The 461373-nt window shown below is 47.5% G+C and carries 402 protein-coding genes, 4 tRNA genes and 10 pseudogenes (2 of these 416 running past the window's edge); 302 read left to right on the forward strand and 114 right to left on the reverse strand.

Annotation, left to right across the window (positions count from 1 at the left end; translation table 11 throughout):
• Window positions 1-1359 carry the 5' portion of an IS1182 family transposase gene (locus tag NYE29_RS17955; RefSeq protein ID WP_076109080.1) on the reverse strand. The gene continues 201 nt to the left of window position 1, outside the view, so the window shows 1359 of its 1560 coding nt (coding positions 1-1359); its start codon is at window positions 1357-1359; its stop codon lies beyond the left edge, outside the window.
• A gap of 741 nt (window positions 1360-2100) precedes the next feature.
• A complete protein-coding gene (locus NYE29_RS17960) occupies window positions 2101-3333 on the reverse strand; it encodes an aminotransferase-like domain-containing protein (protein ID WP_340896947.1) in 1233 nt (410 codons plus the stop codon).
• A 92-nt stretch (window positions 3334-3425) separates the two neighbouring features.
• Between NYE29_RS17960 and pdxR the strand changes: the two genes are divergently transcribed.
• Window positions 3426-4865 (forward strand): MocR-like pyridoxine biosynthesis transcription factor PdxR, encoded by a 1440-nt coding sequence (gene pdxR, locus NYE29_RS17965; protein ID WP_076109017.1) that lies wholly within the window; start codon window positions 3426-3428, stop codon window positions 4863-4865.
• Here the strand turns inward: pdxR and NYE29_RS17970 are convergent.
• Window positions 4862-6751: a S8 family peptidase gene (locus NYE29_RS17970; RefSeq protein WP_076109018.1), complete on the reverse strand. Its 1890-nt coding sequence runs from the start codon at window positions 6749-6751 to the stop codon at window positions 4862-4864. The genes pdxR and NYE29_RS17970 overlap by 4 nt on opposite strands.
• 221 nt (window positions 6752-6972) lie before the next feature.
• Between NYE29_RS17970 and NYE29_RS17975 the strand changes: the two genes are divergently transcribed.
• From NYE29_RS17975 to thiI, 6 genes are all read left to right on the forward strand, one after another.
• Window positions 6973-7470, forward strand: coding sequence for a YpuI family protein (locus tag NYE29_RS17975; RefSeq protein ID WP_076109019.1), 498 nt, complete (start codon window positions 6973-6975; stop codon window positions 7468-7470).
• A 298-nt stretch (window positions 7471-7768) separates the two neighbouring features.
• On the forward strand, window positions 7769-7990 hold the full coding sequence (locus tag NYE29_RS17980; protein WP_076109020.1) for a DUF1540 domain-containing protein: 222 nt from the start codon (window positions 7769-7771) through the stop codon (window positions 7988-7990).
• An 11-nt stretch (window positions 7991-8001) separates the two neighbouring features.
• Window positions 8002-8403, forward strand: coding sequence for a hypothetical protein (locus NYE29_RS17985; protein ID WP_340896948.1), 402 nt, complete (start codon window positions 8002-8004; stop codon window positions 8401-8403).
• 202 nt (window positions 8404-8605) lie between these two features.
• Window positions 8606-9316, forward strand: coding sequence for a lytic transglycosylase domain-containing protein (locus NYE29_RS17990; protein ID WP_076109022.1), 711 nt, complete (start codon window positions 8606-8608; stop codon window positions 9314-9316).
• 177 nt (window positions 9317-9493) lie between these two features.
• On the forward strand, window positions 9494-10645 hold the full coding sequence (locus NYE29_RS17995; protein ID WP_076109023.1) for a cysteine desulfurase family protein: 1152 nt from the start codon (window positions 9494-9496) through the stop codon (window positions 10643-10645).
• A gap of 3 nt (window positions 10646-10648) precedes the next feature.
• Window positions 10649-11935 carry a tRNA uracil 4-sulfurtransferase ThiI gene (gene thiI, locus NYE29_RS18000; RefSeq protein WP_076109024.1) on the forward strand — a complete coding sequence of 429 codons (1287 nt, stop codon included), beginning with the start codon at window positions 10649-10651 and terminating at the stop codon, window positions 11933-11935.
• Between the two features lie 71 nt (window positions 11936-12006).
• Here the strand turns inward: thiI and NYE29_RS18005 are convergent, their stop codons facing one another.
• The gene (locus NYE29_RS18005) at window positions 12007-12702 is read right to left on the reverse strand and encodes a TerC family protein (protein ID WP_340896949.1); all 696 of its coding nucleotides are present in this window, start codon (window positions 12700-12702) and stop codon (window positions 12007-12009) included.
• Between the two features lie 169 nt (window positions 12703-12871).
• Between NYE29_RS18005 and NYE29_RS18010 the strand changes: the two genes are divergently transcribed.
• From NYE29_RS18010 to NYE29_RS18035, 6 genes are all read left to right on the forward strand, one after another.
• Window positions 12872-13531, forward strand: coding sequence for a TerC family protein (locus NYE29_RS18010; protein ID WP_340896950.1), 660 nt, complete (start codon window positions 12872-12874; stop codon window positions 13529-13531).
• 314 nt (window positions 13532-13845) lie between these two features.
• Entirely contained in the window at window positions 13846-14358 is a 513-nt protein-coding gene (locus NYE29_RS18015) for a hypothetical protein (RefSeq protein WP_340896951.1), read from the forward strand.
• A gap of 251 nt (window positions 14359-14609) precedes the next feature.
• On the forward strand, window positions 14610-16454 hold the full coding sequence (typA, locus tag NYE29_RS18020) for a translational GTPase TypA (protein ID WP_038595399.1): 1845 nt from the start codon (window positions 14610-14612) through the stop codon (window positions 16452-16454).
• 248 nt (window positions 16455-16702) lie between these two features.
• Complete coding sequence (locus tag NYE29_RS18025; protein WP_038595398.1) at window positions 16703-16999, forward strand: YlaH-like family protein; 297 nt, start codon at window positions 16703-16705, stop codon at window positions 16997-16999.
• An 83-nt stretch (window positions 17000-17082) separates the two neighbouring features.
• Window positions 17083-18174, forward strand: coding sequence for an LCP family protein (locus NYE29_RS18030; protein ID WP_438492342.1), 1092 nt, complete (start codon window positions 17083-17085; stop codon window positions 18172-18174).
• 98 nt (window positions 18175-18272) lie between these two features.
• The gene (locus NYE29_RS18035) at window positions 18273-18728 is read left to right on the forward strand and encodes a pyridoxamine 5'-phosphate oxidase family protein (protein WP_340896953.1); all 456 of its coding nucleotides are present in this window, start codon (window positions 18273-18275) and stop codon (window positions 18726-18728) included.
• Between the two features lie 36 nt (window positions 18729-18764).
• Here NYE29_RS18035 and NYE29_RS18040 read toward each other — a convergent pair whose 3' ends face one another.
• The gene (locus NYE29_RS18040) at window positions 18765-19334 is read right to left on the reverse strand and encodes a YhcN/YlaJ family sporulation lipoprotein (RefSeq protein WP_076109032.1); all 570 of its coding nucleotides are present in this window, start codon (window positions 19332-19334) and stop codon (window positions 18765-18767) included.
• A 105-nt stretch (window positions 19335-19439) separates the two neighbouring features.
• Between NYE29_RS18040 and NYE29_RS18045 the strand changes: the two genes are divergently transcribed.
• From NYE29_RS18045 to NYE29_RS18055, 3 genes are all read left to right on the forward strand, one after another.
• Window positions 19440-20771, forward strand: coding sequence for a PhoH family protein (locus tag NYE29_RS18045; protein WP_076109033.1), 1332 nt, complete (start codon window positions 19440-19442; stop codon window positions 20769-20771).
• Window positions 20772-20948: 177 nt separating this feature from the next.
• Entirely contained in the window at window positions 20949-21137 is a 189-nt protein-coding gene (locus NYE29_RS18050; protein WP_340896954.1) for a hypothetical protein, read from the forward strand.
• Between the two features lie 292 nt (window positions 21138-21429).
• Complete coding sequence (locus NYE29_RS18055) at window positions 21430-22662, forward strand: sugar ABC transporter substrate-binding protein (protein WP_340896955.1); 1233 nt, start codon at window positions 21430-21432, stop codon at window positions 22660-22662.
• On the opposite strand, the gene NYE29_RS18060 is transcribed toward NYE29_RS18055, so the two are convergent.
• Both NYE29_RS18060 and NYE29_RS18065 read right to left on the reverse strand, forming a co-directional pair.
• Window positions 22654-23787: a coiled-coil domain-containing protein gene (locus NYE29_RS18060; protein ID WP_340896956.1), complete on the reverse strand. Its 1134-nt coding sequence runs from the start codon at window positions 23785-23787 to the stop codon at window positions 22654-22656. The genes NYE29_RS18055 and NYE29_RS18060 overlap by 9 nt on opposite strands.
• Window positions 23788-23956: 169 nt before the next feature.
• Entirely contained in the window at window positions 23957-24193 is a 237-nt protein-coding gene (locus NYE29_RS18065) for a DUF2626 family protein (protein ID WP_340896957.1), read from the reverse strand.
• A gap of 346 nt (window positions 24194-24539) precedes the next feature.
• Between NYE29_RS18065 and NYE29_RS18070 the strand changes: the two genes are divergently transcribed.
• The 38 genes from NYE29_RS18070 (at window position 24540) to NYE29_RS18255 (ending at window position 68448) form a co-directional block, all read left to right on the forward strand.
• The gene (locus NYE29_RS18070) at window positions 24540-25190 is read left to right on the forward strand and encodes an RsfA family transcriptional regulator (protein WP_038595388.1); all 651 of its coding nucleotides are present in this window, start codon (window positions 24540-24542) and stop codon (window positions 25188-25190) included.
• A 131-nt stretch (window positions 25191-25321) separates the two neighbouring features.
• A complete protein-coding gene (locus NYE29_RS18075; protein ID WP_340896958.1) occupies window positions 25322-26281 on the forward strand; it encodes a ketopantoate reductase family protein in 960 nt (319 codons plus the stop codon).
• A 6-nt stretch (window positions 26282-26287) separates the two neighbouring features.
• Window positions 26288-26674, forward strand: a complete 387-nt coding sequence (locus NYE29_RS18080; protein WP_076109036.1) for a DUF3397 domain-containing protein — start codon at window positions 26288-26290, stop codon at window positions 26672-26674.
• Between the two features lie 151 nt (window positions 26675-26825).
• Window positions 26826-28547, forward strand: coding sequence for a peptide ABC transporter substrate-binding protein (locus NYE29_RS18085; protein ID WP_340896959.1), 1722 nt, complete (start codon window positions 26826-26828; stop codon window positions 28545-28547).
• Window positions 28548-28763: 216 nt separating this feature from the next.
• Window positions 28764-29696, forward strand: coding sequence for an ABC transporter permease (locus tag NYE29_RS18090; RefSeq protein ID WP_038595383.1), 933 nt, complete (start codon window positions 28764-28766; stop codon window positions 29694-29696).
• 2 nt (window positions 29697-29698) lie between these two features.
• On the forward strand, window positions 29699-30646 hold the full coding sequence (locus tag NYE29_RS18095) for an ABC transporter permease (RefSeq protein WP_076109038.1): 948 nt from the start codon (window positions 29699-29701) through the stop codon (window positions 30644-30646).
• A gap of 13 nt (window positions 30647-30659) precedes the next feature.
• A complete protein-coding gene (locus NYE29_RS18100; protein ID WP_038595381.1) occupies window positions 30660-31655 on the forward strand; it encodes an ABC transporter ATP-binding protein in 996 nt (331 codons plus the stop codon).
• Complete coding sequence (locus NYE29_RS18105) at window positions 31652-32572, forward strand: ABC transporter ATP-binding protein (protein ID WP_340896960.1); 921 nt, start codon at window positions 31652-31654, stop codon at window positions 32570-32572. Before NYE29_RS18100 ends, NYE29_RS18105 begins: the two co-directional genes overlap by 4 nt.
• A 218-nt stretch (window positions 32573-32790) precedes the next feature.
• Window positions 32791-34422 (forward strand): bacillithiol biosynthesis cysteine-adding enzyme BshC, encoded by a 1632-nt coding sequence (bshC, locus tag NYE29_RS18110; protein ID WP_340896961.1) that lies wholly within the window; start codon window positions 32791-32793, stop codon window positions 34420-34422.
• Window positions 34423-34510: 88 nt separating this feature from the next.
• Complete coding sequence (locus NYE29_RS18115) at window positions 34511-35782, forward strand: adenosylhomocysteinase (RefSeq protein ID WP_076109040.1); 1272 nt, start codon at window positions 34511-34513, stop codon at window positions 35780-35782.
• A gap of 238 nt (window positions 35783-36020) precedes the next feature.
• On the forward strand, window positions 36021-36458 hold the full coding sequence (mraZ, locus tag NYE29_RS18120) for a division/cell wall cluster transcriptional repressor MraZ (RefSeq protein WP_038595376.1): 438 nt from the start codon (window positions 36021-36023) through the stop codon (window positions 36456-36458).
• Between the two features lie 43 nt (window positions 36459-36501).
• Window positions 36502-37455, forward strand: coding sequence for a 16S rRNA (cytosine(1402)-N(4))-methyltransferase RsmH (gene rsmH / locus NYE29_RS18125; protein ID WP_340896962.1), 954 nt, complete (start codon window positions 36502-36504; stop codon window positions 37453-37455).
• A gap of 24 nt (window positions 37456-37479) precedes the next feature.
• Entirely contained in the window at window positions 37480-37875 is a 396-nt protein-coding gene (locus tag NYE29_RS18130) for a hypothetical protein (RefSeq protein ID WP_038595373.1), read from the forward strand.
• A gap of 43 nt (window positions 37876-37918) precedes the next feature.
• Entirely contained in the window at window positions 37919-40144 is a 2226-nt protein-coding gene (locus NYE29_RS18135; RefSeq protein ID WP_340896963.1) for a penicillin-binding transpeptidase domain-containing protein, read from the forward strand.
• 176 nt (window positions 40145-40320) lie between these two features.
• Window positions 40321-42246, forward strand: a complete 1926-nt coding sequence (locus NYE29_RS18140; RefSeq protein WP_340896964.1) for a stage V sporulation protein D — start codon at window positions 40321-40323, stop codon at window positions 42244-42246.
• Window positions 42247-42277: 31 nt separating this feature from the next.
• Window positions 42278-43765: a UDP-N-acetylmuramoyl-L-alanyl-D-glutamate--2,6-diaminopimelate ligase gene (locus NYE29_RS18145; protein WP_340896965.1), complete on the forward strand. Its 1488-nt coding sequence runs from the start codon at window positions 42278-42280 to the stop codon at window positions 43763-43765.
• Window positions 43762-45168, forward strand: a complete 1407-nt coding sequence (locus NYE29_RS18150; protein ID WP_340896966.1) for a UDP-N-acetylmuramoyl-tripeptide--D-alanyl-D-alanine ligase — start codon at window positions 43762-43764, stop codon at window positions 45166-45168. The genes NYE29_RS18145 and NYE29_RS18150 overlap by 4 nt, the downstream gene beginning before the upstream one ends.
• Before the next feature lie 21 nt (window positions 45169-45189).
• On the forward strand, window positions 45190-46155 hold the full coding sequence (mraY, locus tag NYE29_RS18155; RefSeq protein ID WP_340896967.1) for a phospho-N-acetylmuramoyl-pentapeptide-transferase: 966 nt from the start codon (window positions 45190-45192) through the stop codon (window positions 46153-46155).
• A gap of 3 nt (window positions 46156-46158) precedes the next feature.
• On the forward strand, window positions 46159-47580 hold the full coding sequence (gene murD, locus NYE29_RS18160; RefSeq protein WP_340896968.1) for a UDP-N-acetylmuramoyl-L-alanine--D-glutamate ligase: 1422 nt from the start codon (window positions 46159-46161) through the stop codon (window positions 47578-47580).
• A gap of 49 nt (window positions 47581-47629) precedes the next feature.
• Window positions 47630-48727: a stage V sporulation protein E gene (gene spoVE / locus NYE29_RS18165; RefSeq protein ID WP_340896969.1), complete on the forward strand. Its 1098-nt coding sequence runs from the start codon at window positions 47630-47632 to the stop codon at window positions 48725-48727.
• Between the two features lie 5 nt (window positions 48728-48732).
• Complete coding sequence (murG, locus tag NYE29_RS18170; protein WP_340896970.1) at window positions 48733-49848, forward strand: undecaprenyldiphospho-muramoylpentapeptide beta-N-acetylglucosaminyltransferase; 1116 nt, start codon at window positions 48733-48735, stop codon at window positions 49846-49848.
• A 359-nt stretch (window positions 49849-50207) separates the two neighbouring features.
• A complete protein-coding gene (murA, locus tag NYE29_RS18175) occupies window positions 50208-51491 on the forward strand; it encodes a UDP-N-acetylglucosamine 1-carboxyvinyltransferase (RefSeq protein ID WP_038595361.1) in 1284 nt (427 codons plus the stop codon).
• 64 nt (window positions 51492-51555) lie between these two features.
• Window positions 51556-52317, forward strand: coding sequence for a cell division protein FtsQ/DivIB (locus NYE29_RS18180; protein WP_340896971.1), 762 nt, complete (start codon window positions 51556-51558; stop codon window positions 52315-52317).
• Between the two features lie 344 nt (window positions 52318-52661).
• Window positions 52662-53924, forward strand: a complete 1263-nt coding sequence (gene ftsA / locus NYE29_RS18185) for a cell division protein FtsA (RefSeq protein WP_038595357.1) — start codon at window positions 52662-52664, stop codon at window positions 53922-53924.
• A gap of 61 nt (window positions 53925-53985) precedes the next feature.
• Window positions 53986-55098 carry a cell division protein FtsZ gene (ftsZ, locus tag NYE29_RS18190; RefSeq protein ID WP_340896972.1) on the forward strand — a complete coding sequence of 371 codons (1113 nt, stop codon included), beginning with the start codon at window positions 53986-53988 and terminating at the stop codon, window positions 55096-55098.
• Window positions 55099-55219: 121 nt separating this feature from the next.
• Window positions 55220-56188 (forward strand): Rpn family recombination-promoting nuclease/putative transposase, encoded by a 969-nt coding sequence (locus NYE29_RS18195; protein WP_340896973.1) that lies wholly within the window; start codon window positions 55220-55222, stop codon window positions 56186-56188.
• Window positions 56189-56418: 230 nt separating this feature from the next.
• Window positions 56419-57366, forward strand: a complete 948-nt coding sequence (gene spoIIGA / locus NYE29_RS18200; protein ID WP_340896974.1) for a sigma-E processing peptidase SpoIIGA — start codon at window positions 56419-56421, stop codon at window positions 57364-57366.
• A 127-nt stretch (window positions 57367-57493) separates the two neighbouring features.
• Complete coding sequence (gene sigE / locus NYE29_RS18205; protein ID WP_038595351.1) at window positions 57494-58213, forward strand: RNA polymerase sporulation sigma factor SigE; 720 nt, start codon at window positions 57494-57496, stop codon at window positions 58211-58213.
• Window positions 58214-58291: 78 nt separating this feature from the next.
• Complete coding sequence (sigG, locus tag NYE29_RS18210) at window positions 58292-59074, forward strand: RNA polymerase sporulation sigma factor SigG (RefSeq protein ID WP_038595349.1); 783 nt, start codon at window positions 58292-58294, stop codon at window positions 59072-59074.
• 194 nt (window positions 59075-59268) lie between these two features.
• Window positions 59269-59580 (forward strand): YlmC/YmxH family sporulation protein, encoded by a 312-nt coding sequence (locus NYE29_RS18215; RefSeq protein WP_038600462.1) that lies wholly within the window; start codon window positions 59269-59271, stop codon window positions 59578-59580.
• Window positions 59581-59746: 166 nt separating this feature from the next.
• Window positions 59747-60604, forward strand: coding sequence for a peptidoglycan editing factor PgeF (gene pgeF, locus NYE29_RS18220; RefSeq protein WP_340896975.1), 858 nt, complete (start codon window positions 59747-59749; stop codon window positions 60602-60604).
• 9 nt (window positions 60605-60613) lie between these two features.
• Window positions 60614-61306, forward strand: a complete 693-nt coding sequence (locus NYE29_RS18225) for a YggS family pyridoxal phosphate-dependent enzyme (protein WP_340899754.1) — start codon at window positions 60614-60616, stop codon at window positions 61304-61306.
• Window positions 61306-61749: a cell division protein SepF gene (locus tag NYE29_RS18230; protein WP_038595346.1), complete on the forward strand. Its 444-nt coding sequence runs from the start codon at window positions 61306-61308 to the stop codon at window positions 61747-61749. The genes NYE29_RS18225 and NYE29_RS18230 overlap by 1 nt, the downstream gene beginning before the upstream one ends.
• A 7-nt stretch (window positions 61750-61756) precedes the next feature.
• On the forward strand, window positions 61757-62026 hold the full coding sequence (locus NYE29_RS18235; RefSeq protein WP_340896976.1) for a YggT family protein: 270 nt from the start codon (window positions 61757-61759) through the stop codon (window positions 62024-62026).
• Between the two features lie 4 nt (window positions 62027-62030).
• A complete protein-coding gene (locus NYE29_RS18240) occupies window positions 62031-62813 on the forward strand; it encodes a YlmH family RNA-binding protein (protein ID WP_340896977.1) in 783 nt (260 codons plus the stop codon).
• Window positions 62814-63087: 274 nt separating this feature from the next.
• Complete coding sequence (locus NYE29_RS18245; RefSeq protein ID WP_038595344.1) at window positions 63088-63573, forward strand: DivIVA domain-containing protein; 486 nt, start codon at window positions 63088-63090, stop codon at window positions 63571-63573.
• A 1071-nt stretch (window positions 63574-64644) separates the two neighbouring features.
• Window positions 64645-67737, forward strand: coding sequence for an isoleucine--tRNA ligase (ileS, locus tag NYE29_RS18250; RefSeq protein WP_076109054.1), 3093 nt, complete (start codon window positions 64645-64647; stop codon window positions 67735-67737).
• A gap of 279 nt (window positions 67738-68016) precedes the next feature.
• The gene (locus tag NYE29_RS18255) at window positions 68017-68448 is read left to right on the forward strand and encodes a DUF5665 domain-containing protein (protein ID WP_076109055.1); all 432 of its coding nucleotides are present in this window, start codon (window positions 68017-68019) and stop codon (window positions 68446-68448) included.
• 54 nt (window positions 68449-68502) lie between these two features.
• Here NYE29_RS18255 and NYE29_RS18260 read toward each other — a convergent pair whose 3' ends face one another.
• Window positions 68503-69234 (reverse strand): TraR/DksA C4-type zinc finger protein, encoded by a 732-nt coding sequence (locus tag NYE29_RS18260; RefSeq protein ID WP_038595339.1) that lies wholly within the window; start codon window positions 69232-69234, stop codon window positions 68503-68505.
• A 245-nt stretch (window positions 69235-69479) separates the two neighbouring features.
• Here NYE29_RS18260 and lspA point away from each other — a divergent pair, with 245 nt between their 5' ends.
• The 3 genes from lspA (at window position 69480) to NYE29_RS18275 (ending at window position 72301) form a co-directional block, all read left to right on the forward strand.
• On the forward strand, window positions 69480-69983 hold the full coding sequence (gene lspA, locus NYE29_RS18265) for a signal peptidase II (RefSeq protein ID WP_076109056.1): 504 nt from the start codon (window positions 69480-69482) through the stop codon (window positions 69981-69983).
• Window positions 69976-70950 carry an RluA family pseudouridine synthase gene (locus tag NYE29_RS18270; RefSeq protein ID WP_076109057.1) on the forward strand — a complete coding sequence of 325 codons (975 nt, stop codon included), beginning with the start codon at window positions 69976-69978 and terminating at the stop codon, window positions 70948-70950. The genes lspA and NYE29_RS18270 overlap by 8 nt, the downstream gene beginning before the upstream one ends.
• Before the next feature lie 97 nt (window positions 70951-71047).
• Window positions 71048-72301, forward strand: a complete 1254-nt coding sequence (locus NYE29_RS18275) for an LL-diaminopimelate aminotransferase (RefSeq protein ID WP_076109058.1) — start codon at window positions 71048-71050, stop codon at window positions 72299-72301.
• A 62-nt stretch (window positions 72302-72363) separates the two neighbouring features.
• Here the strand turns inward: NYE29_RS18275 and NYE29_RS18280 are convergent, their stop codons facing one another.
• Window positions 72364-72924, reverse strand: coding sequence for a GNAT family N-acetyltransferase (locus tag NYE29_RS18280; RefSeq protein ID WP_083675449.1), 561 nt, complete (start codon window positions 72922-72924; stop codon window positions 72364-72366).
• 590 nt (window positions 72925-73514) lie between these two features.
• Between NYE29_RS18280 and pyrR the strand changes: the two genes are divergently transcribed.
• The 10 genes from pyrR (at window position 73515) to NYE29_RS18330 (ending at window position 83095) form a co-directional block, all read left to right on the forward strand.
• Complete coding sequence (gene pyrR / locus NYE29_RS18285; RefSeq protein WP_076109059.1) at window positions 73515-74093, forward strand: bifunctional pyr operon transcriptional regulator/uracil phosphoribosyltransferase PyrR; 579 nt, start codon at window positions 73515-73517, stop codon at window positions 74091-74093.
• Between the two features lie 2 nt (window positions 74094-74095).
• Window positions 74096-75004 (forward strand): aspartate carbamoyltransferase catalytic subunit, encoded by a 909-nt coding sequence (locus NYE29_RS18290; protein ID WP_076109060.1) that lies wholly within the window; start codon window positions 74096-74098, stop codon window positions 75002-75004.
• A gap of 125 nt (window positions 75005-75129) precedes the next feature.
• Window positions 75130-76407, forward strand: coding sequence for a dihydroorotase (locus NYE29_RS18295; protein ID WP_445322176.1), 1278 nt, complete (start codon window positions 75130-75132; stop codon window positions 76405-76407).
• Window positions 76408-76537: 130 nt separating this feature from the next.
• A complete protein-coding gene (carA, locus tag NYE29_RS18300; protein WP_340896978.1) occupies window positions 76538-77716 on the forward strand; it encodes a glutamine-hydrolyzing carbamoyl-phosphate synthase small subunit in 1179 nt (392 codons plus the stop codon).
• A gap of 1 nt (window position 77717) precedes the next feature.
• The gene (gene carB, locus NYE29_RS18305) at window positions 77718-80939 is read left to right on the forward strand and encodes a carbamoyl-phosphate synthase large subunit (RefSeq protein WP_076109062.1); all 3222 of its coding nucleotides are present in this window, start codon (window positions 77718-77720) and stop codon (window positions 80937-80939) included.
• A gap of 133 nt (window positions 80940-81072) precedes the next feature.
• On the forward strand, window positions 81073-81846 hold the full coding sequence (pyrF, locus tag NYE29_RS18310; RefSeq protein ID WP_340899756.1) for an orotidine-5'-phosphate decarboxylase: 774 nt from the start codon (window positions 81073-81075) through the stop codon (window positions 81844-81846).
• Window positions 81843-82484 carry an orotate phosphoribosyltransferase gene (gene pyrE / locus NYE29_RS18315; RefSeq protein WP_340896979.1) on the forward strand — a complete coding sequence of 214 codons (642 nt, stop codon included), beginning with the start codon at window positions 81843-81845 and terminating at the stop codon, window positions 82482-82484. The genes pyrF and pyrE overlap by 4 nt, the downstream gene beginning before the upstream one ends.
• A gap of 166 nt (window positions 82485-82650) precedes the next feature.
• Complete coding sequence (locus NYE29_RS18320) at window positions 82651-82815, forward strand: hypothetical protein (protein WP_019909365.1); 165 nt, start codon at window positions 82651-82653, stop codon at window positions 82813-82815.
• An 82-nt stretch (window positions 82816-82897) separates the two neighbouring features.
• Window positions 82898-82974 (forward strand) — tRNA-Met (locus NYE29_RS18325).
• Window positions 82975-83021: 47 nt separating this feature from the next.
• Window positions 83022-83095 (forward strand) — tRNA-Ile (locus NYE29_RS18330).
• 122 nt (window positions 83096-83217) lie between these two features.
• On the opposite strand, the gene NYE29_RS18335 is transcribed toward NYE29_RS18330, so the two are convergent.
• The 8 genes from NYE29_RS18335 to NYE29_RS18370 form a co-directional block, all read right to left on the reverse strand.
• Complete coding sequence (locus NYE29_RS18335) at window positions 83218-83466, reverse strand: hypothetical protein (protein WP_340896980.1); 249 nt, start codon at window positions 83464-83466, stop codon at window positions 83218-83220.
• Window positions 83467-83488: 22 nt separating this feature from the next.
• A complete protein-coding gene (locus NYE29_RS18340; protein ID WP_340896981.1) occupies window positions 83489-84232 on the reverse strand; it encodes a tyrosine-type recombinase/integrase in 744 nt (247 codons plus the stop codon).
• A gap of 465 nt (window positions 84233-84697) precedes the next feature.
• Window positions 84698-85234, reverse strand: a complete 537-nt coding sequence (locus NYE29_RS18345) for an ImmA/IrrE family metallo-endopeptidase (protein ID WP_340899757.1) — start codon at window positions 85232-85234, stop codon at window positions 84698-84700.
• Between the two features lie 170 nt (window positions 85235-85404).
• Window positions 85405-86037, reverse strand: coding sequence for a hypothetical protein (locus NYE29_RS18350; RefSeq protein WP_340896982.1), 633 nt, complete (start codon window positions 86035-86037; stop codon window positions 85405-85407).
• A gap of 42 nt (window positions 86038-86079) precedes the next feature.
• Window positions 86080-86205: a hypothetical protein gene (locus NYE29_RS18355; RefSeq protein ID WP_340896983.1), complete on the reverse strand. Its 126-nt coding sequence runs from the start codon at window positions 86203-86205 to the stop codon at window positions 86080-86082.
• 114 nt (window positions 86206-86319) lie between these two features.
• Window positions 86320-86463 (reverse strand): helix-turn-helix domain-containing protein, encoded by a 144-nt coding sequence (locus NYE29_RS18360; protein WP_340896984.1) that lies wholly within the window; start codon window positions 86461-86463, stop codon window positions 86320-86322.
• A 220-nt stretch (window positions 86464-86683) separates the two neighbouring features.
• Complete coding sequence (locus NYE29_RS18365; RefSeq protein WP_340896985.1) at window positions 86684-87070, reverse strand: type II toxin-antitoxin system HicB family antitoxin; 387 nt, start codon at window positions 87068-87070, stop codon at window positions 86684-86686.
• 66 nt (window positions 87071-87136) lie between these two features.
• Window positions 87137-87331 (reverse strand): type II toxin-antitoxin system HicA family toxin, encoded by a 195-nt coding sequence (locus NYE29_RS18370; protein WP_340896986.1) that lies wholly within the window; start codon window positions 87329-87331, stop codon window positions 87137-87139.
• A gap of 184 nt (window positions 87332-87515) precedes the next feature.
• Between NYE29_RS18370 and NYE29_RS18375 the strand changes: the two genes are divergently transcribed.
• Window positions 87516-87581 (forward strand) — tRNA-Met (locus tag NYE29_RS18375).
• 322 nt (window positions 87582-87903) lie between these two features.
• The gene (locus NYE29_RS18380) at window positions 87904-89463 is read left to right on the forward strand and encodes an IS1182 family transposase (protein WP_340899758.1); all 1560 of its coding nucleotides are present in this window, start codon (window positions 87904-87906) and stop codon (window positions 89461-89463) included.
• A 181-nt stretch (window positions 89464-89644) separates the two neighbouring features.
• Here the strand turns inward: NYE29_RS18380 and NYE29_RS18385 are convergent, their stop codons facing one another.
• Window positions 89645-89779: a hypothetical protein gene (locus NYE29_RS18385; RefSeq protein WP_340896987.1), complete on the reverse strand. Its 135-nt coding sequence runs from the start codon at window positions 89777-89779 to the stop codon at window positions 89645-89647.
• Between the two features lie 43 nt (window positions 89780-89822).
• Window positions 89823-90014, reverse strand: a pseudogene (locus tag NYE29_RS34610) (hypothetical protein); the annotation flags it as partial.
• 257 nt (window positions 90015-90271) lie between these two features.
• Here NYE29_RS34610 and NYE29_RS18390 point away from each other — a divergent pair.
• From NYE29_RS18390 to NYE29_RS18415, 6 genes are all read left to right on the forward strand, one after another.
• Entirely contained in the window at window positions 90272-90628 is a 357-nt protein-coding gene (locus NYE29_RS18390) for a helix-turn-helix domain-containing protein (protein ID WP_340896988.1), read from the forward strand.
• A gap of 46 nt (window positions 90629-90674) precedes the next feature.
• Window positions 90675-91751: a type I restriction endonuclease gene (locus NYE29_RS18395; RefSeq protein ID WP_340896989.1), complete on the forward strand. Its 1077-nt coding sequence runs from the start codon at window positions 90675-90677 to the stop codon at window positions 91749-91751.
• Between the two features lie 201 nt (window positions 91752-91952).
• Window positions 91953-92171, forward strand: a complete 219-nt coding sequence (locus tag NYE29_RS18400) for an ImmA/IrrE family metallo-endopeptidase (protein WP_340896990.1) — start codon at window positions 91953-91955, stop codon at window positions 92169-92171.
• Window positions 92172-92967: 796 nt separating this feature from the next.
• Entirely contained in the window at window positions 92968-93330 is a 363-nt protein-coding gene (locus NYE29_RS18405; RefSeq protein ID WP_076109065.1) for a YmaF family protein, read from the forward strand.
• 167 nt (window positions 93331-93497) lie between these two features.
• Window positions 93498-93746: a hypothetical protein gene (locus tag NYE29_RS18410; protein WP_038595321.1), complete on the forward strand. Its 249-nt coding sequence runs from the start codon at window positions 93498-93500 to the stop codon at window positions 93744-93746.
• 104 nt (window positions 93747-93850) lie between these two features.
• Window positions 93851-93970 carry a sporulation protein YjcZ gene (locus NYE29_RS18415; protein WP_144024222.1) on the forward strand — a complete coding sequence of 40 codons (120 nt, stop codon included), beginning with the start codon at window positions 93851-93853 and terminating at the stop codon, window positions 93968-93970.
• Between the two features lie 100 nt (window positions 93971-94070).
• On the opposite strand, the gene NYE29_RS18420 is transcribed toward NYE29_RS18415, so the two are convergent.
• The 3 genes from NYE29_RS18420 to NYE29_RS18430 are packed head-to-tail and all read right to left on the reverse strand — an operon-like array spanning window position 94071 to window position 94790.
• Window positions 94071-94217 carry a hypothetical protein gene (locus tag NYE29_RS18420; protein WP_340896991.1) on the reverse strand — a complete coding sequence of 49 codons (147 nt, stop codon included), beginning with the start codon at window positions 94215-94217 and terminating at the stop codon, window positions 94071-94073.
• Window positions 94189-94416: a hypothetical protein gene (locus NYE29_RS18425; RefSeq protein WP_340896992.1), complete on the reverse strand. Its 228-nt coding sequence runs from the start codon at window positions 94414-94416 to the stop codon at window positions 94189-94191. Before NYE29_RS18425 ends, NYE29_RS18420 begins: the two co-directional genes overlap by 29 nt.
• Window positions 94413-94790 carry a DUF6597 domain-containing transcriptional factor gene (locus NYE29_RS18430; RefSeq protein WP_340896993.1) on the reverse strand — a complete coding sequence of 126 codons (378 nt, stop codon included), beginning with the start codon at window positions 94788-94790 and terminating at the stop codon, window positions 94413-94415. Before NYE29_RS18430 ends, NYE29_RS18425 begins: the two co-directional genes overlap by 4 nt.
• A gap of 301 nt (window positions 94791-95091) precedes the next feature.
• Between NYE29_RS18430 and NYE29_RS18435 the strand changes: the two genes are divergently transcribed.
• Window positions 95092-95862, forward strand: coding sequence for a 2-phosphosulfolactate phosphatase (locus NYE29_RS18435; protein ID WP_076109068.1), 771 nt, complete (start codon window positions 95092-95094; stop codon window positions 95860-95862).
• On the opposite strand, the gene NYE29_RS18440 is transcribed toward NYE29_RS18435, so the two are convergent.
• A complete protein-coding gene (locus NYE29_RS18440) occupies window positions 95852-96547 on the reverse strand; it encodes a WD40/YVTN/BNR-like repeat-containing protein (RefSeq protein ID WP_340896994.1) in 696 nt (231 codons plus the stop codon). The genes NYE29_RS18435 and NYE29_RS18440 overlap by 11 nt on opposite strands.
• 145 nt (window positions 96548-96692) lie before the next feature.
• Between NYE29_RS18440 and NYE29_RS18445 the strand changes: the two genes are divergently transcribed.
• Window positions 96693-96872: a hypothetical protein gene (locus NYE29_RS18445; RefSeq protein WP_144024223.1), complete on the forward strand. Its 180-nt coding sequence runs from the start codon at window positions 96693-96695 to the stop codon at window positions 96870-96872.
• Between the two features lie 738 nt (window positions 96873-97610).
• Here the strand turns inward: NYE29_RS18445 and NYE29_RS18450 are convergent.
• The 3 genes from NYE29_RS18450 to NYE29_RS18460 form a co-directional block, all read right to left on the reverse strand.
• Window positions 97611-97775: a hypothetical protein gene (locus tag NYE29_RS18450; protein WP_340896995.1), complete on the reverse strand. Its 165-nt coding sequence runs from the start codon at window positions 97773-97775 to the stop codon at window positions 97611-97613.
• 83 nt (window positions 97776-97858) lie between these two features.
• Window positions 97859-98401, reverse strand: coding sequence for an ImmA/IrrE family metallo-endopeptidase (locus NYE29_RS18455; RefSeq protein WP_340896996.1), 543 nt, complete (start codon window positions 98399-98401; stop codon window positions 97859-97861).
• A gap of 111 nt (window positions 98402-98512) precedes the next feature.
• The gene (locus NYE29_RS18460) at window positions 98513-98689 is read right to left on the reverse strand and encodes a YjfB family protein (protein WP_076109072.1); all 177 of its coding nucleotides are present in this window, start codon (window positions 98687-98689) and stop codon (window positions 98513-98515) included.
• A 371-nt stretch (window positions 98690-99060) separates the two neighbouring features.
• On the opposite strand from NYE29_RS18460, the gene NYE29_RS34615 reads away from it, so the two are divergent.
• A complete protein-coding gene (locus NYE29_RS34615; protein WP_144024224.1) occupies window positions 99061-99219 on the forward strand; it encodes a sporulation protein YjcZ in 159 nt (52 codons plus the stop codon).
• 47 nt (window positions 99220-99266) lie between these two features.
• On the opposite strand, the gene NYE29_RS18465 is transcribed toward NYE29_RS34615, so the two are convergent.
• On the reverse strand, window positions 99267-99404 hold the full coding sequence (locus tag NYE29_RS18465; RefSeq protein WP_156130945.1) for a hypothetical protein: 138 nt from the start codon (window positions 99402-99404) through the stop codon (window positions 99267-99269).
• Window positions 99405-99576: 172 nt separating this feature from the next.
• On the opposite strand from NYE29_RS18465, the gene NYE29_RS18470 reads away from it, so the two are divergent.
• Both NYE29_RS18470 and NYE29_RS18475 read left to right on the forward strand, forming a co-directional pair.
• Window positions 99577-99789 (forward strand): hypothetical protein, encoded by a 213-nt coding sequence (locus NYE29_RS18470; protein ID WP_340896997.1) that lies wholly within the window; start codon window positions 99577-99579, stop codon window positions 99787-99789.
• Entirely contained in the window at window positions 99779-100042 is a 264-nt protein-coding gene (locus tag NYE29_RS18475; RefSeq protein ID WP_340896998.1) for a hypothetical protein, read from the forward strand. The genes NYE29_RS18470 and NYE29_RS18475 overlap by 11 nt, the downstream gene beginning before the upstream one ends.
• Window positions 100043-100111: 69 nt before the next feature.
• Here NYE29_RS18475 and NYE29_RS18480 read toward each other — a convergent pair whose 3' ends face one another.
• Complete coding sequence (locus NYE29_RS18480) at window positions 100112-100549, reverse strand: NucA/NucB deoxyribonuclease domain-containing protein (RefSeq protein WP_340896999.1); 438 nt, start codon at window positions 100547-100549, stop codon at window positions 100112-100114.
• A gap of 212 nt (window positions 100550-100761) precedes the next feature.
• On the opposite strand from NYE29_RS18480, the gene NYE29_RS18485 reads away from it, so the two are divergent.
• Window positions 100762-101178 (forward strand): cytidine deaminase, encoded by a 417-nt coding sequence (locus tag NYE29_RS18485; protein ID WP_038595311.1) that lies wholly within the window; start codon window positions 100762-100764, stop codon window positions 101176-101178.
• Between the two features lie 241 nt (window positions 101179-101419).
• Window positions 101420-102895, forward strand: coding sequence for a glycosyl hydrolase (locus NYE29_RS18490; protein WP_340897000.1), 1476 nt, complete (start codon window positions 101420-101422; stop codon window positions 102893-102895).
• Between the two features lie 17 nt (window positions 102896-102912).
• Here the strand turns inward: NYE29_RS18490 and NYE29_RS18495 are convergent, their stop codons facing one another.
• Window positions 102913-103413 (reverse strand): PH domain-containing protein, encoded by a 501-nt coding sequence (locus tag NYE29_RS18495; RefSeq protein ID WP_340897001.1) that lies wholly within the window; start codon window positions 103411-103413, stop codon window positions 102913-102915.
• A 192-nt stretch (window positions 103414-103605) separates the two neighbouring features.
• Between NYE29_RS18495 and NYE29_RS18500 the strand changes: the two genes are divergently transcribed.
• Both NYE29_RS18500 and NYE29_RS18505 read left to right on the forward strand, forming a co-directional pair.
• Window positions 103606-104250: a hypothetical protein gene (locus tag NYE29_RS18500; RefSeq protein WP_340897002.1), complete on the forward strand. Its 645-nt coding sequence runs from the start codon at window positions 103606-103608 to the stop codon at window positions 104248-104250.
• Between the two features lie 280 nt (window positions 104251-104530).
• Complete coding sequence (locus tag NYE29_RS18505; RefSeq protein WP_038595306.1) at window positions 104531-104872, forward strand: YolD-like family protein; 342 nt, start codon at window positions 104531-104533, stop codon at window positions 104870-104872.
• Window positions 104873-104898: 26 nt separating this feature from the next.
• Here NYE29_RS18505 and NYE29_RS18510 read toward each other — a convergent pair whose 3' ends face one another.
• The 3 genes from NYE29_RS18510 to NYE29_RS18520 form a co-directional block, all read right to left on the reverse strand.
• A complete protein-coding gene (locus NYE29_RS18510) occupies window positions 104899-106479 on the reverse strand; it encodes a hypothetical protein (protein WP_340897003.1) in 1581 nt (526 codons plus the stop codon).
• A complete protein-coding gene (locus NYE29_RS18515) occupies window positions 106476-107366 on the reverse strand; it encodes an ATP-binding cassette domain-containing protein (RefSeq protein ID WP_340897004.1) in 891 nt (296 codons plus the stop codon). Before NYE29_RS18515 ends, NYE29_RS18510 begins: the two co-directional genes overlap by 4 nt.
• Window positions 107367-107539: 173 nt before the next feature.
• Complete coding sequence (locus tag NYE29_RS18520) at window positions 107540-107701, reverse strand: hypothetical protein (protein WP_179091674.1); 162 nt, start codon at window positions 107699-107701, stop codon at window positions 107540-107542.
• 128 nt (window positions 107702-107829) lie between these two features.
• Here NYE29_RS18520 and NYE29_RS18525 point away from each other — a divergent pair, with 128 nt between their 5' ends.
• From NYE29_RS18525 to NYE29_RS18535, 3 genes are all read left to right on the forward strand, one after another.
• Entirely contained in the window at window positions 107830-108510 is a 681-nt protein-coding gene (locus tag NYE29_RS18525; protein ID WP_340897005.1) for a M15 family metallopeptidase, read from the forward strand.
• A 69-nt stretch (window positions 108511-108579) separates the two neighbouring features.
• A complete protein-coding gene (locus NYE29_RS18530) occupies window positions 108580-109050 on the forward strand; it encodes a WGxxGxxG family protein (protein WP_340897006.1) in 471 nt (156 codons plus the stop codon).
• A 137-nt stretch (window positions 109051-109187) separates the two neighbouring features.
• Window positions 109188-109273, forward strand: a tRNA-Leu gene (locus NYE29_RS18535).
• Window positions 109274-109441: 168 nt separating this feature from the next.
• On the opposite strand, the pseudogene NYE29_RS18540 reads toward NYE29_RS18535, so the two are convergent.
• Window positions 109442-109633 (reverse strand): annotated as a pseudogene (locus NYE29_RS18540) (tyrosine-type recombinase/integrase); the annotation flags it as partial.
• 14 nt (window positions 109634-109647) lie between these two features.
• A complete protein-coding gene (locus tag NYE29_RS18545; protein ID WP_340897007.1) occupies window positions 109648-110538 on the reverse strand; it encodes a LysR family transcriptional regulator in 891 nt (296 codons plus the stop codon).
• A gap of 115 nt (window positions 110539-110653) precedes the next feature.
• Between NYE29_RS18545 and NYE29_RS18550 the strand changes: the two genes are divergently transcribed.
• The 12 genes from NYE29_RS18550 to NYE29_RS18605 all read left to right on the forward strand — a co-directional run bounded on the left by NYE29_RS18550 (window position 110654) and on the right by NYE29_RS18605 (window position 122615).
• The gene (locus NYE29_RS18550) at window positions 110654-111109 is read left to right on the forward strand and encodes a DMT family transporter (RefSeq protein ID WP_076109966.1); all 456 of its coding nucleotides are present in this window, start codon (window positions 110654-110656) and stop codon (window positions 111107-111109) included.
• Window positions 111110-111142: 33 nt separating this feature from the next.
• A complete protein-coding gene (locus NYE29_RS18555) occupies window positions 111143-111457 on the forward strand; it encodes a MazG-like family protein (RefSeq protein ID WP_340897008.1) in 315 nt (104 codons plus the stop codon).
• 628 nt (window positions 111458-112085) lie between these two features.
• Window positions 112086-112481, forward strand: coding sequence for a hypothetical protein (locus NYE29_RS18560; RefSeq protein ID WP_076109964.1), 396 nt, complete (start codon window positions 112086-112088; stop codon window positions 112479-112481).
• Window positions 112482-112687: 206 nt separating this feature from the next.
• The gene (locus NYE29_RS18565; protein ID WP_076109963.1) at window positions 112688-113062 is read left to right on the forward strand and encodes a BlaI/MecI/CopY family transcriptional regulator; all 375 of its coding nucleotides are present in this window, start codon (window positions 112688-112690) and stop codon (window positions 113060-113062) included.
• Between the two features lie 2 nt (window positions 113063-113064).
• A complete protein-coding gene (locus NYE29_RS18570) occupies window positions 113065-114306 on the forward strand; it encodes a M56 family metallopeptidase (RefSeq protein ID WP_340897009.1) in 1242 nt (413 codons plus the stop codon).
• Entirely contained in the window at window positions 114245-115426 is a 1182-nt protein-coding gene (locus NYE29_RS18575) for a beta-glucanase/beta-glucan synthetase (protein ID WP_340897010.1), read from the forward strand. Before NYE29_RS18570 ends, NYE29_RS18575 begins: the two co-directional genes overlap by 62 nt.
• A gap of 5 nt (window positions 115427-115431) precedes the next feature.
• The gene (locus tag NYE29_RS18580; RefSeq protein ID WP_340897011.1) at window positions 115432-116676 is read left to right on the forward strand and encodes a transcriptional regulator; all 1245 of its coding nucleotides are present in this window, start codon (window positions 115432-115434) and stop codon (window positions 116674-116676) included.
• Between the two features lie 16 nt (window positions 116677-116692).
• On the forward strand, window positions 116693-117565 hold the full coding sequence (locus tag NYE29_RS18585; RefSeq protein WP_076109960.1) for an ABC transporter ATP-binding protein: 873 nt from the start codon (window positions 116693-116695) through the stop codon (window positions 117563-117565).
• Complete coding sequence (locus NYE29_RS18590; RefSeq protein ID WP_340897012.1) at window positions 117559-118782, forward strand: ABC transporter permease; 1224 nt, start codon at window positions 117559-117561, stop codon at window positions 118780-118782. Before NYE29_RS18585 ends, NYE29_RS18590 begins: the two co-directional genes overlap by 7 nt.
• Entirely contained in the window at window positions 118763-120793 is a 2031-nt protein-coding gene (locus tag NYE29_RS18595) for a DUF5050 domain-containing protein (protein ID WP_340897013.1), read from the forward strand. Before NYE29_RS18590 ends, NYE29_RS18595 begins: the two co-directional genes overlap by 20 nt.
• Window positions 120794-120847: 54 nt before the next feature.
• The gene (locus tag NYE29_RS18600; protein WP_340897014.1) at window positions 120848-122050 is read left to right on the forward strand and encodes an N-acetylmuramoyl-L-alanine amidase; all 1203 of its coding nucleotides are present in this window, start codon (window positions 120848-120850) and stop codon (window positions 122048-122050) included.
• Window positions 122051-122096: 46 nt separating this feature from the next.
• Window positions 122097-122615, forward strand: a complete 519-nt coding sequence (locus NYE29_RS18605) for a GerMN domain-containing protein (protein WP_340897015.1) — start codon at window positions 122097-122099, stop codon at window positions 122613-122615.
• A gap of 106 nt (window positions 122616-122721) precedes the next feature.
• Here NYE29_RS18605 and NYE29_RS18610 read toward each other — a convergent pair whose 3' ends face one another.
• Window positions 122722-123108: an SH3 domain-containing protein gene (locus NYE29_RS18610; protein ID WP_340897016.1), complete on the reverse strand. Its 387-nt coding sequence runs from the start codon at window positions 123106-123108 to the stop codon at window positions 122722-122724.
• A 338-nt stretch (window positions 123109-123446) separates the two neighbouring features.
• Here NYE29_RS18610 and NYE29_RS18615 point away from each other — a divergent pair, with 338 nt between their 5' ends.
• From NYE29_RS18615 to NYE29_RS18625, 3 genes are all read left to right on the forward strand, one after another.
• A complete protein-coding gene (locus NYE29_RS18615) occupies window positions 123447-123998 on the forward strand; it encodes an RNA polymerase sigma factor (RefSeq protein ID WP_340897017.1) in 552 nt (183 codons plus the stop codon).
• Window positions 123999-124129: 131 nt separating this feature from the next.
• Entirely contained in the window at window positions 124130-124996 is an 867-nt protein-coding gene (locus tag NYE29_RS18620) for a DUF4367 domain-containing protein (protein ID WP_340897018.1), read from the forward strand.
• Complete coding sequence (locus NYE29_RS18625) at window positions 124996-125427, forward strand: hypothetical protein (protein WP_076109954.1); 432 nt, start codon at window positions 124996-124998, stop codon at window positions 125425-125427. Before NYE29_RS18620 ends, NYE29_RS18625 begins: the two co-directional genes overlap by 1 nt.
• A 209-nt stretch (window positions 125428-125636) precedes the next feature.
• On the opposite strand, the gene NYE29_RS18630 is transcribed toward NYE29_RS18625, so the two are convergent.
• On the reverse strand, window positions 125637-126716 hold the full coding sequence (locus NYE29_RS18630) for a GntR family transcriptional regulator (RefSeq protein ID WP_340897019.1): 1080 nt from the start codon (window positions 126714-126716) through the stop codon (window positions 125637-125639).
• A gap of 307 nt (window positions 126717-127023) precedes the next feature.
• Window positions 127024-127965: an MTP-1 family protein gene (locus NYE29_RS18635; RefSeq protein WP_340897020.1), complete on the reverse strand. Its 942-nt coding sequence runs from the start codon at window positions 127963-127965 to the stop codon at window positions 127024-127026.
• A gap of 155 nt (window positions 127966-128120) precedes the next feature.
• Between NYE29_RS18635 and NYE29_RS18640 the strand changes: the two genes are divergently transcribed.
• The 7 genes from NYE29_RS18640 to NYE29_RS18670 all read left to right on the forward strand — a co-directional run bounded on the left by NYE29_RS18640 (window position 128121) and on the right by NYE29_RS18670 (window position 138841).
• A complete protein-coding gene (locus NYE29_RS18640) occupies window positions 128121-128969 on the forward strand; it encodes an AraC family transcriptional regulator (protein WP_340897021.1) in 849 nt (282 codons plus the stop codon).
• A gap of 276 nt (window positions 128970-129245) precedes the next feature.
• A complete protein-coding gene (locus tag NYE29_RS18645; RefSeq protein ID WP_076109950.1) occupies window positions 129246-130160 on the forward strand; it encodes an ABC transporter permease in 915 nt (304 codons plus the stop codon).
• Window positions 130161-130171: 11 nt separating this feature from the next.
• On the forward strand, window positions 130172-131068 hold the full coding sequence (locus NYE29_RS18650) for a carbohydrate ABC transporter permease (protein ID WP_076109949.1): 897 nt from the start codon (window positions 130172-130174) through the stop codon (window positions 131066-131068).
• A gap of 101 nt (window positions 131069-131169) precedes the next feature.
• Window positions 131170-132792, forward strand: a complete 1623-nt coding sequence (locus tag NYE29_RS18655; protein ID WP_076109948.1) for an extracellular solute-binding protein — start codon at window positions 131170-131172, stop codon at window positions 132790-132792.
• 97 nt (window positions 132793-132889) lie between these two features.
• Window positions 132890-135937 carry an alpha-mannosidase gene (locus tag NYE29_RS18660; protein WP_340897022.1) on the forward strand — a complete coding sequence of 1016 codons (3048 nt, stop codon included), beginning with the start codon at window positions 132890-132892 and terminating at the stop codon, window positions 135935-135937.
• A 110-nt stretch (window positions 135938-136047) separates the two neighbouring features.
• Window positions 136048-137673, forward strand: coding sequence for a hypothetical protein (locus tag NYE29_RS18665; protein ID WP_340897023.1), 1626 nt, complete (start codon window positions 136048-136050; stop codon window positions 137671-137673).
• Window positions 137674-137818: 145 nt separating this feature from the next.
• Entirely contained in the window at window positions 137819-138841 is a 1023-nt protein-coding gene (locus tag NYE29_RS18670) for an SGNH/GDSL hydrolase family protein (protein ID WP_256718067.1), read from the forward strand.
• 745 nt (window positions 138842-139586) lie between these two features.
• Here the strand turns inward: NYE29_RS18670 and NYE29_RS18675 are convergent.
• The 6 genes from NYE29_RS18675 to NYE29_RS18700 form a co-directional block, all read right to left on the reverse strand.
• Complete coding sequence (locus NYE29_RS18675) at window positions 139587-143822, reverse strand: sulfite reductase subunit alpha (RefSeq protein ID WP_340897024.1); 4236 nt, start codon at window positions 143820-143822, stop codon at window positions 139587-139589.
• A gap of 37 nt (window positions 143823-143859) precedes the next feature.
• On the reverse strand, window positions 143860-145092 hold the full coding sequence (locus NYE29_RS18680; protein ID WP_340897025.1) for a nitrate/nitrite transporter: 1233 nt from the start codon (window positions 145090-145092) through the stop codon (window positions 143860-143862).
• A 390-nt stretch (window positions 145093-145482) separates the two neighbouring features.
• Entirely contained in the window at window positions 145483-146982 is a 1500-nt protein-coding gene (gene glpK / locus NYE29_RS18685; RefSeq protein WP_076109943.1) for a glycerol kinase GlpK, read from the reverse strand.
• Between the two features lie 12 nt (window positions 146983-146994).
• Window positions 146995-147930, reverse strand: a complete 936-nt coding sequence (locus tag NYE29_RS18690) for a transketolase family protein (RefSeq protein WP_340897026.1) — start codon at window positions 147928-147930, stop codon at window positions 146995-146997.
• 5 nt (window positions 147931-147935) lie between these two features.
• Window positions 147936-148778: a transketolase gene (locus tag NYE29_RS18695; RefSeq protein ID WP_340897027.1), complete on the reverse strand. Its 843-nt coding sequence runs from the start codon at window positions 148776-148778 to the stop codon at window positions 147936-147938.
• Window positions 148779-148820: 42 nt separating this feature from the next.
• Entirely contained in the window at window positions 148821-150284 is a 1464-nt protein-coding gene (locus tag NYE29_RS18700; RefSeq protein ID WP_340897028.1) for an L-fucose/L-arabinose isomerase family protein, read from the reverse strand.
• A gap of 304 nt (window positions 150285-150588) precedes the next feature.
• Here NYE29_RS18700 and NYE29_RS18705 point away from each other — a divergent pair, with 304 nt between their 5' ends.
• The 7 genes from NYE29_RS18705 to NYE29_RS18735 all read left to right on the forward strand — a co-directional run bounded on the left by NYE29_RS18705 (window position 150589) and on the right by NYE29_RS18735 (window position 158772).
• The gene (locus tag NYE29_RS18705; RefSeq protein ID WP_340897029.1) at window positions 150589-151668 is read left to right on the forward strand and encodes a LacI family DNA-binding transcriptional regulator; all 1080 of its coding nucleotides are present in this window, start codon (window positions 150589-150591) and stop codon (window positions 151666-151668) included.
• 36 nt (window positions 151669-151704) lie between these two features.
• A complete protein-coding gene (locus tag NYE29_RS18710) occupies window positions 151705-153654 on the forward strand; it encodes a BglG family transcription antiterminator (RefSeq protein ID WP_076109939.1) in 1950 nt (649 codons plus the stop codon).
• Window positions 153655-153877: 223 nt separating this feature from the next.
• On the forward strand, window positions 153878-154231 hold the full coding sequence (locus NYE29_RS18715) for a PTS lactose/cellobiose transporter subunit IIA (RefSeq protein WP_076109938.1): 354 nt from the start codon (window positions 153878-153880) through the stop codon (window positions 154229-154231).
• Window positions 154232-154233: 2 nt separating this feature from the next.
• Window positions 154234-154533 (forward strand): PTS sugar transporter subunit IIB, encoded by a 300-nt coding sequence (locus NYE29_RS18720; protein ID WP_076109937.1) that lies wholly within the window; start codon window positions 154234-154236, stop codon window positions 154531-154533.
• 137 nt (window positions 154534-154670) lie between these two features.
• Window positions 154671-155975: a PTS sugar transporter subunit IIC gene (locus tag NYE29_RS18725; RefSeq protein ID WP_076109936.1), complete on the forward strand. Its 1305-nt coding sequence runs from the start codon at window positions 154671-154673 to the stop codon at window positions 155973-155975.
• A gap of 72 nt (window positions 155976-156047) precedes the next feature.
• Window positions 156048-157343 carry an apiosidase-like domain-containing protein gene (locus NYE29_RS18730; protein WP_340897030.1) on the forward strand — a complete coding sequence of 432 codons (1296 nt, stop codon included), beginning with the start codon at window positions 156048-156050 and terminating at the stop codon, window positions 157341-157343.
• A 1-nt stretch (window position 157344) separates the two neighbouring features.
• Entirely contained in the window at window positions 157345-158772 is a 1428-nt protein-coding gene (locus NYE29_RS18735; protein WP_340897031.1) for a 6-phospho-beta-glucosidase, read from the forward strand.
• 285 nt (window positions 158773-159057) lie between these two features.
• On the opposite strand, the gene NYE29_RS18740 is transcribed toward NYE29_RS18735, so the two are convergent.
• A complete protein-coding gene (locus NYE29_RS18740) occupies window positions 159058-159648 on the reverse strand; it encodes a TetR/AcrR family transcriptional regulator (protein WP_340897032.1) in 591 nt (196 codons plus the stop codon).
• Window positions 159649-159837: 189 nt separating this feature from the next.
• Between NYE29_RS18740 and NYE29_RS18745 the strand changes: the two genes are divergently transcribed.
• Window positions 159838-160500 (forward strand): nitroreductase family protein, encoded by a 663-nt coding sequence (locus NYE29_RS18745; RefSeq protein ID WP_340897033.1) that lies wholly within the window; start codon window positions 159838-159840, stop codon window positions 160498-160500.
• Window positions 160501-160881: 381 nt separating this feature from the next.
• Here NYE29_RS18745 and NYE29_RS18750 read toward each other — a convergent pair whose 3' ends face one another.
• Entirely contained in the window at window positions 160882-163374 is a 2493-nt protein-coding gene (locus NYE29_RS18750) for a GH39 family glycosyl hydrolase (protein WP_340897034.1), read from the reverse strand.
• 225 nt (window positions 163375-163599) lie between these two features.
• Between NYE29_RS18750 and NYE29_RS18755 the strand changes: the two genes are divergently transcribed.
• The 7 genes from NYE29_RS18755 (at window position 163600) to pgmB (ending at window position 171667) form a co-directional block, all read left to right on the forward strand.
• On the forward strand, window positions 163600-165123 hold the full coding sequence (locus NYE29_RS18755) for a sugar ABC transporter ATP-binding protein (RefSeq protein ID WP_340897035.1): 1524 nt from the start codon (window positions 163600-163602) through the stop codon (window positions 165121-165123).
• Between the two features lie 18 nt (window positions 165124-165141).
• Window positions 165142-166152, forward strand: coding sequence for an ABC transporter permease (locus tag NYE29_RS18760; RefSeq protein WP_038587535.1), 1011 nt, complete (start codon window positions 165142-165144; stop codon window positions 166150-166152).
• Between the two features lie 33 nt (window positions 166153-166185).
• Window positions 166186-167316, forward strand: coding sequence for a sugar ABC transporter substrate-binding protein (locus NYE29_RS18765; protein ID WP_076109931.1), 1131 nt, complete (start codon window positions 166186-166188; stop codon window positions 167314-167316).
• Window positions 167317-167453: 137 nt separating this feature from the next.
• Window positions 167454-168371, forward strand: a complete 918-nt coding sequence (locus tag NYE29_RS18770; RefSeq protein WP_340897036.1) for an ABC transporter permease subunit — start codon at window positions 167454-167456, stop codon at window positions 168369-168371.
• Window positions 168372-168388: 17 nt separating this feature from the next.
• Window positions 168389-170092, forward strand: coding sequence for a glycoside hydrolase family 3 protein (locus NYE29_RS18775; protein WP_306080816.1), 1704 nt, complete (start codon window positions 168389-168391; stop codon window positions 170090-170092).
• Window positions 170093-170106: 14 nt separating this feature from the next.
• Entirely contained in the window at window positions 170107-170991 is an 885-nt protein-coding gene (locus NYE29_RS18780; RefSeq protein ID WP_076109928.1) for an alpha/beta hydrolase, read from the forward strand.
• Window positions 170984-171667 carry a beta-phosphoglucomutase gene (gene pgmB / locus NYE29_RS18785; protein ID WP_076109927.1) on the forward strand — a complete coding sequence of 228 codons (684 nt, stop codon included), beginning with the start codon at window positions 170984-170986 and terminating at the stop codon, window positions 171665-171667. Before NYE29_RS18780 ends, pgmB begins: the two co-directional genes overlap by 8 nt.
• 149 nt (window positions 171668-171816) lie before the next feature.
• Here pgmB and NYE29_RS18790 read toward each other — a convergent pair whose 3' ends face one another.
• The gene (locus NYE29_RS18790; RefSeq protein ID WP_340897037.1) at window positions 171817-172269 is read right to left on the reverse strand and encodes a helix-turn-helix domain-containing protein; all 453 of its coding nucleotides are present in this window, start codon (window positions 172267-172269) and stop codon (window positions 171817-171819) included.
• A gap of 492 nt (window positions 172270-172761) precedes the next feature.
• Here NYE29_RS18790 and NYE29_RS18795 point away from each other — a divergent pair, with 492 nt between their 5' ends.
• The 5 genes from NYE29_RS18795 (at window position 172762) to NYE29_RS18815 (ending at window position 180493) form a co-directional block, all read left to right on the forward strand.
• Window positions 172762-174345, forward strand: coding sequence for an acyl CoA:acetate/3-ketoacid CoA transferase (locus tag NYE29_RS18795; protein ID WP_076109925.1), 1584 nt, complete (start codon window positions 172762-172764; stop codon window positions 174343-174345).
• A gap of 43 nt (window positions 174346-174388) precedes the next feature.
• On the forward strand, window positions 174389-175624 hold the full coding sequence (locus tag NYE29_RS18800; protein ID WP_076109924.1) for an L-lactate MFS transporter: 1236 nt from the start codon (window positions 174389-174391) through the stop codon (window positions 175622-175624).
• A gap of 54 nt (window positions 175625-175678) precedes the next feature.
• Complete coding sequence (locus NYE29_RS18805) at window positions 175679-176623, forward strand: DUF561 domain-containing protein (protein WP_340897038.1); 945 nt, start codon at window positions 175679-175681, stop codon at window positions 176621-176623.
• A 110-nt stretch (window positions 176624-176733) separates the two neighbouring features.
• Window positions 176734-178125, forward strand: a complete 1392-nt coding sequence (locus NYE29_RS18810) for a sigma-54 interaction domain-containing protein (protein ID WP_076109922.1) — start codon at window positions 176734-176736, stop codon at window positions 178123-178125.
• A 250-nt stretch (window positions 178126-178375) separates the two neighbouring features.
• Complete coding sequence (locus tag NYE29_RS18815) at window positions 178376-180493, forward strand: serine hydrolase (protein WP_340897039.1); 2118 nt, start codon at window positions 178376-178378, stop codon at window positions 180491-180493.
• 217 nt (window positions 180494-180710) lie between these two features.
• Here the strand turns inward: NYE29_RS18815 and NYE29_RS18820 are convergent, their stop codons facing one another.
• From NYE29_RS18820 to NYE29_RS18850, 7 genes and pseudogenes are all read right to left on the reverse strand, one after another.
• Window positions 180711-183167, reverse strand: coding sequence for an MMPL family transporter (locus NYE29_RS18820; RefSeq protein WP_340897040.1), 2457 nt, complete (start codon window positions 183165-183167; stop codon window positions 180711-180713).
• 28 nt (window positions 183168-183195) lie between these two features.
• Window positions 183196-183813 (reverse strand): TetR/AcrR family transcriptional regulator, encoded by a 618-nt coding sequence (locus NYE29_RS18825; protein WP_340897041.1) that lies wholly within the window; start codon window positions 183811-183813, stop codon window positions 183196-183198.
• Window positions 183814-184101: 288 nt separating this feature from the next.
• On the reverse strand, window positions 184102-185214 hold the full coding sequence (locus NYE29_RS18830) for a GerAB/ArcD/ProY family transporter (protein ID WP_340897042.1): 1113 nt from the start codon (window positions 185212-185214) through the stop codon (window positions 184102-184104).
• A gap of 30 nt (window positions 185215-185244) precedes the next feature.
• On the reverse strand, window positions 185245-186414 hold the full coding sequence (locus NYE29_RS18835; RefSeq protein ID WP_340897043.1) for a Ger(x)C family spore germination protein: 1170 nt from the start codon (window positions 186412-186414) through the stop codon (window positions 185245-185247).
• A 17-nt stretch (window positions 186415-186431) separates the two neighbouring features.
• Window positions 186432-187940: a spore germination protein gene (locus NYE29_RS18840; protein ID WP_340897044.1), complete on the reverse strand. Its 1509-nt coding sequence runs from the start codon at window positions 187938-187940 to the stop codon at window positions 186432-186434.
• 276 nt (window positions 187941-188216) lie between these two features.
• Window positions 188217-189923, reverse strand: a pseudogene (locus NYE29_RS18845) (GMC family oxidoreductase N-terminal domain-containing protein).
• A gap of 4 nt (window positions 189924-189927) precedes the next feature.
• A complete protein-coding gene (locus NYE29_RS18850) occupies window positions 189928-190593 on the reverse strand; it encodes a hypothetical protein (RefSeq protein ID WP_340897045.1) in 666 nt (221 codons plus the stop codon).
• A 259-nt stretch (window positions 190594-190852) separates the two neighbouring features.
• Between NYE29_RS18850 and NYE29_RS18855 the strand changes: the two genes are divergently transcribed.
• Window positions 190853-192841 (forward strand): Na+/H+ antiporter, encoded by a 1989-nt coding sequence (locus NYE29_RS18855; RefSeq protein ID WP_076109900.1) that lies wholly within the window; start codon window positions 190853-190855, stop codon window positions 192839-192841.
• Between the two features lie 148 nt (window positions 192842-192989).
• Window positions 192990-193595, forward strand: a complete 606-nt coding sequence (locus tag NYE29_RS18860; RefSeq protein ID WP_076109899.1) for a DUF1349 domain-containing protein — start codon at window positions 192990-192992, stop codon at window positions 193593-193595.
• Window positions 193596-193683: 88 nt separating this feature from the next.
• Here NYE29_RS18860 and NYE29_RS18865 read toward each other — a convergent pair whose 3' ends face one another.
• From NYE29_RS18865 to NYE29_RS18875, 3 genes are read right to left on the reverse strand one after another with little or no spacing between them, the layout of a single operon-like run.
• Window positions 193684-194355: a LutC/YkgG family protein gene (locus tag NYE29_RS18865; RefSeq protein ID WP_076109898.1), complete on the reverse strand. Its 672-nt coding sequence runs from the start codon at window positions 194353-194355 to the stop codon at window positions 193684-193686.
• Entirely contained in the window at window positions 194352-195779 is a 1428-nt protein-coding gene (locus tag NYE29_RS18870) for a LutB/LldF family L-lactate oxidation iron-sulfur protein (protein WP_076109897.1), read from the reverse strand. The genes NYE29_RS18865 and NYE29_RS18870 overlap by 4 nt, the downstream gene beginning before the upstream one ends.
• Window positions 195760-196524, reverse strand: coding sequence for a (Fe-S)-binding protein (locus NYE29_RS18875; RefSeq protein WP_340897046.1), 765 nt, complete (start codon window positions 196522-196524; stop codon window positions 195760-195762). The genes NYE29_RS18870 and NYE29_RS18875 overlap by 20 nt, the downstream gene beginning before the upstream one ends.
• A gap of 167 nt (window positions 196525-196691) precedes the next feature.
• Here NYE29_RS18875 and aldA point away from each other — a divergent pair, with 167 nt between their 5' ends.
• Window positions 196692-198137: an aldehyde dehydrogenase gene (gene aldA / locus NYE29_RS18880; RefSeq protein WP_256718064.1), complete on the forward strand. Its 1446-nt coding sequence runs from the start codon at window positions 196692-196694 to the stop codon at window positions 198135-198137.
• Between the two features lie 149 nt (window positions 198138-198286).
• Complete coding sequence (locus NYE29_RS18885; RefSeq protein WP_076109895.1) at window positions 198287-198709, forward strand: HIT family protein; 423 nt, start codon at window positions 198287-198289, stop codon at window positions 198707-198709.
• 63 nt (window positions 198710-198772) lie between these two features.
• Here the strand turns inward: NYE29_RS18885 and NYE29_RS18890 are convergent, their stop codons facing one another.
• A complete protein-coding gene (locus NYE29_RS18890) occupies window positions 198773-199597 on the reverse strand; it encodes an Rpn family recombination-promoting nuclease/putative transposase (protein ID WP_076109894.1) in 825 nt (274 codons plus the stop codon).
• A gap of 325 nt (window positions 199598-199922) precedes the next feature.
• Here NYE29_RS18890 and NYE29_RS18895 point away from each other — a divergent pair, with 325 nt between their 5' ends.
• From NYE29_RS18895 to NYE29_RS18905, 3 genes are all read left to right on the forward strand, one after another.
• Window positions 199923-200396, forward strand: a complete 474-nt coding sequence (locus NYE29_RS18895; RefSeq protein WP_076109893.1) for a MerR family transcriptional regulator — start codon at window positions 199923-199925, stop codon at window positions 200394-200396.
• Window positions 200380-200826 carry a hypothetical protein gene (locus tag NYE29_RS18900; RefSeq protein ID WP_179091706.1) on the forward strand — a complete coding sequence of 149 codons (447 nt, stop codon included), beginning with the start codon at window positions 200380-200382 and terminating at the stop codon, window positions 200824-200826. Before NYE29_RS18895 ends, NYE29_RS18900 begins: the two co-directional genes overlap by 17 nt.
• 686 nt (window positions 200827-201512) lie before the next feature.
• The gene (locus NYE29_RS18905; RefSeq protein WP_076109892.1) at window positions 201513-201887 is read left to right on the forward strand and encodes a winged helix-turn-helix transcriptional regulator; all 375 of its coding nucleotides are present in this window, start codon (window positions 201513-201515) and stop codon (window positions 201885-201887) included.
• 100 nt (window positions 201888-201987) lie between these two features.
• Here the strand turns inward: NYE29_RS18905 and NYE29_RS18910 are convergent, their stop codons facing one another.
• Entirely contained in the window at window positions 201988-202476 is a 489-nt protein-coding gene (locus NYE29_RS18910) for an NAD(P)H-dependent oxidoreductase (protein ID WP_076109891.1), read from the reverse strand.
• A 513-nt stretch (window positions 202477-202989) separates the two neighbouring features.
• On the opposite strand from NYE29_RS18910, the gene NYE29_RS18915 reads away from it, so the two are divergent.
• From NYE29_RS18915 to NYE29_RS18955, 10 genes and pseudogenes are all read left to right on the forward strand, one after another.
• Window positions 202990-203208, forward strand: coding sequence for a hypothetical protein (locus NYE29_RS18915; protein WP_340897047.1), 219 nt, complete (start codon window positions 202990-202992; stop codon window positions 203206-203208).
• Window positions 203209-203947: 739 nt separating this feature from the next.
• Window positions 203948-205780, forward strand: coding sequence for a group II intron reverse transcriptase/maturase (gene ltrA, locus NYE29_RS18920; protein WP_340893965.1), 1833 nt, complete (start codon window positions 203948-203950; stop codon window positions 205778-205780).
• A gap of 400 nt (window positions 205781-206180) precedes the next feature.
• On the forward strand, window positions 206181-206495 hold the full coding sequence (locus NYE29_RS18925; protein WP_076114578.1) for a PadR family transcriptional regulator: 315 nt from the start codon (window positions 206181-206183) through the stop codon (window positions 206493-206495).
• A 13-nt stretch (window positions 206496-206508) separates the two neighbouring features.
• Window positions 206509-207141, forward strand: a complete 633-nt coding sequence (locus tag NYE29_RS18930) for a DUF2812 domain-containing protein (protein ID WP_076114579.1) — start codon at window positions 206509-206511, stop codon at window positions 207139-207141.
• Between the two features lie 881 nt (window positions 207142-208022).
• Complete coding sequence (locus NYE29_RS18935; protein ID WP_076114580.1) at window positions 208023-208970, forward strand: hypothetical protein; 948 nt, start codon at window positions 208023-208025, stop codon at window positions 208968-208970.
• A gap of 16 nt (window positions 208971-208986) precedes the next feature.
• Window positions 208987-209337, forward strand: coding sequence for an HNH endonuclease signature motif containing protein (locus NYE29_RS34620; protein ID WP_083675971.1), 351 nt, complete (start codon window positions 208987-208989; stop codon window positions 209335-209337).
• A 90-nt stretch (window positions 209338-209427) separates the two neighbouring features.
• Window positions 209428-209550, forward strand: a complete 123-nt coding sequence (locus NYE29_RS18940) for a hypothetical protein (RefSeq protein ID WP_256718303.1) — start codon at window positions 209428-209430, stop codon at window positions 209548-209550.
• A 96-nt stretch (window positions 209551-209646) separates the two neighbouring features.
• Window positions 209647-210411: a hypothetical protein gene (locus tag NYE29_RS18945; RefSeq protein ID WP_076114582.1), complete on the forward strand. Its 765-nt coding sequence runs from the start codon at window positions 209647-209649 to the stop codon at window positions 210409-210411.
• A 133-nt stretch (window positions 210412-210544) separates the two neighbouring features.
• The gene (locus NYE29_RS18950; protein WP_340899899.1) at window positions 210545-210778 is read left to right on the forward strand and encodes a hypothetical protein; all 234 of its coding nucleotides are present in this window, start codon (window positions 210545-210547) and stop codon (window positions 210776-210778) included.
• Between the two features lie 221 nt (window positions 210779-210999).
• A pseudogene (locus NYE29_RS18955) lies at window positions 211000-211230 on the forward strand (GNAT family N-acetyltransferase); the annotation flags it as partial.
• 217 nt (window positions 211231-211447) lie between these two features.
• Here the strand turns inward: NYE29_RS18955 and NYE29_RS18960 are convergent.
• The 3 genes from NYE29_RS18960 to NYE29_RS18970 form a co-directional block, all read right to left on the reverse strand.
• Complete coding sequence (locus tag NYE29_RS18960; protein ID WP_076114584.1) at window positions 211448-211714, reverse strand: hypothetical protein; 267 nt, start codon at window positions 211712-211714, stop codon at window positions 211448-211450.
• Between the two features lie 36 nt (window positions 211715-211750).
• Window positions 211751-211951 (reverse strand): hypothetical protein, encoded by a 201-nt coding sequence (locus NYE29_RS18965; RefSeq protein WP_076114585.1) that lies wholly within the window; start codon window positions 211949-211951, stop codon window positions 211751-211753.
• Window positions 211952-212283: 332 nt separating this feature from the next.
• Window positions 212284-212568 (reverse strand): DUF6809 family protein, encoded by a 285-nt coding sequence (locus NYE29_RS18970; RefSeq protein ID WP_076114586.1) that lies wholly within the window; start codon window positions 212566-212568, stop codon window positions 212284-212286.
• A gap of 329 nt (window positions 212569-212897) precedes the next feature.
• Here NYE29_RS18970 and NYE29_RS18975 point away from each other — a divergent pair, with 329 nt between their 5' ends.
• From NYE29_RS18975 to NYE29_RS18995, 5 genes are all read left to right on the forward strand, one after another.
• Window positions 212898-213560, forward strand: a complete 663-nt coding sequence (locus tag NYE29_RS18975; protein WP_076114587.1) for an HAD family hydrolase — start codon at window positions 212898-212900, stop codon at window positions 213558-213560.
• Window positions 213561-213588: 28 nt separating this feature from the next.
• Window positions 213589-214398, forward strand: a complete 810-nt coding sequence (locus tag NYE29_RS18980) for a hypothetical protein (RefSeq protein WP_340897048.1) — start codon at window positions 213589-213591, stop codon at window positions 214396-214398.
• Between the two features lie 178 nt (window positions 214399-214576).
• Window positions 214577-215380 (forward strand): protease inhibitor I42 family protein, encoded by an 804-nt coding sequence (locus NYE29_RS18985; protein WP_340897049.1) that lies wholly within the window; start codon window positions 214577-214579, stop codon window positions 215378-215380.
• 68 nt (window positions 215381-215448) lie between these two features.
• Window positions 215449-216087 (forward strand): RNA polymerase sigma factor, encoded by a 639-nt coding sequence (locus NYE29_RS18990; protein WP_340897050.1) that lies wholly within the window; start codon window positions 215449-215451, stop codon window positions 216085-216087.
• Entirely contained in the window at window positions 216077-216724 is a 648-nt protein-coding gene (locus tag NYE29_RS18995) for a hypothetical protein (RefSeq protein ID WP_340897051.1), read from the forward strand. Before NYE29_RS18990 ends, NYE29_RS18995 begins: the two co-directional genes overlap by 11 nt.
• Before the next feature lie 112 nt (window positions 216725-216836).
• Here the strand turns inward: NYE29_RS18995 and NYE29_RS19000 are convergent, their stop codons facing one another.
• Window positions 216837-217745 (reverse strand): MBL fold metallo-hydrolase, encoded by a 909-nt coding sequence (locus tag NYE29_RS19000; protein ID WP_340897052.1) that lies wholly within the window; start codon window positions 217743-217745, stop codon window positions 216837-216839.
• Window positions 217746-218000: 255 nt separating this feature from the next.
• Between NYE29_RS19000 and NYE29_RS19005 the strand changes: the two genes are divergently transcribed.
• The 12 genes from NYE29_RS19005 to NYE29_RS19060 all read left to right on the forward strand — a co-directional run bounded on the left by NYE29_RS19005 (window position 218001) and on the right by NYE29_RS19060 (window position 231420).
• A complete protein-coding gene (locus tag NYE29_RS19005; protein ID WP_340897053.1) occupies window positions 218001-218408 on the forward strand; it encodes a PaaI family thioesterase in 408 nt (135 codons plus the stop codon).
• Between the two features lie 40 nt (window positions 218409-218448).
• Entirely contained in the window at window positions 218449-219987 is a 1539-nt protein-coding gene (locus tag NYE29_RS19010; RefSeq protein ID WP_340897054.1) for a class I adenylate-forming enzyme family protein, read from the forward strand.
• Window positions 219988-220003: 16 nt separating this feature from the next.
• The gene (locus tag NYE29_RS19015; RefSeq protein ID WP_076114374.1) at window positions 220004-220984 is read left to right on the forward strand and encodes a zinc-binding dehydrogenase; all 981 of its coding nucleotides are present in this window, start codon (window positions 220004-220006) and stop codon (window positions 220982-220984) included.
• A 33-nt stretch (window positions 220985-221017) separates the two neighbouring features.
• Window positions 221018-221839 (forward strand): VOC family protein, encoded by an 822-nt coding sequence (locus NYE29_RS19020; protein WP_340897055.1) that lies wholly within the window; start codon window positions 221018-221020, stop codon window positions 221837-221839.
• A 54-nt stretch (window positions 221840-221893) separates the two neighbouring features.
• Window positions 221894-222697 (forward strand): ABC transporter permease, encoded by an 804-nt coding sequence (locus NYE29_RS19025; RefSeq protein ID WP_340897056.1) that lies wholly within the window; start codon window positions 221894-221896, stop codon window positions 222695-222697.
• A 205-nt stretch (window positions 222698-222902) separates the two neighbouring features.
• Window positions 222903-223859, forward strand: coding sequence for an ABC transporter substrate-binding protein (locus tag NYE29_RS19030; protein ID WP_076114371.1), 957 nt, complete (start codon window positions 222903-222905; stop codon window positions 223857-223859).
• Window positions 223860-223879: 20 nt separating this feature from the next.
• A complete protein-coding gene (locus tag NYE29_RS19035; RefSeq protein WP_076114370.1) occupies window positions 223880-224656 on the forward strand; it encodes an ABC transporter ATP-binding protein in 777 nt (258 codons plus the stop codon).
• 38 nt (window positions 224657-224694) lie between these two features.
• Complete coding sequence (locus NYE29_RS19040; RefSeq protein ID WP_076114369.1) at window positions 224695-225387, forward strand: SDR family oxidoreductase; 693 nt, start codon at window positions 224695-224697, stop codon at window positions 225385-225387.
• 136 nt (window positions 225388-225523) lie between these two features.
• A complete protein-coding gene (locus NYE29_RS19045) occupies window positions 225524-225976 on the forward strand; it encodes a MarR family transcriptional regulator (RefSeq protein WP_076114368.1) in 453 nt (150 codons plus the stop codon).
• A gap of 31 nt (window positions 225977-226007) precedes the next feature.
• Window positions 226008-227144 (forward strand): amidohydrolase, encoded by a 1137-nt coding sequence (locus NYE29_RS19050; RefSeq protein ID WP_340897057.1) that lies wholly within the window; start codon window positions 226008-226010, stop codon window positions 227142-227144.
• 405 nt (window positions 227145-227549) lie between these two features.
• Window positions 227550-229625, forward strand: a complete 2076-nt coding sequence (locus tag NYE29_RS19055) for a cellulase family glycosylhydrolase (RefSeq protein ID WP_445322212.1) — start codon at window positions 227550-227552, stop codon at window positions 229623-229625.
• A gap of 283 nt (window positions 229626-229908) precedes the next feature.
• Window positions 229909-231420: a glycoside hydrolase family 43 protein gene (locus NYE29_RS19060; RefSeq protein WP_340897059.1), complete on the forward strand. Its 1512-nt coding sequence runs from the start codon at window positions 229909-229911 to the stop codon at window positions 231418-231420.
• A gap of 93 nt (window positions 231421-231513) precedes the next feature.
• Here NYE29_RS19060 and NYE29_RS19065 read toward each other — a convergent pair whose 3' ends face one another.
• Complete coding sequence (locus NYE29_RS19065) at window positions 231514-232377, reverse strand: helix-turn-helix domain-containing protein (protein WP_340897060.1); 864 nt, start codon at window positions 232375-232377, stop codon at window positions 231514-231516.
• A 158-nt stretch (window positions 232378-232535) separates the two neighbouring features.
• Between NYE29_RS19065 and NYE29_RS19070 the strand changes: the two genes are divergently transcribed.
• Window positions 232536-234239 (forward strand): ABC transporter substrate-binding protein, encoded by a 1704-nt coding sequence (locus tag NYE29_RS19070; RefSeq protein ID WP_340897061.1) that lies wholly within the window; start codon window positions 232536-232538, stop codon window positions 234237-234239.
• Window positions 234240-234365: 126 nt separating this feature from the next.
• Here the strand turns inward: NYE29_RS19070 and NYE29_RS19075 are convergent, their stop codons facing one another.
• The 4 genes from NYE29_RS19075 to NYE29_RS19090 all read right to left on the reverse strand — a co-directional run bounded on the left by NYE29_RS19075 (window position 234366) and on the right by NYE29_RS19090 (window position 240449).
• Complete coding sequence (locus NYE29_RS19075) at window positions 234366-235898, reverse strand: DUF3502 domain-containing protein (RefSeq protein WP_076114483.1); 1533 nt, start codon at window positions 235896-235898, stop codon at window positions 234366-234368.
• Between the two features lie 142 nt (window positions 235899-236040).
• Complete coding sequence (locus NYE29_RS19080) at window positions 236041-236925, reverse strand: carbohydrate ABC transporter permease (protein ID WP_076114482.1); 885 nt, start codon at window positions 236923-236925, stop codon at window positions 236041-236043.
• 11 nt (window positions 236926-236936) lie between these two features.
• A complete protein-coding gene (locus NYE29_RS19085) occupies window positions 236937-237917 on the reverse strand; it encodes an ABC transporter permease (RefSeq protein WP_076114481.1) in 981 nt (326 codons plus the stop codon).
• A 306-nt stretch (window positions 237918-238223) separates the two neighbouring features.
• Complete coding sequence (locus NYE29_RS19090) at window positions 238224-240449, reverse strand: helix-turn-helix domain-containing protein (RefSeq protein WP_340897062.1); 2226 nt, start codon at window positions 240447-240449, stop codon at window positions 238224-238226.
• A 201-nt stretch (window positions 240450-240650) separates the two neighbouring features.
• Here NYE29_RS19090 and NYE29_RS19095 point away from each other — a divergent pair, with 201 nt between their 5' ends.
• Entirely contained in the window at window positions 240651-242216 is a 1566-nt protein-coding gene (locus NYE29_RS19095) for a glycoside hydrolase family 43 protein (RefSeq protein WP_340899759.1), read from the forward strand.
• An 18-nt stretch (window positions 242217-242234) separates the two neighbouring features.
• On the forward strand, window positions 242235-243686 hold the full coding sequence (locus tag NYE29_RS19100) for a glycoside hydrolase family 28 protein (protein ID WP_340897063.1): 1452 nt from the start codon (window positions 242235-242237) through the stop codon (window positions 243684-243686).
• Window positions 243687-243689: 3 nt separating this feature from the next.
• Here the strand turns inward: NYE29_RS19100 and NYE29_RS19105 are convergent, their stop codons facing one another.
• On the reverse strand, window positions 243690-244559 hold the full coding sequence (locus tag NYE29_RS19105; RefSeq protein ID WP_340897064.1) for a helix-turn-helix transcriptional regulator: 870 nt from the start codon (window positions 244557-244559) through the stop codon (window positions 243690-243692).
• 73 nt (window positions 244560-244632) lie between these two features.
• On the opposite strand from NYE29_RS19105, the gene NYE29_RS19110 reads away from it, so the two are divergent.
• The 23 genes from NYE29_RS19110 to NYE29_RS19220 all read left to right on the forward strand — a co-directional run bounded on the left by NYE29_RS19110 (window position 244633) and on the right by NYE29_RS19220 (window position 279296).
• Window positions 244633-245523, forward strand: coding sequence for a pectinesterase family protein (locus tag NYE29_RS19110; RefSeq protein WP_340897065.1), 891 nt, complete (start codon window positions 244633-244635; stop codon window positions 245521-245523).
• Window positions 245524-245565: 42 nt separating this feature from the next.
• Window positions 245566-246606 (forward strand): alpha/beta hydrolase family protein, encoded by a 1041-nt coding sequence (locus NYE29_RS19115; RefSeq protein WP_340897066.1) that lies wholly within the window; start codon window positions 245566-245568, stop codon window positions 246604-246606.
• A gap of 30 nt (window positions 246607-246636) precedes the next feature.
• The gene (locus NYE29_RS19120) at window positions 246637-247764 is read left to right on the forward strand and encodes a glycoside hydrolase family 88/105 protein (protein ID WP_340897067.1); all 1128 of its coding nucleotides are present in this window, start codon (window positions 246637-246639) and stop codon (window positions 247762-247764) included.
• Between the two features lie 404 nt (window positions 247765-248168).
• Window positions 248169-250961: an endo-beta-N-acetylglucosaminidase gene (locus NYE29_RS19125; RefSeq protein WP_340897068.1), complete on the forward strand. Its 2793-nt coding sequence runs from the start codon at window positions 248169-248171 to the stop codon at window positions 250959-250961.
• A 340-nt stretch (window positions 250962-251301) separates the two neighbouring features.
• Window positions 251302-252981: a sensor histidine kinase gene (locus tag NYE29_RS19130; RefSeq protein WP_340897069.1), complete on the forward strand. Its 1680-nt coding sequence runs from the start codon at window positions 251302-251304 to the stop codon at window positions 252979-252981.
• Window positions 252974-254491 carry a response regulator transcription factor gene (locus NYE29_RS19135; protein WP_076114343.1) on the forward strand — a complete coding sequence of 506 codons (1518 nt, stop codon included), beginning with the start codon at window positions 252974-252976 and terminating at the stop codon, window positions 254489-254491. Before NYE29_RS19130 ends, NYE29_RS19135 begins: the two co-directional genes overlap by 8 nt.
• 166 nt (window positions 254492-254657) lie before the next feature.
• Window positions 254658-256178 (forward strand): ABC transporter substrate-binding protein, encoded by a 1521-nt coding sequence (locus NYE29_RS19140; protein ID WP_076114342.1) that lies wholly within the window; start codon window positions 254658-254660, stop codon window positions 256176-256178.
• Between the two features lie 92 nt (window positions 256179-256270).
• On the forward strand, window positions 256271-257197 hold the full coding sequence (locus NYE29_RS19145) for an ABC transporter permease (protein WP_076114341.1): 927 nt from the start codon (window positions 256271-256273) through the stop codon (window positions 257195-257197).
• Between the two features lie 38 nt (window positions 257198-257235).
• Window positions 257236-258153, forward strand: a complete 918-nt coding sequence (locus NYE29_RS19150) for a carbohydrate ABC transporter permease (RefSeq protein WP_340897070.1) — start codon at window positions 257236-257238, stop codon at window positions 258151-258153.
• 30 nt (window positions 258154-258183) lie between these two features.
• Window positions 258184-260478: a glycoside hydrolase family 3 N-terminal domain-containing protein gene (locus tag NYE29_RS19155; protein WP_340897071.1), complete on the forward strand. Its 2295-nt coding sequence runs from the start codon at window positions 258184-258186 to the stop codon at window positions 260476-260478.
• 2 nt (window positions 260479-260480) lie between these two features.
• Window positions 260481-263591, forward strand: coding sequence for an alpha-mannosidase (locus tag NYE29_RS19160; protein ID WP_340897072.1), 3111 nt, complete (start codon window positions 260481-260483; stop codon window positions 263589-263591).
• A gap of 24 nt (window positions 263592-263615) precedes the next feature.
• Entirely contained in the window at window positions 263616-264935 is a 1320-nt protein-coding gene (locus NYE29_RS19165) for a glycoside hydrolase family 125 protein (RefSeq protein ID WP_340897073.1), read from the forward strand.
• A 19-nt stretch (window positions 264936-264954) separates the two neighbouring features.
• On the forward strand, window positions 264955-265953 hold the full coding sequence (locus NYE29_RS19170; protein WP_076114336.1) for a glycoside hydrolase family 130 protein: 999 nt from the start codon (window positions 264955-264957) through the stop codon (window positions 265951-265953).
• A 5-nt stretch (window positions 265954-265958) separates the two neighbouring features.
• Entirely contained in the window at window positions 265959-268703 is a 2745-nt protein-coding gene (locus NYE29_RS19175) for an alpha-mannosidase (RefSeq protein ID WP_340897074.1), read from the forward strand.
• A 1148-nt stretch (window positions 268704-269851) separates the two neighbouring features.
• Window positions 269852-270532 (forward strand): response regulator transcription factor, encoded by a 681-nt coding sequence (locus tag NYE29_RS19180; RefSeq protein WP_076114419.1) that lies wholly within the window; start codon window positions 269852-269854, stop codon window positions 270530-270532.
• Complete coding sequence (locus tag NYE29_RS19185) at window positions 270529-272286, forward strand: sensor histidine kinase (protein WP_340897075.1); 1758 nt, start codon at window positions 270529-270531, stop codon at window positions 272284-272286. The genes NYE29_RS19180 and NYE29_RS19185 overlap by 4 nt, the downstream gene beginning before the upstream one ends.
• A gap of 41 nt (window positions 272287-272327) precedes the next feature.
• A complete protein-coding gene (gene pssA, locus NYE29_RS19190; protein ID WP_076114417.1) occupies window positions 272328-272852 on the forward strand; it encodes a CDP-diacylglycerol--serine O-phosphatidyltransferase in 525 nt (174 codons plus the stop codon).
• 7 nt (window positions 272853-272859) lie between these two features.
• On the forward strand, window positions 272860-273354 hold the full coding sequence (locus NYE29_RS19195) for a DedA family protein (RefSeq protein ID WP_076114416.1): 495 nt from the start codon (window positions 272860-272862) through the stop codon (window positions 273352-273354).
• A gap of 193 nt (window positions 273355-273547) precedes the next feature.
• Window positions 273548-274516 carry an SIS domain-containing protein gene (locus NYE29_RS19200; protein ID WP_340897076.1) on the forward strand — a complete coding sequence of 323 codons (969 nt, stop codon included), beginning with the start codon at window positions 273548-273550 and terminating at the stop codon, window positions 274514-274516.
• A gap of 15 nt (window positions 274517-274531) precedes the next feature.
• Entirely contained in the window at window positions 274532-275344 is an 813-nt protein-coding gene (locus NYE29_RS19205) for a fructoselysine 6-kinase (protein WP_076114414.1), read from the forward strand.
• A gap of 92 nt (window positions 275345-275436) precedes the next feature.
• The gene (locus NYE29_RS19210; RefSeq protein WP_076114413.1) at window positions 275437-276150 is read left to right on the forward strand and encodes a GntR family transcriptional regulator; all 714 of its coding nucleotides are present in this window, start codon (window positions 275437-275439) and stop codon (window positions 276148-276150) included.
• A gap of 130 nt (window positions 276151-276280) precedes the next feature.
• The gene (locus NYE29_RS19215) at window positions 276281-277864 is read left to right on the forward strand and encodes an amidohydrolase (protein ID WP_340897077.1); all 1584 of its coding nucleotides are present in this window, start codon (window positions 276281-276283) and stop codon (window positions 277862-277864) included.
• A 1-nt stretch (window position 277865) separates the two neighbouring features.
• A complete protein-coding gene (locus NYE29_RS19220) occupies window positions 277866-279296 on the forward strand; it encodes a YfcC family protein (RefSeq protein ID WP_076114411.1) in 1431 nt (476 codons plus the stop codon).
• An 802-nt stretch (window positions 279297-280098) separates the two neighbouring features.
• Here NYE29_RS19220 and NYE29_RS19225 read toward each other — a convergent pair.
• A complete protein-coding gene (locus NYE29_RS19225; protein ID WP_445322177.1) occupies window positions 280099-281142 on the reverse strand; it encodes a PocR ligand-binding domain-containing protein in 1044 nt (347 codons plus the stop codon).
• Between the two features lie 204 nt (window positions 281143-281346).
• On the opposite strand from NYE29_RS19225, the gene NYE29_RS19230 reads away from it, so the two are divergent.
• The 3 genes from NYE29_RS19230 (at window position 281347) to NYE29_RS19240 (ending at window position 286534) form a co-directional block, all read left to right on the forward strand.
• Entirely contained in the window at window positions 281347-282483 is a 1137-nt protein-coding gene (locus NYE29_RS19230) for a glycerol dehydrogenase (RefSeq protein ID WP_340897079.1), read from the forward strand.
• A gap of 3 nt (window positions 282484-282486) precedes the next feature.
• Entirely contained in the window at window positions 282487-284250 is a 1764-nt protein-coding gene (gene dhaK / locus NYE29_RS19235) for a dihydroxyacetone kinase subunit DhaK (protein ID WP_076114407.1), read from the forward strand.
• Between the two features lie 136 nt (window positions 284251-284386).
• Window positions 284387-286534, forward strand: a complete 2148-nt coding sequence (locus tag NYE29_RS19240; RefSeq protein WP_076114406.1) for an alpha/beta hydrolase family protein — start codon at window positions 284387-284389, stop codon at window positions 286532-286534.
• Window positions 286535-286619: 85 nt separating this feature from the next.
• On the opposite strand, the gene NYE29_RS19245 is transcribed toward NYE29_RS19240, so the two are convergent.
• A protein-coding gene (locus tag NYE29_RS19245; protein WP_144024538.1) for an IS3 family transposase occupies window positions 286620-287971 on the reverse strand; the annotation gives its coding sequence in 2 pieces (ribosomal slippage) (window positions 286620-287584 and window positions 287584-287971; 1353 coding nt in all).
• Between the two features lie 393 nt (window positions 287972-288364).
• Here NYE29_RS19245 and NYE29_RS19250 point away from each other — a divergent pair.
• From NYE29_RS19250 to NYE29_RS19345, 20 genes are all read left to right on the forward strand, one after another.
• A complete protein-coding gene (locus NYE29_RS19250) occupies window positions 288365-293488 on the forward strand; it encodes a putative Ig domain-containing protein (protein ID WP_340897080.1) in 5124 nt (1707 codons plus the stop codon).
• A gap of 32 nt (window positions 293489-293520) precedes the next feature.
• Window positions 293521-293877, forward strand: a complete 357-nt coding sequence (locus NYE29_RS19255; protein WP_340897081.1) for a hypothetical protein — start codon at window positions 293521-293523, stop codon at window positions 293875-293877.
• Window positions 293878-294004: 127 nt separating this feature from the next.
• Window positions 294005-296218 carry an AraC family transcriptional regulator gene (locus NYE29_RS19260; RefSeq protein ID WP_340897082.1) on the forward strand — a complete coding sequence of 738 codons (2214 nt, stop codon included), beginning with the start codon at window positions 294005-294007 and terminating at the stop codon, window positions 296216-296218.
• A gap of 216 nt (window positions 296219-296434) precedes the next feature.
• The gene (locus NYE29_RS19265; protein WP_340897083.1) at window positions 296435-297409 is read left to right on the forward strand and encodes an ABC transporter permease; all 975 of its coding nucleotides are present in this window, start codon (window positions 296435-296437) and stop codon (window positions 297407-297409) included.
• Between the two features lie 29 nt (window positions 297410-297438).
• Window positions 297439-298311 (forward strand): carbohydrate ABC transporter permease, encoded by an 873-nt coding sequence (locus NYE29_RS19270; RefSeq protein ID WP_256718262.1) that lies wholly within the window; start codon window positions 297439-297441, stop codon window positions 298309-298311.
• Window positions 298312-298392: 81 nt separating this feature from the next.
• Window positions 298393-299979 (forward strand): extracellular solute-binding protein, encoded by a 1587-nt coding sequence (locus NYE29_RS19275; RefSeq protein WP_340897084.1) that lies wholly within the window; start codon window positions 298393-298395, stop codon window positions 299977-299979.
• A 103-nt stretch (window positions 299980-300082) separates the two neighbouring features.
• Complete coding sequence (locus NYE29_RS19280) at window positions 300083-301546, forward strand: glycosyl hydrolase family 28 protein (protein WP_340897085.1); 1464 nt, start codon at window positions 300083-300085, stop codon at window positions 301544-301546.
• 417 nt (window positions 301547-301963) lie between these two features.
• Window positions 301964-303571 (forward strand): DcuS/MalK family sensor histidine kinase, encoded by a 1608-nt coding sequence (gene dcuS, locus NYE29_RS19285; protein ID WP_340897086.1) that lies wholly within the window; start codon window positions 301964-301966, stop codon window positions 303569-303571.
• Window positions 303572-303573: 2 nt separating this feature from the next.
• Entirely contained in the window at window positions 303574-304281 is a 708-nt protein-coding gene (locus NYE29_RS19290) for a response regulator (protein ID WP_340897087.1), read from the forward strand.
• Window positions 304282-304469: 188 nt separating this feature from the next.
• The gene (locus NYE29_RS19295; RefSeq protein WP_083675915.1) at window positions 304470-305825 is read left to right on the forward strand and encodes a 2-hydroxycarboxylate transporter family protein; all 1356 of its coding nucleotides are present in this window, start codon (window positions 304470-304472) and stop codon (window positions 305823-305825) included.
• Between the two features lie 304 nt (window positions 305826-306129).
• Entirely contained in the window at window positions 306130-307293 is a 1164-nt protein-coding gene (locus NYE29_RS19300) for an NAD(P)-dependent malic enzyme (protein ID WP_379141422.1), read from the forward strand.
• Between the two features lie 61 nt (window positions 307294-307354).
• Window positions 307355-310060, forward strand: coding sequence for a pyruvate, phosphate dikinase (ppdK, locus tag NYE29_RS19305; RefSeq protein ID WP_340897089.1), 2706 nt, complete (start codon window positions 307355-307357; stop codon window positions 310058-310060).
• A gap of 23 nt (window positions 310061-310083) precedes the next feature.
• On the forward strand, window positions 310084-310899 hold the full coding sequence (locus NYE29_RS19310; RefSeq protein ID WP_340897090.1) for a pyruvate, water dikinase regulatory protein: 816 nt from the start codon (window positions 310084-310086) through the stop codon (window positions 310897-310899).
• Between the two features lie 221 nt (window positions 310900-311120).
• Window positions 311121-312854 (forward strand): sensor histidine kinase, encoded by a 1734-nt coding sequence (locus NYE29_RS19315; protein WP_076113964.1) that lies wholly within the window; start codon window positions 311121-311123, stop codon window positions 312852-312854.
• Between the two features lies 1 nt (window position 312855).
• On the forward strand, window positions 312856-314520 hold the full coding sequence (locus NYE29_RS19320; RefSeq protein WP_340897091.1) for a response regulator: 1665 nt from the start codon (window positions 312856-312858) through the stop codon (window positions 314518-314520).
• A gap of 107 nt (window positions 314521-314627) precedes the next feature.
• The gene (locus NYE29_RS19325; protein ID WP_340897092.1) at window positions 314628-316289 is read left to right on the forward strand and encodes an extracellular solute-binding protein; all 1662 of its coding nucleotides are present in this window, start codon (window positions 314628-314630) and stop codon (window positions 316287-316289) included.
• 86 nt (window positions 316290-316375) lie between these two features.
• Window positions 316376-317275: an ABC transporter permease gene (locus NYE29_RS19330; protein WP_340897093.1), complete on the forward strand. Its 900-nt coding sequence runs from the start codon at window positions 316376-316378 to the stop codon at window positions 317273-317275.
• A gap of 12 nt (window positions 317276-317287) precedes the next feature.
• Window positions 317288-318169, forward strand: a complete 882-nt coding sequence (locus NYE29_RS19335; RefSeq protein WP_340897094.1) for a carbohydrate ABC transporter permease — start codon at window positions 317288-317290, stop codon at window positions 318167-318169.
• A 27-nt stretch (window positions 318170-318196) separates the two neighbouring features.
• Entirely contained in the window at window positions 318197-319684 is a 1488-nt protein-coding gene (locus NYE29_RS19340; protein ID WP_340897095.1) for a glycoside hydrolase family 43 protein, read from the forward strand.
• 2 nt (window positions 319685-319686) lie between these two features.
• A complete protein-coding gene (locus NYE29_RS19345) occupies window positions 319687-321351 on the forward strand; it encodes an MGH1-like glycoside hydrolase domain-containing protein (protein WP_340897096.1) in 1665 nt (554 codons plus the stop codon).
• A gap of 95 nt (window positions 321352-321446) precedes the next feature.
• Here the strand turns inward: NYE29_RS19345 and NYE29_RS19350 are convergent, their stop codons facing one another.
• The gene (locus NYE29_RS19350) at window positions 321447-323186 is read right to left on the reverse strand and encodes a cache domain-containing sensor histidine kinase (protein WP_340897097.1); all 1740 of its coding nucleotides are present in this window, start codon (window positions 323184-323186) and stop codon (window positions 321447-321449) included.
• A 50-nt stretch (window positions 323187-323236) separates the two neighbouring features.
• The gene (locus tag NYE29_RS19355; RefSeq protein WP_340897098.1) at window positions 323237-324805 is read right to left on the reverse strand and encodes a response regulator; all 1569 of its coding nucleotides are present in this window, start codon (window positions 324803-324805) and stop codon (window positions 323237-323239) included.
• A 249-nt stretch (window positions 324806-325054) separates the two neighbouring features.
• Between NYE29_RS19355 and NYE29_RS19360 the strand changes: the two genes are divergently transcribed.
• The 4 genes from NYE29_RS19360 to NYE29_RS19375 are packed head-to-tail and all read left to right on the forward strand — an operon-like array spanning window position 325055 to window position 330788.
• Window positions 325055-326011: an ABC transporter permease gene (locus tag NYE29_RS19360; RefSeq protein ID WP_340897099.1), complete on the forward strand. Its 957-nt coding sequence runs from the start codon at window positions 325055-325057 to the stop codon at window positions 326009-326011.
• 24 nt (window positions 326012-326035) lie between these two features.
• Entirely contained in the window at window positions 326036-326917 is an 882-nt protein-coding gene (locus NYE29_RS19365; protein ID WP_340897100.1) for a carbohydrate ABC transporter permease, read from the forward strand.
• 34 nt (window positions 326918-326951) lie between these two features.
• Window positions 326952-328571 carry an extracellular solute-binding protein gene (locus NYE29_RS19370; RefSeq protein ID WP_340897101.1) on the forward strand — a complete coding sequence of 540 codons (1620 nt, stop codon included), beginning with the start codon at window positions 326952-326954 and terminating at the stop codon, window positions 328569-328571.
• A gap of 24 nt (window positions 328572-328595) precedes the next feature.
• The gene (locus tag NYE29_RS19375) at window positions 328596-330788 is read left to right on the forward strand and encodes an alpha-galactosidase (RefSeq protein ID WP_340897102.1); all 2193 of its coding nucleotides are present in this window, start codon (window positions 328596-328598) and stop codon (window positions 330786-330788) included.
• A gap of 36 nt (window positions 330789-330824) precedes the next feature.
• Here NYE29_RS19375 and NYE29_RS19380 read toward each other — a convergent pair whose 3' ends face one another.
• Genes NYE29_RS19380 through NYE29_RS19390 form a run of 3 tightly spaced genes read right to left on the reverse strand, consistent with a single transcriptional unit; the run spans window position 330825 to window position 332299 of the window.
• A complete protein-coding gene (locus NYE29_RS19380; protein WP_340897103.1) occupies window positions 330825-331580 on the reverse strand; it encodes a class I SAM-dependent methyltransferase in 756 nt (251 codons plus the stop codon).
• Entirely contained in the window at window positions 331577-331942 is a 366-nt protein-coding gene (locus tag NYE29_RS19385; protein WP_340897104.1) for a cupin domain-containing protein, read from the reverse strand. The genes NYE29_RS19380 and NYE29_RS19385 overlap by 4 nt, the downstream gene beginning before the upstream one ends.
• An 18-nt stretch (window positions 331943-331960) precedes the next feature.
• On the reverse strand, window positions 331961-332299 hold the full coding sequence (locus tag NYE29_RS19390) for a cupin domain-containing protein (protein WP_340897105.1): 339 nt from the start codon (window positions 332297-332299) through the stop codon (window positions 331961-331963).
• Between the two features lie 130 nt (window positions 332300-332429).
• Between NYE29_RS19390 and NYE29_RS19395 the strand changes: the two genes are divergently transcribed.
• The 4 genes and pseudogenes from NYE29_RS19395 (at window position 332430) to NYE29_RS19410 (ending at window position 334584) form a co-directional block, all read left to right on the forward strand.
• Window positions 332430-333140: a Crp/Fnr family transcriptional regulator gene (locus NYE29_RS19395; RefSeq protein ID WP_340897106.1), complete on the forward strand. Its 711-nt coding sequence runs from the start codon at window positions 332430-332432 to the stop codon at window positions 333138-333140.
• Between the two features lie 60 nt (window positions 333141-333200).
• Window positions 333201-333794, forward strand: a complete 594-nt coding sequence (locus NYE29_RS19400; RefSeq protein ID WP_340897107.1) for a DUF2441 domain-containing protein — start codon at window positions 333201-333203, stop codon at window positions 333792-333794.
• Between the two features lie 80 nt (window positions 333795-333874).
• Window positions 333875-334176 (forward strand): annotated as a pseudogene (locus tag NYE29_RS34625) (SDR family oxidoreductase); the annotation flags it as partial.
• 228 nt (window positions 334177-334404) lie between these two features.
• The gene (locus NYE29_RS19410) at window positions 334405-334584 is read left to right on the forward strand and encodes a hypothetical protein (protein ID WP_076113977.1); all 180 of its coding nucleotides are present in this window, start codon (window positions 334405-334407) and stop codon (window positions 334582-334584) included.
• Between the two features lie 183 nt (window positions 334585-334767).
• Here the strand turns inward: NYE29_RS19410 and NYE29_RS19415 are convergent, their stop codons facing one another.
• Entirely contained in the window at window positions 334768-334947 is a 180-nt protein-coding gene (locus NYE29_RS19415) for a hypothetical protein (protein ID WP_340897110.1), read from the reverse strand.
• A 105-nt stretch (window positions 334948-335052) separates the two neighbouring features.
• Here NYE29_RS19415 and NYE29_RS19420 point away from each other — a divergent pair, with 105 nt between their 5' ends.
• From NYE29_RS19420 to NYE29_RS19440, 5 genes and pseudogenes are all read left to right on the forward strand, one after another.
• The gene (locus NYE29_RS19420) at window positions 335053-335418 is read left to right on the forward strand and encodes a collagen-like protein (protein ID WP_340897111.1); all 366 of its coding nucleotides are present in this window, start codon (window positions 335053-335055) and stop codon (window positions 335416-335418) included.
• A gap of 178 nt (window positions 335419-335596) precedes the next feature.
• Window positions 335597-336532 (forward strand): LytTR family transcriptional regulator DNA-binding domain-containing protein, encoded by a 936-nt coding sequence (locus NYE29_RS19425; protein WP_340897112.1) that lies wholly within the window; start codon window positions 335597-335599, stop codon window positions 336530-336532.
• 138 nt (window positions 336533-336670) lie between these two features.
• Window positions 336671-337000: pseudogene (locus NYE29_RS19430) on the forward strand (ATP-binding cassette domain-containing protein); the annotation flags it as partial.
• Between the two features lie 306 nt (window positions 337001-337306).
• Window positions 337307-337612: a hypothetical protein gene (locus tag NYE29_RS19435; protein ID WP_340897114.1), complete on the forward strand. Its 306-nt coding sequence runs from the start codon at window positions 337307-337309 to the stop codon at window positions 337610-337612.
• Window positions 337613-337917: 305 nt separating this feature from the next.
• Window positions 337918-338085 (forward strand): hypothetical protein, encoded by a 168-nt coding sequence (locus tag NYE29_RS19440; protein ID WP_340897115.1) that lies wholly within the window; start codon window positions 337918-337920, stop codon window positions 338083-338085.
• Window positions 338086-339176: 1091 nt separating this feature from the next.
• Here NYE29_RS19440 and NYE29_RS19445 read toward each other — a convergent pair.
• From NYE29_RS19445 to NYE29_RS19465, 5 genes are all read right to left on the reverse strand, one after another.
• Complete coding sequence (locus tag NYE29_RS19445) at window positions 339177-339446, reverse strand: PqqD family protein (protein WP_076114615.1); 270 nt, start codon at window positions 339444-339446, stop codon at window positions 339177-339179.
• Window positions 339447-339725: 279 nt separating this feature from the next.
• Window positions 339726-340517, reverse strand: coding sequence for an ABC transporter permease (locus NYE29_RS19450; RefSeq protein WP_076114616.1), 792 nt, complete (start codon window positions 340515-340517; stop codon window positions 339726-339728).
• Window positions 340517-341311: an ABC transporter permease gene (locus NYE29_RS19455; protein ID WP_340897116.1), complete on the reverse strand. Its 795-nt coding sequence runs from the start codon at window positions 341309-341311 to the stop codon at window positions 340517-340519. The genes NYE29_RS19450 and NYE29_RS19455 overlap by 1 nt, the downstream gene beginning before the upstream one ends.
• On the reverse strand, window positions 341301-342269 hold the full coding sequence (locus NYE29_RS19460) for an ABC transporter ATP-binding protein (protein ID WP_076114655.1): 969 nt from the start codon (window positions 342267-342269) through the stop codon (window positions 341301-341303). The genes NYE29_RS19455 and NYE29_RS19460 overlap by 11 nt, the downstream gene beginning before the upstream one ends.
• On the reverse strand, window positions 342270-343055 hold the full coding sequence (locus tag NYE29_RS19465) for a CPBP family intramembrane glutamic endopeptidase (RefSeq protein WP_340897117.1): 786 nt from the start codon (window positions 343053-343055) through the stop codon (window positions 342270-342272). It lies immediately after the preceding gene.
• A gap of 502 nt (window positions 343056-343557) precedes the next feature.
• On the opposite strand from NYE29_RS19465, the gene NYE29_RS19470 reads away from it, so the two are divergent.
• From NYE29_RS19470 to NYE29_RS34635, 10 genes and pseudogenes are all read left to right on the forward strand, one after another.
• The gene (locus NYE29_RS19470; protein WP_340897118.1) at window positions 343558-344391 is read left to right on the forward strand and encodes a hypothetical protein; all 834 of its coding nucleotides are present in this window, start codon (window positions 343558-343560) and stop codon (window positions 344389-344391) included.
• A gap of 190 nt (window positions 344392-344581) precedes the next feature.
• Window positions 344582-345699 (forward strand): annotated as a pseudogene (locus NYE29_RS34630) (transposase); the annotation flags it as partial.
• Window positions 345700-346108: 409 nt separating this feature from the next.
• Entirely contained in the window at window positions 346109-347398 is a 1290-nt protein-coding gene (locus tag NYE29_RS19485) for a hypothetical protein (protein WP_340897119.1), read from the forward strand.
• A gap of 16 nt (window positions 347399-347414) precedes the next feature.
• Window positions 347415-348350 carry a hypothetical protein gene (locus NYE29_RS19490; RefSeq protein ID WP_076114445.1) on the forward strand — a complete coding sequence of 312 codons (936 nt, stop codon included), beginning with the start codon at window positions 347415-347417 and terminating at the stop codon, window positions 348348-348350.
• Between the two features lie 25 nt (window positions 348351-348375).
• Window positions 348376-349467 carry a phosphotransferase gene (locus NYE29_RS19495; RefSeq protein WP_076114444.1) on the forward strand — a complete coding sequence of 364 codons (1092 nt, stop codon included), beginning with the start codon at window positions 348376-348378 and terminating at the stop codon, window positions 349465-349467.
• Between the two features lie 55 nt (window positions 349468-349522).
• Window positions 349523-350284 carry an SDR family NAD(P)-dependent oxidoreductase gene (locus NYE29_RS19500; RefSeq protein ID WP_076114443.1) on the forward strand — a complete coding sequence of 254 codons (762 nt, stop codon included), beginning with the start codon at window positions 349523-349525 and terminating at the stop codon, window positions 350282-350284.
• A gap of 394 nt (window positions 350285-350678) precedes the next feature.
• Window positions 350679-351893 (forward strand): hypothetical protein, encoded by a 1215-nt coding sequence (locus NYE29_RS19505; RefSeq protein ID WP_076114442.1) that lies wholly within the window; start codon window positions 350679-350681, stop codon window positions 351891-351893.
• Between the two features lie 99 nt (window positions 351894-351992).
• Window positions 351993-353138, forward strand: a complete 1146-nt coding sequence (aroB, locus tag NYE29_RS19510; RefSeq protein WP_076114441.1) for a 3-dehydroquinate synthase — start codon at window positions 351993-351995, stop codon at window positions 353136-353138.
• Window positions 353131-353955, forward strand: coding sequence for a hypothetical protein (locus NYE29_RS19515; RefSeq protein ID WP_340897120.1), 825 nt, complete (start codon window positions 353131-353133; stop codon window positions 353953-353955). Before aroB ends, NYE29_RS19515 begins: the two co-directional genes overlap by 8 nt.
• Before the next feature lie 877 nt (window positions 353956-354832).
• A pseudogene (locus NYE29_RS34635) lies at window positions 354833-355518 on the forward strand (ISL3 family transposase).
• Between the two features lie 119 nt (window positions 355519-355637).
• Here NYE29_RS34635 and NYE29_RS19520 read toward each other — a convergent pair.
• Both NYE29_RS19520 and NYE29_RS19525 read right to left on the reverse strand, forming a co-directional pair.
• Window positions 355638-355880, reverse strand: a complete 243-nt coding sequence (locus NYE29_RS19520; RefSeq protein WP_340897121.1) for a hypothetical protein — start codon at window positions 355878-355880, stop codon at window positions 355638-355640.
• A 63-nt stretch (window positions 355881-355943) separates the two neighbouring features.
• Window positions 355944-356237 carry a hypothetical protein gene (locus tag NYE29_RS19525; RefSeq protein ID WP_076114437.1) on the reverse strand — a complete coding sequence of 98 codons (294 nt, stop codon included), beginning with the start codon at window positions 356235-356237 and terminating at the stop codon, window positions 355944-355946.
• 724 nt (window positions 356238-356961) lie between these two features.
• On the opposite strand from NYE29_RS19525, the gene NYE29_RS19530 reads away from it, so the two are divergent.
• Both NYE29_RS19530 and NYE29_RS19535 read left to right on the forward strand, forming a co-directional pair.
• Window positions 356962-358335, forward strand: a complete 1374-nt coding sequence (locus NYE29_RS19530; protein WP_076114436.1) for a UDP-glucose dehydrogenase family protein — start codon at window positions 356962-356964, stop codon at window positions 358333-358335.
• A 17-nt stretch (window positions 358336-358352) separates the two neighbouring features.
• Window positions 358353-359378: a GDP-mannose 4,6-dehydratase gene (locus NYE29_RS19535; RefSeq protein ID WP_340897122.1), complete on the forward strand. Its 1026-nt coding sequence runs from the start codon at window positions 358353-358355 to the stop codon at window positions 359376-359378.
• Window positions 359379-359489: 111 nt separating this feature from the next.
• Here NYE29_RS19535 and NYE29_RS19540 read toward each other — a convergent pair whose 3' ends face one another.
• The 3 genes from NYE29_RS19540 to NYE29_RS19550 form a co-directional block, all read right to left on the reverse strand.
• Window positions 359490-360212, reverse strand: coding sequence for an IS630 family transposase (locus NYE29_RS19540; protein ID WP_218642555.1), 723 nt, complete (start codon window positions 360210-360212; stop codon window positions 359490-359492).
• A complete protein-coding gene (locus NYE29_RS19545) occupies window positions 360101-360559 on the reverse strand; it encodes a helix-turn-helix domain-containing protein (RefSeq protein WP_340897123.1) in 459 nt (152 codons plus the stop codon). Before NYE29_RS19545 ends, NYE29_RS19540 begins: the two co-directional genes overlap by 112 nt.
• Before the next feature lie 85 nt (window positions 360560-360644).
• Window positions 360645-361037: an IS5 family transposase gene (locus tag NYE29_RS19550; protein ID WP_076114433.1), complete on the reverse strand. Its 393-nt coding sequence runs from the start codon at window positions 361035-361037 to the stop codon at window positions 360645-360647.
• A 582-nt stretch (window positions 361038-361619) separates the two neighbouring features.
• Between NYE29_RS19550 and NYE29_RS19555 the strand changes: the two genes are divergently transcribed.
• From NYE29_RS19555 to NYE29_RS19585, 7 genes are all read left to right on the forward strand, one after another.
• A complete protein-coding gene (locus NYE29_RS19555) occupies window positions 361620-361832 on the forward strand; it encodes an NAD(P)H-binding protein (RefSeq protein WP_076114432.1) in 213 nt (70 codons plus the stop codon).
• 102 nt (window positions 361833-361934) lie between these two features.
• A complete protein-coding gene (locus tag NYE29_RS19560; protein WP_340899760.1) occupies window positions 361935-363032 on the forward strand; it encodes an MBL fold metallo-hydrolase in 1098 nt (365 codons plus the stop codon).
• 190 nt (window positions 363033-363222) lie between these two features.
• Window positions 363223-363570 carry a DUF6713 family protein gene (locus NYE29_RS19565; RefSeq protein WP_340899761.1) on the forward strand — a complete coding sequence of 116 codons (348 nt, stop codon included), beginning with the start codon at window positions 363223-363225 and terminating at the stop codon, window positions 363568-363570.
• 16 nt (window positions 363571-363586) lie between these two features.
• Window positions 363587-364342, forward strand: a complete 756-nt coding sequence (locus tag NYE29_RS19570) for a class I SAM-dependent methyltransferase (RefSeq protein WP_076114471.1) — start codon at window positions 363587-363589, stop codon at window positions 364340-364342.
• A gap of 135 nt (window positions 364343-364477) precedes the next feature.
• Window positions 364478-364963 (forward strand): LURP-one-related/scramblase family protein, encoded by a 486-nt coding sequence (locus tag NYE29_RS19575; protein WP_076114470.1) that lies wholly within the window; start codon window positions 364478-364480, stop codon window positions 364961-364963.
• A gap of 104 nt (window positions 364964-365067) precedes the next feature.
• On the forward strand, window positions 365068-365316 hold the full coding sequence (locus tag NYE29_RS19580; protein WP_340897124.1) for a hypothetical protein: 249 nt from the start codon (window positions 365068-365070) through the stop codon (window positions 365314-365316).
• A gap of 152 nt (window positions 365317-365468) precedes the next feature.
• The gene (locus tag NYE29_RS19585; protein WP_076114469.1) at window positions 365469-365723 is read left to right on the forward strand and encodes a cold shock domain-containing protein; all 255 of its coding nucleotides are present in this window, start codon (window positions 365469-365471) and stop codon (window positions 365721-365723) included.
• 168 nt (window positions 365724-365891) lie between these two features.
• Here NYE29_RS19585 and NYE29_RS19590 read toward each other — a convergent pair.
• Window positions 365892-367393: pseudogene (locus tag NYE29_RS19590) on the reverse strand (alpha/beta hydrolase family protein).
• Between the two features lie 248 nt (window positions 367394-367641).
• Between NYE29_RS19590 and NYE29_RS19595 the strand changes: the two are divergent.
• A complete protein-coding gene (locus NYE29_RS19595) occupies window positions 367642-368031 on the forward strand; it encodes a hypothetical protein (RefSeq protein ID WP_340897125.1) in 390 nt (129 codons plus the stop codon).
• A gap of 486 nt (window positions 368032-368517) precedes the next feature.
• On the opposite strand, the gene NYE29_RS19600 is transcribed toward NYE29_RS19595, so the two are convergent.
• Window positions 368518-369390, reverse strand: a complete 873-nt coding sequence (locus NYE29_RS19600) for an SDR family NAD(P)-dependent oxidoreductase (RefSeq protein ID WP_340897126.1) — start codon at window positions 369388-369390, stop codon at window positions 368518-368520.
• 152 nt (window positions 369391-369542) lie between these two features.
• Between NYE29_RS19600 and NYE29_RS19605 the strand changes: the two genes are divergently transcribed.
• Window positions 369543-369992, forward strand: coding sequence for a MarR family winged helix-turn-helix transcriptional regulator (locus tag NYE29_RS19605; RefSeq protein WP_340897127.1), 450 nt, complete (start codon window positions 369543-369545; stop codon window positions 369990-369992).
• A gap of 175 nt (window positions 369993-370167) precedes the next feature.
• Here the strand turns inward: NYE29_RS19605 and NYE29_RS19610 are convergent, their stop codons facing one another.
• The gene (locus NYE29_RS19610) at window positions 370168-371319 is read right to left on the reverse strand and encodes a glycosyl hydrolase family 8 (protein WP_340897128.1); all 1152 of its coding nucleotides are present in this window, start codon (window positions 371317-371319) and stop codon (window positions 370168-370170) included.
• 206 nt (window positions 371320-371525) lie between these two features.
• Between NYE29_RS19610 and uvrA the strand changes: the two genes are divergently transcribed.
• Both uvrA and NYE29_RS19620 read left to right on the forward strand, forming a co-directional pair.
• Entirely contained in the window at window positions 371526-374372 is a 2847-nt protein-coding gene (gene uvrA, locus NYE29_RS19615; RefSeq protein WP_340897129.1) for an excinuclease ABC subunit UvrA, read from the forward strand.
• A gap of 16 nt (window positions 374373-374388) precedes the next feature.
• Window positions 374389-374724, forward strand: a complete 336-nt coding sequence (locus tag NYE29_RS19620) for a hypothetical protein (RefSeq protein ID WP_076114459.1) — start codon at window positions 374389-374391, stop codon at window positions 374722-374724.
• A 364-nt stretch (window positions 374725-375088) separates the two neighbouring features.
• Here NYE29_RS19620 and NYE29_RS19625 read toward each other — a convergent pair whose 3' ends face one another.
• On the reverse strand, window positions 375089-375997 hold the full coding sequence (locus tag NYE29_RS19625) for an AraC family transcriptional regulator (protein WP_076113819.1): 909 nt from the start codon (window positions 375995-375997) through the stop codon (window positions 375089-375091).
• Between the two features lie 178 nt (window positions 375998-376175).
• On the opposite strand from NYE29_RS19625, the gene NYE29_RS19630 reads away from it, so the two are divergent.
• The 11 genes from NYE29_RS19630 to NYE29_RS19680 all read left to right on the forward strand — a co-directional run bounded on the left by NYE29_RS19630 (window position 376176) and on the right by NYE29_RS19680 (window position 396075).
• Complete coding sequence (locus NYE29_RS19630; RefSeq protein WP_340897130.1) at window positions 376176-378401, forward strand: glycoside hydrolase family 52 protein; 2226 nt, start codon at window positions 376176-376178, stop codon at window positions 378399-378401.
• A 40-nt stretch (window positions 378402-378441) separates the two neighbouring features.
• Window positions 378442-380517: an alpha-glucuronidase family glycosyl hydrolase gene (locus NYE29_RS19635; protein WP_340897131.1), complete on the forward strand. Its 2076-nt coding sequence runs from the start codon at window positions 378442-378444 to the stop codon at window positions 380515-380517.
• A gap of 12 nt (window positions 380518-380529) precedes the next feature.
• A complete protein-coding gene (locus NYE29_RS19640; protein ID WP_340897132.1) occupies window positions 380530-381615 on the forward strand; it encodes an NAD(P)-dependent alcohol dehydrogenase in 1086 nt (361 codons plus the stop codon).
• Window positions 381616-381663: 48 nt separating this feature from the next.
• Window positions 381664-382458: a Nif3-like dinuclear metal center hexameric protein gene (locus NYE29_RS19645; protein WP_340897133.1), complete on the forward strand. Its 795-nt coding sequence runs from the start codon at window positions 381664-381666 to the stop codon at window positions 382456-382458.
• A 229-nt stretch (window positions 382459-382687) separates the two neighbouring features.
• Window positions 382688-385732, forward strand: a complete 3045-nt coding sequence (locus NYE29_RS19650) for an extracellular solute-binding protein (RefSeq protein ID WP_340897134.1) — start codon at window positions 382688-382690, stop codon at window positions 385730-385732.
• A 79-nt stretch (window positions 385733-385811) separates the two neighbouring features.
• On the forward strand, window positions 385812-386720 hold the full coding sequence (locus tag NYE29_RS19655; protein WP_038595221.1) for an ABC transporter permease: 909 nt from the start codon (window positions 385812-385814) through the stop codon (window positions 386718-386720).
• 13 nt (window positions 386721-386733) lie between these two features.
• A complete protein-coding gene (locus NYE29_RS19660) occupies window positions 386734-387612 on the forward strand; it encodes a carbohydrate ABC transporter permease (protein ID WP_340897135.1) in 879 nt (292 codons plus the stop codon).
• 44 nt (window positions 387613-387656) lie between these two features.
• Window positions 387657-391142, forward strand: a complete 3486-nt coding sequence (locus NYE29_RS19665) for a glycoside hydrolase family 2 TIM barrel-domain containing protein (RefSeq protein WP_340897136.1) — start codon at window positions 387657-387659, stop codon at window positions 391140-391142.
• Between the two features lie 54 nt (window positions 391143-391196).
• Complete coding sequence (locus tag NYE29_RS19670) at window positions 391197-391325, forward strand: hypothetical protein (RefSeq protein ID WP_340897137.1); 129 nt, start codon at window positions 391197-391199, stop codon at window positions 391323-391325.
• A gap of 484 nt (window positions 391326-391809) precedes the next feature.
• Entirely contained in the window at window positions 391810-395361 is a 3552-nt protein-coding gene (locus NYE29_RS19675) for an alpha-amylase family glycosyl hydrolase (RefSeq protein WP_340897138.1), read from the forward strand.
• Window positions 395362-395550: 189 nt separating this feature from the next.
• Complete coding sequence (locus NYE29_RS19680) at window positions 395551-396075, forward strand: hypothetical protein (protein ID WP_340897139.1); 525 nt, start codon at window positions 395551-395553, stop codon at window positions 396073-396075.
• Between the two features lie 90 nt (window positions 396076-396165).
• On the opposite strand, the gene NYE29_RS19685 is transcribed toward NYE29_RS19680, so the two are convergent.
• Complete coding sequence (locus tag NYE29_RS19685) at window positions 396166-396381, reverse strand: hypothetical protein (protein ID WP_340897140.1); 216 nt, start codon at window positions 396379-396381, stop codon at window positions 396166-396168.
• 308 nt (window positions 396382-396689) lie between these two features.
• On the opposite strand from NYE29_RS19685, the gene NYE29_RS19690 reads away from it, so the two are divergent.
• Together NYE29_RS19690 and NYE29_RS19695 are read left to right on the forward strand one after the other, a co-directional pair.
• Window positions 396690-398651, forward strand: a complete 1962-nt coding sequence (locus NYE29_RS19690) for a serine hydrolase (protein WP_340897141.1) — start codon at window positions 396690-396692, stop codon at window positions 398649-398651.
• Between the two features lie 177 nt (window positions 398652-398828).
• On the forward strand, window positions 398829-400286 hold the full coding sequence (locus tag NYE29_RS19695) for a hypothetical protein (protein ID WP_340897142.1): 1458 nt from the start codon (window positions 398829-398831) through the stop codon (window positions 400284-400286).
• Between the two features lie 110 nt (window positions 400287-400396).
• On the opposite strand, the gene NYE29_RS19700 is transcribed toward NYE29_RS19695, so the two are convergent.
• From NYE29_RS19700 to NYE29_RS19710, 3 genes are all read right to left on the reverse strand, one after another.
• The gene (locus tag NYE29_RS19700; protein ID WP_340897143.1) at window positions 400397-401113 is read right to left on the reverse strand and encodes an ABC transporter permease; all 717 of its coding nucleotides are present in this window, start codon (window positions 401111-401113) and stop codon (window positions 400397-400399) included.
• Between the two features lie 17 nt (window positions 401114-401130).
• Window positions 401131-401829 carry an ABC transporter ATP-binding protein gene (locus NYE29_RS19705; RefSeq protein WP_076113805.1) on the reverse strand — a complete coding sequence of 233 codons (699 nt, stop codon included), beginning with the start codon at window positions 401827-401829 and terminating at the stop codon, window positions 401131-401133.
• A gap of 86 nt (window positions 401830-401915) precedes the next feature.
• Complete coding sequence (locus tag NYE29_RS19710) at window positions 401916-402455, reverse strand: PadR family transcriptional regulator (protein ID WP_340897144.1); 540 nt, start codon at window positions 402453-402455, stop codon at window positions 401916-401918.
• 84 nt (window positions 402456-402539) lie between these two features.
• Between NYE29_RS19710 and NYE29_RS19715 the strand changes: the two are divergent.
• Window positions 402540-402655: pseudogene (locus tag NYE29_RS19715) on the forward strand (DNA alkylation repair protein); the annotation flags it as partial.
• A 54-nt stretch (window positions 402656-402709) separates the two neighbouring features.
• Here the strand turns inward: NYE29_RS19715 and NYE29_RS19720 are convergent.
• Both NYE29_RS19720 and NYE29_RS19725 read right to left on the reverse strand, forming a co-directional pair.
• Window positions 402710-404038 (reverse strand): sugar phosphate nucleotidyltransferase, encoded by a 1329-nt coding sequence (locus tag NYE29_RS19720; RefSeq protein WP_340897145.1) that lies wholly within the window; start codon window positions 404036-404038, stop codon window positions 402710-402712.
• A 14-nt stretch (window positions 404039-404052) separates the two neighbouring features.
• A complete protein-coding gene (locus tag NYE29_RS19725; protein WP_340897146.1) occupies window positions 404053-404868 on the reverse strand; it encodes a DUF6492 family protein in 816 nt (271 codons plus the stop codon).
• Between the two features lie 207 nt (window positions 404869-405075).
• Between NYE29_RS19725 and NYE29_RS19730 the strand changes: the two genes are divergently transcribed.
• Window positions 405076-405831, forward strand: a complete 756-nt coding sequence (locus tag NYE29_RS19730) for a YheC/YheD family protein (protein WP_340897147.1) — start codon at window positions 405076-405078, stop codon at window positions 405829-405831.
• A 138-nt stretch (window positions 405832-405969) separates the two neighbouring features.
• Here NYE29_RS19730 and NYE29_RS19735 read toward each other — a convergent pair whose 3' ends face one another.
• Window positions 405970-406755 carry a helix-turn-helix transcriptional regulator gene (locus NYE29_RS19735; protein WP_340897148.1) on the reverse strand — a complete coding sequence of 262 codons (786 nt, stop codon included), beginning with the start codon at window positions 406753-406755 and terminating at the stop codon, window positions 405970-405972.
• A gap of 139 nt (window positions 406756-406894) precedes the next feature.
• Between NYE29_RS19735 and NYE29_RS19740 the strand changes: the two genes are divergently transcribed.
• The 3 genes from NYE29_RS19740 (at window position 406895) to NYE29_RS19750 (ending at window position 410016) form a co-directional block, all read left to right on the forward strand.
• Window positions 406895-407668, forward strand: a complete 774-nt coding sequence (locus NYE29_RS19740) for a sugar phosphate isomerase/epimerase family protein (RefSeq protein WP_340897149.1) — start codon at window positions 406895-406897, stop codon at window positions 407666-407668.
• A 29-nt stretch (window positions 407669-407697) separates the two neighbouring features.
• Window positions 407698-408717, forward strand: coding sequence for a Gfo/Idh/MocA family protein (locus tag NYE29_RS19745; RefSeq protein WP_340897150.1), 1020 nt, complete (start codon window positions 407698-407700; stop codon window positions 408715-408717).
• Between the two features lie 225 nt (window positions 408718-408942).
• Window positions 408943-410016 (forward strand): LCP family protein, encoded by a 1074-nt coding sequence (locus NYE29_RS19750; protein ID WP_340897151.1) that lies wholly within the window; start codon window positions 408943-408945, stop codon window positions 410014-410016.
• A gap of 104 nt (window positions 410017-410120) precedes the next feature.
• Here NYE29_RS19750 and NYE29_RS19755 read toward each other — a convergent pair whose 3' ends face one another.
• Window positions 410121-410774 (reverse strand): GntR family transcriptional regulator, encoded by a 654-nt coding sequence (locus NYE29_RS19755; RefSeq protein WP_340897152.1) that lies wholly within the window; start codon window positions 410772-410774, stop codon window positions 410121-410123.
• A 173-nt stretch (window positions 410775-410947) separates the two neighbouring features.
• On the opposite strand from NYE29_RS19755, the gene uxuA reads away from it, so the two are divergent.
• The 3 genes from uxuA to uxaC are packed head-to-tail and all read left to right on the forward strand — an operon-like array spanning window position 410948 to window position 415054.
• Window positions 410948-412024 carry a mannonate dehydratase gene (gene uxuA, locus NYE29_RS19760; RefSeq protein WP_340897153.1) on the forward strand — a complete coding sequence of 359 codons (1077 nt, stop codon included), beginning with the start codon at window positions 410948-410950 and terminating at the stop codon, window positions 412022-412024.
• Window positions 412025-413632, forward strand: a complete 1608-nt coding sequence (locus tag NYE29_RS19765; RefSeq protein WP_340897154.1) for a mannitol dehydrogenase family protein — start codon at window positions 412025-412027, stop codon at window positions 413630-413632.
• 18 nt (window positions 413633-413650) lie between these two features.
• Window positions 413651-415054 carry a glucuronate isomerase gene (gene uxaC, locus NYE29_RS19770; RefSeq protein WP_076113795.1) on the forward strand — a complete coding sequence of 468 codons (1404 nt, stop codon included), beginning with the start codon at window positions 413651-413653 and terminating at the stop codon, window positions 415052-415054.
• A 37-nt stretch (window positions 415055-415091) separates the two neighbouring features.
• On the opposite strand, the gene NYE29_RS19775 is transcribed toward uxaC, so the two are convergent.
• On the reverse strand, window positions 415092-415685 hold the full coding sequence (locus NYE29_RS19775) for a hypothetical protein (protein ID WP_038595168.1): 594 nt from the start codon (window positions 415683-415685) through the stop codon (window positions 415092-415094).
• Window positions 415686-415933: 248 nt separating this feature from the next.
• Here NYE29_RS19775 and NYE29_RS19780 point away from each other — a divergent pair, with 248 nt between their 5' ends.
• Complete coding sequence (locus tag NYE29_RS19780) at window positions 415934-416758, forward strand: MerR family transcriptional regulator (protein ID WP_076113794.1); 825 nt, start codon at window positions 415934-415936, stop codon at window positions 416756-416758.
• 26 nt (window positions 416759-416784) lie between these two features.
• Window positions 416785-417795: a serine hydrolase domain-containing protein gene (locus NYE29_RS19785; protein WP_076113793.1), complete on the forward strand. Its 1011-nt coding sequence runs from the start codon at window positions 416785-416787 to the stop codon at window positions 417793-417795.
• Here NYE29_RS19785 and NYE29_RS19790 read toward each other — a convergent pair.
• The 3 genes from NYE29_RS19790 to NYE29_RS19800 form a co-directional block, all read right to left on the reverse strand.
• Window positions 417777-418652 (reverse strand): effector binding domain-containing protein, encoded by an 876-nt coding sequence (locus NYE29_RS19790; RefSeq protein ID WP_076113792.1) that lies wholly within the window; start codon window positions 418650-418652, stop codon window positions 417777-417779. The genes NYE29_RS19785 and NYE29_RS19790 overlap by 19 nt on opposite strands.
• A gap of 20 nt (window positions 418653-418672) precedes the next feature.
• Window positions 418673-419788 (reverse strand): C45 family autoproteolytic acyltransferase/hydolase, encoded by a 1116-nt coding sequence (locus NYE29_RS19795; protein ID WP_256718250.1) that lies wholly within the window; start codon window positions 419786-419788, stop codon window positions 418673-418675.
• Between the two features lie 104 nt (window positions 419789-419892).
• Window positions 419893-420093: a hypothetical protein gene (locus NYE29_RS19800; protein WP_076113791.1), complete on the reverse strand. Its 201-nt coding sequence runs from the start codon at window positions 420091-420093 to the stop codon at window positions 419893-419895.
• A gap of 203 nt (window positions 420094-420296) precedes the next feature.
• Here NYE29_RS19800 and NYE29_RS19805 point away from each other — a divergent pair, with 203 nt between their 5' ends.
• The 5 genes from NYE29_RS19805 to NYE29_RS19825 all read left to right on the forward strand — a co-directional run bounded on the left by NYE29_RS19805 (window position 420297) and on the right by NYE29_RS19825 (window position 424350).
• Window positions 420297-420587, forward strand: coding sequence for a MazG-like family protein (locus NYE29_RS19805; protein ID WP_076113790.1), 291 nt, complete (start codon window positions 420297-420299; stop codon window positions 420585-420587).
• Window positions 420588-420690: 103 nt separating this feature from the next.
• The gene (locus tag NYE29_RS19810; protein WP_076113789.1) at window positions 420691-421911 is read left to right on the forward strand and encodes a GAF domain-containing sensor histidine kinase; all 1221 of its coding nucleotides are present in this window, start codon (window positions 420691-420693) and stop codon (window positions 421909-421911) included.
• Window positions 421912-422088: 177 nt separating this feature from the next.
• On the forward strand, window positions 422089-422415 hold the full coding sequence (locus NYE29_RS19815; protein WP_076113788.1) for an ArsR/SmtB family transcription factor: 327 nt from the start codon (window positions 422089-422091) through the stop codon (window positions 422413-422415).
• Between the two features lie 32 nt (window positions 422416-422447).
• Entirely contained in the window at window positions 422448-423737 is a 1290-nt protein-coding gene (locus NYE29_RS19820; RefSeq protein WP_076113787.1) for an arsenic transporter, read from the forward strand.
• A 103-nt stretch (window positions 423738-423840) separates the two neighbouring features.
• Window positions 423841-424350, forward strand: a complete 510-nt coding sequence (locus NYE29_RS19825; RefSeq protein WP_340897155.1) for a hypothetical protein — start codon at window positions 423841-423843, stop codon at window positions 424348-424350.
• A gap of 13 nt (window positions 424351-424363) precedes the next feature.
• Here NYE29_RS19825 and NYE29_RS19830 read toward each other — a convergent pair whose 3' ends face one another.
• Window positions 424364-424804, reverse strand: coding sequence for a hypothetical protein (locus tag NYE29_RS19830; RefSeq protein WP_340897156.1), 441 nt, complete (start codon window positions 424802-424804; stop codon window positions 424364-424366).
• Between the two features lie 137 nt (window positions 424805-424941).
• Between NYE29_RS19830 and NYE29_RS19835 the strand changes: the two genes are divergently transcribed.
• Window positions 424942-425433, forward strand: coding sequence for a hypothetical protein (locus tag NYE29_RS19835; protein ID WP_340897157.1), 492 nt, complete (start codon window positions 424942-424944; stop codon window positions 425431-425433).
• Window positions 425434-425461: 28 nt separating this feature from the next.
• Complete coding sequence (locus tag NYE29_RS19840; RefSeq protein ID WP_340897158.1) at window positions 425462-426091, forward strand: suppressor of fused domain protein; 630 nt, start codon at window positions 425462-425464, stop codon at window positions 426089-426091.
• 80 nt (window positions 426092-426171) lie between these two features.
• Here the strand turns inward: NYE29_RS19840 and NYE29_RS19845 are convergent, their stop codons facing one another.
• The 6 genes from NYE29_RS19845 to NYE29_RS19870 form a co-directional block, all read right to left on the reverse strand.
• The gene (locus NYE29_RS19845) at window positions 426172-426558 is read right to left on the reverse strand and encodes an immunity 22 family protein (RefSeq protein WP_340897159.1); all 387 of its coding nucleotides are present in this window, start codon (window positions 426556-426558) and stop codon (window positions 426172-426174) included.
• Between the two features lie 91 nt (window positions 426559-426649).
• The gene (locus NYE29_RS19850; RefSeq protein ID WP_340897160.1) at window positions 426650-427252 is read right to left on the reverse strand and encodes a pentapeptide repeat-containing protein; all 603 of its coding nucleotides are present in this window, start codon (window positions 427250-427252) and stop codon (window positions 426650-426652) included.
• 214 nt (window positions 427253-427466) lie between these two features.
• Complete coding sequence (locus NYE29_RS19855; RefSeq protein WP_340897161.1) at window positions 427467-427904, reverse strand: SMI1/KNR4 family protein; 438 nt, start codon at window positions 427902-427904, stop codon at window positions 427467-427469.
• 76 nt (window positions 427905-427980) lie between these two features.
• Window positions 427981-428439, reverse strand: coding sequence for a DUF4274 domain-containing protein (locus tag NYE29_RS19860; RefSeq protein WP_340897162.1), 459 nt, complete (start codon window positions 428437-428439; stop codon window positions 427981-427983).
• A gap of 227 nt (window positions 428440-428666) precedes the next feature.
• A complete protein-coding gene (locus tag NYE29_RS19865) occupies window positions 428667-429098 on the reverse strand; it encodes an SMI1/KNR4 family protein (RefSeq protein WP_340899762.1) in 432 nt (143 codons plus the stop codon).
• Between the two features lie 671 nt (window positions 429099-429769).
• Complete coding sequence (locus NYE29_RS19870) at window positions 429770-430183, reverse strand: hypothetical protein (protein WP_340897163.1); 414 nt, start codon at window positions 430181-430183, stop codon at window positions 429770-429772.
• A gap of 314 nt (window positions 430184-430497) precedes the next feature.
• On the opposite strand from NYE29_RS19870, the gene NYE29_RS19875 reads away from it, so the two are divergent.
• Window positions 430498-430809 (forward strand): hypothetical protein, encoded by a 312-nt coding sequence (locus NYE29_RS19875; protein ID WP_340897164.1) that lies wholly within the window; start codon window positions 430498-430500, stop codon window positions 430807-430809.
• A 217-nt stretch (window positions 430810-431026) separates the two neighbouring features.
• Window positions 431027-431458 (forward strand): hypothetical protein, encoded by a 432-nt coding sequence (locus NYE29_RS19880; RefSeq protein WP_038595122.1) that lies wholly within the window; start codon window positions 431027-431029, stop codon window positions 431456-431458.
• 134 nt (window positions 431459-431592) lie between these two features.
• Here the strand turns inward: NYE29_RS19880 and NYE29_RS19885 are convergent, their stop codons facing one another.
• From NYE29_RS19885 to NYE29_RS19895, 3 genes are all read right to left on the reverse strand, one after another.
• Window positions 431593-433233: a cellulase family glycosylhydrolase gene (locus tag NYE29_RS19885; protein WP_340897165.1), complete on the reverse strand. Its 1641-nt coding sequence runs from the start codon at window positions 433231-433233 to the stop codon at window positions 431593-431595.
• 183 nt (window positions 433234-433416) lie between these two features.
• The gene (locus NYE29_RS19890) at window positions 433417-433854 is read right to left on the reverse strand and encodes a flavodoxin domain-containing protein (RefSeq protein ID WP_340897166.1); all 438 of its coding nucleotides are present in this window, start codon (window positions 433852-433854) and stop codon (window positions 433417-433419) included.
• A gap of 182 nt (window positions 433855-434036) precedes the next feature.
• On the reverse strand, window positions 434037-434873 hold the full coding sequence (locus NYE29_RS19895) for an AraC family transcriptional regulator (protein WP_179091842.1): 837 nt from the start codon (window positions 434871-434873) through the stop codon (window positions 434037-434039).
• A 164-nt stretch (window positions 434874-435037) separates the two neighbouring features.
• Here NYE29_RS19895 and NYE29_RS19900 point away from each other — a divergent pair, with 164 nt between their 5' ends.
• The 3 genes from NYE29_RS19900 (at window position 435038) to fabZ (ending at window position 438630) form a co-directional block, all read left to right on the forward strand.
• Complete coding sequence (locus NYE29_RS19900; protein ID WP_340897167.1) at window positions 435038-436879, forward strand: heparinase II/III family protein; 1842 nt, start codon at window positions 435038-435040, stop codon at window positions 436877-436879.
• 59 nt (window positions 436880-436938) lie between these two features.
• On the forward strand, window positions 436939-438081 hold the full coding sequence (locus NYE29_RS19905; RefSeq protein WP_076113399.1) for a glycoside hydrolase family 88 protein: 1143 nt from the start codon (window positions 436939-436941) through the stop codon (window positions 438079-438081).
• Between the two features lie 120 nt (window positions 438082-438201).
• Window positions 438202-438630 (forward strand): 3-hydroxyacyl-ACP dehydratase FabZ, encoded by a 429-nt coding sequence (fabZ, locus tag NYE29_RS19910; RefSeq protein ID WP_076113398.1) that lies wholly within the window; start codon window positions 438202-438204, stop codon window positions 438628-438630.
• A 149-nt stretch (window positions 438631-438779) separates the two neighbouring features.
• Here the strand turns inward: fabZ and NYE29_RS19915 are convergent, their stop codons facing one another.
• Complete coding sequence (locus tag NYE29_RS19915; protein WP_340897169.1) at window positions 438780-440408, reverse strand: response regulator transcription factor; 1629 nt, start codon at window positions 440406-440408, stop codon at window positions 438780-438782.
• Window positions 440405-442156 (reverse strand): sensor histidine kinase, encoded by a 1752-nt coding sequence (locus tag NYE29_RS19920; RefSeq protein WP_340897170.1) that lies wholly within the window; start codon window positions 442154-442156, stop codon window positions 440405-440407. Before NYE29_RS19920 ends, NYE29_RS19915 begins: the two co-directional genes overlap by 4 nt.
• Window positions 442157-442473: 317 nt before the next feature.
• Here NYE29_RS19920 and NYE29_RS19925 point away from each other — a divergent pair, with 317 nt between their 5' ends.
• The 19 genes from NYE29_RS19925 to NYE29_RS20015 all read left to right on the forward strand — a co-directional run.
• Window positions 442474-444081 (forward strand): extracellular solute-binding protein, encoded by a 1608-nt coding sequence (locus NYE29_RS19925; protein WP_340899763.1) that lies wholly within the window; start codon window positions 442474-442476, stop codon window positions 444079-444081.
• Window positions 444082-444192: 111 nt separating this feature from the next.
• Window positions 444193-444654, forward strand: a complete 462-nt coding sequence (locus NYE29_RS19930) for a LacI family DNA-binding transcriptional regulator (protein ID WP_340897171.1) — start codon at window positions 444193-444195, stop codon at window positions 444652-444654.
• A gap of 439 nt (window positions 444655-445093) precedes the next feature.
• On the forward strand, window positions 445094-446017 hold the full coding sequence (locus NYE29_RS19935) for an ABC transporter permease (protein WP_340897173.1): 924 nt from the start codon (window positions 445094-445096) through the stop codon (window positions 446015-446017).
• A 17-nt stretch (window positions 446018-446034) separates the two neighbouring features.
• Window positions 446035-446958, forward strand: coding sequence for a carbohydrate ABC transporter permease (locus NYE29_RS19940; RefSeq protein ID WP_340897175.1), 924 nt, complete (start codon window positions 446035-446037; stop codon window positions 446956-446958).
• Between the two features lie 546 nt (window positions 446959-447504).
• Window positions 447505-447906: an Rrf2 family transcriptional regulator gene (locus NYE29_RS19945; RefSeq protein ID WP_076113395.1), complete on the forward strand. Its 402-nt coding sequence runs from the start codon at window positions 447505-447507 to the stop codon at window positions 447904-447906.
• Window positions 447907-448001: 95 nt separating this feature from the next.
• Window positions 448002-448898 (forward strand): methyltransferase domain-containing protein, encoded by an 897-nt coding sequence (locus tag NYE29_RS19950; protein ID WP_340897177.1) that lies wholly within the window; start codon window positions 448002-448004, stop codon window positions 448896-448898.
• Window positions 448899-449059: 161 nt separating this feature from the next.
• A complete protein-coding gene (locus tag NYE29_RS19955; RefSeq protein ID WP_076113393.1) occupies window positions 449060-449581 on the forward strand; it encodes a hypothetical protein in 522 nt (173 codons plus the stop codon).
• A gap of 517 nt (window positions 449582-450098) precedes the next feature.
• Window positions 450099-450962, forward strand: coding sequence for an aminodeoxychorismate lyase (pabC, locus tag NYE29_RS19960; RefSeq protein ID WP_340897178.1), 864 nt, complete (start codon window positions 450099-450101; stop codon window positions 450960-450962).
• Window positions 450963-451021: 59 nt separating this feature from the next.
• The gene (locus NYE29_RS19965; protein ID WP_076113391.1) at window positions 451022-452305 is read left to right on the forward strand and encodes a coproporphyrinogen-III oxidase family protein; all 1284 of its coding nucleotides are present in this window, start codon (window positions 451022-451024) and stop codon (window positions 452303-452305) included.
• 23 nt (window positions 452306-452328) lie between these two features.
• Window positions 452329-452574: an acyl carrier protein gene (locus tag NYE29_RS19970; protein WP_179091841.1), complete on the forward strand. Its 246-nt coding sequence runs from the start codon at window positions 452329-452331 to the stop codon at window positions 452572-452574.
• Between the two features lie 6 nt (window positions 452575-452580).
• The gene (locus NYE29_RS19975) at window positions 452581-452910 is read left to right on the forward strand and encodes a PEP-utilizing enzyme (protein ID WP_076113389.1); all 330 of its coding nucleotides are present in this window, start codon (window positions 452581-452583) and stop codon (window positions 452908-452910) included.
• Complete coding sequence (locus tag NYE29_RS19980) at window positions 452903-453910, forward strand: hypothetical protein (protein WP_076113388.1); 1008 nt, start codon at window positions 452903-452905, stop codon at window positions 453908-453910. The genes NYE29_RS19975 and NYE29_RS19980 overlap by 8 nt, the downstream gene beginning before the upstream one ends.
• A gap of 27 nt (window positions 453911-453937) precedes the next feature.
• Window positions 453938-454780 carry a PEP/pyruvate-binding domain-containing protein gene (locus tag NYE29_RS19985; protein ID WP_076113387.1) on the forward strand — a complete coding sequence of 281 codons (843 nt, stop codon included), beginning with the start codon at window positions 453938-453940 and terminating at the stop codon, window positions 454778-454780.
• A 59-nt stretch (window positions 454781-454839) separates the two neighbouring features.
• Window positions 454840-456489 carry a carbamoyltransferase family protein gene (locus NYE29_RS19990; RefSeq protein WP_340897179.1) on the forward strand — a complete coding sequence of 550 codons (1650 nt, stop codon included), beginning with the start codon at window positions 454840-454842 and terminating at the stop codon, window positions 456487-456489.
• Window positions 456474-457481: an aldo/keto reductase family protein gene (locus NYE29_RS19995; RefSeq protein ID WP_083675860.1), complete on the forward strand. Its 1008-nt coding sequence runs from the start codon at window positions 456474-456476 to the stop codon at window positions 457479-457481. Before NYE29_RS19990 ends, NYE29_RS19995 begins: the two co-directional genes overlap by 16 nt.
• Window positions 457482-457493: 12 nt before the next feature.
• Window positions 457494-458882: a class I adenylate-forming enzyme family protein gene (locus tag NYE29_RS20000; RefSeq protein WP_340897180.1), complete on the forward strand. Its 1389-nt coding sequence runs from the start codon at window positions 457494-457496 to the stop codon at window positions 458880-458882.
• Window positions 458883-458906: 24 nt separating this feature from the next.
• Window positions 458907-460076: an aminoacyl--tRNA ligase-related protein gene (locus NYE29_RS20005; RefSeq protein WP_340897181.1), complete on the forward strand. Its 1170-nt coding sequence runs from the start codon at window positions 458907-458909 to the stop codon at window positions 460074-460076.
• Window positions 460077-460111: 35 nt separating this feature from the next.
• Entirely contained in the window at window positions 460112-460828 is a 717-nt protein-coding gene (locus NYE29_RS20010) for a DUF2461 domain-containing protein (protein WP_340897183.1), read from the forward strand.
• A gap of 20 nt (window positions 460829-460848) precedes the next feature.
• A protein-coding gene (locus NYE29_RS20015) for a phosphatase PAP2 family protein (protein ID WP_340897185.1) crosses the window boundary here: on the forward strand, window positions 460849-461373 show its 5' portion. The gene runs 348 nt beyond the window's last position; the window shows 525 of its 873 coding nt (coding positions 1-525); the start codon lies at window positions 460849-460851; its stop codon lies beyond the right edge, outside the window.

Raw genomic sequence — 461373 nt, forward strand, 5'->3', positions numbered from 1 at the left:
TTCACTCCGCAACCATTCCCGCGCTTGGTTCTGGTATCGCAGCCGTTCCAGACTGACGACCACCTCCCGATTTCCTGCCGCTTTCGTGCAACGCTCCTTTAGGGGGCAGCCGTCACAGGAGCTGCTTCGGTAATGACGTCTACGAATTTCATAGCCGTTCTCTAAGGTCTCCTTGCTTTCCCTGTGGAAATGCAGCATTTTCCCGGCTGGGCACGTCCAGTTATCCTCGGCTGCATCGTATGTCCAGTTCTCGATTTTACCAACATTCGTTTTCCAGGCCTTGCTCTTTTCCTTGTGGTAGCTGCCGTACTTCACCACCGCCTGAATCTCTTTCTTTTCCAGATAGGCGTAGTTTTCTTCGCTGCCGTAGCCTGCATCCGCAATGACTGTCTTTGGCAGTTTTCCGAGGATCTGCTGCGCTTTTTCCATATGCGGCTCTAAACAGCGGGTGTCGGTCGGTCTTTGGTGTAAACTGTAGGCTAAAATAAATTGGTTTTCGGTCCCGATTTGCACATTGTATCCCGGTTTCAGCTGGCCATTTCGCATGTGGTCTTCTTTCATCCGCATAAACGTTGCATCTGGATCTGTCTTGCTGAAACTGTTCCGGTCACCAAGCAGCTTTTGGTATTGTTCGTACTTCAGCAGTCGGGGAAGCCAATCCTTGCGCAGCTTCCGAACAGCCTTTTTCAAGGGCTTGTCTTTCGGTTTTTTGGCCAGCTGAGCTTCGAGCTTTTGCACCACCTGTTCAAGTTTCACGCTGCTCACTTCGGAATCTGTGCCGAGTTCAGCCAGATCTTTACCTGGATTCCCTTGTTCTTCCTGCTCTTCTGCCGTTTCAATGTCAGCGAACAGGGCATGTACCTTATCCTGCAGTGTGGCTTTGTGTTTACTGACGGCTTTCCCCCAAACAAACGTGTAGCGATTGGCGTTCGCCTCGATTTTGGTTCCGTCCACAAAGTAATGCTCGAGGGAAACGTATTTTTCGTCAGCCAGAAACTGAAGCACGGCGGTAAATACGGTTTCGAGAACGTTCTTCATCCGCTGGGAACGAAATCGATTCAACGTCCGAAAGTCTGGCCGCTGCCGACCGGCGAGCCACATGAAGGGGATGTTCTCCCGAATGGATTTGGCGATTTGGCGAGAGGAATAGATGCGCTGCGTGTAGGCGTAAATAATGACTTTGGTCAGCATTTTAGGATGGTAGCTGTCACGGCCACCACCCGGGTAGGCCACGTCAAAAATGCCGTCGTCCAGCCGGTTAACGGCGGCGTTGACGATACGAACGAGGTGATGTTCTGGAATATCTTCCTCCAGATCCATTGGCAAGCAAAGTTGGTCCATGGTATATTGAATGTACAAAAGAAACCTCTCCTTTGAAATGGTTGTGTGGTAACTCCATTTTACCAAAGGATGGTTTCTTTTTTTTGCGTTTTTTAAAGATTGTAGATCCAATTCCCGCTTAAACAGCGGAGAGGACGGAACGATTGTGGAGAAGCGGCAGCGGTCGCCTTTGTCCCCGGATTTTCACCGCTAAGGAGAATAAATAAAATCTGGGGACAACAGCGATTGGAACAACGGTCCGTTCGCGGAGCGTCCACCCAAAAAGCTTACGTATCTCCTACGTTAAAAAAGGGCTGACACAAGCAGCCATTTCATGGCTTTTGGGTCAGCCCCTTTTTTAACGCCTTAGTTCAAAGATGAAAAAGACCGCATCGCTCCCTGTTTGCACGAGGACGGTACGATCTTTTTGTTGTTTTAGATGATCACTCTGGCGGACCTCAGTGACGTTATTTACGCGATAATACTCTTTTTGTCGTAGAAGCGGACTCAGGCGGCGTTATTTACTAAAATAGTGAGGTTAATAGCGGTTCTATTGCTAAATAACTGCACTGGAGTCCGCACCAGGCATTATTGAGCTGATTTTTGACAAATTAGGTCTCTGGAGTCCGTGCCAATAGCAGATCATATAGAGTCTTCGGGCAAGAATAGTGTTTTCCCAAAATTTCACCTTCAGACTAAGCACGAACGTGCCGGAGTATTCCTGGATGGCTGTTCTAGCAGAAGCAACAATTCCTGACAGCCAACGCAGCAGGGGCTCTATTATTCCAGCGTCGGCGTGAGCGTTGTCTCCAGGCTCTGGGAGTACTGGCTGATGGCCTGTTCCAGCCGCCCTAGAGCGAGCGGAACCAGCTCCGGCGGAGTATGGGTGAAGTTAAGCCGCATTGCATTTTTCACCGGCTTGGCGGAATAGAACACTTCACCGGGTACAAAGGCTACACCTTGCTCCACGGCGAATGGAAGCAGCCCGGTAGTGTTAATAGCGGTGGATAGCTTCAGCCACAGGAACATACCGCCCCGGGGTTCTTCGAACTTTGCGTCTTCCCAGCCGCGCGACGCCAGCTCGGCTGAGAGCTGCTTCATCCGTGAATGGTATTCCCGGGAGATAAGACGGATATGTCCCTCAAGGTCAAAGACCCGAAGCAGTTCATAGAGGGCACGCTGGTCTATGGTGCTGGAATGCAGGTCGGCTGCCTGCTTCGCTTTGGCAACTACCCGGATCAGCTCAGCCGGGCCGATAATCCAGCCGGTACGCAGGGCAGGTGCGACTATCTTGGAGAATGTTCCCGTGTAGACGACACAGGAATCCTCTCCGCAGCTTCTGTCGATCGCTGCCAGTGATGGAGGATAAGCATCAGCGGAGTCGTCGAACTTAATTTCACCGTAAGGGTTGTCTTCAAGAATCAGCACGCCATATCGTCGGCACAGGGAGACCACTTGTTCACGGCGTTCCTTGCTCCAGGTTGCCCCGGAGGGGTTGTTGAAGGTAGGAACGGCATAGAGCAGCTTGGGGCGGTGTGTGCGAAGCTGCTCCTCCAGATGGTCCGGCAGCATGCCGGATTCATCGCTCTGAACAATGTGAATGTCCGCCCGGTAGGAGTTCATCACCTGCAAGGCTGCCATATAAGTTGGAGCTTCCACGAGGACAGCATCTCCGGGATCAAGCAATATTTTGCACAGCAGGTCGATGGCTTGCTGGGAGCCTGTGGTGAGGAGCATTTCCGAGATATCGGTGGGGATACCCTGACGGGTCAGCCTGGCCGCAACCTGCTCACGCAGCGGAATATAGCCTTCGGTCAGACCATATTGCAGTGCCGATGTCTCGCCGGCAAGAGCGCGGCTGTAAGCCTCACGAACAGCCTCCACCGGGAAGAAGTCTTCGGCGGGCAGCCCGCCTGCCAGCGAAATGATGTCTTTGCCTTGGGTAATCTTCAGAATCTCGCGCACTGCCGAGGATCCCAGATGTTCCGTCATCGTAGAGTAATTGATCTTCATAAAAATGCTCCCCGCTTTACAATTTTGTTGTATCATAACGGCATAGCGGTATAACAGTAAAGCGTTGAATATAACAGTGGGGGGAAGCGCAGATGCATATTGATTTACTCCGCAGCGGCAGTAAATCTCTGCCGCAGCAAATCAGCGAAACGATGGCCCAGCGGATCACTTCGGGATTGCTGCAGCCGGGAGCCCGCCTGCCTTCCGTGAGAAATCTGGCATCTTCCCTGAAGGTAAGCCAGGTAACGGTAAGCAAAGCTTATGCTGAACTGGAAAGTCACGGGCATATCAGCTGCAGCCAGGGAAAGGGCTGCTTTGTAGCCGAGAGAGCGCGAATGTCCCTGGATGCTGGAACGGGGTGGCAGGACGGGTATGACGACTTTTTGCCGCGGGCCCAGCTATGGCGTAATTTTGATTATTCGAAGGTGGAATATCCTTTCCATATGGCGGCGATTCATGGCGATCTGCTTCCGCTGGATTCTATCGGCGCGACTATGTCAACGCTTGTGACCGAACAGCCGGAGCTAATGGCTTCGTACGGCAATTTCCAGGGGGATCTGGAGCTGCGGGAAGTGATGTGCAGACATCTGCAAGGTCATGGAATCCATCTGCGCTCATCTGATTTAATGATCACGAGCGGAACCCAGCAGGGTATTGATCTGGTGGCCCGGACGTTTGTCGGACCCGGGGATACCGTGTATCTGGAAGCGCCCAGCTATACGGGGGCTATAGATGTTTTTGCCGGCCGGGGGGCGGAGATGATCTTTGTGCCCATGGACAACGAAGGGATGAAAGTGGATGTGCTCACTAAACTATGCGACCGGAGACCGCCGAAGCTAATCTATACCAATCCTACGTTCCAGAATCCGAGCGGCGTCACGATGAGCATCTCAAGAAGACAGCGGCTGCTGGAACTCGCCAGAAGCTACCGCTGTCTCATTGTGGAGGATGATCCCTTCAGTGATCTGTATTTCCGCAAGCCGCCTCCGCCTTCGATCAAATCGATGGATGCAGAAGGGCATGTTGTGTACATGAAAAGCTTCAGCAAAGTCATTGCCCCAGGCTGCAGAATTGCCTGCGTTGCCGCCGGAGGCAACATTCTCTCCCGGCTGATTGCCGCCAAATCGGCGAGTGACCTCGGCAGTCCGCTGCTGAACCAGAAGGCGGTGCTTCCGTTCATCGCGCGTAAATATGAGGCTTATGCTGAGCAGCTACGGACCGCGCTGCGGGGACGCATGGAGAAAGCGGCAAAACTGCTGAAACAGCATGCCCCTCAGGGAGTGTCCTGGAATCTGCCTGAGGGCGGGCTGAATTTGTGGCTGCAGCTGCCCACGGCCAGCGGCATCAGCAGGCTGCATGAGCTGGCAGAGCAGGAGGGCATCTCTTTCCTTCCTGGAGATGTCTGCTACTCCGGAGAGGTCCCGTCCCGGCATATCCGGCTATGTTACTCGCAGATGAAGGAAGCGGATATGGAACGCGGGCTGCGGCTGTTCCTGAGGCTCTTGGACAAGCATCTCAGCTCTGTCCGTTAATTGCTGCTCTCCAGACTGTGCTGCATGGATTTCAATTGACGATCGACATGCTGCGGGAATAGCTGCAGCGGAACTACACTTCCTCCGGCTGCCCGGAGTGTTCTATAGATATCGACCTGCCCCCAGCCATAATATTTATCATGGCCGGTATCGCCGAGGTCGACGGCATTCGAAATCATCAGCTCCATGACCTCCTTATTGGTCAGCGCCGGGTTCAGCGAACGTACAAGTCCCGCGAGCGCAGCAACATGGGGGCTGGCCATGGAGGTGCCGGACAAAGCTGCATACTGGTTGTCGGGATAGGTGCTGGCGATGCTTTCCCCGGGTGCGGTGACATCGATGTAATCCCCGTAGTTGGAGAAAGAAGCTTTTTCTCCATTAGCGTTAGTCGCGGCAACCGCCAGAACTTCCTCATAAGCAGCGGGAAATCCCGGACGTTCAGTGTTATCGTTGCCCGCTGCGGAAACGATAACGACATCGCGGTCATAGGCATACTTAATCGCATCATGCAGAAACTGCGAATCGGCATAGTTGCCGAGGCTGAGATTGATCACCTTGGCTCCGTTGTCGGCTGCCCAAATAATACCCTCAGCGACGGAATACGTGGTGCCCGCACCGGAGTTGTCCAGCGCTTTGACTGGAAGGATTTTATTGTACCAGCTGATGCCGGCCACTCCCTCCTCGTTGTTGATCACCGCGCCGATAATGCCGGCTACATGGGTTCCATGCCCCACATCGTCATCCGGTGTCGAACCTTTTGCGATCGCGTTATATCCAGCCAGGAGCTGGCCCTGGAGGTCTGGATGGCTTGCCTGTACGCCGGTATCGACCACAGCCACAACCACTTCCTTGCTGCCTTTGGACAAATTCCAGCCTTGCTCTGTTTCAATAGCCGGCAAATTCCATTGGTAGGTAGAGAACAACAGATCATTGGGTGTAATTACACTTGCTCCTGTATTTTCGACTGCGGTCTCATTGGTTAAATACATATAGTGAGGCTCTGTATATTCAGGCTGCCATTTAGAGGTGAAGTAGGTTTTAAGCTCGGCATAGTTCATTTTATCCGAACGGAAAATATAGGCATATCCCAATTTGCGCGGCTCCTTGCAGCGGATGTCCGCAGTTATAGTCTGGATCTGTCCTGCAGTGAGATGACCGTTCTTAAAGCGTACGACGATTTCATTCTCGTAGAAATGGCTGGCGTTCTCGTTATCATGGCCGGTCTTGACGGTGATATCCTTCAAAGTATCAGCATGAACCGATTCCACCCGGTATTTACCTTCCTTCGGATAAGGAATCAGGCGCAGATTTTTGAGCTGATGATCGGCGACACGGTCAAGGATCTTCTGATTAATCAGGGCAATGACACCAATTTTTCTATCCTGATCACGCTGAGCCATGAAATAATATTTCTTCTGACCGATGATGAAGGAAGGGGATTCATAAGATTGATGGCCTCTGATCGCTGATTTTGCCGTGTTCAGGTACTTTAGCAGCTGTTTATTCTCCTGATCGCTGCCCTCCGGCAGTGAGGATTTGAAGGTATGTGTTTGCTGGGTAACGAAATCGATCCAGATGAGCATGGTGATATGCCCGTGTCCTTGCTGCAGACGTTTGGCATATGCTGAAATATCTCGGGGCGCTGCGCCATGCGTATCAGCAAGCATTGTTCTTAGGTGTTTGCCGACGTCGGTCCGGTTCAGCTGGTCTGTTGCCTTAACATCCTGAACCAGGGAAGTTTTCTTGACTGTTTTTTCCTGTGAGGGATTAGGCACGGCTGCTTGTTTCAGCTTTCCGTCTCCTTCAGGCCGCAACGCAAACGTCAGTAGAACTACCGTGAACGCAGCGGTGACTAAACCGGCGACGGTTAAATTTTTACGGGACATATTTTCCGCTCCTTCATGGCATCGTAATAGCTATAGGTTTAGAAGAGAGCGCCCGTTTTATGCATCACAGAAAAGGATACCGCGTCCCAAGGTTTTATGTTAATATCAAAAAGTAATAGGACAATTAAGTTGCAAGGAAATAAGCAATACCTATTGAGAATGACTACAAGAAGTTGAAAATGACTACAAGAAGCAAGGACTAATAAGGGGGAGCACTCGCCATGTCAGCAGCCAATGTGCAGAAATTGTGTGAAACGACGAGAGAAAAACTTAAATCCGTGATCGGTAAAATGGAATTATTCCTCAACAACCATGCCCTGCCTCAGCTAGTAACCGAAGAAGATGAAGAAACGGTAACTTTCTATCAAGGTTTCCTGTCCGATCTCCGCCACCTGCTGGTATTCTCGGAAATGTCTTATGAGAAGCTGGGAGTTGCCCTGCGCCGCGCCACATTTGACGAAGCTTTCGCGCAAAAAGCGCTATATAATGTATATCATTATGGAGTCAACAATTTCTTTTATCCAAAGAATGAGAGTTACTCCGAGGACGGCCGTTACGCTTATACAGGCCAGGATGCCATCCGTTTCCGCAAAAAGCCTGTTCGTCCGGCCCGTGATATTATTATGGAGATTACCAAAGTCTATGAAGAGCTGCGTGATGACCTCAATTATTATGAGAATGATTATTTAACTGAAAAGCGTATGCAAAACCAGGTTTAACATCTTATGTCATATTTCACGAAATTCAAAGGATCGTTTCAGTCATGTACACATGGCGGAACGGTCTTTTTTTGTAAATATAAGCATTTATATGTTTGACACGATAACTTATCCTTCTATTTCTCGCTGAAACGGTACCGTCCTTTTGAGGACGGCAAAGCCGTTTCCACTTGATTGATTAAGTTTTCTGCAAAGCGTTGGGATACAGTGTTTTTTGTGGGTTTTGTGGAGGGGACTGGCACCTTATCAACCGCATAGAGAGGAAATTCCACGGACATAATGAACCTGAGGTGATCACATGACAACCGCAAAACCGCTTGTAAGATGCAGTGTGAGCAACTGTCATTATTGGGGTGAACAGAACTTATGCCGGGCCGAGGAGATCGTTATTGAAATCGACAAGCATGCAGGCAGCGGGTTCAAGGAAGAATATGCCGAAGAGCTGATGGCTAACAATCATCATGATCTTGCCGGAACTTCGTCCGCGACCTGCTGTCTGACCTTCAAGCCTAACAACTAGGAGGCCTGAAAATGGACAAACACAGTGATAAATCCAAACTTGACCCGTCCGAAAGGAAAAAAATCATCCTGCGTCCGCGTAGAGTGGATTATCCCCGGCGGGACCGGACCCACAATGAAGAATATGCCTCGGAGGTAAGCCCGCTTCCGGCACACATTCACAGCACAGGCGGCAAAACAGCCGAGACTAAGGAGCACAGTGAGACAGAGACCGGCAGTAAAAGTATGGGGAGGGTCGGGCTGGGGTTCGGGATTGCCTCCTTGTTCATCTGGTCGGTCATTCTTGGTCCCGTAGCTGCCATACTTGGGTACTATGCTTACGCCAAAGGGCAAAAAACTACCGGCGCATGGGCAATGGGACTGGGGATTGTATCCACACTCAGCTATTTTGTCATGATACCATTTGCCCGCTAACGTAAGAAGAAACCAGAAGCAATGAATTCAAAACAGGCTTTTAGACCTAACTATGAGGGTCTGAAGTCTGTTTTTTCATGTCAGCATATAGCAATTATTATGATTCGACTGTAAAATAAAGTCGTATTTTAAATTTAAATTGAGTTTCTTTAAGGCTAGGAATTTTATATAGAGGATCAGCAGAAGGAAAGGAAAGTGCAATATGGCGATCAATCCGGCTTCAGGGAGCGGAGTTGGGCAACTAAGATGGGTGAACTTAAGAAGTTCAAGCCTCAAAAGTGAAACAGGAAAAAATTCCAGTGAAGTATCGGGTTCAACGTCAGCGGAGTTTTCCGCTTTGCTGCAGGAGCGGACGTTGCAGTCGGGGGATAAGGACAGCGCCACTGCACTGAATCCCCTTGGAGACAGCTCCTCCCTAAGCGTTCTGCTGTGGCAGCAGCTTGGAGGGACAAGCGATTCCTATAACGCAATTTCCGGGGAAATAACGGAAACCAAGCCCACCGATTATGAAGAGCTGATTCAGACGGCCAGTACGAAGTATGGTGTTCCGGTTGACTTGATCAAGGCAGTAATCGATACGGAATCCTCGTTCAACCCCAATGTCGTTTCTTCGGCAGGAGCGAAGGGATTGATGCAGCTGATGGATGGCACGGCGAATGGCCTCGGCGTTTCCGACCCCTTTGATCCGGCTCAGAGCATTGACGGCGGGGTACGTTATTTATCGTATCAGCTGAAGCGTTTTGACGGGCAGGAGAAGATGGCACTGGCCGCTTATAATGCCGGTCCCGGACGGGTAAACAAGCTCGGAGTCAACAGTGACCAGGAGCTGATGGAGAAGCTTTCCCAGCTTCCGGAGGAAACCCAGGCCTATATTCTCAAAATAGAACGCGCCCGAGCTGAGTACGGGGTATAATAAAAAGGATCAAATGGTGTCGTCTGGACCACTCTGGTGGCGGGACCCGTTTGATCCTTTTTTCCGGATATAAGAAAGTACAGGCACCAAGACTTTATAAGTTCAGCCGGATCAGTTATTCTATATTCTCGCGCATGAGCTTATCAGCACAGAAGCAAGCAAAGGAGAGACCGATATATGCTGTACTGGGATTATGCCGCTGCCGCACCCCCATATGAAGAAGTAGTGCAGACGATGGAGCAGATTATGAAGCAGCATTATGCCAATCCCTCGTCGCTGCACCGTGCAGGTACGGAAGCCGACCGGCTTATCAAACGTTCACGCGAAGTCTGCGCAGCCGCGCTCGGAGTGAATCCGCAGGAGATTCTGTTCACCTCTGGCGCTACCGAAAGCAACAACCTTGCGGTAAAAGGCGCAGCTCTGCAGTATCAGAGCAGAGGACGCCATATCGTGACTACGGAAATAGAGCATCCTTCGGTCTATGAGAGCTGCCTGCAGCTGCAAAACATGGGCTGGGAGGTCACCTTTGTAGCACCGGATAGCTCAGGAATGGTTGAGCCCTCCCGTATTGCCGCTGCGGTGCGCCGGGATACTGTACTTGTCAGCGTGATGCATGTCAATAATGAGGTTGGAACAGTGCAGCCGCTGCTGGAGATTGGACGGCTGGTGAAGGCTGCCAACCACCGGACACTGTTTCATGTGGACGGAGTGCAGGGCTATAGCGGGTTTGAGCCAAGACTGGGTGAGTGGCAGGCTGACCTGTACAGCTTGTCCCCCCACAAAATCCGCGGGCCGCGCGGGGTAGGGCTGCTGTATGTAAGAGAAGGGGTTACACTATTCCCGTTGCTGACTGGCGGCTCCCAGGAGAACGGACTCCGCGCCGGTACGGAAAATGTGCCGGCGGTTGTGGCTTCTGCCAAAGCCGTCCGCATGAGCGGCGAGCGGAGGGAACAGTTTAACAACGTGATGATTCCGCTGCGCAACCGGCTGTTGAAGTTTGTGGCCGGCATCCCGGAATTGAAGGTCAACAGCAGGGAGGACGGAGCTCCGCATATTGTCCATTTCTCTTATCCCGGCATGAAGGGGGAGGTGCTGGCCCGTAAGCTGGAGGAACTGGGGATGGTCGTATCTACCCGTTCGGCCTGCTCCTCGCGGCTGGCCGAGCCGAGCCGGATTCTGCTGTCCATGGGCAGGGATGTTTCCACGGCACTCGGCGGAATCCGCATTAGCCTTGGCGACAGCCATACGGAAGCTGATATTGCCCTGCTGGAGCAGGCGCTGCTTAAGGCTGTACAGGCTTTGAAGATTGTTGAAGGAGGCATGAGATAACCGATGAAAGAGCAGGAAACTGGAACTGCCATAAGCGGCGGAAGCAGTATTGAATATGCAGATATGCTTATACTGAGGTTTGGGGAATTTACACTGAAGGGCAAGAACCGGGCCCGGTTCGAGAAGACGGTGCTGCGCCATGTGAAGGAGATGGTCAAGCCTTATCCCAATGTGGTGCTGAGCAAGGAATTCGGACGGATTTATGTGCAGTTGAACGGTGCGCCGGCCGGCGAGCTGGCGGCGTCGCTGAAGAATGTCTTCGGCATCGCCTCTATTAGTCCGGTCAAGGTCGCTTTATCGGAGTTTGACGATATCCTGTCCGCCAGCCGGACATTCCTGGAGATTATCGCCCCAGCTCCGGGTACTACCTTTAAGGTCAACGCGCGCCGGGTATGGAAGGAGTTCCCGCATGGCTCCATCGAGATGAATAAGCTGATCTCGACTCCTCTGCTGCAAGGCTATCCCGGCCTGATCGTGGATGTGAAATCACCACAGATGGAGCTCAAGATCGAAATCCGCGAGGGGCACACTTATATTTTCTGTGAGAATATCCCCGGGGTCGGAGGGTTTCCGCTGGGAACCAACGGAAAGGCTATGCTCCTCCTGTCCGGCGGTATTGATAGTCCTGTGGCAGGCTGGTCTTCGATGCGCCGCGGTTTGGAAGTGGAGTGTGTCCACTTCTACAGTTATCCTTATACGAGTGAGCTTGCCCGCCAGAAGGTTGTGGATCTTGCGCGGGTGCTGTCGCGTTATGCCGGGGTGATTAAGCTGCATCTCGTTCCGTTTACGGAGGTGCAGACCGCTTTTACGGGGATTGGCCAGGATAACCTGATTATTACGCTGATGAGGCGGGCGATGCTGAAGATTACCACCCGGCTGGCTGAACGGGAAGGGGCGCTTGCGCTTGTTACCGGGGAGAGTCTAGGGCAGGTGGCCAGCCAGACGTTATCCAGCATGAATGTCATCGGACGCGCTACAACGCTGCCACTGCTGCGGCCGCTGGTCATGATGGACAAAAGCGAGATTGTCGAGCTTTCCCAAATGATCGGCACGTATGATCTATCTATCCTGCCTTACGAGGATTGCTGCACGCTATTTGTGCCTAAATCGCCTACGACCAACCCGAATCTGCGGATTGTGGACAAGATTGAAGCGACATTGCCCGGATATGCCGCACGGCTGGATGCAGCTGTCGCGGGGACAGAGACGATTTCCATTACGCCTTACGGGGATGAGAAACCAAGCGATGTAGTTCCGGTGCAAGCCGGGCTGCAGGAAGAGTGGTTCTAACACAATAACAGGGGGCCCGAAACCGTTGACGGATTTTGGGACCCCCGTTTTTGTTGATGAAACGGTATGTCTTAGCCCGAGGTTCCGCTATGCGGGATCTTTTTGTGCTCCAGCCGCCGTTTCCAGTGCCCTGCAGCAAGTATGCCTGCAATCACAAGGATGATGAAGAGTACATGCAGCAGAGGGTGCTGCTCAAAAAAAGGCTGGAGCTTCTGTTCACCGGTAATCATGGTGGAGGCGGTGTACCCCAGCACTGCGGAACCAATGTAAATAATCCAGGGATACCGGTTAATCAGCTTAATAAAAAGCGTACTGCCCCAGACTACAATGGGTACACTGATAAGCAGTCCTACCACAACCAGCGTGATATTGTGATTGGCTGCTCCGGCAATGGCGATGACATTGTCCAGACCCATGGCCGCGTCGGCAACAATAATTGTCCGCACAGCCGCCCACAGTGTGCCTCCGGCCTTGATATCCGCATCGTTATTTTCCCCGCTGAGCAGCTTGTATGCAATCAGGATCAGCAGCAGCCCGCCGAACAGCAGCAGCCAAGGGACTTTCAGCAGCCAGACAACCAGTATGGTAGCGATGATCCGCAGCACAACGGCTCCGCCCGTTCCAAGCAAAATGGCTTTTTTCTGGGTGTCTGCTGGTAAATTCCGTGCAGCTAGCCCGATGACAATAGCGTTGTCCCCCGCCAGAATCAAATCAAGAAAGACGATATTCAGCAATGGCAATATAAAATCGGTAACGGTTGTATTCAAGCCAGGTCACTCCCATAGTTTGTTGGTCAGAGCATTAGATAGGTATAGTTTTGTATACGCAAAAAAGGGGCCGGACATGCATCAGCCGGTAAAAAAGCTGGACAGGAAGCATAGCTTGTCGCCAATCCACATACATGTAATTACATGTAGTCCGGGGAGGTAAAAGCTAATGGATTCCTTGTTGCTGCTTGGGGAAATATTGATGATCAATCTTGTGCTGAGCGGAGATAACGCGATGGTCATAGCGATGGCCAGCAAAAATCTCCCGGAGAAGAACCGCAAAACTGCTGTCTGGTGGGGGGCTGCGGGCGCTGTCATTCTTCGGTGTGTGCTGACGTTTGCGGCAGTGCTGCTGCTGAAAATCCCTTATATTGAAGCGGGCGGAGGCATTCTGCTGCTATGGATTGCCTTCAAGCTGCTGCTGGAGGAGGAAGAGGAGGTTAGGGTGGAGGAAAGCTCTACCGTGTGGAGGTCCATCCGCACCATTCTGTTGGCTGACTTTATCATGAGTCTCGACAATGTGCTGGCGATTGCGGGAGTAGCCAAGGGTGATTTGGCCCTGATCGTCATCGGGATCGCGTTAAGCATTCCGATCGTCGTCTGGGGAAGCGGTATTATCGTCGGCTGGCTGCACCGGTTTCCTGTGCTTGTCTTCATCGGCGCCTACATACTCGCCCATACTGCTGGAGAAATGCTGCTGCAGGATGCCAAGTTTGGTGCGGTGCTCTCCTTTATGCTGCCGTCTTTACACTCGGTTTTGCCGCTTGCACTTGGTGTTCTCGTTGTCCTGTCCGGTTTGATTAAGCGGAGGACCGTATCCGCAGGTTAAGAAGCGGCAATACTAGAGGCTGTGCCAAAAGCTGGATAAGCTGGGGCGCAGCCTCTTTAGACTGAGCAGCTTTTTCAAAATATAAAAATTTATATGCTTCACGTTATAAATTATCCTTTTATTTCTCGCTGAAACGGATACCGTCCTTTTGAGGACCGTGAAGCCGTTTCCACTTGTCATCTCCTAAAATATGAAGAATGATGGTGTTTTATTTATTTTTCAGATAAAATATAAAGGGAATCCTGTCGCAGGAAATTGAACTTTCGAAGTGACGAGGCAAGGAATAGACGTGAATTTGAAGGGATGGGTGATTGATGTCTTCCAAAAACGACATGAAACTGGGTATTTTTATTGCCGCCGCCGGCATTGTGATTCTATTCGGAAAGCTGGGGGTGTTCGGGTTTCTCGGGCGGGCCTTATGGCCACTCGTGATACTGGTTCCAGGCCTGTTCCTGCATGTGCTCTTCTTCAGCAGCCGCGCTTCGGCAACCGTGTTGATTCCGGCCGGAATATTGACTGTGTATGGATTGCTGCTCGGGTTATGCAATACCTGGGGCTGGGGGCTTATGACTCATCTGTGGCCGTTGCTGCTGTTCGGCATCGCTGTCGGGCTGTATGAATATTCGCTGTATTCTTCGGCGCGGACCGGTGGTCTGATGACTACGTCTGTCATACTTGGAGCACTGAGTCTGGTGCTGTTTATCTTCAGTCTGCTGGGCACAGGAGCGTTGTATTTGTTAGGTGCGGTACTGATTGCTGCCGGGATTTGGCTGATGGCCGGGCGCGGAAAACCGGGAAGCCGCAAGAAGTGGAACGGGGGCTGGTGAGTGAACCGGCTGCTGTGAAATTTGCGGATCTTCTCAAGGAAAAAATGGCCTGACGCGGAATTAGAAAAATTAAACGAAGTTGGAAATCGTTTTTTCAGAAAAAGACTTGCTTTTCATAGTGCTTTCACTATAATATTAAGGAATGTTGGAGCGTCGGCTTTCTGCCAGGCGCTTCTTTTGTGAGACTGCCGTGACATGCTATAAATTTAAACATTTTTAATTTGATAAATGAGAGGATTTGGATACAAATCATGCATTCAAGAAAAGATATTCGCAACATTGCGATCATTGCCCACGTTGACCATGGTAAAACAACACTTGTCGATCAGCTTTTGCAGCAATCAGGAATTTTTAGCGCGCATGAGCACCTGCAAGAACGTGCTATGGACTCGAACGACCTGGAGCGGGAACGCGGAATCACCATCCTAGCCAAAAATACAGCAATTACCTATAAAGAGTTCTTGATCAACATTGTAGATACCCCGGGCCATGCTGACTTCGGCGGCGAAGTGGAACGGATCATGAAGATGGTTGATGGTGTACTGCTTGTTGTTGACGCCTATGAAGGCTGCATGCCGCAAACGAAGTTCGTTCTGCGCAAAGCGCTGGAACAGCACCTGACACCAATCGTTGTAGTGAACAAGATTGACCGTCCGGCTGCACGTCCGAAGGAAGTTATTGATGAAGTGCTGGATCTGTTCATTGAGCTTGAAGCCAGTGACGATCAGCTGGAATTCCCAGTAGTTTATGCATCCGCACTAAACGGCACATCGAGCATGGATACTGAGAAACAGGATGACAACATGCTTGCTCTGTATGAAACCATTGTTGAGCATATCCCGGCTCCGACTGAAAAAGTTGAAGAACCTCTGCAGTTCCTTGTTACGCTGATGGATTACAATGAATACCTTGGCCGTATTGCCATCGGACGTGTAAACCGCGGTGTTATCAAGCAAGGCCAATCCGTAACTGTTATTATGCGTGACGGTAAGAGCAAGACGGCACGGATCGAGAAGCTGTTCGGCTTCCAGGGCCTCAAGCGCGTAGAAACCGAAGAAGCGGGCGCAGGTGACATCGTTGCTATCGCCGGCATCAAGGATATCAACATCGGTGAGACGATTGCCGATCCGCAGCATCCTGAAGCTCTTCCGGTTCTGAAGATCGATGAGCCTACGATGCAAATGACGTTCCTCGTGAACAACAGTCCGTTTGCCGGTAAAGAAGGCAAATGGGTAACTTCTCGTAAGCTGCGCGAGCGTCTGTTCAAAGAGCTCGAAACAGATGTCAGCTTGCGTGTGGATGAAACGGATTCTCCTGACGCCTTTATCGTATCCGGACGCGGTGAGCTTCACCTCGGTATCCTGATCGAGAATATGCGCCGTGAAGGTTATGAAATGCAGGTTTCTAAGCCTGAGGTTATCGTCAAAGAAATCGACGGAGCCAAGATGGAGCCGCTTGAACGTCTGATGATTGACGTTCCGGAAGAAAGCATGGGCGCCGTAATGGAGAGCCTGGGCAGCCGCAAAGCCGAAATGGTCAACATGATCAACCACGGTACTGGTCAAGTTCGTCTGGAATTCCTGATTCCTGCACGCGGCCTGATTGGCTACAATACACACTTCCTGACGCTGACACGCGGCTATGGTGTAATGAACCATGCCTTTGACAGCTATGCTCCACTGATCGGCGGCCAGGTTGGCGGACGTCATCAGGGCGTGCTGGTGTCCAGTGAGACCGGAAGTACAACGTTCTACGGTATGATGGGCGTAGAAGACCGCGGTATTCTGTTCCTGGAGCCAGGAACAGAAATCTACGAAGGTATGATCGTCGGTGAGCATACCCGTGATAACGATATTATCGTTAACATTTGTAAGGAAAAAGCACTGACCAACGTGCGTTCTGCTACGAAGGATGAAACGGTAAAAATGAAGACCCCACGGATGTTCTCTCTGGAAGGTGCGCTTGAGTATCTGAACGATGACGAATATTGTGAAATCACCCCGAAATCTGTTCGTCTTCGTAAGAAGATCCTGAACAAGGGCGAGCGTGAACGTGTAGAAAAGCAGCGTAAGTCAGCACAAGCCAGCCAGGCCTAAGCTGATATAGAACAAGCCGCCGGATGTTGAATCCGGCGGCTTGTATTTGTTTAAATATAAAAATTTATATGCTTCACACTATAAATTATCTTTCTATTTCTCGCTGAAACGGATACCGCCCTTTTGAGGACGGCGAAGCCGTTTCCACTTGTGAGGCGATCTTTTAAATTGCAGGGATTATTTGCGGATTAAAGCTCCCGGGGATGATATAATGTAAGCGATACATACCTTGGGAGGAGTGGTGAGCTGTGCAGAGATGGTTTGCGGAGCATCCTATTGTGGCCTATATTGTCATTTTTATATTGCTGACTTATGTGTATAACCGTGTATTCCGCGTGAATCAGAAGCTCCCCATTGGTAAAGAAATCGTGCTCTATCTGATGATGGCACTCGGCTCAGGCATGCTGCTGATTTTTCAGCATGACAAACTGCCGATCATTCAGTGCCTGCTGGTGGCTGTAGGACTTATGCTGCTCGTGCGGGTCCGTTATTTTGTGGAGGCCCGGCAGAAGCGCAAGGCTGCTGCAGCAGCCAAAAGACAATAACCGCAACTTTTACCGTTTGAAATCGTCTATAGTAAGTATAAATCAACCTAATCTATGCGAAATGAAAAGGACCTTATTCTATTATGAGTACAAGCAAGGGAAGTTTACCTCCAAGGAGACCCGCTGGACCCCAACAAACGGGCAGAGGGCAGCAGGTTAAGGCTGCTCCTGGAAAACAGGGCAAGAAAAAAGCAAAGAAACGGGGATTTGCAGCCCGTTTGGGAAAAATGCTATTAATTATCCTTCTGGTTGCGATCCTGGCTGTGCTGGGTTACGTAGGGTTTCTGTACTATAAGTTCGAGCAGGGAGGATTTGGAGTGGACCAGCCCGTCCAGGACAGCCAGCTTGCTTCGTCTAAGCCGCTGACTATGCTGCTGCTGGGAACCGACAACCGCCCGAAGCATCCGTCCAATCTCACGGATGTTATTATGGTTGCTGCACTGAATCCTAAGACGCATTCGGCGACGATTGTCTCGCTTCCGCGGGATACTTACGTCGAGCTGAGCGGTTATAAGAAGACCAAGATCAATGCGTTTTACCCCCGCTTCAAGAGCAAGGAGAAAACCTCAGGCATTCTAGCTGAGGATGAGATGAAGACGATGATGAGCAAATATCTGGACATTGATGTCGATTATGTCACCGTGCTCGATTTTCAAGGCTTCCGTGATATTGTGGACGAATTTGATGGAGTAGATGTCAACATCAGCGCCGACATGTGCTATACGGACAGTGTGGACGGAACAGATATTAATCTGAAGAAGGGTCCGGCCAAGCTGGATGGGGATGAGGCGCTCGATTATGTGCGTTACCGCAAGTCCAACTGTAGTCCAAGGACCCAGGCTTCCGATGACTTTGACCGCAATAAACGCCAGAACGAGGTATTGAACGGACTGGTTGGACAAATGCAGTCCCTTGGAGGAGTGCTCAAAATAGGCAAGGTTTTTGACGCTGTGGGCGACAACATGCAAAGCGATATTGAGAATGCACAAATCAAAAGCTTGATTTCTACTTATTGGAAAATATCTAAAGAGAATATTGAATTTGTGCCGGTGACCGGAACCTGGCGCAGCCCGTATGTATATATTAACGATAAAGAACTTGAAGCGGCAAAGAAAAGCCTGCAGGACCGGATTGCCGGGGTTTCCTCCGCTGCCTCAGAGTCTACTGCTCCTTAACGAAGGTCTGGAAGCAACTCTAAATTGAATGCAAGTTTGGGCGTGTGCTATAATATAATAAAGTGAACGCACATTTGCCGCATAGGGGGCCTGTACTTATGTCCGAAGCCGTTGCTCAGCTCAATGAAACCTTGCTATCGATGCTGCAGTCGGAAACGTTTGTCCTGCTTAACACTGTTGATGCGGAATCCGGGGGCCCTACGTCTACGGCAATTTCCTGGATTTATGCAGTGAGCCCTTCTATCGTGCGTCTGGCGGTAGACCACCGCTCCAGACTTGTGAACAACATGAAGGTGAATCCAATGGTAACCGTAACAGTTTTTGGCGAGGGCACCGTTCATGCTATTAATGGGCGTGCTGTTGTGAGGCAGGATCCGCTGCCGGATGTTCCCTTCAAGATGTGCTGTTTTGATGTTGAAATTGAAGCGGTACGCAACGCGCTGTTCTATGGCGCGCAGCTGGATTCCGCTCCAAAATATGCTAAGGTATACGATGCGCGTGCGGCTGAGAAGCTGGACGGCCAAGTATTTGCCGCCATGCAAAAAGCCCAGTGAGGATCTCACTAGGCTTTTTTTGTCCAAAGAATCAGGTTATTGATTGTTGCCTTTCGGCTTGGTATCCTCTGGCAGCTGCGGTATGATGCGGCCGATGATATCCGCCATTTCTGCAGCGAAGCCGGACACCGGATTTCCCTTAGAGATATGACGGCCCATTTCGTTCAGTCTGTTGGAGATATCCATATCGGCAGTGACGAAGGCATTGACGCCACGCGGATCTTTACGGATGGCTTCAGCCACCGAATATTTGATGCTTCCGACACGCGAACGTTCCAGCTTCCCGTCAACATCAATGCCAACCACGGCGACATTGTTCATTACGACACAGTGGGCACCGTTGACGCCTGGAACTCTTTGGGCCAGCTGTTCAAAATGATCCTTGAGTGCAACATCGCTTTCCCCCTTGCCGTCAGAAGCTTGTCCGGCTTCAGCGTAAGGGGCCATATTACCATCATTAGACAATGACCGTACCTCGCGGTTTCCCTGGCTGCTTAAAGCCTTGGCCGATTGTTTATCCTGAGGAGAGGGTGATGTCTCTTTATTAGCGATACCGCAGCTTGTCAGCAGCAGCAGTACCAGCAACAGACACATTGATTTTCTCATATGTGCTTACTCCTTTCAGTCAGAAATCAGTTCTTTACTTTATCTTGCCCTTGCTGAAAAGAGTTATGTATGATCAATCAAACCAGGCGCTGTGGAGGGGATAGCATGAAAAAGATATTTGTACTAGACACCAACGTGCTTTTGCACGACCCCAATTCGATCTTTGCTTTCAAGGAGCATGAAGTAGTCATTCCGGCCGTGGTTCTGGAAGAGATCGACTCCAAGAAGCGTAATGCCGATGAAATCGGCCGCAACGCCCGCACCGTGTCACGATTGTTAGACGGACTCCGGGAACTGGGCCACCTGCATAGCGGTGTGGTTCTGGAACATGGAGGCATGCTGAAGGTGGAGCTTAACCACCGCAGCTTCGTAAAGGTACAGGAAATGTTCGGTGAGGTATCCAACGACAACCGGATATTGGCTGTAGCGCTCAATTATCTTCATGAGGAGAACGAGAAAGCTGAACCACGCCCTGTGGTACTCGTAAGTAAAGATGTACTTGTCCGCATCAAAGCGGATGTGCTTGGCATTACACCGGAGGATTATTTATCTGACCGTACAGGTGATCTGAACGAGCTGTATACCGGCTACCAGTCACTGATGGTCCATCCTTCGCTGATTGATGAATATTACAGCCACCGTTTCCTGTCCGTCAAACAACTGCCCCTGTCCTATGCGCTCTACCCGCATGAATTTGTAATTCTGAAGGATGAGATCGGCAGCGGCAAATCTGCTCTGCTCAAAGTGAACAGCGACGCCACACGCCTTGAACCGCTCTATTTGGGCAATGATGCGGTGTGGGGTATCAGTGCCCGTAATGCCCAGCAGCGGATGGCGCTGGAGCTGCTGTTGAACGATGACATCCCGCTGGTAACTATTACCGGCAAGGCAGGAACGGGCAAAACGCTGCTGGCGCTTGCTGCCGGATTGTTCAAGGTGGAGGATGAGCACCGCTACAAGAAGCTGCTCATCGCCCGGCCGGTTGTGCCGATGGGTAAAGATATCGGATATTTGCCCGGGGAGAAGGATGAGAAGCTGCGTCCGTGGATGCAGCCGATTTATGATAATTTGGAATTTCTGTTTGATACGAAGAAGTCCGGGGATATTGATAAAATACTTATGGGCCTCGGCAGCATCCAGGTGGAGGCACTCACCTATATCCGCGGACGTTCCATTCCTTCGCAGTTCATCATTATTGATGAAGCCCAGAACCTTTCCCGCCACGAGGTGAAGACCATCGTCTCCAGAGCCGGGGAAGGCAGCAAGGTTATTCTTATGGGCGACCCGGAGCAGATCGACCATCCTTATCTCGACGCAGCGAGCAACGGGCTCAGCTATATTGTCGAGAAGTTTAAGCAGGAAGGGATCAGCGGTCATATCACACTGGAAAAAGGTGAGCGTTCCCGCCTGGCCCAGCTGGCCGCCGATTTACTGTAATCGCCGGCATTTGTCAGCCGGCTGCTGTAGTGACAAAATAAAGTAGCTGCGAGACATACCGGCACCGCGCAGCCAAATCATGATAAGCAACGCCGCAAAGCCGGGAGATCAATGTCTCCCGGCTTTTTGCCTGCCCCCTGAACGGCGGAGGTTTCAGAGCTTATACGCGATAATGGAATGGAGAGAAAGTTTGGAACTGGAGAAGCGCTAGCGTTCGCCTTTATCCTCGGATTTCTTCCGCTGCAGGCGGAATTATATAAGTTAAAGAACTACCTAGAGGCAAAAGCAGCGGAGGGGAAGTTTGGAACTGTAGGAGCGATAGCGACCGCCTTTGTCTACGGATTTCAACCGCTAAGAGCGGTATAAATCAAGAAATCTGTAGACAACAGCGGCCGGAAGTCCAAACATTCACCGCAGTTGCGTTCTATGCCGGATCGGTAAATTTAATGTTCAACTTATATAGAATCAGGAAATCTGAGGATAACAGCGATCGGAAGTCCAAATCTTTCTTGTAATGCAACATTATATCGCAAGTGTCTTGAGGCCTCCACCGTTCACACCTATATAATAGAAAGAGAACGTTTTCAGCTAACACAGACAATCAAAGAATCATCTGGTAAAATAGGGGGACAAGTGTTTAGACCGGAGGGGAAAAGAAATGCTGAGACGCAAAAACTATTGGCTGCTGTTTGCGATACTGCTGCTTGCGCTGACAAGCTTGTCACCCAGCATGGAGCTGGACACCAGTGAACGCACCCGTCCGCAGAAGTTGCCGCTCGATCAATCAGAGCGCCCGGATTCGGGAGAGACAGGAAATGTGCAAAGCCTGCGGATTCGCGTTTCGCTGAGCAGCGAAGAGCTGCGTGAGCTGGAACGGATCAGCAGGAACTATACGTTGTCGAGCGGGATTGAAGTCGTACTGAGCAATGTGGACAGCGAGGAATCGGCTGAAGTGCTGAAGCAGGACCTGACTACAGGCGACAGTCCGGATATTGTGATGACCGATGGCCGCAATATTTCCGATCTGGCTACCCGGGGATATTTACTACCGGTGGATGTCTACCAGAGCGTTCCCGGCAGCGCCCCGCTGACCCTGCTGATTCCGCAAATGCAGTGGAATGGATATGATTGGGGAGTTCCGCTCGATATTGATCCTTACGTACTGGTGTATTCTCCGGCGCGCCTTGCCGAATTGGGCCTTTCGGAAGCGCCGAAAAGTCTGGAGCAGTGGAGCGGGCTGCTGAAGCATCTCCGAGAAAAACAGGATCAGGAACAATATATCCTGGCTATGGATACCCGTAATCCCTATGGTTACTCTGCGGTCCTGGAAAGTATGGGGGCCAGCCTGACTTCAGAGAATGCGGCAATGTTGGAGTGGACCCAGAACGCCCGCAGCTCCTTCTACCTGACTAGCCGGTATAATAAAGAGATCTGGAATATGCTACAGGAGGGAAAGGTCGCCGTTGCTGCGCTTCCGCTCTCTGAATTCCAGAAGCACGGGAACTCATCGCTGGCTGTGGAAGTGCTGCTGCCTGGCGGGAGCAGTAAAGGCTATGAGGCAATGTACAGCCGTTTCTTCGCTCTTCCTGCAGAGTCGAGCAACCCGGAGGCGGCGGTGAAATGGCTCGCCTATATTACCTCAAGCTCCGCGCAGCTGGAATGGCTGGAGAACACGGGGCGTCTGCCTGCGCTGGATGAGCTTTACCGTTCGGGACTTCCGGAGATGGATAGGCTTCCTTTTGACTCCGGGGTGCTGCTGACAGACGAAGCCATCACCGAGGAAAGACCGGTTGGCAGCTGGAGTGAGCTCTCCACGGCGGTGGCAATGCTGCTCACCGGTAAGCTGGATGCCGCAGGATACCAGGAAGCGCTGGCAGCAACCTCAAAATGAGATGGAGAGCTTTACATAAAGCACGCCTTCTTTGCTCTCTACTTCAGTCGCATGCAAAAGTGAGACGATTTTCTCCGGATAAAACCCTAGATCGAATTCTTCCTCCAGTGACTGGCGGGTGGAATCAGGCAGCTCCAGGCCATTAAATACTACATTGTCGACATGGAACATGAGCCCGTTAACCGGCTCGTTTTCAATCGTGTAATGACCGGTCAGGGTAAGCGTCAAGCCGCCGCTGGTTCCCGAAGCAGTCACCTGCCCCTTGTTGAAATGAAAAGCGAAATCCTTAAACAGCTCATTTTGTGAGATCAGAAAGGTATTAAGATCCTCTTCCTTCAGCGCAAGGGTATAGGTCATTCCTTTACGGGTCAGCATCCCGCTTTTGCTCTGGACAAATTGCGGCAGATGATTCATAGCCGATGACAAAGCCTTGAAATAGGTTTTCACTTCATGGATACCAATGTTCTCCCAATACCTCGTAAATTCGTTCAGCAGCGCGCTCATGCTCTCCGGATCGCTGCTGGCACTGATTCCTCCTTCAATCTCCTCATTTAACGCGGCAACCCGCGTTTTTTGTTCGGTAAGAGCCGTTTTAAGCTCCTCAAGCTCCTTGCTGCTGCGCAGCGAAGCTGTTATCGTGGATTTCATATCTTTGTACTGCTCTTCATACTGATCAAGGATATCGCGGTCCTGCCCAATAATAATCTCGTAATAATCGTACAGGGCAAGCATCCGGCTGATACTTTTAGCGGAGAGCAGAGCAGCCAGCAGACTATCTCTGTCCCCCATATAATAAGAACGAATGACAGCTCCGGCACGTTCTTGTTGATCCGCGATAGCTGCTTCTTTTTCTGCTGCTTGTTTACTGAGGAGCGAAACCTTCTTCTCGAGAACCTTTTGCTCCGCGGTAATTCTAAGGATCTCACGTTCGATTTCAGCAGAGGACAACGTCTGCTCCAGCAGCCTGCGGGTCTCTTCGTTATCGGGAAAATCAGGAGGAGAGGAGACGGCGGCAGCACTAGAGCCCATGGAAAGCGAGGCCGCGGAGGTCAGCGGCAGCATCGTGCAGAGAAGCAGAATGAGCAGGAAGGCGAACCTTCGGCTTAAAATATTGCGGGAAAGCACTACACCACCACCTTTGGCAAAATAGAATAGGTATGTACTATTAATATGTTTTGTCCTGCTAAAATATCATACCCTGTTTTCCACCTCCCGGCCTACAAAAAGACAAACAAAAAACGGAAGTCGTCCTTATTTCTAAGGATTTGACTTCCGTTTGATTGGCCAATAGCCATTATAGCGGCAACCCCATCTGAAAGATCGTCCAGTAGCTGAAGCCGGTAAATGTAACAATCATGTATCCCCAGAACAACATGATGTAGGTCTTTTCTGTAAACTTCAGATAGCCAAGTATTACAAAAAAGGCGGTTTGCAAGAAGAAGAGTAAGGCCATCTCGGTGAAATCCCCGGCAAAAGCCATCAGCCCGATTACGAGCGTGAAAAACCCCAATACGCGAAACATGCGGTCCAAGAGAGTGTCCCCCTTCTTAGAATGATTCCCGAATATGACTTCTTTGGATTAATTATACCTCCTGGACAAAAGACTGTAAACGAATTCATTGAAAAAAACCTTTGTTTTTTAAATTAATATAATTTTTGACATTGACATATGTGTTTAGCAAGAGAAATTAGAAATTATAGCAATGTGCGTATGATGTTTAAGCAAAATGGAAATACAATTTAGTATCAAATAGATTCTATGAACTCTATCAGAGGCATAGAAATGGAGTAAGCAGCTTTTATCCTATTCACTACCCGGCGGAGCTGCCGGTTATGAAGATGGTTATTTCATGATGTTGTTAGGAGGGTTAGGCTTTATGACAGCCGTTAGACAAGATGCTTGGAGTGCTGAAGATGATTTGATTTTGGCAGAAATAACGCTGCGTCATATCCGGGAAGGCAGTACGCAACTCGCTGCTTTTGAAGAGGTGGGAGAAAAAATCGGCAGGACCTCGGCGGCATGCGGATTTCGCTGGAACAGTTGTGTCCGCAAAAGCTATGAGGATGCAATTGGCATCGCCAAAGGCCAGCGCCAGAAGCGGAGCTATTTGAAAAAACAGCCGATGAACAGGGGAGCACAGGTAGCAGGATTGATTCTCGGGGACATTGAAGAAGAATATGGACGAAGCGAAGGCTTGAACGAAAATTCGTTATCCATTGATGCGGTTATCCGTTTCCTCAGACAGTGGAAAGGAACCTTTCAGGAGGCGGGACGCCAGCTGAAGATGCTGGAAAGAGATCTGCGGGAGAAGGAAGATGAATTATCCGAGCTCAGGGTGGAAAATGAGCGGTTATCAAAGGAAGTTAACCTCGCCCAAAGTGATTACCGTGTGGTAAACGATGATTACAAGGCACTGATTCAGATTATGGACCGTGCCCGCAGACTTGCCTTCCTTAATGAAGAAGAAGAGGAAATGAAGACTCGGTTCAAAATGGATGCCAATGGCAATCTCGAACGTATGGAATAAAGGTTAAGCAACGGTATGACCCGCAAACAAAGCTGCCTTCGGGCACAGTGTTTGCGGTTTTTTGTTTTTTGCATTTGCGGGAGCCTGCGGATATAATGAGGGAAATTATTGGAAGGGTGCGGAGGCGCGGCGTGAAAATTGATATTATTGGCGCGGGATCACTTGGTTTGCTGCTGGCAGGAAAACTTATCGGCGCCGGAGCCGAGGTCAGACTCTGGTGCCGAAGTGAAGAACAGAGCAGGGCGCTGGAGGAGAGCGGTATTACAATAAGCTATGAGGATGGCCAACCCCCGGTTTTTCTTCCGCCCGACAAGTTTAAGTCAGCATCTGTGAACACATTTGCCGAAGTTTATCTGCACGATCCGGGGGATTGGATGGCAATCATGGTCAAACAGAACGCACTCCATAATGAATTCCCGCAGATACTGCTTCCACTTAAGCAGAGCAAGATTCAGGCGGTGTGTTTTCAGAATGGTTATGGCCATTTGGAGCTGCTGCAGGAGCTGCTGCCACAAGCAGCAGTTTGGGCAGCGGTAACCACTGAGGCAGCCAAAAGAAAAACATTAACCGAGGTTGTTCATGCAGGGAGAGGAGAAATATGTATAGGGAAGGTTGGCGACAGCAATACTACTCATGGTCCATCCTCGCTAATTAGTTTCATTGAAACGCTCACAGCAGCAGGATTCTCCGCCTCTATGTCGAAAGAAGTGGATACCATGATTTACCGGAAGCTTCTAATCAATGCTGTGATCAATCCTCTTACAGCGATCTGGCGCGTACCGAACGGTGAATTGCTCGCTGCCGAGCAGCGCATACATTTGATGAAGGAGCTGTATGAGGAAGCGATTGCCGTATATGAAGCCTGCGGTATTGCTCTTGAGAGTAACGCCTGGGAAGGCATAATGGAGGTTTGCCGGGCAACAGCCGGCAATATTTCATCGATGCTTGCCGATGTGTTGTCCTCAAGAGCAACGGAAATACGCTGGATTAATGGGAGCATTGTGGATATGGCGGAGCGGAGTGGCATCGATGCTCCACAACACCGCTGGATTTGCCGGATGGTAGAAGGCATGCTTGTGAGGGAGAGGTGAGGCTGTTTGGAATTTCTGCGGAATTCGTTCATTACTATAAGCGTTATTCCGATTGTTCCTTTTTTAATCGTCTATTTTGCGGGAATAGGCCTCAAAAAAGAAAAGAAAAGCACTTTTTTGCTGGCAATGGACGTGACTACATTATTTTTATTACTTTCCGTATCGGCCTTATTTAATATTATATTTGATTCGGGTTGGGGCTTCTATCTTATACTACTTATTGTATTAATATCCACCGGATTGATTGGAGGGGCTCAAAATCGCTTAAAAGGAAAAGTGGATGGAAAACGGTTACTTCGGGCAGTATGGCGGCTTACTTTCTTTTTTATGACCGTTAGTTACATTCTGTTTTTGGTCGTAGGCCTCATTCAATACATATCACAAGCGATGTAACGTTCCACTGCTTCGGTGAAGCGTCAATGTCACAAATCTTTTAAGTTTTAAAAAAAAACGGTTTTTCAGAAAACATTGCTCTAGATTTTTTTGACCACTGGTTGTATAATCATAAACCATATACCACATTCTATTTAGGGGGAACTGCTAGATGAAGAAGAGTAAAAGTCTATTGCTCATGATTGCATTAGTTTTAGTCATCGGCACAGTGCTTGCTGGCTGCGGCGGAAACAATGCAAACAATGGCAAAAATGCCAGCCCGACCAATGCGCCGGCTGACAACGCAGGTAACAAGAACACAGGAAACGCAACTGGCGATGAGAAGTTAGCTGCTGACCAAACGCTTAAGATCAACCTGAGCTCCGAGCCTCCTACATTTGACCCGCAACAAGCTCAAGACAGCACATCCAATGCTATCCTGAAATTGTTGTATGAAGGACTTACCCGTCAAAATGCAGAAACTGGGCAAGCTGAAGAAGGTATTGCTGAGTCCTGGGAAATCTCCCCTGACGGCCTGGTGTATACTTTCAAACTTCGTGATGCAAAATGGAGCAACGGCGACCCTGTAACAGCTAAAGACTTCGCCTTTGCTTGGCAGCGCGTCCTGGATCCAAATGCTACAGACGCTGCTCCATATGCATACCAATTGTTCTACATCAAAGGTGCTGAAGATTATTTCGGTGGCAAAATCACTGACTTCAGTCAAGTTGGCATTAAAGTAGTTGACGATAAAACACTTGAAGTGACATTGAACAACCCTACACCATATTTCTTGGGTCTGTTGTCTTTCTATACGTACTACCCAGTGCATAGTTCCGTTGCAAATGATCCAAAATGGGCAACTAAGGTTGAAAGCCAAATTACTAACGGACCTTTCACTTTGACTGAGTGGACAACTGGCCAATCTTTGGCTGTAACTAAGAACCCATCGTACTATGCTGCAGATCAAATTAAAGCAGCAGGCATCAACTTCTCCATCGTAAACAGTGGTGCAACTGAACTCTTGAGTTACAAAAACGGCGAACTTGACCGTGCTGGCGGTCCAATTGGTGAAATTCCAACCGAGCAACTGCCAATCGTTGAAAAAGAATTCCCTAAAGAATTTGCAAGAAAAGGTATTTCCAGCGTTTACTACTACCAGTTCAATGTAACTGAAAAACCTTTCACAAATGCTAAAATCCGTAAAGCCTTGGCTATGAGTATCAACCGTCAGCCAATCATCGATAACATCACACTGGGTGGACAACTGCCAGCATTTGGTTTCGTACCTCCTGGTATCCAAAGCAATGAGCAAGAATTCCGTACACAAGTAGCTGATTCCCAGTATTTCGGCGAAGATATTGAAGGCGCAAAAGCATTGCTTGCTGAAGGTCTGAAAGAAGAAGGCTTGGATAAACTGAGCTTCACTCTTACTTACAACACAAGTGAAGGCCACCAAAAGATCGCTGTAGCCGTAGCTGATATGTGGAAAAAGAACCTCGGCGTTGATGTTAAGCTTGCAAACAAAGAGTGGGGCGTCTTCATCGAAGACAAACACAACCTGAACTATCAAGTAGCACGTGCCGGCTGGTCCGCGGACTTCAATGATCCAATGACTTACCTTGATATGTGGGTAACTGGCGGCGGTAACAATGATACTGGTTACTCCAACCCAGCGTATGACAAACTGATCAACGAAGCTAAAAAATCTTCAGACAATGCTGTTCGTCAAGAGAAGTTTGCTGCTGCAGAAAAAATGATTATGGATGATATGATTCTGATTCCGATCTATTACTACACAAACAACTCGTTGACTAAAGAGTACCTTAAAGGTGTAACTCTTGACTTCAGCGGTGCAGTCGACCTGAGCCGCGCTTACTTGCTCGAACACTAAGAGTAATGCTTGCAACAAAATATAGTAATATAATATCTGAAGGTTTTTATATTACTTCGGGATATATATGTGGAACTCCATATATATCCCTTTTTTTTGTATGGGATAGTAAATGAGATTATTTGGAAAAAATAACAATTTGATTAAATGGACAAATGAGTATTTTTTCCTTAGAATAGGTAAGTAAAAATATTGTCGAAGGAGGTGATGGCGGGCATGGTTCGTTATATTTTCAACAGATTTCTCCACATGATTATTTCCCTGTTTGTATTGATATCTGCGACCTTTTTCCTAATGAAGGCGATTCCCGGAGATCCATTCACAGCAGAAAAGAAAATTCCTGAACAAATTTTGCAGCGTCTATACGCGCAGTATAATTTGGACAAGCCCGTCTTTGAGCAGTACGTAATTTATTTGAAGAATATTATTAAAGGTGACCTGGGCATTTCAATGAAAATGCTTAACCAGGAAGTAACAGATATTATTTCACAAACCTTCTCTTCATCACTGAAGCTTGGGGTTGTGGCTATTATTGTAGCGATTATTATAGGTGTAGGGCTAGGGATGCTTGCGGCTCTGCATCACCGGAAATTGATCGATAATGTCGCAATGATATTGGCTGTTCTCGGTATTGCGGTACCGAGCTTTGTTGTGGCTTCATTGCTGCAATATTTGCTGGCCTATCACTGGAAAATTTTCCCTGTCATGGGCTTTAAAGGACCGATGAATTATTTCCTCCCGGTTATGGCACTGACGGCGTCGCCGATTGCAGTCATTGCACGTCTTACCCGTTCCAGCATGCTTGAAGTGCTTCATGCCGATTACATCAAGACAGCAAAGGCGAAGGGTCTCAGCTGGATGTCGATTTTATCCCGCCACGTGTTGCGCAACGGTATTATGCCGGTAATTACTTATGTGGGACCGATGACCGCGAACATTATCACCGGTTCTGTTGTCATTGAACAAATCTTCGGTATCGGCGGTATCGGTAAACAGTTCGTTCAAGCGATTAACACACGTGACTATCCGATTATTATGGGTATCACCATATTCTATGGTGTAATCTTGATGGTCGCACGTTTCCTTACGGATGTCGCTTATGTTGCTGTTGACCCACGTATTAAACTTGCTGGAGGAAAGGAGGATTAACGTTGGCTGCAAATAATAATACTGTTGCTCCACATGTGGACCTGAAGCCCGAAGATTTCCGTAAAATCGGCATTGATGAGAAGGAAGCGGAAGTGATTCAGCGCGAAAGCCTTTCCGCTTGGCAGGATGCATGGCAGCGTCTGCGCCAGAACAAAATAGCTATGGTTGCGCTGGTTATTATGATCTTGATTGTCATTATGGCCATTGTTGCTCCGCATTTGGTTCCTTATACTTATGATTCGAATGATTTGATGAGTACAAACAAGAAACCATCCTTGGATCACTTGTTTGGAACGGATGATTTTGGACGCGATGTATTTGTCCGCACCTGGATGGGTGCCCGGATCTCGCTGATTGTCGGCCTTGCCGCTGCGATGATCGACTTAATCTTTGGTGTAATTTACGGTGGGATCATGGGATTCTTCGGTGGACGCATCGATACAGTAATGAATAAGTTCTCCGAAATTTTATATTCGATTCCTTATCTGCTCGTAGTAATCATGCTGCTTGTGGTATTTGAACCGAGTCTGTGGACGATTATACTTGCCTTGACCATTACCGGGTGGATCAATATGTCCTGGATTGTGCGCGGCGAAATTATGCAGCTCAAAAACCGCGAATTCATCTTGGCCTCCCGCTCTATGGGTGCTGACTGGAAACGCCTGCTGTTCAAGCATTTGCTTCCAAATGCAATGGGACCTATTATTGTTACCGTAACGTTGTCCGTACCGAGCGCGATCTTCTCCGAAGCGTTCCTCAGCTTCCTCGGACTTGGCGTACAGGCACCGGTAGCTTCACTCGGTTCCATGATCAATGACTCCCTTACAGGCTGGATGTACTATCCTTGGCGGATGATCTTCCCTGCGCTTGTTATCAGCTTGACCATGCTGTCCTTTAATATTTTTGGTGACGGACTCCGTGATGCACTGGATCCTAAGCTGAAGAAATAGGAGGTGAACATTGATGGAACCCATTCTGCAAGTCAAAGATCTGCATGTTTCCTTTTTTGTAAAAGGTGGAGAAGTACAAGCTGTCCGCGGTATGAATTTTGAAGTAGGCAAAGGTGAAACGGTAGCCATTGTCGGTGAGTCCGGCAGTGGTAAGAGCGTTACGGCGCAGTCGATTATGCGGCTCATCCCTACACCGCCCTCCAAAGTGAAACAGGGCGAGATTATTTTTCAAGGACAGAATCTGCTGAACAAAAGCATGAAACAAATGGAAAGTATTCGCGGCAAAGATATTGGCATGATATTTCAAGACCCGATGACTTCTTTGAACCCAACTATCAAAGTGGGCAAACAGATAACCGAAGTTTTGATCAAACATCAGAATATGTCAGCGGCCGAAGCGAAAAAGCAAGGTATTGAGATGCTGAAATTAGTTGGCATCAAAAATGCGGAGGCTCGCTTTAACCAATATCCCCACGAATTCTCCGGCGGGATGCGCCAACGTGTAATGATCGCCATTGCACTGGCCTGCCGCCCGGCTCTGCTGATTGCAGATGAGCCGACAACGGCGCTTGACGTTACGATTCAAGCGCAAATCATGGATGTTATGAAAGAGATGCAGCAAAAACTGGGGACCTCCATCATCCTGATCACTCATGATCTCGGCGTAGTTGCAGGCATGTGTGACCGGGTCATCGTTATGTATGCTGGTGAAGTGGTGGAAACAGGTACCAGATGGGAAATCTTTAAGAATCCACAGCATCCGTATACCCGAGGGTTGCTGCGGTCGATGCCGCGTCTGGACCAAAAGAAGGGTGAGCCTTTGATTCCGATCATCGGGACTCCCCCGGATCTGATTAAGCCGCCGATCGGCTGTCCGTTCACAGCGCGTTGCAGTGAAGCAATGCATGTCTGCGAACAAATCGATCCCGGTGCAACAGAGTTCAGCGAAACGCATATGGCGCGTTGCTGGAATCTGCATTCGATGGCCAAGGAGGTGCAGTTCGTTTGAGTAAGAACCTGATTGAAGTTGAAGGTCTTAAGAAATATTTTAATGTAGGCAAAGGTAAAGTTCTTAAGGCTGTTGATAATATTAATTTCTCGATCCGCGAGGGTGAAACCCTGGGTATGGTTGGGGAATCCGGATGCGGAAAGACTACTGCCGGCCGTACGGTTCTTCGTTTGTATGAACCGACTGCAGGAAGCGTAAAGTATAATGGCACTGATATTTATAAATTATCCGCGGGCAAAATGAAGGCGCTGCGCCGTGACATGCAGATGATTTTTCAGGATCCGTATGCTTCACTTAACCCGCGTCTAACGGTGTCCGATATTATCGGGGAAGCACTGGACATCCATGGGATGGCCGGAAGCCGTGCAGAACGCAAGAAACGGATTGAAGAGCTGCTGGATATGGTTGGACTTAACCATGACCATGCTACCCGCTATCCGCATGAATTCTCCGGCGGCCAACGCCAGCGTATCGGGATTGCCCGCTCACTTGCGGTAAACCCTAAGTTTATCGTCTGCGACGAGCCGATTTCCGCACTTGACGTGTCCATTCAGGCACAGGTTGTCAACCTGCTCAAAGAACTGCAGGACCGTCTTGGACTTACTTATCTCTTTATCGCGCATGATTTGTCCATGGTTAAGCACATCAGTGACCGTGTGGCGGTAATGTACCTGGGTAAAATGGTTGAGCTTGCAGAAAGCGAAGAGCTTTATGCGAACCCGCTTCACCCGTACACGAAATCGCTGTTGTCGGCGATTCCAGTTCCCGATCCGGAAATTGAAGTCAACAAGAAACGTATTCATCTGCATGATGAGCTTGGCAGCCCGATTTACTCGGCTAACGAGAAGAGCAATGACGCCGATTTTGAGCTTGTAGAAGTATCCAAGGGGCATTTTGTTGCTAAAGCATTCGCTTAAGGCAAGCAAAGCTCTCTTTTATAACTGAAACAGAGGGGGTTGTGGCACAAGTCATACAATGGCTTATGGCACGGCCCCCTTTTGTATAGGGAACTTTATTTGTAATAAGAATCTTAAGTTATTTTTTGACGCCAACACTTACATTGGATACAATCATAAAGAGTTTACGAACTTGTGATTACATATAGCAGGCATAGCTGAACAGGAGGCATTAGTACATGGAAGTAGTACCGGAACCGATCCCGGGCGGATCTGCGCTCGCACGCGACTATATAGACCGTTATGAAACGGTAGAGCATTTGTACGGCGGGGATTTCAGAAATGAAGACAGCCGAGAGAAACGGGCGGCGTGGCTGGATGCAAATGAACATCAGCGTGCCGACCGTACTAAGATTGCTTCAGCCTTACGGCTCTATAACGAACAGCATAATCCCCATTCTGCGGTAACGAATGCTCTGGCGCTGCTGGAACAGCCAGGGACGCTGGTGGTGACCGGGGGGCAGCAAAGCGGCCTGTTTACAGGTCCCCTGTTTGTCGTATATAAGGCGATCACTACCATCCAGGCGGCAAAAGAAGCTGCAGCCCAGCTTGGACGGCCGGTTGTGCCGCTCTTTTGGATTGCCGGTGAAGATCATGACTGGGACGAGGTTAATCATACATTTGTCTTAAACCGCACCGGGGAGATCACCAGAATCAAGCTGGACAAAGCTGATGGCCCCCGTTCGTCTGTCAGTGATATTAAGGTAGAAGAATCGGGATGGGAGCAGGTCATTGCCGAGCTGGCTGGCTTGCTTCAAGAAAGTGAATTCAAACCGCAAATCATGGAGTTTATCCGTGAATCGTCACGAATGGCGGGCAGCATGAGCGATGCTTTTGCCAAACTGATCGGTTCGCTATTCGGCAAATTCGGCCTGATTCTGCTGGATTCTGCCGATCCGGAACTGCGCAAGCTGGAGAAGCCGTTTTTTGCCAAACTGATTGAACGCAATGGTGAGCTGGAAGCAGCCTACAAACAATCGGCAATGCGTATAGTTGACGGAGGATATGAGCTGCAGGCAGATGTGACCTCCGGCAATGCGAATCTTTTCTATATACATGAAGGTGCGCGGCTGCTGCTGCATAAGGCGGATGGGCGATATACTGACCGCAAGGGTGCCGTCTCCTTCTCACCGGAGGAATTGCTGGCAGTGCTTGAAGACCATCCTGAACGGTTCAGCAACAATGTGCTGACACGCCCGCTTATGCAGGATTATGTCCTGCCGGTTCTGGCCACGGTATTGGGACAAGGGGAACTGGCCTATTGGGCCATTCCACGCAATGCCTTTGAAGTTGTCGGCGGACAGATGCCGCTGATCCTTCCGCGCATGTCTTTTACTGTCATAGAAGGAACACTGCATAAGCATATGAATAAATACAGCCTCTCCTTCGAGGATGTGAGACAAGGGCTTGAACAGAAACGGAAAGAATGGATCACCGCCCAGGATGAACTCGAGCTTGGCCGCCGGTTCGAGGAAACGAAGGAAGCCTTCTCCGCCATGTATGAGCCGTTGATCGAACAGCTCGGAACGATTCAGGCCGGTCTGCTTAAATTAGGCAATAACAATAAAGAGAAGATCCTGGATCAGATTGCATTTTTACAGGGAAAAGCCCAGGATGCCATGGAGAAACAAAATGAAGCTGCGCTCCGCCAATGGGAACGGATTGAGCTGTCACTCATGCCGCTGGGAAAGCCGCAGGAAAGAGTATACAATATGATGTATTACTTGAATCGCTACGGCCCGGCTTGGCTGGATGAACTGCTGACCATACCCGCCGACTTCAGCGGAACGCACCGTATTATTTATATGTAGGAAAAGAGAAGTAAGCTTACGAAGGAAGTTTTGTTCGAAGTTAGTCTAAGGAAGTCTATGTTTACAAAACTTTTAGGAGGTTTCATAAATGAGTTCAATGTCGAAAGAAAATAGTATTGTCGCGGACATGTCGCTCGCGCATGAAGGGCATCTGAAAATCGACTGGGTCCGCCAGCATATGCCGGTGCTGAACCGCATCCGCGAGCAGTTCGAAGCTGAACAGCCTTTCAAAGGGCTGAAGGTGTCGATTACGCTGCATCTGGAAGCAAAGACGGCTTATCTTGCGAAGGTAGTCAAGGCGGGCGGTGCTGAAGTTACAATAACCGGATCAAATCCGCTGTCGACCCAGGACGATGTCTGCGCGGCGCTTGTCGAAGACGGCATTACAGTGTTCGCCAAATATAATCCCTCACCGGAGGAGTTTAAGGCACTGAATATCAAGGCTCTGGAGAGTAAGCCGGATCTGATCATCGATGACGGAGGAGATTTTGCGACCCTGCTGCATTCGGAACGTCCCGACCTGATGGAGAATATCCGCGGCGGTGCTGAGGAAACCACTACAGGGATCATTCGGCTGAAGGCACTGCAGAAGCAGGGCATCCTGAAGTTCCCGATGGTTGCCGTCAATGATGCGTATTGCAAATATTTGTTTGATAACCGTTATGGTACGGGCCAGTCGGCATGGGACGGGATCGTCCGTACAACCAACCTGATTGTAGCAGGCAAAACCGTGGTTGTAGTCGGTTACGGCTGGTGCGGCAAAGGGGTAGCCATGAGGGCTAAAGGCTTGGGCGCTAACGTAATCGTCACTGAAGTGGATGCAATCAAGGCAGTGGAAGCGCATATGGACGGATTTCATGTGATGCCGATGCTGGAAGCGGCCAAACGCGGTGATTTCTTCGTTACGGTTACCGGCAACCGGTATGTCATCCGCGGCGAGCATTATGATGTTATGAAGGACGGCGCAATTATGTGCAATGCCGGACATTTTGATGTGGAAGTGAATAAACCGGAACTTGCGGAACGATCGGTATCCCAGCGCACTGTGCGTAAAAATATCGAGGAATACCAGTTGAAGGACGGACGCAAGCTGTATCTGCTGGCTGAAGGCCGGCTGGTCAATCTGGGTGCGGCCGATGGGCATCCGGCGGAAATAATGGATACAACTTTCGCTTTGCAGGCGTTGTCGCTTAAATATGTGAATGATAATTACAAGAGCATCGGTGTCAAAGTGGAGAATGTTCCTTATGACCTGGATGAGCAGGTGGCACGCTACAAGCTCGAAAGTCTGGGAATTGCTATCGACAGCCTGACTCCAGCGCAGGTGGAATATCTGGACAGCTGGAATTTGAACGACTAAGCGGTATTTTATCCTTTATCGATAGGCCCGTTGCCATGTATATGGTGCGGGCTTCTTTTTTTGATCCGGATGGATGAATGCATGGAGTCAGGTGCCTGTGGAGGGGATGACTTGACAAACAAGAAAAAATTACCTTGCTGCGGAAAAAGGTTTTTGATTTTTAATGGCGAATCTATTATGCTTAGGTGGTGTAAAGTGGGGTAAAGTGGGGAATCGGTAGCAAGGGGTGGGTAAAACTATGTTTATGGGGGAATTCCAGCATAGCATTGACGACAAGGGCCGTATCATTATTCCGGCCAAGTTCCGTGAATTGCTCGGAACCTCTTTCGTAGCGACCCGCGGCCTCGACTCCTGCCTGTTTGTTTATCCCATGGAAGAATGGGGAATCATGGAGCAAAAGCTCAAAAGCCTTTCACTGATGAAATCGGATGCCCGTGCCTTCAGCCGCTTTTTTTTCTCAGGAGCGACAGAATGTGTATGGGACAAGCAAGGCAGGGTGAATCTGCCGGGGAATCTGCGGCAATATGCCAAGCTGGACAAGGACTGTGTTATTCTGGGCGTTTCGAACCGGGTGGAGATCTGGAACAAGGAGCTATGGGAGCAGTACTTCGAACAGTCAGAGGAATCGTTCAACGAGATTGCCGAAAAATTGGTGGATTTCAATTTTGATCTATAACATACACAAACACAATTCGAATACTGCCCTGGAGGGATGCAGCTTGTTTCACCACATCACGGTGCTTAAGGAAGAAGCGACAGAAGGGCTGCACATCAAGAAGGATGGGATTTACGTTGACTGTACGCTCGGAGGAGCCGGACACAGTTCTCTTATCGCATCCAAGCTTAGCGGCGAAGGCCGGCTGATCTGTCTGGATCAGGATGAGTGGGCTTTGAACAATGCGAGGGAGAAGATGGCTGAATACGGGGAGAAGGTTGTTCTGGTTAAGACCAACTTCCGCGATCTTGAGCAGGTGCTGAAGGAGCTTCCTTTTGTGCCGCAAAAAGATGGCGTTCCCCAGGTCGACGGAATCCTGTTTGATCTTGGCGTATCCTCACCCCAGTTCGATGAAGGGGAACGGGGGTTCAGCTATAATCACGATGCTCCGCTTGATATGCGGATGGACCAGTCCGCAGAGCTGACTGCAGCCGAAATCGTCAATACATGGAGCGAGCAGGAAATCGCCCGCGTGCTTTTCCAATACGGAGAAGAGAAGTTCTCGCGGCGGATCGCCCGCAAAATTGTGGAGCGAAGAGAGGAACGGCCGGTAGAAAGTACAGGCGAATTGGCTGAGCTGATTAAGGAAGGCATCCCTGCAGCTGCGCGCAGGACGGGTGGACATCCCGCCAAACGCAGTTTTCAGGGTCTGAGAATCGCCGTGAACGACGAGCTTGGCGCTTTCGAGGAAGGACTTCATGGAGCAGTGCGCTGCCTGGCACCCGGAGGAAGGGTATCAGTAATTACCTTCCATTCTCTGGAGGACCGGATTTGCAAGCAAATCTTCAGCAGCTATTTAAGCAGATGCACTTGCCCGCCTGACTTTCCTTTTTGCGTATGCGGCGCTGAAGGCACTCTCAAGTTAATTAACCGCAAGCCGCTCGTTCCTTCCGAGGAAGAGCTGGAGCTTAACCCGCGCGCCCGTTCAGCGAAACTGCGTATTGCAGAGAAATTGTAAAAAGACGATAAAGGAGAGTCAGAGATGGCCTATACCCGCGGCAATTTAGCAGTTCAACCCAAGAGAAAAGAAGAGGTAAACCCGCTTTACCGCGAGAAGACAAAAGTTGTCACTAGGCGGATGGTGATTCCACTGCAGGAGAAGCTGATGTATATGCTGACACTGGGAGCATTCGTGCTGGTGGCTGTCGCCCTGATTTGGCGTTACGTCCACATTTATGATTTGAATTTGCAGGCTCAGAAGCTGGACAGCGAAATTGCAAACAACAAAAAGCAGATTGCCACCTATCAGATGGAGAAGCAGAATTTAGAGCAGCTGGTAATCGAGAAGGCAAAAAAGCTGGGATACGTGCAGCCGCCTGAGGATACCACTATTTATGTGCCGGTGGGCAGTACTTCAACTGACGGAGATAACCAATAGCGATTGGCAGAAGTCGCAATAATAGAGTTTGTGAGGTTTCCTTATGTTAAAAAGAATAAAACTTCGCACGCTGTTTATAGGAGGGTGTATTACCCTCTTTTTTCTTGTTTTAGTCGCCAGGGTGTTCTGGATACAGGTTCTGCAAAGCGAGTCCTGGCAGGAAAAGGCGGCCAAGCAGTGGGCCCATGAATCGGTTATTAAAGCGGTGCGGGGAACGATTGAGGACCGCAACGGCATTGTTCTGGCAAGTGATGTCCCGGCGTATACCGTTGTGGTGGACCCTGCAGTCATTGCTGAGCTGAAGATCGGGGAAGAAGTTATTCAGGGTCTGCATGACCTGCTGAACAAGCCGGTGGATCAGTTGAAGATACTGGTTGAGGCCAAGGATGATAAAGGCAATCTTCTCAAGAATCGCGAGGTCCGCACCGAAGGCTGGAAAATCGATCAGGAAATGAAGGACAAAGTGGACGCTTTTATCAAAAAGCTCCGCAAGGAGCATGATATTCTTGAAACCGGCGTCGGCACGGTCAGGGAGCAGAGGCGTTATTATCCCAAGAAAACACTTGCCGCGCATATTTTGGGTTATACCGACAGAGACGGCATTGCCATAGCGGGGCTGGAGAAATATTTCGACAAGCAGCTTAAAGGCGTCGACGGCAAGCTCAATTACCAGAGTGACGGCAAAGGATTTAAGCTGCCTGACTCACAGGATACTTTTCAGCCTGTCGTGAACGGCAGTGATTTCAAGCTGACCATCGACAGCACAATTCAGTATTACATCGAAGAAGCGATGAAAAAGGCTTATGAGCTGTACAAACCAAAGTCCATAAGTGTGATTGCCGCCGACCCGAACACGATGGAGATTCTGGGCCTGGCCAATTTGCCTACCTTCAATCCCAATGAATTCTGGAATTCGGAAACGAAACCGGGGGACTTCTATAACCACGCCATCATGTCGAGATTTGAGCCGGGCTCGACGTTCAAGGTTGTAACGCTGGCCGGTGCGGTGGAGGAAAACCTCTTTGATCCGAATGCCTATTTCATGTCCGGCCAAATCAAACTCAAGGGTTTGCGCAAGCCTATTCCTGATATCAACAGAGTAGGATGGGGTGAAATCACTTACCTTGAAGGGGTTAAACGTTCCAGCAACGTAGCTTTTGTTAAGCTAGGCTATGAAATGCTTGGAAAGGAAAGGCTGCTGCAATATATCACTGATTTTGGTTTCAAAGATAAAACAGGTATCGACCTTCCGGGAGAAATCATCGGGCGTGTTAACCCCGACCCGAATAATGTGTCGGAAAATGCTACACTTTCTTACGGTCACGGGAAATTGGAAGTTACTCCGATCCAACAGCTTACGGCGGTGGCAGCGATTGCGAACGGCGGCAAGCTGATGGTACCGCATGTCGTCAAGGAAATTACCGATCCGAATACCGGGAAGACAACGGTCACCCAGCCTGAGGTTGTGCGTCAGGTCATCTCGAAGGAAAGCGCACGCGAGACCGGAAGCTATCTGGAGCAGGTTGTTGCGGATTTGCAGCATGGGACCGGGAGATATGCCTACATTGAGGGCTACCGTGTGGCGGGCAAGACCGGGACGGCGATCAAGCCAGACGGCAAGGGTGGTTATGACCGGGACAAGGTGCGCTCTTCCTTTCTCGGATACGCACCGGTCAATGATCCGAAGATCGCGGTCTATGTCATCATTGACGAGCCTGCTGACGCTGCCGGCGGCGGTGTCGCGGCGGGCCCGGTGTTCAAGGAGATCGTATCCCAGGCTCTGCCCTATATGGGCGTGCCCAAAACGGGTGACGCGAGCGATACGGACAGCGGCAAGAAAACGGTCAAGGCGCAAGCCTCTGTACAGCGCAAGGCACCTGATCTGACCAGCAAAACCGTGAAGGCAGCCAGAGAGCTGCTTATCAATGGGGGATATGATTTTGAAACGGTGGGTCAAGGAGCTACTGTGGTCAGCCAGTACCCAGAGAAAGGAACTGTGCTTGCAACAGGACAGCGCATTTACCTGTTAACTCAGCAGGGGGAGAAACAGACCATTCCGGATTTGCGCGGGCAATCCCTGCGGGATGCATTGGAAATTCTCAATCTTCTGAAGATTGGCATTGCAGTGGATGGCGAAGGGTATGTCTCCGAGCAAACGGAAGGCATCAAAAATGGCAAGCCGCTGGTTACTCTGAAGCTCAATCCGATCAATGAATACGGTGAGGATATCCCGGTTACGGTACCTGCGGAGGATGCAGCGGAAGAGTAGCCGGGAATCTCAGGCTATTTAAAGAAGTGAACCGAAGCCGTTCCGGCAGCGGTAAAACCGTGTTAGCCCGATTAGCTTACGAGCGGCAATCGTACAGGCTGTTCTAAGCCCTGTTTGTCCCGAATAGTCATGTGATAAGAGATCATGTCTATACGAGCGAAAGCGGGGAGAACGGAATGAAGGTTTCGAAAGTCGTAACTCGGCAGAGAATGCTGTGGACGCTGCTGGGATTGGCCGTATTGTTCGGCTCTCTGGCCGTGCGTCTTGCCTATGTGCAGTTGTCCAAAGGCGAAGAACTCAGCGCCAAGGCGGAAAATTTGCTGCGCCGTGACATACCTTTTACTGCAAAACGCGGTGAAATATTGGACCGTGAAGGGACGTCACTGGCCTATAATGTCAGCTCGCCTACGATTTATGCGGTTCCTGTGCAGGTGAAGGATAAGCAAGGAACAGCACAACAGCTGGCTCCACTACTCGGCATGACTGAGGTGAAGCTAGTGACGCTGCTGTCTAAAGGGAAGTCTTCGGTGAAGTTACAGCCCGGCGGCCGCAAAATTACGATGGAGCTTGCCGCAAGCATCCGTGATTTGCAGCTGCCGGGCATCGTTGTCGCTGAGGACAACAAACGTTATTATCCTTACGGGGATTTGGCGGCCCATATTCTTGGGTTTACGGGAATTGATAATCAAGGCATCACCGGCGTTGAGAATATTTACGATAAACTGCTGCGGGGAATTGACGGGAAAATATCCTATTTGTCTGATGCAGGCGGCCGGTTAATGCCTGGCTCCTCTGAGAAGTATTTCGAACCCCAGGAGGGACTGAGTCTGCAGTTGACCATTGACAAGCAGATCCAGTCCATTATGGAACGTGAGCTGGATCAGGCAATGGTGAAATATCAAGCTCAGGGCAGCTGGGCTATTGCCATGAATCCGAAGAATGGCGAGATTCTGGCAATGGCGAGCCGGCCGGGTTATGAGCCGGGCGCTTACAAGGAATACGATGCGGCAGTGTATAACCGTAATCTGCCGATATGGATGACGTATGAACCGGGTTCGACATTCAAGATTATTACCCTGGCTGCGGCGCTGCAGGAGGGGAAGGTGGATTTGCAGCATGAGCATTTTTTTGACCCCGGTTTTATTGAGGTCGGCGGGGCGAAGCTGCGCTGCTGGAAAAAAGGCGGCCATGGCAGCCAAACCTTTCTGGAAGTGGTGGAGAATTCCTGCAACCCGGGTTTTGTCGTGATGGGCCAGCGTCTTGGCAAAGATACCTTGTTCAAATATATCCGTGATTTCGGCTTTGGCACGAAGACGGGGATCGATTTGAACGGGGAGGCAAGCGGCATCCTGTTCAAGCCTTCGCAGGTGGGGCCGGTGGAACTCGCTACAACAGCCTTTGGCCAAGGGGTGTCGGTTACACCGATTCAGCAGATTGCGGCAGTGTCTGCGGCAATAAACGGCGGTAAGCTGTACACGCCTCATGTTGCCAAGGCATGGATTAATCCGGATACAGGTGAGACGGTATCGGAAGTGAAGCCGCAAGAAGTGCGGCAGGTTATTTCCGAGGAAACCTCGAAGAAGGTGCGGGCTGCCCTTGAGAGCGTAGTTGCCAAAGGCACCGGGAGGCCGGCATTTATTGACGGCTACCGTGTGGGGGGCAAGACAGGGACGGCACAGAAAGTAATCAATGGCCGATATTCTCCTACGGAGCATATCGTATCTTTTGTAGGCTTTGCGCCTGCGGATGACCCGCAGATTGTTGTGTACACTGCGGTGGATAATCCACAGGGCATACAGTTTGGGGGCGTGGTGGCGGCTCCGATCGTACAGAACATTCTTGAGGACTCTCTGCGTTATTTGAAGGTGCCGGAGCGTAAAGACCAGCTTCCCAAAACCTATAAGTACGGGGAGACTCCGATTGTGACGGTTCCCGATCTGACAGGCGCCACAGTTCAAGATATTTATGAAGATCTCAATATGAATTTTACGCTCGTGCGTTCAGGCTCAGGCAATACCGTAGTCAATCAGGCCCCCAAAGCGGGAGCTAGAGTCGAACAAGGCTCGACAATCAGGATTTATATGGGGTCTTCCGGTGAATGATAAGAATGACAAAGCAGAGTGAGGGATTGCTATGAACATTAATGAACTATCTTCTTGTCTTGCAGCTTCGCGCCTATACGGCGATGGTGACACAGAGATTTCCGATCTTCAGACGGATTCCCGCCAGGTGAAACCGGGTGATTTATTTATTTGTTTGCCGGGACATACTGTGGATGGGCATAAATTTGCCCCGCAGGCTGCCGCGAGTGGAGCCGCTGCCATCGTCTGCGAGCGGCGGCTGGATATTGATCTGCCCCAGCTCGTAGTGGATGACAGCAGGTTTGCTATGTCCGTGCTGGCAAATGTCTTCTTCGGATCGCCTAGCAGCCGCATGAGAATGATAGGGATCACTGGCACCAACGGCAAAACTACCACCACTTATCTGATTGAACGGATCATGCAGGACCATGGTGTAAAAACGGGACTGATCGGAACCATTCAAATGCGGTATGACGGACAAAGTTATCCGATGTCAGGCACCACGCAGGAGTCGCTTGAACTGCAGCGTACGCTTCAAGATATGGTGCTTAAAGGTGTACATTGCTGCGTGATGGAGGTATCCTCCCATGCGCTGCAGCAAGGACGCGTGAAGGGGACGGATTACCGCACAGCAATATTTACGAATTTAACCCAGGATCATCTCGATTATCATCATACAATGGAAGAGTATCGCGCCGTTAAAGGCCTGTTCTTCTCCCGTCTCGGCAACGCTATTTCTCCCTGGAAAGAAGAGCGCAAATATGCCGTACTTAACGCGGACGATGAGGCGAGCGCTTATTTTTCTGCCCAGACTGCAGCGGAAGTGATTACATATGGCATCGACAGCAAGGCAAATGTCCGAGCCTCACAAATTTCGATCACATCCAAAGGAACATTTTTCCATGTGGATACGTTTAAGGGTGAGGCAGACATTTCTCTGCGCATGGTCGGCAAGTTTAACGTATATAATGCACTTGCCGCTATCACTGCCGCTCTTCTAGAAGATGTGCCGCTTCAAGAGATCAAAGCCAGCTTAGAGTCTGTGCCAGGTGTGGACGGACGGGTGGAGTCGGTGGATGAGGGGCAGGACTTTGCGGTTATCGTTGACTATGCCCATACACCGGATGGCCTTGAAAATGTGTTGAAGGCAGTCAGCGAATTTGCAACCGGCAAAGTGCTTACCGTCTTTGGCTGCGGCGGCGATAGAGATACCACTAAACGGCCGTTGATGGGGAAGATCGCAGCCAAATACAGCGACAACGTATTTGTGACCTCTGACAACCCACGGACTGAAGATCCGCTGCTGATTCTGCGGGATATTGAAGCGGGACTGAAAGAGGATGGGGTAGCGCAGGAACGTTATGAAATGGTTCCCGACCGGCGGGAAGCGATCAGAAAAGCTATTGAAATGGCAAGCCCCGGCGATGTAGTATTGATTGCGGGGAAAGGTCATGAGACCTACCAGTTGATCGGCGGAGTGGTTCATGATTTCGATGACCGCATTGTCGCCAAAGAAGTGATAAGGGGCCGAAGCTATTGATTACAAGAACGCTGCGAAATATCGCTGACATGTGCGGGGGAGAAGTGTTTTCCGCTGAAGATATGAATGTGAAGATTGCCGGAGTAGTTACCGATTCCCGCAAAATTACGTCTGACTGTCTGTTCGTTCCGCTTGCCGGAGACAACTTTGACGGACATCATTATGGTGCCGCAGCTTTGGCTGCGGGAGCGGCCGCAACGCTATGGCAGAAGGATAAGGGGACTGCGCCTGAAGGCGGCGGGGTTATTCTGGTAGAAGACACGCTGTCTGCACTGCAGAAGCTGGCTGCTGCTTATTTGAGCGAAATTGCTCCGCAGGTTGTTGCGGTTACAGGCAGCAACGGCAAAACGACTACCAAGGATATGATTACAGCCTTGCTTGAAGGACAATTTAAGGTTCATAAAACTCAAGGCAATTTCAATAACCATATCGGACTGCCGCTTACGGTCCTTTCTATGCGCGAGGATGTGGAGATCGCCGTGTTGGAGATGGGGATGAGCTCAAGGGGCGAAATCGCCCTGCTCGCTTCGCTCGCTGCGCCTGATGTGGCCGTCATCACGAATGTAGGTGAATCCCATTTGCTGCAGCTCGGTTCCCGCAAGGAGATTGCCCGGGCCAAGCTGGAGATTGCCGAAGGACTGAAGCCGGGAGGTCTGCTGATCTATAACGGGGATGAGCCGCTGCTAGCTGAGGTTATGGCTGAAGCCTCCTTCCATGCGCCCGAGGGAATGCAAACCTTGCGTTTCGGCATCTCTACGGATAACGATGATTATCCGACCGGGATGATGACGCACAGCGGAGGTATGACCTTTACGAGTTACCTCCACAAGGAGCGTGCCTATACGCTCCCGCTGCCGGGCAGGCATAATGTAGTCAACGCATTGGCCGCGCTTGCGGTTGCACGTCATTTCGGCGTAACTGATGACCGCATAGAGGATGGACTGAAGAGGCTTAAGCTGACCGGCATGCGGATTGAAGTGATGCTGACCTCTTCGGGGCTTACCTTGCTGAATGATGCTTATAACGCCAGTCCTACCTCGATGAAAGCAGCGATTGATGTGCTGCAGTCTATGAAATGCACTGGCAGCCGAATCGCTGTGCTGGGGGACATGCTGGAACTTGGGCCGGATGAAGTTCGGTTCCACCAGGAGATCGGGACTTATCTCGATCCTGAGGAAACGGATCTGGTCTTTGCGTATGGACCACTCTCCGCCCACATTGCTGAGACGGCAAGGGACAAATTCGGAGCAGAACGCGTCTTTTCTTTTACCGACAAAGCGGAGCTGACTTCCGTCTTGATCGGGAAATGCAGTCCTGACGATGTTGTGCTGTTCAAGGCTTCCAGAGGGATGCGCTTGGAAGAAGTACTGCAGAGCCTAAACAAACATTTTGAGCAAACTTAACATATTGGAGGGGGTGTACCCATGGATTATCAACTGCTGCTGCTGACGATTGCTGTGTCCTTTATCCTTGCGGTCATTGCCGCTCCGCTGATCATTCCGCTGCTGAGACGGATGAAATTCGGACAGCAGGTTCGTGATGACGGACCGCAAACTCATTTGAAAAAAGCTGGAACGCCTACCATGGGCGGTATCATTATTATGGTGGCCTTCACTTTATCTTTTCTGAAATTTTCCGTGGTGAATTCGGACTTTTATGTCCTTTTGGTAGCAACGCTCGGTTACGGGCTGATTGGTTTCCTTGATGATTATATTAAAATTGCTTTCAAGCGTTCGCTGGGACTTACAGCCCGACAAAAGCTGGCAGGTCAACTGCTGATCGGGGTGGTGTTATGCGTTCTGTTGATTAACTCCGGCCATAACACAGGCATCAGCATACCGGGAACCTCCATCAGCTTCGATTGGGGCGCATGGTTCTACTATCCATTTATTATCCTCATGATGATGGCGGTCACGAATGCAGTAAACTTTACTGACGGAGTAGACGGATTGTTGTCGGGTGTCAGCGCGATCGCGCTTGCCGCCTTTGCCGTAGTGGCCATGCAGGCTACCTCGATTGCTGCCGGTGTCTGCGCAGCAGCGATGATCGGGGCGGTATTAGGTTTTCTGGTATTTAATGCCCATCCGGCAAAAGTATTTATGGGAGATTTCGGTTCCTTCGGAATTGGCGGTGCGATCGGGGCGATTGCGATTGTGACCAAAACCGAGCTGCTGTTTGTTGTGATTGGCGGAGTTTTTGTGGTTGAGATGCTGTCTGTTATTTTGCAGGTAGCCTCCTTTAAAACGCGCGGCAAGCGCATTTTCAGAATGAGCCCGATCCACCATCACTTTGAGCTCGGCGGCTGGTCGGAATGGCGGGTTGTTGTCTCCTTCTGGGCGGTTAGCCTTGTGCTGGCGGCAGTAGGACTATATATCAGCAAGGGGTTGTAAAGAATGAAACATCCGGATATGTACCGAGGGGAAGAGGTGGTCGTCCTGGGGCTGGCTAAAAGCGGGGTCCAGGTGGCCAAAGTGCTGCATGAGCGCGGTGCGGTAGTTACGGTCAACGATAAAAAGGAAAGAGATCAAAGTCCCGAAGCTTCCGAACTGGAATCTTTGGGAATTTCTGTTATATGCGGCGGACATCCGGAAGGACTGATTCATCCAGGTGTCAGCCTGGTGGTCAAAAATCCGGGCATCCCCTACACTGTTCCTCCAGTGCAGCAGGCGCTGCAGCTAGGCATCGAGGTTGTGACCGAGGTGGAGGTGGCTTACCGGCTCTGTGCCGCCCCCATGATCGGTATAACCGGCTCCAACGGAAAGACAACGACTACGACCTGGGTAGGCCGCATGCTGGAGGCCGCAGGGATGAAGCCGATTGTTGCCGGCAACATCGGTACGCCGCTCTCTCAGGCCGCTCTGGAGGCGGATGAGGACAACTGGATGGTTGTCGAACTAAGCAGCTTCCAGCTTAAGGGGACGGAGACCTTCCGTCCCAAGGTGGGTGCTCTGCTGAATGTAGCCGAAACCCATCTGGATTATCATGGCGACATGGACGATTATGTGGCTTCCAAAGCGAAGCTGTTTGCTAACCAGGGACCTTCTGACACGGCTGTGCTGAACTGGGATGATCCGGTTTGCCGGGGCCTGGTTCCTTACATCAAAGGCAGCCTATTGCCTTTCTCCATGACGGAGGAGCTGGTTCAGGGCATCTTTGTCCGTCCCTCTTTTGTGCCGGATACCGAAGATGACCACAATCGGGTAATCATTTATCGTGATTATTCGGAGAGCGAGACGGAGATTGCCACGGTGGATTCCATTGGCCTGCCGGGGCGGTTCAACGTTGAGAATGCCTTGGCTGCCTGCGGAATCGCCATCGCTGCCGGAGCAGCTCCGGAGGGTCTTGGTGCTGTGCTGGCTTCTTTCCGCGGGGTGGAGCACCGTCTGGAATATGTGGCGGATAAGGCTGGAGCCTCTTACTACAACAACTCCAAAGCAACAAACTCCAAAGCCACCTCCATGGCATTGGCTTCGTTCCGCGAGCCGATTGTATTGATCGCCGGGGGACTCGACCGCGGGTCCGATTATATGGAGCTTCTGCCTGTCCTCAGCGGCAATGTGAAGGGGCTGGTGGTCCTGGGGCAAACAAAGGACAAGCTGGCCAGTGTGGCGCAAATGGCAGGAGTAAAGCACATCATCTCCGTCGATAATGGGGAGAGCGCCGCCGCCGTGCTGCAGCAGGCTGTCCGGGAGGCTTCCGCCCTTGCGGAAGAAGGAGATGTTGTTCTCCTGTCTCCTGCCTGTGCAAGTTGGGATATGTTTACCTCGTATGAGGAGCGCGGGCGTATTTTTAAAGAGGCGGTGCATAACCTTTAAGTAGGGGGGTGGATAAGCCCCTACTACGGATGCAAGAGGTGTGCTCCTGATGAAGAAATCCCGTCATGCGCCTGATATCTGGCTGCTGATTCCGATTCTGGCTCTACTGGCAATCGGCATGGTGATGGTGTACAGCGCCGGGTCCGTTTTGGGCTTCCGCAATTATGGCGATTCGTTTTATTTTGTTAAAAGACAGCTGCTGTTTGCCGGACTGGGTCTCGGGGCAATGTTTGTTACTGCCAACACGGACTATCTGGTGCTCAAAAAATTTGCGAAGCCTGCTCTGATCATCTGCTTCGTTCTGCTCGTGATGGTGCTCATTCCCGGAATCGGGGTTGTGCGCGGCGGTGCGCGGAGCTGGCTGGGCATCAGCTCCTTCGGAATTCAGCCCTCCGAGTTTATGAAGATGGGGATGATTCTTTTTCTGGCAAAATGGCTGGGACAGGATGACTATGATATCTCCGTCTTCACTCGAGGGCTGCTTCCTCCCCTGGCATTGATTGGTTCTGCTTTTGGGCTGATTATGCTGCAGCCGGATCTGGGCACTGGCACTGTAATGTTCGGTGCGGCTCTGATGATGGTGTTCACGGCAGGAGCCCGGATGAAGCATCTGCTGTCACTCGGTGTGGCCGGTGTCGCCGGGTTCGCCGGATTGGTTGCTGCCGCGCCATACCGCTTGCAGCGCATTACAGCATTCCTGGATCCCTGGTCGGATCCGCTCGGCGCCGGTTACCAGATTATCCAGTCGCTGTATGCGATTGGACCAGGCGGCCTTGGCGGCCTTGGACTGGGCATGAGCCGGCAAAAGTACAGCTACGTGCCGGAGCCGCAGACTGATTTTATTTTTTCTATATTGGCCGAGGAGCTCGGATTTATCGGGGGGCTGGCAGTACTGCTGCTGTTTCTGATTCTAATCTGGCGCGGGATGAAGGTGGCGATGAGCCTGCCTGACCGTTTCGGCAGTTATCTGGCCGTAGGCATCGTCTGTATGGTGGCTGTCCAGGTTATCATCAACATCGGTGTTGTCATCGGCATGATGCCGGTAACGGGCATTACGCTCCCGCTGATCAGCTATGGAGGCTCGTCGCTGACCCTGATGCTTACAGCACTCGGTATTTTACTGAATTTATCCCGTTATGCGAGGTGAGAGACATGCGTATCGTATTAAGCGGCGGGGGTACGGGGGGACATATTTATCCCGCCGTAGCCGTCGCCAGACAACTGGAAGAGGAAGACAAGGGCTCTGCCTTTTTGTATATCGGAGGCAAGCGTGGTCTGGAGAGCAAAATCGTTCCCCAGGAGAAAATTCCATTCAAGGCGATTGATATTACGGGCTTCCGCCGGAAGCTCTCCATGGACAATGTAAAGACAGTCATGCGTTTCCTCAAGGGGGTTAAAGCCTCCAAAGAAATGCTCAGAGAATTTAAACCGGATGTCGTGATCGGCACTGGAGGTTATGTCTGCGGCCCGGTCGTTTATGCGGCTTCCCGTCTTGGAATTCCGACCTTGATTCATGAGCAGAATGCCATTCCCGGGCTTACGAACCGCTTCCTCAGCCGGTATGCCGACACAGTTGCCGTAAGCTTTGAAGGGACTGAATCGGCCTTTCCGGGAGGCAAAAACGTCATTTATACAGGCAATCCCCGGGCAACAACCGTAACGACTGCCAGCGCTCAGAGAGGTTTCGCATCACTGGGCATTCCTGAAGGCAGCACAGTGGTGCTGGTTGTCGGAGGCAGCGGGGGGGCTAAGGCCATCAATCAGGCGATGATTGAGATGGCCCCGTATTTGGGTAAGGGTAATGGTGTTCATTATGTGTATGTTACCGGCGAGTCCTATTTCGAAGAGACCCGGAAAGCCCTGCGTCAAAAGCTGGGAAGCGAGTCAGGCTGGCTGCATATCCTTCCCTATATTCACAATATGCCCGAGGTTCTGGCTTGTCTTTCTCTGATTGTGAACCGGGCAGGCGCATCTTTTCTTGCAGAAATTACGGCACTGGGTATCCCCTCCGTCCTTATCCCGTCCCCCAACGTGACGAATAATCATCAGGAAGCAAATGCCAGACAATTGGAACGTGAAGGTGCGGCGGTTGTACTGCTGGAGAAGGATCTGAACGGCCAGACCCTGCTGGCGGCCGTACAGAAGATTATTGGTGCAGAAGATGTGCAGAGAAGCATGTCGGAAGCCTCAAGACGTCTTGGCAAAAGAGATTCCGCCTCGCTGGTCGTGGCCGAGCTGCGCAGGCTCGTGGCTAACCGTAAAGCCTAGGTCTTCTGCAGGTTGTTGGGTAATGTATAACTGAAGACGATGTTATTTCCCGATGGCGTGAACAGGTAATTAGGCGGGGAAACGCGCACTTTTTTTCTAGTTAAGAGGTTGTGAGTTTCTTGGTGAACAGCAAAGCAATTCTCCGTGCCGAACCTGTACTTAGAGCGTTAATCTTCTTGTTATCCTCCACTGTCACACACCCGGGGTTATGAACATAGGATAATCCTATAATCGTGACAATCACCCAGGGCACTTCCGGTTTATGAGATGACAAAAGCGGGAGGGCCATCCCGCACATTTCATTGCGCTTGTACGGGAAGTGCTTGTGGTGGGTGAGCGGTAATCTCGGAGGTGATACATTGGACAAATTGGTGATTGAGGGTGGAAACCCCCTGTCAGGCACCATACGTATCCATGGAGCAAAAAATGCGGCGCTGCCGATCCTGGCGGCAAGCCTGCTGGCCGAAGGAGTTCACTCACTGCATAATGTGCCGAAGCTGCTGGACATCGAAACAATGCTGAATATTTTGGAACGGCTGGGCTGCAGGGGCGTGCATGAAGACGAGACGGTGACCATCGACACGTCAATGCTGGGCACTTCCCATGTTCCTGAGGATTTAATGCGGCAGATGAGATCGTCTATTTTTCTGATGGGACCGTTATTATCCAGATTTGGAGAGGTGACGATTTATCAGCCGGGAGGCTGTGCGATCGGGGAGCGCAAGATTGATCTTCATCTGCAGGGACTGAAGCAGCTGGGGGCGGAAATTGAAGAGAGCAATGGACGGATTTCCTGCCGGGCCGCAAGACTTAAGGGAAGCGATATACATCTGGATTATCCTAGTGTCGGAGCCACGGAGAACATTATGATGGCTGCTTCCATGGCAGAAGGAACGACAACGATATCGGGTGCGGCCAGAGAGCCGGAGATTCAGGATCTGCAGAATTTCCTGAATCAGATGGGTGCCCAGATTATCGGTGCCGGTACCGATACCATTACGATTCAAGGTGTAAAGAAGCTATATCCCTGTACGTACGAGGTTATTCCCGACAGGATTGTCGCCGGAACGGTCATGATAGCCGCTGCCGCCACGCGGGGCAACGTTACATTGACCCATACCAATGCCGGGCATTTAACCTCCCTGATCCATGTGCTGAGGAGGGCTGGTGTTCAAATCACCGTATGCAATGATATAATTAATATCAGTTGCATGGGACGTCCCCGTGCGGTGGAACGAATCGTTACTTCTCCCTACCCTTCCTTTCCCACAGATCTCCAATCTCAGGTAATGGTGCTGCTGTCGCTGGCCGACGGATTCAGCGTCATCAAAGAGACGGTGTTCGAGGGACGCTTCAAGCATGTGGAGGAGATGGCCAGGATGGGCGCCGATATTTCCATTGATCTGAACCGTGCGTTTATCCGCGGGGTGCAGAGACTGTATGGAGCAACGGTGGAAGCTACCGACCTGCGGGCGGGAGCTGCCCTGGTGATTGCCGGACTCGCTGCTCATGGGACCACGGTCGTTGAGCAGGCGCATCATATTGACCGCGGATATGACGGCATTGAGCAGCTCTTTCAGAAGCTGGGTGCACGCATCAGCCGCAAAGTACCTGTGCCGGGTCCGTTTGATTTGGCCAATTAAAGCTCCCTGTCTCCTTCAGCTTCATGCGTGGGAAGGAGACAGGGCCTTATTACGGAGATATGAGATGCCAAAAACCCGTTTACCTCTTCTTAAAGAGGACAAGCCTACCAAAAAAATGAGCCGAAAGATTACTTTCATTCTGCTGCTGCTGTTTATTGCGCTGCTGGCCGTGATTTTCTTCCGCTCGTCAATGAGCCGGATTACAGAGATTCAATTTCAGGGAAACAAATATTCCACCCGTGAGGAGCTGCTTGAAAAAAGCGGACTTGCCCTCGGAGGACAGTATTTTGTCGTCTCGAATGACGCAGTGGCCGATCGCCTTAAGGAGCTCAAGACGGTTCAGGAGGCCAGTGTGGAAAAGAAATTTCCCGGTCTAGTCACCATCAGTATTAAGGAGTACTCTGCAGTTGCCTATGAATTGGATCAAGATGGCGTACTGGAGGCGATTCTATCCAGCGGTGCTGCTGTTTCCGTGAATGAAACGGGCATTGCGGTGGAGAAGCCGATCTTGACAAGCTGGGGGGAAGATGATCCCCATAAAGCCAAATTGTGCCAGGCTCTCGCCAGTATCCCGAATGAACTGACCAGTGACATTTCCGAGATTGTGCCATCACCAACATTATCCTTTCCGGACCGCATCAAGCTATATACCCGTTCGCATTTTGAAGTCATTACGGCAATTTCTTTGCTTAAGGATAAAGTAGAGTATTTAAATCAAGTGATAGAGACAGAGGAGCCCGGACTGATCAAGATGCTTGAAGCGGATTCCTATGTTCCTTTTGCACCTGTAAAAGAGGAGAATGTGAAAGAGGACACGCAAGAGTAAATAGGCCCTACTAATAGTAAGAAAAAAATGCTACAATCGGTTTTACGGGCAATAGGCAACGTCCCTCTTTTTTCTTCGGATTTTTTGAAATGAAGTATCAAATATGGATGACATTTCTTTATTACACTTATATTTCATGTAATAAATGCCTGTTTTCAGGTTTCTAGCAGCAACTGTCTTCATGCGAGATGCTTGTAATATTATCCCACTCAAAAAATTTGTAGAAAAAAGAGGGAAAGGATTAGAGATGTTGAATATGTACAGAGAAGTTTTTCTTCAATGGAAATCAAAAACTAAATCAGCTTTACATTTCATTTTGATAATAACAGGAGGTGCCATAGGGCTTGAGCAACAATGACATCATTGTTAGTTTGGACATCGGTACATCCAAAGTTCGGGCAATTATTGGGGAAGTTACTAATGGAACCTTTAATATTATTGGCGTTGGATCTGCTGATTCGGAAGGAATACGAAAAGGTGCGATTGTAGATATCGACCAGACTGTGCAATCGATCAAGAGTGCTGTAGATCATGCGGAGCAAATGGTCGGTATACAAATATCCGAGGTCTATGTCGGCATTTCCGGCAATCATATCGGGCTTCAATCCAGTCATGGTGTCGTGGCCGTTCAGAATGAGGATCGTGAAATCGGCGAAGATGATATCGATCGTGTAATCAAGGCAGCAGAAGTTATTGCACTGCCTCCTGAACGCGAGGTAATTGATGTTGTCGCCAAGCAATATATCGTCGATGGCCTTGAAGGAATCCAGGATCCCCGCGGGATGATCGGAGTTCGTCTGGAAGTGGAAGCGACGATTATTACCGGGGCCAAAACGCCAATACATAATCTGCTTCGCTGCGTAGAGAAATCAGGACTTAAAGTCAAAGATCTTGTACTGATGTCTCTTGGAGCCGGCGGATTGGCGCTTTCCAAAGATGAGAAATCAATGGGTGCTGTGCTGGTTGACATCGGTGCGGGCTCAACGACGATAGCCGTATATGAAGAAGGTTCCCTTTGTGCCACCTCCACGATCCCGATCGGCGGAGAATTTGTAACCAATGATATCGCATACGGACTCCGTACACTTACTGATCAGGCGGAGAAGGTAAAGCTGAAGTATGGCTGCGCCTGGATTGACGACGCCGCTTCTGACGTGGTGTTCAAGGTGCTCCGGATCGGCAGCAATGTGGAAAAAGAATTTAATCAGGAAGATCTTGCGGCGATCATTGAACCGAGAGTGCAGGAAATCTTCCATTTGATTCGTCAGGAAGTGAAGCGGCTTGGTTACAATGAGCTTCCCGGAGGTTATATACTAACGGGTGGCACTGTATCTATGCCGGGGGTATTAAAAGCAGCCCAGACTGAACTATCAGCCTCTGTGCGCGTTGCGGTGCCGGATTATATCGGAGTCCGCGATCCCGGATTTACCGGAGGGGTAGGCATCCTGCATAACGTTGTCCGCAGATTCCGCGGACGCGGAAACAGCAGCAGCGGGAATAAAAAGACGGTCAACCGGAACAAGCAGAATGCAGCTCCGAATCAGGAAGCCGTTTCGAAGCCGGGTTTGGTGGAACGTCTAAAGAATATGTTCAGCGAGTTCATATAAGTGTAAGTCCAGATATACTTGGACTGGCCATCCAAGCACATTGAGGGGGAGATGGAACAATATGTTGGAATTTGATTTTGAAATGGAGAGCTTGGCGCAAATAAAGGTCATCGGCGTGGGCGGCGGCGGTAGCAATGCTGTCAACCGGATGATTGAAAATGGCGTTCAGGGTGTGGAATTCATCACAGTTAATACAGATGCCCAAGCGCTGCATATGGCCAAATCGGAGCATAAACTGCAAATTGGGGACAAGCTGACCCGGGGTCTTGGCGCGGGTGCCAATCCTGAGGTGGGCAAGAAAGCGGCCGAGGAGTCCCGTGATCTGATTTCAAATACCCTTAAAGGCGCGGACATGGTATTTGTTACCGCTGGTATGGGCGGCGGCACCGGTACAGGCGCAGCGCCTGTGATTGCTGAAATCGCCAGAGAATGCGGAGCGCTGACGGTGGGTGTTGTAACCCGTCCGTTTACTTTTGAAGGAAGAAAACGTTCCAACCAGGCAGAACTGGGTATCGAAGCACTGAAAGAAAAAGTAGATACCCTAATCGTTATTCCGAATGATCGCCTGCTGGAAATTGTTGATAAGAAAACACCGATGCTGGAAGCTTTCCGCGAAGCGGACAACGTGCTCCGTCAAGCGGTACAGGGCATTTCCGACCTGATTGCTGTTCCGGGTCTGATTAACCTTGACTTTGCCGATGTGAAGACCATTATGACAGAACGCGGATCCGCTCTTATGGGTATCGGTATTGCCACCGGCGAGAACCGTGCTTCGGAGGCGGCCCGCAAAGCGATCATGAGTCCGCTCCTGGAGACCTCCATTGAAGGTGCCCGCGGCGTGATCATGAACATTACAGGTGGTTCAAACCTTTCCCTGTATGAGGTGAATGAAGCAGCCGAGATCGTTACCTCTGCTTCAGATCCTGAAGTGAATATGATCTTTGGTGCCATCATTGAGGAAAGCATGAAGGATGAAATCAAAGTTACGGTAATCGCTACCGGCTTTGAACACAAACCTTCACCTGTTGCTCCAGCCCGCCGTCCATCGGCGAGCAGCGAACCTGCTGCGCCGGATAAGAATGCCAATCTGCGTCCGTTTGGCAATCAGACGGCCTCAGACCAGCTAGACATTCCAACATTCCTGCGCAACCGTACACGCGGCAATAACGACTAATAAAATAGTATAGTGTAATAGATTTACGGAAGCACCGTATCTCCCTAGCGATCAGCTATGGGTGGATACGGTGTTTTTTGGTTTATCGGCTGTTATAATACTAGTAGCGGGAGAGGATACAATGAAACTGCTTGATCCCCGGGTTGATTTTGTATTTAAACGTATTTTTGCAAGTGAGGGCAATAAGGATGTGCTGTTGGCTTTTCTTAACGGGATTTTTTCGGATGCAGGGGAACCTCCGCTGAATGAAGTGGTGCTGTTGAATCCATACACGGATAAGGATGATCCGCTGGATAAGCAATCGATATTCGACATATGGGCCAAGACCGAGGAAGGCAAGTTGATCAATATTGAAATGCAGCTGTTTAATAAATACGATATTGAGAAGCGCACGCTCTATTACTGGAGCAAACGATATTCGGGCCAACTGCAGGAGACGGGCAAGTATAAGGATCTCAAAAAGTGTGTGACCATCAATATATTAAATTATAAAGTTTTGCCCAATGAGCATACTCATAGTGTGTTTCATCTGCGGGAAGATAGGAATGGAACTCCGCTCGCAGACGATATTGAAATTCATTTCTTGGAGCTGCCGAAGCTGGAGCATACGCCTGTTCCCGGTGAAGGCGGTTTGGTCAATTGGCTGCTGTTTCTGAAAGGAATAGACGATTCGAATTGGGAGGTGCTTAGCATGAATGAGCCTGTCTTGAAAAAGGCAATGGATACGCTGCAATTCCTGAGCCAGGATGAGGAGGCCCGCATGAAGTATGAAGCCCGCCAGAAGTTTTTGCTGGATGAGGCTTCGCAAAGAGACGGGGCGCTTACAGAGGGCTTTGCCAAAGGATTGGCTGAGGGAAGAGCGGTAGGAAGAGCTGCGGGTATAGAGGAAGGTAAGGCGGAAGGCAAGCTGGAAGGGAAGTTAGAAGGGAAGTTAGAAGGAAAGTTAGAAGGGAAATTAGAAGGGAAATTAGAGGGGAAATTAGAAGCCAGATTGGAAGTGGCAAGAAATCTGCTTGCGATGGGACTGGACTATCATGCGATCCGAACGGCAACGGGTCTTACAGATGAAGAATTAGAGTCTATGAAGTGAATTTAAGAATAGGAATTGTGAAGTCAGCCTTTAGATTTAGAGGCTGGCTTTTTTGAAAATAAAAGAATTTATATGCTTCACGCTATAACTCGACAAAAAAACCTCAAGAATGCCCCCCAAGTTTAGACAGACTTTGAATGCGAGAGTTCCTATACTAATCTTATCGTCCAAAAAGAGAGCCTGATCCCCGGCCTTGAGGATAGATAGCAGCCCTTAGGCAGGTGAATGCATTGGTAGTTTATATTGACTTGATTTTCGCTGCCAATCTGCTGATCGATGGCATTCTTCTATGGCTGACAGGCTGGCTGGTCAAACTTAAGGTCTCCTGGTGGAGACTGGCGCTCTCCGCGCTGGTTGGCGCGCTTTATGTAGTGATGATGTTCGTCCCGGAGCTGTCTTTTCTCTATACCTTCCTCATTAAGTTCGGATTGTCGGTAGTCATGCTGTGGATTGCCTTTGGATTCAGGAGTCTGCAAAGCTACCTCCGCGTGTTGGGGGCCTTTTATATTATTAATTTTGCAGCAGCCGGCGGCATTGTAGGTATTCACTATTTGTTGCAGAGCTCAGGCGACATCTGGAACGGTATTCTGTTTACCTCTTCAGGAGGCCAAGCATACCGGATGAAGATCGGTTTCTGGTTTGTGCTTGCGGTCTTACCGCTGGTACTGCTCCTCTTTAAGCTCTTCCATTCTTCACGGGTCCGCAGGGAGCAGCTCGAATCGTACATTGGTGAGGTAACTGTGGAAATTGACGGCGTAACTGTGGTCTGTCCAGGGCTGCTGGATACAGGGAACCGGCTCAGTGATCCGTTGACGCGGATTCCGGTAATGGTGATGGAGGCGTCGCTCTGGGAAGGCCATCTGCCTGCTTCATGGAAAGGGAGGCTGACACAGACGAGCGCAGACACCCTTCTGCTGGAAACGGACGGGCAGTCTTTTGCCTGGCAGGACAGGATGCGGCTTGTCCCTTATAGGGGCATCAACCGTGGTTCATCCTTTATGCTTGCGCTGAAGCCGGATCTTGTGAAGATACAGCTTGGTGAGGAGACCTTTTACAGCAAAAGGGTGCTCATCGGGCTGGATGGCGGGACACTGTCGGGAGACGGCGCGTACCGGGCGGTCATACATCCTGACCTCGCCCAAAGAGAACAGGCTGCTGACGCGGCGCTGCCATGCTGATAACGCAGAAGCATTTGGCATTTCAATCCTAAAATCGGACAAAGGGAATTGGGGCAGGGCAGCAGGAAAATGGATGGGATAAGAAATATCACAGGGTTACTGTGTACTTCTTGGAGGAGGAACAAGAATGGTCAAATGGAAGTTAGCGCTGCAACTGCAATATTACCGCATGCTGTTTCTGCTGGGGCTGAAAAGCCAGGAAATTTATTATATCGGTGGAAGCGAGGCGCTGCCTCCTCCCTTGACGAGGGAAGAGGAGGAGTATTTGCTGCAGCGGCTGTCCAGCGGCGATGCGGCAGTCCGGGCTATGCTGATTGAGCGCAACCTGCGGCTCGTTGTGTACATTGCCCGGAAATTTGAGAACACCGGCATCAACATTGAAGATCTTGTCTCTATCGGGGCCATTGGACTAATCAAGGCGGTCAATACGTTTGATCCAGAGAAAAAAATCAAATTGGCTACCTATGCCTCACGCTGCATCGAAAATGAGATACTGATGTATTTGCGGCGCAACAGCAAGACACGGAGTGAGGTGTCCTTTGATGAACCGCTAAATATTGACTGGGACGGCAACGAACTGCTTCTCTCCGATGTGCTTGGCACCGAGAACGACACCATTTACCGGAACATCGAAGAGCAAGTGGACCGGAAGCTGCTGCAGAAGGCGCTGGAGAAGCTGAGTGAGCGGGAACGCCTGATTATGGAACTAAGATTTGGACTGCGCGGGGGAGAAGAAAAAACGCAAAAGGATGTGGCCGACCTGCTGGGTATTTCCCAATCCTATATTTCGCGTCTGGAAAAAAGAATTATCAAGCGGCTGCGCAAGGAGTTTAACAAGATGGTGTAAGCATAAATCAGCAAGGAATAAAATGCCGGACCGGGGAGATAATGTACAGTAATGTTTCTCCTTGGGAGGTAAATCATCATGACCCGAAATAAAGTCGAGATTTGCGGTGTGGACACCAGCAAGCTGCCCGTTCTAACAAACGTGGAAATGCGGGAGCTGTTCACTTCGCTGCAGCAGCAGGGCGAGCGATCCGCCAGAGAGAAATTGGTAAATGGTAACCTTAGACTCGTTCTTAGTGTTATTCAAAGGTTCAATAATCGGGGAGAGTTCGTTGACGATCTGTTCCAGGTAGGCTGCATCGGATTGATGAAAGCCATCGATAATTTTGATTTATCGCAAAATGTGAAGTTCTCCACCTATGCGGTGCCGATGATTATCGGTGAAATCCGCCGGTATCTGCGCGATAATAACCCGATTCGGGTATCACGCTCGCTCAGGGATATCGCATATAAGGCGCTACAGGTGCGTGACAGTCTGACGAACCAGAATTCCCGGGAGCCGACGATTTTTGAAATTTCCGAGGCGCTGGGAGTTCCGAAAGAAGATGTGGTTTTTGCTTTAGATGCCATACAGGACCCGGTCTCCCTGTTCGAGCCAATCTACCATGACGGCGGGGACCCGATTTATGTGATGGACCAGATTAGCGACGATAAGAATAAAGATGTCTCTTGGATTGAGGAAATTGCATTGCGGGAAGCGATGCGCAAACTGGGCCAGCGCGAGAAGCGGATATTGTCCATGCGTTTCTTCGAGGGCAAGACCCAGATGGAGGTCGCCGATGAGATTGGGATCTCTCAAGCCCAGGTTTCCAGACTTGAGAAATCGGCCATCCAGCAAATGCAAAAGCATGTGAAGACCTGAGTAACAGCGATAGATGAACCAGGGGTATCCAGGAGGCTATAAACCCTTCTGGATACCCCTTTGTATGTAGAACTGTATTGGGAAATATATATTGCATTGCATGTTGCCAAGCCCGAACAACATATATTGGACTATATGTCTGAAAGTACAGGGGTGGCGAGGTGAACGAGGATTCAATAGGCACAGGCAAAAAAATGAAAATCTCCGATTTTCAGACCAAGGATGTCATTAATATTGTTGATGGTAAGCGGCTTGGGCAAATCAGTGATCTGGAGCTCGATCTGCGCCGCGGAGTCATTGACGCAATCATTGTGCCCGGGTATACACGCTTTATGGGGCTCTTTGGAGGTGGCGCTGATTTGATCATTCCCTGGAGGAATATCGTTAAGATTGGTGCTGATGTTGTGCTCGTAAAGATAGAGGAGTCCAGAATGCCCCAAGGTCAGGAAGAGCGGGAAACGATGTATTTGGAACGGGGAGACCGCAGTGAAAGGCGCACATATTAACCGGGTGCGTCTTTTTTTGGCGGAAACGGGTATAGAGCTTATGTAAGAAGTACAGCCCATAACCGGGAGATTGTTCGGGGGCTTTGAAAAGTACTTGAGTAAGCTTCGAGGTCTTAACAACACTTTATGGGGAGGTCTTGTGGTACACTTAGGCGGAGGTGAGAAGATGGAACCGTTCGTACAAATCGACAGAACGCCTGTGCAGCTTCATCTGGAGCCGTGGTGTTCAGCACATGCCCAAATTACTGCCGGCTTTACAGGAAGACAAGGTGGTGCGGGCAAGGCGCCGTATGACAGCTTCAACTGTGCTCTTCATGTCGGCGATGATGTGGAAGATGTGATCAGCAACCGGAGGATGCTCGCCGAGAGTCTCGGTTTTACACTGGATTCATGGACATGCGGGGAACAAACTCATGGGAAAAATATTGCGGTTGTTACCAAAGAGAACCAAGGATACGGCAATCTGGACAGAGCAAGCGCCTTTCAGTCCACTGATGGGCTGCTGACCAATGTGCCGGGGGTGCTGCTGACTTCCTTTTATGCGGACTGTGTGCCGCTATATTTCTATGATCCTTTGCAGCAGGTGGCCGGTCTTGCGCATGCGGGCTGGAAAGGGACTGTAGCAGAAATTGCCGGGGCTATGGTCAGCACAATGGGTGAGGTCTACGGCAGCCGTCCAAAGGATATCCTGACAGCCATTGGACCTTCTATCGGTGAATGCTGTTATGAGGTCGATGATTATGTAATGAATCATGTCCGCCGGTTGGAGGATGAACTTAGCACACTGAATTTGGCGGAGAACGCACCGGTCTTATACAGGAAGTCGGATGCAGATGACAGCAAAAGCATGCTGAACTTGAAAGAAATGAATCGACGCATTATGATTAAAGCAGGAATATTGCCGACTCATATCGAATGTACAACTTGGTGTACAAGCTGTAACAGTGATCTCTTCTTCTCATACCGCAAGGAAAACGGAGTTACAGGAAGAATGACGAGCTGGATCGGAATAAAGGAGAGCTGAAAGTTGGGTTTGACACTGCAAGAAAGAATAGCCGAGGTCGAGGAACGTGTGGAACGGGCTTGCGCGGCAAGCGGCAGGGATGCAAGTGACGTCAAGGTTATCGCAGTGACGAAATATGTATCGCTGGAAACGGTATCCGCTGTGCTGGAAGCGGGTCTTGAGGACATTGCTGAAAGCCGCTGGCAGAACGCCGAACATAAATGGAACGCCCTGGGCAACAAAGGTACATGGCATTTCATCGGCCATTTGCAGACCAATAAGGTAAAGGACGTTATCGGCAAATTTCAATATATACACTCTTTGGACCGGTTATCGCTGGCACAGGAATTGCACAAGAAGGCTGAGGCCGCCGGTATAGACGTAAACGTCTTCCTTCAGGTGAATATCTCAGGAGAAGATACGAAATTTGGTTTACCTCCTGAAGCGGTACCTGAATTTTTGCGTGAAATCGCTCCTCTGCATCGTGTGAAAGTAATCGGCCTTATGACGATGGCGCCTTATGAAGGGGACCCCGAGCTTACCCGCCCGGTCTTTCGCGGACTCCGCGAACTGCGCGATGCGCTCAATCTGCTAGCTTTGACACCTGAGCCTATACAAGAGCTGTCGATGGGAATGTCGAATGATTTTGAAGTGGCGATACAGGAAGGAGCCACCTGGGTGCGCCTGGGAACGGTATTAGTAGGTCATGAGGAGGGAGCTTGATGGGCGTGATGAACCGGTTTATGAGCTTTTTGGGCTTGCAGGAGGAAGAGGAAATTGTGGAGCGGGAGCAGATTTCCCGTGAAGAGGATGAATACGAGCCCGCCCCTGTAGAAAACCGTAAAAACCAGCGGGCCAACGTCGTCAGTATCCATTCGCAAAAAAATGTGAAGGTAGTGCTTTATGAGCCCCGTTCTTATGACGAAGCTCAGGAAATTGCCGACCATCTCCGTTCGCACCGCACAGTCGTAATTAATTTGCAGCGCGTGCGGAATGACCAGGCAATGCGGATTATTGATTTTCTCAGCGGAACTGTTTATGCCCTGGGTGGAGGAATCTCCAAAATTGGGGGCAATATATTTATGTGCACACCGGATACGGTCGAAATTCAAGGTTCCATAACGGAAATTCTGGGTGACGATCAAGACTACAACAGAATGAGGTGAACGGGCTTTGTACCAAATCGATTTAATTATTAATTTACTTTTCAAGATCTACTACTACATGATTTTCTTCTATATCCTCATGTCCTGGCTGCCCAATGTCCGTGACAATTTCATCGGAGAGCTGCTCGGCAAGCTCGTGGAGCCTTTTCTGAGTCCATTCCGCCGGATTATTCCGCCGCTGTTCGGAACGCTGGATATTTCCCCGATCATCGCGCTGATTGTGCTTCAATTTGCGGAAGGCGGCGTGCACTCCATTGTGGGCCTGCTCTTCCGTTAATGACATGAAGAATGAAATCTATGGTCATTTTCACCCTGACGAACGGCAATTTGTGGACAAGGCCTGGGAATGGGTCACTCATGCAGGAGAGTATCATGAGCTCAAGCTGACTGAATTTCTCGATCCCCGTCAGAGTTATATTCTGCAGAGTCTTGTGAACCGTCATCCCGATGTTACTATAAGATGGGAGGGCGGCTCAGAAAATGCTGAGCGGAAACGGGCAATGGTGGCACCAGATTACCGTGACCTTTCAGAAGAAGATATGGAACTCAAGGTGCTTGCCATCACCTCCGGGGAACAGAAGTTTTTGGCTTTGGAGCATGGCGATTATATGGGTTCAATTCTTGGACTGGGCATCAAAAGAGGCAAAATCGGTGATATTCATGTGCTTGAGGATGGCTGTCATGTTGTAGTGGCGGCGGATATCGCCAATTTCCTGGACGTGAATTTAACCGGAGTGCACCGGATTAATGTCAGCACAGAGATTCTGCCGTTGTCCGGATTGCGGAGCAGTGAGGTTAAGCTTGAGATCATGGAGTTGACTGTGGCTTCCTTGCGGCTTGATGGGATCGCTGCGGATGTGACCCGGCTCAGCCGGAGCAAGATACTTGCCCCGATCAAAGCCGGACGGGTCCGGGTGAACTGGAAGGTGGAGGAAGATCCCTCCTTTGGACTTAAAGACGGCGATATGGTCTCCATTCAAGGTTTTGGCCGTTTTAAGGTTCTGGAGATCGGAAGTTTGACGAAAAAAGGCCGTTACCGGGTTCAGGTTGGCAAATTTGTCTGAATCGTTTGCAGGAATCCGGATTTGCTTGTCGAAATTCAATATCTCTAGGGAAGCAAACATTTTGAAAGCTGGGCGCCGATACTTGTAGAAGAGGCGGATCCTTAAACGGCATTCGGAATGATAACCAGCCTTATTTTTCTTGCAGAAACACTTGCCGCCTTATCCAGGCAGGCATGTTCGTTTCTTCTTAAAGTACAGTCTTTCTTCTTTGTCTGCCGGGACAAATTATGTTTCATGGGCATAAGAGGTCTGAAATTTCTAGGAGGTGCACAGCATGCCATTAACGCCGCTCGATATACATAACAAGGAATTCTCCCGGAGAATCCGCGGTTATGATGAAGATGAGGTCAACGAATTTCTGGATCAGGTAATCAAGGATTACGAAAGTGTCATTCGTGAGAACAAGGAGCTGCACAATCAGCTATTGTCTATTCAAGAGCGCCTTGATCATTTTGTGAATATTGAAGAAAGCTTGTCCAAGACAATCATCGTCGCACAGGAAGCGGCAGATGATGTCAAGAACAACTCCAAAAAGGAGTCACAGCTGATTATCAAGGAAGCGGAAAAGAACGCTGACCGGATTATCAACGAAGCGTTATCCAAATCCCGGAAAGTAGCGATTGAGACGGAAGAATTGCGCAAGCAAGCCTCTATCTACCGCACACGTTTCCGGACTCTCGTCGAAGCACAGCTTGAACTGCTGTCACAGGATGATTGGAATGCCCTGGAGAGCCGCGAAGTCAGCGAGAACGTGCTTTAACCTTCTAATAAAGCTGAGCATATCATGAGAGATGAATATCTCTTGTTTTCCGGCCACTGCTATACCGTGGTTATGAATATTGACATTTTGTCTTAAAACGTCTATAACTAAAACATATCTGTACCATAATCATTCGATGACGGGACAAGTACGATAAGGTTACGTTCTCCAGAGAGTCGGTGTTTGCTGCGAGCCGATTGTTCACACCTTGCCGGAAGATCTTCCCCTAGAAGCTGAGCTGAAGCGTTAATTCGTGCGTAAGTTTAGCCGTCTGCCGGACGTTATCCCGGACCCGTGCGTTTAGATTGTCTGCGCGGAACTGAGATTGTGCTGAATACACTCCCCCTGAGGATGTGCGTGAAGCGCAGAATTAGGGTGGTATCGCGAGCGTCGTCTCGCCCCTTAGGGGGCGGGATGGCGCTCGTTTTTGTTGTTGCGGGGTGCGATCCCCCTAAATCCCCCTTTCCAAGGGGGACCCCAAGGGCTGGCCGCCCTCTGGACACCCGCAACAAGGGCATTGTGCAGAGAGTGGCGTCCGCGGACGGGTAGGGATTTGTTCGACGGGGGAGCGGCCCTTCTTAGGCTCCCCTGGCGGGTACCCCTGCGGGGCCTTTCCTGCTCAAGAGCGAAGGCAAAGACGGCTTGCGGCGGCTGCGCCCCGCCGCGGGGCACCCCGGCCCAGCGCTGCCCTAACGGGATCGCGGGCCGGGGGCCCAAGGCAAGAGCAAGGGCAAAGACAGCTTGCGGCGGCTGCGCCCCGCCGCGGGGGCAACCCGACCCAGCGCTGCCCTGACGGGATCGCGGGCCGGGGGCCCAAGGCAAGGGCAAGGGCAAAGGCAAGAGCAAAGCCTGCGAGCGGGCTGCGCGCCTAGCGTGTTTGAGGTAAAGCGGGCCGCTTGCGGCGACAAGCGGGGACAACACCAAAATGAACTCTACATCCACCTCTCCCTGGAGTTTAGACAATATTCCGGGTGTCCAGAGGGCCGGGGCCCTCGGGGTCCCCCTTGGCTAAGGGGGATTTAGGGGGATCGAGCAGCTTTATAGACTAAACCAAGGAAGGATTGACCAGCAATGCAAAAAGTAGATGTCAGAGAAAAAGCGCGGGCAAGAGATGTCCGCATTCTGAAGAAATGGAGCGATGAGAATACGTTCCGCAGATCCATGGAGAACCGTGAGGGCCGTCCGAACTATGTGTTCTATGAAGGACCTCCAACAGCTAACGGCGTACCGCATATCGGGCATGTGCTGGGCCGGGTCATCAAGGATTTCATCGGCCGCTACCAGACGATGAAGGGGTACCGCGTTGTGCGCAAAGCGGGCTGGGACACTCACGGCCTGCCGGTTGAACTCGGCGTGCAGAAGAAACTCGGAATCTCCGGCAAGCAGGAAATTGAAGAGTACGGCGTGGAGAAGTTCATCAAAGAGTGCAAACAGAGCGTGTTCGGCTACGAGAAGCAGTGGCGTGAGTTCACGGAAGCTATCGGCTATTGGACCGATCTGGATAACCCGTATGTGACGTTGGATAATACGTACATCGAAAGCGTGTGGAACATCCTGGCTACGGTGCATGAGAAAGGTCTGCTGTACCGCGGACACCGCGTCAGCCCGTACTGTCCGAGCTGCCAGACAACGCTGAGCTCCCATGAAGTGGCGCAGGGTTATAAGACGGTGAAGGACCTCAGTGCAACGGCCAAGTTCAAGCTGGATGGCAGCGGCGACTATGTGCTGGCCTGGACGACCACCCCTTGGACGCTTCCGGCGCATATGGCGCTGGCAATGAACCCGGAGATGGAATATGTCCGTGCGCAGCAGGAAGACGGCGTATACGTGCTGGCCAAGAACCTCGTGGAAGAGGTGCTGAAAGGGGAGTATACGGTTCTTTCAACGCATAAAGGCTCTGAATTTATCGGTCAAAGCTATACCCCGCCGTTTAGCTATATTCAGGCGGAGAAACATAATGTGATCGTTGGTGCATCCTTCGTAACGGATTCCAGCGGTACCGGGATCGTGCATATGGCTCCGGCACATGGTGAGGATGACTATAAGAGCTGCCGCGACAACGGCATCAGCTTTGTCAATGTGGTGGATACTTCCGGTAAATATACTGACGTGGTAAGTGATTTTGCCGGACGGTTTGTGAAAGATTGCGATTTAGATATCATCAAGGTGCTGTCCGAAAAAGGGCTGCTGTACAATAAAGAGAAATACGAGCACAGCTATCCGTTCTGCTGGCGCTGCGATTCTCCGCTGCTGTATTATGCGACAGACAGCTGGTTCATCAAAACGACAGCGATCAAAGATCAGCTGATCGCCAACAACAACAGCGTAGACTGGTATCCTGACCATGTGCGTGAAGGCCGCTTCGGCAAGTTCCTGGAAGAGCTGGTGGACTGGAATATCAGCCGCAACCGCTACTGGGGCACACCGCTGAATGTTTGGGTTTGCCAGGACACAGGCAAAGAATTTGCGCCGCACAGCATCGCTGAACTCCGCTCGATGGCGATCGGCGAAGTCGCTGAGGATATCGAGCTGCATAAGCCATATGTAGACAACATCAAGCTGCGCAGCCCGTTCAGCGAAGGCGGCGTGATGGTGCGTACATCTGAGGTCATCGACGTATGGTTTGACAGCGGCTCGATGCCGTTTGCCCAAAGCCACTATCCGTTCGAGAATGAAGACAGATTCGCCGACCAGTATCCGGCAGATATGATCTGTGAAGGAATTGACCAGACACGCGGCTGGTTCTACAGCCTGCTTGCGGTATCGACGTTGTTCAAGGGCAAAGCGCCTTACAAGGCAGTTATTGCCCACGGCCACATCTTCGATGAGAACGGCCAAAAAATGTCCAAATCCAAAGGCAACGTCATTGACCCTTGGGAAATCATGAACGAATACGGCACCGATGCCTTCCGCTGGGCAATTCTGTCCGACAGTGCGCCGTGGAATAACAAACGTTTCTCGCGCGGTCTGGTCGGGGAGACCAAATCCAAGGTTGTGGATACGCTGGTCAACACGCACGCGTTCCTGACGCTTTATGCCGGTATTGACGGGTACGACCCTGCAGAGCATCCTTTCAAGGTATCCGGACATAAGCTCGACCGCTGGATTCTCTCCCGCTTGAACAGTCTGATTCTAGTTGTGGAAAAAGGCCTCGCCATCAACGACTTCGTTAATTCGTCCAAAGCGATTGAGAACTTCGTGGATGAACTGAGTAACTGGTATATCCGCCGCTCACGCGACCGGTTCTGGGGAAGCGGGCTTGGCGAAGAGAAGCTGGACGCTTACCGTACGCTGACACATGTGCTGCTCACAACGGCTACGCTGATGGCACCGTTCACACCGATGCTGTCGGAAGATATCTATACCAACCTTGGCGGCGGGGAAAGCGTACATTTGGCGGATTATCCGGCTGCCGACGAGAGTCTGATCGATCTTGAGCTGGAGCGGGATATGGAGAGTGCCAGAGGCATTGTCGAGCTTGCCCGCAACGTGCGCAACGAGACTGGCATCAAGACACGCCAGCCGCTGTCCGAGCTGATCGTTTCCCTGGACGGCAGCTTTGATGTAACGGATTATGAAGAGATCATCAAGGATGAAATCAATGTCAAGGGAATTGTGCTGGAGAACAGCGACAGCGGGTTTGTTGATTTTACGCTGAAGCTGAACCTGAAGGTAGCCGGTAAAAAATACGGCAAGAGCGTAGGCTTCCTGCAAGGCTACCTGAAAGGGATGGACAGTGACGCTACCCGCAAAGCGGTACAGGACGGCGTGATTGCCATCGTGTCGCCGGAAGGGGAAGAGCTGCAGATTACTGCCGAGGAGCTGCTTGTTGAGAAGCAGGCCAAACCGGGTTTTGCATCAGCTTCCGGTTACGGGCTCACGGTAGCACTGAACACGGAAATCACTCCTGAACTTGAGCAGGAGGGCTGGGTCCGCGAAATTGTCCGTGCAGTGCAGGATTACCGCAAACGCCTGGATCTGGCGATCGAGAAACGGATTGCGCTCACGCTGCAGCTGGATGATGAGCTGAAAGCGGCAGTGACTGCTTTTGAACATGTATTGCGTGAAAATGTGCTAGTGACTACCGTTGAGTTTGACGGAGCGCATCCATTTGAATCGGTGGATGCCGGCGGCAGATCCATTGGTATCCATATCGGAGCCTAAAGAGAAGCTAAATGCTGATCCCCGTATCGCTTGTCTCCAAATGACATATACTAGCGGCATAAGAAGAAACGTCCAGGCCTTTAGCATAGGGCAGGGGTTTTCGAGAATGGTGGTATGTGTACCGCTAATCAGGAAGCCGTTTCTGCGGAAATATGAGGATCTTTACTGAGAACCTTATATTTATGCGCAAAATGACGAGCCCCGTGTTCGGGGAGAGATTGCCTCTCCCCGAACCGGGCTCGTTTATTTTGTGGACGTTAGGGAAGGAGCAAGAGTGTTTTGGAGGGTCGGAAAGAAGGAAGCAAAAGCTCCGGGCAGCAGGGAGAAATCTCCGCCGCAACTGGCGAGGGCAGCGGACCGGATCAGGCGCCGGATTTCAAACGGGAGACTGAAGCGGGAGCAGAGGCCCTTTCCCCGGATGAAAAATTGAGCGCGGTATACCGGCTGACATTGGGGCTGGCCCGGGAGATGGAAAAATCGCGGATTGCTGAATATACACAGCTGCTGCATTCGCCCTGGCGGCTGATCTGGCTGAACATAATATCAGGGATAGCGCGCGGGGTGGGGATTGCCCTCGGATTCACTTTTTTTGCAGCGACGATCATTTATGTACTGCAGATGCTGGGGGCGCTGAACCTGCCGATTATCGGAGATTATATTGCAGATATTGTGCGGATCGTACAGCACCAGCTGGAGCTTAAGACTTTTTAGGGGTTAGTGAATCATTGATCTGGCGTGTGTACCTAAAAAAGGAGCAGCACATGGCTACTCCCTTTCCTTTTTAGCGGACGGATCCAGCAGGTAGCTGCCTTCCTCGGTGTCCATATAATGGCGGTAACTGGTTCCTTTGATGATGGTCAAATGGTTTCCGGCGATATCGGTTGCCACAAAGTTCTCCCACGGCTCTACGAAGCCTTCGGTTTCGTCGGCCTCAATCTCCATATCGTTGTAAGAGCTGATATCATTGCCTTCGGCCATGGCCGGGGAGTTGGAGCTGCCCCAGCTTTCGACGATCTGCCAGGCATCTTCGCCGTCAAAACCGTTTTGCTCATCGCGTTCGTCAAGGCTGGTGCGTCCAAAAGGCGGGGACAGCAGCTCTTCTTCGACCGGCCGGGTAAACGGTGCGTTCTGGCGCGGGGCATGCTCCTTGCTGTATCTGGTGGATGGAATGGCTGAGAGCCGCTCATATGGAATCGGGTTGCCGCTGGCGATACAAATTCCGTAGGTGCCCTCATCCATGGCCTGCAGGGCGGCTTCGATATCGTCCAATTCATGCTCGTCGCGCTCCAGCAGGGAAATATCTATCGAGCGGTTATACAGCTCAGTGGCGGCATCGCCGGGATGGTTGTCGATTTCGGACAATTCCCCGGTTGTATCGCGCATGGCTTCCTGCAGACCGTAATGCTCGTTATTTTGCAGCCTGTGGCGGATTTCCTCCTGCTGCTGCTGCAGCGCTGCCCGCAGCTGCGAGAGCTGCTGTGATGTCAGATGGCTCATAGGCGAGTGCTCCTTTCAGATGCTTTTGTCATAACGTACGCTTCCCGGCATTCCTGCCGGTTCGTTCTTTGATAGCTTGACCGGAGAAGCGTCTTTTTAGCGATGGTAAATAGTCCCCCGGCCTTAAAAGGGTTATACGGTCCGCAATAGACGGCTTCTTGAGGCCTGTGCTACAATATACAAGTCTTTATTCAGTATTCGTACCGCTATAACGCGGGAAAAATAAGAACGGAGTGACAACTTCTGTGGTGTACTATCTGATTGCGCTAATTGTGTTTTTGATTGACCAGGGTACCAAATATGTGATTGCTACCCGGCTGGAGCTCGGCGAGCAGATTCCGGTCATAAACGACTTCTTCATTATTACCTCCCACCGCAATAGTGGAGCCGCATTCGGAATTCTTGAAGGACAGCAATGGTTTTTCTTTATAGTTACGGTTGTTGTTGTCGTCGGAATTGTCTGGTATATGAACAAGGCCAAAGCCTCGCGGAAGCTGCTTCCTACCGCTCTGGCATTGGTGCTGGGCGGAGCAATAGGCAACTTTTTGGACCGGATGCTGAACGGTGAGGTTGTTGACTTCCTGATGTTCAACTTCGGGAGCTACACCTTCCCTATTTTTAATGTCGCCGACTCCTGCATCGTGATTGGGGTTGGACTGATTATTCTCGATACACTGCTGGATATGAAGAGCGGAGACGAAATCATCGAAGTTAAGGAATCAAAGGAAGTAAAAGAAGGGAATGAATGATTTGAACAAGGACGTCAATGAGCAGGCAGGTGCAATTGCCTACGAAGAAGAAAGGGACGTCACGGAGTGGATTGTTTCCGGAGAGAATGCCCGGGAGCGGGTTGATAAATATATTACGGAGGCCTGGGAAGAAGAAATTTCACGCTCTCAGGTACAACTGTGGATCAGTAGCGGACATGTTAAGGTTAACGGTTCTCCGGTTAAGGCCAACTATAAGCTGAACGAAGGCGATGTTATCGCTGTTACGGTTCCAGAGGCTGAAGTTACCGATCTGATTGCGGAGGATATTCCGCTTGAAGTGGTCTACGAGGACAGCGATGTTATTGTAATCAATAAGCCTCGCGGCATGGTTGTGCATCCGGCAGCAGGGCATCCGTCCGGCACGCTGGTCAATGCGCTGATGTTTCATTGCAAGGATCTGTCCGGCATCAATGGCGAGATTCGTCCCGGGATTGTGCACCGCATTGATAAAGATACTTCCGGTCTGATTATGGCAGCCAAAAATGATGCCAGCCATGCTTCACTCGCTGCCCAGCTCAAAGAGCACAGTGTAACACGCCGCTACATCGCAGTGGTGCATGGTAATCTGGCCCATAGCCAAGGAACCGTAGACGCTCCGATTGGCCGTGACCCGCATGACCGCAAGCTGTACACGGTAACCGAGAAAAACAGCAAACGTTCCGTGACCCATTTTACCGTGCTGGAACGCTTTGGCGACTGCACACTACTGGAACTGCAGCTGGAGACCGGACGGACGCATCAGATCCGCGTGCACATGAAGTTTATCGGGCATCCGCTGGTCGGCGATCCGGTATACGGGCGCAGCAAGGGGATTATGATGAATGGACAGGCTCTGCATGCCGCCGTACTGGGCTTTAAGCATCCTTCCACGGGTGAGTATATGGAGTTCAGCAGACCGATTCCGGCAGATATGGAAGAAGTATTGTTTACGCTGCGCAGCAGATAAGTACAAATGAAGTGATCATAAATCCATGGTTTTGGAGACGATTTTGCTTCATATTTAATGATATATTTAATAATAGCCAGGAGATGAGAACAAAATTATGAGTATCGAACAGTATCAAGAGACTTTCATTCAGACTAATTTTGCGGACCGCATCGGCGGTGCGAACTACGGCAAAGATACAGCCATTTACAAATTCGAGAAAATCAAACGCGCCAAAGCATCGGCGAAACAGGATTTTCCTAATATTGAATTGATCGACATGGGCGTCGGCGAACCTGACGAGATGGCGGATGAAGGCATTGTTGCAAGACTTGCCATTGAAGCGGCCAAAGAAGAAAACCGCGGTTATTCCGACAACGGAATTCCTGAATTCAAAGCTGCCGCTGCAGCTTACCTGAAGGATGTATTTCGTGTAGAGGGGATCGACCCTGTAAACGAGGTTGTGCATTCCATCGGCTCGAAGCCGGCATTGGCCATGCTGCCATCCTGCTTTATCAATCCGGGTGACATCACCATCATGACGGTTCCGGGTTATCCGGTACTGGGTACCCACACCAAATATTTGGGTGGACAAGTCTATACGGTGGAACTCAAGAGAGAGAACAACTTTCTGCCTGATCTGAATTCCATTCCGGAAGATATTGCACGCAAAGCGAAGCTGCTCTACCTGAACTATCCGAATAACCCTACGGGTGCCAGCGCAACTCCTGAATTTTTCAGCGCCGTTGTAGACTGGGCCAAAAAATATAACGTCGTAGTCATCCATGACGCTCCGTATGCAGCGCTGACTTATGACGGTGTGAAGCCGTTGAGCTTCCTGTCCGTACCCGGCGCGAAGGATGTCGGCGTAGAACTGCATTCGCTCTCCAAGTCCTACAACATGACAGGCTGGAGAATCGGGTTCGTTGCCGGCAACCCGCTGGTCGTGAAGGCATTCAGCGATGTGAAGGACAACAATGACTCCGGCCAGTTCATCGCGATTCAGAAGGCTGCTGCCTACGGTCTGGAACACCCTGAGATTACCGAAGCGATTGCCGCCAAGTATTCCCGCCGCCACAACATGCTGGTCGATGCGCTGAACAGCCTGGGCTTCAAGGCAGAGAAACCAAAAGGTTCCTTCTTCCTGTACGTAGCAGCACCAAAAGGTGTCAAAGGAGGACGCCGCTTCGAATCCGGCGAAGACTTCTCGCAGTTCCTGATCCGTGAGAAGCTGATCTCTACTGTGCCTTGGGATGATGCAGGCCCATTTGTTCGTTTCTCCGTGACCTTTATCGCCAAAGGTGAAGAGGATGAGAAACGTGTAATCTCCGAAATTCAAAGACGCCTCAGCGACGTTGAATTCGAATTCTAAAATAACGGACAACTAAGAAGCCGCCGCAGAGAAATCTGCGGCGGCTTCTTGTTGCAGCACGCTCAAGGTAGGCGGTAAGAATTTCTATGAAAATTGTTAATATAACGGAATAAGGACTCTCCATTATCTTCGACAGCAACCCCTTGCTTCAGCGGGCGCAGCATTGCCTGGTACGGCTCCGGCACCCAAATATATTGATGGATATACGGTGTCAGCTTGAAACCTTTCCGTTCCCAGAAATGAATACGCTCAAGATGCGCAGCTGTGTTTCCGGCTTCCACTTCAATGATAATTCCACCGGCGTTATGCACTTGTTCAGCCCAGTGAATGATTTTTTCCAGGAACAATGAACCAAGGCCTTCTCCGCGTGACTTCTTGGCAACTGCCAGATAATCAATGATAAGCCGCTTGTCGGCCGTCCCTCCAACGATCCCGGTTACAGCCATTGCTACAACCTGTCCATCAGATAGGCCTGCATGCAAATACGCTATTCCTCTGTCCAGCATATTGTGCAGAATTCCTGCCGGTTTGGCCCCGCTGGGAAAAGCCTCCTGATACATGGGTTCAATTAACTCCCATAAGCTATCATTCCAATGCGCAGCTGTGATAAATTCCAGTTCCATTATCAGTCGCCTCCGGTCTTTATCATATCAGAGCGGAAGCAGGGAGGTAAAACAAGCAGAGGGTCTTGATCATCATCAGTTTCATGAAATAAGCTGATATTCTTCCTGCTTCTTTACTTAAACTGAAAAATTTCACGTTTAGGTGGAAGCTGCGGAGGGAATTTTGGGACTGTAGGAGCGAATGCGTCCGCCTTTGTCTCCAGATTTAATCCGTCACGCGGATCCAATCAAATAAATCTGGAGACAACAGCGGCCGAAAGTCCAACATTCCCGCAGTCTGCGTCCTTTCACCTAAATCTCCTCTAGTTTTTCTGTTCCCACTGCCTCCCATTTGACACAAGCCATGACTTCTGTCATAATTCTGTTAAATGAATATGCGCCTTTAATTCAGTCCCGTGAGGCTGGCAAGGTAACGTGAATCGAGGTTCGCGACTTAAGAAAGGAATCCGTATGAGTACGGAGGGTCTTTTTATGCGCGCGGACACGCCATCTTTTTGAATCTGTGGATTTCACTCCTTGCCTGCTTTGGGCAAGGAGTTTTTTGATTTCCGGGAGCTTGAACGGGCGTACAAGCAGGAGGATGACGGATTATGGTTACTGAGAAAAACGTAATTATGGACGAAACAGCAATTCGCCGCGCACTGTCGCGCATTGCCCATGAGATTTTGGAGAAAAACAAAGGTATCGAGAATTGTCTGCTGGTGGGCATCCGGACACGCGGAATTTACCTGGCCCAGCGAATCGCAGAACGTATCAAGGAAATTGAAGGTGTTGATATTCCTTACGGCGAGCTGGACATTACACATTACCGCGATGACCGCGAAGGCGGAGATAACCGGGAAGAGATGGACCGGGCGGTAGTGAAGAGCTACCTGACCCTGCCAGAAGGCAGCAGCGGCATCCACGACAAAAAAGTAATTTTGTTCGACGATGTGCTGTACACCGGACGCACGATCCGCGCGGCGATGGATGCTCTGATGGATTGCGGACGGCCAAGGATGATCCAACTCGCTGTACTGGCTGACCGTGGACACCGGGAGCTTCCGATCCGTCCGGACTACATCGGCAAGAACGTACCTACCTCCAGGCATGAGCAGATCGAAGTGGCGCTGACCGAATTCGACGGCAAGGATGAAGTTTACATTATTTCAAACCGGGAGGAACGATAACAATGATGACGGCAACCAAGGTGAAGGAACGCAGTCTGCTGGGGATTAAAGAGCTGGACAGCTCGGAAATCCATGAGCTATTGGAGAGAACAGCGTACTGGGACAATCAGGCCGAGAAGCTGACCCCGGTACTGAGATCACATTTTGTTGCCAACATGTTTTTTGAGAACAGCACGCGTACCCGCTTTTCCTTCGAAATGGCTGAGAAACGCCTTGGTGTTCAGGTGCTGAATTTCACGGCTGCGGCTTCCAGTGTAGAAAAAGGCGAGTCGATCTACGATACAGTACGCACACTGGAATCAATGGGGATCGACGCCGGAGTTGTGCGTTTGAAGCCTGCGGGCGTGCTGCAGCAGCTGGCCGAGAAGGTGTCCATTCCGCTGATTAATGCCGGAGACGGCAATAACGAGCATCCGACGCAAGCGCTGCTGGACCTGTATACAATGAGCAAAAATTTTGGCGGGCTGAAGGGCCTCAAAGTTTCGATTATAGGGGATATTATGCATAGCCGGGTTGCACGCTCGAACCTCTGGGGACTGACAAAGATGGGGGCCAAGGTGCAGTTCTGCGCGCCGGAGAATATGCAGGCGCCGGAGCTAGCTGCCTACGCCCCTTATGTGAGTATGGAAGAAGCGCTTAAGGCTGATGTAGTCATGATGCTGCGGGTTCAGCTTGAGCGCCATGCATCCGGCATACTACTGTCTGCCGAGGAATACCGGAAACAGTATGGATTGACGGAAGAACGGGCGGCCCGGCTCGATAAGAACACGATCATTATGCATCCGGCTCCGGTGAACCGCAACGTAGAGATTGATGACGCAGTGGTCGAAAGCAGCCAATCGCGGATTTTCCCGCAGATGTCCAACGGCGTGCCTGTGCGGATGGCCGTGATGGAGAGAGCCCTTCAATAGCATCTCTTCAAGTTAAAAAAAGCTGACATAAATACACTAATAAATATACACAAAGATGAATTTTTATTATATAATAATCAGAGAGCTTGCGGCTGCGGCCTGCAGGTAAAAGGAGAATCATAACCGTGATCATTAGAAACGCCAGCGTGCTCAACCAGGAAGGCGAGTTAGAGACTAGACATATCGTAGTTAAGGACGGCGTAATTTCCGCAATTGAGAGTAATCTGGATGCGCTCGATGAATCCACTGAAATCATAGAAGCCGAAGGCAAACTGCTGATCCCGGGACTGATTGATATGCATGTGCATCTCCGCGAGCCTGGCTTTGAGCATAAAGAAACGGTAGAAACCGGAGCCCGTTCGGCTGCCAAGGGCGGATTTACTACCATCGCCTGCATGCCGAATACACGCCCGGTAACGGACAGCCCGGAAATCGTACAGTTTGTGAAGGATAAAGCGCGCGAAGCCGGACTGGTGAAGGTGCTCCCTTATGCGGCGATCACGAAAAATGAGCTGGGACGCGAGCTGACCGATTTTGCCGCACTTAAGGAAGCTGGAGCCATTGGTTTCACGGACGACGGAGTAGGCGTACAGACTGCCCAGATGATGAAGGATGCCATGAAATTGGCTGCCGGACTGGATATGCCTGTAATCGCGCATTGTGAGGACGACTCGCTGGTGGAAGGTTGTGCGGTTAACGAAGGCAAGTTTGCAACTGTGCATGGCCTCAAAGGCATTCCGAACGAGTCGGAAGCGATCCATGTCGGACGCGATATTCTGCTGGCTGAAGCAACAGGCGTTCACTATCATGTCTGCCACGTCAGCACGGAACAATCGGTGCGGCTGATCCGCCAGGCCAAGCAAATCGGCATCAAGGTGACCGCGGAGGTATGCCCGCATCATCTGCTGCTGTCGGAGGAAGACATTCCGGGCATGGATGCCAATTGGAAAATGAACCCGCCGCTGCGTTCGCGCCGCGACGTGGAAGCCTGCATCGAGGGTCTGCTGGACGGAACGCTGGATATCATCGTGACCGATCATGCACCGCACAGCGAGGAAGAAAAAGCGAAAGGCATGCAGCTTGCACCGTTTGGCATTGTCGGATTTGAGACAGCATTCCCGCTGCTCTACACCGCTTTTGTGGCAACCGGCAAATGGGACCTGTCCCTGCTGGTGCAGCGGATGACCGCTGATCCGGCCCGGGTGTTCCGGCTGAATACAGGCCATCTCACGGTTGGGGCGCCTGCCGATTTGACGCTGATCGACCTCAAGGAGGAGCAGGAAGTAGATCCGGCTTCATTTGCCAGCAAAGGACGCAATACTCCCTTTGCCGGATGGAAGCTTAAAGGCTGGCCGGTTATGACATGGGTAGACGGCACAGCGGTATGGACAAAAGCTAATTAATGAACTGGTGGAGCGAAGATGCCGGCTGTATGGGGCAAGGTGAACATGCGGCGGCATTTTGGCGCGTTACACTCCGCTAATGATGCAAGGCATAGAATCAGACTACAGAAACAAGAAGGAGTGGATGGGAATGCAGGCGAGATTGCTGCTACAGGACGGAACGCTGTTTACAGGCACCGCATTTGGTGCTGAAGGCGAAAAGACGGGCGAGGTTGTATTTAACACAGGAATTACGGGATATCAGGAGGTGCTGTCGGACCCTTCGTACTGCGGTCAAATCGTCACAATGACTTATCCGCTGATCGGAAATTACGGCATTACCCGTGATGATTTCGAATCTGTGCGTCCTTTTGTACACGGTTTTGTTGTACGCCGCCATGAGGAAGTGCCAAGCAACTGGCGCGCCGAATACAGCGTGGATGACCTGCTGAAGGAATATGGCATTCCCGGAATCAGCGAGATCGACACGCGGATGCTGACCCGCATTATCCGCCACCACGGCACGATGAAGGCCATTCTAACCACTTCCAACAAACGTGTGGAAGAACTCATGGAAATGATGGGCGACACGACCATTGAGGAGATGCGCAATCAGGTAGCCCGGACATCTACAACCAAAACGTACAGCAGCCCTGGGAACAAAGAACGGATCGTGCTGGTCGATTACGGCGCGAAGACCGGTATCCTGCGCGAACTGAACAGCCGCGGCTGTGATGTTGTAGTCGTGCCGCATGATGTGACTGCAGATGAGATCCGCCGCCTGAACCCGGATGGCATTCAGCTCTCCAACGGCCCTGGGGACCCTAAAGACGTGCCGTATGCCGTCAACACGATCTCCGAGCTGCTCGGCGAATACCCGATCTTCGGCATCTGCCTGGGTCACCAATTGTTCGCCCTGGCTTGCGGCGCCGACACAGAGAAGCTGAAATTCGGCCACCGCGGCGGGAACCACCCGGTTAAGGAACTGGAGAGCGGACGCTGCTTCATTACCTCGCAGAACCATGGCTACACAGTAAACGAGGATTCAGTTGTCAATACCGAGCTTGAGGTTACGCATATCAACAACAATGACAAGACAGTCGAAGGACTCAAACATACCCGCTACCCCGCATTTTCGGTGCAATACCATCCGGAAGCGGCGCCGGGACCGCATGACAGCAGCTATTTGTTCGACCGTTTCCTGCAAATGATTGCTGATCACAAAGCGAAGACGCCAGCAGGCTCACGCCAGGCCCAGCTTGCCGCAAATGCCAGAATCACGGCACCACAACCCAAAGCACAGCTTGAAGCCGTGAAAGGAGCTCTATAACATGCCAAAAAACGATAAACTTAAAAAGATTCTCGTCATCGGCTCCGGCCCGATTGTCATCGGCCAGGCTGCCGAGTTTGACTACGCAGGAACACAGGCCTGCCAGGCGCTCAAAGAAGAAGGCGTGGAGGTTGTGCTGATCAACAGCAACCCGGCCACGATCATGACCGATACCAATATGGCCGACAAGGTATACATCGAGCCGATTACACTTGAGTTTGTTACGGCGATTATCCGCCAGGAACGCCCGGATGGCCTGCTGCCGACACTGGGCGGACAGACCGGCCTGAACATGGCCGTTGAACTGGCCCGCGCAGGTGTGCTGCAGTCGGAGAACGTGAAGCTGCTGGGCACACAGCTGGAATCCATCGAGAAGGCAGAAGACCGTGATTTGTTCCGTGAGCTGATGCGCGAGCTGGATCAGCCGGTACCGGAGAGCACAATTATCACGACTGTGGAAGAAGCGATGGGTTTTGCCGCAGGAATCGGCTACCCGCTAATCGTTCGTCCAGCCTATACGCTCGGTGGAACCGGCGGCGGCATTTGCGACAACGAGGAAGAGCTGCGTGAAACCGTCAAAGCGGGTATCCGTTACAGCCCGATCGGTCAATGTCTGGTGGAGAAGAGCATCGCCGGCATGAAGGAAGTTGAATATGAGGTTATGCGGGACGCGAACGACAACTGTATCGTTGTCTGCAATATGGAGAACTTTGATCCTGTCGGCGTACATACAGGCGACAGTATCGTTGTGGCACCAAGCCAGACGTTGTCCGACCGCGAATACCAAATGCTGCGCAGCGCGTCACTCAAGATCATCCGCGCGCTGAATATCGAAGGCGGCTGCAACGTGCAGTTCGCACTTGATCCGCAAAGCTATCAATATTATGTAATTGAAGTAAATCCCCGGGTCAGCCGCTCCTCGGCGCTGGCGTCGAAGGCGACCGGTTACCCGATTGCCAAAATGGCAGCCAAAATCGCTCTCGGCTACACTCTGGATGAAATCGTTAACCCGGTTACAGGACAGACATACGCCTGCTTCGAGCCGACACTGGACTATATCGTCAGCAAAATTCCGCGTTGGCCGTTTGACAAGTTCACATCGGCGAACCGTAAACTGGGCACGCAGATGAAAGCAACCGGTGAAGTCATGGCGATTGGCCGTACCTTTGAAGAGTCGATTCATAAAGCAGTCCGTTCCCTGGAAATCGGTGTCCACCGTTTCCGCCTGCCGGGCGCAGAGCAGCTGGAAGACAGCGTGCTGCGGGGTCGTCTCGCCAAAGCGGATGACGAGCGGCTGTTCCTGATCGCGGAAGCGTTCCGCCGCGGCTATGGCCTGCAGGAGATTCAGGATATCACCAGCATTGATTGGTGGTTCCTGTCCAAGATTGAAGGCCTGGTGAACTTCGAGGATGTGCTGCGCAGCGAAGAGACGCTGAGTGCCGAAACCTTGTATCAAGCGAAACGCAAAGGGTTCACTGACCGGGCAATTGCCGAGATCCGGGCGGAAGGACGTCCGGGCGGAGCTCAGACGAAGGAAGTGGATGTTCGAGCAATGCGCCTTGCGCAGGGACTAACTCCAGTCTTCAAAATGGTAGATACATGTGCGGCTGAATTCGAAGCCTCCACACCTTACTACTACTCCACTTATGAGACGGAGAATGAGGTTATCCATTCCGACAAGCAGAAGGTTATCGTGCTCGGGTCCGGACCTATCCGGATCGGTCAGGGAATTGAATTCGATTATAGTACCGTACATGCGGTCTGGGCGATCCAGAAAGCCGGCTATGAAGCTGTAATCATCAACAACAACCCTGAAACGGTATCGACCGACTTCAACACCTCGGACCGGCTCTATTTTGAACCGTTGTTCTTCGAGGATGTCATGAATGTCATCACCCAGGAGAATCCGATTGGCGTTATCGTCCAGTTCGGAGGACAAACTGCCATTAACCTTGCTGCGCCGCTGGCTGCAGCCGGTGTAAATATTCTCGGCACCAGTCTGGAAAGCATCGACGAAGCTGAAAACCGCAAGAAATTCGAAGCGCTTTTGGCCCGACTGAATATTGCACAACCTAAAGGCAAGACGGTAACCGATGTGAGTCAAGCCGTAGAAACAGCGCAATCGCTGGGATATCCGGTACTTGTACGTCCTTCCTATGTACTGGGCGGCCGTGCAATGGAGATTGTCTACAACGATGCGGAATTGCTGAGCTACATGGTTGAAGCGGTGAAGGTGAATCCGGAGCATCCGGTGCTGATCGACCGCTACATGCTGGGCAAAGAGGTCGAAGTTGACGCGATTTGCGACGGGGAGACCGTAGTCATCCCTGGTATTATGGAGCATGTAGAACGTGCGGGTGTCCACTCCGGTGACTCCATCGCTGTCTACCCGCCGCAATATCTGGATGAAGGCCTGAAGCAGAAAATAAGCGAAATCACCATCAAGATTGCCAAGGAACTGAAAACGATTGGCCTTGTCAACATCCAGTTCGTTATTTACCAGAATGAAGTATATGTGATCGAAGTGAATCCGCGCTCTTCGCGTACGGTTCCTTTCCTGAGCAAGGTAACTGGCATTCCTATGGCTCATCTGGCTACCAAGATCATTCTCGGCGGCAAGCTGAAAGACGATGGCTACACCGAAGGCCTCTGGCCGGAAAGCGACTATGTGTCGGTAAAAGTGCCGGTGTTCTCTTTTGCCAAGCTGCGCAGAGTAGAGCCTACCTTAGGACCGGAAATGAAATCGACCGGCGAAGTCATGGGCCGCGACAAGCTGTATGCCAAAGCGCTCTATAAAGGTCTGATCGGAGCAGGCATGAAAATTCCGGCAACCGGAGCAATCATCGTTACGGTAGCAGACAAAGACAAAGCTGAGGCAGTTGAGCTGATGAAGGGCTTCCACGCCATGGGCTACAAAATCATTGCCACCGGCGGTACGGCGCAAGCCCTTGAACAGGCAGGCCTGAACGTGATGAACGTCAACAAGCTGGATGAAGGAGAGCCGACAATCCTTGATCTGATCCGCGGTGGTCAGGCCAACTTCGTCTTCAATACGCTGACTAAAGGCAAAACGCCGGAGCGTGACGGCTTCCGCATCCGCCGTGAAGCGGTAGAGAACGGTGTCGTATGTATGACCTCACTGGATACGGTAACGGCGCTGCTGATCATGCTGCAGACGATCAACTTCTCGTCGCAGTCTATGCCAGCTTTTGTCGGACAATAACCTATAGATGTATGAGCAGCCCATTCGGGCATGCCACTGGAACGGTTTGCGTTATCGCAGACCGTTCCGCTATGCCCGGGGACCCGGTAACCGTTAATAAATGACCAAAGGAGCTGAACCGTACGTGAAACAGATGGACCCACAGCAGCTTGAACACGAGAATATCGGAGAAATTACCAGACGGGATGAAATGGCTGGGCGGCTGATGATTGCCCTGGATTATCCTGATGCAGCGCAAGCGAGGTTGCTCATTGAGAAGCTGGAAGGCATTCCTTGTTACATGAAGGTTGGGATGCAGCTGTTCTATGCAGCCGGACCAGACTTCATTAGAGAACTGAAGGCCCGCGGTTATTCCGTGTTCGTCGATGTCAAAATGCATGATATCCCCAATACGGTGCGGGGTGGGGCGGAGAGCCTTACGATGCTCGGTGTGGATATGTTCAACGTACACGCCTCCGGCGGCTCGGCCATGATGGCTGCAGCGCTGGACGGGGCTGCTCAGGCGGTCAGCCTGCACCCGTCGCTGAGAATGCCGCTGATTATCGCAGTGACACAGCTCACCAGCACCAGTCAGGCAGTGATGAACAGCGAGATTGGCATTGCCGGGAATGTAGAGGACACCGTGGTGCGTTACGCCAAGCTGGCGGCTGGAGCCGGCCTGCACGGCGTGGTAGCTTCACCGCAGGAGTCGGCGGCGATCACTGCCGCATGCGGCCCGGAGTTCCGCACGGTTACCCCGGGCATTCGTCCGGCAGGGTCTTCCCTGGATGATCAGTCCCGGGTGATGACACCGGGACAAGCCATCCGGCAAGGCAGCCACTACCTTGTAGTGGGCCGGCCTATTACGGCTGCGGCGGATCCGCGCGCAGCCGCACTATCTATTATTGAGGAGATGACTCAAGCATGAGCACATTATCGAATACAAGCCAGCAAGTCGCCAGCTATCTGCTGGAGATTGGCGCAGTGGCGCTGCGTCCGCAGGAGCCTTTTACCTGGACCTCCGGCATCAAGTCGCCGATCTATTGCGACAATCGCCTGACCATGTCCGTTCCGGCAGTTCGCGGCTACATTGCCGCTGGCTTCGCAGAGCTGATCAGAGCCAGCTACCCGGACGCTGAAGTGATTGCGGGCACTGCAACTGCGGGTATTCCGCATGCGGCCTGGGTGGCCGACAAGCTGGATCTGCCGATGGCATATATCCGTGACAAAGCCAAAGGCCACGGCAAGCAGAACCAGATCGAAGGCATTATCTCTCCCGGACAGAAGGTCGTTGTGATCGAGGACCTGATTTCTACCGGCGGCAGCTCCATTAAGGCGGCGCAGGCCGTACAGGAAGCCGGAGGAGAGGTGCTGGCCGTGATGGCCATCTTCAGCTATGAGCTGGACCGGGCCACTGAGGCATTTGCAGCAGCAGGTGTGCCGCTGCAAAGCTTGTCCAACTACAGCACATTGATTGATGTAGCGCTGAGTCAAGGCACAATCGCTGACACCGATGTAGCGCTGCTGCAGTCCTGGCGCAAAGATCCGGCCTCGTTCGGCGTGTAGCAGAATTATATCCGGCAATGTTTCTCAGGCCCTCACTGCAAGGTGAGGGCCTTGCTGTTTTTTTATTGGCGGATACCGTATTCGGCGGCTTATATTTTAAAAACTGGGCATGATAACTTCAGGGAAGGAAGACATCCATTATCGTAACAAAGGAGAAGAAGGCATCATGAACTGGATATACTTCGCGAAGCTGTTCAGGACGAGATTTCAAGCAGGCTGCCTGGCCAAGAGGCTGGAGCAGGACGGTTGGATTTACGGCTATCATGATCCGCGATTTGTGGAAATTTATCGCTCCCGCAAGGGCCGCTACGGGGTGCGTTTCCTGCCCTGAATAAATTAACAAAATCATCCTTGACTTTAGTGCCTGGTATATTGTATATTAACTATTGTCGCTGTTTGAATATGATTACTGACGCGGGGTGGAGCAGCCCGGTAGCTCGTCGGGCTCATAACCCGAAGGCCGCAGGTTCAAATCCTGCCCCCGCAACCAATTTATTTTCCTACAGCCATTGTATATCATACGGATACTTTAGATCCGGGCCCTTAGCTCAGTTGGTTAGAGCGGTCGGCTCATAACCGATTGGTCACAGGTTCGAGTCCTGTAGGGCCCACTTCACTAAACCCCTTGCTTAGCAAGGGGTTTTTGCTATTTATAGGCTCGTCGGAGCGAATTTGCTTGAGTGGGGAAAGGCCATATTTTTAAGCTTGCTAACGGATTTGCTAACGGAGTCTTTTATTCAACAGGTTCAAGCTGCTTTTCTGCGAATTTATTGAGTTCATTTTCAATTCTGTCAACGGCCTCTTCCTGCATGATCGGCAATAGATGTGAGTACCTCTCATTGAACATCGCCGGAGTCATGCCCAGTCGTTCGGCGGCAACCTTCGGATTTATTCCAATCGCTAGTAAAAATGATGCATGGGTATGACGCTGATCATGGAACCGGATCTTCTTGACCCCGGCTTTGCGAACAAGAACATCCATACCCTCTGTGATTCGTTTCGGCTTAATATAACCTCCCCAGGGATAACAGCACACTAGGGTCATTGTCCTCGTAAGCTTCTCCATATTCCTTACTGTAAGCTTCGATTTGTAAATAGCGTTCCTGAAGATCATCAATAATATTCTGAAAGAGCTTAACCCGCCGAATCGAATCATTCGTCTTGGGCCGCTGAATCACCAATCCATCCCGTGTCCAATTTGCTGTCTGAATAACCTTCAACTCTTTCTTTTCAAAGTCGATATCTTTCCACCGCAGCCCCAGAATTTCGCCTCGCCGCATTCCCGTATAAACCGCTAATGAAAAAGCAATGTAATGAACATGATGCTTTGAGGATTGCAGAAATTTAGTGAATTCTTCAATTGTCCAGAACTGTATTTCTTTCTGCTCGTTTGCATTTACCTTGCTACGCATAGATACCTTACTCATGATGTCTTCAGCCAGTAACCCCGATTCAGTGTATGCAAGCCGAAGGGCGCGTTTCAGCACACCGTGAATGTTCTTCACGTAATCCTTGGAATATTTCTTCCGAAGTTCAGCATAAAAGCCTTTGATGGTACGTGGGGTAAGTGCCTGCAATTTCACTTTACCAAGCACCGGAATAATTCTGGCTTCGATAATAGTTTTTTCAGTGTCGTAGGATGTTGGTTTGAAGTTAGGCTTTGCGTGAGTCTCCAGATATTCGTTCAGATACTTTTCCAGGGTAATGTTTGTTGTCTTAACATCTAATCCTTTCTCGGCATCGGTCATTGCCTTTCTGCAGGCTGACCAAGCTAAAGCCTCAGTTTTGAATCCTCCTTTTGTTTTTTTTGGTTTCGTTCACCTGTTAATGTGTCCGGGGGGAGATCGAAAACATACGTGTACGTTTTTCCTCTTGGATAAACATGGCCTTTCATAATTATCCTCCTTAGAAATTTAATCATCAGAATAATATTTTGTTTGCATCACTCCCCTCATGATTTCAGAAGTTCAAAGCATCGTTTATTGCTTCCATTGGTAAGTAAAGTTGCTCGATTTCATGCCCGTGCCTCCATACAACCCGCGATAAGTTAATAGTCACATTCCCTAAGTGCTCATTAGAGATAGTAATATCACCGGGCAGGACAGAAACAATACTTTTTGCCATGCTACAGGGCATATCGTACGTTTTATAATTTCGATTCACTGGTACATTGAGATAACCATTCCAGTCGGACTCTAAATGTGGCTCAATTATTAATCCATGAGGGCGTTCGAAGTCTTCTTCACATCCGTAATGAGCTCGGATGCGGGCTTCAGCTTGATCACTTCCAGTAAATATACCTCGATCTGTTTCGGGTTGAATAAGCTCAGAAAAGTTGATACTGCGGCATCTAGTGCGAATAACAGTTTGTTTTGTGTGATTCTTTCTTCAATTTGCTCAAATCTCTTTTTAGCGAAATATAACGGCACCCTGAAAGTATGTGCTATATAACCGATTGATTCACCCTTACGCTCGGGAAGTGTAATTGATTTGAGGATAAAGAAAGGAAGGGCTGAATAGAGAGCAAAACGATCTGCATCATATTCTTGGGCCTCTTTAAAGAGTGAGGGCATCCATCGTTGATCTCCTGAGTGACGTATAACGTGGCATAACTCGTGAAAAAAAATCATTCGCTGAGAAACCTTTTCTTCGTGGCGGTTTAAAAATACAACACGTTCCTCATTATCACTAAAGGGGCTGTTGTCATAATAAATAAGTTCTACTTCGAAAATTTTGGCTATCTTCTCTATTTAAAGATTTTGAGCTGTCAAAATGTTGTGCTCCTTGTACTTCTCTTCGATCCATTGTTCGAGTGGAGTTTTAAAGTATTGATGAAAATCCATATGTGCCCTCCTGGATGCGTACGTATGTTCTATTTTGAGGTAAAAATAAAAGCCATTGCTGGCTTTCTTAATATTTTTCATTCGCCCTTTAGTTTGAATACACCATCTGAATATGTACCTAATTCGTAATTTTGTATGCTGACGGTATGGGAAAGGCTTTTCCATTCAGGTAGGTAATCTATATAAATTTCACGAATTGATTCAAAATAAGTTTCTGTATCCTTCAATAAATCCTCAATCATTACTTTTAATTCTCTATCCGTTAAATCAAAATGCCCTTGCCCCTCATACTTCGCATCAATTAATGGTTGGGTTGATAAGTCAATATCAGATCCGCTGGTACCCATAGCTGAAAGAGTCTTACGGAAAGTTATTTTATTGATTACAAAATTATCAGTAACGACACCGTCTTCCATAGCATGTTGGAGAGCGTTAAAAACTAGCGCATTAATAAATTGTTTATTTGTTATATCTTGTGATTGAAAAGCTTGATTTTGGGTCTTAAATTCACCATTGGCTAATTCAAACTTGTTTGATAGTTCAGTAAATTTTTCTTCTATAGAACGACTTTTCATAAAAGAGAAAATCGAAAAGGTGACAGAAGCTACTGTTATTAGAAGAAGCGTTGAAATGAGAAAAATCTTTGTTCCATTAGTAACTTGGCGTGGTTGTTGTTTCTGTAATAAAACGGGTTCGTTGGGTTCTTCCATAAAATTCTTCCTTAAATTATCCTCATCGGCTGAGGGATTTGCTTATTTTTTTGTGTCTTCTATTTCCTTAAGCATTCTTTCTTTATTCTTTCTATACTGCTTCAAAGCATCTTCCATTACTTCGATTTCAGCTTGAGAGTATTTTTCTGGTCCACCATAAAAGGACATGTTTGTCTCAATAGAAGTTTTTTTGTCCGAACGTCCCAGAATATAGTCTCCTGAAACTTCAAAAAAATCTGCAAATGCATTAATTTCAGTATCTTCAACAGGTCTCTTTCCAGATTAGATTCTAGAGAGAACACTGTTATTTATTCCGATCCTATCGGCAAGCTCAATTTGGCTTATTCCTCGAGCTTCTCTAAGTTTCTTAATTCGATCACCTGAAATAGACAAATTCTCATACCGCCCTTCTTTCTGTTTCAGCAATATGATAGTAACACTTTTCTAAAACAAAAAAAACAATTTTGCTAAAACAACAAAAACCATTCTATGTATTTTACTAAGAACAAAATAACGGACTCCCAATAATCAAGGAGTCCGTTTCGGCCGGTTCTAATCCGGCCATCTTCAGGCGATTGTTGTATATAGTGTAATACAATGTTATGCCATATTTTAATCCAGTTTTAAAGGCAACGGTATTACTATTTTAACTTTTCTGTTCCAGTTCTTCTCGGAGTGCGCGTTGCAAAACCTGAGAAAAATTCAACCCAGCAATTTCGGCCGCTTCGCTCAGGTCTTGCGGCAATGTTAGATTCTTTTTAACATAAGTGATCTTTTCATTCAGGACCGCCGTTGCAATAATGGTACGCTGGCTACCAGTAAGTTCAAGATCATTCAGCGGGGTAGCAGCTGGAATGGATTCTTTGTCCTCAAGGCGACTTTCAATAGTAAGTTTCAGTACCTCATTCGCCCGTCTAACAGCCTCGTCAATGTTCTCAGCTTGGGACAAAGCTTCCTCCAAATCGGGAAATGAAATTTCAATGTGTTTATCTGTGAAGTTCAAAATGGCCGGGTACGTATAACTTTTTTTCAATGCTTACACCTTCCTTTTTTTGAGATTCGTTTCTCAATATTATATTGAAAGGGAAGAAGGGAGGGGCTAAAACTTTAGCCCCGTCTTCTTCTCTATATCCTTTAGGATATGTATTGCAACATCTTTGACTGGATGGGTTATGGTAACCTTCCCCTTTATAGTCGGGTGTTTGTATTGGTAGTGATCGCCAACAGTGTGTACTTTGTACCATCCGTTTGCTTTCAGTATCGCCAACACCTCTCTTGAAGAATAACTCTTCATCCTCTCTCTCACCTCCTATTAAGATTATAACACGCATTGATGCGCATTGCAAATTAATGTATGCAGAAATAATGCTAACAAATTTGTAAACGAACAAATGAAAACAGAGTTAAACACATTGGTCAAAAAACCAGTATTCTTCATATATAAGAAACAGAATTAAACCTATTTTAACCTTTCCCCAAGCTCAGTTGGTTAGAGCGGTCGGCTCATAACCGATTGGTCACAGGTTCGAGTCCTGTAGGGCCCACTTCACTAAGGGGCTGTCCCAAAAGCCATGAAATGGCTGCTTGGGACGCCCCTTGGTTTTGAAGTAAGATGTATGTTTTCGCTTGGGTGGACGCTCCGCGAACGGACCGTTGTTCCAATCGCTGTTGTCCCCAGATTTTATTCATTCTCCTTAGCGGTGAAAATCCGGGGACAAAGGCGACCGCTACCGCTTTTCCACAATCAGTCCGTCCTCTCCGCTGTTTAAGTGGAAATGGTTACGAAAATCTTTAAAAAACACGAAAAAGAAACCGTCCTTTGGTAAAATGGAGTTACCACACAACCATTTCAAAGGAGCGGTTTCTTTGTACATTCAATATACCATGGACCAACTTTGCTTGCCAATGGATCTGGAAGAAGATATTCCAGAACATCACCTCGTTCGTGTCGTGAATGCTACTGTTAATCGGCTGGACGACGCCGTTTTTGACGCGGCCTACCCTGGCGGCGGCCGTGACAGCTATCACCCCAAAATGCTTACCAAAGTTATCATTTACGCCTACACTCAGCGAATGTATTCCTCCCGCCAAATCGCCAAATCCATCCGGGAGAGCATCCTCTTCATGTGGCTCGCTGGACGGCAGCGACCAGACTTCCGCACCCTTAATCGCTTCCGTTCTCAGCGAATGAAGAACGTCCTCGAAACGGTATTTACCGCCGTGCTTCAGTTTTTGGCTGACGAAAAATACGTTTCTCTGGAGCATTACTTTGTGGATGGCACCAAGATGGAAGCCAATGCCAATCGCTACACCTTTGTTTGGGGCAAAGCCGTCAGCAAATACAAAGCCAAACTGCAAGAAAAGGTACATGCCCTGTTCGTTGACATTGAAGCGGCAGAAGCGCGGGAAGAACAGGAGAATCAAGGCAAAGATCTCGCTGAACTCGGTACGGGTTCCGAAGTGAGTAGTGAGAAACTCGAACAAGCCGTGCAAAAGCTTGAAGCTCAGCTTGCAGAAAAACCTAAAAACAAGCCCCTAAAGAAAGCGGTTCGGAAGCTACGCAAGGAGTTGCTGCCCCGGCTGCTGAAATACGAACAGTACCAAACGTTGCTTGGTGACCGGAACAGCTTCAGCAAGACAGACCCGGATGCGACCTTTATGCGAATGAAAGAAGACCACATGCGAAATGGGCAACTGAAACCGGGTTACAATGTACAGATCGGGACTGAAAACCAGTTTATTTTGGCCTACAGTCTACACCAAAGGCCAACTGACACTCGCTGTTTACAGCCGCACATGGAAAAAGCAAGGCAGATTCTTGGAAAACTCCCGAAGACGGTAATTGCGGATGCAGGTTACGGCAGTGAAGAAAACTATGCCTATCTGGAAAAGAGAGAGGTCCATGCGGTAGTGAAATACGGCAGCTACCACAAGGAAAAGAGTAAAGCCTGGAAAGCGAATGTCGGAAAAATTGAGAACTGGACGTACGACGCAACCGAGGATCGCTGGACATGCCCAGCTGGACAAAAGCTGCATTTCCGCAAAGAGAGCAGGGAAATCGTAGAGAGCGGATACGTAATTCGGAAGCGTCATTACCGAAGCCAGAGCTGTGAAGGATGTCCGCTAAAAGAACGCTGCACGAAGGCAACAGGTAATCGGGAAGTCGTGGTGAGTCTGGAGCGGTTACGGTACCAGAAACAGGCTCGAGAAATTCTGCAAAGCGAGGAAGGTTACCTCTTGGCCGTACGCCGAATGACGGAACCAGAAAGTGTATTTGGACAACTAAAGAATAACCGGGGCTTCCGGCGTTTTCTGCTTCGCGGCATCGAAAAAGTGACGCTCGAGGTCGGTTGGCTTTCGCTCGCCCATAATTTATTAAAACAAGCTGCCCATGACCAAAAACGCAGAGCAGCGAATCTCCAATAACGGGAGAATCGCTGCTCTTTTGAGTCTTAAGCTTTTGAGAAGATAGAGGGCCTGTCTCCGACAGTAGAATATCTTCTTTTGGGACAGCCCCTTTTGCTATGTTGTGGTTGGTCTTGCCCTGGCGTCAATTCGAAACGCAATGGATAGCCAAGCGCATCCACCATTACATGAATTTTAGTGGTTAATCCTCCGCGCGAACGCCCGATAGCTTGCCGATCCTGCCCCTTTTTGCGCCCGCTCCATGCTGATGGACGCGGACGATGGTGGCATCGATCATCACTTGCTCCCAATCGGGTTCGATGGCGACATGCTTCAAGATTTCATTCCAAATATTCGCTTTTTGCAACCGCCAGAAAGAACTATAGGCGGAAGACCAAGGACCCAAGGACCCAAGGACCCAAGGACCATATGTGCTCGGTAAATCTCGCCATGCCGCTCCCGTTCGAGCAACCCAATAGCACGGCATTCAGCATCTGGCGCCGATCCTTGGGCGAACGTCCTCTTTGTTTTTTTCGGGCCGGGGGCAGCAAGGGTTCAAGGGTATTCCATTCTTCATCCGTTAACTCGTATCTTCATCTCATATTCCTTATTTTACTAGATTTTTACGAGTTGTATAGTTTGCGTACAGTCCCTAGATCCACTCGTTTCACTCATCGCCTCTAAATTACTATTTAGGTAACTTGCGCTATGATTATAAGTCACCATTTTGGTAATGTCATACCTTTTTGGCAATGTCCTTTATTTACCAATATGGCAATGCTAATATAAATTATATCTACTTATTTATAGCTTATAGAGAGGAGTCAAGATGAGAACACTCGGTGATCGAATAAAGTACCTCAGAGAAATGAAGAACATCATACAAAAGGATTTAGCTGCGATGTCTGGACTGACTGTTGTGCAGCTGTCACGGTATGAAACAAATGACAGGAAACCAGATCCTGAATCTCTGAGAAGATTAGCCGACGCACTTGACACAAGTGGAGATTATTTACTAGGACGAACTAATGATCCGGCTCCACTTAATCAAAGAGAAACGAATATGTCCTTTTATGGTGGGCCAGACAAGTATTCAAAGGACGAAATCGAAGAGATGGAAGCAGCATTATTGAGGTACCGCGAAATGAAGAAGCGTGCAGTCGATCAAGCAGAGAAAAACTCATGAAATGAGCAATTCCCTCAGCCGATGGGGAACATTAGGGGATATCAATATGGAATTTGCGGATCAGATCAGAGCATTGGCTAAACGAGTTCAAAAAATGAAGGATAGTATTTTGACAGAGGAAGCTACCAAAACTTCTGTGATTATGCCATTCTTTCAAGCGTTAAACTACGATGTGTTTAATCCTGAAGAATTCCTTCCAGAATTCACTGCTGATGTTGGGATTAAAAAAGGTGAAAAGGTTGACTATGCAATAATGCAAAACAAAAAACCTATGATCTTAATCGAGGCAAAATCAATAACAGAAATACTCACAAAGCATGATTCTCAGTTATTCAGATATTTTGGAACAACCGTAGCCAAATTCGCAATTTTAACAAATGGGATCATCTATAGATTTTATACTGATCTTGAAGAGCAAAATAAAATGGATGTCACCCCATTCTTTGAATTTAATCTTTTCGACATAAGGGAACATCAAATAGCTGAATTGGTTAAATTCAAAAAAGATATCTTTGATGTAGAAAGTATTAATACGACTGCATCTGAACTAAAGTACACAATTGAAATTAAGCGATTCTTGAAGGAACAATGGGAAAGCCCAACCGATGATTTTGTTTCAGCAATTCTATCTGATGTCTATCCTGGAAAGAAAACAAGGCAGATTATTGAAAAATTTAATGGCATTGTAAAACGTTCATTCAAAGAATTTGTGAATGATATTTTAAACGATAAGCTCCAAACCGCTCTTGCAAATACAAATTCGGATCAACTTAATAGTGAAGTTGCCGTTACTCATGAAATAGTGACAGATATAGAAAATAATAAAGAAAATCTTTCTGAGATTGTTACTACAGAGGAAGAACTCGAAGGTTACATAACTGCAAGGATTCTTTTAAAAGATATTATTGCTCCAGAGCGTATTAATTACCGCGACAATCTAAGCTATTTCAATATACTTGTAGACAATAGCATTCGGAAATGGATTTGCCGGTTACATTTTAACGGTGCAAACAAGTATATTCAGTTTAACGATGATGATAAAACAATGATAGGTATTAAAGATATTTCTGAACTGATTTCTTATAAGGAACAGTTTGTCCAAACAGTTAAACGGTTTATATGAATTATTTACACAACTAATATAGTCCACCATACCAATTAGCGCATTTTATATGCTAAAAAAGATCAGCCAGTAATGGCTTTTCTTTTGAACAAAAAACAGAACGTGTATTCCTATAATGGATGGCCATACATATGTTTTACCAAATATTATTAAACACCGTTGGAGCATATGCTCGAAGATCAATATCAATCGAATGGAATCTTGACGCCATCGAATCTGGAAATGGGGAGGGTTGCTGCAATATTTGGGATAGATATCATCTATCATGCTCACGGAACATTCAGTGACAATGAAGAAAAAGTTATTTTTCTGAATCAATATGAAGATTTGAAGGCACAACGTATGATATTCTTTCATGAACTTTGCCATGTCATTCGCCACTCAGGAGTTCAGATGCCTGCGATATTCCGGGGGGCTTAGGAGAATGAAGCTGGACGCTTCAGTATGTCCGCCGCTCTCCCCTTCTTTATGGTAGAAAATATCACTCTGCCGGTTCAGTACACTCAAGCGGCCAGTAAATTATCGAATGAGTTCCATATCTTTTTGGAATTCGCACAGCGGGGTTACTGGCTGAAGACATCATGAGTAAGGTACCTATGCGTAGCAAGGTAAATGCAAAAGAGCAGAAAGAAATACAGTTCTGTTTCTGCAATCCTCAAAGCATCATGTTCATACGGGAATGCGGCGAGGCGAAATTCTGGGGCTGAGGTGGAAAGAGCGAATCACAGAAGGAATGGATGTTCTTATTCGCAATGCCGGGGCCAAGAAGATTAGGTTCCATGATCAGCGTCATACCCATGCAGCATTTTTACTAGCGATTGGAATAAATCCGAAGGTTGCCGCAGAACGACTAGGCATGACTCCTGCGATGTTTAATGAGAGGTACTCACATCTACTCCCGATTATGCAGTAAGAAGCCGTTGACAGAATTGAAAATGAACTTAATAAATTCGCAGGAAAGCAGCTTGAACCTGTGAAATAAAAGTCTCTTTTAGCAAATCCGTTAGCAAGCTCCAAAATATAACCTTTCCCCATTCTCTCCCGCTTGAATCCGTGAACCTATAAATAGCAAAAACCCCTTGCCTAGCAAGGGGTTTTTGCTATGTTGTGGTTTTTTTTTGAATCCAGAAAAGACCAGACAATGGCTGTGCACCTATCCGAGTTTGCCTTAATAAGATGTTGGGAAGTTGCATAATTTTAGGGAGGTAGACAACGGATGAAGAAGAAACGGCCTACAATAAAGAAGATAAGAGCAGGCTCCACTCAGGCACAGAGACACGTACATGAATTTGAAGGGAGCACTAAACTGGCTGAAGAAGGTGCAGATCGGCACAACCACCGGTTCGCAGGTGTTACAGGACAGGCGATTCGGGCAGGAGCAAGTCATGTCCATGAGATTGATTTGGAAAGAACCGATTTCTTTAACCATTTTCATAATTTGAAGAAGATTAGAACAGGACCAGCTATTCCAGTAGGAAACGGCAAACACGTCCATTTTGTTACGGGTCAAACTACTTTAAATGATGGTCACGTACACAAGTTCAATTTTGCAACATTGATTCAAGCGCCTCTCGTATAAATCGGATTAATATGGAATTATGTAGTCTAAATGGATAAGGATAGGCTCTAAGAGCTTGTCCTTTTTTGCTTTACAGCTGCCGGACAAACTTCCTCCGTTGCTAGCGAGACTGGATTGTGAGATTATAGGGAAGTATAAATTTGAGATGGAATAGAGGCAGGCGGAAAATGCTTAAAACGATCTTTAAAAATTATCCTTTGTGGTTCATGATTATTTGGGGTTGTGTAATGATAGGGTTTGTTGTGTTGTTTATAACGGGCATCAACCTGTCGCTAATGATGGCAGGGCTCATGATCCTATATATTGCAAACACAATTCGTGCCTGGAAAAATGAACGGATTATGGGCGTTATTTCTTTGGTGCTGGTTGTTGTATTTGCAGCAGCAACATACGTAACATTCATGGCGGATAAATAAACCAGACCGGCTGAATGCATAACAACACATTTCCATTTCACCCAAGCAGTGAAGGGCATTCTGCATATTCTATGCTGTACTCACTTTTGAAGGAGGAATGGGAAATGGGTTCATGTGGATGCGGAGAAAATGTAGGTCATGTTGGCGGTATTGGCACATCGACTGCGGCAATTCTGGTATTGTTTATTTTGCTCGTAATTATTACCAAATCATTCTGGCTGTAACTTCTGCTTATCCAGCTTCCTAAGTTACACACACACAAATGCAGCGGCTGCCAAGAGTATTGTTTCTGCTCAGGCTTCCGCTGCTTTATTGTTTACCGGTTTATCCGCCGGATCTCCAATAAGGCAGGTTCAAGGTATCAAAACTGTAGGTTACCTGCTGGAACTTCTTTTTTTTGAACTCCTGATTGAACAGCCGGTCTACATACAGCAGGCCTTCTTCATAATGAATTGTAAAATGCCAGCCCATTGGCGGAAAGCAGTACACCCCCGCGACAGGTGTATCCATAAATATTCCCGTCCATAAACATTTCTTCTACAGGCTCGCCCTTCACACAACAGCCATATCCCACCGAAGCCTCCAGGTACCACAAATATCCGTAAGGAGTAAGCATACGGTCATAGGCTTCCTTGCTGATTACTGTGCCGCTGCCCAGCGCCTTGATCATGTGAATAAATCAGCCGGTTCCCTCAAGAAAGCCTGCAGCCCTCCCGGATAAAATCGGATTCCGAAGGTGTGCAGGCGGTCATACGCCAGATCCACATAAAGTGACCGGTCCAACGTGCCAACGATCATGCCATGAAGGGTTGCCCTATCTTGTCCTATCTGGAATACGATATCGATGCAGCCGTCGGGGGCAATCATTTCCTTCCTGCCGGATATTGAAATTGGGCTTAGGGAGTCTTGGGAACTGCGGATGGCAGACATCCAGTAACAGTATACATATTTATGTAATTTAACACTTGGCCTCCATTCGTTATATTTACCGGGCAAGTTAAGAATGGAGGAGCGGGCTTGAACTGGGACAAAGGGGGGGCTCATCAAATGTCCTCCTAATCTGAAAGATCATCAAAGATAAAAATATAGAGCAGAATACCCGCTACAACAAGCGCAGATACCCATCTGAGGATAAGCGGTTTGGAGGCATCTTTCCCGAAGAAGCTGGTTATGAAGGAACCATTGTATATTTTTACTTTATATTATAGCAAATATTATCTACTGCCTATAAAAAAGAGGCGGCAGCGAATCGTTTGATGAGTATTAACATTCAGGGGACATGGATCGCATTTTACCTTGGTGTATTAGTGATTGAAGAATATATTGGGATAAAGGAGGAAGTCCGATGTTTTATGACCAGACACCGTATAAAGTCAAAGTGGAATGGGGGCAAAGAGGAGCGCGGGCCGCGTCTGAACGCGGGGACATTGTGATCATAGTTGATGTGCTCAGCTTCTCTTCTACGGTAGTGACTGCGGTTCAGCACAAGGCTAATGTCTTTCCGTATCCCCCGCCAATCAATGAGAATGCCAAAGCCTATGCCAGAGCCAACAGTGCGGAAATCGTCTGGGGAAGAGCGGAGGCGATAAGAGAAGGCGGGCATTCCCTGTCACCATTGTCGTTTAGTTCTGCTGATTTTGGCCGTGACTTTGTATTATGTTCATTAAATGGTGCTGCTTGTACATGGATTGCTTCACAGGTGCCGGCGCTGCTCATCGGATGTTTCCTTAATGCGTCTGCCGTGGCTGAGGTTGCTAACCGTTTAATGCAGCAATTGCAGGCAAATATCACTGTGGTTCCCTGCGGTGAAAGGTGGTCCGATGTTAGGGATGGTGAAAATAATTTGCGTCCAGGCATTGAAGATTATTTAGGTGCAGGTCTAATTCTTTCCCAATTAACCGGCAGCAAATCTCCTGAGGCTGAGGTCTGTATTGGAGCTTTGAAGTACTCCAGCAAAACCATCAGGGAGCTTATATGGGATTGTGCGAGTGCCCGTGAACTCCGTGAGCGCGGGTATGAAGACGATGTGACCTATTGCTGCCAGGTGAATATTAGCAGTGCTGTGCCTATTCTTCAAGACACCCGTTTTATAAATGCTAAGGATCTTATTTCATAGACCAGATTTCCCCATTGGATGAAGTCCAGGTTCTATCGCCGATAGTAATATTCCATGAGTAGCTTGCGGATTTCTGATCCAAAGTTGCCTTCCAGGATAAACCGTTCCATTCTCCCTCAGGTCTATCCATGATGGGGGTCCAATGACGTCCATTGTCTTGCGTTGCATAGAAGAGTAGAGAGGTTTCAGTCTGGCCTTTCTCGTTCAGCAGCCCGATCTCATTCAGTAGGACGATTCCATAATTTGTAGAGGTGAAAAATATAGGAGAGGCAGGGTTAAACTGAATGGCAGCGTATTTGGAAGGTACTTCAAGCTGCTCTTTGGTCCAGTGAATTCCGCCATCGGTTGTCTTATATAGTCCAATATCGCCTTGTCGTGGAGAATGGATCGTAACCCATCCAGTGTCCTTCGTCTTAAACTTGAGGTCTCCAATGGGGCCGCTTGGCAAAGTGCCGCTCAAGGAATCGCTCAGCTTATGCCAGGATATGCCTCTGTCATTACTCATATAGATACGGTTATCTGCCTGATACATTCCTGAACCTGCTGAAGTTGCCTTCCAGCTATACCCAGCTTCTAAAGAATATTGGAATGTACGGATGTTATTATCTTCATCTATGTTACCGGCTTGCGGACTGTATGCGAACATAAGCTGGATTACGGACATAAGAACCCAGAGTGTTTTCATGGAAATCCCCTCCTCCTCCCATAGTAAAGGAATAAATTGGGAGATAGGTTACAGAGAGATGAAAGAAAGGTTAATTTCCTTTTATGAAACTTTTTGGATTTGGAAGCGTTTTATTGAGTATACACAGAAAAAGGAGATGGAGAATATGTCTGAGCAAAAGAAAATTCAGGAGCTTGAGCGCCGGATAGCTACGCTGGAGAATCAAGGCGGGCATCCACCCGGCAATGACCCCGGAAAAATATTGCGCAGGGTAATATGGGGGATTCTGATCGTGTTTTTCCTGCTGACGGCAATAGGCGTAATGCAGTTTGTGAGTGCAGGCTAGCCAGCGTGTTCATTCGTTCTTCTCATGAACGCACAGTGTAAGTCAGACAAGCGCTATCAGGATGAACAAGAATACATGCTGCGATTTCTACGATACTATCATAGGGACTAGGGCGTGTCTTCAAAGCGCTTGACCCGCCAAAACCTGCTGCTGTATGCCCTAAGGAATCATGGGTACAGTAGCATTTTCTGATCACACGCGGAGAAAGGCATTTCGCCACTAGGTAGTTTTTTCGGTGGAGGCTTACGTTTCGGTGTTTCAGAGACTTCGCACTTCTTCCGAAGGCGTGTGTGCGTCCGGAAAGTTTATTCCTGACTCTAGCATGAATGGACCGAGTTGCACTTATTTGGAGATTTTAGCCTGTTACAGTAGGAAAACGGACTCCAGCGCAGTTATTTCTCCCTGATGGCCGCTTCTTGATAGAATGCAGAGCAGATAATGTCGTCTGGGTCCGCAAAAGAGAATAAACAGGGGTTTTACTCTCCATAGCGTCTCCTGAGTCCGTCCCTCGAGTACACGAACCCGCTGCAGGCTTTTAGGGGCCCTACTTTCAAATCTCTGCTTCCCCAGAGCTCTTCCAGTTTGAAGACACGCTCTAGTAAAAGATTCAGTTCATCTTCAGCGGGATTTCATTAGGGCTTAAGCTAACGGGCTTATAGTATACACATACCCCCCTTATTAATAGATATGGACCCTGCCGGACGCCGGCGGGGTCACTTTTTTTGTCCATGGGTTCCCTTAATCTTCTTCCTTCGGTTCTTGCAGCAGAATGGAGAAGGTCTGGGTTTCATGATCGACCTCAATGCTCTCAATGCCAACAAAATCCGGGATATCGGGATGAACTGCATCCACGCTGTAATCCGGATGGGTCATTAATAACTGGATGACTTGAATGGCGTCCATTTCGTTCCCCCTTACGGGTAAATTCACCCTATACATAAGGTCTCTGCATTTCATTATGCATAGACTTATTATCCCCGCAGCGTTTACCGAATATGTCGGTGGATTAAATTTCTGTCTTCGTTCCTTTCCATCACAGCCATCAATTGCCCCTGGAACACTCGTCTCTGAATCTGGTCAATCCGCTGCATGGCCAGCTCAGCAGGGACCTGAAAGGTTGAAGCGATATATTGGACGGCATCTTCACGGAGTTCAGGTAATGTTCTGGCGGAAATCATGGAGTAAGGCATCGCCGCATAAAGGATAAAACGTTCGGATTCATCCTCCTGTGCCTGTGTGAATTGTTCGGGCATCAGCGTGTGGTTACCGGCATGGCGAAGCAAATGGCAGAGCTCATGGAGGAACTCAAGACGCTGCAGCCCGGGAGGAAGGCGGCTGTCAATAAACATGCTGTACATGCCTGCAGAGGCTTCAATGCTCTTGCTTCTTACATCCAGATAATGAATCCAGATATTCAGCCGCTCCGATATGTACTCGATGGAGATTTGCGACGGCTGTTGCACGTTCAACCGCTGATATAAATCTTCAGTCCATTTCTCCAGGGCGGTCATTTGATAGTAGGATTGCATGGGAATCACCTCGATATAGGATCGTATGTTCGTATTATTGGCCAAAAGAAAAGCCCAAAGGGCTCAAGGATAACCGGAACTCATGTTCTTATGTATATAAGCATAAATCAATCAAACTACAATATCAAGTGTTTTTCCCAAGTTGGGGTGTGGGCTCTGCTGGAGCATTTGGACCAGATTCTGGCTTTGGATCTCAGTCGTTTTTGTGGCAATATTCATGACTTGCAGCCCTGCAGCCTGGTGTAGGGACGCTTGACTCATCGCCATTGATAATGCAGCAATGTCCATGTTGCACCTCCTAAAAGTTTTGTGAGCAATGCTTCCTGAAAGTTCTTCGTACAAAACTCGCTTCGGAAGCATTCGCTAAGTTTTTTGAAGCTCCTCTGCTTTGAATGCTGCATCGCAAAAAAACTCGCTTCGGAAGCATTCGCTAAGTTTTGTGAGCAATGCTTCCTGAAAGTTCTTCGTACAAAACTCACATCGAAAGCATACGCTAAGTTTTTTGAAGCTTCACAGCTTTGAATTTACTTACTGTATATCGACAATGACAGGCCGATACTTTAGGTGAATGACATTTCTTTGCCGTTTGGCCCATACGGTAGATCAGGCTTTGACATATTCTGTGCTGTATTCAATATTCACGAGGAGGAATTTAAATAATGGGTGTAGATTATGGTTGCGGTTGCGGTAATAACGTCGGTGGAGTAAACCAAGGTCCTCCGGTAGTTGTGCCGGTAGTAAGTCCATGGACATCGACAACCTCCATTCTGGTTCTCTTTATTCTTCTGGTAATTATTACAAAAGCCTGTATATTCTAAATCAGACTCAATCGAATGCTGCCCCGTCAGGCATATGCCAGATGGGGCTATTTCTTTTTTTTACGGGCTGTGGGTCCAATCTGACGTTTGATTCTTCCCGTGGTTTCGTCGACTTCAATGATATAGAGTTCTTTTACCGTGCCTGCAAGTGCAAACCATTCCTTGAAGGCTTCTTCCTCAGACATGGGCCCGTAAAGCCTTTTTCCCCGATAACAAATATAGAACACCTTGGCTCTCCGCGCGTGGAATATTATCCCACTTTATATTACGCCTAATTCACGGAAGATTGCATAAAGAACGTTTGTTCGCATATAATACATACAAATATTCCTGGGCTTTCTAAAGGAGGCGGTTTACATGAGTGCAAAAGAATTGGAGAAGCTGATCGGGCAGGTTATTGAGATCATATATGAGGACAAGTCGGGGAACATCACCCAGCGCAGAATTGAGGTTCATGGGATTAAAGGCGGGCTGCTCCGGGCCACTTGTCTGACCACGGGCGGTCCAAGGGTATTCCGGACAGCAAACATCCTTGCCTGGCGACAGGCAAAGGCCCGTTATGCTGGATGATACAGCGCGCAAGCTGCTGAGGATCATGTACCATTTCAGCAACCATTTCCGGAGGATGCCAACACTGCCAGAGCTTGCAAGGCTCAGCGGGCGGACACCGGCGGGAATCTATTCCGGATTTCGTGAGCTGGTGCTGGAGGGTCATATCCAATGGCAGCCGCCACAGCCAATAGAATCGGCGGTTATTTTGGTGGCCTGGGAAACTCCCGAGCCTGGAGCGCATACTTCGATCAGCGGCCACTGGAGGGACTGAGGCAATCTGCGTAACGCTATTTACACAAAGAAACGGATACCCTCCGGGAGGACGGCATCCGTTTCTTTGTTATTTGAACATGAATTCTACCTTTGTTCCGTCGGCAAAATCCTCCAGCTGATTGCCTACCCAGCTTCCTGCCCCGCGGTTATCGCTTGGCGTTATGTATTCAATGTCGGCTCCGGCGCCGCCTTCGTCACACATGGCCATCGGCCATTCATCACGGTCGTAACCTTTTTTGGTCGGCACCCCTTTTAAGGATTCCTTGCGGTTCGCTTCGGCTTCCCCCCGGTTGATGGTGCAGATCGCCGATTCCCCGCTGCTGATTGCCTCCTGGATATGTCCGGCTGTCTCCGGGTAACGATCCGCCGGGAATTCGAGCTGGACTACCTCGGAGTCTTCCGAAGAAGGCGTCGTGACGTTCTGGCCATTATCTTCAAACCAGTAAGCCGCCAGGACCAACAGTGCAATGATGATAAGACTGGGGATGAATTTCTTCTTTTTCACATCTGCTCCTCCTAAAAGTTTTGTGAGCATAGCTTCGTGGACTCGGTTTCGTACAAAACTGGCATCGGAAGCATAGGCTTAAGTTTTGTGAGCATAGCTTCATAGATTCGGTTCGTACAAAACTAGCATCGGAAGCATAGGCTTAATTAGTATAGCGTAAATTCAGTGTCCTTTAGTATACTAAGTTAGGAAAATGAAGGGGGGACAGGAAGATGGGAAAAGAGATTTCAATTGAAGACCAGACGCTTATCGCCTCTGCGGTGGAGATTATCAAGAAACGGTATGAGTGGGAGCGGCATCATGTCAGTGCGGCCCTGCGCACCAAGACGGGCGAGATCTTCACGGCGGTTCACCTCGAGGCCAGCCTCTCCCGGGTTACTGTGTGCGCGGAAGCGATGGTGATCGGCAAGGCAATTTCCGAGGGGTACAAGGAGTTCGATACCATCGTTGCAGTGAGGCACCCGGACCCGGACAGCGAGGACAGAGAGATCAAGGTTGTCTCACCTTGCGGCATGTGCCGGGAGCTGATCGCTGACTATGGCAAGGATTGCAAGGTCATTCTAATCGAGGATGACAACCTGACCAAGGTCGACATTATTGATTTGTTGCCTTTGCGGTATGCGAGGTAGGAGGCAGCCGTCCCGGCATTATACATACGTCTAGAGTCGATGAGATCGGCAGGCCATGCTAACCCAGGCCGGAGACACAAACCAAAGAGCCTTCGGGCTCTTTTTTGCTAGCACTGGAAACGGAGAGCGGAGCCGTTTCTTTGTGGGAACCGATAATTTTGTCCGTTTGTTGTCCATCCGCCGCCACTTTGTCCCAAACCTTGTCATAACATGGTATAAAACCAAGGGAGGGTGAACAAGGATGGAACAGCGTATACTCCGGGATATGCTCGATTCGGCTTCAAGGCTGGTGAATGATGCCCAGTGGCAGGCAGCATTCAGCAGTCTGCTTAGAACTCCGGCGGACACCGAACTGGCGCTTCCGGCCTTGAAGCTGCTGAATACGTTATATTCGCTGCAAGGCACAGCGATCCTCAGCGGGCAGCATGATTATCTGGAGAGTCCGGATGAATTCAGCAACAAGCTGAAGAATACCTGCGGACAATCTGCCGCGCTCCACGGCTATGAGCTGGGTGCGATCAACAATCAGACAGAGACAGTTATAGAGAGCCAGCGTCAGGCGGTGGTGGACAGTGCAGTGCGCTGGCATAAGGCGGGCGGAATTGTGACGATGAGCTACCATGCCCATTTACCGGGTACGGCTCCGGCCTGGTCCAATGTCTCTATGAGTCTTAGTGAAGGTGATTTTGCCAAATACCTCACTCCCGGCACCGCTCAATACAATGCGTTAATGAAGGATCTGGACAAGACGGCCCTTTCTTTAAAAAAACTGAGGGATGCCGGTGTGCCCGTGTTATGGAGACCGTACCATGAGATGAACGGCGGATGGTTCTGGTGGGGGCAAAAACGCCGTTTCACCGAGCTTTGGAACCTTATGTTCGAGCGGTACACCGTTTATCATAAGCTGCATAATCTGCTCTGGGTGTGGAGCCCGAATGCCAAAAATCAGTGGTGTGACGAGCCTGCGGGTTATTACCCCGGTGCAGGAAGGGTGGATGTGCTGGCGCTGGATATTTATGAGGGGGATTTCAAAAAGAGTCACTACGACACCCTTTGGGATCTGGGGCGGGGCAAGCTGATAGCCATTGGGGAGAACGGGCAGCTGCCGTCCCCGGCCCTGCTGGCAGGTTCGCAGAATAAATGGTCGTACCAGATGACCTGGGGCAAATTGCTGTACGAGAATAACAGCGATGCGGTTATTAAGTCTTTTATGAAGGACAGCTTTGTACTCACGCGGTCAGAGTATACGGTCAAGGCTGCGGAACCAGTCTCGGCGCCTCCGGCAACTTCGTTGCCAGGACTTCGGGGAGAGTATTACAATAATGCGTCACTTAGCGGCACTCCGGCGCTTGTCCGCACCGATGCCAATATTAATTTCATCTGGAAGCAGGGTGCTCCCGATCCGGCGGTTCCGGCCAATTTATTCTCAGTGCGCTGGAGCGGCAGGCTGAAGGGGGGCTACAGCGAGGGCTATACGATTTACACTTCCTCGGACGACGGCATCCGGGTGTGGGTTGACGGAGTGCTGGTAATTGACAGCTGGATGAAGCAGAGCGGGCAGGAGCGCAAGGGCAGCATCGGCCTGATTGCCGGCAAGCTGCATGAGCTGAAGGTGGAGTATTATGAGAACCAGGGCGATGCGAAGGCGGTGTTAATGTGGGAAAGCTCCAGCCAGCCTAAAGGCGTTATTCCGGCCGGAGCGTTGTATCTTCCGTAACGGGCTGCCGCAACAACTTAGATTTGCTCGCGGTAGCTGATGTTGTTGGCAATTTTTTCGTTGCGGACAGCGCCTCGCAGCACATCCTTCACAGACTGCACCTTGCGGATTTTGCGGAACAAAAGCTGTGGTGATGAAGGGTCATCGGAGAACACAGTAAGCGTTCCGATTCCAAGCAGACGGTCCGGAATGGACTGGGCCACCGAGAAATCATTTACCCGCAGCAGTTCAACTTCTTCGAGATCCTTGCCGATAAGTCCGGTCTTGACCATAATCCGCTGACTGGTGATCGTGTAGGTAGTTGTGTTAAGGCCTATGAGGCCTTTGAGGCGGTCGGAAATGCCGGCGGGTTTGCCCTCCCACAGTTCGACTTCCGGACCTGAGCCGGAGCCGGACATTCCTTTAGCTAACGTTTGGTGCGGTGCCGCTGGAACCGTTCCATCGACAGGTGCTCCGCATTTTCCGCAAAATTTGGCACTTTGCTTGTTTTCTGCGCCACAGGCTGTGCAATAAGCCATAAGGGATCTTCCTCTCTTATTCCGGATGAAATGATTATAGTATACCATTAGATTTCCGGTCACGGCCGGAGATCTTTTTACCCATGAATACGCTTAATTTTAGGAAAATGTTTCATTCGGGGCCATTTTACAATATTTTCATTTGCACTTTGCAAAAGCCGCCATTATTCTGTTAAGTGGAGGGATTCAAAAATGAGAAAAGCTTTACTGACAGGATTACTTATGGTGGTGGTTATCCTCAGCGCCTGCAGCAATAATAGTTCAGCCCCTGCATCAGAGGAAGAAGCGCAGGAGACCGTACAAAACTTCTACGACAAGATGTCAAAATTCGATGAAAAGGGCAAGTCTTCCCTGGATAATTTCAACACTACTTTAACCTCTTATTCGACAGGAAAAGCCTCGGATAAGGAGCTCGAGAAAGCGGTTGATCAATTCCAGGATACGACATCGGAAATTGCCGATGAGGTGGGGGATGTGAAGGTTTCCAAAAGCCTGCCTGAAGAGGTTCAAAAACTACTGAGTGAATCAATGATCGCTTTTAAAAGCGCGTACTCCATTAAAGAGCAAGCCTCGAAAAGCGCCGTTTCTCCCGACGTTACGGCCGATGAGTTCAATGCAATGAACCAGCAGGCGGATGTGGCGATGCTGTATGGCATTTCCAAGCTGAACGAAGCAAGGGCTGCCGTAGGGCTGATCGAAGACGAAATCGGTACAGAAGCTGCGGGGACTGCGGATGCGGAGTCTGGTACAGCAGTGGGCAGTACGGACGTAAAGCTGGCTCCGACGACAGAGAATAGCACAAATTCCGGGACATCGACCGTTACCGGCGGCAAATAAGGAATACCCACAATTTGTTGAGGTCCGTCCTTACACAAAATGGTAAAAGGCGCTTCACAGCTGCAGGCTGTGTGCGCCTTTTTATTCGTTATTTGGAATGGAGCAGCCGGTTTTTTCATTTACAATATATAGTATTATACATCTATTTTGTGGAAAACAGGCACTTCCCTCTGTCATTTATTTCTGGTTGATTAAAAAGCGGAACTGCGGATATAATACAAACATACGTTCGTGTTATATAGAGCATAAGTGATGTATTAACCATCGGGGGGGAATGGCAATGACACTCGGCAAGAAGCTGAAAGGCAATGGCCTGTGGGAGAGCAGCCGGATGATGCTGCCGGAGCATAAAAGCCGGATTATAAGAGATGAACGGGAAACGTTGCGCACGATTAAGCCGATTCTGGATGAACAGAAGCTGGAAGAGATCGAGTGTACGCTGGCTCTGTCGCTGCGGGCGCATGTCCGTGTGACGGTTGTTCTGTTTGATCCTTTTGAGCGCAAGCTGCTGAGCGGCTTTGTGACCTCCATTCACACCCACTCGCGCGAATTCAAGCTGCAGTGGGCGGAGGAATGGAAATGGGTCAACGTGGATGATATTTTAGAAGTCTACATCGTTTGATGATCGGTTGCCGGAATGCATGCGGATTATATTTTTTTGTAGGAGAAGACCATCATCAGAAGTGCCGCTGCTCCATAGAAGCCGGTGATCCAGCCATTCCCCGAATTGCTGTAAACGTTCAGGACCTCTATCTTTTGAATGATGCCCATATACCACATCAATATGTACAGGACATTGAACAGATTAGGGGGAACAACAACGGTGAGGCTGGCGGATGCAACGGCAAACGTAATTCCCACAATGAGCGAAAGTATCCCGGCGTACTGAGCGTGTACGAATAAATTGAACAAGGTCCCGGAGAAAAATAAGGCAAGCAGCAGCATATACATGATTATTTTACTGAAATAGTATTTATTCTTATAGGCTACAGTGGCGTAAATATAGGCCTCTTGCTTGTGAAACCCGCTGCCTGACAGAATAAACAGAGGCATTAGGGAGGCCAGCCGGAATCCTATCGCATGCAAGCTGTCTATGGACGGGAAATACTGGGCAGCAAGCAAAGGGAGCACCAGCAGCATTAGCTTTTCAGATCCCCTGAAGGCAATCTTCAGTTCGTAAGGGATGATGCTGATGAATTGGGCCTTAAAAGGTTCTGGAGCCGGGGCCGTATAGGCTGGATTCACCGGTACTAGAGATTTCGCCAGTTTCCGGGCTGAGCTGCGGTTTGCTTTTGCCGGTTTGACCCGGGTACGGGAGGTTCCGAAGATCCTTTCATAGCTTGTTAAGGCAACGAGCAGATGCATAAATATAAACGCAACCAGCACGATAACGATCCGGCTGATCACAAATTTGAACTCCCAAGTCATGGTGTACATCTGAAAAGTGTTGTTATAATCGCCGATCGTCTCAAAAAAGGAAATGGAAGGATCATTTGGACGGGTCAGCGCAAAGTACTGCCTGAACTGGCTGAATACATTCTTAACGATAAACTGCAGACCGGTAACATCGAAGTACGGATTGATCTCTGTTTTGTTCGCACCGGCGAATATGATGGAGAGATAGGCGTAGGACAGGATAAACAACAGCAGATTGCCGAGATTTCTGCGCAGCGGGGGGAGTAGCTCCATGCAAACCGTCACGCTGGATAATACATAGATAAAGGGTAAAATCAGCAGTACAAAAGGCACTATGTAGGAAAGAGGCTCAATCGCATAGCTTTCCCCCCTGCAGAGCTGCATGATCAGAGCCATGACTTCAACGGCCATGGCAACCAGCGCAAGGTAGAGGAAATTTGCCAAACGTTTGGATTCCGCATATTGATGCACATTTAGGGGAGAGGTAGTATAGTACATCTCCAGTTGCAGCGTCACATCTTTTCCGATGGAGTTTCGGATCAGGAAGATGCCCCCGAATAGCAGCAGACAGTTAAAAAACAACACCACCAGCAGACCCATCCATACGGAGTTATAGGTCCCTCTGTAGTGCCCGTCAAGGAGACTGTTTTTAATAACGGTGGTTAGGCTGCCGGTAGTATCACTCGCCGGAAAGTAATAATAAGTACAGCACGCAAAAACAACGATTGTCCACAGAAAGCTTGCTCTTCGTATGCGTTCTTTCACCAGGACCAGAGATACAGACAGGAGATTTAAGGCGGAGGCCCTTGTCATGCTGGTGATTCTCCTTTGATCTTATCCTGGTGGATGAGATAGAGGTAGACATCCTCAAGGGTGGGATAGACCGGCTCGGCCCTGGCGCTTGGCGGTGTTGAAGAAAGGACACGGACCTCAATTCCGTCGCTAGATCTACTGCTGCTGCTGCATATGTATTTGTCCTGAAGGGTAGCAAGCCCGCTGTAATCCACGTTCATCTTCCATACCAGGCCTTCTATAGGTTCTGTCAATTGGTTCACGGCTCCAGCCGCCAGAATTCTGCCTTGCTTCATGATATTAATGTTACCTGCCAGTGCTTCAATATCGGACACAATATGGGTGGAGTAGATCACGGTTGCGTCTTGCGCGGCCTTGGTAATGAGATTCTTCAAATTCACCCGTTCGTCGGGATCGAGTCCCACCGAGGGTTCATCCAGCAGCAGAAACTTGGGATTGTTAAGCAAAGCCTGGGCAATGCCGATCCGCTGCCTCATCCCGCCGGAGTAGCTGGCGATATGCTGGTCACCGACTTCATTCAAGTTAAGCGCACTTAACAGCTCTTGTATTCTGCCGGCTGCATGCCTCTTGGGTAATCCTTTTAGAGCGGCAACATACATCAGGAATTCTCGGCCTGACAAGGCCGGGAACAGTCCAAAGGTTTGCGGCAAATAGCCGATCCTGCTTTTATACTCGTTCTGAATCGTGTTGATATCCACACCGTTGCAGTAGACAGTTCCGCTTGTCGGCTTTTTGGCCATGGTCAGAATATTCATCAAGGTGGACTTGCCTGCTCCGTTTGGTCCCAGCAGACCGTAAACCCCTTCGTGAAATTCCAAATCAACCGGATACAGTGCATGGCTGTTATTCCGGTACACTTGTTCTACATTATGAATAGTGATGTTCACATTTGCCCCCCAAACCCAGTTCAAGTTTTCAAAATACAAAAGGCACTCCTCGTGGAAGTGCCCTGTAAGGTCATGGCAATAATCTCCCTGTGAAGAGTTTCACAAATGGATTTTACCATGTGAATCTATTATTTTCCACATCTGATATGAACTGCTTATCCCGGTATTTCATTTCAATTTACGCCGGTTGCCTCCGTCTTCTCATAAGCGATCAGGGTAACGGCCTTGTTGCCTGTAATTTGGGCAATTGCCGCTTCGGCCTGGCGGATCACCTCCACGGCATCTTCCTGATCGGCAAGTACAGCCACCTTGTAGCTATCGCTGTGAATCTCCATTGTGTTATCCCACCCTTCATTGTTATTTTAGCCTTTTCCTGCGGAAATCATCCACCGGGAGCTTGATCAAGACAGGTATACAAGCAATGCAGCATGAGAAGGCATTTACTATACCAGGGGGTGATTATATGCTGACATTGGATCAGGTTAAGAGTAAATCTGCCGGATCGCTGGGCAAACTTCATCCCGTGCTGCAAGCTGCTGCGGATGAGTTGATCCAGCGGAGCTATGCCAAGGGTGTACCCATCATCATTACTCAGGGGATGCGCACAATTGCAGAGCAGAATGCGCTTTATGCGCAGGGCAGAACCAAGAAGGGACCGATTGTTACGAATGCCCGGGGAGGCAGCAGTTATCATAATTACGGATTGGCCATTGATTTTGCGCTGCTGCTGCCGGATGGCAACAACGTGTCCTGGGATATGAACCGGGACGGAGACAGCGATAAGGTCGCAGATTGGCAGGAAGTGGCTGCGTTAGCTAAACTGCTGGGGTTTGAATGGGGCGGTGATTGGACTTCCTTTAAAGACTATCCCCATCTGCAGATGACCTTCGGACTTACAACCGCTCAGCTACTGGCCGGAAAGCGTCCGACTGAACAACAGATGCAAGAGGCTCTGGCTAAGATCAGCGCAAACGAACCGGCAGAGGAACAAGGGATCACCATCATGCTGAACGGGGGCAAGCTCACAACCGGACTTGTAGAGAACGGGACAACGTATGCGCCTGTGCGGGCAGTTGCGGAAGCGCTTGGCGCCAAGGTAACTTATGATGCCGTAAGCAAGACCGTCAACCTCGTTAAGGAATAACTTGTATGAATAGATGCCGCACCTTGTGGGGAAATTATCAGCGACAAACCATGAAGGGGGCATAACAACTTGAAGAAGCTGATCACAAGCCTTGCATGCGGTACAGTATTATCGATGAGTTTGCTTGGAGCCGGTCACGCAGTGAATGCTGCGGGTACGGGAGGAATGGGCTCGGCAGTTCCTGATACAGGAATGAACGGGCTCAAGACTGAGAACAGAACAGGCAACACCATGAGCGACATGGGGACCAGAACCGGAGGCCCTATGCTTAACCAGGAGGACAATACCCTGTTGAACCGGACTACAGGAACGACACACAACAACGATTCGATCATGAACGATAAGATGCGTACAGGAACAAATGGCACTACGACACAATATCCGGATGCTTCGCGAGGCACTAAATACCGGGCCACAAGCACCACTACAGCAGCGACAAACAATGACGGCAACCGCTCGAACTGGGGTTGGCTAGGACTCGTAGGACTGCTGGGGCTGGCCGGTATGCGCAGTAGAAGCGGTGAACGCGATCGCCACTAGCACCCGTGCGCTTGAACTTGACCCGTCCCGGCTCCGGCCGGGATGTTTTTTTGCAAAAAAAATTTTTGGGATTTTGATTGCGTGTTTGCTGGATACGTGATATTATATTTCTTGTCGCGTTACAACGCACATTTCATGCCGGGGTGGCGGAACAGGCAGACGCACAGGACTTAAAATCCTGCGGTACGTGAGTACCGTACGGGTTCGACCCCCGTCCTCGGCATCCTTGATTTATAAGGGTTTTTTCCGAAAAACCTTTGCTTTTGAAACAGATTAGGAGAGAACTTTTTATCGAGTTCTCTCCTGCAGTTCTCTCCTTTTTCCTAAGGAGAGAACGAGGAGAAGATCGCATGACTCTCATGGAATATTGAGGGCAATGCGATCTTTTTTATTAAAGGACCAGAACATTGCTCATCGCTGATGCTGAAGTTATTTTGGAACTGTATTCCAAATGAGAATAAATGTCCGCTGTTGTAGAATAGTTGCTGTATCCCAGCCATTCCTGAATTTCTTTCATGCCGACTCCATTGGCGAGTAAGAGGCTTGCACAACTATGACGCAGGTCGTGGAATCGAATTCGACGTAGGCCATATTTTACTACTGTGCATCAAAAATATTAATAAATCTTTGTGTAGCTGTTGACAGAGGCATCCCTTTTTTTGTAGCTATTCCCAGACTTCTTGAGGGTATCTTTTCCGCAATCACTAACTCATATAGCAGTTTGCTTTTCAATTCTTTTTGAACATAATCCTTCATAATGCAAGCAATCCCTAATCCCTTAATGGCGAATTCTACCATCAAATCCATGTTGCTAAGTTCGATTTGTGGGTCTATAGCGATTCCGTGAGAACGAAAATATTCATCAATATATTCTCGTGTACTCCCACCCTGTTGAAGGAGGATAATCGGGTAGTTTTCTGTAAGCTTTTGAATGGATAAAGATTCATCACAAAGATGTTTATACTTTTCGCCTACAACAAAACAGTCCTTCATTTGTAAGGTTTTGACAATATCAAGATTGCTTTCATCCGTATTGTAGAGATTCAAAATACCGATATCAATTTCGCCTACGTTTAATAGCCTCGCTATTTCATGACTCGAATCATCTTTTATATACATTTTGATATTTGGGTATTCACGATTATATTGGCTGATATATTGTAATAAATCGTATTTGCATACCGCACTGCATACTGATATCCGTAATTGTCCCGCCTGCATCTGCTTCAGTTCAGAAAACTTCCGCTCGGCTGTCAGCATCAGACCGTAACCCTGCTCGATGTACTGAAACATAATTTCTCCCTCAACGGTCAGTGAAACACCTTTTGCATTTCTATAAAATAACTGCCCCCCAAGTTTTTCCTCTAACTGCTTTATGGATTGACTTATTGCGGGCTGAGAGCTAAATAATTCCTTCGCAGCTTTAGAGATACTTCCCAATTTTGCAGTCGTATAAAAAATTTTATAAAGCTCTAAATTAATAGACATATAAGAATTCAGTATACCTCCTATCCGAAAATCGTATTTCACTTATATCTATTTATTCAATATAATGAGCTGAAAGAATGTAGTCAATGACTTATCCGCAAGGGAGGCGACAAATATGTCACTACTGTATTATCTGCTTTCATTTTTATCGGGGATTTCTCTAACCTTACAAGTTGGAATAAATGGACAGCTTCGCTCAAAAGTCGGAAGTCCAATTCTCTCCTCTTTCATTAGTTTTGCTGTAGGGGCATTGGGTCTTGCTCTTGTATTTTGCTATACTTTAGCAAACGGTACCTATACATTGTCGGGTGAAAATACGATTAAGGGTGTCCGTTGGTGGATGTTAACAGGTGGTCTATTTGGTGCGTTTTATATATTCACAACCATATTTGCTTCTCCTAAAATCGGATTTGCCAATATGTTCAGCCTGGTAATCTGTGGTCAAATCATTCTTGCCATTTTATTTGACCATTTCGGTCTTTTAGGAAATGATGTTCACCTAATCAACCCTTATAGAATTGTGGGTGTAGTTTTACTTGTGTCGGGCGTGTACATCATACAAAAGCATTGAATGAATTGTATTTTACATAGTGGAGGGTCATCATTGGACATTACTGATTTTCAAGAATGGGTAAAACAGTATTATCAAGACAGAGGCTGGTCGGATTTGGATATATTCATTCGTATTGGCTTTTTAGCCGAAGAAACGGGTGAGGTTGCAAGAGCTATCCGGGCACTGGAAATCGGCAGAGATCGGCCTGATGAGAGCAGAGGATCATTTGAAGAAAATAAAAGCCAATTAACGGAAGAACTTGGGGATGTGCTTGGAAATCTTATTGTTATCGCAAACAAGTATGATATTTCATTAGAGGAAATATTCCACTGCCATAAGAAAAAGCTAGCCCAAAGGTATTCATGAGCGGGTAATTCCGCAAACCAGAATAATAGCGAATCCTGTGTGCTTCAAACGGGCTGCCACAGCCGCACAGGATTCCCTGCTAGAGGTCCTCATCTGAGCTATCTGTTCTTAACAAAACAGATAGCTCAAATGAGGATTTTTTTATGGCGTCACTCGTAAACAAAATCAACGCATAACATCGGCTCGTTTAATTTCACTGCCCAACCAGGAAACTTTTAAACTGATGGAGGATGACTTTCATCCCCGCGCCTATGAGATACGTATTGATGCAGCAAAAGCTAAGACGCTAGTTCCCGCACAATTTTTGACTGAATTTGTTCTCTCTGAAAAAATTTTGGAATTTAGTGTGATTTCCTATTACCAATGTAATGGTATATATGAGGCCGCTTTTGAGAAACTGCGAAAAGCTATAGATTCTACATATTTATTTATCCTCCAGCTTTTCATAGTAATCTGCAATGTAAAGGAGATGATTAGTGGAAACAGGAAGTATAGGATGAATACCGTCGCCGCCTCATTGAGAAAGATTGCCAGGAATCGACAATCAAGAGGACCTCAAAAGGATTAGCTTATATGTTGCGGATCAGAGTTCAGAGTAATAATAAAACAATTCTAAGGAGGAATTTCTATGAAATTCGGCAAAAAATTAATTGCTAGTACTTCTATTATTGTGGCATCTCTGGCGGTTGCAGTAACTGCGTTTGCAAATACGGACACCAAAAATGTAAACGGCTATGGTACTCTGAAGGGTACCTTGTCGGCTTCGGGTTCCACTGCAAATTATTCGACTTCGGTAAGTTCTAACAGTGACAGAGCCTACCTGACAATCGCCGGCTCTGCACAAAATGTAAACGGCACTACGGTTATTACGAAGTCGCAGATCAATAGTTCAAGAGGCGCGACCAGCTACAATGGATATTTGTCACCGTTAGGGTCGAACGTATATGTTGTTTATGGGACACACGGGGTGCAAGGCGGCAGCACATATAGTGCGGATGCTGTTTTCACATATACACATCTCTAATCATTGATGGTTATTTGAAATAAGTTTATGCCATGCAGAATAGAACTGAGGAGATACGCTCTATCTGCATGGGCATAAACTTTTTTCTATGTAGTACATAAGTAATTTGTACTTATATTTGACGATTGTAAAAAACTCATTGACATCTATTTTTGACGATTGTAAAATATTGAAAAAAGACAATTGTCAAAAAAGGAGCAGGCTACATGAAAATAAAGAAACTTCCAGAGGCCGAGTTTGAAATTATGCGGGTGGCCTGGGCCAATGAACCACCTATTACGACAGCGACGATAATGGAACAGCTTGGTAAAGAGCGCGAGTGGAAAGCTCCAACGGTGATCTCCCTTATGCTGCGGCTGGTGGAACGAGGATTTTTACGTACGGAGAAGGAAGGCAAAGAACGCACGTACTACCCTTTGGTCGATAAGGATGTGTATCTCGCTTTGGAGACGGAGCATTTCTTGAAGCAATATCATGATGATTCATTTTTAAGCTTCGTTAACACACTTTATAACGAGAAGCGTCCGAGTGACAAGGAACTGGATGAGCTGCTGAAGTGGGCGAAGGAAAGGAGGGAGTGACAATGCATAGCTTTCTCATCACTCTGCTCGAATGTTCGGTCTCTATGACGGTTATTGGGATTATCTATATGGCGGTTACGCCTCTTTTGCAAAATAGATTTACAGCAAAAGGAAGATATTACGCCTGGCTGGTCATTGTTATCGGCTTTATTGTTCCGTTTCGTTTCCATCTTCCCGTCTCAATTATTTCTGTGGACACGTTATTCCCTACTCTGGGCAATACCGATCCTTCCCACTTTAATCCGCTAACAGCAACAAGTTTTCCCGGGATTACCGCAACAGCATTCCCTTGGCTTAGTGTAGCTGTTGGCGTTTGGATGACAGGAGTTGTCGTATTCGTCGCCTGGCATATGGTCCGGCACAGACGTCTATTGCGTTTGATAAAACGCTGGAATGAAAATTCCAACGACAGACAGGCATTGCGATTGTTGCAACAGATAAAAGTTGAACTGAATGTCACCCGGCATGTAGATTTGCAGATTTGTCCCGCTATTTCGGGTCCAATGCTGGTGGGGTTAGCTCATCCTGTTATTTTGCTTCCTTCGAATCGTCTCTCGATTCAAGCCTTGCGGTTCATCCTGAAGCATGAGCTCATTCACCTCAAACGCAAGGATTTAGGCTACAAGATGCTCATTTTTACAGCTGCTGCGTTGCATTGGTTTAACCCGTTCGTCTACCGGATGGCACGGGAAATCGCTATTCAATGTGAGCTTTCCTGTGATGAAGCAGTCGTTATGCACTCCGATATGAACAACCGGCAGCAATATGTAGAGACTATTATTAATGTTGTGAGGAATCAATCTATAGGACGCAGCGCGTTCTCCACCAGCTTTTCTGACAATAAACTGAGTTTAAAGAAAAGAGTGTATTCCATTATGGATACCCGCGGCAAAAAATGGGGGTTTTCCCTTCTCATCGTAATTTCTTTAGCAGCCGTTGGAACAGGCGTAGTTTTGCAACTGAATTCAGCACAGCCTGAAACAGCGTTGCCAGCGTCGTCAATACAAGCCGCAGCAAATGAGATTGTATCCAACCAGGAAGGGAGCGATCCAGAAGGTTCAGCACTTCCCTCACCCGTAGCATCGCCTGTTCCTTCCTCGTCTCCAATCAAAGAGGATCACCCGGTGAATGAGTTGAAAAAAGAAGAGACAGGAGCTGTTTTAAGAGAGGGTGTTGGGGATGATGTTAAATCAAAATCCGATTCTGCATCTATGTTACCCGAACTCAGGGAAAGCAAAAAGTGAAATTATATTTTTACACAAAGGGGATGAAAATGTGAATATACGAAAGGGATGTAGACTTGTTTCATTAATGCTTATCATTTCATTAGTTCTTATTGGGTGCTCTGCGGATAAGACGCAAACCTTGAATTCAAGTCTCTCTCCTAGTGCTGAGCCTCAAAAGGCAAGTGCTCCATCCCAAAATCCATTTGAGACAGACGGAGAGAATCAAGTGATTTTAGGCAGGATGAGTCATAGGTTTGCTAATCCAAAGCTGGATCAAAGAGGACAGAGGGCTCCTATGGCGTACAATGGCGGGGAAATGAAAATAGATTACGAGGTGGCCGCCTCTGGAAAAGCCAATAATGTTGGATTTCTCATTTTTATCAATGGACAGCCGCAGCCTTACAAGTTTAATTCAACAGATACTCCGTATGAGTATATGCACATTTTTGAGGTGCCGGATGATGATGAACACTATACTCCATTTACTTTTGTATTCACCCCAATCACGGGAAAAAAAGGGGATCAGCTTTCAATCAACATCATCAGTGTATATAATCCTGGCTTCACTCCAGATATGAAAGAAACTTCTTCTTACGGAGGTTACCAAACGACATTGCAATTGGATGGAATCATTAGTTTTAATACGGATCCCAAGCCACTGGATGACCCCTCCATCCTGAAAGAAGAAGTGTTAAGTGACGTTCGTCAGACCACGGAGCCCATTACCCAGGAATTACTGGAAAAGGCCAGCGGATTCGAAAAGGTAGACCTCAATGCATTAGATAAAAAAGTCTATAACGAGCTCCAAATAGATGGTGACGTGCGTATGGACAATTATTCAATCGAAGGAAAAGATAAAGTACATGTAACCTTCAAGTTATTCGGTCATCCCGGTGTACAATATCGAAGTACATTCTATATCAACCACCAAGCCATTAGTGCCAAGAAGGTTTCTTTTGAGACAAAGCTGACCAAAGGCAATGTATCGGTGATCGAAGCCGACATTGAAGTGGAGAAACTGGAGGATTTCAATACGTTCTATGTCGTTTCCGCCCCCCTTAACGCGAATGATTTTCCTGATGATGTGATCATTTTGGATAAAACAGCATCCGTACTGCTCTACAAGGGAAAGGAGTGATGGGAATGAAATCAAAACAAATCGGCGCTCTTCTGCTATTGCTCGTATTTGTGATAACAGGATGCATCCGTACCGAACCTGATAAAATAATCACCGGTCAAACCGTCAGCTCCAATCATGCAACCTCCGTTGCCTCGACCCATAGTGTGGGGAAAGCAGGGGAGCAGCCTTTAGCGAGCTCATCCACCGTGCAGGCTCCTGTCTCTTTGTCATTCGGACAAATAAAGGGGGATATCCGAAACATCTACTACGCGGATGAGAACAAGGCTTTTTTATCGGCAGATCAATTGGTACTGGTTGACCTGCAAACTGGACGAGCAGTAGCTGAGACTGCTGGAATGGATTTCGATCAGCAATTGATGTGGACAACCAAGCGTGGATATGTAGCAGTCGGTGTGAAAATCACTACCGGCAATAGTAGCAGTGGAGGGTTAACAACGGGTGGCGAAGTCGCGTTCCGCGCTGTGTTTTATGACCAGATGCTTAAGCAACTAACAACGTTTGACTTTAGTCCATTGCTTAATAAGAATGAGCATATTTCATTTTTGAAGGCCATTGCGATTTCTTCTGATGGAACACAAGCGGCCTATGCTACAAATAACGGACTTTATTTGTATAACTTCAATACTAAGAAAAAAACAACTGTCATTGATTTGCAAGCAAAGGATATCGCAAAACGTTCAGGTATCGTTACTTTTGAACAAATTGGTTTTACCAATAAGGACAAGACTTTGGCTTTTAAGGCGCAGAGTTTAGAAATCCCTGTGGCACCCGGCAAGACTTCCTTCGATTCATGCGGAACGGTGAGTCTGAATGGCAGTGGCCTGGCAAATCTGACCTTTGACGACTACACCTGCAAGGAGTTGACGGCATATGACCAGAAGCTGCTTCTCGCAGAGGATTTTACAATTCCCTCCGGAAGATTGCTTGTCATGGGGACTCCCGGGAGCAAAAGGAATTTTCTCAGACTGACCGAAAAAGGGGAGAGCGGATTTGTAACAGGGTCAGACAAGGGGCGTTTTTTTGCCACCACACTTGCGGAAAAGGGCAAAACCGGTTGGAAAATTCGGGTGTACGATACCAGCACCGGCAAGCTGCAAGCGGAGCAACACCTATCAAGCGGCGGAGAGGCCCGTTATATGGCCAACGACCCGATTGTAAAAGTCTTCGATGATGAGAGAACCTATATCGTATTGCTGGGAGCACGGCAGCTCGATATCAAACCGAAAATCGTGGCCAAGCGGTTTTAAAGGGAGTGATCAGCCTGTGAAGGTCACATTTAAAGGGATTTCCAAGCAATACAAGGGGAAGTTTGCCTTACAGGACTTTTCGGCAGAGATGGATAACGGGATTTATGGACTGCTCGGGACCAACGGGGCGGGAAAGACGACACTGATCAATATTTTTGTCGGCATTTTGAAAAGTGATAAAGGTCAGATCCTGATCAATGATGTGGATGCGCGAAGCCTCGGTGTGAACTTCCTGTCCCAAATCGGCTATTTGCCGCAGTTTCCGCAATTTTACAAAAATTTCGAAGTGTTGGAATTCCTGAAATACATGTCCGTCCTGAAGGAGATCCCCAAACCGCAAGGAGAGAAACGGGCAAAGGAACTGCTGGAGATTGTCAACTTAACCGGTGCGGCCGGTAAAAAAATCGGCGCTTTATCCGGCGGGATGCGCCAGCGCGTCGGCATTGCCCAAGCGATGCTCAATGATCCTGCTATTCTGATTCTTGATGAGCCGACCGCAGGACTCGATCCCCAGGAACGCATCCGTTTCCGCAATCTGATCACCAAGTTCTCGGAGAAACGGATTGTTCTGCTGGCCACGCACATCGTTTCCGATATCGAATTCATCGCTAACCAGGTCATTTTGCTGAAGGACGGGCGGCTTTTAAAGCAAGATACGCCGCATGCGCTTGTGGACGGGCTGGCTGGAAAGGTGTGGAAGGTAACCGCGTCGGAGGACACACTGGACGAGAAACTGCACCGGCTCAAAATCAGTAATATGCTGCGGGAGCAGGAAGAGATTCATTTACGGGTCATAAACGATGAAAAGCCGGATATCCGCGCCGTGAATGTGCAGGCCAATCTGGAGGATGTCTTCCTGTATTATTTCGGAGAGGGCGAGCAATGGTAACGTTAATCGGCTATGAATGGCGCAAGCATTTTCGCAAAGGGTCGCTTATCGCCGCGCTGCTTTTATTTACAGTGTTGAATGTCGGGAAAATTTATAGTGTGCACGAGAGTAATTCGCTGCTTGAGAACCCGGGATGGAGGGCGTTGTATGCAGAGCAGTTTCACGACTTCGGCGGAACGATTACGGATGAGAAGATCAGGAAGCTGATGGCTATTTACCAGCCACTGGCGAACCAGACCGCCGAGCTGACGACAAGCACAACCTATCGCCCTCCGGGTACACGTTTGAGCAATGTCTATACCGATTGGAACTTTTTTCGTTATTGTTTTGTGAATCCGATGAAATATGACTACGACTACAAGGCATATGCCGAGGGTGTAGTGACCAGCGCCAAGGACAACATAACGTTTTATGAAGCATTGGGCAATCATTACGATTCTCGAAAGAATGCAGCCATTGCGGAACTGTTTCAAGGACGGTCGATCACCAGCTTCGCCTACACGGAGATGTACAACTACTATGTCCAGTACGACTTCTCTGCTCTGCTGGTATTGCTAATCTGTCTCTACGGTCTCTTGAACGTATTTTTGTCCGAGAAGGAAACGGAGATGGACACGTTGCTATTGACCACTAAAGCGGGAGGCGTAAAAACCGTTTGGGCTAAACTTTTGGCCTCGGCTCTGTTTGTATGCAGTGTCTCGTTTTGGTTTTGGCTGGTTGATTTTTTCGCCTTTCCCCTCCTCTTTGACTCGTGGGACGCAGCCTTTTCTCCATTGTATGCTCTGGAGGATTTCATCCACGCTGGGCTGAATATGAGCCTGGGTCAATACGCCTTGTTATCTGCGCTGGTGAAAACGGCGGGCATGCTTGTACTTGGACTGTTGTTCCTGTTGATCTCTTCCTTGTTTCGTAACGCGTTGCTCCCTTTTATTCTCAGCTTGCTTATTTCTTTCGGTTGCATGTACCAGCAAGAAGCCTTCGCGGGCTCCGGGCGTATCATGCTCAAAATTATCAATCCGTTTGTCCTGGTTGTTAATCGCGAGCTGTTCCGGAGAGCGGAATTTGTATCTCTATTGGGCTACCCGTTGCCAAGCTATATCGCCGCTCTCTTGATTGCAGCCAGCTTGGGGATTGTCTTTCTTTGCGGCCTGGCAATTTTCATGAGAAAGAATGCACTGCGCAAGGGGGATGGAAATCGTGTCAACTTGGATGTATGAGATGAAAAAAATGTTCCTCCTGCAGAAAGGCTTGTTATTCATCATTTTATATTTTGTCTTGAGTGCGGCGGTTATGCTGGTTCTGGATAAGCCCGAGAGCCCGGACATGGAGATGAACGCTTCGCTCTATTCGCCCTATCTGAAGCAAGTGCAAGGACCGTACACAGAAGAAACCGGACATTTCTTTACGGAGGAGGCCGCCCGGATATCCGACGCCAAGGTCGCTCTGCAAAAAGCGACCGATGATTACTATGACGGGAAAATGGGGAAAGCAGCGTTTCTGTCCACGTCCGGCCCGCTGGAGGCGCTCCTGCAAAACGAGAAGGGCTTTCAGCTGATCTATGAGCAATATACTTATGTCCGTGAGCATCCGGCCAATCGTTATTTTCTATACACGAATGGCTGGAACGGACTGCTCGCTCATGACAGCCTGGATTTATTGTGGGTATTACTGTTGCTGCTTCTGGTAACACCGGTGTTTTGCTTCGAATATGAGAGCCGGATGGATGCACTCCTCCTTACGGTTCGCAAGGGGACCCGGTACCATGCGGTCTGCAAGATTGGACTAGCGTTATCAACGGTTGCTGTGCTTTGCCTGCTGTCCACAGGCTTGCAGTATATCTTCTACCAGATTCAATACGGGCTGGGGAACGGAGGTTACCCACTGCAAAGCCTGTCTTACTTCGCGACGTCCACCCGGGATTGCACCCTGTTTGAAGCTTTTTTGTGGGTAACGGCGGGCAAGCTGTTCGGCAGCTTGTGTTTTGCCACGCTGATTTTATTGGTTTCGGTGTGCCTGAAAAAATATGCGGTTGCCTTGTTTTCCTGTACGGCGGTGATTCTGCTTCCCTACTATGGACTAAGTCTGGAATCGACGAAATACTTTTTGCCAGGGCCCCTGGGGTTTCTGGTATCCACCGGGTATCTGCGTGGCACAGAGTACGAGCGTAATCCACTGAATAATCAGTTGGATGTGGTCTTTCGGGAAGTCTCTCTTGCTGTGTGGAGCGTCGTATTTGCGGTCACGCTCATTCTCTGCCTCGGTGTACTGGTTGTGATTTTGAAACGGCGTACTAATATGTGGAGCACAGGGAAGCGAAAGCGGGGAATAAGAGCGGCCAGCTTGATGCTCACTTTATGTATGGCATTGTCCGCGCTTGCCGGCTGTTCCTCTCGTGACAATACGGGAACAAGGGTTATCTTTAATTATTCCTCCAAGCAATCCTATGAAAACGAGCATTATCGCTTTTTCGTAGACGAAACAGATCTGAAGAATATTCGCATTGTTTTTGAGGATAAACAAACTGGTGAAAAGCACAACTTTATCCGCAACCCTATGCCCTCCTTAACCCGAGTGGAGAATGCGTTATTTGGAAAAGGCACACATGTCTACTACATAAAATATGATTCGGACAAAGCAGGGTTCAGGGAGAATGTGAATCGATTTTCCGTGATTGAGGTGGATACAACGACTTTTCGTGAACGGGTTGTCTTCGAAAAGAAGCTGAGTATGAACAAAAGTCCTCTATTGGGTCTGGCGAAGGCGAATGCTCAAGATGTGAATTTTTTTAAGAGCATGAGTGCTTTCTTTCTGGATGAGCATAGCTTGTACTTCATCGGCCAAGATGAAATTCGGCGAGTCAATCGGCTGACCGGGGATATGCAGGTTGTTCTTCGGGCTCCGGTCATGAGAAGCGTAGCGTTTGACGGCCGCATGATTTATTATGTCGATGGAAAATCCCAGGTCGTCCAACATGACACGAAGACGGATTCCGAGACGGTAGTCCCCGACCTTATTACACAGGCCTTTGTCTTGACCGATACCGAGCTGCTTTTTTTAAATCGGAAGGACCAGCAAAAGCTCTATGCCCTGGATTTGCGAGATTCTGACCTCCACAAGCTAACAGATATGCCTGTATTGAGCTTCTATTGCGAGGGGCAATCGATCTTCTACGTGAATAAGGAGGATCAGAAGCAATACCGTCTGGATCGGAGCGAAACCGGCAGTTAGCTTCCATTTGTCTATTATTCTATGAATCCTTTACAGAAATCTTCGAGGTGACTTATGAAAAAGTTTGTTGCAGCTTTGCTCTGCATGACTTTCTTGATTTTATTCACAAACGTTGGCAATAGCCAGGCAGCACCTAGCTCAACTATTCAGCTGAATCTGGATGGAAAAGCGCTAAAGACGGAGATACCGCCCCGGTTGGTCGCGAATAGCACTATGGTTCCCCTACGGGTTGTTTCAGAGGGACTTGGAGCAAAGGTGCTCTGGAATCAAACCGATAAACGAATAACAGTGGAAAAGAACAAGCTCGTGCTTCAGCTTTATTTGGATAAAACAGAAGCCTTTGTGAACGGAAAGGCAGAGAAATTGGACGCTGCTCCGCTTGTTGTGGAAGGAACAACGTTAGTTCCCGTTCGTTTCGTCAGTGAGAATCTGGGATTGGAGGTAGAATGGGATAACATAACCCGATCCGTTCTCCTCACAGCTTTGGAAAATGGTGCTGTCGTTTCGGAGAACCCGGACGATCAAGACAATCCCATCATTGTCGCTGGAGCGTACATGAAGCCGGGAGAGGAGGTTTCTCCCAATCCCACTGCTGCTCCCGACTTCACAGCAAATCCGACTCCCGCTCCAAGTTCAGAAACACCATCCCCTTCTGCTTCACCAGACAGCGATTACCCAAACAGCGATCTACCCGCCATCAATAAGAATCCAGAATGGGCCTTATCATTCGATTCGACAGGGGAAAACGGAAAGTATCAGGTCGTGATTGACGCTGGCCATGGAGGAACCGATCCCGGGTCGGCATCTGCATCAGGACGCCAGGAAAAGGAATTTACTCTTGCCTTGGTTCTGAAGATAGCCAAGATATTAGAGGATGAACCAAGTATCTCCGTACACCTGGCTAGGCAAGATGATACTTTTGTGGAACGAACAGACCGTGCTAAATTGGCTAATGATCTCAAAGCGGATTTATTCATCTCCATTCATGGGAATAGCTTTACGGAAAACAGGTCTGTTTCGGGCACGGAAACACACTATACGCGCGAAGACAGCAAGCCACTGGCCGATGTGCTTCATCGGCGTATTATAGCAGCCACCGCTTTTAAAGACCGGAATGTGCGCAAATCGAACTATCAGGTAACAAGAGAAACCTCAATGCCAGCCGTGCTCTGTGAAATCGGATTTTTGTCCAATCCACAGGAGAATCGACGATGTGGGATGAACAATTTCAATTGCGGGTGGCTGAAGCTATCGTAGGGGGAATTAAAGAATATCTGCAGATACCATAGGGAGGGGGGGCAACATGCGTATTATAAAAACCGTCTTGCTGTGCGCTATTACAGGATCGCTTTTAAGTATAATTGGTTGCGGCGGGAATTCTCCCGATTCAACCGCTTTGACCCGTATTGAATCTCCTGGCGCTGAAAAGAAAGAGGAACAGATTAAAACGTATTATGTTAACGAAGATGTAACAGAGCTCATTCAAATGAAAACGACGGTTCATTATGACAAAGAGACAGACAAGTATTTGGCAGCCTTGAATGCTCTTAAGAAAAGCCCAAAAGAAAGCTTATATTCGTTATGCCCTAACACAACCTTCTTGTCTGCTCAACTTGAATCACGTCAATTGACTATTGATTTGCACTTGCCCGAAGTGGACCGGATGGGAGCTTCAGGTGAAGGCTTGTTACTGGAGGCGTTAAGCAAAGCTTTGTTCCAATTCAATGAAGTAGATACCTTTGAGGTTCTGGTCGATGGGGGGGAAGTGGATTCACTGATGGGACATTATGATCTGCCCTCACCATTTGTACGCCAAGAATGATACAAAGCATTTCAACCCCTTAAGAGTGCGAAAATTATAGGAACAAAAATAGATCAATCGCAATGGGCTGCGTTTCTCCATTGCGATTGATTTTTAGTATAAAGGATTAGCCTGCTTCTTCAATGTAATCGACTACAATCCAGCCCCAGACGCCATGGTTGTAGCTGTATACATTTTTCCAAACATAACCGTCTGCTGTCACGTCTGTTCCACCCGTTTGAGCGTTTACAAGATCGCCGTTATAGAGCAGCCCGAGAACCGTTCCAGACAGTGAATGAGTGCTTCTGAGCCGAACCCCATCCGCAGTGACTACATAAGTGGAGCTTCTGGCGGTTGAACTTGGTTCTAACCCGGCTAGTACTTCCCTATTTTCTGTTTGCACTTGTTGGTGGGTGTTTTCACTGCTATAAATATTTTCAGCTGCAAAGGCCCCTTGAGTAAGTAATAACATGGCCGAAATCATAAACGAAAAGCTGACAAGCTTCTTAAACATATGAAGTCCTCCTTTTATAATTTTGTGAATATTGTCACAAATCATCTCATAAAACCTCTGGTGTCTAAGCAGCTGTTTAAGGTGACCTCAAATGAAGCATCTCTTTCCCTCCTTCTCATATAGAACATTACATTCATTAGCTTGAATCACATGTTCCTCTTAACTATTTTCATTTATAAGGTTTTTCTTAGTATCTTTTGTAACATTCTGGATGCATTCGGAAAATTATTATATAATAAGGGAAATTATATAAGAATTTACAATGATATTGGGAGACGCATCTTGTCAGTAGTCCTCCTTTGGTTCTTCCGATAAGGTATGAAGGGAGAGAGCAGCATTTGTGGGGAAGAAAAGGTAAGCAGCAGGATGATTTTTACGAAGAACTTTGTGTAAAATATTTCAAAAATATCTATGGCTATTGCACTCGCTTAACCAAAGGGCAAGTACAATTGAGTGACATTGTAGAAGAATGCACCCAAAATACTTTCCTTGAAGCCCGGAAGCAAATTGAGAGATTGCAAAACCATCCTAACGTTGAAGGATGGCTCTATGTTACCGCGAGGAACTTGGTCAGAAACAGCTATCGCAGTATGTACATAAAGAGGCGGCATGAGATCGTATTAGATGACGGAATGCAATTCTTTAGTGATGATGATGAATTTGCAGCATGCCTGGAAGATACATATGAAATAGATGAATTGAGTGAAAAAGTTTTGAGTGGTCTTAATGAAAGTGAATATCAATTGTATAACGATTATTTTAGAAATCAATTACCCGTACAAGAATTGGTCGACAAATACCATATTTCCAATACTGCCGTAACCACAAGAATCTATAGGGTCAAGAAAAAAATAACAAATAATATACGTGATTACTTTAAGGAGATGTAGTATTTTAATTTGTCTGTATAACAGTGTTAACGAGTTATATTTAAGTCTAAGTCGTCCACATAAATTTTTTATGAAATACATTGTGATCTCAACAGACGAATGTAATGTACATAATGGGGAGAGTAATAGCTATGAATAATCGGAAAGAAAATCAAAGGATCTTTAAGGAAATTCTGCAAGAAAGGAGTAGTGATGCTGCTGCTAAAGATAAATTCTATCGGATTTTGCATGAGGCTTCGATGGCTGATGCGGAGACGATGGATACCGATTTGCTAAAAGAATGTGTTCAGACCCTTGATTTACTTGAGGAAGACACATTGCCGCTTTCAGATGAAAAGGCACAAGCAATGCAGAGGAATATTGAAAACCAATACAGGACCTGGAAATTGACTAAACATAGAACGGTTGTGAAAAAATTAATAATTAGAGTTTCAGCCGTTTTCTTATTGTTTTTTTGCTTCTCCTCCATTGTAGCCAATGCATTCGGGTTAAACTTTTTCAAGATAGTTGTCAGTTGGGGAGAAGAAACTTTCGATTTTATGGCAGTAACAAACCCGCGGCCAACCGATAATGCGGCAAACGATCAAACCTATGAGAGCATTGATAAAGCTTTTGAAAATGTGGAATCCAGGCCACTTTTGCCGGAGTGGTTACCAGAGGGTTTCCATTTTAAGTATGCAGAGAAATTTGAACGAACAACAAATACTAGAATCATGTTGTATTATTCCTCTGAACAAGCGGATGACATTCTTATTATTGATTATTTGTTGTATAAAAAAGGATATGTAGTTGAAGGAGGGACTTCTTTCGAAAAGGATGAAACGCCCGTAATAACCTTCGATCAAAATGGCATCAAATATTACATTTTTCATAACTTGGAGCAAACACAAGTTGTTTGGTCAAATACAAATTTAGTAATCAATATCAATGGCAGAATTTCCGTAGAGGAAATGAGGAAGATGATTGAATCTATACCTACAAATGGAGGTCAAGACTGATGAGTGTGTTGCGGAAGTATGTATCGTTATCGATGGTTATGATTCTATTGTTATCCTTTTATTCCACGGCTTTTGCAGCCGGGGATGATCAAGTGCTTCGAGCAAGTCCATACATTCGATCCTCAAGTATTAACGTTTTTGCGGATGGAAACGGAAAGTTAAGGGTTGAATCCTACGTGGGAGCTACAGGTGTTGTTGACAAGTTAGGGATTAAGGAGTTATCGATCCAAAAAAAAAGTAACGGTTATTGGGTGCCTGTGGAAGTCTTGATTAGTGATAATTATAAATATGATGCTATCAGTTATATCTACGATACGTTCTACTATGGTTCTGCGGGTACAACTTATAGAGCCTATGTTGAATTTTATGTAGAAAAAGATAATGGGTCAGAAACAAAAATATCTGTATCTTCTCCTGTAACAGTGGAATGATCAGTATTATGTTTATTAATTCTTCTAGCACGTAGGAGCCGTATGCGATGACCCGCACGTACAAGTCTGTGAGAGGCCCATGCAATTGCGCATGGGCCTACTTGATTCTCTAATAATAAGTAGGTCGGTGGGCAGCTCCAGGCATGACAGTAGCTGTTGTCTCCACCAGTACCGTCCAGATCTGGCATTGCTGCTATATTTGTATTGCATTAACCTTGGAATCGCTTAGTTGTCTCACGTATGACCAAGCTTGTAGGCAACATGACTTTCTTATTGCCGTAGGATGAGCCTTCGGTAATTTCGAACAGCAGCTTGGCACTCTCATAGCCAAGGACGTCGAAATATTGCTTCACTGTGCTCAAGGCGACCTTGGCGAACTTGGAGCTCTCGAAATCGTCAAAGCCGATTAGGGATACTTGTTCAGGGATACGGATATCAAGTGCGGTCAGCCGTTCTATTACCTCAAGGGCCCGCTTATCGTTCGCGCAGAAAAGTGCGGTCAGCTCCCCGTTTTGAATCAGGTGTGCAAGCACAGCGTGATCCATTTCCTTATCCAGGAACAAGAGAGACTCGGAGATTGGAATGGACGCATTCAACATGGCATTGCGATAACCGTTATATCTGTCAATCTCCGGACTCAGATGATAGTCGTAAGCCGCAAATCCGATTCGTTGATGACCTTGCTGTATCAAGTATTCTACTGCTTCATAAGCACCGTCGTGGTTATTACAAGTGACGACGTTGACTGGATAGCCGGAGGGCGAACGATCAAGCATAACGAATGGAATCGCTTTTTTTCGAATTTCCCCGAGATAGCCCTTTGCAGCTTCGGGATCAGAGGAATAGATGAGTAATCCTCTTAGTTCCGTTTGAATCAGCCCCAGAACGAGCTCGCGTTCCTGTTCGAAGTCATTTTCCACGAATTCAATGATCAGCTTGCATCCATGTTTGCCCAGAAAGGACTGGATGCCCCTCATGATCTGCATATACGAACTATCGTACAGTTCGACGCCGGAAATGACGAAAGCGACCAGATTCGAGGTCTTTTCCGGGACGGCCGCTTGACTGGCGACGAAGCTCCCCTTACCCCTGATACGGTAGATCACGCCCTCGTTCACCAGCTCTGACAGTGCTTTGCGCACAGTGATAGTGCTGACATCCAGCAGCTTGGAAAATTCCGACTCGCTAGGAATTCGATCTTCCTCTGTAAATTCCTGATTCTCAATCTGGGATAAGACATAGTCTTTAACCATCTGGTACTTTGTCAGAGTCAAATCCTTCTTGCTCAAGTAAGTTCACCTCATATCGACATTTCCTCAATTATAGCGTATATCGTTTTAAAAAGTATACGTACTTAGAGTGTGATTTAAATGGAATTTTATCAAATAAGCAGGATATTCTCGGAAATTAAGTAATAATGGGACCTAATAACATAAAATATTTGAATTTTGTGCAGGTCTGTATTACTATGGGGTCAAATAAAGTATGCTCTTTCATTAACTTAACATAATGGCTTTACTGCAGTCCGCTACGCCGTCAACGGACAACAAAAAGAGCTGCTGGCAAATCCAGCAGCTCGACGCTTGAATATTTCATTTAGATAGTAACAATGGCGCCTTCCTTCTCGAACGGGTAGTCGATGACAATACGACCAACTTCGCAATCGCCGATGCCGCTGTACAGATTGACCTTGCCATCGGGACGCATTTCGATGCCGGCGGTGAATGTGCAGTCCGTCAGATGCGGTTTCTTGGCGGGTCCCTCTGGATAACAAGGACGCGTGCCGATGATTTTCAACTCTGAGAATTGATTCGTCTGCGGGTCCAATACGAAGGCCATGTTCATATAGGTCGATATATCTCCTTGAGCATAACAGATATGGCCAATGACGCCGATCTTCCCGTTCTCAAGCAAGTAGGCCTGGTTGCAGCCCCCCCACTCATCCTCATGGAACAGGCCTCGGATATTAGGGGCGTTCTCGATAACCTCCGGAGACAGGTCGTCGAGGCTGTTGATGACTGTGAATCCAACTAAAGATTCACTTCCGAATTCCTTGCGTACTCCTTCTCCGCGTGGTCGTGAGAAGACGCCGATCCTGCCATCCTGAAGCTCTACGAGCCGAATGTCTTTCATATAATCCGGACCGGTCGTGAAGTAGAAGAGATCATGAATATCACGGCCTTTGTAGAAGTAACCGTAGAAAGTATCAAGCTGCCCCTGCTTGTAACGGACATGCGTACCGCCCAATACGAGCTGCTTACCGATCATGCTAATATAAGGGTCTTCAAGCTGATAAATCATTGTGTCCGTCACGGCTGTCCAATCATCCGGACCGCTCTGCTCGAACAGGCGAACCCAAGACCTTGCCCACTCATGGCGTTTTTCCAGGCGTCCATAAATGTAGCGCTTGCCGTTCCATTCAAACGGGATCGTAGGATTGTAGACATCGAAGTCTTCGACTCCGTGGAAAACAAGCTTGGCGCTTTCATAAATGCGTTTGTTTGCTTCAAATTGCTGACGCAGTTTCAATAAGTTCATTTGTGGCAATCTCCTTTCAGGCTTCAATAACAATTCTATCCTAATGGATAGCTATGTCCCAATTCTTGCTCCAATTTTGAATACATTATGGTGGTTTGACATTGCAAGACTTGTCTTTATCAATGTACATATACGAACAAGGAGGAATATAGCCAATGTTGAAGCTTCTCGCGGCGGACGGCATTGATTCTGAGATTCAGGCCCATTATCGGCTGATTGCTTCGGTGCGCGATACGATCGGCATGCATAGTCATGACTTTTTTGAATTGTTTCTTATTCTGAAGGGGAAAGTTGTGCATGTCATTAACAGCAACCGTCAGTTGTTGCAGGAAAATACTCTCGTGTTCATACGGGACCGGGATGTGCATTGCTATGAGCAGACAACAGATAGCGATTGCCAGTTCATCAATTTGTCGTTCAACCGGGAGGTCCTTGATGACCTGGTTGCTTTCTTGGGAGAGGGATTCCCGAGTGGAAGGCTTCTTGAGCCGGCCATGCCGCCGTCGACTTTGTTGTCCAAAACGGAGAAAGAATATGTGCGGTATCGGCTGGAGCAGCTCAGTCTGATCCCGCAGGAGAAGAAGCTGGCTATCAAAGCAGAGGTAAGAGCCATCTTGACCGATCTGTTCTCCCGCTACATCAAGGCCGAAGCGGAGCCGTTCGAACCGGCAGGACAGCCGGAATGGTTAAAGGCTCTATGCAGAGAGGTGCAAAAGAAAGAACAATTTACGCGGGGAGCGGCCGCGCTTGTCCAACTGTCAGGTAAATCGCATGCCTACGTATGCAGAATGTTCAGAGAGCATCTTGGAATGTCTCCGACCCAGTATATCAATGAATTAAGGATTTCCTACGCCGAGAATTTGCTGCTGAACACGGATATGGAAATCGTGGATATCAGTTTGGAGATCGGACTTGAGAATGTTAGCTACTTCTATGACTTGTTTAAGCGGAGGCACAACCTGACGCCCCATCGATACCGCCAATTCGGGAAAATTCATAAATAGTATACGAAATAAATCTAATTTGTGTTTGAATTTTATATATTGACGCAGTAAATGGTATGTGCTATTTTTTACCTAGCATAATAACTTTCGGCATCATGATGGACTAATCTGTATAACACGGAAAGCAGAAGCAACTCGGTTTCGACGACGTTGGGATCCAATCTGGAGGTGAAAATGAATGCGCTTGCAATCGGCTGAATCGCGGAGTTCACGCGCCTGTGAGCCTAGTACCAGCCGTATCAGACTACAACATGTTGGCAGTCAGGAGGTGTTTCTGTGAAGACAAGTAATAACAGGTTCATAGCCAGAATTATCAGGCACCGCTATCTCTACCTTATGGTGCTTCCCGGCTTCCTGACGCTGTTGGTTTTTCACTATTTTCCGATGTACGGAATTTTAATCGCTTTCAAGGATTTTAACGCTTCCAAGGGGATATGGGGAAGCGAGTGGGTGGGATTCAAGTATTTTATTTCTTTTTTTAATGATCCCATGGCGTTTAGGGTTTTGAAAAACACATTGCTTCTCGGTTTGTATACTTTATTCTGGTCATTTCCGGCGCCGATTATATTGGCACTGCTGTTCAATGAACTGAGGAACAAAAGATTTAAGAAAATTGTTCAGACGGTATCTTACTTCCCGCACTTCATTTCGGTCGTCATTGTTGCGGGGATGCTTAAGGAATTTACGGCAAGGGATGGCTTGTTTAACAATATTGTCGCCTTTTTCGGCGGAGAACCGGTTATGTTTCTTCTGGAGTCGGATTTTTTCCGGTCCATCTTCATCTCTTCCGGTATATGGCAAGGCGTCGGGTTCGGCACGATCATCTACCTTGCCGCATTAAGCGGAATAGATCCAACGCTTTATGATGTGGCTGAAGTAGACGGCGCAGGGCGATGGAAGAAGGTTGTGCACATTACATGGCCTTCGCTCAAGCCGACCACAATTATATTGCTGATTTTCGCCGTAGGGGGAGTTCTTGGAAATGATTTTCAGAAGATCATTCTGCTCTATTCACCTGAGACTTACGAAGTAGCGGATGTCATTGGGTCCTATGTTTATCGTCAAGGTATACTGGGTGCGCAATACGAGTACACAACAGCAATCGGAATGTTCATGTCGCTTATTTCCTTTATTATTCTTTACTTGACCAATTGGATTAGCCGGAAAGTATCAGAGACAAGTTTGTTCTAGGTGGTGAGAAGTTGAAAAGGGTTAGCTTAGGTTCCAGAGCTTTCGATGCAATAAACGTTGTGATCATGCTGTTAATCCTGGTTGTTGTGCTGTATCCGATTCTGCACATTGTCGCGACATCGCTTAGCGGCGCAAGTTACATCTCTTCCGGGAGCGTAACGATTTGGCCTAAGGGATTTAATCTGGAAGCGTACACGACGGTATTTCATGATCCATACATTTTTAAAGGGTATCTGAACTCGATTATTTATGCGACAGGCTCAACGGGCATTATGCTGCTTTTTACGGCAATGATGGCGTATCCGCTCACGATCCCTGGATTTGCGGGTAAGAAATTTTTAACCTTCTTCCTTATGATAACGATGTTTTTCGGTGGCGGTTTAATTCCGACCTATCTGCTTATGCGCAGTCTGAACCTGTTAGACACGGTATGGGTCATGATTCTCCCGGGCGCAATTAGCGCTTATAATGTATTTTTATTTCGTACCTTCTTTCTTAATATTCCTTCTGAGCTGAAGGACTCCGCTTATATCGACGGGGCGAATGATTTAGTGGTCCTATTCAAAATCATACTGCCGTTGTCGAAAGCGCTTTTTGCGACCTTTGCTCTGTTCGGTCTGGTCGGAAGCTGGAACAGCTGGTTCGAAGCTTTGATTTACTTGCGGGATCAGGATAAGTACCCTTTGCAGATGGTGTTAAGAAACTATCTGTTCACTTTGGATACGACTGCGATTCAAGGGCGGGTAGGAGGCGGTGCTGTTGCTGTCAATGCCCCGGGAGAAACGCTTGATCCGAAGGCGGTACGAATGAGCGTCATTATTATTACCATGTTTCCGATTATGTGCATCTATCCCTTCTTTCAGAAGCATTTCACCAAGGGATTATTCGTAGGCTCCGTCAAAGGCTGAACTGCGGATGTGCCGGTATAAAGTGGGGAGTGCCCGGACGGTTCATTGTTAATGATGAGATTTGAAAAAACGGTTTATCGTACAAATTAGGGGGAAATGAAATGAACAAGCTGGCGAAAATACTTGTCCTCGGGTTGGCCGCACTGATGATTTTTTCAGGATGTTCGAATGATTCCAAGAATTCTGCCGCCAATGGAGAGAATCAGGAAGTGATGCGCTTTTCGGTGACTCTGCCTACGTATGGCGTGGATAATCCGAATAGTCTCGTAGGCAAGGAATGGCACAAACGCATGGAAGCATACATGGGTAAAAAGGTGGAAATTGAATATAACTATATTCCGTCTTCCGAGTATGACGAGAAGGTCAAACTCATGATTGCAAGCGACGATCTGACGGACTTCTTCGTGACGCCGTTATTTTATGATACAAGTGAAATGGCCGGTCAGGGCCAGCTTCTCGAATTAGCCCAATATAAAGATTTAATGCCGAATTATATGAACTACATTAGCAAGGTGAAAAATGGAATGAAGCGGGTAACGAATCCGGACGGCGAGATGTATACCTTTATGGAAACTTCCACTCCAAGGTTCCCCGAGGATCGCGGCATGCTCATTCAGAATACGTCCTCTTACCGCTATGACGTGTTCAAAGCGAATGATATCGAAATTCCGGTAACACTTGATGAATTTTATGAGGCTGCCAAAAGCCTTAAAAAACTCTATCCCGACAAATATCCCGTCGCAACCAAATGGAACAGCCTGAGATCGCTGTTCTCTGCGAACCATATCAAGGACGAAATCTTCTGGAACGGCGAGAAATATGTATATGGGGTTCTGGAAGAAGGGTTTAAAGATGCACTCCAATTTGCAAATAAGCTGTATGCGGATAAGCTGTTAGATCCGGAGTATACGATTGATACAGATGATACGCTGAAAAGAAAAGCGCTGAATGGCGACAACCTTATGTGGCTGACGCAGTGGTTTACCACTCCGGCCGAGTACACAAGAACGGCCAACGATGGCAAGATTTTTGCAGTTTCCCTGTATCCTGACAATCCGAAATACGGGAAAGCCTGGCAGGAAGTGGTGAATGGCAATACTCCTGATTTGGGCTGGGCAGCTTACGGTCTAAGTTCAAAAGTGAAAAACCCCGAAGAATTGATCAAATTCATTGATTATCAATATTCGGATGAAATGATCAGACTCATCACCTGGGGGATTGAGGGCACGACCTATACGATTGGGGAGAATGGTATTCCGACCTTTGTGGACTCGTTGAAAAATGCCAAGGATCCGTGGCTGGAAGGCGATAAATACGGCATGCGGGCAAGCCGGAATCATAACCCTGGCCTGCAGATGGTTAGTGACGCAAGAGCGTTTGTAGATTTTGCCGCGACAGACTATACCCTATTTAACGGCAAATATGAAGAGGTGCCGATTGAGAAGTCACAATTCCTGACGAGCTTACCCATGCCTGAGAACGAATATGTTCCTTCCTGGCTGAGCGAACCTTCGATTCAACTCACAGGCGATGAAAACCAGCGGATCTCGGAGATTATGAACCCGGTAAAAACGTTTGTTACGGAAGAACAGGCCAAATTCGTGGCAGGCAAGAGCAGCTTCGATGATTGGCAGGTATTCATTGATAAGGTCCAAAAAATGGGCGCCATTGATGAAGCGCTGAAAATTTATAACGATGCTGCGCAAAGAGTAACAGCAAACTAATAGAGATTGTCCCTCCGTTGCTGATTGCTTCGGGGCGGCAATATATCGCAAAGCGATAGGATGTAAGATAACGAAACCATAGGATGTGAGAAGAGCTTTGAACGAGAAAAAAGAGATTTTATTCCATGTCGAAAAGCTTCTGAATAAAAGAAATCAATTTATGATTACAAAGGTTTCTCCAATGGAGTTTTCAGGTTTTACGACAAAGGAACAGCTGTTCATTCATGAAATGGATGAACAACCGTTCCAGAGCATAACCAGGGGACAACAGCGGGGAGAGAATTGGGGGTACGGCTGGTTCCGCTCCACAATCATCGTCCCTAAGGAGGCCGAAGGCAAACGGCTGGTGGCTATGCTTGATTTTGGATCCGAAGCGACCGTGTATGTTGACGGCGTCGTGAGTGGTGCAAAGGACCTTAACCATCATTACGTAACCTTAACCCGTTCGGCGAAAAGCGGCGAGCAATTCGAGATTGTCGCAGAGGCGTACGCCGGCCATTCTGATTCTCAGCCGATGTTCGGAGAGTCGCAACTCTGTATTTTTGAAGAAGAAGTGTACCAGTTTTTTATTGATTTGGAATGCCTGTACGATCTTCGCAATCATCTCGATGTCAAATCTCTCCGCGTTGCGGAGATTGATCGTTGTCTGACTCAGTTATTTGCGACGGTCGACCTGACCCTGCGTCAGGAATTGCTGGGAGAGAACGTAAAAGAGTGCAGGGAGATTATGAAACCGCTTTTATCCTGTGTGAACGGTTCAACGGCGCCTACCCTGTACCTTATGGGACAGTCCCACCTGGATGTGGCCTGGCTGTGGCCGATTGAGGAGACGAAGCGTAAGATTGCGCGGACCATGTCCAATCAGCTTGCACTCATGGACGAATATCCGGAATATACGTACACGCAGAGCCAGCCTTATTTATTCCAGTTGGTCAAGACGCTGTATCCTGAGCTGTATACGCGCATCAAACAAGCGGTGAAGGAAGGCAGAATCATTCCCGAAGGCTCCATGTGGATAGAGCCCGATACGAACCTCCCTAGCGGCGAAAGCCTGATCCGCCAGGCGATGCACGGCAAACGTTTCTTCAAGGAAGAATTCGGTGTAGACAACGAAATGCTGTGGCTGCCTGACGTGTTCGGCTATTCCGGGAACCTGCCGCAAATCATGAAGGGTTGCGGGATAAAGTATTTCGGTTCCGTTAAATTGTTCGGTACTTATGATAATGTAGCAGATCCGTTCCCGCATAATACGTTTCTGTGGGAAGGGATCGACGGTTCGCAAATCTTGTCGCATCTGCTCAACTATGGAGACTACTACCCGATTCGGATCAGTCCGTCGTTTTTAATCCATCAGTGGAAAGATCGCGTCCAGCTTGAAGGGATTTCTACGCGGCTCACGCAGTTCGGACATGGCGACGGCGGCGGAGGCTCCAACCGGGACGATCTTGAGTTTATGCGCAGGCTCGGCAATTTGGAGGGTGTCCCCAAGACGAAGCACGGCTCGCCCATCGAATTTTTCCGGGATCAGATTGAAAAAGGCATTCCTGATGTCAAGTACGTAGGAGAGCTCTATTATCCTGCTCACCGAGGGACTTATACAACACAAGCGGTCATCAAAAAGCTGAACCGGAAGGCGCAAAATGGCTTCCGTGAGGCGGAGTTATGGGGGGCTGCAGCGGAGCATTTAAATAACCGGACCTATCCTTACGGGGAGCTGGACCGTCTGTGGAAGGTTTTGCTGCTGCACCAATTCCACGATATTCTGCCGGGCTCATCTATCCACCGCGTTCATGAAGAGGCGCAGCTTGAACTGATGGAATTGAATAAGAACGTGTACGACATGGCTTCCGAAGCAAGAGATGCAATCACGGACGGCGAGTCTTCCAGTGTTACCGTATTTAACTCGCTGTCCTGGATAAGACAGGAACTGGTAGCATTACCTAATGGCGTTCACGGGATTGCGAATATGAATGGAGCAGTTCTGCCGGTGCAATTGCACGAAGGTGTTAGCTATGCCCAACTGGAGGCTCCTTCCATGGGCTGGTCGACGTACAAGACTGAACCGGAAGTGCCGGTCGTTCCTGTTCTGTCGACAGTCTCTGCAAGTGAATCGCATATGGAGAATGAATGGATTGCACTTGAAATTAACGAAAAGGGTGAGATTACACGGATTTTCGATAAGGAGACCGGTACGGAATGGGCAGCAGACTGCTGCAATGTCATGCGGATGTACCGGGATCAAAATTCAGATTTCGATGCCTGGGAGATTGACCGGCGCTACCGCTTGGCACCCATTGAGCTGAACGCAAACGCCCGGGTATCCGTTACTGCGAATGGACCGCTCTTCGCGAATCTTCGGGTTGAGCGGGAATTGAATCATTCGACCATGATTCAGGATATCCGCTTGCGTGCGGGCAGCTGCCGGGTGGAATTCCATACAACGATTCAGTGGCGCGAGAAGAATAAGCTGCTGAAAGTCGATTTTCCGGTTCGCATTCATACGAACGAGTCCCTGCAGGAAATTCAGTTCGGTCACGTCAAGAGGCCGAATCATGCTTCGCGGCCGCATGATGCGGATCGCTACGAAGTGGTTCAGCATAAGTGGTCCGCTCTTGCAGAGGCAAACCGCGGCTTCGCATTGCTGAACGACTGCAAATACGGCATCTCCGTCAACGATAACATGATGAGTCTAACGCTGCTTCGGGCTCCGACTTGGCCGGATGAAACGTCCGATCAAGGGGTGCATCATTTTACTTATGGATTTACATTCTGGAACGGCGCGTTTCTCGACAGTCCTGTCGTGCGCGAAGCTTATGAGCTGAACTATCCTGTCAGCGTTGTGCCTGGAGGAGGGTGTGGGGCACAATCTTTACTCTGCATCGATCAAGCCAATGTGATTGCGGAGACGGTCAAGCTTGCCGAAGACGGATCGGGCGAGTGGGTTGTGCGTCTGTACGAGAGTAAAGGGGCCTCGGTCGTCTGCAAACTTCACATCGGGCTGTCTGTTGCGGCGGTTAGTGACGCAAATATGCTGGAGGAGAAGATTGCAGAAGTGCCGCAAGAAGGCGGAGATGTAAGGCTCCAATTCCGTCCATTCGAGGTGAAGACCATTCGATTGGCGCTCCGCAAGGAGCGATATGAATAAGCAGGGGGTGGTTTGTGGGAGAGAGTACACATCAGTGGTTTGAACAGATGGCGTTTTGCAGCGCAACGATTTCATTCTATCAAATCTACTAAGGCCTGGAGGTCAACAAAATGAAAATGAAACAGTGGAAAAGTGCGGGAATATGGACTTGCCTTGTGCTGATGATTATGACGGCGCCGGGCGGCGCGTTTGCAGCGCAGGCGGCGGAAAGCGGCGCTGGGCAGAATCTGAGCAGCGCAAAGAAAGGGGTTCAGGAGCCGTTCAAGATCAAGGTCGTGGATGCCGAGACGGGCCGGGGCATTCCTCTTGTTGAGCTGAAGACGACGAACAACATTCTGTATTACACGGATAGTGCTGGTGTAGTGGCGTTCAGCGAACCCGGATTGATGGATCAGCCGGTCTTCTTCCATCTGTCGAGCCACGGTTATGATATCCCCGCCGATATGTTTGGCAATCGTGGGCAGGCTGTAGAGATTATGCCCGGGGGGATGATTACAATCGAGATGAACCGGGTCAACATCGCTGAACGGCTGTACCGGATTACGGGCCAAGGCATTTATCGCGACAGTATGCTCCTTGGTTTGGGGGCGCCGATTCAGGAGCCGCTGATAAACGGTCTGGTCATGGGACAGGATTCTGTGCAGACGATCACGTACAAAGATAAGCTGTATTGGTTCTGGGGTGATACCGACAGACCGGCGTATCCGCTGGGGAACTTCCGTGTGACGGGAGCGACTTCTCAGATGCCGCAAAACGGCGGATTGGATCCGGACGCCGGCGTGAATCTGGACTATTTTACAAAAGAGGACGGTTTCGTCAAAAGCTTGGTGCCGCAGCTGCCTGACGGCGCCGGAATAGCTTGGGTGTTCGGTTTGATGACCGCCAAGGACAGTGCCGGACATGAGCGCCTGCTCGCCGGATACAGTACCCATAATCCCGGACTCAGCGCCTTCGGCATTCTTGCCTTTAATGACAATATTAAGGAGTTCGAGCAAGTCGTCCAGTTCCCTTCCAAAGACGATTGGCGCCATCCGGGCGGCCAGGCGACCTATTATGAAGAGAACGGGGCGGGCTATTGGCTCTTTACCGAACACCGGATGCCGAATTTGCGCGTTTCCGCAAGCTATAACGCCATCATCGACTATACTCAATATGAATCGTTTACAGCTTTAACACCGGGAACGACGTACAACGGAGCTCAAACGTCATTGGAACGCGACACAAACGGCCAGCTTGTATGGGGTTGGAAAAAGAATACTCCACCGCTTAAGCAGGATCAAGAGAAGGAACTGATCCGTTTAGGCGTGATTCAAGCGGCCGACTTGCATTATTATCAATTGAAAGATGCTGATACCGGCGAAGAGGTTCAAATCTCCTCAAGCTCCGTCGAATGGAACGATTACCGGCAGCGTTACGTGATGATCGGGCAGCAGCTGCAGGGAAAGACATCGGTGCTCGGAGAAATCTGGTACGCGGAAGCTCCGGCGCCTCAAGGTCCGTGGACTCATGCCAAAAAGATCGTAACGCACAATAATTATACTTTTTACAACGTTGCCCAGCACAAAAACTTCAATAAGGATGGCGGCCGGGTGATCTACTTCGAGGGGACTTTTACGAATACGTTTACGAATCATGTCGCAACACCACGGTATAACTACAATCAAGTCATGTACAAACTCGACCTGGCGAATCCGAAGCTAGGGCTTACTCCGGTTCAAGGAAAGAACGGTCAATAGAGTGCCAGATCAGATGTGCTAACTGAATAAGGACCCTTCCGGAAGCGCTATGAACTCCGGAAGGGTCCTTTATGCAGGGTGTGATAGCTGCCTGTGCCGGATGGGAATTGGGTAGTCTATGCAGAAATTGATGGGAGGATTTACTTTGGATTTTGACTTTACCAAGTACACCAGGCTGATGGGAAGATTTGATCTGACTGAGAAGGGGAATCCGAAATGCGGATGGGTTAACAGTGCTGTTCATCTTGCCTTCCGGGGTACGGCCATCTCTATGACAGCAGAGGATTCCGGCGGCCAGGATTACGTTGAAATCGTATTGGACGGGATCGCCCGTAATTGGATTAATCTGAAGAAGGGGGTTCATGTATACATAATCGAACAGGGACTCCCGGATGGTGAGCACACTTTGGAAATCCACAAGCGAACGGGGATTTTGACCGGAAATATCGCATTTCATCATTTTGCTCTTCCTAACGGCGGAAGCTTCCTTGCCCCGCCTGCGGCCGGACCTATCCGGCTTGAATACTTTGGGGATTCCATCACAGATGGAGCAGGGATCGGCCATCCGCATGTGCTCGCTGAAGCCCCGCATCTTGACGACGGCTACATGTCCTATGTCGGGATCAGCGCCAGAATGTTGAACGCGGAATATCATACGATGGCCATTTGCGGCATTGGCGTTTGGCAGGATGCCGTAGGGAACAGGCATGGATTGCCGGAGCATTTTTTCGGGACCCTCGGCAAAGAGACAGCGCCATGGGACTTTTCCCGATATACTCCTGATGGAATTGTCATTAATTTGGGTCAAAACGATTATTCTACGCCAATTGATGATGAGGAGTATATTGCCGCTTATATAAAGTTCATTCAGGTTATCCTGGAGCAATACAACGATCCCTATGTCTTTTGCTGTGTTGGAACCATGAACAACAACTATCTTGCCAGTGTGAATAAGGTCGTGGCCTATTTTAATCAAATTGGAAACGGAAAGATTTTATTGGTTGATTTAGGGCTGATTCATCCAGAGGTGGAAGGATGGGGCGGCCGTTACCATCCCGGCTATCAGACGCATTACCGGATGGGGTGGGAGCTGGCCTCTTTTATATCCGCCAAGACCGGATGGGAATTGCTTAAGCGTCCGTTGATTGCTACGGAATGCGTGTTCTGAACCTAATAGCGGGGGATGGAGAGTGGTCAGAGGGTTTTGATACCATAGAAAATCTTAATCTGCTCCCCGGTAACTATAACGGCTACGTAGCATTTTCTGATCACACGCGGAGAAAGGCGTTTCACCACAAGGTAGTTTTTTGGTGGAGGCTTACGTTTCGGTGTTTCAGAGACTTCGCTCTTCTTACGAAGACGTGTGTGCGTCCGGAAAGTGTATTCCTGGCTCCTAAGCATGAACGGACTGAGTTGCGCTTATTTGGAGCTTTTAGCCTGTTACAGTAGGAAAACGGACTTCAGCGCAGTTATTTCTCCCTGATGGCCGCTTTTAGATAGAATGCAGAGCAGATAAGGTCGTCTGGGTCCGCAAAAGAGAATAAACAGGGGTTTTACTCTCCATAGCGTCTCCTGAGTCCTTAACGAGTAAACGAACCCGCTGCAGGCTTTTAGGGCCCCTGCTTTCAATACTAAATCCCTGCTTCCAAGAGCTCCTCCAGTTTGAAGACACGCTCTAACCGGGTGGACATCATCAACGATTGAACGTTTGCGAGAGGGAGTATAATCAGAGGACAAGAATATAAATAAAACAAGGCTCCGTCAGTGATTATACTGGCGGGGCCTTGTTTTAGGTGAATCATTGCTTCTAACCGGACGATTTTATGCATCGTTTTGCCTTATAACATTGAAAAAGACGTATACTCCGCCCCTCTTCACTCAAAACAAAATTGATGTGATGATCAATAGTCTTCTTAATAGACATCCCGCGCATACCGCTTGGATAACGACATTTCTTTTACATAGTTAATCGCTTCATCCGCAGTCATACCGCCGTGTTGCTGGATAACCATCTTAAGTGCGGCATCTACTTCTTTGGCCATTTGCTGGGCATCTCCGCATACATAGAAGTGCGCGCCTTCCTGAAGCCAGGCCCATAGCTCGGCTCCATACTCAAGGATGCGGTGTTGTACATAGATTTTGTCAGCCTGATCGCGCGAAAAGGCTGTATCCAGCCGATGCAGGAAGCCTTCCGTCTGAAGAACTTCAAGCTCATCGCAGAAATAAAAATCACAGTCTTTCCGCTGTTCCCCGAAGATCAGCCAATTTTTTCCTTTGGCTCCGGATGCTTTACGCTCTTGCAGGAAGCCGCGGAACGGAGCAATGCCTGTACCCGGACCGACCATAATCATCGGGGCATCAGGATTTGCCGGTGGACGGAAATGGACATTCTTTTGAATGAAAATGGGAATGTCCGTATCCTCTGTAGCGAGGTCGGCGAGAAATGTGGAGCATACTCCCTTGCGGGCGCTTCCGTTGTTCTCGTAGCGAACGGTGGAAACAGTTATATGAACCTCGTTCGGATTTGCTTTCGGACTGGAAGAAATCGAATAGAGGCGAGGCTGCAAGGGCTTGAGCTGTTCCAAAAGTTCCTGTGCACTGAGGGAAACCGGGAATTCCTGCAGCACATCGATCAGTTGACGACCCCAAAGCCATTGCTTGAGGTCCGCCAGGTTCTCACTTTCTAGGAGCTTGCTTAACCCGACATCCTGAGCGCGGTCCCGGATGAAGCGGAGCATGTCTGGAGTAACCCGGGCAATCTCAAAATGACGGAGCAGTGCTTCGGTCACCGATAGTTCTCCCTGGTCTTTGACCGTTACCGGGGTAGCAGGCTCAATGCCCAGTGTATGCAGCAGATTGCCCACTAAATCAGGGCAATTGGCAGGCCACACCCCCAGAGCATCGCCTGCTTCGAACTGCACTCCGGCAGGTGTAAGGTCGAAGGCATAGTGGCGGGTTTCCTTTTCAGATCCGGTCTTGTTCAGATTCTGCTTGAACAGCAGCCGTGAAAGTACCGGGTGGTTCCGGTGATATCCGCGTGGTTCCGAACTTGGGGCAACCGGGATGGATTCGGCAACCGGAGTGGATGAGATACCGCTTGCTGCGGCGGGTATAACGGGCTTCGGGCTGCCTGTAAATCCGCCCAACAGTGCAGAGACATCATTCGTCCATGCATCTGCCTGCTCCTGAAAGTCCGTATCGCAATGGGCACAGTCAAGCAGCCGCTGTGCACCAAGCTCCTCTAGGCGGGTATCCAGATTCCGCCCGAAGCCGCAAAAGAGATCGTAATTGGAATCCCCGAAAGCGAGCACGGCATACCGCAGATCCTGGAGCTGTGGAGCATTCTCTGCCCTGAGGGATTGGAAGAAGTTTTCTCCATTGTCAGGAGGATCGCCGGCTCCGAAGGTGCTGGCGATAAACAGGACAGACTGGTTCTTGGCCAGATCGCTCACGGAATATTGATTCATATTTACAAGCTGCACATCATAACCGGCTTGCTGTAACTTCTTGGCACAGTCAATAGCTGCGCCCTCCGCATTTCCGGTCTGCGAGGCCCATAGGATGGTTACCGGAAGGTTGGCTGTCGTGATGTTCTCCGGGAACGGGGCAGCCTCCGAAGGGGCTGGATCCGATAACGGTTGGGGTCTTGAGTCAGCTTCCGCCCCGGGAAGGGGAGTACGGGAGAACATGCCCGCCAGCAGGCCATCTACAAAGAAGCGGGTTGGTGGTTCAAAAGGCGCAGCGGGCGGCAGGACCGGAATGCCGGAGGCGGACCGGCCAGCCTCGGTGCGCAGGCTAGTGATGAAGCCGGACAGATAAGCCTGTTCGTGGCTATCCAGAATCATGGCTGCGGGGGCTTCTATCCCAAGTATGCCCGCGAGCGTGTCGAGTTGCTTCATAGTTACGGCCTCCTTCGGACGGGCGGTCTCAGCGCTGGCTGGAGTTGAAGTTGGAATACTGTCCATAACCGGCGCATGCGGTTCCCCGGAAGGCTGGCCTGCGGCCTTGACCAGTGACACAGAACAAAATTTCAACTCGGGCTGTAAGGACAGGGGGTCGACGGTATCATTGGTAACTTCATTGACAGCCAGTTGTGACCCAAAGACATCATTCCAGTGAAAGGGGGCAAAGCAGTTGCCGGGGCGCACACGGTCTGAAAGGACCGCCGGGAGAATTGCCAGCCCCCGCCGCGATCGGAGTTCCACCGGATCTCGGTCTTTAATTCCTAGCACCTCAGCATCTTCCGGATGAATTTCCACAAAAGGGCCCGGGTTCAATTTATTGAGCTTGGGAACTTTGCCTGTTTTGGTCAACGTGTGCCATTGGTGCTGCAAGCGGCCGGAATTCAGCACAAAGGGATAATTGCTGTCCGGCATCTCTGCAGGCGGCATATACGGACGTGCCCAGAATACGGCTTTCCCGCTTTCTGTCGGGAACACGATATCCGGAGAACTGTCATTTGGAGGCCCACTTAGTGCAGTGCCGCCTTGACGGTTCAAATAACGGATCGGATTTCGGTCGTTCGGCTGATCCGGCGCACTAGGCCACTGCACAGGCGTTTCACGCAGCCGTGCATAGGTGGCCCCTCGCAGGTCGTATCCTGTTTTCGGATTCCAGGCTTGCTGGATTTCCGCATAGACCTCTGCCGAAGAAGAGTAGGAAAAAGCTTCAGCATAACCCATTTCAGCGGCTACCCGGGCGATAAGCTGCCAGTCCGGCATGGCCTCTCCAGGCGGCTCGACGGCTTGCTGCATTAAGGTCAGGTTGCGCTCCGAATTAATCATCACCCCTTCACCTTCAGCCCATAAGGCTCCGGGCAGCAGGATATCCGCATACCGGTTGGTCTCCGTATCCAGGAAGCTGTCCTGGGTAATGACCAGTTCAGCCGCTTCCAGGGCAGCGATTACCTTCTTGCGGTTGGGAACGGTAGCCACCGGATTGGTGCAGATGATCCAGCAGGCTTTGATTTTGCCTGAGATCATGCTTTCGAACATGGAAATGGTGCCGCCGCTGGCATCGGTTCGAAGCGTTCCCCGGGGGATCTCCCACAGCTTTTCTATGAAGCTTCGGTCGGTTTCCGACAACAGAGAACGCTGACCCGGCAAGCCTGGACCCATGTAGCCCATCTCCCGGCCGCCCATGGCATTGGGCTGTCCGGTGAGTGAGAAGGGGCCGCTCCCCGGACGGCAGATGGCTCCTGTAGCAAGGTGCAGGTTGCAGATGGCATTCGTGTGCCAGGTGCCGTGGATGCTCTGGTTGAGACCCATGGTCCAGCAGGACAGCCACTCCGGCGCTTCACCGATCCACTTGGCTGCCTGCCGGATATCAGCTTCCGGGATGCCGGTTATTTCGGAGACTTTATCCGGCGGATAATCCTCCAAAAATTCCTCCATGCTCTCAAAGCCTGAGGTGAAGCGGCCGATAAAGGCCGGGTCCGTATGGCCGCTTTTTACAAGCAGATGCAGCAGTCCGTTGAGCAGGGCGAGATCCGTTCCGGGTCTGATCTGCATGAACAAATCGGCTTTCTCCGCAGTTGCCGTCCGCCGGGGGTCAACGACAATCAGCTTGGCTCCGCTCTTCACCCGGTCCATCAGCCGGAGGAACAGAATCGGATGACAGTCGGCCATATTGGCGCCAATAACGAAGAATAAATCCGTTTGATCCATATCCTGATAAGAACCCGGAGGCCCATCTGCTCCCAGAGAGAGCTTGTAGCCATTTCCGGCACCTGCCATGCACAGACGTGAATTGGACTCCATATTTGGCGTCCGGATGAAGCCCTTGGCCAGCTTATTAATCAGGTACTGGGCCTCCAAAGACATCTGGCCCGATACATAGATGGAGAGGGCTTCCGGTCCGTGTTCCTCCAGAATGCTGCGCAGCCGCTGCGCGGTATCGCGGATGGCTGCATTTATTTCCATTTTGACAGGTTCAGTCCCCCGGGACGGGCGGCTGTATGCATACTCCATCCGGCCGGATTCTGTGATCGCGGCCGCAGCAGTACTGCCTTTGGTGCACAGCCGGCCGAAATTGGCCGGATGCTCCTTATCTCCGGTGATTTTGACCACGCGGTTATCCGATACTTCGAGTACGATCCCGCAGCCAACTCCGCAGTAAGGACAGACGCTTTTGATTTTGCCAGTTGTCATGTGAGTTCACCGCCTCAAAGTTTTCTGCACAAGCTGGTTAGAAATTCACCCCGGATTCTGCCTTCGCCCAGGATTTTCTCCAGGATCTTGTTACCGCGTAAAAGATAAGGGTGGTAAGGAGCACGATGGAACCGACCAACAGAAATCCGGTGACCTGTGAGCCTGTGGACTGCTTCAGCGGGCCCAGGATATAGGTCGGCAGCAAATATCCGCCAAGACCTCCGGCAGCACCGACAATTCCGGTAATGACTCCGATCTCACTGGAGAAACGCTGGGGGATGATCTGAAAGACTGAGCCGTTACCCATCCCGAGGCAGGCCATCATTACGCTGGTATAGAGCAGCATCACCAGGAATGAACCCGGCATTGACGCTATGGCAAACGCACATGCTGAAATCACACTGTATAAAACAAGAAGGAGGCGCATGCCGCCAATCCGGTCCGCGATCCAGCCGCCTAAAGGCCGGAAGAAACTGCCCGCAATGACTGTGATGGTAACCAGGTATCCCACCTGAACTTTGGTTAGACCCCCGGAGTGTACGCCGTCCCCATACACATCATAGAAGAAAATGCTCGCATAGTTGGCGAACCCGACAAACCCGCCGAAGGTAATGGCGTAGAACATCGAGAACCACCAGGTATCCGCATGCCTGAAGACACTGAGGTAGTCTTTGAGCGGCTTGGGCGCAGGGGCATTCGGGGCGTCTTTAGCCAATATGGCAAAAACAATCATTACGATCGCCAGAGGAATCAGCGCAAGCCCAAACACACTGTGCCATCCGTAAGCCTGGGCGATCTGCGGTCCGAAAAAAGTGGCCAGCGCGGTTCCGCTGTTCCCTGCGCCGGCAATGCCCATCGCCAGCCCCTGATATTGCGGAGGGTACCAGCGGCTTGCAAGGGAAAGCGATACGGCAAAGCTTGCACCTGCAAAACCAAGCAGGAATCCGATCATATGGACCTGAAGCAGGCTGGTTCCGCCAAGCCAGCCCCACAGAAGAGGGATAATGGTGAGGAACATCCCGATTAGGCCTGCTTTTTTACTGCCAATGCGGTCAGCCAGTATGCCCATCGGAATCCGGAATATCGAGCCGCCGAGGATAGGGATGGCGACCATAGCTGCTTTTTGAGTATCCGATAATCCGAAGTCCTTGGTAATGTAGAGCGATAGAGCTCCACACAGCACCCAAATCATAAAGCTTACGTCAAAATACAAAAAAGCTGAGAACAAACTCGGGGCATGACCCGCCTTGCGAAAACCTTTGGCTTCCATTGCTGACATCCTCCTTTTTATGAACCCCAAGTAAGTGAATTGGAAAAAAAGGGCCGACTGACAGAACCCGCACTGCGGATTTTGTTAATCGGCCCCATTGCCAATTGCAGCCACGTCATCGTGACTGACTTTATAAGTAGATGTAGTAATACCGGTGCAACAAGCCATCCGAGCCACAGCATTGTGGGGAGAAACCGTTGCGTCCTTCGTTGACACAATGTTGTGTCGTTGAAATCTTATATTGTCAATATAAATAGTCACACCGCAAATGTCAATAATAATAACATAAAATTTAATAATTTTAATATTTATGCACTTTTAGAGCGTATTACTGGTTTTTTGTGTTATATATTATGACATAATAATATTGATTTTGGTGAGTGGACTCTTTTAATTCCGCTGCACCACGGACTGGACAGCCCGCTGCCAGCCTGTGTAATTATTTTGGCGGGTGGCTGCATCTAACTTGGGTTTGTATGTCTCGTACAGCGTAAGTTGGGCTGCAAGCTGCTCGGGGTCGGACCAAACACCTGTGCCGAGCCCGCCGAGATATACCGAGCCCATGGCTGACAGTTCAGCGCAGGTCGACCGAGTCACCACTTTACCCAGGATATCGGCTTGAAATTGCATGAGCCAGACATTGGATGAAGCTCCGCCGTCGGTCCGCAGACCGAGCAGTTGAATGCCGGACTGCTGCTCCATGAATTCCACCGCATCCCTAACTTGATAGGCAATGCTCTCCAGAGCAGCCCGGACAATATGGGCTTTGGTGGTTCCGCGGTTCATGCCAGTAATAGCCGCCCTGGCGTAAGGATCCCAATAGGGTGCACCCATTCCGACAAAGGCAGGCACAAGATAAACGCCGTCGTTCGCGGGAACACTTTCGACCAATTCTTGCATTTCCTCTAAGGTAGAGAAAAGCCCTAAATTATCCTGCGTCCATTTGATGCTATCACCTGTTGTCCGGATGATGGCTTCAAGCGCGTACGTCACCTTTCCCCCCGCCCCCCAGGCGATAGCAGTTACAAGACCGTCACCGCCATCTATCGGGGTGTCGCCTATATTCATCAACACAGAGGTGCCGGTACCAAAGGTGGCCTTGGCACTTCCGGGCTTAAAGCAGAGATGGCCATACAATGCGCCCTGGGAATCCCCGATCACACCTGAGATCGGGACTCTTTCATTAAAAAGGCTACAGTCCGCCGTATATCCAAATATGGCATCGGACGGCTTAACCTCAGGCAGCAGGGAAGGTGGGACATCGAAAATCCGGAGAAGCTCTTCGTCCCATTCCAAGTTATGGATATTAAACAGCGAGGTGCGGCTGGCGTTTGTATAGTCGGTAGCATGTGTGCTGCCGCCGGTCAACTTCCAGATCAGCCAGCTGTCTATGGTTCCTGCGAGCAGCTTTCCTTCGGCCAGCAGTTCTGCTGCTCCTTTTGCATGCCTAATGATCCAGCTCCATTTGGTGGCGGAGAAATAAGGGTCGAGCATAAGTCCTGTTTTGGCACGGATGGTGCTTTCGTGACCCGCTTGTTTCAGCCCGGCGCATAGGTCCGCAGTACGTTGGCATTGCCAGACAATAGCATTATATACCGGCTGACCGGTTGTCTTATCCCACATCAGCGCAGTTTCCCGCTGGTTCGTGAGGGTCAGGGCAGCCAGCTCCGCTGGGTGGATGCCGGTTTGCTCCAGCACGCTACGGGCCACTTTTATGACATTATCATAAATTTCGAGAGGGTCATGCTCTACCCAGCCGGGCTGGGGAAAGTGCTGTTTATGCGCCATTCCGCTGCGGGCAATGACTGCTCCTTCAGAGTTTACCAGGAGTGCTTTGGTGCCTGAAGTGCTCTGGTCAATGGCCAAGATATATTTCTGATTGTGGTCCATATGTTTCGCCCTTTACTTGTTGATCAATTCGAGTGCGATTTGCTTGATATTGCCGCCCGTAAGGCCGTAGTGGCGGAAGACCTCCGCTGTTTTGCCGGCAATGGCCGGCTCATCCGGGATGCCGAGCACCTTCATCGGAACGGGATGATGCTGGACGACAACCTCCGCCACGGCAGCGCCAAGACCGCCATAAATGCTGTGCTCTTCAACTGTAATAATGCGTCCGGTCTCCCGTGCCGCAGCAATTATGGCCTCTTCATCCAAGGGTTTAATTGTATGCATGTTGATGACCCGTGCGGATACGCCATTTTCGGAGAGAGCCTTGGCGGCATCGAGGGCAACGCGTACGGTTTCACCGGCGGCAATGATCGTAATATCGGAACCTTCCTGCACAATTACAGCCTTACCTATTTCAAACGGGTAATCGTCGGATTCGTATACGTCCTCGACCGGGTTGCGTCCGATCCGCACATATACGCCGCCGTCATATTTAACCAGTGCTTCGGTCAGCTTCTTCGTTTCGTGGCGGTCGGCGGGAAGCACAATCGCCAGTCCCGGAATGGCGCGGGCCACCGCGATGTCCTGTACGGAGTGATGGGACATGCCAAGCGCGCCGTAGCTTACACCGCCGCTGATCCCGATCAGCTTCACATTGGTCCGCGAATAAGCGACGTCAACCTTGATTTGCTCAATGCTGCGCATGCTCAGGAAGCAGGCAGGTGAAGTGACAAAAGGTTTCTTGCCGCTGTGGGCCAAGCCGGCGGACATGCCTACAATGTTCTGTTCTGCAATACCCACCTCGACGAATTGCTCCGGAAATGTATTGGCGAAAGGAGCCATCGCGGCAGAACCGCGTGAATCACTGGCTAGTACCATAATATCCCGGTCGTCTTTGGCCAATTCCAGCAGTGTGTCACAGATGACTTGGCGGTTAGGAATCTTGTTCATTGTTATTACACCTGCCCTTTCTGTGTCAATTCCTCAATGGACGCGCTCAGCTCAGTCAGGGCCAGCGCCAGTTCCTCATCGTTTGGCACATGGTGGTGCCAGGCGGGAACGTTTTCGGCGAAGGATACACCCTTTCCCTTGGTCGTATTGGCCATAATCAGCGTTGGTTTGCCGGGTACTTCCGGTACGGCGCGGAATGCCTGCAGCAGTTCTTCCATATCGTTGCCGTTGATGGAAACAACGTTCCAGCCGAAGGCAGCCCATTTCTCGTCCAGCGGGTCGAGGCCCATGACCTCTTCGGTAGTTCCGCTGATTTGAAGCCGGTTGCGGTCGATAATGCCGACCAGATTATCCAGTTTATAATGGGCGCCTGCCATGGCGGCTTCCCAGTTGGAGCCTTCGGCCTGCTCGCCGTCTCCCATCAGACAGAACACACGGTAAGACCGCCCGTCCCGCTTGGCCGCCAGTGCCATGCCGACGGAGATGGGCAGACCATGGCCGAGCGCGCCGGTATTCATCTCGATGCCGGGAACCTTGTTGTTCGGGTGGCCGATGAGGCGGGTGCCGAACTGGCTGTAGGTTTCCAGTTCTTCTCTGGGGAAGAAACCGCGGTCAGCCAGAACACACCATAGTGATTCTACAGAATGGCCTTTGCTGGCAATGAAGCGGTCACGGTCATCCCATTTCGAATTAGCGGGATCAATATTCATAATTTCATAATATAAAGCCGTTAAAATGTCCGTGTTACTCAAAGATCCCCCAGTATGACCGGTTTTGGCGCGGTGAATAATAGTCAGCAGATCCATCCGGATTTGTGCGGCCTTGACTTTCAGTTCCTGGATTTCCATAATATCCTCCTCTTATAGATGTTAATAGAGCAGATCTTTTCTTTACATGTGGAGATTTGACTGTTTAGTGCGGGCAAGATCCGAACCCCTGAGCCAGCTTTGGATTTCCTGTTCTGTAGGGTCTACAGGGTCCGGCGTCAGGCCGGGGATATAGTTGCAGGCCTCGTATATGGCCGGAATAACATTGGCATGGATGCCTACGGAATGATGAACATAAGGACCTTTGACGAGCTTTTCTTCCCACAGTGGCCAGTCATTCACTTCCACCCATACATAGGAGCCGCGGGTATAAGGGCCTTCGATGCCACGGGCTTTGCCCAGGAACATCGAGTATTCACCCTGGTCGCCGTCGAACCGGGCAATGGTCATGCCGCCGCCGCGAATTTCACCTTCATGGGTTCCTGGAGCATGGTCGTCAAAGAGGAAATGCTTACGCAGCTTCGGCTTCTGCTCCACAGAAAGCGAGACAGGGAAATTGCCGCAATGGAAAAGCAGCTCCCCGTTGTCGTTTTCGGGGTGTCGGATGGTAATGTCCGCAAAAAAGGTTGGCAATTCATTCATGGCGGCAGCCTGCACCATAATGGAAGTAATGGCTCCGTGGATGTCCGTTTCACAGGTGACTGGAATTTGTTCATCCGTCAGGATTGCATTGGCCAGACAGGGCATGATCGACAGGGCCTCCTGCAGCGAAGACCAGCACTGGATAGCGATAGCACTGCTTCCCGTCTCGCGGGCAAAGGACTTCATGGCAACCTTTAAAGCGGCGATTCGTCTTACATCATCCTCGGTCACTTCGCTGTAATCGAGCTTTTCTTTAATGTAATCCATCGTATCCAGCAGCTCGGCGCTGTTGCCGGCCGCAATTTTTCGGGTGCGGAGCTGAATATCAACAAGGGTAATCGGATGAATTTCAATGCCGAAGCGTTCAAGCAGCTCGCCCTCATTGCACATCATGGTCCAGAATGAAGCAGGACGCGGACCAATCTGGAGAATGCGCAGGCTCTTGAACTGGCGCACAACATTGGCTGCTGCGACGAAGTTGGTGAAGCCCCGCTCGAATACTGGATCATTCACCCAGCTGTTGGTTACATAAGTGAAGGGGACGTTGAATCTGCGCAGTACTTTGCCTGTGGCGAAAATACCGCATTGAGTATCGCGCAGGCGCATGCCGTCTGCAAGCGGCGCTTCATCCCGCGGCCCCCAGAGCAGAACGGGCTTGCCGAGCGCTTTGCCGACGCGGGCTACGGTGTCTTCGGTGCCGAAGTTACAATGCGGAAAAAATACGGCATCGACTTCTTCCTCTTTGAACCGCTTGGCAATCAGATCGGCATTAATATGGTCGTCGTACAGCAGCCCTTCCTCGTTTAGGCCTTCCAGGTCCACAATGTCAATATCCATTCCAAAGCTCTCAATTTGCTTGCGGATTTCTACTTTGTACTTGAATGCATCCTCAGCACTGAACGTAAAACGTCGTGTTGGGGCATAACCCAACTTTAACTTCTTCATCATCATTTCTCCTCGGTATGGAATATTTCAATCCTGCTGAAATGAAAACGACAACTAAACAACATTATTTAGTTTAGTTATTTTAACTTAATTTAATATATTTTTTTATTACGACGCCATGTTAACATTGGAATTAAGCGGTGTCAATGAATAATTTAGTTTTGTTTAGTGGTAATATCTAAACTTATAACTAAACTTAATGAACTTAATTCAGCTAAACATTGCATCGAATTCAGTTTCGGTGTACACTTCACGTATCACATTGTTGTGTTTGTTAACTTATTAGGAAATGGAGAATCAAGGCATGAAGATGGAAGATATCGCTAAACTGGCCAATGTATCCAAAGCAGCCGTTTCATTGGCCTTCAGTGGCAAGCCGGGAATTGGCCCGGATACGCGAGAACGCATTCTCCAAGTAGCCTATGAAGCTGGATACAGCCCCAAGAGCAGGGAAGTAGCCGTTACAAAAGCAGATAAATCGTTGCTTTTTCTTGTATGTACAAATTCAGGGATTATCCTTGAAGAATATTATCAGCAGCCATTTTTTAAAGAATTGATTCATTTTATTGAAGAACGCTGCCGGCAGAAAGGATATGCCCTGATTTTTTCAACGTTAGATGTAGAATTTTTTCAGAGGGATATCCAGGTGGTAGCCGATGAGAAACGCAGTGTCGGAACCATAGTGCTGGGCACCAATTTGACCCGTGAACAAATCAGGGATATTCATGCCAAACTGCCGAATCTGATTGTGCTCGATACCTGCTTTGAGACGTTGCCTGTACAATTCATTCAAATTAATAATGTAATGGGTGCATATCAGGCCGGGGTCTATTTGTGCAACATTGGACATACCTCGATTGGCTATATCGCTTCCAATTTGCGAATTCACAATTTTGAGGAACGTAAACGCGGCTTTATGGCGGCGCTTTCTGAGCGGGGTCTGAGGGTACCTGAGGCAGCATATTTGTCCGTAGCGCCAACTATTCTTACTTCTCAGGATGAGCTGAAACGGCAGTTGACCACCTATCTGGAGAACGGGAACAGTATGCCTACGGCCTGGTTCTGCGAATGTGACTATATAGCTATCAGCGCCATGAAGACGATGAACGAGTTGGGCATCCGGGTACCGCAGCATACTTCGGTCATTGGCTTTGATAATATTAATGAATCGCTGGTTGTCACTCCGGAGTTGACAACTATTCACGTAGATAAAGAAAGAATGGCCAGTCTGGCAGTTGATCTGCTGACTGATACACTCTCGCAGGGCTCACAGGGGACAAGCAAAATTATAGTGGACACCATTTTGGTGGAACGGAATTCCTGCGCGGCTCCTGCCGGTTCCGGGCTTGCGGGACAAATGCCGGACAGCTCCGGGCTGGACTGAAATCGTATTGCATTTATAAGAACAGGGGGACCTTGAATGAATTCACGCATGGTTTCGATTTTACAGCATCTGCTGGCTGCGGACATTCCTGTCAAAAGCGAGCATCTGGCAAAATTGATCCAGGTTACTTCACGCACCGTACGCAGTGACATCAGAGAGCTGGATGAGTTCCTGGCCAAGCATGGAGCATCGGTTCAACCTGTTCGCTCAAGAGGGTATGAACTGAAGATTACAGACGACAGCAGCTTTCGTATGCTGCTGCAGCAATTGTTTATGAACAATGAACCGGAAGATTCGGGATCACCTGAATACCGGCAGCTTTATTTAATCAGGCGTCTCCTGCTTGCCGGAGCGTATTTGAAGCTTGAAGAGCTGGCAGATGAGCTCTATGTCAGCAAGTCCACTGTTCAGAACGATTTCAAAGAGGTCAAGCAGACGTTGCTTGCTTATGGGATTGGTATCGACAAGCGCCCGAACTATGGCATAAAGCTGAGAGGCGATGAAGTACGGTTGCGTTTGTGCATATCTGAATTTGTGGTGAACCGCTCGGATGAAGAGCGCGCCGGAGGAATACAGGATGCGGCTCGCATTGTCTCTCCCCGCGAGATGACGCTGATACGCAGCATTATTCTGGAACAGATTCAGAAGCTTGGCGTGAGCCTGTCGGATGTTGCATTCAGCAATCTGTCTATTCATATTGCGATCGCCTGTAAGCGGATTCGTGACGGGAACCGGGTCGCGATGCTTGTGGATGAGAAGGAAGAATTCCGGGCCGCTGAGGAATTCCAGGCCGCTGAGCAGATTGTTGCGCTGATTGAACGAGAGCTGGACTTATCTTTTCCCGAAGATGAGGTTGCCTATATAGCCATGCATCTGGCCGGCAATAAGTGGTTTGCGGGGGTCACCGGGGAAGAGAAGGAAGATGCCGGTCCCGAGAAGCTGTTGGATCGCAGGATTTATGAGCTGGGGAAGGAAATCCTTGCTGAAATTGACAGGGACCTTAACTTGAGAATCAGCAGGGATCAAGAGCTGTTGATGGGCATTTGCCTTCATTTGAAGCCGGCACTGAACCGTGTCAGATACGGGATGAGCATCCGCAATCCGATGCTTGAGCATGTGAAGAGCAACTATCCCCTGGCTTTTCAGGCAGGTGTCATCGGAGCCAAGCTAATTGAAAGTAAGCTCAATATGTTGATTCCCGAGACGGAAATGGGGTACCTGGCTATTCATATCGGTGCAGCCATGGAAAGACAGCAGATGGATATCAGGCCCAAACGTTGCCTGGTCGTATGCACTTCGGGTTTAGGCAGCGCGCGTCTGCTTTATTACAAGCTAAGGAGCAAATTCGGCGAGAGACTGGAGGTTGTGGGGACGACCGAGTTTTACAAGCTGCAGCAGGTCCCTTTGCACAACATTGATTTTGTAGTAAGCACAGTCCCCATCCCACAGCCGTTTTCTGTTCCGGTGGTTGTCGTGCAGACACTCCTGGGGGGTGGGGATATGGATAACATTAATGCTTTGCTGAATGGTGAGAAGCCGTATTCCTTCCGCTACATTATGGAGGAGCTCGTGTTTCTGAGACAGAGCTTTACCACGAAGGAAGAGATCATTACTTTCCTCGGGGACAAAATGTCTGAATTCGGGTTGATCCGCTCTTCCGAAGGTTTCATCGGCCTGGTTCTGGAACGGGAAAATGCCGCACCGACAGCCTATGGGAATTTGGTGGCCATTCCCCATCCCATCATTCCGCAAAGCAACCGCACGGTATGGGCCATCTGTACACTTAAGTCTCCGATTGACTGGTCCGGCCGGCCAGTACAATTTATCTGCCTGCTCAGTATTGACAAGAGCGGCGAAGAACCCCAGGCGAAAATGTATCAACATCTGATGGGGCTGGTCGACGATTCCGAGATTATCCAGCAAATGCTGAAATGCAAAACGTATGCGGAGTTTGCCAGAATTATTGTCAAACATAAACTGTATTGATGGACCAAGGATCTGTATGGTGTTTGACCGGATTTTCGGTCAGGCAGCGGTGCAGACCTTTTTATTTTTTTCAGGGAATATTGTATTCAGCTTCTTTTGGTGTTGAATACGTACGGATGTAAGTATTTCCGCTTGTAGCGGAAAAGGATTACGTTTAGAAGTGAGTTGTAATCGTATACACTGATCTTGTAAGACAAGAAATGAAATGTAAGAGGTGAACGCAATGGATGAGTATCAGGAAATTATTATGGGGATTATAGCCAATTCAGGGTTCGCGAAGAGCAAGGCTATGGAAGCTATTACCCTTGCCCAGAAAGGCGATTCAGAGCAGGCAGAAGAATGTCTGGTGGAATGTAAGAAGGAGCTGGTGAGTGCGCATAAATCGCAAACAAGGCTGATCCAGCAGGAAGCGGGAGGAGTTGCACATGAAGTGACACTGTTGATGGTACATGCACAGGATCATCTGATGTCAGCCATTACGACAAAGGATTTGGCTGGACATATTGTGGAGCTATATAGCAGATTGAACCGCTATGAAGCGGCGGTTGTCCATAACACTACAATCAGGGAGGACTAAGAATGAAACAGATTACTCTGGTATGCGCAGCGGGAATGTCTACAAGTATGCTGGTACAGAAAATGCAGAAGGCGGCCCAGGCCCAAAATGTTGAGGTAGAGATCAGAGCCACTTCCGAAAGCTCCTTCAAGGAGTATGCGGACAAGACGGATGTGCTGCTGATTGGGCCGCAGGTTGGCTATCTGGAAGGTGATTTTAAAAGTAAATATGAACCTAAAGGCATTAAAGTGAGCGTAATCGACCGAATGGACTATGGCATGATGAACGGTGAGAAAGTGCTTGCCGATGCTTTAAGCCTGTGATCTTATGAGTACGGTCTGAAGCAGCTGCGCGGATTCGCAAGAACAGCTTTTATTGGCAAGAATGTAATTTCATCAAATGGAAGCGTTATCTAGATGATGGTTATCAGATGAAATTCTAAAGCAGGAGTTGAACGGATATGGCAAATGAAAAAAAGCTATCCCACAAGCTGCAAAGATATGCAGGTAAAATTCAGCAAAACCGCTATATGAGCGCTATTTCTAATGGTCTGATGTCAACACTCCCTTTTCTGATTGTCGGGGCGTTCTCGACGCTGTTCTCTGCGCTTGCCTGGGAGCCTTATCAGAACTTTATTGCACCGGTAAAGGGAATTATCGGGTTGGCATCAACCATGACTACGGGGGTTATCGCCCTGTATGCCGTATTCTTCATTGCTTACAGACTGGCGCAGGCTTTCGACAAGGACCCGTTGGTTCCCGCTGCGACTGCACTGCTCTCGTTCCTTATCCTCACGCCGGTAGAGACCTTCGACAAGGTTCGGGCGCTGCCACTGCAATGGCTTGGCGCACAGGGGTTGTTTGTAGCCATGTTTGTCGGCTTGATCGCCTCGAGATTGTATATATGGATTGTTGACCGCAACTGGACCATTAAAATGCCGGAGGGAGTTCCGCCTACGGTCGTCAAAACCTTTTCGGGATTAATTCCGGCGATACTCGTAGCTGTTGTATTCGTAGTGATTTCGGGCCTGTTCATGCAGACCTCCTTCGTTACGGTTCATGAGTTTATTTATACCTATCTGCAAGTGCCGCTGGAAGGGCTGGGCGGATCACTGGGGGCCATGATTATCGCGCTGATCATTATGCAGGCGCTCTGGATGTTCGGGATTCACGGAGCAATCGTGACTTTGGCCATCGTGAAGCCTATCTGGATGAGTCTGGATCTTGCGAACCTCGAAGCCTTTCAGGCCGGTGCACCGCTGCCGAACATTATCGGATTGGCGTTCTGGTACATTTTTGCAAATTATGCACCAATGCTCGGATTCGCACTGTTGCTGGTCTTCCTCGCCAAGAGCAAGCAACTTCGTACGATTGGGAAACTGGGCCTCCCGGGGACGTTTTTCTCGATACACGAGCCCCTGAACTTCGGCATACCGGTCGTTCTGAATCCGCTTCTGGCGGTTCCGTTTATCGCTTCCCCTATCGTTTGCGTGGTGCTTGGCTATTTTGCGACCACCATCGGCTTGCTGCCGGCACCCATCGGAATATATCCCGCATTCGGCACTCCGATCTTTGCGCTGGGGATCATCGAAGGCAGTTGGAGACTTGCAGTCGCACAGCTTGTGCTTATTCCAATCTGTATGCTGATTTACTATCCGTTCTTTAGAACGCTCGACAGACAGGCGCTGAAGAGAGAACAAGATGCACAGGAAACCTCGGAGAAGGAAGAAACGACCGGAGTCAATGCCGGAGCAATCACCTCATAACCGGACAATAAACCCGGAAAACGGCGATTCATCGCCGTTTTCTGTCATTACTCCAGAAGGGGGGAATATTGTATGATCAAGCTTGGCATAGCGGAGAACAAACGTTATTTCGTCAGCGAGGGGGCTCCGTTTTTCTACCTGGCGGATACGGTCTGGAGCGCATTTACCAATATCTCGCTGGAGGAATGGAGCTATTACCTGGACTACAGGAAGAGCCAGGGCTTTAATGTTCTGCAGATCAACCTGCTGCGGCAGTGGGATGCCAGCGGCAGTGATTTAATTCAGGAGCCGTTTGCCCTGTGTGAAGACGGTACTTATGATTTTTATTCGCTAAATGAAGAGTATTTCGCAAGAGCCGAGCAAATGGTGGAAATAGCGGTGGGCAAAGGGTTTGTGCCGGCGCTGGTCCTGCTCTGGTGCAATTATATTCCGGACACCTGGGCGTCCAGAATCCGGGAAGATAGAAAGATGCCGCTTGATGCAGTGGAACCATACGTGCGTTATGCAGCGGAACGCTTCTCCAAATACTACCCGATCTATGTCGTGAGCGGGGACACCGATTTTCCGTCCGATCGGGCGAACGAATATTACCGGACGGCACTTCATGTTGTGAAAAGGCATAGCCCGGAGTGCTTGACCACTCTGCATATTCAAGGAAGAACAGCGGCGGTGCCGGACGAGTTCATAAACGATCCCGACTTGGATTTCTACATGTACCAGTCCGGCCACAATTCGCAGTTTCAGCCTATGGCCTACACCTTAGCTATGGATTTCAGCAGCAAGCCGGTAACACGGCCGGTGTTGAACTCGGAGCCTTGCTACGAAATGATGGGGTACAGCCGCCAGGTGTACGGCCGGTTCAGCCGTGCCGATGTGCGCAAGGCTGCCTGGCAAAGTCTTTTATCCGGAGCGGCCGCCGGGGTAACCTACGGTGCGCACGGAATCTGGAGCTGGCACAAAAAAGGCAGGCGGTTCGGAGTTACCGGAGAAGGGTTTGACAGCCCCTATGATTGGCAGACCGCCCTCAAATTCGAGGGGGCTTGGGATTACGGATTTGCCAAATGGCTGTTTCAGATGTACGGGCTGACCGACTTGCAGCCGTGGGACATTGTGCTTAAGAACACGGAAGAGATCCGGGCAGCGGCAACCGCCAGCTTGTCCAAGGTCGCCATTTATGTCCCTGTAAATACAGTTCTGAGGTTAAATGCGGACCTTGGTGAATACGAGTTTACCATCATCGATCTTGAACACCGCAGATTTGCGGCAGCTGTAATAACTGTTAAAGAGAGAACGACAGTTATAGATATGCATGAATTCGAAAGCGATGTTCTTGTGATTGGTGTAAAAAAATCATATGAGGTGATCTAGAATGGGGTTAGGTCCTAACTTTCTGTGGGGCGGCGCAACCGCGGCAAATCAAAGTGAAGGCGGATATAATTTAGGAAACCGAGGTTTAGCAACTGTTGATTTATTGCCTATGGGCAATGATCGGGCAGGAGTAATGGCCGGGAAAATTAAAATGCTTGAATTTGATGATCAGCACTTTTATCCGGCTCAAGTAGCAATTGATATGTATCACCAGTATATTGATGACATCAAGTTATTCGCTGAAATGGGCTTTAAAACTTATCGCATGTCGATATCATGGACCAGAATTTTCCCCAATGGGGATGAAGAGAAACCGAACGAGGAAGGTTTAACCTTTTATGAGAATATATTTCGGGAATTACGAAAGCACAATATCGAGCCATTGGTAACTTTAGCCCATTTTGATGTTCCAGTTACTCTTATCAAAAAATACGGTTCATGGCGTAATCGTAAAATGGTTGGTTTTTTTGAAAACTATTGTCGTACCGTATTCAATCATTTCAGAGGGCTGGTAAAATATTGGTTGACCTTTAATGAGGTTAATATGATACTGCATGCACCGTTTTTGGGCGCGGGCTTATGCTTTGAACCAGATGAGAATGAAGAACAGGTAAAATATCAAGCCATGCATCATCAATTAATGGCCAGTGCTGTTGCAACTAAAATAGCGCATGAAGTTGATCCCGAGAATAGGATTGGCTGTATGCTGGCAGGAGGAAATAATTATCCTTATTCTTGCCGTCCAGAGGATTATGCTAGAGCAGTCGAAAAGGATCGGGAAAATTATCTGTTCATTGACATTCAAGCCCGGGGCGCCTATCCGAATTATGCACTAAAAAAATTCGAACGGGAAAATATTCATATTGTGATGCAAGAAGGAGACCGGGAATTATTAAAACATCATACAGTTGATTTTATTTCGTTCTCCTATTACTCATCCCGAGTTGTTGCCACCGATCCATCTGTTGCTCATGAAACGGCTGGAAATATATTTAAATCCATTAAAAATCCTTATTTGAAATCTTCCGAATGGGGCTGGCAGATCGACCCCTTAGGGTTGAGGTCAGCGTTGAATATTCTATATGACCGTTATCAGAAGCCATTATTTATTGTGGAAAACGGGCTTGGTGCGGTGGATACACCAGATGAAAACGGCTATGTAGAAGATGATTATCGAATCGAATATCTGCGTGAGCATATTAAGGCGTTTAAAGCGGCAGTCGAAGAAGACGGTGTTGAGCTGATGGGGTATACGACTTGGGGATGTATTGATCTGGTTAGTGCAACCAAGGGCGAAATGAGCAAGCGTTATGGATTTATTTACGTTGATCGTGATGATGAAGGTAATGGGACACTGAAACGTAGTAAGAAAAAATCATTTTATTGGTATCAAAAGGTTATCCAAAGCAACGGTGAAGATTTAGAATAAAGCGGATTTCAAACACTAAAGTAACTGTATTTAGTGAAAACAAATATTGACCATCTCCTTTACGGGGGTGGTCTTTCTTTTCTATAAGGGAAATATCCAGATTGAAACTCAGGCATTACTCCTAGTACGCTATTACAGAAAGAAAAGAAGAGATTTATGAGATTAGGGTCAGCCCTTCGTATTGCATACAAGGATAGCGGGATGATTCATAGTGTTATACAACAACCGGTGATTCAAGATAATGGTTTCATTTGAACGGCAGGGTAGAGCAATACCGACAGGACCTTATCCCAGCAGTTCTTTAGCTCCGTTCATCACTAAGGGCATAGTCTGTCTAACGAATGATTCCGCACTTATTAGACGCCCCTCATTGTTCCAAACGTAAGCCGCACCATATATCCCCCAACTTAACATGATAGAAGCTGTATTTATTAAGAACTGCGCGTTTGGACTCGATAGCATCTTGTCTTTGTCTATAAAGGAAAGAAGTATTGTTTGAATTTTATCCTTTATTTGAATTTCGAATGCAGGTCCAAGCGATTTATACCTTCTTTTGCACATAGTGCTTAGATCCTTGTGAAAATCGCATACACCCAGAAAAATACTCTGAATTGTTTCTTCATTTAATACTTGGTGACCGCTTATTCTACGATTTATGATTGTCATAAATGATTCCATTAGTTTGGTTTCAAGAATTTCGAATTTATCTACAAAGTGCGCATAAAAAGTCGCTCTGTTAACAGTAGCCCGATCTGTAATATCCCTAACGGTTATCGCTTCAAAGTCTTTTTCTTGAATTAATGAAGCAAAAGCGTCTTGAAGGAGTCGCCGTGTACGTATCACACGAGGATCAGCTTCATTCTTTTTAATTGTCATGGTTAAGATCTCCCCAATAAAACGACATTATAGAAATGATGTTGTCTATACAACGGTTTATAGTTATTGATGATTGCGTACCATTCGGTTGTTATTATAACATATAAATACAACAAGTGTTGTTCAAGCGACTAATGTTGTATTGAATTAAAATTCTGAATGCTGCTTTTCCAAAAGGAGGAGAGAACCATGTCGATTTCACAACCGTCACAAACGATGGAGCACCAACTTTTTTTTGATGTTGTTCGAGAACGCCGGTCTGTTCGTAGCTATGATCCCGAGATCAAGATTTCGCGGGAGGAATTGACCGGAATATTGCGGCAAGCCACGCTGGCTCCTTCAGCGGCTAACCTGCAGCCGTGGCGGTTTCTTGTTATCGACTCGCCGGAACTGAAGCAGAAGCTGCTTCCGATCGCATTCAATCAACAGCAAGTGGTCGAGGCTTCAGCTGTCATTGCGGTACTCGGAGATTTGGAGTGTTATAAATTGGCCGAGAAAATTTACGGAATGGCGGTCGATGAGTGTTACATGCCTGCAGAGACGGCTAAATCGTTCGTGGAACGCTATACCAGCATGTATTCGAGCATGCCGCCTGAGGCTATCGGCCAAAAAGTTTATACCGACGGCGGGCTAGTATCGATGCAACTCATGCTTGTCGCCCGCGCTAAAGGCTATGATACGGTCCCGATGGGCGGATATGATCAGGCTAAATTTGTAGAAGCGTTCAATATTCCGGAGAGATACGCTCCTGTTATGCTCATCGCCATCGGCAAGGCGGCGAAGCCCGGTCATCCGACGGTGAGACTGGCTGTCGATGATGTAGCTTTCTTTAACGAAATACCTATGGAATAACAAAATGTAAAAGACCTTGGCACCCGCATAAATAGCGGGGAGCTAAGGTCTTTTACAGGTCACATGGGATGGGAAGCAACATCATTGATTACGCTGCCGCGGACTACACTTATCTTTATTTCTTAAGACTTTTACAAAAAAGGAAGCTTGCTCTTAAAGTATATAAATAATGATAGCTCCGAAACCTAATTCCGGTTGAGCATAATCCGGAGCGGGATCGAAGTTATGTTTAAATTTCTTTTCTTTCCCTTGAGTTCCTTAAAGGCTTGTACTTTGATTTCAGATAAATCCTTGGGATTCAATATGTGAATATCATAATTATCGAGTTGTGTTCCCTTTGCTGTCTCTAGTTAAAGACCAAGCGAATTCCTTGGTTACTATCTACTCAGATCGTTCTATCAGTTCTATGAGGCAAATTTCGAATGGCTCCAGGATGACTTGTATCGGGAGAGAACCCGATGCGGTAACACACTTTTTGCTGAGTTTAGGTACGGATATGCTGCGCAGATAATTAATTTCTTCAACAGAATGCCCCGCAGCTGTTCCAAAACTGTTCTCATTGTCAAATGCGCTTCCGAACTGCTGATTCACGATATGCTGCACAAAGTCATAGTTGCCATTAACCGGCGATAATTCAAAATTAAACTCCTTTCGTGATTTTATCGGGAAATGAGAGTACCGTTCGTGATAGGAGATACTTATAGAAACTCCTTGAGCGTAGACCTCATCATAATGATGATAATTATGCAGCAAAATCTGAAAGCCGGTTCGTGATTTGGTAATGAAATATCCATCGCCGCGCGCAATCAACTCATCCCCCAGTTTGTTAAGGAGGAAGAAAGCATGATAAGACGGTTTTTTAATATTGTTATAGGTGAAGAGGCCAAGCCCTCCGTGGAACAACTGCTGCGGAAGGAGATTTTCCTCATGCAAATCGGTTAACAGCCAATACCCAAAAGCATCCAGACGGTCATAGTTCTCGGTGAGATTCTTAATGATATAAGCCGATTTGAAGCAGGTATCACTCATCAGGTCTTTATGGGAGACTGTCGAATTCCACTCCGTGAGATATACCGGCAGCGAGTCGAACTTGGATTCCTCAAGTCGCTGCTTCAGCCGGTCAATAAATTCAGTGAAGGAATGGCTCACTGGACTCAGATTCAACTGGTTATCTTGACCATTATAATCCCATAAATCGATATCGTAATAATGGATCGTAATGAAGTCCGGCGTGCAGCCCGCAGCTCTGGAGAAAGCCAGAAACCGAAACAGCCAGTCTTCGTTCTTGTTATAGGTGGAGAAGGCAGCTGGCCCCCCGAAGGGAATGGAAGGATCAATATTCTTCACGGTTTCATAAGTATTAAGGTACAGCTTATTGAAGATGTCGTCATTGCTGAAGCCAAACAGTAAATTGGAGGAGCTGGGTTCATTCCATACGCAAAACAGCCATGTCTTGACTTCTCCCAAGCCGTACCGCTGAATCAGATGCAGTGTCAGCGCCCGGATGAGTTGATTCCATTTATCTATGCTCTTCGGAGGACTGGTGTTTATTTGATTGTAAAAGACGGTTTTCTCCAGATTGCTGGCGAGCAGCTTTGGCATGAAGGAGAACTGCACCAGCGGCTTCAGGCGGATGGAGAGCAGAAAATCAAATACCATATCAATAAAATGAAAATTATAGATTGCTTTTCCCTCTGCGTCCTCACTATAAACCATCATGTCATCATCCAGCAGGCTGTGCATTTTTATATATTTGAAACCAATTTCCTCCTGTGCGATGCGCAGTGCCTGCTGCACATCGGCGAGCAGAACCTCCTTGGCCCGGCTTACTCCAATAAAGTTCTTGAAATGATGGTGAAGTGCCATCAGGCAGTTGGAAACTGGAACTTCAATCAAAGAAGTTCTACTGCTGCCCACCCGCTGAGGCAAATTGACGGGGGCGGATTCCAGATTGCTCTCTATGAAGGCTGAAATATCCTCATAATAAGAAAGCGGCTCATCCTGATAGTAATTCACGGATTTTTCTTTGGTAGCTTCTATGCTTCCCAAAATTTCGCCTGCATGCTTTTTCCTCCATACACTCGGAACTTCCCCGTATTTATCAGTGAAAGCCACGACGAATGATCGGACATTGGGAAAGCCGTTCTGTACCGCCACCTTGTCAATAGTCAGCGACTCATTCGTAAGATCATTTACTGCATGATGCAGGCGGATATCCTTCAGGTAGTCACTGAAGGATATACCCATGCTCGTTTTGAAGTATTTAGATAAATAGGGGACGGATAAATATTCTGCTTTGGCCACATTTTGCAAAGAGATTCGATCATTGTATTTGCTGTTGACATAATCCAGTATTCGGCTCAGCCTATCCAGATTCTCTTGGGAGTAGCTGAGACCTTCCTCCTTGTCACTGCTGAAATTGGAGCATAGTTCATAGATCAGCTCATACACCAGTGAAATATTTTTGAGATCGATATACTCGTTGGAGTTTATATTATATTTCAGAATTTGGGCAACGATCCGCTTAATATTTTTGAATCGTTCTGAGTCGCCGGAACGGGCTGAGTTGCAGTCATAATACATTCTCTGAATATCCATAGTTGATTCTTTAAGCAATTCAAGTTTGATTTGTAATGCTATCATTGTCGCATTGTCCGCATGCAGCTCATGAACTTCGTTAGAATTAATCAGAATAATATCTCCGGGTCCAAGCTCATAGGACAAGTTGCTGACAGTTATATGCACATTTCCTTTGATATTGATAATAAGCTCCAACGATTGATGCCAGTGGCGGTTAACATGCCCGATGCGGTGAAGGAAGAATTTAATAGGCAGTTGTTTGGGGAAACTAATAACTTCGTGTCGGAATTCCATATCATCGCCTCTTTCTATAGGTGGTTATTTAATCTTCAATGGCAATATATTAGGCACTTATTTAATCTAAAAGCTCGAAATTTGCAATAGGAAGTACTTGGATTCTTATTATAGATTAAATTTATGCTCTAATCTAGTTAACATGGACAGTTAAGATTAGCTGTAGTACATGTTAGGATATATTCGTGGGGTAAGCGATATCATATGGCAAAAGGGATGTTGGATATGGATAAGCAAGTTTTTCTGGAGACCAAGCAGATAAGTAAAAAATTTAATGATGTAACCGCTGTTAATCAAGTCAGCATGAATGTAAAGCTTGGAGAAATTCGAGGTCTTATCGGAGAGAACGGTTCCGGTAAATCAACCATTTCGGCCATGATGAGCGGCCTGTTGTCCGTCACGAGCGGTGAAATGCGTATTGATGGCGCAACCTACCGTCCCAAGGACACACTCGATGCGAGGGAGCATAAGATTTCAATGATTGTGCAGGAGACGGGCACCATTCCCGAATTGTCAATTGCAGAGAATATGTTTCTTGGCGAGGAGCAGCGGTTTGTTAAGCGGGGATTCGTCGATTATAAACGAATGAATCAGGAAGCGGAGCGAGCGCTGGAACTGATTGAGCTGCGTGAGCTCGATGTAACCAGACCCATGTATACGCTAGGTTTTGAGCAGAGAAAGCTGATCGAAATCGCCAGAGCCCTGTACTATGATCCTACATTGTTCATTGTCGATGAGACAACTACCGCTTTGTCGCATGAAGGCAGAGTTCTGATCCACCAGATTATGCGCAGGCTTAGAGACCAGAATAAGGCCGTATTGTTTATTTCCCACGATCTTAGTGAGTTGATGGATGTTTGCGATGTGCTGACGGTTATGCGGGACGGCGAACTGATTACAAGCATTGAGAAGCAGGATTTTGATGAGAATCACATTAAGCAATCCATGGTAGGCAGGGTCATTGAAGGAAATTATTACCGGGTTGATTACGATGGTTCCTATGACGATCAGGTTATGATCCAGGTCAGGAATGTCAGCAGCTCCGTTTTGAAGGACATCCAGTTGGATCTGCACAAAGGTGAGATTCTGGGGATAGGCGGGCTGTCAGGCAGCGGAATGCATGAGTTGGGCAAGTTATTGTATGGGGGTCTAAAGCCAGTGAAGGGAGAGGTCCTTGTCTATGAGAATAAGGAGGACGGCACTCCTGCTATTCCCCGCAAACTGAAGAGTATTAAGGCGGCAATGGCCAGCGGGATCGGTTATGTATCCAAGGACAGAGATAAAGAAACTCTAATTATGGAAGCGTCGATCAAGGATAATCTGGTTTTGTCCGCGCTGGACCAGCTTTCACACTTTGGTTTGATTCTGCCCGGCGAAGAGAAACGGTTTGCCTTGAGACAGATTGAGGGGTTGAAGATTAAAGCCAGCAGTATGAATCAGAACGTAGGGGAATTGTCGGGAGGCAATAAACAGAAAGTGTCCTTCGGCAAATGGATCGGGAACCACTCGAAAATTCTGATTTTAGACAGTCCTACCCGAGGTGTGGATGTAGGTGTTAAAACCACTATGTACCAGTTGCTCTATACTTTGAAGAAAGAAGGGTATTCCATACTGATGATTTCAGAGGAATTACCGGAACTGATTGGTATGAGCGACCGGATTCTGATGATGAAGGACGGGAGAATCTGCAAAGAGTTCTCCAGGGCGGAGAATCTCAGTGAGGCTATGCTAATTGAACACATGATTTAGAGTAAAGGCGGGAGCTTAATGGAACACGGCAATACAGCTACACAAGGAAGACTCGGCAGGGGAAGATTCCCGGGCACTCTCGGCTTTCTAAAAAAAAATAAAAATACATTAATTCAATATGCAGGTTTGGCGCTTGTCATCGTAGTCTTTGCCCTATTGACCGGTGGGGACTTGCTGTCAAGCTTTAACCTGCGGACGATTATCAAGCAGCTTGCTGTACTATTCACGATTTCAGTAGGAATGGTCTTTATCTTCTCCCATGGCGGCATGGATATATCAGTAGGGGCGGTTATGGCGCTGAGCTCCTTAACTGCGGTTTATACGCTGAATGCTGGAGCACCGCTTGCAGTTGGCATCCTAGCTGCCATTGTCGTATCCGTCATTTGTTATCTGCTTAATGTGTTTATCGCTATACAGTTTGGGCTGATGTCGGTAATTTCCTCCCTCTCGGTGATGTTTATTGCTAGAGGGCTGGTGACCTATAAGGTATCGACGGCGACCGAAAAACTTAGCGTTGTGGATACAGAACAGCTCAAGCTGCTCGGCAGAAACATTCCGTTTATTCTGATTTTTCTTATTCTAATAGGTCTGATAGGAATCGTGCTGTTTCATTACACAAAAATTGGTAAATATAACCGGGCCATTGGCGACAATTCCCTGGCAGCTATGCAAAGCGGGGTACAGGTGAAAAAGGCTAAAATCACCGGCTATGCTCTGGCAGGTGTGCTGGTAGGCTTTGCTTCCATCTTATCTTTAGCTCGTTCAACGGTCATCAGCGAGAACACGGGAGCCGGAATGGAGATGGATGTCATTGTGGCCCTCATTCTGGGTGGTTTATCCCTGAACGGAGGCAGCAAAGCGAAAATGAGCTCGGCGATTGTAGGCAGCATTACTTACATTTTACTCAATAACGGGTTGGTCATGGTGGGAGTAGCTCCTGAAATGGTCTCCTTGGTGAAAGGTGTTGTATTTTTACTCGTGGTGTTCCTGCTGCTCAAGCGTCCTTCTTCTGAGGTTATGCCCCGGTAATTCTAAAAAATTCATGTAAAAGAGGGATAAACAATGAAAAAAAGTAAAGTAACCCTTATTCTAAGCGTGCTTATGATGCTGGTTGGAATCGTTCTCACCGGCTGTGGTGACAAAGCCGATAATACAGGCGGCAAAGAGAAGGATCAGATTAACATTGGGGTCATGTTGTACAATTATACGGATATTCAAGGCCAGGAAATCAAATCTTACGGCTCCTATCTGGAAGAAAATTTCAATGTGAAGTTCAATTATGCAACCGTGGGTTCAAGCGAGGAGGACCATATTAAAGGTCTTGAGAATCTTCTTGCCTCAGGTGTGGATGGAGTCATAAGCGGTTATGATACCGCGCTTGAACAAAGTGTGAGCTTGGCGGAAGAAGCCGGTGTGTATTATTCGGTAGCGCTGGGGGATGTGGATGGAAGTATAGCCAGTGACTACTTTGTCGGAGGGATCAAGCAATTCGGCGACAACCCGGCGGACTTGGGTGCCTTGTATGCTGAGCAGGCTTACCGGGCAGGGGCCAGAAATATCGGAGTCACTTCATTTCCTGAGTTTGCTTTCTTGGACGCTCCGGCAATCATTTCGGGTCTGACTGAGAAAATGAAAGAATTGGACGTTGACCATCAAGTTACTATCTATCCAACGGAATACCATTCCTTCGCGCCAGAGAATGCAAGTGATGCAGTAACCAAAATCATCTCCGAGCATCCGGAAGTGGATACGATCTTTGGTCTGGGTTCAGGGATGGACTTTGTTTACCCGGCTATCCTGAACAGCTCTTCTCCCGGAATCCATCTGCTTGCGCTGGGCTATAACAACTCTACAAGTTCGGGTCTTGCGAGTGGCAATGTCTTGATGGCTGGAACAAACAATTACACGCAGATTGTAGCCAACGCCTTTGCGCAGCTGTACGACCGGATTCATGGAAAAGTGTATTCCGATTGGCAGCCTAATGGAAGAGTCAACTATGTAACGCTGAGCTCAGTAGAAGAAACTGATAATTTCAACAAATATGTGATTCCATCCGACAAGTCGAAAGGTTCGGTTACCGCTGATGAACTTAAGCAAGTAATGCTGAGCTTCAACGAATCCGCTACATGGGAATCGCTGCAGGCATTAACCAGCCGTACCTTGCCAGAAATTCAACAGGCCAGAAATGAATAGATCAGGGGATGGCCTTACGTGTCCCAATGTAACGGAGTGAGTGCATGAAGAATCTTTGGATTAAGAGAGTTTGGGGTTTGCTCAAAACATTTTTGTTCCCAGTATTAGTATATGTAATCTTTCTGCTAATTACCTTCATGATGGATCGGTCAGGCTATGCAACATCAGGGGCATTTGACCGAATCATTAGAAATAGCGTGCTATCCACGATTATAGCCTATGCCATCGCGTTGCCCTTGTCGGGAGCGCGATGGGACTTCGCACCAGGGATTATTATTATTCTCTCAGGCATAATTGGCAGTAATCTGGCGATCGATTTGGACGGGGGTCCAATGACACTTTTACTGCTGACAATGGGAATTGCGGTGGTTCTTAGTCTGCTGGAGGGTGTTCTGTACCTGGCAATCAGAGTTCCGACCATCATTGTTTCACTTGGTGTAGTGATGGTGTACGAAGCGTTGTCGGGCATCGTCTATGGCGGGACTGGGACACAACTGTACATGCATCCCCAACTAACTGTTTTTGCCCGGTCTCCATGGATATATGTTGTGCTGCTGATTACTATGACGCTGTTCTATATTCTGCTGGGCCGGACGAAATTTGGTTATGATATGCGTTCACTTTCGGCTAGTCCCCGTCTGGCGGTCAATATGGGTGTTAAAGAGAAAAAGAATATTATTATTACTTATTTGATAGTGGGTGCATTGCTCGGCGTTGCCGCTGTTATCAATGCCTCCACGGTATTGGTGTCACCGGCTAACAATCTAAGCTCCACCTCGCTGATGTTCTCATCAATGGGGCCGGTATTGGTTGGACTTTATTTGGCACGTTTCTCTAATATCCCCCTTGGGATTTTTGCCGGTGCGCTGGGAATGAATGCCCTATCTTATGGCATGGTCGTCATGGGGATTGACAGCTCTATACAGACCGTTAATCTTGGTGTGTTCATTGTGGCTTTCATGGGATATACCTCTAATCAGGAGAAGATACGCGAATTTTCCAAGAAAATCAGAATCGGTGCCAAAAACAAAAGCATTAGGCGACAATCGCAGTAAAGATAGGAGTGGGAGAAGTGGATATTAACCGTTTGAGAGAGAAGCCATTTAATCTGAATGAAGAAGACATGAAATGGGTACAAGTGACATTCGGGAAAATGACGATGCAGGAAAAGATCGGGCAGTTGTTTTTCATGGTTGGCTACAAACAGGATGAACCGTTCTTGAAGCATATTGCAGAAGAGATTGGCATCGGAGGTTTGATGTGCCGTTCTATGGCCAAGGAAGAAGTGGTTGCCACTGTATCAACCTTGCAGAAGTCGGCGCAGATTCCTCTGCTTATAGCCGCCAATCTGGAGGCGGGCGGACAGGGCATAACTAGTGACGGCACCAAAGTTGGTTCGAATATGGCAGTTGCCGCAACCGGAAACGATGAGTTGGCTTACGAATTAGGAAGAATATGCGCTATTGAAGGCGGTAGCGTAGGCGCCAACTATGCGTTTGCTCCCGTTGTCGACATTGACTTCAACTTCCGCAACCCCATCACCAATACAAGAACCTTCGGGAGCAGCACGGAGCGGGTTAAAACAATGGGGGCCGCTTATGTGAAGGGCTGCCAGGAGCAGGGCATGGCCGCTTCGATCAAGCATTTTCCTGGCGACGGTGTGGATGAGAGGGATCAACATCTTGTGACTTCTGTTAATTCCTTAACAACAGAAGAATGGGACCATACCTTCGGAAGTGTGTACCGGCATTTGATCGATGAAGGAGCCAAGACGGTAATGGTCGGGCACATTGTCCTTCCTGAATACTCCAAACTTTTGAATCCGTCTCTTCGCGATGAGGACATTCTGCCCGCATCACTGGCAAGCGAGCTGCTTGGTGGGCTGCTGCGGGAACGGCTTGGCTTCAATGGACTGATTATCACCGATGCGACAACGATGGCGGGGATGAACATTCCGATGCCGAGAAATGAGCTGGTGCCCCGGGCGATTGAAAACGGCTGCGATATGTTCCTGTTCACGAAAAACCTGGAAGAAGATGTGAAGTTTATGCGGGAAGGTCTGGCGGCAGGTATGCTCTCCACTAACAGATTAGATGAGGCTGTTCTCCGCATTCTGGGGCTCAAGGCATCACTCAAGTTGCATGAGCGGGAGAATGTACCGGTACTTGCCAAGGCTGAGCAGGTGCTTAGGCATGATAGCCACCGGGAAACTGCCAGAGCTATCGCTGATCAATCCATCACATTAGTTAAAGAGGAAGAGGGAGTATTCCCTATTATACCGGAGCGTTTCCCTCGTGTGTTGCTTTACGGCATCGAGAGTGAGGCTAACGCGCTAGGTTACAACAAGACCAGTGGCCTGGCGGCTTCATTTATTCCACTGCTCGAGAACGAGGGATTCTCCGTAACCCTTTTTGAGCCAACGGGCGTCTACGAAGGACTGCAGGGCTCTTATACAGAAATGAAAAAAAGCTATGATATTATAGTCTATCTGTGTAATCTGGCAACCAAGTCCAATCAGACAGCTGTCCGGATTGAGTGGCTTAATCCGATGGGCATCAATGTTCCAAATTATATTAATTCTATTCCGACAGTGTTTATTTCTACAGAGAACCCATATCATCTACTTGATGTTCCGCGTGTCAAGACCTACATTAACACTTATGGAGTCAATGAGTATACATTGCCGCTGCTGATTGAGAAGCTGATGGGCGTATCGGAGTTTGTAGGCAAGAGCCCTGTTGATCCGTTTTGCGATAAATGGGATACAAAATTATAGAGAGGGGATTTACTGTGATTCATCAAAAGCTTCCGCTGCTGGATAACTCAGCAGCTACACTCACCACCTATATTCTGGATGATGGAGAATTCGACCGAAAAAACCTGGTGCGTCCAGCTGTTGTGATCTGCCCTGGCGGCGGTTATAACGTCATTTCCCAAAATGAAGGAGAACCGGTAGCGCTCGCCTACAGCAGAATGGGTTACCACGCTTTTGTCTTATCCTATTCGGTGAAAATTGATAATCCGTTTCCCACTGCGCTGCTAGAGTTGGCCCATGCGATGGCTGTCATTCGGGAACATGCGGATGAATGGCTTGTGGACAAAGACAATATTTCAGTGGTTGGCTTCTCTGCCGGCGGGAATCTTGCGCTTAGTCTGGGGATTTATCATAATCAGCCCCTACTTAATGAAGGTACGGGATTACGCGCCTCCCAAATCAAGCCCAATCAAATTCTGCTTGGTTATCCGGCGGTTACACTGGAGCCTCGTTCCGAGAAAACTCCCGATTTCGTCATTGAACTGATGGAGAAAGGCTTGATGCCTGATATGAGAGGGCCAAGCATCCGTGAAATCCTGATGGGCAAAGAGAATTTGTCGGATGAAGAGAAAGATTCTTTAAATCTGCTGCATTATATCCATTCAGAGCTTCCCCGCACATTCATCTGGGGCACTTATCAAGATACGGTGATTCTACCGACGGATTTATTTGGCCTGGCTGAGGCATTATTCCGCAATGAGGTACCCTGTGAACTGCATATGTTTGAAAAAGGGCCGCATGGCATGTCGCTCGCCGATGAAACGGTCAAAGCGGCGGAGCAGTTACAGCACTTGCATCTCTCCGAGTGGTTTCAACTGAGTGTGAAATGGCTGAAGCAAGGAGTGGGGCGCAGTGAGTAATCTTCCCAAAGCGGTGATTTTTGATCTGGACGGGGTGATTACAGATACAGCGGAATTTCACTTCCTGGCCTGGAAACAGCTCGGCGAAGAGCTTGGAATTGAAGTTGACAGAGAATTGAATGAGCAACTGAAAGGAGTCAGCCGACTGCAGTCGCTAGAGCGGATCATTGCTTCTTCACCTAAGCAACCGGTACGGACGATCGATGAACTGGAGCGGCTGGCGGCCAAGAAAAATACACATTATACTTGGTTAATTCAGTCTGTCTCGCCAAACGATATTTTGCCCGGCATCGACACTTTGATTAAGGAGCTGCGGGCAGCGAACATTAAGCTGGCCGTTGGCTCGGCGAGTAAAAACGCTCCGTTCGTACTGGAGCGTCTGGAGTTGACCGGTGCTTTTGACTATATTGTTGACGCGAGCAACATAAGGCATGGCAAGCCGGATCCAGAAACCTTCACCGATGCAGCGGATTATCTGAAAGTTCCGTATAAGGCTTGCATTGGGATAGAGGATTCGGCTGCAGGCATTGAGGCTATTAAACGGGCAGGCATGTTCGCGGTTGGCATCGGAGCAGCGGAATCTTTACATCAAGCTGACTATCTCGTCCGCGTTACGGATAATCTCAGGATGAGCACGATTTTGGAAGCATACAGTCAATGGAGCAACGGAGCTTGAGCGGATTGCAAACAAAGCTGAGCTATACAGAGAATAATAACTGATCATTAGCGTGCACTGGCATATTACGGTGCGCGCTGTTTGTCATTACAAGCTATGCTGTTCTTACTGTATTCCCGCCTCGGTGACCATTTTTCAGTATGGGATGTTTAGATGGATTTACGGAATTCAGCAGGGGTCATACCAGAGAAGTTGCGGAAGAGTTTAATGAAATAGCTGGCATTGTCATACCCTAACTGCTCTGCAATATCTACAATAGTGAGGTTACTTTGATTTAACAGATCCTGAGCACGCTCCATTTTTATTCTAGTAACAAACTCAATGAAAGTGAGACCAGTATCTAATTTAAATAAACGGCTAAAATGAGTAGGGTTCAGGCCAAGGCGGTTCGCCATTTCTTCCATTCCCACCTTCTCACCAATATGATTCATTACATACCGCTTCGCTTCGGCCACTTCCTTTCTAACATTTTGCTTCCACATGGAACTTAGCATCAATACTTTTTCTTTCAGAAATCCTTCAAGCCATTCCATTAATTGATCAAGTGTTTCAAATTCTCGTATAGAGCGCTGATGCATTTCATACAGCTCTGTCTTTTTCAAGAGATTCAGGTGTTGCAAAAATGCAATTTACGCAACATGGGAAAAATATTTTATTTTTTTCTTGATATTTATAAAATATCTTAAAATGCAATCTGCACGAATTTGAATAATTCGCTAATATGAAAGGTCACCTCCAGGTTGTTTTTATAACCTTTAAACAAGATGAATGAAATAGTGTGGTTATTTTGCGACTGTTACATCTAATCCGAATAAGAAAAAAATAGAGTTGAATTTCACCTGTCTATTCCAACACGCTTATTAATCATTAAAGAAAAAATGCGCTTAAAAAGAGAGTGTTCAAAAGAGTGAGTCGCAAAAAATCTACAGAAAAAAACCTTGATTTAGAGCTATTTCGGGCCTGTTGACCCGTTCTTTTTTCTGTAATACGATGACATTGCGAAATATTTCACAAGAGATTTAAGGCATGCGAAGCAATAGTTTTATTTTTTAATCAAAAAAGTGAAAATATTCACATATGAGGGAGCAGATTAAATGACAAAAGTAATTTCAGCCGCAAAAGCAGCGGAACTAATTAAAGATGGTGATACAGTTGCAGCCAGCGGGTTTGGATTATCATGCTGGGCAGAAGAGATGGGAATAGCCATTGAAGATCGCTTCGTGCAAACAGGACAACCGAAGAATTTGACTGTAATGCACGCGAGTGCAGTCGGCAACCGCCGCGACAAAGGAATGAGCCACTTAGGCCATGAGGGATTAATTAAACGATGGATTGGTGGAATTGCAATTGCTTCTCCCGGGATGGCTAAGCTCATCGAAGAAGACAAATGTGAAGCGTACAATTTGCCCCAAGGTGTAATTACTCAGCTATACCGGGAAATTGCAGCTAAACGTCCTGGTGTGATTACCAAAGTAGGCATGGAGACGTTCGTAGATCCTCGGGTCGAAGGCGGAAAAATGTCCCCGTCTACGAAGGAAGACATAGTGAAGGTTATTGAATTAGAGGGCGAAGAGTGGTTGTTCTATAAATCTTTCCCTATTAATATCGGCTTGATCCGCGGAACCGTGGCTGATGAGAATGGCAATTTGACTCTTGAAAAAGAAGGCCTGCATATGGAGGTTCTGCCTATCGCTCAGGCTGTCCGCAACTCGGGAGGCATAGTTATCGCCCAGGTAGAGACGGTCGCAAAGTGTGGCACGCTTAATCCTAAAGATGTTAAAGTGCCAGGGATTTTAGTAGATTATATTGTTGTTTCTAAACCGGAAAATCATTACCAGACAGAAAACACTCATTATAATCCGGCATTCTCCGGTCATGTAAAAGTACCTACAGAGTCAATTGAATCCCTACCGCTGGATGAGCGCAAAATCATCTCCCGCCGAACTGCAGTAGAGCTTCAACCGAATACGATCTTGAATCTTGGGGTTGGAATTCCGGTTAATGTTGCAAACATAGCAGCAGAAGAGGGAGTAAGCGACCAACTGATTTTGACAACAGAGGCGGGTTCGATTGGTGGTGTTCCCGCAGGTCTGAAAGACTTCGGTCATGCTTATAACTCTGAGGCTATTGTAGATCATGACTCGCAGTTCGATTTCTATGATGGTGGCGGAATCGATTTATCTGTCCTTGGCTTGGCTCAAACAGACGAGTTCGGGAACGTAAATGTCAGCAAATTTGGAACTCGCGTAACTGGATGCGGTGGGTTTATTAATATCTCTCAAGCTGCCAAAAAGCTTGTGTTCGCAGGTACATTTACTGCTGGCGGGCTAGAGGTCAAGGCTGAAGATGGAAAATTGCAAATACTCCAAGAGGGAAAAGTAAAAAAGTTCATTAAGAAGGTGCAACAAATCACGTTCAGCGGTTCATATGCCGCCAAAGTTGGGCAACCCGTTGTATATGTTACTGAGCGCGCAGTATTCGAATTGCAGGATGGAAAAGTTACACTAACTGAAATCGCACCAGGTGTTGACTTGCAGACTCATATTCTGGATCAAATGGAATTTGAACCGGCGATCTCACCAAATCTTAAAGAAATGGATCAAGCCATGTTCCAGGAAAACTGGGGAAAATTGAAGTCTATTATTGCCGCGAAAAATCGGATTTTATTGGAAGTATAGTGATTATTTATTGATTTAATAAACCATACAAGGGGATGATGTCATGAATGTAAAGTTGAATCGTTGGAGGATATTGATTGCATCAACGATCATTAATATCTGTGTAGGTGCAATATACGCATTCAGTATTTTTGCACTGCCATTAACCAAAGTATTTAATGTTACGATGCCGGATATTATGATGGCTTTTACTATTAACGCGGCTATATCTCCAATTCCAATGATCCTGGGAGGGAAATTGGTGGATAAAGGGGGAGCCAAGAAGGCTATATTCATCGGCGGAGCAATGTTTGGGCTTGGATTTATTCTTTCCGGATTGGCAACCGCTCCTTGGATGCTGTATATCACATACGGTGTAATTACCGGAATAGGTCAGGGAATTGTGTATTCAGCTACAATTGGGAACAGCGTTAAGCTGTTCCCGGATAAAAGAGGATTAGCTGCCGGAATTGTTACAGCGGGATATGGCGGTGGGTCCATCGTTATAGCACCTATAGCTAACGCGTTAATTAGCGGCAATGGTGTCCAGCCAGCCCTGATAATGCTCGGGGCCGCCTTCTTAGTAGTCATTCTAAGCCTTGCTCTACTCGTTAAAGCATCTCCGGCCGGTTATATCCCTGAGGGCTGGACGCCTCCGGCTGCTGCAGCTTCTAAGGGTGGAGTTAATGTAGAGTGGCACGAAATGATAAAGAAGCCATTATTCTATGTGATAGCCTGCCTGTTCTTAATCGGTGCCTTGTCAGGAATGATGGTAACAGCTAATGCTTCTGTAATCGGTCAGAAGATGTTTGGACTTTCAGCCGCAGCCGCAGCACTATATGTAAGTTTATACTCTCTCAGTAACTGCATTGGTCGTGTATTCTGGGGCGCTGTGTCCGATAAAATTGGGCGGGTAAAATGTCTGCTCATTATCTATCTGGTCATTGCGGGCATGATGTTGACTATAGCATTATCTACAACAATAGCCGGATTTGCGGTAGCCATCGTAGGAATTGGCTTATGCTTTGGCGGAACCATGGGAATATTCCCTTCTATTGTCGGTGAGAAATTTGGTATGAAATATTACGGTGTGAACTATGGTGTAACTTTTATCGGTTATTCAGGAGCAGCATTCTTCGGACCGAGAATTGCCGGTAAGGTTGCAGCAGCTAATGACGGAATGTTCACGAATGCTTTTTACATCGCTCTGGTTATCTCCTTGGTTGGTTTTGCCTTAACCTTTGTTTTCAAAGCAATGGAACAACAACAGCCAAAACCAGAAGCCACTAAAGCTGCTTAAGAAACTTAGTTACATTAACGATCAAAAACGATCAAAAAATGGAGGTTTTTAAGAATGTCGATTACAAAATTATTAGGTATTAAATATCCGATTTTTCAAGGTGGTATGGCTCAGATCGCCGTTTCTCCTCTAGTAGGTGCTGTTTCTAATGCGGGAGGGCTAGGCATTATCGGTTCAGGCGGATTTACTGCTGATCGTCTTCGTGACGAGATTCGTAAGGCAAAAGAAAGCACCAATAAACCCTTCGCTGTAAATTTGATGTTGATGATGAACAATATCCCTGAACTTATTCAAGTCATTATAGAAGAAAATGTGAAGATTGTTACCACTGGTGCAGGCACGCCCGCTCCATACATGAAGACTCTCAAAGAAAATGGCATTATCGTAATTCCGGTAGTCCCTTCTGTAAAAATCGCTAAGAAAATGGAAGCATTAGGTGTTGATGCGATTGTTGCTGAGGGAACAGAAGCAGGCGGACATGTTGGTGAAACAACGACCATGGCTCTTCTGCCTCAAGTAGTTAGTGCGGTTTCCATTCCGGTTATTGGAGCCGGCGGGATTGCGGATGGCCGTGGAGTAGCAGCTGCATTTGCGCTCGGAGCACAGGGCGTTCAGGTTGGAACCCGGTTCCTGGCTACAGTGGAATGCCCTACTCACGAGAACTTCAAACAAGCAGTAATTACCGCAGATGATACGAGCACAACGGTTACTGGCCGCAGCCTGGGTGGTCCTGTTAGAAGTATTAAGAATAGTATGATTGCTGAATTCCTTAGACTTGAAAATGAAAAGGCTTCTCGTGAAGAATTAGAGAAATTAAGTTTGGGATCTTTGCGCAGAGCCGTATTCGAAGGAGATACGGATACTGGCTCTGTAATGGCAGGACAAATTTGTGGGATGGTTAATGAGATTACCACGGTTGAAGAGATGATTACCACTATGTTTGAAGAGGCTCAAGAAATCCTTGAGAAGCTGGGGAAATTATCAGTTGTTGGTGCATAATTAAAGTGTAATGTATATTAGCCAAGTGGTATCATTTACGTAATGATATCATTTGGCTTTTTTTCTAAATATGAAGTAAGCGTTAATACAACTGTATAGGACTGATAAATTTGACTAAAAGAAATAAAAAATCAGGTAAACGTACGATAGACGAAATTATTGGAGAATTGCCTTCTACTTTATTTGTCACCGATCCAAACGGAAATATATTAATTTCCAATGATTTTACCGCTTTAACCATTGGAGTTCAATTAGAAGATCTGCTAAAGGCCAATGTCCAGGATTTGGTGAAGGCAGGCTATTATGGTCATTCCATTACGATGGAAGCCATTCAAAGTAAACAAAAAGTATCTAAAAATATCATTACGTCAAGAGGGTTTCATATATTCTCGACAGCTATTCCTATTTTGGATAAGGATGGGGAGGTGCAGCTGGTAGTCACCACTTCAAATGAATTCAAACAGGAACACACCTATTATGAAGCTAATGTACCTGTAACCCAGCAAATCAACAAGCAATTAGGAGAAGCTGCAGCGGGGAAAGGGAAAGGTATTGTTGCCGAAAGTTTGGCAATGAAACAAATTATTAAAGTCTGCAACCAAATAGCATCCTACGACAGTAAAGTGTTAATATATGGTGAATCCGGAACGGGTAAAGAGGTTATAGCGAAATATATTCATCTAAAGAGTGAAAAGTGGAAGGGTCCCTTCATTGCGATTAACTGCGCAGCTATTGCTCCGGCCGGATTTGAATATGAATTGTTTGGATACGAAAAAGGAGTCTTTGAAGGGCAGGCGGAAGTGAAGACGGGAATGATCGAAATTGCCAATGACGGGGTTCTATTTCTGGATGAAATTGCTGATTTGCCGCTCGAGATGCAAGCCAAATTATTGCGGGTTCTTGAGAATCAGGAAGTGAGACGAGTCGGCGGCATTACTAATATACCGATCAATTGTCGTGTTATATCAGCTACTAGTCGGGATCTGTGGAGTATGGTAAAAAAAGGTCTGTTCCGGGAAGATTTATATTATCGGATTAATGTGATCCCGATTCATATTCCTCCGCTTCGCAACCGCAAACTAGACCTTGTAGGATTAATCTCCAGTTTTATAGCCAGCTTCAATCAAATGTACGGTAAGAAATATGTCTTAAGTGCTGAAGAGTTTGATAAGATGCTTAGTCAGCCTTGGCATGGGAATGCGAGAGAGTTAAGGAATTATATCGAAAGACTTGTGGTTACGGAATACATGGGAATTAGCCAACAGGAAGAGGATAATGTTGCGGATTGGTATTCAATAGACCACTTCATAGAAAAAAATAAACATCAGCTGTCTACTCTGAAAGACTTCACTGCAGTAGCAGAGGGGCGTTATATAAAAAAAGTACTGAAAGATTGTTATGGGAACGGAACAGAAGCGGCCAAGAAATTAAGTGTGGACAGATCGGTTATTTACAGAAAGCTAAAGAAAATGGAAGAAGTGCTGGCCCCCAAAACCTTATAACTGGGCAAGCTGTCCTGAATGGAAAGCTATTAAAACTTGATTCTGGTAATCATAAAATCAAAGGTTTCAGCTCAATTGGGCTGAAGCTTTTTTTTGTTCCAGGGGCAGATTGTCCACGCATGAACTGATGCGGTGAAACAAATATGATCTTATATTCATCTTAGTGGAGCTAGAATTTAATGAACCCGTATCCATAAAATTCCGTAATAACCGCTATACCTATTATTTTAATGGAAATGGAGTGAAGTGAATGAAATTGTCAATGCTGCGTAGCGGTCCCGCTTTTTGGATGAGGACAGTACTTACCGCTACCCTGATTCTGACTCTGATGGCCCCGATGGTGCATGCGTCTGCCGTTTCCCCCGTGTCTCCTCCTCCGGCATCTGCTACCGGGCAAGCCAAACCGCTGACGACAGAGAATGCTGCGGCGTTCCTCAAGCAATTCTTCAGTATGAAAGAGGTTAAAGCGCAGCTTGCTGGTGCGGTTGTCATCGTGGTGAAGGATGGCAAGACGGTGATTGAAGAAGGTTTCGGCTATGCGGACAAGGCCCGTAAAACGGAGGTAGACCCTGATGAAACGGTCTTCCGCATGGCCTCGGTATCCAAAACCTTCACCGCCGCTGCCGCTATGCAACTGGTAGAGCAAGGGAAAATTGATTTGAAAGCGGATTTTCAGACCTATACAGGACCGATTGAATTCGAGAATCCCTTCGGGGTTCCGGTAACGGTGAAGGATCTGCTGACCCATACCACTGGGTTCCGGATTCAGGATCCCCAGCCGGAAGATATCAATGATGATTTCGGGACAAAGGTATCGATTGAGGATTATGTGTTGCAGCACATGCCGCCGGTTGTCCGAGAGCCGGGCACTTCTTACATGTATGACAACTTCGCTTCACTGTTGCTCGGTCTGGTAGTGGAGAAGGCCAGCCGCGAGTCCTATGAGGATTATATGGAGAAGCATGTATTTGCACCGCTGAATATGGATAAAAGCGGCTTCCTGCTGGAAGGCAAGCTGAAGGAAGATCTCGCTACGGCCTATGATGCCGCAGGCAAGGCGCTTGACTTGTATACAGTAACTCCAACCGTCATGCCCCATGGAGGCATGTTGTCCACCGCCGACGATATCGGTAAGTTCATGACTGCTTTTCTGAATGGGGGTGTGGCGGGAAATAACCGCATTCTGGCTAAAAGTACAGTAGATGCCATGAAGGAATATCGCTCCTCCATCCATCCGTTGTTGCCGAATACCACCTACGGCTTCGAAGCACCCATGCAGCTTCCCGGTGCCGGCAGCAGCTCCAAGATTATCACCAAGGCAGGCGATTTAATCGGCTTCAGCTCTTATATGTTCCTGATTCCGGAGCAGAATACCGGGGTTTTTATTGCCTATAATCAGCAAAGCGTGCTGCGGGAGCTGTTTTACCCGGCGTTTATCCAGGCGTTTTTTCCGCAATATGCCGCACCAGCGAAGCTGGGAACCTTCCAGCCGCTGAGCGCCGAAGCCCTGGATGCGTTCACCGGCTACTATGCGGATCTCCGTCTCAAGAGCTTAGTCTCCACGGTTGCTGTAAAAGATGGTGCGCTTAGCATTAGCGATGCATTGCTGGGCACCCGCCAGCTGCGTCAGGTGGACGATAATTTGTTCATTGATGAGCTTACCAAGAAATTTACTGGCTTTGAAATGACTTCGGGCGGGCAAGGCGCCTATCTGAAAGAACCGTACCTCAATCCTTACAGCTATGAGCAAAAAGGGCCGGATGGTGTCGGCTATGCCGATGTCACCGCGAGCCATCCGTATGCGGCCCCGGTTATGATGCTGCAGTCGCTGGGATATCTGCCGAATGATGCGGCGCTCAGCTTTCAGCCTGAGGCGGGAACTACGCGTGCCGAGTATGTGCGCTTGATGCTGGAGAGCAGCAATATAAAAGAGAGCAAGACAGAGAAGCTGGCATTCCCTGATCTGCAGGGTCATCCTGATGCCGCTTATGTACAGATGGCCGTTGAACTCGGAATGGTTCAAGGAACGCCAGGGGGAGAGTTCCAGCCTGACCGGGTCATTTCCCGCCAGGAGGCGGCAGTAATGGTGTGGAAACTGCTCAGCGCACAGTACCCGGATGAGCTGTTCAAAGATGTGAAGCTGGCCGGCAAAACGGATAAATGGGCGGTTCCGGCGGTGAGGATGGCCGTGGCTTTGGGACTGTACGGACCTGACATCAAGGCTGATGCCAAGGGGGCTGTTGATTTCAAGTCCAGAGATGCGCTGAGCAAAAAGGAGAATGCTGCAATTCTGTATGCTCTGTTCACGAATCCGATCAATCAGATCGTTGCCGGACTGACGGAGAAGTCCGGGGAAGCGGGCAACTGAGAGGGCGTACAGCGACAGGAGTTCATATATCTAGTTCAATAGATACGGTGGGAGCGTCGTAGTTTTGTTAATAAGACTCCTTATGAAATAGAAAAGAACGGGAGATTGCGCCCGATGAATCTATTGGGCTGTAATACAAAAAGCAGAGCCTGCAGACATTGTCCGCAGGCTCTGCTCTTTAAGGATTTGGGAGGACGGTCTAACAGCCGTCCTCTTCTTATTTCTTCTCTCCACCCTCGGCATGGAGCTTAGCGATCAGCTTATCGCCCTCGACATCGAGGTTCGGAAGCAGACGGTCCAGCCATTTTGGAAGCCACCAGGCTTTGTCTCCAAAGACTGCCATTACGGCCGGAACGAGCGTCATACGGATGATGAAGGCATCGATCAGGATACCGAAGGCCAGTGCGAAGCCGATCTGCTTAATCATCGCGTCAGGTGCGAAGATAAAGCCGGCGAAGACGGAAACCATGATTATGCCCGCTGCAAGCACTACGCGGCTGGCGAGATCATAGCCGTGAACGACGCTGTCGTTGCCACGGCGTCCGTGGACGTAAGCCTCGCGCATGGAGCTGACCAGGAACACCTGATAGTCCATCGCCAGCCCGTACAGGATGCCGGTGACCAGAATCGGCATGAAGCTGAGCAGCGGACCTCCTGTGTCAAAACCGAACAGGGAGTGCAGCCATCCCCACTGGTACACGGCTGTGGTAAGGCCAAAGGTGGCTAGGACGCTGAGAATAAAGCCAACTGTCGCTTTGATCGGAACGATGACTGATCTGAAAACGAGCAGCAGGATGATTAGCGACAGAATTACGATGATGCCAATATATATTGGGAAAGCATCGGAAAGCTTGGAGGACATATCAATATTAATGGCGGTAAAGCCAGTCACGCCAAGCTTAACATCATTCCCGGATGCGAGGCCGGAAGCAGGATCGCGCAGATCCTGCACCAGATCTCTTGTCGCTGCATCTGTCGGGCCGGTTTTTGGAATTAGACTGATAATGGCGATATCTCCGGTCGCATTGACACCCATTGGGGACACCAGCGTGACGTTATCATGCATTTGCAGCTCCTGAACCAGCTTGCCCAGTGTCTGCATAGAAATCTTGCCGGACGGGTTGTTCGGCTGGGCCACCAGCAGCAGCGGTCCGTTGAAGCCTTCACCGAAGCCCTTGGAGATAATGTCATAGCTCTGGCGTGCCGGGGTGTCCAGGTTCGCCGAAGCACCGGACGGAATACCCAGCTCCATTTTTGTTACCGGGATCGCCGCTGTTCCAAGACCCAGAACGACCAGAATAATGATGATCCAGCGGTATTTCACGGTAGCGTTCGCCCAGCGGTGTGAGAACCCTTGGCGGGCTTTGTTAACGGAAGCAACGTTCTTGGAGCGGGCTTTAGCGGTGCAGATCCGTTCACCGACCAGACCCAGCAGCGCAGGCAGCAGGGTCAGCGCCAGCAGGACGTTGATCAGAACGCTGACAGCGGCCACCAGAGCCATGGTCGACAGGAAGCCAATGCCGATGACCAGCATTCCGCATAGGGCAATGATAACGGTCAGTCCGGCGAAAAATACGGCGCTGCCGGCGGTACCTAATGCCCGGCTTGCTGCTTCGCCGGCGCTTAATTTCTCATCGAGAATCAACCGTCGCTGCCGGTTGACGATGAACAGCGAGTAGTCGATGCCGACAGCCAGACCGATCATAACGGCCAGAATCGGCGTGATGTCGTTCATCTGGATGATACTTGAGAGGGCAAACGCTCCGCCGACGCTGATCCCGACGCCAAGGAGTGCGGTGATCAGCGGCAACCCTGCGGCAACGACCGAGCCAAGCGTAATAAACAGCACAATCGCTGCAACGACAACGCCTACCGCTTCCGTCGATCCGATGGACGGAATACTCTTCAGCGAATCGCTCGGAATGGCTGTGATGCCAGAGCCTGCCTGCTCGACTTTGGTCACAGTGTTGATGATGTTATCCGGTACGGAAGATGGCAGTGACGACTGCTGAACGGTAAATTGAAACTGGAACAAGGCGATGCTGCCGTCGGCGGATAACATGACGCCGGGAACCGGGACACCGTCAGCCAACAGCGGTCCGTAAGGAGCTGCCTGAGCTGCATCCGCCGCTTGACCCGCTGCGGCCGAAGGATCTGCAGTGGCAGATTGACCACCGGCAGCGGCTTGTCCCGCAGCATCAGTCTGACCCGCTGCGGCCGAAGGGTCAGCAGTGGCAGATTGTGCACCGGCAGCGGTTTGTCCCGCAGCATCAGTCTGACCTGCTGCGGCCGAAGGGTCTGCTCCTGTAGCTTGTCCCGCAGCAGCGGCGGCTTGCGCGGCCAGGTCGGCCGGGTTGATGATATAGTCCATGCTGTAGACATCATTGATAGCCTTCAGAATCAGCGCTGTCCGCTCCGGCGTGTCCAGCCGTTCTCCGTCAGGTGCGGTGAAGGCAACGCTCGCTTGGCCGCCGGCAGCAGCAGGAAGCTCTTCAGCCAGCATATCCAGCACTTTTTGCGATTCCGTGCCTTCAATTTTCATTTCGGAGCTGGACTGGATGCCATTGACGCCTAGCAGGGCGCCTACAACACCGAGAATAAGAATCCAGGCTGTAAGGAAATACCATGGTTTGGAATAAGCCGATTTTCCCAATCGGTACAGAAATGTTGACATGAAATGGTTTCTCCTTTTTATCTCTGGTTTAGAAGCCGTTGCGTAAATAAGCAAACATGGAATTCAAATATTGATCAAACGACATAGCACCGGAGTGTTCATCCTGTGCTTCTCCCGGCAGCATTACGTTGAGCCGTCCGTCCAGAATCGGCACGAACGCTCCATAGACAGCACCTGCAAGAAGATGGGTATATCCGTCGGCGTAACGTCCGTGAGAGAACTGCTCGAGCGTCTGCTGTGCAGCGATCTGCAAACGGCGGAATACGCTGAGGATATAAGGCTCCAGCGACGGATACTGATTCGCAAGTGATACGAACTGGCGTAATTGATACAGAAACTCGGAAGTAAACTGCAGCTTGAGCAAGTTGTACAAGGCATCCAGCGGTGTTGCATCCGGAGGCAAGCCTGTTAACAGTATGTTCTTGTCCTCTTTTGAAATGTTGCCCATAAAATACTCTGCTACCGCCTCCTCTTTGCACGAGAAGTAATTGGCAAAGGTCCGCCGGGAGTAGCCGGCCTTCTGGACAACATCATCGACAATGAAGCCGTCCATACCCAGTTCCAGCGCAAGCTCGAAGGCGGATTGGGCTAAGGCAAAGGCCGTGGCTTCCTTCTTTTTATCGCGCAGTGTCGGCTTGGGGTTCAAGTTCCATGCGACCTCCTTTCTTGAGTGCAGAGGATGCTCTGCTCTCTATTTGCTACTTCTATATTATTGCCCAATGAGCAAAAATGCACAATGGGCAATTTTCGCCGCCGGGTTCTCTCGTGAATGACCAGAGCATTTATGTAACAGGCAATGATTATGCTGACGGCAGCAATTACGGATTAAGTGACAACATGATTAGCATGGATAGCTCAATTCTATCAAAACTGGGTATGCATGAGATTGACAGGAGGGATGGTTGCATTAGGGTGATTGAAGTCAAATGCAGAATCATTTACCCTCCAGAGAGGGAGTGCCCTTCACCTTCCGCCATAATCCAACAAGTAATAAAAGCATTGGGAGGCCCAGCATGTTCACAGGCAACGCAACAGGCACCCAGTAGCGCTGCATATAATTCGTTGTGGCCTCCGTTACATTTTGCGGAATCAGCGCAAAGGCGAACATTACCGGAGCAATGAACCAAATCATCAGCTTCCAGTTGCGTACCTTCAGAAATTGGGCGGTTCCATAGCTTACTAAGAAGAGATAGACGGCCAGCTTAATGAATACACTTGAAATCCAGATCACGACAGGAACCGCGTCGAAGTTATCTACGAAACCAAACAACGATATTTTTTGAGTCATCGCGAAAAACGGATACCACATGTTAGGACTAACATTGACACCAAGGATGACAATGATCATTATGGTGGTGATAAGTACCATGAAGTTCGCAACCAATACCGCCCAGACCGCATAACGCCCCTCCTTACGGGGCTGCCGCAGAAATGAAGCAAACATAAGGTACTCGACAGAATGGCCAAGATAAGAAGCAGGGGCCAGTGAACCGCGCATAATCTCCTTTATTCCGCTATCCGCATAGACAGGAAGGATATGCTTCCAGTGAATATTGTTACCATTGGCGAGCAGAACAAGCAGGACCATGATCATAATGATCGGTCCCAGGAATTCGCTGCAGCGGGCAATCCCTTCGATCCCTCCCGCATAGGTCGCATAAGTAATTAACAGGACCATCAGCAGAATAATTGATTCTTTAGGCGTTTCCGGAAGCAGCATTATATTAACAAGGTCGGTAAACTGGCGAAGTACAATCGGGAGAATCGTATACCACTGAACAAGATAGATCATAATTACCAGTTTGCCTATCCATGTTCCGAGAATCAATTCACTGTATTCAATCAGACTTTTACCAGGGAACAGCCGGGCGACTTGTGTTACCAGTACGGCAATAAGCAATGCGATGCAGCCTGCCAAGACAATCGAAATCCATGCATCCTGCTTGGCAGCCTGCAGGCTTGGTGTAATCGTCATGACCAGTGTCATGCCGAGGTTCATACTGAAGATGAGCCAGAATACCTGCATGCCTGAGATTTTCAGATTCATTGTGAGCATCCTCTTCATTTTTTGGATTTGCTATTTTCTCAAATAAGCACGGCCTTGCGTTTTTCCTATTTGTTCAATTTGGATGTCAACCTCTATGGTCACTGGCATTCCGGGGAAGATGTCATTCCAGGAGTCCCGTATTTTTTTCCAGTAATAAGGATGTTCGATATGGATTTCCTCACTAATACCAAAGATATCCGACTTCATCTCTTTTTGAACATGTGTCAGCATGCGCTCGATCCTGGTGTGCAATTGCTCGGAGAATTGTTTTTCTACAATTTTTCTATCCCGGGCACTGTTCAAATCAAGCCTCGAATTGTTAGAGACCACCCGGACTAAAGTGCGGAATGAAACTTTGGCCTCGGGGTGCTCATTTTTTATCAACGTCTTAATCTTTACTCTGCTCTTCGAAGACTTGACACTGATGGTTCCTTTGTAATCCTTGTCTTCCGGCTCAGCTTGAATGGTAAATCCCAGGCGATAGGGGTCTCCTATCCACCAGCGCAGCAGCTGAAGTTCATCGGGGGGAATAAATCCGCTCAATTTATTGCCAAGGTAGACTGCAGCCCTGTCGATTGCAATTGATTCTTTATCGGTACCTTTATGGACGACCCGGATTGCTGCAGTTACCGGCGATGTTCCAGGCGATGATAAGTCCTCCAGAAATTTATCGAACTTCACGGAGAAGCTGAGCCTGCTGCTTTGTATTTTGCTGATTGCGAGTGCCGGAATAAGCTCCATTTGATAGGGTGAGCTTAAAATTTCTTTGGCTGTTGCTCCATAAGTTGTTAATACGTAGCTGTTGTAACGGGTCTCGGGGAATCGTGTAAACAGATCCTCAATTTGGTTGAGGCCATGCCGTGCGCAGTTCTCGCCAATTAAGAATATCTCCCGGTGCCCAAAATAACTGTATCTGGACATTTGCTCTTGTATTCGGCCAACGGCTTCTTGAATATCATTTCCCTTAGCCGAGATGACTACTACCTTTTTCTGGGGTCCCCCTGATTTCACAGCACTCGGTATTCCCGTTGGCAGCGCAATTTGATAAGATAACTCAATCAGTCCGTTATCTGTAAGGTCGATCCCACTGCCCATAATCAATGCGAGATCATCCATTTCTTTGCGGTCCCAGCAGCCGGTCGTCATACTGAGAATGATCAGGATAACCACACATCTAAATGTAATTGCCACTTTGTTCATGTTCTATCCCACTCCAATTAACGCCTTGTATGTTTATGGCGTTTCCTCATGATTTGCCACGGGGCCCTCAACAATGTATCACCCAGTCCGTTGAAATTTACAGGTGCAAGAGGAGTCATATAAGGCACACCGAAGGAACGCAAATTTACCAGGTGCACCAGCACAGCGAGTAAGCCGATACCCAGTCCATAAAGGCCGAATGTTGCAGCGAGCAGCATGAGTGGAAAGCGGATAATGCTGATCGCCTGGCTCATTCCCGGATTAGGTATCAGAAAAGAAGAGATTCCTGTTATGGATACGACAATAATGATCGTGGCCGAAATGATGCCTGCCTGAACTGCAGCCTGTCCTATAACAAGCGCACCTACAATGCTGATTGTCTGGCCTACAGGACGGGGAAGGCGAATTCCTGCCTCGCGCAAGGCCTCGAACGTGATTTCCATGATCAGCGCCTCCACGATTGCCGGGAAAGGAACAACCTCACGGGCAGCTGCAAGACTTAAAGTTAAACTTGTCGGAATCATCTCTTGGTGGAACGTAGTAACTGCAATAAATATGGAAGGTAGGGTCATGGCAAAAAAGGCGAACAAATATCTCAGCCAGCGCAGCATCGTGGCATACATGAATTTCATATAATAGTCCTCTGCGGACTGAAACCCGAACCAGAAGGTAACGGGCAGGATAAGGACCATTGGTGAGCCGTCGGTGAGAACGGCAACCTTGCCTTCAATCAAAGAACCTGAAGCCATATCAGGACGCTGGGTCGCCTGGATGACAGGGAAGGGCGAATAAGGATGGTCGCAGATCAATTCCTCGATATAGCCGGATTCGAGCACGCTGTCCATGTCAATTCCCGCTATACGCCTTTTCACTTCCTCTACCACACTCTTCTTGGCAATATCCTCAATGTAGACAATGCTAATATCAGTACGGGAGAGACTACCGGCACTAAGCTTTTCCGTCTTCAGCCGGGGGGTGCGGAGCCGATGACGAATAAGGGCAAGATTAATATCCATTTTCTCGATGAATCCGTACCTTGGTCCGCGGATAACCGCTTCCGTTGAGGGTTCATCCAGCGGCCGGTTCAGTTTATCTTTGAGTGCAAAGGCAAATGCCTGAGGGGAGGATTCAACGAACAGGATCGTCTCCCCGCTGACAATACGTCCAGCGGTTTCATTCATAGTCAAGACAACCGCGGGCTGCACAATGGAAGAAAATCTAAATTCAAGCTGCTCCTTGAGCTGAGAGGAACTGTCGATTGGAGGTGTCTCCTGTTGCATCAAAGGCTCCAGGAAGCCGTCGTCCCAAAGCTGCTTGTCGATTAGAACATCAAGATAAACCACCATGGCGGGCATGGATCCGAACATAAGGAGCCTCCGCACGACAAGGTCGGAGCAATTCGCAAATACTTGAGTAATGGCCGTTTCATTGTCGTCCAGCCGCTCAGAGATGTTTAAGTCAATTTCAGGCTCAAGCGCCTTCAGTTTTTGTGAAAAAGGATTCGTTGCCTTTTTTTTCAGTTTCATCTGCCTGTCCCCCTTTTCAGATAACATTCTCCATCTATTACCGGATTATCCAATTACATAAGAAAAAGGCTATCCGCAAGGTTAGTTCAGACCTTGTGAGATAGCCGGTTCTACTTGGGTATATTTTCCCTGCCGCTGTACATACTTCATCCAGAACAACAGGATGGTTGCGGAAAGGGTGTGAAGGAGAATGAAGGTTCTTGGAAAGGCTATGGCCTTCTTGTTGATTATTGCCTTATCGGGAGCATTGCTGTATTATTCCACCGCAATGGGGGATTAGCTAAAATATTTTGTTACGATCTTCTCCGCTGTCCGTGTGGCCAGCGCCTGGGTCGTAAGTGTCGGATTAGGCCCGCCGATCCCGTTGAAGTGCACACTGTTATCTGCAATGAATAAGCGTTTCACTTGCAGCGCTTCACAGTTCGTATCGGTGACATAGCCCATCCGCATCGTACTTTCCAGATGGAGCATAAATCCGAAAGGGGTATCTGAACGGATAATCTGTTTGGCACCGGCCTGCCGCAAGGTTTCCGAAGCGTATCTTGCCAGTTGATCGCGCCTCTTGAGTGTCTTCACGCTGGGGGTGTAATAAATGATCGGGACCGGGCCATGTTCGTCTTTCAGCAGAGGGTCAACCTCAACCCTGTTGCGGTAGAGCGTTTCATCATCCGTCAGCAGCAGCATGGTCATCGTCCGGCTATAGTTCATCATCAATTCCTTCAGCCGAGGACCGACGACCCTGCCGCGAATATTCCATGGCGCACCAGGCTCCGGCGGGTTCAGTGCGTCAAATCCCGCTTCACTGAAGCCATAAGTCAGGAAGGACATTATTCCGGGACTTAGGCATGAAACCTGGAAGATCCCTGTTCCGGGAATGTCGACCCTGGCTCCCGAAGTATGACCCACATACGGATAGACTGCCGGCAGACCCATAATACTCATAAGATCCTTCTCATCAAACACGCCGCCAACCCAATCAAATCAATGATTGGTCAAGCCTCTTCCCACCCATTCGTTACGGGGGAGATCCGAATTCAGCCACAGACGCGGTGATTCGATGCAGCCGGCTGCCATAATGACTATTCTGGCTGTCAGTTCGCCGATTTCTCCCGTCCACGTATCCCGGAACTGAACACCGCTCGCGCGGATTCCTTCTTTGGGGTCGTGCGACGTAAGAATTTTGATGACGAAGGAATTGGGCCGGATCGCAACATTGCCGGTTTTCAGAGCGAGCGGGACATAACTGACCAGCGTACTTCGTTTGGCTATTCTGTCAACAGAAGGGCCCGACGCGCATCCATTGACGCAATTCCCTCTCAGTGTACATCCTTCCATATTGGATAATTGATCGAGTGAATACCCGGTATCCATCAGATGCTCGTTGGGCGGCAAAATGGCATTGGGATTCGGCCGGTATCCCGGAGTGGTTACGTTCAGCGTAGGATTCAGCTGCCAACCAGCTTTCTTTGCACCATAATAAAAAAGCTCTTCTTTAGGTGTTGTAGGCGAAAATTGAACGGGCAGCGTGGCTTCGGCTTTCTCGTAATAAGGAATCAGCTCCCGGTAGCTGAGCGGCCAGACCTGATCAACGGCCAGAGGAAAAGCCCGCGGCGACTGTCCCCAGTAATGCTGCGTCGTTCCGCCGACTCCGGAAGCCTGCCAAATATCGCCCTTCTGCCGCATAATACGGTGCCATGGGGTACGGCGCCGGTCAGCAGGCCCAAAGCGGAATACACCGGATACTACATCATTCATATTGTTCTCATACGCATTGAAGACCTTCTTGTAAATCCCGATATCCAAATCCTTATAATCAGCGCTCCATTCTCCGCCGTGTTCACTGTTCGGATTCACCCATTGCTTGTTGCCGTACCATGCCCCTGCTTCCAGTACGAGCACTTTCAGCCCGGCTTCTCCAAGCTCTTTAGCCGCAACGGCACCTCCGCCGCCGGACCCGATAACAATTACATCAGCATCGAACATGGTCTCAGCTGCACACAATGGATGATCCCCCTCCTTGTCGCTCAATGGTCAACACAGTACCAAGCAGGGCTCGATAACCAGGGACAATTCCCGGGTACTCCGCTTGTATCCAACCCACCGGAAACCCTTCCAGTCTCCGCTTCGTCGGAACACTGAGCCGGGTCTTTCCATATGCCGGCCATTCCGAGTAGTTCCCAAACATGGTCTGTCTGTTGAGGAAATCTATGATATACCGTATAAGACCTGCATCATTCCGGAAGGGGGGCGGTACAGCTCCAAGATCGAGGTCCGCATGCTCCAGCATGGCTAGCACCCGAATCCGGTCTGCAGGGCGAAGGGAGGCGAATGGACTTCCCGCCCAAACGGAATAATCAATAACATCCTGCATCTGTCCGGAGGCGACGAATTGAACGGCTCCGCAATTGAGCAACCCGGCGACAGGAGAGGATAGCGGTACAACTGTCAAATAAAAACCTTGCACAAGCGAAAGAGAGTGGTCCAGCTCCCAGATCATATACTCGTGAACACATAAATTAACAGCACCTGCAGTTTGCACGTCCCCGCATGCATAGCCTGTCGCAGTATTTGGGATTATTGCTTCAACAAGAGCGCGAAATGTGGTGCAGGTATGGGGAGAGACGGTTTCGGCGTAGGTTGCAGCCGGATGCATGACAAATCCCCCTTTGCAATAACGGCTTTTGCTGGTCTCCAGCTTCCCGTATATAGATACCTATTCCTCAGATTTCACTTTAGACGCTGTTCAGCAGCAAGAATCTGAAATCTTAAAGAGTTGAATAAATGGAGCAGGCTGTATTAATGAAGTTGCCGGTGATGCCCGATAAAAATACCTAAGTGCCAAGATGATTTACATTCAGTTTAAACATTTATCTTACATTAAAATGAATTCTCAGATATGGAGGTAAGATCTTTTGGAATTGTTTGAATATATTTTGCTGATGCTGGCGGCAGTCTCTTTATCCAACTTAGTGAACCGGTTTATCCCTTCGGTCTCCGTGCCTATTATTCAAATCGTGCTGGGGATGGTGATCACTTGGCTGCCCGTGCACTATGAACTGAAACTAAATCCGGAGCTGTTCTTGTTGCTGTTCATTGCCCCGCTGCTGTTCAATGACGGCAGGCATGCCGACAAAAAAGCACTTTGGAAGCTGAAGAAGCCCATTCTTTTGCTGGCGCTGGGTCTGGTCTTTGTAACGGTAGGGGTCATGGGATATTTTCTTAATTGGCTGCTTCCGGTCATCCCGCTGGCGGCATCCTTTGCACTGGCGGCTGCATTAGCGCCTACCGATGCCGTGGCCGTGGGCGCATTGGAGCAGAAAGTCAAAATCCCCCACCGGACGATGCAAATCCTTGAGGGAGAATCTTTAATAAATGACGCATCGGGTCTGGTCTCCTTTCAGTTTGCTGTGGCCGCTATGGTCACTGGGGTGTTCTCCTTCAAATCCGCCGGGCTCAGCTTCATTTCTATTTCACTAGGCGGTGTGCTGCTGGGTCTTCTGCTCACGCTAGTGAAATATGGAGTGGTGAAATGGCTGCGGAGACTGGGAATGGAGAATGTCACACTTCACATGCTGATTGAGATTCTGACTCCCTTTTTGATCTTTATGGCGGCCGAGGAACTGGGGGTTAACGGCATCCTTGCCGTCGTCGCTGCAGGTATTGCCCATTCTTTCGGTTACAAGAAAATGAATCCCGAAGTAGCCAAGCTTAGCATTGTCTCCAAAAGCACCTGGTCGGTCATTATTTTTGTATTGAACGGGCTGGTCTTCCTGCTGCTTGGCACCCAGCTTCCGGAGATTATTCAGACGATTTGGAACAGTCCGGAAATAGGGAACTTTAAAGTGATTATGTACACGCTGCTATTGACTGCGGCTGTACTCGGGCTGCGCCTTATCTGGGCGCTTCTGATGGATATTCCCGAAGGGACCGAACCGCGCGGCCCATGGCAGCTTAGGTTCAAAAAGGCGCTTATCCTTAGTCTGTCAGGAGTCCGGGGAACGATCACACTGGCGAGTACGTTGTCGCTGCCGTTTTTTCTAGATGATGGCACAGCATTTCCGGCCAGAGATCTGATCATTTTCCTGGCGGCCGGAGTTATATTGTGGACCCTGCTGGCCTCCAACTATCTGCTGCCGCTTTTATTGGGGAAAGAAACGAAAACAGAGCAGGAAGAGGAGGAGATTCAGGCAAAAATTGAGATTCTGAGGAATGTTGTTAGCGGATTAAACGACCTGACCACGGACCAGAACCGGCTGGCTACTGCCCAGATCATCAATACGTATACCTCCAGAATCCGAATGCTCAGGAAAGATGAGAAGAAGGATAAGGTACAGCAGTCCTTGGGCCTGGCTGTTCTGCAATGGGAAAGAGAGAACACGCTGCTTGCGCTGGAGAAAAAAGAAGTGAATCCATATACAGCGTACCGTTATCTGAACAGAATTAACCGGTTGCTGTTTATGCACACACGGAATCCCCAGTATAAAAGAGAGCTGTTTCCCGTTAAGCATTGGGATGAGGTGGTCGGGGTGCTGCAGCAAGCCCGGTTAAGCATCCGCGAAAGACGCGCCGAATTGAACAGCCTCAGAATTCAAAATATTGCTTATGTTATTAAGCAGCTAAAGACTCTGCTTACAGAAGGAGCGCCGGATATGGAGGCAGTCAACTCGGTAGTTCTGCAATATGAACGGATGCTGCTGCGCCTGACAAGAAGCGAATCGGACACCGGCACCCGAAAAGAGTTCGACGTGTCGATGCTGGAGCTGGCCCGGGTCGGAATTCAGCTGGAGAGAGATCACATCCAATCCATGTTCGAGACAGGGCGTCTCTCCAGACAGGGCATGAAAGAAATGAAACGCGATATCCTCTTCATGGAGCATGATCTGCGAGAAGAGACGAGTTAAGGAGGGCGGTCTTGCCGCAGAAGGCGCTCATATCCATAAGGGTGCTTGACCGTTGAAATAGGATAACTTATGCTTTCTTAGAGTACCAGCGTCCCCCCAAAAGATACTGCTTACAATGGTATGAAAAACAATCAAAGGAGAATTTCGAATGGAACAATCAATCTTTGATGATTTTGAGTGGATCAACCAAAGCAAGGCGAGCTATGTAGACGACAAACTGATTATTGAAGCACCGGCTGAAACGGATTTCTTCTGTAATAATGGTGCCATTTCGGAAACAGGAATTACCCCGGAAAGCCTCTTAAATGCCCCCTTTTACTACAAAGAGGTAACCGGAGATTTTGTGATGCGGGTTCAGGTTTCGCATGATTTCAAGGATACTTATGATTCGGCGACGATTATGGTGATGCAGGATTTTCAAGTATGGGCCAAAGCCTGCTTTGAAAAGACAGACTTTGATACCCATGCTGTAGTTAGCGTTGTAACCAATCATACTTCAGACGACGCCAACGGCTGCAATATTAACGGAAATATTGTATGGCTGCAGGTTGCTAGAGTAGATAATGCATTCTCTTTCCACTATTCGCTGGATGGGATCAAGTTCGACATGATGCGGTTCTTCACTTTACCGGTGGATCAGACCCTTAAGGTTGGTCTTGTAGCGCAGGCACCGATAGGCCAAGGCGGGGAACGGATTTTTCATAATTTTTCATTGATTAATAGAACGGTAAAAAATATCCGGTTTGGCGAATAAACTTCAACCAGTTACATAGAGAATCATATGGAAGTAATACGTTGGCCGCTCTGCATAGAGCGGCCTCTTTTTGTATTAATCATAGAAGCTAAATTAGTACATAGGTTGCTCTCAAGGGCCCATGAACCCCGACAACGAGCTGCATTTCAATATCGGCCGAATTCGAAGGACCGGAGATGAAGTTGATGGATGACCCCATAGGCTCACCTGCTTGAACTCGCCGGTTTAGATCGGCTGCGGCCTGAGTGGAGCGAAGCACAAGCCTCTTTTTTTCAATAATCGCAATATAATGGGCAGGGAGAAAGTGGAGCGAGCGGCCTTGATCCGGGCGGCTTTCTACGACAATCGTTCCTGACTCGGCTAGTGCGTAGTCGGCGAAGACAATCGCGGTATTGGCCGATTCGGAGCGGAGAATATTCTTCTCTCTTCCTGCCGCTTCCTCCCAGACGTAAGAATCCGGGAAATTTAACCTATAATCGGTAAACCGGGTATCTCCGGAAGTGATTACAGCGCCTCCGCCATTCGCTTGAATCAGATCATCCAATGTTCTCTGCAAAATCTCGGGATTCGACTCAATCAACTGGGTGTGGATAAAAAAGCACTGCTCTTTAAGAATCTCTATCAGCTCATCGGTTGTTAAATCGCCATAGCTGTCTGGGATCCACTCTTTCAGGTCGGGCCGCTGAACATCATGTACACGTTCTCGCCCCAGCTTGAAGGCGATTGTGTTTAGAAAAGACTCCTTGCCCGATACCGTCATTGGCCAGCCCCTCCTTTACGTTTGTCAAACCACGCCCGGAAGCTGTCTTGCTGCTTGACCGGTTGACTAAGATCACGAGCGTTGATCCAGCCGCGGACTAGGCCCGGTCCTCTAACAATTCGTCCATGTCTGCTGATCAACCGGCTGGCCGGGTTCGCAAACCGCAATGCTTTGCCGAACAAAGCTTGGGAAGACAGCAGACGGCTTGCCGCCTTCATCTGAAGTCTATCTCCTGCATCGGTTCTGTTTTGTTCCACAATTTTCTGACGGTGCAAGATAAGCTGCTCGTGAAGCGGGATTTTAACCGGACAGACATCCGTACAGGCTGCACACAGGCTGGAGGCAAAAGGAAGCTCTTTGTAGTCATCGTATCCGCCCAGCAGCGGGGTGATTACTGCGCCAATCGGACCCGGATAAATGGACCCGTAAGCATGCCCGCCAATATGGCGGTAGATCGGGCAGACGTTAAGACAGGCACCGCAGCGGATGCACTGCAGGGCTTCGTTGAATTCGCTGCCTAGAATCTCGGAACGGCCGTTGTCCACTACGACTAAATGGAACTCTTCCGGACCATCCGTTTCCGCGGCTGCCGAGGGACCTATTACAGTAATATAGCTGGTCAATTTTTGCCCCACAGCACTTCGGCAGAGCAGATTATCCAAAACCTCCATCTCCTCAAGCGTCGGGACGATTCGTTCCATCCCCATCACAGCGATATGTGTTTTTGGTATGGCGGCTGTAAGATCACCGTTGCCTTCATTAGTCACCAGATTAATGGCTCCGAGGTTAGCGATGGCAAAGTTGCAGCCCGTAATCCCGACATCCGCTTCCAGGAACTTTTGCCGCAGCACCGTCCGGGCAAAACGGGCGAGGTTCTCAGGGCTTTCATCGCCTGTATATCCAAGCTTCTCAGTGAATACTTTATGGATTTGCGTCCGGTCTTTATGCAGCGCAGGGGCCACAATATGTGAAGGCGGGTCCCAATCATCCATTTGAAGGATGTATTCCCCAAGATCGGTCTCGATCAGCTCGCAGCCTGCTTCCATCAGGACATGATTCAGCTCAATTTCCTCGGTGACCATTGATTTGGATTTGACGATTTTTTTAGCCTTTTTTTGTACGATGATGTCCCGGATATAACTGCTTGCTTCCTCTTTGGTTTTTGCAAAATAGATGTGCCCGCCCTTTTTCTCAATGTTATCTGCCAGCTGCTCTAAGTAATAATCCAGATGTTTCAGCGTATGCTGGCGGATTTGCTGGCCGATGGTACGCCACTGCTCCCAATCCCCAAGAGAGGCCGCGGCGGAAAGGCGCCTGGTCTTCAGGCTGTCCTGGGCTGAGCTTACGGCGCTTCTCATGAAGGGATTACCAAGGCCATCTGTAGTCCGTTCGCTGAAATCCCGTTTATCCGTTTGCAGGCTCATGTCTGGCTCCCTCCTTGGCAACAGCAGTATTGTGATGGTTCAGCGCTTCTGCAATATGCATTATTTTCACAGGTTCGCCCTTGCGGGATAGGCGGCCGCCGATGTTAAGCAGGCATCCCATATCTGCGCTGATCAGAATGTCCGCTCCGGTTTCAACGACACAACCGCTTTTTTCATCGACCATTTGCTCGGAGATCTCAGGCATTTTCACGGAAAAGGTTCCACCAAAGCCGCAGCAATTATCACTGTTTTTGAGCGGCTCCAGTTGGAGTCCCTGTACCTGTTCAAGCAATTGGATGGGGGTTTCCTTTTCTCCCAGCAGTCTTGTCATATGGCAGGAACGGTGGTAGGTGGCGGTGCCTTCAAGCCTTGCGCCAACATCGGTAATACCAAGCACCCTTACGATGAATTGTGTGAACTCATATGATTTCTCTTTTAAAGCAATCGCTTTCAATTCCCAGTGTGGATCTCCTTTGAAAATTTTCGGATATTCATGAAACATAGCGATACAGGAGCCGGATGGACCCACGACATAATCGGAGCTTTCGAAGGCAAGCATCATGTTTTTCATCGCACGCTTGGAATCTTCAAGATAACCGCTGTTATAAGTAGGTTGACCGCAGCACACCTGGGAAGCCGGAAAGTCGGTTTCACAGCCGAGCCTTTCGAGAACTTGGACCATAGCAATTCCGACATTCGGGGTCATTAGGTCTACTAAACAAGTCGAAAAAATACTGACTTTCATTTCGATCCCTCCCAATGCAACCTTGATAAGAATAGCTTAACTCAATAAGTCAATGAAAAACAACACAAAAACAAATAAAAAATGTGAATGTTGTTGACATAAAATAATGATAACGTTTACACTAAGAAAGGATCGAATGGAATAATCTACCTTGAGGGGGAGAGTCAGTGGAAAAGCATTTGATGTATATCAACGGCCAGTTTACGGAATCAGAAGGCAACGAGTGGATGAATGTAACCAATCCATCAACAGATGAAGTCATTTCACAGGTTCCCAAAGCTACAAGGAATGATGTGGTGCGTGCCATTAACGCAGCGGAAGAAGCCCAGTCAGCCTGGGAGGAAACACCTGCGGTTGAAAGAGGAAAGTACCTTCATGCCATTGCCGATGGGATTCGGGCAGAGGTTGATATCCTTGCCAGACTGATCTCCGAAGAAGTAGGTAAGACCTTGGAATTGTCCACGGTAGAGGTTAACTTTACAGCAGACTATATGGATTATATGGCAGAATGGGCACGACGTTATGAAGGGGAAATTGTTCAGAGTGATCGTGATAATGAGAATATTTTTGTGTTTAAACGGGCGATTGGGGTCACCACAGGCATTCTGCCATGGAACTTCCCGTTCTTTCTGATCGCCAGAAAAATGGCACCGGCGCTGATCACCGGAAATACGATTGTAGTCAAGCCTAGTGCTGAATCTCCGAACAATGCGGTAGCTTTTAGCAAAATTGTTGACAAAGCTGGTCTTCCTAAGGGCGTGTTCAACCTGGTTACCGGTAAAGGCGGAGAGGTCGGCAATGAATTGGCCAGTAACCCTAAAGTCGGCATGGTCAGTCTAACAGGCAGTGTGCCGGCAGGACAACAGGTGATGAAGGCGGCTGCTGAAAATATCATCAAGGTCAGTCTGGAGCTTGGCGGCAAGGCGCCTGCCATTGTCATGGATGACGCCGATCTGGATTTGGCTATTAAGGCAATTGTGGATTCCCGGGTGATCAATACAGGGCAGGTCTGCAACTGTGCGGAGCGGGTCTATGTGCATGAGAAGATCAAGGACGAATTCACCACCCGTCTGGTTGAGGCGATGAAGGCGGTGAAGTACGGCGATCCGCTGAAAGACAAGGATATTCATATGGGGCCGTTGATTAACAAGGCGGCACAGGAATCCGTGCAGCAAAAGGTAAACCGTGCAGTACAAGAGGGCGCCAAGATCGCCTGCGGCGGTAAAAAGGTAGAGGGAGCAGGCAGCTTTTTTGAGCCGACGGTCATTACCGGTGCCACCAATGATATGGAAATCGTACAAGAGGAGATCTTCGGACCGGTTATTCCGATCATTTCTTTTGCTAACCTGGATGAAGCGATTGCGCTCGCTAATGACAGTGAGTTTGGACTGACCTCTTCCCTGTATACCCGGAATCTGAACGTTGCGATGAAAGTCATCAAGCGTCTCAAATACGGGGAAACCTATATTAACCGCGAGAACTTTGAAGCAATGCAAGGCTTCCATGCAGGCTGGAGAAAATCCGGCATCGGCGGCGCGGACGGCAAACATGGTTTGAACGAATATCTCCAGACCCATGTAGTTTATTTGCAGTATGATAAATCCGTCAACTAAATTAGTGGAAAATGAATCATGCACTTATCCGATACGGTCCGAAAGGGCCGTATTTTAGTGTGTAGGGGTGTAACTCTTTTAATTGTAGACAGCAATTTTTTGGAGCAGGATAGAGCTGTACATAATCACAGGGAGAAAGGATGTAGGACATGGAAAAGAATAAGGACTGCATGTATTGTATGGAGGATGAAAGAAGGGACAACCTTATGATTGAGGTGGCTCAGCTGGAGGTTTCGACCGTGTTTCTGTTCAAAGAGCAGACGTATAAAGGCAGATGTAATGTGGTTTATAAAGATCACGTAAAAGAGTTATTTCAGCTTACAGCAGAAGAATTATCGGCATTCATGAGGGATGTGCAAAAAGTGGCAGCGGCTATGGATCAGGCTTTTGGGCCAGATAAATTGAATTACGGGGCTTACGGAGACAAGCTGCATCACCTGCACATGCACATCGTCCCTAAATATGCAGATCAAAAGGATTGGGGCTCCACCTTCCAAATGAACCCGGGCGATACTTATTTAACTGACGAAGAATATATTGAAATGATTGCTCAGATTAAAAAGCATTTATAAGCTGGAAAATCCCTGATAACTCTAAGAGTTATCGGGGATTTTCTCATTGGATTGGCGGTGCCATCAATGCATGGGTTTAAGCTTTTTTATGTCATCTTCAGGTAATCCGGTTGCTTTGGCTATAGATGAAAGATCCATTCCCATCCGCAGGAGGTTTTTAGCAACCTCAAGCTTGGTTTCTTCTTTGGCTCCTTCAATCATGGAAGCTTCGTCATGTAAGTGTTTTTGTCGCATCTCATACAAGCGTCGTGCTTCCGCATCCTGACTTAAATATTCCAAGGCAGTCATAGCTTTTTCTAATCCGGGTTCATTCAACTTTAACACCTCCCAAGAGTCTGTGTTCTCGCTCTTTAGAAAAAGCAACCAATTCAATAAACCGCCTTCATTTGGAATCATCTGTTCATTGAGCTTTGATAACTCCATAAAATGAATTTCTATATCATCTGTAAGTGTTATGCCGCAATGATCTTCCCGCAAATGAAAAACATTATGGTAGCGATTATTGGGTAGAACAGAGAAGTTGAGAATGTTTATAGTTACGCATTTTTTGAGTAGCTTATAGGTTTTACCCTCTTCAAGTTGCCCAGAGTATTGTTTACTCCAGTAATACAACGTGCGTTTCTCATTATCGTATTTGTTAAAAAGCTGCATTTCAACGTTAATAAGATTCCCTTCAATGGTTTTTGCCTGAATATCGAAGATAGACTGTTTGTCTCTGGGGGAGTCTTTATCCGTGAAGGGGTTCATTAATATAATCTCGGTAAGGGGTGTTTCTCCAGCCTCCATAAAAGCGCGATTAAGAAAAGCCAGCAAAATGTCTTTATTTTCTTCGCTCCCAAAAATACGTTTAAATACGAAATCATTTTTAGGATCAAGTAAGTCATTCAAACGAATCAACTCCAATCCGTCTTTGTAAAGATTATATCACGAAATATATTACTGCTGCATATAGTCAACGTTTGATGTGCAGTAGGAGATGTTCTGACTTATAGACATTGACGTGACAGGAATGCACAAAAGAAAGCTATTCCTAAATTTTGAATGGTGTCAAATAAAGACTATTAAAAATAGAGAACAATCTGATTCGTCCGAAACAAAGTAAATCATTGAGTGAAAGGAGAAGGATAGTTGTAAGGATTGTTTGAATACCGTGTGAAAAAAAATAGTGAAATCGTATTGACATTGGAGTTTACTCCAATGTTATTGTGAATGTATGGAAAAACAATATTCTATAAAAGAGGTTTCACGGATACTTGGTATTCCGAAGGATACGCTTCGGTACTATGACCGTATTGGAATCGTATCGCCTTCCCGGGAACACAATTCTTACCGTAGGTATTCGAAGGACGACCTCGTCGATTTGATGAATATTCAAATCATGCAGTATGCGGACTTTTCTCTAGAAGAAATCAAGGGGAAGTTTCAGTTCCACAGAATGCAGAGTGTAGATCCTGCTTATTACCAGGAGGTCGCTGAATTCCTTGATGCCAAAAAAGCAGAAACGCGCAAGAAAATTGCACATCTTGAAAAGGTCAGTCAGTTGCTCGACGTAGCAGTTGAAACGCTAAGGGACTTTAATCGTGAAAGTGACCAGCGGCTGGCAGTGTTCGTTCAGGAGATTTACCGGGATCTTCACAAGAAGGATCCTGGAATAATTAAGGAGGATTGTGATGGACATCAAAATTAAGAATTATTATTATCTGATTGATGGTGTTCTTGCGATACTGTTTGCCGTTACGCACGCTTGGAACGGGCAATCCGTTGTACTGCCGACGCTCTTTGTAAATGATATAGCCATGGATACACGGATAATATTTAGGTATGTCTGGCACATTATCACCGCAGAGAATCTGATCTTCGGTATTGTATTCATTATCCTGTCATTTCAAAGCGAGCGTTCGAAGATCCGGTCAGCTGCCTGGACGATCGCCTTACTTCTGCTCGTTCGTCTGATGGTCATTCTCGGCGTAACGGCATTTTATGATGTTTCGGCACTTACTGATACGTTAATCGATTCGATTGCCATCCTAATCTATGTCGCTTTCATCATATTGGGCATAAGAATGAAGGGAAAAGAGTTCGGAGGTCAATCGCCACAAACCAGTAGGAAGGTATGAAGAACTAAACTGCGTTTCACTGCCAGTGATTTGCAATACGCTAATGGGAAACGATAGTTGAAAAAAGCCAACTCGGCAGCCGTCCAAAAGGAACGGCTGCTTTTGATTGAACTAACGGGAGGATAGTTGAACAAGATATGTGGAGGTTTTATGTCGCATTAGTCGTATAAAGCGCATCAGGAAGGGAGGGTTAACCACCCTCTCCCCAATAAAACTTACTTTTTCTTACGCTTACTCAGGAACCCAATCCAACAACTAATAGCCGCGAGGAACGCAAGAATAACTGGTACCAATTGATTATTAGTCAAAGTGCAACACCCCCACGTTGCAAATATTACCATTGGGTGATTATGTATTATGTAATTTATATCACGAGAGGGTGATAACCAGAATGAGCGACAAAACAGGCATTGAGTGGGTAGACGCTACCTGGAACCCGGTGCGACGGTATGGCAAAAGACATCAGCTTGGCATGGTGAATTAGAGTATTGACAGAGAAAATCGACCGATTGATAGTTAGTCACGAGTACTTTGAACTAAATGTTTCAAAATGGTATAGTTAGTTCGTTGCTCACAGGATGATTTTATAGCAGGTTGTAAATTATAATCAAGTCGGGACCTGAGTACGGAGCGGCAACAGGCGTTTACCCTTTCGTTAAATATTTTCTGAAGGAGGGTAATAGCCCATGAGTGATGAAAGCTGTATACTGCCTGGCTTTCAACAGAAGGACACTAACTTCGGCTACACCTTGTCTATCATTAGCGGTAAATATAAAATGACTATTCTCTACTATCTCTCTGAAAACAAGATCGTGCGGTTCAATGAGCTGCAACGGGGTATCGGGACAATACCTTTTAAGACGTTAAGCGTAATGTTGAAAGAACTGGAAGCGGACAGTCTCGTCAGGCGCGAGAAATTCCCCCAAATTCCTCCTAAAGTTGAGTATTCATTGACCGAGAGAGGACAATCGCTTATTCCGGTGATGGATATGATGTGCACTTGGGGAGAGGAAAACTTCGTTTCAGCCGTGCAAGGGACAACAAGACCGTTTCCGATTTGACAAAAGAAGCATTTCCATTAATGGTAATGCTTCTTTTTGTTCCAATTTACATATTTTCGATAAATTCAATATAGCTTTGTGAACTTATGTCCAATTTTTTTTAAAAATCTGTACTTCCTACCGTCTCATTTTCCGTGCCATAGAAGGCATAAAAGGAACGATAATCAGCGTTGCAGTATAAAAGAGTCATCTCAAAGGGAGATAAAACACGGTCAAGCCCGTAGTGGAATTTACCATCTTCACTATAGTCTCTTTCTCTTCCTCCGGCGGTTACAGCTAATGCCGTTTTTCGATTTCTTAATTTATCACTCTTCGAGCCATATGCCCATCCGTAAGTGAATACTTCGTCTAGCCATTTTTTAAGCAGAGGGGGACTATTAAACCAATAGAGAGGGAATTGTAAGACGAGCTTATCATGCGTTTCAATCAGTTGTTGTTCCTTTTCCACGTTGATTTTTTCATCGGGATAGGCTTTGTGCAGATCGTGTACTGTATATTCGTCTGGATATGTACGGAGTTCTTCGATCCAGCGTTTATTAACGACGGATTTTTCGATATTTGGGTGCGTGACGACAACAAGTGTTTTCAATGGTGTATCCTCCATGTTTGAATCAGATTTAGGACTTGAGTATACCTCGCATCATGGCATGGCGGAAGTACGCACTTTTAGTTCATGTACTTACCTAAAGGTAAGCATAGCAACCTGCCTGCAGTTATGATTGACGTATAGGAATTAATTTATTATTGGGAATACAATGAAATGGACGTGACCCAAACCATGGTGTAGGAACGTCCTTTAGGGTACCCGATCAAATGATAGCAGAAAGAGAGAAGATAAATTTAATTAAACAAAGGGGGGAATTTAGACTGCCGCTGTGTTTTTGAACTGACGTTCTCCGTTAGTGGGATGGAAATTTCACTTGGTCTGGACTTTTAAATCTTCACCAATTAGCTTCGTACCTTCATAAATAACTCCCTGGTCATAATTCGTGATATCAAAATCCTGAATTTAAGATCTTTTTTACCATCGTATGAAGATGCTGCAGTAGCTATCTCATCAAGTTGCCTAAAATACTTCTCGGATTTCACGACTGCATCATCTATGTCTATGCTTGTTTTCTGGCTGCAAGAGACAGTTGGAAATAATGAAATAGATGAGAGGATGAGTAAAATCATCCTTTTAAAAAATGTAAAATCTCCGATTTTACATTTTTTACCTTTGCCATACGACGAAAGGGTTGTAGCGAAGTTGCGCTACTTTAAAGAAGCTTTTTCATCGAGAGTCATAGTGCTTGTTATGCAGTACGAAGATATTCTGTAATAAAAGAAAGCGTGCTTATTCAACTAACGGGAAAGTACGACAAGTTCTGCTATAAGCACCCGGCGGTGTGAAAAGCAGGAGATTCAAAATTAGGAATCTCAACTTTATAACCGAGGATGGGAATGACGGAACCATGTTTCCCGAAACCATCCCGCCAATACTCCTGCATGCATCATGCCTGACAGAGCATGGGGTGTGAAGTACAGGTGGAGTCGGCAGAACAGAGGCTGAAGCCTCCTCACGGAAAGGTATGCCAATGGATATGCCGCGCGGCTGAAAAACTGGATATGGTGAGAATGTTCATTCTTTTTTTTTTGAACTGACGAACTTCCGAATGTACGGGTCTAAAGTTAGAACGTATGGAAACATGCGGGCCATCAAGCGATGGTGTGAGTGGCGTAAAGTAATAATTTTCCCTATGAAATACGCTATGCTGAACAATGGCAGCTTCCAGCTCACAGGCTTAGAGGAAGCACCTACGTCCTGAGATAGCTAGGTTGTAAGGGACTTGGAAAGCAAGGCACGTCGCAACAAGGGCTGTTACCCAAGACGGTTGCAATAAGGCACATGCCGAAATGCATTAAGCCTTGTGAGGGCAGGGGCACGACTGATGAATCTTCTGTAATGGGAGTGGAGGAACAGCCCCAAGTCTAATGGAAAGAACGATCATTCTCCAACGTGAATTGCACCGATCGGGTAGGAACGTGGGAACATCACCTCTACAAGGAGGGATGCCACAGTGCAAGCTCTTCGATACTGGGATTACTACGGCATGACGGACACATTCACAGCGTTATACGATAGTGCCTCGAAAAAGGAAGTTTTCCCGCAACTCTACGACATCATCACATCCAGAAAAAACATCCTCCTCGCCTATCGAATGATGAAATCGAATAAAGGATCGCGGACACCTGGAACCGATGGGAAAACCATTACGGATATCCAAAAGCTATCCGAAGACGAACTAGTCCTTGATATCCAATACAAGTTAAAGAACTACCGCCCCAACAAAGTCAGACGGAAGCGCATTGAAAAGGATAACGGCAAATGGAGACCTCTCGGAATTCCGTGTATTTTGGACCGTATCATTCAGCAGTGCTTTAAGCAGGTGCTTGAGCCAATCGCGGAAGCTCACTTTTATAACCATAGCTATGGTTTCAGACCGTTGCGGTCAACTCACCATGCTATGGCTAGAGTGCAATTTCTAGTGAATCATTCGCAACTCCACTATGTTGTCGACATCGATATTCAAGGCTTCTTTGACAATGTAAATCACGGATTGCTGATCAAGCAGCTATGGAACCTTGGCATTCAGGACAGGCGAACATTAGCATGCATCTCGAAGATGCTAAAGGCAGAAATTGATGGAGAAGGTGTACCTTTCAAAGGAGTTCCACAAGGCGGAATCCTCTCTCCTCTTCTATCCAATATTGTCTTGAACGATCTGGATCAATGGATTGCTGGGCAGTGGGAACTGTTTCCCATGAACGAGTCATACAAGACGAGAACAGGAGAATTGTACGCGAAAAAGCGATCTACTCTGAAAGAAGGATACATTGTCCGCTATGCGGACGACTTCAAAGTTCTCTGCCGAGACTGGAGAACTGCCCACAAGTGGTATCATGCTGTTAAACTGTACCTGAAGGAACGCCTGAAACTGGACATCTCCCCGGAGAAATCGCAGATTGTGAATCTGCGCAAACGGGAGTCCGAATTCCTCGGTTTCACCATCCGTGCGACTAAAAAGGGCAACAAACGAGTGGCGCATACCGGCATTAAAGCCAAAAACAAGCGGAAGATCAAAGAAGAAGCCAAAGCGCGCATCAAGAAACTTAGAGCTTCCCCAACCGCACAGAATGCACTGCTGTTCAATAGCTTTGTTCTAGGGATTCATAACTATTTCAAATGGGCAACCCACGTCAACCCCGAGTTCTCACGTCTTGCCTACGATCTACGTGCCTTCATGTTCAATCGTCTCAAACAGATTGGGAAATACGAACACCCTGAAAACCCGCCGCCAACGTACAAGAAATTCTACAGTCGCGGCTTCAGGACATTTAAATTGGCAAACGTGTATTTATATCCTCTTGCTGATGTGAAGACAAGAAATACCATGAGCTTCAGTCAACAGCTGACCCTTTATACAGCAGAAGGAAGAGAGCAAATCCACCAAAAGCTACGGTCAGATTTGCAACACGAAATTGCTTCATTAATGAAATCCCATATCCCAAGTCGAAGTGTAGAGTACATGGATAACCGAATCAGTCGCTACAGTATGAAAATGGGGAAATGCGAAGTTACAGGCATGTATCTTTCTGCGGCAGATGTTCACTGCCATCATTTTGTACCGCTTCATCTGGGCGGCAACGATAAATTCTCTAATCTTCGTATCCTCCAAAAGGAGGTTCATCGGTTAATCCATTCTACATGCAAGCAGACAATTGACGGGCTCATGGCTAAGCTTGGAATAACTGAATCCATGCAGAGCCTGATCAACCAATACCGCACTAAATGCGGATTGGAACCGATCAGTTTTTTTTTTCCAGAACCTAGAGTAACGGGGAACCAATGATCAAGTAGCTTTCATTAGATGGAACGCCGGATGCCGGGAAACTGGCACGTCCGGTGTGGCGCAGGGGAAAAGCCGGAGATTATATCAAACGCTTACCTATTGCAACCTATAGCTCAGTACAGACAGAAGCAGCCGGGCTTGAGGACCGGCTGCTTCTCGTTACGTTAACGGGCAGGATAATTTAATATTTCGCTCATTACTGTTATTTTATCATTTACTGTCATGTGGAACCAAAGAATTAGTTTTATTGATAATATCATGCTTATGTTTCTGCTGGTTTACAAAAAAAAGGTATTTTTATATTGACTTATACAGTCTAACTATATATAATGACGGTATACAGTCAGACTGTATACGTGAGTTTTTTTAAATGACTAATTAAAGTAGGAGGGACTACAAATTGAATAGGAATAAAAATCTACCGCTAACTGAAACAGTATATTATATTTTATTGGCTTTAATTGAACCAGCACACGGATATTTGATTATGCAAAAGGTTGAAGAGTTAAGTGAAGGGGCTGTGAGATTAGCTGCTGGAACGTTATATGGCGCAATTGAAAACCTTCTTAAACTCAAATTTATTAAGCCTGTTAAGAGTGAAGATAGTCGCCGCAAGGTGTATGTCATCACAGAAGAAGGAATTGAAATATTACAACTAGATACTGCAAGAATGAATCGTCTGATTGATACTATGAAGAAAGTTTTAAAAAATTAATGGAGGTGTTGAAATGAAAAAATGGATGTTCTTTACGAATTTTGAAAAAGAAGAAAAGTGGTTGAATGAGATGGCTAAGCAAGGTTATCAAATAATAAAAAAATCATTTTATTCTAATATGTACGAGTTTAAAACTATAGAACCGGAAAACTCTATCATTAAAATTGATTATCGCAAATTTAATAAAATGGAGGAATATAAAAATTATCTTACACTCTTTGAAGACAGCGGATGGGAACATCTCGCTGGAACTAAAAAATCGGGCTATCAGTATTTCAAAAAGGTTGACATCAGCGGTAGCGATGATATTTTTTCCGATGTTGCTTCTAAAGCTGGACGATACAAACGCTTATCGGACATGTCAATTACACAGCTTTCGTTTTTACTACCAATATTCGCTATATTAATTGCAACAGACTTAATAGAACCCCTAGCTATTTTGAATCCCAAAGGACTATATTATACACCAGGATTGTGGGAAAGAAGTGGCGGAGATTTTACCAGAGCTTTTCTATTCGAGACACCCTTTGCTTTATTTAGAGGATTTCTCGTGGCGTTAATTCCTGTTACTATTGTAATGTATTTTGTATTTGCAATTAAAGCAAGTAGCGAATATAAGAAATCGATTAATCGGTGGCTCCATTAAGCTAAAGGAGAACGATAGTTGAATGAGGGTCTGTTTTAAACAACTTTATTTCTACCCCGGCTATGATCCCAGGCCGGGGTTACTGCATTTTATCTGGTGGTTTTAAACAACTTTATTATCAGACAACATCTCTTGTCCTAAAAATGTGTACAAATTAAGTCGCTCTACGGTATATAGAGTGGTCCACATCTGGTAGAGATACTCGATATGGAACATTCTAAAAAGGTGTGATAAATATGTTAAGAGAGCATTGTTTTACAGTCAACCTAGTTGAGACCGAGGGGAAAATAGCGCCTTAATGGTCATGTGCGGTACATGATCGATACGTATGGTATTTTGAAAATGAGTTTGCGGAACAATGGGTAGAAAAATTATTAATTCAGAGCTTATTATTACGGGTCGGGATATTGGCTGGTGAGAAATAAAATATCATTTGATGAGGCCCGTTTAGAGCAACTTCGTTTGCTTTATAAAATTAAGGTGGAACTTTAGATTTAAAATTGTATCCTAAGGATTCACTCAAAATCGATGGTATCAACATTTCATTGATACAGTGGGTTTTCAACGAACCTGAAGAGTACTGGCTACTTGCTGTGATTAGTTCTGCAATACCTGTAATGAATTTGAGAAACATGTCACGGAAGGGAAATAAAGCATTAGATAAATAATGAGTTCAACCTCACGGCCGAATCACTTTAGCAACCATCAAGCTGGAATCCCATAAAAAAGCCGCTCATCCTTTTATCCGAGGATGACTGGCTTTAGTGTTACATTTAGACAAAAGCCTAGGGAAGCTAACGAGCTCGATGAGCTTTTGATTAATAATTCGTTATTACTAAGGGCACTTTATGAGTAATCAAAACGAATGGGAGGTACGAACAATGCAGGATTACCAGAAGCCTTTTATTGGGGTCTATGAACATTTCCGAAGAATTGAGTCATCAGGTTTTATTGCCGCTATTCCTATTATTGAAGATCCTATCGAGGGTGTTAATACGAGAGTGCTAAAAATTAAAACTGATGGTGCTGAAATAGTTCATGATGATGGTTTAAATACCGACGTATTCCCCCCACAGGAGGCATTTCGTCGAGTGTTAGAAGTTTTTAGTCAAAGAAATTTACCTTCACACGGAGCGATTCCTATTTATGGTCTAGATCCCTCTATGTATAATAATTTTTTGCAGTTTAAATGCTCGCCTCAAGGCATTCCAACAGGAGAATTAATTAGGGACAACAGTGGCGATATTGAAGATCCTTTGACATGGCATAAAGCTGTTGATAAGTACGCGCGAGATAAAGGTTTTGTAGGTGGGATTCCTGTAGTATTTAATGGTGATACTGTATTCGTTTATTTATTATCATCAGCAGAAGCAGAGGTGGATGTTTTTTATGCTCATGAGATTAATCACTATACGAATATGACGTTTAATATTCCAGATGCTCAGCGTGACCTTTTATTGGAAGCGCATGAATTAATACTTTCAAAAATTGATTGTAATACACATCCAGAAATACCTGCTGGGGTAAAAAGTGCCTTTGGTTTTTCGGAACTCGTTTATCGCGATATAGGTGATAACGTTCCCTGTGATGTCCGCCCAGGTTTTATTTTGCTCGGATGTTACTATAATTCCCGAATTTGGTTAAATTTTGCGGAACTTGCGTCTTCTGAAAGTTTAGCTAAGACAGTAATTCATGAAATAATGCACAGTTGCGGCTACGATCATCCAGAAAGACCTGATCCGGACGATCTTAGTCACCCTTATTACTCTAGTATTCCTGTATTAGCTGAATTATGTATTGATGGTGGCTTTTCTGCCGGTCTTCTGTAAATACCGTATAAAATAAATGGTACCCATAGTAGTGAATCCCAAGGACTGTCTACTCTACGGAGTAGAGAGTTCATTTCATTTTCTTAGGAGATGCAATTGTGCCAAGACCCACACACAGGATCAATATCAAGATAAATGCCAAGTATGCAGCTATAGAATTGATCTAAGCGAGGGGGATTTCTATTCGGAGACACACCACATCCAACCTCGGTCCGAAGAAGGTCCTGACGTCTTCGATAACATGATCGTTGCCTGTCGCAATTGCCATATCCTCTTGGACAGCGGCTCTATTACAATCAACATTAAAACCAAGCAGGTCATTCACCGCGATCCGGACATGTGCTCAATACAATGCAGATTATCCTAAAGCACACCATTGATCAAGGATTTTATCAATTACCATAATACAATGAAATATAAAGAGTTGGGCATGCGTTAAGTCAGTAGGTGGAAAGTGGTGGCAATAAGGGATGCTTCGGGAGCAGCGGGAATGATGTGCTGGCTACGCTGGACAGGAGCAGAGACAACCCTGCCGTCAGGCGGCAAGAGGAACTTCGCGCCATTGGCTGGGATGACCTGAACTTGTCTCGGGTTGGTGGCAATCAGGTCATCGAAAATAATAAAACGAAATTATGTTAATAATATCTGATGAATAAATCTGCTAGGGAGGTTGCCTATGGAATATATTATTGCCGTTATCACTGCTGTTGTGAATGCATATTTAGAAAGGGAAAAGGCACAACAAGATGAGGAACGTTCTATGCGAGTAATTAGAGAAATGAATGAATACGTGACAAACAATGGTCAGAAAATACTGGATGCTCTTTTCGATTTAAAAATAAACGAATTAATTGGTCTATATTTAGGTCAAATTGAGAACTTTAAAGAGTATGAACCGACTGATGATATGAAGAGCACTCTGGAGAAATTGGCATACGATATTAATCTACATATAGTTGGGCCACTAATAAATTTATTTGACACACACAAGAATAATATTTCCCGAGTTAGAAAAATAGTACATTTATTAGTCCTTACAATTTCTCTTCGTGCCCTTGTACTATCAGAATTAAAGTTCAGACATGGCGACGATAGGGACGAGCATCTGCTTGAACAGTGGAAATATGCTAGTGGATGTGCTAAGTGGGTTATTGACAATCAATTAGAACATCACTTTAATCCGACATTCCGTATTTGGAATATCTGTGAGGAGAATTTCCGTACAGACACGACGTGTCTCCCTACAGGAGAAACAGACCCTTGGCGAACCCCTTCGACATGCTGTATCCCTGAGTTTAAAGAGTATAAACCTGAACGAGATAACCTTCAGAAAGATAAAGAGCAAGGTTATAAGATAGATGAAGCTATTAACTACTTGGAAGGTTTTTACTTGTTGAAGAAATGGGAAATAATTAAAGTTAATGAGAAACCAACGCATTAAAAAGACTGGACAAGATCCGAATTGAGGAACAACAAATAGCGCCAAAGGTAGGGACTAGGAAGAAGCACAAGCTTTGTTGCCCGAGGAGAAGAACATATATTCACTAAGGGCCGCGCCAGTCGCGGAAAGCGCCTTGCCTAATTTGTGGGTTCTGCTTTCGGTCCGATCGGCACAGTTGCAGGTGCTGTTGCTGGCGGTGCGCTGGGTAACCAAGCCGGTGAGCAAGCCAATGAAAACGGCGGTAACACAAACCAGAAACAACGAAATCAACAGCAACAGCAATAGCACTTACAAGCGAGTAACATTGGGTGCGGGGGTAACCCTGTACCTTAAATTATCCGTGCAAATATTGAGAACATTCGCTTAACTACCGTTTTTTTATATTTAACGGTAGTTTCATTAATGACGCTGCTGATTTCGTTGATCTGAATGAGGTGGATCGATATTTTTCCAAAAGAAGTACTTTTACCGATTAGTTAGCCTGGCTCCCTGTCGAAGAACCGCCGCGGTTAATCGATTTGAAACATTTTGTCGTTGAATTGTTTTGATTCTTAACAAAGCAAGCACATTTGTCAGTTGTTCCAAAACATGAATATGATTTGGGTTGATGAACAATATCGAGACAAGGGTGTAGGAAAGCAAGTTGTCCTCTTCTGGGAAGAACAAATGAAACAAAAGGGCTTCAATCTGGTTATGACATCCACTCAGGCTGATGAAGGAGCCCAACATTTTTATAGAAAACTAGGCTACAAAGATGCAGGATGCTTACTAATTGATACACAACCATTGGAAATACTCCTTACAAAAAACTTAAACTAAAGGGAAACGTTAGTTCAATGATTCAGAGACAGTCTAGGGCGTCTAAATCTTATTTTATGGAGTCTGCCGGTATGACAATTCTAATAAACACGTTGAATAAAGACATCCAGTCTAATTCTCTATTTTTTTGTTGACTCACGTAACCCGATCTGCGACCATCCCGACATAAGCCGGGAGGTTTCCCGCGAACCGTTAAGACTGATCAGGCGATTATAAGTCAAACTCTTCCCATCCTGATGCCAATAAGAACCTTTGAGGCTTCTTCTAAGGCTTCCGGTTCTATTACCATTAATAGCGGCTCTCCAATATCTATCATTGCACCTATACGCTTACTGTAGCCTTCGAAGGTTCCGATGGATATAATTTCACCGCACCGTCCGCCAAACCCACTATCATGACCTTCTACGATCTGCACGGTTAGCCCCGGATTCAACTCATTCCATTTCATAATGTTGGTGCCCTTCCTTTCGTATTCAAAGTTCATTCATCCTCGCCGCCGGTCCAAGGCTTATAGCGCACATCAGGTGGTGTCGTCTACTTTATTTAGTGCTGCCAGTACAATCTTGATATCTCGCACCTTGGCAAATGGTGAACGGTCACTTTCGACGATGGTTTCTATCCGGTTAAGAGCTGCATCTCGGCGGAACCTCACATCATGTTTTCCGGGGGACTGTTCAATCAAATGCTTGGTTAATTCAACTATGACTTTTTCTCGATCCATTTTATCCTCCTTTAGAGGGGCTAGAGGGCCAGATTATCAAAATACTCTCTTATTAAACCCCAAACCTCTGATCATTTTCTGAACATCAGCGATATGTATCTAATATTATGAGTGCGTATGATAGTGTGCAGAACGTAAGACGAAGTTAGCTGGTGTTTATTTTGTTCGGTGATGGTTTGAGAATCGGGCTTGTATGCATCGATTTTACGGGATTTCTGCAACATATCATTTTTTGAGCTGTCTGTTCTAATAAAAATGATAGCGGCAAAGAAACGTTTACAGCGTTCCGCATGAAATTCCTGCAACGTAGTTCTGTCAAGAAAGTTACTGAGCTAGCGGGCAAGCTCATCTTTTCCAGTTAAGACCTCAACCATGATGCCTGCCCCCAGGCGGAAGCCATAGGCAAAGGAGGAGGCCAACTCCATCCCATGAGTTTGACCATATAAGTCCAGTAACTTCTCAAGCTCATCAAACTCCTCTTCAGAATGCCGCTTCCTCCAAGCCTCTACGGTTTCAGATGTTTTCCGGCTTGCCTGACGGTAATGCGGATCATTGGGTACAACCTTTTCATCTGGGCACAAATTTCCATGAAATAGCTGATCTAGCAGGCTCCTCATTTCTCTTCATCCTTTCGAGTTTTCAGGTAAGACATCTTTTAATTTCATTATCTGGTCATCTCTATCATGAAATCTACGGAGTATATTCTACAGAATGGGATTTATTTTTGATTTGTGGTAACAAATGGAAGGTGTGATATGCTAAATTTGATATAATTTAATAGTGGATTATTTGCAGGATGACTGGGGATATAGATTGGACTTGAAACTTGAGGAAAGGGAGCGGAGTGACGGAGGGGAAGTTTGGAACTGTAGGAGCGATACTCTAAACTTTTCAGTTCAATCTATATAGGTAAAGTAAATAAACAACATTGGAGATGAACAAGATCATGGCGAAAGCAATTTTTCTTGATTTTTACGGTACGTTGGTATATGAAAACAGTGAAATTACTATGGAGGTCATCGAACAAGTCTATAACACTGGAAAGGCAAAGGACAAAATGGAAGCTGCCAGGTTTTGGTGGAGAAATTTAGCAGAGCTGCGTGCCGCTTCATTTGGAGAGACGTTTCTGCCACAGTATGAACTGGCTGTCCAGGCGTTTGAGACAACCATTCAGCATTATTCTTCCACAGCGGATGCCAAAAAGCTTGCTGGCAGGCTTGCAGAACATTGGAGTAATCCTCCTGTCTACAAAGATGTCGAGGCTTTTCTCTCAGCCAACCGGTTGCCGATATACATTGTGACGAATTGCGATACTATTTTTGTGGAAACAGCATTGTTCAACATGGGGTTACAACCAAATGGACTGATTACAAGCGAGATGGCAAAAGCTTATAAGCCCCGCAAGGAAATTTTCGAACTGGCCTTGGAGGTATCCGGGGTGAGTGCTGACGATGTGATACATATTGGCGATTCAGTAAGCGGTGATGTCACGGGTGCTGCTAATGTTGGAATTCAACCGTTGTTTTTAAATCGGGAAAACAAAGAGACGCCTCCTGGAGTAACGTCGATTAATTCGTTGTCTGATATTAATAAAATTCTGCATATTTAACCGTAAGAAGGATGGGAGTACTTTGACAATGCGTAGAAAGTATTTATTGTTTGTTTTAACCATGGTTATCTCTGTAATTTCATTAAGCGGGTGTGAAAGTGTAAAAGAAGCAGACCTGAAAAAACCGGTTGAAAATTATTTGGATGAGCGATATGGCTTCAAGGAGCCGTTTAAATTTCTGACATGGGATGATAATTGGTTTGAAGGTATTGATCATCAGACAGCTATTGAAATCGGCAAACCCTATCATGCGACTGCTTATATTATGCTCGAACGGGATACTTACAAAATTGCTGAGGAAAGAAGTGATAATGTATTTTTTGAATTATATAAAGGTGCCTATATCGAACAGCATCCAGAGGTAATGAAAGTAACCGAACAACTGATTGACAAATATGATTTAATGAAGAAATCAGCAAGTGAGTACGATAAAATGAAAGGGAATTACTACTACTATCTTAATGTTAATCTGAATACAAAACAGGCGGATAAACTCATAGATACTTTCAGTCAGACTCAAAAAATTGATACCCTAAATTCTCTGCCCGACATGTCTGATCCATTAAGTAAAGAGGGTAACAGATATCGGGGCGTAATTAATTTTAATTTTGATTTTAACATCTATAAACAAGACAAAGACGTTCCTCAAGCAGAGGATATTGCAAACGATTTTGAAAAAAGTCATGTTCTCACTGAAGGGCTTTATTGTATCTCTGTGCATACTATAGAGGTTCATGATAAGGGAGTTTCTCAAGGAATGGATCCCAGGAATAATAACGTTCGTTTTAAGGTCGATAGAAATGGTGAGTTTAAAAATATAAGTGTGTTGGAAGAGTAAAGGTCGGAGTCCTGTGTGGTTAAAAGCCATATCAGGGCTTTTTTGTTTATCTCAGATGATAGCCTTGCTTACAAGTCGGACAAAAATTTAACAGCTTGCAACAATTCCACTTTGTAATTTGTATATATAGTGAAAAGGTACCTGAAAGCAACCAAAAACGCAAATGGAGGGTTTTATTATGAAAATTACAAAATCGATGATCACAGCGGCCTGTCTGGCAAGTTGTCTGTCGGCAGGCAGTATGAGCTTGGCAGGAAAGGCTTTTGCAAATATTTCACCGGTGAAAGTAGTGGACAACGTTAAAGTAAACAAATCAAACAAATCTGTACAGGAGAGCGGGCATGTGAAAAAAGTGGCGGCAGGCGAAACGTTTGAGATTACGCTGGAGGAAAATGCATCTACCGGTTACTCCTGGAGTTATGCCGCAGATGGCGATACACTTGAGCTTATTGCCGAAAAAAGTAAATATCCCGAACAGACAGATCCCCCAATGGTGGGTGTTGCAAGCCAAAAAACCTGGACATTTAAAGCAACAAAAGCAGGCACGTATACGTTGAAGTTTACGTACACTCAGGCGTGGGAGAAGGATCAGAAACCTGCGCAAACGGTGAATTATACCATTCAGGTGAACAAGCAAAGCGCCAACGGCAGCAAAGCGGCAAAACAACAGCCGTTGGCCGTTTTGAAAACGGGAAAAGTGAATACTGTGAAGGCCGGTCAACCATTTCATGTGAAGCTGGAAGAGAATACGACTACTGGATACTCCTGGAGCTACGATATCAACAGCAATGCAGTTAACCTGATTGCTGAAGAAAACAGATTTCCGGCCCCAATTAATGTTGATGGAGCGCCGGGTGAGAAGATATGGACATTTAAAGCGAAAAAAGCTGGCACATATACATTGAAGTTTACTTATATCCAGTCCTGGGAGAAGGAACAAAAACCTGCACAAACAGTGACATATACCGTGAAAGTAAACTAATATGCCTATTTGCCTGTAAAAGAAACCATGGTATAGGTGTGGATGCATGATGTTTGGGAGGTCTTGATTTGCTTACAATTGAACAGGGGAACCACAACCTGTTACACCGGTTAATACGATATATTATCTATTTATACAACAGGCTGGCACTGATTTGGCGACCGGCTCTAAAGGTGGAGCCTGGCCACGGGCAATCGGTTGTTCTGGATAGATTCCAGCAACGGGTAGAAATGAATATAAAGGCGGAGCAGCTTCTAGGTGACTATGGAACCTCCATTTTGCGGATGGCCTATTCGTATCTACACAGTCTTGCTGACGCCGAAGATGTGCTGCAGGATACCTTAATCCAGTATCTAAAGGCAGCGCCCCGTATTGAAAATACTGCACATGAAAAAGCATGGCTGCTAAGGGTAGCGGTTAATCTCAGCAAAAATAAAATCAGTTATAACAAGAGGCATGATACCATTGAACTTAATGAAGAAGTGATTTCTGCCGGGGAACTGGATCTGCAGTTTGTATGGGAGGCGGTGAGCGGCTTGCCGGTCATGTATTCCGAAGTTTTGCATCTGTTTTATCATGAGGGATGTTCGACTGCACAAATTGCGGAGCTATTGGCTAAAAAGGAATCCACGATTCGTTCGCTCCTTCACCGTGCCAGGGAAAAGCTCAAGATCATTTTGAAGGAGGAATATGACTTTGCCGAATAAATATAACGAGATCATGAGCAGAGTTACGGTGACGTCCGACATGCATGAACGGATCATAGACAACATTCGCCGGGCGGATTTGGACCCAAAAGGGTATCGGCTTCAGCAACTGTTCAGACATAACAAAAGGGCTATGTCTATCGCTGTCTGCTTTCTGTTGTTATTGACCGGTGCGTTTGTGACGACACAAAATTTACATCAGAGCGAAACCGTTCAGCCCATTGAACAGGTGCCCGGCCCGGTATTGGGAGTGCCCTACATAACCGAATACCCGTCAGTGCAGGAGCTTGCCACAGGCATTGGCTTTGAAGTGAAAGAGGTCACGCAAATTCCATTTCAGGTGAGGCAGACAGACTACTCATCCGTATCCGGAGAAATGGCACAAATTCATTACAGTGGTGCCGATAACAGTCTGATGTTTAGAATGTCGCCGGGTAATAACGATATCAGCGGCGATTATAAGCAATACAATGATACAAAAACCATTTCATTAAAAGATGAAAGAGTGACGATTAAGGGAAACGGTGGCAAGTATGAACTGGCGATTTGGCAATCTAACGGATTCTCGTATTGCCTGAGTACAGAGAAAGGAATCAGTGAAAAAGATTTGATGCTTACGGTACAGTCCGTACAGTAGTTCCTTAAACCAGCTTAGAAAAGAACAAGGAAGATCGCAAGGCTCTCATGAAGTAATGAGGGTCATGCGATCTTTTTTTAAGTTCAGAATACCACTTACAGAAAGAACACTTTCAAAGCAAGGCACAAAACAAAGATTCGTCCCGCTCTTTAAGGACAAGCTCATTCCTCTTCTGTAAATACCGCAAGTGCGCAACTGTCTCCCCAAGCGCAAAACTTACGGAGGCAGGATCGGCCACCTTGGGGAATAAACGGGTGCTGATCTCATAAGGAGTGAGTTCTCCGGCGTTGGAATGTTTCCATATGGACCGGATCTCCTGAAGACGTTCAAGATGATGCTCAATTACGCGGTCGATGAACGATTCGGACAACTGAAATGCTTCGCCGTGCCCGGGAAGGACAGTTTGTATATGTAAGGTTTGCAGCTTTTTTAGGGTATCAAAATAATCCTGCAAAGGGTCTGCGCCGGTACTGTAATCATACGTAATATTAGGTGTGATTTTCTCAAGCAGAAGGTCACCGCCTATGAACAATCCGCTGGCCTGGTGGAGAAAGCCAACACTCCCTTCAGCATGACCGTTACCAAACTTCACTTGAAATTGCGTTCCGCCTAGTAGAATGTCCTCCTCTGGCTCCAAGAGCACTTTGGCCCCTTCGATCGGCTTCACCCAAGTAAACAGTTCTTCATTATGTTCACTCATTTGGGCAACGAGCGAAGCAGGAACACCGCATTTTCGGCTGAATTGGGCGGATTTCCTGATAGATTCGCTATGATAGGTGCGGTCTGCCCAGTCAAAAGTCTCCTTGCTGCTGTAAACAGCGGCATCCGTCCACTGCTGAAACATCCCCGCAAGACCGTAATGGTCCGGGTGGTAATGAGTCACGATAATCCTTCTGATGTCCCCGAAAGTCAGATCATAACGCTGTAAAGCTTCAGTCCAGACCGTTAAGGTATTGTCTGTAGCTAAACCAGGATCAATCACGCTCCATCCTTCTTCATCTTCTATAAGATAACTATTCACATGATTGAGACGTAGGGGCAGAGGCAACCTCACTTTGTGTATGCGCAGCTCTAAAGGATTCATTAGTATCTCCTTTTAAATTAATCCGGTTTATCGGAATTATAAAAATTAGTTTGAACTATAATCGAGAAATGCGGTAGTGTCAACGTTTTTTAATTTAAAATTGTTTATTCACAATTGTGTTGACAAATTAATCATAGCGGTTTAGTATGATTAAAAATGTTTCGTTGGCAAACAAAAAGGGGGTGACACAGCATGAAGGATGTAATCAACCGGGAGCAGATTGAAACCTTGCTTAGAAGCTCGGCATATCACCGCTTTTTGGATGTTCAAGTTGAAGAACTAAATGAAGAGTCCATTACGATTTTACTGCCTGACAACGATCTGTTTGTTACAGGGGACGCTGAATATATTCACGGCGGGATCATTGCAACGCTGATCGACATCGCCGGATACTTTGCGGTACATCGCAAGGTGAATCTGCCTACACCCACTATTGATTTGCGGATTGACTATTTGAGGCCGGCAGCGCCTGGTGTTCTGCGTGCCAAGGCCAATCTGGTCAAATTAGGGAGAACGGTTAGTCTGGCAGATATTTCGGTAACAGACCATACAGGAAAGGAAGTTGCTGTCGGCCGGGGATTGTTTAGCTCGAAGCAGTAACCGTATATATTTGGAGGTCAGCCCTAGAAAGGGAGGAGTTATGAGTACGTATAATTTTGCGAGCATCATTCAAGAATCTGCTGCACGTTATCCTTCAAAGATTGCCTTGATCACGCCCCAGATTACATTGAATTATTCAGAGCTGGCCCGGCGTGTGAATCAAGCGGGGAACCTCTTTCTAAACCTGGGTGTTCATCCGCAAGACCGTGTCAGCATATTGTTCACTAATGATTACCGGTTCCTGGAAATTTGCTTCGGGTTGATGTCGATCGGCGCTATTCCGGTGCCGATGAATGCCAAGCTGGGTGCGGAGACGTTAGCTTATGTGTACCGCAACAGCGGAAGCCGGGTTCTAATTTTTCACGATGAACTGAATGAGAAGGCACAGGCTGTGCAGCAGATCAGTGAAGCTTCTATACTTGTACGCTGTGCTAGCGTGAATGAACAAGCAACTCCCGTTGCACTGTCCTACGATGAGTTGCTTCCTCAGCAGTCCGTAAGTCTGGAGCTGTACCCGTCAGAGGAGAGGGCGATCTGCTTCCTCCCCTATACATCCGGTTCAACCGGGAATCCCAAAGGATGCAGGCTAACTCACCGGGGGCAGCTATGGAACGTTCAGTCTACCTCGCAGCTAAGAGGTTTAACGGATGAGACGCGGGTGATCATCTCTCTGCCTCTCTACCACAAAAATGCGATGACGACGATGAAGACCATTTTCTATCTCGGGGCATCAGCCGTCGTACTCCCAAAAGCGGATCCAGAGCAGATCGTGAAAGCCATTGAGACTCACCGCTGTACATATATGACGGGTGTACCCGCTTTATATCGAATGATAGTAAGTTATCTGAAAGAACATCCGGGGTTCGATCTTACATCCTTACGTTTTGGCATATGCGGTTCCTCCGATACGCCTAGCGAGCTGTTAGAAGAGGTGCAGCAGCTCTTAGGAATTCCAATGTATGAAGGATATGGGCTTACTGAAGGGGGGCCTGTCGTACTGGAATCCCGGGAAGGTATTCAGCGGATAGGCTCTGCAGGTATTCCTGTGCCGGGCTGTAAGATTCGAATTGTGGATGAACAAGAGAACGAGGTCGGTCCGAATGTAACCGGTGAGCTTTGGGTGAATAACCCGGGCGTAGCTGACGGGTATTGGAATCTCCCGGAGGTCACTGCCCGCAGGATTACGCCGGACGGCTGGTTGAAGACAGGCGATGCAGCTTGCAGGGATGAAGATGGATTCATTTATATTGTTGGACGTAAGGACGACATGATGAATGTGGGAGGAGAGAACGTCTATCCCAAAGAGGTGGAGAACATTCTCCTGAAGCATCCTTTGATTGAGGATGTCTGTGTCCTGCCTATTCCTCATGAAGTGAAGGGTGAGGTTCCTGTAGCCGTCATTGTGACAGGCAAGGGCGGTGAGTTAAAAGAGGATGAAGTGAAGCAGTTCTTTATTCATAACGGTCCCGCTTACGCTCATCCCCGCAAAGTCATCTTCGTGGATGCCTTGCCGCTTACCGGACCTGGCAAGCTTGACCGAACGCGATTAAAAGAGCAAGTCACGCAAAATATAATTTAAGAGGAGAAGATATCCAATGAGAGCTGCACTTATTCTTGAACACGGAGATCGAAATAATGTTGTTGTGGGAGAGTATCCGAAGCCTGAAGCCGGGCCGAAGGAAGTTGTCGTTAAGGTTGAAGCTGTCTCCCTGAACCATCTTGATATTTTCGTACGGCGGGGAATTCCGGGGAGAAAGCTCCCTCTGCCGCATATCTCTGGCGGGGACATCTCTGGAATTGTGGAACAGGTAGGAGAAGGAGTTCTAAATGCCAAGCCTGGTGACCGGGTTCTCATTGATCCATCCATCCCGGGTCATGGAGCACTGGGGGAAGACCTGACAGGCGGACTTGCCGAGTATGTAAAGGTTCCGGCGCAGAATCTGATTCCGCTGCCTGATGAGATCTCCTTCGAGGAAGCCGCGGCTCTTCCGATTGCTTACGGAACAGCCTGGAGAATGCTGATCACCCGCGGCAAGCTGCAAGCCAATGAGACGATCCTGATTCTCGGTGCTAGCGGCGGCGTAGGGAATGCAGCCGTGCTTATCGCTAAGCTGGCCGGTGCCAAAGTCATTGCTGCAGCCGGATCGGATGACAAGCTGGAGAAGCTTAAGGAGCTTGGTGCGGATCTGGTCATTAACTACAATACAACGGATTTCTCGAAAGAAGTCTGGAACTACACCGGCAAAAAAGGAGCGGATGTCGTCGTTGACTATACTGGTAAGGCAACCTGGCCGCAAAGCATCAAGGCGACTGCCGTCAAGGGAAGAATTCTAACTTGCGGTGCAACGACTGGCTATGAAGCGGTGACGGATCTGAGATATGTATGGGTGCGTGAAATTACAATTATCGGTTCCAATGGCTGGGAAGCGGGCGATCTGATCACTTTGCTTGAGCTTGTGCAAAGCCGCAAGCTGAAGCCGATTATTGACAGAGTGTTGCCGCTGGAGGAAATCAGGGAAGCTCACCGCATCATTGAAGAACGTGAATTCTTCGGGAAAATCATTATCAAGCCATAAGGCATAAGGGAGGCGGACATTATCGGATTCACATTGAAGTTTGATCATATTGTTCATTATGTAAATCAGCCGGAACAGGTATTTGAAGAGTTGAAACCTTACGGTATCCATGCCATACATGGCGGGAGACATGAACAGATTGGGACATATAATGCACTCAGCTATTTCGATCTAAGCTATATCGAGTGGATCGGTGTATTCGATCACAGTCTGCTTCCGCTTGGAGACCGGACAAGCCGTTATGGTTTGATTGAGACGTTGGCCAAAGATGGATTTCAGGAAGGGCTGAGCAGGATCGCACTTCGTACCCATGATATTGAAGGTCTTGCAGCGCATCTGCGCAGTCAAGGTCTAGAGGTATTCGGGCCGGAGGCATGCAGCCGCAGAAGACCGGACGGTACGCTGGTAAAGTGGAAGCTGTTATTCGCAGGAGAAGCCGGCGTTGAACACGGACTTCCGCTGCCCTTCTTCATCCAGTGGGAAGGAGAAGACCCGGAGCGGAAGATGGAACTGCAGGAGGCCGGAGTAATCCTTCCGCATGAACGTGGACTTCTCCAGCTTAGAGAGGTCGGGTTTACCGTGAGTCGTCTGCAGGAGACCGTTGAAAAATGGGCGAAATGGTTCCGCGTCCACGCGGGTGAAGTTACCTATGATCCTATATTGCGGGGCAATCGGCAGACTCTGGATCTGCACGGAACTTTACTCAGCTTTGTGGAGCCAGTGGAAGAAGGTCCGGCTTCAGAAGCCTTAAAGTCCCGTGGACAGCGGCCGTTCCTTGTAAGATTGAGCTCTGGAGAACCCGGAAGTCAGGAGCAATATGTAAAGATTCTGGGTTCACTATATCACTTGAACTAAGGCTGCCTGTCAAACATCAACTGACAAAACTGGCATAGAAGGGGAGGTTACTGTATGGCCAAAGAGAGGAAAGGCCGAACGGGGCAAAAACCTCTTTGGATTATTATTGTACAGGTCGCATTTGTAATACTGCTGCTGGGGTGGATGGAGCTCGCAGTATCCAAAGGCTGGGTGAGTCGAGTTTTCCTGGCTTCACCAACCCAAATTTGGAATGAGCTTGTCTATACGATTCAAGAAAATACACTGTGGCCGCATCTGATCCTTAGTCTGAAGGAGGTTACAGTAGGTTACTCGATATCTGTCGTTGCCGGAATCGGACTCGGTGTGCTCTTCGTGTCGTTCCCGACATTGGAGAAGCTGATAGATCCGCTGGTAGCCTCAGTAATGGCTATCCCGAAGACAGCGATTATGCCGCTGCTTATCGTCTGGTTTGGGATCGGGTTTACGAGTAAGGTTGTGCTCGTCATTCTCTTCTGTTTTTTCAATATTCTCTACAACACCGTTACAGGTGCCAAACAGATCCGGAACGATCATATCAAACTAGCCAGGGTCTTCAAGGCAAGCAGAGCTCAGACGGTATTCAAGGTGCTTCTGCCATCGGCACTGCCAAGCATTTTCAACGGGCTGCGGATCACGGCGGCCACAGCGATTACCGGCGTTGTCTTTGCAGAGATGGCTGCCTCCAAGGGCGGATTAGGATTTATGTTGAATGAGTCTCAAGCCGTACTTAATACTCCCAGGCTTTACCTGGTTATTATCATCGTAACGATTTTGTCCGTCTTATTCGTGAACATCGTCAATCTTGTCGAGCGGATCACTTGCCGCCGCTGGATTACGAGCCCACATCAATCTAAATAGAGTAGGTGCGAACCATATGAAGAAGCCTAATAAAACATTCAGCCTTTTATCCATTATTCTTATCCTATCGCTCCTCTTGGCAGCGTGCGGTTCTAACTCTGCATCCAATACTACAAGCAATAAATCTACTAATAATTCCAGTAATACCTCCAGTAATACCTCTGCAGATTCCTCATCGAATACAGGCAATAAGGAGACTGTGTCCTTGAATCCAGCCGACGGAGTACCTCCCTGGCAGGGCCGCGACAATGAGCGTGTCAAAATCAATGCCGGCTTCGCCAAAGGGATGACTGGGATAGCCAATCAATTTGCAATAGCGAAAGGCTGGTATTCTGATGCCGGCATAGATCTTGATATTGTGGATATTCCCAATCCTGTAGCGGCATTCGGCGCGGGCGAGGTAGACATTGCCGATGGTGACCCGGGTACTTATATTCCTGCCATCGCTAATGGCGTTAAGATGAAAATCGTCAGCAATATGTGGAGAAGCCGGGGGGCCTACTGGATTATTGCCAAACCGGAGATTAAGACTTGGGCAGATCTGAAAGGCAAGACCATTGGAACCGGTCAAGCTACAGGCGGTATGCCTTTGACGCTCAAGGAGGTTCTTAGCCAGAACGGCATTGATTACAAAAAGGATGTAGAATATGCGGCGAACAGCTTTTATCAGGAAGCCTACGCATCCTTTGTGAAGGGCGAAGTTGACGCTACGATCATTCACCAGCCGTTCGCCACGCTGGCTGAACAAGAAGGGACTGGACATGTTCTTGCGAAAACCTGGGAGTTTGTTCCCGAATATCAGACAGGCGTGCTTGTAGCCAGCCAGAAGTTGATTGATGAACAGCCAGAGGTCGTTGAACGCCTGCTTGAAGTCTACTTTTATGCGAATGAATATGCCAAGACTCATCTGGATGAATTCTATCCTTGGGCAGCTGAATATTTGAATCAGGATGAAGAAACGATTAAGAAGGCCATTAATTCCGAGATCATATTGTGGGAAAATAACCCGATCGTCGATACGAAGCGTCTTCAGGTTACAGAAGATCTGCTAACCAAATATGGCATGCAGCGTGAAGCGATCTCTGTTGACGGTGTTGTAGATAATACATTCGCCGATAAGGTTGCGAAGACACTGCTGCTTGGAAAATATGCTAAACAATAAGCACGCAGGGAGGAGCGCTTATGCCTACTATTGAACTCCGTAACATCAACAAGGAATACTCCAGTGTGGATGATGAGCAGACTTTAGCGCTCAAAAATATAAATCTTAAGGTGAGTGATGGCGAGTTCGTCTGCGTGCTTGGGCCAAGCGGTTGCGGGAAGAGCACGCTGCTCGAAATCGTGGCGGGCCTGCTTAATCAATCCAGCGGTGAGATCATTTTGGATGGCAAGGTGCAGGCTGGAACGAGCAGAGATATCGGAGTTGTATTTCAGGACTCCGCTCTATTTCCTTGGCGCACTATCCGCCGAAATATCGAATTCGGGCTGGAGATTGCAGGGGTTCCCCGTTCAGAGCGGCGCGGGCGGGCGGAACGCACGATTGATCTTGTAGGGCTAAGCGGCTTTGCGGATAAATATCCTCATCAATTATCCGGAGGTATGCGCCAGCGGGCCGGCTTAGCCCGGACGCTGGTAGCTGATCCGCAAGTGATTTTGATGGATGAACCCTTCAGTGCTGTCGATCACCTGACACGGTTAACACTGCAGGATGAGATTATACGGATTTGGCAACAGGAGAAGAAGACGGTGTTCTTCATTACTCATGATGTGGCTGAAGCCGTATATTTGGCTACCCGCATCGTCCTGCTCAGCCCTCGTCCAGGACGCATTCATCAGATCTTCGATGTTCCCTTTGAAAGACCGCGCAACAGAAATGATGCCGAGATTCTGAACATTGTGGAAAAGATCTATATCAGTATCAATAATCCCCCCGCGGATCAGACCGAGTATTTCATTTAGCAGATCACATCTCAACAAATAGCCAAGGAGGTGACAGGATGAACATATTGATTACCGGGGGAAGCCGAGGAATTGGACTTGCAATCAGCCGGAAGCTTGGCGCAGGCGGGCATCGGCTGCTCCTATCCGGGCGTGACGAAGGCCATCTCGAATCTGCGGCAGCACTGCTCCCTAAGGATGCGTTGTATTTGGCTGCAGATGCCGGGGACCTGTCCTCGATCAGCCAACTGGTCCAATATGCCAAAGAACAAGCATTCTCGCCGGATGTGCTGATACTTAATGCTGCGGCATTCTATGATGCAAGCCGTTCGGTGATTGAGCCTGATGTGGAAGAGCTTGATCGTATATTGCGGGTAAATCTGCTGGCGAATGTAGCTTTGGTCAAGGCTTTTCTTCCAGCAGTTAAGGCAGGAAGCTACCCGCGTATATTTTTCATAGGATCAACAGCGGCTCTCCGTCCGGACAGTTCCTTCTATGCTATATCCAAAGCAGCCTTGAGCAATTACGCCCGTGGCCTGAGGGAAGAACTGAAAGTGTCTGGCGTAGGGGTAACTCTCATTCATCCTGGAGCGACATTTACTGAAAGAAGAGTGCCGGGAGAAGGTATTGCAGAGGACAGATTCCTTGCCTCGGAAGATATAGCCAAGCTCGTAGAAACGATGCTTGAGCTCAGCCCGCAGGCAGTCGTCGAAGAAATCAGTATTCGTCCTATGTTGGGTGACACTTACTGAACTTACGAAAGGGTAAAGAATACCGCGATCCAGCAATCAACATGAAATTGGAATTTTTGTTTGACGAATCCTGTGGAGTACGTATAGTATGAAATTGTTTCGTAAGAAAACAAAATTTCAAGAGGAGCGTTAAAGATTGGAGAAATTTCATGTTGAACTGGACCGCTCCTTGGTCCGTATGTTCGAGGTCTATAATACACTGAACAAGAGGCCGAGAGAGTATAGTCCCGGAGTCGTCTTGTATTTATCCGAAATTCATATGATTGAAGCCATTGGTCACCATCCAGATTGTAAATTAACTGAAATCTCAAATGTGCTTAATATCACCAAAGGAACTACTTCCAAATTATTGACCAAGCTGGAAGCCAAAGATCTTGTTTCGAAGTATCAGGTTGAAGGGAACAAGAAGGAAGTGTATTTCAGGCTGACTGAACTGGGACAAGGCGCCTTTGAAGGCCACTATAAGTTACATGAGACGAGGAGTTCGGATATCGATAGAGAATTTGACAATTACTCTCCTGAAGAGCAAAAAATCATCCTTAGGTTCATCCATATGTATACGGAAGAAATGGGACGTTATCTGGAATAAGGCTATCTCGTAGACATTAGGAGGAAATGCGTTGAAGAATTTGGAGCAGAAATTGCAGGGAATTCGTCATGATTTGCATGAAAATCCGGAGTTATCCAATGAAGAATATTCGACAACAGGCAAGCTGAAGAGTTGGTTGGAAGAGGCGGGAATCCATGTCCTGGATACGCCTCTACTGCGAACAGGACTTGTCGCGCAGATCGGCACGGGACAAGCACCTATCATTGCCATTCGTGCAGACATTGACGCTCTGCCGATACAGGAAGAGACGGGGCTGTCCTATAGCTCCCAAGTGGCTGGCAAAATGCATGCTTGCGGACATGATGTACATACAGCAGTAATTCTGGGGGCCGCTTATAGTCTTAAAGAGCGGGAGGAAGAGTTGCCTGGAACTGTACGCATCCTCTTTCAGCCTGCGGAAGAGACCGGGCATGGGGCCAAGCAGATCATAGAATCGGGAGGTCTCGAAGGTGTTGAGGCAATCTTCGGCTTGCACAACTGGCCTGAACTTGCGGTAGGCGAATTGGGAACGAGGGCTGGCGCAATTACTGCAGGTGTAGACCGGTTTGAAATCACGATCAAGGGAACGGGAGCTCATGCTGCGTCACCGGAGAAAGGGACAGATTCAATTGTACTGGCCTCACAAATTGTGCTGGCTTTGCAGACCATTAGCAGCCGGTCTATTAGTGCACTTGAATCTGTAGTAGTGAGCATAACGCGGATTAGCGGGGGAAATACATGGAATGTGCTTCCGGAAAGCGTGGTGCTTGAAGGGACGGTTCGGACTTTAAATACATCGGTTCAGCAGGAGATCCCCCGCAGAATGGATCAGATTCTTCAGGGGTTGGCTGCTGCAGCCGGGGCCGAAGTGCAATTGCACTGGTATCCTGGGCCGCCTGCAACGATAAATGATTCCAGATGGTCTGAATTCATGAGTGTGGTGGCTGAAGAGCAAGGGTATCGGGTGCTTGAGATAGGCCCCCAGATGGGCGGGGAGGATTTCTCTTTTTACCTGCAAACGATTCCTGGAGCCTTCGTTATGATCGGATCAGGAGCATCGTATAATCTTCATCATCCAAAGTTTGCGCTCGACGAGACCTTGCTGCTTCCTGCAGCAGAATACTTTGCTGCCCTGAGCGTGCAAGCTCTGAAAGAATTGAGTAAATAATATACGAAAGTTGATTCTATGAAATTCAAACAAAAACAGCGTGGAAGCTCTGCTTCTATGCTGTTTTTGTCGTAAAATCGTTCGAAATAATATTTTAAATTGTGTTATTGAAACCATTGACGATTATGCTAACAAAGTAATATTCTGTAATGGTTAGAAGGCTGCTGGAAACAACGGGCCTCATAACCATTGATTTAATGGTGTGCCAAATATGTTGTGGGAACCATTAGATCATTGCATCTAGAGCTCTTTTTAAATAAGAGAGCGCTTTCAATTTGTGAATAACGAGGAAGGAGGAGGATGTTTTCTATATTTTAATGCCAATTTAAGTGAAAGATGTAACGAAATTAAAGATTTATTAATTAATGGGAGGAATGTTGCTTGAAGAAAATTTTAGCTTTTGTTATGATGTTTGGTTTGCTTATGGGGATGGTAGCACCAATTCAGGCAAATGCAGCAACAAACATCGCACTCAACAAAACTGCAACTGCAAGTTCAAGTGAAGATTCAACAAAAACACCGGATATGGCTATTGATGGAAACGCTTCAACAAGGTGGTCCTCCAGTTATTCTGATCCTCAATGGATTAGTGTTGATTTTGGAAGCGCAATCAATGTGGATGGTGTAATGCTGAACTGGGAGGCTGCCTACGCAAAATCTTACCAGATTCAGCTATCCACAGATAACAGCAACTGGACTACAGTGTTTTCCACTACAACAGGAGACGGTGGAGTCGATACGATTTCATTTGCAACCCAAAGTGCAAGATATGTAAGAATGTATGGAACGCAAAGGGCAACCGAATACGGGTATTCTCTATGGGATTTTGAAGTGTATTCGGATAGCGGACCCGTGGATAATGGAATTATTTCTGGTGCGGTGTATAAGCTTTCAGCACAACATAGCGGCAAAAACCTGGATGTAGCAGGAGGCGCTACTTCAGACGGTGCTAATGTACAGCAGTGGACAGATAATGGAAACTCCCAGCAAAAGTGGAAAGTCATTGACGTTGGCGGCGGAGCCTATAAATTGATTGCTGAGTCCAGCGGCAAGGCATTGGATGCCGCAGGCCCTGCGGCCGATGGAGCCAATGTGCAGCAGTGGACGGACAACGGTGCAGTCACTCAGAAGTGGGCAATTATTGATGCAGGTAGCGGGTACTACAAATTAATCTCCAAAAGCAGCGGTAAAGCCTTGGATGTAGCAGGAGGCTCATCTGGAGATGGAGCTATAGTGCAGCAGTGGACAGATAACGGAAATGCGCAACAGAAATGGAAATTTACGCAGATTACAACGACTTCAGATACCTCAGCACCAACCACACCAACAAATCTTATAAGTTCCTCAAAAACGGCAACAAGCGTAAGCCTTGCTTGGGCAGCATCCACAGACAACGTAGGCGTAACAGGGTACGACATATACAATGGAACGGCTCTGGCCGGATCCAGCACAACAACAAGCTATACCGTAACCGGCTTGACTGCAAATACAGCATACAGCTTCACGGTAAAGGCAAAGGACGCAGCAAATAATATATCGGCGGCAAGCACGGCTCTGAGTGTAACAACCAGTGCAACTGCCACCACCCAGGGATTCTATATTAACGGAACAACTTTATATGATGCAAACGGAAAGCCATTTGTTATGAGAGGGATTAACCATGCTTACACCTGGTACAAAGGTCAGGAGTCCGTTGCCATTCCTGCAATTGCCCAGACAGGCGCAAATACCGTTAGAATTGTCCTTTCAGACGGGCAGCAATGGTCGAAAGACAGTCTGGCAGCCCTACAAAATCTCATCACCTTGTGCGAACAGAATAAATTAGTGGTAGTCGTCGAAGTCCATGATGGAACTGGCTCGGATAGTGAAGCAGTGCTTGATAATATAGCGAATTACTGGATTGAAATGAAAAGTGCACTCATCGGAAAAGAAAAAACCGTCATCCTCAACATAGCAAATGAGTGGTACGGCACATGGGATGGCGCAAACTGGGCCAAAGGGTATACTTCTGTAATACCAAAGCTTAGAAATGCCGGAATCAAAAATACCATCATGGTTGACGGAGCGGGATGGGGGCAATATCCGCAATCCATAGTTGATTATGGAACACAGGTGTTTAATGCAGATCCGTTGAAAAATACGATGTTCTCGATCCATATGTATGAATACGCCGGAGGAAATGCTGCGACGGTTAAGAGTAATATAGACAATGTTTTGAATAAAAATTTGGCTCTTGTTATTGGTGAATTCGGAATAAAGCACACTAACGGAGATGTTGATGAAGCGACGATTATGAGTTATTCCCAGCAAAAGGGTGTCGGCTATATCGGATGGTCGTGGAAAGGAAATGGTACCGGGCTGGAGTATCTGGATATGTCACATGATTGGGCAGGAACCAGCTATACAGAGCAAGGGAACGCCATCATTAACGGTCCAAACGGAATTAAAGCAACTTCGAAGCTGAGCACAGTATTTCAATGAACCTCGGACAATCAGGCGCTGACCACACCTTCGAATTTGTCCGGTACATCACCGCATCTGCGGGAACACTCCTTATTAAAGACTTTGAGTTGAATTTCTAAACAGCAAAGAAACAAAGCCTCCAAGCTCAACTTGGAGGCTTTGTTTCTTAAATAGCGGATGTTATGTCTAGATCATGCTAAAGCTGTGACTTTAAAATTAAGGTTTGGTACGGCTGTCAGCAAATATAATGTGGATATGCGGAAATTGCAGCAAACAATAAAATGGATAGGAGTGCGGCTTGATGGAATATACCAATCCCGTTATACCCGGCTTTCATCCCGATCCCAGTATATGCCGGGCGGGTGACGATTATTATTTAGTAACAAGTTCGTTTGAATATTTTCCGGGAGTGCCTATTTTTCACAGCAAAGATCTTGTTCATTGGCGTCAGATCGGGCATTGCCTTACAACGGCTGAACAACTGCCTCTGGCGAATGCCTGGAGCTCGGGAGGAATCTTTGCGCCGACGATCCGTCACCATAATGGCTGGTTTTATATGGTGACCACTAATGTAAGCGGAATCGGCAATTTCTTTGTCAAAACGAAGAATCCGGAAGGGGCATGGTCAGAACCGATACCTGTTGCCCAAAACGGTATAGATCCATCCCTTTTGTTCGATGATGACAACCGCGTATACTTTCAGTCTTCCCGGACCGGCGACCAAGGGGACGGGATATACCAGTGCGAAATCGATATTGAAACCGGGAAGATGCTGACGGAGAGCCGATTGATCTGGAAGGGGACAGGCGGCGCTTATCCCGAAGCTCCTCATCTATACAATATTAACGGTATATATTTTTTGATGATTGCTGAAGGCGGTACTGAGTATGGTCATATGGAAACGATCGCCAGAAGTAATCTGCCGTATGGACCTTATGAGCCTTGTCCGTATAATCCTATCCTCTCCAACAGAAGCTTGAACAGCAAGATACATGCAACGGGGCATGCGGATCTGATCGAAGCGCAGGACGGCAGCTGGTGGGCTGTTTGCCTGGGAATTAGACCTGCCTCTTATCCTATGGGTCATCATTTGGGCAGAGAGGTGTTTCTGGCCCCGGTGACCTGGACGGCAGAAGGTTGGCCGGTTATCGGTAAGGATACGCATATTGAGCCGATCATGGACGCACCGAAACTGCCGGAAGTCCTGTGGTGGGAGAAGCCTGTCAGAGATCATTTCAATGATTCGCTTCTCAGCTTTGAGTGGTCTTTTTTGCGCAACCCGGTAGTGGGGAGCTGGTCGTTACAGGAACGACCGGGGTATCTGGTTCTGCACGGACATCAAGCCCTGCTAGATGAAGCAGCCTCTCCCGCATTTGTAGGCCGCCGACTATGTCATTTCTCTTCCAACATAGAAACTGAACTGGAATATGAGCCGCAGGATGACGGAGAAGAAGCAGGGTTAACCATTTATATGGATGAAAAACATCATTACGATCTTGCCATAAGATCCTTACAGGGACGCAAAACAGTCGTTTTCCGCCGGACCGTCGGTTCATTGAAAGTGGAGGAAACTAAAGAGTGCCCTGAAGGGCCTGTTGTGCTGCGAATTCAAGCGCTGCCTGACAAGTTTACAGTGTCGTTTCAATCAGCACAATCCGGAATAATTGAAATGGGTTGGGGGGAAACTCATCTGCTCAGCACAGAAGTTGCAGGAGGCTTTACCGGTGTATTTATTGCAATGTATGCAACCTCCACAACGGGAGAATCTGCCCCTGCGTCGTTCGATTGGTTCGATTATGAACCCATTGGTTAATTTGAAAATCAAAGAAATGATTGGAGCAGCGGCTGATTCAGGCCGGCTGCTTTTTTGTATAAGTGTAGCGGTAAATAACAAATCACTGCTGCTCTACAGTTGTTGCTGCTTTCGAAAAGCTTTGGGGGACATGCCGTACATTTTTTTGAATTGACGCGTCAGATAATTACTGTCATTAAATCCGCACTCGTAGGAAATTTCTGTAATGGAACGATTTGTTTGTTTTAACAGCGTGCAGGCTTGTTCCAAACGAAGGCGCTGAATATAAGCGATTGGCGTTGTCAGATAATAGGCCCGGAAAATCCGGTTTAAATGCCTGACGGAAATATCCGACTTAGCCGCAATTTCTTCCAGCGTAACCTGTTCACGATAGTGTTCTTCAATGTAAGAGATGGCATTTGCCAGGTGCATCAGGCTGTCCACACCTTTCTCCTGGTTGTCATAATGTCTGGACAGATATACGACCAGCTCCATGAACTTGGAGGCAAGCATGGTTTGATATCCATGAAGTTTCTCATCGTATTCCTTGATCATGGCCGTGATAAGCGATGAGACATACTCCAGGCTAACAATGGACATGTTCAGTTTGCTTTTATAAGAGTTAATACTGTGGTAGAACGGTTCCAGAACAAAAAGTGCCTGGTACCCATTCAAGGTTCTTAGATCCGGACCGGCTAACTTAAGCATTTCGGCCTTATACATGATGTTGCAGATTTTGAAATCGTACGGGTCTTTATAGGCATGGGGGGTACCACCGTTAATGACGAATACATTTCCTTTTTTAATAAAAGATTCTTCATGGTTGACAACATGCGTAGCATGTCCATTCAGCACGATTACGAGCTCGGAAAAATCCACATGTTTGTGGAAGGATGTGTCTTCTTCATGCCCGCCATATTGAATATAAAAGGGAAAATACTCATCCGTTGTAAACCAGCTTAAATATACATTACTCAAACCATTCCCACCTAAGAATTTGTAATTAATGTCTAAATAATGCTATTACATGACCTGAATGTCAAGGTTTTCAGCCATAATGGACGATAAAATGTAATCGAAGCTCAGGAAAATCAACAGGTGATGTAAATATCAGGTATAAGGGGGACACAAGAAAGATGAACGGAAACTATCCGAAAAAATTAGGAACAGTGCTTCTGGCAAGCACGCTGCTCCTTTCGGCAGGCTGCAGCAGTTCTGGAAGCAACTCTGAGAATACTGAGAAGGTGAACAGCAGTGAAGATACGAGTCCGGTAACGCTGACGTTCTTTGGCGCTGATGCCAGCCCGAGCTGGAACAAAATGCAGGATGATGTCGGGAAAGAAATTACCGCTAATACGGGTGTTACTCTGAGTGCGGAATTTGATGTGGGCAGTGGTGGGGGACAAGACAAAATCTCTTTGATGGCGGCCAGTGGTGAATATCCGGATCTGATTTACGCCAAGGGTGAGCTCGGTAAACTGGTAGATGCCGAAGCGATCATAGATCTGACCGATCTGATTGATAAATACGCTCCAAATATTAAAAAGATTATGAGCGAAAATACGAACCGGATGAGATACAGTAATGACGATCAGGCCATTTATGCCATTCCAACCAATGTCGGTGTGGACCAGCAGTTTTTCGATGCAGACAGCGGTTTTCAGGTTCAACACCGGGTATTGAAGGAGCTGGGCTATCCGCAGATCAAAACGGTCCAGGATTTTGAAAACGTACTCAAAGAATATACGGTCAAGCATCCGACAACGGACGGACAGCCGACCCTTCCGCTAACGCTGAATGCAGACGACTGGAAGATTATGATTACTGTAACTAATCAGGCTGCCGCCACAACAGGAGGAGCAAATGACGGTGAATATTATGTGGACCCGGACACCTATGAAGCGATTCTTCACTATAAACGTCCGGAAGAAAAAGAGTACTTCCGCTGGTTGAATCATATGTATAATGAAGGACTGCTCGACAAAGATGCCTTTGTTCAACAAGACGACCAGTATAAAGCCAAAATCGCCAGCGGCCGGGTACTGGGCCTCACCTCTGTCGAATGGGAATATCAGGACGGGGAGAATGCCTTGAAAGCCGCAGGCAAAGACGATTATACCTACGCGCATTTCCCGGTTACGATGGGTGAGCAATATAAGGATCACGCCATGCAGTCCATCGGGGTTGACGGATATGGAATCAGTATCACAACCGCCTGTAAAGATCCGGTCCGCGCTATCAAGTTCATTGACTGGTTGTCCTCTGAAGAAGGTCAAGTGCTGAGAAACTGGGGGGTAGAAGGTAAACAATATCAAGTTGAGAATGGGAAACGTGTCATACCTGACGATATTCTCAAACAAAAGGTCAATGACGCGGCGAATTTCACTATGCAATCAGGTATCGGATTATATTCCATCTTTGGAGTCCGTTACGGAGATGGCGTTAAGGATTCTACAGACAACTACTATACAACGAACTTCCCGGAACAAATTGTTGCCAGTTACTCGGATGCGGAGAAGGAGACTTTGGCCGCTTATAAGGCGAAAACATGGAAAGACCTCTTTCCTGGAGAAGATGAATTCCCGGTCAAAGAATGGGGAGCACTATACAACATGCAGGTCCCAACGGATGGAGACTATCAAGTCATCTATCAAAAAACGCAGGATATTGTTCGCAAGCGGATTCCGGAAGCGATTCTTGCCAAAACAGCCGAATTTGATACAATCTACGATGAATTTATCGAAGAGCTGAACAAAGCCGGCGCAGAGAAGATGGAGAAACAATATACCGGCCTGGTAAAAGCGAGAACCTCACTGTTTACTGGCAAAAGCATTAAATAGCAAAAATTCGAACGTGACTATAACTAACTAGCGGATTACAGAAAACCAGCGTGCCTCCCGTATAATAGGGGGCACGCTGGTTTTGCTTTGCAAGACATCACTATTTTCCGGCGCTAGCCAGGCTATTTACTGCTGCTTGGCGTACCATTCCGAGAACTGCTTTTGATATTCGGCGATATATTTGTCAATTCCCGCTGACTTCAGTCTTTCCAGCGCTTTAGGGTAGGCGGACTCATAATCGCTGAAGCCGCTGCCGATTGGCGCGAGGTATTCGGTAAATACTCCGTTCAGCTTCGTTTCTTCATTCTTGACCGGCGTATTGTCGAAGTTGAAGCCTGCGCCTTTGGAGATGATTGCCCCGTCATCCCAGACTTTATATCCGGCAATAAAATCATCCGGCACCGTGTTGTCGAAGCGGATGAAATTTTTGTTCATCAGCAGCCAGTCGGGAATCAGCGGATCGGTGGTTATTTTCGTGAGCCGCCCTTTGTCATCCAGAGAGAAGTCGGTTCCCTCAATGCCGTAGGCGAACAGGTCATACAGCTCCTGATTTTTTTGCAGCAGGTTGAAGAACATCACGTAGCGTTCCGGGTCCTTCGCTGCGGCAGAGACGAAAAAGGCGCTGCTGTAGGTGCCCCGGCTGATCTTCGGACGGCCGCTGCCAAGGAAATAGTTAACCAGCTTGGCTTCAGGCACCGCTTGCGAGATCGTAGCCGCACCCTCGAAAGGACGCGCTGCCGTACCGGCCCAGAACATTGCTTTGCCGGAGTTCCAGTCGGATTGCAGCTGCGGGACATTGGTGGCGGCATATTTCGGGATGATCCCTTTCTCATACCAGCCGTGCATCAGCTTGGCATAGCTCTTGAATTCTTCGCTTTCAAACCAGCTGATGATTTGATCGTCCTTAGCAGACTCATCAAGCGCAATAAAATCATTTTGCCAGTACAGATTCTTGTCCGTGTAATCATATTGCAGCATTCTGCGGGCATCTGTGGAGGCATAACCGATCAGCTCCGGATGAATGGCATGGACCTTGTCATAGAACTGCTCCAGTTCTGCCAGCGAGGTGACCTTGGTCATGTTGGCCTCCTCCAGCAGATCCTGTCTGACCAGCACGCTGTAGAATTCTGCGGAATTCGGCTTGTTGCCGACAGGGATTGCATATTGCTTGCCGTCCAGCTGGAAGGCGCTGAAGGAAGCCTCGTCAACATTTTTACTTAGGTCAGGTGCGGCATCCACATAAGGGGTAAGATCGGTATACAGCCCTTTGGCGACTGATTTCACCATATAATTACTATCGGTATAAGTGGCGAAATCCTCTCCCGTGGACAACATCAGGTCAGTTTTGCCCCCGCCGTATTCGGTCCAGGGAAGAAACTGGAATTCCACCTCGGCATTGATTTCTTTCTTGATCACATCATGGAATTCTGATTTGCCCAATGCTTTCATCCGGTTCGACTCATCCCCGTACAGCACAATTTTCAGCTTGGCGGGAGCCAGGCCGCTGCCTGCTTTGTTATCGCTGCCTGCAGAGGGGCTTGTACCTTCACTTCCGGCTCCTGCAGTAGAGTTAGCGCTTTCATTGTTGCCCTGGGAGCAGGCGCTTAACAAGAATACAGCGGACAGGAGCAAACTTAACCAACCTTTTTTCTTTTTCATGATGAACCCTCCTGAAATAGAATCAATATGCTTGAAGCTATATTGCAATGGCAGTGCTCCCTTACGTCCCATTGTACAACAAGTTGAAGCAGGGGAGCATTAGCCTGGTGCAATCCAAATTAGGGCAAAACCTGGCGGGGAATCAGCCTTTGACCGAACCCACGACAATACCTTTGACGAAAAAGCGCTGGAGAAAAGGATACAATATGGCGATCGGCAGGACGGTCAGGCAGGTCATCGCCATTTTGGCCGTCTCCAGCGGCGGAGCAATAATTGCGCCACCGACCTGTGCGGCGTTGCCGGAAGCCAGGAACTGGATGTTCGCCATCATGTTGTACATCAAATATTGGATCGTATAGAGATCCTGGTTAGACACCAGCATCAGCGGCAGATAGAAATCGTTCCAGAACTGCAGCGCGTAGAACAGGGAGATGGTGACCAGTCCGACCCGGCCGAGTGGAACCATAATACTAAAGAAGATTCGCAGGTGACCGGCACCATCAATTTCCGCCGATTCAACAATTTCATGCGGAATGCTGCGGAAATAATTGGCCATCAGGAACATCAGGAACACGCTCAGCAGATAAGGCACGAACAAGCCGAGCAGTGTGTCGCCGAGATGATAATATTTTGTGCTCAGTAAATACCACGGCAGGGTGCCTCCGCTGAAGAGCATGGTGAAGTAAGCGAAGAAGGCGAAGACATTTTTGAGCCGGAAGCTTTTGACAGAAATAACGTAGGCATAGGCAGTGGTAACCAGCACTGCGGAAAGAGTACCCAGCACTGTAACGATCACCGACATAGAATACGCCTTCAGAATCTGCTGCGCCTTGGAGCCGAACAGAAATTCATAGGTTTCAAAAGTGAAGCCCCGGGGCCAGAAGGAGTAGCCTTCCGCAGCGATTCGCGCTTCGGTGGATAATGAGCCGGATACGGCCAGAACAAACGGCACGAGACAAATGACCGAAAATATGGCAATACAGAAATAAAAGAAAATGAGCAGCCCTTTGCTGTCGGTAGTTGGCATCTTGCGGCCTCCTAAAATAGTTTGCTGTCTTTGTCATACCAGCCGGCCAGCTTGTTGGCCACAAGCACCAGAAGGAAGCCAAAGACGGATTGATAGAGGGTAATAGCTGAAGCGAAGCCGAATTCGCCGGAACGAATGGCTGTACGGTATACATACACATCAATAATATCGGTGGTGGGCAGGAGCAGCGGATTCAGGAAGGTTACCCCCATAATCATGCTAAGATCGCCTTTCAGCATGCCGCCAATCCCGAGCAGTGTCATCAAAATGATGGATGGAATCAGCATCGGCAGCGTGATTTTGGTAATGATCTGCCATCTTGAGGCGCCGTCGATCCGCGCTGCTTCATAATAGGAGGGATCTATTCCCTGCAGCACCGCATAATAGATAATCGCTCCGTAGCCTGCGCTTTTCCAGATATTCGCCAGCACCAGGATGATAACGAACAGCCAGGGGCTGGAATACCAGTCGACTTGGGCAAGTCCAAGCGAATGGAAGAGCTGGTTGAGAATACCCTTGTCATAATCCAGCAGGGAGAAGAGAATCGCTCCGATAATAATCCACGAAATAAAATAGGGGAAAAACATCACGCTCTGCGTTACCTTGATAAACCATTTGCTGCGCAGCTCGTTCAAGATGATGGCGATCGCCACCGAAAAAAACGTGCCCGTCAGCATATAAAGCGCATTCAACATTACCGTGTTGCGTGTCGCCCTGAGGGCATCCTCCATACTGGAGAAGAAAAACTCAAAGTTGGAGAATCCTGCCCAGGGGCTGCCGAAGATCCCGTCGTTAAAGTTGTAGTTTTTGAAGACGAGAATCAGTCCGCTCATCGGCAGGTACGCAAAAAGTATCAACACGACGATGCCCGGCAGTGCGAGCAGATACAGCGAGCTGTCCTTCCTCAGAGATTTGCGGAAACTTCGGCTTCTGGCCGTCCGGGTCTTCAGACTGTGCCGCCCCGTGGTCTCCGGTATAGCCTCTTGGCTCATTAATCGTCCACTCCTTTAAAGTAGCATTATCATTTCTGTCCCGTGTTCCAGGAGCATGTTCTACAAGGCAAAGCATAAAGCCGAAATCAATGTAAACGCTATCATAATAAACGAAAAAAAATTAAAAAAACGGAATGTATAGGCTTAAAAAAAGCAAAAAAGCAGCACTTTTTTGCTTTTTAGGCTAGGAATAGCCCCATTTCAGGGTGAAATCCGTACTGTGGAGGCCCGAGTGATGCAGGCGGTCTACACCAAAAGGGGATGCCCCCGGCTGCTCTATGGCAGCCGGAGGCATCCCCCTTCGGATTACTTGGTTTGCAGAATATGATTCATTCTCCATTTGGAGGGTGTAACTCCATAACGTTTTTTGAATTGGGTTGTAAAATAGGTGCTGCTGTTATACCCTACCTTCTCTGCAATTTGCCGGATATCCATCTCCAGGTCCGTAACCAGCAGTGATTGCGCCCGCTCAAGACGCAGCTGGTTGATGAAATCGGGGAAGCTGCTGTCTACCTCTTCGGCAATCAGCCTGCTGAGATAAGCAGGACTGAGCGACAGCTTCTCGGCAAGGGCATTCAGGGACAGCCCGGGATCTGTATAATGCTCCCTGATATAGCTAATAGCTTCAGTGGCAATATTCCGGGTCTGTACAGCACTCATGCTGGCAATCCGCTCAAGGGCGGTGTAACAGCACTCCTCAATCCAGCTCCGCAGCTTGTCATAGCTCTGGATGTGCCGGATCCGCTGGTAATCGTCCAGAAAGCCGGAGTGCCGGGTGTCAGCACTCAGTTCGGCTGTGCGGCTCAGCTCAAAGGCAAGCCTCGATAAAGCGATATTGGCAGATTCCGCACGGTAGCTGCAGGCCACGGCCAGCAGCCGTTCCACTGCCTGCGGGATGTGGGCCGCCTGATCACTCTGCCTGACGGCCAGCAGCACCGGTTCAAGGGCACTGTCAGGCAGCGGACTGCTGTTCAGATGGATGGTATCATCGGCAAATATAATGTTCTGCCGCTCATGAAATTTAATATATTGCAGACCCTCTGTTGCTTCATTATATTTGCTTCTCAGCAGGCCCATATCATTCGAGAACCCGCTGATCCCGATCGCGCAGCGGACACCGATTTCGGGAAGAGAGGCCGCAATCTCTTCCCATTTGCCGCGGTACAAGGCATAATCTCCGAAGCTGCCGCTGTGAAGTTCACTGAGAACGAGTACGGCGGTTCCCTCATGCGGCCGGAAGGCTTGTACCGCCGCCAGCCCGCTGAATGCGTTGCGAATCACCTCAATGCCCTTTCCGCCGGACTCTAAGGTCTCTGCTGCCGGTCCAGGTTCCACTATGGCCAGCACGCATACACAGTAGGCCCCTCCGGGATCACCGATGCTCATCACTGGCGTATCGCCATTGTCAGAGGCTTCACGGGGAGAGAGCAGCCAGCGCATCAAGGCGCTGTCGTCGCTTTCTTTTTTGAGCTGCACCAGCTTGACACCGATCTGCTCCAGCTCCAGGCTTGCGGCGTCGAAATCACCGCCTGTCTTCAGCGCTTCTTCATTGCCGGAGAGGTGAACAATACTGCCGAACAGCCGCCCGATGGGTTTGTAGATCCGCCGGGAGATCAGGTTGGCGCTTACCGCCGCAGCCAGCATGAGAGCCAGGCACAGGCTGATCATCAGATTGCGGGCATTTGAAATGTCACGGATGCTGTCCTTATAGGATGTCTCCGAAATAAACCATAGCTTGTCCTTAGCGGAATAAATATAGGTAATCAGCTGCGCTTCTCCGGTACCCCTGTAGACAAAGGAGCCTCTCTCAGAGGTGGAGGCAACGACCTGCTTCAGCATGTCCGCCTTTAAGGGGCTGCCGGAGAGTGCGCTGTGCATCAGCACATCGGCATTTCCGTCAAGCACAGCGTATCGCGTGACTTCGCCTTCTTTTTGCGTGAAGAGATTGTTCTGCAGCTTGCCCAGATTAACGGTCAGTGCTACTGCGCCGTAATACTCACTGCTGGCAAATGCACGGTCATTATAGAAGACGGTCAGCAGGGTTACGGGGGTTCCATTGTTCAAAGTGGCCTTCCATAGAAACGGAGATTCGACGATCCGGCTGGTCCGTATCCGCTGAAACAGCTCCAGCTTGGATTCGGGGCTAAGCGGCAAGTTCTCGAACATCGCCACAGGTTCATTCGTGCCGAAGATGTAAGCATTCTCCAAATACTGGTTGACCACCAGTGCGCCACGGATCTGGCTAAGGGCACTGTACAGCTGGTCGCTCCAGCTCGTATCCCCGTTCATCATCAGCGCGTTGATGTTGGGATTCGCATAGAAATCCATGGTGTAGTTCTGGACAATCTCTTTATAGTTCATATAAACGGTTTCAGTATTCAGCAGCACATTTTGGTTCGCCTTATTGACATTATCTATGGATATATTCCGGTACAGGTAAAAGATCACGACGGCCAGAACAAGAATACAGCCTACCGAAATCAGAGTCAGGCTCATAAAAAAGCGGGTATACAGCTTCTTTTTCTTTCCCAAGATGATCGCCCCTTTAAGTAAATCCTAGTATACCCATTCTAGAGGGACAACCGATTCATTGACAAGCGGTAAAAGATTACGAATTGAGCATGAAAGTATAAAAATGAAGAAATAGAACATAGAAAATGCAAGAAAGTTGAACTTGTACGAACTATAATTGGTGGTGCTTACAATTCGTTCGTTTGAAGGAGGACTTCTGTGTTGAGAACATTCCGTAATCCGGTGCTGCCGGGATTTTACCCTGACCCCTCGGCCATCCGTGTGGGAGAAGATTATTACCTTGTGACGTCCAGCTTTGAGTTTTTTCCTGGTGTTCCGATCTTCCACAGCAAGGATATGGTTAACTGGCGCCAGTTGGGTCATGTGCTGGACCGCCCGTCCCAGCTTAATCTGGATCAAACCCTTCCGTCCATGGGAATCTGGGCACCGACAATCCGTTTTCATGAGGGCATCTTCTATATGATCACGACGTATGTCGACAATGATAAGAATCAGCATAATTTCTATGTGACGGCAACGGATCCGGCCGGTGACTGGTCAGACCCCGTCTGGCTGGAGGATGCTCCCGGCATCGACTCGTCCCTGTTCTTCGATGAAGACGGTAAAGTGTACTACACCGGCAACCGTGTTCCGCCCGAAGGGCAGGATTATCCGAAGCATATGGATATTTGGCTGCAGGAGATTGACCTGGGCCAAGGCAAGCTGGTCGGACCGAAGCATAGCATTTGGCAAGGCGCACTCAAGGTGGCTCACGCGCAGGAGGGACCCCATATCTACAAGATCGGCGGCTGGTATTATGTCCTGATTGCCGAAGGCGGGACCGGACATACCCATGCGATTACGATTGCCAGAAGCCGGAGCGTGACCGGCCCCTATGAAGGCCACAAAGCTAACCCTATTCTAACGCACCGCCATCTCGGCAGAGCCTATCCGATCGTCAATGTCGGCCATGGGGAACTGATCGAGACGCAGCATGGAGACTGGTGGATGTTCTGCCTGGCTTCCCGGACCAGCGGCGGCTATTACCGCAATCTCGGACGTGAAACGTTCCTGACACCGGTGGCCTGGGAGAATGAGTGGCCTGTGGTGAACCCCGGCAAAGGGGTGCTGGAGTTTGAATCGCCAGCTCCGGACCTGCCGGAAACGACATGGCCGCAGCTGCCTGCGTGCGATGATTTTGAAGGAGCGGAGCTGGCACCGGTCTGGAACTTCCTGCGCACGCCGCGCGGTGAATTCTGGAGCCTGAGTGATCATCCGGGCTTCCTGCGGCTGCGCCTGAAGCCCGAGCGTCTCTCGGAAATCGGCAATCCCTCTTATGTCGGAAGACGCCAGCAGCATCTCAGCTTCAGGGCGGCACTGGATATGACATTCCAACCCGCTGCCGAAAGTGAAGTTGCCGGACTTGTGCTGCTCCAGAATGCGGACTACCACTTCCGGTGTGAATTGGGTCTGGAGGCCGGGGAGCCGGCACTGCAATTGATCGAACGCCGCGGCGGTAGTGAACAGCTGCTTGCTTCGGTGCCTTATTCGGGAGACAAGGTGCAGTTGAAGGTGGAAGCCAAGGGGCAGGACTACAGCTTCTATTATAGAAGCTCCGAAAGCGACAAGTGGACAGGACTATGCGGGAAAGCGGACGGAACAGTGCTCAGCACAGATCTGGCGGGTGGTTTTACAGGGGCTTATCTCGGCATGTACGCCAGTTCCCAAGGCGCGGAAAGCGCCAATTACGCCGATTTTGGCTGGTTCAGCTATGAAGGTCTCGAATAGATAGGGAGGTACAGTTCAATGAGTGGCAATCGCAACAAAGTGGATTATGCCCTGCCCGAGCTTCCGCAGATTCCGGTACGGACCTTTACGATTACAGATTATGGGGCGGAAGACGGCGGACTTTCGCTGTGTACCTCCGCCATTCAGTCCGCGCTGGACGCCTGCGCGGCTGCCGGAGGCGGCAAGGTGGTGATCCCTCCCGGCATTTGGCGCACAGGGCCGCTTACTCTGCGCAGCCGGATTAATCTCTGTGCCGAGCGGGGCGCGCTAGTACTGTTTGACCCCGATCCCGCTCTATACCCGCTGATCTCTTCCCATTTCGAGGGAACGTCCGGCTGGCGCTGCCAGGCCCCGCTGGACGGGGAGGGCCTGAGTGATGTGGCCGTTACAGGGGAAGGAATCTTCGACGGCAGCGGTGAAGGCTGGCGTCCGGTGAAGCGGTTCAAGATGACGGAGCTGCAGTGGAACAGTCTGACCGCCTCCGGGGGAGCGCTTGATTACAAGAGTGAGATCTGGTGGCCTTCCCGTGAAGCCATGGAGGGAGAGGCAGTCTGCCAAATGCTGCGGAAGAGCGGGGAGACGGGTATGGAGGCTTATCTGCCTGCCCGCGCGTATCTCCGTCCGGCGCTGCTCAGCCTGCGGAATTCCCGGCGGGTGCTGCTGGAAGGGCCAACCTTCCAGAATTCTCCGGCATGGTGTCTTCATCCCTTGGGCTGCGAGCACATTACCGTGAGGAATATCCGGGTGCGCAATCCGTGGTATTCGCAGAACGGGGATGGCCTCGATCTGGAATCATGCACGCACGCTCTTGTCGAGCACTGCAGCTTCGATGTGGGCGATGACGCGATTTGCCTGAAGTCGGGAAAAGACGAAGAAGGCCGCAGATTGGGGATGCCCTGCCGGTATATTACGATCCGTCACTGTACGGTCTATCACGGGCATGGCGGAGTGGTAATTGGCAGCGAGATGTCCGGCGGTGTGCATGCAGTCAGAGTCAGCGACTGTGTGTTCATCGGCACGGACATCGGCCTGCGGTTCAAAAGTACCCGGGGAAGAGGCGGCGTAGTGGAGGATATTGTCATAGAGAACATCCGCATGAGCGGCATTCTCCATGAGGCCGTGTCTTTCCACATGTTCTATGAGGGTGTTGAAGGGTCGGAAGGATACAATGAGCAGCATTTCCCGGTTACCGAGGCAACCCCGCAGTTCCGGAATATTGCCTTGAAGAACATTGTCTGCCATGGAGCGGCAACCGCACTGCTCGTGAATGGGCTGCCGGAGATGCCGCTCGCCGGACTGAGCGTCGAGAATTTCCATGCGGTGAGTGAGCGGGGAATTGTTCTTAGGCATGCCGACAGTCTCTCGCTGGACCGTATCCAGCTGCAGACGGCTAAGCTGCCTAAGCTGCAAATGCAGCAATGCAGCAATGTATCGCTACTCCGATCAGAAGATCTGGAAATGGTGGAATGATGGTTATCCTTTGAATGGGGACGAAGGCTGCGATTTGACTTCTTTCCGATACTGCAGCGGGGTCAGCCCGGTCGATTTTTTGAATGTCTTATTGAAGTGGGAGAGATGCTCGAATCCGACCGCGGAGGCGATTTCCTGAATTTTGCCTGCAGATCCCGCAAGCAGTCGTTCAGCTTCCCGGATGCGTATATGGACGATGTATTCACGAAAGTGAAACCCCGTCAGCCGATGGAATACCCGGCTCAAGTAAGAAGGGCTAATGAAAAAATGCCCCGCCGTCTCTTCCAGAGTCAGCGCCTCACGGTAGTGCTCGCGGATGTAAGTGGCGACATCCGTCACCAGATGATGAAGCGGATGTTTCGTCCCGCCGGTCTGCGATGTACTCTCTGAACGCTGCAGCAGAATCATCAGCTCGGCAAACAGTGTGACTACCGAGATTTCGTAATACGCCCTCTGGAGCCGGCATTCATCCAGCATCCGGTTCAGCAGGCTCTGCACCTCATCCTGCTCGCGCAGGGTCAGCCGGAAGAGGCGGTATCTGCGGTTATGGAACCATTTAGATTCCTTCCGCAGCAGCTCCGGCAGCAGCTCCGGGTCGTAATTAATCAGTACCCGCTCAAACTCGGCAATTTCGGAGCTTGCGGTGGCATGGAGCTCCCGGCCTTGAATGAGAATAAGCTCACCCTTGTGCACCGTAACTACCCGTTCGTCCACAAAGTAAACCCGTTCCCCTTCCGTCAGGTAATACAGCTCGGTTAGCTCATGGCTGTGGGGGCGCGGCATGGCAGTGATGCCCTTGCGTTTCATGTGCTGAATACTGAACCGGCCTTCTTCAATATGATATTTGGGATTGGGGCTGCTCACGCTGTTCATGAATTTCCTCATCTCTCTCGAACCGTTACGGTTATTATAGAATAAACACAGGCTGATAGGAAAGGAGCCGCAAATGTTAATTACAGTATCGAAGAATGGCAATGAAGGGTACACCAGTCTGCAGGAAGCGCTGGATTCCATTCCACAGGGACATCCTTCGGAGGTAACGATCCGGATCAAACCGGGCATTTACGAGGAGAAAATAACGGTGGATAAGGCTGCGCCGCCGATTCTGCTGTTGGGGGAAGACCCCCATTCCACCGTCATCACCTGGTCTGACAATGCCCATACGCTGGGCCCGGACGGAGAGCCGCTGGGCACCTTCCGGTCCGGCACCCTGAATGTGTTCGCCGAAGGCTTCACGGCCGAGAATCTGACCATCCGCAATGCTTCTGGCCCGGGTACCGGGCAAGCGGTGGCGGCTTTCGTTGATGCCGGGCAGGCGGTGTTCCGGCGGGTGCGTCTGCTGGGCGATCAGGATACGCTCTATACCGGACAGGGCAGACAATATTATAACGAATGTTATATCGAAGGCGATGTGGATTATATTTTTGGTGCCGCTACGGCTTTATTTGATCACTGCCATCTGCACAATAAGCGCTCCAGAGGTTATATTACTGCTGCGTCCACACCGGAGGAGGCCCCGTTCGGTTATGTGTTCCTGGACTGTCAAATTACCGGCGGCGAAGGGGTAAGCGAAGTGTATCTTGGACGCCCTTGGCGGCCTTTTGCGCATGTTGCCTTCATCCGCACGGTCATGGATGGTTCGGTCATCGGGGAAGGCTGGCATAATTGGGGGCAGCCGGACCGGGAGAAGAGCAGCCGGTATGAAGAATTCAGCAGCAGCGGAACAGGGGCGAATCCGGCAGCAAGAGCGCCGTGGTCCCGGCAGCTGACTGCAGAGGAAGCAGCGGAGTATAGGGTGCTGTCCGTGCTGGATGGCTGGCATCCCGAAGGTTATTAAGCTATCCGCACACTGCGGATTGGATGAGGAGGATAACTTCGGATGGAACAACTGGAACAATACATGAAACAGCTGACCGGTTCCGCACCGCGCAGCTCCGCTTTCCGTACGGACATTCCCTACGGGCAATGGCGGGCCGGGCTGGCGGCAGGCCTCACCAGACAGCTGGGCGGGTTCCTGGAGAGGCCCGCCCAGCTTCAGCCCATTCTTATGGAACGGACGATCTGTAACGGGTATACAAGGGAACGGATCGAGATCACTACCTATGAAGGGCTGCGCATGCCGCTCTATCTTCTGATCCCGGAGCAGCCGCTGTCTTCACCCGTGCCCGCAGTTCTTGCCATTCATGGTCATGGCTACGGCAGCCGGGAGATCACCGGCCTGCAGCCGGATGGCTCGGATCGCGAAGGGGATCCGGGGCTGCATAAGGATTTTGCCGTTTCACTGGTGAAACGGGGGTTCGTAGTCGCCGCACCTGAACTGCTGGGATTTGGCGACAGGCGTCTTGTGGAGGACCTCACCAGCGGTGAGCCCGGGCGCAATTCCTGCTTCCGCCTGTCTTCGGCACTGCTGATGGCGGGTCAGACAATGGCTGGCTACCGTATCTACGAAACCATGAGGGCACTGGATTATTTGCAGACAAGGGAAGAGGTTAGGAGCGAACGAATCGGAATTATGGGCATTTCCGGCGGCGGATTGGTAGCAGGGTTCACCGCTGCGCTTGACGAGCGGATTGCCTGTGCAGTTGTAAGCGGGTATGCCAATACGTTCGCGGACAGCATTCTGACGCGGAATCACTGCCTGGATAATTATATTCCCGGTATTCTGCTGGAGGCGGAAATGCCTGATCTGCTGGGCCTGATTGCACCGCGCGGCTTATTCCTGGAATCGGGAGACGCGGATCATCTGTTTGGCCCGGACGGAGCAAAGCGGGCTTTGGCCAGACTGCAGCAAATTTACACTGCCTCGGGCAGTGGCGGCCAGGTCGAGGCGGACTTTTTTGCAGGAGGGCATGAGATTCACGGTGAACCGGCATTTGCCTGGCTGCTGAAGCAGCTTGCCGGTACTGAAAGTCGAACTTAGCTAGATACACAAGCGACAGGAGGAATAGCGATGAGTATAACTGAAGCAACAACCGGACGTTGGTCCCGTAAAATCGCGGATACAATTCTCGGAGCCTGCAACGGGCAAGGGGAGAACGAATACGTGCTGGAACGCTGGGCCTATGTCCCAGGCATGCTGCTAATGGCTATGGCACGTGCCGGAGTCCAGCTCGCAGAGCCTGAATATCTCTCGTTTATGACGCGGCATATGGACAGCTTCATCGGGGAGGACGGCTCGATCCGTTCCTATACGCTGGAGGAATACAACCTGGACCAGATCAACCAGGGAAAAAATCTGTTCCCGCTGTATCAGCAGACCGGAGAGACGCGTTACGCCGAAGCAGCACATCTGCTGGCTGCGCAGCTTATCGGGCACCCCCGCACCTCCGAAGGCGGATTCTGGCATAAGAAGGTATATCCTTTCCAGATGTGGCTGGACGGGCTTTACATGGCATCCCCCTTCCTTGCGGAATACGGCAAAGTTTTTCAGCGCCCTGAATTGATTGATGAGGCGGCCCATCAGCTGCTGCTGGTGGAGCGCAGAACCCGCGATCCCCGTACCGGTCTGCTCTATCACGGCTGGGATGAATCCCGGGAGCAGGAATGGGCCGACTCGTCCACCGGCTTGTCCTCCCATTTCTGGAGCCGGGCGATGGGCTGGTATGCGATGGCTGTGGTGGACTGCCTGGAGCATTTTCCGGTTACCCATCCGCAGCGGGGAACGATCATCGGGATCTTCCAGCGGATGTGCGGCGCACTAGCAGAGGTTCAAGACTCAAAGACCGGCCTCTGGTACCAGGTACTGGATCAGGCGGGACGGAAGGGCAATTATCTCGAAGCCTCCGGCTCCTGCATGCTTGTGTATGCGATGGCCAAGGGGCTGAGGCTGCGCTATCTGGAGCCCTCTTTTAAAGACGTCATGCTCCAAGGTTATGAAGGCATTCTGGCCCATCTGACCTCAGAGGATGAACAGGGTGTTCATTTGCACAAGATCTGTCATGGAGCGGGTTTGAGCAAGGACCGCAACGGCTCCTACGATTACTACGTTTCCGAGGCTATGGTGTCTGATGCAGCTATGGGAGTGGCGCCGTTTTTACTGGCTTCCCTGGAAGTAGAGGGGTATCGCGATAGCCTTTAAAGTCCATCTGGAGCTAGCTGCCGGTTACGCGCGGGAAAGCCGCCAAGTCCCTGTATTATATGTAGGTCTGGTGCGTGCGGCGGAAACTGAAAATCATGTTTTAAATTTACCGGGTCAATAATTATAGCTGCAGTCCAATCATTCGTGATGAAAGTGAATGGTTGGGCTGTTTTTTTTATGATTTGGATATTACAAGGTGTCCCCAAGAGATTATTTTCCTTTAATTTGTCTAGTACATCTTTAATTTATCTCCTATGGGGTTCAACATTATATTCGTTATATTAGATGTGCATCAAATCTAAAAAAAGAGGTGATAAGGTTCAGGCTATTGTGAATACGCTTGCAATTCCACCATTGCTGAATTAGGTGATCCAAGGATTAAACCAAAATGAGGAGAGTGGACAATGGTATCTTATGCCCGAACTAAAAAGCTTAAAAAACTGACTTCGGCGGTTGTAGGCGCAGCGCTTCTGGTTACATTGCTGCCGCAAACTGCCTTGGCGGGAGATACGTGGCCGTTCAAGAATGAAAGCGCTCATGGCAAGAATCAACCGAGTGTTCACGGCTATACCAGCAATCAAATCGCGGACTGGAGTCCTGAAACAGATCCTTATGCAGCGCTTCTCAGATCCCGTGTGCCCCTGCAGCAGCGTATTGCTCCACTTGCCGCTACACAGGCTAATCCCAAACTTGATCCTAAGGTGCAAATGATTACAGTTGCCGGGGACTATGGCAACGCCTTTATCGAGAATGCCCCTTATACCAACAAGTTTGCCCAGTATCACTTCAACTACTGGCAATATATTGATTATTATTCCTACTGGCACGGCACGGCGACTGCCTATACACCGCCAGAATATTACGACGAGCTGGCGCAGAAAGACTGGCAGCAGAAATGGTTTGAGTTCGGGATATTGAATATTCCCAACCCGACCTATACCGATGCGGCGCACAAAAATGGGGTGATGTCCCTGGCCGGGATATTTTTCTCTGACAATGACCGGGGGCAGCAGACTTACAAGCAAATGCTTGTAAAGGATCAAACCGGGAAATTTCCGGTGGCTGAGAAATTGATCGAAATGGCGCATTACTTCGGCTATGACGGTTATTTCATCAATCAGGAGGAAATCAGCCCTAACAATGTAGCGCCAGCAGACATTTCGGATTACATCGCTTTTGTGAAGACGCTCCAAAAAAACGGGCTGTATATACAATGGTACGATTCCCTCAATTCATCCACAGGTAGAAATGAATTTGCCCGAACAATCAATGACAACAACATCTCCTTTCTGTACGACAAAGCAGCCGGTGAGAACGTTGCAGATTCCTATTTCTTTGATTATGGCGTCGGAAATACACAGATTAACAGTGCGGCTGCATACTTAAATAAACTGAATAGTTCGGCCGGAACTAACTTCAACTTGTCCGATGTCGGTTTTGCCGGTCTGGAAGCAGGCAGAGACCGGTTTAAAAGTGTTCAAGGGACGGCGCTCAATAATAAGCTGAACAACGGACTTCCCCGCCTAAGCCTTGCCACACTGGGGGCAGATTTCGTCCATGCCGGCCTGGATGAGGATATGGGACTATCCTGGCCGGTTTCCCACCGGTCGGAGAACAATTATCAATGGATGACCAACCTTCGGGAGCAGCTCTGGTGGTCCGGTCCGAATGTGGACCCGAAAAACACGGCGAAATCGGCAACAAACACCGTTGCGGATGTTTACGCGGACAACAGATACTGGCCGGGGATTGCTTCGGTCATCTCGGAACGTTCTGTGCTTAAGAATTCCAATTTCTACACCAATTTCAACACCGGGCACGGGCTGTCCTATTATGTGGACGGAAAGATCTCGAATCCTGATGAATGGTCCAACATGAGTCTGCAGGATGTGCCGGTAACCTGGCAGTGGTGGCAGGACACCAAAGGCAACCGGTTAACGGTTGATTACGACTACGGTACCGAATATGATATTTCGGGAACAAACCGCCTGAGCTATCAACAGCTGGGAGGCTATAACGGGGGGAGTTCCTTGGCTGTGAACGGTAATCTTTCCAAGGAAAACTTCTTGCGTTTATACAAAAGCGACCTGAGCGTGAACTCCGGCTCCAAAATGTCGGTCACGTACAATAAACCTTCTGCCGATGATCAGTCTGTAACGCAAGCAGGCATCATCTTCGAGGATCAGCCGGCGGTCGTGGTTAAAGTTCCCCTTCCGGACAGCGGAAAGAAAACCGCGGGCTGGGTGACCAAAGAGCTGGATTTAAGCGCATATGCCGGCAAAAAAATCGCTGCTTTCGGACTGGTCTTCACACCGGGTCAGAAAACCATAACCAACTATCAGGTGAACGTTGGCCAGATCCGGATTTATGACGGTTCGGCAGTCCAGCCTGCACCTCCGGCTGGTCTGGAGATTACCCAACTGCTTCCCAACACGAATGAGATGTACATGAACTGGAGCCTCAATTCCGATTATTCGAAGGTTAAGCAGTACAATGTATATGTGAATGATGTCTATGTGGGCGGAAAGTACGACGAGACCTTTTATATTAAAAAACTGCCTGCCAAATCCGGAGTGGTTAAGGTGGCCGCGGTTGGAGCGGACGGACTGGAAGGTGAAGCCGCAACGGTATCCTTTGACCTGAATTCAGCAGTCTCGGGCATCGGAACAGAGGGCGGTGCTGACGGTAAATTCGTCGTCAAATGGACGAACCCGCAGCCGTCTTCCGGCAGTATTACAGTGACTGTGAATTCCATTAACCAGATTACGACTCCGCAGCCCGTAACCGCGCAAAAGGTATTGCCGGAGGGCAGCACGTCCGCATCTTTCGGGCAAATGCCGGTTAACGGTGATGAGTTTACAGTTACTCTGAAGGCGGGTCAAACGAATACGGTTACTTATAACGGCAGGTTCACCGATACAATTTCCGAACCCTATGCCGGGAACTGGTCATGGACAGGAAATACACTGAACCTGCCGATGCCAAGCAGCAGGGATTGGCGCTACCTTTACATTTATGAGGACGGCGTAGCCAAATCCTTCCCCACCACGTACAGTTCAGGTGATAAGCCGATGATTATCCGGGGAAGAACGACCAAAGCAAGCCTTTCCTTTACCTCGACCGCGCGTGTGGTAACAGCGGTTATGGAAGATTACAGCGGCAATCGTTCAGAGCCGTTATATCTCCGGGGCAAATAGAACCTTGCCGTTGACGGGAATGGATTTTCTGAAATGAAGCAATCCTCAAGGCGCTTGCCCCCCTGGCTTCAACAAGGGGAGGCGGGCGCCTCTTCAGTATCAAAGAAAGGTATATTTCTCCTGTGTTCCAGAAAAAACGACATGATATACTTGATTTCGACAATAGACAATATATCAAGGAGGGTTGCTTATGCGGAGAGAAACCCTGTATCGCAGGTATTTTAAAGATAATTTATTTTTGCGTTTTATTCTGATTGTGTCGTGCATATTCGTTGCCAGCATTATAGTTTTTTCCTATCTCATGTTGATGCTGATATCACAATCTGCGGTGCAGAGGCAGATGGATATTCAACGAAAGACGATGGAGAGCGTCAGCAACTATGTCGAGCACAAGTACCAATCCGTCCAGGACATCATGCGGGATGTATACCGGGATGGGGATCTGGCCAGCAATACCACCTTTCTGCTGGAAAATCCTTTCGGAGAATATGTCGAGCACCGCCTGGACCGTTTTTTTATCTCGAACGAGTCGAATTCCGATGTTGTGCAATATTTTCAGAATAAAATCGACGATGACCCGGATATCAGAAGCTTGATGTTGTACAGCGCCAACCAGCAGGTAATGTATTTTTACAGCAACCGCAGGCAGTTTGATATGGTGTCAACCAATGCCGCCCATTCGTTTGTCCCGGATACGATGTATCTGGATGAGGCCAGCAATGTTTCCATTCCGAATATCTGGGTGCTTAAGAGCCTCGGAATGCAGCGGTCGCCGATGTTCTCGGTGCGTGTTCCCATCAGCAATAAGGCATCGCTGCGCAATATTGGCCAGATGCTCGTGTATTTTGATTCCGCTTCCATTTGGCAGAGCATGAAGAATTATCAGCAGGATTTCAAAGGCACCATTCTTGTGCTTTCCGCTCAAAATGATGTGTTGTTCGATACCTCCGGCAAAGAATACGGTAAAAAATATCTGAAATTGCAAGATATGACTTCCGATGAGGATATATCCCTTGACGGTATGGTGGCTACCCGCCTGACCCAGAGCCAAGCCGGTTATTCGGTAGTCAGCCTTATCTCCAAGCAAGAGCTTGAGGAAACGTACAGCAGTGCCCGCAATACGATCATTACCATAGCTGCCGTATGTATTTTGTTCGCGGTATTATTGCCGGCTATGTTCATTTCCAGTTTCGCCAAAAGGACACATCGCATTATCCGCTTTACCCGCAAGGTGAAAAACGGGGATCTCAATGCGCGAATCTCGGATAGCCGGGAAGATGAACTGGGACAGATCGCTAAAAGCTTCAACGACATGCTGGACGAATTGAACCAGTATATTGATAAGGTGTTTAAAGCTGAAATCAAACAAAAACGTACCGAAATCGCTACGCTTGAAGCACGGGTGAATCCGCATTTTCTCTATAACACCTTGGAAGTCATCCGCATGCGTGCCGTTTCCAGCGGCGCCAAAGACGTGGGCGATATGATCTACAGCCTGTCCGTCTTGTTCAAATCCTATGTCCGGCCCAAAGCCAGGTATACGTTCAAGGATGAACTGGAGGCATGCAAGATGTACCTGGAATTGTTCCGGATCCGCTACACAGACCGCTTCGCGTATACGATCGAATGCGAGAAGGAGCTGGAGAATTTGCCGGTGTTGAAAATGACGCTTCAGCCGGTCATCGAAAATTATATTTTGCACGGAATGCGGACCGGGCAGAAGGATAACTGGATTAACATCAGCGTCTATCCACAGGAAGGAGTAATCCGTGCCGTCGTTAGTGACAATGGCCGGGGCATCGCGGAGGAGAAACTGAGCCGGCTTCGGCAGGGTCTGGAGCAAGACGACGGGGTGTCCGAATCGGAGTCGTTTGGTCTGCGGAGCATTCATGACCGCCTTAAGCTAATGTACGGAAAGCCTTATGGCATCGAGCTTATAAGTGAAGAAGGAGCGGGAGCGGGTACAACAGTCATCATTACTTATCCCTATCCCGGCGAGGAGGAAATGAACCATGTATAAGGTGTTTATTGTGGATGACGAGCCGTTCATACTTACAGGGTTGCGCGACATATTGGATTGGGAGCTGCTCGGGCTGGAGATTGTCGGCCAAGCCGAGAACGGACAGGAAGCGTTGGATATGCTTAGGGAAGTGCCTGCTGATATTCTGATTACCGATATCTCCATGCCTGTCATGTCAGGACTGGAGTGTATTCGTGCCGTAACAAAATTCCGCCCGGAAATAAAAGTGATTGTGCTCAGCGGATATGATGAATTCATGTACGTCAAAGAGGGCTTGTCTCTGGGAATTGAGAACTATCTGCTCAAGCCGATTAACCTGGCGGAATTCCAGAGTACCCTGGAAACTGTCGTCGAGAAGCTGAATGTCTCCAGAGTAGATATGGAGTGGTCACAGTATACGGCATCCGTACTCAAGGATAATATGCTGCTGCGCTGGATGCGGAATCAGATTGACCGGAACGAACTGTCGGAGCGGCTGCAGCTGCTTGGCTTGCCGATCAATAAGCGGTTTATTCAAGTAGCCTTGATTCAGACAGAGATGGAAACGGAATCATTTCAGGTGAATACCGCTGCGCTGGCTGAGAGCAACCCTTGGTTCTTCACCTTCTGGGACGCCGATAATGATTTTGTACTCGTACATAATTTTGAGGACAAAGACGCCGGGACTGCGGAAATGGATGCCATTCTAAAGAGAATGATCGGCACCTGTCCTTCTGATCTGCGGATTCGCGCTGCTGTTGGAGCGATAGAGGAGACGGAAAACGCTGCTCACCTAAGCTATGAATCAGCAAAACAGGCGCTGGAATTTTTGATAATCCATCCGGAGCGCAAGCTAATCTATTATGAACAATTGAAGGAGCGCAAGAAAGATTTAAAAGACAGCCTGCCGGAGGACTGGAACGAGTATACGAAGTTAATCATCTCCAAGGATACGCCAGCGTTAATGGAGAGAATTGACTCGTATTTGTCAGAGGAGCGGATGGAAGGGATCACGCCTGACCTGCTTCAGGAGATCGCACTGGATTGGATTCTGTATTTCCGCATGCTGATCAAGGATATCCGAAGCGAGATGGAGCGGGAGCTCATTGCGGATGTATTGACCTCCATCAGAACGGCGAATTCCCTCCCGGCGCTGTCTGTGGCTTTGAAGAATACGGCCAAAAAAGTCATTGAGCTGCTGGAGCGCGAGGTAAAAAGCCCGGTGGTCAATCAGGTGCTGAACTACATTGAGAAATCCTATGGCGAGGATCTGTCCCTGAAAAAGCTGGGTTATTCGTTCAATATTCATCCGGTGTATTTAGGGCAGCTATTTAATAAAGCAGTCGGTGAATCTTTTGCGGAATATCTGAACCGTTACCGGATTGAGAAAGCCAAGGAACAGCTTCGCACGACGAATTGCAAGGTTCATGAAATCGCGAAAAATGTAGGTTATTGGGAGATGGGCTATTTTTACAAGCAATTTAAAAAGTATGTAGGCATTTCTCCGACTGAATTCAAAGGGCTGCTCTAACGGTTGCCCTTTATTTTTCTTTATTTTATACATCAGTTTATATAGTTTATCTTCTATTTGAAAATGCTTTCATTCAATAAAATGGAGACAGAGCTTAAGGAAACAGGTTGCCGGTGATAACAGGCAGGTCTGGATTCCCAAGCTAATAAAAAGGGAGGTACAGCAGATGAGCAAGAAAAAGAAAAGCTTCTCCTTATTGCTGACATCGTTGTTAGCGCTTTCTCTAACGTTAAGCGCTTGCGGAGGCAATAACAACAACAAAACAACTAACACCAATGGGGAGAACAAGGCGGGCAACAACACCGCGACAGAAACGGGAAGTTCTGAGAAACCCGTAGAGTTGACCTGGTATACCATTGGAGCACCGCAGAAGGATTTAGATAAAGTGCTTGAGGAAGTTAACAAATACACGCTCGAAAAAATCAATGCAACAATTGATATGAAAATGATTGATTTCGGGGATTACACGCAAAAAATGCAAGTCATGGTCGCCTCAGGTGAGCCTATGGATATTCTGTTTACTTGTTCCTGGGCTTTTGATTATGTGCAGAATGCACGTAAGGGTGCGTTTATGCAGCTGGATGAACTGCTGGATAAACAAGGAAAAGGTATTAAGGATACGATTGATCCCGCCTTCCTTGAAGGCTCCAAAGTCGACGGCCATAATTACGCTGTTCCGGCGAATAAAGAGCTTCCGGCACAAGAGGTATTCCGCTTCAATAAAGAATTGCTGGACAAATATAAGCTGGATATCACCAACGTGAAAACTATGGAAGGTCTGGAGCCTCTGCTGAAAACGATCAAAGAAAATGAACCGGAAGTGACTCCATACGCAATGGTCAAGGACTTTATGCCGGTCATGCCTTTCGATTACATTATCGAGAAAATGCCGATGGCCGTATATATGGACACCAAGGACTACAAGGTAGTAAATATCCTGGAATCTCCTGAAATTAAAGAAGCCCTTAAAACGGTTCGCAAATTCTATAAGGCAGGCTATATCTCTCCAGAAGTAGCAACCACCTCATCGGTTGATGACTTGTACAAATCAGGCAAATGGTTCACGGACCGTGCGGCTACCCAGCCGTTGGCCGACAATCTGTGGTCCGCAAGCTACGGTTATCCGGTGGTCTCCACTCCAGCCGGTCAGCCTTACATCTACAACTGGTCCGTCATGGGCTCCATGCAGGCCATCTCCGCCAACTCCGAACATCCTGAGAAAGCGATGGAATTCCTTAATCTGTTGAACACAGACCCTGTACTGCGCAATATGATTGATTCCGGTATTGAAGGCGTGCATTACGAGAAGGTCGGCGACAACATGGTCAAGAATCTGCCGGATGCGAAGAACTATGATATGCCTACTTTTTCACTCGGCAACATCATGATCAACTATTTGAACGAGGGCGATCCTGAAAACAAATGGGAAGAGTTCAAGAAATTTAACGATGCCGGCATTAACGCGCCGCTGCTCGGGTTCAACTTCGATACGTCGAAAATAACCAATGAAATCGCGGCGGTACAAAATGTTAAAGAGGAATTCTGGGCCCCGCTCATGACGGGAGCGGTAGATCCGGAAGAATATCTGGCCAAAGCCAATGAAAAGTTCAAGGCTGCCGGACTGGATAAAATTATTACTGAAGCTCAATCACAGCTTGATGCCTGGAAAGCAGCGAACAATAAGTAGAAACTTATTCAAGATCGGGCGGGTGATTAGACTTTGCCCGGTCTTTTGATTATGAAGACATTGATCTTTGCGGGATAGGAGGAATAAGTATTATGGGTAAAATTCGAAATACAACCCGAGATGTTGTGAGAAATAAAGTACTGCTGTTCATGGTTCTTCCGGGTACGTTATGGTTTTTATTTTTCTCCTATCTGCCAATGATCGGGACGGTCATTGCCTTTAAAGAATACCGTTTCAGCCGGGACGGGTTCTTGGCCAGCATCGTAAACAGCAAGTGGGTTGGCTGGGATAACTTCAAGTTCTTATTCACTACGAACGATGCGTATCTGATTACACGCAATACACTGTTGTATAACATGGCTTTTATCGTGGTGGGACTGATCTTATCGGTGCTGCTGGCGGTAGTGCTCTCTGAGATTGCCAATAAAAAGCTGGCCAAGCTGTATCAGACGGGAATGTTCCTGCCGTATTTTCTGTCCTGGGTGGTCGTGGGCTACTTTGCTTTCAGCTTCCTCAGCTCGGAGCGGGGATTGCTGAACGAAATATTCGGAAGCCACATTTCATGGTATTCAGAATCGAAATACTGGCCTTTTATTCTTATCTTCGTGTACTTGTGGAAGGCAGTAGGATATAACAGCGTAGTCTATCTGGCCGCGATCATGGGTATTGACAAGTCGCTGTACGAAGCGGCGATGATCGACGGAGCAAGCAAATTCCAGCAGATCCGCAACATCACGCTCCCGCTGCTCAGCCCGATTATCACCATAATGACCCTGCTTGCGATCGGAAAGATTTTTTATGCGGATTTCGGACTGTTCTATCAAGTGCCAAGAGATTCGGGGACGCTCTACAGCGTGACCAATGTTATCGATACGTATGTGTACCGCGGACTCAAGACGACCGGTGAGATCGGCATGAGCACAGCTGCGGGCTTGTATCAATCAGTGGTTGGTTTTGTTCTGGTCATTACCTCCAATTACATCGTGCGGAGATTCGATAAGGACAGTGCCTTATTCTAGGTCAATGAAAGGTCAATGAAGGAAAGTGAGGGAATCCTATGTCTGCAAATCCTGCTAAAGCGCGCAACTTCCATCAGCTGTCTAAAGGATGGAACATCATTTTTAATTGCATTGCCGGCGCTTTTGCTTTTCTTTGTATTTTTCCGTTTCTGTTTGTGGTGATCATCTCGTTCACCGATGAAGGAGCGCTTGCCCGGGAGGGCTACAAGTTAATCCCCTCTAAATGGAGCATTGGTGCCTATCAATATATCTTTGATTCAGGTGACACTTTACTCCGTTCGTACGGGGTGACTATCTTTGTAACAGTGATCGGCACCATTGTCAGCCTGCTGTTTATTGCGCTGTACGCCTATGCCATTTCACGTAAAAGCTTTAAATACCGCAATTTCTTCGCGTTCTTCGCCTTCTTCACGATGCTGTTTAACGGGGGGCTGGTGCCGACCTATATTGTCGTGACCCAGTTTCTTGGATTGAAGGACAGCATTTGGGCTTTGATTCTGCCGCTGGCCGTCAATGCCTTTTATATTATGATTCTGCGTACCTTCTACAGCACCAGCGTGCCGGATGCCATTATTGAGTCCGGGAAAATCGACGGGGCCGGCGAATTCCGGGTTTTCCTTACCCTTGTTCTGCCGCTGTCGCTGCCCGGCCTGGCTACGATTGCACTGTTCAGCACGCTCGGGTACTGGAACGACTGGTTCAACGCCTTGCTTTATATTGATAATCCCGATCTGGTGCCGCTGCAGTCGATGCTGATGCGGATTGAGACCAGCATGCAATTTATCCTGCAAAACTCGCAAAACAGTTCGCTTAGTCTGGAGGCGCTGCGTTCGATGCCTCAGGATACATCGCGTATGGCCATGGTGGTGCTTGCCACAGGTCCGATCATTTTTGCATATCCATTCTTCCAGCGTTATTTCATCCAAGGTCTTACCGTAGGTGCAGTTAAAGAATAGACAGAACAGGAGAGCGGGTGTGGGGATAAAATGATTTACAAAGACCGTACGAAGCCGATTAAGGAGCGGACAGCGCACCTGCTTGGGCTGATGACGCTGGAGGAGAAGGTGGGCCAGCTGATTCAACTTTTCGGCTGGCAGACCTATGAATATACAGAAGGCAGAGTAGAGCTGGACGAAAGCTTTAAACGTCAAGTCCGGGAAGGCGGCATCGGCTCCTTGTACGGAACCCTGCGGGCCGACCCCTGGACCGGTGTTACGCTGGAGACAGGACTGAGCCCGCGTGCCGGGGCCGAGGCGGTAAATGCCATTCAGAGCTATGTACTGGAGCATTCCCGGCTCGGAATTCCCATGCTGATCGGGGAAGAGTGTTCCCATGGACACATGGCTATTGGCGCAACCGTATTTCCCGTTCCGCTGCTTCTCGGCAGCACTTGGAATGTCGATTTATACAGGGAGATGTGCCGGGTAACCGCGCTGGAGACCCGCGCCCAAGGCGGAACAATTACGTATTCGCCGGTGCTAGATGTGGTGCGTGATCCCCGCTGGGGCCGCACCGAGGAATGTTTTGGAGAGGACCCTTATCTTATCGGCGAGTTCGCCGCCGCTTCCGTTGAAGGGCTGCAGGGCGATGCACTGGATAGCGAATCCAGTGTTGGCGCTACGCTGAAGCATTTTGTTGCCTATGGCAGCTCGGAGGGCGGCAGGAATGCAGGTCCCGTGCATATGGGGAAGAGAGAGCTTCTGGAAGTGGATATGTATCCCTTCCGCAAGGCAGTCGCAGCCGGTGCCGTGTCAATCATGCCTGCCTACAACGAAATTGATGGAGTGCCTTGCACCAGCAATACTGAGCTGCTGCGGGACGTGCTGCGTGGAGAATGGGAATTCGACGGCATGATCATCACCGATTGCGGTGCCATTGACATGCTGGCTTCCGGCCATGATACGGCAGCGGACGGTGAAGAGGCTGCTGTGCAAGCCATTCGGGCCGGTATTGATATGGAGATGTCTGGCGAGATGTTTGGCCGTCATCTGCTGCAGGCCGTCACTTCCGGCCGTCTGGAAGAGTCGCTGCTGGATGAAGCCGCTGCCCGTGTGCTGGACCTGAAATTCCGGCTGGGCCTGTTTGAACAGCCGTTCGCCGATCCTGATCGGGCGGAGCGGGTCATTGGCAGTCCAGAGCATGCCGGTTTGGCGCGTACGATCGCCGTAGAAGGTATTGTGCTGTTGAAAAATAACGGTGTCCTTCCGCTGTCCAAACGCGGAGGCACGGTCGCTGTCATCGGACCCAACGCCGATGCCGGCTATAATCAGCTCGGCGATTACACCTCGCCGCAGCCTCCATCCAAAGTGGCAACTGTTCTGGATGGCATCCGGCATAAGCTCTCGGCAGAGCCGGAGCGGGTAAGATACGCGCCGGGCTGCCGTATCAAAGACCATTCCACCGAAGGTTTTGACTTTGCAGTGGAGGCGGCGGCCGGGGCGGATACGATTATCCTCGCACTGGGCGGGTCCAGCGCCCGGGACTTTGGCGAAGGAAGTATTGATTTAAGAACCGGAGCCTCCAAGGTTACGCACAATGTACTCAGCGACATGGACTGCGGTGAAGGCATTGACCGGATGTCGCTTCAACTGTCCGGTGTTCAACGGGAACTTGTGAAGCGCCTGAAATCTCTCGGCAAACCTATAGTGGTCGTCTATATCAATGGCCGGCCCATCGCCGAGCCGTGGATAGATGAGCAAGCGGATGCGATTCTTGAAGCCTGGTATCCGGGACAGGAAGGCGGCCATGCTATCGCGGATATTCTATTCGGCGATGTGAACCCTTCGGGGCGGCTGACTGTATCCATCCCGAAGGATGCAGGGCAACTTCCCGTACACTATCTGGGCAAACGGTCCCGCGGCAAACGTTATCTGGAGGCAGATTCACAGCCGCAATATCCCTTCGGCTTCGGGCTAAGCTACACCGAATTCAGTTATACGAATTTGCGGGCAGAGCCCGCTGTTATTCACGCGGACGGGACTGCCGAAGTGACGGTGGAAGTGGAAAATACCGGCCGTTGCAGTGGAACGGAAGTGGTTCAGTTATATATTTCCGATCTTGTCAGCAAGGTAACCCGACCGGCCAAGCAATTGAAAGGATTCCGCAAAATCTGCCTGGAGCCGGGTGAAAAGCAAGTGGTTGCTTTTACGGTCAACGCCGAGCACTTGAGCTATATCGGGCCGGAGTACACACCAGTGATTGAACCGGGAATATTCAGAATTGGAGTTGGCAGAAATGTCAACGATACGCTCAATATTGAACTTGCGGTGGTGGAGGAATAGACATGGAACGAATCAATCGGTTTATCCGCGAATTGGCCGAGCGGCAATGGCTTGAATACAAGGCCATTGAGGATTGGCAGGTGTACTCAACGGAATATCGGCAGCCGGGAGATTATGACACGCTGCAGGTATTCCCGGGCAGTGAATCCTTTGGATTGTTTCCCAGTGTGCAGGGGACGACTTATATTCTCCGCACCACCTTGGAAATCCCTCCGGAATGGCCCGTAAAGGGAATCGGACTCATCTTCCAATCCGGCGGAGAAGGCCTGCTGCGCCTTAACGGAAGGTCCTGGCAGGGATTGGACCGCAACCATACCTTCGCAACATTGAATCCGGAGGTGGCCGGAAGAAGTCCGAAGCTGGAGATTGAATTGTATGATCCCATTCCGGAGCCCGACGATCCGCTGAACAAGCAGGCGGTAATACAGCCGCCGATCCGTTCCCTCACCACCGCGCTGGTGAGGGTTAACCGGCCTGTGCAGTCCTTAATGTATACTGCGACCGTAATCCGTGATTCGGCGCTGCTGCTGCCGGAGCAGGATTTCCGGCGTGCCCGCTTAATGGAGGCGCTGAACCGGGCCATGGATTCATTTGTCCTGTTGCACCTTGAAGAGGTAAAGGACGGCAGCCTGATCGGCGGCATCGAACAAGCACTGATCGAAAGTGTCCGGAAAATCGGCGGCAACAGTGAAGGCTTGATTCATATGGTAGGGCAGTCGCACATTGATATCGCCTGGCTGTGGCCAAAGCGGGAAACCGTCCGCAAGGCCAGCCGGACCTTCTCGACAGTGCATTCGCTGATGGAGGAATATCCGCATTACCGCTATGCCCAGAGCCAGCCCCAGCTTTTTGCTTATCTGAAAGAGAATGATCCTGAACTGTACAGCAAAGTGAAGGAGCGGATTCGGGAAGGACGCTGGGAACTGGTAGGGGGCATGTGGGTAGAGCCGGATTTGAACATTCCCAGCGGCGAATCCCTGATGCGTCAAATGCTCTACGGCCAGAGTTTCTATCAGGAGGAGTTCGGACAACACTCCGAGATTGAATGGCTGCCGGACACCTTCGGTTATTGCGCTTCGCTGCCGCAAATATTGAAACACGGCAAAGTGCGTTATTTCATGACGACCAAGCTCGGCTGGAATGATACGAACCTGTTCCCTTACGATTTGTTCCATTGGGTCGGTATTGACGGCACCTCGATGCTCTCTTATATGAACCATGGTGTGAATGAGAACACCCTGCCTAAGGATATCCATGACCACTGGCAGTCTTACCGTGAAAAGTCAGCCCACAGCGAGCAAATGCTGCTGTACGGGCATGGCGATGGAGGCGGCGGGGTTACTAGAGAGATGCTGGAATATATTGACCGTTCCGAGCTGATGGTAGGTCAGCCAGCTTCAGCTTATAGCACCGCGGCCGGATTCTTCGCGGGAATTGAGCAAGCCCGGCCGGAGCTGCCTTCTTGGCAGGGAGACCTGTATCTGGAGCTGCACCGTGGAACGTATACGACACACTCCCGGAATAAGCGCAATAACCGCAAAGCTGAAATTCTGTACCGGGAAGCGGAATTGTGGCAGACACTGGCAGGCAGCCTCCTTGAGCCGGACCAGTCCGGAGAAGTGGGCCGTGCGCTGCATAAGGGCTGGAAGCTGATATTGCTGAACCAGTTTCACGATATTATCCCGGGCTCATCCATTCCAGAGGTCTATCAGACCTCGGAGAAGGAGTACCGCAGCATTTTCAGCCTAGGCGAAGGCAGCCTGGAGTTGGTCATGGAAGCGGTGATTACCGGTATCGATACACGCGGGGAGGGCGCCCCTTATGTGGTGCTGAACAGTCTGGGCTGGCAGCGGGACATGATTGTTGACATACAGACTGGGATCAAGGAAGACAGAGCCCTGTCCGCCTATCAGGAGGATGGAACCAAGCTGGAATCGGAGACCCTCGTCATTGATGCTAAAACTATCCTTCGTATCCGTGTGCCTGAAGTTTCCCTGTTTGGGTACAAGACAGTCTGGTTGAGAGAAGTAGACCAGTCAGCGGAAATCGACCGGAACTGCGCAGCTTCCTTTGAAGATAGCTGGGAAACCGCATATTATCGCCTGAAGTTCAATGAACGGGGGGAAATCGCCAGTCTATACGATAAACAAGTTGGGCGTGAGATTGTCAAACCGGGAGAGCAGGCCAACCGCTTTCACTTCTTCCATGACCGTCCTATTCTATGGGACGCCTGGGACATTGACAGCCGCTACGAACAGCAGCCGGCCGGAGAGGCCGTTCTGCTGGAGAAGAAGCTGATCTCCTCAGGGGAAGTCTGTGATGTGCTGGGCTTCCGCTGGAGTATCGGCCAATCCGAAATCGAGCAGGAACTGGTTCTGTACCATCAAGATCCGCGGATTGATTTCAAGACCAAAGTGGTCTGGAACGAAGCCCATAAATTGCTGAAGGTAGGTTTTCCAATAGATGTAATGACCACCAAGGCGACCTATGAAATCCCATTCGGTGCGCTGGAACGGGTGACACACCGCAATACAACCTGGGAACAGGCGCAATATGAGGTGTGCGGGCATCGTTTTGTGGATGTGGCGGAGCATAGCTACGGCGTCAGTCTGCTGAACGACTGCAAATACGGGTATGACGTACAGGGCAGCACGATTCGGCTGTCGCTGCTGCGCGCGCCGAGATGGCCGGATAAGACGGCGGATATTGGCACTCACGAATTCACCTATTCACTGTACCCGCATGCGGGAGATTGGCGTGAAGCCCATACCCTGCGCAAGGCTGCCGAGCTGAATCTTCCGGCACATGCGGCTGCATGTACACCAGAAGAAGGCAAGCTGCCGGCTTCGGGTTCCTTGATCGGCTTCAACGGGAATCACGTAGTGCTGGATACGGTCAAATTGTCGGAAGACGGGAGCGGCAGCATTCTGCGGCTGTATGAATCGGCGGGTGGCCGTGAAACGGTGGAGATCAGCTGGCCGCTGCCGCATGCGAAGGTATGCCTGTCTAATGCGCTGGAGGAAGAAACAGAGGTACTTCATGAACAAGCAGGGAGTCTCCAACTGGAATTTGCTCCTTTCGAAATCAAGACGATCAAAATCATTCATTCCTAGACTAGGCAGAAGGAGAGATTCATATTGGAACAATTCAGACTTCCTCATATTGTGATGCCGGAGCTGCCGCTTCCTCCGTCGATTGCGGCGGTACTGGCGGAAACCGATCAGAAGCTGGCACACCGGCCGAAGCTGCGGCAGCTGTTCCGCAACTGTTTTCCCAACACCCTGGAAACAACAACCAAGCTGCTGGAGGACGGGACCACCTTCGTCATTACGGGCGATATTCCGGCAAGCTGGCTGCGTGACTCGGTCGAGCAGGTCATTCATTATGTGCCATTTGCGGGCAATGATCCCGAGCTCCAGCGTATCATCAGCGGGCTGATCAAGCGCCATATTCAATACGTTCTGATCGACCCCTACGCCAATGCGTTTAATGAAACGGCGAATGATTGGCATTGGAATGCCGGAGATGTGACGGAGATGTCGCCATGGGTCTGGGAGCGCAAATTCGAAATCGACTCGCTGTGTTTCGTGATCCGGCTGGCCCATGCGTATTGGGAAGAGACGAAACGGACCGACTTCTTCACGGCGGATTTCAAAAAAGCGCTGCGGCTCATTACCGATCTGTTCAAGCGGGAACAGCATCACTTCGAGCAATCCCCGTACCGCTTCACCCGCAATAACGGGATTCCCGAGGATTCGATCCGCAACGGCGGACTGGGCATGCCGGTCAATTATACCGGGATGATCTGGTCCGGCTTCCGTTCCAGCGACGATGCCTGTGATTTCCATTACAACATTCCGGGCAATATGTTCGCGGTTGTGGCCTTGCGGCAGATGCAGGATTTCGCCGAATGGGTCTTCCGCGATCTGGATTTCCTGGCGGAGCTTAAGGCGCTGGAACAGGAGGTCGACCATGGCATTAAGCTGTACGGCATCTACCGCCATCCGGAATTTGGGCCGATTTATGCATACGAAACGGACGGCTACGGCAACTACAGCCTGATGGACGATGCCGGAACGCCGGGCCTGATCTCCATTCCTTACCTTGGCTATGTGAAGAACGACGACCCGGTATACCAGAATACGAGACGTTTCGCGCTCAGCAAGGAGAACCCTTTCTATTTCGAAGGCAAAGTTGCCAAAGGCATCGGCAGTCCTCATACACCGCCGGGCTATATCTGGCACATGGCGCTGTCGATGCAGGGATTAACGGCGGACAACAAGGAAGAGAAGCTGGCGATGATCGACATGCTGGAAGCAACCGACGCCGATACCGGGTACATGCATGAAGGGTTCCTGGCAGATGACCCGCATATCTTTACCCGCAAGTGGTTCGCCTGGTCAAACAGCCTGTTCTCGCAATTGGTCTGGCAGGCGTTGAGAGAAGAAATCTTGTAACTGAAAAGGAGACATGATCATGACTACAATTATTGGAGACAAATTATCAAATATCCCTTGGCAGGATAAGCCGGCAGGCATAAATGCGCCCGTATGGCGGTATAATGCCAATCCGATCATTGAGCGCAATGCCATACCGAATTCCAACAGTGTATTTAATTCGGCTGTCATTCCCTTTAAGGACGGGTTTGCCGGCGTCTTCCGCTGCGATTCCAAATCCGTCAGCATGGATATTTTCGCCGGCTTCAGCGAAGATGGCGTGAACTGGAAGATCAATCATGAACCGATCGTGTTCCAAGGAGACCCCGAAATAATTACGCGGGAATACCGTTACGATCCCCGGGTTTGCAAGATTGATGACCGTTATTACATCTCCTGGTGCAACGGCTATCACGGGCCAACCATCGGGCTTGCCTATACCTTTGATTTTCAAACCTTTCACCAGCTGGAAAATGCCTTCCTGCCCTATAACCGCAACGGCGTATTGTTTCCGCGAAAGATCGGCAGCCATTATGCCATGCTCAGCCGTCCGAGCGATACGGGGCACACGCCTTTCGGAGATATTTTCTACAGTGAAAGCCCTGATCTCACCTTCTGGGGCAAGCACCGCTATGTAATGGGCACTGTTAATGGGGATGCATCCGCCTGGCAGTCCAAAAAAATCGGCCCGGGCCCCATTCCGATTGAGACCGACAAGGGCTGGCTGCTGATCTACCACGGCGTAATCAACACCTGCAACGGGTTTGTCTACCGCATGGGCTGCGCGCTTCTGGATCTGGACGAACCTTGGAAGGTAAAGGCACGTTCGCGCAACTATATTCTCGGCCCGGAAACCTTGTATGAATGTGTGGGCGATGTGCCGAATGTAACCTTCCCTTGCGCGGCGTTGACGGATTCGGCTACGGGACGGATCGCCATCTATTACGGCTGCGCCGACACCGTGACCGGACTCGCCTTTACCACTGTGGATGAGCTGCTTGAGTATATGGAGGAATTCCCTTTGAAGGCTGAGGTGTAGCACACTTGAACAAACAACAAACGGCTCATATCATTTCGCATACCCACTGGGACCGGGAATGGTATTTGCCCTATGAGCGGCATCATATCCGTCTCGTCCAGCTTGTGGACAGCCTGCTGGACAAACTGGAGCAGGACCCGGACTTCAAAAGCTTTTTCTTTGACGGTCAGACAATCATTATCGAGGACTATCTTCAGGTCCGCCCGGGCAACCGGGAGCGGCTGGAACGGCATATCCGTGAGGGAAGGATTTTTATCGGGCCCTGGTATATTCTCCAGGATGCCTTTCTGACCAGCCCGGAAGCCAATGTGCGCAATCTGCAGATCGGCCATAAGGACGCCCGCGTGTATGGGGAAGTTTCACGGATTGGTTATTTTCCCGACACCTTTGGCCTGACCGGACAAATTCCCCAGCTTATGGCGCAGGCCGGAATTACTAACGCATTCTTCGGGCGCGGGGTCAAGCCGACGGGATTCAATAACACCGTTTCCGACGACGGTTATGAATCCTCCTTCTCCGAGTTGCTCTGGGAAGGGCCGGACGGCTCGAAGGTGCTGGGCATCCTGTTCGCCAACTGGTATTCGAACGGCAATGAGATTCCGGTCGATCCGGCGGAGGCGAAGGTATTCTGGGACCGGAAGCTGTCCGACGCCGAACGATTCGCGGCTACGGATCAACTGCTGTTCATGAACGGCTGCGATCATCAGCCGCTGCAAACCGATTTGCCGGAGGCGATCCGTACAGCGCAGAGGCTGTATCCGCAGACGGATTTTGTCCATTCCAACTTTGCGGACTATGTCGGGGCTGTGGCCGCCGCTGCCCTGGACCGCGGCCTCTCTACGGTCAAGGGCGAGCTGCGGAGCCAGCGCACCGATGGCTGGGGGACGCTGGTCAATACCGCTTCGGCCCGGGTGTACCTGAAGCAGATGAACCAGCGCGGCCAGGCGCTGCTTGAGAAGGTGGCGGAGCCGCTAGCTTCCATCGCCAGGCTGCACGGCGGGGAGTATCCGCATCATCTGTTTACTTACGCCTGGAAGACACTGCTGCAGAACCATCCGCATGATTCGATCTGCGGCTGCAGCGTGGATGAAGTGCACCGCGAGATGGTAACCCGCTTTGACAAAAGCCGCCACATCGCCGAAGGCATTGTGGAGGGCAGCATGCAAACCATCACCCAAGCGGTTGATACTTCCCTGTTCTCCGGGTTTGGCGAAGACGCCTTGCCGCTTGTAGCGGTCAATACAAGCGGCTGGAGCCGCACGGGCACGGTGAGCGTGGAGCTGGACGTTGCCCGCCTGTATTTGCGGGAAGGTCTGCCGCTGGAAGTAACGGCCAGCCGGATGAAAGCGGCAGATCTGGACGGACGGGTGCTGATCAATGAACAGGGGACAGAAATTCCCTGCACCGTCGAGGATCTGGGCCTGTCGTTTGGCTATGATCTGCCGGACGACAGGTTCCGGCAGCCGTACATGTGCCGCAAGGTAAAGCTGACCTTTGAGGCTGCGGACGTTCCGGCGCTGGGTTGGCGCAGCTACGCATGGGTACGCCTTCAAGAGGGTAAAGGTGCACTGCTTACCGAAAAGGTCTCCCTGCTCCAAGGAGAGCAGGTGCTGGAAAACGCAAACCTGCGTGTAGAAATCATGGCGGACGGTTCCTTTGCGCTGACGCACAAAGCGAGCGGCAAGGTGTACCGTGATCTTGGCATTTATGAGAATACCGGCGATATCGGCAACGAATATATGTTCAGACAGCCGGCAGGTGAAACGCCGCTCACTACCCAGGGCTTTGCGGCCGGCATCCGCGTGATTGAAGACACGCCGTACCGGGCTTCCGTAGAAATTACCCATGAGTGGGCAATTCCGGCTTCAGCCGACTCCCTTCTGGAAGATGAACAGCGTTCGCTGGTCTACTATCCCGAGCGGCAGGCGCAGCGCTCCACGGCAACCGTGCTGCTTAAGCTGCGCACGGTGCTGAGGCTGGAGCAGGGCGGCAAAGGTCTGAAGATCGAAAGCTTCATCAGCAATACGGCGAAGGACCACCGGTTGCGGATGCTGTTCCCGACCGATCTGGCCGCGTCCACCCACCGCGCCGATTCCATGTTCGAGCTGGCCGAACGACCGAACGAGCCGGCGCCGGAGTGGCTGAATCCCAGCAATACACAACATCAGCAGTCTTTCGTGGATGTGGCGGAAGCAGGCGCAGGACTTGCAGTAGCCAATCTTGGACTGAATGAATATGAAATTCTGCGCGACGGCCGTAATACGATAGCCGTAACCCTGCTCCGCTGTGTCGGTGAGATGGGAGACTGGGGCTGGTTCCCTACGCCGGAAGCCCAGTGTCAGGGCGAACAGACAGCGGAAATGCTGCTCATTCCGCATGACGGAGACGTTGTGTCCTCCGGCGCTGCCGCCGGGGCTTATCAGTTCCAGATTCCTTGGATCACCGCCCAGGCGGAGCTTCATCCGGGAACCCTTCCTGCCGTTTATTCACCACTTCGCTGGAGCGGCAAGTCCGCTGCCTTGTCCTCGTTTAAAATGAACGAGGACAGCGGGGACTTGCTGATCCGCTGGTTTAATATGGAGAGCAAGCCGTGTGAATTGCATTTGGAGACGGATATACCGAATAGGGGATTTTACAAATCCAATATTCTAGAGGACAAATCGGCAGTCCTGGACTGCAGCAGCACTGTTGCGCTGGAGCTGCCGGTTGGCGGACATGAAATTGTGACCGTGGGAATCGGCCTCGGCTGAACCCAATGATCCTTCTCACTATATAAACGCAAGAAAGTTAAAAAAGCAGCGATCCTCTTGTTACCGGAGGGTCGCTGTTTTTGTTGTTGTTATTGTCATTGGCCGCTCCGCATGAAGGTCGCGTCCGGGTCTTTCTTGCTGAAGCAGTGTTTGGTACTGCTGTTATTTTGGCAGCGGGGTAGCAGGTCCTTGCTAAATATCCGGACGGCTCTCTAAGAGGGTTGTCTTTGGGCTTGTCTAGGGCGTGTCTTCAAACCGCTTCCCCGCCAACACCTGCTGCTGTATGCCCTAAGGAATCATGGGTACAGTACCATTTTCTGATCACACGCAGAGAAAGGCGTTTCGCCACTATATAGATTGAACTTGAAAACTTGAGCTAAAGGAAAGGAGCAACCGAGGGGGATTTTGGAACTGGAGGAGCGGTAGTGTCCGCCTGAAAGCTTTCCGAAGGAAAGCTAGCATCGAAAGCATAAGCAGTCTTCGGATTTCTACCGCTAATAGCGGTTGAAATCAAGAAATTTGAAGACAACAGCGGCCGGAAGTCCAAATATTCACCGTAGTTGCGACTGATCTTGTACTCTAAAACCTTAAGTTCAATCTATTTAGGTAGTTTTTTCGGTAGAGGCTTACGACTCGGTGTTTCAAAGACTTCGTTCTTCTTCCGAAGGCGTGTGTATGCGCCTGGAAAGTGTATTCCTGGCTCTGAGCACGAACGGACCGAGTTGCACTTATTTGAGGATTTTAGCCTGTTACAGGAGGAAAACGGACTCCAGTGCAGTTATTTCTCCCTGCTGGCCGTTTTTAGATAAAATGCAGAGCAGATAAGGCCGCCTGGGTCCGCAAAAGAGAATAAACAGGGGGTTTACTCTCCATAACGCCTCCTGAGTCCGAGTAAACGAACCCGCTGCGGGTTTTTAGGGCCCTATTTTCAATTCTAAATCCTTGCTTCCCCAGAGCTCTTCCATTTGAAGGTATGCTCTAGTTTCAATCTACCTTTCCCAGTTTCACCAGCGTCCACAATCAACACTTTTATATCTGGACTTGTATCTGTAGAATCAAGTGGGGGGTGTTCTGTCTAAGGACACATGAAGGACATATCACTCGATTAAGCTGAAAAATATAAAAATGGTTTGAAGGCGGGGACTATATTGAAAAAGAAAGTTCTTCTCGTTGAGGATGAAAGCCGCATTCGTGAACTTGTTTCCGATTATTTCATAAAGAACGACTGGGAAGTACAAGAGGCGGATAATGGAAAAGATGCATTGAGCTGGTTTGATTCGCTGCAACCGGATCTGCTGATTCTGGATATTATGATCCCCAAGATGGACGGCTTTGAAGTGTGCCGGGAAATTCGCAAAAAGGCAGCGATACCCATCATATTGTTGACGGCCAAATCCGGAGATGAAGATAAAATTCACGGTTTTGAACTGGGCGCGGATGATTATGTGACGAAGCCGTTTAGCCCAAAAGTACTGATAGCCCGGGCGAATGCGCTAATGAAACGGGTCGAGGGAGGTCATTTGCCGGAATCCAGCATCGTAAAGTTTGGTTCCGCGATGTTTAATACGCTGGCCCATCGGCTTGAGGTTGCTGGTGCAGAAATAGAGCTTACCCCTAAGGAATATGATCTGTTATGGCTGTTGATCCGAAATAAGGGCATTGTGATCTCAAGGGACACGATCCTTACCCGGATATGGGGGATTGAATTCGAAGGCGATTCCCGTGTAGTGGACAGCCACATCAAAAAACTGCGAAGTAAGCTGGGGTATGAGTCACGTTATATTCGCACGGTGATTGGCACCGGGTACATATTTGAGGATGAGGCATGAAAAGATGGGGAATTACCTTTAAGCTGTTCGTGATGACAGTTGTGTTTTTTGTTTGCTTTTACGGGATGGTGATTTTGAGCCAGCTGTTTTTCTTTGACAGCTTCTATCAGCAGCAGAAGGAAAACCGTGTGGAGAAGCATCTCAAGAGCTTTGGGTCAAGCTACACAAGCGGGTCGTGGGATACGAGCAGGACTTCCCAGGAGCTTGCCCGCTTCATGCTGCGCAATAAAACGCAGCTGGTTATTATGAAGCTGGACGGCAAGATGAAGTCGGAAGACCCGTTTCATATGAAGGTTATGAATGAAGACGGCCAGATCATAGCTGTTTCTTTATCCCTGTTCATCAATCAGTATGGAGATGAGTTCAGTGCAGCGAATATTAAGCTGGATGATCCTTTGACCATTCAAGGAGACCAGCTGATTGAAGGAGATGTCTACTCACCGGAGCTCATATTCCCCACTAGCATAAAAAAGCAAGGGTCCGCAGCCATTGGGGATGAATCAGAGGGAGGAGACACTCAATTTTCCGGTATTGTCACGGAGATCGTTTTACCTAATCTGAAAATATGGAATCCGCGTCAGGGCATCCTGTTTGAGGCCTTGGACGAGTGGTTTCCGTTGTCTGAGGCCCGGGTGGAACAGTTCAAAGGGCTGCAAATGCAGAAAGCGGATTGGACAGCCCCTTGGGGTGGAATCCGCAACTCTGTGATGATTTTGCCTGTGCAGCAACGTAACGGAGATATTGATCTGTTATTCACTGTAACTTCCTTACAGGAGGTTAAGGATTCGAATGATGCGCTGCGCTGGTTCTTTTTATATCTCGGAATCGGAGGTTTTGTATTTATTCTTATACTGTCCTACTTCTATTCTAAAATGGTAGCCCGTCCACTGATCAAGCTGAACAAAATTGCCAAACGTATGGTTTCCCTGGACTTTACAGGACATCCCTCCATCCGGCAGAAGGATGAACTTGGAAGCTTGTCCAATAGCATGTTCACCTTATCACAAAGTTTAGACTCCGCCTTGAGTGAGTTGAGGGAGGCCAATCAGCAGCTGGTCGAAGATATGGAGCGCAAACAAAAAATGGAGACCATGCAGCAGGACTTTTTTGCCAATGCCTCTCATGAATTGAAGACGCCTCTAAGCATTATTAAAGGATTTGCCGAAGGACTAGAAGACGGAGTAAGTGCTGCTAAACAGGATTACTACATTAAGGTCATTATAGAGGAATCTGAAAAAATGGGATTTCTTGTGAATGATATGCTGGATTTGTTCAGATTGGAGTCGGGGACGACTAAACTCAGAAAGACCTCCTTCATGCTGACGGAACTGACGGAAAAGGTAGCGGACAGGCTGATTCACTTTCTGCAGGAAAAGCAGCTGCAGGTGATGATAATTCCTGCTAATGAATTGCCGGTATACGCGGATGCGGGCTGGATCGAACAGGTTATTCTTAATTTTCTAACCAATGCAATCAGGCATGCTGAAGATGGAAGTACCATAACCGTGAATGTTCAGAGCGATGAGAAGTCTACTGTATTCTCTATTCATAATAAAGGTGAGTCGATACCCGAAGATCAGCTGGGGCAAATCTGGGAGCGGTTCTACAGGGTTGAGCCTTCCCGGAGCCGGCTGACAGGTGGAACGGGACTGGGGCTTTCCATTGCAAAGCGGATACTGGATATGCATGGCTGTAGTTATGCAGTGGAAAATATCGAGGAAGGCGTCAAATCTATGGTTAGATTTGAAGGCTAATCCCACCAATACATGTACTGTAGCGAAAGGAGTAAGACAGCATGAAATGGAATTGGCTGCCTTCAATGTTTACTCTGGCAAATTTGGGAATTGGAGCATTCTCTTTGCTCTTCACAATTCAAGAACGATATAGTTTGGCATTAACCATGATATTGTTAGCAGCTTTGTGTGATGTAATGGATGGTTTGCTGGCCCGGTGGCTGCATTGTACCAGCGATTTCGGCAAGCAATTGGACTCACTGGCAGATATCATATCCTTTGGATTGGCTCCTGCGTTTCTGATTTTGTTGTACAAGCTGGAAAATGTTCAGTGGCTGGGGACCCTGGCTGCAGTTGCTTTCCTGATCTGCGGCGCACTGCGGTTGGCCAGATTTAATATATCAGCTTCTTCGAAGGGTTTCGTAGGGATGCCGATTACTGCTGCAGGGGTGATCCTTTCGATGATCTCTTTGCTGGATGGACGGATGAAACCGGAATACATAGTAGTATTAATGTTGATGCTGTCTATAATGATGATCAGCCGGATTCCCTTCCCTTCTTTCAAAAAAAACTTCAACAGGAAGTGAAATATTGATGCCTTGGATGATGGAGTTAATTTCACATTACGGCTATTTAGCAATTTTTGCTCTTTTGGCGCTTGGAATTCTTGGACTTCCCGTACCTGACGAAGTGTTGATGTTGTTTGTAGGGTATTTGTCGTCCATTATGGTTCTGAATTTCACACTTTCGGTACTGATCGGCTGCATAGGGTCCATAACAGGAATGATGATCAGCTACACCATTGGTTTGCGGCTGGGACAACCGGTAGTGAATAAATACGGCAAGTGGATTGGGCTTACCCCGAAGCGGTTTATCAGAGTCAAGGGATGGTTTATACGCTTTGGAATTTGGACGGTTGCTTTTGCCTATTTTATTCCGGGGGTCAGGCATGTTGCCAGTTATATTTCCGGCATCAGTGCCATGCCCTTCAAAAAATATGTATGTATATCCGTTGCATGTGCGCTGACCTGGTCACTCCTTTTTGTTTCAATTGGCTACTTTATAGGTGCCAAGGTTTCTTTCTCCTAGACGTATCAACGCTAATCCGAAGATTAGGCGAATCAAACAATAATACTCCTTTTCAGGGCTTGTCTAATCACAAGTTCTGGAGAGGAGTTTTTTTGGGTTTGGGCCCAAAGGGGGCTTGACACCTTTTTTGAAAGCGGTTATATTTATCTCGTAAGTAATACGTTATATAACGTTATACAAAGGAGAGAATCAAATGAATGTACATCAGGTAGTTGAAGCTATTCATGGAAAAGTAAACAAGGGGATTTCAGAAGTTTATTTTGTAGCCTGCGGAGGTTCGCTGGTTGATATGTATCCCTCAAAGTATTTCCTTGAAAGCGAAGCAAAAAAACTGGTAGCGGGTCTATATACAGCTAACGAGTTTGTTCATGCTTTGCCTAAACGTCTGGGTAAACAATCGGTAGTCATTGTTTGTTCTCATGGCGGAAATACGCCGGAATCGGTGGCTGCTGCACAGGCTGCCAAAGAGAATGGCGCACATACCATTGGCTTAACCCATAATCAGGAGGCCGCGTTGCTGAATTATTCCGATTATTCTTTCCTGTATGAATGGGGAGATGACAGTGACGTCAAAAACAATCCGATGGCTATCATTCTGGAGCTCGCTGTAGAATTGTTGCATGTGGCTGAAGGTTATGCACATATTGACGCTTTTCAAAAAGGCTTGCAAACCATTAACGGTATTATTAACCAGGGTAAAAAGCAGGTTGCTCCACGAGCCCGTGTATTTGCCGAAAAGTACCGCAACGAAGAGTTATATTATATCCTGACAAGCGGAGCTTCGTATGGTCATGCTTATGGATTTGCGATCTGCTCTTTGATGGAAATGCAGTGGCTTCATGCAGCGGCTATCCACTCCGGCGAATTCTTCCATGGTCCCTTCGAAGTGACCGACAAAGAAACTCCATTCATCTTAATGATTAATGAAGGCCGCACCCGTGAGTTGGATGAACGCGCACGCACCTTCCTGAATCAATATGCTGAAAAAGTCGAAGTGATTGATGCTAAGGAGCTTGGCTTAGGTGTTATTGCCGATGAAGTCGTGGAATTCTTTAATCCGGTATTGTTCTACAGTATTATCTGCGTCTACCGCGAGGCTCTGGCCGAAATAAGAAATCATCCGCTGGAAACCCGCCGTTATATGGGGAAAGTAGCCTACTGAACGGGAGTGTAAACCATGAGAGTATTAGGAATTGGCGATAATGTGGTCGACAAGTATGTGCATCTGCGTATGATGTACCCCGGTGGCAATGCACTCAATTTCAGTGTTTTCGCCAAAGGAGAGGGTGCGGATGCGGCCTTCCTCGGCGTGTTCGGTGATGATGCTGAGGCAAGGCTGGTGGAGAATACATTGCAACAGCTGGAGATAGATACCTCGCGCTGCAGACATCACAGCGGTGAAAATGGATGTGCACGTGTAACGCTGGAGAACGGGGAAAGAGTCTTTCTCGGCAGCAACGAAGGCGGGGTTACCCGACTTCATCCCATAGAACTTAGTGAAGATGATAAGGAATACATCCGCGGGTTCGATATTGTCCATACGGGGCTTTACAGCCACACCGGGCATCTGCTTGCTGAGCTGAATGAGCTGAAGATTCCTCTTTCCTTTGATTTTTCCGATGACTTTGAGGAAGAGCAAGTAGAACGTTATATCGGTAATGCCGATTTTGCCTTCTTTTCCTGCAGTCACATGACGGATGAAGCGACCCAAAGTTACATCCGTTCCAAACGCAAGAGAGAGGGGCAGGTATTAGTTGCAACACGCGGCGGAGACCGGTCTATCGCCTATGATGGAACAGCCTTTTATTATCAATCGCCGGAGTTCATCCATGCTGTGGACACGATGGGAGCGGGGGATTCCTATATTACGGCTTTTTTACTAAGCATGCTTAAGGACAGAGATATTCAAGCCGCAATGAAGGAAGGCTCACGATTAGCTGCCAAGAGCTGTCTGGTAGAGGGTTCATTTGGATTCGGAGCCCATTATTAAGGCGCACACTTATCTTTGCTTGTGAAAAAGAGGATCGTTTGTTACTCTAAGGAAAGAGTGATATAACGTTATATAACAAGTGAGGGTAAACTATGTTAAATGCAGAAAACGCTGAGCCATTATACATTCAATTGAAAAATGCGGTTCAATCCGCAATCGCCAACGGCAGCTTTAATCAAGGGGATAAAATACCTACTGAAATTGAGCTGGCCGAAACCTATAATGTGAGCCGGATTACTGTACGCAAAGCGATAGAAGAATTGGTGAGAGACGGGTATTTGACGAAGCGGCAGGGCAAGGGCACCTTTGTGAATAGGCCCAAGATCGGCCGGAAGATTGAGCATATCATCAGTTTTACGGCTGCCTGCAAAGCGAATGGAGTTTCATCGCATAGCATAGTCACGGAGAGAAAAAAGCTGAAAGCCGATTCAGATACCGCAGAGCGGCTGCAAATCCAGCCAGGTGAGTCTGTGCTGTATATTCAGCGCCAGAGATATGCCGGCGAACAACCGCTGATGCTGGAAAATAACTATTATCCGTTTGACCGGTTCGCTTTCTTGATGGAGGCTAATCTTGAAGGCTCGATATATGAGCTGCTGCGCAGCGAATACAATATTGATCCGAACCAGCCGGGAGAGACGATATTACAAATTGTCTTGGCGGACGAACCTCAGGCGAAATTACTGGAAGTTCCGATCGGCCAGCCTCTGTTTTACATGAACACCATTATTTACGACCAGTATAGTAAGCCGGTTCATGTAGGGAAGCAGTTCATTATTGGTGACCGTTACCAATTTACTTTGTGATTCATTAAAGTCAGAGTCAGCTGGAATTTCAAATACGTAAAAGCTACTGTTTCTTCCAATGATGGAGAAGCAGTAGCTACAGTATAACGTTATAAGTCGTATTATAAATTTGAACTAAGGCGGAGAGATCATGGGAGCAGCTGAACATGGTTTTGCAGAAAGAGTACTAATGTCTAGTGCCGTGTTTACAGGAAAAGAGGAGGATGCCTCGCCTGGATTCATCGCCCTGCAAGGGGAACGGATTGCCGCGGTCGGCGATCCGGCAGAGGCAGAAGCCTGGATCGGACCGAAGACGATTGTCCATCATCTGAGGGATGCTTTGATTATGTCTGGTGTGCATGATAATCATGTATTTTTTACCGGTTATATGTCCTTGCATCGTGGTGTGGATCTGACAAATGCAGCCTCTATAGAAGATGCCTTGCAATTGCTTATAGAAGAAGCGGAACAACAACCTGCTGATCGAAATGTATACGCTTACGGTTGGAGCCGGGAGTTATGGGGAAAGCTCCCAGAGCAAAGTATATTAGATAAAGCTTTTCCTCAAAGGGCTGTCATTGCCATGAATCGGACGAAAAATTATTGCTGGATGAACCAAATCGCCCAGGATAAATATCAGTTCACCCCCGATCATTGCAGTGCCGAGGCGCGTGCCAGTTTGCTGTATGAGATGATGCAGGATCGGGAATTAGTCAAAAAAGAGTTTCTGGATTTCACCCGGATGCTTGCCAAGCGGGGTGTAACCTCCATAAAAGATATAGGCTTTGACCAGCACAGCGGTTTATTGCCGGTTCTTGAAGAACTGGAAGCTGCCGGGGAACTGCCGCTGCGGTTTCATTTTGCGCTGGAACCTGTGCTGCAGCCGATTGATATTCCCGCCGGAATTCAATATAAAGAACGCTATCAAGGGGAGGTTCTCCGCTTTCAGGGATTCAAGCTGATGATAGACGGTGTTGTCGCTGATCATACAGGAGATATGCTGGAGCCTTACGCAGATCTGCCAGGAGTAACTACTTTGCAGCCGGTTGACTATGACGTAATTGAAGCTGCAGTATATGAAGCAGACAGGCATGGAATTAAGTGCTGTCTTACGGCTGAAGGGGATGCAGCAATTCGCAGGGCGGTAGATATGCTCGAAACTTGCCAGCAAAACCAGGGGGATCATCCGATTAAACATTCTATAAGTGATTTGGAATACCCTCACCCCGATGATTTAAAACGGATGGGGGAAAACGGGATTTTCGCTGAGGTGTATGCCCAGATCCTGCTGTTAAATCCCTCCTATGAAGATGCTTATATGGCGGCTGTGGCTGGAAAAGCGAATGAAAGCCGGTTCTATGATTACCGGTCCATGCTGGATGCGAACATCCCCCTAACGATTGGCACTGATTTACCTTTGTTCCTCACTAGTGTTCCTGATTCGATCTACGCGGCCACTTTCCGGTTGTTTCCTGACGGCTCACCACCTGAAGGCTGGAATGTTGAACAGGGAATGCCAGCGTCTGAAGTCTTAAAGGCATGGACCCTTAACGGGGCCAGACACTGTGGTATGGAAGAGAGCACGGGAACTTTAGAAGCGGGGAAATATGCCGATATTGCTGTATTTGACCGCAATCTTCTGGATACAACAGCTGCCGATATCAGAGACGCACATGTCGTATTAACTATCGCTGCCGGAAAAATCACCTACGACGCTTCTAGGAATGAGGGATAGAATGGAAACCTCTAAACGTAAAATAAAATGGTCTCTGCCTCATAGTTATACATTGATTTTCTTGATTATAATTGCTATTGCCGGTTTGACTTGGGTTGTCCCGAGCGGTCAATTTGACCGGCAGGAAGTCATTGTAGATGGTTCTGCCAAGACAACTATTATCCCGGGAACCTATCATTCTGTAGCGAAAGTAAGTGAAGAGGGAGATTTGCGGCAGGGCCTTGCACAAATCGCCAGTGCACCTATGGAAGGCATAATCAATGCCGCTGACGTAGTTGCCTTCGTACTTATTGTGGGCGGAGCCTTCGGGATTATTTTGCAGACTGGAGCGATTGACCGGGCGCTGATGGCCTTGGCCGGACGGCTCAAACAAAAAGGGATATTGCTGATTCCGATAGCGATGGTCATTTTCAGCCTTGGAGGTTCCACGTTTGGAATGAGTGAAGAAATAATACCTCTTTACGCCATTTTTATTCCTTTAATGTTTGCACTTGGTTTTGACTCCATTACGGCCATCCTCATCCTTTTTCTTGGAACACAGATTGGTTATGTCGGCTCCACCGTTAATCCGTTTTCGGTATTGATTGCCCAAGGTGTAGCGGGAGTGCAAGGTAATCCACAGCTATGGCTGAGATTTATTGAATGGATTGTATTCACTGCGATATCGATCGGTTTTACCATGTGGTATGCGCAGCGGGTGAAGAAAAATCCGGAGAAATCTCCTGTATTCCAGAATGACATTTTAAACCGCCAACACTTTATTAAAGAGAACTCAGGTATAGAGGTGAGCTTTACCCATCGGGATAAACTCATCATTGGCGGCTTTATCGTTACCTTGGGGTTGATTGTGTGGGGAATTATGACCCAGGGCTGGTATATGACCGAGATCGGTGCCCTTTTCTTCGTACTTGGTATTTTCTCGGGTGTGGTCACCAAGATGAATCAGAAGGAAATCGCTGAGAACTTTGTAAAGGGCTGTGGCGAATTCATCTATGCGGCAGTCATTATCGGGCTGGCCCGGGGAATTCTCGTCGTTGCTGAGAACGGCATGATTATCGACACGATTCTGAATGCGCTGGCTAACCTGCTTAAAGGTCTGCCGAACTATTTGTTCACTACCATCATGCTGGTCGTCCATAATATTATCACGTTCCTGGTTCCCTCTTCCTCCGGTGAGGCTGCATTAACGATGCCCGTGCTTGCCCCATTGGGCGATCTGGTCGGTGTCAACCGTGAAGCGGTAGTAACGGCTTATCAATTTGGCAATGGGTTGACCAATCTGATTTCGCCAACAGGTGGAGTATTATTGGCAGGTCTGGCAATCGCCCGGATCAATTTTGGGCAGTGGCTCAAAGTCATCCTTAAGCTGTTTCCAATCTTGTGGCTGGTGGCTGCAGTCTTTGCCGCGATATCTTCAGCTGTGGGAATGTAAGTACTATATAGATTGAACTTATAATTTTTCTTCTGTTTTGGGATTGGCCGTGACTACAGAGAATGTTTGGACTTCCGGCCGCTGTTAGGTTTGGATTTCCTGAAATAACCGCGAATCGCGGTAGAAATCCAAACCTAAAGGCGGACGCTACCGCTCCTACAGTTCCAAAATTCCCCTCCGCCACTTTTCCCTTTTGTCTAGTTATTAAGTTCATTCTATATGGAGGTGTCCCAAAAGTCGATTTTCTATGACCAGGTCCAATCTTCTTCTTTCTAAAAAACAGAGCAGCGATTCTCCTGTAATTGGGGAATCGCTGCTCTTCGTTTTTGCTCCATTGCGGCTTGCTTCTGCATGTTATGGGCAAGCAAAAGCCAACCGTCTTGCCTTTTCAATGTGGCTGTAAACAGCGAGTATCTGTCCTGCTTTGGTGTAGACAGTAAGCCAAAGTAAACTGGTTTGGTGGTAGCTGTTACAGCGGCCGCCCGGGAGGCAGCGTCGAAGATGGCTTCGTCCAGCCGATTCACCGCTGCGTGGGCGATTTTTTACGTTTTTAAAAGATTGCAGAAACTTTTTCTGCTCAAACAGCGGAGAGGACGGACTGACCCGCGGAAAAGCGGCAGCGGTCGCCTTTGTCCCCGGATTTTCACCGCTAAGGAGAATCAAAAAAAATCTGGGGACAACAGCGATTGGAACAACGGTCCGTTCGCGGAGCGTCCACCCATGTGCTCACGTTGATCCTGCTCAAAAAACGATGGGTGTCTCAAGCATCCGTTTCACGGCATTTGGGACACCACCTTTGCATTTAGCTGACTCCTTGATTTTCCCGATAACCTTTACGATAAAGAGCTGGTGTGATCTCTTCGAATTTTTTGAAGATTTTAATGAAATAACCCGGTTCATTGAAGCCCAGCTCATCACTGATTTGAGAAACGGGCATATCGGTCACTTCGAGCAGCTGCTTCGCCCATTTCACCTTTAGCCTTGCCAAATAAGTGGTGAAGTTTTCTCCCGTTTCCTTCGCAAAAAGTCTGCTGAAATAGCTGGGACTGATGTGACATAGCTCAGCCATATGACTTAATGTTATATTTTCACTTTTGTTATTGTAAATATAATCCCAGGCGGGTTTAAAGATCGGATTTGTACAAATACTCATATCACTGGATGTGTTTTTAAGGTAGGCATCCGCGATGGCATTGGTCATTTCTTTTTTGATCGACTCAATATTTTTTATGGTGTAGCCGGGCAGAATAGTGGAGAGGTTTAGGGCTTCATCGTTTCCGGCAGCCTTCTCGAACATTTCGACCAGCAGGTTTTTGTTGAGTGCCTCTTCGATAATATAGTTGCACAGGAGAAATAGCATGTTGGATATTTTCACGACTTCTTCATAGGTCATCGTTGGTATATCATCGTAGTATGCCTTCAATTGATTCCCTTTGAGCAGATGTGATGATTTGTTTGGCAAAGATACAATTTGCTCCAGATCTGTACCGTTCTCAGGATCGGAAAGCTTGACCTGCCCCGCCATCACAGCACCCAGGTATTTATCATCCACAGTGATCGGAATTGCAATATCTATAATATTAAAGTGGCATAGATAAACGTAAGGTGCATTTAACCGGACCGCTTCAAGCCCGCCGCGGGAATCACACTTCTGGCAAAACGGAAGGAGCTCCGGATCCTTCCGCACATTCTGACAGAAAGCCTGGCAGCTGCTGTGGCTGGTCACAGGGATTCCCTTGTAATCAACCGTCAAAATAGCCAGCTTGGTAACGGTAGCCAAGGAATCCTGAAGCCGCTTCCATTTTTTGAGATCCAAAAATTTGCTTATATTTAAGGACTCTTGCATCAAAAAAATCACCCCTCGATTTAAAATCGTATAATAAGGACCTTCTCTATGGCAAGAGGATACCATTGTTACTGCACAGTGCAAATAATTACGATTAAGAATTATAATTATTGGTTATGATATTCCACTATCAAGATCAATATCCTGCTTTATACTCTAATTAATTAATAAAATTTGTTATAAAAAACAGGAGGCGTTTGATTCATGAGAAAAGCATTCATTAGTCCAACTAAATATGTTCAAGGTGAAGACGAGTTATTAAATCTTGGCTACTTTGTAACTTCATTTGGATCCTCCGCTTTGTTGATTGCCCATCCCGATGATGTGAAACGGGTAAAGGATAAGCTCGATGCTACGTCTAAGAAGTTTAACATTACCTTTGTTGAAAGCGGTTTTAAAGGAGAGTGCTCACGTCAGGAAGTCGCCAGATTACAGGCTATTGCGACAGAGAAGGGCTGTACCTGCACAATCGGCCTGGGCGGAGGCAAAGCGATTGATGCGGCCAAATGCGTGGCCCAGGGGGAAGCTCTGATCATTTGCCCGACGATTGCCGCTACCGATGCGCCTACCAGCCATTCAGCCGTACTGTATACACCTGAGGGTGCTTTTGATGATTATGCCTATTTCAAGCAAAGTCCAAGTGTTGTTTTGGTAGATACGACGGTGATAGCCAATGCGCCTACACGCTTTCTTGTGGCGGGGATGGGGGATGCTTTGTCCACCTATTTTGAAGCAAGAGCGACCTCCAAGTCTTATTCGAGAGTGAACGCCAGTCTCCCCATGGGCTCAAGAGAAGGCCACTGTGCCCCTGCTGTAGGCACGAACGCAGCGCTCGCTCTCGCAACCCTATGTTATGAAATGCTGCTTAAAGACGGGGCGAAAGCGAAGATAGCCAGTGATAGTAATGTGGTTACACAGGCGCTGGAGAATATAGTGGAGACTAATATTTTGTTGTCGGGGCTTGGTTTTGAAAGCGCAGGCTTGGGCGGCGCACACGCGATCCATGATGGTTTAACCATTCTGGAAGGAACACATTCCTACTATCACGGGGAAAAGGTTGCCTTCGGCACACTTGCCCAACTGGTGCTGGAGAACGCCCCGACGGAGGAATTGCATCAGGTTCTGGATTTTTGTCTGGAGGTAGGGCTGCCTGTGTGCCTGGCGGATATCGGCGTAGATCATATTACGGCTGAGGAACTGCTTCAAGTCGCTGAAAAAGCCTGCATTCCTGAAGAATCCATTCATGCGATGCCATTCCCTATCACAGTAAAGGAAGTTGCAGCTGCGATTGCCGCGGCAGACAAAATTGGCCAAAACTACAAAACAGCCCGGGAGGCCTAATCCATGAAGAAGATCATCAATCAGCCGGAGAACACGGTCATTGAAATGTGCAATGGCATTGCCATGGCTCATCCGGAGCTTGAATTTGTGAGGAAGTATAAAATCATTAAGAAAAAAGAAATCAATGAAAACAAGGTCAGCTTGATTAGTGGTGGCGGCAGCGGACATGAGCCTGCCCATGCAGGGTATGTGGGGAAAGGCATGCTGGATGCAGCGGTGTGCGGAGATATTTTCGCCTCCCCGTCCCAGATTCAGGTGTATCAGGCCATTCAGGCAACCGCCAGCAATAAGGGTACCTTGATGATTATAAAGAATTACAGCGGTGACATGATGAACTTCAAGAACGCAGCTTTTTTGGCTGAAGAAGACGGAATCGAAGTAGATTATGTCCGGGTAGATGATGATATTTCGGTACAGGACAGTTTATATACGGTAGGACGCCGGGGAGTTGCCGGAACTGTACTGGTGCATAAAATTGCCGGGGCGGCGGCAGAAGAGGGCTGGAGTCTGGCGCAGGTGAAAGCCGCTGCGGAGAAAGCGGCTGCAAATGTTCGCAGCATCGGTTTCGGATTAACCTCATGTACGGTTCCTGCCAAGGGAACCCCCACCTTCGAAATTGCTGAGGATGAGCTGGAATATGGCGTCGGCATTCATGGGGAGCCGGGAATCCGCCGCGAAAAAATCGCAACTGCCGATAGTCTGGCAAAACGTATGGTGGAGGCACTTTTAGCGGATTTAAAGATCGGGGGCGAAGCTTCTTCCGAGATTGCACTACTCGTTAACGGGTTTGGGGGAACTCCGCTGCTGGAGCTGTATCTGTTAAATAACGCCGTGACCCGGGAATTAGCAGAGAAGAAAAATATTAAGATTTGTAAAACCTTCGTCGGAAACTATATGACAAGCATTGATATGGCCGGAGCCTCCATCACTCTTCTGAAATTGGACGAAGAACTGAAAATGCTCTTATTCAAGGAAAGCGATACCCCTGCCTTCAAAGTTTCAGGGCCTACGGAAAGCGTTCCGTATGTTGATATTGCTCAGGACAATCTCACAGAATCATCCGTATCCTTTGAGACAGAAACACCTGAAGCATATGCCAAGATCAATGGCGATACCTTTACACTCGATAATTTCGTCTATCTGTTAGACAAGATGAGCGAAATCATTATTAGAAATGAAGTTCCGTTCTGTGAACTGGATTCACATGCCGGTGATGGCGATTTCGGGATGAGTATTGCCAAAGGATTCCGGCAGTTGAAGCGGGAGTGGAAAGATATTCTGACACATAGCCAAGCGGACATTGGGAGCTTTCTGAATGCTTGTTCACTGGTTATTATGGAATATTGCGGAGGGGCTTCCGGGCCAATCTGGGGTTCTGCATTCCGTTCAGCGGGTAAGGCTGTTGGTGCGAAAACAGAAATAAGTGTTTCTGAATTTGCTGACATGATGCAGGCCGCTGTACAAGGCATACAAACAGTCGGTGAACGTTCATTCGGGCGTGGAGCCGTGGTGGGGGACAAAACCTTGATCGACGCTCTTGTGCCTTGTGCAGATTCCTGGTCGAAGAGCAGTCAGGCCGGAGATGATTTCAAAACCGCTTTTGTGAAGGGTGCCGATGCAGCCATTGAAGGAGCCAAAAAGACAGAAGCTATTGTGGCACGTATGGGACGCGCAGGCACTGTTGGCGAAAGAAGTATTGGATATCCGGATGCGGGTGCCTATGCGCTTGGGGTTATTTTTAAGGAGCTTTCGGATCAATTGAAATAAAAAGATTACATGCTCAAAAGGTATCAGCGTTAGATCTCTTAGCGCTGCTATACCTATTGTGAATATTGATAACGCTTACATTCGAAGGATTCTGATGATATAACCCCATAAGTTCAAGACAAAGGAGCTATCTATAATGAGTAAAATGGTTTCGCAATTAAAAAAACCACAGGGCTTGCTGGCCTTAGCCTTGAGTCTGATCATTCTTGGCAGTCTGATCGCCAATATGTTTAACACTTCATTTTACTCGGTGAACGTGAAAGAAATTAAATTCAAGGCGGATCATGGCACACTTTCCGGGCTGCTCTATACACCCGATGGGGCCGGTGCAGAGGATCCCAGACCGGTAATCATAACGACACATGGCTATCTGAACACCAAAGAAATGCAGGATGCTCCGGCGATCGAAATGTCCAGACGGGGTTATATTGTCCTGGCGCTTGATATGTATGATCATGGTGATTCGCGCTGGGAAAGTGACATCCCCGTGAAGGACTTATTCGGCACCTTCTGGGTTTATTCCCAATTTGACGCGTCCAAGTACATTTTTGAACAGGATTATACCAAAAAAGATGATAAGGGTAACGCATATGTCGCGGTCAGCGGCCATTCGATGGGCGGATTCTCCTCATTAGTAGCTATGTACATGGATGAACTGACCGCGCTACAGACCGGACAGCGCATGATTTATGCCGGAATTTCTGCAGGTGCCGATTTCTCTTACGCCTCCGCGGTTGCTCCTCAGGATCAGATTCAAGCTGCTTTTGGCAGCCGGACGGTAGGCATGATTGCGGGAAAATATGATGAGTTCTTCTTCAATAAATCTGATGATGAAAAGAGTGCGACAGAGAAGAAAGTACAGGGGACCGTTACTGAAAAGGATTTTGCGGCAACGATCTCGGGCAAAGGGTTCCTTGGACTTGCCGCGGACAATCCGGCTGTAGAGACGGGAAAGTTCTACACTGTAGAATCTGGAGAATTGAAGCTTGAAGATAAGGTCGTTCGTCCAGCGCAGAGCGGTGAGCATATCTTATTTACACCTAGCCAGACTCACCCGTGGAACCATTTTTCCAAAACTGCAACCGCCAACTTTATTGATTTTTATGCTCATGCCTTTAAAGGTGTGACCTCACCCAACCAGACAAACGCCGGCCTTGGTTCAGGCAATCAAATCTGGTGGGTGAAAGAAGCGGGCAATGGGATAGCATTAGTGGGCTTCTTTCTACTTCTGGTTCCCTTGATCAGCTTACTGTTGAAGGTTCCATTCCTGAAGCGTTCGGTCACGGCTTCCACAACCACCGTAGGCGCGCCTTCAACCGGGATGCAGAGAATCGCCTATTGGGCAGCCATTGTGTTCTCGACGTTGTTTCCGGCCCTATTGTTCCCTACATTAATGGATAAGCAAGCGGATGGACTGAATGTTCTGAGTGTAATTTCCGTGATCCTGCTGGTCATTTGTTTGATCGCAGCCGCCGCAGGCTTTATTCTGGCCAATAGCCAAAAGGCGAACCCGGATGCCCGCGCCAAAATGAAAAACATAGGCATAGGAAGTGCGTTGCTGGCGGTAATTTCGCTTGTTATGTGGATCGTCTTTGAGAAATCGGGTCGTATTCTCCCGACCAGTTCTTACTTTAACGAACCTACAACAAACCAGATTGGATATTGGGCGCTTGTCTCCGGTCTCATCATTGCTTTTATAACCTGTGCGTTCTACTATTTCTCGAAAAAGCAGGCGGGTACGAAATTCAGCAGCTATGGTATCCATCTGAACTCTATTACCATCATCGCCAGCTTGTGCACTGCCATTGCTGCTGTGTTTGTCGGTTACCTGCTGCTGTTCGCCGTGCAGGCAGTAGCTGGCACAGATTTCCGTTTTTGGACCTTTGCTGTACGTACCTTTGAAATCGAGCATTTGATCACGGGGCTTCGGTATATGCCATTTTTCTTTATTTACTACTTTGTCAGTGTTGTTGCACTAAATGCCAATACAAGAGGGCAAAAAAGGGGGTATCTGCTATCCATTATTCTGAATGTGGGCGGACTTATTCTTTGGATGGCCGCTCAATATGGCAAAGATTTCATTACGGGTGTTGCGCTGTATCCAGGGCAATCCTTAAACGGTATTCTGTTGTTCGCTATGGTGCCGCTTCTCGTAATAGCTGCTGTATATGCCCGGAAGATTTTTGAGAAAACTAACAATGTGTGGCTGGCCTCCTTCTTGAACACGATTCTGTTCACCATGATTACAGCAGCGAATACGGCAATGTTCTGGAATCTGGTTTAGATCAACGAGAGACAAAATTAAAGAAGGTCCCGGGCTATTAGCTGAACTGTGACCGTATTTGTGGAAAGTTTAAAAAAGAAGACCTTTAAGAAGCGGTTAATAGGTGACTCCTGAATTCATCGGGAGTCATTTTTTTTAATGCCCATTGATATCGCTCGGAGTTATAGTAGGCGATATAGTCATCCACCCTTGTTCGTAATTCCACGAGAGTCATACATGACTTGTACTCCAAATCATCCTTCATATGGCCAAAGAAGCTCTCGATGGCGGCGTTATCCCAGCAGTTTCCTTTCCGTGACATGGACTGTGTAAACCCAGCTTTGTGTACGAGAAGGCGGAATCTAGGATGAGTATAGTGCATTCCTTGATCCGAGTGTAACAGAGCTTCTGGATGAATATTGCCATCCAGTCGTTCAAGTAGTTTCTCCAGTGTTCGTTCTACAATTGGCATGGCCAATGACGAAGAGAGGTAGTGAGCTAGAATCTGTCTCGTAGCCCCGTCTTTCACCACGGATAAATAAGCACATTGTCCATCGCCATAATGCATATAGGTAATATCCGTCAGTAGCACTTTCTCGGGCTCTCTTTGGTCAAACTGACGCTTGAGTAAGTTGGGACACGTTTGGTGCTCTTGTGTGGCTTTTGCCATCTTCCGATAGGGATTGGCTTGCCGGATCGTAGCAATGAGCTTATATTTTCGCATTAATCTTCGAATTTTCTTATGATTCATGATGATACCGTTCTCCCGTTCCAGCCTCATCTTCACGACCAATGCTCCTGCTCTACCATTTAAAGCATCATAGTGTTTCTTGATGAGGAAAGCGTCACGCTCGTCCGCTTCCTCTCGCAACTGTCTGGCTTCCTCAACAGCTTGCCAACGGTAATATCCGCTTAAGCTCACACTGGCTAGCCTGCACAAATAACGCGTCACTCGCTGCAAACCGTGCTTACGTATCGTTTGGTTAATAATTTCAAAGCGCTCGGAGGGTGTCAATGTTCCCTCTGCATCTTCTGCTTTTCGAGCGCCTCTAGCTTTTTTAAAAAATCGTTCTCCATCTCCAAAAGCTTGATTCGTGCCTCTGCACGTTTGAACTTTTCCTCGATAGAAAGTTCTCCAGCTGGTCGTCTGCCCGGGGATCCCTTTCCTCGTTGTTCCTCTAGTAATCCAGCATCTCCCAGAGCATTGTACGTATTACGCCAACGGGTTAGGCAATGCTTAGGCTTCTTGCGACCGATAATATCTACGTCAAATCCCGCACTAAGGAAGATTTCCATTGGAGTTTGACCCTCCTTATAGGCCTTAACCGCAGCCAACTTAAACGTTGACGAATAGGTGATACTCTTTTCCGTCACGTTCTCTACATTTGGATTGTTCTCTAGTAGTTTAATCTCTTTTTCGTTGAATATTTTTGAGCTTCCTCTTGTTTTATTATTCATGAAGGCTTCCTCCGCTATTTCGCTATTTCGCTATTTCGATTAAAACACAAATGACCCATAAGAGGGTCACTTTTTTCAAAGTTTCCATCTTACGGGTCACAGTTCAAGCGTAGCTGCGGGACTTTTTTTAAAATATAAAAATTTATATGCTTCACGCTATAAATTATCCTTCTATTTCTCGCTGAAACGGATACCGTCCTTTTGAGGACGGCGAAGCCATTTCTACTTGGTGTTTTAAAGAAAACGGAATGAATTTAATGATTTTACACTGGTGTTCGGAGGATGATTTTGATAGGTTAAGCCGTAAGAACAGTTCAATACCTGCAGATTATTGTTAGCGCTATCATTTTGTCCTGAGCAGTGCCTGACACTTTGTGTAAAAGGAGACCTGAGATGAGAAAAAGATTTATGCAGGGAAAAGCAAGTCCGGTGTGGATGATGCTCTTAATCTTATTTCTGATTGTGCCTTCATTTCCCGGGTATACGGCATCTGCCGAACAATATGATGTAGAGAGTGCAGGTGAAACGGTTATTACGGATTTCCAGCCTCATGCGGTCCCGGTGGTCAACGAGCAGGGATTCACTCATCCGGGCATTTATGTGACGGCAGAAAACCTGAATCTGATGCAGCAGATGGTCCGTGAAGGTTATGAGCCCTGGGCAAGTGCGTTTGAACAATTCAGAAGAGATTCACGCGCCCAGAAGGACTACAAGCTGCAAAATGACGACGGAAAGGGCAATCCATATATTGATTTCCTGCCGCCCGGCACCGGATCGAAGCCTGTCCGTTATGATGCCGATGCCGCTTACGCGCAAACGGTGATGTGGTATATCACCGGAGACTCCGCCTATAAGGACAATGCGCTGAAGATTCTGCGTGCCTGGTATACCTCGCTGAGAAAAGTTACCGATGCCGAAGGTTATGATTGGAGCGCCGATGTGCTGTCGGCAGGGATGTCTACGAATAAATTCAGCTTTGCCGCCGAGATTCTGAGATACACCCCCGGCTCGGGCTGGACAGAGGCAGATACAGCAGGATTTACACGATATCTTGAGAATTTGTGGCCGATGTATAACCGTGACGAGCAGTTTATGAATCAGGGCGGAGTGGCGCTCATGGGCTTTATGTCCAGTGCTGTATTCCGTGATGATATAGAGGATTATGCCAAAGCGGTTAATCGGGCGACCGTAAATTCTGCCTGTATCAATACTGCCCGGGATTACAGCATTAAGAATCAGATGCGCATGGTGACTTATAATGCTGTAACAGGTGAAGCCGTCGAACCGCATGTGCAGCTGGTGGAGATGGGCCGTGACCAGCCTCATGCCGAAGGAGATATTGCCGCCCTCTCCAATGCGGCACAGATTGCCTTTGCACAAGGCACACGGGTGAATGAACAAGGGGAAATTGCCGCTGACGGCACCTCTTTATTCGAGTTCATGGATAACCGGATCATGAAGGCGGCGAACCAATACGCCAAATATAATCTGGGGAATTACATTTCGTGGACACCGGTATTTTCCGGCTGGACCAACTGGGAAGACAAGGAGAACGCAAACGGTGATATTTACAATGTGGTTGCGACCAACGGCCGTTACCGCTTAGGCCTGGAGAGTGTGGTCTACTATCACTATAAATACAAGCTTGGGATCAATGATGATGATCCGGATTTCAAATTTATCCGGCAAGCGAAAGAGAAATACGGTCTTGAGATTTCGGGACAGGATAATCTTGCGAATTCGGATTTGCTGCTGGCTCCGGTTGAAGCACGGACTGGGGAAGCTCAAGGGCCGCCTAAGCCGATAGAAAAGACCGGCTATAAGGAGAACGTTGCCGGGTTTGACCGTTATCAGGTTGCGGATTTCACCGGGAAATACGGACAGGGAATCCTTGAGGATTACCAGGATGAATATGGCCTGCGTCAAATTACGAGCGGATTTAAGAAAAACGAATACTATTGGTACAAGGATTTTGATTTTGGCGAAGAACAAGTCGACCGGATTTTATTAAATTCGGGATCGAATTCCTCGGCAGGCGCCCATGTTCAGATGATCCTGCTGGATCAGGTGCCCGGAATTGACTTATCGAACGTAACAAGCGCTGATCTGGCCAAGGGGGAAATCGTCGCCGACTTTTATTCCGGCGGAACCGGCTGGTGGACATCGCTGGCGTCCAAATCGGAAAAGCTGCTTAAGCCGCTCAGCGGCAAACATTCCTTCGCTTTGCTGTTGCTGGGTTCGGACAATGTGTATGGCCTGCAGGCTAATATGGACTGGATGAGTTTTGCCCGTTCTTACGCCCATGAAACGACTGAAGCCGAGAATGCGGATGAATTTACCCAAGGGGCAGTTAAAGGCAGCAAGGATGTAACAATGCCTGATAACTCCGCGATTTCGTATAGAATCATGGATCTTGATTACGGGACGGCGGATTTGGAAGCGACACTCTCCACATCAGGCCCGGGAGTGCTGGAAGTCAGACAAGATTCTATCGACGGGCCATTGGCCGCTTCCTATGATCTTCCGGATACAAATGATGCCTCCACAAAAGTGCAGATCCAGTCAGCAAAATTGCAAAATAACATGAAGCTGCGCGGGAAAAATAATATTTTCCTGGTTTATAAAGGCGAAGGCTCTTTAAAACTGGACTCCTTCAAGAATGTAAAGCTGAAAGATGCGGCGGTCTTCCCGGAAATCGAATCGGAAAGCTATACGACCTTGCGTGAAGGCAAGGCAGAGTTCAAACAGGAGGCTGGAGTTTCCTATGTCCATGCAGAGGCGGCAGCCGAACCGGTGACGCTGGTTTACTTTGACAATCACTTTGGCGAGGGGGTCCATACCTTCAGTATCCGGCTCAGGAGCGATGATATTGCCGCCATAGAGATTGCGAATGAAGCCGGGAATAAGGATGGAAGAGAATTTACGCCATACGCCAAGCTCCTTGTTCCCGATACGCATGGGAAATGGACAACGGTTTCCTTTGATATGGGCAAAACCCCGTACCCGGTTACCGGTACACAGGTGATCTACCTGACCGTTAAAGGGGCGGGCGTAGATTTGGATTATATGAAATTTAATCCGGATAACCATACTCCTGTTATTGCAGAACCCGGCTTTGCGAACGGGAATTTCACGCTGGGAGCGGACAGTGAAGGGGTGGCATCAGACTACCTGCTCACAGGCAAGGAATACCGCAGTTCGTACACTGCGGCGGATAAAGACAATGACATAGCCGAACTGGCTGCGCAGCGGCTTCCGGAGGATGCGCAATTTGATTCCCTTCAAGGTTTGCTGAGCTGGACACCGTCAGCGGCCGATGCCGGCAAGGAGTTTTCGATTTATATTACGGCAGATGACGGGCAGGCAACGGCCATAGCCAAGCGGAAACTGGTGGTTTTTGAACATGTGGATGCATTAATTGCTAAAGTGACCGAAGCTTATGACCCCCATGTGAGTTATGCGAAGCGCACTCTGCAGCCGTATCAGGCTGCACTGGCGCTGGTTGAGAAGCTGAAGGGCAGCCCGGACCTACCTTTCTATGAGGCGCTGGCTGTGCTGAAGGAGAAGACAGACCTGCTCTGGTCACTCGACGCTATTCAGCGTGTGGATGGAACGCTGAATATGGCGGATTTCTCAGCCATCTTCACTTCGGACGGCAAGGAGGGCAAATCGACTTACCAGATCGCCGAAGATGGTGATGTGAATACCTCGCCTGACATGCGGCTGAATGGAACCGGGGCCGGCTGGATGGTCTTTGATTTCAAGGAAGGCTACGGTGTGCAGTTGAGTAAGGTGGAGATGGCAGCCCGGACCGGCTTTGCCGGACGGATCAGCGGTGCGAGAATCGAAGGCTCAACGGATAACGTGACCTGGAAACAGCTTACTCCTGCAGCGGCTAATACGGAGGCTTGGCAAAGCTTTGCAGTCACCGATATGAATCCCTACCGTTATCTGCGGATCAGCAATCCGTCTAACGGGAACTGGTATGGGAATATTGGAGAAATCCGCTTTTACGGAGCCTATCACGAAGTGACAGTGCAAGACGCCATCAAGCAGGTTTCCATCGCTTCCAATCATTCTGACCCTGCACTTGCGAGTCTTGGCGATCGGGTCACGTTGTCCTTGACTGCGGCAGAGGTGATTGAAGAAGTCGCGGTGAGCATTCATGGAACCGCGGTTGAAGCGGTGTCCGCCGATGGTCTGAACTGGACAGCAAGTTATGCTGTCGGTGAATTATACACACCGGGAGCCGTCAGCTTCAATATTGCTTATAAGAACGGGAAGCCGGTCAGTCATACCACGGATGCTTCTGCTGTTACGCTGGTGGAAGAAACAGGACTGATCCGTGACATTACAAGCAAAGCGGTGTTTATTGACTCCTCGCCTAACCGGACCCAGGAGGGAACAGTGGCGCAGGTTAAGGCGCTGTTTGACAACAATCCTTCCAATACCTCCGATTTCCGGGGATTGGATGGCAGGGGTGCGGGCTGGATCGTATTTGATTTTAAAGAGGGCAATGGCGTCGAGCTGAACACAATCAAGCTTCTGGCACGGCAGGACCAGCTGGGCCGGGCCAAGGGCGTGATTGTTCAAGGGTCGAACGACAATGTGACCTGGACGAATCTGACCGGCGCTGCAGCAGGGGTCAAGGATTGGCAGAGCTTTAAGGTAACCGATCAGAACCCATACCGCTATCTGAAAATCAGCAATCCGTCCAATGCTAACTGGTATGGCAATCTTGCTGAGGTTAAGCTGTACGGTTCGTATGAACCGGCCAACGAAAAGCCGGTATTCGGTGAAATGTCTCCGGTATCCATTAAGCTGGGGCAGACCGTGACTGCCTCAGTGTATGCCACAGATCCGGAAGGCGGCCCGCTGACCTATGCGGGAGTGAATCTGCCGCCTGGCGCCGTACTTGATGCGGCTACCGGCCTCTTTACTTGGACACCGGAGACGGCGGGGACTTATGCGCTGACTCTCAAAGCGATAGACGAGAGAGGCGCAGAAACCCTGGCAATCCTCCAAATTACCGTGGAGGAAATTCCGCTGAATCTGCCGCCTGTCTTCCAGCCGGTAAGCCCGATCCAAGTGAATTTGGGCGGAACGGTCAGCTTCAGTGTCTATGCGGCAGATCCGGAAGGGGAAGTTGTCCGGTATGCGGTTTTGAATTTGCCCAACCATGCGGTTTGGGACGAGGTGAAGGGAGAACTGAGCTGGAGGCCTGATACAGCCGGGGTGTACGAAATATTCGTCACAGCCGTGGACGAAGCGGGAAATTCAGCGAAACTTCCCGTCTTTATTACTGTTACTGACAGGGCAAATGCAAAGGATGCGCCGGGCCTGCCCGTTCTGTCCAGTAATAACGGATATGATACAGGACTTCTGGATGGGGATTATGTCCTTACGATGAATTTATGGTGGGGCAACAACGGCACTTCCTACAAACTGCTCGAAAATGGCAGAGTGATCCAATCCGGCGAGTTATCGGATAACTTCCGTCTCCCCAGCAGACGGTAACGGAGATTACAGGTAAAAGTAACGGAACATATGTGTATGTGTATGAGCTTACCAATGCCTCCGGTACAACAGTGAGCGCGCCGCTGTCCGTGAAGGTAACCGAAGCTGCACCGGGTACTCCTGTATTGTCCAATGACAACTGGGATGGGAATGGAGAATACCAGATCACCATGAATATGTGGTGGGGAACCAATGCCACAATCTATCGTTTGTATGAAAATGAGCGTTTGATTGATACTCAGACTCTCAGCGCCCATACCCCAGACGCCCAGTCAGTGAGTACCCTGATCTCCGGAAAAGCTCCGGGTGTGTATGAATATGTGGCCGGGCTGGAGAACCGTTCAGGTCTCACCCAAAGCATTGTCATGATCATAAAGGTGGAGAAATAAACAAGAGGCGGACTAAGGGATACCTGAATGTCCGCCTTTGTATCTCTAAAAGCTATACAGCACCGGAATCGCATTTATAATGGAAAATGTAAAGCGATGAGTGAGACAAAGAGGGGGGATGATGTATATGCCCGAATATAAAAAAACCATTTTCATACGGTTTATCATGTCTTATACGATCCTGTCTGTTGTTCTGATCGGCATCATGGGAGGGTATTGGTATACCCAAACCAATGGAATCATGGAGGATGAGATTGTTAAAGACAATCAGAACCGGCTGAATTCCGCCAAGGATTATATCGAACAGACAGTACTTAAGAAATACGAAGATAATCTGCAAAACAAAGCGCTCTCCATCCGGTTTATCCAGGAAAATTTTAATTTGAATCTGCTACTCAACAAGAGCTGGGAGGGGAATTTGAGCCGTATTGCTTCCTTCCGGCAGGATCTTGATTTTTACAGGATCGAAAATGAAGGGCTCAGCAATGTCACCGTTTATTTCCCGGCCAATAATTATGTGGTGGATTCCAGTCAATTTTATATGAAGACTGAGAATTCGGAGGAAGCGGCGTTTATCTTAAAGCTGAACAGGGTGAAGCCTAAAGAATGGCTGTTCCGGACATTGGCGGATGGAACTCAGGTCATGACCTACGTGATTAAACTGCCTTATGAGACACCGGGTGTGCCGACCATGGGATACTTTTTTATCGATGTAGGCATGGAGTATCTTCAGACGGCGGCAGCCCAAATGCTCAGCTCTGCGGCTGACCGGCTGTATATCTTTAGCCCTTCCGGGCAGGCCGTTCTTCATACGGGGGAGTATGATGAAGCTTTAGGCGGATTGCTGAAGGAAACGATTCAAAACCGGCGGAACGGCAAACAGATCACCGAGGAGTCAGAAGGCAAAGCCGTCCTTTCGTATCTGGAGCCGGCCCATTCGGCGCATGACTGGACATATGCGATGTACCGCCCGATGAATTCTTTTGTACTTTCTTCCGAACAGTTAAAGGAAAGCCTTTTCATCAGCTGCGGGGCGGTCGTGCTCTTTGGTCTTTTGATGTCATTCTTTTTCTCCAAGCAATTGTATATTCCGGTGAAAAAACTGGTAATGCAGATTAAAGGGTTGCAGTCACCGGGTTCTGTCACGTTATGGGGCAATGAATATGCGTTTATTGGCAGCACCTTTAATTTGTTGGAAGAGAAAATAGTGAATCTGGAAACACAGGCCAGAAAAAATGATTTGAAAAATCTGCTGCTCGGGGTAAACCTGGAAATGGAGGTAGAGTCATTCATCAGGCCGGATTACAGCTATTGCACAGTTTATCTGAATAACCTTGAAGGGGGCAGTGAAGAGTTTAAGGACCATTATGAGCGGATGGATCACTCCTTGCCTAGCGTAGTTGTCGCCTTGAATGAGCAGGAAGCGGCTATTATTTATTATATTCCGCGGGCTGAGCCGGAACCGGAAAGGGTTATGTTGGCCGATTTGCAGCAAACTAAGTCTTCAGAGCAAGCGTCAAGCTTCGGGGCAGCCATCGGTACGATAGTGAACAACCCGGAGGAAATCGCCGATTCCTACCAGATGGCTAAACAGGCGGACCGATATCATTTTTTATACGGGAAGGATTCCATTGTTGCCTATTCCAGTATCGTTGAGCTGAATACGGCGCCTTATCTGTTTCCTTACGATCATTTCAAAAATGCGCTGCAGGCGGGAGACGAGGATAGCGTGAACAGCTTCCTTGATCATTTTCTGCAGACTCTCCGGGAAAGCAAGCTGCAGATTGAGGCGGTGGAGCTGGCCTTGCTTCAGCTGATTATGCAGTTGTATCAATCCGTTATTGAGCTTAAGCTGCAGCACTTTCTGCCGCACTCGAATATCTTTGATGAATTAAAGAAAGACACGCTCACCGGTACGGTTGAAGGGATACGGGTGCTGTCCATGCAGATTACCGAGCATCTGAAATATTCGGGCAACCATGCGCACACCGATCTGATCCGTACTCTGAAAAATTACATTGAAGACCATTTACACGAGGATTTATCCCTGCAGATCCTTTCAAAGGAAGTATCGCTTGCTCCAGCTTATATTTCCACACTGTTCAGTGAGGGGACAAAGGAGTCTTTTACAGAGTATGTAACCCGGCTGCGTCTGGAAAAAGCTGCGGATCTGCTGCGTTGCCAGCCGCGTCTTTCGGTGTCGGCGATCGCCTCGCAGGTCGGATATCGTAATCCCCAGTATTTTCACAGCAAATTTAAGACGCGTTTTGGTGTCACGCCCGTCCAATACCGGAACTCGCAGCTGGCGGCCCTCGATAGCTTGTATTTAGAGAACGAATAGCAAGAAAACGATAAGGAAAAACAGGATGATGATAGGGCTGTTGGTTGGAGCATTTGGTTATGCTATCCAGTCAACGGCCTTTTTTTATGCCTTTAAGGGCAGAAATGAAAGATTTTATAAGGATTCGAATGAAGTTGCAATGGAAAAAGCGCTTTCAGGACCCTAAGATGGGAATGTGGTTTGAGGGATTTTGTATTTTGGAAAGGAGCAGTCAACATGAACCCGGTGAATCGTCCGGAAATTGACGGAGGGAAGAAATTGTACCATGCCCGGCCGTCGAGAATTGCAGCAACCTGGAGAGAGTACAAAAAATGCAGATACCTGTTTCTGCTGCTCGCTCCAGTGATGATTTGGTACGCAGTGTTTGCCTACGCCCCGATGTACGGTATTCAACTGGCTTTTAAGGATTTTAGGATTATGGATGGCATCTGGGGCAGCCCGTGGGCCGGCCTCAAGCATTTCGAGTTCCTGTTCTTTCAGTCCCCTGATTTTCTGCGGATTTTGAAGAATACGGTTACGATCAGTTTTCTGCATATTGCCTTCGGCTTTCCCGCACCGATTATACTCGCGCTGCTGATCAAAGAGATCCGCTCAAGCACCTTCAAAAGGGTTGCGCAGTCGCTGACGTATCTGCCGCACTTTTTTTCCTGGGTCATTCTCTCGGGAATTCTGATCACCTTGCTGTCCCCGTCGAGCGGTGTGGTGAATTACCTGCTGCAGCTTGTGGGACTAGAGCCGGTTTATTTCCTGGGCAATCCTAATTATTTCCGCTTCACGCTGGTAACCTCGGGGATATGGAAAGAAGTGGGCTGGGGGACGATCATTTATTTGGCCGCGCTCGCCGGAATACAGCCAGAAATGTACGAAGCTGCCGTCATGGACGGAGCCAGCCGCTGGAGGCAGACCCTCAGCATTACTCTTCCGACGATTTTACCGGTCATTATCCTGATGTTTATTCTGCGGATTGGCAGTGTGCTGGATGCCGGATTTGATCAGATTCTTAACCTCTATTCACCTGCGACCTATAGTGTGGCAGATATTCTGGACACCTATGTTTACAGGGTTGGCTTGCAGAACTTCCAGTTCAGCCTGACGACGGCGGTCGGCTTGTTCAAGAATGTGATCGCTTTTGCTCTGGTGCTGACTACGAACTTTATTTCTAAAAAGCTGGGACAGCAAGGCATCTTTTAAACGGAAAAACCGGATAGGAGGATAAAGCAGTGAAACATAGTTGGGGTAGTACCCTTTTTCAGGCCTGTTTAATTACTTTTATGATCATCTTATGTATCGTCATGTTGTATCCGTTCGTCCATATGCTCTCCATATCGTTCAGCACACCGGCGGAAGCATTGAGACTGGGAATCCATTTGTACCCGCAGAAGGTCTCATTATTCGCCTGGGAGAAAGTACTGGGCAATCCGGATATCTGGACGGGGTTCGGAAACACACTTTTTCGTACCGTAGTTGGCACCATTTGTTCCATCCTGTTCATGTCATTTGGTGCTTACCCGCTCTCCCGTAAATACTTGCCGCACCGCAATGTGTACACAATGATTATTGTGTTCACGATGTTTTTCAGCGGAGGGATGATTCCTTCGTATTTCCTGATCAAGTCCCTGGGACTGCTGGATTCGCGTCTGGTCTATATTATTCCCGGTCTCATCAGTACCTTCTCCATGCTCATTCTGCGCAATTTCTTTCAGGAGATTCCCGACGAGCTTGAGGATTCGGCTAAAATTGATGGAGCCAATGATCTGCGCATTCTGTTTCAGCTTGTACTTCCGTTATCGCTGCCCGTCATTGCAACATTGTCGCTATGGTCGGCGGTGGGACATTGGAACGCCTGGTTTGACGCGGTTCTCTACATACAGGACCCCTCCAAGCAGGTGCTGCAGACCTTCCTGAGACGGGTGGTTATCACGGGAGAGAATCTCTCCCTGTTTGCGAACGATGTTAAGGGCTCTGAACTGGGTTATGCAGAGCCGATTAAAGCGGCTACCCTGATGTTCACGGCGCTGCCGATCATTATTGTCTATCCGTTCCTGCAAAAGTATTTTGTCAAAGGAACCATGGTGGGGTCGCTTAAAGGTTAACCGGTGTTTGCTCAAGCTGTCTTTCACGGCAGTTTGATGAAATTATAAAATTGCTAACGATCAAAAGGGAGGCTATTAGAAATGAATAAAAAGAAGCTTGTCACCGGTATGCTGGGGCTGGCCATGTCAGTATCGCTGATTGTGAGCGGTTGCAGCAGCAATGGGAACAATAAGGCGGCTAAAGAAAACAATGCCGGAGAAGCCGCAAATGCCGGCAAAGAAGCACCGATTGAAATTACGCTCGCCAACAACTGGAACAAACCGAAAGCGGACAACAATTATGTCCAGAAGTTTCTGGAGCAGAAATTTAATGTCAAGTTTAAAAATGTTACCTTTGAGACGGCAACCTGGAAAGAACAATTTAACGTAATGCTGGCCTCCGGTGAAATCCCCGACATTATATCCGTGGACGGAACTGTCGGCGATATGGTGCAATGGGCGGATCAGGGCATCCTTGCCAGCATTTCCAAAGAGGAGATTAAGCAATACATGCCTAAATATACGGCGGATGTGGAGAGCGTTGATCCCAACGCCTGGGACCCTGGCAGTTACAACGGGAAAAACTGGGGTGTGCCAAAGGTATGGGGCGAAGGTGCAACGGGCTTTGTTCCCGCCTTCAACGGGCAATGGCTGAAGGCGGTCGGATACAGCGAGCCGCCCAAGGATCTTACGGAGCTTGAAGATGTTCTGACCAAATTCACGAATAATGATCCCGACGGCAACGGCAAAAAAGACACGTATGGCCTAACAGGACGCGGTAAGGATGCCCAGGCACAGCTGTTCAATACAGTGTTCGCGGCTTACGGTGTAGCTCCTTACCAGTTTAAGCTGGATGCCGATGGCAAAGTGACCTATGGTGCGGTTACGGAGGAAGCGCGCAATGCGTTGAAGCTGCTGAATAAATGGTATAAAGCAGGGATTATCGATCCCGAGTTTATTACCGACGGCAACGGCGAAATTCAAACCAAATTTATCAGCCTGCGCACCGGCCTTATCGAGACAGGAATGTGGCATCATTTATATGACGACGGTTACTTTGGCCTGGTCTCTAAGGATAAGGGCATTGAACTGGTTCCAGGGGTCCCGTTCACCGGTCCGGATGGCAAGAAATATGCCATGGCAAACGGAGCATTGCAGCCGCCACTGTTATTCGGCGCACAGCTTGAGAAGGATGAAGCCAAACGGATCAGAATTTTGCAGATTCTTGAATATGTCACTAGCGATGATGAAGGTTATCTGACCACAGCCTTTGGAGAAAAAGGAAACTCTTATAATCTGGAAGGTGATCTGGCGGTAATTACAGAAGCGGCAACGGGAACGGAATTAATGGGTGAGTTAGGTACCGGCTTCTACAATCCTTTTGGCGGCAAGGTCAATTCGATGATGAAGCACCACTATTCCCCGGAAAAGCTTGCTTACAAGGAAAAACTGACAAATGTGGAGGGACTGACGGTCCTAACCGATCTGATGCAGTCAACGGTGATGACAACGAAAGCGCAGTACGAGGCCATCCTGAATACACTTCAGGCGCAGTATTATATCAAGGCGATCTCCGGCGAATCCAATACGGATAAAGACTTTGATGATTTCCGGTCCCAGTGGCTCAATTCCGGCGGCCAGACGGAACTTGATGAAGCACAAAAGATTTATGAGGAACGCAGCAAGTAAAATGAACTTAGTGTGAGAAACAGAAGACCGGCTTAAGCGGTACACGGAGAACGTGCCCGCTTCTAAGCCGGTCTCCTCACTATGCCGGAGGGAGTCTAACATTATGCAGGAAGCAAATACAGAGCTGGTAGTATATCCGGTGCCGGAAGGTGCCGCTGGAAACCCGGGTTTCTCGGTGAAGGTCCGCAGGCCGCAGGGGGAATGGCAGCCCTTGTTCTGCCACAATGTGAAGGTCGATATGCATGAAGTGCGCAATGCCTCCATGGTCTCGTTTGATTGTTCCGGGCCGGTGGAACTGGAGATTGTAAAGAATGGCGGAGTCGTTAAGGAAGCTGTTGTCCGTCCTCTATCGGCGGATATAAACTGTGAATGGGAAGGGAATGTGATGCTGCTCCGGCTGGATGGCCCGCGGCAGCTATCCTTGGAAGCGGACGGGGAGCGGTTCCACAACCTGCATATTTTCGCTAATCCAATGGATGAGAATATCCCGGCTATCGCCGGTCCGGAAGTGCTTACTCTGGAACCGGGAACCCATGTCACTGAAGAAATACAGGAGTCCCTGGCCAGTTTGGCTGCGGCGGAGAAACACAAGGTGGTTTATTTTGCACCCGGCATTCACCGCTTGGATCCAGCCCGGCTTGAAGTACCCTCCAAGACAGTGATTTACATCGCGGGCGGGGCCGTGGTTTATGGCGGTTTTATTTGCAGTCATGTCCATGATGTGCAGATTCGCGGCAGGGGGATTCTGTATATGTCGGATTTCGAGAAGACGACCTATTACCGCGGCGTGGAAATCAGCTATTCCCGGAACATCGCCATTGAAGGCGTTACGGTTATTGATCCGCCCCATTATACGGTTCTGCTGGGACAATCAGAGCGGATCGACATCCGGAATATCAAAACCTTCAGTACCCGCGGCTGGTCTGACGGCATAGATATGATGGCTTGCTCGGATGTGAAGATCGACAGTGTATTTCTCCGCACCTCGGATGATTGTATCGCCATCTATGCCTCGCGCGGCGATTACCAGGGCGATACCCGCAGAGTTGCCGTTACCCGTTCGATTCTTTGGGCGGATGTAGCCCATCCGGCCAATATCGGGACGCACGGCAACCATGAAGGCAATGGGGATGTGATTGAAGATATTCTATTCCACGATATTGATATCCTTGAGCATCACGAGCCTCAGCCGGACTATTGGGGGTGTCTGGCGATCAATGCGGGTGACAATAACACGGTACAGAATGTTACTTACGAGGATATACGCATTGAACCTTTTGAACTCGGAGAGTTGTTTAACGTGAGAGTGCTTCAGAACCTCAAATACAATCCAGCTCCCGGTAAGATCATCCGGAATATTCTATTCCGAAATATATGCTATTCCGGAAGCAGCACTAATCCATCCCACATAGCAGGCTATGATGAAACCCGCAGGGTAGAGAACGTGAGGTTTGATAATGTAAAGATAAATGGCAGGCTATTGGATCTTTCGCAAGATGTTGTTATCGGAGCATATGTGAGTAAAGTGAAAAGACAGATCCATAGATTAAGCCCTTCAAGTAAATAACATGACCGTAGTGATCCAAGCTTTTGGGACTGCACCCCGTTTGTGAGACAGAGGTCAAAACACCTTGCAAGTTTAAGCTGCCAGTCGCCGGAAATCCATTGGCGACTGCTGTGATCTTCGAGGTAGAACGTTTCAGACTTTAGTGTGGAATGAAACGATTAGGGTAGGGGCATTATCAGCGGGCGTTCCTTTACGGGACATGCTCATGGTAATGCCTTTTCCCTTTTTCGCAGCGTGATAGGCCTGATGTATATATGCTTGCCCAGGTCACTGTGAAGCAGCCAGCTCACTTTGTGTGGATATTCTTTGAAAATATTCATCAGTAAAGATGATTCTAAAAGATTTAAGAAGAGGGAGTATCGCGCTTTCAGAACTTTTGCGTTATAATCTAGAAAAATTTCTTGAAGGTGGAACACTGTGAGAATTGGAAAAATGAGATTGCGCCTTCAGACAACAATCACCCTGATGATCTGCCTGATCGTCGCCCTCGTCCTGCTGATTGTGTATGTGATGTTTGGCATGAAGTTCTCCCGGCAAGCCCAGGAATCGCTGGAAAACAAGGCTATAACCATTGCCCGCACCGTTTCGCGCACGCCGGTTGTTATTAACGGTCTACTGGAAAATTCGGATTCCGGCAGCATTCAGGATTACGCAACCGAAATCAGCGCCATTAATAACGTCCAGTTTGTTGTTGTTATGGACATGCAGGGGATTCGCCGTTCCCATCCCGATGCTGCTTTGATCGGCAAGCATTTCATGGGAGGGGATGAGACGGATGCATTGCACGGTAAGGAGAAAATCTCCATTGCCCAAGGTTCACTGGGCTATTCCGTGAGAGCGTTTTCACCTATACTCGGACCAGATCACAAGCTGATCGGTGCAGTGGCCGTGGGGATTTCACTTGGCAGCGTCCACTCAGCCGTAAAACAGAATCAGTGGATCATCTACTCGGGGATACTGGTTGGCGGACTTATGGGCATCGCCGGGGCTGTGCTGCTGGCACGCAAAATAAAGCGGATGATGTTTGGTATGGAGCCAGGGGAAATCGCCAAATTGCTGGAGGAGCGGAGCGCCATGCTTCAATCCACCAAGGAAGGGATTTTGGCAGTAGACAAAGAGTCCCGCATCACCTTGGTTAATGCAGAGGCGCGAAGGCTGATGGGCAGCGTCGGCATGAGCCAGGACCCGGTCAACAGGCAGGTGGATCAATTCTGGCCCCTCCTGCGGATGGAGAAAGTGCTGAATAATGGCGAGCCTTTGCAGGATAAGGAAGTGGAGCAGAGCGGCATTACGCTGCTGGTGAATGTGGTTCCGGTAAGGGTGAACGGAATCATCGAAGGAGCCATCGCCACTTTTCGGGACAAGACCGAAATCAGTCTTCTGATGGAGAGGCTTTCGGGGATATCTCTGTATGCGGAGGCGCTGCGTGCCCAGACTCATGAATTTATGAACAAGCTGCACGTGATCATGGGGCTGACCAATATGCGCAGCTACGACCGGCTGGAAGAATATCTGACGGATATTGTGCTTAGTATCCAGACAGAGGCGGACTCCGTGGTCAGACTGGTCAAAGACCCGGTTATGGTCGGATTTCTGCTGGGAAAGCTCAGCCGGATCAGGGAGGCGGATGTGCGTTTGGTCATTCTGGACGACGGTATGCTGCCCGAGTCTGCCAATCACGAAGTATCCCGGGAACTGGTCACTATAGCCGGCAACCTGCTGGATAATGCCCTGGAGGCTGTGCAAGGTGCAGGCAACAAGCTGATAGAGATTGGATTCCGGCATGAGGACAGCCGGCTTACACTCAAGGTTGTCGACAATGGTACAGGTATTTCCGTCGAAAACGGAGATCACCTGTATGAACAGGGCTATTCCACCAAAGGCAAGGACCGGGGCATCGGGTTGTATCTGGTGCACCGGAGCGTGGCCAAGCTGGGCGGAACGATTCATTGGGAAAGCCGGGAAGGTGAAGGAACCGAGTTTACTGTGCAGTTACCCTATATTGCGAAGAGTGATGATAACTAACTATGATAAAGGTACTTATTGTTGAAGATGATCCGATGGTTTCGGAGATGAATAAATTTTACTTGCAGCAGGTTGAAGGATTCTGTGCCGAAGGCTGGGCCAGCTCTGCAGAGGAGGTGCTGGACATGCTGAGGGAGAATTCCTATGACCTGATTCTGCTGGATATTTACATGAAAGAGAGCAACGGGCTGGAGCTGCTGTCCGAGATTCGGCGGAGAGGCTTAAGGATTGATGTCATCGTTATTTCGGCGGCCAGCGACAAGGGAAGTATCCAGGAGGCTCTGCAAAACGGAGCTGTGGACTATTTGATTAAGCCGTTTGAATTTTCCAGATTCCGTGCAGCGCTGAACGGATACAAGGAGCAGAACCGGTTGTTCCGGACACAGGAACGGCTGAACCAGTCTGAGCTGGACAAGCTGTCCAGATTCAAGCAGGAGCGGGCGGCTTCACAGGAGCTGGCCAAGGGATTCACGCGTCAGACACTGCAGACCATCTGGAGAGCGGTAGTGACCTGCGATTTGGAGTATTTTTCTGCGGAGGACATTTCAGTTATGTCAGGAATTTCCAGAGTTTCTGCCGGTAAGTATTTGGTCGGGCTGACGGAGATGGGTGTGCTGGAAATGGATCTGGTCTACGGAAGTGTGGGCAGGCCGGTACAGAAATACAGGATCGCCCCCAATGGCAAAACGCTGGTAACCCAATACATTTAACAGGATTGGAAGCTCCTGCTGCGAAATCGCAGCGGGGGCTTTTTCTTTACCCCCTTATTCACATCCGTATTTTTTGATAGCGCTTACTTTAATAATTTACAAAACCTCTTCATTATTTACACAAAAACAAAAGCGCTTTCAAAGCAGCTATGATGAATTTGTAAAAGAGTTAAGGAGGTAAGGATAACATGCAAAAAGCAATTCAACCGCCACTTGCAGTACCGGATGAGCAGCATGTACTGAAGCAAGGAAAAAAAGGCTTTGCACAGCGGGTCACGCATTTAAAGGTGGGTGTCATTCCGCTTCCGCTGTATGTGGTATTTGCACTCATCATATTTGCGGCATCTGTACTCGGCGAACTGCCAAACGATATGATCGGCGGATTTGCGGTAATTATCGTCTTGGGCGTACTGCTCAGTGATCTTGGTTTCAAGCTTCCGGTTCTGAAAAATATCGGAGGCCCTGCAATCCTTTCGCTAATGATTCCGTCGTTCCTGGTGTTCTGGAATGTGCTCGACCCTTCGGTTACCGAATCGGTCAACACGCTGATGAAGACGTCGAACTTTCTCTATCTGTATATTTCAATTCTGGTAGCTGGAAGTATTACCGGAATGAACCGCACTACATTAATCAGCGGCTTCATTCGCATCTTTATACCGATGATGGCCGGAACCATTGTTGCGGTAGGCGCGGGTCTGGGCGTGGGCATGCTGCTCGGCTACAGCGCGCACCGTACCTTGTTCTACATTATCGTGCCCATTATAGGCGGCGGTGTCGGTGAAGGAATCCTCCCGCTGTCCATCGCATTCTCGCAGATTCTCGGCGGCGAATCCGGTTCCTATGTGGCCCAAATGATTCCGGCGGCGGTTATCGGCAATGTGTTCGCAATTATCGGAGCGGGGCTGCTCAAGAAAATGGCCGATAAAAATCCGTCAATTACCGGCAATGGCGTTCTGGTGAAATCGAAAGACGGCCAGAAGCTGGGCGGAAGCACCTATGATAGTGAAAAACCCGACTTCCTGCTAATGGGCGCCGGACTGCTCTTCGCCTGCGGATTATTTATTACCGGACACTTGCTATCGCCATTCATCGGCATCCCGGGTCCGATCCTGATGATCTTTGCAGCAGCGCTGCTGAAAGTATTGAAGCTGCTGCCGGCTAAAATTGAGCAAGGCGCTTATCAGCTCTACAAATTTGTCTCCGGGACATTAACTTGGCCTCTCATGGTGGGACTTGGCATGTTGTACATTCCGCTGGAGGATGTGGCTGCCCTGATCTCGATTCCTTATATTATCGTCTGCGCTACCGTTATCGCCGCGATGATTCTCACCGGCTATTTTATCGGCAAATGGGTCAATATGTACCCCGTGGAAGCGGCGATAGTAACCGGCTGCCGCGGCGGTCTCGGCGGAACGGGCGATGTGGCGATCCTGTCAGCATCCGGGCGTATGGAACTGATGCCGTTCGCTCAGATTTCCACACGTATCGGAGGAGCGATCACGGTTGTTGCAGCGACGCTGCTCATCTCAGTATGGGGTGGCTGATTAACGCAAGTCATGGCAAAACATCATGCAGGAGGCGATTAGTATGAATCAACTTAGCGGGAAACCCCATGTGTTTACGCTTCGTGTCCAGTACCGCAGCAACAGCGATTATCTTGCGAACCTGGTGAGCATCGCCGAGAACTATAAAGGCACTGTGCTAAATGCAGAGCTGAAGGAGCTTCGCACGGACCTGACCGCTGCCGATGTCGTAATTTCCGTAGAGCAGCCGGAGGATCAGAAGTGGATTGAAAAAGCGGTAAACCAGTTGAGCGGAGGAGATATTGTGGAATTATTGGAAGAAATCATGCTTCTGCACAAAGGCGGAAAGCTCGAAACAACCTTGAAAAATCCGATCCGGACCAAAGACGACTTGTCCAAAGTATACACGCCGGGTGTGGCAAAGGTCTGTCAGGCGATTGCACAGGATCAGGCTCAGGCCTATGAATTGACAACGAAGAAAAACACCGTGGCTGTCATATCTGATGGAACCGCTGTGCTGGGCCTCGGGGATATTGGGCCGAAAGCGGCCATGCCGGTAATGGAAGGCAAAGCGGCACTGTTCAAGCAGTTCGCGAATGTCGACGCCGTGCCAATCTGCCTCGATACTAAAGATACGGAAGAAATAATCGCTATTGTGAAGGCGCTTGCCCCTACATTCGGAGGCATTAATCTTGAAGATATTTCCTCTCCCCGCTGCTTTGAGATCGAAGAGAGACTGAGAAATGAGCTGGATATCCCGGTATTTCATGATGACCAGCACGGTACGGCCATCGTAGTGCTTGCCGGATTGCTGAACGCGCTAAAGGTATGCGGCAAAAATATCAAGGATGTCAAAATCGTGGTGAACGGCGTAGGTGCAGCAGGCATCTCCGTTTCCAAAATGCTGCTGCACGCAGGGGCCGTGAACCTGATCGGAGTGGACCGGGAGGGTGCCATTAACCGGCTTGAGACCTATAACCGGACCCATTGGAGCGATTTTGCCCAAATCACGAATCCGGGCCTCGAAACCGGCGGGCTGTCGGATGTAATCAAAGGCGCGGATGTCTTTATCGGGGTTTCTGCACCGGGAGTGCTGAAACTGGATGATGTGTTGAATATGGCCAAAGATCCGATCGTGTTCGCCATGGCGAATCCAACCCCGGAAATTGATCCCGCTATCGCTGCGCCGCATGTAAGAGTAATGGCGACAGGCCGCTCCGACTATCCGAACCAGATTAACAATGTATTGTGCTTTCCCGGTATTTTCAGAGGCGCGCTGGATTGTGAAGCCATGGATATTAATGATGAAATGAAGCTGGCGGCAGCAGAGGCGATTTCCTCGGTTATTGATCCGTCCGAGCTTCATGAGAAATATATCATTCCGGATGCCTTTGATCCGCGGGTGGTTGAAAGAATCCGCATGGCCGTTGCCCAGGCAGCGTTCAAAAGCGGTGCAGCCAGAAAAAATCTGCTCACGGGTGTGAACTGATTTCTGATTAGAAACGTATTCCGGCAATAATAAGAGCTGCTGTAGAGGAGGAAATACAAAGATGTCGGCTGAACAAATTACAGAGAAGCAGGTCTACCTGTTTGAAGAAGGAAATGCCTCTATGGTCAAACTCTTGGGAGGAAAGGGCGGGAACCTGGCTGAGATGACAGCACTGGGGCTGCCCATTCCGCCGGGATTTACGATCACTACGGATGCTTGCAAAAGCTATTACAAGCAAGGGGGGCAATTGTCCGGTGAACTGCAGTCCGAGATCAGAAGGGCAATTTCCACCTTGGAAAAAGTGAAGGATAGCCGGTTCGGTGACGCCAATCAGCCGCTTATGGTATCCGTCCGCTCCGGTTCGGTCACATCCATGCCGGGTATGATGGACACGATCCTGAACCTGGGCCTGAATGATGAAACCGTTCTGGGGCTGGCCCGGCAGACTGCAAGTGAAAGTTTTGCCTATGACTGCTACCGCCGGCTTATCGCGATGTTCGGCGAGATCGTGCTCGGCATCCCCTCCCTACTGTTCAGTCAGCAATTGGAGAACCTTAAGATCCATGCAGGCCGTGAGAGCGACGGGGAGATAACCGCCGGGGAATGGAAGCAATTAACCGGTGTCTACCAGCTGCTGGTTAAGGAGCACAGCGGAATCGACTTCCCCCAGGATGTCTACCAGCAGCTGAATATGGCTGTCCGGGCGGTGTTCCGCAGTTGGAATAATGCGCGGGCCAAAGTCTACCGCAGGCTTTACTCCATTCCACATGATCAGGGAACTGCAGTGAATGTGCAGGCGATGGTCTTTGGCAACAAAGGAGAGGACTCTGGGACTGGCGTTCTGTTCACGCGTAACCCGTCCACCGGAGCCAAAGAACTGTATGGCGAGTATCTGATTAATGCCCAGGGTGAAGATGTGGTGGCCGGTCTCCGGACACCCCGCAGGCTGGCGGAGCTGCGGGAAGACATGCCTGAGGTCTACGATCATCTTGCCGCCTTGGCATCCGGCCTGGAGGCGCACTACAGGGATATGCAGGATATCGAATTTACAATTGAAAATCGGACACTGTACCTGCTTCAGACCCGCAGCGGCAAGCGCACAGCCCAGGCGGCAGTGAAAATTGCCGTTGATCTGTACGAAGAGGGCGAGATCACAAAGGAAGAAGCTGTCCGCAGGATTGATGCGGGCCATCTGGACCAGCTGTTGCACCGTTCCATCGCTCCGCTTGAGGAGCTGAAGCCCTTGGCTATCGGACTTCCAGCTTCGCCTGGTGGAGCATCCGGGATGATCGCGCTGGATGCGGAAACGGCAGAGGCATGGAAGCAGAACGGAAGCCGAGTTATGCTCGTCAGCGCAGAAACATCGCCTGAGGATATTCATGGCATCCTCGCCGCCGAAGGTGTGCTTACCGCCCGGGGAGGAATGACCAGCCATGCGGCTGTTGTGGCAAGAGGCATGGGTAAGCCCTGCGTTTGCGGATGCGATCAGCTGTCTATAGATGCGGAGCAGCGGATCATTTATTTGGGTGATCACATCCTGAAAGAAGGAGATGTCCTCTCTATTGACGGCTCTTCCGGCCGTGTATATGCCGGGGACGTGCCGCTGAGCGATCCGGAGATGACTCCCGAGCTGCTGAAGCTGCTGGGTCTGGCTGATGAGATCAGGGAACTGAAGATTTACGCAAATGCAGATACCCCGCAGGATGCCCGCATCTCACGGGAGCTGGGAGCTGAGGGTATAGGGCTATGCCGGACGGAGCATATGTTCTTCACGGGCACCCGGCTGCCCACAGTGCAGTCCATGATCCTTGCCGACAGCCGGGAGGAGCGGCTGAGCCTGCTTGAACGCATCCTTCCCATGCAGCAGTCCGATTTCGAGGATATGTTCAAGGCGATGAATGGGCTGCCGATGACCATCCGGCTGCTGGACCCGCCGCTCCATGAATTTTTGCCCAATCTGGAGCAGCTCGGAGAACAGCTGCGGAGATTACAACTGACGGGCGGAGGTTTGGAAGAGCAGAAGAGCCTGAAGCGGATGATCGCCAAAATCCGCAGCCTGCAGGAAAAAAATCCAATGCTGGGACTGCGCGGCTGCCGGCTTGGCATCCAATTCCCGGAAATCTATGATATGCAGCTCGAGGCAGTTTTTCGGGCTGCCAAAACTACCGCACACAATGGAATTGAAGTACGGCCGGAAATTATGATCCCGCTGGTAGGAGACCCGCGTGAGCTAAAGGAGCTGCGGGCGCTGGTGGATAAAGTGGCTTCAGAGGTTCTCGGAGAAGCGTTCAAGTCGATTTCCTACCGGGTGGGCACAATGATTGAAGTGCCACGGGCGGCTGTTATGGCCGACAAGATTGCCGAGCATGCGGATTTCTTCTCCTTCGGCACCAATGATTTGACACAGATGACGTTCGGTTACAGCCGCGACGATGCCGAAGGCAAATTTCTGAACAGCTATCTGGACAGAAATATTCTATCCGGGAATCCTTTTCAGATGCTGGATCAGGAGGGTGTGGGGAAACTCATTGAGTGGGCCGTTGCCAGAGGGAAGGAGAAAAAATCCTTTCTCAAAACAGGGCTGTGCGGAGAGCATGGCGGAGATCAAAGCTCAATCTTTTTCTGCCAGCAAACGGGGCTTGATTATGTGAGCTGTTCGCCTTACCGGATACCGTATGCCCGGATGGCAGCGGCGCAAGCGGTAATTTCCGCGCGGGATGAGGCGGCGAACAAGAAGGCGGAAGCGGCAATCCTTCCAATCGAGTGAGCCCGGTGACGGAGGGGAAAGACATGTTCAAGCAGCGGCAGATCTTTATCTGCTCCGACTCGGCCTGTGAAACGGCGGATCGGGTGGTTCGGGCGGCGATGCAGCAATTTGATCTTGGTAATCCTGCTGTGCGCCGCTTCAAGCGGATAAATTCTGAGCAGGAAATTGCCGAACTGGTGCAGCTGGCACATACAGAGCAGTCATTCATCGCCTACACGCTCGTCCAGCCGGGCCTGCGCGAAGCCATACAAAGGGAAGGCACCGAATGGAGTGTAGATATAGTAGACATCATGGGTCCCATGATGGAAACCATCAAAAGCACCTTTAAGCTTGAACCCTTGATGAAGCCTGGATTGCTGTATGACATGAATGCAGATTATCACCGCCGGGTTGAGGCCATCGAGTTCGCGGTGAAGTACGATGACGGACGCGACCCGCGCGGGCTGCTGCTGGCGGACATTGTGTTAATCGGAGTATCCCGCACCTCGAAGACTCCTCTTAGTATGTATATGGCCTACAAGGGGTACAAGGTTGCCAACTGGCCGCTGGTTCCAGGAGTCAAACCTCCTATGGAGCTGTGGCAAATCCGTAAACACAGACTATTTGCCCTAACGATGGATATAGAGGCCCTGATCAAAATACGCACGGAACGCCTGCGTATGCTTGGACTCGGAGCGGGTGCCAGCTATGTCTCCGGGCTTCAGGTACTGGAGGAATATAACGAGGCCGAGGCTTTGATGAAAAGTCTGCGCTGCCCGGTTATTGATGTTACGAGCACATCTATTGAAGAATCAGCAGATCTTATCATGGAGTGTTGGGAAAAAAGCCCGGATTTATAGTAAATCATTTTGTATTTATACAGCAGGTTGAAGCAAAGGGAGCGCCATAGAAGGCGCTGCTCCCTTTGCTTTTTTTCGTGAAAGGTATCTAGAAAAGGCTTGATAGACTTATAGGAAACACCTGCCGTTCCAGTAAGCTTTTTTTATTTTACATTGCCTTCTGAAGCTTCGATGTGTTAAAAAACAAAGTGAAGAAAAACAGCACCAGAGTGGAGGGCGAAATGAATATAAGGAAATTTCCATGGAAGAAAAATGTGTTTCGAAGGCTGATATTATCATTTATTTGCATTCTGCTGCCGCTTTTTATCCTCAGCATGATTATTTATAACTGGGGCGTTCATACGTTGAAGTCGGAGATTTCGAGGTCCATGAGTTCGCAGGTATCGCAATATTTTGGCAATCTGGAACAGGAATTCCGCAGAATCCAGCTGCTGCAGTATGATTGTCTGACCGATAACAATCTGAATGCCCTCGGCTCCATTCCCGAATCTATGAACAACATTGAACGGATGGAAAGCATCCTGAGATTGCAGCAGCGGCTCAATGCGATACGGAACAGCAGCACTTACATCATTGATGTGTACGCTTACATCCCGTCGGTTCAGAAAAAGATCTCGGCTTTGACCGTATCTGCCTTTAATCAGGAGGAAATGGACGGGCTGAAGCTTGCGATGGATTCAACGGGATCGCAGCTCCGGGATATGAACGGCAGGCTCTTCATAAGTGCAGCCTATCCCACAACTTCACCGGGGGGCAGCAGAAAACCTCAGTTTATCCTGTCTGTTGAATTTTCCAAAAGCAAGCTGAATGAGAATCTTAAGAAGCTGGTGAACTCATCCGACGAGCTGCTCATGCTGATCAATCCGGAATATACGATCTCCACAAGCGGCGGAGTCAGACCCGATCCCATGATTGCGGATATCTTGTCCAAACATTCAGAACAGAATCTGGTCAGAACGATGAACTTCGCGAATGCCCGTTATTTGGCGGTATATGCCTATTCCCCGTTTTTTGACGCAGTGCTGAGCAAATATGTTCCGGTAAACGCGGTCTTTGCGCCGCTGGACAAGTTCAAGAACTGGTTCCTGCTGCTCGCGGCGTTATCTGTGATGATTATTGTAATGTACTCTCTCTACGCTTATAAGTACATCCACAAGCCGCTGCTTCATCTGGTCAAAGCCTTCCGCAGGGTGGAGCATGAGGATCTCACTGTGCGGATCGATCATGATGTTGACGATGAGTTCCGTTACATTTATGCCCGCTTCAACAGCATGCTGGAGAATCTGGAGTCTCTGGTTGACCAGGTCTATAAACAGCAGATTCTGACACACCGGGCGGAGCTTAAACAGCTGCAGTCCCAGATTAATCCCCATTTTTTGTATAACAGCTTTTTTATTCTCAACACTATGGCCCGGCTTGGAGACAACGAGAATCTGGAGCAATTCACCAACCAGCTCGGCGTCTATTTTCAGTTCATCACGCGGAGCCATGCGGAGGAAGTGACCCTTGCCGATGAAGTGAAGCATGCGAAGGTCTACGCGGAAATCCAGTCCACCCGCTTCTCCAACCGCAATCAAATTGAATTCGGTGAGCTGCCCGCAACCCTTAGCGAGCTTATGGTGCCAAGGCTAATCCTGCAGCCCCTTATTGAAAACGCGTTCAAACATGGCTTGGAGCAAAGATCAATGAACGGGATCCTGCGGGTCCGGTTTCAGCATCTGGCGGATGAGCTGCAAATGATTGTGGAAGACAATGGCAGCGAGTTAAGCGAGGAACAGCTTATTCGCCTAAGACAATCCTTGGCTGGTAATGATGTGGAAACTACCGGAATGCTAAATATTCATTTGCGCATCCGGCTGAAATTTGGTGAAGGCAGCGGACTGCTGCTGGAGCAGAGCGGGCTTGGCGGCCTGAAGATAACGATCCGCATTATGCTTGCGGAGAGGGGGGCATAACATGTTCAGACTTTTGGTTGTGGATGATGAGAAGATTATTGCCGACGGATTATATGAGGTTCTGAGAAACCTGCCGAATCTGGAGCTTGACGTGTATAAAGCCTATTCGGGGGAAGAGGCGGTCCGTCTGTTTGACCGGACACGGTTTGATATTGTCCTTAGCGATATCCGGATGCCAGGCATCAGCGGCTTGCAGCTTCTGGACAAGATCAGGGAGAAATGGCCGACCTGCAAAGTTATTTTCCTGACCGGCCATAATGAGTTCTCTTATATTTATTCCGCCATTCAGTATGACGGTGTAAGCTATCTGCTGAAAACGGAGGGGTATGAAAAGGTCATTGAGGTGGTCGGGCAGTCCGTCAGGGAGATTGAGCTGGAACTGAAAAATGAGTCGCTTCTGAAGCAGGCTCAGGAACAGCTGTACACAACCCGTGAAATGATGCAGAACGATTATGTGAAAGGGATATTGAACGAGCAGCTGAATATCCGGGAAATCAATCAGCAGCAGCTGGACGAACTGGGGTTGCCGCTGCGAGCGGATGAGTCCGTGCTAATTCTGCTCGGCAGGGTCAACAGCTTCCAGAATAAATCCATGTATTCTTATAGAACCAGCCAGCTCTACCGGATCAAGCGGATTGCCGGGCAATATATCTCCGCGCATGCCGTATATGTGGAGACGGTGAATGAGAAATCCGACCTCATCTGGTTAATACAGCCCTTGCCGGGTCATGCTGCGGCAGATGGATGGGATCAGGTTCTGACCTATATCAAGGGGAATCTGGAATTGATTCAGCTGGCCTGCCGTGAGTCCGTGGGCGAGGTGCTATCGTTCGTGCTGGATGACAGTCCGGTGAGCTGGGAACAAGCCGCAGACCGGTTCTCTATCCTGCAGATGCTGATGAACTACCGGATTGGACAGGGCAGCGGGATGCTGCTGCTCGACAAACAGCTGATCCGGCAGGAGATGCGGCAGGCGGAGAAATGGGGCGCCAAGAAGCCGTCATTCCGCCATTCCCGGCTGGAGCTGCTTCGCGATCAGCTGGAGCACGGGCAGCGCGAGGAGTTTGAGAAGACCCTGCAGGATTGCGCAGTCACCTTCGCCGCTGTCGACAGCATGCATTACACCCCGGCGATGGAAGTGTATTATGCCATCGGTCTGGTCTTTCTGACGTACATGAACCGGTGGGATCTGGTGGACACTGTGGCGGCAAAGGTGGGCATGCATAAGCTCATGCAGCCCGGTGAACACGAGTCCTGGCAGGAAGCCTTCGGATACCTGATTCAGGTTGGCGAGCTGCTGTTCAGTCTTCAGAGCCAGGAGGAAGAAAGAAGAGCAACAGCGGTGATCCAGATTGTTCAGAAGCATATTCTGGAACACCTGCATGATCCCGATGAAATTTCACTGGTCCGGCTGGCGGAGCTCGTATTCTTTAATCCTTCTTATCTTTCCAGGCTGTTCAAGCAGGTTACCGAGATCAATCTTTCCGAATACATCAGCAGTGCGCGTATGAATAAAGCCAAGCAGCTGCTGGGCAATCCTGACATCAAAATTCAGGAGGTAGCCGAGCTTGTGGGCTATGGAACAGCTACCAACTTCACCCGCTCCTTCCGCAAGAGCATGAACATGACACCGCAGGAATACCGTTCGCTTGTGCTGAGTAGGTAAACAGCGGATTCAAAAGTAAACAGATGAATATTGAATGAAAGCGGTAACACATCTATCATTGAAAGTACCGGGGGCCCAGCAATAGTACATTCATCAGGGAGGTTCAAATGAAGACAAATCAAAAAATCAAAAGCCTGACGCTTCTCAGCGCGGCGGGAATGCTTATGCTTGCCGCATGCAGCAACGGAGGCGGCAACTCGGCGGAAACCGATAAGAACAGTGCGAACGCTGAGAGCACCACCATTGATATCAACGCCAAATATGATCCGCCTGTTGACGTGACCGCCTGGAGATATACGGAATCGACTTACAAATACGAGAATAGCGATACCATAGAAGACAATATCTATACACGTACTTATGCCAGCGATCTGGGCATCAATCTCAAATACGACTGGACAGTGCCGGTCGAACAGTTTGACCAGAAAATGAACGTCTCGATAGCGTCCGGGGATTTGCCGGATATCATGTGGTTGAAGAATAAGCAGCTTACTGATTTAGCAGAGAACGATATGCTGTATGATTTGACCGATCTGTTCGAGAAATACGCTTCACCTTTATCCAAGAAGATCATGCTTCAGGATGAAGCCAGCTTCAATACGGCCAAGATTGGCGGAAGACTGATGGCGCTGCCGCGGACTTCTTCTGCTGTAGACGGTCTGCCGATCCTGTATGTGCGTACCGATTGGCTGAATAAGCTTGGGCTTTCCGAGCCGAAGACAATGCAGGACGCGATGGCGGTCGCCGAAGCCTTCACCCAGAAGGATCCGGACGGCAACGGAAAAGCGGACACCTTCGGGCTTGCGCTCACCAAGACTTTTTTAACCGACTCGCATTTTGGAACTTCGGGATTTTTCTCAGGGTATCATGTCTACCCGGGCAAATGGGTGAAGGATTCGTCCGGCCAGCTGGTATACGGCAGTGTTCAGCCGGGAGTCAAAACGGCGTTGAAGCAGCTTCAGGATTTATACGCGGCGGGAATGCTTGATCAGGAATTCGGTGTCAAGGACCGTGCAAAGGTAACCGAATCGGTGGCTGCCGGCAAGGTAGGGTTATTCTATGGCTCCATGTCTGCGCCGCTGTCGGTCATTCAGAAAAATGTGGACAATGATCCGAACGCCGAATGGAAAGCGCTCCCTATACTCTCATCCGACAATGAGCCGGCAACGCCGATTGGTATCATGCCGATTACCACTTACTATGGAGTCAGCAAGGACAGCAAACATCCGGAAGCGATCTTCAAGCTGCTGAACTTCGGCATGCAGGGCTATGACGAGAATGCGGAATCCAATTCGGAATTCGGCATCAGCGAGAACAATGTTCCGGTGTATCTGTACAATTTGATTGCTGCCGACCCTGCCAAGAAGAATTTAAATGCGCATAACAACGCAATAAAAGCAATTGAGACAGGTGATCCTTCCAGTTTGTCAGCGGAAGAGAAAGGGTATTACGAGCGGATTATGTCCTACCGCAGCGGAGACAGATCCAATTGGGGAACAGAGCGCGTCTTCGGTTCGCCAAGCAGCTTTGATGTCATAGACAAATATGTAAACGATGAAAATTATATCTTCGACGCCTTCTACGGTTCTCCAACCGCCACCATGGTCGAGAAGAATGCCACACTCCAGAAGATGGAGGAGGAGGTCTTCACCAAGATCGTGATGGGACAGTCCATTGATACCTTCGACAAATTTGTGGAGGACTGGACCAAGCTCGGTGGAGAGCAGATTATGAAAGAAATCAATGAATGGGCGGAGAAAAATAAATAAAGCCGCTGGCAGTTCATGTCTTCCGGGAGAAAGGCCGCCTTTCCCCCGGAAGGCAGGGATGCGGTAGAAATGGAGGGTTTGAGTAGATGGGTACCCGAAACAAGCTGAAGTCGTTGCCGCTGCATCTGATGCTGCTGCCCGGAGTGATTCTGACTCTTGTGTTCAGTTATATTCCCATCATGGGAATTGTAATCGCTTTTCAGAAATTTGTGCCTTCCAAGGGAATCTTCCATTCGAAATGGATCGGGCTTGATAATTTCCGCTATATGCTTGATATGCCGAATTTCACAAGTGTGCTGTGGAATACGATTTTTATAGCCGTTCTAAAAATCATTGCCGGTCTGGTGATTCCGATCATCTTCGCCCTGCTGCTCAATGAGGTTTCCGGAGCGCTGTTCAAACGCACGATTCAAACGACTATTTACTTCCCTTATTTTTTGTCGTGGGTCATTCTGGGTGGAATACTCATTGATATTCTGTCCCCCTCCAGCGGAATCGTCAACCAGTTTCTGGGGATGTTCGGGATGAAGCCGATCTTCTTCCTGGGCAATGACCAATGGTTCCCCTTTACACTGGTTCTAACCGACACCTGGAAAGGATTCGGCTACGGCACTATCGTTTATCTAGCGGCCCTGACGGGGATTGACCAGAGTCTGTATGAAGCTGCCACCGTGGATGGCGCGAGCCGCTGGAAGCAAATGCTGAATGTCACCCTGCCGGGTATGCTTCCCATAATTACGCTGATGACGGTACTGAGTCTCGGGAATGTGCTCAACGCAGGTTTTGAACAGGTCTTTAATCTCTACAGCCCCATGGTATACAGCACCGGTGATATTATTGATACCTTTGTGTACAGGCTTGGTTTGGTGGAAGCGCAATACGGGGTTGCCACGTCCGTCGGACTGTTCAAATCGGTGATCTCACTGGTCCTGATTGTCGTCTCCAACAAGCTGGCCAACCGGTATGCCGGATATCGAATCTTTTAAGGGGGAGAGGAATTGCACAAGTTAACTGCCAGCAGAAGAGTATTTCTGATTGTGAATTATATATTGCTGAGTGTGACCGCCATTGCCTGCATTCTGCCGCTGATCAACGTGCTGGCGATTTCCTTCAGCTCCAGCAGTGCGGCGGCGGCAGGTTATGTGAAGCTGTGGCCCGTAGATTTCACGATCGCATCCTATAAGTTTGCCTTGACCAAACATGAATTTCTCGACGGGTTTCTCGTATCGCTCAAGAGGGTGGGGCTGGGTTATGCCATCAGCATGACCGTAAGCATTCTGATTGCTTATCCGCTGTCCAAAGAGAAACAGGTGCTGCGCTCGCGCAATATCTACGCCTGGTTCTTCATTGTTACCATGCTGTTCCACGGGGGGCTGATCCCGACTTATATGACGATAAAATCAGTGGGGCTGCTGGATACACTCTGGGCTTTGGTTCTGCCCTCTGCCGTCTCGGTCTTCAATGTTATTCTGCTGATGAACTTCTTCCGCGAGCTGCCGAAAGAGATTGAGGAAGCGGCCAATATGGACGGTGCAGGCCACTGGCGGACATTGTGGAGCATTTATCTTCCCTTATCCAAGCCCGCCGTGGCGACGATTACCTTGTTCATAGTCGTATTTCACTGGAATTCATGGTTTGACGGTCTAATCTATATGAACTCTACCGCGAATTACCCGCTGCAAAGTTATCTGCAGACGATCATTATCAATGTAGATCCGAGCACGGCCACCACAAATGATCTGCTGGATATGTCTGCGATTTCGGATAGAACCTTTAAGGCGGCGCAAGTGTTTCTGGCGGCATTTCCAATCCTCATCGTGTATCCATTTCTGCAGAAGTATTTTATGAAGGGGCTAGTGATGGGCAGCGTCAAAGGATAATCTGCTAGACGACAAGGAGAGAAATTTGTGAATATACACGACCTGGCTGAATGGCCCCGCTGGGGAGATTTGGGCAATGGCTATTATCGCAATCCTGTGCTGAATGCGGATGTTTCCGATCCCGATGTCATTCGCGTGGGCGACGATTTCTATATGGTATGCTCGGACTTTCATTTTATGGGCATGCAGGTGTTTCATTCAAAAGATCTGGTGAACTGGAGTTTGACCGGGAAAGTGTACGAACGGCTGGATATCGACCCGGCCTATGACGAAATGCGCGGATACGCCAAAGGAAGCTGGGCGCCTGCAATCCGTTATTATGACGGACGTTTCTATGTTTACTTCTGCACACCGGATGAAGGTCTTTACATGAGTTCAGCTTCCCATCCTGCCGGACCCTGGGAGCCGCTTCATGAAGTGGCCCGGATATCCGGCTGGGAAGATCCTTGCCCCTTCTGGGATGAGGATGGCCAGGCCTATCTTGGACATAGTACCGTAGGGGCAGGGCCGATCGTCCTTCACCGCATGAGTAAGGACGGGAAACGTCTGCTCGATCCAGGGACGATCATTTACGTCGGTAAAATTGCGGAAGGGACCAAGATTTATAAAAGGAAGGGATATTATTATTTCATCATTCCCGAGGGCGGGGTAGAGACCGGATGGCAGACCGTCCTGCGTTCCGGCAGCCTGTATGGACCGTACGAACGAAAGGTGGTTCTGCAGCAGGGGGCTACTGCAGTTAATGGTCCGCATCAGGGAGCGATTGTGGAACTCAGAAACGGTGAAACCTGGTTTCTGCATTTCAATAGCAGCGGTGCTTTGGGGAGAGTCTGCCATCTCCAGCCAGTGCGCTGGGAGGACGATTGGCCGGTTATTGGTATGAACGGAGAACCCGTTGACATCTATGCCAAACCCGGTGTAGCCGGAAGCCATTTGCCCGTGCTGCCTGCGACATCGGATGATTTTCTCGGGCCGGAGCTGGGCTTGCAGTGGCAATGGAATCACAATCCAGTCCATGGAAACTGGTCGCTCACGAAGAACGGCTTGCGGCTGCAGGCGCTTAAGGCACGGGATTTGCTGCATGCCAGGAACACGCTGACCCAAAAAATCATCGGCCAACGAGGGACAGCAAGCACCGAATTGTTCATCGGCGGCATGAAGACCGGCCAGCGCGCCGGGTTTGCCTTTCTGTGCGCCCGGGAGGAGAACTGGATCGGGGCAGTCTCGGAGCCGGAAGGAATCTATCTGCGTGCAGTCACGGGCGGAACCGTGTTTCACGGTCCAAAGCTGGCAGGAGAGACGGTGAAACTGGGAAGCCTGATTGATCTGGATGGAGAGACACGGTTTATCTTCAGCTTAGGTGAGGAATGGATTCCGTTCGGCGGTCCTTGCCTTATGCTCCCGGGGTTCTGGAAGGGGGCGCGTCTGGGCTTGTTCAGCTATACGAGTGAAGTAACAGGCGGGAACGCAGATTTCAAGTGGTTTCAATATGACGTTCACAGAGGTGGTGCATAGCGATGAAGGAATTGCTTGACCGGCTAAGAAGCATCGACATGGCATCCGAGATCGGTGAGCTTAAGAAACCTTCCGATGAACAGGTGCTGAAGGAATGGCTGAACTCCGGTGTGAAATTCGCCTCCGCTTCCGGAAGCCTGGAGAAGGTCTATTACAGCGCGGTTAAGAAACTGCTGGACTGCATTGTTTCTGCCGGCGAAGGCGCACCCGTGCTTCATGAAGGAGGAGCTTATCGGGGCACCTGGCTGGAGAGTACAGGGACGATCAACGCAGAGCTGTTGTCCCGATATATGCCGAATGTCGCGCAAGCTACGTTTCGCTTATTCGCCGAGTATCGGAGGGAGGACGGCCTGCTCCCTTACAAGATTACGGACAACGGTCCGGCCTACAGGCAAATCCAGATGGTGACGCCGCTCGCGAGAAGCGTATGGAATCATTACTCCCTGAACGGACAAGATGAAGAATTCCTGCGGGAGATGTACCAGGCAATGGCCGGATTTGACGAGTGGCTGGTACAGTACAGGAATACACGCGGCTCAGGCTGTGTGGAGGCGTTCTGTACTTTTGACACCGGCCACGATCTGTCCCCGCGGTTCTGGCATATTCCGGATACCCCGCACATGGATGATCCGCGCCGCTTCAGCCCTGAATCGCCAGTACTGCCGCTGCTTGCACCAGACCTCACGGCCAATGTGTACTGCCAGCGTAAGTATATGGCCCGTATGGCCAGTATCCTGGGAGAAGACGGCTCTGTCTGGGAGCGAAAAGCGGCCCAAAGCCTCGATAGTCTGTTTCAATATTGCTATGACGAAAGCGATGAATTCTTTTATGATCTGGACCGCAATGACCACTTTGTCCGGGTTCAATCCGATGTATTGCTGCGTGTATTGGCTTGTGAAGTAGGTGAGCGTGCCTTGTTCGACTCGGCACTGAAGCGGTATTTGCTGAATACCGCAAAGTTTTTTGCCAAATATCCTTTAACGTCCATCGCGATGGATGATCCGCGGTTTGACCCCTCATCGGCGTATAACAGCTGGGCGGGGACAACCAATTTCTTGACCCTGATCCGCACTCCGCATGCTTTTGAAGCCCATGGCCGGTATGTAGAGCTGACTTGGATCATCACCCCTATTCTGAATGCAGTGGCAAGGATGAAGAATTTCTCCCAGACTATAAGCCCGTGGACCGGAACCGAAGGCTATACCGATACTTACTCTCCGGCGATTCTCTGTGTGCTGGATTTCGTAGAGCGGACCTGCGGTATCCTGCCGGCACCGGAAGGCGAGCTGTGGTTTACCGGCCTTGTGCCTTATGCCATGGATCATGGGGAAGAACTGGCGAGCGCGACTGCTTATGCCCGCATCATCGACGGGGTGTCGTATGAGCTGGTGAATACCCGGGAAGGAGCCATGTTGTACAAGGAGGGCAATGAACATCTCGCATTCCCTTATGGAACAAGAGCCGTGACGGACCGCGTAGGAAATCTGAAGGCACTGGTGGGCATGATGGCTCAGCCTGCACAAGGCCTGGTTCAGTGGGGAGGCAACACGTACAGCGTTGCCGTCAAAGGAAATCAGCAGCTGTTCTATACGGCGGAGGGCTTCGAAGCTGGGCCTGATATCGGTGTGATCGCCCCTGCGTATGATTCCGGACAATCGGGCCGTTAACAGAGTAAGTTATATCCTGAAGGGAACAGCAAAAGGGCAGCTCTGCCCAATGCTGTTCCCTATTTGGTTACGCTCGTGCTGCGGAAATTATTGCATTAATTCTGCGATATTCCAGAGGCTGGGATGCGGATAATGACCTGTGTTCCAATCCCGAGAGCACTAAAAATAGTAACGCCATAAGGGTCTCCGAACAGCAGCTTCAGTCGGCGGTTGACGTTGGCAATACCGTACCCGGATAAGGATTCGCTGCTACCATCGGAAATGTCCTCCAGTATGGTTGCGGCTTTGCCCGGAGGCATGCCCATTCCGTCATCGATAACCTCCAGCACAATATCCCCCCCAAGGCTATACCCCCGGAGGATAATATTCAGTCTGGCCTCCACATCCCAAATGGCATGATTAATGCAGTTCTCTATGAACGGCTGCAAGGTTAGCTTCACGATTTGCTTCGGCAATATTCGATCTTCAAACTGGTAATGCACATGAAGCAGCCCGCTGAAGCGGATTTGCTGGATCGCCAGATAGTGGCGGGTCAGATTGAGCTCTTCGCTGACAGAGATGATATACTTGCCTTTGTTCAGCGAGATCCGGTAGAATTTGGCCAATTCGCCGACCATTTTATGGATGCGCGAATCATCATATTTTATCGAAAGCGATGAGATGGAGGCAAGTGTATTGTAGAGGAAATGCGGATTGATTTGCGCCTGCAGTACTTTCATCTCTATCTCCTGCCGGGCAATTTCCTTTTTGTATACTTCATTAATCAGGCTGTTGATCCGCGAGGACATAATATTGAAGGCCTGGCTAAGCTGTCCGATCTCATCGTTTCCCATCACTTGCATCGTTGAAGTGAATTCGTTGCGCTCCGCCCTGCGGATAATTCTTAACAGATAGATTACTCTTCGCGTGAACAGTCCGGCAGTGGTATAGATCAGCAAAATAGCGAGAGCAATGCAGATAATTGCTATAGGCATCAGAGAAGAGGCAGCAGATTTGGCGAGACTGGAAAAATTCCTATAAGGAACAATAGTTACAGTCTTCCACCCATTGTTCAACGTGTTATAAACCACAAGCACCGGCTCGCCTCTGTACGTGCTGTCAAATTTGCCGGAAGATTCCTGGGGAAACGATTCCGGAAGCTGCGTCTGCAAAGGCCTTCCCAGGAGGGATTTATCCTTGCTGGAGATGATATTGCCTTCACTGTCAACGATATAGATGCTCTTAGTGGCATCTTCTTTTTCAACCAGGGAATAAATATCTGATTCTTGAATGTCCATGACAAGGATACCATAGGGGAAGTTCAGGCTGTAGTTGTTGAGCAGCCGGGCCAGGACCAGCCGAGGCGCTTGCTGTTCACCCGACGGAAAAGTCAGAAACAAGGCATTACCGTAAGTGTTGCCGAGTGATTCGAGGACCTCATCCCCCTTTAAATTTTCATCCAGCGGTTTAATCAGAACATTATCCTTGGGAAGAGACCGGTTGGCCGTATAAATCGTTATGGCGGAAATTTCCGGATTGCTGGTTCTTACTGAGCCTATGAGATTGTCGAAATAGTTATAAGGCTCCAGGTACTGGCTGCTGTCAATGTAGGTCCGGGTCAAATAATTGCGCAGGGTGCCGTCCAGAAAGAGGGAATTCGATATTTTTAAATAGTTGTCCAGTTTGTTCTGCAGATTGGCATTGACCTGTGCCGTGGTCGAGATCATCGCCGCGTAGGACTGGTCCCGCAGCTCATTGCGGATCGAGAGGTATGAGAAATACATCAGCAGGGACAATGGCAGAATGGAAGCCACGAAAAAAACGGCAAAAAGTTTGCGCCGCAGATTCATATTCATGAGGATCAGACTCAGGTGTTTCCAGATGCTGCGCATGCTTTTTCACGACCTTACAGAATGAATTTTTTGCGGTATTCATTGGGCGAGCAGCCTTTATGCTTCAAGAACACGGAGCAGAAATAGGACACACTCTCATATCCTGCTGCTCGGGAAATTTGATGGATTTTAAGTGCCTTGTCCCCCAGCAGCCGGGTGGCATGCTCTATTCTGGTGCGTGTGATGGCCTCGAGAATCGTTTCACCAGTAGCTTCTTTATATAAAGTTCTTACATAGTTGGGGGATAGAAATACTTCTCTGGCAATTTCCTCTACAGTGAGCGGGGTGGAGAACCTGTCCTGAATGAGCTCATCAATCCTGGTCAGAAGCTTTTGTGCCGGGCTGCCGGCTCTGGTTCTGAGCATGGAGATCATTTCTGCGCAAATATCGAGAAGATACTGCTGCATATCGCCAATCGTCAGAAGCTGGGATAATCTTTCCCAGTGGTTGCCGAACAGCTGCAGCTCTCCTGCACTGGCGAGCAGCGAAGCAAATTCATGTTCTACCCCGGTCAATAGTCCAAGCAGCTGGGAAATGACGCTGTTTTTTCCTACCCCAGTGCTTCTGAGGATATCCGTGTATTCAGCAATGATCCCCCCAGCCTTCCGCTCATCCGTATCCGCAAGGGCTCTGCACAGTTCTGACGCATATGTCTCAGGCTTCAGATCTGTATGTACCGGCTCCATTCGATCCCCGCCATCTATTACTTTTCCCGTACCGAGAAAAAATTTCCACTCATTGCGCTGCTGCGCCATCCAGAATAAACGAGGCAGCTCCTGCACAGATACTCCTGCATCCGATAAGCCTATCGTCATGGAGGCGGAGGAGAAAGGCTCTGGGATACTGCTCAGCAAGTTCCTCCAGAATGATTTGTGCGCCAGTTCGGGAATTGGAGTATGGGACATCACAATAAGACCCAGGCTGTATTCCCCTGTTTCCACACTGGTTACATGATCTGCCGTGAGCTCTATCCTTTTCTGCAGCCCGGCAACCAGCAGAGAGGCTGAAGAAAGCTCGGACGGCTGCTGTCCGTATTCACCATCAACAGTAACATAAGCTGCGATATAACATGCTTGTTCTGGAAGGGGGAGTGGCAGTCGGAACAGCTGCGCTTCCCATTGCCGGCTGAGGTTCTCATCCTTCTCTGTCAGCCATTTAAGGAGAAGGCGGTCCTTCGCAGCCGCAAGGTTCTGGTGTGTGATGGTATCCTCCTCGCACTTTTGTTTCACCGTTATGATCAGCTCCCGCAGCTCATCCATATCAATGGGCTTTAGCAGATACCCGACAGCCTCCACGGTTAGCGCTGCTTTAATATATTGAAATTCATTATGGCCGCTCAGAAAAATAATTTTGATGTTTTTGTTCATCAGCCTAATCTGCCGGGCAAACTCCAATCCGTCCATCAGGGGCATTCGGACATCGGTCAGCACAATATCAGGAGACAGTGAGTCCAGCTTCCGGAGCGCTTCCAGCCCGTTCCGCGCAGAGCCGACAAGCGTGATGCCCATTTCATGCCAGGGCACATATTGCTCCAGCAGCTCCATTTCAATAAGTTCGTCTTCAACCAGCATCAAAGTGTGCATGATCATTCCTCCTTACTATTTGTATTGTAGGCGCTCTTAGGGCGGCGAACAACGAGCTTGATGTAAAAATCTGCGGATTGTAGTATGTTTCGTTGGATTTTAATATTTCAGCAGAATAATGTGATGATTTGCGGTATCAATCGTTCAAACCTGTTATGGCTTGCCATATGAGAGCGCTCTTATAATATGGATACAGTCGCTAACACGGCAGTTACCTAAGTAAAACTAGCAAGAAAGGACGGGTTCACCATGGGAATGGAGCTGGCTTCATCACCTGCAAGGAGCAAACCGAAAGTTAAGAAGGATATTTGGCGTCGTCTGAAGTCGGCAAAATATTTGTATCTGATGCTGATACCGGCATTGATCTGGGTAATTGCGTTCTGCTATGCTCCTATGTTCGGGCTGTATATGGCGTTTATCAATTATCAGCCGGGGGGAGCATTCTGGCCGCAATTTTTCACCAGTGATTTTATTGGCCTGGACTGGTTCAGGTACTTCTTCAGCAGCGGTGATTTCGCCAATCTGATGCGCAATACGCTATCCTCCAGCTTGATTACGATTGTGCTCAGCTTTCCGGCACCGATCATTATTGCGCTTGCGCTGAATGAGGTGAAGAACAAGTTTATCAAAAAAACAGTGCAGTCTGCAGCCTATCTTCCTTATTTTGTATCCTGGGTTATAGCGGCCAATATCTTTGTTACGCTGCTGGCATCGGACGGCCTAGTTAACGGGATACTGAAAAATATCGGCTTGATCGACCAAAGCATATTGTTTTTCCAGGAAAAGAATTATTTCTGGGGAATTATTGCAAGCGCAAACACATGGAAGACAATGGGGTATAACTCCATCATCTATCTGGCGGCGATATCGTCCATCAATCCTGAGCAGTACGAGGCTTCCACTATGGATGGAGCGAATAAATGGAAGCAGTTACGGTTCATCACACTGCCCAGCCTGAAACCAACGGCGGTCATTCTGCTTATTTTGGCCGTAGCCAACATTATGAATACCGGATTTGACCAATATTATCTGATGCAGAATGAAGCTATTATGGCAACAGCCGATGTAATTGATACCTACACCTACCGGTACGGTCTGAGCCAGGGAATGTTCTCGTATGCGGCAGCAGTTGGCTTGTTCAAATCAGTGGTTTCGATCGTTTTGCTGACTTCCATTAACAAGATATTTAAAAATGCGCTGTTTTAGAGATGAAGACAAGGAGTGAGACATTTGAGAAGAACAGCGGGTTGGGACGATCGGGCGTTCAAGGCTATTGTATATTTGATTTTAGCGGCGGTATTCTGCGTGACCTTTCTGCCTTTTCTGAATATTCTGGCCATTTCGTTAAATGATGCTACAGATTCCGTTCGGGGAGGCATTTCCTTCTGGCCCAGACAATTCAGTCTGCAGAGCTATTCGACGGTGATGGGCGATCCCCAAATCTGGGGAGCCCTCCGTATTACAGTGGCCAGAACGGTAGTCGGTGTGCCGCTTTCTTTGTTCACGATTACGATGCTAGCCTATGTGCTGTCCCGCAAAGACATCCTCGGCGGCAAAGTGCTCACCTTTATCTTTTTGTTTACGATGTATTTCTCGGGCGGGTTGATTCCGTACTATATGGTGCTCAAATCGCTGGGCCTGCTCGATACCTTCTGGGTGTTTATCCTGCCCAACCTTGTCAATGTATTCTATATGATTATTGTCCGCACGTTTATCGATGGACTGCCGAAGGAGCTTGAGGAATCCGCCAAAATCGATGGGGCGAACGATCTGCAGATTTTCTACAAGATATATCTGCCGCTGTGTCTGCCTGTGCTTGCGACGGTAGGGATGTTCCTCGCAATTGATCAATGGAATGCCTGGTTTGATTCCTATGCCTTTACCAGCAGCATTGAACTGAAGACCCTGCAGGCTAAGCTGGTACAGATTCTGAATCAGGCGGATACCAGTCAAATGACCAGCGGGGCGAACGCCTCAATCCGGCAGACGATTTCACCGCAGAGCATCCGTATGGCGATTACCATAATCGCAACGCTGCCGATCCTGCTGATTTATCCGCTGGTTCAACGGTTTTTTGCGCAGGGGATGACGCTCGGTTCCGTCAAAATGTAAGGATATATACTTAAAAATAATGGGGGAATTCGCAATGGCAACAATGAAGAAGCTGGTAACACTCGGAACGGTATTGGGCCTGTCCGGTACACTGCTTGCAGGCTGCGGGGGGAACAGCGCTCAAGAAAATAGCGCCTCTGCTGGTGAGACCAGCACTGGCCCGATCACACTGAAGTTTTTTGACAAGAACTTTGATCAGGCCTTCACTACACCTGTCGCCCAGGAAATTACCAAGAAAACAGATGTAACGATTGAGATGATGCCTACAACGGGGAATGCCGAGGAAAAATTAAATTTGATGCTGGCAAGCAATGATTTTCCCGATATCGTGCTGATTGGGCGGACGGATGACCTGATCAACAAATATATTGCCGCCGGAGCGCTTATTCCGCTGGACGATCTCATCGAGAAGTATGGGCCCAATATTAAAAAAATGTATGGGGACACGATCAGTAAATCCAGAAGCGCCGATGGCAAAACGTACTACCTGAACAACTGGTATTCTCTGGAGAAGGAGCCGGTTCAGGGCATTCAGATGCGCAAGGATATCCTAATTGAGCTGGGTGAAGAGCAGCGGGCGAATGATCCGTCAACCCCTTTCACTTCGGAAGAATACTATACGCTGCTAAAGAAGTTTAAGGAAAAATATCCTGTGATCGACGGGAAGGCATCCTTTGGAGCCACCTGGAACTACAGCGACTACTCGACACTGCTCAGCACGTACAAGGGAATGTTCGGAATGAAGACCTATTATGACGACAATGGGACTTTGAAGCAGGATGTACGCGATCCGCACTTCAAGGAAATGCTGACTTATATGAACAAGCTTTACCGCGAAGGTTTGGTAGACCCTGAGTTTGTCGTCAACAAGGAAGAGACCTGGAAGCAGAAGATCGCGAACGGCAATGTATTCTCTACAGAGGGTTCCTACTGGACGCTGGATACGCCAAATTCCATTCTACGCAAAAAAAGCGACGGAACAGAGGATTCCACCCGGCAACTATTCGCCTATAAAGTGACTGGGCCTGGAGTGGCCCCGGATCAGACGACCTACGGCGGAAGAAGCTCCCTGGGCTGGGATGCCATCGGTATCACCAAAAGCAATCCCGATCCGGTACGCACGATCAAATTCTTTGATTACCTGGCCAGTGAAGAAGGGCAGTATCTGCTGATGTGGGGCGTGGAAGGCAAGGATTGGGAGATGAAGGACGGCAAGCACACTCCGATCGGAAATATTGTGAAGCAGTTCCAAAGCGAATGGGATAAAACCGTGCAGTCCACAGGTATCAGAAGATACACCTGGTTCATCAACAACGGGGCAGGCAGTGACGGTACACCGTTTGACATGGCATCCAAATATAGTCGCGATGATCGTAATGTCCATGCCTCCAAAGCACTGGCGGACAGTGTATGGGATGTTTCCGAGTATGAGAACCTTGGTCAGGATGCAGGAACACCCGAAGCGCTGATCGCACAGAAATACGAGGACATCAAGAAAAATTCCATTGCCAAAATTGTTATGGCTAAAACTGAAAATGAAGCCGTCGCTTTATATGATTCCATGATTAAAGAAATGGATTCCATCGGAATGTCGAAGCTTGAAACGATTGTAAACACCAAATACAAGACGCGAATGGAGCTGTGGAATCAGTAATCCACGGGAGGAATGGAGGAAGTCATGAGTATTCATTACAACGCTGAAAAACAAATTTTTCATCTTCAAACCTTGAAGACCAGTTATATTATCCAGCTTCTTCACACCGGCGTTCCGGTACATCTGTATTGGGGAAGGAAGATACGTCCGGGAGCGGAGGCATCATTGCTCCAGCGGACGGAGCGCTGCTCCTTCTCGCCGACTCCCTTCCCTGAGGACAACTCGCTTTCGTACGACACACTTCCGCAGGAGTATCCGGCATATGGCGCGGGTGATTTCCGCAATCCAGCTTATCAAATCCAGACACCGGACGGCGCTACGGTATCCGAAGCACTCTACGATCAGCACCGGATTTACAAAGGAAAGGCAGCCCTTCAGGGGCTGCCTGCCACGTACATTGAGCAGGAGGACGAAGCTGAGTCGCTGGAGCTTGAACTGCTGGATGCAGTGGCAGGTTTGCGGATCATTCTATCCTACACGGTCTTTAGTGAACTAAATGCCATCGCCCGCTCCGTACGATTTGTGAACGAAGGAACAGAGGAATTGAAGATTTTGAGAAGCCTTAGCATGAGTGTAGACTTTCGGGACTCCGCTTATGAGCTGCTTCACTTGTCGGGAACCTGGGCAGCAGAGCGGAATATGGAGCGCAGGGTACTGGCTCCCGGAATGCAGGGTGTGGAGAGCCGCAGAGGCTCCAGCAGCCACGGACATAGTCCCTTTGTCGCGCTGCTTGCACCAGGAGCAGATGAAGATACCGGCGATGTGTATGGGGTCAGTCTCGTATATAGCGGCAGCTTCGCGGCAATGGCAGAAGTAGATCCTTACCAGACTACCCGGCTGTCTATCGGCATCAATCCATTTGATGCCGGCTGGCTGTTGGAAGCGGGAGAATCCTTTCAGACACCGGAGGCTGTCCTGGTGTTCAGTGCAGACGGTATTGGCGCCATGTCGCGTACCTATCATAAACTGTACCGCACCCGGCTATGCCGCGGTAACTTCCGCGACCGGACCCGTCCGGTGCTCGTGAATAATTGGGAAGCTACTTATTTTGACTTCAATGCCAATAAGATTGAGCATATTGCGCGGGCAGGCAGTGAGCTGGGGCTGGAGCTTTTCGTTCTCGATGACGGATGGTTCGGACACAGGGATGATGACCGCAGCTCGCTCGGAGACTGGTTTGTGGACAAGCGGAAGCTTCCGGGGGGACTGGAGGATCTGGCGAAACGTGTGAACGCACTGGATATGCAGTTCGGCCTCTGGTTTGAACCGGAGATGATCTCTCCGGATAGTGAATTGTACCGGGAACACCCGGACTGGTGTCTTCATGTGCCGAACCGCCGCAGAACGGAAGCCCGGACTCAGCTGGTGCTGGACTTCTCACGGGAGGATGTCTGCGCGGCAATCGCTGAGCGGATCAGCCAAGTTTTATCCAGTGCACCTATCTCCTATGTGAAGTGGGACATGAACCGCAACATGACGGAGATCGGGTCTGCCCTGCTGCCGGCCGGCAGGCAGCGGGAGACGTCGCACCGCTATATTCTCGGTCTTTACAGTGTTCTGGAGCAGATCACCAGCCGGTTTCCTGATGTATTGTTTGAGAGCTGCTCGGGAGGCGGAGGACGATTCGACCCGGGAATGCTCTTTTATATGCCGCAGACCTGGACCAGCGACAATACCGATGCGATCAGCAGATTAAAGATCCAGTACGGAACCAGCATCGTGTACCCGCTGAGCGCGATGGGCAGCCATGTGTCGGCAGTGCCGAATCACCAGGTGCACCGGATCACTTCGCTTGAGCTGCGCGGCCATGTGGCCATGTCGGGGAATTTCGGCTATGAGCTGGATCTGACCCGCTTTTCCGAAGAGGAGAAGCAGGCGGTGAAGGAGCAGGTGGCACTTTACAAGGAGCTTCGGAAGCTGGTGCAATTCGGTGAACAATTCCGCCTGCTTAGCCCTTTTGAAGGCAACGAGACAGCTTGGATGGTTGTTGCGGAGGATAAGTCCGAGGCGATGGCGGTCTATATAAGGGTGCTTGCCCAGCCGAATGACAAGCTCTATTATTTGCGGCTGAAGGGGCTGGATCCGGAAGCTGGGTATCTCTGGTTGGAAGACGGCAGAGTGTACGGAGGGGATCAATTGATGTATGCGGGACTTCCGGTATCCAGTCTTCAGGGTGATTTTCAAAGTGTGCTGTGGAGGTTCAGAAGAGTAAACTGATTCTGCATCGTCCCACCGGCTTCCAAGGAGTAATCCTTATAGTTTTTTGCTGCAAACGGCTATATAGTTCAGATCTTTTCCGGTGGTATTGAAGAACCTGAACATCTTCTTGAACTGCTCGCGGTTCTCTTTCTTGAGGCCGTTCCTGATAATGCGCATAGCACCGAACACGCCTTCATCGCGGATCAGCCCCTGAATCTGCATCAGCGACATCGGACCTGTAGCGGTGCCTACCTGTGAGAAGCCTGCCGAGTAGAACAACTGCTGCCAATTGGCGGCAGGCAGCGGCTCGACGTTCACATGGATGGTCCGCCGCAGCTCTGCGAGCTCATCGGCCATATTTTCCTTCGTATAGCTGATATCATGGGTCAGCAGAATGCCTCCGGGCTTCAGTACCCGGTAATATTCAGCCACCGCCTTCATCTTGGCCGCCCCATTCAGCATCGTCAGCATCGCTTCATTGATAACTACATCAAAGCTCTCATCCGCAAAAGGGAGCTTCATCGCATTACCTTGCATAACCTCTATGTGGTCTTCCAGCTTGGCCGCCCTGATATTTGCTCTTGCCTTTTCCAATGCCCGGGAGTCCATATCAATGCCTGTAATCTTGCATTTGTAGCTCCGGGCGAGCTGGATTGAGGTGGTGCACATGTTGCAGGCAACCTCCAGCACCTTGCTCTCACTACCCAGCTCCGCCTGGCCCAGCAGCCAGTTGGTGGCAACCACACCGCCGGGGCGCAGACGCTTTTTGCCCAGCTTGGCAAGAAAATTATGGCCTACCTCCTTCTTCATCCTCCAATCCTCACCTTTTGTTCCGGCTTGACTACAATCAACAGCATCTGGAAGGCTTCAACAGCTTGCAGGGCATGGGGGATATTGGCCGGCATGAGGATGCTCTCATTGTGCTGCAGCAGGAACTGCTCACTGCCGATCGTGATTTGGGCTTGTCCGGACAGGATATGAACGAGCGCATCGCCGGGTGAAGAGTGCCCTCCAATCGAGGACCCTTTATCGAGAGACAACAGCGTCATTGCCAGATTAGGCCGCTGCACCAGCGTCAGGCTGCAGACCTGCTGCTCCTCAATGCCGATGATTTCTCTTAAATCCAGAACTTGTGACTGCGGCAGTTTCTTGATATATCCGCCTGATTCCATGATACATTCCTCCATTTGTTATAGACTGATCTGCAGGAATTTGCATTTGCTTCCTGCGGCATACGCATGCCAGGTATTTCTGGGGACTAGGACAGCACCTCCGGCTGTCAGGCTGCAGTCCTGAACATCCACCACCATCCGCAGCGTTCCCTCCAGGACATAGATAAACTTGGTGCTGGGCGAAGTTTCGCTGCTGATGGTTTCCTCTTCGTCCATGGCATACAACACCCATTCCTGCCCGGTCCGGGCCGTGTCAGGAATGTCGGGCAGTGACAGCTTCCTGCTTGCGATCTGGCCGGGCTTAACTTGGATCATTTCCTGTAAATAGAACATCTGGCCGGCTGAAATTCCGCTCATGCGCTTCCTCCTTGTTGTTGATTGATGGGCCCAATCTGCTATAATTATAATTGAGAATTATTCTCATTGATTGAATTATAACAGAGTAATGAAATTGACTCTGTTGCCATAGCAACAGGAGGCGAAGGGAATGCGCAAAGATTTGGCTACGATAGGCAGCACCATCTTGTTCAAAGGGTTTGAGGAACCCGAGATTCAGCAGGCATTGAGCTGTCTCGGAGGCACTGTCCGGGAGTTTATGCGCAAGGAGGTTATTTTTAGGCCCGGAGATATTCTGGATTCGGCGGGAATTATTCTGCAAGGGCAAGTTCTGCTGTGCAAGGAGAGCATGGAGGGCGTGCGGTTTATTTTCTCGGAGCTGGGCAGCGGGGAGATCGTAGGCGAGACGGCGCTTCGTGCAGCCAGAGAAGAAAGCGGCTATGAGGCGGTAGCAGGCACGGAATGCAGAATTCTGTTCATCCAGATCCATAAAATCGTGCGCCCCGGCGGCCACACCTGCTCTCTGCGGGCACGTATCATTGAGAATATGCTGGCGCTGCTGCTGGAGAACAACCGCACGATCTATCAGAAGCTGGATCTGGTCTCCCACAAATCGCTGCGTGCCCGGATTCTGCATTACTTAACCCTGCAAGCCCGGAAGAATAATGCCCCGCAGTTTGTCATTCCATTCTCCCGCAATGATCTGGCGGATTATTTGACCGTGGACCGGAGTGCTCTATCCAGAGAGCTGCAGCGGATGGCGGTGGAGGGGCTGATCCGGTTCTCGAAGAATCAGTTTGAGCTGCTCTATCCTTACGGGACAGAGGTGTTGTCCAGGCCTAGAAAGCTATCTAACCGGTAGGATAATGCTGGTAAATGCCGAATTTACTTATGTTAACAATGATTAATGGGGGGACAGTCCATGGAAGGAAGCGAATTGTATGTTTATCACATTGTCACCAGAAGAAAAATGGACATTGGGCAGATAATTAGCTTTGACAAAAACCAAAAAAACACTTTATATCACTTCTTTTTTGAGCAGGAACAGTTGAATTCCAAAGGTGAAGACTTTATTCAAATATTACACAGTCATTATACAAATGACGGCGTTAAGATGGATAAAGAGAATGCAGATGTAGCTATTAGATATGTGGAGCAAACAATCAGAGCTACTAGAGAAGTAATAGTTGAAATGGTCAGATTGCAAGAATATCGTGAATATCCTTCACGGTTGTCTTGCTTATATGCTGCTAAGAGCTATGAAGACGCTCTGAAATGGAAAGAACTTTTCGATTCTTATCATCGAAAAGTTTTGCAGATCGTTAAACTTCGGGTTACTGGGAATATCTTTGAAGGTGACGGTAATCTTTTACCAAAAGAAGATGGAATTTCTTTCTCCCGGAAAATCGAACAGGCCAGAGAATATTGGAAAGGCAATATAAATAACGAACTTCCTGAACTGCTGATTAACGGGGAAATCGAAGTAGTAGAAATTATTGATGAATTCTCCACTTAAGTTCAACAAAAGCGCTGAAAAACCATTGCGCTTACGGGATACGATAGCTCTCCGACGTTGGCTTTAACCAAGCTAATAATCCGCGTATCATGACCTACAACCTAACCAAAGGCGCACTAAATACATTCACCCTACACCTGGCTCAGCTTCTGAGTCCGCGGGGAATTGCAGTGAACGCTTCATGCCCGGCATAATAGATACCGACGTAAACGCATCGTGACCACACACGCCCAATGGCCGTAAGTCCGCGGTAGAGATGTCGGCACTTGGACGCGCCGTCGAGCCGTCGGATATCGCAGACATCGCCGCCTTCACGGCGTCACCTGACAGCCGATGGATAACGGGACAAATGATCGATGCGACCGGCGGATCGCATTTGTAAACTATGTCAGAACAGAAGCTAAGGTAGACGATAATACATTCTATTTATCGTTGTTGGAGTTCGTTGTTGATTTATGAGGTCGGCCTTCGCGCATAGTTCTCTAAGATGAGACGCACAATATTAGGGCGATTTGCCAGGCGACGGATTTGAACATGCATTGAGATAATATGCTTGTGGCGTTGCCAGGCAGAATCATTCGAGAATAAGATGAGGAGGCGCTAAGTTTTAATGTCCAATAAAAAAAGTTACTATGCATTTGAGGATCCGCTTGGCACCACAGTTGAATTTCAAGCCACTAGCTTACAACAAGCCATGGTGATTAAAAAGAAGAAGGCTCATGAACTTGGGATTCCTAAAGAGGCTTTTGAACTCACAAGCATACGCAAGAAACCAAGCCAGAGCGCATAAAGCTTGTAATGGAACCTTGGTGAGAAAAGAGGAGCCAGCGGACGAATGACCGCTGGCTAGAAAGCTGATTCACCCGTTAGGGTGATTTTGTTCAAATATAATGGACATGACAGAATGACTTCTAATCAGGCTATACTGCGATAGGAAGAAGTTAACACACCGGTGCTATCCACAAGGCCTAGCTCAGTTTAATTGTTCGCCCTTCTGAATTGCTCCCATAAAATCATCAAAACTCATCGAATTGCCGGTATCACTTGTTTTAATGCCCCGTTCTTCATTTTGCACCCGATTTCCAATGACCAAATGGGCATAAGCTGACCATTCTGCTGTGGCTCTTCCATTACTTGCGGCTGTATAAGACAATACCCTCTCTCCTTTCAAATAATGCAATAATAGGCATCCGCCCAAGCGCCCTTTCCGCGAATGCATATGATGATTATGCCTAATCATTGAAAGGAGCGATCACATATGGGATTTTTTCCAACACCGGGACCCGGCGGAGGATTTCCGGGGTTCCCGGGCGGACCGGGCGGACCTGGCGTGCCGGGAGGACCGGGACTTCCGGGAGGTGCACCGGGAGGCGTTCAAGCGCCGACGGCTCCTCCACCGCAATTCGTACCGCAAATGCCGGCTACCGCTTTTGCCATCGACCCCGGGGGAATCAGACGATGCCTGTTCCGCAACACATACATTTGGTTGAACAACGGCGAGCAATTCTGGTTCTTCCCGGTATTCGTCGGGCGTAATTCTATTGCAGGGTTCAGATGGACTGGTTTCTTCTGGGCGTACTTCGGCATTGATTTGAATCGGATTAGCTCGTTCACCTGCTTCTAAGGCAGACAACAAAGAGAACAGCCTGCGGGCTGTTCTCTTTGTTGTGGTACTTTTGTTGTCATCGTATTTCCCCGGCCCTTGGCATACTGTTATATATTCTAATAGAAACTGACAAAAAAGCAGCTCAACTTTATAATTGTTTTATATATCCTATAGCGGCACTAACCGGGAGGACGGCATGCAATTTCAACCAATGTATTATGATGGGGAATTATTTCTACCGAAGATCGAATTAAATATGACAACGAACCAATCGATTGGCATTATAACGGACTTGAAGCGAAAGCAGCTTTTAATGGATCAATTAGTTGATCATTCCCGATATTATTTATTTCGGGCTGGGCAAAACGAGTATATGCGTTTAACGGTGGAAGAGCTGATCACTTTTCTAATCAGAGTAACTGAGAGGAATGAGCGTGCCGCTTCGTTGATGGATTATTTTGCATTAAAAGAAGAACGAAAGGTAAAAATCAAGGACCTAAGCTCATCAAGAAGGGTGTATGTGACCTTGCTGCGTGTCTTTTTTGCGCATCAGCCTATGCTTGTACTGGAGGAACCCTATTTTTACTTAGAAGAGCAAGATCGCCGTCAATTTAAACGGATTCTAGATGACCTTTTGAAAGAGAAGCAAGTATTAATTTTAACTTCGAATTTAGAGGATGCCCTTATTTCCTGTGATGCCATTTACCGGTTGAACGAGTCCGGATTTCATCCATTGGATATTCGGGATTCCGAAGAGGATAAGCAGGAAGTACAGAAACAAGACGAGGCCAATATAACCTTGCAGAAGATCTCTACCAAAAGAAATGACAAAGTAATTTTATTTAATCCGCCTGAAATCGATTTTATAGAAAGTGTAGAGGGTTCGATCCTTGTTCATGTGGGCGGGGAAAATTATGACTGTGCGTTGACGCTAACTGAGCTGGAGCAGAGATTGTTGAATTTCGGGTTTTTTAGGTGCCATCGGTCCTACATCGTTAATCTGCAAAAAGTAAGAGAGATTATTACATGGACGAAGAATAGCTACAGCTTGCGGTTAAATACAGGTCAAGATGCTGTGGTTCCGTTATCCCGTTCAAAATTGCATGAATTAAAAGCACTTCTTAACATTTAATTTCCGGGGAAATATCGAACCAATCAAGCATTGGGTGGTACCATTCAGGCGATAATAGCTACATTTCGGCGGGTTTTGATGGCTGGAAGCATGGAATCTGTATATGTTTAAGCCATCAACGCTAAGGAAGTGGTGTTAATGGATGTTATCCAAGTAGAACGTATCCGTAAGAGATTTGGAAATAAGGATGCGTTGGCAGATGTGTCTTTTTCAATTCCGAAAGGGGAAATTTTTGGTTTCCTCGGTCCGAGTGGTTCAGGCAAAACAACATTAATCAAGATTTTAACGGCGCAGTTAAATCCGACAAGCGGACAGGCTATTGTATTTAATCAGCCAGCGGAGATGATGCAGCAGTCTGCACAGAAGATGCGCTTTGGCATTTTGACGGATAACAGTGGTCTTTATGAGCGATTATCGGTTGAGGAGAATCTGGAGCTGTATCGCTGGTTAACCGATTGTACACGACTACACTCGATTCAGAAGGTGACCTCATGGAGAAGTCTACCATGTTTTTGAAACTGTTTCAAAGAATAATACCGGAACAAGAGGTTAAACCATTCATTCTAAATGCCAACCATGTAGACACCGCTCAAAAAGTCATAGTGTACCAGTTGTTATTGTTTTTTTCTCAAGCCTCTTTTGGAGCGTGAAAAAGTTATCGGGGCGGAGCACCACGAACTACGCAATGCGGATTGAAAGCAAAGAACTATTCTTGGCTATTCAAAAAAGCGAGAGAGGTTCCCCTTGAGATCTACAAGCAGCTTTTTTCATTTCTTGATCCAAAAGTGTAATCGTAAGACGAGAAGAAAGCTGAAGTTTTCCAAAGAACTGCTGGTTGTTGATTCAACCAAGATTATTGTCGGGATTGGCCAGTTGCCTTGGGCACCTTTAAAAGGAACGCGGGCTGGAGTCAAACTTAATGTAGCCTTTCATCCATCGGTTGGCCAGCCACATCGTGTGATTCAATCCACTGGGAATCACCACGATTTCCGCAGCAGTGAAGAACTTTTTGACGCAGCAATCATTAATGTAGCGGACCGGGCATACGCCAAGTGCAAGCGGTTCGATGAGTACGTATAGCAAAAACGGCATTTTGTCGTCCGTCTAAAAGATGAAGTGGTACTTTACAAACTACGACATTCTCGTCGTCACAGACCCGCGGATTCGCTTATTGAGAAAGACGTTATCTGTCAGCTTGAAACTGGAGTCAATCGTTCTACTCTGCGGCACCGGGTGGTAACGTTTCGCGATTTTGCTGGGAATCCTGTGATCCTGGCAACGAGTTTATAACGGGTTTCCTCGGAAAAAATCGCTGAAATCTACAAGTTGCGCTGGCAGATCTAAGTCTTTTCCAGTGGATTAAACAGCATTTAAATGTTCCGGCCTTGTTCGGGATAACACCCAATGCGGTGTTTACACAGTTGTATACCACCACTTTGCTGGTGTATGTGTTGCTCAAACGTACCTATGATGACATTCACCAGACAAAGGATGGTTTCAAAAATGTAGACCGCTTCGGCTTCGGGAGACTTACAATCGTTCGCATGGCGTAAGGCATTGCTTGTCGCCTTAGATTTGAAAAGAGACCATCTATACGGCCATGCTTCAAAAATGAAGAAGCATCAGGATATTCTTCGTTTTTTTCAGGTATTAAGGCGCCGGTTTCATCGATCGGAGCGCCTCTATGATTCTGGATAAATTTTCTCCACACGTACACCACTAGGTGAAAGAATGGGCGGCAACGAACAATGTAGAATTGTTTTATGCCCCAACGTATGCATCGTGACTCAACCGCACTGAATGCCATTCTCGCCCCTTCAAAAGTTTGTCCTCGAAGGTAGTGATTTTGCCAAACACTCCTATTTAGGATTGGCGATTCAGGCGTATCTTCGTTGGTGAAATAAGAACAAACGTAAAGACATTATTCTACGTGAGCAAAATAAATTCAAGGTTGTCAGAAGGGGGATTAGTAGTTATTCTTTGACTTGAATTATCGAGTTACAGGATAGTTACAGTTTTGAAAATGAACAAGGCGATGAGCGCAACAATCGCAATAGATATTATACGTGCAGTTTACACACCAAGTGCGGTTGGCTATCTGGAGGACCTGAAGGTAACTCGGGACCGAAGAGAACACTCTCGTCCCCGATGTTTAACCGTACCAGCGCCGGAACGGCTGCCTAGAAGTGCGGTGATCCAGATGTATAAAAGTAGGCACAAGGGACGTCTTTCGTTCATTGAAAGCATGCTCGGTATACATTATTCCGCAGCGAACGTTAGCAACATACCCCACGGTACTCTAAGACATTCAGACTTATAGTCCGTCCACTCGCTAACGCTACGGGGTCGTTTACCTGGACTGACTGTACCTGAAGTTCAACCGCGGCATGGTCGTTAGTGATGTCATATATTTTGCCATAGGCATCGATGAAGAGGGCAAACGTCAGTATTCTGTGGTTCTAAGCCGGAGGCTAAGAAGTTCGAACAGATGGCAGGAGGTACTTAAAGCCTCTACGCCCGTCGAGTGCAGGAAGTGCTGCTTGGTGTTTTCGACGGACTTTCGAGGTTGGACGGTGTTTGAAAGAGCATTAAATCAATGACTACTAACTTCTATTGAAATATCTAAGTTGACTGGATAAAATAGTTATTCAACTTGCGATTCAAATATAGCATTAATTGAAATCAAGAAATTCAAGAAATTATTCAAATCTTTTTCCGCTATAGATTCTTCACAATTGAATTCCTTTACTAAAATTTCTTTAATCATAGATGAATTTTTTCTTCCATTTATGTTATTCCAAATAATAACAGCTGTATCATTAAGCGTATAGGCCTTCTCATTTCCTAATAAAATTTTATTTCCTGCAATATTTCTCAATCGAAAATTTATAGAATGTTTATATATTTTGTCCATATTAAAGACTCCTCGCCTATTGGTTATTTCGGACTTGTAATAAATCATGTCTTTATGAAAGTTATTATATCTGATGAAATAAAAGAGCATATTAGTTGGGATTATTAACTCGTTAATATACTAACTTAAAAATCTGAATAGCAGATGATACTCTTTCTAAACTAATAATATAGCCCAAAAACGATGTTATTCACAACGTGCTTATGCTAAAACATACTGATTCCGAACGAATGCATTTTATTGGATTTTGTATCAATATAGAGATTAATAATAATCTTGTTAGTAAGAATCTAAGCTCGCATCATTTCTTGACTTTTTCTCGAAATAAATGAGAGAGAAGTAACCAATTAAAAAATATAGTATGCCTTTTAATATTTCGTATAATAGTTCAGGATAAATTATTAAATAGCTTGCCATTCCGGACAAAAGATTTAATGCCTCTATACTGTTGGATAATGGTAAAAACTTTGATGTTTCTGCTAAGACTATAGGTAAATTTGTCGATGGTACTAAAGCACCACTCAGTATCCATAATAAAAATAAACATAAGTTCATCAAAAGATTGAGATCTCTTGCATAAAATCCCAATGATCCAATCATTAAGCCAAAACCCATCAATGAAAACATACTACAGATCGTAATAATAAAGAACCATATGATATTTTCAATAGATAAGCCAACATTGAAAAAAACACAGCTTAACAATAGACCCAAAAAAACTGAAAAAATTCCGTCAATAATATGAAAAAATGCTCGTCCTATAAAAAAATGAAATTTATTAATAGTTGAAGCTACTATTAACGATAGCGTTCCAGAGCGCCTCTCTTGAAGCATTACGAACCCTACACCAAAAAAAGCGTTATAGGCACCTAATAGTAAAGAATTATTCATGATATGATTTTTAACATCAACTGGACTATAAGAATATTTAATTAATAATATAAAAAAAAGTAACTGGAAGAATGGATTCAATACTTTTATAAGTAAAAATGATTTTATATCTAAAAAAGCATACAAACTTTTATAAGACATTAAGGACAATGATAAAAAAGTTTTGAGGTTATTTTTCATTAATATAAACCAAGCCTCCCTTTGCTTCTTATGGCGCTATCAAATTTTTTGAATAAGTGAAAAATTATCAATAAATAAATGATATTTTCAAAACCAAAAATAAATAAATATTTTGCGAAATATGTATGATTTATTCCTGTCATGCTTTTTTTTAGCATAAGCGTAGACCATGTTGGTGTTAATAAATATGATAAATACTGTACCTGCTTAGGAAGTAATGTTATTGGGAAAACAAATCCACATAGAATAAAAAAAGGATATTCTAAACAATTCATTAGAAGTCTAGAATTTCTAGATAGTGTGAAAATGAGTGAGCATATCAGTGAAATAATTATAAAGGTGATTATAGTAGCAATATAAGAAACTGAAAATAAAAAGGGGTTAGTTATTTGTATATGCAAATTTAATACTAAAGTAATAAATACAAAGCTAATTAAAGTTGAAATAATACCTAAAGTGATATTTCCAATTATTTTACCTAAAAGAATTATTTTGAAATCAACTGGAGCGGAGTAGATCGCTTCAAGTGTACCCATGGATCTTTCTCTTTCAAGATCGCTTGCAGAAGAATATAGGATTGAACTCCATAAGTTCATCAATCCAGTCCCAATTATTATTTTTTCACCTAAATTTGTAGGATTTGAGTGACTGTACATTAAAAATAACAAATAACCATAGAGTAAGGGTTGGAGTATGATAACAAACCGGAAAGTTGGTCTAGAGAAACTTTGTTTCAATTGGTAAAATGAACTTGATATAACTGCATTGATTGTATATATCATTTTATTCTCCACAATATTTAATATAAACATCTTCTAAACTGTGTTCTTTGATTTCAAGTCCCTTAATACTCTTTTCTGGCATTTGTTCGAGAAATCTTTTTATCGTTTCAAACGGATTCATTGATCTTACAGCTAATATGGAATATGCTTCTGATTTTTCAATGCTGTAATCAACTACTAATTCATCTTTCATTAATTTTTTAAGATTTAAGTTTATGTCTTTACAAACTTTAAATTCGATTGTGGTAACTTCATCGATTTGTTTTTTTATATTTTCAGTTGTATCAAGAGCGACTATTTTGCCTTTTTTCATAAATGCCACCTTATCGCAGAGTTGCTCAGCTTCAAACATATAATGTGTAGTAAGAAGAATGGTTTTTCCTTGGTTTTTTAATACTGTTATTATTTCTCTAAGTTCTTTAGCGCCTACTGGATCCAATCCAATAGTTGGCTCATCTAAAAAAAGTATTTCTGGATCATTGACCAATCCTTTAGCTATCTGTAATCGTTGTTTCATACCTTTTGAAAAATTCTCTACGCGTTCATCAGCACGATTCTCAAGACCAACAAGATGTAATAGTTCTTTTATTCTAGATTCTTTAACATTCTTATTAACTTTATATAAATCAGAGAAGTACATTAAGTTATCTTTCGCACTAAGTCTCCAGTATAGATTTCTTTCACCACCATAAATGAAATTAATAAATGGCCGTATTTTTTTTTCTTCTTTGTGAGGTTCATAACCTAAAACTTTAACATTACCTTTTGTTGGATTAAGTAAAGTTGTCAATATTTTTATAGTAGTTGTTTTGCCAGCGCCATTAGGACCTAATAAACCAAAGATTTCTCCTCTTTTTACATTGAATGTAATATCATCAATGGCTCTTGTTACTCTTTGTATTTTCTTGAAGACACCATTTTTATAAATATAATCTCTTTCAAGGTTATTAACTTCTATGACGTTTTCCATTTATGTAGCTTCTCTCCTTAGTACGTTCTTATATGAATATCTGATTAATTTTAAATTATAAATTATCCGTGGAGTGTTATAGATCAAATGGAAAATAATTGATGGAACTATAGAGTTTGAGAGAATATATAATAACCCAGATAATACACTAAAGATTATTTGTAATAAGAAATCATATTTATTGAATTTCTGCGACCATTTAACCCCATAATGAGATAAAAAAAACAAAAAGCAACTTATAATATAGTTGATGATAGTAAAGTCATTAATCGAAATAATGAAAAATCTAAAAAAATACTCTTCAGCAATAGGAGCGCAAACAAGCAAAGTTATTATTGAGATCAAATGTGAATTGCTCTTTGCCTTGGACATTTGAATATATTCATTTGAAAGAAGTATTCTCCATTCTTTATACTTTGGTAATAAACATAGTAAGCCTAATATTATGGCGAAAATGGTCCATTCTATTAAAAAAAAAGATTTTAAAGGGGGCTCATTCTTAATAATCAAAGGAAATAGTAGAGGGATTATATATAAACACCGTCTGATTAACAAAGTTGTTTTTTTGAATTTTTGGGAATGAATTCTTTTTACGTTTCCAATAACGATAATTTCAATAGTCCATAATAAGCATAGGAAAATATAACTCGAATGCATTAACGATAATAATAATAGTAAAAAGATGCTGAACCACTGAACATTCTCTTTCAAATCCATATAACGTTTATCAGTATGCAATACTGTCCTCCTTAATGAAGGGAGAGTAACATTAATGTCACTCTCCATCCTTGCACTTTAAATTAACATTCATGCATCAGTGCAGCGGGAATTTGAATTTCAACTGCTTTAGGTTCTTCATATTTCTTCATAATTATCACTCCTTCCTAAATTTTCTAATTGTTAATTATAAAGTACATAGGAAAAAAAATCATTGTAATAAAAAGAAGAAAAACAAACTAAAATGTCGAATTTGGTTAATTTTTTTATAAAAATCATAAAATTATTGGAATTGTAGAAAAAAACCTATATATGTATGGATCAGATGATAATAGTGTATAATTGCAATCTATTTGGTATTTCATTGGAGTAATATATTCATATTTTAAGTAATTAGTTTCAGTTAAACCTCGCTTGAATTTTTTTGTTATAAATTGATTTAAAATGATTTGGGCAAAATATTTACAAACAAAGAAAAAAAGTATATAAATTGTAATACGTGAAAAAAGTTGTAGAATAATTGTATAAATATTAACTACAAGCAAATGAAACAGAAATAGGAGGGGGAGAAATGTTGAAGCTAATTCCACTTAATAGAACAATTGAAAAAAATCTGATCTTAGAAAATGTAACATATGAAGAAGGAGATTTGATTTTTGTAAGTGGCTCAATAATTGAGGGGATAGGTAATCTGAAATCTGATCTTGATATATTCGTAGTCTCTAAAGAATTTAAGATTAGAAAAAATTATCAAATAGTATATGATAATGCAGGCGTGAAGGTGACTTTTAAAAAAATCGAGAATATTCCATGTGACATTGAATATTGGCCATGGGAAGTGCTAGAGGAAATTATTGAACAGATTAATAATATTGATTTTAACGATCTGAACAAAAGAACAATTAATCAACTTAAAATTCCAGGATATACTATACATCAGTTATCATCTTTTTTACATAGATTTCTCATAGGTAAGCCACTCTCCAACGAAAAAGAATTTAATAGGCTATCTGAAAAGCTCAATCGAGACAATTATTATAAATTAATGGCTCGTGTATATATTGGATTTATTGATAATGATTATTCCGACATAATTGGTAACTTGGAAAATAATGAAGTCGAAACTTCTATTCTAATTGCTAGAAGTACACTAGTAAAAGCATCGATAGCTTATATTTTTTCGAAGAAAAAATCAATAAATAAAGAAAAATGGGCTTACATACACATGAGAGCGTTGGCTGAAACAGATAATGTTTCAATGAATATTTTTAATGATTATAGGAGTTACTTATTTAAAGATCTCAACACTATGACGAATAAAAACCTCATAATGCATGTTGAAGATCTCTTGAATTTTATTAATCATTTAATTGAGAATGCTGAAAACAATATAGATTCCTACTAAGCTCAAAATCTAAAAATAAATTTAGATAATATTTTAAGTATGAAAATATTGCAATAAGAAAATTGAATACTCATTAAAGTAGAACAAGTGCACCTTACAATAAACTTTGGAACGAATTCCTTGGCTTTTGTATAGTGCACTTTTTTATGAATTTTAAGTGGGAATTATCTAAATAAGCATTTAGCATAACCTCTTTTTCAGTGCACTTGACCTACGTCCTTACGCGAGAAAACTGAGAAATCCTTCACCCCGTGGAGCAGATGGTCACTGCTGCCAGGCCGTTCTTCGCGCTTGCTCGCTGAGCCTTTGGAGAATATCGATACGTTTACCAGCTTGCAACGCAGACTCGAATTTGACCTTCGTTTCTGTTACCAGTGTGGGCTCAGGCTGTATCGATTAACGCCTGCCACTTCTACCATAAGCCGTGTATTTGCCGATTTGACCCGAAAAGGAATTGCGCAGCGTTTGTTTGAAGATCTTGTCACTGAGTTTCAGGAAGCTGGACTCATGGACGGAACCCAAGTCGCCATTGACAGCACCGCCTCCACGCCTATGAGAAAAAAGAGCCGAAACGTAAAAGCGAGTTTACGGGCAACGCCAACTGGGGCGTGAAGCTCGACACCTTTGGCAACAAAGTCAAATGGTTCGGTTACAAGCTGCATCTGGCCGTCGATACCAAGAGTGAACTTCCGATTGCCCTAAATGTCACACCCGCACATGTGAACGATGGGGACAAAGGGCCCCTACTCATGAAGCAAATGGTCGAGCGATTCAAGACCAGATTTTTCTTGTTGGATGCGGGTTATGATCAAGTGAAAAACTACGAGGCTGGCCGGAAGGTTAAAACCCAGGTGATTATTCCAATGAATCTGCGGAATGAAAAAGAGCCGCCTGCAGGCATGACAACCAAAGGAGCACCATGTTGTTCGATGGGATTTCTGATGACGTATTGGGGGCAGGAAAAGGAACGGTTGAAATTCCGCTGTCCGCACGCCAAGGGAACAGTCGAGTGCCCTTTGGGTATGGCGACTTGTTCCACTTCCAAGTATGGGATGGTGGTCAAGGTCGACACTCAGCCCGACTTTCGCCGTTATGCGATGCCGCACCGAGAAAGTCGGGCTGGAAGGAACTCTACAACAAGCGAACCAGCGTAGACTGCTGTAATTTCCAGTGAAGACCTATTTAACAGCAGACCAATTGCATGTTTGAGGCATTCAAAAAATCACGACTCACCAATATTTGTATGCCAATGTGCTGTTTGCCTCTAGGCTGGCTATATCGAGACAACGGGTCGCATCCGCCGCTTAAATTTTGACCTTACTGTAAATTCTGCCTGCCTGTCTGTCTATTAACTCTTGCTCTCTCAAAACATCAATTTAACATGCAGTCTAACCTGGTTTCTTAGTTGGGGAAAATGAATTATGCAAAATGCTCAAATATATATGTGAAGAGTAAGGTGAAGGTAACGAGTCGGGGAAGATCCTAAGAATTGCACCAATTGGTTTAATACACTTATTTTTTCGGTTGATAAATATCATGTGTTGCTAGAGATACAGGTTTTTTCTGGTATAAGGCAATCAAAAAGAAAAGGACCAATGTTGATAAAAGGCTTGTTAAAAAAATACTTTGACAATTTAAAGCGTAGTAGTATTATGTATATAAGATTTTGCATAACTTTACAATATATCACTATCCTTGAAAAGAAGGTTGTTTATAGATGTCGAAAAACATCGAATACATAGTTGAAATGGTAGAAAAAGACTATGACTTAAAGGTGAGGAAAATCAATAAATCAATTACTAATGGTTATTTAGGCGATATATATTGTATTAACGATACATACATTTTAAAAATACCAAAGAGAGGGGGGGTTTCAAATAAACCACAAGGTAATGTTAAGTTTTCTGCCTATTTGATGAATGAGGCGAATCTCCACGGTATACCAGCACCAACAAATGTCATTTCGCGAAACGGACTATTGTACGCTAAAGATTTTAAATTAGGTGAATATCACATTATGAATAAAATTAAAATCAATGAATCGGTTGACTGTCTAGACAAGAATGAAATGGCATTTCTTCTTGGTTTTCATGCTTCACAAATTACTTTATTAACTTCAAATTTAAACATGAGTTGTTTTAACAAAAATGATTATATTGATCATTGGTCATTAAAAAACAGCATTTGTAAAATTATGGATATATTTGGTTTGAATTTCAATATGACCTACATTGATGCCGTTAAGAAATTAGAACAGGCTGCACAAAATTTAAGTTGTTTTGAACATGTTCCAAAGACGCTAATTGACCAGCTAAGAGATTTTCAACCATTAAAAATGATTGAAATATCTAAAGGGAAATTAGAAAGAAAACAAAGGAAAGTTAGAAGCGTGATAATACATAATGATATAAATCCTAGAAATTTTGCATTTGGGCTTGAGAAGAAGCATGTAAATATCTTGGCTTCTTTTGATTATACTATGTCATGTTTAGGCAATCCGGCTAAAAATATTGCTTATACAGCTATTGATTCATTTAATGAAGAATTTGATTCAACTGATAAACTTGAGAATTATATATATGAAATTGCTAAAGGGACTTTTGTGTGGGATGTATTAGAAAAAGATGAAATATATTCAGTATATGACGAGGTTTTATCGGCTTGTTTGAAAAAATACTCTCTTCGCTGGGAGTATTGGAAAAATGAAATTAAAGGAATTCCTCGGTGTCATAACGTTGAATTTTTAGATCCCAATAAGTTTTATGATTTATACAATTATCTTGAAAGCAGTTTTGATGTTAAATCTCTGAATGGAAAATTAATAGATCTTTCAAAAAACAACTATTCACAAAATAAACAAATAATCAAAATTGGGGATTTTTTAAGGTCCCATTCATACTGGGAACAAAGGAATGAAACTCCCGAACTTATTAAAACGACAATTATTCAATATTGTAATGGATTTCTAGATGAGTATTTCTCTAAAAAAGTATTAAACTTTAATTAAAAGGCGTGTTTACTTTATGCTAATCAACAATATTACCCGTGTGCCGGGTAAAGAGGAATTATTATTACGTGATCCCTTTTTTCGTGAGGGAAAATATCAATTTCATAGTTATTTTAGAAATGATGCTGAAAAAATATTATCTCAACTTGCATTAGTTATAATAAGACCTGATGCATTTTTACTTGGTAAAGCTAAAAATGCTGTTAAATTAATCGAATCTATGGGGTACGAACCACTTTCTTTTCAATTAGTTACTATTGATCGTGTGATTTTAAGAGAATTTTGGAGATTATCATTTAGTCAAGCTACTATAGATCGTATACTGATTCTCGAACGACTATTTAGTCTTTTTACTTCAGTAGCTATAGTGTTTAGAAATAAAAATAGCTCAATTGATTGGCCTGCCTCAGTAAATCTAAGTATAAAAAAGGGCTCTGCAAAAACAGAAAAAAGAAGTAGTATAGATATTCGTTCAATGCTAGAAAGCCCGAATAGATTTCTTTCATTACTTCATGTTTCTGACGAGCCAGGTGACTTACTACGAGAAATGTGTGTTCTTTTTTCATCAACCGAAAGTTTGAAATTCTTTGTAACAATACAAGGTCATATCAATAATAAAAGTACATGTCACAACCAGCTGATGGATAAATTTGAATATTTAGAAAGTATAGCTTCTAAACAAAATGGTATTTTTAATAGTCGCATTCAGCGTTACTGTTTAAATCATGAAGAGTTTTTTAAAGACTATAAAATAGAAAAAAGCCTCTTCGAGAGGAAAGATTTAACTCTTAATAATCTAGACACCATAATTAATGAACTTGATCTTAGCCCATTTGTAGATAAATTTATTAGTGTCATTTTAGCTGGACAATATATACAAGCTTATGATCCTTCAGCTCCGTCTAAATCTATTGATAGTTTCAAACTTTTTTGGACGGAAAGTACATTTTAGTAAAAAAGCATAGGAGGAAACTTATATGTCTGTTTTTACAGATCTAAGTATTGAAGATATAAATAATATTAGTAAAAAAAGCGGGAAGAATTTTATTCCGGATTCATTAGAACATGTTCTCGATGGTAAAACAGATTCATGTTTTTACCTTAGGGATACTAAGGATAAGTACTTTGTGAAAATTCATGAAGATGGTCGAAGTAGTCCACATAGCACTAATTATGATCTAAGATATGCTATAGAGTTTGCACATTATTTATCTTGTTTTAATGATCAATTTAACTACCTAAATATTTTACGTCCAGTTAGATGGAAAAATGGCGAATGGTATGGACATTTTAAGCAGAGCGAAGGTTTTGAACATAATAAATTAATCTCAATATGGCCTTATATTGAGCCGATACATCCAGTTCCTTCGGAGATAAGTGGAAACTTTGATCATTCAAGTATAATTAAATTTGGAAAAGCTGTAGGCGAGTTACATAATGTTTCATCAAAGTATTTACCAAGTATTAAATATCCTTTTCCTAAAGATTTGATGGATATACTGAATACTATGAGGAAAATAGAGGCACTTCCTAAAAAAAAGGAAAACATTCAAAAATATTTATACTTGAATAAAAATATAAAAATAATTAATGTGGAATGTTTTTTTAAAGATCTGAATGAAATGATTAGTATATGTATTAATGAGTGGACGAAGAGACGTGTAGATCAAAATTTGAAGTTTGGATATATACATGGGGAGTTAAAGCCCTCAAATACCATAATTCATAATAATAAGCTGACTTTTATTGATATAAGCAAATGCGGTATTGCCCCACTTTCTTTAGAACTTGGAATGTCTAGTCAACTATTCGCTAATACAGAATGTTTAAATATTATTGGTATTGAAAGATTTATTGAAGCTTACTTAAGTACTCGAAGCGATTTTAGTAAGACTGAATTGAGTTTTATACCTTTAATGATAAAGTGCTCTTCAATTCGGCTTGCAGTCTATAGAACTTATGCTGTAACTGCAGGATTCATAAATCAGAAGTCAATTATTTCTCCATTGGAAATATGTAAGGAAGTGGAACGTATTGAAGATGATCTGTTAGCAAAACTGACATCATAAAGTATACACTTTGCACTTTTTTAGTTCACTTAATGAGGAATTTGGAGGGGAAATTTTGAAGCTAAAGGGATTAACCGCTATTGTAACAGGGGCTACATCGGGGATTGGTAAGGAAATAGCTTATCTTTTTTCAAAAGAAGGAGCAAAAGTTGCTGTAATTGGCCGTGATAATTATCGGGGAGCGAAAGTAGTAGAAACTATCGAAGCTGCAGGAGGAACTGCGGCGTTTTTTAACACGGATTTAACAGATCCTAATGCTGTTGCAGTTATGTTTAGTAACATTTCTAAAGAATTTGATGACATTGATATAGTAGTCAATTGTGCGGGAGTAGTAATTCCTGGAACTGTGGATGAAATAAGTTACGAAAACTGGGAAAATTCTTGGCTAACTAATGTCACGTCTGTATTTCTAGTTTGTAATGCTGTGATACCAAGCATGATTAGAAGAAGTAGAGGGAACATATTAAATATTGCTTCGGAAGCTGGATTAAAAGGATTAGAAAAAAGAGCAGCGTACTGTGCAGCTAAATCTGCAATTATAGGTCTGACTAAGGCAATGTCTGTTGATTATTCTAAAAATGGCATTATGATAAATTGCCTTTGTCCCGGGACAATAGAAACCGAAATGGTTGAAAAACTAATTATGACTAGTAATAATCCTAAGATAACTAAACAAGCAATGATCAATAGAAGATCAACACCTTATTTAGGAACAGCAGAAGAAGTTTCCAGAGCGGCTCTGTTTCTTGTCGATCCGCTTAACAAATATATTACAGGAACTATATTAGCAGTTGATGGAGGGGCAACAGCAAGATAAAGATCTTTAAGTGACTTATGTTTTTCTTAGCAATACCTAAGAAAATGTCTTTATAATAACCCGCAAGAAATATTACTTAATCACAAAGCAGTAGTATTCTCTAAATCTTAAATTCATAATTTGCATTAGTCGTTCTTGTCTCTTTACTATGGGGGACTTCTCTTTTCTAATCTATCCTGAATCAGCTCCTAAAGAAAAAATATTAAAGTTCGCGACTGAGATAGATCTTTTTTATTTTCATGTTTTTTGTTAATAAAATTCATTTGGTCTTTATGAAAATATTAAGACAGTGAAAATCGAATGATTATTAAAAATGTTTTAGATAGATCGCTGCAGTTATACCCCGTTTACAGATAACCATTATTTATATAAAAAACTGAGAGGCGGAGTGGGGTTGAGTGTTTATGCTGAGATTTATAGACTAAGGGAATTTGAAGAATATGATAGTGCATATATGGGCTTTTCAACAAAAACAATAGACAATAAGCTATACTTCTCGTTGTGTACACATAATCAAAACTATAGTGCAGGTGTTTTTAGTTTTGATATCACTACAAAAAATGTGAATAAATTATGTGATATTTCAGAACTTCTGAATCAAGGGGGGAATATTAATAGCTTAACTCATGGAAAAATTCATACTAAATTATTTACTGATGAAGAGAATACTCTCTTTTTCGGGACACATTTTTCTTATCCAAACTGCAATCCCCAAGATATTTTTTATGAAGGTGGCCATATTATTGCGCTAAATCCATTAAGTGGTCATGTTGATGATCATGGAGTACTAATTAAAGGTGAGGGAATAGTTACAATGGAAGTGGATTTAAGTATAAGACGTTGTTATATATTAACATCTCCTTCGAATTATTTCATAGACTATGATTTAGTTACAAGACAAATTCGCTACCTTAATAAAATAGATATTACAGGTAGTAGCATCTGCAGAAATTTAGGAATAGACCAAAATGGTGATGTATACGGTTGTAGTGAGTCTTTTAAAATTTTTAAATATTCCCACAATGAACATTCATTAAACTATTTAACAACAAACTTTAATGAGATTTCCAGTAAGAATGAGGAGTGGGTGAGTTCAAAAAAGAAAGGCTCAAATAAAGTGGGTAGAACAATGTGGCGATGTATCGAATTTGATTCATCTAACAATGTTTTTTATGGTATTAATGCATCTGATTCTTCCTTGTTTTTATTTGATCATAGTCAGCAAAGCACTGAGAAAATAGAAAATTTAGAAAATTTAAGTGGAAAAGATATATACCCAACGTTAACCTTTGTGAAGAGGGGATCAGAATACTATTATGTACCTGCTAATGGGAAATTTGATTTTCAACTATCTGAAGGAATTAAATCAACGTGTACATTAGTGAAATTTGATGCTGAGACTAATATTCTAAAAAGTTATGGGTTAATATTCGGGCAAAATAATGAAACAATATTTGGGGCTGGGGCTGCAATGTGTACTAATGATGGAATTTTATATTTGTTAGGTTCAGTAACAACGAATGGATCGGAAAGCTGTAGTAATAGTTTATATTTTTCGGATACGCCTTACGATTTGGCATTGATTGAAGTGAACTTGAACTCTTTATAACTGTAGTTTAAGAAGAATTACAAGCAAGGAGATCGTGAATTTTACCCAAAGGAAAGAATGAACACATTTATTATTAAAACAAAGGGAGAATAGATTCTCATGACAAATATAAGAGTGAATTTAAAGAAAATTGTTGATAAGTCTTATAATATTGAAATTGGCAGAGATTTAATTCACCTCTTAGTTAGTGATCTCCAAAATGAATTAGTGCCTAATATAAAGAAAATAGCGATTATTACCGATTCAAAAGTAAAAGAAATATATGGTATGCAGTTTCTAGAAATCCTAAGATCCAACGATTTTGAATGTGATATATTTTCTATACCAAATGGAGAAATTTCGAAAACTAGAGAAACTAAGATAGCTTTAGAGGATCAATTAATATCTAAAGGATACGGTAGAGATAGTTGTATTATTGCTTTAGGAGGAGGAATGATTTCAGATTTAGCTGGTTTTTTAGCGGGAACATTTTGTAGAGGAATTCCATATCTAATTTACTCCACAACGCTGTTATCGGCAGCTGACGCATCTATTGGAGGGAAGACAGGTGTAGATACACCTTTTGCAACTAATCTCATCGGTATGTTTCATCAACCCCAAAAGGTGTATATTGACTTAAATACATGGAATACACTTTCAGTTAGAGAATTCAGAAGTGGACTTGCTGAGACAATAAAACATGCATGTATGGCCGATGAAGAGTTTTTTTACTACTTGGAAAGAAATATGAATTTAATCCTAATCGAAGACAATCTTCTTCTTGACTCAAGTGTTTGTGAACATATTGCGAGAAAAAATTGTGAGATTAAATATAGAATTGTTGAGAAAGATGAAGAAGAAAATAATTTACGACAAATATTAAATCTAGGACATACTGCGGGACGTGCTTTGGAAACGCTCAGTAATTATGAACTTCTTCACGGAGAAGCTGTAGTTATTGGACTAGTAGTTCAGATTTTTCTTGCAAACCAGTTAGGATATCTACCGATAGAGGATTTACGTAGAGTTTTAAATTTGCTGTTAAAAGCTGGGTTTTCTATTCAATACCCTCCAGAAATTGAATTCAAAACATTAATTGAAAAAATGTATACTGACAAGAAAGTGCGTAGTGGAGAAATACGTTTTGTTTTAATGGAGAAAATCGGACAAATGATGCGATTCGGAGAAGATTCTTATTCAAGAGTAGTCACGGAAAGTGAGATCTTACAAGCTTTGCATAAAATGAAGGTGGAAATTAATGGTTAGAAAGCTGCCCATGTTAGGATTAAAATGTTCGATTAACGAGAAGCAAATTTTAAATAGACTTTTTTATTCTCCTGATCTGATCGAACTTCATTTAAATGAATATGATTTGAATAACTTAACTCAACTTTCTAATATTATTCGTTATCTTAAGTCACTTGAAATCAAAGTATATCTCCATCAACCTCATACTTTTGAAGGTAAACCTTTAGATATCTTAAGCAACGATCTTAGATCTAAGGATTATTACGTTGATTCCCTTTTAAAGCTCCAAGAACTATCTAGTAGAGAAGAGATTTATTGTGTCATTCACCCTCATTATTCTCTGACAAAAAGTGGAACTCTACCGGATGAAAATAAAATAATACAAATGAATTCAGAACGAATGTATAATGCCTTATGGAAGCTATCGAGTAGATCATTAGATAGAATTTTATGGGAAAATTCTTGTTTAGGTATATTTTCAACTGAAAATCCTTTATGGACCTCTCATATTGTTAAACCGTTGGGAATTCGTCTTTGCTATGATATTAGTCATGCCTTTATAGGTTTTAATGGCTGTCAAAATGAATTGGAAAAAAGCATATTAGACAATAACGATCAAATTGATTACTTTCACGTTGTTGATAGTAGAGGTGAGCGAATTCATGATTCCCTAGCTCTGGGTAAAGGCAAAATTAAGTGGTCAACTCTTTACGAATATATTGTTAGTAAAAACTGTCTATTTGAGATAGGATTATCGGATCAATTTGATTGTAAACCTATGATTGATAGTTTTGAATATTTAGCATTCATAGGGGCTAACGAATCGAAAGAATAAGAGATACAAAGGTAATATAGCTCATACTGCGTTTAGTATGAGTGAGTAGGCAAATCTACTAATGATTTGTCCTGGTTACCGATGGAGAAGAGTTCGAGATCACCATGGACTTAGCTTTCAGCTGTAGTTATGTATCGCTGATTGAGGAGCGGGTGCTGATAAGCTGTATCATGAATTTTATTAGGCGAAGCGGTGCGAAGTAAAGGATAGATACTAAGCAGTATTTCTGAAAATACAATATTTAACAAGCAACTCTTCTACGGATTAGTTGCTTGTTGTTTTTCTAAGTTTTTTCAAGGTTGGCGACAAAAATCACTCATCTCGAACAAATAGATAATTAACAAAGAATGCACAATCAGTATACCGATTTTTTACTCCGACTGCCAGATGCAGAAATAAAGAAAGTCTTGGAAATCAATGAAAGCACTCTTTATATCGAAGTAACTCCCATCACTGTGAGACAAGCCTATCCATGTTGCAATCCATGGAAAACGTCATCCGCAAAGGACAGAATCGGTTCACCGAATTCGTCATCTGGGAATTGGAGGTCAAAGAATCTATCTTCTCGTTCCTGCCATCCGATTATTCTACAAGTCTTGTGAATGAGAATCCGTCTGGCATTATTCCTTTGTTGATCAGGGGAAGCGATATACGAAAGGTTTTGAACAGAAGAACTTCAGACGGCGCGCGTGGCTACGATCACACAAAGCGCAGAGCTTCATTTTTTTCAAACAGTACCATTTCATCATAAGCATGAGCAGTGGCCAGCCATCGAAAGTAATTGCTGCAAAAGCAAGGACGACAAGAAGCCGCCTTAATGTCCATACTTGTTCTGGGGATTGAAGATTTTGCCATTCGAAAAGGACACACCTACAATATGTGTATTCATTACTCGCGCGGCGAAATGCTACTGGATATTCTGCCTGGTCGAAAGCTGGAAGAACTAAGGGTTTCTGCCAAACAGAGTCCTGTTTATTTAGCACTTCGTCCCGTGGTTATTGTGTTGGATTTATCCTCGTGTTACCACAATTGGATTCGAGAATGTTTTCCTGAAGCCACCAGAGTGGCTGACCGATTTCATATGCAGCGGTATGTCGTAGAGCGGTTCATCCGATTCGCAAATCGTTCACTCCCACCCTAGGTCTACAAGCGAAAGCACATTTTACGGCAAAGCATCGCCTTCTGAATCCTCGCTTGGAATCCTTGTCTGTTGAAAAGCAGCAAGAACTGCGAGACATACTGGGATATTCCGCTTTGCTTAAGCAAGCTCTTGGAAAGAAAGTTTCAGTCAATAGAACGATTTCTCACCAAATGTACATACTGCCATACTGGTTCGTTCAGGGTAAACAAATTCAACAACCGACGATTACGGCTTGTTTAAAATCCATTAAAAATTGGAAATTATTGATCCTGAATTACCATCGTTGTCGCTGGACCAACGCTACGGTTGAGGGGTGGAACTACCAAATAAAAGCCTTTCAGTGTCGGCATTATTTTACTCGAAACTGCGAACGTTACGTGCAAGGGGTTCTCGTAGAATGCAACTATGCGCATTATGGTTAAATTGAATCAAGCACTAACTTTGGGTTTGAGCCGAAACATATTAAAGATATTTTTAGTATTTAAAGTTGTTAAGATGCCTTGATATCAAAATATATTTTTTAAAAGTTTACTTTTTGTCATTAGCGTTGCATTAAAATAACACGACTATCTTTTACATGGACGATATCTCTAAATTCGTTCCAAAGGAAAAATTTCTTTACTTTGAGCAAGCGTACGAATTCCCATAATGACTTGAAGTTGAAAGTTCCAGTTTGGTCAGTAGCAACAGCGCATAAGCGATCAGTCAGATCCATATATGATTCCAGACTGCATGTTATTGCTCGCCATAAAAGCGTGTTAGCTTTAATTGCTGGTTTATCCATCAAAAAAAGGTTTCAATCTTCCAACGTTTACGATTCAAGTCACCTATTTCTTCCGCCGTTAGTTCAAAACGATTGAATTAGAATGCGGACTGGATTTCCTATTAAATTCGTCGTTTCAATGAGCCTAAACACCATGGTGGTCTGCTTCTTGCCTTGACCGAGTTTCACCATATGGTTTCTTGTAATAAGCGAACCTTTCGCTACGTCAAACTCATCTTTCGTTTCAATAATGACATTATCCTTGAGACGTGTGACGAAAAAAACACCGTTCGTACTGTACTGATTATTTTTCCCGTAATCCAAATATCCACGGTCAAATACGTAGGTGATACCGTTCTCGTTACTCAGGGAATCCATCACCGTGTGGTAGGCCGGTTTTGCTGATGTAAACACTGCTTTGTCTGGGTATACGGTAGCAAAAAGCCACTTGCAAATGAAGTTTGACACCTGCTTTGGTTTTTAGGGATTCCGTCCAATTGTATTTACTCAGACATAGTCTCATAGTGGTCGAATCAAGCAACTTTACGGTTCCAATCCGAGAGCAAACTGGTTAACCTAGCTGAGCTAGCTGACCAACAAGGTCACAAAACAACTTTTGGAGAATATCTGGTGATAACTTGTTATTCCTCCGTGAGAGTTGAGATGCACTTATCGAACAAATTCAGAGTTCATTTGAAAAGCTTCAGTATGCGGAATGTCGGCAAAAATATCTCTTAATCCGCGATGTTGTTGAAGCTGAGCGTCGATGAAGATGAGGAGATAGGCTAATAAGCAAAGCTTCTTTTAATCACTGGATTCCACAGCCCAACCACGAATTAAATTTCGATTTATGGGTGCTACCCATTTACCAAATGACGATAAAAGTGTGTCCTTGTCTATGCGAGATCTCATATAGTTAGGATTTGGAGAGGATTACCTGCTCCCCTAATTATGGAGATTTTTATTAAATAAACGGAAGTAAATTATCAGTTGTAGCACAATTTATAAATTTACTGAGTGGGGTTTTATGCAACGCTATTGACTTTTGTATTTATTTGTTCCGTGGGATGATTTTATATTCGATAGAGGGGATAAATGAACAATGTCTAACAAAAATCATCTATTTAAAATTGCAGTAGCTGGAACTGGCTACGTCGGCCTAGTAGCCGGCGTTTGCTTCGCCGAAGTCGGTCATCACGTAACTTGTGTGGATATTGATAAGAATAAAGTTGAACTAATGAAATCTGGTGTATCCCCAATTTATGAAGCTGATCTGGAGGAACTAATGCAAAAGAATTATGCAGCAGGTAGACTTGAATATACTTCTGATTATAAGTCAGCTTATAGAGAAGCTGATGCGATATTCATAGGAGTTGGTACTCCTGAGCAGCCCGATGGATCTTCCAATCTTTCATATATAGCTAAAGTTGCAAGACAAATAGCAGAAACAATAGAAAAAGATTGCCTTGTTGTGGTGAAATCTACTGTTCCAGTAGGCACTAATGATAAGGTAGAGCAGTTTATTCACGATTTTCTACCTCGAGATGGCGGAAAGCCTACTGGTAACGGTAATGGAGTAGGTGAAGATATAAGAGTTGAGGTAGCATCTAATCCAGAATTTTTAGCACAAGGTACAGCAGTTAGAGATACTCTGCAAGCAGCAAGAATAGTAATTGGAACAGAGAGCAAATGGGCAGAAAATATACTGATGAAAATTTATGAGCCGTTTAATATTCCAGTCGTATCTGTTAAAAGAAGATCAGCTGAGATGATAAAATACGCATCTAATGATTTCCTTGCTCTAAAGATATCTTACATGAACGATATTGCTAATCTTTGCGAATTAGTAGAAGCAGATATTCAGGATGTATCAAGAGGAATGTCCTTCGATGAACGAATCGGAAGCAAGTTCTTAAATGCAGGCATTGGTTACGGAGGTAGCTGTTTCCCTAAGGATACGAAAGCACTAGAGTACTTAGCAAGACAAAATGGCTATGAGCTTAAGACAGTTAAAGCTGCTATTGATGTGAATACTAGCCAAAAGACAATTCTTTTTAAAAAAGCATCTAAAAGACTTATCACCTTTAACGGTCTAAAAGTAGCAGTGTTAGGATTGACATTCAAGCCTGGAACTGATGATTTAAGAGAAGCAGCTTCGCTTGAAAATATACCTTTGTTATTAAATCAGGGAGCAGAAATCCATGCTTTTGATCCTGTAGGAAAATCGAATTTTTCTAAGGAGTATCCAGAAGGTCGAAACGGAAAGGGAAGTATCAAATATGTTGAGAGCATAAGAGAAGCTCTTGAAGGTGCCAATGTCTGTTTTGTATTTACTGAATGGGGAGAGATTAAAGAAATACAGCCGGAAGTTTATAAAACATTAATGAGAATACCGTTGGTGTATGATGGTAGGAATTTGTATGGGGTTCAAGATATGAAGGAAGCTGGCGTGGAGTATTATTCCATCGGAAGATAGTTGAAGGGGCGAGCTATTTGAACGATATACCTGTAGATAACACGAGAACATTTCTAATTACTGGAGCAGCAGGTTTTATAGGATATTATTTATCTAAAAGGTTATTGGAGCAAGGGAGCCGAGTTATCGGTATTGATAATATAAATGATTACTATGATGTTAACCTCAAGCATGATCGTTTAAACCAACTGAAGTTATTTAGCCGTTTTGAATTCAGAAGAGTTGATATCTCATACAAGGACTTGATTATCAAGGTCTTTGAAGATTACAAACCGAACATTGTTGTAAATCTAGCAGCACAAGCAGGGGTGCGTTACTCTATAGAGAATCCTGATATGTACATTCAAAGTAATATCGTAGGTTTCTTTAACATTCTTGAAGCTTGTAGAAATCATCCAGTGGACCATCTTGTATATGCTTCATCTAGCTCAGTTTATGGCTCTAATAAGAAGGTTCCTTTTGAAGAATCAGATGTTGTAGATCAGCCGGAATCGCTATATGCAGCTACGAAAAAGTCGAATGAGCTAATGGCGCATACTTATAGTCATCTTTATAAGATACCGGTTACTGGTCTACGGTTTTTTACTGTTTACGGCCCAATGGGTCGCCCAGATATGGCCTATTATGGATTTACCCAAAAATATTTTGCGGGTGAATCTATTAAAATATTTAATAATGGTGATTTTAAAAATGATCTTTATCGAGATTTTACTTATGTAGATGACATTGTAGAGGGTATTGAGAGAGTTCTAAGTATAGCACCGACAGAAACAGTTTCTCATAAGGTTTTTAATATAGGAAATAACAGCCCTGAGAAGTTAATGGTATTTATTGATACATTAGAAAAGTGTTTAAGCAGGGCTACTGGTAGAAAAGTGATATTTAATAAAATATTTGAGCCCATTAAACTGGGGGATGTACCAGTAACGTATGCATCCACAGATTTATTGCAACATGCTGTAGGATTTAAACCAAGGACTTCCATAGAGGAAGGCTTACAGAAATTCGCTGATTGGTATGTGGAATACTATGATGCCAAATGATGTATTGTATTGAGCAAAATTCAAAGCTATGAACTAGTACCTTGACCAAATCAAATTTCAGGATACAAATGTTTTAACTTTCCTCGTGCCTGCTCAGTGGTAAATTGCCAATCAACGGATTTTTGGATTCGGTTGCGTTCGGTTTCCCCAAGCCGACACCTCGCCTTGCAATTCTTCAATAGAGACAATTCGGCGGTTCAGGCATTGAATTGTCAGTACACTGAGTTCAATCTCAGCGATGTTCAGCCAACTGCCATGCTTAGGGGTGTAATGAATTTCCAACCGTTTCGCCAAGGCTAAGGCCTGTTCAGGTGCTAAGGTTTCATACAAGGACGAGATCGTATGGGTATTCAGGTTGTCCATCACCAGCCGAACCCGTTTCGCTTCTGGATAGTGGACCTCCAGCAGCTCCTGTATCTGCAGAGCCCAGTCCGATTTAGTACGTCTTTCTGAAGCCTGCACGTGACGCCATCCCGCGAGCGGTTCTGTGAACAGAAACAGGCTGCAACTTCCTTTGCGAACATATTCGTAATCTTTTCGCAGAACCTGTCCTGGCTTCATGGTTTGTGGAGGCCGCGAATGATCGAGCAGTTGGATCGGCTGTTCATCCATACAAATGAGCGGGATTTCAGGGTCATAAGGAAGGGCGTAGGTCTCTAGGACGTCTTCCATCCAAGCGACGAACTCACTGCTCGATTTGGCGGGAATGCACCATTGTTTTTTCAGGTGAGGCTTAAGTTTTGTTTTTTTAAAGTCGTTCGAATGGTTTCTCGTCCGACAGATCCCAAAATATTCAGTTCGATGACTCGGCGGGTCAACAAACGAATGGTCCAGCGAGCATACCCCTTTGGGGGCTCAGAACAGGCTAACGCAATGATTCGGGCTTCCACCTCACCAGTGATCGGGGAAGGGCGTGCCGATTCAGCGCGGCGACGGTAACTAAGCGTCTCCTGAAGCCCACGTGTACAATAGTCTTTTACCGTATAAAAGACCGTCACATTACTGACTCCTGAACGACTGGCAATTTCAGTCTGCTTGGGGATGGCACCTTGATTTTCATCCGAAAGCAGCAGCACGAGACAGCGGCGGCGAATGCCGGGGGATGTTGAATCGGCATGAAGAAGTTGTTCGATCCATTCGCGTTCTTTCGGCTCCAGTCGAATCTCGTATTTTTTGTTCATTGTCTTACCCTCCCATATTTTTTTTATAGGAAGAGTGTAAAACTAGAATCAAAATCGGTCAAGGTACTAGGGCGTGTATTCAAACCTAAGCAAGCCAGATCATAATCGATGCGAGCGTCAAAAAGGTGCGAAAAGTACAGGCCAATTTATCAAAGCGAGTGGCTAGACGACGGTAATTCTTAGTTTTGTTGAAAAGGCATTCTACCAAATGCCGTTCTTTGTAGATTTCTTTATCCCATTTACATTGCACTGGACGGTTTTTCTTACTCGGAATAACAACCGTGGCATACTGTGCTTCCAATAGGCTAAGTTTTCGATTCGTGTCATACGCTCGATCGGCTAAGACTTGTTTTCGAGTCAAATCTAGGCTCTGGAGCATCTCATAATTCATCACGGAATCATGGCTTTGTCCAGCAGTTAGCTCAAAGCGCAAGGGATTCGCTAAGGCATCCACCAAGGCATGGGTTTGGTGGTTAATCCGCCTCTAGATCGTCCCATAGCCTGAAATTGTGGCCCCCATTTGCTCCGGCACGAACAATAGTGGCCTCTATCATTACGCTCTTGAAGTCAGGTTCGATCGAAACTTTTTCTAATATTTGATCCCATACTCCGGCCTTTTGCCATCGGCGAAACCGAATATACACGGAAGACCAGAAGTCGTAATATTCTGGCATATCACGCTACGGTGCACCTGTACAAGCTACGCAAAGCATGGCATTAAGCATCTTTCGATTGTCTTTTGGGGCCTTTTGCCTTTTGGATTAGGCACTTTTTCAAGCGAATTTTTGATTTGATCCCATTGATCGTCGCGTATTTCGTATCGTCTTTTCATATCTTTAATTTACCATCATTTAACTAAAATTTATAGTTTGAATACACACTCTAATGCACACTCTAATGCACGGAACCTGCCTTTTTAAGAATTGTAGATTTTCTATTTCTGTTTACAATTATACATACATAGTTGCTTCTTAATACACTAATGTGCATTTAAGTCGGAGGGGAATATTTCAATGAAAATTGCTATTATTGGAGCAACAGGGGGAACTGGAAGGAAGTGATGGAGCGGGCACTTGAATTGGGACATGAGGTTGTAGCCGTGGCTCGCCGGCCGGAAGTCATTACCCCTGCAGAGCGGCTCAGCACCCGGCAGGGGGATGTATTCGAAGCGTCGAGTATGGCCAAAGCCATTGCCGGTACAGATGTGGTAACAGTTGCATTGGTCCAACCAGTAACTTCTCGCCGGGTACCGCCATGTCGAAGGGAATCCTGAATATTCTTAAGGCCTGTCAGCGTGGTGAAGTTCATCGTTAACGATGGACATGATTTGGTGAATCTGAATGCTTATCAATCTTCAGGAAGGGATGGAAAAATAATGTTTTATGTTTTCCTTTTTTTAGTCGTATCAATCCTTTTAGTTTCATTGTTTATAGGTATACACCCAACGTTTGGCGGAAACTCAATTAAAAAACAAAAACTGGTGTATGGTGGGTTTGATAATTTTTCTAATGGGAAATTTGTTAATCAGGTTCCAACAAAGATGAACATGAGTGCTATGGATGTCCTCTCTATGATTAAGGATTCTATCACTGGAAGAAAAGATCGTAAACCTAGGGGGCCTATTCAGGTGTCAAACATTGATTGGAAACAAATAAAAAGTGAAGAAGATAGTTTAACGTGGTTCGGGCACTCTGCTTTCCTAATGAATATTGATAATAAAAAGCTATTGGTAGACCCTATGTTAGGACCTGTTGCTTCACCAGTTTCCTTTGCGGGCAGCAAGCGATACGGTAAAGATATGCTGCATATTATTGATGAAATGCCATTTTTGGACGCTGTTTTTATTACACATGACCATTATGACCATTTAGATTATCAATCCATTAAAAGACTAAAGAGTAAGGCCGGTCATTTTTTTGTTCCTCATGGAGTAGGTGCCCACCTCAATCGATGGGGAGTTACAAAAGAAAAAATTACAGAACTCAATTGGTGGGACGAAGTTGTGTTTCAAGGTTTAACTGTTGCTTTAACTCCCTCGAAACATTTCTCTGGTAGAGGAATGTTTAATCGCGATACTACCTTATGGGGCGGGTGGGTTATTCTTGGAAAAAATACACGTTTCTATACCAGCGGAGATGGAGGATATGATTCACATTTTAAGGAAATAGGGAAAAAATACGGACCATTTAACATTACCTTAATTGAAGGTGGTCAATATGATAAACGATGGCCTTGGGTACATATGACACCTGAAGAAGCGATTCAGGCTCATTTAGATGTAAATGGGAAGAATATGATGTTAATTCATTGGGGGGCTTTTACCCTTGCTTATCATGGTTGGACAGAACCGGTGGAACGAGCTATAAAAAAGGCAAACGAAGCAAAAGTTAAATTAATTACTCCTAAAATCGGCGAAACTACTCCATTAATTGGAGAGTTTTCCGTTCCTTTTTCATCATGGTGGAAAATTTAAGTTGGGGAATTCTGATATTTTATCAGCAAAACTGGCTGACCTCATAATACGAATGGGCAGTTTAACGGAACTCTCCATGTTTCGTAACGTAATTATTTAATGATTGTACCAGCACTCACCTAAAGTGGGATGTGATTAACTCTAGAATATCTCCAATAAGTGAGGTGTAACTTTGTCATCAATTTTACTAATGATTTTTTCAATTAATTTTGCTCTCCTGCTTTTGCACGAAATGGATGCAATAAGAGCTAAAGAATGGAGAATGTTTATAATCCTAAAAGATATGGAAGATAACCGCGTATTCAAAGTTTTTACAATTTTGCATCTACCGCTATATACTTTTTTATTGTTTTCATTTATAAGTCAACAACTTTTATCTTTCGTAATAATAGATCTATTTTTAATTTTTCACTCGATCGCTCATTTTTTCTTTGAGAAGAATCCAAATAATAATTTTAAGAACTTATACTCAAGATTAATTATATATCCAATGGGCTTATTGGGTTTGTTACATCTTCTTGGGTTAATGTATTTTTAAAGGAGAGTGACAAGAGATGAACAATAGAGAAAGATTTTCGAACCGGGTCGATTCATATTTGAAGTACCGCCCGAGTTATCCGAAAGAGGCAGTTGATTATTTGTACGACTTCGTCGGTTTGCGTTCGAACAGTAAAATAGCAGACATCGGTTCAGGTACAGGAATCTTTTCAAAGCTACTTCTGGAACGCGGAAGCTATGTGATCGCGGTCGAGCCGAATCAGGCAATGCGGGTAGCCGCCGAGCAAATGTTAGAAAGCAATCCGAACTTTCAGACTATATCTGGTTCTGCAGAATCTACTGGATTACCTGATCAGTCGGTTGAGTTTATTGTCTGCGCACAAGCGTTTCACTGGTTTGATCGCTTAGCAACGCAAACCGAGTTCCGTAGAATTCTACAGCCGGGTGGGAGAGTAATACTAATCTGGAACTCCCGTCTTACAAACGGTACTTCATTTCGTGAAGAGTACGATCAACTGCTTCATACATACGGAACAGACTACGAAAAAGTCAATCATAAAAATATTTCTCAGACGATGCTTCTCTCTTTTTTCAAGGAAGGTACGATGCATGAAGTGCGATTCAGAATGAGTCAGGAGTTCGATTTCGAGGGCTTGAGAGGCCGGTTGCAATCATCTTCCTACAGCCCTGTACCCGGGCATCCGAATTACAATCCGATGATGACGGAACTGCGAAATCTATTTGATAGGAATAATCAGGATGGTATCGTTCTATTCGATTATGAAACTGAGATATTTTGGGGAGAAGTATAGATCAAGCTTCGATTATTGAAAATCATGGTTATGAAACAAGCTGGCATAATTTTGAATAACCTATCTTTGATATACTTGGTTTATATTGTGTAGGAGACAAGAAATGGAAATATATTATATCGAAGGAGGCGGGGGATGAAGCAACTTTATATAAAGCAGAAAGTATTCAGTATAAGTGGAAAATTTACGGTAAAGAATCAGCAGGAGGAGGATGTTTATTATGTAGAGGGCAGTTTTTTGCAAATTCCAAAGACTTTCTCCATTATGAATACAACAAGAGATGAAGTCGCACTTATTACGAAAAAGATGTTCAGTTTTTTACCAAAGTTTTTTGTTGAGGTTAATGGTCGAGAGGTGTTAACGATTAAGAAGGAGTTTTCTTTCTTTAAAGCACGTTATACGATTGATTCTGCTGACATAGAGGTACATGGTAATTGGTGGGACATGGATTTTCAGGTTTTACAGCATGGTGTAGTCATAGGTGAAGTGAACAAGGAGTGGTTCACTTGGGGCGACAGCTACAAGATTCAAATATTGAATGAGGAGATGGAGGCAATCATGATTGCGTTCGTTGTCGCAATTGATTGTGTGAAGGCTGACCAAGCTGCTTCTCATCAGTGACTAAAATGTAATGATATTCTAATATTCAATAATTGGAACAATGGGGTAAAGTAGAATAATGGGACAAGTAATCAATAAAAAATAGAGGAGGCAACAAATATTTCATGGGCAACGACTTATACAGAAAACTAGGTGCATCCTTTCTAATTTCCGCTGGAGTAATCTATGCTATCGAACGTGCGGGCTCTTTGATAGCTCGCAGTCAAGAAATTGCAGTGTTATACGAAGCGAATATGTTCGATGCCCTACCTGAAACTCATATTACAGGCTTCTTCGATAATATCTTTGTGCCAATCCTTACGTTCCTTGGTATGATACTTTTCGTATATGGGTTCCCGAAAAAAATAAAATGAGGTAGCTCACTCAACGCGATGGGTACACATTATGGATAGTACCGCGAAGCACTAACGGGAAACGTTAATGAAAAAGTGGTTGCTTCATTCACCGCTTAGACAAAAAACTCAATCTTTATGATACTTAATAAAGTTACAGAGGAGGTACTTAAATGGCGGAAAGAAGATGTGGTATTGTCAAATGGTTCAAAGAAGATGAAGGTTACGGACGGATAATGCTAGACGGGCAGGACGATAGCCATGTTTTTGTTCACTTTAGCGAAATACGACCAGACCCTGTTAGGCTACCGAACGGCTTTCGGTTTCTTAAAGAGGGTCAAAAAGTTGCGTTCGACCTATTCGAGTTCCCGGGTATAGTTGATTCTCAGCGTAGGACAGCTAAGAATGTGCAAATTTTGGAGGACTAAAGGATCGAGACGTACTTCCTAAATGTATGGAGGGGCAAGACAGTAAAGAACAATGTCTATTCGTTCCTGATAATTGATAGACCGCCCCTTGCTCATAGCTAGCGGTTTATTTATTAACCCTGTCTACTTGAAGGGGAGCATATCAAAATCGGTAGCCTGTTCCGTAATTTATAATAGCGAGGTTGCGAACTTCACCTCCGGAAAGCGGCTATCCGGTCCTTTCATTAAGATTCCGCCTTGATTTTTCAGATACATATCGAAGAAATCCAGCATATAGGCATTGATAACGGAGTTCGCTCTTTCGGGCGCAATCTTTCCTGTAATGCCCAGCATTTTGAAAATCGGAGAAATGAACTGTACGTCGGCAAAATTCAAATGCTCCGTATTGTCGATATAGAGGACTTGTCCCCCTTCGTCGACCGTTTCGCGCATCCGTTCAAGCTCCAACTTTTTATCTTCCGTTACTTGATCCTCCCACTCTCTTGTTGAGCCCATACGGTTAAGCTCTGCATCCGTGTAGACCCGGTTATCCATCACCATTTTTAACTTTTTGAATTCGCTTTCCGAGTTGATGAACAAAAACGGCTTTCGCAGACCCTCTCTGTCACGCAGTCGATAAAGCCCTCCATCAAGGTCTATTCCAACCGCGATTCGCGGATCGTAAGAAGCGTCATAGGCCGTCGCTCCGCCGATGGAATGACCGAACACCCCGACATGACCGAGATCAATCCTCCCTTTTAGATGACTTGGAATCTGCCCCGATTGAATGAACTCGAATTGGTCCAGCGCAAACGCCACATCGCCGGTTAAAACTTTTCCCAACTTGTCGCGATTTCCGCTTTCCGTCCGGTAATCATGGTTGGGCGAGAATAAGTCGTTGGTTGTGCTGGTCGTGATTCGACCGTCCGGAAACTCGGTTGCAAATGTATTGTAGGTGTGGTCGATTACTGCCACGATATATCCGTGACTCGCGAGATTTTCGGCTTGCGACGTGTGGAGGAACCTGGAAGAGCCGAAGCCGGGATTCGCAAGGATCAGCGGGTATGAAGTCTGTGCCGAAGAAACTTCGGCCCCCGAATAAGCATGACTGGATACGTACTTCAGGTGTTGAAAAGTAAACCCGGGAAGGCGATAGTTCGCGGCCATATAACGTAAAATCTGGGTATCGGGAATAAAGGGAGCGTACTTGCCGTTGCCAGCTTGAGCCGGATACCATACCTGAACCATCAATTCCCTCTTGCCATCTCTGGCTCCGCCGAAAATCTCTTCCCTATTTGTATCCACGAAATGAAAAGTTTGCGTTCCTACCTTAAATTCGCCTGTCGGTTCAGGTAGTTTAAATACAGGAAAAGCATACATGAGACCCGTTGTTACGACCAGCATTATCGCTATAGCGGTATAAGCTGAACCCAACATGAATCGTGGGATTTTTTTTTGGCCGTTTTTTTAAAATAGCTATAACCTGAAATGGCTAAAAAAATGATCGTTATGCAATATGGGAAAAATAGCTGAACTCTGTATCCTTCCACCGTCCAATGAATGACCAGTAGAAGTGTGGCGATCCCGCTTGCAACGAATACTGGAATTCTACGCCGTCCTTTTTTTAATAGGATTGTTAATGCAAACAAGCCGATGTTTGACAAAAAAAGCAACAGTTCAAACAGCCTCATCTCGATTCTCCTTTTTAAAAATTCTTTTTTCATTTGTTCCAATCTTATCCTGCCAGGCTGGCCTGAGCTATCGATTTGCCTTACATCTACCTTACAAGTTTGAAATTCGATCTTGCCGGTCACATTTAAATATCCGTTATCTTTGGCATACCGAAGTTTTGGATTTATGATTGGATTATATGTAAAACACGATATGAAGCTAACTGAGGACGTTCAACGACTGCAAATTTCAAATAGGTGCTGATAATATGAAGAAAAGTACAAGGGAAATCAATGTTCGAGATAAAAAATACGTTTATGTTATTAACCAAAAGTACCACCAAGGTGTATGCGAAATCACTCTTTCTATATCATTAAAGGGACTGAAGAACATAACATGTTCCTTCCACTTTTGTACATGGGATGACCCGATTTCGGGAAGCCCTCTGTTAGTTGGTGTTCACATAAAGAAAATAACCTCGGGTGATATTGATGGTTTTAATTTACATTACCCAAGAATAGTTAAGCAGTTTGTTTTGTATGGTTTGGAAAATGGGTGGAATGGATCAAACAGAATTGAGTTTAACGATGGGCTGGAAATACTCAGTAATATGGGATATGACGTGTTATGGCTTAAACCGGGACACATTCAGCATTAAGTTACGTATTCCCATGCCAAAACAGATTTAATAAACTCGATTCTGGAAAAGTTAGGGGTAATCTAACGGGATACTAGTATGCGTTGGATATTCCTTATTTTACGGCAGGAGATGATACTTTGAAGTTTTTTATTGATTGGCTAAACCGCAATCGAATACGTCGATGCGAAGCCTGTCGCACTGAGCTTAGTATTTATGCATATACCTCCGGTGAATCGCAGATTTTGTATTGTGTTGCATGTAATGAATTTTATTATAGGGCAAACCCTAGCTCTCCCATATTTAAGTATGAAGTTCCCGAGGGGCTCTTGAAGATATGGGAAATGGACCCTTATAATAGATATTATACAGGGATTCCAATTAGCGAAGCATACGAACCCAAGTGGATTAAATTTCTCCGTAGATTATCAAAATAACGGGACACGATAGTTCAAACACGACATGTAGACAGCCAGTCAGTACGATCGGCTGTCTTTGTTGAATTGCCTACAGAAACCCCTTTTCTCTTAATAATTTTTCTGTGCTTTCCCACAACCTGCGCTGCATGGCATCATCTCCTCCGGGAGAGACTGGCTCAATGGATTGTCCTGTTCCGACATTAAAGTATCCACCCGTCTTTTTTAGATATTCCGGATCAACAATTAATCGGGTAATAATATCGGTTCCTCTTCGCGGATCTCCGAGGCGCAGGACTTTCAACAATCGTTCGAGTACGGGGGCGAACCAAAGTTCTCGTCCGAGTCCAGTAACATTAAATCCAGGATTCAGTGCATTTACGCTAATACCCGTACCTGACCACCGCCGCGCAAGTTCAGCCGAAAACATAATATTTAATAATTTGGTTTTTCCATAGACAGGGGATGAGCCGCGAGCGGTAAAGGGAGTTGTATCTGTTAAATCCTCTGGTAGCTTCAATATACCGTGACGGCGTGAAGCTTCAGAGGCAACATTGACAACTCTGGCATGGCTCGAGTTTTGCAGGGAAGGCTTTAGAATCTGTGTTAAAATCCAGGGAGCGAAATAATTGACGGTAATCATCTCAGGAAGACCCTCGGGGGTGATGCGAGGCTTAAAAGCATGAATCCCCACATTGTTCAACAGCACATCAATTTTAGGATATTCGGCAGCTATTTCACTCCCAACCCGCGAAACGTCCTTAATTGACGAAAAGTCTCCATAAAAGAAATCAATATTCGCTGAAGGTGCCTGCTCCTTAATGCGTTCTCTCGTGATTTCAGCGCGTTCTTTACTCCGGGCAGTCAAAATAAGGTCAAATCCGCGTTTTCCTAATTCGAGCGCGACAAGCTGCCCAAGTCCACTGGTAGCACCAGTAATGACAACATTTTCTTTATTAGCCATCGTCATTTCTCCTTCCTATGATACACTTTAAGAGTGGATAATCACTATAACCTGCCTATGAATTTAGTTGACATATATCCACTATATTGTTTTAGTTGATATATGTCAACTATTTAAAGGTTTGATTTAGACCTAAAGAAAGGTGAATAAGAATGAACGAGATAAACGTACCTAGGGATAGACTTGAGATTGAATTGGGCGAACAGCTTAATGCTCTCATTAGTTCTGCACATGCAGTAAACGTAAAAGCCGCTGCTAAATTCGATTCCTCCATACAGCCTGCTGCCTTCCATCTTGTTCGCTGGCTGTATTCCTATGGCGCCACTAATGCCGCCGCTTTAGCTGAATCAACAGCAATGGATCGAAGTTCGGTCAGTCGCCTCGTCAAACAACTTCAAGCTTTGGGATATGTAAAACGAGAAACGTCGGCTAATGATGGACGGGGAGTTGTATTATCTCTTACCGATTACGGGCAACAAAAAGTTTTAGATGCGCTAAAGGAAAAAGAGTCTGTGTACTATGAACGGCTCTCGGAATGGGAAGATGCAGAGCTTCATGATTTCATCCAAAGGCTGAGGCACTTTAATGGATTTCGTAGTTAAAGTGGAACCTATGACGCATTGCCAGAACAATTTGTAAAATCGAGTAGCACAAGGAGTTTTCTTGTTCCGCTAACAGGAAACATTAGCTCAATAAAACAGCGGCAGTCCAGGACTTTATTTCGTCCACGGCTGCCGCTGTTTTTATAGTGGGGGCTAGTCTAATGCTTTATTTACTTTATTCTTGCTGATAAATGCGGTAATTTCCGCTTAAGGCCAGCAGACTGAAGAAATACAGGCAGTTGTCGTAGTACCGGCGGACCCCGCTGCGCAGAGGCGTATTCCAGAAGAGCCTTGCGAACGGCTCCGCATCCGGTCCATCGGCAGCGAGCGAGGCCATGGACAGCGTAGCCAGGAGTCCGACCGGATGCAGTGCCATTTCCTCGAAAGGATGGCCGTCAATGGTGTACCGGCGGTAATCCGCAGGTTCAATGTCCCGGAAGAATTGCTGAATCCGGTTCGACTGCTCGATCTGCCAGGGATCGCTGCGGAACCATTCATAGTCCAGCGCAATATTGGCCGCTACGCGGTAGGCATCGCTGAAGAAATGCCGGAAATCGCCATGGGGCTGAGGAGCTGCAGGTGTGCCGTCGAAATTTGCGTATTCCGGGGAAAGGCCGGTTACCGGATGGCAGGCTTGATGCAGGTAGACTCTGCTTGCTTCCGCAGCCTCCTTCCAGAATGTGCGGTCCTGCTCGTCTGCCTCCCGGGCAAACAATTCGTAGAAATGAGGCAGATGGTAGGAAGGATCACTGAAAGGAGACTCGGGAACGAACTTGATCAGCTTGTTCGCCGGGTCCCACATCGGGTCTCCCTCACCTTGTTCTCCCTTATGCACGCAGGCGCGGAGAATCATCTTCGCCTGTTCAGAATAGTTGTACGGCTCCGGCCCGTCACCCCAGCGGCTGGAAGCGAAGAACAACGCCATTGCGAAGAATTCTTCACCGTCTGGTGCGGGTCCTTGGGACAGGCGGCTGCCGTCCGGCTTGCAGTGCCAGGCAAAATAATCCTTGTAGCGTCCTTCCGTATGCTGCATGAACACCTTGGAGAAAAGCCACAGCCGGTCGAATTCATCTTTCTTATTCATTTGCACAGCCATCATCATCCCGTAGGACATGCCTTCGGAGCGCACATCGGAATTTCCGGTATCCAGCATATAGGCTTTATCGTTGTCCGCCGGATAATAGATCCGCACATCGGGAGCCCCGTAGAACAAATCGTTCCACGCCTGTTCAAGTCTTGCTTGAATCTCCTCTTCCGTATAGCCAATCTCTCTGAACAGATTTCTATATTCATGCGTGTAATAAGAACCCTCTTTGTTAATGTTCATAGCACCCTCCAGTGGAACTGATTTTGCCCAAAGTATAGCATGGCGGAAGGTGAACAAATTAAAGCGTTTTCCCTGAAAAATATAGTTCAAACCTATTTTGATAAAAAAATAAAGTCTGAATAAATTACATTATATGGTAAAAACCCTTGACATGCATATGATAGAATTTATTTAAGAGTGTTTTTTTGTTCAAATTAGGAGGCCTTATGCATAAATATATAAGTGTTCACGGAGCCAGGGAAAATAATCTGAAGAATGTCAGTCTTAACATCCCACGCAACCAATTCGTAGTTTTTACCGGGGTAAGCGGTTCGGGCAAATCGAGTCTGGCTTTTGATACGTTGTATGCCGAAGGACAAATGCGTTATGTGGAATCGCTCTCGTCCTACGCCCGGCAATTTCTGGGGCTTAGGGGCAAGCCGGATGTCGATTCAATCGACGGACTTTCACCTGCGGTAGCCATCGAGCAAAAGACGACTTCAAACAATCCGCGTTCAACAGTGGGGACAGTTACGGAAATTTATGATTATCTGCGCTTGCTGTGGTCCAAGATCGGAATTCCCCATTGCCCCTCGTGCGGGAGAAGGGTCGAACGCCAATCTGTGGATCAGATTGTGGAACAGATCAGCAGTCTTCCTATCGGAACCAAATACGAAATACTGGCTCCCGTCGTCCGTGACCAAAAAGGAGAGCATCAGCATGTATTCGAACAGGCCAAACAAAATGGATATGTCCGGGTCCGGGTGAATGGGGAGGTTCATGACTTATCCGGTGAAATACGCTTGGACAAAAATAAAAAACACCAAATCGCAATTGTGATTGATCGTCTGATAGTGAAGGACATAGATGTTCAAAGGCTGTCAGACTCCCTGGAAACGGCATTGTCGCTCTCGGGCGATCTGGTCATTATTCGTCAAACCGCCAGCGGTGAAGAGACCTTATTCTCGCAGACCTATGCCTGCCCTTACTGCTCGATCTCACTGCCGGAGTTATCCCCGCGTATGTTCTCGTTCAACAATCATGAGGGTGCTTGTCCGGCCTGCTCAGGTTTGGGTTCGCATTTGAAGGTCGATCCGGGCAAGGTTATTCCTGATAAAAGCCGCTCGATCAACTCAGGCGGGATTGTGGCCAACGGCTGGAACAATGTCAAAAGTAATTCCTTTTGCAAAATGTACTATGAAGCGCTCGGAGCAAGGTATGGCTTTGATTTCGACACTCCGCTAGGCGAGCTTACGGAAGAAGCACTGGATGCGCTGCTGTATGGAACCCGTGGAGAGAAGCTTGAAGTGTACCATCCCAGTGAGGCCTTAAGAAAATATGTGAAAGAATCCTTTGAAGGCATTGTGAACAATCTGGAGCGGCGTTACCGCGAGACACAGTCTGAGGCGATGCAAAAAGAAATTGAAGAGTACATGTCCGTATTGCCCTGTCCGGATTGTCACGGTGACCGCCTGTCCCCAGTTGTTCTTGCAGTCACTGTTAACGGGTTGAATATATCGGAATTCTGCAGGTTATCCATTGACGCGGAACTGCAATTGATTAGAAATCTGAGCTTGTCGAAGGAACATTCCAAGATTGCCGGTTCTATTCTTCAGGAGATTGATTCCAGGTATCAGTTCCTGAACAACGTAGGGCTGAACTATTTAACGCTTTCCAGAGCTGCCGGAACTTTATCGGGCGGTGAAAGTCAGCGCATTCGTCTGGCGACGCAGCTCGGTTCCGGGCTGATGGGCGTACTATATATTTTGGACGAGCCTTCGATTGGGCTGCATCAACGGGATAATGACCGCCTGCTGCTGGCTTTGAAAAAAATGCGTGATCTCGGCAACACCTTAATCGTCGTGGAACACGATGAGGATACCATACGGCAGGCGGACTGGATCGTGGACATTGGTCCTTATGCCGGTACGAATGGCGGTGAAGTGGTGGTGCAGGGGGGACTTGAAGACATCCTGGCGGAGTCCCGCTCCATTACGGGCCAGTATCTTTCCCGGCAAAAGCAGATCCCCGTACCTGAAACGCGCCGTGCCGGAACTGGGCAACAGCTAACCATTACAGGGGCAGCCGCCAACAATTTGCAGGGAATTCATGTGTCGATTCCGCTCGGTACGTTCACATGTGTCACAGGGGTTTCAGGCTCAGGTAAGTCTAGTCTGGTCAACGAAATCCTGTACAAAAAGCTGGCAGCATCGCTCAACAGGGCTCATACCGTTCCCGGAGCTCACCTGAGCATAGAAGGAATGGAGCATCTGGACAAGATCATCAATATCGACCAACAACCGATCGGACGCACCCCGCGATCCAATCCGGCCACCTATACAGGTTTGTTTGATAATATCCGCACGTTGTTCTCGCTCACCAATGAAGCGAAGATTCGTGCTTATGGCCCGGGACGGTTCTCTTTCAATATAAAAGGGGGGCGTTGTGAGGCTTGTGCGGGCGAAGGACTGATTAGGGTGGAAATGCACTTTCTCCCGGATGTCTATGTGCCCTGCAGCATTTGCAAAGGGCGAAGATACAGCCGTGAAACGCTTGAGGTCCACTATAAAGGCAAGAGTATTGCGGATGTACTGGAAATGACGGCTCAGGAAGCAGTTCAGTTTTTTGAGAATATTCCTAAAATCCGCAAAAAGATCGAAGCGCTCTGCAGCGTGGGACTCGGTTATATTAAGCTCGGGCAATCGTCCACCACATTATCCGGAGGGGAAGCGCAGCGGGTAAAGCTGGCAGCAGAGCTGCTGAAGCCGGCTACCGGGTCTACTATTTATGTCATGGATGAACCGACGACGGGGCTGCATTTTTCAGATGTGCATCAATTGATTGATGTGCTGCATTCGTTAACCGATGCGGGCAATACCGTAGTCGTTATTGAACATAATCTGGATTTGATCAAAAATGCAGATTACATTATTGATCTGGGACCTGAAGGTGGAGCGGAAGGCGGAACGATTGTATGCACAGGCACGCCGGAGCAGGTAGCTTCTGTTGAAACGAGCTATACAGGCCAATATTTAAAAAAAGAGCTGGATAAAAGTTGTGTGCAGAGTGGATGAAAGGAGCATTGCCGCAATGAACTGGGTAAATGAACAAATCTATCATACCGGGTATGGCCCTGGAATTGTCGTCAGCCATATCGACGGACGGATAAGCGTGTTATTTTCTGACGCCATTGGTGAAAAAAGCTTTCTGTACCCGGAAGCCTTTGAGCGCTATTTGAAAACAGCCAATCCTTCTTTTCAGGAACAAGCTGCTGCAGATTTACAATTGAAAATGGAGCAGGTGGCGGCAGAAAAGATTCGCCAAGAGCAGCTTCGTATAGAAGAAATCCATAAGCTGGCTGAGGAAAAGCTGGCAGCAAAGAGCAAAGCCCGCAAGAAAGCAGCGCCGCGGAAGAAGAAAATTTAATCACTATATAGATTGAACTTATAATTCTTCTATTTTGGGATTGGCCGAGACTACAGAGAATGTTTGGACTTCCGGCCGCTGTTAGGTTTGGATTTCCTGAATTTAACCGCGATTCGCGGTAGAAATCCAAACCTAAAGGCGGACGCTATCGCTCCTACAGTTCCAAAATTCCCCCACTTCTAAAGTGGTGGGATGAATGTCAAGGGTCTTCTTTCTTCATCCTATATTGTATATACAAAGAAATCGCTTCTTTTTGAGATGGTTGGTGGCACTTCCATGATACCAAAAAGGGCGATTTCTTTTTTTGCGTTTTTTTAAGATTGCATAAACTTGTTCTGCTCAAAAAACCCGGGGTGTCCCAAGCTTATTCGTCCGTTGATCCCCGATACTCGCGCGGTGATTTGCCGTACCAGCGTTTGAATTGCCGGCTGAAATGGGCAATATCACGGTAACCCAGAATACCCGAAATCTGGCTCACGGATAAGCTGGGGTCATCCAGAAGTACCTTTGCTTCATGAAGCATTTGCTCAGACAGAAAGACTCTGGGCGACATGCCAAAGACTTGCCGGAATACACGGTAACAATGTGAGGCGCTGATCCCAAGCTCTGCAGCAATGTCATCAATGCCGTAATGGCTGTCGTAAGGCAGTTCCAGCTTGAATTGCTGATAGACCAGTCCCTGCAGGCGGCTGCGGATCTGGTGGGCAAGCTCTACCTTCTCATAAGTAGTGGACGAAGATAAATGAGCATCAATGGAAAAGGCCTCCCACAGCTGGGCGAACAGATCGAAAACTGCGGACTGCAGCCGCATTCGCTGGGACATCGTAATATCTCCGGCAATTGACTTTGAAATCTCCACCAGTTTAGAGAGAACCGGACCTAATTTATGGGCAATCGTGCTGTCAGATTCAAAGAGAACATGGTTCAGGCGGCTCAGCAGGGAGATCAGGATCTTGTCATCGATATCAAAATGAATGCAGAAATAGGTGAAGGGCTTGCCATTGCCGCTTTGACTGGAATGTGAATCTCCGGGCCTTAGCAGGACCAGATCTCCGGCCCGCTGAGTATAGCTGTGATTATTTACGATAATCAGCTGTTCTCCTTCAAGCACATAATTAAATTCGTATTGAGGGTGAGCATGGACGGGATAATCCCACTCTCCACTTACCTTTCGCAAATGCATACCGAACAGATTAAGGGTTGTTTTCACATCCGGTATAATCGTTTCGCTGATACTTTGTCCAAGTACAGGCGGCAGAAATGCTGAAACCACAAGAAGCCCCCCCGATTGTTTGAGTTCTGTTTTGTCTATATCAGTATATCTGAGTTCTGCTTGATTTGGGTAAATAAATGCTCGATTTGACAATGTTCCCGGCTGCCGGACCCATGATAGGATGAACAAGAACAAGCAGAACAAGGGAGCTTAAGCAGAGCTTCAGAAAGGAGTCTTTATGACAAAAGCCAATGTATTCTATAATGTTCAGCACTCGCCAATCGGTGCCTTTGCCAGTTTCACTTTAGGCTTCAAAGGGAAGAATGGAGGACTTGGACTGGAGCTGGGCAAACCTGCCGACCAGAATGTATATATTGGATTTCAGTCCGGAGATGGAGAATGTTATGAGGTGTTGCCCTTTTTCGAGCATGTGGAAGATGCTGGCGCCAGATATGATATAGAGAAAGCGGAGGATGCCGCTGCGAACGAATTGCAGCAGGTGTTCCCGACTTCGCCGGGTGGAAGCGACAGGGATAAGCCGAGCGGCTGGTATCAGCCCTCCCAAATAGTTATGAAAGCGTTTGACGATGACAAGATTGCCAGAACGCTGGGAACGGCAACGGATACCTGGACTGCTGGTGACCTCACCTTTACAATTTACTCACCCGTCCGCTCCGTGCCAGATCCGGCCTCAGCTGATGAAGACGAGCTTAAAGCTGCCATTGTGCCAGCCGTATTTGCTGAATTGACCCTCGATAATACGAAAGGCACCAGTACAAGAAAAGGATTCTTCGGGTATGAAGGCGGTGATGCCTACAGCTCCATGCGCAGACTTGGCGATACAAGCGGAGGAGCTTTTGAGGGTATCGGACAAGGACGGCTGACCGCCATTGCCTGCAAGGCTGAGGGGATTCAAGCCGCCCTCGGATTCACAATGGAGAAAATACTTGAAGAACCACTGGAACATAATCTCGCTTTTGGACTGGGTGGAACAGGAGCTGTGCTGATGGAGGTTCCTCCGGGAGAGAAGCGAACATACCGCTTCGCCATTTGCTTTTACCGCGGAGGGCTGGTTACAACCGGAATTGATGCCAGCTATGCGTATTCCCGTTATTTTGAGAATATTGAATCCGTAGCCAGCTATACGCTGGAGAATATGGATTGCTTAATCCAGTCCTGTATATCGGCCGATGCCTGGATTGATTCAGCCAAGCTGACAGAAGATCAGTCCTTTATGCTCTCGCATGCGATTCACAGCTATTATGGCAGCACGCAGCTTCTCGAAGCTGACGGGAAGCCCATTTGGATCGTAAACGAGGGCGAATACCGGATGATGAATACGCTCGACTTAACGGCCGATCAGCTGTTTTTTGAGCTGGTGATGAACCCATGGACGGTGCGCAATGAACTGGAATTGTTCGTCAGCCGCTACAGCTATGAGGACAAGGTGGTATTCCCGGGCGGTACGGAGGAATATCCCGGGGGGATTACCTTCACCCACGATATCGGCGTAGCCAATGTTTTTTCACGCCCCCATTATTCAGCCTATGAGAAGGCGGGACTTACGGATTGTTTCTCGTACATGAGCCATGAGGAGCTGGTCAACTGGCTGTGCTCGGCGCTTGTCTATATTGAACAGACGAAAGACCGCGAATTCGTGGAGAATATGCTGCCTGTGCTCCGTTCCTGCTTGGAGAGCATGCTGAACCGTGATCATCCTGACAGCAACTTGCGCAATGGACTGATGGGACTTGACAGCAACCGGACTCAAGGCGGCGCAGAGATTACCACGTACGACAGTTTGGATACTTCGCTTGGGCAGTCCCGCAATAATATTTACATGGCGGGCAAATGCTGGGCGGCTTATGTAGCACTGGAGAAATTGTTCAGAGAAGAAGGAGCGGCTGAGCTGTCAGCGGATGCCGGACTGCAGGCTGACAAATGCGCCGCGTCCATAGCTTCACAGTTGAACAGCGAAGGATACATTCCGGCCATCATCAATGAAGACAACCATTCCTGCATTATCCCGGCGATTGAAGGGCTTGTGTTCCCGCTCTTCACCGGCTGTGAAGAAGCGCTCGATCCAAATGGCAGATTTGCCGATTATCTGAGTACGCTGAACACTCACTTGAACAATGTGCTGGTTCCGGGAGTTTGCCTTTTTGATGACGGGGGATGGAAACTCTCGTCTACAAGCAACAATTCATGGCTGAGCAAAATCTATCTATCCCAGTTCATCGCCCGGGAAATTCTGCATCTGCCCTGGGATGAACGCGGACTCGCGGCCGATGTGGCACATGTCAGCTGGCTGCTCCATCCCGAGCTTTCGTACTGGTGCTGGAGTGACCAAATATTATCCGGCCTAATCGGCGGCAGCAAGTATTATCCACGGGGTGTAACTGCAATCCTGTGGCTGGTTGAGGGCACAGGAAACCGGTCGCTGACCCGGGAAGCTGTACGCTAAGACAAATTACTTCAGGCCAGAATAAGGAGGAATTCTGCATATGAAAGCATCCAACGGTAATAAACATACTCTTGCTGACAGTGGATACACTGCCTGGTTAAGCTATCCGGTGCTGCCGCAAGGGAACGCATATAATCAATATGTGAAATGGTGCGGGGCCGTGAAGGTTGCCGAAGAGAACGATACGGTTCAGGCTGCGCTTCAGGAATGGCAAAGAGGTATTGAATCAATGCTGGGCATAAAGGTGTCATCCAAACCGGATGGGCTGTGTATTGCCATCGGCACCTTCCAGGGAGGAAATGAATTAATTTCCGGTGTGTTTGCTGAAGATACCCTTGCAAAGGTGGGCCCCGAAGGTTTTGCGATCCGATCCAGTGAAGAAAATGACTGCATTGCAGTAGGCGCTTCATCACCGGCGGGTGTTCTCTATGGTGTATTTCACCTGCTGCGCCTGATCGGCAGCCTGCAGAGCATTGAAGGGTTGGACGAGGTAGTCAATCCGGTGAACGGGCTGCGGATGATCAACCATTGGGATAATTTTGACGGCAGTGTGGAGCGGGGATATTCGGGAAGATCGTTTTTGTACGAAGACAACCGTTTTACTCGCGACCTGGAGCGTATCCGCGATTATGCGCGGTTGATGTCCTCGGCAGGCATCAACGCCATTGCCATCAATAATGTGAATGTCCATGCACTTGAAACGCTGTTTATTTCGAAGTACCTGCCCGACGTTTCAAGAATCGCCGATGTGTTCAGGCTGTATGGGATCAAGCTGTTCCTGAGCGTTAATTTTGCCGGTCCGATGCATGAAGGAGAAGTAGGGACAGCCGATCCCTTGGACCCTGAAGTACGCAAGTGGTGGCAGAGTAAAGCAGCCGAAATCTATGCAGCCATTCCCGATTTTGGCGGATTTGTGGTCAAGGCCGATTCGGAGAACCGCCCGGGTCCGTTCACCTATGGCCGGGACCATGCCGACGGGGCCAACATGCTGGCCGAAGCGCTTGAACCGTTTGGCGGAATCGTGATCTGGCGCTGCTTCGTCTATAACTGTAAGCAGGATTGGCGGGACCGCAAGACCGACCGGGCCAGAGCAGCCTATGACCATTTCAAACCGCTCGACGGCAAATTTAACGATAACGTGATCCTGCAGATCAAGAACGGCCCGATGGATTTCCAGGTCAGAGAACCTGTATCGCCACTGTTCGGGGCGCTGGAGCGGACCAATCAGGTGATTGAATTCCAGATTGCCCAGGAATATACCGGCCAGCAGCGCCATGTCTGTTATCTGGTCCCCCAATGGAAAGAGATCATGGAATTCAACACCTATGCCAAAGGAGAGGCTTCCCCTGTAAAGCATATCGCGGATGGATCACTATGGGGCAACCGTTACAGTGGTATTGCAGCGGTTTCCAATGTGGGCAATGACAAGAATTGGACCGGCCATCTGCTGGCACAGGCGAATCTGTACGGATACGGACGTCTGGCCTGGAATCCGGAGCTGACGGCAGAGCAAATCGCCAGTGAATGGATCTCGCTGACCTTTGGCACAGACCCGGTAGTATCAGGTGTCATTAGCCGGATTTTGCTTGATTCGTGGGAGATTTATGAATCCTACACGGCACCGCTGGGCGTAGGCTGGATGATCAATCCGGAGCATCATTATGGACCTAATGTCGACGGCTATGAATATTCGCAGTGGGGCACCTATCATTATGCCGACCATCGGGGAATCGGCGTAGACCGGACGGTTAAGACAGGCACCGGCTACAGTGCCCAATATTTAGGCAGCAATGCTGAGCACTATGATTCTCTGGAGGAATGCCCCGATGAATTGCTGCTGTTCTTCCACCATGTTCCGTATACCCATGTACTTCATTCCGGGAAAACCGTGATCCAGCATATTTATGATGCCCATTTCGAAGGTGCGGAACGTGCAGCAGAGCTGTTGTCGATGTGGACCAGTCTGAAGGACAAGGTTGCAGAAGGTCTTTACCTGCAGGTGGAGGACCGCCTGAAGGAGCAGGCCGGCCATGCCAAGGAATGGCGCGACCAGATCAATACGTACTTTTACCGGAAGAGCGGCATCGAAGATAACAGCAAACGGGTCATTTACTGAGGGGGAACGGACATGAGCAAGCATTCACAAGTCACAAGACAAGATAAGCTGCCCTTGACCATGAAAGCAGCGGTCATGGACAAACCCGGGAGCATCGTAATTAAGGAAGTGCCGGTACCGGAGGTTGGCGATCATGAAGTGCTCGTCCAGGTTATGGCCGTTGGCGTATGCGGCTCGGATCTGCACTACTATGAGCATGGCCGGATTGGGCGGTTTGTAGTGGAGAAGCCGATTATTCTGGGGCATGAATGTGCAGGAGTTATTGTTGCCGCAGGAGATAAGGTAACCAAAGCAGTCATCGGAGACCGTGTTGCAGTTGAACCGGGAGTGACCTGCGGACACTGCAGCGCCTGCAAGGCTGGAAGATACAATCTTTGCCCCGATGTCCAGTTCCTTGCGACACCTCCTGTAGACGGAGCATTCGTACAGTATCTGGCGATCCGCGAGGACATGGTGTTCAGGATTCCCGATCATTTGTCTTTTGAAGAAGCGGCTTTAAATGAACCCTTCTCGGTAGGCATCCACGCGGCCAAACGAAGCCGGCTGCAGGCAGGTGAGACGGTGGCGATCATGGGGATGGGGCCTGTCGGGCTGATGGCGGTTGCGGCAGCCAAATCCCATGGGGCCTCCCGGATCATTGTGACCGATCTGGAGGAGGTCAGACTGGAGGCGGCGCTGCGCCTTGGAGCGACGCATGCGATCAATATCAGGAAAGAGGACGCGGTAGAGACCATCAAGCAATTAACGGATGGGGCGGGCGTAGATGTGGCCTGGGAGACTGCCGGTAATCCGAAGGCGCTGCAGTCGGCACTATATTCCATACGGCGCGGTGGAAGGCTGGCTATCGTAGGTCTGCCGGCACAGGATGAGATTCCGCTTAATGTGCCCTTTATTGCGGATAACGAAATAGACATTTACGGCATCTTCCGATATGCCAATACGTACCCCAAAGGAATCGAATTTTTGGCTTCGGGAGACGTGGACGCAGGTGTGTTAATTACAGACCGTTACCCGCTGGCAGAAACCCGCGAAGCGCTCGAACGGGCCATTCATAACAAAAGCGGCAGCCTGAAGGTTATTGTATATCCCAATGAATAGACCTGAGTCTCGATGAGGCTTATGCTCACAAAACATTAGGAGGGCATAATGACACCTACTTTCGGATGCATTATAGATAAATTAACGGCAGGAATTGCTACGCCGGACGGAACTGTAGACAAGCTGGAGCCAGGGTGCCTGGAGACGAAGGTGCAGGGAATCGTTACAGCCTTCTCCGCTTCACAGTATGTCATAGAACAGGCTATTGCCTTGGGCGCCAATTTGATCATCACGCACGAAGGCGTTTTTTTCAGCCATCAGGATCACCGGGAATGGCTCATGCATGACCCTGTATATAAGCAAAAAGCTGATCTGATCGCAGGCTCGGGACTGGGAATTTACCGGTTTCATGATTACCTGCACCGCTATACACCGGATGGGATCATTGAAGGCCTTCTCCGGGCGCTTGATTGGCAGAAATATGTTTCGTCACATCAGCCCTCTGCCTCCATTCTGACTATGCCTGCTATGAAGGTTGCGGAGGTTGCAGAATATCTGAAACGGCAGCTTCAAATTCCTTACTTGCGTGTAGCAGGCAGCCTCTCAACTTCATGCCGCAGAGTAGGAATACTGGTCGGTTACAGGGGCAGCGGTGTCACGGTGATCCCCTTATTTGAACAAGAGTCCCTCGATTTAATCATAGCCGGAGAAGGTCCGGAGTGGGAGACTCCAGAGTATATAAGAGATGCAGCCCATCAAGGGCGGGGTAAAGCCTTAATTATGCTGGGCCATGCAGAGAGTGAAGCGCCCGGCATGAGTTATCTGGCAGAGCGGCTGTCGTTGCAGTTTCCACAGCTTCCGGTCCACTTTGTTAAAGACCAGCCGGTGTTTCAAATCGTATAAAGCCCGAAGCCTCTTTTGAAGCAAAAGGACGGAGGAACAGCCTGTTCACTCCTTGTATCCTCCTGCCGACAAAGAGGTTTTGAGTTTTCACTGCAATATGCTATTGCAAAAGCGGAAGTTTACAAATAATCAATCAGGTTCATTTTGTAGATTGCCCTCCGGGTCAATTATATATATAGTTGAAATCTAGCAAGGACAAAGGCAAAGACACCATAAGGGAGTGCGGAATATGAAGCAAAAAAAGTTGATGTTCAGCAAAAGTGTGGCCTACAAATGGATTGTCTCCTATGCTGTGATTATGCTTATTCCGCTTATTGTTAGCGCTATCATATACCTGCAAACTAAACAAATCGTTGAATATGAAATAGAGCGGGCAGGCCATGCAATGCTGAAGCAGATGCAGAATACGGTCGACAGTGAAATTGATCAGGCTGAGAAGATGGCTATGCAGTTGTCCATTCATAATGATGTGAATAAATACTTGAACATGACAGCCATGGAAGAGAAGAGTCAATCCTTTCAGATTTACAAAACCCGTCAGGAGTTAAGCAAATATAAATCGACAAATGATTTTGTGAGCGGAATTTATTTGTATTCAAGCCGTCTGGACAAAGTGCTGACGGATGAGACCTATGTAGACAGTCAAACCTTTTATGAGATGAACCGCCAAATGATCGGTATGCCTTATGAAGAGTGGTTGCCACTGTTGAAGGGTGAGTCTGCCGGGGGGAAGGCATTGACCCCTTTCACCCAATTCAAACGTTGGGAAACCAAGGTTGTTTTAATGAAGCCTTTCTCAAGCGCCGGAGCGGAAAATGCATTTAAGGGAGCACTTATCCTTCCATTAAACGGCAGCAAAATTCAAAGTATGCTGAAAAATGTGGATTGGGTCAATAAAGGTGATGTGTATATTGTAGATAAGAATAATCAAATTTTGTTCCAGAACAACAGCCTGGCCGGCTTACAGAACGTGCCGTACACCGAAGAAGGCGGCAAAAAAGCAGGAACCTCTTTCATAAATATCGCCGGAACCGAAAACATGGTATCTTTTATCGATTCGGACACAACAGACTGGAAATATATAAGCGTGTTTCCTTCAAGTGTGTTTTGGGAAAAAGCGCGGGAAATCCGCAATCTGAACCTGTTCGGGCTGCTGCTCTGCTTTTTGGTCGGAGGCGGTGTGATTTCTTATTTTGCCCGCAAGAACTATAATCCTGTACGCGAATTAGTGAATATGTTCTCGGGTGCCAAGGATGAACAGACACAGCGGGTGCTGGATGAGTTTTCCTTCATCAGGGAGAGCGCTTTGGCCACCATCCGTGAAAGGGATGACATTAACAACCGGCAGTTCAGGCAGCTTCGTGTCCTGCAAACCTATTATTTATCCCGTCTGCTTAAAGGGCAGGCTGAAGATGGATTGTCGGTGGAGGAAGCAGCAAGACTGCATCATTTTAAATGGGATTCTGAGGATTTCGCGGTGCTGCTGTTCTATATCCAGGGCGGGGGAGAAGGCAGTCCTTCACCAAGCCTTTCCAATTTTATCGTTTCCAATATCATCATGGACTTCACCGGCGGGCACCATAGTCTAAGCTTTACCGAAATGGACGGCATGCTGGCAGCTGTAATCAATATCAATGCCGAACGTTCGGCCAGCTGGAAAGAGGATATTGAGGAGGCACTGACCAAAACACTGGAGTTTATTGACCGGAAGTACCGTCTGCAGATTGTTATGGCCGGAAGCGAGCGCCACACCGGACTGAACAGCCTGCACCAGGGTTATCTTCAGGCGCTGGAGGCTCAGGAATACCGGCTGGTGCTGGAAGAGAATCTGTCTATTTGGTATGGGGAAATTGAGGCGCAGGAAACGGATTATTATCTCTCCATCAATGATGAAGTCGTATTTATTAACCTGATTAAAAGCGGGGAGTTTGATAAAGCATCAGCTATGGTGGATGCCATTCTGGCACAGTTTTTCGGTTCCAGCCTGCTGCTGGCCTCGGGTGAGCTGCCGGATATTTTTCTGAATACATGGCTGCAGTATCCGGGCGGTCCGGATAAAGCAGTAGAGCAAGGGTACATTCTGAAGCTGAATGACCTGATTGATCAATATGCACCCAATTTGAAGAAGACGCTCCAGGAGCATCCTGAAATCGATAAAATGATCAAAACGGATGACGGCACTTATTATGCCTTCCCGTTCATCCGCTCCGAGGCCGGACGGGTATATGGCGGCCCTATTATCCGCAAGGATTGGCTTGATGAGCTGAACTTGACTGTTCCGGAAACGATTGATGAATGGCATACGGTGCTGACTGCTTTTAAAGAAAAGAAAAATGCAGCTGCGCCTGTAACGTTCCGTACGATGTTCCTGGGCGAACGGACCGGCGGTTTTGCAGGGGCCTATGGAGTGATGGGGAACTTTTATATCAATGACGGAAAAGTAGTGTACGGCTACCTGGAGCCCGGATATAAGGATTATCTGACAACGATGGCCCAGTGGTATAAAGAAGGGCTAATTGACAAGGACTTTGCTTCGATTGATTCGGCAACGGTAGACAAGAAGATGACCTCCAAAGTAAGCGGGGCAACGATTGGCTGGCAGTTCTATATCGAGAAATACAACTCCGCCGCACAGGAAACCGATCCGAACGCCAATTTTGTGGCGGCTCCTTATCCGTCTGCTGCCAAAGGCCAGCTCCCTGAGTTCGGACAACTGGATAATGCCTATGCGGGCACCAGCTCAGCCGCAATATCGGCGACTGCCAAAAATGTCGAAGCGGCGATGCGCTGGCTGGACTACGCCTACACCGAGGAAGGCAGCCTGCTGAATACGTTTGGCGTTGAAGGCACTACGTATACTCTGGAGAACGGCAAACCTGCATATACCGATCTGGTGGTTAAAAATCCGGAAGGCCTCGGCAGTGATCAGGTCATGATGAAATACTCGCACGGAACCAATTTCCCGATGATCCAGCAGGACAACAATCTGCCAGCTAAATATTTGCAAACCACAGAGTCCATCGATATCTGGAAGAAAACCAATCATGAAAGCCATCTGCTTCCACCGATTACACCAACAGCCGAGGAAGCTGATGAAATGAGCAGTATTATGAATGACATTAACGCGCTTGTGAAAGAGGTCGAGCTCAAAATTATTCTGGGTACCGAATCCGTTGATAATTACGATAAATATGTTCAGCAGTTGAAAGATATGGGCATTGAGCGGGCACTGGAGATTCAGCAGGCAGCTTATGAGCGTTACATGAAACGGTAGACCCTGTCAGCAGGGGCCGCTATAAATAGGATAAAATGGGCGGCCCCTTCTGAAGTAATGCAGCAAAGGAGAGAAAGTTATGCTGAAATCCAGATTGGGAAAAGATTTATTGCGCAATAAATGGCTCTACCTAATGATTCTTCCGGTGGTAATTTACTATTTTCTATTTCACTATGTTCCTTTATACGGCACCATTATTGCCTTCAAGCAATTTGTTCCGGCCAAAGGGATTCTGGGCAGCGATTGGGTCGGATTCAAGCATTTTGAGGAGTTTTTCTCCAGCATTTACTTTTTTCGCGTAATTAAGAATACGGTTTTGCTGAGTTTTTTCAACCTGCTATTCGGGTTTCCCGCACCTATTATTCTGGCATTATTGCTGAATGAATTAAAAAGCCCGCTTTTCCGGCGGATTACACAGACGATCACTTACATGCCACATTTTATTACACTGGTGGTTGTAGCCGGAATCATCCGGTATTTTACCTTATCCGATGGTCTGATTAATGATGTCATTGCCTTTTTTGGCGGCGCCCGGATCTCCTTCCTGCAGCAACCGGAATCCTTCCGCCCCATTTATATAATCAGTGAAATATGGCAGCAGATCGGGTGGGGAACCATCATTTATCTGGCGGCCATCACCGGAATTGACCAGCAGCAGTATGAGGCTGCCAAGATTGACGGAGCGACGAAGCTGCAGCAGATCCGCCACGTTACGCTGCCGGGTATTCTTCCGACCATTATGATTATGCTGATTCTGGCGCTGGGGAATATCATGAACGTCGGTTTCGAGAAGATCATTCTCTTATACAGTGCCAGTATCTATGAGACGGCGGATGTCATATCCACCTATGTTTACCGTAAAGGGATTTTGGAATTCAGCTACAGCTACAGCGCGGCGGTGGGACTATTCAACTCCGTGATCAACTTCACAATTTTGCTGCTCGCCAACTCTTTCAGTAAACGTGCTAGTAACAACAGTCTTTGGTAAGGGGTGGACAACGATGATTAAAACGTCGCTCGGTGAACGTATTTTTGACATTTGCAATACCATTATTATGGTGCTGCTGATTATTCTGACGCTGTATCCTATGCTCTATATCCTCTTCTCTTCCTTAAGTGAAGGCAACCAACTGATTTCGTTCAATGGCATCCTGCTGTGGCCGCAAGGGTTTTCCCTGGAGGGCTACAAGGCAGTTCTTAGCAATCCTACGATCCTGTCAGGCTTCAAAAACACTCTTTTCATATTAGTAGTGGGACTCGGTATTAATATGACGCTGACCTCTCTAGGAGCTTATTTTCTGTCCCGGGAAGGGGTAATGCTGCAGAAGCCGATCATGTTCTTTATTGTGTTTACGATGTTTTTTCAGGGAGGACTAGTCCCCTTCTATCTGATTGTGAAATCTTACGGGCTGTTGGACTCCTTATGGGCGCTTATCCTGCCTACGGCTGTCAGCACCTTTAACTTAATCATTATGCGGACCTATTTTATGGCCATTCCGAAGGAACTGGAGGAGTCCGCATTTCTGGACGGAGCCGGTCATTTTACGATCCTGTTCCGGATCTTCATTCCGCTGTCCATGCCGGTTGTTGCTGTACTGATTCTCTATTATGGCGTGGGCCACTGGAACAGCTGGTTTAATGCAATGATCTTTCTGCGGGATCAGGAGCTCTATCCGATACAGCTTGTGGTCAGAAACATTATTCTCGAGAACGACAATGCCAGCATGCTTGGGACCACAACCCTGATCCAGAGCCGCGACGTTGCCGAGACATTAAAATATGCGGCCATCATCGTGACAACGGCACCTATTTTGCTCCTGTATCCCTTTTTGCAGAAATATTTTGTTAAAGGTGTTATGGTGGGAGCATTGAAAGGATAATTAATTGCACTCTGCAATCCACAAACGGGGGGAATCTTATCCATATGAGTATCAAAAGAAAACTGAATGCTGGCTGGCATTTCAGTAAGCAGCCGCTTCATTCGGAGCTGGCGAAGGTAGCCGCTGATGCGGACTGGATGCCGGTTTCGCTGCCTCATGATTGGCTGATCTACAACACTCAAGGGCTCTATGAAAACGGAGAAGGCTGGTACCGCAAAATCCTCACCCTGGATGAAGTGCCAGCCCACAGCCGCCTGTCCCTGCGTTTTGAGGGAGTGTATATGAATTCTACGCTTTACGTGAACGGACATGAGGCGGGCGAATGGAAATACGGATACTCGACCTTTGAATTCGATATTACCCCTTATCTGATTGAGGGAGACAATACGATTAATATGCGTGTCATTCATGAATCACCCAATTCCCGCTGGTACTCCGGTGCCGGGATCTACCGCTCTGTGTGGCTGAAGACTTATCCGAAGACTCACATAGCACCCGATGGCATTTATATTGCCGCCCGGCATGCGGGCGGCGAAGCCTGGACAGTCGATGTGGACTGCGAGCTGCAGGTGGAAGAAGGAGCGGAAACATCAGGCCTGAAGCTCCGCCACACCATTCTGGACGCAGGCGGAACGGCAATCGCACAAGGGGAATCTGCGTTTCCTGCGCAGGGCGGCGGTCGTATCGTTCATGCCCACAGCCGTCTGACCGTGGACCGGCCGGTGCTCTGGGATATCGGCAATCCCTGTCTGTATACACTCCAGATGGAGCTGCTCAATCAGGATGAAGTTACCGAAGAAGAACGGCAAAGCTTCGGATTTCGCCAGGTGGAATTGGACAGTGAGAGAGGTTTCTTCCTGAACGGCAACCATGTCAAAATTTACGGTGTGTGCCAGCACCATGACCTTGGCTGTCTGGGCGCTGCCGTCAACAAGGCTGCGCTGCGGCGGCAGTTCGTCCTGCTGCAGGAAATGGGTGTGAACGCCATCCGCACCGCGCATAACATGCCTGCGGTTGAATTGATGGAACTGGCGGACGAAATGGGCATGCTTATCGTCTCGGAAGCCTTCGACATGTGGGAGCGCAGCAAAACTCCCTATGATTACGCCCGTTTCTTCCCGGAGTGGTGGAAGAAGGATGTGGCTAGCTGGGTACGGCGGGACCGTAACCATCCCAGTCTCATCATGTGGAGTATCGGCAATGAGATCTACGACACCCATGCTGATGCCCGCGGCCAGGAGGTCACAAGGCAGCTGCAGGATGAGGTGCTCTCCCACGATCCCCGGGGCAACGCATTCGTAACGATCGGCTCCAACTACATGCCTTGGGAGAATGCGCAGAAATGCGCCGATATTGTCAAGGTGGCGGGATACAACTACGGGGAGAAATATTATGACCGCCAGCATCAGGAGCACCCGGACTGGATCATTTATGGCAGCGAAACCTGTTCAACCGTACAGAGCCGGGGGATCTATCATTTCCCGCTGGCCCAGTCAGTGCTGGCCGACGATGATCAGCAGTGCTCCTCCCTCGGCAACAGCTCAACCAGCTGGGGAGCCAAAAGCACGGAGGCCTGCATCACGGCCGACCGCGATGCCACCTATTCTCTCGGACAGTTTCTGTGGACCGGCTTCGATTATATAGGAGAGCCGACTCCGTACTTCACCAAAAACTCCTATTTTGGACAATTGGACACGGCAGGGTTTCCTAAGGATGCTTATTACATTTATCAGGCGGAATGGACGGATTACAGAACCCATCCGATGATCCATATTTTCCCGTACTGGGACTTCTCGGGGGGGCAGCTCATTGATGTCCGGGTTTGCTCGAATGCGCCGCGGATTGAGCTGTTCTTCAATGACGTATCCCAAGGAACCTATGACATTGATCATGTCAATGGCCACAAGCTGCTTGGAGAATGGCAGCTGCCTTATGCTCCGGGAGTCCTCCGTGCTGTTGCCTATGATGATCTGGGTAATGTGATCGCTACGGAGCAGCAATCCTCCTTTGGCGATGCCGCCTCTCTGGTCCTGACTCCCGATAAGCAGCAAATTACAGCTGATGGTGAGGACCTGATCTTTGTTACGATTACCGCAGCTGACAAGGAAGGTCTTCCGGTGGCAAACGCCAATAACCGGGTTAGCCTTAGTATAGAAGGCCCCGGACGTCTGGTTGGTCTGGATAATGGCGACAGCACCGACTACGATCCATACAAAGGTGTAAGCCGCAAAATGTTCAGCGGCAAGCTGCTCGCTGTGATTGCCGGCACCCGGGAGACGGGCACGATCACCCTGCGTGCTTCTTCTCCTGAAATGCCTTCCGCCGGGCTGGTGCTGCAGTCCGCAGCACCAGAACCCGGAACTGCTTCGGAAGACCGGTTATACCTCTATGCGGACTGTCCTTTGGAGGCAAGGGAAGAACCGGAAGGAATTCAGAGCAGCGTGGCTGCGGAAATTCCGGTGCGCAAGCTGGAACTGATCTGTCCTGAGGGCAATGTCCTTACTGCGGAGCATCCCGCGCTTCCGGTTCGTGTGAAGCTTCATCCGGAGAATGCAACCTTTCAGGATGTAGAATGGCGCATTACCAATGCCGGAGGGATAGATGCCAATATAGCGACTATTGAGGCGGATGGTCATGAAGCGGTCATTACGGGTCTTGGAGATGGGGATGTGTACATCCGCTGCGGCACTGCCAATGGTGCTGAGGGGATTCGGCTCTATTCGCAAATGGAATTCAAGCTCACCGGGCTAGGCCAAGCTTATCTGGACCCCTATGAATTTATATCCGCCGGCTATCACAGCAGTGCCAGTCTTAACCTGACCAACGGCAATGATCGCGGCGTTGCAACGGCGCGGGAAGGGGAGAGCCGGATCTGTTTTGAACGGATTGATTTCGGCGACTATGGGGCGGATGAAATCATTCTTCCTATTTTCTCCCTCGACAGTGAGGAGTTCCCGATTGAAATTTGGGAAGGCATTCCCGGAGAGCCGGGGGCCGGGCTGCTGTCTATCGTAACCTACCAGAAGCCGTCACAATGGAATGTATATCAGGAGGAAACCTACAAGCTGCCCAAACGTTTGACGGGCATCACTTCCCTCTCCTTTGTCCTGCGGCGGAAGATACATCTGAAGGGGTTCCGGTTTGTCCACAAGTGCAAAGCTTACGAGCGGCTTGCCGCTCTTGAGAACAGCCGGGTTTATGGCGACACCTTCAACGTCACGGAGACAGCTATCGAAGGCATCGGGAATAATGTCTCTCTTGTGTTTGACGGCATGGACTTTGGAGAGCAGGCATGTACACGGATTGTAATCTGCGGGCGCTCTGCACTAGAGAATAATACGCTTCATCTGCTGTTCAGCGGCCCCGGGGGCGAATCCAAGCAGCTTGTGGAGTTTGCCGGTTCAGAGGGCTACACAGAGCGGGAATTTATCCTCGAGCCTGTAAGCGGCAGCCGGACAGTAACCTTCTTGTTCCTGCCAGGCAGCCAGTTTGATTTCCAGTGGTTTCAGTTCTGGCCTTCTGCTGATTAAGACAATAAATGCTATATAGATTGAACTTAAAAACTGAGATAAGGAAAAGGAGCAATGGAGGGGGATTTTGGAACTGGAGGAGCGGTAGTGTCCGCCTTTGTCTTCGGATTTCTACCGCTAGTAGCGGTTAAAATCAAGAAATCTGAAGACAACAGCGGCCGGAAGTCCAAATATTCACCGTAGTTGCGACTGATCCTTTACTCTAAAACCTTAAGTTCAATCTATATAGCTCCAAAACGCAAGATACCCGTAAAAGCGGTGGTCTTGCGTTTTTTTATTTGCGCATGTGGAAAGGGGGAGACTGCTGACCCAACAATTGTTGACAATGTAGCTTAACAATCGACAATCGGTACGAATATATCGGAGAATTTTATAGCTATATCTACAGCTTAATAGGCAAAGAAATTCATTGACCTGGAAAAGTATGGAGACTATAATCAAAACAGGAAAATTCATTGGAGATATGAAACTCTGTGTAACAGCGTAGCGGATGCTTCTCGAAGACTCTAGTTGTAAGCGTATACACATGATGGATCTTTCCAAATTACCTGCAGAGGAGGAGATCAATGGACCAATGTTGTCATATTAGAAGATTTTCTTTTTTTTCTCTTTAATGCAAACGTTTGCGCGCGCTGTCCCATTAAATTTAGATCAGGAGGTTGTTTATTTGGCACGCAAAACAGCTCGGAGATTAGTTTCATGGTTGGTTATTTTTTCGCTTTGCTTCAGCTTATTCGGCTTATCAGGAGGGGCTTCGGCCAGCGATACCGATTATACGGTCACCTATACAAGTTCTACAGCGACAGCTGTGACATTGCACTGGACTACCAATAACTGGACGAATACTGTGGACACGGCCATGGTCAGGAATGGGACCACATTTACGGCGAACATCAATGTGCCGGAGGGTGCCACACTAATTTATTGTTATCATATTACGGCCCCGACAGATTACTGGGATAGCAATGGCGGGAAAAACTGGACGGTCACAATTCCGGTTACCGGGAAATACGAAGCCGAGAACGCAGGCTTGTCTGGAGGTGCAAAAGTAAATACAAACCACACCGGATATTCCGGGACCGGGTTTGTGGATGGATACACCGCCTCCGGAGCAGCTACAACTTTCAGCGTCCAGGCGTCCAGTCAGGCCGCCTATAATGCCACTCTCCGCTATGCGAATGCAACGGGCAGCGCCAAAAACATCTCCATTTATGTCAATGGAATAAAAGTAAAACAGACAACTTTGCCAAGCTTGGCCAATTGGGATACATGGGGCGACCAGACAGAAACGCTCTCCTTGCAGGCCGGAAATAATACGGTTGCTTACAAATACGACTCCACTGACACTGGAAACATTAATATCGACTATGTGACCGTCTCGCCTGGAGCTACTCCGTCGCCTACCGTAACACCTACATCCACTGCAACCGCAACACCGACAGCAACCGCAACACCGACAGCAACCGCAACACCGACAGCAACAGCAACACCAACACCAACAGCTACCGCAACACCGACAGCAACAGCAACACCAACACCAACACCAACACCGACGGCAACCGTAACTCCGACACCCACAGCTATCGCAGCCGGGGTAACGGTTCACATTAAGAAACCATCAAGCTGGAATTCAGCGATGCGAATCCATTATTGGAATCTGAGTCCGGCAACCGTTCCAACAAGCGGGGCATGGCCGGGAATTCTGATGAAGTCGGATGGGAACGACTGGTACAGCTATACCATTGCTGATGCCGCGGGCGCGAATCTTATTTTTAATGACGGCAGCGGTAAACAGACGGGCGATTTGTCCCGCAGTGTGAAGGAGTCCTGGTATTACACGGATAACGTGTGGTATGAAGCCAACCCGGAAATCCCCAAAATTCCAGTGGTTTCAGTCTCTCCTGCGCCGAAAACATACGATTCTGCCCAGACAGTGAAACTTTCCAGTACCAATAGCGGTGATAAAATTTACTATACAACAGACGGCTCAACACCTACGACAGCATCGGCCTTGTATACCTCTCCAATTCAGGTGGCTTCCTCTTTGACCATCAAGGCCTTTGCTGTGAACTCATTGGGTCAAGCAGGAAATGTAGTCTCTTTCGCTTATGTGATTGACTTAAATGCCGATTTTCAAGCCCCGACAATCACAGCGAATTTGCCTGTTGGGCATTCCGATTCCCAGGTCACTGTATCCTTCACGATAAAAGATAACAAGGCAGCAACGACGAGGGCATACTACACAGACGATGGTTCGGAACCATCCGCAAGTTCTAAAGCCTATATTTCAGGTAATGCACTGACCGGCTTGACTGGACCTTCCATACTTATCTCCAAAACCACCACTTTGAAGTTCTTAGTGATAGACGGCGCCGGCAATCAAACCACACAAAGCTTTGTCTACAACATCGGAAAGTCGGGAGATTTCCGGGAAGACAGCATTTATTTCGTGATCACTTCGCGGTTCTATGATGGCGATCCGAGCAACAACGTGCACGCATGGGATGATGCCAAGGCGAATAATCCGGATTCGGACCCGGCCTGGAGAGGCGATTTCAAGGGGCTGATTCAAAAGCTCGATTACATCAAGGCTCTCGGATTCAGTGCCATCTGGATTACACCTGTTGTGGAGAATGCGAGCGGTTATGATTATCATGGTTATCACCCGATCAATTTTGCCAAAGTAGACCCAAGGTATGAATCGGCAGGCGCTTCCTATCAGGAGCTGATCCATGCAGCCCATGCCAAAGGGTTGAAGGTTATTCAGGATATCGTCGTTAATCATACCGGTAATTTCGGTGAAGAGAATCTGTTCCCCATGTTCAAGAAAGATGAGACCAAGCCGGACACCGTTAACAACATGCTCAAAATAACCGATAAGCTGCCGGCAAACTATGATTCCATGACACCCGATCAGCAATATCAGGCAAGACTTGCCTTAATGAAGACAGAGGGGACGAATAATAACATTTACCATACGGAGAAAAGTCTTTCCTGGGAATCTTATACCGTACAGACAGGACAGATTGCCGGAGACTGCGTCGACCTCAACACGGAAAATCCTGTAGTTGACCAGTATTTGATAGACTCCTATAACCAATATATTGATATGGGTGTGGATGCTTTCCGTCTCGATACAGTGAAGCACGTGAGCCGGTATATTTTTAATAAATACTTTATTCCTGCCTGGAAGACAAGAGGCGGTTCGGACTTCTTTATCTTTGGTGAAGTGGCCACCCGCTACAGAGATGTATGGAACAGCGGGATTCCGGCAATTTCGACACCATTTTATACCTGGAAATCTTCGAAATCGTATCCGGGCGATAACACAAATGATTACGCTTCCAATAAAGCGTCGGTTGAACAGGAGTGGGCAGATAACTCGACTACAGCAGGACAGCCTACCTCAAACAATGCTTTCCTGATCGGAAATACCTATCATGCGCCTGACTATTCAATGAAATCGGGTATGGATGTGATTGATTTCCCTATGCATTGGGCCTTCAAGTCAGCACAGGAAGCATTCAGTATGAAAAGCGGTGACCAATTCTATAACGATGCAACCTGGAATGTAACCTACATCGACTCTCATGACTACGCTCCCGACCAGGCTCCGGAAAATCAGCGCTTTGCCGGTACACAGGACACTTGGGCTGAGAATCTCGCTCTGATGTTCACTTTCCGGGGAATCCCCGCCATCTTCTATGGCTCTGAAATCGAATTCAAAAAGGGATCCGTTATCGATGTCGGTCCAAACGCACCACTCAGCACAACAGGCCGCGCTTACTACGGCGACCATATTGAAGGCAATGTTACGGTACAAGATTACGGCAGATATACCAATGCTACAGGCACACTTGCGGACTCGCTCAACTATCCTCTGGCCAAACATATCAGACAGCTCAATCTAATCAGAAGAGCGGTTCCTGCTTTGCAGAAAGGTCAGTATTCTACAGAGAATGTAACGGGCAACCTGGCGTTTAAGAGAAGATATACCGACAACGCCAAAGGCATTGACAGCTTTGCATTGGTTACGATTTCGGGAAATGCCACTTTTACCGGAATTCCGAACGGAACTTACGTGGATGCGGTGACCGGCGATTCGAAAAACGTAACCAACGGCACGATTACACTGACGTGCTCCGGTAAAGGAAATGCGAGAGTGTATGTGTTAAACGGCAGCGGCGGAATTGGAGTGACGGGTACCTACCTGAAGTAAACTGCAGTATGTCTTATTAAAAGAAGCACCCTCAGCCGGTATTTCACCGTACTGAGGGTGCTTCTACACTTTTATGCAAAGTAATTTACAAAAATTTATTATAATTGAAAACATTATGAAACTTATCGACTATGACTGGAGTCTATACTTCTAAAATAGAAAACAATGATCAAGTCTGGAGGACTAATCATGAAATATACAATAAGACAATTGTTACTGGTGAGCTGTTTAGCAGTACTGGTGCTGGGAGGATGCAGCAACGTGTCTAATCATCCGAATAATACAGTTTCTCCTTCTCCTTTTGCAGCAGAAAATGAAATCAATACTTTGATATATACCGATCAGCAGAAGAAGGAGATTCTCGCAGCGGCTCAAAAGGCTGGAGTCAAAACAGTGTATATCCCTACAATTGGCGGTGGGCCGGACGATTCCTTTGAAGGTATAGAGGTGAAAGGGAATACGTTAATCCTTAAATTCCTGCGTATGGCTATTGCTCAATCTGAAGAAGAGATTGGGCCTGCTGTAGAGGGCGGCGATGAAAAAGAAGTGCAGCTTACCGATGAAGTAACCGGTAAATGGATTCCAGAAAATGAAAGCAGCGTGGCCTTTTTATATTTTAAAATAGGGGATACATACTTGAATTATTCTTCAGCTAAACCCTTCATCCCCCAAGAGTATGAAGCTTCGGCCCGATCCATGATCCCTCTGGATTAGACAACATTACCCGCCAGGTACTTAACAAAGTGCCCGGCGGTTTTTTTACATTCCAAATATCGCATCACGAACTCCAAAAACCATCTTCGGTTAATTGTTATTTTTAGCCGCTCTGTAACGTGAGATTCCCCAATCTATAATAAGCGCTATAAATAACCATGAGAAAAAATGAATGCCATATAGAACATACTGCCAAAGGAGCTCGCTTTTCATAGATTGATGCAACTCCGTCAACTGAGGTTCAAACCATAAAAGTAACGGACTGGTGAAAGCCAGCAGCAAGTTTTTATCATCATTTCCAGACAAATTAATGAAGCAACAGATCAAAGAGAGCAGCGGCAACCAGAAACTGAATTTTTTAAAGAATATAATCCATACCCCCTTCTACATCCTAAATACTACCACAAAATGCTTTGGGCTGCGTTTTTAAGAAACAGTTAAGAATCAAATAAAGATTGTTAAGAATTGATTGAGTAAACTAGGAAGGGTATAGGATACCGATGCAGACAAAGGAGGGAGTTACCAGATGACATCATAGTTGAAACCTACGGACAAACTATTTAGACCCTTTTGCTTATGGAGTACTAACCAATTCTATGATTAGGAGATTTATGATGAAAAAAATCCTCGGGCTGGCCCTTGCCACCTTGCTTATACTGCCTTCAACAGCACTGGCGAAAGCTGAACCCGTTCAGCGCTCAGACGCAAAGTTGGAACAGGCAGATGTAAAGGAATTTACCAATCAATTTTTTAAACAGAAAGAAATTCAAGAACAGCTTGTAGGAGCTGCAGTTGTTGTAGTTAAAGATGGCAAGGTATTGCTTAATCAAGGTTACGGTTACGCTGATGTTGCTGCCAAGAAACCTTTCGATGCAGATAAGACCGTATTTCGTCTGGCTTCCGTCTCCAAGCTGCTTACCTCTGTAGGTATCATGCAGTTAGCTGAGGCAGGCAAGGTTGATTTGAATAAGGATATACAGGGCTATTTGCCTCATTTGCAAATTCCTAATAAAACAGGGTCCCCGCTTACTCTTAAGCATTTGATGACTAATACTTCGGGTTTTGATTTAGGCGGGTCCGCTGATCCTGCTAAAGCCTACAGCTTGGAGGAATATGTAAAAGCAACAGTACCCACTGTTACCCGTAAACCTGGTGAAGCCTACAGATATAACAATTATGGATTTTCTCTGCTGGGCTACATTATCGAACAGGTGAGCGGCTCATCCTTTGAAGAATATATGAAAAAGGGCTTGTTCGAACCCTTAGGTATGGATAACAGTAATGTGCTGTTCAACAGTGAGGTGAAAAAGGCCATTGCTACCCCTTATGACATTACACTGAAACCTCAAGCACAGATCCCCAATATCCCTGACAGTGGTCCGGAAGGACTCATGTTCTCAACAGGCAGTGACATGGCGAAATTCCTTCAGGCGATGGTTAACTATGGACAACAGGGTTCTAAACGCATCTTAACGAAAGACTCAGTCTTGGAGATGGAGAAGAACAGTGTGACTATTCATCCTGATATTCCGGGGAGCGGTTATGGCCTGGAGACTATTTATCCGTCGTCTTACAATGGATACACTGTCGTTGAGAAGGGTGGCGATTTACCCGGATTTCATAGCAATCTATGGTTGCTGCCTGAAGAGAAAACGGGAATATTCATTGTGTTTAACAGTGATAAAGGTAACCTCCGGGCCCCCTTCTTTGAGCAGTTTATGAACCGCTATTTCCCTGACAAAGGGATAAGTCCTGTGATCAAAACGCCGAAGCCTACGCAAGAGCAACTGCATCCATTCGAAGGGTTATATCGGGATTTGCGTATGCCTGGCTGGACCTACAATATTAAGGCCGGTGACGGAACTCTGATGGTGTCTGATCCCCGGGGAGAGCATGTCTTACGCCAGTCAAAGGATATGCTGTTCTATGATGAGGAGGGAGCGCCTGCCGGCTTCAAAGCGGATAAAGACGGGAACATAGAATACTTCTCTTACAACAAGGAGGGGAGTTGGTCTGAGAAGCTTCCTGAGCCTGCGAAATATTCCGATGTTCCAGAGGATCATCCTTACGCAAAATACATTTATGAGCTCGTTCAATTGGGAGTGATTCAGCAGGATCAGGATACATTTAAACCGGAAGAACCCCTGGCAAGGGGCAAATTTATTGCCCAGTTGTTCAAGTTTACAGATTTCCCGCTTTCTTCAACACCTAGCCAGTTTAGCGATACTAAGGGTCATCCGTATGAGGCAGTTATTCAGACTGCAGTTGAAAGCGGAGTCGTATCAGGATTTTCGGATGGAAGCTTCCGCCCGGATGAGCCTGTGACCCGGGAGCAGGCAGCAACTATAATATGGAGGCTGGTGAAGCAAAATTTAATGGTTGAACCTGTAAAGGCTGAGTTAAGCGAGGATGTCAGCCCTTGGGCATCTGAAGGTGTACAATTCGTAGTGGGCCTTCATCTGTATGGTCCTGATGTTGCAACGACTAATGGAACGGTACAATATCGGCCGAATGATATGCTGTTAAATCAAGAATCTGCTGTGCTGATGGGATTGCTTTTTCAAAATTTGTTCTAATATAGAAGCAGCGCTGAAATACAAGTTAGACCCGCAGAAGGGATGGATGCCCCCTCCCTCTGCGGGTCTTTAATTTTAGGAGGAGCTTGACCTTGCAGTATACTTCAACCTTTATACTGGAATCAGTGATGAAGAAAAGTATTAAGTTGAGCTACAGCAAAAAAGGAGCTATGCACTATGAATAGCAACATCCTTCCTGACAAAAAAAAGCTATGGTATTGGCAAGAAGAGCTAAATAGAGTGGGTCCGCGATTTACTGGAAATAAGGCACATAGAAAGCTGATTGATTTTTTCGAACAAGAATTAACGGACATGGGACTGAAAGTCAACCGGGACAAGCATTTATTCACAAAATGGGAAGCGAAGCAATGGAGTCTGTCTGTGCAGGCGGAACATGGCGGCATAGAGGAATATCCCGTTACGTCTTACTACCCCTATTCAGGAACAACCACAGAGGATGGCGTTGTGGGTGAACTGATCTATTGTGGTTCAGGACCCGGAAATTACAAACAGGCGGCTGGAAAAATCGCGATTGTGGAAGTAACCGTTTCTAAACTTCCCTCTTCGGTAGCACTTAGAAAAAGAACCTCGTTTCCTAAAAGCGCAAAGCTTCCTTTCGGACTAAGAAATTCTGTTGTTAGTTCATTAATGAAAGGTCCGGATTTAGTAGAGGCACAACAAGCTGGAGTGTTAGGCGTGATATGTGTCTGGAAAAAGATATCCGCAGAAAACGTTAGGGGGCAATACCTTCCATTCACAACTGCACTTAAAGACTGTCCGGCTCTATGGGTAGACGGGAACACAGGAGATCAATTGAAGCAGCTAGCCTTCCGGCATGCTAAAGCACGTTTAGTGCTGCATGCTGAAATCGAGGAAAATGCAGATAGCGATACGCTTTATGCCATTCTTCCGGGAACGAATAGTAGCGAAAATATCCTGATCAATACCCATACAGACGGACCGAATGCCTGTGAGGAAAATGGAGGGGTTGGCCTGCTGGCGATGGCAGAGTATTTCTCAAAGCTTCCATTGGAACAGCGTCAAAGGGACTTAGTGTTTGTGTTCGTTACAGGTCACTTCCAAATTCCGCAATTCGGCATACAGGGTCAAGCCACTACACGCTGGCTGCAAGATCATCCTGAACTTTGGGACGGAGAAGGAGGCCATCAGAAGGCGGTGGCGGGTCTTACACTGGAGCACTTGGGATGCAGGGAATGGAAAGATAATCAGGAGATTAGTCAATACAGCGACACCGGAAATCTTGAAACTGAACTTGTGTATACAGCAAATGAGATGATGAATACGATTTATTTGGATTCGCTTAAGGGAAGAACGAAAGTGAGAAGTATAACGTTGAAACCGGTAAACAATATTCATTTCGGCGAAGGGCAACCGTTATTTGACGCCGGGATACCGAATATCTCACTTGTTCCAGCGCCTGACTATTTATGTGCAACAGGACCCAACGGATATTTAGACAAGCTGGACATTGATTTTATGGATGAGCAGATAGGGTCATTTATTAAAATGACAACCGTTATTGACCGTACCCCGGTAGAAGTATTAGGTCAACCAGAACCTTATGCCAAAGGACTTCTGGGTTTCTTGGTAAAGGACGCAAACGAAAAGCAATAAGCGGAAAGAAAGACTTTTGAAACAGACGGAGAACGATAAAGCAATAAAACAGCGGCATTTTGGGCGTGTTTTTCATGTCTGGACTGCCGCTGTTTCGGTCTGCGGGATACTTATATATCAGCATATCTGAATGTTCTTAATGCCAATAAAAAGGCGGCAATCCCCACCAATGACAATAGCCCCATACTTATAAAGTAGCCGGACCACTCCAAGGCCAGAGAATTGCGTAACCCGTTGATAAACCATTGAAAAGGGTTAATCCGGTTGAGCATCTGCACCCAGCCCGGGGCACTATCCAAGGAGTAAAATGCGCTGCTGCAAAGCAATAGCGGAATAGTAATCATATTCGTTAGGATACTTACATTGCTCTCCGTCCGGCTCAGGCTGGCGGCAAAAAAGCTCAGGAAAACATAGCCAATCGTAGCGATAATTATCACCGGTATCAATGCAACAATAGAACGTACTGCAATATTCAGCTCAAAAACAAAAATACCTGATATCAATACGAGGATTGCACACACAAGAGAAGTCAGTGTCCATGCACCTGAAATACTGCATATATATTTCCAGAGAGACATAGGGGTTACACGCAGCAGATTGTATACACCTCTTCGGCGCTGTGTCAGGACCGCGAAGGATGTGGTCATGAACGAATAGAACAAAATGCTGACAGCCATCATGCCGGTTAGTATGCGCTCAGGGTAATCCGGAGATTGTATAAACATTCCCAAGCCAATGGTTCCGCCTATCGGTAACACAATCGACCAAAATAATAAAAATGGATCACGGGTTGCTGATTTAAGCGTAAGTTTGAAGATAGTTTTCATTGTATTTTCCTCCCAATCTAAGCATTATCGGTCAACTGAAGATATAGATCTTCCAGTTTTTCAGCATGATATTGCTGCAACAAGTCTTCCGGTTGTCCCTCAGCAATGATTTGTCCGTTGTCCATCAAAATCAAGCGATCAGCGATACGGGATACTTCCTCCATATCATGAGAGGAGAACAGCACAGTCACTTTGTTCCCGGCAAGCCGCTCAATCATTCTTCTAATTTCTTGACGTGCCCGGGGGTCAAGCCCAGCCGCTGGTTCATCAAGAACAATTAAATCGGGATTGTGTATCGCAGTGACTGCAATGGCAAGCCGCTTTTGCTGTCCGCCGGACAAACGGGCGGCTGGTGTTTTTCCTGCATCTGCTAAGTTGCATTCCTCCAGCTTGTTTCGTATTTGCGCCTTGCTTAGCTTCACATGATAAAGTGCCGCAAAAAGTGCAAGATTCTCTTCAGCTGTGTATCCTTCAAAAAATGGAGTCGATTGGAGCTGCACACCTATATGCGCACGGTAATCGTCCCTCCAGCGTGTGATGTCGCCGGAATCCGGCTGCAAAATCCCCAACAGCATCGCCAAGGTGGTTGATTTTCCGGCTCCGTTTGTGCCAATCAGAGCAAGAACTTCTCCTTGCCTGATTTCCAGGTCAATTCCCTTTACTACCTCACGGTTACGGAATTGCTTGTGGATCCCTTTGGCTTCAATGAGGTTCATTCTTTCCACTCTCCTTTACTTCACATTGTTTATTCATCGTTGAGTATAGGGGCATTTTTTTCTCCCTCAGTTATGAGGGAGAGTGTTTATTCCTGCGTATCCAAAAGCGCCAGCGCCTTTTCAACAAAATCCTGCTGCTGCCGGATAATGGCGAACATATTATCCATGATCAACATGACCATTGGAGGGATGTTATGCTGCATGGCTGCATCTTTGGCTTCAAAACCTTGCTTCACAGCGTCGTATTCGTCCTGTAGAGTGCTGCGCTGCTGTTCTAATGCTCTTCGGCATTCCTCCGGCGGCAGTTTTTCATAAAAGGATAAACCGGAATACATCTTCGAAGGGTATAGCACAGAAGAAGCTTTTAGCGCATCGCTGATCAGCTCCTGCAGATACTGTTTTCCGGATTCAGTAATGGTGTAAATCGCCTTTTGGCGATGCCCGGTCTGTTCAATGCTTGTGACCGCAACATAACCCTCCAGCTCCATTTTTTTCAGTGCATGATAAATAGAACCGATCAGCACCCCACCCCAGCGTTCCGCATCTGTCATCTGCAGCCCCTGCTGCACATCATAACCAGACATAGGCTGAACATTCAGCATTCCAAGTACAAGTAATCGTGTCAACCGTGTTCCACCTCCATTACTCAACGTTGAATATTGTATAATGACTATTTGACTCTGTCAAGTTGATATGTAATCCAGTTATACAAGCATGACGGATATTATGTGAAAATGGCCGTCGCCTGGGCAGTTTCAATGGGCTATATCAAACTGCCCGAGGCAACGATGGCCTACTGGAAAAGAATTCATTGGATGATTTCACCGAACGGATGATCTCCTCAAAATGCGACAGCGTTTTCTAACCCTCTCATCCCTGATTACGAGTCGTAGATTCTATCGTCATCATCATTCTCTTCTTCGAGAGTCCGTATCTCAATCAGTTTCATGGCGGTGAAAGCCCTGATTCCATGCCGATCTCCCCGAACCATTGTAAATATCTCACCTGTGCGGGCCGCAGCAACCGATCCGTTCAGAACGACTTCTCCGTGACCGGACACTATCATCCAGCTCTTGCTGGAATGAAGACAGGGCATTTCAGCCAGGGCATGGTCCGGCAGCAGGGACAATTTAATTGTAAGCACATGCCCCGAACCGCTGGTTGCCTCGTCCAGCACGGTAAAGCTCCCCCATTCAGTTTCCCCATACCTCGGTGCAGCGGAAACGTCTTGGAGGATTTCTTTAATGGCATTTGCTTCTGCTTTGCCGGCAATCAGAATGCCCTCGGGACTTCCTACGGCAACTATGCCGGGCACGCCGATCACATGCAGCGGAATGTTCAATTCATTGACAATATGGGTATAACCCGACTCTCCCCAAATGCCCCCTGCACCAATTACATGATGATTCAGCTGGGCAGTCAGTGTTTCCCAGCTTCCCAGATCACGCCACTCGCCTTCATGCGGCAGCACGACGGCTTTGCTGCTGCGCTCAGCCACTTCCTTGTCAAAGCTGCGGACCGGGAATCCGGGGTAGGCGTCTGTAAATGCGGCAAGGTCAATAGGCAGCCCCATTTGCTCCAGATGCGACAGCATAAAGCGCAGTGAAAAAGCAAAAACTCCACAGTTCCATAACGCATGTTCCCGTAACAGCTCACGGGCTCTGGAGATGACCGGCTTTTCTTCAAAAGAAATGACGGGCGAATAGGCGGAAGTCGTCCCCTTTCCCGGGACAATGTAGCCGTACTGGTCCGAGGGATGGGTGGGCCTTGTCCCAAGCAGAACAAGGTCTGCCTGTGAGGCGGCCAATGTATCCGTGAACTGATGAAATAAACGGAAGAACGCATCATCCGCAAACATATCCGCCGGAGCCACGCAGAGGGTATCTTCGGGTTTAGCTTTTCCGGTGGAGTGCAAGTAGAGCGCCCCAAGCGCGGCGGCAGTGAAAGTACCGCGCTTATAAGGCTCCCCGATTACCGGGTATCCGTTTCCGGTATACCGCCGGGTCAGTGCCATTTGATCCTTATGCGTCACGAACAACGCCGATTCACCCAGTCCGCAGTGATTGAGCTGGCGGCATACCCGTCCAAGCATGGACTCTGTGCCTCCGCCCGGTGCAGGAAGCAGCTCTAGAAACATTTTGGAACGGATCCGTCCGGACAGCGGCCACAGCCGCTGTCCGGAACCGCCGCATAAAAGAATGGTATGCACGGCTGTCTGCCTCCTTAATGCTTAGGTGGAGTGGAATATCCTTTACGCTGATGGAAGGAAAGCGAACGGTAGGTACGGGCATACTTCTGAATCTGCGCTTTACCCAGAGAAGCGGCTGAGGTTTTCAGAGACTTATTGTTGGCATTTTTTAATATCACAGCGGCGCTGTTTCCGCTGTAGACATAATTGGCATAGGTTTCAAATTCGGAAAAGCCGAACTGTTTCTTCTTGTCGATACTGCGGATAATGGCGGCATGCCATGACATCCCGTGCCGGGCTTCGATTTTTCTTTTAAGTCCGGCCAGTTTTGCTTTCTCAAACAGCATGTAATGGGTAACAAAGGATTTGGGTGAAGGGGCGGCAGTACCCAGCAGCTTCCGGTAGGTGCGGAAATATTCCGGCTGGCTCCAGTTGCGGTAATAAAAGATACTCTTTCCCCCGGTACGGAACCGGTGGGGACGAATCAGCACCGTATCGGCATCAATGACCAGAAAATGACTCTCCCGGCAAATATGATCACCGTTCATTTTAAGCAGCTGCTGATACAGCCAGCCGGAACGGTTCCAGCGGGAGGAAGAATAACGGATGTCCTTTTTAGTAAACGGCAGAACGGTGGACTCATTGACAAAGATACAGTTTTTGCGTAAGCACAGATTTCTGATCTTGCTGCTGTTCGGTGAGACAATATAGATATTGCTGATGGGATGGCGGACATAGCGGCGAAGACTGTCGATCACATGAGGGAGGGTCGCCAGGTCCTTTTCAATCGCCGGAATAAGGACATCTATCGCGGGACCGCTAATACTTAAGCCTGCTGAGGTTGCTGACATAGTTTCATCTCCATGCACAAATTGACATGAGCGTCTGCACTAATGTATGCCGCGAATTCACTTCATGACCGGGCATAGATCACCGTAAAGATAATCTATTCCTTACGGGATAGATGCTTAATTCAGCGGGGCCTCTTCTGCATAGGATGCAGTGACTATGTAAATCAGGGAGGGAATTCATCCCATCTCAGACAGGAGAGTGCATGAGTGAAGGCAAAACACGCTAACTTACCGCAGAGCAAATGGCTCAAGACCAAATTGCTGCTGCGCAACGCTTCGATCAGGCCCTTTATTCCGGACACCCGGAAGTTCAGCAAACGTAATCTGGAGCAGATGATCCACAGCTATGGAATGATCTATGTCAAGCCGGAACGGGGAACCTATGGCAACGGGGTCATCCGCGCGGAGCGGGGGGAACGGCAGGGCTTTACTTACCAGTATGAAGAAACCGTCCGTCATTTCGACAGCTTTGAGGCCTTTCACAAAAGTCTGGCAAAGAAGACTGGCGGCAGGAGTTATTTGATTCAAAAAGGGATTCACCTGCTGAAGCATAACCGGCGTCGCTTTGATATCCGGGTGATGGTACAGTTAAGCCCCAAGGGCGTATGGGAAGCTACCGGGATTATCGGACGGCTCGGGCATCCGGGGAAAATAGTGACGAATTACCATAGCGGCGGCAAACCCATGGCGATTGAGAAATTGCTCTCGACCCATCTTTCGGAGCGCAGGCTTGCGCAGCTGACAGAGGAATTGAATAGACTGGGCACCCGCATGGCGGCTCATATGCAGAAAACCTACCCCCGGATTCGGCAAATTGGTGTAGATGTCGGTTTGGACCGGTCGCTGACGCCATGGATTATTGAAGTGAACATGAATCCCGATCCCTATATCTTTAATCAGCTTAAGGATAAATCCATGTATAAAAGAGTAATGAGGTACCGGCGTTTTTACATGGGGAAATAAAGCTTTCGCATCAGGAGTACCCGCTGCCGTTTGCAGAGGCTCAGTGACAACTGAGCCTTTTTGGTGTCTGGCGGGCGACGTACAGAACAACAGAGCAGTAAAGTGTCCTTGCCCGTAATACCTACCAGCGGCTCACTCTCATTTCAAGCGGTATTCTAACGGAGAGACGCCGAAGTGAGCCCGGAACACCCGATGAAAATAAGAGTAGCTGGCGAAGCCGCAAGTTTCGGCAATATGCTCCAGCGTCAATTCACTGTATTTGATCTGTTCTACAGCCGCTTTGAGCCGGATCTCAATCGCATATTGAATCATGGTTTTACCATAATGCTCCTTGAACAGCCTTACTGCCCGCGACAGGCTAAGACCGGCATAGCCGGCAGCTTCCTCAAGCTTAAAGGTGACCGTGGCATGCTCTTCAATAAACCGCTTGAGCTTCAGGGTTGCCGTACCCTTCCGGTCCGCCTGTACATTTTCAGTAATCGCTCTGTCAATATACAGGCAGAGGCTGCGCAGCAGCACATCCTTCAGCTCGGTATCCTCTTCAAGCGAACCGCGCCGTTTCTCCAGCAGCAGGTTGCGCCATAAGCCAATCAGCTTGTCATCCAGGCCAATCCGGTTAGCTACCGGACGGTTCCTCCGTTTCCACCAGGCGTCAATCCAGGGGCCTTCGCAGAACAGATAATAGTCTCCGCTGGACAGGCGTCCCTTATGGTCCGGTTCCTTCACTGTTAGCTGGTAATCGTCGCCTGGCCGGAGCAGCAGCAGATCACCGCCACTTAGGGTGTACTCTTTGCCGTGTGAAGTCACTTCACAGGAGCCTTCGGTCTGCAGCCGGAACAGGTAATTCTGTAATCCGCCCTTCAGATTGTGGCTAAACGACTTATAGTGATATGAGTGATCGCAGATGAGCAGAGACGTATCCACGAATATGACCCTCCCAACGAATTCAGAGCAAATAGTTCATGTTCTGTCGATATTGTATATGTTCATTTTAGTCTGTATTCCACTAGAATGATACCAGAGAGAACAATAAAATTTTAAGTAGACAGAGGTGCTTGTTATCATGAACAAGATCAATATCGGGTTGCAGCTGTACACGCTCCGTGATCTAACCGCTTTGGATTTCGAAGGAACACTCCGTAAGGTGGCGGAGCTTGGTTATCAAGGCGTTGAATTTGCCGGGTATGGAGATATTCCTGCTGAACAAATGAAGTTGCTGCTTGATGAGCTGGGTCTCCAAGGATTCAGCAGTCATGTTTCGCTGGAAGCCATGCGTAAGGATCTGCAAAAAGAGATTGATTATCTCAAAACTATCGGTGCAGCGTATATGATCTGTCCTTTTCTAATGCCCGAGGATCGTCCTCAAAGCAGTGAGGAGTGGAGCAAATTGTTCTCCGAGCTGCAGGAAATAGGAACTGAAGTCAGTAAGCAGGGATTGATCTTTGGTTATCACAACCATGATTTTGAATTTATAGGACAGGCCGGAGAACATAACGCATTTGATGGCATGTTTATGCAAACCACACCGGCTGCGGTTCAAGTGGAAATGGATGTGTGCTGGGTTCAATTCGCTGGACAGCATCCGATCGAGTATATCCACAAATATGCCGGACGTCTGCCGCTTCTCCATCTGAAGGATTTCAGTACAGACGAGCAGGGTCAGATGATAACGCTTGAATTGGGACAAGGTTCCGTTAATCTGCCTGCGGTTATTGACGCCTCAGCGAAAGCGGGGGTGCAATGGCTGATCGTGGAGCAGGATGTCTGTCAGAACCCGCCGCTTGAAAGTATATCGAACAGCTATAGCTGGCTCAAACAAAACTATTTAAACCAATAATAATCCATTACTTAAAGGAGCTATTTAACATGAAAAAAATCAAAGTTGCTGTATTCGGCTGCGGCGCCATCGCCGAGCGCAGACATATTCCAGAGTATGCAGCGAGTGAACACGTAGAGCTGGTTGCTTTTGCAGATCCTATCATGGAGCGCGCCGAGAAAATGGCCGAAACCTATGGCGGCAAAGGTTATGCCAGCTACGAGGAATTACTGGCTAATGAAGAAGTGGATGCGGTCAGCGTATGTACGCCGAACTATCTGCATGCTTCAATGGCTATTGCGGCGGCCAATGCAGGCAAACATGTTCTGGTGGAAAAACCCATGGCATGCTCCGCTGAAGAAGGTGAGCAGATGATCGAAGCTGCCCGTAAAAACGGAGTGTACCTGATGGTTGGACATAATCAGCGTCTGATGCCGCCTCATGTGAAGGCCAAAGAAATTCTCGACTCCGGCAAACTGGGCAGAGTGCTCACATTCCGCACGTCCTTTGGGCACCCGGGTCCGGAGGGCTGGAGTGTAGACGGTGCAGACAGCTGGTTTTTCCGCAAAGAAGAAGCAATCATGGGCGCGATGGGCGACCTGGGTGTACACAAATCAGACTTTATCCGTTATTTGCTGAACGACGAAGTCTCCGAAGTTGCCGGCTTTATCAGCACTTTGCACAAAGAAGGCACGGAAGTCGATGATAACGCAGCCTGCATCCTGCGTATGAAGAGCGGCGCCATCGGAACACTGGTTGCCAGCTGGACACAATACAGAGGCGGAGACAACAGTACCGTGTTATGGTGCGAGCATGGCGTGATGAAGATTGGTACTGTAGAGGGTGACGAAGTGATCGTAGAGCTTACGAATGGTACGGTCGAGACCTACAAAGTGGGCGCTATGGCGACCAATGAAAAACAAGTGCCGAGTGGTGTCATTGATGATTTCGTGAAATCCATCGTAACGGATACACCTCCGGCGATCTCTGGGGAAGAAGGTCTGAGATCCCTGAAAGTTATTTTGGCTGCATTCGAATCCCAGAAGACGGGGCAAATGGTCAAGCTGTAATTATTTTCACACATAAGCAAATAGTTCAGGTTACAAATGATGGAAACCGCAGCCGGTTTAGCTGCGGTTTTTGTATGCCGGAAGGCTATTAAATCAACAACTTGCCTGTGAAGAGTATTTTGTTAAAGGCACAAGCGGTCAGCTTGATCTCTGCCATTTTTTGAGCATTAACACCGGTCTATGCTATAATTCCTTATACTAATGAGAGTAAACAGGAGGAAGGGAATGCAAGAACGAAGCAAGAGAAGGAAAGCGCAGCGCAGCAAATCACGTAACCGCAAAACGCTGCTTAGCGTGACCGCTGTGCTGGGTACGTGTCTGATCGCTGGAGCTGTTTATGCAGGAACTTTGTATTATAAGGCTGAACGGGCACTTGACCGGATTTCGGCATCGGGAACGACTCCCAGTGAAACGGCAAGTCCTGCATCGCCTATGCCTGGAGCTTCGGCCGAGGCTGCGGATGCCGTGGATGAGAATAAACCGCTCACGTTCTTACTCGCCGGTGTGGACAACCGGAGCGGCAGCGGAGGGACGCTGAATACGGATGTGCTGATGCCGGTGGTCTATGAGCCTGTGAGCAAAAAGCTGTCCATCCTGTCCATCCCCCGTGACATGAAGATCACAAGCAGTGATATCGGCACGCATAAGGCCAATTATTATTACGCTTATTATTACTCACATAACAAAGGTGAGGATCTAAGCAAGACCAAGGAGTTCTACAGCAGCATTCTGCAGGTCGACATTGACCATATGATTCTGGTTAATTTTGAGGCGTTCAGCAGCATAGTGGATGAGCTTGGCGGACTGGATATCGATGTGCCGATGAATATGCGCTATGTGGATAATGCGGACGGAACGAATATTAATCTGACTAAAGGGATGCAGCATTTAAGCGGCAAGGAAGTGCTGGATTTCGTCCGTTACCGCAAGTCGAACCGGGGAACGGCTGAATCCTCAGATATATCCCGCAATGAGCGGCAGCAGGAGGTCTTGAACCTGATTCTGGGCAAGCTGGATTCTGTTAACGGGCTCGCTCAGCTGGGGGATATCATCGACATCCTGGGGGAGAATATCCGCACCGATATCGACAAGGTTCAGCTCCGTGACTGGATTCTGAATTATAAATCCATGAAGCCTTCATCCAGTGAGCTGATTACACTGGATTCGGTCTGGAAGAGCCCTTATGTCTATGCCAAAGAAGAGGATCTGCTGGTGAAGCTGCAGAAATTTCGCGAACCGCTGGGTCTGCCTGCGCTCGACAAGCAGCAGCTGCTTCATGATTTTGGAATTACGGATTAGGCTGGAGCACGATACATAGGTTTCACTATGCTTGGTCCATGTACGAACAATAAAGAGCTGTCTCCACAGTAGAGGTTTCTACTGTGGAGACAGCCCTTTTTCATTTATGTTCTGATGTACTCCGAGAAGTTCTCCTGCAGGTATAGCGAATTGATATCCTCCCGCAGATGGTGATGAATCAACGCCTCAATGGACTCGGTTTCCTTTTGCATCATGTATTCAAGGATACGCTGATGCTCATTCCAGATTTCCTCAAGCTTCTCCGTTCTCAGCATGTGCAGTCTGCGGTATCTTTCATAATGCACATTGGACTGCTGAATCAGATTCCACAGGAACTCCCGGCCGGCTAACCTGAACAGGGCAGCGTGGAATGCATCGTCCAGGCGGAGAAACTGCTCTGTGGCCGATTCTTCATGGATGGCGGCTTTCTGCTGCTGCAAAATATCTTTCAGTTCATGTACGCCTTTGAGTACAAGATGAGTGGACAGATATTTGATAATCTCTTTTTCCAGAACACTTCGCAGGTAAATAATCTGTTCGACCGACTCCAGGTCAATATAAGAGACCAAATTGCCCTTTTTGGGATAAACATCAATGTAGGACTCCCGGCTGAGCTGTTTCAGCACATCGCGTAAAGGTGTTCTTGATATCTGAAACCGTTCGGACAAGGCGGTCTCACTTAGAATGGTACCGGGTTTCAGCGTCAGGGTAAGAATTTCGTTCTTTAGCGAATTCATAATTTCTTCTTTAATTGACATTGTACTCCTGCTCCATTGTCGTTTTTAAGACCTAGTATACATCATTGTAGAGGTTTATTAAAGTAAACGATAATGTTTTCGAAAGATATATTGACAACTTAATGGCTGTATTTTATGATCAAGGAAATCTTGTATACAAGATACTAGAGGTAAAATCAGAGGAGGTTCTATCAATGAACATGACGTGGAGATGGTATGGTGAAGGCAATGACAACATTACGCTTGACCATATCCGGCAGATTCCGGGGGTTATGGGTATCGTCTGGTCTTTGCACGATAAAGTAGCCGGTGAAGTGTGGGAAATGGAACGGATCCAGGAAGTGGCGGATCAAATCACTGCCAAAGGCTTCAGCACAGCTGTGGTGGAGAGCGTCAACGTTCATGATGATATCAAAATCGGCCTGCCGTCCCGTGATAAATATATAGATATTTATATCGACACGATCCGCAAATTGTCCAAAGTGGGCGTAAAAGTCATCTGCTATAATTTCATGCCTGTATTCGACTGGACCCGCACAGAGCTGTACAAGGAATTGCCGGACGGCTCCAATGCCCTCTTTTATGAAAAGGCTGCCATTACCAATAATCCGCGTGAGATGGTGGACCGGATTCTGAAAGGCGCCGGACAATTCACAATGCCGGGCTGGGAGCCTGAGCGGCTGGCGAAGCTGGATGAGCTGTTCGCAGCCTATGCAGATGTTACGGAAGATAAGCTGTTCGAGAACCTCAAATACTTCCTGGAACGCATTATTCCGGTATGCGAGGAAGTGGACATCAAGATGGCGATCCATCCCGACGATCCGGCCTGGCCGATCTTTGGCCTGCCGCGCATTATCCGCAACCGGGAAATGATCCGCAGGTTCCTGGATTTGGTGGACAGTCCCTACAACGGTCTAACCTTCTGCACAGGATCGCTGGGCACGAATCCGGAGAACGACCTGCCGGCGATGATCCGCGAGTTCCATGACCGTATTCATTTTGCCCATATCCGCAACGTGAAGGTGTTTGAGAACGGTGACTTTATAGAGGTGTCGCACCGCGGGCGTGATGGCAGTGTGGATGTGGCTGAAGTTGTCAAAGCCTATCATGAGAATGGATATACCGGTTATGTGCGTCCGGACCACGGGCGGCATCTATGGGGCGAAGAGAAAAACTGCCGTCCGGGTTACGGCCTATATGACAGAGCCATGGGCATCATGTATCTCCTTGGCGTATGGGACAGTCTTGACAATGTCAAGGGGGCGAACTAAATGCTGCGCTTAAGCCGAAGCAGTATCTCTGATGAAGCAGCCTGGAAGGCTGCGGGTGTAGAGCTTCCGCGCTTTGACTTTGATCAGGTGGCGAAGAATACACAGGTGAAGCCGGAATGGGTTCATTTCGGTGCAGGCAACATCTTCCGCGGATTCGTGGCGAATGCCCACCAGAAGCTGCTGGACAGCGGCAAAGCGGACACCGGGATCATCGCGGCGGAAACGTTCGATTTTGAGATGATCGATAAGGTCTACAAGCCATACGACAATCTGACACTGCTCGTGCTGATGAACGCACGCGGTGATTTCCAGAAAAAGATCGTCAGCAGCATTGTTGAGGGAATCGCAGCCGACAAGAACCGTGAAGCGGATTACCGCCGTCTGACTGAGGTGTTCGAGAATCCCAGCCTGCAGATGGCCAGCTTCACCATTACGGAGAAGGGTTACTCACTGACAGGCCCGAACGGACAGTATCTCGGCATCGTGGAAAAGGATATCGCAGGCGGGCCGGAGCAGCCGGTGCATGCGATGAGCATCGTGGCTTCCCTGGCCTACCGCCGCTACCTGAAGGGCCAATACCCGATGACCTTTGTGAGCATGGACAACTGCTCCCACAATGGCGATAAGCTGAAGAACGGTGTCGTGACCATTGCCAAAGAGTGGGCCGGCAAGGGACTTGTCGAAGAAGGATTTGTGACTTATCTGGAGGACGAGCGGCTAATCGCCTTCCCGCTGTCCATGATCGACAAAATTACGCCGCGCCCGTCCGAAACGGTCCAGGCGGCGCTGCTGGAACAGGGAATCGGCGATATGGATGTCATCGTCACTTCCAAGAATACCTATACAGCCCCATTCGTAAACGCGGAGATCAGCGAATATCTGGTGATTGAAGACAAGTTCACGAATGGCCGTCCGGCGCTGGAGGAAGCAGGGATTATCTTTACCGACCGCGATACAGTCAACAACGTGGAGACGATGAAGGTAACAACCTGCCTCAATCCGCTGCATACCGCGCTTGCCGTATCCGGCTGTCTGCTTGGCTACACCCTGATCGCCGATGAGATGAAGGATGATACGCTGCGTAAATTCGTGGAAATAATCGGCTACAAAGAGGGATTGCCGGTCGTAGTGGATCCGGGGATTCTCAGTCCAAAGCAGTTCCTGGACGAAGTATTGACAGAACGCTTCGCCAATCCGTTTATCCCTGATACCCCGCAGCGGATCGCGACCGACACCTCACAGAAGGTGGGCATACGGTTTGGAGAAACCATTAAATCGTATATCCGCCGGGAGGATCTTGATCCGGCGCAGCTGACAGCTATCCCGCTGGCGATTGCCGTCTGGTGCCGCTATCTGCTTGGAGTAGATGATGAAGGCAAACCTTTCACATTGAGTCCGGACCCGCTGCTTGAGGTGCTGCAAGGACATTTGCAGGGAGTTTCACTCGGAGCTACCGCGGTAAATGTGCGGCCAATTCTTGAAGACGGGCAGCTCTTTGGTGTTCGGCTCTATGACATCGGCCTTGGGGAGAAGATTGAGGGTATGTTCCTTGAAATGCTGGCCGGCCCGGGAGCTGTGCGGAGCACATTGGAGAAATACCTGAAATAAGGGTAAAGGAGCATAAGGATGAAGCCTTTTATTCATGAGGATTTTCTGTTGCAGTCAGAGGAGGCCCGGATACTCTATCATGAGTATGCGGAAGCTCTGCCTATTATCGACTATCATTGCCATCTGGACCCGAAAGCCATTGCCGACAATAAACGCTTCAATAATATTGCCGAGGTCTGGCTGGGTGGAGACCACTATAAATGGCGTGCACTGAGAACATTCGGGATCGAAGAGAGATATATTACCGGCAATGCCTCTGATGAAGAAAAGTTTGCCAAGTGGAGCGAGGTGCTTCCCTATACTGTCGGCAACCCGCTGTACCATTGGTCGGCGCTGGAGCTGAAAGCTTACTTTGGCGTAGAGGAGCAGCTGAGTCAGGACAACTGGCGGAAGATCTATGACCACTGCAACACCTTGATTGCCCAGGACGGCTTCACGGCCCGGGGGCTGATTACCCGTTCCAGGGTGAAATGGATCTGCACGACGGATGATCCGGTGGATGATCTGCGGTACCATGAGCAGATTGCCGGAGACAAAGAGTTCAAGACCGGGGTGACGTCGACCTTCCGGCCGGATAAGGCACTGCTGATTGAAGCGGAATCCTTTCCGGGTTATGTAGCAAACCTGGAGCAGACCGTAGGGTATGCCATCACCTCCTATGAACTGATGGAACGCGCGCTGCTGGAGCGAATTGAATACTTTGACCAGCAGGGCTGTATGATCTCTGACCATGGCTTCTCACACCTTCCTTATGCTGAGGCGCCGCCATCTGTACTGGAGACGATCTTCAGCAAGCGGCTGAGCGGCGAGACCTTGAGCAGACTGGAATGCGATCAGTACGCAACAGCGTTGTTCTTAGCCATGGGCCGCAAATATGCCGCCCACGACTGGGCGATGCAGCTGCATATCGGTGCGATCCGCAATCCGAACACACGCATGTTCCGGGAGCTTGGTCCGGACACGGGCTTCGACATCATCGGTGACCGCAGCTACGCGGACAACTTATACAAGCTGCTCGACGGGCTGGACCGGACCGGCGAGCTTCCCCGGACCATTCTCTACAATTTGAATGCAGTGCAGAATGATGTGCTGGCTGCGATGGCGGGGTCTTTCCAAGGCGAAGGAGTCAAAGGGAAGATTCAATTCGGCTCCGGCTGGTGGTACAACGACCAGAAGGACGGAATGATCAAACAAATTACTTCCTTATCCAATCTGGGGCTGCTCAGCTGCTTTGTAGGGATGCTGACAGACTCGAGGTCTTTCCTGTCCTATACACGTCATGAGTATTTCCGCCGGATTCTGTGCAACCATATCGGCGGCTGGGTGACCAGCGGGGAGGCCCCGCGGGATCTTTCATTCCTTGGAGGCATCGTTCAGGATATTTGCTACCATAATGCCAACCGCTATTTTCAATTAACCTGATAAAGATGATAATTTTACAGTCGAAGAACTGCAAAAGCTACCTGTTCCGCTTGAAATAGCGCAGAAGAAACAATCCGGTAATGAGGCCTACACCTGCTATCCCCGCAGCAATCCAGAGGTGCCGGCTGTCTCCAGCTTGTCCGGCTGCTGGTTCAGCACCGGCATTGGCGGCACTTGCAGTCGAAGGACTTTCAGCGGCTGGACTCACGGTAGGACTAGGTGATGGGGAAATGCTGATTTCTTTATCCTTCAGAAACTCCAGGTCTACGTAGGCGTCCGAAATCTTTACGGAAGGGGAACATAACGGATTTTCCCACTTGCCGTCCTTTTGCCTCAGAAAAAAAAGATAATCACTGCCTTCTTCGCTGGGGCCGTTCATCGCACCCCAAGTCATATTTTCGTCAACGACAAGGGAAGGTTCCGTGATCGTTTTGAAACTGCGTACTACCGTCATATGGATTTGGTTGTTGGAGCTGATTTGCACGACATCCTCCACATGTCCAATGACGACTCCATCGTATGTATCATAGGCCGCTTCCATGGAAAGCAGTTGTACACAGGATAAGGCTGATGTGCTTGGGGCGGGCAGGAACAGAGTGAACAACAGAACGAGCAAGGCTGCTTTTCTCATAAGGAACACCTCCGGGTTACCTACCAAACGTTCCCAGTGGCTAAAAGGTTGCATTTCATGTGATGCGCAAATTCCTGCGGATTCAGGGAGACAGCCCCGGCATGTACCTCTGGTGCAAGCAATATTTCAGACTGACGAGGTGCAGAAGCCGTTAATTCCGGTCTCTGCGCCTTTATTATTTTGTAGTTGACTTTGCCCTTAGGGGAAGGTGCATAGTGGATACAAATACAAGGAATGGAGGGGACGGCTTGCTGTCGATTGGAGACTTCTCGAAGATATGCGAAGTATCTACAAAAACGCTCCGATATTATGATGAAATGGGATTAATTAAACCTGATGAGATTAATCCGGAAAATGGCTATAGGTATTATTCTATCAGGCAGCTTAAAAAGATGCTCTTTATCAACCGTTTGAAATCCTATCATTTTTCACTGGAAGAAATCAAAGCTCTTCTGGACTGGGAAGAGGATCAATCCGATGAGAAGCTTCGTTCTGCCCTGGATCGCAAGAAAAGAGAAATAGAGGACAAGCTGAAAGCTTTTGAACAAACACTGCAACAAATAAGCAACGATATTTTAAATGTAGAGAAGGGCCTGCCGATTATGTCCTATATGGACGATATTGAAGTGCAACTTGTTGAAACCCGGCCAATAAATATGCTTTATATGCGTCAGATGATGAGCAGGGATGACTATGCTTTTGGATACGGAAAGTATTTTAGCAGGTTATATGAGAGGATTGCGACTGAAAAACTCACCTCGCTGGGTACACCCATGACAATTTATCACAGCGCTGAATACAATCCGGCCAGCAATGATATCGAGTTTGCCATCCCGGTAAAAGAAACGGTAAACGGAACGCGTAATCTGCCTGGAGGCCTGTGTGCGAAGTCTGTTTTAAAGGGATCATATTCGGAATTGACTTCGGTCTATGCCAAGCTGAGGGAATGGATAGAGAATGAGGGCTATGTAATGGTGAAATCACCCTATGAAATTTATGTAACCGACCCTTATCAAGGCACCGGTCCTGAGGATCACGTTACCGAGATATATTTTCCTGTAAAGAAAATTTAAAAACGTCTTGTAGAGAGGTGTCTATCATGCAAAGAAACTACTGGCCCACTTCAGAATGGCTGCAAGCCCCAGACCCGGCAACCTTGAGGAAGGATGCTGAGAAGCTTACAGCGCTTGATCCAATCATTAAATCGGAGTACAGCAATATAAACGGTATTGTTGTTGTGAGAAACGGATACATGGCTTATGAAAGCTATTATAACGGCTATGGCCCGGAGGATACGCATCATGTAGCCTCTGTAACGAAAAGTGTCATATCTGCTCTCGTTGGCATTGCCATAGATGCAGGATATATTCGCAATGTAGACCAGAAGGTGCTCGATTTTTTCCCTGAATATGCTCAAGGTGCTGATAAGCAGAAACAAGAAGTCAGCATTCGCCATCTTCTCACGATGACGGCTCCCTATTCATTTGAGGACTGGCAAGAACCGCTCGACAAGATGTGCATGCAGCCTGACTGGGTAAAATACACTTTGGATCTGCTCGGCCAACAAGGTAGTATTGGAACCTTTAAGTATTCCACCGCAGGGGCACATCTGCTTTCCGCTATCCTCACTCGCAGCACAGGAAAAAGTGCCCGTGAGTTTGCCAACGAATGTTTATTTAAACCCATCGGGATGAAAGAAATTCCGGATTATGAAATGAAATCGTTCGGCTTTGAGGATCTATTCGGGGAAAATGTGAAGGGATGGGTTACAGATCCGAACGGCAACTCCACAGGAGGCTGGGGACTTACACTAAGTCCCCGTGATATGGCACGTTTTGGTCTCCTATATCTGAACGGTGGCATTTGGGACGAACATGAGGTTGTTTCGGGTGCATGGACCCGCGAATCCACAGCAATGAACCCTAATAAGTACGGCTACCTATGGTGGTTACGCCAAGAGGATGGAGTTTCCGCATACTTAGCTATGGGAGACGGCGGCAATGTCATTTGCTGTATTCCAGAAAAAGATCTAGTCGTAGCCATCGCATCAGAATTCATGATGAATCCCCGGGATAGATGGACACTGATTAATTATTTAATCGGAAAATAAATATCAATCTGAGATTCGGGGTTATCCGCGCCTAGAAACCGTTCAGAATAGCATTCGAAATCATCCCTGGCAGCCAGTTCTACATCGCTTGCAGACAGCCAAGCTCCCCAGATATACTGATAACTTTGAAACAATGAGTATACCTTTCCAGTGTGTGTGAATCGTGCGTATTTTCCTCCGGGGAACTTTTTATAACACATTTTATCTGGAGCAAGGCTTGGTTCGTTTACTTCTATTCCGATAAATTCGCTTGTTTGGCTCTGCTCACTGAACGAATCAAATGTACAGCCTTGTGCAGACTCAAAGATGCCATAACGGCAGGAGTCAGGAAGCGCATGATGGATTTCATGAACCCGAGACTGGAAATATTCCCACTTACTAACGCTTTGATTGTTTGCAACACTAGTTTGAAATCGTATGCCAACGAGCTGTTTGGGTTCAACATCGACAATTTGCGGCCGCAGCGTAATAGAATTACACCGATGCTGTATTTCAGGTTTAGTGATTTCCCTGCGGCTGCCAAGGATGGTCTCTACACGGTTTTTGCGGTATTGATTCGGTGTCATATGATACTGGGATTTAAAGGCCCGGCTGAAAGCTTCATGGGATTCAAACTGCAGAGAAACCGCAATATCTAAAATTCTTTTATTAGTGTATAGCAATTCCTTCGCGGCCTGTGTCAGTCTTCTGGAGCGTATATAACTTCCTGCGGTTTCTCCCATCATTGCTTGAAAAAAACGATGGAAATGATAATACGAATAGGAGGCTGCTTTAGCAACATCAGTAACGGAGATAGCGTTATTTAGATTGCTTTCAATAAAAACCAATGCTTTTTCCAGTTGCAGCCTATAGTCCATAGCAGCCTCTCTTTCTCAAATTATAAAATATTATAAAAGTTTTTTGGTGTCTGTTCGTAAGGAAGCTGTACAGAAAATTCCATATCCTTCTGTGAAGCGAAAGTAAACAACTGCCAATCATTCTGCTGTGGGGAACCAAAGGTCATTTCCACTTGTCCTGCTGTAACATCAAAAATCATAGAACGCAGTGTGCCGAAAAAGTCTCCGTAGTAGTGGCAGCATAACCCATTTGGATAGGGTGAAGATAGCAATTGTTTTATATCTGTTTTCGTGAATTTTTCCCTTGCGTGGCTAAAGTGGACAATAAGGTCGTTTCTAATCATGGAATTTTCTAGGATCACTTTCTCAAAGGACTTTAGCTCAGTAAGTACTGCGTGATTGGTAGCACTTAAAAAAGATTCTTCTGTTTGGCCATCCAGTAACTTATTCGCCTTGTGTCCATCAATACATTCAAACAAGGCTATTTCACCACTTTTATCGGCAAGCATCAAATTCATGTTGTACCCGATGGGAACCTCCATGCAATAATTAACTGCTTCCTTAACGTTTTGGCAATTTTCCAGAATTCCGCGAATTACAGCCCAGAACTGCAGGCCGCTTACTTCCGCCTTCTGTCCGCCCTCAAAATTACCGACAGGCATTCCGCAGGAGGCTTGGGCAACGGCGAGGCCACATTCATTCATCCCATCACCGCGACCAAATAGGTTAATCATAGAGCCGAGATGCTTGTATTTACCAGTTGGTTGAGTATAGCTAAAGCAAAGCTCCTCCATCACATCGGAGAACTCATAATTCCTCGCAAGGATAGTATGTCCTTCCTGTGTTTTGGCAGGCATTGCCGCAATCAAGCTGCATCCGCGTTCTAAATAGGTCATAGCGTAAAACAATGCTTGACCGCGTTCAATACCAACGGTATCTGCGAATCCTTGTATTTCTTCATTGATACCGCTGCAATATTGATCCAATAGTTCAGTGATTTCCTCTAATTTCTTTTGAGGGTACACTTTTGGAGGGAGCAACATAGCTTTGAGCATTTCCGGTTTGGACAACGCCCATTTACCAAGCAATACGCCAATTTGATAACTGTCTCCTTCAAAGGTTTTATAATACGCTGTAGTTTTTTTCAAAATAGTCACCTTACCTTTCCTGTTTTACTTTACAAGAAAGGAAATAATTGATTTTGATATTTTCTGCTGTTTTAGGTTTTTTGCATGATACTGTTTCAGCTTGCTCTTAGCGGTTACAGGAACTTCCTTAAAGTGTTCAGCCGCTTGATTCCTTCCGTGCCGGCCCATCCTCCGGCACTTGCCAAGAGGACATTGTGGAAAAGCTTCAACGCTATAGAATAGGTCACGGTCCCAAGGATAATTTCGATGACAAAGAAGCGCAGGATATCGCCGGAGGTTATAATATAGACTTTGAATTCTTGGTTATGGGTCATGGATTAATCACCGTCTCTTCAGGGTTTATGTAACTAAATATGCTTATTTTAGGTTGTCTAATGCCTAAAATCACCTATTAACCGCTAACGCTGTCATGTCCTTGTTCCTTGTTGCAAACTTTTGTTCTGCGGGATAAATGGTATATATTATATTTGAGGAATAATTGAATGTTTTTATTTGAATAAAGGTGAGGAGCAGGGGAATGAACACAGCGGAGTTCCAACAGTACGTAAGAGAATTTAGTGAAGTGAAAGGTTTTGACAGGAGTACCATTGAGCAGCGGATGTTGTACTTGATGACTGAGGTTGGTGAGTTGTCGAAAGAGGTGCTGTCTGTGTCCTTTCATCCCGATGCCGAGAAGAAAGAGAATCTCGGTTATGAGATGTATGATGTGGTGTGGAACATCTTTGATTTAGCTAACAAGCTGGACATTAATCTGGAGGACGCCTTCAATCGCAAGAAGGAAATCAATGACAACAGAAACTGGGAATAATATGGGGAATGTATCTCATTTGCATAGAATGTGATATTGTTAACAGCGGTGTGAAATGTGTGTGGTCTTGGAATTAGCAGGACTAGAAGGGACGAACGGCATTATGTTAAAGACAGAATTTATTGATGTATTGTCGGTTATTTCCATAAAGTTATATGATTCGGCTGCCAACGTTATGGATACAGCAAGCAAGTTAATCCCCGCAAATACCTTCTGCATCGCGAATCTGGATAGTCTCTCTACAAAGGTGATGAAAGCATACAACCGGGACAAGCTCATCTTGGGAGAGGGCCTGGTAGTAGACAATGAGGAGTCTTACTGCGCGCTGGTGACGGAGCATGCCCAGGGCCCGCTGCTTATTAACAATAATCTTACCCATCCGTTAACCAAAGACATGGATGCGACTCAATTCGTAGGCGGTTGTTCGTTTATCGGAGTTCCGATCCGTAATGAAAAAGGCGAGTTTTACGGTTCGCTTTGCTCTTTTGACCAGGATTTCTATCAGTATCAGGAACGGGATATTGAATTATTGCTTTCTTTGTCAGCCTTTTTCACCGTACTGCTTGAAATGGAGTCAACGCTCATACAGCTGAGAGAGGCTGAAGAAATAGCTGCGCAGGTGCTGGAGGACAAGAATAATCTGCTTGCAGTGCTCAGCCACGAAATTCGTACACCGATGAATGGTGTCATTGGCATGGCAAGCTTGCTGGAGTCTACCGAGCTCTCCGAGGAACAGTCCATATACGTCGATGTCATCGAGAAGAGTGGCAGTAATCTGCTCGCTATGATGGATCAGATCCTGGATTATTCCAAAATGGAGGCTGGCACAATGACGCTCGACAACAGCCCGTTTATTGTCCGTGATGTCGTGGGCCAAGTATTGCAATTATTCTCTACAGAAGCAGAGAAGAAGGGCCTGAAATTGTCGGCCGTTTTCGATAGCGAGGCCAATCCCAAACTGCTGGGAGACAGCAATAAAATCCGTCAGGTCTTGACCAACCTGCTTGGGAATGCACTTAAATTCACGGAAAACGGTGAGGTTTGCCTGTCAATCCGGAATCAAGCTGCCCCAGAGGGCGGGGTCATCGTTACTTTCGAGGTAAGGGATACCGGGATCGGCCTGCCGGCTGAACAAATGAACAGTCTGTTCCATTCCTTCTCGCAAATTCATGATAAAATAACTCCGGGCAAATTTGGCGGTGCGGGATTAGGACTCTCAATCTGTAAGCAACTTGCCGAATTGATGAACGGGAGAGTATGGCTTAAGGATTCGTGTGAACAGGGAAGCTGCTTTGTATTCGAACTTCCATGTGCAGTCGCGTAATAACTTGTATATCAACTTAAATTGCAAATAGATGATCTTACTCATCCGCAGCGCTTGTGCAGCCTCAAGCGCTGCGGATGAGTATTTGTGATGTCCTGTCCGGACCGAGGTTGCTTAATTCTAAATAGCGTTTTAGAATATAAGTAATGACTTATATATTAGAAAGGAGAAACCTGCATGGATGTTCTAAATGAACTCGTGGATGATCTGAAGCTGCTGGGTGACAAAACACGTCTCTCTATGCTTTCGTTATTGAAAGAACGGGAGTGGTGTGTCTGTGAATTCGTTGAACTATTTGATATTTCACAGCCCGCGATCAGTCAGCACTTGCGCAAACTCAAAAGCAAAGGACTGGTCAAGGAACAGAAAAGAGGGCAATGGGTTCATTATTCCCTGAATATCAAAGACAAGCCGCATATTCAGGCTATTCTTGAGTATACGCCGGATTCCAAAGAGATTCTGGCAAGGCTGAACAAGGTGTCTGGTACTGTCTGCTGTGACTAAATAGAGATCATACATAAACGGGAGGGTCAGACTTGGTAATACTTGCAATTCTTATATTTTTGCTCACATTGGTTTTTGTTATTTGGCAGCCCAGGAACCTGTCTATCGGCTGGTCGGCCTGCGGAGGTGCGATTCTCGCTTTGCTGGCAGGTGTAGTCAGCTTTAACGATGTTCTCGATGTTACCTTAATCGTGTGGAATGCTACACTGGCGTTTGTTGCGATTATTCTGATTTCCTTAATCCTTGATAAGGTTGGGATCTTTGAATGGGCTGCCCTGCATATGGCGAGAGCTGCACGAGGGAATGGAACCCGGATGTTCATCTATGTCACTCTTCTTGGGGCGGTAGTGGCTGCATTTTTTGCCAATGACGGAGCGGCGCTTATCCTGACACCTATTGTCCTGGCCATGGTCCGTGCGCTGAATTTTGATGAGAAAAAGGTCTTTCCCTTCATCATCGCCAGCGGCTTTATTGCGGATACGACCTCATTGCCGCTGGTGGTAAGCAATCTGGTCAATATCGTATCGGCGGACTTCTTCGGAATCAGCTTCATGGACTATGCAGGGCATATGCTGATACCTACACTGTTTTCTTTGGCAGCAAGTACCCTGGTGCTATACCTCTTCTTCCGTAAAAGCATCCCGCGTAACTTCGACAGCTCAGAGCTTAAACATCCGCAAGAGGCGATCGAAGACCCAAAAATGTTCAAACTGTCCTGGCTTGTGCTTGCGATTCTGCTGGTTGGATACTTCGTCAGTGAATTCCTGAACATTCCGGTTTCTGTGGTGGCTGGGATTATTGCGATCTTTTTCCTGCTCATGGCCAGAAGAAGCTCTGCTATTTCAACGATGGAAGTAGTTAAGGGCGCACCATGGGCGATCGTGTTCTTTTCTGTCGGGATGTATGTTGTTGTGTATGGATTGCGGAATGCCGGGTTAATGGATATACTAGCGGATTTGATTCAGGTTGTTGCCGATCAGGGGGTATTCGCTGCCACAATGGGGATGGGCTTTATAGCCGCTGTCATTTCATCGGTAATGAATAACCTGCCTACAGTCATGATTGACGCACTGGCTATCGACGCCACACATACCTCCGGAATCATTAAGGAAGCTTTGATATATGCCAATGTCATCGGCTCAGATCTAGGCCCGAAGATTACGCCGATCGGATCACTGGCCACGCTGCTGTGGCTGCATGTGCTCTCGGGCAAAGGTGTGAAAATCTCCTGGGGCACATATTTTAAGACCGGAATTATATTGACGATTCCTACATTGTTTATCACTTTAGTGGGCCTCTATTTAAGATTGACTCTATTTTAAACCTAAACTATATTGCATTGCGCCTATGGAGCGACCCATGGCCTGAATTCAAATCGAACAGTACAATCGAGTCTGTGGGCGCTTTTGTTAAGTGGGGATAACTATGAACAACTATATAATATCTTTTACAAAAAAGTTTGATTACTTTTTCGGGCAAAAAGAAATCGCGAATCTTATTTATTTACATGATGAGGGTGATAATGAGCGATTAGATCATGTCCTTTTTCTTGAGAAAGATAGTGGTGATGTCATAGGTTTGTATATAAGAGGCATGAACCCGTTATTCTCAGTGAATAGAATTTACGATTTGGATGATTTTAATTTATTTGCAAGTTATGAAGGGTTAATTGAATGTAAGGAAAATTTTAAACTCAAAATAGAGTATGTAGGTATGTTTTTTAACACTCAATACAACGAATTATTGGGTTTCTATTTGGCGAATAATGATGCATCCAGTTCTATATTCATATTATTTTTACAAGATGAAATTTATATGGAAAAGGATTGTAGCAGATACGAGGTTAGTAGGGTACTTGAAAAAAGGTTTTCGACTGAAGGTTTTATAACATACGAAAAAAAATGTGAAACTGACTGGGAAAAAATAAGCTTCTGACCGGAAAAAAATGCTAATACTCGCGTTTAAAATCTTCATAAATTGCAAATGCATTGGCTAGTATCTCTTTCAGATCTTCGTAATCACGGAATATTGGCCTTCTGACTTTGTCTTTTTCTAAACCATCTAGTTGTTCTTTTAATATCGCCCAAGTCCCGCCAATCTTTAATTCAGAACATTTCCATACAGACCATAAAAATTCAGCAGCACCATATTTTAATGATATTTTAAATTGATATTTACTATCGCCTATTGTTTCTATTATTTTGTAAAATTCTTCTTTTTTGTTGAAAGTGCAGTAGTACCCTAAATGCTGAATAATATTTACTACTATATCAGTTTCATAATTTTCGAAACTTTCGTTAGCATCGAAATGATACTGTTTAGACAAATCCTTATATCTTTCAATGAAATTAATTTTTACTAAAGCATGCTCGGAAGCCTTATCTAACATCGTTACTCCTCCCTGAACCTAGTTTCAATACCACAGTATTTTAGCCAAATCGATGTAGTGCGTAATCAATGTTTTCATTGTAGAGCTGTCTCAGCTTTTCATCAACAATAACAAATTAAAGAAAACGAGGCGAAGTTGTGAAATCAATAAAAGATTTTTATAATGAAAGAGTTGCAAAAGTTCGCTGGTTCGAGAATTGTGGTAAAGAGATTAGCGAGCCTTATTTTGAAGGAAACATCAAAATTGTTGATAGTTGGACAAAAGCTCAGAAAGGGATCAACGGGAAATGGGACAATCTGAAACTAGAAATAAGGAATAATCTAACGGGTACTTTACATGAACGTTGGAGAAATGAATATAGAGAATGGAATACGATTACTTTAGAAGCGAAAGCTGTACTCCAAAAAGGTGTACTTAACGAACTCAAATCTTATGTTTCTGCTAATAATATCAATTATCGTGTATATGAGAGTGTTGAATGGGATCTTCTTTGCGTGTTGATGGAATATGCCTACAGTGATCTCGTCGCTCCTGGTTTTTATTTCAAAATGTTCGATGTATATGAAGCAGGTCATCTTCCATGTGGCTGGAAAGGAAAATGGCCGGAAGGAAGTGTTTTAATTTTTTAATATAAGGATCTAACCTCCGGAGGTACATATGGTTAAAAATGATGACTTTGCATCAGGTGAGCTAATAAATCATTTGCGTGAAAATATTGGAGAACCCAGTTTTGTAAACATGGAAGGTTTTATGCAAAACATAAATATAGATTTAATAGTATTTGAGGCAAACACTAATAGAAACTATCACACCATAGTTACTTCTGGAATGAGCAACTATTCATCCAATGTGGAGGAAGGATATGAAGAGTGGAAATACACAGAATTAATAATGTATTTACCTTCAGAGTGGCCTGTACGACAAGCTGACATCCAAGATGAATTGTATTGGCCTTTCGTCTGGTTACGGAAACTTGGGAAGTTTACATTTGATCATCAAACTTGGTTTTGTTACGGTGACAGTATTCCAAATGGAGATCCTCCGCAGTTATTAAGCCACAAAAACCCATTTGTCGGCTTTATGCTGTTACCACCTATAAACGAGAACCCTGATTTTTTCACACTAAAAACGCCTGATAAAGAAATTCAGTTTCTAGTTGTATTTCCTGTTTTTTTGGAAGAAATGAACTTTCTAAGGAATAATGAGTTTACTCTGTTGTTGGAGAAGTTTGATGATTGCCATATTAATGACATTATTAATCTGCAAAGGGTTAATGTTTGTGAGTAAGCAGATTGGTTTACATCGGGGGTGGCGGCATCATGCGGAACGGGTGGAGGATGTATTCATTCGTCACTGGGTAGCCCCCACTATTGATACTCTACCGCACCCAAAAATCTGAAATAATTCGATTGAATGGTTGCTTCAAGAAGTTCCTCTGTATACTTAAAATTATATAGTAAAACTACTGCATTAAAATTATCCGTCAAACCTTCCTGCACTAAGGCAGTGAATTTCAGAACAATCTCATCATCATAAGAGAATCCTTCAAGTAATTGATTCGGATTATTACTAGCTTCTTCATAATATTCTGCTTCTCTTACAGCATCATCATATCTACGAATCCCAAAATGTTTAGCAAAGATCGATGGAGTAAAGTCTCCTTCATCCGTATAAGACACAGTAAGCAGCCTATCCAATTCCTCGGAAGATTGAACATTGCCTACCCACAGAGATACGGCTCCTTCTTTTTCCATGTTAGCCTCCTCTAAGGTTTTAATCCATCAGGCAGATCAGTAGACGAATCAATAATTTCTAACGTACAAGTTCATTGGCAGCGGCACTTACTTATTCACTTATTTCGCATTTTTCTAGCACCCATTCCTTTGCTTGTTCGGATTTCAACAATATAGGGTTCTCCAATGTACCAATATTAATGCTTCTAAAATGAGCTTCTTCTATACCTGTAATATTTTTCAGTGTCACTCCGTTTAATAATGTTTCTTCAAATGAGGCTACACTTATATCTACATTTTCTAGTCTTGCATTACTAAAATCAGTTAAGTAGAAAAATACATTGATCAAATTACAATTCACTAAATATGCATTTCTAAATATTGCTTCCCAACAATCACCTTTACTAAATCTGCTGTTTTTAATGACGCAATTAGAGAAATCTGTATACCCAAGATCTGATTTATAAAAATCGCATTTATCTAAATACGCTTTTTTAAAAGTTGATGAGCATAATAATGATGCATGAAAATCGATATTTTCCAATATAAGATCATCAAAAATACACTCAGTTAAATATGCTTGTTCAAGCAATTTATCGGATAAATCAAAACCTCTTAAATCCACTTCATCTAATTTTAACACTTCGCCTTCTTTACCAATGGACTCAACCCACTTTTTATGTAGTTCAAACTTATTTATAATGTTTTCTTCCATTTTGCCACTCCTTAAGGATACCAGTTCTATTTCTCAGTACTTGCAGGTTTTCGGGCTAAATCAGCCAATTTTTATTAATTACTAACGGCCTGCCGCGGTGGCAGGGGAGAGGATGTTGCTGGAATCGACCAATTTAATGTAACGGGATAGTTTTACTTAGAATAATGAATTAAAGCATTGTGTGCGTAAATGAAATGCGAAATCTATACGAGTTCTATTCAGTATCATATAGAGTTTCGATAAACTCTTGAATATTATCCGCCAAATAATGCATGTTATCCATAGAATGGTCATTCTCTTCATCATGTATCCAGAAGAAAATCTGATCATAAAATTCTTCTCGTATACCCAGACAAATCTGGTTACCGCCAGAATCTCTCGCAATGGGAATAAAGCCGATTTCTAATATTTCCTCAAAAAATTCAATCTTTTTTTCAAGATTATTGTTCATACTACCAATTCCGTAGAAAACATTTAAAGCACTTTCGCCCTCATCAGATGAGATTTTAAAAACATTTGGATCTACACGACCCCCATTATACTCCAGCAAAAATTCTTTATATAATTTAGGTAATTCGATTTTATTCATTTGTTCAAAGTTCTCTACCTGCACCATTGATATCTTGTCATGTATCCTCGAAATTTGAGGCATTTTTGTTACTCCTCATTATTATTATTTTTGCCCTTAACCTAAGATTGTCCAGCAATATGAGCCCCCTTGGATGATACTAGAGGACTGGTATTTCTATGTCATCACCAGGCGACTTATACAAAAAAATATCAGGAATACTAGGGTTTAACTTGCTTAACTTAAAGATTTGCACTTTTGTTAATGGTGGAGGAGTAAAAGAAAACTTTTTATTATGGAAGCTGTTATCAAGTATTCTATCATGCAAGTTATTGATGAACTCTTTCCATTCACCCAAGCTGGAATGAAACACCGCATCTGTTGATTCAAACATACGGTAACCATCTGCACGATAAAACATTAGCAGACCCGTTCCAAAATCACAATTTTCATTGACTAAAATAGCCGTTGGTACTTCAAAGCCACTGTTCCAGTTGTAGTTTGCCGCATATATATGGAGATGCAGAGTGCTATTCATCTTTTTGATTTCTGCAATAATGCTACTACTATGTTTACTGTATAATAGTTCTTTTATCTTTTGAAGTTCTTCGCTATTCATGGCAAGTATTCTAACCTTTCGTATAAGAAGGGTCACTCCATCAATTGTTCCAATGTGCTCACCCAAAGATCCACAAATGCACTTTAGTTTATACATTAGACTTAATGCCTATTCGAAAATAGGGGAGCAAATAAAGATAACAAAAAACAGGTCAATCATGGTGGTATCTGACCATATTCGACCTGTTCAATGTAACGTAAAATGGAAGAGTATTTGAAAATATCCAACTACTCTTCTGTATCATCATATAAATTTTCTAAAAAAATCTTGAAATTCTCAGAAATAAAATACATGTTGTCCATATCCTCAGTGTCTTCGTCATGAATCCCAAAATAAATATTTCCGAAACACTTCTCAGTAAGACCTATGCAAATTTGATTTCCACCAGAATCATCTGCAATTGGTAAAAATCCTGCATTAAGTATATCGTCAAAAATATCTATTTTTTTGTCTAAATTATCATACATTTCTCCAATGCCATAGAAAATATTTACCATACCCTTACCTTGCTCCTCAGAAATGGTGAAGTAGTATGGTTTAGGATAGCCCCCATTGTACCTCAATAAAAAATCTCGATAATGGTTAGGAAGTTGCACTCCAATGATTCGCTCAAAAACTTGAAGTCTAGCTTCTGTTAGAACTTCTTGATTGCTTTTCATTTCCAAACGAATCTCCTCCTGTTCCGTTTACAATGGACCGTCCGCCCATGTGCTCATGTATGTCTTTTCAACTAACACCAGTCTTTTTGCTCGTCCTTTAAGCCTGACCCAAGTACTCTCCTGATTCTAACGCATCAAGCTGTCTTTGTCTCTCTGGGGAGAGAAGGGTGATGAGTTCATTCGGCGCTGGTCATCCTATCTTCATCTATAAGTTCTATCTTGACAATTAATCTATTGCCAACCGAAATGTGAGAACATATTTACCTTCAAATTCACGAATTTCATTTATAGTTAGTTTCTTGTTTCCTCGATCCATATTCGCCATAGTTATTTTCCTTTTTAATTTTTTGTTTTACTGTAGACTGACCACTGAATGCCTAAACTCTCTATGCATATCTTCATCGACAAGGATCATTGTCTTTCCATATTAATGGGCTTTATTAGTTAATTCTATATATTTGTTCTTTACTAGTTCCACATACTCTTCTAGATACTCAACTTCATGTTCATCCAGGCTGTCCTGATAGATTAATTATCGAATAACATTATTACAACTTGGGTAACCATCTAAAACAGTATACAGATTTATTTCGCCAACCGCATTTGTTCTAATTCCCCAAGGACGTGGCTATCTCAACGCCTACTACCTAATTAACATCTAATCCACAAAATCACAAATGGATTTTCGAAAGGAAATCTTGGAGCATTTTCTTTACTGGTAAGCTATCAGTGTGTAATGAGTCATTTATACGCTGGAGTATACTTGGGTTATCTAATATCATTTTCTTAATTTCTTGATTTGTAAAACTTCTTAGTGTGTCAATACATATTTCGAATAATTCCTCATCATTCGTACTGAGCAATGATAATAAAATGTTGAATTCATTTACATTGCATTCATTATCCAAACAATACGCTAATTTTCTCTGCCACTCTATAGGTTTATTGTGCACTTGATTAGATAATTCAACCCAATCACTTGGGTTAAACTCCGAAAGCATCTCGCTTGCAATGACACAGCCATCATCGTACCACGAATCTACTGATGTATCAGCGGATAAAAGGTTATCTAGTTCTTTGTACATATTTGAGGCCTCCATTTATATTTGAATTAAAAACCTGATAGGCGAGACGCTTTATCTTGCCTGTTGGCTAACCACTTGTTACATCGTCACCAACTTTAAATATATCAATTTCCACAGCATTCGTCGTGGCCCTTTTCGGTGTAATGAGGATATTTGTACTTCGGATGACCATTCTATTAATGCTTTTAAACTTAAACATTAGAACTTCTAAACTTCTTGACAGTTAGTTCTTTGTGGGTTAGTATGAGGATAAGAAGCTTCTGAATGCTAGAAGGAAAGCAAAATATACGAAGGTAGGAGAGGTGCTGTTCATTATGAAATACGATGGAAGTCAGGCTGGCACAACAGCGGTGTCCAAGATTCAGATGTATCTCACAGGAAAGCCGTTTAACCGGAATGAGGCTACACAGATACTAGAAGGCCTCAAAAGCTACAACAGGAACCGCAAGTATGGGGAAGAACTTACTGGATCATGTGAGGAAATTTTCAGCTATTTTAAATTCAAAACAAAAAACAGATTTACAGACGAATTAGCATATGACAACTTCTTTAAGAAAAATGGGATTACCGATTATGCAACGCTTGAGATTCAAGCAGAAGACTACTACGAACGCTATAAGCTTTAAGAATTATAATCACTTTATCTCCCGGCCTACGTGTGAAAACCTTGAGAAATCAAGGTTTATTTTTTATAGAGAACTATAGAATGTAAGCTTAATCTTTGTTATTTGATTGCAACTTCTAAAGTTCAGAAGTTTTTTTGATTGTATGCATACTTTTTTACTTGTATACTTAAGGCGAATATAGGATTGTGCAATTTATAAAGAGTAGGAGTTGATTAGAATGAGTGGAGAACAATTTAGCTCAAACGCTGAGGAAATCAGATATTATATTAAACAATTGCTTCAAGATGGTGCGATACATGGCATTGAAGAAATGCGAAGTTATGTTGAACGGCATTCTTCCAACGGTGCGAATTTTACTACTGGTATGTATACAGGGGCAATACGCGATCTTGTGCGTAATAGCGGGGGGCATTATGCCAATCCGGTTCGGGGCGGCTATCAATTGGTTCAAGAGCCAATCGTGAAGTCGGCAGGCTCCGAGTTGCGTCAAAATGTGCTTACCGTGATCGATAATACATGTGAATCTCTAACAGAAGCATGCACGATTAATATAATTGGACTTTCGCAGGCAGAATTAGCTGTCGCGAATAAGGTAGCTGATCTAATAGCCTATTTGAAATCAGCCGCTGATGAAATTCGGCAGGAATAATAAGTCTTTACAAGCCTACAGTCGAACTACAATAGAAAAGCGGCGGTCCTTTGGTCCCTGCCCGTCTTACAGGCAAAGGCCGAATGGGCCACCGCTATAGGATTACTTCAGTAATGGGGATAGAAAGTCACATTTTAAGGCCGAATGCCGGATATGAGGATGCCGTTCTTGTGCAGGGTAACATGATCCCATGTGCTGAAATCCACTTTGCTTGGGTCAAAGGAGTAGTCATTGGCTTCGTTGAAATTGCTCCAGTCGCTTTTATGCAGGCGCAGCTGGATATCTCCGGTCTGTCCCCCGGCAGGAAGACTGCCCGCGTTTGAACCAAAGGTGAGCTCCACATAGGAATCAGCGGAAATGCCGCTGAAGTTGCCGAATGCGGTAGTGATGTTGGCTGCACCGATTTGCGCCCAATCAATAACGGCATTCAGCGATTGTGTCCCATCCTTGGTGAAGTAATAACGTATTTGTAAGTCACTTAAGCTGACTGCGGATGGCCCATTGTTCTTGATATTGAAATGGGGTTTGATTTGGTTGTCATTGATGTTCGTATCCGCAGCCCGGTAGTAGAGGGCAAGTCCTGTGGGGGTTGCAGTAGGTGTAGGTGCGACGCTTGCTGTTGGTAACGGCGTTCCTGGGGGGCTAACCGTTGGGAATGCAGTAGGCGATGCAGTAGGCGTTGCGGTAGGTGCTGTCGTAGGTGACGTTGTTGGGGCTGGAGTTGGAGTTGGAGTGGTTCCATTGTCGGGAACAGGTACGTAACCGGGCGTTGTATAGATTCTGTTCAGAACAGAGGTTGCCTGTGTGCCGTACACACTGTTCACAACGGTATTTCCCCATTCCGAGAGCGTGCCTGCCGGACCGCTGGCCAAGTCCAGATATTCGACACCGCCGCCATTACCGTACCAGGACCAGGCCAGCCAGCCTACTCCTATTTGCTGCGAATAGCTCATGATCGTCGCTTCATCAACATCGCCGCTGGTGTGCTTGTACCCAAATTCTCCAATAATAACCGGCAGACCGAGGGCCAGAACACTGTCGATATTACTTTTGACTGTTGTGGCTGTGCCACCGGCATACTCATACATATGAATGGAGAAAATCGTATTTTTGAGCGGATCGGAGCTAAACACTGCATTGCCGCTGTTGAAAATCGAACCTGGATATTGTCCCCAACCGGCGGAATCCACGACCAGCGTATTTCTGATTCCCGCGGCCCGGAGGGCAGGAATGGCGGATTGATAGCCGCTGGCCCAGGTAGCCGTACTCCAGGAACCAAACCATTCGTTGGCAATGTTGACGATGACCCGGTCTTCCTTGCCGATCAGCGCATCCTTTATGCTAATCCAGTAATTTACGGCAGCGTTCAGATCAGAGATGTTGTCTGAACCTGTGGCATCATGCACTTCAAGCATAGCGGTCAGCTTGTACTCATCGCACAGCGCCAGAATATGCTGGACATCTGCCACACTGTCGAGGGACCATTTGCTGCCGTTCGAAAGCACGATGCGAACGACATTGGAGCCGGTGGCCGCTATGGCCGGAATGGCCGTTTCCAGGTCGTTTTTGTACCAGGTATGTGCATGGTTAATGCCTCTCATTACGAAAGGGCTATTGGTTGCATCGTACAAATTGGAACCGCTTACATAAAATCCTTTGACTGATGTGCCTGCCGCTGCTGCCTGCTTCTGAGGGAGTGAGAGGGAGAGGATGAGGACGCAAGCCAGAGCCACTAGACTAATGCTGCGGAACGAAAATAATTTGCCGGATTTCATTCATAGTTCCTCCTCAAATGGATATTGAACTTGCTTCGGAAGCCAGCACTGCCGAAAGAAATGGAGAATTCAACTGAAGGGTACTCACAGAAGCATAAGTTAGGCTTGCAGCATTGATCACCTCCCATATATATCCAACATAACATAAAAGGGTTTATATGGGAATGTTTATAGATTTGTATTTTAATCTTCTTTGAACTTTTCGGAAAATGCTTTTATTCTATCTACGAAAATTCCTTTCAGCTGATCCGTGCCTTCCTTCGGCGCGGCATAGGCCTTATAACCGCCAAAGGATTCAATGCAGACCGCTGCTTTTTTTAGTTCCTCAGGAAAATTCGCCTCGATGATTTCTTCCGTTTTTTTTGGCTTTTCGTTGCAAATGTAGTAACCCACACGCTTTTTCAGCAGTTCGGTTTGATTTTTTTTGATGAAATCGCGGATCGGTTTATACAGCTTTCCGTCTCTTACTCCAGCTCCAAGAATAACACTATCAAATTCCTCCAGGTTTGGTATCCCGGAATCAATATTGCAAAGCGTACAGTGAGAAAGCTCTTCCGAAAGGATTTTGGCACATTGCTCTGTGGCTCCTGATTTTGTAGCGTATAAAACGACTAATGACATTGTTCCGCACCCTTTCAGAAAAATATGTTGGATAGACGAGAAGGTTATTTGACGATTATCTAGATTATCAAGATATATTAATTCTAAGTATTGATCGAAACTTTGTCAAGCAAGGTGCGAGGTGTATGGTGAAGTGGACTTGCTCCGCTGCTGCAAAGACACAGGCTAGATGGGCCGGTTTCTCAGGTGCTTCTGCTATATTTTCCGGGAGAAACTCCGGCAATATTCTTAAAGGTGCGGATGAAATTGGCATAATCATTAAAACCGGCCAGGTAGCAGGTCTCGGATACTGATTTTCCTCCAGCTAGCAGCTGCTTGGCCAAAGCTATTTTTTTTAGCAGTACATAGCGGTAAAGGGTGCCCCCGGTTTGTTGTTTGAACAGGTGGCTTAAATAGTATTTATCAACGGCCAGCTCACTGGAAACCTGCTCCAGCGAAAGGCCGGTATGCAGATGGTTGTCGATATAATGGATTGCCGATTCGATCAAGGCGGAAATAATGCTGGGAACCGGGGAATGCGACTTGTTGTAGAGACCATTGATGAATACCAGCAACTGCACAAGATAGGTCAGGGCGAGCACATCGCTGCCATACTGCGGGTGGTTTAACGCATCAATCAGCCGGGAAGCCAGCCGCATATATTCATTCAACTGAGGTTCGTCCATATGGGAAATGTTCTGCTTGCCCGGTTGATGGTTTTGGAAACAGGCCAGGAGATTCGTCTCCGCGGTACAGAAGGGATACACCAGCTCTGCTTTGAAATGGATGGTTACCCGTTCATAGGGTCCCGGTGACAAATTGATGATTTTATGGATTTCTTGATTATTGAATACCAGCACAGAGCCTCTTTGCAGCGGATAGCAATACTGGTCCACGAAGCCGTTCACTGTTCCGTTCAGAAAGAGGAAAATTTCATAATGGTCATGAATGTGAAAATCTTTTGTAGGCGATAAGGGTGAATTTCCGATTCCCGCCAACAAGGGCGCGGCAATTTTCTCATAATACTGGGAATGTTTCATAAGTTTAACGGCCTCCACATATAGCAATATTCGCAAGAAATCAAACATTAATCGCAAAGAACTTGCATTACTATAAAGGTAAACTAGGAGGGGAAATAACTCAATACGGCAGACAGTATTCGGTTGGGTGATATGAAGGGATGGACTGATCAGGAGGGTTAATAATGCTCGAAATCAAGGAAATAAAACAAATGCTGCTGCGCACGGAATCGTCCAAGCTGTATCTGGCTGATTATCCGGAGCTGCTGAGGCAGAAGGTGCTCGGTTCGCCGGCCTTGCAGCCCATGCTGGCAGAGATCCGGGCGGAGGCTGAAGCGCTGCTGGCGACAGCGATTCCAGAGCTTTCTTACACATTGTTTCGGATTTATTTCGAAAGAGGCACCCGGATGGAGTATGAGACGGTCTATTTCAACAGGAGAAACCGGCTGAGAACCTTTGGGCTGCTGGCATGGCTGGAGCCGGATAACCTTGTGTTCCGTGATGCGCTGTGCGATACCTTATGGGCAGTCTGCGACGAGTATACCTGGTGCGTTCCGGCACATCTTGCCGGTGAGGCGGAGAATGATCCCGCGCTTCCCGAAGGTTCGATTGCAGCGGGCAAGGAAGTACCGGCAGCCACAATAGATCTATTCTCGGCGGAAACCGCTTTTGCGCTTGCAGAATTACTGCATCTGCACGGGGATAATCTGCCGCAACTTGTACGTAAACGGGTCATCTCCGAGGTTCTTCATCGTGTGCTGACTCCATTCACCGAGCGCAGCTTTTTTTGGGAAGAATCCAAGCATAATTGGGCGGCCGTCTGCGCAGGTTCTGTCGGAGCCGCAGCATTGTATATCCTGGACAATGCCGAGGATACGGCGGTCGTGCTAGCCCGTGTACTTCCTGCGATGGACAGCTTTCTGTCAGGCTATCCTGCTGATGGCGCGTGCACGGAGGGGTATGGTTATTGGCAATACGGATTCGGATTTTATGTTTATTTTGCGGATCTGCTGAAGACCCAGACCGGTGGAGCACTCGATTTGCTGGCAGAACCTAAAATCCGGCAAATTGCCATGTTTCAGCAAAAAGCATTTCTTGATGATTGCCATACCGTGAGCTTCTCCGATACCCGGACAGTAGCAGGCGTGTTTATGGGCTTGTCCCACTATCTGCATGCCCGGTTTGAAGAGGTTGACATACCGTCGCGCAGTTATGAGGCCGCTTACATGGAGGATCATTGCTACCGCTGGGCTTCGTCGTTACGCAATCTGATCTGGCAGCATGGGGAGACGGAGGGACAGCCATGGAGGCCGGCTTCCTACTACCTGCCGGAAGCGCAGTGGTTAATTTCCCGGCATGAATCGCAGGGACGGCGGTTTGTATTTGCCGCCAAGGGCGGGCACAACGATGAGCCGCATAATCATAACGATGTCGGCAATTTCATCCTTTTTGCCGAGGGGACGACACTGTTAGCAGATATGGGGTCCGGGCAATATACCAGCGGATATTTCGGCCCGGAACGCTACAATATTCTGTGTAATGCAAGTTTCGGACACTCTGTTCCAATCATCAACGGAATGGCCCAGTCGCCGGGTGCGCAGCACCGGGCAGCCGATGTTCAGATGGAGAGCGGGGAGCAGACGGAGACCTTCTCGCTAGACCTGGCCCAGGTCTATGCGGATAACAGCTTGCTGCAGCTGAAACGCCGGTTCACATGGACAAAAACAAGTCAGCCCGTACTTATGCTGGAAGACAGCTATCAGTTTGCCTCTCCGCCGGAATCTGTTACGGAAAGATTTATTACCCCGCTGAAGCCGCGGATTGAAGAAGATGCAGTCATCCTGTCTTCGGATCAAGCTGCGTTAAGGATTGTCTTTGACAATAAGCTGCTGGCCCCGGAAATCCAGGAATTGCAGCATAAAGCTCATCGTGGACGCCTGGTAACCTTTTATGCCCTTGATTTTGCGGTGCTCCGCACGGAGCAGAACATGAAGCTGTCACTGCGCTTTGAGTTGTCCGGAGGATAACGTCCGCTCTCTTAAGAGCAGCAAGAATACCTACTAAGAAATAGGGAGAGGATCAGAAGATGGAATATCATTTGACAACCGATGACCGGCAATGGCTGGAGGGAATATGGGGAAGTATCCGCAAAAAAATGGCTGTGGAATGTGAAAGAATCGGCACAGACATTCCATTCGAAGCCGAGAACGGCAAATATATAGATATGGGCAAGCAGGACATTTACTGGTGGACCAACGGCTTCTGGCCGGGAATGTTATGGCAAATGTATCATGCCACCGGAGAAGAGCTTTACCGGACCACTGCGGAAGGCGTGGAAGCCCGGCTGGACGAGGCGCTGGAAGGCTTCGAGGGATTGCATCATGATGTAGGTTTCATGTGGCTTCATTCCGCCGTGGCGAACTACCGGATCACCGGGAGTGAAAAGTCGAAAATCCGCGGATTGCACGCCGCGTCGCTGCTGGCTGGCCGTTACAACCCGCTAGGACAATTTATCCGTGCCTGGAATTCTCATTCCGGGAATGATTGTACAGGCTGGATTATTATTGACTGCATGATGAATATCCCGCTGCTCTATTGGGCCTCCAAGGAAGTTAATGATCCCAGATTTAAAGCGGTTGCCATCCATCATGCGGACACTGTGCTGAAGACAACAATCCGTGGTGACGGTTCTTCGAATCATATTGTCATGTTGGACCCCGAGAACGGGGAGTTTATCGATAATCCCGGAGGTCAGGGGTTTGACAGCGGTTCTTCGTGGAGCAGAGGCCAGGCATGGGCGGTCTACGGGATGGCTCTGAGCTATAAACACACTGGAAAAACGGAATATCTCGATGCAGCAAAGCAGGTAGCCCATTATTTTATCGCAAATGTTGCAGAGACCGGCTACATCCCGCTCGTGGATTTCCGCGCTCCGGCGGAACCGGTATGTTACGACACTACTGCCGGGGTATGTGCGGCTTGCGGTCTGCTTGAGATTGCCGGGCATGTCAGCGAATACGAGAAACCGCTGTATATCCGCTCCGCCATCAAGATCCTGCAGGCGACCGAGCGTAAATACTGCAATTGGAATCCTGAGGAGGATTCGATTGTCAGTGGCGGTACGGGAGCATATCATAGTGAAATCAAAGAAATTCCGATTATTTACGGAGACTATTTCTTCATTGAAGCTGTGTTGAGATTGCTGGATAAAGATATTTTCATCTGGTAGAACTGGGCTTCAGCCTATAACTTTTATAAAAATGGGAAGCAGTGAGAGTTTAACTCGCTGCTTCCTCTTTTTTATAATGTGGTAAAATGGTAATGATTTATAACCGGAAGGAGTCGTTCTATGTTTGATATAAATAGAATCAAGGAGCTAATCCCGCACCGATATCCATTTCTGTTGGTCGATAGAGTCATCGAGCTTGAAGAAGGAAGACGAGCGGTAGCGATTAAAAATGTGACGATTAATGAGCCGTTCTTCACGGGGCATTTTCCCGAGTACCCGGTTATGCCGGGGGTGCTCATCGTTGAGGCCTTGGCACAGACCAGTGGTATTGCCATGTCCAATTCAGAGGAAGACAGCAATAGAATTGGACTGTTGACGGGCATCGACAATTGCCGTTTCAAACGTCAAGTAAAGCCGGGGGACCAATTGCGGCTCGAATTCGAAGTTACCCGGGTGAAGGGACAGATTGTCAAAGGCAACGGAACCGCCACCGTCGATGGAGAACTGGTCTGCCAGGCGGAGATCATGTTTGCCTTCAGCAGCAAATAATTGTGAGTGATGCAGTCTCGCCAGAATAAATCGCTCCAAATTGAAGTGGTTGTGTGGTACCTCCTTTTTACTAAAAGGGCGATTTTTTTTGTTTTTTAAAAGAAATTAGTAACAATTCCCGCTTAAACAATAGACACCCCCCGCTTTGCCTATGCTTTGTAATTATGCAGTGCTGGCGGCGCCTGCTGTTCCTTTTTATACTCGTTGGGTGAGAGGCCGACCTCTTGCTTGAACAGCTTGGAGAAATAGGAGTAGTTGTTGTAACCTGTTTTATTGGCAATGGTATAGACGGACATATTGCTCGTTTCCAGCAGGTGCTTGGCGGCCGCGATCCGGACTTGAATGACATAGCTGCCGAGGGAGACGCCGGTCTCTCTCTTGAACAGCCGGGCCAGATAATCCGGATTGAGATAGACGATTTCCGCCAAGTCATTGCGCGTCAGATCATCCCCGTAATGCTTATGGATATACTCCTTGATCTCTTCGGCAATGGAAGTGGGCTGTGCAGCAAAGTCACGGTATTCCATGGCGGTGTTGACCAGATACTTCAGATATTCCTCCATATCCTCAATGGAGCTCAGCGAATGCATCAGCAGCTGATCATTGGTTTTGCCGGTATACAATTTATGCGCCTGTATCCCCTTCAGCTTCAGAAAGGAATACACAAGCTGCACAATATCCAGCCGGAACAAGCCCAGGACAGAGGTGTCGATAGCTTTGTTGCTCAGCATATGGTTCAGATGCGAGATGGATTCTCCAAGAAAATCGGCAAGCTTGTTCTGATTAAGCAGCTCCTCCAGATGTGCCAGATCCGGCGGAAGGTAGAGTGGTTTATTTTGCCGGGAGTACGCTTCCACGGAGAAGGTCTGGTTGCGGCATTTGGTCAGCTCTTCATCCATATTCAGCAGTTGTTTGAGAATAACACCGACCTTATTCAGTGTGCCAGGCAGGCCGATATTGCAGCAGACATCGCATTTTAAGTAGGGATTGGCTTTTTGGATAAAAGAGGCACTGAACGCTCTGAGCACCCCGGCGTCCTCCGGCGGGTCGTTCCATTTTAATATGGCGATCCAGTTATAGTCTTTAACTTCCAGGATGCTTTCTATGGAGAAGCCCGGATGGTTCAGCAGTTCGTACAGCACATTCAGCAGCGCAAAATCAAACAGGCCTTTCTCTTCTTTGCCCATGCTTCCATTGTGGGGAAACACGTTGAACAATATGGGCTGCAGGAGATCTTCCATTTGATAGGACAGGTTCTGCTCTTCAATTGCATGGGCGATGTCCCCCGGTTTAAGCGGGAAGGAGGTGCTGCTGCTGACCAGCTTGCGCCAGAAATGCTCAAGATTATTCGCTTGATTCTTTTGCCAGAAGTAACCGCCCCGAATCGCCTGCTCGTTGCTTTGCTGCTCCGCTGCCCGCACGACAGCTTTTTGAATGATTAGCATCAGCTTGTCAAATTCGATTGGCTTGAGAAAATACTCAAAACTTTGCAATTCGATGGCCTTCTGCGCATAATTGAAATCAGCATAATTGGTAAGCAGGATGGCTTGAATACTGTAATTCTGCTCACGAATCCACGCCAGAAGCTCCAGTCCGCTCCCCTGCGGCATTTCGATGTCCGATATCAGAATTTGCACTGAATGCTTCTCCAGAATTTCCTGCGCTTGCGCCACGTTATTGGCCGTATACACAGTTTCGATATTCAGCATTTTCCAGTCTATTTTCTTCTGCAAGGCGGCAATTACGTAATAGTCATCATCCACAAGTAATATATTCATAAGCTTCTCTCCATTCCTGATGATAGATCCGGCTGATCCGGCAGGGTCAAGGTGATAACAGCGCCGCCTTCCGGCAAATTGGAGAAGCTGACGGACGCTTTTTTAGCATAAAGGTATTCCAGGCGCTTAAGGGTGTTCATGATGCCGATATGTGTGCCTTTCGTCTGATCCAGCGGCAATCCGGAATGAAGTTTCTCCAGAACCTCCGGCGGAAAGCCCGGTCCGGTGTCAGAAATTTGGATAATGGTCAGCTCAGTGTCTTCCTCGTCCGCGCAACGTCCGACGGTAAGCTTAATCTGCACTTCCGAATCTCTGGAAATCGCATATTTAATGGAGTTCTCAATGAAGGTTTGCAGCACGAGCGGAGGAATCATCACGCTGCCAGCCTCTTCAGCCATCTCGATATGATAGACGAAGGCATCCCGGTAACGTTGGCGCTGAATTTCCAGATACATCCGCACATGCTCAAGTTCATTCTCCAGCGGAACAAAATTCTCGCCGTTCTGGAATAAATAGCGGAAATACTTGGAGGTCGACATCGCCATATCCTCGATCTCCTGATACATTTGAATTTGCGCCATGCTGTAAATGCTGGTCAGGCAGTTAAGGAAAAAATGCGGTTTAATCTGCTGCTTCATATAGTCCAGCTGGATTTGCTGTTTCTCCAGTTCTTGCTCGTACATGGCAATTTTAAATGTTTTGATCTGCTCCACCAGATCTTTGAACTGGTCATTTGCCTGTTCCAGCTCAATAAGCTTGCTGCTCTTCAGATCCGCCGGCTGCCCGTCTTCATTAATGCGTGCCAGATTCTCGGAGAAGCTTTGGATCGGGCCAAGTACCCTTCGTTTGAAAAAGAGCATAACGACACAGATCGTTGAGGTGACTATGAAGAACAGCAGCATAATGAGCAGCTGGGCGATCATGATTTTCTCAAAGGCTCCAAATTTAATAACCATCTCAGCGCTGAACGTTGTACTCGTGAATTCACTGCTGATCGTGGTACGGGGCTGCAGCCGATTGAAAACGCCATCATTGTTCTGAAGCACTTTGCCGCTGTTGGAGACCGGGCTGGTAAGGCTGATGCCGCTCTCATCCACCAGGGATGCATAACCGTTGGCTCCCAGATTGATCTGGCGCAGCGGGCGGATCAGATGATCCGCCGAGATGAGACCGATGAGATAGCGGTTATAATAGGGAACAATGTTGATCACATAATATTTTCCGTTTACGAGGACTGGCGTCCATTTGGAATAAAACTTCTCGTACAGCTCTTTATCATCTATATAGGAAATGATCTGTTTCTTCAGCTCCCGGTAGTCGGTATAGGTCACGCTGATCGGTGCGCAATTCAAAAAGTAGGACTGATTCTTTAAATAGTAGAAGAAGTTATACTCCAGTCCGTAGTTTTTCTGCAGCTCGGTGAACCGTTTATGCAGGTTTTCATTTGCTTTTAAGAACTCGATGCTGTTGATCCGGAAAGCGTTCATCGTGTTGAGGCTTTCATCATTGGCCAGTGTCCAGCCCATATAGTGATTAATGTAAGCAAAATCATGATTGATCCGGTTGATATAGAGGTCAGCGGTATCCTGCAAATACCTTGTGGACTGCTGCTTGACGATAAAAATAGAAGCGATGCTGATTGCCAAATCCAGAACAAGCACGGAGAATGAAATCAGAAGCATAACTTTTACATAATGACGAACAGGGTACAGTTTGGTTGCTGCTTTACCTGAAGTTGTATTGGCCATAGTTCCCAAATCCAGTATCCTTTCCTGCGCAGCCATTTCTATGAATGCGTTTTTATAAGTAACAAAATCATTATAAAACCTTTATATGAAAAAAACATAAGAACAAGATGCCGTTTCGGCGCAAAGTCCGGAAAGCGCAAACAAAAGTCTGGAAACTGTTATTAAAAAGAGGCCGCGGATAATTTTGCAGCTTCAATATTATGTAAGCGGATGCAGAAGTCCGAATAAGAGGTTCAAAGTGTCCGGAATGCTGAGCGGCAAGCAGGTATGATTAGAACTGCAAAGAGGAGGTATATATCGAAATGGGGGATTATGGAATGGGTGAACAGAGCAAGAAATCATCGGCAAAGAAATGGATGACCGGTCTTCTGGCAGCAGTAATGGTCATGGGACTTGCGGGCTGTGGCGGCAACAACAAGGAGAACAATACCGCGGCGACCGAAACGGGCGGGTTCAATAAAGAGGGTCTGCCGATTGTAAGCGAGCCGGTGACCCTGAAGATTCTGACTGTCCGCTGGGGCAGCATGGGTGATACTTTTACCCAGAACCAGTGGCTTAAGGATTTGGAGAAGAACACCAATGTGAAGATTGACTGGCAGGTGATGTCATCCAACGACTGGGCCGAGCAAAAGTCCATTATGTTAGCTAGCGGCACGCTTCCGGATGTGGTACTGGGGGATCAGACCTTCTCCGATTCCGACATCGTCAACAACTTAAGCTACTTCCGTCCGCTGGATGATTATATTGATCAGTATATGCCTAACCTGAAAGCGGCAATGGAAGAAACGCCGGATATGAAGAAAATCAGCACTTTCCCCGACGGGAAAATTTACTCTCTGGCCACAAGACTGCCTTCGCGTCCAAAGAGCTCGCGCCAGCCTGTAATCAACAAAACCTGGCTCGACAAACTGGGTCTCGAAGTGCCGGATACCCTTGATGATTTATACAATGTATTGAAAGCATTCAAAGAGCAGGATCCGAACGGAAATGGCAAGGCGGATGAAATTCCTTATATTGAAGTGAGTAATGACCTCATCAGTCCTTTCGGGATCACCGATCTGAATACCAACAATATGCTGGTCAAGGACGGGAAAGCAGTATACTACCCTACTTCGGAAGCGTTCAAGGAAGGCCTCAAGTGGGAAAATAAACTCTACAACGAAGGCTTGCTGGATAAAGAGCTGTTTACGCAAGACGACACCATGAGATCGGCCAAATTCCAGAACCCGGATGCTCCGGTTGTAGGCTTCTCGTACCAATGGACTCCCGATGCCGTATTTGGCAAATGGGGAGATCAGTATGAAACCATTCCGCCGATTGCCGGACCGGATGGCAAACGTTATACGATCGGCAATCCAATCGGGATGAATCTGGCGCGCAACGAGCTGCTGATCACCTCTTCCTGCAAAACACCGGAAATCGCTGCCCGCTGGGCCGACCAGTTCTACACCAATGAAGCAAGCATTCAGAATTTCTGGGGAGCTATCGGCACTGTGATCCAGAAGAACGATGATGGCACCTATACGCTCATGGACCCGCCAGCCGGAACCAGCGCGGATGCCTGGTACTGGGATCAATCGCTACGTGATTTCGGGCCGAAATATGTAAGCCCGTCTTTTGAAAAGAACATCGTGCTGAGCAGTGAAAGCGGCGACGGCTTGAAGCTGCAGCTCGATAAGCTGGGCAGCGAATACGTAACAACGCCTTTCCCTAACGTAATGTACACTGCGGAAGAATTCCAGGAGCTGCCTACTTTGACCACCGATATTGATACCTATGTGAACACCATGCGGGCCCAATTTATCAGCAAGGGCGGAATTGATGATGGCTGGGATGCATATGTGAAGAAGCTGAATGACATGGGAATTGAGAAGCTGATCAAGATCCGTACTGAAGCTTACGAACGTTATATGAGCGTAAAATAACTCTTTTTGACTCCACGAATCCGCCCTGCGCAGCTCACTAGCGCGGGGCGCATTATATTCATGGCTCAGCAAACAAGGGATATGAAGTCCACTATCCGCAAGGAGGCAGTTATGACAGTTACACTTAAGAAAGTGGCCCGTAGAGCCGGAGTTTCTCCTTCCACGGTCTCCCGGGTATTGTCGGGCCATCCGAATGTTAAGGAGGAGACCTCCCGCAAGGTCAAGGAGATCATGGAGGAGCTGGGCTATACCCCGAATATCATCGCACAGAACCTGGTCTTAAGGAGTACCAACAGTATCTGTGTTCTGCTGCCGAGGCCGGCCGAGAAGCTGTTCTCCTACCTGTTCTCCATGGAATGCATGAGCGGGATTGTTGCACAGGCCAGCCGTCTGGGCTTCGATATCCTCATTGCTTCAGGAGCAAATGAGCAGGAGGAGCTGGAGGTTGTCTCCCGTCTCCTCAAGGGAGGGCGGGCCGACGGTGTGATTGTGCTCTCTTCCTGCAAAGAGGACGCCGTCATTCAGTTTCTCAAGTCGAATAGCTATCCGTATGTACTGTTCATATCGGAATGAAGGAGTGAGCGGAATCAGGTTGTCTATTCGATTTATGTACGCAATCACAGTGAAGAGGGAACGTTCAAGGCAGTAGAAAAGGATCTGGAACGCATCCGGGATTTAGGCGTGGATATTGCCGCGCCTGTCATACGGGAGCTTGAACAATAAGCAACACTCAACGATCCCGTGGAAAAACGTCCGGCACACCACCCTGTGCCGGACGTTTTTTTCTGGAATAGTGAAAGTCCGGAAAACAGCAGGGAAAGTCCGAATACCCTATGGCTTCCCGTTCGTCACGGAACTGTTCGGCATTTTGCCGCAGAAACGAACTCTAAAAGTCCGGTTAACGCGCCTTATATGTCCGGTAGGCGCAGAAGCAGAGGCGATATACTGAAAGCAATTAAACAGATAAACAGAATCAGGAAGCGGATGCTTACAAAATTTTAGGGGGGATTTCATGAAATCCGGTCAAGCCAGTCCGGCACGGGCATTCGGACAAATGAAACGAAATTGGGGACTGTATCTGTTACTGCTTCCCGCTGTGGTGCTTACATTATTATTCGCCTACAAACCGATGTATGGGGTGCTCATTGCTTTTAAGGATTATAGTCCGGCGATGGGTATAAGTGACAGTCCATGGGCGGGATTCAAGTATTTCGAGAAGTTTTTTAATTCCTATCAGTTTTCATCGACGATTAAGAATACATTGATCATCAGCTTGTACAGCCTGCTTACGTTTCCAATCCCGATTCTGCTGGCACTGATGGTCAATCAGATGCGGCCAAACCGGTTTAGACGTTTTTTCCAGACCGTGTCCTATATGCCGCATTTTATTTCAACTGTTGTTATGGTTGGGCTGATGATGATACTGCTGTCCCCAAGCACCGGGCTTGTCGGTAATCTGTACAGTTTGTTTGGCAAAGAAGCCCCTGATCTGATGGGCTCCTCCAGCCTGTTCAGCAGTGTCTATGTCTGGTCGGATGTGTGGCAGCATGTGGGCTGGGACAGTATTATCTTTATCGCCGCTCTGTCTGCAGTGGACCCCAGTCTGTACGAGGCCGCTACTGTAGACGGTGCAAGCCGCTGGCATAAAGTCCGCTATATTGATATTCCGATGCTGATGCCGACAGCGGTTACACTGCTGATCCTGCGAGTCGGAGGGCTGTTGGGGGTTGGCTTTGAAAAGGTCTATCTCATGCAGAACGATCTGAATGCCACTTCAAGCGAAATTCTTTCAACGTATGTCTACAAAATAGGTCTGCTCAGCAGCCAATACAGCTTTTCCTCGGCGGTCAATCTGTTCAACACGGTCATTAACTTTATCTTGCTCATTATCGTCAATCAGATTTCCAAAAAACTCAGCGAAAACAGTTTGTGGTAGAAAGGAGGAACTTAGACATGGGAGTCTTGGAACCTGTAGTGAAAGAGAACATGGGAAAAATAAAAAACAACCGTTCCTCGGACACGGTTATGGAATATGTAATGTATGCCATTGCGGTGGTCTTTCTGATCATCCTGATGTACCCGCTGTATTTTATCATTATAGCTTCGTTCAGTGATCCTTCTGCGGTGGCGGGCGGACAGGTGTGGCTGTTCCCCAAAGGGTTCACCTTTGACGGTTACAAAGAGCTGCTGCGGCATGAAAACATTTGGATCGGGTACCGGAATACAGTCCTCTACACGGTGGTGGGAACAGCTATTGGGCTTGTGGTTAATATCTCGGCGGCTTATGCACTGTCCCGGAAGGATCTTGCCGGACGAAAGTTTCTGTCGCTCTTCTTCATCTTTACGATGTTTTTTAACGGCGGTCTGATTCCGACCTTCCTGACGATCCGCGATTTTCATATGTACGATACCTTCCTGGTCATGGTGCTGCCTTTTTCAGTAGGCGTTTATAACATTATCGTTGCACGTACTTTTTTCCAGACCAGCATTCCCGGAGATTTGTGGGAAGCGGCGCAGATCGACGGCTGCGGGAACCTGCGTTATTTTGCCCAAGTGGTTCTGCCGCTCTCCAAAGCTATCATTGCGGTGCTGGGATTATGGATTGCTGTGGGCTACTGGAATTCTTATTTTAATGCGCTGATTTATTTGAAAAATCCGAACCTGCATCCGCTGCAGCTGATTCTCCGCAACATTCTGATCACCAATCAGATGCAGTCGGGCATGGGGACTGGCGAAGCTGCCCAAATCGCACTGCGTTTGGCTAATATGATGCGCTATTCCGTGATCATCGTTGCCACCGTTCCAATTATGTGTGTGTATCCGTTTGTGCAGAAGTACTTTAATCAAGGGGTTATGATCGGCGCCGTGAAGGAATAGCACTTTTGGCACGGAGCTGATAGCCTGTCTGGTCACACAACCGGTAGACAAGCAGACAGGCGTTGCCGAATTCAAGGCTTGGCTGCCGGAAGGGATCTGGGTGAATTACTTCAGCGGGAAAGTATATGACAGCGGATGGAGGCTGTTTCATCCTGCCAGCGGTAATACAGCAGTTGTGCCGGAGCGGTGGTCCTGGAAGCTGTCCTTTGTCGGCTTCTCTCATAAATGTACTCCTTTAATCAGGTTGAGCCCTCATCCTATCATAATTGCATCAGCCTGAAATCTGTAGAAGCGGGCAGCGGGCGCGGACAAGCCGCATGAATTTTGCGGGATCACGCAAAGGGAAGGCAGGAAGGCTGCGCCTGAATTGGCATAGCCGAAGTTTTACAAACACAAATAAGAAACCTATTAGTATTCTCATTAGTAATCTCAGCATGTTATAATCTGGAATACTTCGCAAATATGCTACATAACAGTGACAGCAGCTTGCAATTCGCTTAAATAAAGGCTATTATAGACTAATAAAGTCTTTGATTGAGGTGGAAGATGAAATATTCAAAGGCAACAAATTATGCGCTGCATACGATGCTCTTTTTGGTGGCGGCTGCGTCTGACAAGCCGGTAGGCGTACAGCAGTTGGCAGAGCGGCAGGAGGTTTCCCCTACGTATCTGTCCAAGATATTGACCAAGCTGGTGAAAGCTGGACTGATCGAGTCGGCATCGGGTGCGAATGGCGGTTATCGGCTCAAGCGCAAGAAGGAAGACATTTCATTTCTCGACATCATTCATGCCATTGAAGGCACCGCCTCGTTGTTTGATTGCACGCTAAATCATCCCAGCGAGTGTCTGATTCAGCAGGAAATGGTGGAAGCCGAACGGCGGATGGAAGATTATTTGCGGAATAAAAAAATCTCCGAGCTTGCTGCACAGATAACGGTGGCTTTATAACCGCCGTTATTTTTGCAATTAAATTATAGATATAATAAGTCTGTTAAGTCTATTAAATGCAGGCTAAATGATATTCAAGAAAGGGATGAGCAAAGATGGCAAAAGATTTATTTGATATTCAATTGTGGGAGCAGGCGTGGAAGGAGGATCCCTCATCCACGGCCAACCAGATGAAGCGTGCTGGCATTGATCCCACGCATGGGTTCGATCATAAGGCCAAGGTGTTTGATGAAGAGGTATTCAGTGAAGGCGGAAGACGCAGAAGCGAGCGGATTATCGGCTGGATGGAAGGGCAGGGAGTGGATTTTGCTGGACTCTCCGTGCTGGATATCGGTGCGGCTTCAGGGGGCTTCAGCGTACCTTTTGCCGAGCGCGGGGCCAAGGTTACCGCTGTTGAGCCCAACGTACCGCTGGCTGATTTATTTGAGGCCAATACAGCCCGTGTCAGCCCCGGAAAAGAAAAGATCACCTTAGTGCGGGAAGCATTCGAGGACCTTGACATAGCTGCAATGGGCTGGGAGAAAGGGTTTGATCTGGTATTCGTCTCCATGTGTCCGGTGATCATTGACTGGGATAGCGTGGAGAGAGTGCTGAGCTGTGCCCGTCAATATTGTTATATCAGTACTTCAGCTGGGAGCAGACAGCATAGTCTTATTAATGAGGTAATGCCGCTGCTGACCGGGAGGGAGATGCACCCGGATTCCTCAGATATGGCGTATTTGAACCATCTTCTTTACTTGAAAGGGTATGCCTATGAGTCCATTGTGACACGAGAAATGAAAAGCACCGAACTTTCCGTAGAGGCGGCAATTGAAGAGGTCTTGCAACTGTTGAAGACGCATCATCTGCCTGCCCACGAAGTTTCCCGGAATATTGTTACGGATTATATACGCAGCACGTATCAGGAGAAGAAGGTAACGGTTCAGCAGGGCGGGCGTTTCGGTAAGGTGCTGATCCGGCTGCAGGATCAGAATATGTACAGTAAATCATAAAACGTAGAATCAACCGCTTCTAAGGTGTATTTTCCTTGTGGAAATACGCCTTTTTTCTTTGCGGCCGCAGCAGAATGCGAAAATTGTCGGCCAACCATTTCTATCAGGAGCTGTAAAATGCTAAGATAGGAGTACATTATTTAACGGGGAGTGAATTTCTTATGAAAAAGATTGCTGCCGGATTTCTTGCCGGGGCAATACTGATGGTTAGTGCGCAGGCGCTTGGGGCTACCTCTAGTCTGGTAGGAAAGAAAATCCAAGCGGAATATACAGTCAACGTGTACGGCAAGAAGCTGGTAGATCCGGCCATAATCATTGATGGGAAAAGCTACGCCCCGGTGCGGGCCATCGGAGAACTGGCTGGCTATAAGGTTTCGATATCCGGCAAGAATATTAACCTGGATGAGAAAGATAGCGGAGCGGGCGCATTGGCCAATGATAAAAATACCAATGCCGTCCTGGGACCGCGTCCGACCTCAACACCGGACCCTTTGCCGGCGGTCACCAAAAATAAAATCAAACAAATTGACGAAAAAATTGATACTGTTGTCGATAACATTCTGGTCACCAGCAGCCTGCTGAAGACAGATGCCAATAATGCTGAATTGAAACTTAAGCTGGAGCAGTATAAATCGGAATACACAGATCTGCTGAAACAGAAGGATCTGGAGCTGCAGAAGTAAGGAAGAGCAGTCGTGCTTTCCCGTTAAGTGATCTAAAGACAGGGCGATCCCCATCCTCTCAATGAGAGGATGGGGATCGCCCTGTTTATTAGGCTTTACTGCTACCCGGTCGGCCGGTGTAGCCCGGCTGGTGCTGTAATCCGCTCCGCCCGAACCTTCCTTTTGGTCAAATAAACTGAATCTATTTTAAAGTTAAATCTTTTTAATTTTTCTTAATTGGTAACTAGTAGAGTTAGTGGACTAATAATACAAGGTGTGTAATATATGGAATATTTGTGACATATGTTAGCGGAATATTGTATATATTTCTATTACTTACTATACTATGAATATCCAAAATGAGGGATTATTCTCCATCATTTATGTTTTTCATACATAATTAAGGCGAAAGAAAGTTAAGGTGTGATTGCGAGAGAATGACATAGCTTCTAATAAACTCAGGAGGGGTTATATACCCGGTGTGTTTAAAGTGGGGAAGCATGAAGGCATCCATTATGAAGGTGCGGAAGGTGGATTCTTGAAGAATCATTTGGTGTGGATGGGAAGCAACCCTGGTTGCCAATATGGGCTTATCGCTGAGAGTGAGGCCGTGGTGAATATTGACGATAGGGGATTTCTCTATGGTGATGGACTGTTTGAGACAATCAGATGGAAAGGTGGGATTATTTGCTTTACGTCCCATATGGAGCGTATGCGGCAAGGTCTTCAAATCCTGGGGATTAAACTGGAATGGACGAATGATGATTTCTTGTTGCTCATGCAAATGGTAGCGCGTTCGAATAACGTCCATGACGGTTATATCCGTTTATCTGTGTCCCGGGGATCCGGGCCAAGAGGATTCGATATTCCTGAGGTCTGTAACCCTATGGTGGTTATCCAAGCACGGGAATGGAATTCCATCGGTGGATCGGGGTGGAAGATTGTGAGTTCATCTTGGAGAGTAGCCAGGCCTCCCTTAAGCAGGGTAAAAAGCATGAGTGCACTGGATAAGGTTTTGGCCAAAACGGAAGCGCATGCCGAGCAGGCGCAAGAATCCATCATGCTGGACTCTCTTGGACATGTCGCTGAAGGGACAAGCACCAATATCTTTATGGTTTACGGAAATGAAATCGTAACGCCATCACTTGAATGGGGCGGTCTTCCCGGTGTAGCCAGAAAATCAGTTATGGAATTAGCCCAAAAAGAGGGGGTTTGCGTTTCACTAAGAAATATACCCCATCTTGAATGCTTTGAAGCAGATGAGATTTTTCTGACTAACAGCCTCCACGGTGTCATTCCGGTTAGGCAGTGGGATTCCAAGGAGTGGCCTGAACAAGGCGAAATGACAGAATTCATTCGCACAAGCTATAACAATTGGATTGAGAAGCATATCACTTTCTAGTCATTGCGGGTTTTCAAGGAGTAGCCGGATTTATTACATTGGGGGAGATGATCTGATTTATGGAACTTTCGCTTAAGAGAGAAACCTTTGTTACGAATTATCCGCCATACAGCGTCATGCAAACAAAACATGTTGCTTCGATATGGGAAAGGCGTCCTGTGAATGTCTATGTACATCTGCCTTTCTGCCCTAAACGTTGCCATTACTGCTACTACCGTGTGGAAGAATACAAAGGCAAAGACCCCATCTCCAAGTATGTAGAGCATCTGCTGAAGGAAATAGAACTGCTGGCGGAACGGCCTGAAATTCAAACCTGCAGCATGCAAACCTTGTATTTCGGCGGGGGTACACCTACCATGCTTTCAGCCGAGCAATTCGTTCAGATTGTGGAAGCCCTTGAGAGAGTGTTCCCCAAAACGCAAGACTTTCAGTTTAATGTTGAAGTGAGACCCGGAGCGGAAGCGACACAAGAGAAATTGAATACATTGAAGCAATTGGGTGTGCACCGGATTAGTCTAGGTGTCCAGAGTATGAACGATACGATTCTTACTGCAAACGGGCGTAACCATAAAACCGAAACGTTCTACAAAACCTATGATCGGATACGCAATGCCGGATTTGATTGGGTCAATTGTGATCTGATGTCTGGCATGCTCCATGAGACGGATGACACTTGGAAATACTCACTTGAATTATTAAAAGAATGCAACCCGGAGAATATCACTATATATAAGATGGAAGTATTCTTTAATACAAAGCTGTTCAGCGCGGTTCGGAGAAATCCAGAGATTCTAATCAGCCACGAAACGGAAGCGAAGCATTTCCGCGGGGCCAGAAATTTCCTGGAATCAAACGGTTATTTTATGTGCAATAATGCGACTTTCGCCACTGATCACAAATATATCGACCGGCATCGCCAGAATGTCCAATACGGAGGGGATATGGTGGGAATTGGGTTATCCTCTCATTCTTATTTTCAAGGGAACATGTACCAGAATACCTCTGACATGAAAGAGTACCAAGAAGTGGTGGCAGGGGGCAAGTTGCCGATTTCCAGATCATATAAGTTAAGCCAAAAAGACCAAATCACTCGCCATGTTGTGATGAGCCTCAAAAACTTGAAAGTAAGCCGGTCTCAATTTGTGGATAACTTTGGGTTGGATCTAACCCAAGTATTTCCGGATGAGGTTAGGCGGCTGACCAGCGAGGGGTTTGCTCACTTGGATAATGAACACTTAAGTATTGACCCAGAGTATTACGATTTTGCGGATGATGTTGCCCGTCTGTTTTATCCAATGGAATTACATAACGATATGCTTGCCCATATCAGCCGAAAGGAATGAAGTTAATCATGGAGTTAGTGGATGTGAGAAAAGAATTGAACCTTGTATTGTCGGAAGGAATGTCCTCTATTCAGCTGGAGGAAGAATTATCAGGGGACACATCTTTGCTGCGGGACATCGGACTGGATTCCGTACAGTTAATTGAGCTTGTTGTTGCAGTCGAGAAGCGTTTTAACATAGCGGTATTTGATGATGATCTGTGCCCTGATCTATTTGATAACTATGATCGGCTTTGTGAATATGTCCTGAATAAAATAAAGGCGAGGTAACCCAAAGTGGAGCAAACACAGAAATTACAGGGGATTGTTATCAATCCTGGGGTTTATAAAGGAAAGGCTTATGTTGCCGGGCCGGACAACCCCCGCCCGTTTGAAAAGGGTGAAGTTTTGGTTATTCCGCACAGTAATCCCAAGTATTCATTGATGCTGTTGGATGCAGGCGCGCTTGTTTGCGAATCGGGCGCGGTTATGGCACATATCTGTATCGTAGCAGGTGAGATTGGAATTCCCTGCCTGACACAAGTAGGACTCGCTACCCAAATAATAAAGGATGGAAGCTTGGTTGAAGTTCATGCGGATCAAGGAGAGGTGTTGGTTCTTGGATAACCACGAGTTGCTGGCGGGCTACAAAGAATCGCTTAAAGTTGCATGGGGTTATAACGACTACGAGGATTGGCCTTTGCGAATTTCATCAATCATGCATCTGTTCACAGATACCTTTGCACAAGAGTTTCTCGAAGATGTGGAGGCTCTTTGGACGGACGAGCTTGGTCCTGAGCTTATGAGCCAGATTTTTGTCTACCCGGGACGTTTATTCCGTTTAATCGATGTTGTCATTTTTGGACTTCGCAGAATACGGACCCCCCTCGATCTCCAGAGGAGATTTATCACCCAGATGCTTCGTTCTGCCGAGATCTTGAAATCGGGCGATCTTTTTAACAGAGACGGCCGCAACCTGCTTAAACAAGCCATTCTCCCACATCAAGAAATGTTCTCATCCGGTCACTCCAACCTGATCCACAAACTGCAAGCCGCCCTGTTTATGTATACAGAAGCAATTTTGTTCCGCGGGCATGACGCCGTTAAATCCGTGCATGGTCCTTATAAGACGGATAAAGGTACGCTGATGCTTATTCGTGAGTTTCATAACCTTAGCCCTGATCAACTATGGCCCGGGCATTACTTAATTCCGACCAAAAAAGTGGTGACAATTTGTGAATACGCTGTGAGCGCTGATATCCGAGTGGATTGTTATGACCATCTCTATCATTCCGGGAAGTTGAATGAGTCCTTAATTTCTTGGAATGTTACCGTTGATGATGCAGTGGTTACAGATCCGGAACGGATCATCAGCCTGGTTGATGACGTTATTTCCAGGACGAGAACAGTCAGCAATTTGGTTGATTCTTGGAGCTGGCAGCAAAAAACGGAGAAATATGCTGATATTTTTTGGTTTCGAAAGGCGCCTTTGCGGCTAAGAAGAGGGCTTTCTGCCGAACCGCCGCAAAGTGTATATGACCGGATCAGGCAAGGTCAGCCTAACGAATTGCGCTCCAAATGTTTATCTCCTAGGGAAGTGGCTTTTTTGATTCAGCTTGGTGTCTAATGTCACTTGAATAAGGAGAACAGAAGAATGCCAATATTGATACCGCTAGATCAGGCGGCTGATTGCTCTTTGCAATCCATCGGGGCAAAAGCATGGAGGTTGGGAGTGGCCGGCAGAGAGGGGCTGGCAGTCCCGGATTTAATGGTTATCCCACATGAATGTATGGAGGCCCACCGGAGTGATCTGCAGGTTTATTTAAGTGAAGAACTTCACAAACATTTTGATTTGGATCATACGGTATTTGCAGTAAGATCCAGCTCCAATGCGGAGGATTTATCTTACGCAAGCGCTGCAGGCATTTTCGAAAGTGTGCTGGGTGTTCGTGGGATGGAGGAAATAATCTCCGCTGTCGAGGAATGTAACAGGGCACTCCATTCAGAAACAGCTAGGAAATACATGCAACGATTGGAAAATGACTGCCTGCAGATGAACATCATTATTCAAGAGCTTATTACGCCCCGCCGAGCAGGTGTATTAATAACGGGCAGACCGGGTTCCGACCAATTTATTGCGGAAGGTGCCTGGGGGCTTGCGGTTGATATTGTCTCCGGAATGACGAATCCTGATTTTTTAACTGCTTCGTTGCAGGAGGGAAGGAATTATACGGTTAGAAAAGGCGGCCAAATGACGGTTTGTCTCCCTACTGTAGACGGCAAGGGGATTTATTATCGGGAGAAAAGTCGGATTGAACTGGATTCGGAGATATTTGATGAAGCGTTCATTATTCAACTGGCCGCTGTCGCAGATCGGGTGAGGACTATTTTTGGCGGAGACCAAGAGGTTGAATGGGCTGAGGATAATAACGGGAAGTTGTGGCTCATCCAGTCCAGGCCTTTTGCCAACAAAAATTCACTTCGGGCTCCCGGATAATTAACAATTCAAGTTATTGAAGAGTAATGTATACATTCCGAATAATGGTGGTGGCGGTATTGAGAATTCTAGGTGTTTCTGCTCCATATCATGATGGTTCAGCTTGCTTGATCGAGGATGGCGAATTGGTGTGCGCGGTTGAAGAAGAACGATTGATCCGAAGCAAAAGAGCATGGAACAAGTTTCCGGTCCAAGCGGCTAAATGGTGTTTGGAAAGCCGGGGACTCCAGTTATCGGATATCGATCGGATTGCGTATCCATGGGAACGCAACGCAATTCAGGATCAATCTCTTTCCAAGTATAATGTCAGTCCCCGCGCACTTTTTCCAACGGAACTGTTTGGTTCATCTCCCCGTTCCGATCAAATTATCGATGTGAACCATCATCTGTCCCATGCAGCTTCTACGTTCCGATTTTCCGGCTTTCCGTCGGCGGCTATTCTGGTCATTGATGGGACCGGTGAAGATGTTGGAACTTCCATTTACCACGGCCAAGCGGACGGCCAAATCAAATTGCTCCGTTCCTGGAAAAATAATTGGTCACTGGGACATTTCTATGAAGGGGCTACCCAGTATGTGGGCTTCTCAAAGCTGGAAGCAGGTAAATTGATGGGGCTGGCTCCTTATGGCGAGGGTGAACTATTGCCTTACATCCGTTTGACAGATGACGGAATTGAAATGGATGTTCCATCCTTGCCAACGCATGAGCATGTGACCCAGTATTGGGTCCAGCAATTTATGAAGGATTTTGGTCCTGCGAATAAACGTATCTACCATTACGATATTCCATCCTGCTATGCCATGGAGAACACTCCTTTTGACGAGCGGATTAAAAATTTCGCTGCCAGTGTTCAATTAACCCTGGATCATGCCATTATACATTTGGCTAAGCTGGCCAAGGAGTGGACCGGCGAGGAATATTTATGTCTTGCCGGTGGCGTGGCATTGAACTGTACAACAAATGGTAAAATATTGCGTCAAAAACTTTACAGCGATATATTTGTCCCCGGACCGGCCAATGATACCGGGGGTTCAATAGGGGCTGCTGCGGAGCTATGGTTTCAGGAAACCGGACGCTCTTTGAAACCTATGGATGATTTGGGTCTTGGTCCGAAATTCACTCCGGATCAAGTTGGAAGCTTGTTGAAAAAGCTGGGTGTTCGTTACACATCGGTGAATAGTATTGAACGCGCAGCCAGACTGATCGGGGAAGGCAAAATTGGTGCCTGGTTCTCCGGCGGGATTGAGATCGGTCCCCGGGCATTGGGGCACCGCAGTATTATTGCCAACCCGGCAATAGGCTCCCACAAGGATCGTCTGAATATTGAAGTCAAGAAAAGGGAGACTTGGAGACCTTACGGTCCCAGTATGCTTCAGGAATATGCAGAACCGGTATTCGGGGAAGCCCTGAAGCTGCCTTATATGCTTTTTACTTTGCCGGTCGTAGGCGATAAGAATAATCTTCCGGCTGTTACTCACGTTGATGGAACAACCAGAGTGCAAACCGTCGTAAACCGGCCAGATGACCCGTATTCGTATTTGTTGACCAATGTCAGGGACAATTTAGGTTTTCCCGCAGTTGTCAATACTTCATTTAACATCGGAGGAGAGCCGGTAGTATGCCGGCCAGAAGAAGCGGTGCGATCATTCTTTTCTTCCCCTTTGGACTTCCTGTACATTGAGGGGCACTTGCTATGGAAAGAAAATTAATATACGAAAAACAAATGTCCGAAGCAATTGACAGCCGGCGGCTAGGAGATTCAGGACTTAAGATTTCGGTTCTGGGTCTGGGAACTTGGCTGAATTTCTCCACCTATGAAGATAATCTGCCGATGGTTGCCGCAGCTCTGGAGCGGGGTATTTGCCATTTTGATACGGCGGACATGTACGGTGCATTGCCTGGTTGGTCTGAAACTCTCCTTGGCAATACGCTAAAAGGCTATACGAGATCTGCTTACGTTCTTTCAACTAAAGTACATGCCCGGGTGGGAAAGTGGCCGAATGATGCAGGACTCTCCCGCAAGCATATCACGGAAAGTTGCCACAAGAGCTTGACGCGGCTTCAGACAGATTACATTGATATTTATTATTGCCACCGGTTTGACCCGGATACTCCCTTATACGAAACCGTTGATGCCCTTGCCACTCTGAAGAATCAGGGCAAAATCTTATACGCCGGGATCAGCATGTGGCCCGCTGACCAGATTAAGGAATTTACCCGGTTGGCCAAACAAGCCAACTTGCAAGTTGTGGCCAACCAGGTTCTATACAATACGATTCAACGTCCATCCCGGGAGGAGATACAGGTTTGCCGAGAGGAAGGCATCGGATTAGTCGCTTACTCCCCACTGGCGCAAGGGTTGCTCAGCGGCAAATACAAGGGAGAATCGGCTGAAGGTGCACGCGGAAAAATTCCTTCCCGCAACAAATGGATCAAAAGAATTACGGACAATCCAGACAAGGTAAAAGCGTTGAAGGAGTATTTTCAATTATGTGATGCCTATGAAGTCCCTTATGTTCAAGCGGCAATGGGGTGGGTGCTGGCGCAGGACCTTGTTTCATGTGCTCTATCCGGTTTTCGCAATATGGATCAACTGCAGGACGCATTGTCAGCCTATCCCTACACGTTACCTCCGGAGTTGATCCAAGGTATTAACCTGTTGGAGGAAATTTGGTTGGACGCCGAGACTGCCAGTATCTAAAGGAGATAAGAGATGTTACCGATCATAACGGATCTTTTAAAGCTGCTCGACCGTCAGGATGAACTATTGGCCTCCAGCTCGGAAAAGTGGTTCCAGGGAAATGAAATCGCAGCTCTTGCAGGGGATGTGGAGGGGGGTATTCAGGAATCCCCCTACGGTGCCGTTGGAATTTCAAGTTCATCTGGGCCGCATTTTCTTGCAGTCTTATTAACCGCGATGAAAGCAGAGCGCCCCCAAATCCTATTTGGAAGTAAATGGCCCATGCATGAATTGCAGTCAGCTTTGTTGAGTAGCCCGTGCTCCATACTCATATCCGACCAAGACAGGGTGAAGGATCTGGTAGTTGAGGATTGGGATATGAGGCGGGCCGGTCATTTCTATGTATGGACAAAAAAAGGCCGGCTCCAGCCTATTTGTCCTGATGGCGAATGGCTTGGCCAGTTTACTTCCGGGACAACCGGCAGGAGCCGTCTAGTTATCCGGAGCTGGGATGCGATTGCAGATGAAATTCATGCTCTTGAAGAAGCAGTGGAATTGCCGGAGGGAGGCACTTTTTTTAACATGGCGCCCTTTCATCATTCCTACGGGTTCTGCGGAGGGTTTATCTGGCCTTTGCTCAGAGGCTCGAAAGTGTATACCGTCAGCGACTTTTTTCCATCCGCATGCCGTAAAAGATGGGTTCAGCTCCAACCGGTTGTCGTTTACGGATTGCCTTTTCAGTATGAGTTTATCTCCACCTCTCCGGGTGAAGATGTGCCTGTACCCATTCGCGCCTTTTCGGCAGGTGGTCCGCTTACCGGTGACCTAAGGGAGAAAGCCTACGCAAATCTTGGGATTTTGATAAGCAATAATTATGGATGTACGGAAGCCGGAACCCTATGTATCTATCCGGAGATGCCGCCGGAGGAAAACTCGTCCAGTGTCGGATGGCCTTTGCCCAACAGGCGGTTCCAAATTATCGAAGGAAATCAACTATCGGTAACAGGTAAATGTTTAATGGACCGGTACTTTGACTCTCCACCGGTCTCTATACCCTACCGTACTGGAGATTTAGGTGCCATCCGGGAGGATGGTTGCGTTCAGGTGTCGGGAAGACTCCGACATGTCATACAAGTGGGAGGCGTGAAGGTCAGCCCGGAGAAGGTTGAGGATGCTTTGAAGTCGCATCCTGCTGTCGCCGAAGCGGTTGTGATGGGCAAACCCTCTCCCGGATTCCATGAACAGGTTCATGCCTTTATTGAGCTCGTCAATCCTGGTTCAGTACGGGAAGAAGAACTAAGAGAATACTGCAAATTATGTCTTCTACCTGTGGAGGTACCTAAGAGAATCTTTATTTTGGACCAGATTCCCAAATCGGATACAGGTAAAGTTCAGGGCAAGTATTTGATTGAAGTCCAATAATCATACGGGAAGGGCGGTAGTACAATGCGGGTGATTGAGTTGCGGCTACAGAATAATGATGAGAATTATGTCAAAATGCTGCGTTACAAGCTTGCTTATATTTCTAAGGATATTGTGAATATATCAGAGGAAGGCGCTTCTTTGCATGTACATATTGAAGGCGATAAGTTTGAAGAGATAGAAGCGGCTCTAAAACGGCTGGTAGACGAATTGGATGACAGCTATACAGGAATTACTTCCGATATCTTGTACGAGAAGCAATCCCAAAATACGTTTCCGGACTATGATATTTATCAAGCTCTTGTGGATCAGAAGTGGATTGTTCCTTACGAGAGCGGCCTGATTGGTTTCGGAAGAGAATTTTTGGAGCTGTTCAAATTGCTGGATCAAATGTTTGTAAACTGGGGGAAACGTTTCGGAGCAGTAGAATACGTATATCCGGATTTGATCGGCATTGAAACCTTAAATCAATACCATTATATCGAACAGTTCCCTAACCACTTAATGTTTGCCTCTCATCTAAGAGAGGATCTGGATTTGATTCAGTCTTTTTCAGAGAAGGTGTCCGCGGGTTGTGACTGTTACGACACCACTTATATTGACAAACCGCAATTAATGAATAAATTGGCCATTTGCCCGCATGTTTACAAGCAATATGAGAATCAAACTATAGATTTGGATGAAATGCTGGTCGTGACATCCGTCGGAAAATGCAAACGGTATGAATCAATCAATATGACAAAAGTCGAAAGACTGCTTGATTTTACTATGAGGGAAATTGTACTGGTCGGATCTTATGAACATGTTATCAAAGCCAGGGAGGAATGTATCAGACTGGCTATCAATTTTATTGACCAGCTGGGTCTTGAGGCAAATATCAAATCCGCCAATGACCCGTTTTTCACAACCAAATACAGTCCAAAGGCTATGCTGCAGCAAAAGCTGAAGCTCAAGTATGAGTTGAATCTTCTCTTGCCCTACAATAACAAAGAACTGTCCGTGGGTTCGTTTAACTATCACGGCACCTATTTTACAGAGGCGTTTAATATCAACTCATCAAGCGGAGCCAATGTTCATACGGGATGCATCGCATTTGGACTGGAACGATTTGCTTATGCAATACTGAGCCAATTAGGTGTGGACGGGGCTAAGTTTTGGATGGAACGGCAAGCTGAAACATTATTGTTTTCATAGCAGCCCGAAATTAGGTTTTATACAAGGAGGTTTCCATGACCACTCAATTATTTGAAGGTTTCAGTCAGGAGGCTTTGGATTTCCTGGTTCAAGTCCGATTGAACAATAGCAGGGAATGGTACGAGAAGAACAAGCCTCTATACAAGCAATACCTGATCAAACCGTTCCAAGGGTTGGTGAGTGACCTTAGCCATATCGTCCTTGAGATAGACCCGTTATTTGAGATTGCACCTTCGGTAAATAAAACCCTATCCCGACTGAACAGAGACACCAGGTTTTCCAAGGACAAGTCTCTTTACCGCTCCGCTATGTGGCTGACCTTCAAGAGGCCAAAATCCGAATGGACGGGTGCCCCTGCATTCTTTTTTGAGATCTCGCCGGAGTCATTCCGGTACGGGATGGGCTACTATAGTGCGACAAGAGAATCCATGGACACGTTCAGGAAGATGATGGATGAGGATTTGGCAAGGTTTGATAGAGCCTTCGATTTTCTTAACAGACAGGAGATCTTTGCAGTTGAAGGGGAGATGTATAAGAGAACGCTTGCTCCCAGCCTGCCGGATACGCTAAGACAGTGGTACGACCGCAAAAACATTTATTTGGTACATAATAGCAGCCAAGTGGAACGGCTCTTTTCCCCGGCGATTGCAGACGATTTGGCAGAAGGGTTCCGGATGCTGGAGCCGATCTACCAGTATTTATTGAAGGTTGAGGCGAGAAAAGAATCGGATGCGGCTTCCGCAAAATATTAAGCAAGAAAGGAGGACGGGGTATGGAACTGATTAAGTTTATCCAGTCTTTCGCATCTCCCTTTTGGGATTCATTTTTTATCCAGGTAACCTGGTTAGGCGAGGGACATTTTTTCATGATTCTTTTTGCCTTATGCCTTTGGTGCGTCAATAAAGAATTCGGATACAGAATGGGTTTTGCTTTTTTTTCGAACGATATCTGGAATTCAGTCCTGAAAAATACGTTTCAAGTCCCGCGGCATTTTGGACAAATGGGTATTCGCACTCTTAATGAGGTACCGATTGGCGGATTTTCGTTTCCAAGCGGGCATGTACAAAATACGTCATCTTACGTCACCTCCCTTATGCTTCACTTCAAGTCCCGGTGGGTCTATTTGGGAGGGTTCTTATTGGTCTTGGTGGTCTCCATATCCCGGCTTTATGTTGGCGCCCATACACCAACAGATGTGATCGGGGCAATTCTTGCCGGTGCTGGTTGGGTTGTGTTGTCAGAATGGGTATTTGGATCGTTCGCGGGCAAATGGCTGGAGCTACGATTATTGTCTGCC

It is taken from the genome of Paenibacillus sp. FSL M7-1046 (assembly GCF_038007405.1).
In the GTDB taxonomy this organism is placed as follows: Bacteria; Bacillota; Bacilli; order Paenibacillales; family Paenibacillaceae; genus Paenibacillus_AQ.

Coding starts and splice junctions, on each gene's coding strand:
- NYE29_RS17960 (WP_340896947.1), bottom strand. CDS start 3,333: ATGAAGATCAATTACTCTACGATGACGGAACATCTGGGATCCTCGGCA.
- pdxR (WP_076109017.1), top strand. CDS start 3,426: ATGCATATTGATTTACTCCGCAGCGGCAGTAAATCTCTGCCGCAGCAA.
- NYE29_RS17970 (WP_076109018.1), bottom strand. CDS start 6,751: ATGTCCCGTAAAAATTTAACCGTCGCCGGTTTAGTCACCGCTGCGTTC.
- NYE29_RS17975 (WP_076109019.1), top strand. CDS start 6,973: ATGTCAGCAGCCAATGTGCAGAAATTGTGTGAAACGACGAGAGAAAAA.
- NYE29_RS17980 (WP_076109020.1), top strand. CDS start 7,769: ATGACAACCGCAAAACCGCTTGTAAGATGCAGTGTGAGCAACTGTCAT.
- NYE29_RS17985 (WP_340896948.1), top strand. CDS start 8,002: ATGGACAAACACAGTGATAAATCCAAACTTGACCCGTCCGAAAGGAAA.
- NYE29_RS17990 (WP_076109022.1), top strand. CDS start 8,606: ATGGCGATCAATCCGGCTTCAGGGAGCGGAGTTGGGCAACTAAGATGG.
- NYE29_RS17995 (WP_076109023.1), top strand. CDS start 9,494: ATGCTGTACTGGGATTATGCCGCTGCCGCACCCCCATATGAAGAAGTA.
- thiI (WP_076109024.1), top strand. CDS start 10,649: ATGAAAGAGCAGGAAACTGGAACTGCCATAAGCGGCGGAAGCAGTATT.
- NYE29_RS18010 (WP_340896950.1), top strand. CDS start 12,872: ATGGATTCCTTGTTGCTGCTTGGGGAAATATTGATGATCAATCTTGTG.
- NYE29_RS18015 (WP_340896951.1), top strand. CDS start 13,846: ATGTCTTCCAAAAACGACATGAAACTGGGTATTTTTATTGCCGCCGCC.
- typA (WP_038595399.1), top strand. CDS start 14,610: ATGCATTCAAGAAAAGATATTCGCAACATTGCGATCATTGCCCACGTT.
- NYE29_RS18030 (WP_438492342.1), top strand. CDS start 17,083: ATGAGTACAAGCAAGGGAAGTTTACCTCCAAGGAGACCCGCTGGACCC.
- NYE29_RS18035 (WP_340896953.1), top strand. CDS start 18,273: ATGTCCGAAGCCGTTGCTCAGCTCAATGAAACCTTGCTATCGATGCTG.
- NYE29_RS18040 (WP_076109032.1), bottom strand. CDS start 19,334: ATGAGAAAATCAATGTGTCTGTTGCTGGTACTGCTGCTGCTGACAAGC.
- NYE29_RS18045 (WP_076109033.1), top strand. CDS start 19,440: ATGAAAAAGATATTTGTACTAGACACCAACGTGCTTTTGCACGACCCC.
- NYE29_RS18050 (WP_340896954.1), top strand. CDS start 20,949: ATGGAGAGAAAGTTTGGAACTGGAGAAGCGCTAGCGTTCGCCTTTATC.
- NYE29_RS18055 (WP_340896955.1), top strand. CDS start 21,430: ATGCTGAGACGCAAAAACTATTGGCTGCTGTTTGCGATACTGCTGCTT.
- NYE29_RS18070 (WP_038595388.1), top strand. CDS start 24,540: ATGACAGCCGTTAGACAAGATGCTTGGAGTGCTGAAGATGATTTGATT.
- NYE29_RS18085 (WP_340896959.1), top strand. CDS start 26,826: ATGAAGAAGAGTAAAAGTCTATTGCTCATGATTGCATTAGTTTTAGTC.
- NYE29_RS18090 (WP_038595383.1), top strand. CDS start 28,764: ATGGTTCGTTATATTTTCAACAGATTTCTCCACATGATTATTTCCCTG.
- NYE29_RS18100 (WP_038595381.1), top strand. CDS start 30,660: ATGGAACCCATTCTGCAAGTCAAAGATCTGCATGTTTCCTTTTTTGTA.
- bshC (WP_340896961.1), top strand. CDS start 32,791: ATGGAAGTAGTACCGGAACCGATCCCGGGCGGATCTGCGCTCGCACGC.
- NYE29_RS18115 (WP_076109040.1), top strand. CDS start 34,511: ATGAGTTCAATGTCGAAAGAAAATAGTATTGTCGCGGACATGTCGCTC.
- mraZ (WP_038595376.1), top strand. CDS start 36,021: ATGTTTATGGGGGAATTCCAGCATAGCATTGACGACAAGGGCCGTATC.
- NYE29_RS18130 (WP_038595373.1), top strand. CDS start 37,480: ATGGCCTATACCCGCGGCAATTTAGCAGTTCAACCCAAGAGAAAAGAA.
- NYE29_RS18135 (WP_340896963.1), top strand. CDS start 37,919: ATGTTAAAAAGAATAAAACTTCGCACGCTGTTTATAGGAGGGTGTATT.
- NYE29_RS18140 (WP_340896964.1), top strand. CDS start 40,321: ATGAAGGTTTCGAAAGTCGTAACTCGGCAGAGAATGCTGTGGACGCTG.
- NYE29_RS18145 (WP_340896965.1), top strand. CDS start 42,278: ATGAACATTAATGAACTATCTTCTTGTCTTGCAGCTTCGCGCCTATAC.
- mraY (WP_340896967.1), top strand. CDS start 45,190: ATGGATTATCAACTGCTGCTGCTGACGATTGCTGTGTCCTTTATCCTT.
- murD (WP_340896968.1), top strand. CDS start 46,159: ATGAAACATCCGGATATGTACCGAGGGGAAGAGGTGGTCGTCCTGGGG.
- spoVE (WP_340896969.1), top strand. CDS start 47,630: ATGAAGAAATCCCGTCATGCGCCTGATATCTGGCTGCTGATTCCGATT.
- murG (WP_340896970.1), top strand. CDS start 48,733: ATGCGTATCGTATTAAGCGGCGGGGGTACGGGGGGACATATTTATCCC.
- NYE29_RS18180 (WP_340896971.1), top strand. CDS start 51,556: ATGCCAAAAACCCGTTTACCTCTTCTTAAAGAGGACAAGCCTACCAAA.
- ftsZ (WP_340896972.1), top strand. CDS start 53,986: ATGTTGGAATTTGATTTTGAAATGGAGAGCTTGGCGCAAATAAAGGTC.
- NYE29_RS18195 (WP_340896973.1), top strand. CDS start 55,220: ATGAAACTGCTTGATCCCCGGGTTGATTTTGTATTTAAACGTATTTTT.
- sigE (WP_038595351.1), top strand. CDS start 57,494: ATGGTCAAATGGAAGTTAGCGCTGCAACTGCAATATTACCGCATGCTG.
- sigG (WP_038595349.1), top strand. CDS start 58,292: ATGACCCGAAATAAAGTCGAGATTTGCGGTGTGGACACCAGCAAGCTG.
- NYE29_RS18215 (WP_038600462.1), top strand. CDS start 59,269: ATGAAAATCTCCGATTTTCAGACCAAGGATGTCATTAATATTGTTGAT.
- pgeF (WP_340896975.1), top strand. CDS start 59,747: ATGGAACCGTTCGTACAAATCGACAGAACGCCTGTGCAGCTTCATCTG.
- NYE29_RS18230 (WP_038595346.1), top strand. CDS start 61,306: ATGGGCGTGATGAACCGGTTTATGAGCTTTTTGGGCTTGCAGGAGGAA.
- NYE29_RS18240 (WP_340896977.1), top strand. CDS start 62,031: ATGAAGAATGAAATCTATGGTCATTTTCACCCTGACGAACGGCAATTT.
- NYE29_RS18245 (WP_038595344.1), top strand. CDS start 63,088: ATGCCATTAACGCCGCTCGATATACATAACAAGGAATTCTCCCGGAGA.
- ileS (WP_076109054.1), top strand. CDS start 64,645: ATGCAAAAAGTAGATGTCAGAGAAAAAGCGCGGGCAAGAGATGTCCGC.
- NYE29_RS18260 (WP_038595339.1), bottom strand. CDS start 69,234: ATGAGCCATCTGACATCACAGCAGCTCTCGCAGCTGCGGGCAGCGCTG.
- NYE29_RS18270 (WP_076109057.1), top strand. CDS start 69,976: ATGAATGATTTGAACAAGGACGTCAATGAGCAGGCAGGTGCAATTGCC.
- NYE29_RS18275 (WP_076109058.1), top strand. CDS start 71,048: ATGAGTATCGAACAGTATCAAGAGACTTTCATTCAGACTAATTTTGCG.
- NYE29_RS18280 (WP_083675449.1), bottom strand. CDS start 72,924: ATGGAACTGGAATTTATCACAGCTGCGCATTGGAATGATAGCTTATGG.
- pyrR (WP_076109059.1), top strand. CDS start 73,515: ATGGTTACTGAGAAAAACGTAATTATGGACGAAACAGCAATTCGCCGC.
- NYE29_RS18290 (WP_076109060.1), top strand. CDS start 74,096: ATGATGACGGCAACCAAGGTGAAGGAACGCAGTCTGCTGGGGATTAAA.
- carA (WP_340896978.1), top strand. CDS start 76,538: ATGCAGGCGAGATTGCTGCTACAGGACGGAACGCTGTTTACAGGCACC.
- carB (WP_076109062.1), top strand. CDS start 77,718: ATGCCAAAAAACGATAAACTTAAAAAGATTCTCGTCATCGGCTCCGGC.
- pyrF (WP_340899756.1), top strand. CDS start 81,073: ATGGACCCACAGCAGCTTGAACACGAGAATATCGGAGAAATTACCAGA.
- pyrE (WP_340896979.1), top strand. CDS start 81,843: ATGAGCACATTATCGAATACAAGCCAGCAAGTCGCCAGCTATCTGCTG.
- NYE29_RS18320 (WP_019909365.1), top strand. CDS start 82,651: ATGAACTGGATATACTTCGCGAAGCTGTTCAGGACGAGATTTCAAGCA.
- NYE29_RS18335 (WP_340896980.1), bottom strand. CDS start 83,466: ATGGATGTTCTTGTTCGCAAAGCCGGGGTCAAGAAGATCCGGTTCCAT.
- NYE29_RS18340 (WP_340896981.1), bottom strand. CDS start 84,232: ATGACCGATGCCGAGAAAGGATTAGATGTTAAGACAACAAACATTACC.
- NYE29_RS18350 (WP_340896982.1), bottom strand. CDS start 86,037: ATGGAAGAACCCAACGAACCCGTTTTATTACAGAAACAACAACCACGC.
- NYE29_RS18355 (WP_340896983.1), bottom strand. CDS start 86,205: ATGTCCTTTTATGGTGGACCAGAAAAATACTCTCAAGCTGAAATCGAA.
- NYE29_RS18370 (WP_340896986.1), bottom strand. CDS start 87,331: ATGAAGAGTTATTCTTCAAGAGAGGTGTTGGCGATACTGAAAGCAAAC.
- NYE29_RS18390 (WP_340896988.1), top strand. CDS start 90,272: ATGAGAACACTCGGTGATCGAATAAAGTACCTCAGAGAAATGAAGAAC.
- NYE29_RS18395 (WP_340896989.1), top strand. CDS start 90,675: ATGGAATTTGCGGATCAGATCAGAGCATTGGCTAAACGAGTTCAAAAA.
- NYE29_RS18405 (WP_076109065.1), top strand. CDS start 92,968: ATGAAGAAGAAACGGCCTACAATAAAGAAGATAAGAGCAGGCTCCACT.
- NYE29_RS18410 (WP_038595321.1), top strand. CDS start 93,498: ATGCTTAAAACGATCTTTAAAAATTATCCTTTGTGGTTCATGATTATT.
- NYE29_RS18415 (WP_144024222.1), top strand. CDS start 93,851: ATGGGTTCATGTGGATGCGGAGAAAATGTAGGTCATGTTGGCGGTATT.
- NYE29_RS18420 (WP_340896991.1), bottom strand. CDS start 94,217: ATGGGCTGGCATTTTACAATTCATTATGAAGAAGGCCTGCTGTATGTA.
- NYE29_RS18425 (WP_340896992.1), bottom strand. CDS start 94,416: ATGATCAAGGCGCTGGGCAGCGGCACAGTAATCAGCAAGGAAGCCTAT.
- NYE29_RS18430 (WP_340896993.1), bottom strand. CDS start 94,790: ATGAGCCCCCCCTTTGTCCCAGTTCAAGCCCGCTCCTCCATTCTTAAC.
- NYE29_RS18435 (WP_076109068.1), top strand. CDS start 95,092: ATGTTTTATGACCAGACACCGTATAAAGTCAAAGTGGAATGGGGGCAA.
- NYE29_RS18440 (WP_340896994.1), bottom strand. CDS start 96,547: ATGAAAACACTCTGGGTTCTTATGTCCGTAATCCAGCTTATGTTCGCA.
- NYE29_RS18445 (WP_144024223.1), top strand. CDS start 96,693: ATGTCTGAGCAAAAGAAAATTCAGGAGCTTGAGCGCCGGATAGCTACG.
- NYE29_RS18450 (WP_340896995.1), bottom strand. CDS start 97,775: ATGGACGCCATTCAAGTCATCCAGTTATTAATGACCCATCCGGATTAC.
- NYE29_RS18455 (WP_340896996.1), bottom strand. CDS start 98,401: ATGCAATCCTACTATCAAATGACCGCCCTGGAGAAATGGACTGAAGAT.
- NYE29_RS18460 (WP_076109072.1), bottom strand. CDS start 98,689: ATGGACATTGCTGCATTATCAATGGCGATGAGTCAAGCGTCCCTACAC.
- NYE29_RS34615 (WP_144024224.1), top strand. CDS start 99,061: ATGGGTGTAGATTATGGTTGCGGTTGCGGTAATAACGTCGGTGGAGTA.
- NYE29_RS18465 (WP_156130945.1), bottom strand. CDS start 99,404: ATGTCTGAGGAAGAAGCCTTCAAGGAATGGTTTGCACTTGCAGGCACG.
- NYE29_RS18470 (WP_340896997.1), top strand. CDS start 99,577: ATGAGTGCAAAAGAATTGGAGAAGCTGATCGGGCAGGTTATTGAGATC.
- NYE29_RS18475 (WP_340896998.1), top strand. CDS start 99,779: ATGCTGGATGATACAGCGCGCAAGCTGCTGAGGATCATGTACCATTTC.
- NYE29_RS18485 (WP_038595311.1), top strand. CDS start 100,762: ATGGGAAAAGAGATTTCAATTGAAGACCAGACGCTTATCGCCTCTGCG.
- NYE29_RS18490 (WP_340897000.1), top strand. CDS start 101,420: ATGGAACAGCGTATACTCCGGGATATGCTCGATTCGGCTTCAAGGCTG.
- NYE29_RS18495 (WP_340897001.1), bottom strand. CDS start 103,413: ATGGCTTATTGCACAGCCTGTGGCGCAGAAAACAAGCAAAGTGCCAAA.
- NYE29_RS18500 (WP_340897002.1), top strand. CDS start 103,606: ATGAGAAAAGCTTTACTGACAGGATTACTTATGGTGGTGGTTATCCTC.
- NYE29_RS18505 (WP_038595306.1), top strand. CDS start 104,531: ATGACACTCGGCAAGAAGCTGAAAGGCAATGGCCTGTGGGAGAGCAGC.
- NYE29_RS18510 (WP_340897003.1), bottom strand. CDS start 106,479: ATGACAAGGGCCTCCGCCTTAAATCTCCTGTCTGTATCTCTGGTCCTG.
- NYE29_RS18520 (WP_179091674.1), bottom strand. CDS start 107,701: ATGGAGATTCACAGCGATAGCTACAAGGTGGCTGTACTTGCCGATCAG.
- NYE29_RS18525 (WP_340897005.1), top strand. CDS start 107,830: ATGCTGACATTGGATCAGGTTAAGAGTAAATCTGCCGGATCGCTGGGC.
- NYE29_RS18545 (WP_340897007.1), bottom strand. CDS start 110,538: ATGTCTATTAATTTAGAGCTTTATAAAATTTTTTATACGACTGCAAAA.
- NYE29_RS18550 (WP_076109966.1), top strand. CDS start 110,654: ATGTCACTACTGTATTATCTGCTTTCATTTTTATCGGGGATTTCTCTA.
- NYE29_RS18560 (WP_076109964.1), top strand. CDS start 112,086: ATGAAATTCGGCAAAAAATTAATTGCTAGTACTTCTATTATTGTGGCA.
- NYE29_RS18565 (WP_076109963.1), top strand. CDS start 112,688: ATGAAAATAAAGAAACTTCCAGAGGCCGAGTTTGAAATTATGCGGGTG.
- NYE29_RS18570 (WP_340897009.1), top strand. CDS start 113,065: ATGCATAGCTTTCTCATCACTCTGCTCGAATGTTCGGTCTCTATGACG.
- NYE29_RS18575 (WP_340897010.1), top strand. CDS start 114,245: ATGTTAAATCAAAATCCGATTCTGCATCTATGTTACCCGAACTCAGGG.
- NYE29_RS18580 (WP_340897011.1), top strand. CDS start 115,432: ATGAAATCAAAACAAATCGGCGCTCTTCTGCTATTGCTCGTATTTGTG.
- NYE29_RS18590 (WP_340897012.1), top strand. CDS start 117,559: ATGGTAACGTTAATCGGCTATGAATGGCGCAAGCATTTTCGCAAAGGG.
- NYE29_RS18600 (WP_340897014.1), top strand. CDS start 120,848: ATGAAAAAGTTTGTTGCAGCTTTGCTCTGCATGACTTTCTTGATTTTA.
- NYE29_RS18605 (WP_340897015.1), top strand. CDS start 122,097: ATGCGTATTATAAAAACCGTCTTGCTGTGCGCTATTACAGGATCGCTT.
- NYE29_RS18610 (WP_340897016.1), bottom strand. CDS start 123,108: ATGTTTAAGAAGCTTGTCAGCTTTTCGTTTATGATTTCGGCCATGTTA.
- NYE29_RS18620 (WP_340897018.1), top strand. CDS start 124,130: ATGAATAATCGGAAAGAAAATCAAAGGATCTTTAAGGAAATTCTGCAA.
- NYE29_RS18625 (WP_076109954.1), top strand. CDS start 124,996: ATGAGTGTGTTGCGGAAGTATGTATCGTTATCGATGGTTATGATTCTA.
- NYE29_RS18635 (WP_340897020.1), bottom strand. CDS start 127,965: ATGAACTTATTGAAACTGCGTCAGCAATTTGAAGCAAACAAACGCATT.
- NYE29_RS18640 (WP_340897021.1), top strand. CDS start 128,121: ATGTTGAAGCTTCTCGCGGCGGACGGCATTGATTCTGAGATTCAGGCC.
- NYE29_RS18655 (WP_076109948.1), top strand. CDS start 131,170: ATGAACAAGCTGGCGAAAATACTTGTCCTCGGGTTGGCCGCACTGATG.
- NYE29_RS18665 (WP_340897023.1), top strand. CDS start 136,048: ATGAAAATGAAACAGTGGAAAAGTGCGGGAATATGGACTTGCCTTGTG.
- NYE29_RS18675 (WP_340897024.1), bottom strand. CDS start 143,822: ATGACAACTGGCAAAATCAAAAGCGTCTGTCCTTACTGCGGAGTTGGC.
- NYE29_RS18680 (WP_340897025.1), bottom strand. CDS start 145,092: ATGGAAGCCAAAGGTTTTCGCAAGGCGGGTCATGCCCCGAGTTTGTTC.
- glpK (WP_076109943.1), bottom strand. CDS start 146,982: ATGGACCACAATCAGAAATATATCTTGGCCATTGACCAGAGCACTTCA.
- NYE29_RS18690 (WP_340897026.1), bottom strand. CDS start 147,930: ATGAACAAGATTCCTAACCGCCAAGTCATCTGTGACACACTGCTGGAA.
- NYE29_RS18695 (WP_340897027.1), bottom strand. CDS start 148,778: ATGGAAATCCAGGAACTGAAAGTCAAGGCCGCACAAATCCGGATGGAT.
- NYE29_RS18700 (WP_340897028.1), bottom strand. CDS start 150,284: ATGAAGAAGTTAAAGTTGGGTTATGCCCCAACACGACGTTTTACGTTC.
- NYE29_RS18705 (WP_340897029.1), top strand. CDS start 150,589: ATGAAGATGGAAGATATCGCTAAACTGGCCAATGTATCCAAAGCAGCC.
- NYE29_RS18710 (WP_076109939.1), top strand. CDS start 151,705: ATGAATTCACGCATGGTTTCGATTTTACAGCATCTGCTGGCTGCGGAC.
- NYE29_RS18715 (WP_076109938.1), top strand. CDS start 153,878: ATGGATGAGTATCAGGAAATTATTATGGGGATTATAGCCAATTCAGGG.
- NYE29_RS18720 (WP_076109937.1), top strand. CDS start 154,234: ATGAAACAGATTACTCTGGTATGCGCAGCGGGAATGTCTACAAGTATG.
- NYE29_RS18725 (WP_076109936.1), top strand. CDS start 154,671: ATGGCAAATGAAAAAAAGCTATCCCACAAGCTGCAAAGATATGCAGGT.
- NYE29_RS18730 (WP_340897030.1), top strand. CDS start 156,048: ATGATCAAGCTTGGCATAGCGGAGAACAAACGTTATTTCGTCAGCGAG.
- NYE29_RS18735 (WP_340897031.1), top strand. CDS start 157,345: ATGGGGTTAGGTCCTAACTTTCTGTGGGGCGGCGCAACCGCGGCAAAT.
- NYE29_RS18740 (WP_340897032.1), bottom strand. CDS start 159,648: ATGACAATTAAAAAGAATGAAGCTGATCCTCGTGTGATACGTACACGG.
- NYE29_RS18745 (WP_340897033.1), top strand. CDS start 159,838: ATGTCGATTTCACAACCGTCACAAACGATGGAGCACCAACTTTTTTTT.
- NYE29_RS18750 (WP_340897034.1), bottom strand. CDS start 163,374: ATGGAATTCCGACACGAAGTTATTAGTTTCCCCAAACAACTGCCTATT.
- NYE29_RS18755 (WP_340897035.1), top strand. CDS start 163,600: ATGGATAAGCAAGTTTTTCTGGAGACCAAGCAGATAAGTAAAAAATTT.
- NYE29_RS18760 (WP_038587535.1), top strand. CDS start 165,142: ATGGAACACGGCAATACAGCTACACAAGGAAGACTCGGCAGGGGAAGA.
- NYE29_RS18765 (WP_076109931.1), top strand. CDS start 166,186: ATGAAAAAAAGTAAAGTAACCCTTATTCTAAGCGTGCTTATGATGCTG.
- NYE29_RS18770 (WP_340897036.1), top strand. CDS start 167,454: ATGATGGATCGGTCAGGCTATGCAACATCAGGGGCATTTGACCGAATC.
- NYE29_RS18795 (WP_076109925.1), top strand. CDS start 172,762: ATGACAAAAGTAATTTCAGCCGCAAAAGCAGCGGAACTAATTAAAGAT.
- NYE29_RS18800 (WP_076109924.1), top strand. CDS start 174,389: ATGAATGTAAAGTTGAATCGTTGGAGGATATTGATTGCATCAACGATC.
- NYE29_RS18805 (WP_340897038.1), top strand. CDS start 175,679: ATGTCGATTACAAAATTATTAGGTATTAAATATCCGATTTTTCAAGGT.
- NYE29_RS18815 (WP_340897039.1), top strand. CDS start 178,376: ATGAAATTGTCAATGCTGCGTAGCGGTCCCGCTTTTTGGATGAGGACA.
- NYE29_RS18820 (WP_340897040.1), bottom strand. CDS start 183,167: ATGTCAACATTTCTGTACCGATTGGGAAAATCGGCTTATTCCAAACCA.
- NYE29_RS18830 (WP_340897042.1), bottom strand. CDS start 185,214: ATGAATCTGAAAATCTCAGGCATGCAGGTATTCTGGCTCATCTTCAGT.
- NYE29_RS18835 (WP_340897043.1), bottom strand. CDS start 186,414: ATGAACAAAGTGGCAATTACATTTAGATGTGTGGTTATCCTGATCATT.
- NYE29_RS18840 (WP_340897044.1), bottom strand. CDS start 187,940: ATGAAACTGAAAAAAAAGGCAACGAATCCTTTTTCACAAAAACTGAAG.
- NYE29_RS18850 (WP_340897045.1), bottom strand. CDS start 190,593: ATGCATCCGGCTGCAACCTACGCCGAAACCGTCTCTCCCCATACCTGC.
- NYE29_RS18860 (WP_076109899.1), top strand. CDS start 192,990: ATGGAACAATCAATCTTTGATGATTTTGAGTGGATCAACCAAAGCAAG.
- NYE29_RS18865 (WP_076109898.1), bottom strand. CDS start 194,355: ATGACGGTATCGGGCAAGGAGTCTTTTCTAAACACAATCGCCTTCAAG.
- NYE29_RS18870 (WP_076109897.1), bottom strand. CDS start 195,779: ATGAGCCTGCAAACGGATAAACGGGATTTCAGCGAACGGACTACAGAT.
- NYE29_RS18875 (WP_340897046.1), bottom strand. CDS start 196,524: ATGAAAGTCAGTATTTTTTCGACTTGTTTAGTAGACCTAATGACCCCG.
- NYE29_RS18885 (WP_076109895.1), top strand. CDS start 198,287: ATGGAAAAGAATAAGGACTGCATGTATTGTATGGAGGATGAAAGAAGG.
- NYE29_RS18895 (WP_076109893.1), top strand. CDS start 199,923: ATGGAAAAACAATATTCTATAAAAGAGGTTTCACGGATACTTGGTATT.
- NYE29_RS18900 (WP_179091706.1), top strand. CDS start 200,380: ATGGACATCAAAATTAAGAATTATTATTATCTGATTGATGGTGTTCTT.
- NYE29_RS18905 (WP_076109892.1), top strand. CDS start 201,513: ATGAGTGATGAAAGCTGTATACTGCCTGGCTTTCAACAGAAGGACACT.
- NYE29_RS18915 (WP_340897047.1), top strand. CDS start 202,990: ATGTCTATGCTTGTTTTCTGGCTGCAAGAGACAGTTGGAAATAATGAA.
- NYE29_RS18930 (WP_076114579.1), top strand. CDS start 206,509: ATGAAAAAATGGATGTTCTTTACGAATTTTGAAAAAGAAGAAAAGTGG.
- NYE29_RS18935 (WP_076114580.1), top strand. CDS start 208,023: ATGCAGGATTACCAGAAGCCTTTTATTGGGGTCTATGAACATTTCCGA.
- NYE29_RS34620 (WP_083675971.1), top strand. CDS start 208,987: ATGGTACCCATAGTAGTGAATCCCAAGGACTGTCTACTCTACGGAGTA.
- NYE29_RS18945 (WP_076114582.1), top strand. CDS start 209,647: ATGGAATATATTATTGCCGTTATCACTGCTGTTGTGAATGCATATTTA.
- NYE29_RS18960 (WP_076114584.1), bottom strand. CDS start 211,714: ATGAACTTTGAATACGAAAGGAAGGGCACCAACATTATGAAATGGAAT.
- NYE29_RS18965 (WP_076114585.1), bottom strand. CDS start 211,951: ATGGATCGAGAAAAAGTCATAGTTGAATTAACCAAGCATTTGATTGAA.
- NYE29_RS18970 (WP_076114586.1), bottom strand. CDS start 212,568: ATGAGGAGCCTGCTAGATCAGCTATTTCATGGAAATTTGTGCCCAGAT.
- NYE29_RS18975 (WP_076114587.1), top strand. CDS start 212,898: ATGGCGAAAGCAATTTTTCTTGATTTTTACGGTACGTTGGTATATGAA.
- NYE29_RS18980 (WP_340897048.1), top strand. CDS start 213,589: ATGCGTAGAAAGTATTTATTGTTTGTTTTAACCATGGTTATCTCTGTA.
- NYE29_RS18985 (WP_340897049.1), top strand. CDS start 214,577: ATGAAAATTACAAAATCGATGATCACAGCGGCCTGTCTGGCAAGTTGT.
- NYE29_RS19005 (WP_340897053.1), top strand. CDS start 218,001: ATGAAGGATGTAATCAACCGGGAGCAGATTGAAACCTTGCTTAGAAGC.
- NYE29_RS19010 (WP_340897054.1), top strand. CDS start 218,449: ATGAGTACGTATAATTTTGCGAGCATCATTCAAGAATCTGCTGCACGT.
- NYE29_RS19015 (WP_076114374.1), top strand. CDS start 220,004: ATGAGAGCTGCACTTATTCTTGAACACGGAGATCGAAATAATGTTGTT.
- NYE29_RS19025 (WP_340897056.1), top strand. CDS start 221,894: ATGGCCAAAGAGAGGAAAGGCCGAACGGGGCAAAAACCTCTTTGGATT.
- NYE29_RS19035 (WP_076114370.1), top strand. CDS start 223,880: ATGCCTACTATTGAACTCCGTAACATCAACAAGGAATACTCCAGTGTG.
- NYE29_RS19040 (WP_076114369.1), top strand. CDS start 224,695: ATGAACATATTGATTACCGGGGGAAGCCGAGGAATTGGACTTGCAATC.
- NYE29_RS19055 (WP_445322212.1), top strand. CDS start 227,550: ATGATGTTTGGTTTGCTTATGGGGATGGTAGCACCAATTCAGGCAAAT.
- NYE29_RS19060 (WP_340897059.1), top strand. CDS start 229,909: ATGGAATATACCAATCCCGTTATACCCGGCTTTCATCCCGATCCCAGT.
- NYE29_RS19070 (WP_340897061.1), top strand. CDS start 232,536: ATGAACGGAAACTATCCGAAAAAATTAGGAACAGTGCTTCTGGCAAGC.
- NYE29_RS19075 (WP_076114483.1), bottom strand. CDS start 235,898: ATGAAAAAGAAAAAAGGTTGGTTAAGTTTGCTCCTGTCCGCTGTATTC.
- NYE29_RS19080 (WP_076114482.1), bottom strand. CDS start 236,925: ATGCCAACTACCGACAGCAAAGGGCTGCTCATTTTCTTTTATTTCTGT.
- NYE29_RS19085 (WP_076114481.1), bottom strand. CDS start 237,917: ATGAGCCAAGAGGCTATACCGGAGACCACGGGGCGGCACAGTCTGAAG.
- NYE29_RS19100 (WP_340897063.1), top strand. CDS start 242,235: ATGAGTGGCAATCGCAACAAAGTGGATTATGCCCTGCCCGAGCTTCCG.
- NYE29_RS19105 (WP_340897064.1), bottom strand. CDS start 244,559: ATGAACAGCGTGAGCAGCCCCAATCCCAAATATCATATTGAAGAAGGC.
- NYE29_RS19110 (WP_340897065.1), top strand. CDS start 244,633: ATGTTAATTACAGTATCGAAGAATGGCAATGAAGGGTACACCAGTCTG.
- NYE29_RS19115 (WP_340897066.1), top strand. CDS start 245,566: ATGGAACAACTGGAACAATACATGAAACAGCTGACCGGTTCCGCACCG.
- NYE29_RS19120 (WP_340897067.1), top strand. CDS start 246,637: ATGAGTATAACTGAAGCAACAACCGGACGTTGGTCCCGTAAAATCGCG.
- NYE29_RS19125 (WP_340897068.1), top strand. CDS start 248,169: ATGGTATCTTATGCCCGAACTAAAAAGCTTAAAAAACTGACTTCGGCG.
- NYE29_RS19130 (WP_340897069.1), top strand. CDS start 251,302: ATGGATATTCAACGAAAGACGATGGAGAGCGTCAGCAACTATGTCGAG.
- NYE29_RS19135 (WP_076114343.1), top strand. CDS start 252,974: ATGTATAAGGTGTTTATTGTGGATGACGAGCCGTTCATACTTACAGGG.
- NYE29_RS19140 (WP_076114342.1), top strand. CDS start 254,658: ATGAGCAAGAAAAAGAAAAGCTTCTCCTTATTGCTGACATCGTTGTTA.
- NYE29_RS19145 (WP_076114341.1), top strand. CDS start 256,271: ATGGGTAAAATTCGAAATACAACCCGAGATGTTGTGAGAAATAAAGTA.
- NYE29_RS19150 (WP_340897070.1), top strand. CDS start 257,236: ATGTCTGCAAATCCTGCTAAAGCGCGCAACTTCCATCAGCTGTCTAAA.
- NYE29_RS19155 (WP_340897071.1), top strand. CDS start 258,184: ATGATTTACAAAGACCGTACGAAGCCGATTAAGGAGCGGACAGCGCAC.
- NYE29_RS19160 (WP_340897072.1), top strand. CDS start 260,481: ATGGAACGAATCAATCGGTTTATCCGCGAATTGGCCGAGCGGCAATGG.
- NYE29_RS19170 (WP_076114336.1), top strand. CDS start 264,955: ATGACTACAATTATTGGAGACAAATTATCAAATATCCCTTGGCAGGAT.
- NYE29_RS19185 (WP_340897075.1), top strand. CDS start 270,529: ATGAAAAGATGGGGAATTACCTTTAAGCTGTTCGTGATGACAGTTGTG.
- pssA (WP_076114417.1), top strand. CDS start 272,328: ATGAAATGGAATTGGCTGCCTTCAATGTTTACTCTGGCAAATTTGGGA.
- NYE29_RS19195 (WP_076114416.1), top strand. CDS start 272,860: ATGCCTTGGATGATGGAGTTAATTTCACATTACGGCTATTTAGCAATT.
- NYE29_RS19200 (WP_340897076.1), top strand. CDS start 273,548: ATGAATGTACATCAGGTAGTTGAAGCTATTCATGGAAAAGTAAACAAG.
- NYE29_RS19205 (WP_076114414.1), top strand. CDS start 274,532: ATGAGAGTATTAGGAATTGGCGATAATGTGGTCGACAAGTATGTGCAT.
- NYE29_RS19210 (WP_076114413.1), top strand. CDS start 275,437: ATGTTAAATGCAGAAAACGCTGAGCCATTATACATTCAATTGAAAAAT.
- NYE29_RS19215 (WP_340897077.1), top strand. CDS start 276,281: ATGGGAGCAGCTGAACATGGTTTTGCAGAAAGAGTACTAATGTCTAGT.
- NYE29_RS19220 (WP_076114411.1), top strand. CDS start 277,866: ATGGAAACCTCTAAACGTAAAATAAAATGGTCTCTGCCTCATAGTTAT.
- NYE29_RS19225 (WP_445322177.1), bottom strand. CDS start 281,142: ATGCAAGAGTCCTTAAATATAAGCAAATTTTTGGATCTCAAAAAATGG.
- NYE29_RS19230 (WP_340897079.1), top strand. CDS start 281,347: ATGAGAAAAGCATTCATTAGTCCAACTAAATATGTTCAAGGTGAAGAC.
- dhaK (WP_076114407.1), top strand. CDS start 282,487: ATGAAGAAGATCATCAATCAGCCGGAGAACACGGTCATTGAAATGTGC.
- NYE29_RS19240 (WP_076114406.1), top strand. CDS start 284,387: ATGAGTAAAATGGTTTCGCAATTAAAAAAACCACAGGGCTTGCTGGCC.
- NYE29_RS19250 (WP_340897080.1), top strand. CDS start 288,365: ATGAGAAAAAGATTTATGCAGGGAAAAGCAAGTCCGGTGTGGATGATG.
- NYE29_RS19260 (WP_340897082.1), top strand. CDS start 294,005: ATGCCCGAATATAAAAAAACCATTTTCATACGGTTTATCATGTCTTAT.
- NYE29_RS19265 (WP_340897083.1), top strand. CDS start 296,435: ATGAACCCGGTGAATCGTCCGGAAATTGACGGAGGGAAGAAATTGTAC.
- NYE29_RS19275 (WP_340897084.1), top strand. CDS start 298,393: ATGAATAAAAAGAAGCTTGTCACCGGTATGCTGGGGCTGGCCATGTCA.
- NYE29_RS19280 (WP_340897085.1), top strand. CDS start 300,083: ATGCAGGAAGCAAATACAGAGCTGGTAGTATATCCGGTGCCGGAAGGT.
- NYE29_RS19290 (WP_340897087.1), top strand. CDS start 303,574: ATGATAAAGGTACTTATTGTTGAAGATGATCCGATGGTTTCGGAGATG.
- NYE29_RS19295 (WP_083675915.1), top strand. CDS start 304,470: ATGCAAAAAGCAATTCAACCGCCACTTGCAGTACCGGATGAGCAGCAT.
- NYE29_RS19300 (WP_379141422.1), top strand. CDS start 306,130: ATGCTTCTGCACAAAGGCGGAAAGCTCGAAACAACCTTGAAAAATCCG.
- ppdK (WP_340897089.1), top strand. CDS start 307,355: ATGTCGGCTGAACAAATTACAGAGAAGCAGGTCTACCTGTTTGAAGAA.
- NYE29_RS19310 (WP_340897090.1), top strand. CDS start 310,084: ATGTTCAAGCAGCGGCAGATCTTTATCTGCTCCGACTCGGCCTGTGAA.
- NYE29_RS19315 (WP_076113964.1), top strand. CDS start 311,121: ATGAATATAAGGAAATTTCCATGGAAGAAAAATGTGTTTCGAAGGCTG.
- NYE29_RS19320 (WP_340897091.1), top strand. CDS start 312,856: ATGTTCAGACTTTTGGTTGTGGATGATGAGAAGATTATTGCCGACGGA.
- NYE29_RS19325 (WP_340897092.1), top strand. CDS start 314,628: ATGAAGACAAATCAAAAAATCAAAAGCCTGACGCTTCTCAGCGCGGCG.
- NYE29_RS19330 (WP_340897093.1), top strand. CDS start 316,376: ATGGGTACCCGAAACAAGCTGAAGTCGTTGCCGCTGCATCTGATGCTG.
- NYE29_RS19345 (WP_340897096.1), top strand. CDS start 319,687: ATGAAGGAATTGCTTGACCGGCTAAGAAGCATCGACATGGCATCCGAG.
- NYE29_RS19350 (WP_340897097.1), bottom strand. CDS start 323,186: ATGAATATGAATCTGCGGCGCAAACTTTTTGCCGTTTTTTTCGTGGCT.
- NYE29_RS19355 (WP_340897098.1), bottom strand. CDS start 324,805: ATGCACACTTTGATGCTGGTTGAAGACGAACTTATTGAAATGGAGCTG.
- NYE29_RS19360 (WP_340897099.1), top strand. CDS start 325,055: ATGGGAATGGAGCTGGCTTCATCACCTGCAAGGAGCAAACCGAAAGTT.
- NYE29_RS19370 (WP_340897101.1), top strand. CDS start 326,952: ATGGCAACAATGAAGAAGCTGGTAACACTCGGAACGGTATTGGGCCTG.
- NYE29_RS19375 (WP_340897102.1), top strand. CDS start 328,596: ATGAGTATTCATTACAACGCTGAAAAACAAATTTTTCATCTTCAAACC.
- NYE29_RS19380 (WP_340897103.1), bottom strand. CDS start 331,580: ATGAAGAAGGAGGTAGGCCATAATTTTCTTGCCAAGCTGGGCAAAAAG.
- NYE29_RS19385 (WP_340897104.1), bottom strand. CDS start 331,942: ATGGAATCAGGCGGATATATCAAGAAACTGCCGCAGTCACAAGTTCTG.
- NYE29_RS19390 (WP_340897105.1), bottom strand. CDS start 332,299: ATGAGCGGAATTTCAGCCGGCCAGATGTTCTATTTACAGGAAATGATC.
- NYE29_RS19395 (WP_340897106.1), top strand. CDS start 332,430: ATGCGCAAAGATTTGGCTACGATAGGCAGCACCATCTTGTTCAAAGGG.
- NYE29_RS19400 (WP_340897107.1), top strand. CDS start 333,201: ATGGAAGGAAGCGAATTGTATGTTTATCACATTGTCACCAGAAGAAAA.
- NYE29_RS19410 (WP_076113977.1), top strand. CDS start 334,405: ATGTCCAATAAAAAAAGTTACTATGCATTTGAGGATCCGCTTGGCACC.
- NYE29_RS19420 (WP_340897111.1), top strand. CDS start 335,053: ATGGGATTTTTTCCAACACCGGGACCCGGCGGAGGATTTCCGGGGTTC.
- NYE29_RS19425 (WP_340897112.1), top strand. CDS start 335,597: ATGCAATTTCAACCAATGTATTATGATGGGGAATTATTTCTACCGAAG.
- NYE29_RS19445 (WP_076114615.1), bottom strand. CDS start 339,446: ATGGACAAAATATATAAACATTCTATAAATTTTCGATTGAGAAATATT.
- NYE29_RS19450 (WP_076114616.1), bottom strand. CDS start 340,517: ATGAAAAATAACCTCAAAACTTTTTTATCATTGTCCTTAATGTCTTAT.
- NYE29_RS19460 (WP_076114655.1), bottom strand. CDS start 342,269: ATGGAAAACGTCATAGAAGTTAATAACCTTGAAAGAGATTATATTTAT.
- NYE29_RS19465 (WP_340897117.1), bottom strand. CDS start 343,055: ATGGAGAGTGACATTAATGTTACTCTCCCTTCATTAAGGAGGACAGTA.
- NYE29_RS19470 (WP_340897118.1), top strand. CDS start 343,558: ATGTTGAAGCTAATTCCACTTAATAGAACAATTGAAAAAAATCTGATC.
- NYE29_RS19485 (WP_340897119.1), top strand. CDS start 346,109: ATGTCGAAAAACATCGAATACATAGTTGAAATGGTAGAAAAAGACTAT.
- NYE29_RS19490 (WP_076114445.1), top strand. CDS start 347,415: ATGCTAATCAACAATATTACCCGTGTGCCGGGTAAAGAGGAATTATTA.
- NYE29_RS19495 (WP_076114444.1), top strand. CDS start 348,376: ATGTCTGTTTTTACAGATCTAAGTATTGAAGATATAAATAATATTAGT.
- aroB (WP_076114441.1), top strand. CDS start 351,993: ATGACAAATATAAGAGTGAATTTAAAGAAAATTGTTGATAAGTCTTAT.
- NYE29_RS19515 (WP_340897120.1), top strand. CDS start 353,131: ATGGTTAGAAAGCTGCCCATGTTAGGATTAAAATGTTCGATTAACGAG.
- NYE29_RS19520 (WP_340897121.1), bottom strand. CDS start 355,880: ATGGATAAACCAGCAATTAAAGCTAACACGCTTTTATGGCGAGCAATA.
- NYE29_RS19525 (WP_076114437.1), bottom strand. CDS start 356,237: ATGGATTCCCTGAGTAACGAGAACGGTATCACCTACGTATTTGACCGT.
- NYE29_RS19530 (WP_076114436.1), top strand. CDS start 356,962: ATGTCTAACAAAAATCATCTATTTAAAATTGCAGTAGCTGGAACTGGC.
- NYE29_RS19545 (WP_340897123.1), bottom strand. CDS start 360,559: ATGAACAAAAAATACGAGATTCGACTGGAGCCGAAAGAACGCGAATGG.
- NYE29_RS19555 (WP_076114432.1), top strand. CDS start 361,620: ATGGAGCGGGCACTTGAATTGGGACATGAGGTTGTAGCCGTGGCTCGC.
- NYE29_RS19560 (WP_340899760.1), top strand. CDS start 361,935: ATGTTTTATGTTTTCCTTTTTTTAGTCGTATCAATCCTTTTAGTTTCA.
- NYE29_RS19565 (WP_340899761.1), top strand. CDS start 363,223: ATGATTTTTTCAATTAATTTTGCTCTCCTGCTTTTGCACGAAATGGAT.
- NYE29_RS19570 (WP_076114471.1), top strand. CDS start 363,587: ATGAACAATAGAGAAAGATTTTCGAACCGGGTCGATTCATATTTGAAG.
- NYE29_RS19575 (WP_076114470.1), top strand. CDS start 364,478: ATGAAGCAACTTTATATAAAGCAGAAAGTATTCAGTATAAGTGGAAAA.
- NYE29_RS19580 (WP_340897124.1), top strand. CDS start 365,068: ATGGGCAACGACTTATACAGAAAACTAGGTGCATCCTTTCTAATTTCC.
- NYE29_RS19585 (WP_076114469.1), top strand. CDS start 365,469: ATGGCGGAAAGAAGATGTGGTATTGTCAAATGGTTCAAAGAAGATGAA.
- NYE29_RS19595 (WP_340897125.1), top strand. CDS start 367,642: ATGAAGAAAAGTACAAGGGAAATCAATGTTCGAGATAAAAAATACGTT.
- NYE29_RS19600 (WP_340897126.1), bottom strand. CDS start 369,390: ATGGCTAATAAAGAAAATGTTGTCATTACTGGTGCTACCAGTGGACTT.
- NYE29_RS19605 (WP_340897127.1), top strand. CDS start 369,543: ATGAACGAGATAAACGTACCTAGGGATAGACTTGAGATTGAATTGGGC.
- NYE29_RS19610 (WP_340897128.1), bottom strand. CDS start 371,319: ATGAACATTAACAAAGAGGGTTCTTATTACACGCATGAATATAGAAAT.
- uvrA (WP_340897129.1), top strand. CDS start 371,526: ATGCATAAATATATAAGTGTTCACGGAGCCAGGGAAAATAATCTGAAG.
- NYE29_RS19620 (WP_076114459.1), top strand. CDS start 374,389: ATGAACTGGGTAAATGAACAAATCTATCATACCGGGTATGGCCCTGGA.
- NYE29_RS19630 (WP_340897130.1), top strand. CDS start 376,176: ATGACAAAAGCCAATGTATTCTATAATGTTCAGCACTCGCCAATCGGT.
- NYE29_RS19635 (WP_340897131.1), top strand. CDS start 378,442: ATGAAAGCATCCAACGGTAATAAACATACTCTTGCTGACAGTGGATAC.
- NYE29_RS19640 (WP_340897132.1), top strand. CDS start 380,530: ATGAGCAAGCATTCACAAGTCACAAGACAAGATAAGCTGCCCTTGACC.
- NYE29_RS19645 (WP_340897133.1), top strand. CDS start 381,664: ATGACACCTACTTTCGGATGCATTATAGATAAATTAACGGCAGGAATT.
- NYE29_RS19650 (WP_340897134.1), top strand. CDS start 382,688: ATGAAGCAAAAAAAGTTGATGTTCAGCAAAAGTGTGGCCTACAAATGG.
- NYE29_RS19655 (WP_038595221.1), top strand. CDS start 385,812: ATGCTGAAATCCAGATTGGGAAAAGATTTATTGCGCAATAAATGGCTC.
- NYE29_RS19660 (WP_340897135.1), top strand. CDS start 386,734: ATGATTAAAACGTCGCTCGGTGAACGTATTTTTGACATTTGCAATACC.
- NYE29_RS19665 (WP_340897136.1), top strand. CDS start 387,657: ATGAGTATCAAAAGAAAACTGAATGCTGGCTGGCATTTCAGTAAGCAG.
- NYE29_RS19670 (WP_340897137.1), top strand. CDS start 391,197: ATGGAGGGGGATTTTGGAACTGGAGGAGCGGTAGTGTCCGCCTTTGTC.
- NYE29_RS19680 (WP_340897139.1), top strand. CDS start 395,551: ATGAAATATACAATAAGACAATTGTTACTGGTGAGCTGTTTAGCAGTA.
- NYE29_RS19690 (WP_340897141.1), top strand. CDS start 396,690: ATGAAAAAAATCCTCGGGCTGGCCCTTGCCACCTTGCTTATACTGCCT.
- NYE29_RS19695 (WP_340897142.1), top strand. CDS start 398,829: ATGAATAGCAACATCCTTCCTGACAAAAAAAAGCTATGGTATTGGCAA.
- NYE29_RS19700 (WP_340897143.1), bottom strand. CDS start 401,113: ATGAAAACTATCTTCAAACTTACGCTTAAATCAGCAACCCGTGATCCA.
- NYE29_RS19705 (WP_076113805.1), bottom strand. CDS start 401,829: ATGAACCTCATTGAAGCCAAAGGGATCCACAAGCAATTCCGTAACCGT.
- NYE29_RS19725 (WP_340897146.1), bottom strand. CDS start 404,868: ATGTCAGCAACCTCAGCAGGCTTAAGTATTAGCGGTCCCGCGATAGAT.
- NYE29_RS19740 (WP_340897149.1), top strand. CDS start 406,895: ATGAACAAGATCAATATCGGGTTGCAGCTGTACACGCTCCGTGATCTA.
- NYE29_RS19745 (WP_340897150.1), top strand. CDS start 407,698: ATGAAAAAAATCAAAGTTGCTGTATTCGGCTGCGGCGCCATCGCCGAG.
- NYE29_RS19750 (WP_340897151.1), top strand. CDS start 408,943: ATGCAAGAACGAAGCAAGAGAAGGAAAGCGCAGCGCAGCAAATCACGT.
- NYE29_RS19755 (WP_340897152.1), bottom strand. CDS start 410,774: ATGTCAATTAAAGAAGAAATTATGAATTCGCTAAAGAACGAAATTCTT.
- uxuA (WP_340897153.1), top strand. CDS start 410,948: ATGAACATGACGTGGAGATGGTATGGTGAAGGCAATGACAACATTACG.
- NYE29_RS19765 (WP_340897154.1), top strand. CDS start 412,025: ATGCTGCGCTTAAGCCGAAGCAGTATCTCTGATGAAGCAGCCTGGAAG.
- uxaC (WP_076113795.1), top strand. CDS start 413,651: ATGAAGCCTTTTATTCATGAGGATTTTCTGTTGCAGTCAGAGGAGGCC.
- NYE29_RS19775 (WP_038595168.1), bottom strand. CDS start 415,685: ATGAGAAAAGCAGCCTTGCTCGTTCTGTTGTTCACTCTGTTCCTGCCC.
- NYE29_RS19785 (WP_076113793.1), top strand. CDS start 416,785: ATGCAAAGAAACTACTGGCCCACTTCAGAATGGCTGCAAGCCCCAGAC.
- NYE29_RS19790 (WP_076113792.1), bottom strand. CDS start 418,652: ATGGACTATAGGCTGCAACTGGAAAAAGCATTGGTTTTTATTGAAAGC.
- NYE29_RS19800 (WP_076113791.1), bottom strand. CDS start 420,093: ATGACCCATAACCAAGAATTCAAAGTCTATATTATAACCTCCGGCGAT.
- NYE29_RS19805 (WP_076113790.1), top strand. CDS start 420,297: ATGAACACAGCGGAGTTCCAACAGTACGTAAGAGAATTTAGTGAAGTG.
- NYE29_RS19810 (WP_076113789.1), top strand. CDS start 420,691: ATGTTAAAGACAGAATTTATTGATGTATTGTCGGTTATTTCCATAAAG.
- NYE29_RS19815 (WP_076113788.1), top strand. CDS start 422,089: ATGGATGTTCTAAATGAACTCGTGGATGATCTGAAGCTGCTGGGTGAC.
- NYE29_RS19825 (WP_340897155.1), top strand. CDS start 423,841: ATGAACAACTATATAATATCTTTTACAAAAAAGTTTGATTACTTTTTC.
- NYE29_RS19830 (WP_340897156.1), bottom strand. CDS start 424,804: ATGTTAGATAAGGCTTCCGAGCATGCTTTAGTAAAAATTAATTTCATT.
- NYE29_RS19840 (WP_340897158.1), top strand. CDS start 425,462: ATGGTTAAAAATGATGACTTTGCATCAGGTGAGCTAATAAATCATTTG.
- NYE29_RS19845 (WP_340897159.1), bottom strand. CDS start 426,558: ATGGAAAAAGAAGGAGCCGTATCTCTGTGGGTAGGCAATGTTCAATCT.
- NYE29_RS19850 (WP_340897160.1), bottom strand. CDS start 427,252: ATGGAAGAAAACATTATAAATAAGTTTGAACTACATAAAAAGTGGGTT.
- NYE29_RS19855 (WP_340897161.1), bottom strand. CDS start 427,904: ATGCCTCAAATTTCGAGGATACATGACAAGATATCAATGGTGCAGGTA.
- NYE29_RS19860 (WP_340897162.1), bottom strand. CDS start 428,439: ATGAATAGCGAAGAACTTCAAAAGATAAAAGAACTATTATACAGTAAA.
- NYE29_RS19865 (WP_340899762.1), bottom strand. CDS start 429,098: ATGAAAAGCAATCAAGAAGTTCTAACAGAAGCTAGACTTCAAGTTTTT.
- NYE29_RS19870 (WP_340897163.1), bottom strand. CDS start 430,183: ATGTACAAAGAACTAGATAACCTTTTATCCGCTGATACATCAGTAGAT.
- NYE29_RS19875 (WP_340897164.1), top strand. CDS start 430,498: ATGAAATACGATGGAAGTCAGGCTGGCACAACAGCGGTGTCCAAGATT.
- NYE29_RS19880 (WP_038595122.1), top strand. CDS start 431,027: ATGAGTGGAGAACAATTTAGCTCAAACGCTGAGGAAATCAGATATTAT.
- NYE29_RS19885 (WP_340897165.1), bottom strand. CDS start 433,233: ATGAAATCCGGCAAATTATTTTCGTTCCGCAGCATTAGTCTAGTGGCT.
- NYE29_RS19890 (WP_340897166.1), bottom strand. CDS start 433,854: ATGTCATTAGTCGTTTTATACGCTACAAAATCAGGAGCCACAGAGCAA.
- NYE29_RS19895 (WP_179091842.1), bottom strand. CDS start 434,873: ATGAAACATTCCCAGTATTATGAGAAAATTGCCGCGCCCTTGTTGGCG.
- NYE29_RS19900 (WP_340897167.1), top strand. CDS start 435,038: ATGCTCGAAATCAAGGAAATAAAACAAATGCTGCTGCGCACGGAATCG.
- NYE29_RS19905 (WP_076113399.1), top strand. CDS start 436,939: ATGGAATATCATTTGACAACCGATGACCGGCAATGGCTGGAGGGAATA.
- fabZ (WP_076113398.1), top strand. CDS start 438,202: ATGTTTGATATAAATAGAATCAAGGAGCTAATCCCGCACCGATATCCA.
- NYE29_RS19915 (WP_340897169.1), bottom strand. CDS start 440,408: ATGAATATATTACTTGTGGATGATGACTATTACGTAATTGCCGCCTTG.
- NYE29_RS19920 (WP_340897170.1), bottom strand. CDS start 442,156: ATGGCCAATACAACTTCAGGTAAAGCAGCAACCAAACTGTACCCTGTT.
- NYE29_RS19925 (WP_340899763.1), top strand. CDS start 442,474: ATGGGTGAACAGAGCAAGAAATCATCGGCAAAGAAATGGATGACCGGT.
- NYE29_RS19930 (WP_340897171.1), top strand. CDS start 444,193: ATGACAGTTACACTTAAGAAAGTGGCCCGTAGAGCCGGAGTTTCTCCT.
- NYE29_RS19935 (WP_340897173.1), top strand. CDS start 445,094: ATGAAATCCGGTCAAGCCAGTCCGGCACGGGCATTCGGACAAATGAAA.
- NYE29_RS19940 (WP_340897175.1), top strand. CDS start 446,035: ATGGGAGTCTTGGAACCTGTAGTGAAAGAGAACATGGGAAAAATAAAA.
- NYE29_RS19945 (WP_076113395.1), top strand. CDS start 447,505: ATGAAATATTCAAAGGCAACAAATTATGCGCTGCATACGATGCTCTTT.
- NYE29_RS19950 (WP_340897177.1), top strand. CDS start 448,002: ATGGCAAAAGATTTATTTGATATTCAATTGTGGGAGCAGGCGTGGAAG.
- NYE29_RS19955 (WP_076113393.1), top strand. CDS start 449,060: ATGAAAAAGATTGCTGCCGGATTTCTTGCCGGGGCAATACTGATGGTT.
- NYE29_RS19965 (WP_076113391.1), top strand. CDS start 451,022: ATGGAACTTTCGCTTAAGAGAGAAACCTTTGTTACGAATTATCCGCCA.
- NYE29_RS19985 (WP_076113387.1), top strand. CDS start 453,938: ATGCCAATATTGATACCGCTAGATCAGGCGGCTGATTGCTCTTTGCAA.
- NYE29_RS19995 (WP_083675860.1), top strand. CDS start 456,474: ATGGAAAGAAAATTAATATACGAAAAACAAATGTCCGAAGCAATTGAC.
- NYE29_RS20000 (WP_340897180.1), top strand. CDS start 457,494: ATGTTACCGATCATAACGGATCTTTTAAAGCTGCTCGACCGTCAGGAT.
- NYE29_RS20005 (WP_340897181.1), top strand. CDS start 458,907: ATGCGGGTGATTGAGTTGCGGCTACAGAATAATGATGAGAATTATGTC.
- NYE29_RS20010 (WP_340897183.1), top strand. CDS start 460,112: ATGACCACTCAATTATTTGAAGGTTTCAGTCAGGAGGCTTTGGATTTC.